This is a genomic window from Microlunatus panaciterrae, from assembly GCF_016907535.1.
In the GTDB taxonomy this organism is placed as follows: Bacteria; Actinomycetota; Actinomycetes; order Propionibacteriales; family Propionibacteriaceae; genus Microlunatus; species Microlunatus panaciterrae.
This window is the reverse complement of the sequence record NZ_JAFBCF010000001.1, coordinates 2459204-2913399: the sequence shown is the minus strand read 5'-3', so window position 1 is coordinate 2913399 and position 454196 is coordinate 2459204. Positions and strand designations below refer to the sequence as shown.

428 protein-coding genes, 8 tRNA genes, 3 pseudogenes and 1 riboswitch (2 of these 440 running past the window's edge) are annotated in these 454196 nt (G+C 68.4%); of the genes and pseudogenes, 171 read left to right on the top strand and 268 right to left on the bottom strand.

Annotated features, from left to right (window positions below; translation table 11 throughout):
* Positions 1 to 596, bottom strand: partial view of an Nramp family divalent metal transporter gene (locus JOE57_RS13330; RefSeq protein ID WP_204920444.1) — the beginning only. Its footprint begins 634 nt before the window's first position; the window shows 596 of its 1230 coding nt (coding positions 1-596); it begins with the start codon at positions 594 to 596; its stop codon lies beyond the left edge, outside the window.
* 120 nt (positions 597 to 716) lie between these two features.
* Here JOE57_RS13330 and JOE57_RS13325 point away from each other — a divergent pair, with 120 nt between their 5' ends.
* The 4 genes from JOE57_RS13325 to JOE57_RS13310 are packed head-to-tail and all read left to right on the top strand — an operon-like array spanning position 717 to position 5418.
* Positions 717 to 1634 (top strand): decaprenyl-phosphate phosphoribosyltransferase, encoded by a 918-nt coding sequence (locus tag JOE57_RS13325; protein WP_204918682.1) that lies wholly within the window; start codon positions 717 to 719, stop codon positions 1632 to 1634.
* On the top strand, positions 1631 to 3085 hold the full coding sequence (locus JOE57_RS13320) for a decaprenylphosphoryl-beta-D-ribose oxidase (RefSeq protein ID WP_204918681.1): 1455 nt from the start codon (positions 1631 to 1633) through the stop codon (positions 3083 to 3085). Before JOE57_RS13325 ends, JOE57_RS13320 begins: the two co-directional genes overlap by 4 nt.
* 36 nt (positions 3086 to 3121) lie before the next feature.
* A complete protein-coding gene (locus JOE57_RS13315; RefSeq protein ID WP_204918679.1) occupies positions 3122 to 3877 on the top strand; it encodes a decaprenylphospho-beta-D-erythro-pentofuranosid-2-ulose 2-reductase in 756 nt (251 codons plus the stop codon).
* Between the two features lie 23 nt (positions 3878 to 3900).
* Positions 3901 to 5418: an SDR family NAD(P)-dependent oxidoreductase gene (locus JOE57_RS13310; protein WP_338041305.1), complete on the top strand. Its 1518-nt coding sequence runs from the start codon at positions 3901 to 3903 to the stop codon at positions 5416 to 5418.
* Between the two features lie 116 nt (positions 5419 to 5534).
* Here JOE57_RS13310 and JOE57_RS13305 read toward each other — a convergent pair whose 3' ends face one another.
* Positions 5535 to 5954 (bottom strand): NUDIX domain-containing protein, encoded by a 420-nt coding sequence (locus tag JOE57_RS13305; protein ID WP_204918677.1) that lies wholly within the window; start codon positions 5952 to 5954, stop codon positions 5535 to 5537.
* Positions 5955 to 6022: 68 nt separating this feature from the next.
* On the opposite strand from JOE57_RS13305, the gene JOE57_RS13300 reads away from it, so the two are divergent.
* On the top strand, positions 6023 to 6307 hold the full coding sequence (locus JOE57_RS13300; protein ID WP_204918675.1) for an antibiotic biosynthesis monooxygenase family protein: 285 nt from the start codon (positions 6023 to 6025) through the stop codon (positions 6305 to 6307).
* Between the two features lie 148 nt (positions 6308 to 6455).
* Here JOE57_RS13300 and JOE57_RS13295 read toward each other — a convergent pair whose 3' ends face one another.
* A complete protein-coding gene (locus JOE57_RS13295) occupies positions 6456 to 7997 on the bottom strand; it encodes an acyl-CoA carboxylase subunit beta (protein ID WP_204918673.1) in 1542 nt (513 codons plus the stop codon).
* Positions 7998 to 8076: 79 nt separating this feature from the next.
* Positions 8077 to 9255 (bottom strand): acyl-CoA dehydrogenase family protein, encoded by a 1179-nt coding sequence (locus tag JOE57_RS13290; protein ID WP_204918671.1) that lies wholly within the window; start codon positions 9253 to 9255, stop codon positions 8077 to 8079.
* Between the two features lie 115 nt (positions 9256 to 9370).
* Between JOE57_RS13290 and JOE57_RS13285 the strand changes: the two genes are divergently transcribed.
* Complete coding sequence (locus JOE57_RS13285) at positions 9371 to 9775, top strand: MerR family transcriptional regulator (RefSeq protein ID WP_204918669.1); 405 nt, start codon at positions 9371 to 9373, stop codon at positions 9773 to 9775.
* Positions 9776 to 9818: 43 nt separating this feature from the next.
* Here the strand turns inward: JOE57_RS13285 and JOE57_RS13280 are convergent, their stop codons facing one another.
* Complete coding sequence (locus tag JOE57_RS13280) at positions 9819 to 10397, bottom strand: DinB family protein (RefSeq protein WP_204918668.1); 579 nt, start codon at positions 10395 to 10397, stop codon at positions 9819 to 9821.
* A 469-nt stretch (positions 10398 to 10866) separates the two neighbouring features.
* Between JOE57_RS13280 and JOE57_RS13275 the strand changes: the two genes are divergently transcribed.
* From JOE57_RS13275 to JOE57_RS13255, 5 genes are all read left to right on the top strand, one after another.
* Positions 10867 to 11598 (top strand): LamB/YcsF family protein, encoded by a 732-nt coding sequence (locus JOE57_RS13275; RefSeq protein ID WP_420827677.1) that lies wholly within the window; start codon positions 10867 to 10869, stop codon positions 11596 to 11598.
* A 3-nt stretch (positions 11599 to 11601) separates the two neighbouring features.
* On the top strand, positions 11602 to 12249 hold the full coding sequence (locus JOE57_RS13270) for a 5-oxoprolinase subunit B family protein (RefSeq protein ID WP_204918666.1): 648 nt from the start codon (positions 11602 to 11604) through the stop codon (positions 12247 to 12249).
* The gene (locus tag JOE57_RS13265) at positions 12246 to 13175 is read left to right on the top strand and encodes a 5-oxoprolinase subunit C family protein (protein ID WP_204918664.1); all 930 of its coding nucleotides are present in this window, start codon (positions 12246 to 12248) and stop codon (positions 13173 to 13175) included. Before JOE57_RS13270 ends, JOE57_RS13265 begins: the two co-directional genes overlap by 4 nt.
* Positions 13176 to 13188: 13 nt before the next feature.
* Positions 13189 to 14949: an acetyl/propionyl/methylcrotonyl-CoA carboxylase subunit alpha gene (locus JOE57_RS13260; RefSeq protein WP_338041304.1), complete on the top strand. Its 1761-nt coding sequence runs from the start codon at positions 13189 to 13191 to the stop codon at positions 14947 to 14949.
* Positions 14950 to 15028: 79 nt separating this feature from the next.
* The gene (locus JOE57_RS13255) at positions 15029 to 15823 is read left to right on the top strand and encodes a hypothetical protein (protein WP_204918663.1); all 795 of its coding nucleotides are present in this window, start codon (positions 15029 to 15031) and stop codon (positions 15821 to 15823) included.
* Between the two features lie 46 nt (positions 15824 to 15869).
* On the opposite strand, the gene JOE57_RS13250 is transcribed toward JOE57_RS13255, so the two are convergent.
* Genes JOE57_RS13250 through JOE57_RS13240 form a run of 3 tightly spaced genes read right to left on the bottom strand, consistent with a single transcriptional unit; the run spans position 15870 to position 19383 of the window.
* A complete protein-coding gene (locus JOE57_RS13250; RefSeq protein WP_338041303.1) occupies positions 15870 to 17111 on the bottom strand; it encodes a multidrug effflux MFS transporter in 1242 nt (413 codons plus the stop codon).
* Between the two features lie 2 nt (positions 17112 to 17113).
* The gene (locus JOE57_RS13245; protein WP_204918661.1) at positions 17114 to 17971 is read right to left on the bottom strand and encodes an NAD-dependent protein deacetylase; all 858 of its coding nucleotides are present in this window, start codon (positions 17969 to 17971) and stop codon (positions 17114 to 17116) included.
* Entirely contained in the window at positions 17968 to 19383 is a 1416-nt protein-coding gene (locus JOE57_RS13240; protein ID WP_204918659.1) for an NAD(P)H-quinone dehydrogenase, read from the bottom strand. Before JOE57_RS13240 ends, JOE57_RS13245 begins: the two co-directional genes overlap by 4 nt.
* 43 nt (positions 19384 to 19426) lie before the next feature.
* On the opposite strand from JOE57_RS13240, the gene JOE57_RS13235 reads away from it, so the two are divergent.
* The 8 genes from JOE57_RS13235 (at position 19427) to JOE57_RS13200 (ending at position 28621) form a co-directional block, all read left to right on the top strand.
* The gene (locus tag JOE57_RS13235; protein WP_204918657.1) at positions 19427 to 19867 is read left to right on the top strand and encodes a gamma-glutamylcyclotransferase; all 441 of its coding nucleotides are present in this window, start codon (positions 19427 to 19429) and stop codon (positions 19865 to 19867) included.
* Positions 19868 to 19989: 122 nt separating this feature from the next.
* Positions 19990 to 20919 carry a family 2A encapsulin nanocompartment shell protein gene (locus tag JOE57_RS13230; protein WP_204918655.1) on the top strand — a complete coding sequence of 310 codons (930 nt, stop codon included), beginning with the start codon at positions 19990 to 19992 and terminating at the stop codon, positions 20917 to 20919.
* Positions 20894 to 22570 (top strand): family 2A encapsulin nanocompartment cargo protein cysteine desulfurase, encoded by a 1677-nt coding sequence (locus JOE57_RS13225; protein ID WP_204918653.1) that lies wholly within the window; start codon positions 20894 to 20896, stop codon positions 22568 to 22570. Before JOE57_RS13230 ends, JOE57_RS13225 begins: the two co-directional genes overlap by 26 nt.
* 59 nt (positions 22571 to 22629) lie before the next feature.
* Positions 22630 to 23454: a purine-nucleoside phosphorylase gene (locus JOE57_RS13220; RefSeq protein WP_338041302.1), complete on the top strand. Its 825-nt coding sequence runs from the start codon at positions 22630 to 22632 to the stop codon at positions 23452 to 23454.
* Positions 23451 to 25133, top strand: a complete 1683-nt coding sequence (locus JOE57_RS13215; protein ID WP_420827701.1) for a phospho-sugar mutase — start codon at positions 23451 to 23453, stop codon at positions 25131 to 25133. Before JOE57_RS13220 ends, JOE57_RS13215 begins: the two co-directional genes overlap by 4 nt.
* A gap of 88 nt (positions 25134 to 25221) precedes the next feature.
* Positions 25222 to 26220 (top strand): deoxyribose-phosphate aldolase, encoded by a 999-nt coding sequence (deoC, locus tag JOE57_RS13210; protein ID WP_204918648.1) that lies wholly within the window; start codon positions 25222 to 25224, stop codon positions 26218 to 26220.
* A gap of 20 nt (positions 26221 to 26240) precedes the next feature.
* Positions 26241 to 27734: an aldehyde dehydrogenase family protein gene (locus JOE57_RS13205; protein WP_239578941.1), complete on the top strand. Its 1494-nt coding sequence runs from the start codon at positions 26241 to 26243 to the stop codon at positions 27732 to 27734.
* The gene (locus tag JOE57_RS13200; RefSeq protein WP_204918646.1) at positions 27734 to 28621 is read left to right on the top strand and encodes an aldehyde dehydrogenase family protein; all 888 of its coding nucleotides are present in this window, start codon (positions 27734 to 27736) and stop codon (positions 28619 to 28621) included. Before JOE57_RS13205 ends, JOE57_RS13200 begins: the two co-directional genes overlap by 1 nt.
* A 311-nt stretch (positions 28622 to 28932) precedes the next feature.
* Here the strand turns inward: JOE57_RS13200 and JOE57_RS13195 are convergent, their stop codons facing one another.
* A complete protein-coding gene (locus tag JOE57_RS13195) occupies positions 28933 to 29961 on the bottom strand; it encodes a hypothetical protein (protein ID WP_204918645.1) in 1029 nt (342 codons plus the stop codon).
* A 90-nt stretch (positions 29962 to 30051) separates the two neighbouring features.
* Between JOE57_RS13195 and JOE57_RS19210 the strand changes: the two genes are divergently transcribed.
* A complete protein-coding gene (locus JOE57_RS19210) occupies positions 30052 to 30666 on the top strand; it encodes a TetR family transcriptional regulator (RefSeq protein ID WP_204918643.1) in 615 nt (204 codons plus the stop codon).
* Between the two features lie 12 nt (positions 30667 to 30678).
* On the opposite strand, the gene JOE57_RS13185 is transcribed toward JOE57_RS19210, so the two are convergent.
* From JOE57_RS13185 to metG, 3 genes are all read right to left on the bottom strand, one after another.
* Positions 30679 to 31950 (bottom strand): MFS transporter, encoded by a 1272-nt coding sequence (locus JOE57_RS13185; RefSeq protein ID WP_338041301.1) that lies wholly within the window; start codon positions 31948 to 31950, stop codon positions 30679 to 30681.
* Positions 31947 to 32420 carry a MarR family transcriptional regulator gene (locus JOE57_RS13180; protein WP_204918641.1) on the bottom strand — a complete coding sequence of 158 codons (474 nt, stop codon included), beginning with the start codon at positions 32418 to 32420 and terminating at the stop codon, positions 31947 to 31949. Before JOE57_RS13180 ends, JOE57_RS13185 begins: the two co-directional genes overlap by 4 nt.
* A 161-nt stretch (positions 32421 to 32581) precedes the next feature.
* Positions 32582 to 34369, bottom strand: a complete 1788-nt coding sequence (metG, locus tag JOE57_RS13175; RefSeq protein ID WP_204918639.1) for a methionine--tRNA ligase — start codon at positions 34367 to 34369, stop codon at positions 32582 to 32584.
* 36 nt (positions 34370 to 34405) lie between these two features.
* Between metG and JOE57_RS13170 the strand changes: the two genes are divergently transcribed.
* Complete coding sequence (locus tag JOE57_RS13170; protein ID WP_338041300.1) at positions 34406 to 35668, top strand: ArgE/DapE family deacylase; 1263 nt, start codon at positions 34406 to 34408, stop codon at positions 35666 to 35668.
* Positions 35669 to 35686: 18 nt separating this feature from the next.
* On the opposite strand, the gene JOE57_RS13165 is transcribed toward JOE57_RS13170, so the two are convergent.
* The 10 genes from JOE57_RS13165 to JOE57_RS13120 form a co-directional block, all read right to left on the bottom strand.
* Positions 35687 to 36817: a glycoside hydrolase family 99-like domain-containing protein gene (locus JOE57_RS13165; protein WP_204918636.1), complete on the bottom strand. Its 1131-nt coding sequence runs from the start codon at positions 36815 to 36817 to the stop codon at positions 35687 to 35689.
* A 108-nt stretch (positions 36818 to 36925) separates the two neighbouring features.
* Entirely contained in the window at positions 36926 to 38485 is a 1560-nt protein-coding gene (locus tag JOE57_RS13160) for a glycosyltransferase 87 family protein (protein WP_204918634.1), read from the bottom strand.
* 90 nt (positions 38486 to 38575) lie between these two features.
* Positions 38576 to 39655 (bottom strand): adenosine deaminase, encoded by a 1080-nt coding sequence (locus tag JOE57_RS13155; protein WP_204918632.1) that lies wholly within the window; start codon positions 39653 to 39655, stop codon positions 38576 to 38578.
* Entirely contained in the window at positions 39652 to 40113 is a 462-nt protein-coding gene (locus JOE57_RS13150) for a cytidine deaminase (RefSeq protein WP_239578940.1), read from the bottom strand. The genes JOE57_RS13155 and JOE57_RS13150 overlap by 4 nt, the downstream gene beginning before the upstream one ends.
* Before the next feature lie 2 nt (positions 40114 to 40115).
* Positions 40116 to 41438 carry an ABC transporter permease subunit gene (locus tag JOE57_RS13145; RefSeq protein ID WP_204918630.1) on the bottom strand — a complete coding sequence of 441 codons (1323 nt, stop codon included), beginning with the start codon at positions 41436 to 41438 and terminating at the stop codon, positions 40116 to 40118.
* Positions 41435 to 42655, bottom strand: coding sequence for an ABC transporter permease (locus JOE57_RS13140; RefSeq protein WP_204918628.1), 1221 nt, complete (start codon positions 42653 to 42655; stop codon positions 41435 to 41437). Before JOE57_RS13140 ends, JOE57_RS13145 begins: the two co-directional genes overlap by 4 nt.
* Positions 42652 to 44286, bottom strand: coding sequence for an ABC transporter ATP-binding protein (locus JOE57_RS13135; protein ID WP_338041299.1), 1635 nt, complete (start codon positions 44284 to 44286; stop codon positions 42652 to 42654). The genes JOE57_RS13140 and JOE57_RS13135 overlap by 4 nt, the downstream gene beginning before the upstream one ends.
* 85 nt (positions 44287 to 44371) lie before the next feature.
* The gene (locus tag JOE57_RS13130; RefSeq protein WP_204918624.1) at positions 44372 to 45499 is read right to left on the bottom strand and encodes a BMP family ABC transporter substrate-binding protein; all 1128 of its coding nucleotides are present in this window, start codon (positions 45497 to 45499) and stop codon (positions 44372 to 44374) included.
* 313 nt (positions 45500 to 45812) lie between these two features.
* Positions 45813 to 47060 carry an amidohydrolase gene (locus JOE57_RS13125; RefSeq protein ID WP_204918622.1) on the bottom strand — a complete coding sequence of 416 codons (1248 nt, stop codon included), beginning with the start codon at positions 47058 to 47060 and terminating at the stop codon, positions 45813 to 45815.
* Positions 47061 to 47137: 77 nt separating this feature from the next.
* On the bottom strand, positions 47138 to 48718 hold the full coding sequence (locus tag JOE57_RS13120; RefSeq protein ID WP_204918620.1) for an acyl-CoA mutase large subunit family protein: 1581 nt from the start codon (positions 48716 to 48718) through the stop codon (positions 47138 to 47140).
* 272 nt (positions 48719 to 48990) lie between these two features.
* Between JOE57_RS13120 and JOE57_RS13115 the strand changes: the two genes are divergently transcribed.
* From JOE57_RS13115 to JOE57_RS13090, 6 genes are read left to right on the top strand one after another with little or no spacing between them, the layout of a single operon-like run.
* Entirely contained in the window at positions 48991 to 50076 is a 1086-nt protein-coding gene (locus tag JOE57_RS13115) for an ABC transporter permease (protein WP_204918619.1), read from the top strand.
* Position 50077: 1 nt separating this feature from the next.
* Complete coding sequence (locus JOE57_RS13110; RefSeq protein ID WP_204918617.1) at positions 50078 to 50965, top strand: ABC transporter permease subunit; 888 nt, start codon at positions 50078 to 50080, stop codon at positions 50963 to 50965.
* A gap of 23 nt (positions 50966 to 50988) precedes the next feature.
* Positions 50989 to 52053 (top strand): ABC transporter ATP-binding protein, encoded by a 1065-nt coding sequence (locus tag JOE57_RS13105; protein WP_204918615.1) that lies wholly within the window; start codon positions 50989 to 50991, stop codon positions 52051 to 52053.
* On the top strand, positions 52046 to 53083 hold the full coding sequence (locus tag JOE57_RS13100; protein ID WP_204918613.1) for an oligopeptide/dipeptide ABC transporter ATP-binding protein: 1038 nt from the start codon (positions 52046 to 52048) through the stop codon (positions 53081 to 53083). The genes JOE57_RS13105 and JOE57_RS13100 overlap by 8 nt, the downstream gene beginning before the upstream one ends.
* Positions 53080 to 53301, top strand: a complete 222-nt coding sequence (locus JOE57_RS13095; RefSeq protein ID WP_204918611.1) for a hypothetical protein — start codon at positions 53080 to 53082, stop codon at positions 53299 to 53301. The genes JOE57_RS13100 and JOE57_RS13095 overlap by 4 nt, the downstream gene beginning before the upstream one ends.
* A gap of 10 nt (positions 53302 to 53311) precedes the next feature.
* A complete protein-coding gene (locus JOE57_RS13090) occupies positions 53312 to 55135 on the top strand; it encodes an ABC transporter substrate-binding protein (protein WP_204918609.1) in 1824 nt (607 codons plus the stop codon).
* A 229-nt stretch (positions 55136 to 55364) separates the two neighbouring features.
* On the opposite strand, the gene JOE57_RS13085 is transcribed toward JOE57_RS13090, so the two are convergent.
* Positions 55365 to 55568, bottom strand: coding sequence for a cold-shock protein (locus JOE57_RS13085; RefSeq protein ID WP_204918607.1), 204 nt, complete (start codon positions 55566 to 55568; stop codon positions 55365 to 55367).
* Positions 55569 to 55716: 148 nt separating this feature from the next.
* On the bottom strand, positions 55717 to 57015 hold the full coding sequence (locus tag JOE57_RS13080) for an aminoglycoside phosphotransferase family protein (RefSeq protein WP_204918605.1): 1299 nt from the start codon (positions 57013 to 57015) through the stop codon (positions 55717 to 55719).
* A 97-nt stretch (positions 57016 to 57112) separates the two neighbouring features.
* Between JOE57_RS13080 and JOE57_RS13075 the strand changes: the two genes are divergently transcribed.
* The 5 genes from JOE57_RS13075 (at position 57113) to JOE57_RS13055 (ending at position 64628) form a co-directional block, all read left to right on the top strand.
* On the top strand, positions 57113 to 58984 hold the full coding sequence (locus JOE57_RS13075; protein ID WP_338041298.1) for a Na+/H+ antiporter: 1872 nt from the start codon (positions 57113 to 57115) through the stop codon (positions 58982 to 58984).
* A 296-nt stretch (positions 58985 to 59280) separates the two neighbouring features.
* The gene (locus tag JOE57_RS13070) at positions 59281 to 60924 is read left to right on the top strand and encodes a S8/S53 family peptidase (RefSeq protein ID WP_204918603.1); all 1644 of its coding nucleotides are present in this window, start codon (positions 59281 to 59283) and stop codon (positions 60922 to 60924) included.
* Positions 60921 to 61529 carry an RNA polymerase sigma factor gene (locus JOE57_RS13065; protein WP_204918601.1) on the top strand — a complete coding sequence of 203 codons (609 nt, stop codon included), beginning with the start codon at positions 60921 to 60923 and terminating at the stop codon, positions 61527 to 61529. Before JOE57_RS13070 ends, JOE57_RS13065 begins: the two co-directional genes overlap by 4 nt.
* Positions 61526 to 62035 (top strand): hypothetical protein, encoded by a 510-nt coding sequence (locus tag JOE57_RS13060; RefSeq protein WP_204918599.1) that lies wholly within the window; start codon positions 61526 to 61528, stop codon positions 62033 to 62035. Before JOE57_RS13065 ends, JOE57_RS13060 begins: the two co-directional genes overlap by 4 nt.
* Positions 62036 to 62042: 7 nt before the next feature.
* On the top strand, positions 62043 to 64628 hold the full coding sequence (locus JOE57_RS13055; RefSeq protein WP_204918598.1) for a CHAT domain-containing protein: 2586 nt from the start codon (positions 62043 to 62045) through the stop codon (positions 64626 to 64628).
* Positions 64629 to 64645: 17 nt separating this feature from the next.
* Here JOE57_RS13055 and trpS read toward each other — a convergent pair whose 3' ends face one another.
* The gene (trpS, locus tag JOE57_RS13050) at positions 64646 to 65653 is read right to left on the bottom strand and encodes a tryptophan--tRNA ligase (RefSeq protein WP_204918596.1); all 1008 of its coding nucleotides are present in this window, start codon (positions 65651 to 65653) and stop codon (positions 64646 to 64648) included.
* A 41-nt stretch (positions 65654 to 65694) separates the two neighbouring features.
* The gene (locus JOE57_RS13045) at positions 65695 to 67053 is read right to left on the bottom strand and encodes a hemolysin family protein (RefSeq protein WP_204918594.1); all 1359 of its coding nucleotides are present in this window, start codon (positions 67051 to 67053) and stop codon (positions 65695 to 65697) included.
* A gap of 279 nt (positions 67054 to 67332) precedes the next feature.
* Here JOE57_RS13045 and JOE57_RS13040 point away from each other — a divergent pair, with 279 nt between their 5' ends.
* Positions 67333 to 68481, top strand: coding sequence for a GNAT family N-acetyltransferase (locus JOE57_RS13040; protein ID WP_204918593.1), 1149 nt, complete (start codon positions 67333 to 67335; stop codon positions 68479 to 68481).
* A 147-nt stretch (positions 68482 to 68628) separates the two neighbouring features.
* Here JOE57_RS13040 and JOE57_RS13035 read toward each other — a convergent pair whose 3' ends face one another.
* Together JOE57_RS13035 and JOE57_RS13030 are read right to left on the bottom strand one after the other, a co-directional pair.
* Positions 68629 to 69846: an NADP-dependent isocitrate dehydrogenase gene (locus JOE57_RS13035; protein WP_204918591.1), complete on the bottom strand. Its 1218-nt coding sequence runs from the start codon at positions 69844 to 69846 to the stop codon at positions 68629 to 68631.
* 88 nt (positions 69847 to 69934) lie between these two features.
* Entirely contained in the window at positions 69935 to 70504 is a 570-nt protein-coding gene (locus tag JOE57_RS13030; protein WP_204918589.1) for a uridine kinase family protein, read from the bottom strand.
* A 166-nt stretch (positions 70505 to 70670) separates the two neighbouring features.
* Here JOE57_RS13030 and JOE57_RS13025 point away from each other — a divergent pair, with 166 nt between their 5' ends.
* The 6 genes from JOE57_RS13025 to JOE57_RS13000 all read left to right on the top strand — a co-directional run bounded on the left by JOE57_RS13025 (position 70671) and on the right by JOE57_RS13000 (position 76293).
* Entirely contained in the window at positions 70671 to 71663 is a 993-nt protein-coding gene (locus JOE57_RS13025; RefSeq protein WP_204918587.1) for a malate dehydrogenase, read from the top strand.
* 157 nt (positions 71664 to 71820) lie between these two features.
* Positions 71821 to 72735 (top strand): DUF4190 domain-containing protein, encoded by a 915-nt coding sequence (locus JOE57_RS18980; RefSeq protein ID WP_204918585.1) that lies wholly within the window; start codon positions 71821 to 71823, stop codon positions 72733 to 72735.
* Between the two features lie 72 nt (positions 72736 to 72807).
* Complete coding sequence (locus JOE57_RS13015; RefSeq protein ID WP_204918583.1) at positions 72808 to 74256, top strand: S10 family peptidase; 1449 nt, start codon at positions 72808 to 72810, stop codon at positions 74254 to 74256.
* Between the two features lie 86 nt (positions 74257 to 74342).
* Positions 74343 to 74651 carry a DUF4190 domain-containing protein gene (locus tag JOE57_RS13010; protein ID WP_204918581.1) on the top strand — a complete coding sequence of 103 codons (309 nt, stop codon included), beginning with the start codon at positions 74343 to 74345 and terminating at the stop codon, positions 74649 to 74651.
* An 81-nt stretch (positions 74652 to 74732) separates the two neighbouring features.
* Positions 74733 to 75080 carry a hypothetical protein gene (locus JOE57_RS13005; protein ID WP_204918579.1) on the top strand — a complete coding sequence of 116 codons (348 nt, stop codon included), beginning with the start codon at positions 74733 to 74735 and terminating at the stop codon, positions 75078 to 75080.
* A 7-nt stretch (positions 75081 to 75087) separates the two neighbouring features.
* Positions 75088 to 76293: a M20 metallopeptidase family protein gene (locus JOE57_RS13000; protein ID WP_204918577.1), complete on the top strand. Its 1206-nt coding sequence runs from the start codon at positions 75088 to 75090 to the stop codon at positions 76291 to 76293.
* 72 nt (positions 76294 to 76365) lie between these two features.
* On the opposite strand, the gene JOE57_RS12995 is transcribed toward JOE57_RS13000, so the two are convergent.
* The 5 genes from JOE57_RS12995 to JOE57_RS12975 form a co-directional block, all read right to left on the bottom strand.
* Entirely contained in the window at positions 76366 to 76674 is a 309-nt protein-coding gene (locus tag JOE57_RS12995; RefSeq protein WP_204918575.1) for a DUF3017 domain-containing protein, read from the bottom strand.
* A gap of 2 nt (positions 76675 to 76676) precedes the next feature.
* A complete protein-coding gene (locus JOE57_RS12990; RefSeq protein WP_204918573.1) occupies positions 76677 to 77534 on the bottom strand; it encodes a bifunctional methylenetetrahydrofolate dehydrogenase/methenyltetrahydrofolate cyclohydrolase in 858 nt (285 codons plus the stop codon).
* Positions 77535 to 77563: 29 nt separating this feature from the next.
* On the bottom strand, positions 77564 to 79177 hold the full coding sequence (gene purH, locus JOE57_RS12985) for a bifunctional phosphoribosylaminoimidazolecarboxamide formyltransferase/IMP cyclohydrolase (protein WP_204918571.1): 1614 nt from the start codon (positions 79175 to 79177) through the stop codon (positions 77564 to 77566).
* 51 nt (positions 79178 to 79228) lie between these two features.
* A complete protein-coding gene (gene purN / locus JOE57_RS12980) occupies positions 79229 to 79819 on the bottom strand; it encodes a phosphoribosylglycinamide formyltransferase (RefSeq protein WP_204918570.1) in 591 nt (196 codons plus the stop codon).
* Positions 79820 to 79882: 63 nt separating this feature from the next.
* Positions 79883 to 81121: a cell division protein PerM gene (locus tag JOE57_RS12975; protein WP_204918568.1), complete on the bottom strand. Its 1239-nt coding sequence runs from the start codon at positions 81119 to 81121 to the stop codon at positions 79883 to 79885.
* Positions 81122 to 81248: 127 nt separating this feature from the next.
* Here JOE57_RS12975 and JOE57_RS12970 point away from each other — a divergent pair, with 127 nt between their 5' ends.
* Positions 81249 to 82880, top strand: a complete 1632-nt coding sequence (locus tag JOE57_RS12970) for a hypothetical protein (RefSeq protein ID WP_204918566.1) — start codon at positions 81249 to 81251, stop codon at positions 82878 to 82880.
* A gap of 109 nt (positions 82881 to 82989) precedes the next feature.
* On the opposite strand, the gene sucD is transcribed toward JOE57_RS12970, so the two are convergent.
* From sucD to JOE57_RS12955, 3 genes are all read right to left on the bottom strand, one after another.
* Complete coding sequence (sucD, locus tag JOE57_RS12965) at positions 82990 to 83877, bottom strand: succinate--CoA ligase subunit alpha (protein WP_204918564.1); 888 nt, start codon at positions 83875 to 83877, stop codon at positions 82990 to 82992.
* 13 nt (positions 83878 to 83890) lie between these two features.
* The gene (gene sucC / locus JOE57_RS12960; RefSeq protein WP_204918562.1) at positions 83891 to 85093 is read right to left on the bottom strand and encodes an ADP-forming succinate--CoA ligase subunit beta; all 1203 of its coding nucleotides are present in this window, start codon (positions 85091 to 85093) and stop codon (positions 83891 to 83893) included.
* A gap of 186 nt (positions 85094 to 85279) precedes the next feature.
* The gene (locus tag JOE57_RS12955; RefSeq protein WP_204918560.1) at positions 85280 to 85696 is read right to left on the bottom strand and encodes a coenzyme B12-dependent isobutyryl CoA mutase small subunit; all 417 of its coding nucleotides are present in this window, start codon (positions 85694 to 85696) and stop codon (positions 85280 to 85282) included.
* Positions 85697 to 85729: 33 nt separating this feature from the next.
* Between JOE57_RS12955 and JOE57_RS12950 the strand changes: the two genes are divergently transcribed.
* From JOE57_RS12950 to JOE57_RS12940, 3 genes are all read left to right on the top strand, one after another.
* Positions 85730 to 86599, top strand: a complete 870-nt coding sequence (locus JOE57_RS12950) for an esterase/lipase family protein (RefSeq protein WP_338041297.1) — start codon at positions 85730 to 85732, stop codon at positions 86597 to 86599.
* A gap of 202 nt (positions 86600 to 86801) precedes the next feature.
* Positions 86802 to 87941, top strand: coding sequence for a peptidoglycan DD-metalloendopeptidase family protein (locus JOE57_RS12945; protein WP_204918558.1), 1140 nt, complete (start codon positions 86802 to 86804; stop codon positions 87939 to 87941).
* 243 nt (positions 87942 to 88184) lie between these two features.
* Entirely contained in the window at positions 88185 to 89147 is a 963-nt protein-coding gene (locus JOE57_RS12940; protein WP_204918556.1) for a M23 family metallopeptidase, read from the top strand.
* Positions 89148 to 89169: 22 nt separating this feature from the next.
* On the opposite strand, the gene JOE57_RS19380 is transcribed toward JOE57_RS12940, so the two are convergent.
* Entirely contained in the window at positions 89170 to 89979 is an 810-nt protein-coding gene (locus JOE57_RS19380) for a 3'-5' exonuclease (protein WP_476703441.1), read from the bottom strand.
* Positions 89980 to 89982: 3 nt separating this feature from the next.
* A pseudogene (locus JOE57_RS12935) lies at positions 89983 to 91716 on the bottom strand (UvrD-helicase domain-containing protein); the annotation flags it as partial.
* A 68-nt stretch (positions 91717 to 91784) separates the two neighbouring features.
* Here JOE57_RS12935 and JOE57_RS12930 point away from each other — a divergent pair.
* Complete coding sequence (locus JOE57_RS12930) at positions 91785 to 93017, top strand: phospholipase D-like domain-containing protein (RefSeq protein ID WP_204918553.1); 1233 nt, start codon at positions 91785 to 91787, stop codon at positions 93015 to 93017.
* Between the two features lie 92 nt (positions 93018 to 93109).
* On the opposite strand, the gene JOE57_RS12925 is transcribed toward JOE57_RS12930, so the two are convergent.
* The 6 genes from JOE57_RS12925 to JOE57_RS12900 all read right to left on the bottom strand — a co-directional run bounded on the left by JOE57_RS12925 (position 93110) and on the right by JOE57_RS12900 (position 97411).
* A complete protein-coding gene (locus tag JOE57_RS12925; protein ID WP_204918551.1) occupies positions 93110 to 94003 on the bottom strand; it encodes a sulfite exporter TauE/SafE family protein in 894 nt (297 codons plus the stop codon).
* Positions 94004 to 94133: 130 nt separating this feature from the next.
* A complete protein-coding gene (locus tag JOE57_RS12920) occupies positions 94134 to 94580 on the bottom strand; it encodes an RrF2 family transcriptional regulator (protein ID WP_204918549.1) in 447 nt (148 codons plus the stop codon).
* 10 nt (positions 94581 to 94590) lie between these two features.
* Positions 94591 to 94935, bottom strand: a complete 345-nt coding sequence (locus JOE57_RS12915; protein WP_204918547.1) for a hypothetical protein — start codon at positions 94933 to 94935, stop codon at positions 94591 to 94593.
* Between the two features lie 81 nt (positions 94936 to 95016).
* Positions 95017 to 95280: a GlsB/YeaQ/YmgE family stress response membrane protein gene (locus JOE57_RS12910; protein WP_204918545.1), complete on the bottom strand. Its 264-nt coding sequence runs from the start codon at positions 95278 to 95280 to the stop codon at positions 95017 to 95019.
* Between the two features lie 32 nt (positions 95281 to 95312).
* Positions 95313 to 95999 carry a response regulator gene (locus JOE57_RS12905; protein WP_204918543.1) on the bottom strand — a complete coding sequence of 229 codons (687 nt, stop codon included), beginning with the start codon at positions 95997 to 95999 and terminating at the stop codon, positions 95313 to 95315.
* The gene (locus JOE57_RS12900; protein ID WP_204918541.1) at positions 95996 to 97411 is read right to left on the bottom strand and encodes an ATP-binding protein; all 1416 of its coding nucleotides are present in this window, start codon (positions 97409 to 97411) and stop codon (positions 95996 to 95998) included. The genes JOE57_RS12905 and JOE57_RS12900 overlap by 4 nt, the downstream gene beginning before the upstream one ends.
* A 219-nt stretch (positions 97412 to 97630) precedes the next feature.
* Here JOE57_RS12900 and JOE57_RS12895 point away from each other — a divergent pair, with 219 nt between their 5' ends.
* From JOE57_RS12895 to JOE57_RS12885, 3 genes are all read left to right on the top strand, one after another.
* Positions 97631 to 99037 (top strand): PspC domain-containing protein, encoded by a 1407-nt coding sequence (locus JOE57_RS12895; RefSeq protein WP_204918540.1) that lies wholly within the window; start codon positions 97631 to 97633, stop codon positions 99035 to 99037.
* Complete coding sequence (locus JOE57_RS12890; RefSeq protein WP_204918539.1) at positions 99034 to 99216, top strand: hypothetical protein; 183 nt, start codon at positions 99034 to 99036, stop codon at positions 99214 to 99216. Before JOE57_RS12895 ends, JOE57_RS12890 begins: the two co-directional genes overlap by 4 nt.
* A 64-nt stretch (positions 99217 to 99280) precedes the next feature.
* Positions 99281 to 99949 (top strand): PspC domain-containing protein, encoded by a 669-nt coding sequence (locus JOE57_RS12885; protein WP_204918537.1) that lies wholly within the window; start codon positions 99281 to 99283, stop codon positions 99947 to 99949.
* A 68-nt stretch (positions 99950 to 100017) separates the two neighbouring features.
* Here the strand turns inward: JOE57_RS12885 and guaA are convergent, their stop codons facing one another.
* Positions 100018 to 101586, bottom strand: coding sequence for a glutamine-hydrolyzing GMP synthase (guaA, locus tag JOE57_RS12880; RefSeq protein ID WP_204918536.1), 1569 nt, complete (start codon positions 101584 to 101586; stop codon positions 100018 to 100020).
* A gap of 521 nt (positions 101587 to 102107) precedes the next feature.
* On the opposite strand from guaA, the gene JOE57_RS12875 reads away from it, so the two are divergent.
* Complete coding sequence (locus JOE57_RS12875) at positions 102108 to 102629, top strand: MarR family transcriptional regulator (protein WP_204918534.1); 522 nt, start codon at positions 102108 to 102110, stop codon at positions 102627 to 102629.
* A gap of 37 nt (positions 102630 to 102666) precedes the next feature.
* Here the strand turns inward: JOE57_RS12875 and JOE57_RS12870 are convergent, their stop codons facing one another.
* Positions 102667 to 104235, bottom strand: a complete 1569-nt coding sequence (locus tag JOE57_RS12870; RefSeq protein ID WP_204918532.1) for a succinic semialdehyde dehydrogenase — start codon at positions 104233 to 104235, stop codon at positions 102667 to 102669.
* 73 nt (positions 104236 to 104308) lie between these two features.
* Here JOE57_RS12870 and JOE57_RS12865 point away from each other — a divergent pair, with 73 nt between their 5' ends.
* Positions 104309 to 105967, top strand: a complete 1659-nt coding sequence (locus JOE57_RS12865; protein WP_204918530.1) for an FAD-binding dehydrogenase — start codon at positions 104309 to 104311, stop codon at positions 105965 to 105967.
* A gap of 9 nt (positions 105968 to 105976) precedes the next feature.
* Here JOE57_RS12865 and JOE57_RS12860 read toward each other — a convergent pair whose 3' ends face one another.
* The 9 genes from JOE57_RS12860 to groES form a co-directional block, all read right to left on the bottom strand.
* Complete coding sequence (locus tag JOE57_RS12860) at positions 105977 to 106270, bottom strand: chorismate mutase (protein WP_420827676.1); 294 nt, start codon at positions 106268 to 106270, stop codon at positions 105977 to 105979.
* Positions 106271 to 106402: 132 nt separating this feature from the next.
* The gene (locus tag JOE57_RS12855) at positions 106403 to 108760 is read right to left on the bottom strand and encodes a M6 family metallopeptidase (protein ID WP_204918528.1); all 2358 of its coding nucleotides are present in this window, start codon (positions 108758 to 108760) and stop codon (positions 106403 to 106405) included.
* A gap of 129 nt (positions 108761 to 108889) precedes the next feature.
* A complete protein-coding gene (locus JOE57_RS12850) occupies positions 108890 to 109993 on the bottom strand; it encodes a GuaB3 family IMP dehydrogenase-related protein (protein ID WP_204918526.1) in 1104 nt (367 codons plus the stop codon).
* 11 nt (positions 109994 to 110004) lie between these two features.
* On the bottom strand, positions 110005 to 111564 hold the full coding sequence (gene guaB / locus JOE57_RS12845; RefSeq protein WP_204918524.1) for an IMP dehydrogenase: 1560 nt from the start codon (positions 111562 to 111564) through the stop codon (positions 110005 to 110007).
* 57 nt (positions 111565 to 111621) lie between these two features.
* Positions 111622 to 112242, bottom strand: a complete 621-nt coding sequence (locus JOE57_RS12840) for a sigma-70 family RNA polymerase sigma factor (RefSeq protein WP_204918522.1) — start codon at positions 112240 to 112242, stop codon at positions 111622 to 111624.
* 126 nt (positions 112243 to 112368) lie between these two features.
* On the bottom strand, positions 112369 to 114435 hold the full coding sequence (locus tag JOE57_RS12835; RefSeq protein WP_204918520.1) for a M3 family metallopeptidase: 2067 nt from the start codon (positions 114433 to 114435) through the stop codon (positions 112369 to 112371).
* A gap of 45 nt (positions 114436 to 114480) precedes the next feature.
* Positions 114481 to 114849: a hypothetical protein gene (locus JOE57_RS12830; RefSeq protein WP_204918518.1), complete on the bottom strand. Its 369-nt coding sequence runs from the start codon at positions 114847 to 114849 to the stop codon at positions 114481 to 114483.
* Between the two features lie 165 nt (positions 114850 to 115014).
* A complete protein-coding gene (gene groL, locus JOE57_RS12825) occupies positions 115015 to 116625 on the bottom strand; it encodes a chaperonin GroEL (protein WP_204918515.1) in 1611 nt (536 codons plus the stop codon).
* Positions 116626 to 116636: 11 nt separating this feature from the next.
* Positions 116637 to 116933: a co-chaperone GroES gene (groES, locus tag JOE57_RS12820; protein ID WP_204918513.1), complete on the bottom strand. Its 297-nt coding sequence runs from the start codon at positions 116931 to 116933 to the stop codon at positions 116637 to 116639.
* 140 nt (positions 116934 to 117073) lie between these two features.
* Between groES and JOE57_RS12815 the strand changes: the two genes are divergently transcribed.
* Positions 117074 to 117583 carry a PPOX class F420-dependent oxidoreductase gene (locus JOE57_RS12815; RefSeq protein WP_338041296.1) on the top strand — a complete coding sequence of 170 codons (510 nt, stop codon included), beginning with the start codon at positions 117074 to 117076 and terminating at the stop codon, positions 117581 to 117583.
* A gap of 41 nt (positions 117584 to 117624) precedes the next feature.
* Here JOE57_RS12815 and JOE57_RS19205 read toward each other — a convergent pair whose 3' ends face one another.
* From JOE57_RS19205 to glmS, 12 genes are all read right to left on the bottom strand, one after another.
* Positions 117625 to 118803, bottom strand: a complete 1179-nt coding sequence (locus tag JOE57_RS19205) for a THUMP-like domain-containing protein (RefSeq protein WP_204918511.1) — start codon at positions 118801 to 118803, stop codon at positions 117625 to 117627.
* Positions 118804 to 119007: 204 nt separating this feature from the next.
* Positions 119008 to 119601: a hypothetical protein gene (locus tag JOE57_RS12805; protein ID WP_204918509.1), complete on the bottom strand. Its 594-nt coding sequence runs from the start codon at positions 119599 to 119601 to the stop codon at positions 119008 to 119010.
* Between the two features lie 141 nt (positions 119602 to 119742).
* Positions 119743 to 120795, bottom strand: a complete 1053-nt coding sequence (tsaD, locus tag JOE57_RS12800; protein ID WP_204918507.1) for a tRNA (adenosine(37)-N6)-threonylcarbamoyltransferase complex transferase subunit TsaD — start codon at positions 120793 to 120795, stop codon at positions 119743 to 119745.
* Complete coding sequence (locus tag JOE57_RS12795) at positions 120788 to 121258, bottom strand: GNAT family N-acetyltransferase (protein WP_239579687.1); 471 nt, start codon at positions 121256 to 121258, stop codon at positions 120788 to 120790. Before JOE57_RS12795 ends, tsaD begins: the two co-directional genes overlap by 8 nt.
* Before the next feature lie 2 nt (positions 121259 to 121260).
* Positions 121261 to 122010, bottom strand: a complete 750-nt coding sequence (gene tsaB / locus JOE57_RS12790; RefSeq protein ID WP_204918504.1) for a tRNA (adenosine(37)-N6)-threonylcarbamoyltransferase complex dimerization subunit type 1 TsaB — start codon at positions 122008 to 122010, stop codon at positions 121261 to 121263.
* Positions 121991 to 122980, bottom strand: coding sequence for a tRNA (adenosine(37)-N6)-threonylcarbamoyltransferase complex ATPase subunit type 1 TsaE (gene tsaE / locus JOE57_RS12785; RefSeq protein WP_239578937.1), 990 nt, complete (start codon positions 122978 to 122980; stop codon positions 121991 to 121993). Before tsaE ends, tsaB begins: the two co-directional genes overlap by 20 nt.
* Before the next feature lie 16 nt (positions 122981 to 122996).
* On the bottom strand, positions 122997 to 125183 hold the full coding sequence (locus tag JOE57_RS18700; RefSeq protein ID WP_239578936.1) for a DEAD/DEAH box helicase: 2187 nt from the start codon (positions 125181 to 125183) through the stop codon (positions 122997 to 122999).
* A 220-nt stretch (positions 125184 to 125403) separates the two neighbouring features.
* The gene (locus JOE57_RS12775) at positions 125404 to 126501 is read right to left on the bottom strand and encodes an alpha/beta fold hydrolase (protein ID WP_204918502.1); all 1098 of its coding nucleotides are present in this window, start codon (positions 126499 to 126501) and stop codon (positions 125404 to 125406) included.
* Positions 126501 to 127655 carry an alanine racemase gene (gene alr / locus JOE57_RS12770; protein WP_204918500.1) on the bottom strand — a complete coding sequence of 385 codons (1155 nt, stop codon included), beginning with the start codon at positions 127653 to 127655 and terminating at the stop codon, positions 126501 to 126503. Before alr ends, JOE57_RS12775 begins: the two co-directional genes overlap by 1 nt.
* The gene (locus JOE57_RS12765; protein ID WP_239578935.1) at positions 127643 to 129112 is read right to left on the bottom strand and encodes an NAD(P)H-hydrate epimerase; all 1470 of its coding nucleotides are present in this window, start codon (positions 129110 to 129112) and stop codon (positions 127643 to 127645) included. The genes alr and JOE57_RS12765 overlap by 13 nt, the downstream gene beginning before the upstream one ends.
* 2 nt (positions 129113 to 129114) lie before the next feature.
* Positions 129115 to 129465, bottom strand: coding sequence for a holo-ACP synthase (locus JOE57_RS12760; RefSeq protein ID WP_204918498.1), 351 nt, complete (start codon positions 129463 to 129465; stop codon positions 129115 to 129117).
* Positions 129466 to 129514: 49 nt separating this feature from the next.
* Positions 129515 to 131359, bottom strand: coding sequence for a glutamine--fructose-6-phosphate transaminase (isomerizing) (gene glmS / locus JOE57_RS12755; RefSeq protein ID WP_204918496.1), 1845 nt, complete (start codon positions 131357 to 131359; stop codon positions 129515 to 129517).
* Between the two features lie 75 nt (positions 131360 to 131434).
* On the opposite strand from glmS, the gene coaA reads away from it, so the two are divergent.
* Entirely contained in the window at positions 131435 to 132385 is a 951-nt protein-coding gene (gene coaA / locus JOE57_RS12750) for a type I pantothenate kinase (protein WP_204918494.1), read from the top strand.
* 11 nt (positions 132386 to 132396) lie between these two features.
* On the opposite strand, the gene JOE57_RS19200 is transcribed toward coaA, so the two are convergent.
* On the bottom strand, positions 132397 to 133497 hold the full coding sequence (locus JOE57_RS19200) for an App1 family protein (protein ID WP_338041295.1): 1101 nt from the start codon (positions 133495 to 133497) through the stop codon (positions 132397 to 132399).
* A 92-nt stretch (positions 133498 to 133589) separates the two neighbouring features.
* Between JOE57_RS19200 and JOE57_RS12740 the strand changes: the two genes are divergently transcribed.
* On the top strand, positions 133590 to 134768 hold the full coding sequence (locus JOE57_RS12740; RefSeq protein ID WP_204918493.1) for a hypothetical protein: 1179 nt from the start codon (positions 133590 to 133592) through the stop codon (positions 134766 to 134768).
* 256 nt (positions 134769 to 135024) lie between these two features.
* A complete protein-coding gene (locus JOE57_RS12735) occupies positions 135025 to 135207 on the top strand; it encodes a hypothetical protein (protein WP_204918491.1) in 183 nt (60 codons plus the stop codon).
* A 169-nt stretch (positions 135208 to 135376) separates the two neighbouring features.
* Here the strand turns inward: JOE57_RS12735 and glmM are convergent, their stop codons facing one another.
* The 3 genes from glmM to rplM are packed head-to-tail and all read right to left on the bottom strand — an operon-like array spanning position 135377 to position 137769.
* Positions 135377 to 136729, bottom strand: coding sequence for a phosphoglucosamine mutase (glmM, locus tag JOE57_RS12730; RefSeq protein ID WP_204918489.1), 1353 nt, complete (start codon positions 136727 to 136729; stop codon positions 135377 to 135379).
* A gap of 20 nt (positions 136730 to 136749) precedes the next feature.
* Positions 136750 to 137271: a 30S ribosomal protein S9 gene (gene rpsI, locus JOE57_RS12725; protein ID WP_204918487.1), complete on the bottom strand. Its 522-nt coding sequence runs from the start codon at positions 137269 to 137271 to the stop codon at positions 136750 to 136752.
* A gap of 54 nt (positions 137272 to 137325) precedes the next feature.
* Complete coding sequence (rplM, locus tag JOE57_RS12720; protein ID WP_204918485.1) at positions 137326 to 137769, bottom strand: 50S ribosomal protein L13; 444 nt, start codon at positions 137767 to 137769, stop codon at positions 137326 to 137328.
* A 214-nt stretch (positions 137770 to 137983) separates the two neighbouring features.
* Between rplM and JOE57_RS12715 the strand changes: the two genes are divergently transcribed.
* On the top strand, positions 137984 to 139255 hold the full coding sequence (locus tag JOE57_RS12715) for a citrate synthase (protein WP_204918483.1): 1272 nt from the start codon (positions 137984 to 137986) through the stop codon (positions 139253 to 139255).
* A 250-nt stretch (positions 139256 to 139505) separates the two neighbouring features.
* Here the strand turns inward: JOE57_RS12715 and JOE57_RS12710 are convergent, their stop codons facing one another.
* The 3 genes from JOE57_RS12710 to JOE57_RS12700 form a co-directional block, all read right to left on the bottom strand.
* Entirely contained in the window at positions 139506 to 140414 is a 909-nt protein-coding gene (locus JOE57_RS12710; RefSeq protein WP_204918481.1) for a cation diffusion facilitator family transporter, read from the bottom strand.
* 141 nt (positions 140415 to 140555) lie between these two features.
* Complete coding sequence (locus JOE57_RS12705; RefSeq protein ID WP_204918479.1) at positions 140556 to 140867, bottom strand: hypothetical protein; 312 nt, start codon at positions 140865 to 140867, stop codon at positions 140556 to 140558.
* Between the two features lie 13 nt (positions 140868 to 140880).
* Complete coding sequence (locus tag JOE57_RS12700) at positions 140881 to 141735, bottom strand: phytanoyl-CoA dioxygenase family protein (RefSeq protein ID WP_204918477.1); 855 nt, start codon at positions 141733 to 141735, stop codon at positions 140881 to 140883.
* A gap of 139 nt (positions 141736 to 141874) precedes the next feature.
* On the opposite strand from JOE57_RS12700, the gene JOE57_RS12695 reads away from it, so the two are divergent.
* The gene (locus JOE57_RS12695) at positions 141875 to 142657 is read left to right on the top strand and encodes a helix-turn-helix domain-containing protein (protein ID WP_204918475.1); all 783 of its coding nucleotides are present in this window, start codon (positions 141875 to 141877) and stop codon (positions 142655 to 142657) included.
* Between the two features lie 51 nt (positions 142658 to 142708).
* Here the strand turns inward: JOE57_RS12695 and JOE57_RS12690 are convergent, their stop codons facing one another.
* On the bottom strand, positions 142709 to 144394 hold the full coding sequence (locus JOE57_RS12690) for an ABC-F family ATP-binding cassette domain-containing protein (RefSeq protein ID WP_204918473.1): 1686 nt from the start codon (positions 144392 to 144394) through the stop codon (positions 142709 to 142711).
* A gap of 94 nt (positions 144395 to 144488) precedes the next feature.
* On the opposite strand from JOE57_RS12690, the gene JOE57_RS12685 reads away from it, so the two are divergent.
* Genes JOE57_RS12685 through JOE57_RS12670 form a run of 4 tightly spaced genes read left to right on the top strand, consistent with a single transcriptional unit; the run spans position 144489 to position 146876 of the window.
* Positions 144489 to 144686 (top strand): hypothetical protein, encoded by a 198-nt coding sequence (locus JOE57_RS12685; RefSeq protein WP_204918471.1) that lies wholly within the window; start codon positions 144489 to 144491, stop codon positions 144684 to 144686.
* Positions 144683 to 145414 carry a tRNA (guanosine(46)-N7)-methyltransferase TrmB gene (gene trmB / locus JOE57_RS12680; RefSeq protein WP_204918469.1) on the top strand — a complete coding sequence of 244 codons (732 nt, stop codon included), beginning with the start codon at positions 144683 to 144685 and terminating at the stop codon, positions 145412 to 145414. Before JOE57_RS12685 ends, trmB begins: the two co-directional genes overlap by 4 nt.
* Positions 145415 to 145434: 20 nt before the next feature.
* Complete coding sequence (gene truA / locus JOE57_RS12675; RefSeq protein ID WP_204920428.1) at positions 145435 to 146262, top strand: tRNA pseudouridine(38-40) synthase TruA; 828 nt, start codon at positions 145435 to 145437, stop codon at positions 146260 to 146262.
* Positions 146259 to 146876 carry a class I SAM-dependent methyltransferase gene (locus JOE57_RS12670; protein WP_204918467.1) on the top strand — a complete coding sequence of 206 codons (618 nt, stop codon included), beginning with the start codon at positions 146259 to 146261 and terminating at the stop codon, positions 146874 to 146876. The genes truA and JOE57_RS12670 overlap by 4 nt, the downstream gene beginning before the upstream one ends.
* On the opposite strand, the gene JOE57_RS12665 is transcribed toward JOE57_RS12670, so the two are convergent.
* The gene (locus JOE57_RS12665) at positions 146860 to 148446 is read right to left on the bottom strand and encodes a hypothetical protein (RefSeq protein WP_204918465.1); all 1587 of its coding nucleotides are present in this window, start codon (positions 148444 to 148446) and stop codon (positions 146860 to 146862) included. The two genes, JOE57_RS12670 and JOE57_RS12665, sit on opposite strands and share 17 nt — an antisense overlap.
* Complete coding sequence (locus tag JOE57_RS12660) at positions 148416 to 149186, bottom strand: ABC transporter ATP-binding protein (RefSeq protein ID WP_204918463.1); 771 nt, start codon at positions 149184 to 149186, stop codon at positions 148416 to 148418. Before JOE57_RS12660 ends, JOE57_RS12665 begins: the two co-directional genes overlap by 31 nt.
* 234 nt (positions 149187 to 149420) lie before the next feature.
* Here JOE57_RS12660 and JOE57_RS12655 point away from each other — a divergent pair, with 234 nt between their 5' ends.
* Positions 149421 to 150044: a superoxide dismutase gene (locus JOE57_RS12655; RefSeq protein ID WP_204918461.1), complete on the top strand. Its 624-nt coding sequence runs from the start codon at positions 149421 to 149423 to the stop codon at positions 150042 to 150044.
* Positions 150045 to 150313: 269 nt separating this feature from the next.
* Here JOE57_RS12655 and JOE57_RS12650 read toward each other — a convergent pair whose 3' ends face one another.
* The gene (locus JOE57_RS12650; protein WP_204918459.1) at positions 150314 to 151843 is read right to left on the bottom strand and encodes an ATP-dependent DNA ligase; all 1530 of its coding nucleotides are present in this window, start codon (positions 151841 to 151843) and stop codon (positions 150314 to 150316) included.
* A gap of 749 nt (positions 151844 to 152592) precedes the next feature.
* Between JOE57_RS12650 and JOE57_RS12645 the strand changes: the two genes are divergently transcribed.
* From JOE57_RS12645 to JOE57_RS12625, 5 genes are all read left to right on the top strand, one after another.
* The gene (locus JOE57_RS12645) at positions 152593 to 154431 is read left to right on the top strand and encodes an ABC transporter substrate-binding protein (RefSeq protein ID WP_204918457.1); all 1839 of its coding nucleotides are present in this window, start codon (positions 152593 to 152595) and stop codon (positions 154429 to 154431) included.
* 159 nt (positions 154432 to 154590) lie between these two features.
* Complete coding sequence (locus tag JOE57_RS12640; protein WP_204918456.1) at positions 154591 to 155601, top strand: ABC transporter permease; 1011 nt, start codon at positions 154591 to 154593, stop codon at positions 155599 to 155601.
* The gene (locus tag JOE57_RS12635) at positions 155601 to 156581 is read left to right on the top strand and encodes an ABC transporter permease (RefSeq protein WP_204918454.1); all 981 of its coding nucleotides are present in this window, start codon (positions 155601 to 155603) and stop codon (positions 156579 to 156581) included. The genes JOE57_RS12640 and JOE57_RS12635 overlap by 1 nt, the downstream gene beginning before the upstream one ends.
* Positions 156578 to 157693, top strand: coding sequence for an ABC transporter ATP-binding protein (locus JOE57_RS12630; RefSeq protein ID WP_204918452.1), 1116 nt, complete (start codon positions 156578 to 156580; stop codon positions 157691 to 157693). Before JOE57_RS12635 ends, JOE57_RS12630 begins: the two co-directional genes overlap by 4 nt.
* Positions 157690 to 158463, top strand: coding sequence for an ABC transporter ATP-binding protein (locus JOE57_RS12625; protein ID WP_204918451.1), 774 nt, complete (start codon positions 157690 to 157692; stop codon positions 158461 to 158463). The genes JOE57_RS12630 and JOE57_RS12625 overlap by 4 nt, the downstream gene beginning before the upstream one ends.
* Positions 158464 to 158470: 7 nt before the next feature.
* Here JOE57_RS12625 and JOE57_RS12620 read toward each other — a convergent pair whose 3' ends face one another.
* Both JOE57_RS12620 and JOE57_RS12615 read right to left on the bottom strand, forming a co-directional pair.
* Positions 158471 to 159133, bottom strand: a complete 663-nt coding sequence (locus tag JOE57_RS12620; RefSeq protein WP_204918449.1) for a YveK family protein — start codon at positions 159131 to 159133, stop codon at positions 158471 to 158473.
* Positions 159130 to 161304, bottom strand: coding sequence for an SGNH hydrolase domain-containing protein (locus JOE57_RS12615; protein ID WP_204918447.1), 2175 nt, complete (start codon positions 161302 to 161304; stop codon positions 159130 to 159132). The genes JOE57_RS12620 and JOE57_RS12615 overlap by 4 nt, the downstream gene beginning before the upstream one ends.
* Before the next feature lie 228 nt (positions 161305 to 161532).
* Here JOE57_RS12615 and JOE57_RS12610 point away from each other — a divergent pair, with 228 nt between their 5' ends.
* Positions 161533 to 162483, top strand: a complete 951-nt coding sequence (locus tag JOE57_RS12610; protein ID WP_204918445.1) for an SMP-30/gluconolactonase/LRE family protein — start codon at positions 161533 to 161535, stop codon at positions 162481 to 162483.
* A 14-nt stretch (positions 162484 to 162497) separates the two neighbouring features.
* Here JOE57_RS12610 and JOE57_RS12605 read toward each other — a convergent pair whose 3' ends face one another.
* On the bottom strand, positions 162498 to 163406 hold the full coding sequence (locus JOE57_RS12605) for a helix-turn-helix domain-containing protein (protein WP_204918443.1): 909 nt from the start codon (positions 163404 to 163406) through the stop codon (positions 162498 to 162500).
* 128 nt (positions 163407 to 163534) lie between these two features.
* Here JOE57_RS12605 and JOE57_RS12600 point away from each other — a divergent pair, with 128 nt between their 5' ends.
* Both JOE57_RS12600 and JOE57_RS12595 read left to right on the top strand, forming a co-directional pair.
* Positions 163535 to 164434, top strand: coding sequence for a phytanoyl-CoA dioxygenase family protein (locus JOE57_RS12600; RefSeq protein ID WP_338041294.1), 900 nt, complete (start codon positions 163535 to 163537; stop codon positions 164432 to 164434).
* Positions 164431 to 166230, top strand: coding sequence for an ABC transporter substrate-binding protein (locus JOE57_RS12595; RefSeq protein WP_204918440.1), 1800 nt, complete (start codon positions 164431 to 164433; stop codon positions 166228 to 166230). The genes JOE57_RS12600 and JOE57_RS12595 overlap by 4 nt, the downstream gene beginning before the upstream one ends.
* Here the strand turns inward: JOE57_RS12595 and JOE57_RS12590 are convergent.
* The 12 genes from JOE57_RS12590 to JOE57_RS18975 all read right to left on the bottom strand — a co-directional run bounded on the left by JOE57_RS12590 (position 166227) and on the right by JOE57_RS18975 (position 174242).
* The gene (locus tag JOE57_RS12590) at positions 166227 to 166949 is read right to left on the bottom strand and encodes a 2-keto-4-pentenoate hydratase (RefSeq protein WP_204918438.1); all 723 of its coding nucleotides are present in this window, start codon (positions 166947 to 166949) and stop codon (positions 166227 to 166229) included. The genes JOE57_RS12595 and JOE57_RS12590 overlap by 4 nt on opposite strands.
* Before the next feature lie 216 nt (positions 166950 to 167165).
* Positions 167166 to 167852, bottom strand: coding sequence for a 50S ribosomal protein L17, sunset domain variant (gene rplQ / locus JOE57_RS12585; RefSeq protein WP_204918437.1), 687 nt, complete (start codon positions 167850 to 167852; stop codon positions 167166 to 167168).
* Between the two features lie 29 nt (positions 167853 to 167881).
* A complete protein-coding gene (locus tag JOE57_RS12580) occupies positions 167882 to 168907 on the bottom strand; it encodes a DNA-directed RNA polymerase subunit alpha (protein WP_204918435.1) in 1026 nt (341 codons plus the stop codon).
* A 238-nt stretch (positions 168908 to 169145) separates the two neighbouring features.
* The gene (gene rpsD, locus JOE57_RS12575; RefSeq protein WP_204918433.1) at positions 169146 to 169751 is read right to left on the bottom strand and encodes a 30S ribosomal protein S4; all 606 of its coding nucleotides are present in this window, start codon (positions 169749 to 169751) and stop codon (positions 169146 to 169148) included.
* Positions 169752 to 169792: 41 nt separating this feature from the next.
* Positions 169793 to 170197: a 30S ribosomal protein S11 gene (rpsK, locus tag JOE57_RS12570; protein ID WP_204918432.1), complete on the bottom strand. Its 405-nt coding sequence runs from the start codon at positions 170195 to 170197 to the stop codon at positions 169793 to 169795.
* Positions 170198 to 170268: 71 nt separating this feature from the next.
* Positions 170269 to 170643, bottom strand: a complete 375-nt coding sequence (gene rpsM, locus JOE57_RS12565; RefSeq protein WP_204918430.1) for a 30S ribosomal protein S13 — start codon at positions 170641 to 170643, stop codon at positions 170269 to 170271.
* A 221-nt stretch (positions 170644 to 170864) separates the two neighbouring features.
* Positions 170865 to 170978 carry a 50S ribosomal protein L36 gene (rpmJ, locus tag JOE57_RS12560; RefSeq protein ID WP_002514836.1) on the bottom strand — a complete coding sequence of 38 codons (114 nt, stop codon included), beginning with the start codon at positions 170976 to 170978 and terminating at the stop codon, positions 170865 to 170867.
* A gap of 102 nt (positions 170979 to 171080) precedes the next feature.
* Positions 171081 to 171302 (bottom strand): translation initiation factor IF-1, encoded by a 222-nt coding sequence (gene infA, locus JOE57_RS12555; protein ID WP_091075514.1) that lies wholly within the window; start codon positions 171300 to 171302, stop codon positions 171081 to 171083.
* 133 nt (positions 171303 to 171435) lie between these two features.
* Positions 171436 to 171642: an RNA-binding S4 domain-containing protein gene (locus JOE57_RS12550; RefSeq protein ID WP_204918428.1), complete on the bottom strand. Its 207-nt coding sequence runs from the start codon at positions 171640 to 171642 to the stop codon at positions 171436 to 171438.
* Between the two features lie 3 nt (positions 171643 to 171645).
* Entirely contained in the window at positions 171646 to 172518 is an 873-nt protein-coding gene (locus JOE57_RS12545; RefSeq protein ID WP_204918426.1) for a GTP-binding protein LepA, read from the bottom strand.
* Positions 172519 to 172627: 109 nt separating this feature from the next.
* On the bottom strand, positions 172628 to 173785 hold the full coding sequence (locus tag JOE57_RS12540) for a neutral zinc metallopeptidase (RefSeq protein WP_204918425.1): 1158 nt from the start codon (positions 173783 to 173785) through the stop codon (positions 172628 to 172630).
* Positions 173786 to 173876: 91 nt separating this feature from the next.
* Complete coding sequence (locus tag JOE57_RS18975) at positions 173877 to 174242, bottom strand: DUF1707 domain-containing protein (RefSeq protein WP_204918423.1); 366 nt, start codon at positions 174240 to 174242, stop codon at positions 173877 to 173879.
* 428 nt (positions 174243 to 174670) lie between these two features.
* Between JOE57_RS18975 and JOE57_RS12530 the strand changes: the two genes are divergently transcribed.
* Both JOE57_RS12530 and JOE57_RS12525 read left to right on the top strand, forming a co-directional pair.
* Positions 174671 to 175192, top strand: a complete 522-nt coding sequence (locus JOE57_RS12530) for an NUDIX domain-containing protein (RefSeq protein WP_204918421.1) — start codon at positions 174671 to 174673, stop codon at positions 175190 to 175192.
* Positions 175193 to 175268: 76 nt separating this feature from the next.
* The gene (locus JOE57_RS12525; RefSeq protein WP_204918419.1) at positions 175269 to 175880 is read left to right on the top strand and encodes a dihydrofolate reductase family protein; all 612 of its coding nucleotides are present in this window, start codon (positions 175269 to 175271) and stop codon (positions 175878 to 175880) included.
* Positions 175881 to 175913: 33 nt separating this feature from the next.
* On the opposite strand, the gene JOE57_RS12520 is transcribed toward JOE57_RS12525, so the two are convergent.
* The 32 genes from JOE57_RS12520 to JOE57_RS12365 form a co-directional block, all read right to left on the bottom strand.
* The gene (locus JOE57_RS12520; protein ID WP_204918417.1) at positions 175914 to 176615 is read right to left on the bottom strand and encodes a GNAT family N-acetyltransferase; all 702 of its coding nucleotides are present in this window, start codon (positions 176613 to 176615) and stop codon (positions 175914 to 175916) included.
* On the bottom strand, positions 176616 to 178721 hold the full coding sequence (locus JOE57_RS12515; protein WP_204918415.1) for a prolyl oligopeptidase family serine peptidase: 2106 nt from the start codon (positions 178719 to 178721) through the stop codon (positions 176616 to 176618).
* Positions 178722 to 178821: 100 nt separating this feature from the next.
* Positions 178822 to 179649, bottom strand: a complete 828-nt coding sequence (gene map, locus JOE57_RS12510; RefSeq protein ID WP_204920427.1) for a type I methionyl aminopeptidase — start codon at positions 179647 to 179649, stop codon at positions 178822 to 178824.
* 7 nt (positions 179650 to 179656) lie between these two features.
* Positions 179657 to 180223 carry an adenylate kinase gene (locus tag JOE57_RS12505; RefSeq protein WP_204918413.1) on the bottom strand — a complete coding sequence of 189 codons (567 nt, stop codon included), beginning with the start codon at positions 180221 to 180223 and terminating at the stop codon, positions 179657 to 179659.
* Positions 180223 to 181530 carry a preprotein translocase subunit SecY gene (gene secY, locus JOE57_RS12500; RefSeq protein ID WP_204918411.1) on the bottom strand — a complete coding sequence of 436 codons (1308 nt, stop codon included), beginning with the start codon at positions 181528 to 181530 and terminating at the stop codon, positions 180223 to 180225. The genes JOE57_RS12505 and secY overlap by 1 nt, the downstream gene beginning before the upstream one ends.
* A gap of 220 nt (positions 181531 to 181750) precedes the next feature.
* Complete coding sequence (gene rplO, locus JOE57_RS12495) at positions 181751 to 182218, bottom strand: 50S ribosomal protein L15 (protein ID WP_204918409.1); 468 nt, start codon at positions 182216 to 182218, stop codon at positions 181751 to 181753.
* A 1-nt stretch (position 182219) separates the two neighbouring features.
* Complete coding sequence (gene rpmD / locus JOE57_RS12490; RefSeq protein WP_204918408.1) at positions 182220 to 182402, bottom strand: 50S ribosomal protein L30; 183 nt, start codon at positions 182400 to 182402, stop codon at positions 182220 to 182222.
* The gene (rpsE, locus tag JOE57_RS12485; RefSeq protein WP_204918405.1) at positions 182402 to 182998 is read right to left on the bottom strand and encodes a 30S ribosomal protein S5; all 597 of its coding nucleotides are present in this window, start codon (positions 182996 to 182998) and stop codon (positions 182402 to 182404) included. Before rpsE ends, rpmD begins: the two co-directional genes overlap by 1 nt.
* A gap of 24 nt (positions 182999 to 183022) precedes the next feature.
* A complete protein-coding gene (rplR, locus tag JOE57_RS12480; protein ID WP_204918403.1) occupies positions 183023 to 183406 on the bottom strand; it encodes a 50S ribosomal protein L18 in 384 nt (127 codons plus the stop codon).
* A gap of 2 nt (positions 183407 to 183408) precedes the next feature.
* Positions 183409 to 183951 carry a 50S ribosomal protein L6 gene (rplF, locus tag JOE57_RS12475; RefSeq protein ID WP_204918402.1) on the bottom strand — a complete coding sequence of 181 codons (543 nt, stop codon included), beginning with the start codon at positions 183949 to 183951 and terminating at the stop codon, positions 183409 to 183411.
* A 27-nt stretch (positions 183952 to 183978) separates the two neighbouring features.
* Positions 183979 to 184386: a 30S ribosomal protein S8 gene (gene rpsH, locus JOE57_RS12470; RefSeq protein ID WP_204918400.1), complete on the bottom strand. Its 408-nt coding sequence runs from the start codon at positions 184384 to 184386 to the stop codon at positions 183979 to 183981.
* A 78-nt stretch (positions 184387 to 184464) separates the two neighbouring features.
* On the bottom strand, positions 184465 to 184650 hold the full coding sequence (locus JOE57_RS12465) for a type Z 30S ribosomal protein S14 (protein ID WP_204918398.1): 186 nt from the start codon (positions 184648 to 184650) through the stop codon (positions 184465 to 184467).
* A gap of 1 nt (position 184651) precedes the next feature.
* A complete protein-coding gene (rplE, locus tag JOE57_RS12460) occupies positions 184652 to 185221 on the bottom strand; it encodes a 50S ribosomal protein L5 (protein WP_204918396.1) in 570 nt (189 codons plus the stop codon).
* Positions 185221 to 185622 carry a 50S ribosomal protein L24 gene (rplX, locus tag JOE57_RS12455; protein ID WP_239578932.1) on the bottom strand — a complete coding sequence of 134 codons (402 nt, stop codon included), beginning with the start codon at positions 185620 to 185622 and terminating at the stop codon, positions 185221 to 185223. The genes rplE and rplX overlap by 1 nt, the downstream gene beginning before the upstream one ends.
* On the bottom strand, positions 185623 to 185991 hold the full coding sequence (rplN, locus tag JOE57_RS12450; RefSeq protein ID WP_204918394.1) for a 50S ribosomal protein L14: 369 nt from the start codon (positions 185989 to 185991) through the stop codon (positions 185623 to 185625).
* Between the two features lie 74 nt (positions 185992 to 186065).
* Positions 186066 to 186377 (bottom strand): 30S ribosomal protein S17, encoded by a 312-nt coding sequence (rpsQ, locus tag JOE57_RS12445; protein ID WP_204920425.1) that lies wholly within the window; start codon positions 186375 to 186377, stop codon positions 186066 to 186068.
* A gap of 8 nt (positions 186378 to 186385) precedes the next feature.
* Entirely contained in the window at positions 186386 to 186625 is a 240-nt protein-coding gene (rpmC, locus tag JOE57_RS12440; RefSeq protein WP_204918392.1) for a 50S ribosomal protein L29, read from the bottom strand.
* A complete protein-coding gene (gene rplP, locus JOE57_RS12435; RefSeq protein WP_204918390.1) occupies positions 186625 to 187044 on the bottom strand; it encodes a 50S ribosomal protein L16 in 420 nt (139 codons plus the stop codon). Before rplP ends, rpmC begins: the two co-directional genes overlap by 1 nt.
* 1 nt (position 187045) lies before the next feature.
* Positions 187046 to 187894, bottom strand: coding sequence for a 30S ribosomal protein S3 (gene rpsC, locus JOE57_RS12430; RefSeq protein WP_204918388.1), 849 nt, complete (start codon positions 187892 to 187894; stop codon positions 187046 to 187048).
* Positions 187895 to 187896: 2 nt separating this feature from the next.
* Positions 187897 to 188331 carry a 50S ribosomal protein L22 gene (gene rplV, locus JOE57_RS12425; RefSeq protein WP_204918386.1) on the bottom strand — a complete coding sequence of 145 codons (435 nt, stop codon included), beginning with the start codon at positions 188329 to 188331 and terminating at the stop codon, positions 187897 to 187899.
* Between the two features lie 35 nt (positions 188332 to 188366).
* On the bottom strand, positions 188367 to 188648 hold the full coding sequence (rpsS, locus tag JOE57_RS12420; protein WP_204918384.1) for a 30S ribosomal protein S19: 282 nt from the start codon (positions 188646 to 188648) through the stop codon (positions 188367 to 188369).
* A gap of 17 nt (positions 188649 to 188665) precedes the next feature.
* A complete protein-coding gene (gene rplB / locus JOE57_RS12415) occupies positions 188666 to 189502 on the bottom strand; it encodes a 50S ribosomal protein L2 (RefSeq protein WP_204918383.1) in 837 nt (278 codons plus the stop codon).
* A 42-nt stretch (positions 189503 to 189544) separates the two neighbouring features.
* Entirely contained in the window at positions 189545 to 189856 is a 312-nt protein-coding gene (gene rplW / locus JOE57_RS12410) for a 50S ribosomal protein L23 (RefSeq protein WP_204918381.1), read from the bottom strand.
* Positions 189853 to 190578, bottom strand: coding sequence for a 50S ribosomal protein L4 (gene rplD / locus JOE57_RS12405; RefSeq protein ID WP_204918379.1), 726 nt, complete (start codon positions 190576 to 190578; stop codon positions 189853 to 189855). The genes rplW and rplD overlap by 4 nt, the downstream gene beginning before the upstream one ends.
* A complete protein-coding gene (gene rplC / locus JOE57_RS12400; RefSeq protein WP_239578930.1) occupies positions 190575 to 191231 on the bottom strand; it encodes a 50S ribosomal protein L3 in 657 nt (218 codons plus the stop codon). The genes rplD and rplC overlap by 4 nt, the downstream gene beginning before the upstream one ends.
* Positions 191232 to 191245: 14 nt before the next feature.
* Positions 191246 to 191554 carry a 30S ribosomal protein S10 gene (gene rpsJ / locus JOE57_RS12395; protein ID WP_012923688.1) on the bottom strand — a complete coding sequence of 103 codons (309 nt, stop codon included), beginning with the start codon at positions 191552 to 191554 and terminating at the stop codon, positions 191246 to 191248.
* Positions 191555 to 191928: 374 nt separating this feature from the next.
* Complete coding sequence (locus tag JOE57_RS12390) at positions 191929 to 192273, bottom strand: cupin domain-containing protein (RefSeq protein ID WP_204918377.1); 345 nt, start codon at positions 192271 to 192273, stop codon at positions 191929 to 191931.
* Positions 192270 to 192986 carry a respiratory nitrate reductase subunit gamma gene (gene narI / locus JOE57_RS12385; RefSeq protein ID WP_204918376.1) on the bottom strand — a complete coding sequence of 239 codons (717 nt, stop codon included), beginning with the start codon at positions 192984 to 192986 and terminating at the stop codon, positions 192270 to 192272. Before narI ends, JOE57_RS12390 begins: the two co-directional genes overlap by 4 nt.
* Complete coding sequence (gene narJ, locus JOE57_RS12380; RefSeq protein WP_204918374.1) at positions 192983 to 193660, bottom strand: nitrate reductase molybdenum cofactor assembly chaperone; 678 nt, start codon at positions 193658 to 193660, stop codon at positions 192983 to 192985. The genes narI and narJ overlap by 4 nt, the downstream gene beginning before the upstream one ends.
* A complete protein-coding gene (gene narH / locus JOE57_RS12375; RefSeq protein WP_204918372.1) occupies positions 193657 to 195342 on the bottom strand; it encodes a nitrate reductase subunit beta in 1686 nt (561 codons plus the stop codon). Before narH ends, narJ begins: the two co-directional genes overlap by 4 nt.
* A gap of 30 nt (positions 195343 to 195372) precedes the next feature.
* A complete protein-coding gene (locus JOE57_RS12370) occupies positions 195373 to 199107 on the bottom strand; it encodes a nitrate reductase subunit alpha (protein ID WP_204918370.1) in 3735 nt (1244 codons plus the stop codon).
* Positions 199104 to 200294 (bottom strand): MFS transporter, encoded by a 1191-nt coding sequence (locus tag JOE57_RS12365; RefSeq protein WP_204918369.1) that lies wholly within the window; start codon positions 200292 to 200294, stop codon positions 199104 to 199106. The genes JOE57_RS12370 and JOE57_RS12365 overlap by 4 nt, the downstream gene beginning before the upstream one ends.
* Before the next feature lie 447 nt (positions 200295 to 200741).
* Here JOE57_RS12365 and JOE57_RS12360 point away from each other — a divergent pair, with 447 nt between their 5' ends.
* The 6 genes from JOE57_RS12360 to JOE57_RS12335 all read left to right on the top strand — a co-directional run bounded on the left by JOE57_RS12360 (position 200742) and on the right by JOE57_RS12335 (position 209092).
* Positions 200742 to 202136 (top strand): gamma-glutamyltransferase, encoded by a 1395-nt coding sequence (locus JOE57_RS12360; protein ID WP_204918368.1) that lies wholly within the window; start codon positions 200742 to 200744, stop codon positions 202134 to 202136.
* Positions 202109 to 202329, top strand: a riboswitch (cobalamin riboswitch). (Overlaps the previous gene by 28 nt.)
* A gap of 155 nt (positions 202330 to 202484) precedes the next feature.
* The gene (locus JOE57_RS12355) at positions 202485 to 203717 is read left to right on the top strand and encodes an ABC transporter substrate-binding protein (protein WP_204918366.1); all 1233 of its coding nucleotides are present in this window, start codon (positions 202485 to 202487) and stop codon (positions 203715 to 203717) included.
* Between the two features lie 142 nt (positions 203718 to 203859).
* Positions 203860 to 204891 carry a FecCD family ABC transporter permease gene (locus JOE57_RS12350; RefSeq protein WP_204918364.1) on the top strand — a complete coding sequence of 344 codons (1032 nt, stop codon included), beginning with the start codon at positions 203860 to 203862 and terminating at the stop codon, positions 204889 to 204891.
* On the top strand, positions 204891 to 205697 hold the full coding sequence (locus JOE57_RS12345) for an ABC transporter ATP-binding protein (RefSeq protein WP_204918362.1): 807 nt from the start codon (positions 204891 to 204893) through the stop codon (positions 205695 to 205697). Before JOE57_RS12350 ends, JOE57_RS12345 begins: the two co-directional genes overlap by 1 nt.
* Before the next feature lie 220 nt (positions 205698 to 205917).
* Positions 205918 to 208236, top strand: coding sequence for a malto-oligosyltrehalose synthase (gene treY, locus JOE57_RS12340; RefSeq protein WP_204918361.1), 2319 nt, complete (start codon positions 205918 to 205920; stop codon positions 208234 to 208236).
* Positions 208237 to 208351: 115 nt separating this feature from the next.
* Positions 208352 to 209092 carry an SDR family oxidoreductase gene (locus JOE57_RS12335; RefSeq protein ID WP_204918359.1) on the top strand — a complete coding sequence of 247 codons (741 nt, stop codon included), beginning with the start codon at positions 208352 to 208354 and terminating at the stop codon, positions 209090 to 209092.
* 101 nt (positions 209093 to 209193) lie between these two features.
* Here JOE57_RS12335 and tuf read toward each other — a convergent pair whose 3' ends face one another.
* From tuf to JOE57_RS12310, 5 genes are all read right to left on the bottom strand, one after another.
* Positions 209194 to 210387 (bottom strand): elongation factor Tu, encoded by a 1194-nt coding sequence (gene tuf, locus JOE57_RS12330; protein WP_204918357.1) that lies wholly within the window; start codon positions 210385 to 210387, stop codon positions 209194 to 209196.
* 172 nt (positions 210388 to 210559) lie between these two features.
* The gene (gene fusA, locus JOE57_RS12325) at positions 210560 to 212656 is read right to left on the bottom strand and encodes an elongation factor G (RefSeq protein WP_204920422.1); all 2097 of its coding nucleotides are present in this window, start codon (positions 212654 to 212656) and stop codon (positions 210560 to 210562) included.
* A gap of 102 nt (positions 212657 to 212758) precedes the next feature.
* On the bottom strand, positions 212759 to 213229 hold the full coding sequence (gene rpsG, locus JOE57_RS12320; RefSeq protein ID WP_204918355.1) for a 30S ribosomal protein S7: 471 nt from the start codon (positions 213227 to 213229) through the stop codon (positions 212759 to 212761).
* Complete coding sequence (gene rpsL / locus JOE57_RS12315; protein ID WP_204918353.1) at positions 213229 to 213600, bottom strand: 30S ribosomal protein S12; 372 nt, start codon at positions 213598 to 213600, stop codon at positions 213229 to 213231. The genes rpsG and rpsL overlap by 1 nt, the downstream gene beginning before the upstream one ends.
* A gap of 228 nt (positions 213601 to 213828) precedes the next feature.
* Positions 213829 to 214497 (bottom strand): MOSC domain-containing protein, encoded by a 669-nt coding sequence (locus JOE57_RS12310; protein ID WP_204918351.1) that lies wholly within the window; start codon positions 214495 to 214497, stop codon positions 213829 to 213831.
* A gap of 806 nt (positions 214498 to 215303) precedes the next feature.
* Here JOE57_RS12310 and JOE57_RS12305 point away from each other — a divergent pair.
* Positions 215304 to 215666 (top strand): hypothetical protein, encoded by a 363-nt coding sequence (locus JOE57_RS12305; RefSeq protein WP_204918349.1) that lies wholly within the window; start codon positions 215304 to 215306, stop codon positions 215664 to 215666.
* Here JOE57_RS12305 and JOE57_RS12300 read toward each other — a convergent pair.
* Genes JOE57_RS12300 through JOE57_RS12285 form a run of 4 tightly spaced genes read right to left on the bottom strand, consistent with a single transcriptional unit; the run spans position 215645 to position 218682 of the window.
* The gene (locus JOE57_RS12300) at positions 215645 to 216721 is read right to left on the bottom strand and encodes an ATP-binding cassette domain-containing protein (protein ID WP_204918347.1); all 1077 of its coding nucleotides are present in this window, start codon (positions 216719 to 216721) and stop codon (positions 215645 to 215647) included. The two genes, JOE57_RS12305 and JOE57_RS12300, sit on opposite strands and share 22 nt — an antisense overlap.
* Positions 216718 to 217533 (bottom strand): ABC transporter permease, encoded by an 816-nt coding sequence (locus tag JOE57_RS12295; RefSeq protein WP_204918345.1) that lies wholly within the window; start codon positions 217531 to 217533, stop codon positions 216718 to 216720. Before JOE57_RS12295 ends, JOE57_RS12300 begins: the two co-directional genes overlap by 4 nt.
* The gene (gene modA / locus JOE57_RS12290; RefSeq protein ID WP_204918343.1) at positions 217502 to 218284 is read right to left on the bottom strand and encodes a molybdate ABC transporter substrate-binding protein; all 783 of its coding nucleotides are present in this window, start codon (positions 218282 to 218284) and stop codon (positions 217502 to 217504) included. Before modA ends, JOE57_RS12295 begins: the two co-directional genes overlap by 32 nt.
* Positions 218281 to 218682, bottom strand: a complete 402-nt coding sequence (locus JOE57_RS12285; protein ID WP_204918341.1) for a TOBE domain-containing protein — start codon at positions 218680 to 218682, stop codon at positions 218281 to 218283. The genes modA and JOE57_RS12285 overlap by 4 nt, the downstream gene beginning before the upstream one ends.
* Before the next feature lie 103 nt (positions 218683 to 218785).
* Here JOE57_RS12285 and JOE57_RS12280 point away from each other — a divergent pair, with 103 nt between their 5' ends.
* Positions 218786 to 219322 (top strand): AAA family ATPase, encoded by a 537-nt coding sequence (locus tag JOE57_RS12280; protein ID WP_338041292.1) that lies wholly within the window; start codon positions 218786 to 218788, stop codon positions 219320 to 219322.
* A 19-nt stretch (positions 219323 to 219341) separates the two neighbouring features.
* Here JOE57_RS12280 and JOE57_RS12275 read toward each other — a convergent pair whose 3' ends face one another.
* Entirely contained in the window at positions 219342 to 220112 is a 771-nt protein-coding gene (locus JOE57_RS12275; protein ID WP_204918340.1) for a sugar phosphate isomerase/epimerase family protein, read from the bottom strand.
* Between the two features lie 234 nt (positions 220113 to 220346).
* Between JOE57_RS12275 and JOE57_RS18970 the strand changes: the two genes are divergently transcribed.
* Positions 220347 to 223301 carry a helix-turn-helix transcriptional regulator gene (locus tag JOE57_RS18970; RefSeq protein WP_275588485.1) on the top strand — a complete coding sequence of 985 codons (2955 nt, stop codon included), beginning with the start codon at positions 220347 to 220349 and terminating at the stop codon, positions 223299 to 223301.
* Position 223302: 1 nt separating this feature from the next.
* Here JOE57_RS18970 and JOE57_RS12265 read toward each other — a convergent pair whose 3' ends face one another.
* The 5 genes from JOE57_RS12265 to rplJ all read right to left on the bottom strand — a co-directional run bounded on the left by JOE57_RS12265 (position 223303) and on the right by rplJ (position 233206).
* Complete coding sequence (locus JOE57_RS12265) at positions 223303 to 224163, bottom strand: TIM barrel protein (RefSeq protein ID WP_204918336.1); 861 nt, start codon at positions 224161 to 224163, stop codon at positions 223303 to 223305.
* A gap of 201 nt (positions 224164 to 224364) precedes the next feature.
* Entirely contained in the window at positions 224365 to 228219 is a 3855-nt protein-coding gene (locus tag JOE57_RS12260; RefSeq protein WP_204918334.1) for a DNA-directed RNA polymerase subunit beta', read from the bottom strand.
* Between the two features lie 57 nt (positions 228220 to 228276).
* Positions 228277 to 231762, bottom strand: coding sequence for a DNA-directed RNA polymerase subunit beta (gene rpoB, locus JOE57_RS12255; protein ID WP_204918332.1), 3486 nt, complete (start codon positions 231760 to 231762; stop codon positions 228277 to 228279).
* Between the two features lie 395 nt (positions 231763 to 232157).
* On the bottom strand, positions 232158 to 232550 hold the full coding sequence (gene rplL / locus JOE57_RS12250) for a 50S ribosomal protein L7/L12 (protein WP_204918330.1): 393 nt from the start codon (positions 232548 to 232550) through the stop codon (positions 232158 to 232160).
* A gap of 14 nt (positions 232551 to 232564) precedes the next feature.
* Entirely contained in the window at positions 232565 to 233206 is a 642-nt protein-coding gene (rplJ, locus tag JOE57_RS12245; protein ID WP_204918328.1) for a 50S ribosomal protein L10, read from the bottom strand.
* Positions 233207 to 233665: 459 nt separating this feature from the next.
* Here rplJ and JOE57_RS12240 point away from each other — a divergent pair, with 459 nt between their 5' ends.
* Both JOE57_RS12240 and JOE57_RS19195 read left to right on the top strand, forming a co-directional pair.
* Complete coding sequence (locus tag JOE57_RS12240; RefSeq protein ID WP_204918326.1) at positions 233666 to 234628, top strand: C40 family peptidase; 963 nt, start codon at positions 233666 to 233668, stop codon at positions 234626 to 234628.
* Between the two features lie 74 nt (positions 234629 to 234702).
* Positions 234703 to 235401: a GNAT family N-acetyltransferase gene (locus tag JOE57_RS19195; protein ID WP_338041291.1), complete on the top strand. Its 699-nt coding sequence runs from the start codon at positions 234703 to 234705 to the stop codon at positions 235399 to 235401.
* Between the two features lie 693 nt (positions 235402 to 236094).
* On the opposite strand, the gene rplA is transcribed toward JOE57_RS19195, so the two are convergent.
* The 6 genes from rplA to JOE57_RS12205 all read right to left on the bottom strand — a co-directional run bounded on the left by rplA (position 236095) and on the right by JOE57_RS12205 (position 240525).
* Entirely contained in the window at positions 236095 to 236796 is a 702-nt protein-coding gene (rplA, locus tag JOE57_RS12230) for a 50S ribosomal protein L1 (protein WP_204918324.1), read from the bottom strand.
* Between the two features lie 114 nt (positions 236797 to 236910).
* Positions 236911 to 237339, bottom strand: coding sequence for a 50S ribosomal protein L11 (gene rplK / locus JOE57_RS12225; protein WP_204918322.1), 429 nt, complete (start codon positions 237337 to 237339; stop codon positions 236911 to 236913).
* Between the two features lie 84 nt (positions 237340 to 237423).
* A complete protein-coding gene (nusG, locus tag JOE57_RS12220; RefSeq protein WP_204918320.1) occupies positions 237424 to 238338 on the bottom strand; it encodes a transcription termination/antitermination protein NusG in 915 nt (304 codons plus the stop codon).
* Positions 238339 to 238455: 117 nt separating this feature from the next.
* Entirely contained in the window at positions 238456 to 238953 is a 498-nt protein-coding gene (gene secE / locus JOE57_RS12215; RefSeq protein WP_338041290.1) for a preprotein translocase subunit SecE, read from the bottom strand.
* A 108-nt stretch (positions 238954 to 239061) separates the two neighbouring features.
* Positions 239062 to 239134, bottom strand: a tRNA-Trp gene (locus JOE57_RS12210).
* Positions 239135 to 239250: 116 nt separating this feature from the next.
* Positions 239251 to 240525, bottom strand: coding sequence for an aspartate aminotransferase type Ic (locus JOE57_RS12205; protein ID WP_204918318.1), 1275 nt, complete (start codon positions 240523 to 240525; stop codon positions 239251 to 239253).
* A gap of 148 nt (positions 240526 to 240673) precedes the next feature.
* Here JOE57_RS12205 and JOE57_RS12200 point away from each other — a divergent pair, with 148 nt between their 5' ends.
* Positions 240674 to 242164 (top strand): long-chain-fatty-acid--CoA ligase, encoded by a 1491-nt coding sequence (locus JOE57_RS12200; protein WP_204918316.1) that lies wholly within the window; start codon positions 240674 to 240676, stop codon positions 242162 to 242164.
* A 15-nt stretch (positions 242165 to 242179) separates the two neighbouring features.
* Here JOE57_RS12200 and treZ read toward each other — a convergent pair whose 3' ends face one another.
* Genes treZ through JOE57_RS12175 form a run of 5 tightly spaced genes read right to left on the bottom strand, consistent with a single transcriptional unit; the run spans position 242180 to position 246635 of the window.
* Entirely contained in the window at positions 242180 to 243964 is a 1785-nt protein-coding gene (treZ, locus tag JOE57_RS12195) for a malto-oligosyltrehalose trehalohydrolase (protein WP_338041289.1), read from the bottom strand.
* Positions 243952 to 245016 carry a UDP-N-acetylmuramate dehydrogenase gene (locus JOE57_RS12190; RefSeq protein WP_239578926.1) on the bottom strand — a complete coding sequence of 355 codons (1065 nt, stop codon included), beginning with the start codon at positions 245014 to 245016 and terminating at the stop codon, positions 243952 to 243954. Before JOE57_RS12190 ends, treZ begins: the two co-directional genes overlap by 13 nt.
* The gene (locus tag JOE57_RS12185) at positions 245016 to 245471 is read right to left on the bottom strand and encodes a MaoC family dehydratase (RefSeq protein WP_204918314.1); all 456 of its coding nucleotides are present in this window, start codon (positions 245469 to 245471) and stop codon (positions 245016 to 245018) included. The genes JOE57_RS12190 and JOE57_RS12185 overlap by 1 nt, the downstream gene beginning before the upstream one ends.
* Positions 245464 to 245895 carry an FAS1-like dehydratase domain-containing protein gene (locus JOE57_RS12180; protein ID WP_204918312.1) on the bottom strand — a complete coding sequence of 144 codons (432 nt, stop codon included), beginning with the start codon at positions 245893 to 245895 and terminating at the stop codon, positions 245464 to 245466. The genes JOE57_RS12185 and JOE57_RS12180 overlap by 8 nt, the downstream gene beginning before the upstream one ends.
* Positions 245896 to 245951: 56 nt before the next feature.
* A complete protein-coding gene (locus JOE57_RS12175) occupies positions 245952 to 246635 on the bottom strand; it encodes a peptidoglycan-binding domain-containing protein (RefSeq protein ID WP_204918310.1) in 684 nt (227 codons plus the stop codon).
* 131 nt (positions 246636 to 246766) lie between these two features.
* Here JOE57_RS12175 and JOE57_RS12170 point away from each other — a divergent pair, with 131 nt between their 5' ends.
* Positions 246767 to 247522, top strand: a complete 756-nt coding sequence (locus JOE57_RS12170) for a FadR/GntR family transcriptional regulator (RefSeq protein WP_204918309.1) — start codon at positions 246767 to 246769, stop codon at positions 247520 to 247522.
* Positions 247523 to 247531: 9 nt separating this feature from the next.
* Here the strand turns inward: JOE57_RS12170 and JOE57_RS12165 are convergent, their stop codons facing one another.
* The 5 genes from JOE57_RS12165 to JOE57_RS12145 all read right to left on the bottom strand — a co-directional run bounded on the left by JOE57_RS12165 (position 247532) and on the right by JOE57_RS12145 (position 248957).
* Positions 247532 to 248251 (bottom strand): sirohydrochlorin chelatase, encoded by a 720-nt coding sequence (locus JOE57_RS12165; protein WP_204918307.1) that lies wholly within the window; start codon positions 248249 to 248251, stop codon positions 247532 to 247534.
* Between the two features lie 32 nt (positions 248252 to 248283).
* Positions 248284 to 248451 (bottom strand): 50S ribosomal protein L33, encoded by a 168-nt coding sequence (rpmG, locus tag JOE57_RS12160; protein ID WP_204918305.1) that lies wholly within the window; start codon positions 248449 to 248451, stop codon positions 248284 to 248286.
* Positions 248452 to 248520: 69 nt separating this feature from the next.
* Positions 248521 to 248596, bottom strand: a tRNA-Met gene (locus JOE57_RS12155).
* Positions 248597 to 248661: 65 nt separating this feature from the next.
* Positions 248662 to 248734: transfer RNA gene (locus JOE57_RS12150), tRNA-Thr, on the bottom strand.
* Between the two features lie 138 nt (positions 248735 to 248872).
* A tRNA-Tyr gene (locus tag JOE57_RS12145) sits at positions 248873 to 248957 on the bottom strand.
* A gap of 158 nt (positions 248958 to 249115) precedes the next feature.
* Between JOE57_RS12145 and JOE57_RS12140 the strand changes: the two genes are divergently transcribed.
* Both JOE57_RS12140 and JOE57_RS12135 read left to right on the top strand, forming a co-directional pair.
* Positions 249116 to 249607: a YajQ family cyclic di-GMP-binding protein gene (locus tag JOE57_RS12140; protein WP_204918303.1), complete on the top strand. Its 492-nt coding sequence runs from the start codon at positions 249116 to 249118 to the stop codon at positions 249605 to 249607.
* A gap of 98 nt (positions 249608 to 249705) precedes the next feature.
* Positions 249706 to 250053, top strand: a complete 348-nt coding sequence (locus JOE57_RS12135; RefSeq protein ID WP_204918301.1) for a YtxH domain-containing protein — start codon at positions 249706 to 249708, stop codon at positions 250051 to 250053.
* 80 nt (positions 250054 to 250133) lie between these two features.
* Here the strand turns inward: JOE57_RS12135 and JOE57_RS12130 are convergent, their stop codons facing one another.
* A complete protein-coding gene (locus JOE57_RS12130; protein WP_204918299.1) occupies positions 250134 to 251033 on the bottom strand; it encodes a DUF559 domain-containing protein in 900 nt (299 codons plus the stop codon).
* A 221-nt stretch (positions 251034 to 251254) separates the two neighbouring features.
* Here JOE57_RS12130 and JOE57_RS12125 point away from each other — a divergent pair, with 221 nt between their 5' ends.
* The gene (locus JOE57_RS12125; protein ID WP_204918297.1) at positions 251255 to 252832 is read left to right on the top strand and encodes a beta-N-acetylhexosaminidase; all 1578 of its coding nucleotides are present in this window, start codon (positions 251255 to 251257) and stop codon (positions 252830 to 252832) included.
* Here JOE57_RS12125 and JOE57_RS12120 read toward each other — a convergent pair.
* The 3 genes from JOE57_RS12120 to JOE57_RS12110 are packed head-to-tail and all read right to left on the bottom strand — an operon-like array spanning position 252829 to position 254146.
* Entirely contained in the window at positions 252829 to 253155 is a 327-nt protein-coding gene (locus tag JOE57_RS12120; RefSeq protein WP_420827675.1) for a 4Fe-4S binding protein, read from the bottom strand. The two genes, JOE57_RS12125 and JOE57_RS12120, sit on opposite strands and share 4 nt — an antisense overlap.
* On the bottom strand, positions 253152 to 253718 hold the full coding sequence (locus tag JOE57_RS12115; protein ID WP_204918295.1) for an NADH-quinone oxidoreductase subunit C: 567 nt from the start codon (positions 253716 to 253718) through the stop codon (positions 253152 to 253154). The genes JOE57_RS12120 and JOE57_RS12115 overlap by 4 nt, the downstream gene beginning before the upstream one ends.
* On the bottom strand, positions 253715 to 254146 hold the full coding sequence (locus JOE57_RS12110) for an NADH-quinone oxidoreductase subunit B family protein (protein ID WP_338041287.1): 432 nt from the start codon (positions 254144 to 254146) through the stop codon (positions 253715 to 253717). Before JOE57_RS12110 ends, JOE57_RS12115 begins: the two co-directional genes overlap by 4 nt.
* A 108-nt stretch (positions 254147 to 254254) precedes the next feature.
* Between JOE57_RS12110 and JOE57_RS12105 the strand changes: the two genes are divergently transcribed.
* The 4 genes from JOE57_RS12105 (at position 254255) to JOE57_RS12090 (ending at position 258839) form a co-directional block, all read left to right on the top strand.
* Positions 254255 to 256204 (top strand): 2-oxoacid:acceptor oxidoreductase subunit alpha, encoded by a 1950-nt coding sequence (locus JOE57_RS12105; RefSeq protein WP_204918293.1) that lies wholly within the window; start codon positions 254255 to 254257, stop codon positions 256202 to 256204.
* Complete coding sequence (locus JOE57_RS12100; RefSeq protein WP_420827674.1) at positions 256201 to 257289, top strand: 2-oxoacid:ferredoxin oxidoreductase subunit beta; 1089 nt, start codon at positions 256201 to 256203, stop codon at positions 257287 to 257289. Before JOE57_RS12105 ends, JOE57_RS12100 begins: the two co-directional genes overlap by 4 nt.
* Positions 257290 to 257323: 34 nt before the next feature.
* The gene (rarD, locus tag JOE57_RS12095) at positions 257324 to 258250 is read left to right on the top strand and encodes an EamA family transporter RarD (protein ID WP_204918291.1); all 927 of its coding nucleotides are present in this window, start codon (positions 257324 to 257326) and stop codon (positions 258248 to 258250) included.
* 121 nt (positions 258251 to 258371) lie between these two features.
* Positions 258372 to 258839 carry a DUF2127 domain-containing protein gene (locus tag JOE57_RS12090; protein WP_204918289.1) on the top strand — a complete coding sequence of 156 codons (468 nt, stop codon included), beginning with the start codon at positions 258372 to 258374 and terminating at the stop codon, positions 258837 to 258839.
* Here the strand turns inward: JOE57_RS12090 and JOE57_RS12085 are convergent, their stop codons facing one another.
* From JOE57_RS12085 to rfbB, 5 genes are all read right to left on the bottom strand, one after another.
* The gene (locus JOE57_RS12085) at positions 258840 to 259856 is read right to left on the bottom strand and encodes an L-idonate 5-dehydrogenase (RefSeq protein WP_204918287.1); all 1017 of its coding nucleotides are present in this window, start codon (positions 259854 to 259856) and stop codon (positions 258840 to 258842) included. It lies immediately after the preceding gene.
* A 539-nt stretch (positions 259857 to 260395) separates the two neighbouring features.
* A complete protein-coding gene (locus JOE57_RS12080) occupies positions 260396 to 262003 on the bottom strand; it encodes an ABC transporter permease (protein ID WP_204918285.1) in 1608 nt (535 codons plus the stop codon).
* Entirely contained in the window at positions 262000 to 262941 is a 942-nt protein-coding gene (locus tag JOE57_RS12075) for an ATP-binding cassette domain-containing protein (RefSeq protein WP_204918283.1), read from the bottom strand. Before JOE57_RS12075 ends, JOE57_RS12080 begins: the two co-directional genes overlap by 4 nt.
* 35 nt (positions 262942 to 262976) lie before the next feature.
* Positions 262977 to 264401 carry a sugar nucleotide-binding protein gene (locus JOE57_RS12070; protein WP_204918281.1) on the bottom strand — a complete coding sequence of 475 codons (1425 nt, stop codon included), beginning with the start codon at positions 264399 to 264401 and terminating at the stop codon, positions 262977 to 262979.
* Between the two features lie 4 nt (positions 264402 to 264405).
* Complete coding sequence (rfbB, locus tag JOE57_RS12065) at positions 264406 to 265404, bottom strand: dTDP-glucose 4,6-dehydratase (RefSeq protein WP_204918279.1); 999 nt, start codon at positions 265402 to 265404, stop codon at positions 264406 to 264408.
* A 100-nt stretch (positions 265405 to 265504) separates the two neighbouring features.
* Between rfbB and rfbA the strand changes: the two genes are divergently transcribed.
* From rfbA to JOE57_RS12045, 4 genes are all read left to right on the top strand, one after another.
* Positions 265505 to 266386, top strand: a complete 882-nt coding sequence (rfbA, locus tag JOE57_RS12060; RefSeq protein WP_204918278.1) for a glucose-1-phosphate thymidylyltransferase RfbA — start codon at positions 265505 to 265507, stop codon at positions 266384 to 266386.
* Between the two features lie 113 nt (positions 266387 to 266499).
* The gene (locus JOE57_RS12055; RefSeq protein WP_204918276.1) at positions 266500 to 267831 is read left to right on the top strand and encodes a DUF4878 domain-containing protein; all 1332 of its coding nucleotides are present in this window, start codon (positions 266500 to 266502) and stop codon (positions 267829 to 267831) included.
* A 99-nt stretch (positions 267832 to 267930) separates the two neighbouring features.
* A complete protein-coding gene (locus JOE57_RS12050) occupies positions 267931 to 269898 on the top strand; it encodes a M13-type metalloendopeptidase (RefSeq protein WP_204918274.1) in 1968 nt (655 codons plus the stop codon).
* A 43-nt stretch (positions 269899 to 269941) separates the two neighbouring features.
* Positions 269942 to 270763: a response regulator transcription factor gene (locus JOE57_RS12045; RefSeq protein ID WP_204918272.1), complete on the top strand. Its 822-nt coding sequence runs from the start codon at positions 269942 to 269944 to the stop codon at positions 270761 to 270763.
* A gap of 20 nt (positions 270764 to 270783) precedes the next feature.
* Here JOE57_RS12045 and JOE57_RS12040 read toward each other — a convergent pair whose 3' ends face one another.
* Positions 270784 to 271146: a hypothetical protein gene (locus JOE57_RS12040; protein WP_204918270.1), complete on the bottom strand. Its 363-nt coding sequence runs from the start codon at positions 271144 to 271146 to the stop codon at positions 270784 to 270786.
* A 363-nt stretch (positions 271147 to 271509) separates the two neighbouring features.
* On the opposite strand from JOE57_RS12040, the gene JOE57_RS12035 reads away from it, so the two are divergent.
* Positions 271510 to 272493 (top strand): alpha/beta fold hydrolase, encoded by a 984-nt coding sequence (locus JOE57_RS12035; RefSeq protein ID WP_204918268.1) that lies wholly within the window; start codon positions 271510 to 271512, stop codon positions 272491 to 272493.
* A gap of 378 nt (positions 272494 to 272871) precedes the next feature.
* On the opposite strand, the gene JOE57_RS12030 is transcribed toward JOE57_RS12035, so the two are convergent.
* Positions 272872 to 273921 (bottom strand): substrate-binding domain-containing protein, encoded by a 1050-nt coding sequence (locus JOE57_RS12030; protein ID WP_204918265.1) that lies wholly within the window; start codon positions 273919 to 273921, stop codon positions 272872 to 272874.
* 129 nt (positions 273922 to 274050) lie between these two features.
* Between JOE57_RS12030 and larE the strand changes: the two genes are divergently transcribed.
* From larE to larC, 3 genes are read left to right on the top strand one after another with little or no spacing between them, the layout of a single operon-like run.
* Positions 274051 to 274935 (top strand): ATP-dependent sacrificial sulfur transferase LarE, encoded by an 885-nt coding sequence (gene larE, locus JOE57_RS12025; protein WP_338041285.1) that lies wholly within the window; start codon positions 274051 to 274053, stop codon positions 274933 to 274935.
* Positions 274928 to 275656: a nickel pincer cofactor biosynthesis protein LarB gene (larB, locus tag JOE57_RS12020; protein ID WP_338041284.1), complete on the top strand. Its 729-nt coding sequence runs from the start codon at positions 274928 to 274930 to the stop codon at positions 275654 to 275656. The genes larE and larB overlap by 8 nt, the downstream gene beginning before the upstream one ends.
* Positions 275653 to 277038: a nickel pincer cofactor biosynthesis protein LarC gene (gene larC / locus JOE57_RS12015; protein ID WP_338041283.1), complete on the top strand. Its 1386-nt coding sequence runs from the start codon at positions 275653 to 275655 to the stop codon at positions 277036 to 277038. Before larB ends, larC begins: the two co-directional genes overlap by 4 nt.
* A gap of 61 nt (positions 277039 to 277099) precedes the next feature.
* Here the strand turns inward: larC and JOE57_RS12010 are convergent, their stop codons facing one another.
* From JOE57_RS12010 to JOE57_RS11970, 9 genes are all read right to left on the bottom strand, one after another.
* The gene (locus JOE57_RS12010; protein ID WP_204918263.1) at positions 277100 to 277996 is read right to left on the bottom strand and encodes a sugar phosphate isomerase/epimerase family protein; all 897 of its coding nucleotides are present in this window, start codon (positions 277994 to 277996) and stop codon (positions 277100 to 277102) included.
* A gap of 2 nt (positions 277997 to 277998) precedes the next feature.
* On the bottom strand, positions 277999 to 278763 hold the full coding sequence (locus JOE57_RS12005; RefSeq protein WP_204918261.1) for a sugar phosphate isomerase/epimerase family protein: 765 nt from the start codon (positions 278761 to 278763) through the stop codon (positions 277999 to 278001).
* Between the two features lie 47 nt (positions 278764 to 278810).
* Positions 278811 to 279587: an alpha/beta fold hydrolase gene (locus tag JOE57_RS12000; RefSeq protein ID WP_204918259.1), complete on the bottom strand. Its 777-nt coding sequence runs from the start codon at positions 279585 to 279587 to the stop codon at positions 278811 to 278813.
* Positions 279584 to 280288: a ThuA domain-containing protein gene (locus tag JOE57_RS11995; protein ID WP_204918257.1), complete on the bottom strand. Its 705-nt coding sequence runs from the start codon at positions 280286 to 280288 to the stop codon at positions 279584 to 279586. Before JOE57_RS11995 ends, JOE57_RS12000 begins: the two co-directional genes overlap by 4 nt.
* Positions 280285 to 281322 carry a zinc-dependent alcohol dehydrogenase gene (locus JOE57_RS11990; protein ID WP_204918255.1) on the bottom strand — a complete coding sequence of 346 codons (1038 nt, stop codon included), beginning with the start codon at positions 281320 to 281322 and terminating at the stop codon, positions 280285 to 280287. The genes JOE57_RS11995 and JOE57_RS11990 overlap by 4 nt, the downstream gene beginning before the upstream one ends.
* On the bottom strand, positions 281319 to 282275 hold the full coding sequence (locus tag JOE57_RS11985; protein WP_204918253.1) for a sugar phosphate isomerase/epimerase family protein: 957 nt from the start codon (positions 282273 to 282275) through the stop codon (positions 281319 to 281321). Before JOE57_RS11985 ends, JOE57_RS11990 begins: the two co-directional genes overlap by 4 nt.
* Before the next feature lie 36 nt (positions 282276 to 282311).
* Entirely contained in the window at positions 282312 to 283679 is a 1368-nt protein-coding gene (locus JOE57_RS11980; RefSeq protein WP_204918251.1) for an ABC transporter substrate-binding protein, read from the bottom strand.
* Positions 283680 to 283737: 58 nt separating this feature from the next.
* Positions 283738 to 284577, bottom strand: a complete 840-nt coding sequence (locus JOE57_RS11975) for a carbohydrate ABC transporter permease (RefSeq protein WP_204918250.1) — start codon at positions 284575 to 284577, stop codon at positions 283738 to 283740.
* 64 nt (positions 284578 to 284641) lie between these two features.
* Entirely contained in the window at positions 284642 to 285574 is a 933-nt protein-coding gene (locus JOE57_RS11970; RefSeq protein WP_204918248.1) for a carbohydrate ABC transporter permease, read from the bottom strand.
* Between the two features lie 269 nt (positions 285575 to 285843).
* On the opposite strand from JOE57_RS11970, the gene JOE57_RS11965 reads away from it, so the two are divergent.
* Positions 285844 to 286737, top strand: a complete 894-nt coding sequence (locus JOE57_RS11965) for an AraC family transcriptional regulator (RefSeq protein WP_204918246.1) — start codon at positions 285844 to 285846, stop codon at positions 286735 to 286737.
* Positions 286738 to 286758: 21 nt separating this feature from the next.
* On the opposite strand, the gene argG is transcribed toward JOE57_RS11965, so the two are convergent.
* From argG to JOE57_RS11885, 16 genes are all read right to left on the bottom strand, one after another.
* Entirely contained in the window at positions 286759 to 288180 is a 1422-nt protein-coding gene (gene argG, locus JOE57_RS11960) for an argininosuccinate synthase (RefSeq protein WP_204918244.1), read from the bottom strand.
* Between the two features lie 163 nt (positions 288181 to 288343).
* Positions 288344 to 289324 carry a polyprenyl synthetase family protein gene (locus tag JOE57_RS11955; RefSeq protein ID WP_338041282.1) on the bottom strand — a complete coding sequence of 327 codons (981 nt, stop codon included), beginning with the start codon at positions 289322 to 289324 and terminating at the stop codon, positions 288344 to 288346.
* 37 nt (positions 289325 to 289361) lie between these two features.
* A complete protein-coding gene (nuoN, locus tag JOE57_RS11950) occupies positions 289362 to 290960 on the bottom strand; it encodes an NADH-quinone oxidoreductase subunit NuoN (RefSeq protein WP_204918241.1) in 1599 nt (532 codons plus the stop codon).
* Positions 290960 to 292477 carry an NADH-quinone oxidoreductase subunit M gene (locus JOE57_RS11945; RefSeq protein WP_204918239.1) on the bottom strand — a complete coding sequence of 506 codons (1518 nt, stop codon included), beginning with the start codon at positions 292475 to 292477 and terminating at the stop codon, positions 290960 to 290962. Before JOE57_RS11945 ends, nuoN begins: the two co-directional genes overlap by 1 nt.
* Positions 292478 to 292496: 19 nt before the next feature.
* Positions 292497 to 294413, bottom strand: coding sequence for an NADH-quinone oxidoreductase subunit L (gene nuoL, locus JOE57_RS11940; RefSeq protein ID WP_204918236.1), 1917 nt, complete (start codon positions 294411 to 294413; stop codon positions 292497 to 292499).
* A gap of 10 nt (positions 294414 to 294423) precedes the next feature.
* Positions 294424 to 294723, bottom strand: a complete 300-nt coding sequence (nuoK, locus tag JOE57_RS11935) for an NADH-quinone oxidoreductase subunit NuoK (protein WP_204918234.1) — start codon at positions 294721 to 294723, stop codon at positions 294424 to 294426.
* Positions 294723 to 295526: an NADH-quinone oxidoreductase subunit J gene (locus JOE57_RS11930; RefSeq protein ID WP_204920408.1), complete on the bottom strand. Its 804-nt coding sequence runs from the start codon at positions 295524 to 295526 to the stop codon at positions 294723 to 294725. The genes nuoK and JOE57_RS11930 overlap by 1 nt, the downstream gene beginning before the upstream one ends.
* 14 nt (positions 295527 to 295540) lie before the next feature.
* Positions 295541 to 296170: an NADH-quinone oxidoreductase subunit NuoI gene (gene nuoI, locus JOE57_RS11925; RefSeq protein ID WP_204918232.1), complete on the bottom strand. Its 630-nt coding sequence runs from the start codon at positions 296168 to 296170 to the stop codon at positions 295541 to 295543.
* Entirely contained in the window at positions 296170 to 297549 is a 1380-nt protein-coding gene (nuoH, locus tag JOE57_RS11920) for an NADH-quinone oxidoreductase subunit NuoH (protein ID WP_204918229.1), read from the bottom strand. Before nuoH ends, nuoI begins: the two co-directional genes overlap by 1 nt.
* A complete protein-coding gene (locus JOE57_RS11915) occupies positions 297546 to 300005 on the bottom strand; it encodes an NADH-quinone oxidoreductase subunit G (protein ID WP_204918227.1) in 2460 nt (819 codons plus the stop codon). The genes nuoH and JOE57_RS11915 overlap by 4 nt, the downstream gene beginning before the upstream one ends.
* On the bottom strand, positions 300002 to 301327 hold the full coding sequence (gene nuoF, locus JOE57_RS11910; RefSeq protein WP_204918225.1) for an NADH-quinone oxidoreductase subunit NuoF: 1326 nt from the start codon (positions 301325 to 301327) through the stop codon (positions 300002 to 300004). Before nuoF ends, JOE57_RS11915 begins: the two co-directional genes overlap by 4 nt.
* Positions 301324 to 302073, bottom strand: coding sequence for an NADH-quinone oxidoreductase subunit NuoE (gene nuoE, locus JOE57_RS11905; protein WP_204918223.1), 750 nt, complete (start codon positions 302071 to 302073; stop codon positions 301324 to 301326). Before nuoE ends, nuoF begins: the two co-directional genes overlap by 4 nt.
* A complete protein-coding gene (locus JOE57_RS11900) occupies positions 302070 to 303425 on the bottom strand; it encodes an NADH-quinone oxidoreductase subunit D (RefSeq protein WP_204918221.1) in 1356 nt (451 codons plus the stop codon). The genes nuoE and JOE57_RS11900 overlap by 4 nt, the downstream gene beginning before the upstream one ends.
* Positions 303425 to 304240, bottom strand: coding sequence for an NADH-quinone oxidoreductase subunit C (locus tag JOE57_RS11895; RefSeq protein WP_338041281.1), 816 nt, complete (start codon positions 304238 to 304240; stop codon positions 303425 to 303427). Before JOE57_RS11895 ends, JOE57_RS11900 begins: the two co-directional genes overlap by 1 nt.
* A complete protein-coding gene (locus JOE57_RS11890) occupies positions 304237 to 304794 on the bottom strand; it encodes a NuoB/complex I 20 kDa subunit family protein (RefSeq protein ID WP_204918219.1) in 558 nt (185 codons plus the stop codon). The genes JOE57_RS11895 and JOE57_RS11890 overlap by 4 nt, the downstream gene beginning before the upstream one ends.
* A gap of 63 nt (positions 304795 to 304857) precedes the next feature.
* Positions 304858 to 305217 carry an NADH-quinone oxidoreductase subunit A gene (locus JOE57_RS11885; RefSeq protein ID WP_204918217.1) on the bottom strand — a complete coding sequence of 120 codons (360 nt, stop codon included), beginning with the start codon at positions 305215 to 305217 and terminating at the stop codon, positions 304858 to 304860.
* A gap of 545 nt (positions 305218 to 305762) precedes the next feature.
* Here JOE57_RS11885 and JOE57_RS11880 point away from each other — a divergent pair.
* Positions 305763 to 306794, top strand: coding sequence for a hypothetical protein (locus JOE57_RS11880; protein ID WP_204918215.1), 1032 nt, complete (start codon positions 305763 to 305765; stop codon positions 306792 to 306794).
* Between the two features lie 66 nt (positions 306795 to 306860).
* On the opposite strand, the gene JOE57_RS11875 is transcribed toward JOE57_RS11880, so the two are convergent.
* Positions 306861 to 308111, bottom strand: coding sequence for an isochorismate synthase (locus JOE57_RS11875; RefSeq protein ID WP_338041280.1), 1251 nt, complete (start codon positions 308109 to 308111; stop codon positions 306861 to 306863).
* A 69-nt stretch (positions 308112 to 308180) separates the two neighbouring features.
* Here JOE57_RS11875 and JOE57_RS19190 point away from each other — a divergent pair, with 69 nt between their 5' ends.
* From JOE57_RS19190 to JOE57_RS11855, 4 genes are read left to right on the top strand one after another with little or no spacing between them, the layout of a single operon-like run.
* Positions 308181 to 309752, top strand: coding sequence for a molybdopterin-dependent oxidoreductase (locus JOE57_RS19190; RefSeq protein WP_204918213.1), 1572 nt, complete (start codon positions 308181 to 308183; stop codon positions 309750 to 309752).
* Between the two features lie 55 nt (positions 309753 to 309807).
* Positions 309808 to 310758 (top strand): phosphotransferase family protein, encoded by a 951-nt coding sequence (locus JOE57_RS11865; RefSeq protein WP_204918211.1) that lies wholly within the window; start codon positions 309808 to 309810, stop codon positions 310756 to 310758.
* Positions 310759 to 310787: 29 nt separating this feature from the next.
* Positions 310788 to 311267 carry a ribonuclease HI gene (rnhA, locus tag JOE57_RS11860; RefSeq protein WP_204918209.1) on the top strand — a complete coding sequence of 160 codons (480 nt, stop codon included), beginning with the start codon at positions 310788 to 310790 and terminating at the stop codon, positions 311265 to 311267.
* A gap of 25 nt (positions 311268 to 311292) precedes the next feature.
* Positions 311293 to 312303: a YdcF family protein gene (locus JOE57_RS11855; RefSeq protein WP_204918207.1), complete on the top strand. Its 1011-nt coding sequence runs from the start codon at positions 311293 to 311295 to the stop codon at positions 312301 to 312303.
* Between the two features lie 23 nt (positions 312304 to 312326).
* Here the strand turns inward: JOE57_RS11855 and JOE57_RS11850 are convergent, their stop codons facing one another.
* Together JOE57_RS11850 and JOE57_RS11845 are read right to left on the bottom strand one after the other, a co-directional pair.
* Positions 312327 to 313961: a DUF6297 family protein gene (locus tag JOE57_RS11850; protein ID WP_204918205.1), complete on the bottom strand. Its 1635-nt coding sequence runs from the start codon at positions 313959 to 313961 to the stop codon at positions 312327 to 312329.
* The gene (locus tag JOE57_RS11845; protein ID WP_204918203.1) at positions 313958 to 314602 is read right to left on the bottom strand and encodes an ABC transporter ATP-binding protein; all 645 of its coding nucleotides are present in this window, start codon (positions 314600 to 314602) and stop codon (positions 313958 to 313960) included. The genes JOE57_RS11850 and JOE57_RS11845 overlap by 4 nt, the downstream gene beginning before the upstream one ends.
* Positions 314603 to 314708: 106 nt before the next feature.
* Between JOE57_RS11845 and JOE57_RS11840 the strand changes: the two genes are divergently transcribed.
* From JOE57_RS11840 to JOE57_RS11825, 4 genes are all read left to right on the top strand, one after another.
* Positions 314709 to 315377: a fasciclin domain-containing protein gene (locus JOE57_RS11840; RefSeq protein WP_338041279.1), complete on the top strand. Its 669-nt coding sequence runs from the start codon at positions 314709 to 314711 to the stop codon at positions 315375 to 315377.
* Between the two features lie 158 nt (positions 315378 to 315535).
* The gene (locus JOE57_RS11835) at positions 315536 to 316240 is read left to right on the top strand and encodes a demethylmenaquinone methyltransferase (RefSeq protein ID WP_338041278.1); all 705 of its coding nucleotides are present in this window, start codon (positions 315536 to 315538) and stop codon (positions 316238 to 316240) included.
* A 3-nt stretch (positions 316241 to 316243) separates the two neighbouring features.
* The gene (locus JOE57_RS11830) at positions 316244 to 317980 is read left to right on the top strand and encodes a TM0106 family RecB-like putative nuclease (RefSeq protein WP_204918199.1); all 1737 of its coding nucleotides are present in this window, start codon (positions 316244 to 316246) and stop codon (positions 317978 to 317980) included.
* A gap of 27 nt (positions 317981 to 318007) precedes the next feature.
* Positions 318008 to 318859: a phytanoyl-CoA dioxygenase family protein gene (locus JOE57_RS11825; RefSeq protein WP_338041277.1), complete on the top strand. Its 852-nt coding sequence runs from the start codon at positions 318008 to 318010 to the stop codon at positions 318857 to 318859.
* Positions 318860 to 318865: 6 nt separating this feature from the next.
* Here the strand turns inward: JOE57_RS11825 and menD are convergent, their stop codons facing one another.
* Complete coding sequence (menD, locus tag JOE57_RS11820) at positions 318866 to 320494, bottom strand: 2-succinyl-5-enolpyruvyl-6-hydroxy-3-cyclohexene-1-carboxylic-acid synthase (RefSeq protein WP_204918197.1); 1629 nt, start codon at positions 320492 to 320494, stop codon at positions 318866 to 318868.
* Positions 320491 to 321414, bottom strand: coding sequence for an o-succinylbenzoate synthase (locus tag JOE57_RS11815; protein ID WP_204920403.1), 924 nt, complete (start codon positions 321412 to 321414; stop codon positions 320491 to 320493). Before JOE57_RS11815 ends, menD begins: the two co-directional genes overlap by 4 nt.
* A 148-nt stretch (positions 321415 to 321562) precedes the next feature.
* Here JOE57_RS11815 and JOE57_RS11810 point away from each other — a divergent pair, with 148 nt between their 5' ends.
* Positions 321563 to 322807 (top strand): AMP-binding protein, encoded by a 1245-nt coding sequence (locus tag JOE57_RS11810; RefSeq protein WP_338041276.1) that lies wholly within the window; start codon positions 321563 to 321565, stop codon positions 322805 to 322807.
* Entirely contained in the window at positions 322804 to 323706 is a 903-nt protein-coding gene (locus tag JOE57_RS11805) for a 1,4-dihydroxy-2-naphthoate polyprenyltransferase (protein ID WP_204918195.1), read from the top strand. Before JOE57_RS11810 ends, JOE57_RS11805 begins: the two co-directional genes overlap by 4 nt.
* 41 nt (positions 323707 to 323747) lie before the next feature.
* Here JOE57_RS11805 and cds1 read toward each other — a convergent pair whose 3' ends face one another.
* The 5 genes from cds1 to JOE57_RS11780 are packed head-to-tail and all read right to left on the bottom strand — an operon-like array spanning position 323748 to position 328375.
* Positions 323748 to 324896 carry an L-cysteine desulfhydrase Cds1 gene (cds1, locus tag JOE57_RS11800; protein ID WP_204918193.1) on the bottom strand — a complete coding sequence of 383 codons (1149 nt, stop codon included), beginning with the start codon at positions 324894 to 324896 and terminating at the stop codon, positions 323748 to 323750.
* 9 nt (positions 324897 to 324905) lie between these two features.
* Positions 324906 to 326150: an MFS transporter gene (locus JOE57_RS11795; protein WP_204918191.1), complete on the bottom strand. Its 1245-nt coding sequence runs from the start codon at positions 326148 to 326150 to the stop codon at positions 324906 to 324908.
* A gap of 1 nt (position 326151) precedes the next feature.
* Positions 326152 to 326826, bottom strand: a complete 675-nt coding sequence (locus JOE57_RS11790; protein ID WP_204918189.1) for a TfuA-like protein — start codon at positions 326824 to 326826, stop codon at positions 326152 to 326154.
* On the bottom strand, positions 326823 to 328166 hold the full coding sequence (locus JOE57_RS11785; RefSeq protein ID WP_204918187.1) for a YcaO-like family protein: 1344 nt from the start codon (positions 328164 to 328166) through the stop codon (positions 326823 to 326825). The genes JOE57_RS11790 and JOE57_RS11785 overlap by 4 nt, the downstream gene beginning before the upstream one ends.
* Before the next feature lie 26 nt (positions 328167 to 328192).
* Positions 328193 to 328375, bottom strand: a complete 183-nt coding sequence (locus JOE57_RS11780) for a hypothetical protein (protein WP_204918185.1) — start codon at positions 328373 to 328375, stop codon at positions 328193 to 328195.
* 137 nt (positions 328376 to 328512) lie between these two features.
* Here JOE57_RS11780 and JOE57_RS11775 point away from each other — a divergent pair, with 137 nt between their 5' ends.
* On the top strand, positions 328513 to 329433 hold the full coding sequence (locus JOE57_RS11775; protein ID WP_204918183.1) for a glycosyltransferase family 2 protein: 921 nt from the start codon (positions 328513 to 328515) through the stop codon (positions 329431 to 329433).
* Positions 329434 to 329493: 60 nt separating this feature from the next.
* On the opposite strand, the gene JOE57_RS11770 is transcribed toward JOE57_RS11775, so the two are convergent.
* A complete protein-coding gene (locus JOE57_RS11770) occupies positions 329494 to 330414 on the bottom strand; it encodes a CDP-alcohol phosphatidyltransferase family protein (RefSeq protein WP_204918180.1) in 921 nt (306 codons plus the stop codon).
* Between the two features lie 76 nt (positions 330415 to 330490).
* Between JOE57_RS11770 and JOE57_RS11765 the strand changes: the two genes are divergently transcribed.
* Positions 330491 to 330748 (top strand): PLDc N-terminal domain-containing protein, encoded by a 258-nt coding sequence (locus JOE57_RS11765; RefSeq protein ID WP_204918178.1) that lies wholly within the window; start codon positions 330491 to 330493, stop codon positions 330746 to 330748.
* Positions 330717 to 331325 carry a molybdenum cofactor guanylyltransferase gene (gene mobA / locus JOE57_RS11760; RefSeq protein WP_204918176.1) on the top strand — a complete coding sequence of 203 codons (609 nt, stop codon included), beginning with the start codon at positions 330717 to 330719 and terminating at the stop codon, positions 331323 to 331325. The genes JOE57_RS11765 and mobA overlap by 32 nt, the downstream gene beginning before the upstream one ends.
* 33 nt (positions 331326 to 331358) lie before the next feature.
* Here mobA and JOE57_RS11755 read toward each other — a convergent pair whose 3' ends face one another.
* Positions 331359 to 331868 carry a gluconokinase gene (locus tag JOE57_RS11755; RefSeq protein ID WP_204918174.1) on the bottom strand — a complete coding sequence of 170 codons (510 nt, stop codon included), beginning with the start codon at positions 331866 to 331868 and terminating at the stop codon, positions 331359 to 331361.
* Positions 331865 to 333301, bottom strand: a complete 1437-nt coding sequence (gene gndA / locus JOE57_RS11750; RefSeq protein ID WP_204918173.1) for an NADP-dependent phosphogluconate dehydrogenase — start codon at positions 333299 to 333301, stop codon at positions 331865 to 331867. The genes JOE57_RS11755 and gndA overlap by 4 nt, the downstream gene beginning before the upstream one ends.
* A gap of 180 nt (positions 333302 to 333481) precedes the next feature.
* On the opposite strand from gndA, the gene JOE57_RS11745 reads away from it, so the two are divergent.
* Positions 333482 to 334453 (top strand): hypothetical protein, encoded by a 972-nt coding sequence (locus tag JOE57_RS11745; protein ID WP_204918171.1) that lies wholly within the window; start codon positions 333482 to 333484, stop codon positions 334451 to 334453.
* Here the strand turns inward: JOE57_RS11745 and JOE57_RS11740 are convergent.
* The 3 genes from JOE57_RS11740 to JOE57_RS11730 form a co-directional block, all read right to left on the bottom strand.
* Positions 334450 to 335733 (bottom strand): class I SAM-dependent methyltransferase, encoded by a 1284-nt coding sequence (locus tag JOE57_RS11740; RefSeq protein WP_204918168.1) that lies wholly within the window; start codon positions 335731 to 335733, stop codon positions 334450 to 334452. The two genes, JOE57_RS11745 and JOE57_RS11740, sit on opposite strands and share 4 nt — an antisense overlap.
* A 58-nt stretch (positions 335734 to 335791) precedes the next feature.
* Positions 335792 to 337660 (bottom strand): alpha/beta fold hydrolase, encoded by a 1869-nt coding sequence (locus tag JOE57_RS11735; RefSeq protein ID WP_204918166.1) that lies wholly within the window; start codon positions 337658 to 337660, stop codon positions 335792 to 335794.
* A gap of 406 nt (positions 337661 to 338066) precedes the next feature.
* Complete coding sequence (locus JOE57_RS11730) at positions 338067 to 338531, bottom strand: hypothetical protein (protein WP_204918164.1); 465 nt, start codon at positions 338529 to 338531, stop codon at positions 338067 to 338069.
* Positions 338532 to 338640: 109 nt separating this feature from the next.
* On the opposite strand from JOE57_RS11730, the gene JOE57_RS11725 reads away from it, so the two are divergent.
* Positions 338641 to 339993, top strand: a complete 1353-nt coding sequence (locus tag JOE57_RS11725) for a protealysin inhibitor emfourin (protein ID WP_204918162.1) — start codon at positions 338641 to 338643, stop codon at positions 339991 to 339993.
* 277 nt (positions 339994 to 340270) lie between these two features.
* On the opposite strand, the gene JOE57_RS11720 is transcribed toward JOE57_RS11725, so the two are convergent.
* On the bottom strand, positions 340271 to 341077 hold the full coding sequence (locus JOE57_RS11720; protein WP_204918160.1) for a TrmH family RNA methyltransferase: 807 nt from the start codon (positions 341075 to 341077) through the stop codon (positions 340271 to 340273).
* A gap of 48 nt (positions 341078 to 341125) precedes the next feature.
* Between JOE57_RS11720 and JOE57_RS11715 the strand changes: the two genes are divergently transcribed.
* Complete coding sequence (locus tag JOE57_RS11715) at positions 341126 to 341530, top strand: MmcQ/YjbR family DNA-binding protein (protein ID WP_204918158.1); 405 nt, start codon at positions 341126 to 341128, stop codon at positions 341528 to 341530.
* On the opposite strand, the gene JOE57_RS11710 is transcribed toward JOE57_RS11715, so the two are convergent.
* Positions 341512 to 342579 (bottom strand): hypothetical protein, encoded by a 1068-nt coding sequence (locus JOE57_RS11710; protein WP_204918156.1) that lies wholly within the window; start codon positions 342577 to 342579, stop codon positions 341512 to 341514. The genes JOE57_RS11715 and JOE57_RS11710 overlap by 19 nt on opposite strands.
* A gap of 78 nt (positions 342580 to 342657) precedes the next feature.
* Positions 342658 to 343677 carry a UDP-glucose 4-epimerase GalE gene (gene galE / locus JOE57_RS11705; protein WP_204918154.1) on the bottom strand — a complete coding sequence of 340 codons (1020 nt, stop codon included), beginning with the start codon at positions 343675 to 343677 and terminating at the stop codon, positions 342658 to 342660.
* A 93-nt stretch (positions 343678 to 343770) separates the two neighbouring features.
* On the opposite strand from galE, the gene JOE57_RS11700 reads away from it, so the two are divergent.
* Positions 343771 to 344619: a helix-turn-helix domain-containing protein gene (locus JOE57_RS11700; RefSeq protein ID WP_204918153.1), complete on the top strand. Its 849-nt coding sequence runs from the start codon at positions 343771 to 343773 to the stop codon at positions 344617 to 344619.
* A 34-nt stretch (positions 344620 to 344653) separates the two neighbouring features.
* Here the strand turns inward: JOE57_RS11700 and glgX are convergent, their stop codons facing one another.
* Positions 344654 to 346867: a glycogen debranching protein GlgX gene (gene glgX / locus JOE57_RS11695; protein ID WP_204918150.1), complete on the bottom strand. Its 2214-nt coding sequence runs from the start codon at positions 346865 to 346867 to the stop codon at positions 344654 to 344656.
* A 287-nt stretch (positions 346868 to 347154) separates the two neighbouring features.
* On the opposite strand from glgX, the gene JOE57_RS11690 reads away from it, so the two are divergent.
* From JOE57_RS11690 to JOE57_RS11680, 3 genes are all read left to right on the top strand, one after another.
* Positions 347155 to 348099 (top strand): sensor histidine kinase, encoded by a 945-nt coding sequence (locus tag JOE57_RS11690; protein WP_204918148.1) that lies wholly within the window; start codon positions 347155 to 347157, stop codon positions 348097 to 348099.
* Positions 348100 to 348198: 99 nt separating this feature from the next.
* Entirely contained in the window at positions 348199 to 348585 is a 387-nt protein-coding gene (locus tag JOE57_RS11685) for a hypothetical protein (RefSeq protein WP_204918146.1), read from the top strand.
* 10 nt (positions 348586 to 348595) lie between these two features.
* Complete coding sequence (locus tag JOE57_RS11680) at positions 348596 to 349384, top strand: hypothetical protein (RefSeq protein WP_204918144.1); 789 nt, start codon at positions 348596 to 348598, stop codon at positions 349382 to 349384.
* A gap of 13 nt (positions 349385 to 349397) precedes the next feature.
* On the opposite strand, the gene JOE57_RS11675 is transcribed toward JOE57_RS11680, so the two are convergent.
* On the bottom strand, positions 349398 to 349568 hold the full coding sequence (locus tag JOE57_RS11675) for a hypothetical protein (RefSeq protein ID WP_204918142.1): 171 nt from the start codon (positions 349566 to 349568) through the stop codon (positions 349398 to 349400).
* Positions 349569 to 349709: 141 nt separating this feature from the next.
* On the opposite strand from JOE57_RS11675, the gene JOE57_RS11670 reads away from it, so the two are divergent.
* Positions 349710 to 350333 carry a class I SAM-dependent methyltransferase gene (locus JOE57_RS11670; protein WP_204918140.1) on the top strand — a complete coding sequence of 208 codons (624 nt, stop codon included), beginning with the start codon at positions 349710 to 349712 and terminating at the stop codon, positions 350331 to 350333.
* Here the strand turns inward: JOE57_RS11670 and JOE57_RS11665 are convergent.
* Genes JOE57_RS11665 through JOE57_RS11655 form a run of 3 tightly spaced genes read right to left on the bottom strand, consistent with a single transcriptional unit; the run spans position 350303 to position 353374 of the window.
* Positions 350303 to 351448, bottom strand: a complete 1146-nt coding sequence (locus JOE57_RS11665) for a CapA family protein (protein ID WP_204918138.1) — start codon at positions 351446 to 351448, stop codon at positions 350303 to 350305. The genes JOE57_RS11670 and JOE57_RS11665 overlap by 31 nt on opposite strands.
* On the bottom strand, positions 351445 to 352176 hold the full coding sequence (locus tag JOE57_RS11660) for a DUF72 domain-containing protein (protein ID WP_204918136.1): 732 nt from the start codon (positions 352174 to 352176) through the stop codon (positions 351445 to 351447). The genes JOE57_RS11665 and JOE57_RS11660 overlap by 4 nt, the downstream gene beginning before the upstream one ends.
* A 22-nt stretch (positions 352177 to 352198) precedes the next feature.
* Complete coding sequence (locus tag JOE57_RS11655) at positions 352199 to 353374, bottom strand: acyltransferase family protein (protein ID WP_204918134.1); 1176 nt, start codon at positions 353372 to 353374, stop codon at positions 352199 to 352201.
* A gap of 173 nt (positions 353375 to 353547) precedes the next feature.
* On the opposite strand from JOE57_RS11655, the gene JOE57_RS11650 reads away from it, so the two are divergent.
* On the top strand, positions 353548 to 355281 hold the full coding sequence (locus JOE57_RS11650) for a C1 family peptidase (RefSeq protein ID WP_204918132.1): 1734 nt from the start codon (positions 353548 to 353550) through the stop codon (positions 355279 to 355281).
* Between the two features lie 17 nt (positions 355282 to 355298).
* Here JOE57_RS11650 and JOE57_RS11645 read toward each other — a convergent pair whose 3' ends face one another.
* Together JOE57_RS11645 and JOE57_RS11640 are read right to left on the bottom strand one after the other, a co-directional pair.
* On the bottom strand, positions 355299 to 355649 hold the full coding sequence (locus JOE57_RS11645; protein WP_204918131.1) for a protease inhibitor I42 family protein: 351 nt from the start codon (positions 355647 to 355649) through the stop codon (positions 355299 to 355301).
* A gap of 21 nt (positions 355650 to 355670) precedes the next feature.
* Positions 355671 to 356471 carry a sigma 54 modulation/S30EA ribosomal C-terminal domain-containing protein gene (locus tag JOE57_RS11640; protein ID WP_204918129.1) on the bottom strand — a complete coding sequence of 267 codons (801 nt, stop codon included), beginning with the start codon at positions 356469 to 356471 and terminating at the stop codon, positions 355671 to 355673.
* 327 nt (positions 356472 to 356798) lie between these two features.
* Between JOE57_RS11640 and JOE57_RS11635 the strand changes: the two genes are divergently transcribed.
* Positions 356799 to 357743: an LLM class flavin-dependent oxidoreductase gene (locus tag JOE57_RS11635; RefSeq protein WP_204918127.1), complete on the top strand. Its 945-nt coding sequence runs from the start codon at positions 356799 to 356801 to the stop codon at positions 357741 to 357743.
* Between the two features lie 22 nt (positions 357744 to 357765).
* Here JOE57_RS11635 and mgrA read toward each other — a convergent pair whose 3' ends face one another.
* From mgrA to JOE57_RS11620, 3 genes are all read right to left on the bottom strand, one after another.
* Positions 357766 to 358797 carry an L-glyceraldehyde 3-phosphate reductase gene (gene mgrA, locus JOE57_RS11630; RefSeq protein ID WP_204918125.1) on the bottom strand — a complete coding sequence of 344 codons (1032 nt, stop codon included), beginning with the start codon at positions 358795 to 358797 and terminating at the stop codon, positions 357766 to 357768.
* Between the two features lie 67 nt (positions 358798 to 358864).
* Complete coding sequence (locus JOE57_RS11625; protein WP_204918123.1) at positions 358865 to 359356, bottom strand: adenosine-specific kinase; 492 nt, start codon at positions 359354 to 359356, stop codon at positions 358865 to 358867.
* Positions 359357 to 359371: 15 nt separating this feature from the next.
* Positions 359372 to 360139: a GolD/DthD family dehydrogenase gene (locus JOE57_RS11620; protein WP_204918121.1), complete on the bottom strand. Its 768-nt coding sequence runs from the start codon at positions 360137 to 360139 to the stop codon at positions 359372 to 359374.
* Between the two features lie 211 nt (positions 360140 to 360350).
* Here JOE57_RS11620 and JOE57_RS11615 point away from each other — a divergent pair, with 211 nt between their 5' ends.
* The gene (locus tag JOE57_RS11615; RefSeq protein ID WP_204918119.1) at positions 360351 to 361241 is read left to right on the top strand and encodes a DMT family transporter; all 891 of its coding nucleotides are present in this window, start codon (positions 360351 to 360353) and stop codon (positions 361239 to 361241) included.
* 102 nt (positions 361242 to 361343) lie between these two features.
* Here JOE57_RS11615 and JOE57_RS11610 read toward each other — a convergent pair whose 3' ends face one another.
* Positions 361344 to 361868 carry a flavodoxin family protein gene (locus JOE57_RS11610; RefSeq protein ID WP_204918117.1) on the bottom strand — a complete coding sequence of 175 codons (525 nt, stop codon included), beginning with the start codon at positions 361866 to 361868 and terminating at the stop codon, positions 361344 to 361346.
* Between the two features lie 119 nt (positions 361869 to 361987).
* Here JOE57_RS11610 and JOE57_RS11605 point away from each other — a divergent pair, with 119 nt between their 5' ends.
* The 3 genes from JOE57_RS11605 to JOE57_RS11595 all read left to right on the top strand — a co-directional run bounded on the left by JOE57_RS11605 (position 361988) and on the right by JOE57_RS11595 (position 364919).
* Positions 361988 to 362980 carry an aldo/keto reductase gene (locus JOE57_RS11605; protein WP_204918114.1) on the top strand — a complete coding sequence of 331 codons (993 nt, stop codon included), beginning with the start codon at positions 361988 to 361990 and terminating at the stop codon, positions 362978 to 362980.
* A 405-nt stretch (positions 362981 to 363385) separates the two neighbouring features.
* Positions 363386 to 364165, top strand: a complete 780-nt coding sequence (locus JOE57_RS11600; protein ID WP_204918112.1) for a GAF and ANTAR domain-containing protein — start codon at positions 363386 to 363388, stop codon at positions 364163 to 364165.
* Positions 364166 to 364511: 346 nt separating this feature from the next.
* A complete protein-coding gene (locus JOE57_RS11595) occupies positions 364512 to 364919 on the top strand; it encodes an ANTAR domain-containing protein (protein ID WP_204918110.1) in 408 nt (135 codons plus the stop codon).
* Between the two features lie 30 nt (positions 364920 to 364949).
* On the opposite strand, the gene JOE57_RS18660 is transcribed toward JOE57_RS11595, so the two are convergent.
* The 3 genes from JOE57_RS18660 to JOE57_RS11580 form a co-directional block, all read right to left on the bottom strand.
* Complete coding sequence (locus JOE57_RS18660) at positions 364950 to 365438, bottom strand: TM2 domain-containing protein (RefSeq protein WP_239578923.1); 489 nt, start codon at positions 365436 to 365438, stop codon at positions 364950 to 364952.
* A 115-nt stretch (positions 365439 to 365553) separates the two neighbouring features.
* Positions 365554 to 366768, bottom strand: a complete 1215-nt coding sequence (locus JOE57_RS11585) for an ABC transporter permease (protein ID WP_204918108.1) — start codon at positions 366766 to 366768, stop codon at positions 365554 to 365556.
* Positions 366768 to 367706 carry an ATP-binding cassette domain-containing protein gene (locus tag JOE57_RS11580; RefSeq protein ID WP_204918106.1) on the bottom strand — a complete coding sequence of 313 codons (939 nt, stop codon included), beginning with the start codon at positions 367704 to 367706 and terminating at the stop codon, positions 366768 to 366770. Before JOE57_RS11580 ends, JOE57_RS11585 begins: the two co-directional genes overlap by 1 nt.
* A 134-nt stretch (positions 367707 to 367840) precedes the next feature.
* Between JOE57_RS11580 and JOE57_RS11575 the strand changes: the two genes are divergently transcribed.
* From JOE57_RS11575 to JOE57_RS11565, 3 genes are read left to right on the top strand one after another with little or no spacing between them, the layout of a single operon-like run.
* Positions 367841 to 368401: a hypothetical protein gene (locus JOE57_RS11575; RefSeq protein WP_204918104.1), complete on the top strand. Its 561-nt coding sequence runs from the start codon at positions 367841 to 367843 to the stop codon at positions 368399 to 368401.
* A complete protein-coding gene (locus JOE57_RS11570; RefSeq protein ID WP_204918103.1) occupies positions 368377 to 369384 on the top strand; it encodes an FAD-dependent oxidoreductase in 1008 nt (335 codons plus the stop codon). The genes JOE57_RS11575 and JOE57_RS11570 overlap by 25 nt, the downstream gene beginning before the upstream one ends.
* Positions 369332 to 369937 carry an FAD-dependent monooxygenase gene (locus JOE57_RS11565; RefSeq protein WP_204918101.1) on the top strand — a complete coding sequence of 202 codons (606 nt, stop codon included), beginning with the start codon at positions 369332 to 369334 and terminating at the stop codon, positions 369935 to 369937. Before JOE57_RS11570 ends, JOE57_RS11565 begins: the two co-directional genes overlap by 53 nt.
* Here JOE57_RS11565 and JOE57_RS11560 read toward each other — a convergent pair.
* Together JOE57_RS11560 and JOE57_RS11555 are read right to left on the bottom strand one after the other, a co-directional pair.
* A complete protein-coding gene (locus JOE57_RS11560; RefSeq protein ID WP_204918099.1) occupies positions 369934 to 370692 on the bottom strand; it encodes an ABC transporter permease in 759 nt (252 codons plus the stop codon). The genes JOE57_RS11565 and JOE57_RS11560 overlap by 4 nt on opposite strands.
* Before the next feature lie 11 nt (positions 370693 to 370703).
* Positions 370704 to 371456 carry an ATP-binding cassette domain-containing protein gene (locus tag JOE57_RS11555; protein WP_204918098.1) on the bottom strand — a complete coding sequence of 251 codons (753 nt, stop codon included), beginning with the start codon at positions 371454 to 371456 and terminating at the stop codon, positions 370704 to 370706.
* Positions 371457 to 371778: 322 nt separating this feature from the next.
* Here JOE57_RS11555 and JOE57_RS11550 point away from each other — a divergent pair, with 322 nt between their 5' ends.
* A complete protein-coding gene (locus JOE57_RS11550; RefSeq protein ID WP_204918096.1) occupies positions 371779 to 372927 on the top strand; it encodes an AAA family ATPase in 1149 nt (382 codons plus the stop codon).
* Between the two features lie 45 nt (positions 372928 to 372972).
* On the opposite strand, the gene JOE57_RS11545 is transcribed toward JOE57_RS11550, so the two are convergent.
* Positions 372973 to 373776, bottom strand: coding sequence for an SGNH/GDSL hydrolase family protein (locus JOE57_RS11545; RefSeq protein WP_338041400.1), 804 nt, complete (start codon positions 373774 to 373776; stop codon positions 372973 to 372975).
* Between the two features lie 113 nt (positions 373777 to 373889).
* On the opposite strand from JOE57_RS11545, the gene JOE57_RS11540 reads away from it, so the two are divergent.
* The 5 genes from JOE57_RS11540 to JOE57_RS11520 all read left to right on the top strand — a co-directional run bounded on the left by JOE57_RS11540 (position 373890) and on the right by JOE57_RS11520 (position 380259).
* The gene (locus tag JOE57_RS11540; protein ID WP_204918092.1) at positions 373890 to 374486 is read left to right on the top strand and encodes a hypothetical protein; all 597 of its coding nucleotides are present in this window, start codon (positions 373890 to 373892) and stop codon (positions 374484 to 374486) included.
* Positions 374405 to 375046: a hypothetical protein gene (locus JOE57_RS11535; RefSeq protein WP_204918091.1), complete on the top strand. Its 642-nt coding sequence runs from the start codon at positions 374405 to 374407 to the stop codon at positions 375044 to 375046. The genes JOE57_RS11540 and JOE57_RS11535 overlap by 82 nt, the downstream gene beginning before the upstream one ends.
* 5 nt (positions 375047 to 375051) lie before the next feature.
* Positions 375052 to 375492 carry a hypothetical protein gene (locus JOE57_RS11530; protein ID WP_204918089.1) on the top strand — a complete coding sequence of 147 codons (441 nt, stop codon included), beginning with the start codon at positions 375052 to 375054 and terminating at the stop codon, positions 375490 to 375492.
* A gap of 244 nt (positions 375493 to 375736) precedes the next feature.
* Positions 375737 to 377839 (top strand): HelD family protein, encoded by a 2103-nt coding sequence (locus tag JOE57_RS11525; RefSeq protein WP_204918087.1) that lies wholly within the window; start codon positions 375737 to 375739, stop codon positions 377837 to 377839.
* Between the two features lie 32 nt (positions 377840 to 377871).
* Positions 377872 to 380259 carry a molybdopterin-containing oxidoreductase family protein gene (locus JOE57_RS11520; protein ID WP_204918085.1) on the top strand — a complete coding sequence of 796 codons (2388 nt, stop codon included), beginning with the start codon at positions 377872 to 377874 and terminating at the stop codon, positions 380257 to 380259.
* Between the two features lie 20 nt (positions 380260 to 380279).
* On the opposite strand, the gene JOE57_RS11515 is transcribed toward JOE57_RS11520, so the two are convergent.
* The 3 genes from JOE57_RS11515 to JOE57_RS11505 form a co-directional block, all read right to left on the bottom strand.
* Complete coding sequence (locus tag JOE57_RS11515; protein ID WP_204920400.1) at positions 380280 to 381218, bottom strand: phosphotransferase enzyme family protein; 939 nt, start codon at positions 381216 to 381218, stop codon at positions 380280 to 380282.
* Between the two features lie 41 nt (positions 381219 to 381259).
* Entirely contained in the window at positions 381260 to 381616 is a 357-nt protein-coding gene (locus tag JOE57_RS11510) for a YciI family protein (protein WP_204918083.1), read from the bottom strand.
* A gap of 81 nt (positions 381617 to 381697) precedes the next feature.
* Complete coding sequence (locus JOE57_RS11505; RefSeq protein ID WP_204918081.1) at positions 381698 to 382135, bottom strand: VOC family protein; 438 nt, start codon at positions 382133 to 382135, stop codon at positions 381698 to 381700.
* A 78-nt stretch (positions 382136 to 382213) separates the two neighbouring features.
* Here JOE57_RS11505 and JOE57_RS11500 point away from each other — a divergent pair, with 78 nt between their 5' ends.
* Positions 382214 to 383197, top strand: a complete 984-nt coding sequence (locus tag JOE57_RS11500; RefSeq protein WP_204918080.1) for a hypothetical protein — start codon at positions 382214 to 382216, stop codon at positions 383195 to 383197.
* A gap of 41 nt (positions 383198 to 383238) precedes the next feature.
* On the opposite strand, the gene JOE57_RS11495 is transcribed toward JOE57_RS11500, so the two are convergent.
* Positions 383239 to 384165, bottom strand: coding sequence for a phosphotransferase family protein (locus tag JOE57_RS11495; protein ID WP_338041275.1), 927 nt, complete (start codon positions 384163 to 384165; stop codon positions 383239 to 383241).
* A 441-nt stretch (positions 384166 to 384606) separates the two neighbouring features.
* On the opposite strand from JOE57_RS11495, the gene JOE57_RS11490 reads away from it, so the two are divergent.
* The gene (locus JOE57_RS11490; RefSeq protein WP_204918078.1) at positions 384607 to 385236 is read left to right on the top strand and encodes a hypothetical protein; all 630 of its coding nucleotides are present in this window, start codon (positions 384607 to 384609) and stop codon (positions 385234 to 385236) included.
* A 340-nt stretch (positions 385237 to 385576) separates the two neighbouring features.
* On the opposite strand, the gene JOE57_RS11485 is transcribed toward JOE57_RS11490, so the two are convergent.
* From JOE57_RS11485 to JOE57_RS19315, 3 genes are all read right to left on the bottom strand, one after another.
* Positions 385577 to 386479, bottom strand: a complete 903-nt coding sequence (locus JOE57_RS11485; protein ID WP_204918076.1) for a PDDEXK family nuclease — start codon at positions 386477 to 386479, stop codon at positions 385577 to 385579.
* A 30-nt stretch (positions 386480 to 386509) separates the two neighbouring features.
* Entirely contained in the window at positions 386510 to 387139 is a 630-nt protein-coding gene (locus tag JOE57_RS11480; protein ID WP_204918074.1) for a hypothetical protein, read from the bottom strand.
* 205 nt (positions 387140 to 387344) lie between these two features.
* Positions 387345 to 387866 carry a flavoprotein gene (locus JOE57_RS19315; RefSeq protein ID WP_204918072.1) on the bottom strand — a complete coding sequence of 174 codons (522 nt, stop codon included), beginning with the start codon at positions 387864 to 387866 and terminating at the stop codon, positions 387345 to 387347.
* A gap of 469 nt (positions 387867 to 388335) precedes the next feature.
* On the opposite strand from JOE57_RS19315, the pseudogene JOE57_RS19310 reads away from it, so the two are divergent.
* Both JOE57_RS19310 and JOE57_RS11470 read left to right on the top strand, forming a co-directional pair.
* A pseudogene (locus JOE57_RS19310) lies at positions 388336 to 388503 on the top strand (replication initiator); the annotation flags it as partial.
* A 113-nt stretch (positions 388504 to 388616) separates the two neighbouring features.
* On the top strand, positions 388617 to 388937 hold the full coding sequence (locus JOE57_RS11470) for a hypothetical protein (RefSeq protein WP_420827673.1): 321 nt from the start codon (positions 388617 to 388619) through the stop codon (positions 388935 to 388937).
* Between the two features lie 480 nt (positions 388938 to 389417).
* On the opposite strand, the gene JOE57_RS11465 is transcribed toward JOE57_RS11470, so the two are convergent.
* Together JOE57_RS11465 and JOE57_RS11460 are read right to left on the bottom strand one after the other, a co-directional pair.
* On the bottom strand, positions 389418 to 390413 hold the full coding sequence (locus JOE57_RS11465) for an IS481 family transposase (protein ID WP_204918068.1): 996 nt from the start codon (positions 390411 to 390413) through the stop codon (positions 389418 to 389420).
* A gap of 66 nt (positions 390414 to 390479) precedes the next feature.
* Positions 390480 to 391691 (bottom strand): IS110 family RNA-guided transposase, encoded by a 1212-nt coding sequence (locus tag JOE57_RS11460; protein ID WP_204918067.1) that lies wholly within the window; start codon positions 391689 to 391691, stop codon positions 390480 to 390482.
* Positions 391692 to 392062: 371 nt separating this feature from the next.
* Between JOE57_RS11460 and JOE57_RS11455 the strand changes: the two genes are divergently transcribed.
* Positions 392063 to 392221, top strand: a complete 159-nt coding sequence (locus JOE57_RS11455) for a hypothetical protein (RefSeq protein WP_204918065.1) — start codon at positions 392063 to 392065, stop codon at positions 392219 to 392221.
* Between the two features lie 816 nt (positions 392222 to 393037).
* Positions 393038 to 393646, top strand: coding sequence for an NUDIX hydrolase (locus JOE57_RS11450; RefSeq protein WP_338041274.1), 609 nt, complete (start codon positions 393038 to 393040; stop codon positions 393644 to 393646).
* A 1105-nt stretch (positions 393647 to 394751) separates the two neighbouring features.
* Here the strand turns inward: JOE57_RS11450 and JOE57_RS11445 are convergent.
* Positions 394752 to 395369 (bottom strand): maleylpyruvate isomerase family mycothiol-dependent enzyme, encoded by a 618-nt coding sequence (locus JOE57_RS11445; RefSeq protein WP_204918063.1) that lies wholly within the window; start codon positions 395367 to 395369, stop codon positions 394752 to 394754.
* A gap of 471 nt (positions 395370 to 395840) precedes the next feature.
* Here JOE57_RS11445 and JOE57_RS19185 point away from each other — a divergent pair.
* The 3 genes and pseudogenes from JOE57_RS19185 to JOE57_RS11425 all read left to right on the top strand — a co-directional run bounded on the left by JOE57_RS19185 (position 395841) and on the right by JOE57_RS11425 (position 398717).
* Positions 395841 to 397333: pseudogene (locus tag JOE57_RS19185) on the top strand (replication initiator).
* 5 nt (positions 397334 to 397338) lie between these two features.
* Positions 397339 to 397539, top strand: a complete 201-nt coding sequence (locus JOE57_RS11430) for a helix-turn-helix transcriptional regulator (RefSeq protein WP_204918058.1) — start codon at positions 397339 to 397341, stop codon at positions 397537 to 397539.
* Entirely contained in the window at positions 397536 to 398717 is a 1182-nt protein-coding gene (locus tag JOE57_RS11425; protein WP_239578921.1) for a tyrosine-type recombinase/integrase, read from the top strand. The genes JOE57_RS11430 and JOE57_RS11425 overlap by 4 nt, the downstream gene beginning before the upstream one ends.
* 82 nt (positions 398718 to 398799) lie before the next feature.
* On the opposite strand, the gene JOE57_RS11420 is transcribed toward JOE57_RS11425, so the two are convergent.
* A tRNA-Lys gene (locus JOE57_RS11420) sits at positions 398800 to 398872 on the bottom strand.
* A gap of 105 nt (positions 398873 to 398977) precedes the next feature.
* On the opposite strand from JOE57_RS11420, the gene JOE57_RS11415 reads away from it, so the two are divergent.
* Entirely contained in the window at positions 398978 to 400315 is a 1338-nt protein-coding gene (locus JOE57_RS11415) for an MFS transporter (protein WP_204918056.1), read from the top strand.
* A gap of 3 nt (positions 400316 to 400318) precedes the next feature.
* On the opposite strand, the gene JOE57_RS19180 is transcribed toward JOE57_RS11415, so the two are convergent.
* From JOE57_RS19180 to JOE57_RS11400, 3 genes are all read right to left on the bottom strand, one after another.
* Positions 400319 to 401797, bottom strand: coding sequence for a CHAP domain-containing protein (locus JOE57_RS19180; RefSeq protein ID WP_204918054.1), 1479 nt, complete (start codon positions 401795 to 401797; stop codon positions 400319 to 400321).
* 108 nt (positions 401798 to 401905) lie between these two features.
* Positions 401906 to 402502 carry a PNPOx family protein gene (locus JOE57_RS11405; RefSeq protein WP_204918052.1) on the bottom strand — a complete coding sequence of 199 codons (597 nt, stop codon included), beginning with the start codon at positions 402500 to 402502 and terminating at the stop codon, positions 401906 to 401908.
* A 158-nt stretch (positions 402503 to 402660) separates the two neighbouring features.
* The gene (locus JOE57_RS11400) at positions 402661 to 404133 is read right to left on the bottom strand and encodes a polysaccharide deacetylase family protein (protein WP_204918050.1); all 1473 of its coding nucleotides are present in this window, start codon (positions 404131 to 404133) and stop codon (positions 402661 to 402663) included.
* 208 nt (positions 404134 to 404341) lie between these two features.
* On the opposite strand from JOE57_RS11400, the gene JOE57_RS11395 reads away from it, so the two are divergent.
* From JOE57_RS11395 to JOE57_RS11380, 4 genes are read left to right on the top strand one after another with little or no spacing between them, the layout of a single operon-like run.
* The gene (locus tag JOE57_RS11395) at positions 404342 to 405277 is read left to right on the top strand and encodes an ABC transporter permease (RefSeq protein WP_204918048.1); all 936 of its coding nucleotides are present in this window, start codon (positions 404342 to 404344) and stop codon (positions 405275 to 405277) included.
* Entirely contained in the window at positions 405277 to 406278 is a 1002-nt protein-coding gene (locus JOE57_RS11390) for an ABC transporter permease (RefSeq protein ID WP_204920397.1), read from the top strand. Before JOE57_RS11395 ends, JOE57_RS11390 begins: the two co-directional genes overlap by 1 nt.
* 35 nt (positions 406279 to 406313) lie before the next feature.
* Positions 406314 to 407990: an ABC transporter substrate-binding protein gene (locus JOE57_RS11385; RefSeq protein ID WP_204918046.1), complete on the top strand. Its 1677-nt coding sequence runs from the start codon at positions 406314 to 406316 to the stop codon at positions 407988 to 407990.
* Positions 407987 to 409699 carry an ABC transporter ATP-binding protein gene (locus JOE57_RS11380; protein ID WP_338041273.1) on the top strand — a complete coding sequence of 571 codons (1713 nt, stop codon included), beginning with the start codon at positions 407987 to 407989 and terminating at the stop codon, positions 409697 to 409699. The genes JOE57_RS11385 and JOE57_RS11380 overlap by 4 nt, the downstream gene beginning before the upstream one ends.
* Positions 409700 to 409717: 18 nt before the next feature.
* On the opposite strand, the gene JOE57_RS11375 is transcribed toward JOE57_RS11380, so the two are convergent.
* The gene (locus JOE57_RS11375) at positions 409718 to 410098 is read right to left on the bottom strand and encodes a DnaJ family domain-containing protein (RefSeq protein WP_204918044.1); all 381 of its coding nucleotides are present in this window, start codon (positions 410096 to 410098) and stop codon (positions 409718 to 409720) included.
* 76 nt (positions 410099 to 410174) lie between these two features.
* Between JOE57_RS11375 and JOE57_RS11370 the strand changes: the two genes are divergently transcribed.
* From JOE57_RS11370 to JOE57_RS11345, 6 genes are all read left to right on the top strand, one after another.
* Positions 410175 to 410903, top strand: coding sequence for a TCP-1/cpn60 chaperonin family protein (locus tag JOE57_RS11370; protein WP_204918042.1), 729 nt, complete (start codon positions 410175 to 410177; stop codon positions 410901 to 410903).
* Positions 410904 to 410931: 28 nt separating this feature from the next.
* Complete coding sequence (locus tag JOE57_RS11365; RefSeq protein WP_204918039.1) at positions 410932 to 411861, top strand: EamA family transporter; 930 nt, start codon at positions 410932 to 410934, stop codon at positions 411859 to 411861.
* A 70-nt stretch (positions 411862 to 411931) separates the two neighbouring features.
* Positions 411932 to 413608, top strand: coding sequence for a DUF222 domain-containing protein (locus JOE57_RS11360; RefSeq protein ID WP_204918037.1), 1677 nt, complete (start codon positions 411932 to 411934; stop codon positions 413606 to 413608).
* A 34-nt stretch (positions 413609 to 413642) separates the two neighbouring features.
* Positions 413643 to 414032 carry a YidH family protein gene (locus JOE57_RS11355; RefSeq protein WP_338041271.1) on the top strand — a complete coding sequence of 130 codons (390 nt, stop codon included), beginning with the start codon at positions 413643 to 413645 and terminating at the stop codon, positions 414030 to 414032.
* 5 nt (positions 414033 to 414037) lie between these two features.
* A complete protein-coding gene (locus tag JOE57_RS11350; RefSeq protein WP_204918033.1) occupies positions 414038 to 414358 on the top strand; it encodes a DUF202 domain-containing protein in 321 nt (106 codons plus the stop codon).
* A gap of 31 nt (positions 414359 to 414389) precedes the next feature.
* Positions 414390 to 415445 carry an NAD(P)-dependent alcohol dehydrogenase gene (locus JOE57_RS11345; protein ID WP_204918031.1) on the top strand — a complete coding sequence of 352 codons (1056 nt, stop codon included), beginning with the start codon at positions 414390 to 414392 and terminating at the stop codon, positions 415443 to 415445.
* A 101-nt stretch (positions 415446 to 415546) separates the two neighbouring features.
* Here JOE57_RS11345 and JOE57_RS11340 read toward each other — a convergent pair whose 3' ends face one another.
* Entirely contained in the window at positions 415547 to 415903 is a 357-nt protein-coding gene (locus JOE57_RS11340) for a metallopeptidase family protein (RefSeq protein WP_204918029.1), read from the bottom strand.
* A gap of 364 nt (positions 415904 to 416267) precedes the next feature.
* Here JOE57_RS11340 and JOE57_RS11335 point away from each other — a divergent pair, with 364 nt between their 5' ends.
* The 3 genes from JOE57_RS11335 (at position 416268) to JOE57_RS11325 (ending at position 418446) form a co-directional block, all read left to right on the top strand.
* On the top strand, positions 416268 to 417608 hold the full coding sequence (locus JOE57_RS11335) for an SH3 domain-containing protein (protein WP_338041270.1): 1341 nt from the start codon (positions 416268 to 416270) through the stop codon (positions 417606 to 417608).
* A 91-nt stretch (positions 417609 to 417699) separates the two neighbouring features.
* Positions 417700 to 417775, top strand: a tRNA-Glu gene (locus JOE57_RS11330).
* Positions 417776 to 417822: 47 nt separating this feature from the next.
* Positions 417823 to 418446 carry a GNAT family N-acetyltransferase gene (locus tag JOE57_RS11325; RefSeq protein ID WP_204918025.1) on the top strand — a complete coding sequence of 208 codons (624 nt, stop codon included), beginning with the start codon at positions 417823 to 417825 and terminating at the stop codon, positions 418444 to 418446.
* A 60-nt stretch (positions 418447 to 418506) separates the two neighbouring features.
* Here JOE57_RS11325 and JOE57_RS11320 read toward each other — a convergent pair whose 3' ends face one another.
* On the bottom strand, positions 418507 to 419061 hold the full coding sequence (locus JOE57_RS11320) for a TetR/AcrR family transcriptional regulator (protein ID WP_204918023.1): 555 nt from the start codon (positions 419059 to 419061) through the stop codon (positions 418507 to 418509).
* Positions 419062 to 419123: 62 nt separating this feature from the next.
* Here JOE57_RS11320 and JOE57_RS11315 point away from each other — a divergent pair, with 62 nt between their 5' ends.
* Positions 419124 to 420032 carry an alpha/beta fold hydrolase gene (locus tag JOE57_RS11315; RefSeq protein WP_204918021.1) on the top strand — a complete coding sequence of 303 codons (909 nt, stop codon included), beginning with the start codon at positions 419124 to 419126 and terminating at the stop codon, positions 420030 to 420032.
* 35 nt (positions 420033 to 420067) lie between these two features.
* Here the strand turns inward: JOE57_RS11315 and JOE57_RS11310 are convergent, their stop codons facing one another.
* Complete coding sequence (locus JOE57_RS11310) at positions 420068 to 420463, bottom strand: VOC family protein (protein ID WP_204918019.1); 396 nt, start codon at positions 420461 to 420463, stop codon at positions 420068 to 420070.
* Positions 420464 to 420517: 54 nt separating this feature from the next.
* Positions 420518 to 421036, bottom strand: coding sequence for a phosphatase PAP2 family protein (locus JOE57_RS11305; protein ID WP_204918017.1), 519 nt, complete (start codon positions 421034 to 421036; stop codon positions 420518 to 420520).
* 141 nt (positions 421037 to 421177) lie between these two features.
* Between JOE57_RS11305 and JOE57_RS11300 the strand changes: the two genes are divergently transcribed.
* Positions 421178 to 422104, top strand: a complete 927-nt coding sequence (locus JOE57_RS11300) for an alkaline phosphatase family protein (protein WP_204918015.1) — start codon at positions 421178 to 421180, stop codon at positions 422102 to 422104.
* Positions 422105 to 422139: 35 nt separating this feature from the next.
* Here the strand turns inward: JOE57_RS11300 and JOE57_RS11295 are convergent, their stop codons facing one another.
* The 4 genes from JOE57_RS11295 to JOE57_RS11280 are packed head-to-tail and all read right to left on the bottom strand — an operon-like array spanning position 422140 to position 427164.
* Complete coding sequence (locus JOE57_RS11295) at positions 422140 to 422601, bottom strand: hypothetical protein (protein WP_204918014.1); 462 nt, start codon at positions 422599 to 422601, stop codon at positions 422140 to 422142.
* Positions 422598 to 423419: an ABC transporter permease gene (locus JOE57_RS11290; RefSeq protein WP_204918012.1), complete on the bottom strand. Its 822-nt coding sequence runs from the start codon at positions 423417 to 423419 to the stop codon at positions 422598 to 422600. Before JOE57_RS11290 ends, JOE57_RS11295 begins: the two co-directional genes overlap by 4 nt.
* Entirely contained in the window at positions 423416 to 424378 is a 963-nt protein-coding gene (locus JOE57_RS11285) for an ABC transporter ATP-binding protein (protein WP_204918010.1), read from the bottom strand. The genes JOE57_RS11290 and JOE57_RS11285 overlap by 4 nt, the downstream gene beginning before the upstream one ends.
* On the bottom strand, positions 424375 to 427164 hold the full coding sequence (locus JOE57_RS11280) for a bifunctional YncE family protein/alkaline phosphatase family protein (RefSeq protein WP_204918008.1): 2790 nt from the start codon (positions 427162 to 427164) through the stop codon (positions 424375 to 424377). Before JOE57_RS11280 ends, JOE57_RS11285 begins: the two co-directional genes overlap by 4 nt.
* Before the next feature lie 276 nt (positions 427165 to 427440).
* On the opposite strand from JOE57_RS11280, the gene JOE57_RS11275 reads away from it, so the two are divergent.
* Both JOE57_RS11275 and JOE57_RS11270 read left to right on the top strand, forming a co-directional pair.
* Positions 427441 to 427514 (top strand) — tRNA-Asp (locus tag JOE57_RS11275).
* 79 nt (positions 427515 to 427593) lie between these two features.
* Positions 427594 to 427667, top strand: a tRNA-Phe gene (locus tag JOE57_RS11270).
* Positions 427668 to 427710: 43 nt separating this feature from the next.
* On the opposite strand, the gene JOE57_RS11265 is transcribed toward JOE57_RS11270, so the two are convergent.
* Positions 427711 to 428982: an NAD(P)/FAD-dependent oxidoreductase gene (locus tag JOE57_RS11265; RefSeq protein WP_204918006.1), complete on the bottom strand. Its 1272-nt coding sequence runs from the start codon at positions 428980 to 428982 to the stop codon at positions 427711 to 427713.
* Positions 428983 to 429034: 52 nt separating this feature from the next.
* Complete coding sequence (locus JOE57_RS11260; protein ID WP_204918004.1) at positions 429035 to 430003, bottom strand: alpha/beta fold hydrolase; 969 nt, start codon at positions 430001 to 430003, stop codon at positions 429035 to 429037.
* A 23-nt stretch (positions 430004 to 430026) separates the two neighbouring features.
* Here JOE57_RS11260 and JOE57_RS11255 point away from each other — a divergent pair, with 23 nt between their 5' ends.
* Positions 430027 to 431220, top strand: coding sequence for an aminotransferase class V-fold PLP-dependent enzyme (locus JOE57_RS11255; RefSeq protein WP_204918002.1), 1194 nt, complete (start codon positions 430027 to 430029; stop codon positions 431218 to 431220).
* Here JOE57_RS11255 and JOE57_RS11250 read toward each other — a convergent pair.
* The 5 genes from JOE57_RS11250 to JOE57_RS11230 form a co-directional block, all read right to left on the bottom strand.
* Positions 431198 to 431794: a DUF4870 domain-containing protein gene (locus tag JOE57_RS11250; RefSeq protein WP_204918000.1), complete on the bottom strand. Its 597-nt coding sequence runs from the start codon at positions 431792 to 431794 to the stop codon at positions 431198 to 431200. The genes JOE57_RS11255 and JOE57_RS11250 overlap by 23 nt on opposite strands.
* A gap of 88 nt (positions 431795 to 431882) precedes the next feature.
* Positions 431883 to 432107: a DUF3073 domain-containing protein gene (locus JOE57_RS11245; RefSeq protein ID WP_204917998.1), complete on the bottom strand. Its 225-nt coding sequence runs from the start codon at positions 432105 to 432107 to the stop codon at positions 431883 to 431885.
* 113 nt (positions 432108 to 432220) lie between these two features.
* The gene (gene purM, locus JOE57_RS11240) at positions 432221 to 433315 is read right to left on the bottom strand and encodes a phosphoribosylformylglycinamidine cyclo-ligase (protein ID WP_204917996.1); all 1095 of its coding nucleotides are present in this window, start codon (positions 433313 to 433315) and stop codon (positions 432221 to 432223) included.
* A 32-nt stretch (positions 433316 to 433347) separates the two neighbouring features.
* Positions 433348 to 434892, bottom strand: a complete 1545-nt coding sequence (gene purF, locus JOE57_RS11235) for an amidophosphoribosyltransferase (RefSeq protein ID WP_204917994.1) — start codon at positions 434890 to 434892, stop codon at positions 433348 to 433350.
* Positions 434893 to 435051: 159 nt separating this feature from the next.
* On the bottom strand, positions 435052 to 436425 hold the full coding sequence (locus JOE57_RS11230; RefSeq protein ID WP_204917992.1) for a dipeptidase: 1374 nt from the start codon (positions 436423 to 436425) through the stop codon (positions 435052 to 435054).
* Positions 436426 to 436555: 130 nt separating this feature from the next.
* Here JOE57_RS11230 and JOE57_RS11225 point away from each other — a divergent pair, with 130 nt between their 5' ends.
* A complete protein-coding gene (locus tag JOE57_RS11225) occupies positions 436556 to 437320 on the top strand; it encodes a sugar isomerase domain-containing protein (RefSeq protein ID WP_204917990.1) in 765 nt (254 codons plus the stop codon).
* Positions 437321 to 437473: 153 nt separating this feature from the next.
* Here JOE57_RS11225 and purL read toward each other — a convergent pair whose 3' ends face one another.
* The 5 genes from purL to JOE57_RS11200 all read right to left on the bottom strand — a co-directional run bounded on the left by purL (position 437474) and on the right by JOE57_RS11200 (position 443715).
* The gene (gene purL, locus JOE57_RS11220) at positions 437474 to 439762 is read right to left on the bottom strand and encodes a phosphoribosylformylglycinamidine synthase subunit PurL (RefSeq protein WP_204917988.1); all 2289 of its coding nucleotides are present in this window, start codon (positions 439760 to 439762) and stop codon (positions 437474 to 437476) included.
* 10 nt (positions 439763 to 439772) lie between these two features.
* Complete coding sequence (locus JOE57_RS11215; RefSeq protein WP_204917986.1) at positions 439773 to 441785, bottom strand: hypothetical protein; 2013 nt, start codon at positions 441783 to 441785, stop codon at positions 439773 to 439775.
* 13 nt (positions 441786 to 441798) lie between these two features.
* The gene (gene purQ, locus JOE57_RS11210) at positions 441799 to 442479 is read right to left on the bottom strand and encodes a phosphoribosylformylglycinamidine synthase subunit PurQ (RefSeq protein ID WP_204917985.1); all 681 of its coding nucleotides are present in this window, start codon (positions 442477 to 442479) and stop codon (positions 441799 to 441801) included.
* Positions 442479 to 442760 (bottom strand): phosphoribosylformylglycinamidine synthase subunit PurS, encoded by a 282-nt coding sequence (gene purS / locus JOE57_RS11205; protein ID WP_204917983.1) that lies wholly within the window; start codon positions 442758 to 442760, stop codon positions 442479 to 442481. The genes purQ and purS overlap by 1 nt, the downstream gene beginning before the upstream one ends.
* A 79-nt stretch (positions 442761 to 442839) precedes the next feature.
* The gene (locus tag JOE57_RS11200) at positions 442840 to 443715 is read right to left on the bottom strand and encodes a phosphoribosylaminoimidazolesuccinocarboxamide synthase (protein ID WP_204920395.1); all 876 of its coding nucleotides are present in this window, start codon (positions 443713 to 443715) and stop codon (positions 442840 to 442842) included.
* A 138-nt stretch (positions 443716 to 443853) separates the two neighbouring features.
* Here JOE57_RS11200 and JOE57_RS11195 point away from each other — a divergent pair, with 138 nt between their 5' ends.
* Entirely contained in the window at positions 443854 to 444036 is a 183-nt protein-coding gene (locus tag JOE57_RS11195; protein ID WP_204917981.1) for a PspC domain-containing protein, read from the top strand.
* Positions 444037 to 444043: 7 nt separating this feature from the next.
* Here JOE57_RS11195 and JOE57_RS11190 read toward each other — a convergent pair whose 3' ends face one another.
* The 5 genes from JOE57_RS11190 to purD form a co-directional block, all read right to left on the bottom strand.
* Positions 444044 to 445006, bottom strand: coding sequence for an ABC transporter ATP-binding protein (locus JOE57_RS11190; RefSeq protein WP_239578920.1), 963 nt, complete (start codon positions 445004 to 445006; stop codon positions 444044 to 444046).
* A gap of 2 nt (positions 445007 to 445008) precedes the next feature.
* Positions 445009 to 445830, bottom strand: a complete 822-nt coding sequence (locus JOE57_RS11185) for an ABC-2 family transporter protein (protein WP_204917977.1) — start codon at positions 445828 to 445830, stop codon at positions 445009 to 445011.
* Positions 445823 to 446617, bottom strand: coding sequence for an ABC-2 family transporter protein (locus tag JOE57_RS11180; protein WP_204917975.1), 795 nt, complete (start codon positions 446615 to 446617; stop codon positions 445823 to 445825). The genes JOE57_RS11185 and JOE57_RS11180 overlap by 8 nt, the downstream gene beginning before the upstream one ends.
* Positions 446618 to 446697: 80 nt before the next feature.
* On the bottom strand, positions 446698 to 448140 hold the full coding sequence (gene purB / locus JOE57_RS11175; RefSeq protein WP_204917973.1) for an adenylosuccinate lyase: 1443 nt from the start codon (positions 448138 to 448140) through the stop codon (positions 446698 to 446700).
* Between the two features lie 10 nt (positions 448141 to 448150).
* Positions 448151 to 449419 carry a phosphoribosylamine--glycine ligase gene (purD, locus tag JOE57_RS11170; RefSeq protein WP_204920394.1) on the bottom strand — a complete coding sequence of 423 codons (1269 nt, stop codon included), beginning with the start codon at positions 449417 to 449419 and terminating at the stop codon, positions 448151 to 448153.
* A 161-nt stretch (positions 449420 to 449580) separates the two neighbouring features.
* Here purD and JOE57_RS11165 point away from each other — a divergent pair, with 161 nt between their 5' ends.
* The 5 genes in view from JOE57_RS11165 to JOE57_RS11145 are tightly spaced (at most 31 nt apart) and all read left to right on the top strand, a layout consistent with a single transcriptional unit that may run on beyond the window.
* Positions 449581 to 450975 carry an ABC transporter substrate-binding protein gene (locus tag JOE57_RS11165; protein WP_204917971.1) on the top strand — a complete coding sequence of 465 codons (1395 nt, stop codon included), beginning with the start codon at positions 449581 to 449583 and terminating at the stop codon, positions 450973 to 450975.
* Positions 450972 to 451919, top strand: coding sequence for a carbohydrate ABC transporter permease (locus tag JOE57_RS11160; RefSeq protein ID WP_204917969.1), 948 nt, complete (start codon positions 450972 to 450974; stop codon positions 451917 to 451919). The genes JOE57_RS11165 and JOE57_RS11160 overlap by 4 nt, the downstream gene beginning before the upstream one ends.
* A 7-nt stretch (positions 451920 to 451926) precedes the next feature.
* A complete protein-coding gene (locus JOE57_RS11155) occupies positions 451927 to 452808 on the top strand; it encodes a carbohydrate ABC transporter permease (RefSeq protein WP_204917967.1) in 882 nt (293 codons plus the stop codon).
* Positions 452805 to 454055 carry a glycoside hydrolase family 32 protein gene (locus JOE57_RS11150; protein WP_204917965.1) on the top strand — a complete coding sequence of 417 codons (1251 nt, stop codon included), beginning with the start codon at positions 452805 to 452807 and terminating at the stop codon, positions 454053 to 454055. The genes JOE57_RS11155 and JOE57_RS11150 overlap by 4 nt, the downstream gene beginning before the upstream one ends.
* A gap of 31 nt (positions 454056 to 454086) precedes the next feature.
* Positions 454087 to 454196 carry the start of a hypothetical protein gene (locus JOE57_RS11145; protein ID WP_204917964.1) on the top strand. 286 nt of this gene lie beyond the right edge of the window, so the window shows 110 of its 396 coding nt (coding positions 1-110); the start codon lies at positions 454087 to 454089; its stop codon lies off the right edge, out of view.

Below are 454196 nucleotides of genomic sequence, written 5' to 3'. Positions count from 1 at the left end.
GCGCCGAGCATCCCCACCGCAAGCAACACGCTGTCCGCGCCCTGCAACCGGGGTAGCAGGCCTGACAGCACGCCGCCGACCCTGGGCGGGGCGATGACCAGCCCGGCGAGGAAACCGATCGTGATGACGGCCAGGAGACTGGCGATCACCCGTTCGAAGGTGCGTTGACCCCGGCGGTCCTGCACCAGGAGCATCGCCGTCGAGACGGTGGTCGTAATCAACGCGCCGACCACCAGGGGCAGGTCGAACAACAGCCGCAGAGCGATGGCACCACCGACGATCTCCGCCAGGTCGGTCGCGACGGCGACGAGCTCGGCCTGCAACCAGTAGGCCAGCCGGACGATGCGTCCGTGCCGGCCGGCCACCAGCGACGGGAGCGACTCACCGGTCAGCAGTCCGACCTTGGCCGACAGGTACTGCACCAGGCCGGCCATCAGCGTCGCCCCCACCAGCACCCACAGCAGCAGGTAGCCGTAGCGGGCACCGGCGGAGGTGTTGGTGGCCACGTTGCCCGGGTCGACGTAGGCGACCGCGGCGACGAAGGCCGGGCCGAGCAGCCGGTACCGACCCAGCAGGGCGCGGCTCCGCTGCAACATCACAGCCCCAGTCTGCCGTACCGGGCCATCATTCGAGTCGACCTCCGGCTCGAGCTGTCCCGCGAGCGACCGGCTCCGGTTTTCCGATCCGGTGCCCGAGCCCGATAACCTCGAGGCGACATGACTGCAGACCAGAACACCGATCAACGGCTGCCCGCGCCGGGACCCAGGTCCAAGGTGCCGGCTGCCGTCCGGGGTATGCGACCGAGACAGTGGGTCAAGAACGTGCTGGTGCTGGCGGCACCGGTGGCTGCGGGCAAGCTGTTCCACCCCGACGTGCTGTGGCATGCCGCGCTCGCCTTCGTCGCGTTCTGCCTGGTGAGCGCCACCGTCTACCTGGTCAACGACGTCCGCGACATCGAGGAGGACCGCCTGCACCCGCGGAAGCGGTTCCGACCGGTCCCCGCCGGCGAGCTGAGCCCGACCGCGGCGCTGGTGCTGGCGGCGATCACCGGCGTGCTCGGCTTCGGCATCGGTTTCCTCACCTCGGTCGAGCTCGGCGTGACGCTGGTGGTGTACCTGTCGCTGCAGCTGATCTACTCCCTCACCCTCAAGCATCTGCCCGTGATCGACCTGGCCATGGTGGCCAGCGGGTTCCTGCTGCGGGCGGTGGCCGGCGGCGTGGCGACCGGGATCCCGCTGAGCCAGTGGTTCCTGCTGGTCGCCTCGTTCGGCTCACTGTTCATGGTGTCGGGCAAGCGCTACTCCGAGCTCAAGGCGCTCGGGGCCGAGGCTGGCACCCGTCGCTCGTTGGAGCGTTACACCCAGTCCTACCTCCGGTTCGCCTGGATCCTGGCTGCCTCGACGGTGGTGATGGCCTACAGCCTGTGGGCCTTCGAGAACCGCGGCCACGGGCCATGGGGGGTGCCCTGGACAGCGATCTCCATCGCGCCGTTCACGCTCGGGTTGCTGCAGTACGCGTTGGAGGTGGATGCTGGTCAGGCCGGCGAGCCAGAGGACATCGTGCTGCACGACCGTGTCCTGCAGGCCTTCGGAGCAATCTGGTTGGTACTCATCTCAGTGGCGGTGTTCGCATGAGCGATGTCCAGGAGCCTGGTGCATTGATCCGTCCGTCACCGCTGGTCGAGGAGCAGGCGGCGGTGAGCGGCTCACCCTTCTCCAGTACGCCGATGACCGAGCTGCACGGCTGGGGCCGGGCCGCTGGCAGCCGTGCCCATCTGGCCTCCATCGACTCTGTCGCCGACGCCGTGTCGGCGCTCCGCTCCGCCGAGTCCCGCCATGACCGCGGCGTGGTCGTCCGCGGGCTCGGCCGGTCCTACGGCGACGCCGCGCAGAACGCCGGCGGGACCGCCCTCGACCTGACCCGGCTGAACCGCATCCTGGCCATCGACGCCGATGCCGAACCGCCGACCGCGCGGGTGCAGGCCGGAGTGAGCCTGGATGCGCTGATGCGGGTGCTGCTGCCGCTCCGGCTGTGGGTTCCGGTGCTGCCCGGAACGCGTCAGGTCACCATCGGGGGCGCCATCGCCGCCGACGTGCACGGCAAGAACCACCACACTCAGGGCAGCTTCGGCAACCACGTACGCTCCCTCGACCTGCTCACGGCTGACGGCGAGGTCCGCACCCTCTCCCCCGAGGGCGCCACCGCCGAGCAGTTCTGGGCCACCATCGGCGGGATGGGCCTGACCGGAGCGGTGCTCGGTGCGACCATCGCCCTGCAACGGACCGAGACCGCCTACTTCACCGTCGACACCGACCGCACCAGCAACCTCGACGAGCTGATGGAGCGGATGAGCGAGGGCGACCAGGGCTACACATACTCGGTGGCCTGGTTCGATGCCGTCACCAGGGGCGAGCACCTGGGCCGGGCGGTGCTGACCCGTGGCAACAAGGCGACCCTGGACGAGCTGCCGGCCAAGCTGCGCCGCGATCCGCTGAAGTTCGTCGCGCCGTCGTTCGGGACGATCCCGGAGGTCTTCCCCAACCGGATGGTCAACAGCCTCACCGCGCGGGCGTTCAGCGCCGCCTGGTACCACAAGGCGCCCAAACACCGCGTCGGCGAGATCCAGAACATCACCCAGTTCTTCCACCCGCTCGACATCGTCGCCGAGTGGAATCGGGTCTACGGGCCGAACGGCTTCCTGCAGTACCAGTTCGTGGTGCCGTTCGAGGCCGCCGACGTCTTCCGGCGCTGCTTCGAGCTGATCGTCCAGTCCGGGCACGTGTCCTGTCTGAACGTGCTCAAACGGTTCGGACCGGGCAACCCGGCGCCGTTGTCGTTCCCGACCCCGGGTTGGACACTGACCGTGGACCTGCCCATCGCTGCCGGGCTGGACCGGCTCTGCAACGCGCTGGACGAGCAGGTGGTCTCCGCCGGTGGCCGGGTGTACCTGGCCAAGGACTCCCGGCTCAGTGCGACGACCTTCCGGCAGATGTACCCACGGCTGGACGACTTCCTCGCCGTCCGGCGTGAGCTCGACCCGCACGGGCTGTTCACCTCCGACCTGGCGCGCCGCCTCGAGCTCTGACCCCGAACCACCGACTTCTCGACTAGGGAGAACCACATGATCGACGCCCTCGGCGCGCCGCAGGCGCTGCTGCTGCTCGGCGGCACCTCCGACATCGCCCTGGCGATCGCCCGCCGCTATGCCGCGGTGCGACCGGTCCGGGTCGTGCTGGCGGCCCGGCCGTCCGAGCGCCGGAGCGCCGCTGCGGCCGAGCTCACCGCTGCCGGCTGCACGGTGACCGAGATCGACTTCGAGGCCCGTGACACCGACAGCCACGCCGCCGCGATGGAGCAGGCGTTCGCCGGCGGTGACATCGACGTGGCAGTGGTGGCGTTCGGCCTGCTCGGTGACGCCGAGCAGGCGTGGACCGACCCGGCCGAGGCACTCCGGCTCGCCGAGGTCAACTACGTCGCCCCGGTGCACGTGGGGGTCCTGCTGGCCAACAAGTTGAAGCACCAGGGGCACGGCACCATCGTCGCCCTGTCCAGCGTGGCCGGTGAGCGGGTGCGGCGCTCCAACTTCGTCTACGGGTCCACCAAGGCGGGCCTGGACGGCTTCTACCTCGGGCTGGGCGAGGCACTGCGCGACAGCGGGGTGCGGGTGCTGGTGGTCCGACCCGGTTTCGTGAAGTCCAAGATGACCGAGGGCCTGGAGCCGGCTCCGATGGCGGTCACCCCTGAGGAGGTCGCCGAGGCGACGGTCGCCGCGGTCAAGGAGAAGCGCGAGCTGATCTGGGTCCCGGCACCGATGCGCGCCGTGATGTCGGGCCTGCGGCACGTCCCGCGGCCGCTGTTCCGCCGGCTCCCGATCTAGTGGCGTCCGTCGACGACCAGTCGGTGAACGAGCAGCAGCGCCGCGCCGCCCGAGCCGAGGCGCTACTGGCCGCCAGCCGGCCGGCCGAGCATCCGCCCGGGGTGGATGCCGAGGAGCTGGCCCGCGCCCTGCGGGTGCTTGAGCAGGTGGCCGGGCTCCCTCCCGAGCACCCGGACTCGGTCGCCGTCCGGCGAGCCACGGCAGGCATCTTCAAGGCCGTACGCAAGGAACGCCGGCGGGAGCGGCGCGAGGTGATCCAGGAGGCGGACAGGTCGGTGGAGGCCGCCACCGCCACCGGGTCGCCGCAGCGGATCGACGACGAGACGGCGGGCATCCAGCTGGTGTCCCAGGCCGCCGGCGCCGTCGCGGGTTCCTACATCAGGCCGCGGCCCTGCTACATCTGCAAGCAGCTGCACACCCAGGTGGACGCGTTCTACCACCAGCTGTGCCCGGACTGCGCCGCGGTCAACCACGCCCACCGCGACGCCCGGACCGACCTGACCGGTCGTCGGGCGCTGCTCACCGGCGGCCGGGCCAAGATCGGCATGTACATCGCGCTGCGGCTGCTGCGCGACGGTGCGCAGACGACGATCACCACCAGGTTCCCGGCCGACGCCGCCCGCCGGTTCAGCGGGTTGGCCGACAGCGGGGACTGGCTGCACCGGCTCACCATTGTCGGGATCGACCTGCGCGACCCGGCCCAGGTGGTCGCGCTGGCCGATCGGGTGGCGGCGGCCGGGCCGCTGGACATCTTGATCAATAACGCCGCCCAGACCGTACGACGCTCGACCGGCGCCTATGCCCCGCTGGTCGCCGCCGAGTCGGAGCCGCTGCCGGACGGCCCGCTGCCGGAGATGATCACCTTCGACCACGTCTCCGACGCCCACCCGGCGGCACTGGCCGGCTCACTCTCCAACCACCCGGTGGCGCACCTGCCGGAGAACGCCAGCGGCGAGGAGATCTCCCGGCTTGCGATGCTCGCCGGGTCGGCGTCACTGGACAAGATCAACGGCAACCTGGCCGCGATCGATGCCGGCGGCCTGGTGCCGGACCTGCACACCATCAACAGCTGGACCCAGCTGGTCGACCAGGTGGACCCGCTGGAGCTGCTGGAGGTCCAGCTGTGCAACATGACGGCACCGTTCCTGCTGATCAGCCGGCTGCGCTCGGCGCTGGCCGCCACCTCGGCACGACGCAGCTATGTGGTGAACGTGTCGGCGATGGAGGGGGTGTTCAGCCGCGGCTACAAGGGACCCGGGCATCCGCACACCAACATGGCCAAGGCCGCGCTGAACATGCTGACCCGGACGAGCGCAGCGGAGATGTTCACCGACGGAATACTGATGACCGCGGTCGACACCGGTTGGATCACCGACGAGCGGCCGCACTACACCAAGGTGCGGCTGGCCGAGGAGGGCTTCCATGCGCCGCTCGACCTGGTCGACGGGGCGGCCAGGGTGTACCACCCGATCGTCGCCGGCGAGGCGGGCACCGACCTGTACGGCTGCTTCCTGAAGGACTACCGCAAGTCGGACTGGTGACCCGCAGCGCGTACCTGCAAGGTTTCGACCACTCGTTGCACCGGCACAGCAGGAGCTGAGCGGCCGAGCCGGTCACCGCTGTCGATGACTGGTCGGTTCCTCCCGGCGGCAGGCCGTCAGCCGCCGCCGAGCACGCCCCAGCTCTCCAGCACCTCGACCAGACCCGGGGCGCACGCCAGCACCCGCATCTCCTGGGCGCCGAACCAGCCCACGTCGGCCGCGTCGTCGCCGGCCACGACGGCGGCCGGGTCGGTCCCGGCGGCGGGCAGGCAGCGGTAGTCCCGGATCCGGTAGACGGCCCCGCCGCCGGCGTCGCGCTCGACCGTACCGACCAGGTCGCCGACCACGACCCGCAGTCCGGTCTCCTCCAGCAGTTCACGGGCCGTCGCCTCCGCCTCGGTCTCCCCCGGCTCGCGGCGCCCACCCGGAATGGACCACAGACCGCGGGACGGCTGGTTGCCCCGTCTCACCAGCAGCAGACGGCCACGTTCGTCGAGGACGATCCCTCCGACACAGTCGATGATCAGGCGGCCCACGCAGCGAATCTACCGAATGCGGGGGGCGCGACGTCAGGACGTGACAGCGCATCGCTAGGCTGCCGGTCATGGTTCTCGAAGTCGCGCTGATCGATGTCACCGACCCGGACGGGTTCACCGAGGCCTATGTCGGTGTCCGCGAGGTGATCATCTCCACCCCCGGCTGCCGGTCGGTCCGGATGACCCACGGCATCGAGTCGCCGAACCGGTTCGTGTTGCTGGTGGAGTGGGACTCGGTCGAGATCCATGAGCAGAACTTCCGGGCCACCGACCGCTTCGTCACCTGGCGCGGCGCCATCGGCCCCTACTTCGCTCACCCGCCTCTGGTGGAGCACTTCGACAACGTCGGTTGAGCTCCACGGTCCGCGTACCGTGCCCTCCCACAGAGCCAGGAAAACTGTCACTCGGCTAGGCAGATTTCCCTGGCTCCGTAACAGTTTCCCAAGTCGACTTGGGAAACCGACACGCACCGGCCGACCGACGCGCCCCGCCGCAACGCCCCTAGACCGGGGGGACGCCGTGCCGGCGGGAGGAGAAGTGCCGGTCTTTGGTGGCGGTGGCGGCGAAGCGGGCTATCAGCTCGGCCCGCACCTCCCCGGGCTCGATGATCGCGTCGATGATCAGGTCGCTGGCCAGCCGCAGGATGTCGATGTCGGTCTCGTACTCGGCCCGCAGCTGGGCGACGAAGGCGTTGCGTTCATCCTCGTCGGCGATCTCGGCGATCTTGTTCGCATAGACCGCGTTGATCGCCGCCTCGGGGCCCATCACGGCGATTTTGGCTGTCGGCAGGGCCAGACAGGCGTCCGGGCCGAAACCGGGGCCAGCCATCGCATAGAGGCCGGCGCCGTAGGCCTTGCGGACGATCAGCGAGATGGTCGGCACGGTCGCCTCGGCCACGGCAGTGATCATCTTCGCTCCGTGCCGGATGATGCCCTGCCGCTCCACCTCGCTGCCGATCATGAACCCGGGTACGTCAGCAAGATAGAGCAGCGGCAGGTTGAAGGCGTCACAGAGCCAGATGAACCGGGCCGCCTTGTCTGCGGAGTCGACGAACAGAACGCCGCCCTTGACCGCCGGCTGGTTGGCCACGATCCCGATCGGCTGACCCTCGAGCAGGCCGAACCCGATCACCACCTCGGGGGCGAACAGCGGCTTGATCTCAAAGAACGAGTCCGCATCGACGATGGCGTTGATCACTGTGGTGATGTCATAGCCGAGTGACTCCGAGGACGGCACCAGCTCCGCATCGAACGGGCACTCCGGGTCGGAGCCGTCGTAGACCGGCGGCGGGACACGCCAGCTCCCCGGCAGATAGCTGAAGAACTGCTTGGCCTGCTCGATCGCGTCGGTGTCGTCGGTGGCGAGCTGGTCGCCACAGCCGGAGACCGTTGCGTGCATCCGGGCACCGCCCATCTCCTCCAGGCTCACCTTCTCCCCGATCACCATCTCCGCCATCCGCGGTGAGCCGAGGTACATCGAGGCATTGGCCTCGACCATGATCACGACGTCACAGAAGGCCGGGATGTAGGCGCCGCCGGCGGCACTGGGTCCGAACAGGCAGCAGATCTGCGGGACCTTGCCCGACAGCGCCACCTGGTTGTGGAAGATCCGCCCCGCACCGCGACGGCCGGGGAAGAGGTCCACCTGGTCGGTGATCCGGGCCCCCGCTGAGTCGATGAACCAGAAGATCGGCAGCTCGTCGCGCAGCGCAACCTCGGTAGTCCTGATGATCTTCTCGACCGTCCGTGCCCCCCACGAGCCGGCCTTCACGCCGGGGTCGTTGGCCACCACCAGAGCGGGGCGCCCGTCGACAAGCCCCCGTCCAGTGACGACCCCGTCGGCCGGCAGACCGGCGGCCTGGGCGTTGGCCAGCTGGCCGTCCTCGACGAAGCTGCCCGGGTCGAAGAGGAGGTCGATCCGGGCACGGACGTAGAGCTTGTGCTGTCCGGCCAGCTTGACCGCCGCCCGCCCGTCCGGCCGCAAGGTGGCCTGGCGGGCGGCGTGGATACTCGCGGCGCTGCTGACGCCGTCCGGCGCGGTCATGGTTCCCTCCTCGCCTCGCCTCGGTTCACCCTGCCCCCATCCTGCCCGATTGCTGCCGCCCCGGGCCGTGCGCCTGCGCTCACTCGACCGGCAGGCCGAGGCCCCGGGCGATCACCATCCGCTGCACCTCCGAGGTGCCCTCACCGATCTCCAGCACCTTGGCGTCGCGATAGAACCGCGCCACCGGGTACTCCTCCATGAACCCGTAGCCGCCGAAGACCTGGGTGGCGGTCCGGGTGGCCGTCACCGCAGCCTCGGTGCAGTACAGCTTGGCGATGGCCGCCGCCCGCCGGAACTCCGCCGGGCTCCCACCGCGGTCCCTGAGCGCGGCAGCGGAGTAGACCAGCAGGTCAGCGGTGTGCGCCATCACGTCCAGGTCGGCGATCTGGAACGCCACTCCCTGCTTCCGCCCGATCGGGACCCCGAAGGTCGTCCGCTCCAGCGCGTAGGCCGCAGCCAGATCCCGGCAGGCGCGGATGCAGCCCAGGGCCAGCGCGGCGATCGCCACCCGCCCGTCGTCGAGGATGGCCAGGAACTGCGCAAACCCCTTGCCCCGCTCACCCAGCAGGTTCGCCTCGGGCACCCGCACGTGGGTGAACGTCAGCGGATGGGTGTCCGACGCGTGCCAGCCCAGCTTGCGGTACGGCGGCTCGACAGTGAGTCCCTCGCTGTCGGTGGGCAGCAGCAGGGACGAGATCTCCGGCTTGCCGTCCTCGCGGACGCCGGTCCGGGCCGTCACTGTGACGACCGAGGTGATGTCGGTGCCCGAGTTGGTGATGAACTGCTTGGCGCCGTTGACCACCCACTCACCGTCGACCAGGTCGGCCCTGGTCCGGGTGGCACCGGCGTCGGAGCCGGCCTCCGGCTCGGTCAGCCCGAAGCCGGCCAGCGCCCTGCCGGCGATCAGGTTCGGCAGCCACTCCTCCTTCTGCGCCGGGGTCCCGAAGCTGGCGATCGGGTTGATGCCCAGTCCGACCCCGGCCTCAAGGGTGATCCCGAGGGACTGGTCCACCCGGCCGATCTCCTCGATCGCCACGCACAGGCTGGTGAAGTCGCCGGCGCCGCCGTACTCCTCAGGTGCGTGCAGGCCGAACAGACCGATCGCACCCATCTTCTTGACCGCGTCCAGCGGGAAGGTGTGCTCGCGGTCCCACTGCTCGGCGTACGGGGCGATCTCGGCGGCGGCGAAGTCGGCGACCATGGCCCGGAAGTCGTTGTGCTCGTCGGACAACGCGTAACCCGGTGCTGAGTCGGACATGGCCGCGCCCCCTGATCGCCCTGACGGGTACAACTGACGTTGACGTAAACGTAAGGTACGATCGCGTCGAACGCAATCCCGCAGACTGCCTCGGCGCCCCACCCGGACGGAGACCATGCAGCAGAGCACGCGCACCTGGTCGATCGGTGAGCTCGCTGCCGAGTTCGACACCACCCTGCGGACCATTCGCTTCTACGAGGACAAGGGGCTCATCAGCCCCGAACGGGTCGGTACGGCCAGGGTGTTCCATCCGCGTGACCGGGTCCGACTCCAGCTCATCCTGCGCGGCAAGCGGCTGGGCTTCAGCCTGGACGAGATCGCCACCATCGTGGACATGTACGACAGCTCGCCCGGGGAGCGCGGGCAGCTGGAGTTCCTGATCAGCGACATCCGTCAGCGCAAGGCGGCCCTGGAGCAGAAGCGCCAGGACCTCGAGGAGGCGCTGGCCGAGCTGGACGAGCTGGAGCTGCGCTGCCGGCAGGACCTGGAAAGCCTTCCCGACCCGAGACGTCAACGCTGAGCGGCCTCACCCGGTCGGGCGACCGGGGCGCCCGGACCACAGGTCAGGGCACAGAGAGGGCCTCAGCCTGCTGCCCGGTGACATCCCAAAGGTGGTGGAGGACATCGTGCAGCAGGTACTGGATGAAGGTGGTCACGGTGAACTCGGCGCCGTCGGAGCGTCGCCCCGGCCGGTCGAGCTGGGACGGCTCCAGAGCCCGGACCCGGGCGACGAAGCTGGCGGCAGCCGACGACAGCTCCTCGGCCACCTGGTCCGGGTCGGCCTCGGCGTAGCCCTCGGCGATGGCCGTCTCGTCCTGGTCCCAGTTGTCGAAGACCGGATCGTCCTCGACCAGCATCAGAGCCAGCCGGGCATCGAACAGCCGGAACGCGTCGCGTACGTGCGCCCCGTACTCCAGTGCCGACCAGACGATCGGGCTGGGACGGAACGTCACCGCCGGGCTCGAGGTCAGGATCTGCACCCACTCGACGGCGGCGGCCTCGGCCCGGTCGGCGAGCTCGTCCACCGGGACCTCGCCTGCGGACAGGCCGCACTCGGGACACCGCTCGCTCAGAGTCCAGGTCCAGTCCTTCCTGTCCGGAACCGGATGGTCGGGGACAGGGCTATCCGCTGTGGGTTGCACGTTCCCAGGCTAGTCAGCCTGGGGACACCGAGCCACCCTTGCAGAGGCTCCGCGGCATCGATCCGCTCCGAGCTGGCTTGTTCCTGCGTCCACAGGACGAGCGTCGTAACGGTGGAAAAGTGTGCCCGAACGGTGGGTGAACGAGACCCAGCTGTGGAGGAGGGTGTGGACGTCCAAGCTGGGCGGATCTTCTTTGCTGCAAGGCCTTGCGGCCTGGTCGTCACGGCGGTAGAACTGTCTCACGCCCCTCCGCAAGGAGAGGCGGGATCGGACGGAAATCAGGTTTCAGCCGGCGAGGAGACTCGCCGAGCCAGCCGGTGACGAGGCTGGTTGATCCTCTGGCCCGCCCGTGAGATCGGAGACGTCACGCCACTCCGATCGACCGCGGGGCCGCTGAGACTCATACTTTCAGCGGCCCCGCACCTTTTCCCCACCACCCGCGTCAAGGCTGACCAGCCGCGCCTAGGCTGTGGCCGTGGCCATCGACCTGAACGCCGACCTGGGCGAGTCGTTCGGCCGCTGGACGCTGGGCGACGACGAGGCGATGCTCGACCTGATCACCAGCGCCAACGTGGCCTGCGGCTTCCACGCCGGCGACCCGGCGACGATCCGGGTCACCTGCCGAGAGGCGGTCCGCCGGGGGGTGCGGATCGGCGCCCAGGTCGGCTACCACGACCTGGTCGGGTTCGGTCGTCGGTTCATCGACATCTCGCTCTCCGACCTCAGCGCCGACATCCTGTACCAGATCGGCGCGCTGGACGCGCTGGCCCGCAGCGTCGGCGGCCAGGTCAGCTATCTCAAGCCGCACGGCGCCCTCTACAACACCGTCGTCGACCATGAGGAGCAGGCGTACGCCGTGGTCACGGCCGTCGAGGCGTTCGGCCGTGACCTTCCCATAGTGGGACTGCCCGGGTCGGCTCTGCTGCGGATCGCCGAGGATCACCAGATCTCCACCATCACCGAGTACTTCGTCGACCGCAACTACACCGCGGACGGCCGGCTGGTAGACCGCCGGCAGCCGGACGCGCTGATCAGCGACCCGGACGAGGCGTCCCAGCGGGCCCTGCAGGCGGCCAAGGAGCAACGGGCGGACTCGTTCTGCATCCACGGCGACACCGTCGGGTCGGTGGCGATGGCTGCCGCCGTACGTGAGTGTCTGGTCGCGGCCGGGATCGAGATCCGACCGTTCACCTCGGACTGACCGATGGCACAACCTGATCGAGCACCGGGCCACCGGCGACGGCTCCTCCCCTACGGCGACAGCGCCGCCCTGGTGGAGTGCGCCGACCTGGCCGACGCCCTGGGTCTGCACGCCACCCTCCGCAGTCGGCGCTGCCCGGAGATCGTCGAGATCGTGCCGGGTGCCCGCTCGCTGCTGCTGCGGCTGAGCGGCCCGCTGACGCCGGCGTCGCAGTCGCTGCTGCTGGAGGCGCCGGCGGCGGCCCCGGCTGCGGACCCGACCGAGGTGGTGGTGATCGAGACCAGCTATGACGGGGAGGACCTGGCGGAGGTGGCTCGGCTGTCGAGGATGACGCCAGCGGCGGTGGTCGCTGCCCACACCGGCCAGCTCTGGACCGTCGCTTTCTGCGGGTTCGCGCCCGGTTTCGCCTATCTGGTCGGTGAGCACGACCGACTGCGGGTGCCTCGCCGAACCACCCCGCGCACCAGGGTGCCGCCCGGCGCCGTCGGGTTGGCCGACCACTGGTCCGGGGTCTACCCGCGGGAGGGGCCCGGCGGCTGGCAGCTGATCGGCCGGACCGATCTGGCGCTGTGGGATCTGGACCGGAGCCCGGCGGCGCTGCTGCAGCCGGGCACCCGGGTCCGGTTCAGCGACCGGGCAGGGGCACCATGATCGTCGTCGAGCGGGCCGGCCCACTCACCCTGGTCGAGGACCTCGGCAGACCGGGGCTGGCCCATCTGGGGGTGTCACCCTCCGGTGCGGCGGACCGGTTCGGCCTGCGGCTGGCCAACCGGCTGGTCGGCAACTCCGAGGACGCTGCCGTGCTGGAGACCACCCTGGGCGGCCTGACCATTCGTGCCACCGACCTGCACTGGGTCGCCGTGACGGGGGCCCGGACGGAGGTGGTGGTGAACGGCACCCCGACGTCATCGCACACCGGCATCCGGCTGGTCAGCGGCGACCGGTTGACCGTCAGCCCACCTGCGGTCGGGCTGCGCAACTACCTGGCCGTGCGGGGCGGCATCGAGGCGCCGACGACGCTCGGCAGCCGGAGCGCCGACGTGCTGTCCGGGCTGGGGCCACCGCCGATGGTCGACGGGCAGCAGCTACGGATCCTGGCTCCGACCGGCCAGCTACCGCCGACGGACTTCGCCCCGTCGAGGGCTGCGACCGATCGGCTGCACTGGACACCAGGGCCGCGGATGGACTGGTTCGAGCCGTCGTCGGTGGAGACCTGGAGTGCGGTGGCGTGGACGGTGACCGGCGACAGCAACCGGGTCGCGGTCCGGCTGCAGGGCCCACCACTGAAGCGGGTCAGGCGACAGGAGCTGCCGTCCGAGGGACTCCTCCGAGGTGCCGTCCAGGTGCCGCCGTCAGGTCAGCCACTCATCTTCATGGCCGACCACCCGGTCACCGGCGGCTACCCGGTGATCGCCGTTCTGGACGAGCGTTCCTGTGACCGGGCGGCTCAGCTCCGCCCGGGTGACACGGTTCGACTGCACCCGGGACGCGGCGCTCGTCCCTCCCCGGCCGGCCCGGGGTGGGCGCTGCCCAATCGGGGCCGGCTACCCCTAGACTCCGAGACGCACACACCCTGACCTAGGAGGACCGGTGGGAATCAGCAAGGTGCTTGTCGCCAACCGCGGCGAGATCGCGGTGCGGATCATCCGTGCGGCCGCCGACGCGGGGCTGGGCAGCGTGGCCGTCTACGCCGATCCGGATGCTGACTCCCTCTTCGCCCAGCTCGCTGACGAGGCGTACGCCCTCGGCGGCCAGACCCCAGCCGAGACCTACCTCGACGTGGCCAAGCTGCTGGAGATCGCCGCTCGCAGCGGCGCCGACGCGGTGCACCCCGGCTATGGCTTCCTGGCCGAGAACGCCGACTTCGCCCAGGCCGTGCTCGACGCCGGTCTGACCTGGATCGGTCCGCCGCCGTCGGCGATCCGTTCCCTCGGCGACAAGGTGCAGGCCCGGCACATCGCGCAGAAGGTGGGGGCGCCGCTGGTCCCCGGCACCGCTGACCCGGTCGCCGACGCTGACGAGGTGGTCGCCTTCGCCGAGCAGTACGGGCTGCCGATCGCCATCAAGGCGGCCTTCGGCGGCGGCGGACGCGGCCTCAAGGTCGCCCGCGAGCTGAGCGAGATCCCTGAGCTGTTCGAGTCCGCGACCCGTGAGGCCGTCACCGCCTTCGGCCGGGGCGAGTGCTTCGTCGAGCGCTACCTGGACAGGCCGCGGCATGTCGAGACCCAGTGCCTGGCCGACAGCCACGGCAGGGTCGTCGTGGTCTCCACTCGCGACTGCTCGCTGCAGCGCCGGCACCAGAAGCTGGTCGAGGAGGCGCCGGCCCCGTTCCTGTCCGCCGATCAGCAGCGGGCCCTGTACGACGCGTCCAAGGCGATCCTCGCCGAGGCCGGCTACGTCGGCGCCGGCACCTGCGAGTTCCTGGTCGGGCTGGACGGCACGATCTCCTTCCTGGAGGTGAACACCCGGCTCCAGGTCGAGCATCCGGTGTCGGAAGAGGTGACCAGGCTCGACCTGGTCCGCGAGATGTTCCGGATCGCCGACGGCGAGGCGCTCGGCTATGGCGACCCCGCCGTCACCGGTCACTCGATCGAGTTCCGGATCAACGCCGAGGACGCCGGCAGCGGCTTCATGCCCGCTCCGGGTACCCTGACCGCCTGGCGGCCGCCTTCGGGCCCCGGCGTCCGGGTCGACGAGGGCTACCTCACCGGGATGACGGTGCCCGGAAGCTTCGACTCACTGGTGGCCAAGGTGGTCATCACCGGCGCCGACCGGAACCAGGCCCTGGCCCGGGCCCGGCGCGCCCTGGCCGAGATGGTCGTGGAGGGCATGCCGACCGTGCTGCCGTTCCACCGCGCAGTCCTCGACGACCCCGCGTTCACCGCCCCCGACGGACACTTCGGCGTGCACACCCGCTGGATCGAGACCGAGTTCAGCACCGTGATCGCCCCGTACGACCAGCAGCCGGCGGCGGCGGCGGAGCCGGCCGAGCGGTCGCGGATGGTCGTCGAGGTCAACGGCAAGCGGCTGGAGGTCACCATGCCCGCCGAGCTTGCGGCCATCGGCGCCGGCGGTCCGGGGGCTCGCAAGCCGGCCCGCAAGACCTCCCGCGCCAGCGCCAAGCCCGCCTCGGGTGACGCCCTCACCTCACCCATGCAGGGCACCATCGTCAAGGTCGCGGTCGCCGACGGTGACGTGGTGTCAGCCGGCGATCTGATCGTGGTGCTGGAGGCGATGAAGATGGAGCAACCGCTGGCGGCGCACCGCCCCGGCACCGTCCGCGGGCTGATCGCCGAGGTCGGCGCCACTGTCACCAGCGGTTTCGTGCTCTGCGAGATCCTCGACGACTAGCACGAGCGGGCGCCCTAAAAAGGGTTAAGAACTCCGGCAGAGGTTCGATTCGCCGGCCCCGCCGAGGCAGACTGAAGCCATGGATCTGCTGGTTCTCCTCCTCGTTCTCGGTGTGCTCGGCGGCGGCGTGCTGCTCGTCAGCCGCCACACGGCCCGGCAACGGGCCCGCGCGGAACAGGCCGAGCTGGAGAATCAGCTGACGGTGTCGAAACGGGCCGCCGATGAGGACGTGACCAAGTTCGGTGAGGAGCTGCAGCGGCTGGACACCGATGTCGCCGGGCACAGGCTGAACGAGCCGATGCAGCAGGACTACCAGCGCGCGCTGGACGCCTATGACGACGCGAAGCTGTCGCTGGATGCGGTCCAACGGCCCGACGAGATCAAGCATGTCACCGAGATCCTTGAGGACGGCCGCTACGCCATCGCGTGTGTCAAGGCGCGGGTGGCCGGCGGCCCGCTGCCGGCGAAACGACCGCCGTGCTTCTTCAACCCGGCCCACGGGCCGTCGTCGCAGGACGTCGAGTGGGCGCCGGCCGGTGGCGTACCGCGCGGCGTCCCGGCCTGTCCGGCCGACGCCGAACGGGTGCTCGCCGGTGCCGATCCCTACATCCGTACGGTCCAGGTCGGCGCGCAGCGGGTGCCCTACTGGGAGGGCGGGCAGGCCTACGCCCCGTGGGCGCAGGGCTACTACAGCCACTGGCGCGGCAGTGACCTGCTCTCCGGCGTGCTGATCGGCAGCTTCCTGTTCGGCGGCATGGGCAACGTGTTCGGCGGCGTCGGCGAGGGCCTCGGGGACATCGGCAGCGGGATCGGCGACGGAATCGGCGACATCGGCAGCGGCTTCGGGGACATGCTCGGCGACGTGTTCGACTGACGCCGGTGCGCAGCGTCCAGGTCCGACGGTGCGGGTGCGCGGCCGATCAGCCGGTCCGGGCCCGCCGGCGGCTGCGGACGACCGGCAGCACCAGCGTCACGAACACCGCGCTCGCCGTCAGGCTGGCGGCCAGCGCGACCAGCCCCAGCGGTACGGCGGTCTGCTGACCGGCCACACCGACCAGCGGCGCTGCCAGCGCGCCCACCACGTACTGCCCCAGCCCGAGCAGCGACGACGCGCTACCGGCCGCCTGCGGGTAGTCGGACAGGGCCAGGGCGGTCGCCGTCGGGAAGATCAGCCCGACAGCGCTGACCATCACCAGCAGTGAACAGATCAGGAACGGCAGCGGCAGCCCGGTCAGCACGGTCACGGCCAGCGACAGCGCGCCGGCCAGGTTGGCGACCAGGCCGAGGGCCAGCACCGCGGCCGGAGACCGCCGGGCCGCCAGCCGGCCGCCGAGCTGGCTCATCGCCATGATGCCGATCGAGTTCATTCCGAAGACGAAGGAGAACTCCTGCGCCGACAAGCCGTAGATGCGTTGCAGCACGAACGTGGCCCCGGCGATGTAGGCAAACATCGAGGCGCTGGCGAAGCCCGACGACAGGGCCGCTCCGACGAAGAACCTGTCCCTGAGCATCGGCCGGAAGCCGCGCAGGGTGGCCGACAGCCCGGCTGCGGTGGTGCGCCGCTCCGGTGGCAGCGTCTCGGTCAGACCGAAGCTTCCGGCCAGCAGCAGCACCACCCCGAATCCGGCCAGCACCAGGAAGATGCCGCGCCAGTCCATGACGCGGGTGAGCTGACCGCCGAGGACCGGTGCCAGCACCGGCGCCAGGCCGGAGACCAGCATCAGCCGGGAGAAGAAGACCACCAGCTCGCTGCCCGAGTAGAGGTCGCGGGCGACGGCGCGGGAGATCACCAGGCCGGCGGCGCCGGAGAGTCCCTGCAGCAGCCGCAGGACCAGCAGTACGCCGATCGTCGGCGCGAAGGCGCAGGCGGCCGACGTGAGCAGGTAGAGCAGCAGCCCAACGATCAGCGGTCGGCGACGCCCGAGCCGGTCCGACAGCGGACCGGCCACCAGCTGGCCAGCAGCGAGCCCGAGCAGGCAGGCGGTGATCGAGAGCTGGCTGCTGGAGGCGCTCGCCTGCAGGTCGTCGGCGAGCTGCGGCAGGGCCGGCAGGTAGAGGTCGAGCGAGATCGGCCCGAAGGTCGAGAGCAGGCCGAGGACGATGATCCCCCGGGTCCGGGATCTCCGTGTTCCGGTGGGGCGGGCGGAGCGAGCGGACTGCACCCTCAGACTCTGGCAGAAGGGGCCAGCTGGTCGACCATCCGGGTCAGCGTCTCCGAGCAGCCTGCATCGATCTTCACCTCGACCAGCTCGTCGGCACGGGTCCGGCCGCGGTTGATGATCACCACCGGCTTGGCGTTCCGGGCCGAGTGGCGGACGAAGCGCAGCCCGGACATCACCGTCAGGGACGAACCGACCACCACCAGCACCTCGGCCGCGTCGACCAGCCGGTAGGCCCGGTCGACTCTGGGCCGGGGCACCGACTCGCCGAAGAAGACCACGTCCGGCTTGAGCCGACCGCCGCAGACGGTGCAGTCGACCAACACGAAGTCCTGCCAGTCGTCGACCACCGCATCCCCGTCGGGGCGTAGCTCGGCATGCCCGAGGTCGGCGGCCGGAGCGAGCCCCCGGTTCAGCTCGGCCAACCGGCGTTGCACCTCGCCGCGGTCGACCCGGGCACCACAGTCCAGACAGACCACCCAGGCGATCTGCCCGTGCAGATCGACGACGGTGCTGCTGCCGGCGGCAGTGTGCAGGTTGTCGACGTTCTGGGTGATGATCCCGATCAGCCCCGCCTGCTCCAGCGCCGCCAGGGCCCGGTGGCCGGCGTTCGGCTCGGCTCGGCCGATCCGCTGCCAGCCCAGGTAGGACCTGGCCCAGTACCGCTGCTGCGCCGCCCGGGACCCGACGAACTCGTCGTACAGCATCGGCGTCGCCTTCGGCGCGGTCGGACCGCGGTAGTCGGGGATGCCGGAGTCGGTGCTGACGCCGGCGCCGGTCAGCGCGACCCAGCGCCGGCCGCGCAGCAACCGGAGAGCCTGGTCCAGCCGGGGGTCGGGACCCTCAGCCCCGGAGCTGGTCACCCCTGGTTGAGCTTCTCGACGCTGTGGCCGTGCAGCCTGCGGGCGGCCTCGGCCAGCGATCCGGACAGCGACGGGTAGACGGTGAAGTCGTGGGCGAACTGGTCCACCGTGATCCGCTCGGTGACGGCCACCGACACCGGATGGATCAGCTCGCTGGCCTGCGGCGCCACCACCACCCCACCGACGATGATCCCCGTCGAGGGCAGACAGAACAGTTTCACGAACCCGTCGTGGATGCCCTGCATCTTGGCGCGTGCGTTCCCCTTCAGTGGCAGCGTCACCGCGATCGCGCGCACCTCGCCACTGTCGACCTGGGCCTGGCTCGAGCCGACCGTGGCGATCTCGGGCGCGGTGAACACATTGGAGGAGACCTCCCGCAGGTCCAGCGGGGAGACGGCGTCGCCGAGGGCATGCCACATCGCGATCCGGCCCTGCATGGCGGCAACGGACGCGAGCATCAGTACGCCGGTGCAGTCCCCGGCGGCGTAGACGCCGCGCGCTGTGGTGCGCGACACCTTGTCGACCTCGATGAAGCCGCCGGCGTCCAACCTCACCCCGGCCTCCGGCAGACCCAGCTCGGCCGTGTTCGGGATCGAGCCCACGGCCAACAGGCAGTGCGATCCGGTGACACTGCGGCCGTCGGTCAGGCTGACCGTGACCTGGTCAGCGTCGCGGGTCACCGCGGCCGCCCGCGACCTCGACATCACCGTCATGCCGCGCCGGGTGAAGACGTCCTCCAGCACCTGCGCCGCATCGGCGTCCTCCCCCGGCAGCACCCGGTCCCGGGACGACACCAGCACCACGTCGACACCGAGGGCGTCGTAGGCGCTGGCGAACTCGGCGCCGGTGACCCCGGAGCCGACGACGATCAGCCGCTCCGGCAGCTCCGTCAGCTGGTAGACCTGGGTCCAGGTCATGATCCGCTGGCCGTCCGGTACCGCGTCCGGCAGCACCCGCGGATGTGCGCCGGTGGCGACCAGCACCACGTCGGCGTCGAAGGTCAGCTCGCCGTCGGCCGTCCGGGCCACCACCCGCTCGGGACCGTCGAGTCGGCCCTGGCCGACGACGATCCGGACACCCTCGCGGGTCAACCGCTCGGTGATGTCGCGTGACTGGGCCATCGCCAGGTCGAGCACCCGGCGGTTCACGGCGGACAGGTCGACCTGAACGTTGGCCTCGACCGTCTCCTCGCCCGATCGGCCGAACCGCAGGCCCAGCTCCGGCGACTTCTTCACCTTGCTCATCGCCTCCGCCGTCGCGATCAGCGTCTTGGAGGGCACGCAGTCGGTGAGCACCGCCGAACCGCCCACCCCATCGGAGTCGACCAGGGTCACCTCGCCGCCGAGCTGGCTGCCGACCAGCGCCGCCTCGTATCCGCCTGGTCCGCCACCGACGATCACAACTCGGGTCACGCCTCGCATTGTTCCACGTCTGCCGGACGGTAGCCTCGCTGTCGTGTTGTATGCGGCGTACGGAAGCAACCTCGACCCCCGGCAGATGGGCGAACGGTGCCCGCACTCCCCGTTGCGGGGCACCGGCTGGCTGCCGGGATGGCGCATCACCTTCGGCGGCGACGGCTGGGACGGCGCGCTGCCGACCCTGGTCGAGGACGGCGGCTCGCAGGTGTTCGTCGCCCTCTACGACGTCACGGCCTCCGACGAGACCTCCCTCGATGAGTGGGAGAGCGCAGGCTCGGGGCTCTATCGCAAGGTGCGGTTGCGGATCGCCACCCTGGAGGGCGAGGAGTCAGCCTGGGTCTATGTCCTCAACGACTTCGAGGGCGGCCTGCCGAGCGCCCGTTGCATCGGTCTGCTGGCCGCTGCGGCGGAGGCCGCCGGCGCCCCCGACGACTACGTCGGCGACCTTCGCGCCCGGCCCTGCACCAGCGGCTGGTAGCCGAGGGCGGCAACCCTGGAGTGCCGCCAGGTGAGCGCGCAAATCCGGGCTCAGGGGCTGTGGTGCCTCGAGAACCTGGGTAGTCTGCGGACTATCCAATGGTGGATTGTCAGGAGTGAGCCATGGCACCAGATGCACCTCGCCCGCAGGCCCTGAGCGACGACGCCGCCCGGACACTGGCGAACGCGACCAAGTCCGCCCCCCAGATGTCCACCATCACCCCTCGATGGCTGGTCCACCTGCTCTCCTGGGTTCCGGTCGAGGCCGGCATCTACCGGGTCACCCGGGTGAACCATCCGGAGACGGTCGAGGTCGAGTGCGACAACTACGACGAGTCCCCGCTGCCGGTGACCTTCGTCGACTATGCCAGGGATCCCCGGGAATACCGGCTCAAGGCCGTCTCGACCATCCTGGACGTACACACCCGGGTCGCAGACCTGTACTCCAGTCCGCACAACCAGACCGCCCATCAGCTGCGGTTGACGATCGAGGCGATCAAGGAGCACCAGGAAGGTGAGCTGATCAACAGCCCCGACTACGGGCTGATCGCCAACACCGCCACCTCACAGCGGATCAAGACCCTCGCCGGGCCACCGACACCGGATGATCTTGACAACCTGATCGCCAAGGTCTGGAAGGAACCAGGCTTCTTCCTCACCCATCCGGAGGGGATCGCCGCCTTCGGTCGGGAATGCACCCGCCGCGGGGTCCCGCCGCCCACCGTCAGCCTGTTCGGCTCCCAGTTCCTCACCTGGCGGGGTCTTCCGATCATCCCGTCGGACAAGGTGCCGCTGGTCGGCGGCAGGACGAAGTTCCTGCTGATCCGCACCGGCGAGTCCCGACAGGGCGTGATCGGCCTGTTCCAACCGGGGCTGGCCGGTGAACAGGGACCCGGGCTGGCCGTCAAGTTCATGGGCATCGACCGCAGCGCGATCGCCTCCTACCTGATCTCGCTGTACTGCTCGCTGGTGATCCTGACCGAGGACGCGGTGGCGGTGCTCGACGACGCGGAGGTGGGCAGGATCCATGATTACGCACCCAACTACCAGTGAGCCGTCAGGTTCCGACCTGCCCGGCTGGCTGCCGGACGAGGCGACGCTGAGCCGGCTCGCCAACGCGCTGTTCGCCGCTCTGCCCGGGACGACCGTCGAGGACAACCCGGCAGGCTCTGCTGGACACCAGACCCCCGGTGGCACGCTGGACTCCGTCACCGTGCCCCAGTTCCTCGACCCGCTGCCACCGCTGATCGGCCCGCCCCCGACCGGCTCGCGCTCGGCGGGGCCGGTGCCGATCACCGAGCCGGCACGCCGGCCCGGCATCGGCTCGATCACCCCGCACTACTACTTCCTGGACCAGCCGAGTCCCGGTCACGGACCACGTGGCCTCGAGATCATCGAGCGGAATCCCGTCCCCGGCTGGGCCGGTGAGGGCCGGGTGCCGCAGCTGCCGGGCGACCCGCATCCGCCGTTCGACGTCCAGACGCTCCGCCGGGACTTCCCGATCCTGGCCGAACGGGTCAACGGCCGGCCGCTGATCTGGTTCGACAACGCCGCCACCACCCAGAAGCCGCTGGCCGTGATCGAACGGCTGGTCCACTTCTATGCGCACGAGAACTCCAACATCCACCGTGGAGCGCACACCCTGGCCGCGCGGGCCACCGATGCGTACGAAGGTGCCCGGGCAGGCGTCGCCCGGTTCCTCAACGCCGGCTCGGCCGAGGAGATCATCTTCGTTCGCGGCGCGACCGAGGCGATCAACCTGGTGGCCCAGACCTGGGGACGTAAGCACATCAAGAGCGGCGACGAGATCATCATCTCCCACCTCGAGCACCATGCGAACATCGTTCCCTGGCAGATGCTGGCGCTGGAGACCGGTGCGGTGATCAAGGTCATCGCCGTCAACGATGCCGGAGAGCTGCTGATGAACGACTATGCGCGGCTGCTGTCGGATCGGACCAGGCTCGTCGCGGTCACGCATGTGTCCAACGCACTGGGGACGATCACCCCGGCGGCAGACATTGTTGATCTTGCTCACCGGGCCGGCGCGCGGGTGCTGATCGACGGGGCGCAGTCGGTCCCCCATCTGCGGGTGGACGTGCAGCAACTGGGCGCGGACTTCTACGTCTTCTCCGGCCACAAGATCTTCGGGCCGACAGGGATCGGGGTGGTGCACGGCCGGCCGGAGGTGCTGGAGGATCTGCCGCCCTGGCAGGGCGGCGGAAACATGATCATCGATGTCACCCTGGAGCGATCGACGTACCAGCGGCCACCGCACCGGTTCGAGGCCGGCACCGGCAACATCGCCGACGCTGCCGGCCTGGCCACGGCGCTGGAGTATGTGGAGCGGATCGGCATTGAGGCCATCGCCGAGTACGAGCACTTCCTCGTGCGGTACGCCACCGCCCAGATGCGCGAGGTGCCGGGCCTGCGGTTGGTGGGAACCGCAGCAGAGAAGGCCAGCGTGCTCTCCTTCGTGCTGGACGGCTACACAGCGGAGCAGGTCGGGTCGGCGCTGAACCAGGAGGGCATCGCCGTGCGAGCCGGCCATCACTGCGCCCAGCCGATCCTGCGCCGGCTGGGACTGGAGGCGACCGTGCGCCCGTCGCTGGCCTTCTACAACACGTGTGCCGAGGTGGACACGATGGTGGCTGCGCTGCACCGACTGGCCACCGACGCCGGCGGCTACCTCCGGGGCGTTCGCTGACCGACACCGGTGCGTCCACCCTTCCGGTGTCCCGCCCGCCCAGTGTCTATAGTGCCCCTGTGACCGACAGCAGTCCGCTTCCCGCCGCCACCGATCCTTACCAGCTGGCGGCCGAGGCAGGCGCTGCGCTGCTGGCCCGCTTCGACCTCCCCGCGCTCGACCTCGCCCTGGTCCTGGGCTCCGGCTGGTCGTCCGCCGCCGACGCCCTGGGGGAGCCGATCGGCGACTGCGCCCTCGCCGAGCTGCCCGGATTCGCCCGGCCGGTGGTGGCCGGACAGGGTGGCTCGCTGCGGCTGGTCCGGACGCCGGCCGGCAAGGTGGCCGCGGTGTTCACCGGCCGCACCCATCTCTATGAGGGGCGCGGCGAGGCGCAGGTCGTCCACGGTGTCCGGACCGTGGCAGCGGCCGGGGCGCGCACCGTCGTGCTGACCAACGGCTGCGGCGGCCTCAACCCGGACTGGAGCCCCGGAACGCCGGTGCTGATCAGTGATCATCTCAACCTGACCGGCACCACTCCCCTGGTCGGCGCCCGCTTCGTGGACCTCACCGACCTCTACTCCCCGCAGCTGCGGGCCCTGGCCCGGACGGTCCGCCCCGAGCTGCCCGAGGGGGTCTATGTCCAGTTCCGCGGACCCCAGTACGAGACGCCGGCCGAGGTCAGGATGGCCGGGATCCTCGGCGGTGACCTGGTGGGGATGTCCACCGCGCTGGAGGCGATCGCCGCCCGGGAGGCCGGCCTTGATGTGCTCGCCATCTCGCTGGTGACCAACCCGGCGGCCGGGATCTCCGCAGTGCCCCTGGATCACGCCGAGGTGATCGAAGCCGGCCGCGCCGCAGCGCCGGTGCTGCGCGAGCTGCTGTCCGGACTGGCCGGTGCGCTCTGATGCCCGCGCAGGAGCCCCGGCTCGGAGCAGAGCTGCGAACCAGGATCGCCGCCTGGCGGGAGCAGGATCCGGACACCGCCACCGGTCTGGCGCTCGGTGACCTGCTGCTCAAGGCCGACGGTGGCGACGCAGCGGCGACCGCAGAGCTGGTCGATGCCTTCAGCGGCCCGCTGACGTTCGGCACGGCCGGGCTCCGGGCCCCGCTCGGGCCCGGGCCGGCCCGGATGAACCGGGTCGTCGTCAGCCAGGCTGCCGCCGGCCTGGCCGGCTATCTCCGCAGCCAGCAGCTGGCCGGCGGCAGGGTGCTGATCGGGTTCGACGCCCGATACAACTCCGACATCTTCGCCCGCGACACCGCCGAGATCATGGCCGGCAACGGCTTCGAGGCGATGGTGGTGGGCGAGCCGACTCCGACACCGGTGATCGCCTTCGGCATCCGGCACTACGGCTGTGTCGCCGCGGTCGTCGTGACCGCCTCGCACAACCCGCCTCAGGACAACGGGTACAAGGTCTACCTCGGCGACGGGTCGCAGATCATCCCCCCGGTCGACGGGTTGATCGCCGCCGAGATCGCCCGGGCGGCCGCCGGTGACCTGGCCGACATCGCCCGATCCGACCGCTACAGCGTGCTCGGTGACGAGCTGCTGGACGCCTACCTCGACCGGATCGCGAGTCTGGTGCCTGCCACCGCCCGGCACGACCTCAGCTGGGTCTACACGCCGCTGCACGGGGTCGGCGCCAAGGCGGTGGCAGCAGCGGTGCGGCGGACCGGCTTCGCCGACGCCAGCGTCGTCGCCGAGCAGGTCCAGCCGGACCCGGCGTTCCCGACGGTCGCCTTCCCCAACCCGGAGGAGCCTGGCGCGATCGATCTGGCGCTGGCCCAGGCGGAACGGATCGGCGCCGACCTGGTGGTGGCCAACGACCCGGACGCCGATCGGTGCGCGGTGGCGGTGCCGGTCGGACCCGACCGGGAATGGCGGATGCTCCGTGGCGACGAGCTCGGGGCGCTGCTCGGCGACGACGCTCTCCGCCGTGGCGTCACCGGCACGTTCGCCTGCTCGGTCGTGTCGAGCTCCCTGCTGGCGACGATGGCGGCGGCCTACGGCCAGCCGTTCGTCACGACGCTGACCGGGTTCAAGTGGATCGGTCGGGTCCCCGGCCTGGCGTTCGGCTACGAGGAGGCGCTCGGCTACTGCTGCGACCCGACGGCCGTGCCCGACAAGGACGGCATCTCGGCGGTGGTGCGGGTGCTGGCGTTGGCGGCTGAGCTGAAGGCGGCGGGCTGCACGCTGAGCGACCGGCTGGACGAGATCGCCCGAACCTATGGCGTCCACGCCACCGACCAGTTGGCCGTACGGGTGAGTGACCTGGCGCTGATCGACGCGGCGATGGCCCGGCTGCGGGCCAACCCGCCCACGGAACTGGGTGGTGAGGCCGTCCGGGTCCTCGACCTGAGCCTCGGCTCGGCGGACCTGCCGGCCACCGACGCGGTCCGGCTGTCCGGAGATCGGGTCACCGTAGTGGTCCGCCCATCGGGGACGGAGCCCAAGCTCAAGTGCTACCTGGAGGCCCGGATCCCCGCCGACCAGAGCCAGGACCTGGCCGTTGCCCGGGTCGAGGCCCGCGGGCGGCTCGAGCAGGTGCGCGAGGAGATGGCGCTGGCCCTCGGGCTGGGCTGACGCTGCCGGGTCGCCCGTGCTGAGCGAGCGCGCGGGCGGCCGCCGTCGCTGACGTGTCCAGCCGCCTCGGTGCCCATAGGATCGCCTCATGAGCACAGCCACAACCCGGGCGCGGGCAGAGTCGGCGGTGGTCGAGCCGTCCCCGGCGCTGCCTGCCCACCTCGCTGACGCGACCACCGACGAGTCCTCGCTGCGGCGGTTCCTGCTGGGGCTGCCGGGCGTCGACCCGGTGGGGATAGAGCAGCGTGCGGCCGGGCTGGCCACCCGTTCGATCAAGCGGGAGTCCAAGCTGGCCGCCATCGACCTGGCCATCTCGATGGTGGACCTGACCACGCTGGAGGGCGCCGACACCGTCGGCAAGGTCCGCAACCTGTCGCGGAAGGCGATGCTGCCCGACCCCGACCATCCGGACACCCCCCGGACGGCCGCCGTCTGCGTCTACCCGGACCTGGCGGCTGTCGCCGTCGACGAGCTGCGGGGGTCCGGGGTCAAGGTCGCGTCGGTGGCGACCATGTTCCCCTCGGGCCGCTCCAGCCTCGAGGTGAAGCTGGCCGACGCCCGGCTCGCTGTCGACGCCGGCGCCGACGAGGTCGACATGGTGATCGACCGCGGCGCCTTCCTCTCCGGCCGGTTCGGCCAGGTCTTCGAGCAGATCCGGGCGATCAAGGAGGTGTGCGGCCCGGCCCGGCTGAAGGTGATCCTGGAGACCGGCGAGCTGGCCACCTACGACAACGTGCGCCGCGCGTCCTGGCTCGCGCTGCTCGCTGGCGGCGACTTCATCAAGACCTCGACCGGCAAGGTCAGCCCGGCCGCCACCCTGCCGGTCACCCATGTGATGTTGCAGGCCGTGAAGGACTGGAAGGCCCAGACCGGGGAGCAGCGTGCGGTCAAACCCGCCGGCGGCATCCGTACCAGCAAGGACGCGATCCGCTATCTGGTGGCGGTCAAGGAGGTCGCGGGAGTGGAGTGGCTGGATCCGCACTACTTCCGGTTCGGCGCATCGTCGGTGCTGAATGATCTGATCATGCAGCGACGGACCCAGCTCGAGGGCCACTACTCGGGCCCCGACTACGTCACCGTCGACTGACCAGCGAGAGGTTTGTGATCATGGACTGGGACTACGCTCCGGCGCCGGAGTCGAGCGCGATCGCCGGCATCAGGGACCGCTATCTGCCGTTCGTCAACGGGGAGTTCGTCGAGGGCAACGGAGCCGACCTGGACACGATCAACCCTGGCCGGGCCGAGCGACTCGCCACCGTGTCGACCACGACCGCCGAGGATGTCGACCGGGCGGTCGCCGCGGCGCGGCGGGCCTACCAGCGCGTCTGGTCCCGGATGAGCGGGGCCGAGCGGGGCAAGTACCTGTTCCGGATCGCCCGGGGGATCGCCGAGCGGTCCCGTGAGCTGGCCGTGGTCGAGACGCTCGACAACGGCAAGCCGATCAAGGAGACCCGGGACTTCGACGTCCCGACCGCGGCCCAGCACTTCTTCTACCACGCCGGCTGGGCCGACAAGCTCCAGCACCTCGGCCTCGGTCCGGCGCCTGCCGCGCTCGGCGTGGCCGGACAGGTCATTCCCTGGAACTTCCCCCTGCTGATGGCGTCCTGGAAGATCGCCCCGGCCCTGGCGGCCGGCAACACCGTGGTGATCAAACCGGCCGAGACCACCCCGCTGTCGATCCTGGTGCTGGCCGAGATCATCGCTGATGCGGACCTTCCGCCCGGCGTGGTCAACATCGTCACCGGTGCCGGGGACGTGGGTGAGGCGCTGGTCACCCATCCGGGCATCGACAAGGTCGCCTTTACCGGTTCGACCGCCGTGGGTCGCAGGATCCAGCACCAGCTGGCCGGCACCGGCCGCAAGCTGACCCTGGAGCTCGGCGGCAAGGGCGCCAACATCGTCTTCGACGACGCCGCCCAGGACCAGGCCATCGAGGGCATCGTCAACGGCATCTTCTTCAACCAGGGGCAGGTTTGCTGCGCCGGATCCCGGCTGCTGGTCCAGGAGTCGATCGCGGAGGAGTTCACCGACCGGCTCAAGGACCGGGTGGAGACCCTGCGGGTCGGCGACCCTCTGGACAAGAACACCGACGTGGGAGCGATCAACTCGGCAGCCCAGCTCGGCCGGATCAAGGACCTGGTGGCGGCCGGCGCGGCCGAGGGAGCCGACCTCTGGTCGTCGTCGTGCCCGCTGCCGAGCAACGGTTACTACCTGTCGCCGACGATCTTCACCTCCGCAACACCGTCGATGCGGATCTCCCGCGAGGAGATCTTCGGCCCGGTGCTGACGACGCTGACCTTCCGTACGCCGGAGGAGGCGCTCAGCAAGGCCAACAACTCCGCCTACGGGTTGTCGGCCGGGGTCTGGACCGAGAAGGGCTCGCGGGCGATGGGGATGGCCGCCGGTCTGCGGGCCGGGGTGATTTGGGACAACACGTTCAACCGGTTCGACCCGGCGGCCAGCTTCGGCGGCTACAAGGAATCCGGATTCGGGCGGGAGGGCGGCCCGTCGGGGCTGGCCGCCTATCTGGAGACCGACGATGAGGCGGTGCTCGGCGGCAGCCGGTCCCGGACCGCCAAGGACGAGGGGGCGACACTCTGATGGCGCATCTGTCGGTCAGCAAGACCTACAAGCTCTACCTCGGCGGGGCCTTCCCCCGATCGGAGTCGGGTCGCACCTACCCGGTCCGCGACATCAAGGGGAACTTCATGGCAAACGCCGCACTGGGTTCGCGCAAGGACGGCCGGGACGCCGTCGCCGCCGCCCGAAAGGGTGTCGGAGCCTGGTCGAAGGCGACCCCCTACAACCGGGGCCAGGTGATCTACCGGATCGCAGAGATGCTGGAGGGTCGCCGGGCGCAGTTCGTCGAGCTGATCAGCACCAGCACCGGTGCCAGCGCCCGGGCCGCCGGCGCGGAGGTCGACGCGGCGGTGAACCGGCTGGTGCACTACGCCGGCTGGACCGACAAGCTCAGCGCCGTCTTCGGCGGTGCGAACCCGGTCTCGGGCCCGTACTTCTCCTACTCGGCGCCCGAGCCGACCGGGGTCGTCGCCGTTGTCGCCCCTGCCGGGTCGCCGCTGCTCGGGCTGGTGTCGGTGCTGGCTCCCGTCATCACGGGCGGGAACTCCGCTGTGGTGATCGCCGCCGAGGACGACCCCTGCGTGGCCATCACCCTCGCCGAGGTGCTGGCGACCTCCGACGTACCGGCGGGGGTGGTCAACATCCTCACCGGAAGAGCCGCCGAGATCGCTCCCCACCTGGCCGCGCACGGTGATGTCAACGGGCTCGACCTGACCGGCGCCGACGTCGAGCTCCGGTTGGCCCTGGAGCAGGCTGCGGCCGGCACCGTCAAGCGCGTCTATGTGCCCAAGGGCGTCCCGGACTTCACCGGACCCCCGGGGACGGCCCGGCTGCGCGCCTTCCTCGAGATCAAGACCGTCTGGCACCCGGTCGGTTCGGTCTCGCTCGCGGCCGGGAGCAGCTACTGATCCGGCTCTCCGCCACCTCCGCGCCGCGCCCTAAGCCTGTCGAAGGGCCGCAGTGGATGTCAGCCGTGCAAGAAATCGACCAGTCATCAGTGTCCGGTAAGGACGCTCAGCCTTGCAGCGCTGCAGCATCCACCACGAGTGGTCGATTCCTTGCAGGGTCCACTCGCCGCCCACCCCACCTCGGCCCTTCGACAGGCTCAGGGCACGGGCCCGGGCTCAGGGCACGGCACCGCCCAGGCTCAGGGCACGGCTCAGGCTCAGTGCACCGCCCAGGCTCTGGACACGGCTCAGGCTCAGGGCACGGCCCGGGCTCAGGCCGCCGGTCGGCGGGATCGCCGGAGGGCGCCGAGGACGAAGAGGAAGAGACCGGTGGCGAGCCAGACGGACAGCACCAGTGCCGGGCGGCCGGCCGCAGCCCAGTCGAAGAAGGCCTCGGAGCGGAGCAGCTGCCCGGTGGCCGCCAGCGGGAACGCCTGACCGACGGCGCTCCAGCCGACCGGCAGCAGCTCCGGTGCACTGCTCAGTCCCGAAAGGGGGTTGCCGACCAGCAGCAGTGACGCCAGGACCAGACCGGCACCCGCGTTGCCGGCGAGCGTTCCGGCGCCCAGGGTGGCGAAACTCACCGCGGCGAAGCCGAAGGTGATCACTGCGGCATCGGTCCAGAAGCTGGCACCCAGGGCATTCAGCCACAGGTTCAGGATCGTCGCCGAGGCCAGACCAGCGAGCAGGCTCAGCAGCAGCGCTGAACAGGCCAGTCGCCCCCTACCCCGCACAAGCCGGCGCAGGGCAACGCCGCTGAGCAGGCCGCCCAACACCAGGGGCAGGGCGAGCACCGCAACCCCGATCCCGTGCGGGTCACCGGCAGCGCCCGGCACCACGTCGGTGACGGTCGGACCCGCACTGGATTGGCCGGCTCCCGACTGCGCCGCCATCGCCCCGGCCACCTGGGTGAGCAGCTGCGCTACCGCTGGGCTGGCACCGGTGGCCACCAACAACGTGGGCGGTTGTTCGACCACGACGGCACCGTAGATCTCCCGGCTCTCGATGGCGGCTCGCGCCTCAGCGGCGCTGCCGTAGGGCTGGATGTGGAACGCACCCGGCTGCTTCGCCTGCAGCGCGCCCTGCACCTGCTGGACCGCGGCCGCAGGGCCCACCACCCCGATCGGCAGCTCGTGCGGGGCGGCCGTGACAGCCGGCCAGGCGAAGGCGGCGAGCAGCAACCCGACCAGCAGACTGAGAGCCACCGGCAGGCCAAGAACCCTGCCCCATCCGGACAGGACCGGAGGCTCGGATGGATCGTCGTGAGGCCTCGGCGGCGCCTCATACCGTGTTGCGACCATGATGACTCCTAAAGAGAACGTTTATTCTTTTTAGAATGCGACCGCTCTGAGACGTTTGTCAAGAACGTTCGTTCTCTTTAGGCTGGGAGGGTGCCCAAAGTCAGTGACGAGTACCGAGCCGAGCGTCGCGAGCAGATCATCCAGGCAGCGATGGTCTGCTTCGAGCGGGACGGTTTCCACGCCGCCTCGATGGACGACGTGATCGCCGAGGTGGGATTGTCGGCGGGCGCCGTCTACCGCTACTTCCCGGGCAAGGACGCCATCGTCTCCGGCGTCGTGCAGTATGCGCTCGGCGCGGTGGGCAGAGTGCTCAGCGAGGCCGCCGACACGGATCGGGCCGCGACCCCGTCGGGTGCGGTCGACGTCGCCCTGGAGAAGCTGGAGGAGCTCCGCTTCAGCCACACCGTCAAACCCGAGCGGATCGCTCTCTTCGCCTGGTCCGAGGCTCTACGCAACGAGGCCCTGCACCGCGAAGTCACCATCGGGCTCGGTCAGGTGCGTGCAGCCATCCAGTCGCTCGTGCTGCGCTGGCAGCAGTCCGGGTTGGTCCAGCCCGACGCCGACCCGCAGGAGATCGGGCTCGCCTTCCTCGCCTGGATCCCGGGCTTCTTCATCCAGCACCACGTGGCCGGCATCGTCCAGCGCGACCAGTTCGTCCGTGGCGTGGCCGGCCTGCTGAACCCGGTTCGAGACCCGATCGCCTGACAACCGGGACCGTCAGGCGTCCCCGACGGTGATCGCCTCGGCCTCCTCAAGGGGCGTCTCGGCCAGGTGCCGGTCGATGTGGGCCAGGTGGCGGCGCCCGGTGACCAGCACACCGATCGACAGCAACAGCCCTGCCACCGCCATCCAGTACGGGGCGCTGTCGCCCCACTGTGCGGCGATCACCCCGGCGAACGCCGGCGCCAGCGCGCCGCCGAGGAAGCGGATGCCGCTGTAGGTCGACGAGGCCACGCTCCGCGGCAGGTCGGTCGCCTCCATCACCGACTCGGTCAGCACCGTGTTCATCACGCCGAGGAAGAGCCCGCCGACGACGATGCCGGTCACCAGCACGGCGAGGCTGCCGACCTCGACCGCCATCAACGCCATGTCGAGGGCGAGCAGCGCCAGCATGGCGTACAGCACCCGGCGGCGACCGAACCGCGCGGTCAGCAGCGGGGCGACCAGGACGGACGTGATGGCCAATCCGAGTCCCCAGCCGCAGAAGATCAGACCGAGCTGGTGGGCGCCGAACTCCTCGATGCCCTGGGCGTGGGCCGCGGTCTCGAGCGGGAACGGGCTGTAGGCCAGCAGCACGAAGAAGCCGAAGTTGTAGAACAGCGCGCCCAGTCCCAACGTCAACAGCGCCCTGTTGCGCAGCGCCCTGAACGTGGCGCCGAACGGGACCGGGTCGGGCTTGGCGGCGGGCTTGGCCAACAGCACCACGATCGCCACCAGGCCGATCGCCATCAGCACCGCGGTACCGAAGAACGGACCCCTCCAGGAGATGCTGCCGAGCGCCCCGCCCAGCAGCGGCCCGGTGGCGATGCCCAGACCCAGCGCGGCCTCGTAGAGGATGATCGCGCTGTTCACGCCGCCGCTAGCCGCGCCAACGATGGTCGCCAGCGCCGTGGAGATGAAGAGGGCGTTGCCAAGCCCCCAGCCGGCGCGGTAGCCGATAATGGCCTGAACACTGTTGGAGGCTCCGGCCAGCGCCGCGAAGACCACGATGAGCGCCAGTCCGGTCAGCAGGGTGCCCTTTACCCCGATCCGGCTGGAGACCCAGCTGGTGAAGAACATCGCGAAGCCGGTGATCAGCAGATAGCTGGTGAACAGCAGCATCGCCTGCGCCGGCGTGGCGCCGAGCTCGTGGCTGATGGCCGGCAGGATGGGGTCAACCAGGCCGATGCCCATGAAGGCGATCACACAGGCGAAGGCGACCGCCCAGACCGCCTTCGGCTGACGCAGGAGGGAGGCGGATCCGGCGGAACCGGGATGGGTGAGCGTCACAGTGTGGCTTCTTCCTTGGTTGGCTGGGCCGCCAGCAGGCCCTGGATGGTCTCGATGGCACCGCGCAGCTCGGCCCGGCGATCGGTGGACAGCAGCTCCAGCCGGGGCCCGAGCGCGGCGGCCACCCCGGCCCGAAGCTCGGCCAGTCTGCTGCGGCCGGCCTCGGTCAGGCTGACGAGGGAGACGCGACCATCGAGGGGATCCGACACCCGCTGGACGGCGCCGGACCGCTCGAGCCGCTGCAGCATGGTGGTGGCGCTCGGCTGGGTGCAGCGGTCGGCGACGGCGAAGTCGCTCACTCGCATCGCCCCGTGCTCCTCCAGGATGGCCATCGCGCGCCACACCGCCGTCGGTTCGGTATCGGCGGCCATCCGGGCCGAGGAGCGGACGAAGCGGGCGCAGGTCACGACCAGGGCGACAGCCAGGTCGTCGATGGCGTCCCCGTCGTCGGTCAGTTCGGGAGAGTTCACCCGACCTACTTTACATAGCTATCTTATATAGATGCAAGTGGGACCGGCCCCCGCACGATGCGTACGGTCGAATGGCAGCCAGTGGCGCCGTAACGGACGCAAGGCGAGCCGCACGCTGCCACTCGCCGGTCGGTGGGCTCTCACCTACCCGAGAACACTGCTCAGGTGTCGATGCGGGCCCAGTCCGGCCCGGTCTCCCCCAGCTTCTCGTCCAGCTTCGTGAACAGCGGAGTCGGCTTGACCAGCGGCCGGCCGACCTGCACCGGAATGCTCTGCCAGACCGCCTGCTCGCTCGCGTACTCCCCCATCAGCACCGGGTAGTCCGGGCCAGCGTCCTCGCTGACCTGGCGGATCTCCGGCTGGGCAGCCCAGACGCCGCTACCACCCAGCGCCTCATGCACCTGTTGAGCCGCGTGCGGCAGGAACGGTGTCAGCAGCGTGTTCGCGTCGGAGACCACCTGCAGGGCGGTGTGCAGCACGCTGTCGCGTCGAGCCGGGTCGCTCTTGAGCTTCCACGGCTCGGTGTCCGACAGGTACTTGTTGGCGGCGCCCACCAGCCGCATCGCCTCGGCTGAGGCGTGCTTGAACCGGCTCTTGCCGAGCAGGTCCCCGACCGTGCCGAACGCCGCCCGCGAGGTGGCCAACAGCTCATGGTCCACGTCGCGCAGGTCGGTCGGGTTGGGGATGGCACCGACGTTCTTGTGCGCCATCGAGATCGAGCGGTTGACCAGGTTGCCCCACTCGTTGGCCAGCTCGAAGTTGGTCCGACGGACGAACTCGTCCCAGGTGAAGTCGGTGTCCTGGTTCTCCGGGCCCGCCACCGAGATGAAGTACCGCAGCGCGTCGGGGCCGAACTCCTGCAGGAAGTCGCCGACGTAGATCACCTTGCCCCGGCTGGTGGAGAACTTGGAACCGCTCATGGTCAGGTACTCGCTGGAGACCACCTCGCTGGGCAGGTTCAGCGTGCCCAGCGGGCCCACCTCGCCACCGTGGTCGCCGGCGCCGTTCTGGCCCAGCAACATGCCCGGCCAGATCACCGAGTGGAAGACGATGTTGTCCTTGCCCATGAAGTAGTAGCCGAGCGCCTCCGGGTCGGTCCACCACTTCTTCCAGGCGTCCGGGTCGCCGGTCCTCGCCGCCCACTCCACCGACGCGGACAGGTAGCCGATGACGGCGTCGAACCAGACGTAGAGCCGCTTCATCGGCTGGTCCCGCCAGCCGTCCAGCGGCACCGGGACGCCCCAGTCGAGGTCGCGGGTGATCGCCCGCGGTTTCAGGTCGCGGAGCAGGTTCTGGCTGAACTTGAGCACGTTCGGCCGCCAGTCGACCCGCTTGGCCAGCCAGTCGCCGAGCGAGTGCGCCAGCGACGGCAGGTCGAGGAAGAAGTGCTCGGTCTCGACGAACTTCGGCGTCTCGCCGTTGATCCGGGAGCGCGGGTTGATCAGGTCCACCGGGTCCAGCTGGTTGCCGCAGTTGTCGCACTGGTCGCCGCGGGCTCCGTCGTAACCGCAGATCGGGCAGGTCCCCTCGATGTAGCGGTCCGGCAGGGTGCGCCCGGTCGACGGGCTGATCGCCCCCATTGCGCTCTTCGGCACCACATAGCCGTTCTTGTACAGGCCGAGGAAGAGGTCCTGCACGACCCGGTAGTGGTTGAGGGTGGTGGTCCGGGTGAACAGGTCGTAGGACAGCCCGAGCCCCTGCAGGTCCTCGACGATGACCCGGTTGTACTTGTCGGCGAGCTGTCGCGTCGTCATCTGCTCCCGCTCCGCCTGGACGGAGATGGGCGTTCCGTGCTCGTCGGTGCCGGAGACCATCAGGATGTCGTGGCCACTCATCCGCATGTAGCGGGAGAAGACGTCCGAGGGTACGCCGAAACCGGACACATGACCGATGTGGCGTGGACCGTTGGCGTATGGCCAGGCCACGGCGGTCAACACACGAGAACTCATGCGGCCAACCCTAGTGCAGTGCCGTACGGTGATCGCGTGCTGACCCGTGACGAGGCACGCGCCCTGGCAGCCGTGGACGAACCGGCACTGGTGCGGCTGCTGATCGAGCTGCTGGCAGTGCCGAGCGTTGGAGGGACCGCGGCCGAGAGCGAGATTCAGCACCTGCTGGCCGAGCAGCTGGGGCGGCTCGAGCTGGACGTCGACCTCTGGCCGGTCGACCTGGTGACGCTGGCGGCGGATCCGGGATATCCCGGCGCCGAGGTGGTGCGGACCGAGGCGTGGGGGCTGGTGGCGACCAGCGACCCGACGGAGCAGCCGGCCCTGATCCTGCAAGGGCACGCCGATGTGGTGCCCGCCGGCAACCCGGACCTGTGGTGGGGTGACCCGTTCGCGCCGACACTGCGCGACGGCACGGTCGTGGCGCGCGGGGCCTGCGACATGAAGGCCGGGCTGGCGGCCAATATCGCCGCCGTGCAGGCGGTGCGTTCATCGGGCGTCCGACTGCGCTCGGGCCTGGCGCTGCACTCGGTGATCGGCGAGGAGGACGGTGGGCTGGGGGCGTTCGCCACCCTTGCCCGAGGTCACCGTGGCCGGGCCTGCGTCATCACCGAGCCGACCGGGCTGTCGCTGATCACCGCCACCGCGGGGGCGCTGACGTTCCGGATCGAGGTGAGCGGGCTCGCCACCCACGGCAGCACCCGCTACCGCGGACACAGCGCCATCGACTCCTACCTGACACTGCACGCCGCGCTGGCCGAGCTCGAGCAGGAACGCAACCGAGAGCCCGAGCAGCTGATGTCCGGCTACCCCATCGCCTACCCGCTGAGTGTCGGCCGGCTCAGCGCAGGCACCTGGTCCAGCAGCGTGCCGGACCACCTGGTGGCCGAGGGACGGCTCGGGCTGCGAATCGAGGAGGACCCCGGTGCGGCGCGGAAGGCGTTGGAGGCCCGGGTCGCCGAGGTCGCGGCGACCGACCCGTGGCTGCGCGACCACCCGGTGGGCGTCAGCTGGCCGGGTGGCCAGTTCAGCGGCGGCCGGCTACCGGCGGGCCATCCACTGGCTTCGCTGGTCGGCGGCGCCCACGCCGACAGCACCGGCACCGCTGCCCCGGCCGTGCTGGGTGCCCCGTACGGCAGCGACCTCCGGCTGTACGCCGCTGCCGGCATCCCCACCCTGCACTACGGGCCGGGTGCCATCGAGCTGGCTCACGGGCCGAACGAGTCGGTCCGCATTGACGAGGTGGTCACCGCGACCCGAACCCTGGTGGTCAGCATCCTGCGTGCCTGCGGCACCCGCTGACCCTGCTGGCGATGCGTCTCACGGCTGGTCGGACCGGCCCGGCAGGGCTGCGTGCAGCGCCTCCAGGTAACCCAGCCCGTAGCGCTCATCCGGTTCCAGGTAGCTGCCCTCGGTCCACTCGTTCCAGGCGTTGACCGTCAGCGCAGGGCAGTCCGGGCGGCTGTCGAGGAACGCCCTGAGGTCGGCTGCGGCCGCCCCGAACTCGGCCGGCGTGTTGCCGGTGACGACCGGCAGCATCGGCCAGCTGCTCGGGACGTTCTGATCGTCCTGGTCGACCCGGGTGGTCGAGTCCCATCCCATCGTCAGGTTCGGGATGTAGCTGAGGCCCAGGGCATCCGCGGCGTCCTGGTCGGCCCGCCACTGGGCGGCCGCGTCGGCGCGCCACCGGGCGTAGTCCACCTCGATGCCCTGGTCCCTGGGCATCAGGTCGGACCAGTTGTAGGGGCCGAAGCTGTCGAAGCCGAGCGCGGCCAGCACCTCGATGCCCTGCTGCTGCCAGCCGCCCATGGCGTTGAGATGCAGGGGCCCGACACCGGCCGCCTCGGCCGCCGCTCGGAACTCGGTCAGCGCCGCCGCGGCCGCCTCGACGCCGCCGAGCCCGTCCAGCAGCTCCTGGATGTGGAACACCGTGAACCAGGCGGCACCGTCGACGCGCCAGTAGTACGGGCTGGACAGGTAGCGCTCGACCACGACGGCCACCAGCCGCCGGAACTGGGCCAGGTCGACGGCCCCCGGAAACCACACCTCCGGCTCCTTCTTCGAGGTGAGCGGGAAGACGTCGATCCAGGTGTGGTTGGCCCACATCAGCGCGAACTTGACCTCCGGCTCGTCCAGAGCGAGGTAGGTCTCGTCCAGCGGGCGGTTGAGGAAGTCGTCGCCGTCGTAGAAGTACCAGTCCCACAGGAAGGCATCGATACCGTACCGACCGGCGACCTGCAGGCTGCGCCTCATGTTGGCCGGCTCGGTCTCGTCCAGGTAGCCCCACTGGGGCACGATCGGCTGGTAGTGGCCCGGGAAGCGTGGCCGACCGGCGCGGATCAGCTCCCACTCCGTCCAACCCGGACCCAGCTTCTCGTCCCGTCTGGGGTCGGCATGCCAGGAGGGGAAGTAGATGGCGGCAACGTCGGGGCGCCTTGCAGGGTCGGTCATGTCCGTTCCTCGTCGGTGAGGGGTCGTGTCGGCGCCAATATACGGGCAGCTGTCGCCACGGGAACGACCGGAAGGCCCAGCCCAGCCATCAGGGCACCGGACCGGGCGTCAGTGCTGGGGGGCCCGGAGCAGGACGTGGCGAGCACGCTCCAGCAGCCGCCAGCCGCCGACGATGGCTACCGTCCTTCTGCTCAGACTGTGCAGCCCGGCCCGGACCAGCAGCACCTCCGTTCCGGATCCGAGGTAGCGCAACGCGACCCGCTGCCAGGCCGGGTTGCTTCTTCGGGGCCGGTCGGCACCCGCGGTGGTCGGTTGGACGTCATAGTTGGCGCCACCGAGATCGACACTCAGCGGGCACCCGCGCCGCAGGTTGCGGCTCAGCACGTTCAGCTCGATCAGGCCGGTCACGTCGTCAGCGGTGATGCAGCCGGGGACGGCCGCGACGGACGCGGTGAGCGCCGAGGCGGGGAAGCCTCGGGCCCAGGACCGGTTCACGGTCGGCAGCGCGTAGAAGATCATCAGTGAGGCGAACAGCAGGACGGCGACCGCCGTTGTGCCCCGGCTCCGCTCCAGACTCCTCAGCAGCTCGCCGCCGGCCGCTCCGATCACCACCATCAGCGGGGCCGCCGTCAGCGCGGCATAGTGACCGAACCACGTCGGGGTCAGCAGCAGGAACCCGGACAAGCCGAGGCACAGCACGATCATCAACCGGGCGTGCTCGTTCCTCCAGGCCACTGCCGCGGCGGCGAGGCAGACGATGAGAGCGCCGGTCAGCAGCACGGAGGACGGGTGGCGGGCACCGAAGCGCCCCAGGCCCATCATCTGGATGGCCCGGCTCGCAAGCGACACGCTCCGGAAACGGGACCGGTGGAGCTGGTCCATGACGGTGTAGCGCCACATCGCACCCGGCGCCTGCGCGAAGAAGGGGAGGTAGACCGCAGCACCTGCGACAGCGGTGCCGAACGCCACCCAGCCGGCAGCCTTGAGCCGCCTGGTGGACAGCAGCCAGCCCAGGACGAGGAGAACGCCGACGACACCCCAGACCTTGAACCCCACAGTGAGGCCGAGCAGCAGCCCGGCCGCGATCAGCGGTCCGGCCTCGGCCGGTCGTCGCCGGCCTGCGGTGCCGTTCAGCAGCAGCACCGCGCCCAGCAGTGCCGTCGTGGCCGGGGCCTCCAGCAGCGTCGTGTGCTCGCCGTACACGGCGGGGGTGAACACCGCATAGCCGAACCCTCCGATCACAGCGCCCGCGATGGTGGCGGGACGCAGGATGCGGTAGACGAGCACCGCGTTCACCGCACCGAGCAGCATCCACGCCAGCCGGGCCAGGGCGAAGCCCCGCGCATCCCCCACCAGCTCGCCCAGGGCCGCGAACGGGGCCAGGGCCAGCACGATGCCGGGCGGGTGGAGCAGCAGGAAGTCGCGGTACGGCATTCTGCCGTTGACCAGCCCGACAGCAGCTCCGTAGTAGACACCGTCGTCGTAGTTGCCGAGGCCGAACAGGCCGTGGTTGCGGACCATCGTCGCCAACCGGATGCCGAACGCGGCAGCGGCGATGGCCAGCATCAGGGCCACGGACTCCCACGAGCCCCCGGCCAGCCGGCTCGGTGGAGCGAGCAGCCGTCGCGGCGCCGGCCGGGGAGTGTGCTCGTCGACGTACGTGGACATGGTTCCTCCGAGGTGGTGGCGCGTCGCCTGTAGCAACGGGCACGGAGGTCGCGCCGTTCCGGAATCGAGCCGCGATCTCCGCGGCCCCGGTCACGCGCCCAGCCGGGCGAACCCCGGCTTGATCACTTCCTCGATCAGCGCCAGCCTCAGGTCGAAGGAGTGGAAGGCGCTCTTGGCCGCGTTGATGGTGAACCAGCGCACGTCCTCGAGGTCGTAGTCGAAGGCCTCGCAGACCTTGGCGAACTCCCGGCTCAGGGTGGTGTCGCTCATCAGCTGGTTGTCGCAGTTCACCGTCACCCGGAAGCGCAGGTCCGTCAGCAGCCCGATCGGGTGCTCCGCGATCGAGCTCGCCGCGCCGGTCTGTACGTTCGACGACGGGCACAGCTCGAGCGGTATGCGCATATTGCGGACGTACGCCGCGAGGTCACCCAGCCGCGGCGGACCATAGTCGGGAACGGTGATGTCGTCGATGATCCGCACCCCGTGCCCCAACCGGTTGGCGCCGCACAGCTGCAGCGCCTCCCAGATCGATGGCAGCCCGAAGGCCTCGCCGGCGTGGACCGTGAAGTAGGCGTTGTTGCGCTTCAGGTAGTCGAAGGCGTCGAGATGCCGGGTGGGCGGGTGACCGGCCTCGGCACCGGCGATGTCGAAGCCGGCGACTCCGTCGTGGCGGTAGTCGACGGCCAGCTCGGCGATCTCCCGCGAGGCGCTGGCGTGCCGCATCCCGGTCAACAGCTGCCGGACGATGATCGTGCGACCCCGGTCCCGGCAGGCCTGCGCCCCGGCCTCCAGCCCGTCACGCACCGCCTCCACCGCCTGTCGCGGGGTCAGACCGGACAACAGATGCTGCTCGGGCGCCCACCGGGCCTCGGCATAGACGACACCGTCGGCGGCCAGGTCCTCGACGAACTCGCGCGCAACCCGGTGCAGGTGGACCTGCGTCTGCATGACCGCGAGGGTGTGCTTGAACGTCTCGAGGTAGCGCACCAGCGAGCCTGAGCTCGCGGACTCGACGAACCACCGGCGAAGCTCCCGGGCGTCAGTCGCCGGCAGCTCATGCCCCACCTCGGCCGCCAGCTCGATGATCGTCTCCGGCCGCAGCCCACCGTCCAAGTGGTCGTGCAACGACACTTTCGGCGCCGCCTGGAGCGCCTCGAGACCGACACTCACCGCGAGGGCTCCTCGGTCCGGTCGAGGGGACCCGATTCGGACCCCACGTCCACCCTGGCCAGCTGCTCGGCGCCGAACGCGTCCGGCAGCACCTCGGTCATCGGCTTGACGCCGCCTGGGGTGTCCACCAGCAGCTGCGGTCCGCCATTCTCCCAGAGCAGCTGCCGACAGCGCCCGCACGGCATCAGCACCTCGCCGCCCTTGTCGACACAGGCGAACGCCACCAACCGGCCACCGCCACTTGCGTGCAGTGCCGACACGAGCCCGCACTCGGCACACAGCCCCACACCGTAGGACGCATTCTCGACGTTGCAGCCGACGACGATCCGACCGTCGTCGACCAGCGCCGCGGCACCGACCTGGAAGTCGGAGTAGGGCGCGTACGCCCGTTGGCTGATCTCCCTGGCCCGGCTCCGCAGCAGCGACCAGTCGATACTCACGCTGACGGTCTCCGGCATGGTCAGGCCTTCTCGTACGGGATGCCGTCAGCGGCTGGCGCCCGTACCCGACCGACCAGCCCCGCTACCGCGATGATGGTCGCGACGTACGGCAACAGCAGCAGGAACTGGCTGGGCACCGGAGTGCTCAGCGTCTGCAGCTGCGAGGCCATCTGGGTGACGAAGCCGAAGAACAGTGCCATCATGGCGGCCCAGACCGGGTGCCAACGACCCATGATCAGCGCAGCCAGCGCGATGAACCCGTTGCCGACCGTGATCTCCTTCGAGAAGGCGCCGGTCGTGCCGAGGACGAAGAACGATCCCCCGACACCGGCGAACAGGCCGCCCACCAGCACCGCCGACCAGCGGATCCTGACCACGCTGATGCCGACCGTGTCGGCCGCCTCCGGGTGCTCACCGACGGCGCGGATCCGCAGCCCCCACGTGGTCTTGAACAGCAGCACCCAGACGATGACCACGGCGAGTCCGGCCAGATAGGCCAAGATCGTCTGCTCGAAGAAGACTGGCCCGAAGAACGGGATCTTGGCCAGGCCCGGGATGGCGATCGTCTCCAGCACCGGTGCCGAGTTGTAGGCGCTGCCGGCGGGCTGCACCAGCTGGTCGAAGAGGAAGCCGGTCAGCCCGGAGGCGAGCAGGTTGAGCACGACCCCCAGCACCACCTGGTTGACCAGGTATCTGATGGAGAACAGGGCCAGCAGCGCAGCCATCGCAACGCCGGCCGCCGCGGCCGCCACCAGGGCACCGATCACCGAGTGGGTGATGCTCCCTACGACAGCTGCAGCGAAGGCGGCGGTCAGGAACTGGCCCTCGATCGCCACATTCACCACCCCGGCGCGCTCGCCCAGCACCCCGCAGAGGGCACCGAAGACCAGTGGGGTGGCCAGAGCCAGTGTGCCGTTCAGCTGGTTGCTGACCGGAAACGGGAGCTCGCGACCTGCGGCAGCCCAGGCCAGGAAACCGACCACGAAGGCGATCCCGGCCACCGTTCCGGCGAGCGCAGGCCAGCGGTGGTGGAGGCGGCCGGAAAGGAAGCCGGCACCGGCCAACAGGCAGAGCACAGCGCAGATCGCGACGGCGGGCAGGCCCGGCACTGCCACCGTCGGCAGCTGAATCGTGTCGAACGCGTTGGACAACGCGAACTGGGCATTGCCGTGGGTGGCGAACAGCAGCCCGAGGAGCACCAGCCCGACAACGACGATCAGGGCGCCGGTGGAGAGCCGCTGGCGCCGCCTCTCCGCGGACTCGACGAACCGCGGCGGCGGGGCGTTGGTACCGGGCACCGGCGGGGTCGGCTGTGTCGTGACCTCGGTTCCGGGCCCGGTCATGTCAGAGCCCCAGTGGCCACGGGCCCGACCGGCTTGACCTTGCGCGCCTTGATGAACGGCACCACGGTGGCCACCAGCGCCGGGGCGGCGACGAACAGCACGATCAGGGCCTGGATGACCAGGGTCAGGGTCAGTGGTGTCTGAGCGACGCTCTGCATCGCCTGCCCGCCGGCGTGCAGGGCGCCGAACAGCAGCCCCGACAGCACGATCCCGAACGGCTTCGACCGGCCGAGCAGGGCAACGGTGATCGCGTCGAAACCGATCGAGCCGACCAGCCCGGCCGACAGCGGGACGGGAGTGCCGAGCACGCTGGGCGCGAGCGCCGCCTGGACACCGGCCAGACCGGCGAGCGCACCGGCGAAGGTCATGGTGATCACGGTGGTGCGCGCCACGCTCATGCCGGCGGTGGCGGCGGCGTGCGGGTTGGCCCCGACGGCCCGGATCGCGAACCCGACCGTCGACCGGTCCAGCAGCCACCAGACCGACGCCGCCGCCAGCAGCGCGATGACGAAGCCGAGGTGCAGTCGGCCACCCTCCAGCCTCGGCATGGTGGCGTTCCAGTCCACCACCGGCGAGATCGGGTCGGTCCGGCCGGGACGCCTGAAGACGCTGGTGGTCAGCAGGTAGGCCAGCATGCCCGCGGCGATGTAGTTCAGCATGATCGTCACGATCACCTCGTGCGCGCCGGTCCTGGCCTTCAGCCAACCGACGATGCCGCCCCAGACCGCGCCGCCGACCAGTCCGGCGATGATCGCCACCAGCAGGTGGATGACCGGCGGCAGGTGCCAGCTGAAACCGACGTAGGCGGCCAGGATCGAGCCCCAGATGGCCTGCCCCTGGGCACCGATGTTGAACAGTCCGGCCCGGAAGGCGAGCCCGACACCCAGCCCCGCACAGATCAGCGGAGCAGCCTGGGCGGTCGTCTCGGTGATCGGAATGTAGCCGCCCAGGGCGCCGGAGAACAAGGCCCCGTAGGCCGAGGCGACCTTGTCCCAGGACGCGTGCAGAGCGTCCGACGGCGCAGCGACGAAGTAGGCGAACTTGGACCGGACGTCGCTGTCAGAGAAGATCATCAACAGTGCGCCCACCAGGAAGGCCAGCACGAAGGCGGCCGCGGTGGTTGCGATATCGACCCACGGCACCGTGCGCGAACGGTGTCTCTGTGGCCGTACCGCCTCCGGCGGAGCCGCCGGGGCGTTGCCGGTCTGGTCCGTCATGACGGCGGCCTTCCCTCGGACGGTTGACCGTCGGTGGGCGTCCCGGTAGAGGTCGAGCCGGTAGCGGCCATCGCCTTCGCCTCCTCGGCCGGCACTCCGGCCATCATCAGTCCGAGCGCCTCCCGGGACGTCTCGGGCCCGACGATGCCGACGATCGCGCCCCGGTACATCACCGCGATCCGGTCGGCCAGTGCCGCCACCTCGTCGAGCTCGGTCGACACGATGACGACGGCGGTACCCCGGTCCCGCTCCTGCACCAGCCTGGTGTGCAGGAACTCGATGGCGCCGACGTCGACCCCGCGGGTCGGCTGGTTGGCGATCAGCAACGACAGCGGCCTGGACAGCTCTCTGGCCAGCACCACCTTCTGCTGGTTGCCGCCGGACAGCGACGAGACCGGCGTGTCGATGGACTGGGTCCGGATGTCGAACTCCCCCACCCGGTCCTCGGCGTTCTGCCGGATGGCGCCCAGGTTGAGCGCCATCCCCCGCGCAAAGGGCTTCTCGTCGAAATGGTTCAGCACCAGGTTCTCGGCGACGGTGAACGTCCCGACGAAGCCGTCGTGCTGGCGGTCCTCGGGGACGAACCCGATCCCGCTGTCGATGGTCTGCTTGGGGTTCAGCCCGGTGATGTCCCGCCCGTCCAGCAGCACCCGGCCCCTGCTCACCGGGGTGATGCCGAGTAGCGCTTCGGCCAGCTCGGTCTGGCCGTTGCCCTGGACACCGGCGATGCAGACGATCTCGCCTCCCGCCACCTCCAGGTCGAGGTCGTCGACGGCCAGGGCGCCGTTCGGGCTGGCGACGGACACACCCTCGATCACCAGCCGGACGTCGCCCTTCCTCGGCGGCTGCTTGTCGACGGTGAGGCTGACCGCGCGGCCCACCATCATCTCGGCCAGCTGGCTCTCGGAGTCGGTGGGCTGAGCATGGCCGACCACCCGGCCACGCCTCATCACGGTGATCCGGTCGGCGATCGCCCGCACCTCGCGCAGCTTGTGGGTGATGAAGACGATCGCCTTGCCCTCGTCGCGGAGCGAACGCATGACGGCCATCAGCTCGTCGATCTCCTGCGGCGTGAGCACAGCCGTGGGCTCGTCGAAGATCAGGTAGGTGGCGTCGTTGGCCAGCGCCTTCAGGATCTCCACCCGTTGCTGGACGCCCACCGGCAGCTGCTCGACCAGCGCATCGGGGTCGACCTGGAAGTTGTAGCGGTCGGACAGTACCTGCACGGTGCGCCGTGCCGACGCCATGTCGAGCAGCCCGGCCACGCCATGCTCCCGGCCCAGCACCAGGTTCTCGGCCACCGAGAACACCTCGACCAGCATGAAGTGCTGGTGCACCATGCCGATCCCGGCCGCCATCGCCTGCTTGGGGTTGCTGAAGTGCCGCGGCGCACCGTCGATCAGGATCTGACCGTCGTCCGGCTGCAGCAGGCCGTACAGCACGTTCATCAAGGTGGACTTGCCGGCGCCGTTCTCGCCCAGCAGGCAGTGGATCTCGCCGGGCCGGATGTCGAGGTCGACCGCGTCGGTGGCCGTCAACGAGCCGAACCGTTTGGTGATGCCGCGAAGCTGCAGTCCCCCGGATCCGGGGGGCCGGTCCTTTGTCTCGACAGGCTCGGTCTCGACAGGCACAACGGAATCCTTACACATCGGTCCGACACAGGCGGCGGAAACGCGAGAGGGAGACCGACCGGCCCCCCTCTCGTGTCCTCCTCGGTCAGCTCGTGGGCTGCGAGGCCGACTCGATCTTGATCGTGCCCGACACGATGTCGGCCTTGATCTTGTCCAGCTCGGACTTCAGCTCGGCCGGGACCTTGGAGTCGAAGTCGTGGAACGGGGTCAGCCCGGTGCCGCCATTCTCCAACGTGCCGACGTACGGGTCGGCCGAGAAGCTGCCGTCCTTCGACGCCTTGATCGCTGCCAGTACGGCCACATCCATGCCCTTGGCCACGCTCGAGATGATCTGCGGGCAGTAGTCCTTGGCGCTGACGCAGCCGTCGGTGTCCACCCAGATGGCGTTGACCTTGCCCTTACTCGCCTTCGCCGACTGCAGCGCACCCTTGCCGGAGGGTCCGGCGACCGGGAAGATGATGTCTGCGCCCTGGCTGATCAGGTTGTTGGCCGTCCGCTGGCCGCCGGGGACGTCCTCGAACGGGCTGTCACCCGGGACGAACTGCCCATCCTGCTTGGCCGCGTTCCAGCCGAGCACCTTGACCGAGCCGCTCTTCTGCTTGTTGTAGTAGTCGACGCCCTGGGCGTACCCGTCCATGAAGATGGTCACGGTGGGGATCTTGGCGCCGCCGAAGGTGCCGACCTTCTTGGTCTTGGTCATCCCCGCCGCCAGGTAGCCGGCCATGAAGCTCGACTGGGCGGTGTTGAAGACCAGCGGCTTGAGGTTGTCCAGCCCCTTGAACTTGTCGTCATTGGAGTCGACGATGGCGAAGTCGATGTCGGGGTTGGCCTTGGCGGCCGCCGCGGTGGCATCGGCCAGCAGGAACCCGACGGTCACGATCATGTTGCACTTCGCGTCGACCATCGACTGGATGTTCTTGGCGTAGTCGGCGGTGGCGTTGGACTCCACCTCACCGGTCTGGATGCCCAGCTGCTCCTTGGCGTCGGTCAGCCCCTTGTAGGAGGTCTGGTTGAAGGAGGCGTCGTCGAAGCCGCCCGAGTCGGAGACCATGCATGCCTTGAAGTCCCCGGCGCCGGCAGCGCTGGGCGTCGAGCTGGGGCTGCTGCTCGGAGCCGCGCTCGAGCCTCCGGTGCCGGGCGGTTGGGCGCATCCACCCAGGGTGAGGGCCAGGGCGCTGAGCACGGCGGGGGCGAGCAGAAGGGACTTCTTCACGTAATGCCTCCTAGGCATGTTTCCGACTGAATGCCCATCAGGTGAGGATGGCCCGCGGGACTTTGCGCGGAAACTGTAACTCGTACCGAACGATTCGTCGTGCCAAGAGGCGGATCTCGCCGATCGCGGTATGCGTTTGTGACCAAAGCCGCGGGGTGGATTCACGCGGTCACGGCCAAGAACTCGCGTCATGACGACTTCTGGACCCTGATCCGGGCTTGAGGAGGCACAGAAGTCGCGTTCTGACGACTTCTCGCAGGGGTGGGTGGCGGCTGCTGCGGCTCGGGGCGGTGGGGGAAGAGCGCTTACGCGGTCAGGGAGAAGGGGGCGGGGTGACGCCGGCGCGGGTCACCACTGCCAGCAGCAGCTTGGCGCCGACGGCGATACAGCGCTCGTCCACGGTGAAGGTGGGCTGATGGATGTCGGCGAACTCGACCGCGCCGGGGGTGCGGACGCCGAGCCGTGCCATCGCACCGGGCAGCTTCTGCAGCATCCAGGAGAAGTCCTCCCCACCGAGGGACTGCTCGGTCGGGACGACGCTGGTCGGACCCAGCACCGCCTCGGCAGCCTCGGTCAGCCGGAGTACGCCTTCGGCGTGGTTGACCGTCGGCGGAACGCCGGGAGTGACCAGTACGTCGATCGACACCCTGAACGGCGCGACCAGCTGGGTGGCGAGCTCGGGCAGCAGCTGCTCGGCTGCCCGCCAGCCGCTGACGTCCAGGGAACGGAGCGTGCCCTCGATCTCGCCGCGTTGCGGGATGGCGTTGGAGGCCGAGCCCGACCGGATCCGGCCCCAGATCAGCGAGGCGCCGCTGCGCGGGTCCACCCGGCGGGAGAGCAGCAGCGGCAGGGAGGTGGCCAGCACGCCGAGCGCACCGACCAGGTCCGCGGTCAGATGCGGACGCGAGGTGTGTCCGCCGGGCCCGCTCAGCCTGATCAGCACCCGGTCCGCGGCCGAGGTCACCGCTCCGACCTTCAAGCCGACGTGCCCGACATCGGTCCGCGGGTCGCAGTGCAGCGCGTACACCTCGCGGACCCCCTGCAGGGCGCCTCCGTCGATCGCCGACAGGGCTCCGCCCGGGGTGCTCTCCTCGGCCGGCTGGAAGATCAGCCGGACCCCATGGCGGAGCAGGCCCCGGTCCCGCAACCGCACCAGCGCCAGCCCGACCCCGAGCACGACCGTCGTATGCACGTCGTGACCGCAGGCGTGGCAGACACCGGGGTTTCGCGAGGCGTAGGCCACATCCTTGCCGTCGTCGATGGGGAGCGCGTCGATGTCGGCGCGCAGCCCGATCAGCCCCTTCGAGTCGGCGACCCCGGCCGGCAGCACGTCACAGTAGGCACCCGTGCCGACCGGAAGCACCACCGGATCGAGCCCCACCGCACGCAGCAGCTGGACGATCTTGGCGGTGGTGCGGTGCTCGGCGTAGCCGACCTCCGGGTGGGCGTGGAGGTCACGACGGATCGAGATCAGCTCGTCGGTCAGGGCGTCCACCTCTTCGGCCACTGCCGCCCGAAGCTCGCTCTGCGCCCTGCCCTGCTGGGTACTGACCATCCGCATCCGGTCAGTTTCTCACGTCAGCTCGCCGGGACCGTGCCGACCACGGGCCGGCGGCTGCCCCGTCCGCCGCTCGCCGTTCAGAAGGACTCGGTCGGCACGTAGCTGCCCCACTCGGCACGCAGGGCGTCACAGACCTCACCAACCGTGGCCCGCAGCGCCAGGGCCGCCTTCAGCGGAGGCAGCACGTTGTCGCTGCCCCGGGCGGCCACCCGGACCGCCGCCAGCGCCTGCTCGACGGCGGCGCCGTCCCGCTCGGACCGGAGCCGGGTCAACCGGTCGACTTGGGCCGTCTCCACCGCCGGATCCAGCCGGAGCGGCTCGTAGGGTTCCTCCTCATCCAGAGCAAACCGGTTGACCCCCACCACCACCCGCTCGCCGCTGTCGATCTGCTGGCTGATCTGGTACGCCGACCGCTCGATCTCGGACTTCTGGAAGCCCTGCTCGATGGCGGCCACTGCGCCGCCGCGGTCCTCCACCGCCGCCATCAGCTGCCGGGCCACCGCCTCCACGTCGTCGGTCAGCGACTCGACCGCGTAGGACCCGGCGAACGGGTCGACCGTCTTGGTGATGTCGGTCTCGTACGCGAGCACCTGCTGGGTCCGCAGCGCCAGCCGGGCCGCCTTCTGGGTCGGCAGCGCGATGGCCTCGTCGAAGGAGTTGGTGTGCAGCGACTGGGTCCCGCCCAGTACGGCCGCCAGCGCCTGCACCGCCACCCGCACCAGGTTCACCTCGGGCTGCTGCGCGGTCAGCTGCACACCGGCCGTCTGGGTATGGAAGCGCAGCATCATCGACTTCGGGTTCCGGGCGCCGAACCGGTCGCGCATCAGCTGGGCCCAGATCCGGCGGGCCGCTCGGAACTTCGCCACCTCCTCCAGCAGCGTCGTCCGGGAGACGAAGAAGAAGGACAGCCGGGGGGCGAAGTCGTCCACCGCCAGACCGGCGTCCAGCGCAGCCTGGACGTAGGCGATGGCGTTCGCGAGAGTGAAGGCGATCTCCTGCGCCGGGGTCGCCCCCGCCTCGGCCATGTGGTAGCCGGAGATCGAGATGGTGTTCCAGCGCGGCAGGTGCTCGGCGCAGTAGGCGAAGGTGTCGCTCACCAGCCGGAGCGACTGCTGCGGCGGGTAGATGTAGGTGCCGCGGGCGATGTACTCCTTGAGGACGTCGTTCTGCACGGTGCCGGTCAGCGCGACGGCCGGCACCCCCTGCTCCTCGGCCACCAGCTGGTAGAGCAGCAGCAGCACCGCGGCCGGGGCGTTGATCGTCATCGAGGTGGACACATCGGCGAGCGGGATCCGGTCGAACAGCATCCGCATGTCATCGACCGAGTCGATGGCCACCCCGACCTTGCCGACCTCGCCGGCGGCGAGTGGCGCGTCGGAGTCGTAACCCATCTGGGTGGGCAGGTCGAAGGCGACGGACAGGCCGGTGGTGCCGTGCCCGATCAGCTCGCGGTAGCGCGCGTTGGACTCGGCCGCGGTGCCGAAGCCGGCGTACTGCCGCATCGTCCACGGCCGCGCCGTGTACATCGAGGGATAGATGCCCCGCGTGTACGGGAACTCACCCGGGGTCCCGAGCGCCTGGGACGGGTCGAACCCGGCCAGCGCCTCATCGGTGTAGAGCGACTCGAAGGGGGTTCCCGACTCCGTGGTCCCGGCCATGCTGGCTCCCTCTCGGTCCGGGCCTCCCCCTGCGGGCGCCGGTCGGTGTTGACTCTGGCATGCTCGCACAGCCGGCGCTCGACGAGGTGAGGGCCGGTGACGGCAGCGGTGCCGAGGTCACAAGCATGTAAATTCGTGCGCGAATTGGGCAGTAAAACGTCAACAATGCTAGCCATCTCCGGGAAAGGCGGCTACGCTCATCTCGCGGCTCAGGGGAGTCGCTTGATCATGCCTTGGAACTGCAGGGCTCTTGCCACGGGTGGAGGAGATGCATGACGACTGCCAGCGTCACGGCGGAACGCCGAACCAGCGAGGCCAGTTTCGGGGTCGTGCTGCGTAAGGTTCGGAACAGCTATGTGCTCCGCCGCATCCTGCGGGCACTCTTCGTCATCTACCTGGTCGCCACCGGCGTCTTCTTCATGGTGCGGCTGCTGCCGGGCAACCCGGTGGACGTCTACATCAACAGCCAGATAGCCATGTACGGGAAGTCCTACGAGACGGCGGCGGCGGAGGCGGCGGCGCTGTTCAGCTTCGACCCGGGCACCCCGATGTGGCGGCAGTACGTGGACTACCTGGTCGGCATCGTCCGCGGCGACCTCGGCATGTCGATTCTCTCGCCCGGCACCTCGGTCGTGCAGAAGATCGCCCTGCATCTGCCCTGGACGCTGTTCAGCGTCGGTCTGGCGATGATCATCTCGGTGTCGATCGGCCTGCTGCTGGGGATGGTGATGGCCTACCGCCGCGGTGGCATCATCGACCACGGCGTCTCCACCCTCGGCAGCGTGCTGCACGCCATCCCCAACTACCTGTTCGCGATCATGGTCGTCGTGATCGGGGCGGTCCAGCTGCACCTGATCGACTTCACCAGGATGCGTGGCCACAGCACTCCGGGGGTGACCCCCGAGTTCTCCTTCCGCTACCTGTCGGATGCGCTCTACCACGCCACCCTGCCGATGGTCGTCTACATCTTCACCACGGTGGGCACCTGGGCACTGGTGATGAAGTCCTCCACTACCCAGATCCTCGGCGAGGACTACGTGACCGTCGCCCGCGCCCGCGGCCTCGGCGACGGCCGGATCCGCTCGATGTATGTCGGCCGCAACGCGGTGCTCCCGTTGGTGGCCCAGATCGCGACCCAGGCTGGCTTCGTCGTCGGCGGGGCCATCTTCGTCGAGCAGACCTTCTCCTACGACGGGATCGGGATCACCCTCTTCCAGTCGATCAACGCCCGCGACTACCCGGTCATCCAGGGGATCCTGCTGGTCATCACGATCACCGTCGTGCTGGCCAACCTGATAGCTGACCTTGTCTACAGCGTGCTGGATCCGCGGATCCGCACCGGGGAACGGGAGGACTGAGGTGACCCAGCCCACTGCCGCCATCGTCACGCCGCGCGCGAGCGCGGTGCAAGGATTCTTCCGCGAGCTCACCCGGAGCAAGAGCGGCTTCGTCGGACTGATCATCGTGCTGCTGATCGTCGGCATGTCAGCCATCGGGCCGCTGGTCGTCGACCCGTCCAACCCCACCGACGTGAACGCCATCTGGGGACGCCCCAGTGCAGCCCATTGGCTCGGCACCGACGGCGCCGGCAAGGACACCTTCAAGCAGATCGTCCTGGGCGGCCGCACGGTGGTCTTCGTCGGCTTCGCCGCCGCCGCCATTACGACAGTGATCGCCGTCGTGATCGGCTCCCTGGCCGCCTACTTCCGGGGCAGGTTCGATGCAGTCATGCTGCAGATCACCGATGTGGTGATGACCATCCCGCAGATCGTGCTGCTGGCCGTGATGGGCGCCTTCTTCCGGCTGGACTCCCCGCTCTGGTTGGCACTGCTGATCGGTGCGCTGTCCTGGCCGATCCTAATGCGCTCGATCCGGGCTCAGGTGCTGTCGCTGAAAGAGCGCGAGTTCGTCGAGGCGGCGCGGCTGCTCGACCTCGGCACCTTCCGGGTCGTGTTCGGCGAGATCGTGCCGAACATGGCCTCCTACATCCTGATCAACTTCATCATCGCTGTCACCAACGCGATCTACGCCCTGGTCGGCCTCTACCTGCTCGGTCTGGCGCCGCTGGCCGGCTCCAACTGGGGCATCATGATCAACGATGCCTGGATGAAGGGGGCCATGTTCCAGAACGACGCGCTGCCCTACATCCTCTCCCCGGTCGCGATGATCGTCCTGCTGCAGCTGGGCCTGATCATGCTGACCAGGACGCTCGAAGAGATCCTCAACCCGAGGCTGAGGGACAAGTGAGCCGGCAACTCGAGGAGGCACCCATGCGGCAGACGGCAGCGTCAGACGCCGAACCCATTCTGTCCGCCCGCGACCTGGTGGTGGCCTACCGCACCGGTGACGGCAAGAGCGTCGAGGCGGTCCGAGGCATCGACTTCGACCTCTACCCGAACCAGTCGCTGGCCCTGGTGGGTGAGTCCGGCTGCGGCAAGACCACCCTCGGGCTGGGGCTGCTGCGGCTGCTGCCCCGGCTGGGCAGCATCCCCCGGGGTGACGTCACCTACCGCTACCGCGACGGCAGGACCATCGACGTCACCGAGTTGGGCAAGAAGGACCTGCGGCGCTGGCGGTGGCGTGAGGCGGCCATGGTGTTCCAGGGTGCGATGAACGCCTTCAACCCGGTGCTGAAGATCATCGACCACATGTCCGAGACGCTGAAGGCGCATCCGGAGAAGAACTCGCCGAAGACCAGGACCCAGATCTACGACCGGAGTGCGGAGCTGCTGCGCTCGGTCCGGCTCGAGCCACGCCAGGTGCTGGACAGCTATCCGCACGAGCTGTCCGGGGGGATGCGCCAACGAGTTCTGATCGCCATGAGCCTGCTGCTGGAGCCGCAGCTGCTGATCCTCGACGAACCCACCACGGCCCTGGACATCCTGACCCAGCGAGCCATCGTCGACGTCCTGGCCGAGCTGCGCGACAAGTACAAGTTCGCGATGATCTTCATCTCTCACGACCTGGCGCTGGCCGCCGAGCTGGCCGACCGGGTCGCCACCATGTATGCGGGACGCATCATCGAGACCGGTAATGTGCGCGACATCTTCTACGGTCCGAGACATCCCTACACGTCGGGTCTGATCAACGCGGTCCCACCGGTGGTCGGTGACCTGCCGGAGCTGGCCTCCATCCCGGGCAACCCGCCCGGCCTGAACGCGCTGCCCCAGGGCTGCAGCTTCAACCCACGCTGCAGCTACGTCATCGACGAGTGCCACACGGTCGAACCCGAGCTGCTCACCATCACCGAGCGCCCCGCCGGCATGACCCACGCAGCCGCCTGCCTGCGCTGGCAGGACGTGCAGCACGAACGGAAGGTGATCGCCCGTGCCTGACCAGAACGACAGCACACAGCCGCTGATCAGGCTGACCGGAGTCTCGCAGACGTTCCGCAGCAAGAAGGGCGACATCCCGGCCGTCGACGATGTGAGCTTCTCCGTCGGACCGGGTGAGGTGCTCTGCCTGGTCGGTGAGTCCGGCTGCGGAAAGACCACCAGCGCCCGGGCTGCGGCCGGGTTGACCAAGCCGACCGGCGGCACGGTGGAGTTCGAGGGCAAGGACATCTGGTCGATGTCCAAGCAGGAGTTCACTAGCTTCCGCAAGTCGGTGCAGTACGTGCACCAGGACCCGTACGCCTCGCTGAATCCCATCCGCAATATCTTCAAGACGGTGTCGACACCGCTGCGCAAGCACGGCATCGCCAAGAACGGCCGGGACGCCTGGGAGCAGTCGGCCCGGCTGCTGGAGAAGGTCTCGCTGACCCCGGCCGAGAACTACCTGTCGAAGTTCCCGCATCAGCTCTCCGGCGGCCAACGGCAGCGGGTCGCCGTGGCCCGGGCGCTGTCGCTGAACCCCAGGCTGATCATCGCCGACGAGTCGACCTCGATGCTGGACGTCTCCATCCGGGTGGGCATGTTGAACATGCTCGGCAAGCTCCGAGATGAACTCGGCATCGGCTTCCTGTTCATCACCCACGACCTGGCCATCGCCAAGTACTTCGGCTGGCAGGGCAAGACGGCGGTGATGTACCTGGGTCGGGTGGTGGAGTTCGGGCCGACCCCGGACGTGATCAATCACCCCAAGCACCCCTACACCAGGGCGCTGCTGGATGCCGTGCCCGAACCGGACCCGGACCTGACCCAGACCAAGAAGCCTGGTGGAGGGCTGCGCTCGTCCGAGATCCCGAGTCTGCGGGACCTGCCGAGCGGCTGCACCTTCCATCCGCGCTGCCCACTGTTCGAGCCCGGACTCTGCGACGGCATCAGCCCGCAGCTGGCGGCCGTCTCAGCCACCCGCGAGGTGTCCTGCCACGTCGTCGCCCGGTCGGTCGCGGCCGAGTCGTCGAGCGCCGGAACCGCCACGTGAGCCGGCCGGGAACCGATCCCGGACCGCTGTCGCCGGTCGCCAGGGGCGTGATCAGCGTCGCCTCGTTCGTCGTGGCGGGCTCGCTCCTGATGCTCCTCTTCGTCCATCCCGGCACTGCCGAGTTCGTGATCACGGTGACCACGCTCTGCATCGGCCTGGGGATGGGACTCATCGCCGTACCCGTCATCCGCAGTCACCGACGTAACACCTTTCACTAGGAGGATCTTCATGACCACGCCCGAGCATCTCTTTCTGTCTCGGCGCTCGCTGCTGCAACTCGTCGGGCTGTCCGCAGCCGGCGTGGGCGGTTTCGGCGCTCTGACCTCCTGCGCCCCGGCGCAGCCTGACAGCCCACAGTCCGGTGGCGAGTTCCACGGCGCCTGGCCGTACAAGCAGCCGCCCGAGGGCAACTTCAACAACGCCGGCAACCCGTTCGGTGGTCTGCCCTACCGCATCCTGTCCGACGGCATCTACGGTGACCTGATCTGCCTGCCGTCCGCCTACTACTACTGGGCCGACAAGAAGTGGGAGATGATGCTGGCCGAGTCGTACAAGCTCGACGAGGCCGCCAAGACGTTCACCGTCAAGATCAAGTCCGGACTCAAGTGGAGCGACGGCAAGGACCTGACCTCCAAGGACTACCTGACGACGTTCTACTGCCAGTACATCCTGCGGACGTCGCTGTGGAGCTTCGTGGACAAGATCGAGGCACCCGACGACACCACCTTCGTGCTGACCATGAACTCGCCGTCGACGGTCGTCGAGCGCTACATCCTGCGCAGCAACATCATCTCCACCGCCGTCTTCGGTGAGATGGCCGACAAGGCGAAGGCACTGCACGAGTCCGGCAAGGACATGGACTCCCCCGACGGCCAGACGCTCAGCTCCGACTTCAACAAGCTGCTGCCGAAGGAGTACGTCGCGAACGGTCCGTACAACCTGGACTACAAGTCGATCTCCAACACCCAGGTCACCCTGGTCAAGAACAAGACCGGCTACGCGGCCGACAAGGTCAAGTTCGAGAAGATCGTGGTGTACAACGGCGAGACCCCAGAGGTGACGCCGCTTGTGCAGAGCAAGGACGTCGACTTCGCCACCCATGGCTTCCCGACCGCGTCGGAGAAGTCGTTCATGCAGGAGGGCTTCCGCATCCTGCGGGCTCCGGTCTACTCCGGCCCGGCGATCCTGTTCAACCTGGACAAGCTCGAGGAGTTCAAGGACCCGCGGGCCCGGCAGGCGATCGCGCATGCGCTGGACCGCAACACCAACGGCACGGTCGCGCTGGGTGACTCCGGCAAGGGAGTCCAGTACATGGCCGGGTTCTCCGACGCGCAGCTGGACGACTGGCTGTCGGCCGAGGACAAGGGCAAGCTCAACACCTACGACTTCGACAAGGACGCCGCGGCCAAGCTGCTGCAGCAGGCGGGCTGGAAGAAGAGCGGCAAGAGCTGGATGAAGCCGGACGGCAAGCCGGCCCAGTACGAGATCTCGTTCCCGCAGCCGTTCGCCGACTGGTCCGCAGCGGCGACGAACGCGGCCGAGCAGCTGAGCAACTTCGGCATCAAGGTCACCCCGCGCGGCGTCGACGACAAGCAGGCGCCGGTCGACATCGACAAGGGCAACTTCCAGCTGGCGATCCAGGGCTGGGGAGCGTCCAATCACCCGCACCCGTACTTCGCCTTCGTCCAGGACCTGTTCACCCACAACATCCCGATCGCCAAGAACCAGGGCGGCAAGGGGATGGCGTTCGAGCTCAAGACGACCACCAAGGCCTTCGGCAAGGTGGACCTGACCGAGATCGTCACGGCAGCGGGCCAGGGCCTCAACGAGGCCGAGCAGAAGGCCAACGTGACCAAGGCCGCGATCGCCTTCAACGAGTTGCTGCCGATGGTGCCGCTGTTCGAGCGCTACGGCAACAACCCGGCGCTCGAGGGCAAGCGGGTCAAGAAGTTCATGGCCGACGACGACCCGATCCTGAAGAACGCGCCGTACGCCGACAACTACGTGATCATCTGGCTGCTGCTGGGCAAGCTGGAGCCCGCGTCCGCCTGAGGCGTCGGCTCAGCCCTGACCGGCAGCTGACACGGAACGGCAACTGACCCTAAACGGCAACTGACACGGAACGGCAACGGCCGGGTCCAGGTTCATCCTGGGCCCGGCCGCTTGTCGTGCCGGCCCGGCACGGTCCAGGGACAGCAAAACGCAGCCGGCCCCAGCGTGAGCTGGGGCCGGCTGCGTTGCTACGTGGATCAGGCCGGCTCACCGAGGTGAGCCGAGATGATCACAGCGGGCGAATGTTCTCCGCCTGCGGACCCTTCGGGCCCTGGGCGATGTCGAACTCGACCTGCTGGTTCTCGTCCAGCGACCGGAAACCGGTGCTGGCGATCGCGGAGTAGTGGGCGAAGACATCAGCGCTGCCATCTTCGGGGGCGATGAATCCATAGCCCTTTTCAGCGTTGAACCACTTCACGGTACCTGTTGCCATTACGTTCAATCCTTTGATGCGTTAGTCCGACCCCGGCTCCCGGGATCGCGAGGCCGGTGCCTTACCAACGCTTCCGCGCAAAGGCAATCAACTTCAGGCTCAAGCCTAACCTAGTGCGCACAGATGCACCACTCGCGGTGCAGATGGCTCAGCCGGCGGAGCGGATCAACGCCTCTGCGGCCCCCACGATCATCGTCGTCTCCCGCTCCCAGTGCGGCTCCTGACCACGGTAGGGCCCGGTGGCCAGCGAGATCGCCACCGCCGCCGCGCGCAGTCGCAGCTCGACCGGGTCGACCCGTTCGTCGAACACCGGCACCCAGCTCTGTACCAGCCGGTGGACCCTGGCGGCCTGCTCGGCGTTCATCCGTTGCACGGTCGAGAGGTGCGCCACCAGACAGGCCAGGTCGTCCGCACGGCGTCCCGGACCGACGGTGTCGACGTCGAGGATTCCCGAGATCCGACCTGCCGCGTCGACGAACACCTGACCCTCGTGGAAGTCGCCGTGGGTGGGCTCGTCGCCGGGCGGTGTCCCCCGCAGCCCGGAGAGGATCTGCTCCACCATCGCTGTCAGCCTGGTCTCCAGGCTCGGCATCGCCGCAGACACCATGGCGGCGTACTGCTCCACCGCATCGGTCCACGGGTTGCGACGAGACAGCTGCGCCACGGCGGCCGGCATCGCGTCCAGAACGGCGATCAGGCTCTCGGCCGTGCAGGGTGGCTCCGGATCGAAGATCGCCTGTGCCAGCGGCCGGCCCGGCAGCTCCCGCAGCACCAGCAGGTGGTCCGGGGTGGCGGCGGCGATGGGCGGCGCCGGCACCCCCGCGGCGAGCAGCAGCTCGTGACGCCGCCGGACACCGTCGAACAGCTGCTGTCGCAGCGACTTGACGAAGAACACCCGCTGGCTGCCGTCGGGCATGATCACCCAGGCTCTCAGCACGGCTCGGCGGCGGGGCCGGTAGCCAATCATCTCCAGCCCGACGTTCGCCGCCGCCACCGGCATCCCGACGACGTCGTACTCGGTCAACAGGGCCGCCATGTCCTCGACGAACGCCGCCCGCAGCAGACCCGGCAGCTCGGGGTCCCTGGGGTACAGCCAGACAGCCACCTCCCGATCCCCGTCGGCGAAGATGACGGCCTGCTCGTCGGAGGTGGTGCGCTGGCCGGCCCGGGTGCTGGCCCCCAGCAGCTCGGTCCGGCGACCGAACGGCCAGTCGATCACCGCGCTGTAGGTGGCGGTCGTGCTGCGGTTCGGGTTCGCGTCGACGTGGTCCAGCTCCCAGGACACCAGGGAGCCGCCACCGTGGCTGACCGCCGCCTCGAGCAGCCCCGCCACCTCGGCGGAGGTCAGGAGTCTCGAGCCGTCCCGGTCATCGGCCGTGGTACCCAACGTCGCAGCTCCTCGCTCGCACCATGTCCTCACCCTGATCCTTCCCGCAGATCCTCGCATGTGCGCGGCGGCGACCGCGACCGGGCGAGGGCGCGGTCGCCCGAGGCGCCGGAGAACGTGGCATCGGACCGCTCGGAGGGTCTGGCACCATGGTCCGGTGGAGATCGCGCTCGGAATCGTGCTGCTGGCCGCCTGCGTGATCGCGGTCACCGCCGCCGCCGAACGGGTCGGGCTCTCCGCCCCGCTGCTGCTGATGGTGGTCGGCATCGGCCTCTCCTTCGTGCCCTTCATCCCCGACATCCACCTGAGTTCCGGGGTGGTGCTGTTCGGGATGCTGCCGCCGCTGCTGTATGCGGCGGCGATCCGGACCTCCGTGATCGACTTCAGGGCCAACCAGCGGGCGATCGGCTTCTTGTCGATCGCGCTGGTCGCGATCACCGCCCTGGGGGTCGGCCTGGTCGTCTGGCTGATCCTGCCGGTGCCGTTCGCGGTCGCCTTCGCCATCGGTGCCGTGGTGGCGCCGCCGGACGCCGTCGCCGCCACCTCGATCGCGCGCAGGGTCGGCCTGCCCCGCCGGCTGGTCACGATCCTGGAGGGCGAGTCGCTGGTCAACGACGCGACCGCGATCACCTGCCTGCGGGTGGCGATCCTCGCCATGGCGGGATCGGTCACCGTCGGCAACATCACGCTGGCCTTCGTGATCGCCGCCGGCGGCGGAGCGCTGGTCGGACTTGCGGTTGCCTGGATTGCCGGCATGGTGCGCAAGCGGATCACCGAGCCCTTGTTCGACAACGCCATCTCGCTGCTGCTGCCCTTCTGTGCCTACCTCCCTGCCGAGGCCATCAGGTTCGGGCACTTCCATCCGTCGGGGGTGATCGCCGTAGTGGTGACCGGGCTGCTGCTGGGGCACAAGGCGCCCATCATCCAGACCGCCCAGTCGCGGCTGAGCGAGCGGACGAACTGGGGCACCATCAAGTTCCTGCTGGAGAACTCGGTGTTCTTCCTGATCGGGCTGCAGGCACACTGGATCTTCGCCGGGGTGGCCCACTCACCGTTGCATGCCGGCGTCATCACCTGGTTGTGCGTCGCCGTACTGCTGGCGGTGATCCTGCTGCGACTGGTGTGGGTGGCGGCGGCGAGCCTGCTGCTGTTCCGCAATGGTCGGCGGTTGAGCCCCGACTGGCCGTCGGTGCTGATCATCGGCTGGGCGGGGATGCGCGGCGTGGTGACTCTTGCCGCGGCGTTCCTACTGCCGGAACAGACCCCGCACCGGGAGGTGCTGCTGCTGGTCGCCATGGTGGTCACTGCCGGAACGCTGCTGCTGCAGGGGCTGACGCTGCCGTGGCTGAGTCGCCGCTTCGGCCTGCGCGGGCCCGAGCCGCGCGAGGACGCCCTGCAGACAGCGGCGGTGCTGCAGGCCTCCACCCGGGCGGCGCTGCGGACACTCGACCGGATCAGGAAACCCACCGACTCCGAACAGACCCTGGAGCTGCTGCGCTCCCGGATGCGGGACCGCCCGAACGCCATCTGGGAGCGGTTGGGCAGCGCGAGCGACCTGGAGACGCCGGCCGAGGAGTACCGTCGGCTGCGGCTGGAGACCCTGGAGGCGGAGCGCGCCGAGGTGCTGCGGATCCGCTACCGCGGCAAGGTGGACCATGAGGTGATCGACCTGGTGCTGAGCCAGCTCGACATCGAGGAGTCGATGCTCGACGCGGTCGCCGACCGGGCCGAGCAGCTGCGCCAGGAGCCGCTGGTCTCCCCCATCGCCACCGACGAGTGCGAGCACCTGGCGGCGGCGCCGACCGTCATCCGGCCGATCGGCCCAGGGGTCTGCCTGGACTGCGAACGGGAGGGGACCCGGCCGGTGCACCTTCGGCTGTGCCTGACCTGCGGCAACATCGGCTGCTGCGACTCCTCGGTCGGCAACCATGCCACCAAGCACTTCGCCGCCACCGGTCACCCGGTGATGCGGAGCTTCGAGTCCGGCGAGCGTTGGCGCTGGTGCTACCTCCACGAGCAGCTCGGCTAGCTCGGCCCCACCAGCCGGCCGCCGATGCCCGATGCCCTGCTGGTCGCCACCCCCACCCGTACGGGGCCAGGGAAACTGTCACTCGGCCAGGCAAATTTGCCTGGCTGAGTGACAGTTTCCCAAGTCGGCATGGGATTCCGGCACCCCGGTCGACACCCCGCTCGGCACCCCCGCTCGGCCGGGCATCTTGCGGCGGGGTATCAAACCTCCCCAGGGCGACTCTTTTCCGATATGAATGGGCTTGGGAGGAGCGGTACTCGGTGGCGGGCCGGCGCCCGCAGAGGGGGGGTCTCCGGATGACACCGGAGCAGCGCAGGCAGACCAGGAAGACTGCCGCGCCCCGACCTCGCCAGGCGGCGACCCAGCCGCAACGGCTGCCCCCGAGAACGGAGCTGCTCGCCCGGCACAACGGTCGGGCCCTCGACCCGACTCAGGCGGTCAGACTCCGTGGTCAGCGCCTCGACCCGACCATCTACGCCGGTGACCGGCTGCTGATCCGCCCGACCAGCAACGAGCAGGAGGTCGTGGACAAGCTGCGCAGGGCCGCAGACGCGCACGACCTCGACATCACCATCGACCCGATCGACCGGCGGCTGCGCCGGATGGCACGCGATGCCGGCATCACCCCGGAGGAGGCGCAGCCGCTGCTCGCCCGGGTGCACCTGATGCCACGCTGGACCGGCGCCCCGCAGGCGCCGCCGGACGCCTGGCCGGTGCTGCAGACCTTCCGGGCGATGTTCGGCGCCCGCGACCGGACCAGGAACTCGGTCCAGCTCGACCACCTGATGACCTCGGCCGACGGACCCAACGTGACCGGCAACCCGTACTGGAAGATCCCCGGCACCGAGGCCAACCCGTACTGGAAGATCCCCGGCACCGGCAGCTACGGCGAGCCGGGCTGGGGAGCGCGCACGCCGGTGACCTGGATCGGGCCGGCGCCACTGCGCTGCCCGGACGCCTGGCTGGACGGCCGGCGGCGTCCGGTGGTTGCGATCCTGGACACCGGCGTGGGCGAACATGACTGGCTGCCGGACGGCATCGTCGACCGCAGGCCGACCTGCGGTGCGCTGCGGATCGGGCTCACCGACCCGGCCACCAACCCCGAGCTGACCGGCGTGGTCACCAACGAGCTCACCGGCAACCTGGACGCCGACGCCGGACACGGCACCTTCATCGCCGGGCTGGTCCGGCAGAAGTGCCCGGACGCCAACCTGCTCGCGATCCGGGTGATCCAGGGCGACGGCGTGGTCACCGAGGGTGACCTGCTGGAGGCGTTGAACATGCTCTGGCTGCGGCAGAAGCTGGCCATCATCCAGGGCGACCCGGCCAAGCTGATCGACGTCGTCTCACTGTCCCTCGGCTACTACCATGAGCAGCCGTCCGATGCTGCGTTCGACCCGTTGCTGTTGACCCCGTTGCGGGCACTCGGCGAGCTCGGTGTCGCGGTGGTCACCTCCGCCGGCAACGACGCGACCGTACGTCCGATGTTCCCCGCCGCCTTCGCCCCACATCCCAGCGGGCTGATCAAGCGGAACGAACGCAACGTGCTGCCGATCGTCAGTGTCGGCGCCCTCAACCCCGACGGCAGCATCGCCCTGTTCTCCAACGACGGCCCCTGGGTGCGGGTCTGGCGGCCCGGCGCCTCGCTGATCAGCACCCTGCCGACCACCTTCGACGCCGCCGGCCAACCCGTCTCCGAGACCGTCTACCGCGGCGAGGTGCGAGCCACCGTCGACCCGGACGACTTCTCCTCCGGCTTCGGTTCCTGGAGCGGTACGTCGTTCGCCGCACCGATCCTGGCCGGCGACATCGCCGAATGGCTCAACACCTCGCACCAACTGCGTGAGTCGATCGCCCCCGCCACCGCCGCCGACCAGGCCCTGGACGCCGGATGGCAGGCCCTCACCGCGCTCGTTCCCCGGCTCAGGAGGCCGTCATGACTGGTGGGATCATCGAAGAGAGCAGGGCCGGCGAGGACAGTCTCGCCGGTCGGGCCGGCCGGGCGTTCGCGGCCTATCGCGACGGCGACGAGACCCGGATGGCCGAGCTGGTGAGGATGCTGACGCCGATCCTGTGGCACACCGCCCGGTCGATGCGGCTCGACAGCCAGACCGCCGAGGATGTGGTGCAGAGCGTCTGGCTGGTGCTGGTCCGCAAGGCGGACTCGATCACCGAGCCGCTGGCGTTGCTGCAGTGGATGTTGGTGACGACGAAGAGGGAGGCGTGGCGAGTGTCGCGGATCCAGGCCCGGACCCGACCGGAGGACTTCGACGGACCGGGTGCGCCCGACTCGGACAGTGGCGAAGCGGTCGAGGACGAGGTGCTGCGTGGTGACACCGACGCCAAGCTGTGGCGACATATCGAGGCGCTGCCGGAACGCTGCCGAGCGCTGCTGCGGGTGATCGCGTTCGCCGACCGGCCCGACTATGCGGAGCTGGCCAAGGCGCTCGGGATGCCGCAGGGCAGCATCGGGCCGACTCGGGGACGGTGCCTGGCGAAGCTCCGCCTGGCCCTCAGCAACGACCCTGCATGGGAGGCACGATGAACGCATCACAAGAGGATCGGGAGATCGAGCTCTCGCTCCAGCCGCTGGACGCCGACGACCAGGCCGTGCTGAACGCCCTTCGCGCGTTCTATGACGAGACCGACCCGGTGCCCGAGTCCCTGGTGGAGAAGATCCAGTTCGAGCTGACCCTGGATGCGCTGCACACCGAGGTGGCCAACCTGATCCAGATGGAGTCGGTCGGTACGGCCGTCCGCGGCTCGGCCACCGAGGCGGTACGCACCGTGACGTTCACCAGCGAGAGCCTCACCACCATGGTGACCATCACCCCGCAGCCGGACGGGACCGTCCGGGTGGACGGCTGGGCCTCGCCGGGGGCCGGGCTGACCGTCCAGGTGCTGCTCGCGCACGACACGGTGGAGACGGTGGCCGACGAGGACGGTCGGTTCGCGCTCGAGGGACTGCCCGCCGGGCTGGCCAAGTTCGCCCTGAGGGTGCCGAAGGGCGAGGAAAGCTCAATGGTGATCAGTCCGACGATCGAGCTCTAAGGACACTATGGGGGAACCGGTCACCGAATCCAGCGCGTTGCACCGGCTGGCCATGGTGCATTTCGACCGTGGTCGGTTGGACCTGGCACGCCGCAAGCTGTTGGCCGCGCTGGAGAGGTTGGACCGACCCGAGCTCGGCGTCAATGCCGAGGCTCTCGCAGTCAGGGTTCGGGTGCTGATCACCCTCTACAACGTGGAGGCGGAGCTCAGCGGCCGGCCCTACCGGCGCGAGCTGCTGGACCAGGCCGACCAGATCGTGTCCGGGATCGGGGCCGAGGCGCTGGCGTTCGCGATCGACAACGCCCGCGGCCTACGGGCGATGCGCGACGGTGACGAGGACGAGGCGCTGCGGCATTTCGCCAGCGCCGAGGAGCATCTGGCCGAGGCGCCGGTCGAGGATGCCTGCATCCTGCTGCTCAACCGTGGCACGCTGCGGCTGCAGCAGCTCGATCTGGCCGAGGCTCGGGCCGACTTCGAACGATGCATCGCCCTGGTAAGCGCTCAGCAGTCCGACGACAGCCTGCTGAACCTGGCCTTCATGGCGCGCCACAACCTCGGCTACCTGGAGTACCTGGCGGGCAACATCCCGGCTGCCCTGCAGACCATGGACCAGGCCGCCGGGATGCCGATCGACGGCTCGCGGGGCATCTCCTACCTGGACAAGGCCCGGGTGCTCATCGCCGCCGGACTGATCGACGCGGCCGACCGCACCCTGCTGCTGGCGGAGGACGAGTTCCGCCGCGGCCGGCTGCACCAGGAGCTGGCCGAGACCGAGCTGGCCCGGGCCGAGTGCGCGATGCTGGCCCGCGATCTCGCCTCGGCCCGCAAGCTCGCCGGGTCGGCCCGGACGCGCTTCAAACGCCGGGGCAACGACCGCTGGCGCCGGATCGCCGAGCTGACCCTGCTGCAGGCCGACCTGGCGGCCGGCCGGCCGGCGTCCCTGCTGGTCGCGCCGGCCCTGCGGCTGGAGCGCGAGTTCACCGACCACGGGCTGGAGCTGCAGGCGCGGACGGCCGGGCTGATCGCCTGTGCGGCACTGGCGGCCGCGGACCGGCTGCCGGAGGCCAGGGAGCGCTTCGCCCGGGTGCACAAGATCGAGCCGACCGATCCGATCACCATCAAGCTGCAGCAGCGGGCGGTCGGCGCCGAGCTCGCCCTGGCCTCCGCCGACCGCGGCTCGGCCCGAGCCGAGATCCGCCAGGGTCTGCGCGAGCTCACCCGACACCAGGCGCAGTTCGGGAGCATCGACCTGCAGACCTCCAGTGCCATCCACGGCCGGCGGCTGGTCGAGCTCGACCTGGACACGGCGTTCAGCAGCCACCGGCCGGATGCCCTGTTCAGTGCGGTCGAACGGGGCCGTGCCATCTCGCGCCGGCTGACCGCCGTCACCCCACCGGTCGGCGAGTCCGCCGAGCTGCTGGCCGAACTGCGGCACCTGACCGAGATCATCCGCAGCATCAGCGACGATCCGACGGCGATCGAGGTGGTGGGCCAGATGCGCCAGCGCACCTCGGCGCTGTACACCGAGCTGAGCTCCATCTCCTGGCGGGCGCTCGGCGCCGGCCGGCCGACACCGCCGGCAACGATGGCTGACGTCCGGACCGAGATCGAGCGCCGGAACCAGGTGCTGGTCACCTTCTGCGTGTTCCGCAACACCTGGTCGGCGATCGTGCTCGGCGACGGCCCGCCGCGGCTGGTCGAGCTGCCCCGGGCCGACCAGACGCCCGAACTGGTCCGACGGGCCCAGGCAGACCTGAATGTGCTGGCCTACAGCTCGTTGCCCACGGAGATGCGCAATACGGTGACCGGTTCCCTGCAGCACACGATGCAGCGGTTGGACGACACGTTGATCGCCCCGCTCAGCCTCGGCGACCGACCAGTGGTGCTGGTCCCGACCGGCGCCCTGGCCGCCTTCAGCTGGAACTGCCTGCCGTCGCTGCGCGGGCGGTCGATCGTCGTCTCGCCGACCGCCACCCGGTGGCTGGCGAACGCGCTGTCGCTGACCCACCCGGTGGCGTCGGTGACGGTGGACGTGCTCGCCGGCCCCGGGCTCGGCACCGCCCAGGGCGAGGCGACGGCGGTGGCCGCGGCCTGGCGCACGCTGCGGCCCGACACTCGGGCCACCGCCTATGTGGGTGCCGAGGCCACCCGCGACCAGCTCAGCAGCGCGCTCGCGTCAGCGACCGTGGTGCACGTCGCCGCGCACGGCTCACACCAACGCCAGAACCCGCTGTTCTCGTCGCTGCAGCTGGCCGACGGCCCGTTGTTCGCCTACGAGATCGAGCAGGACCCGATCGCTGCGCACGTCATCCTGTCCGCCTGTGAGCTCGGACAGAACACGCTGCGGCCCGGTGACGAGACGTTGGGACTGACCAGCGTGCTGCTGCAGCGCGGTGCGCGCTGCGTGGTGGCCGGGGTGGCCCAGGTGGGTGACGAGATCGCCGGTCAGGTGATGGCGTCCTACCACCGCCGGCTCGCCGCCGGCTCCGATGCCGCCTCGGCGCTGGCTGCCGCTGTGGTCGAGGTTGACCAGCCGTTCGTACCCTTCGTCTGCTTCGGGGCGTCCTGGCGGCTGGGAACCGGCCAGGCTTGAGGACACCCGCGTTCTGGTCAGCGCGGCGGCAGCAGCCCCACCTTGGCATAGACCTCGGTGACCGACTTGCTGGCCACCTCCCGGGCCCTGGCCGCGCCGCGGGCCAGGATCGCCTGCAGCTCGGTCCGTTCCCCCATCAGCTCCAGCGTGCGCTCCCGGAACGGGGTGGCGAACCCGGCCACCGCGTCGGCAACGGCCCCCTTCAGGTCGCCGTAGCCCTTGCCGGCGAACTGGTCCACCAGGTCGGGGATGGCGGTGCCGGAGAAGGCCGACAGGATGGTCAGCAGGTTGGAGACGCCCGGCTTGGCCTGCTCGTCGAAGATGATCTCCCGGCCGGAGTCGGTCACCGCCGACTTCAACTTCTTGACCAGCTTCTTCTCGTCCTCGAGCAGCTCGACCAGACCGTTGGGCGAGGAACCGGTCTTGCTCATCTTCATGGTGGGGTCCTGCAGGTCCTGGATCTTGCCGACCGACTTGAGGATGTACGGCTCCGGCACGACGAACGTCTCGCCGTAGCGGGCGTTGAACCGCTGGGCCAGGTCACGGGTCAGCTCGAGATGCTGTCGCTGGTCCTCCCCCACCGGCACCTGGTCGGCCTGGTGGACGAGGATGTCGGCCGCCATCAGCACCGGGTAGGTGAACAGGCCGACGTTGGCGCTTTCCGTGCCGGCCTTGCCGACCTTGTCCTTGAACTGGGTCATCCGGCTGGCCTGTCCGAAGCCGGTCAGGCAGCCCAGCACCCAGCTCAGCTGGGTGTGCTCGGGCACGTGCGACTGGATGAAGAGGGTGGAGCGCTCGGGGTCCACGCCGGCCGCGATCAGCTGCGCCGCACCCCGGAGGGTGTTGTCATGCAGCTCCTGCGGGTCCATCTCGACGGTGAGGGCGTGCAGGTCCGCGATGCCGTAGAAGGCGTCGTGGTCGTCCTGCAGCGGCACCCACTGGCGCAGCGCACCCAGGTAGTTGCCCAGGTGGAAGGACTGTGCGGTCGGCTGGATGAGCGAGAGCACCCGTGGCAGAGACGACATGGCCACATTGTTTCACGCCCTTCCGACCGGTTCGACCGGGTTCAGCCGACGGTGGCGCTGCCGTCCGCCGGCTCGGGCGCGGGCACCGGCGCACCCTCCACCCGCTGGGCGAGGAACCGGGCCGCGCGGCGACCATCCAGCTCGATCAGGGCCAGCCGGATCGTGGCCACCACCTCGTCGTCCGCGGCCGACGGCACCTCGATCTCGAGCACGTCGTCGCTGGCCGGGATCCGCCCCAACTGAGCCATGAAGTAGCCGGCGACGGTGTCGTAGGGACCCTCGGGCAGGACGTAGCCCGTCTTCTCCGCGAACTCATCCAGGGTCGACAGGCCGTCGATCTCCACCTCGCCGCTGAGGTGTTCGCGCTCCTCCGTCACCACGTCGTACTCGTCGGTGATGTCACCGACCAGCTCCTCGACCAGATCCTCCATGGTCACGATGCCGGCCGTACCGCCGTACTCGTCCAGCACGATGGCCAGGTGGGCGGCGGAGCGTCGCATGTCGGTCAGGGCGCGCAGCACCCGCACCGTGTCCGGCAGGGACATCACCGGACGGGCCAGTTCGGAGACCGGCGTCGAGCGGGAGCTGACCTCGGGGTCCAGCAGGTCCCGGACGTGCACGAAGCCGATCACATCGTCGGCGGAGTCACCCATCACCGGATAGCGGGAATGCGGCGACTGGCTGATCTCGCGGACCGCCTTGTGGGCCGGCATGTCCCCGGGCAGGAAGTCGACCTCGGTGCGGGGCAGCATCACCTCCCGCAGTCCCCGCTCGCCGGCGGCGAACACGTCGTCGACGATCTGACGCTCCTCGTCGCCGAGCGTCTGCGAGCCGCTGACCAGCGCGCGGATCTCCTCGTCGGAAACCTCCTCCCGGGAGGCCTGCGGGTCGCCGCCGAGCAGCCGGACAGCGACGTCGGTCGAGACACCGAGCAGCCAGATCACCGGCCGGGCCAGCTTGGCGATGAAGTCCACCAGCGGCGACAGGGCCAGCGCGAAAGTCTCCGCCCGCTGCAGAGCGAGACGTTTGGCGGCCAGTTCCCCGAGCACGATCGAGACGTAGGAGATGACGACGGTGATCAGCACCAGGGCGACAGCGTCGGCAAGCCCATGACCGAGACCCAGCCGCTGAAGCACCGGGGAGAGATCTCCGGCGAGGGTCGCGCCACCGAACGCAGCGGACAGGAATCCCGACAGGGTGACCCCCACCTGCACTGCGGACAGGAACCGGTTGGGATCCGAGGTCAGCCGGGCAAGGGTCTGGCCGCGCTTGCCCCGATGGCTCAGCTGTTTGACCTGGCTGTCGCGGAGCGAGACCAGAGCCATCTCGGCTGCGGCGAACACCCCGCCGACGGCGATGAAGAGGAAAATCAGCACGATATTCAGCACGGTGTCGTTCATCGGGCGCTCTCCGCTGTGCGCTCCCGCAGACGACGGTGGGCCGCTGCAGCCCACCCAGGTTGACGGGCCCCGGTGGGGGCCCAGGGTCTATGGCTGTCGCCGTCGTCCGAGCCCGGGTCGACGTCCCCGGGCTCGGGGGTCTGCTGACCCGTCTGCTGCGTATTCATCCGTCCAGATTAGTGATGGGTCGCCCCGGGTGCGAACTCGTGCGGCCGGACAGGGAGCGGGCCGCGTCAAAACTGCTTGCCTGCTGCCGCCCGCACGGGCTTGGATGGGGCGATGATCTCGGCCCCGCCTGCCACGTCGTTCCCGGGCTGCGTCCCGTCCCTGGTGGACCCTGCCACCGGCGTGGTGCTGCGGGCGCACACCGAGCAGGACCTGTCGGCCATCGTCGAGCAGTGCAACGACCCGCAGGTCCGGCGCTGGACCACCGTACCGCTTCCGGCGGGGGGCTACCGGCTCGACGATGCCCGCGACTTCGCGCAGTCGGTGGTGCCGCAGGGCTGGGAAGAGCACACCTGCTCGACCTGGGTCGTCGACGCGGAGCGGCCCGGCCCGGACGGCAGTCCGCTGCGGCAGTACTGCGGGGCCGTCGATCTGCGCTTCAAGGGCGACGGCAGCGCAGAGGTGGGCTTCGCCCTGCACCCGGGCGCCCGCGGCCGCGGTGTGATGAGCAGTGCGGTGCGGCTGGTCGTCGACTACGGCCTCACGGTCGAGCGGCTGACCGCGATCCGTTGGCTGGCCGAGCGCGGCAACTGGCCGTCACGTCGGGTGGCCGCCGCGGTGGGCTTCAGCTTCGACGGCTCGGTCCGCCGACTGCTGCCCCATCGGGGCGAGCTGAAGGATGCGTGGGTGGCCACCATCGTCGCCGGCGACCCGCGCCGGCCGGACCGGCGCTGGCTGCAGGCGCCGACCCTGTCCGGTCACCAGGTTCGGCTCCGCGATTGGCGGCACGGTGATGCTGCCCGGGTCGCCGAGGCCTGCGCCGACCATCGCACCCGGCACTGGCTGGTGTCGCTGCCCCAGCCGTACTCCGAGAGCGATGCGCACGACTGGATCGAGCTGACCCGGGAGGCGGCAGCCGCCGGGCACGCCTTCAACTGGTGCATAGCCGACCCGGCGGACGACCGGTGCCTCGGCTCGGTGAGCCTGGAGGGTTTCGGCGGCTATGCGCGCCGCGCGGAGATCGGCTACTGGGCGCATCCCGGGGCGCGGGGTCGCGGTGTGGTGACCGAGGCGGTCCGGCTGGTCACCGAGTTCGCCGAGGAGAGCGTGGCCGACTCGATCGTGATCCGGGTCGCCGACGGCAACACGGCCTCGCGACATGTGGCCGAGGCCGCCGGCTATCACTACATCGGCGCCCTGCCCGCCTCCGAGCCGCTCGGTGACGGCACTCTGGCGGACCTGCTCAGCTTCTCCCGACCCTGAGCCTCACCGCGCCGTGAGCCTCAACGACTGCGGCCGATGCGCCACCAACGCCAGCTCGCACCCAGGCTGCCCGACCACACCCTGACCGGGGCGGACCCGGGTGGGGCCCGGACCGAAGGTGGTCCGGGCCCCGTCAGGTAGCCGAGCTCAGCCGAGCTTGGCCGAGAGGTTCTCGTCCAGAGCGGCCAGGAAGTCCTCGGTGGTCAGGAACGCCCGGTCCGGACCGACCAGCATCGCCAGGTCCTTCGTCATCTTGCCGCTCTCGACCGTCTCGATGCAGACCTTCTCCAACGTCTCGGCGAAGGCGGTCACCTCAGGGGTGTTGTCGAGCTTGCCGCGGTGCTTGAGGCCACCGGTCCAGGCGAAGATCGACGCGATCGGGTTGGTCGAGGTCGGCTTGCCCTGCTGGTGCTGGCGGTAGTGCCGGGTGACCGTGCCGTGGGCGGCCTCGGCCTCGACGGTCTTGCCGTCCGGGGTCATCAGTACCGACGTCATCAGGCCGAGCGAACCGAATCCCTGGGCCACCGTGTCGGACTGCACGTCACCGTCGTAGTTCTTGCACGCCCAGACATAGCCGCCCTCCCACTTCATCGCCGCCGCGACCATGTCGTCGATCAGCCGATGCTCGTAGGTCAGGCCGGCCTTGTCGAAGTCGGCCTTGAACTCCCGCTCGAAGATCTCGGCGAAGATGTCCTTGAACGCGCCGTCGTAGGCCTTGAGGATGGTGTTCTTGGTGGACATGTACACCGGGTAGTTGCGCTGCAGGCCGTAGGCGAACGAGGCCCGGGCGAAGTCCTCGATCGACTTGTTGAAGTTGTACATCCCCATCGCGACGCCGCCGTCGGGGCCGTAGTTCGCCACCACATGGTGGATCGGCTCGGAGCCGTCGGCCGGGGTGAAGGTGATGGTCAGCTCGCCGGCACCGGGGACCTTGAAGTTCGTCGCCTTGTACTGGTCACCATGGGCGTGACGACCGATGATGATCGGCTTGGTCCAGCCCGGCACCAGCCGCGGGATGTTGGAGATGATGATCGGCTCGCGGAACACCACGCCGCCCAGGATGTTGCGGATGGTGCCGTTCGGCGACACCCACATCTTCTTCAGCCCGAACTCCTCCACCCTCGCCTCGTCTGGGGTGATGGTGGCGCACTTGACGCCGACACCGTGCTTCTTGATCGCGTTGGCCGAGTCGATGGTGACCTGGTCGTCGGTCGCGTCACGACTCTCGATGCCGAGGTCGTAGTACTCGAGGTTGATGTCGAGGTACGGGTGGATCAGCCGATCCTTGATGAACTGCCAGATGATGCGGGTCATCTCGTCGCCGTCGAGTTCGACGACCGTTCCTACGACCTTGATCTTCGCCATCGCGCAAGCCTTCCAGGTGGAGTGCGATTCTGCCTTTTATGTTGACATCAAGATATCTGACTCGATCGGAATCGGCCACCTCGGCCCCTCACCGGCAGCTGCCGCCGTCGACGACCAGGTCGACCCTGTCCTGCGGGCGCTGCGCCGCCTCGTAGGCGTCCTCGCTAGGCATCCAGTCGGTCAACCATCGGTGCATCATCTCCTCACCGTCGCGTTCGCGTGCCCGGTGCAACCTCAGCTCCGCGGGCGCCTCCACCCAGACCGTGCACGCCCACGGCACTCCCAGCCGTACGTCGGTGGCCGACACTCCCTCGACGATGATCGGTTCACCGAGCGGAACGTCGGACCAGCCGATGCAGCGGTCTGTGCGGTAGTCCCAGCGCTGGTAGCGCCCCGGCCGGCCGGATCGGATCGGCGTCAGCACCTGCTCGACGAACCGGTCGCGCTCCCACCCGGACAGCTCCGGGCGGGCGAAGTCGTCGATATGGATGACCGCGGCAGTCGGCAGTCGCTCGGCCAGCCGGGTCGCAAACGAGGTCTTGCCGGAGGCCCCTTTGCCGTCGATGCCGACCCAGAGCGTGCCGGAGAGCCCGCCGATCCGTTGCAGCACCGCGGTGACGGCGACGACCGGCGGAAGCGGGGTCAGCTGGAGGCTCACGCTCGACAACGCTACCCGTGGCTGACCCGGTGCCCCGACGCTGCTGGGCCACCCCATAACCCTGACAACGGCCAACCTTGCTAGCGTCGGTGCCAGGAGTGGCAGCACTCCACGAGAGCCGATGCGCGCCTCATCGCTGGGGCCGTGAGATCTGAGGGAGATCGCCGTGAGCAATGCACCAGTCAAGGTCGCCGTCACCGGCGCCGCCGGACAAATCTGTTACAACCTCCTCTTCCGCATCGCCAGCGGCGCCCTGCTCGGACCGGACCAGCCGGTCGAGCTGCGCCTGCTGGAGATCACTCCCGCGCTGAAGGCTCTCGAAGGCGTGGTGATGGAGCTCGACGACAGCGCCTTCCCGCTGCTGTCAGGGGTCCAGATCGGCGACGACGCCAACACCGTGTTCGACGGCGTCAACCTGGCGCTGCTGATCGGCGCCCGGCCGCGCTCGAAGGGGATGGAGCGGGCCGATCTGTTGGAGGCCAACGGCGCCATCTTCACCACGCAGGGCCGCGCGCTCAACGACCACGCGGCTGCGGACATCAAGGTGCTGGTCACCGGCAACCCGGCCAACACGAACGCGCTGATCGCCATGAGCAACGCACCCGACATCCCAAGGCAGCGGTTCAACGCGTTGACCCGGCTGGACCACAACCGGGCGAAGGCCCAGCTCGCGGCCAAGGTCGGAGCAACGGTGAGCGACATCACCCACATGACGATCTGGGGCAACCACTCGGCGACCCAGTACCCCGACCTGTTCCACGCGCTGGTCAGGGGCCAGAACGCGGCTGACCTGGTGAACGACCAGGAATGGCTGGAGTCGACCTTCCTGCCGACCGTTCAGCAGCGCGGCGCGGCGATCATCGAGGCGCGTGGCGCGAGCTCAGCGGCCAGTGCGGCGAACGCCACGATCGACCACATGCACGACTGGGTGCTCGGCACCCCTGAGAACGACTGGGTCTCGATGTCGGTACCCTCCGACGGCTCCTACGGGGTGCCCGAGGGCCTGATCAGCTCGTTCCCCTGCACGGTGTCCGGCGGTGAGTACAGCATCGTCCAGGGCCTGGAGATCAACGACTTCTCCCGGGCCAAGATCGACGCCTCGACCGCCGAGCTGGCCGAGGAGCGCGAGGCGGTCCGCAGCCTCGGTCTGATCAGCTGAGTCGACGCGCGGCGACACCAGCGGAGGCCAAGCGCTCCGTTCCCGACCCGGGCGCGGCGGAACCGCCGGGGCCTGGGTCGCGTCCCTGTCCAGGTCATCGGGAAGTCAACCTGACGCCGGTTCCCGAGAAACACCGCCGATGGGAGACAATGGGATCATGAGCGAGCACGACCGCACCGGTCCGGGCCAGAACGATCAGGGCCAGAACCAGCCAGGCCAGAACCAGCCAGGCCAGTGGCAACCCAGTGAGTGGGAGTCACAGTGGCAGTCCAGCCTGAGCAACAGCAGCCTGGACGACAACAACGCCTCAGGGCAGCCGGAGTCCCCGAACCCGTTCAGTCGGGAGGCTTCCCGCCCCGACGACGCGCTCGGCGCCAGCGGTCCTGGCTCGTCCGCCTCTCCGGCCAACCCGGCTCCGGGCTCGCCCTATCCCGGCTACCCGTCCTCGGCCGGGTCCGCCTCCCAGCCCGGCTACCCGTCCTCGGCTGGCTCCGCGTCCCAGCCGGAGCCGTCGACCGGACAGAGCTGGCCCGGCTATCCGCCGGCGACGCCCCCCGCGGATCCGTACGCCCCGGGTGGATCGGGGCAGTCCTTCGGCGGCAGCGGAGCCTATGGCAGCACCAGCGGGGACTACGGCCAACAGCAGACCCCGCCCTACGCCGCCCCTGGCGGCTCCGGCTATGGCTCACCGACGCCCGACTACGGATCGACGCCCCAGTACGGCGGCAGCGTCCCCCAGTACGGGGCCAACCCGTACGACGCCAACCCCTACCAGGCGGGCTATGGGGGCTACAGCCCCTACGGCGTCGCCCCGGTCCAGCACCCGCAGGCCACCACGGCACTGATCCTCGGCATCATCGGGCTGGTGCTCTGCCCGTTCGTCGGCATCGGCGGTCTGGTGCTGGGCAACAAGGCCCGTAAGCAGATCGACGCCAACCCACAGCAGTACACCGGCCGCGGTCTGGCCACCGCAGGCTTCGTGCTGGGCATCCTCTCGGTCATCTACAGCGTCATCGTCGTGATCTACTTCGTGGCGGTCATCGTGATCGGCGCCTCCGGCGGCTTCAACTGAGCACCGTCGTCCACCTGAGCACCGTCGCGGGGTGAGGACAGCCGCCGAAGGGTGGCTCCCTAGAGTGGCGGCATGGAAGAAGTCCAGGAGCCGGCCGCCGAGAAGCCCGTCACCGATGATCTTGTCGTCACCCAGCACCAGCTCGGCTCGGGCAAGGACCGGCTGAAGTACACCGCCACAACCGGCCGGGTCGTGCTCAGGGAAGAGATCATCGACGACGGCAAGTTCGGCGGACACCAGCCGAGGGCGCAGATCTTCCACACCTCCTACGTGCTGGACGAGGTGGAGTCCTCCACCAGGCCGGTCACCTTCGCCTTCAACGGCGGTCCCGGATCGTCCTCGGTCTGGTTGCACCTGGGCCTGTTCGGGCCACGGCGGGTGGTGATGGGTGATGCCGGCGCGTTGGCGGCCCCGCCGTACGGCCTCGAAGACAACCTGGAGACGCTGCTGAAGGTCTCCGACCTGGTCTTCATCGACCCGGTCACGACCGGTTTCTCCCGCACCAGCGAGGGTCACGACGCCGGCGACTTCCACGGCTTCACGCGTGACGTGGAGTCGGTCGGCGAGTTCATCCGACTCTGGGCCTCGCGAAACGGGCGCTGGCTGTCGCCGAAGTTCCTGGCAGGCGAGTCCTACGGCACCACCCGGGCGGCCGCGCTGGCCGCCCACCTGGCCGACGGCTGCGGGATGTACGTCAACGGCCTGATGTTGATCTCTTCGGTGCTGGACCTGGGATCGGTGGACTTCAGCGAGGGGAACGATCTTCCCTATGCGCTCTATCTGCCGACCTATGCCGCGGCGGCGCACTATCACGGCGTCATCACAGGCGAGCTGAGGACCGTGATCGAAGCGGCCGAGGACTTCGCCTCCCGAGACCTGCCGTGGGCGCTCGCGCGTGGCAACCGGCTGGCCGCGGACGAACGGTCGGAGGTCATCAGCCGCTACTGCGAGCTGACCGGTCTGAGCCCGGACTACGTCGACCGGGCCGACCTGCGGGTCAGCCTGCCCGCCTTCGCTGCCGAGCTGCTGCGCAGCAGGGGGAGGCTGATCGGTCGCCTCGACATGCGCTTCGACGGCTGGCCGGGCGACACCAATGCCGACAAGATGGACTACGACCCATCCCACGCAGCCATCACCGGGCCCTACGCAGCCGCCCTGAACGCCTATGTGCGGACCGAGCTGGGCTACGAGACCGACCTGTCCTACAACATCTTGACCCCGAAGGTGCAGCCCTGGTCCTACAAGGAGTTCGAGGGGACATCGGTCGAGGTGGCCAGCGCGCTCAGCCGAGCGATGCGGGCCAACCCGCACCTTCAGGTGCACATCGCATGCGGCTACTACGACGGAGCCACCCCGCACTACGCCGCCGAGCACGTCTTCGCCCATCTGCGGATCCCGGCTGAGGCCAGGGGCCGGATCGAGTGGGCCTTCTACGATGCCGGGCACATGATGTACGTCCATGAACCCAGCCGATTGAGGCAGTCGGCGGACTTGATCAACTTCGTCCAGCGGTCCAGTTGAGTGGGTGATCACGGGCCGGCAACTTTCGCCGCCAAATGGCCGCGGTTGTTTGTCGAGCGACCCTTTGATACGTCACACTTATCGCCATGAGCAACCCTTACGACCAGAATCCCTATGCGGGCGGCCCTGGTGGCGTTCCCCAGCCGCACCCCAAGGGCACCCAAGTCCTCGTCCTCGGTATCGTCAGCCTTTTCGTCTGCGGTATCATCCTCGGCCCCATCGCGCTGATCCAGGGCAACAACGCCCTGAAGGAGATCGACGCGAACCCGGGCGCCTACACCAACCGCCAGAACGTGGTGATCGGCCGGATCCTCGGCATCGTCGCCATCGTGCTGTGGGCCATCGGCATCGTGATCAACATCATCACCTTCGTCGTCGCCGGCTCGCAACAGTAACGTCACCTCATTCGACCAGGGCAAGCCGGAGCCTCCCGCTCCGGCTTGCTGTCGTCTCACCCAGCAGCAAAGGAAACGACCATGTCAGACCCGTATTCCCAGCAGCCGGCCGGCCAGCAGCAGCCGCCCTACGGCCAGCCCTACGGCGCTGCCACCCAGGAGCACCCGCAGGGAACCATGATCCTGGTGCTGGGCATCGTCGGCTTCTTCGTCGGCATCTGTGGACCCATCGCCTGGTACATGGGCCGCAAGGTGCAGAAGGAGATCGCCGCCACCGGGGTGCACTACTCCAATGAGCAGAACATCAACATCGGCAAGATCCTCGGCATGATCGTGACCATCCTTGCGATCATCGGCCTGGTCTTCGGCATCATCTTCGCCGTCATCGCGATCATCGCTGCGTCCAGCGCCTCGACGTACGGCGGCTGACCGACGGATGGCCGACCTTCGACAGTTGGCCGCCGAGCTCGGACCCGAGCTGAGCGCGCTGCGTCGTCAGCTGCACCGAGTCCCGGAGATCGGACTTGAGCTGCCGCAGACCCAGCAGTGCGTGCTGTCGGCCCTCCGGCCCCTGGACCTGGAGATCATCACCGGCACCGGAGCCAGTTCGGTGACGGCAGTGCTCCGGGGCGGTGCTCCCGGAGCCCCCACCGGGCCAGTGGTGCTGCTCCGCGGTGATATGGATGCGCTGCCGCTCGCCGAGCGCTCGGGCGAGGAGTTCGCCGCCACCGGTGGCGCCATGCACGCCTGCGGACATGATCTGCACACGGCCGGTCTCATCGGCGCCGCCAGGTTGCTGAGCGGCATCCGTGATCAGCTGCGCGGCGACGTGGTGTTCATGTTCCAACCGGGCGAGGAAGGCCATGACGGCGCAGCTGTCATGATCGACGAGGGTGTCCTGGAGGCTGCCGGCCGGCGGGCGGATGTCGCCTACGGGCTGCACGTCAGCGCCAACATGGTTCCCCGCGGAACGTTCACCACCCGCCCCGGTCCGATGATGGCGGCCTCCTCCAGCCTCTTCGTCACCGTCAACGGGGTCGGGGGTCATGCGTCCCGGCCGAAGGATGCAGCCGACCCGATCGTGGTCGCCGCGGAGATGATCATCGCTCTGCAGACCGTCATCACCCGCCAGTTCGATGTCTTCGACCCAGTGGTGCTCACCGTCGGCACGTTCCATGCCGGCACCCGGCGCAACATCATCCCGGACGACGCCACCTTCGAGGCCACCGTCCGTACCTTCACTCCCGAGTCGCTGGAACGGATCCGCACCGTCACCGTGCGGTTGTGCGAGCAGATCGCCGCGGCGCACCAGATGACCGCAGACGCCACCTTCGTGGCGGAGTATCCCGTCACCACCAACCATGCCGAGCAGGCGGCGTTCGCGTTGGACACCGTCACCGACCTGTTCGGATCGGACCGGGCGTTAGCCATGCCCAACCCGATCATGGGTTCGGAGGACTTCTCCCGGGTGCTGGAGCAGATACCGGGCGCCTTCGTCTTTCTTGGCGCCTGTCCCGACGACGACTGGACGGCGGCGCCGGCCAACCACTCGGCCGAGGTCCGCTTCGACGACGCGGTGCTGCCGGATGCGTCGTTGCTGCTGGCGGAGCTGGCGGTGCGGGAGATCGACCGGCTCAGCTGAGTCCTTAGCGCTGTCGCGAGTGAGTCCGGATCGCTGTCGCGAGTGAATCCGGCTCGCTGTCGCGGGCGGCGGTCAGCGACCGGTGCCGCCCTCGGGCACCAGAATGGTCAGCGCGATGATGCCTGCCCCCATCGCGATCATGACCAGGATGTCGAAGGGCCGGCTGCGCACCTGCAACAGCCCCGCCTCCTTGTTCGACAGGGCGATCCGCTCGACGGCACCGACACCGAGCGAACTGCCGATCACCAGGCAGCCGAACCGCCACTGGCCGAGGAAGATCACCACCAGGCCGATCACGATTCCGCCGACGACGATCATCAACGGCCACTGCTTGAGCGACCGGGCAGCGGCACGGGAGGAGGCGGAGTCGTCTCTGACCATGATCAGCTTTGGGCTGCGAGCCTCTCGGCCCGCTCGACCACATTGCTGAGCAGCATCGCCCTGGTCATCGGACCCACCCCGCCGGGAACCGGCGCCACCCAGCTGGCCACCTCGAGCACGCTGGGATCGAGATCACCCTTCAGCCCGGCCTCGGTCCGGGTGATGCCCACATCCACCGCGACCGCTCCGGGCTTGATCATGTCGCCCTTCACCAGGCCCGGAACACCCGCGGCCGCGATCACGATATCGGCCCGACGCAGATGATCAGCCAGGTTACGGGTGCCGGTGTGGCAGAGGGTCACGGTCGAGTTCTCGCTCCGTCTGGTAAGTAGCAGCCCGAGCGGCCGACCGACCGTTGTCCCCCGGCCCACCACGCACACCTCCGCACCGTTGAGGTCGATGCCGTTACGTCGGATCAGGTCGACGATGCCGCGCGGGGTGCAGGGCAGCGGACCCGGCTCCATCAGCACCAGCCGGCCGAGGTTCATCGGATGCAGGCCGTCAGCATCCTTGGCCGGGTCGACCAGCTCCAGCGCCCAGTTGTCGTCCAGCCCCTTCGGCAGCGGAAGCTGAACGATGTAGCCGGTGCAGGCGGGGTCGGCGTTGAGCTCGGCCAGCCGCTTCTCGAGCTCGGCCGGGGAGGTGTCGGCCGGCAGCTCGACCTGGATGGACGAGATGCCGACCTGGGCGCAGTCCCGGTGCTTTCCGGCGACGTAGGCGTGGCTGCCGGGGTCGTCGCCGACCAGGACCGTGCCCAGCCCGGGGACGATCCCCCGTTCGGCCAACACCGCGACCCTGGTCCGCAGGTCGTCCTTGATGGCCGCGGCGGCGGCCTTTCCGTCGAGGATCTGTGCCGTCATCTCGTCCGTCCTTCGTCTGGGTGAGGTCGTCAGTGGAAGAAGTGCCGGGCGCCGGTGAAGTACATCGTGACCCCGGCGGCCTTCGCCGCTTCGATGACCTCGTTGTCACGGACCGACCCGCCGGGCTGCACCACGGCCCGGACACCTGCGTCCAGCAGGATCTGCAGCCCGTCGGCGAACGGGAAGAACGCGTCGGAGGCCGCCACCGAACCGGCCACCCGATCGCCCGCCCGTTCCACCGCCAGCCGAGCCGAGTCGACCCGGTTGACCTGGCCCATCCCGACCCCGACCGAGGCTCCGTCGGCAGCCAGCAGGATCGCGTTCGACTTCACGGCCCGACAGGCCTTCCAGGCGAACTCGAGGTCGACCAAGAGGTCCTCGCCGACCGGATCTCCCGTCACCAGCTGCCAGTTGGGGGCCCGGTCGTGGTCGGCGTCCACCGAGTCGACGGACTGCATCAGCAGGCCGCCGTCGATCCGCCGCGACTCGACACCGCCGCGCCGGTACGACTCCACCACGAGCAGCCGGATGTTCTTCTTGGCCGCCAGCACCTCCACGGCGCCGTCGGCGTAGCCGGGCGCGAGCACCACCTCGGTGAAGACGTCGGCGATCTGGCGGGCCATCTCGACGCTGACCTCTCGGTTGGCTGCGATCACCCCGCCGAAGGCCGAGACCGGGTCGCAGGCATGGGCCTTGCGGTGCGCCTCGGCGATGTCGGACCCGATCGCGATGCCACAGGGGTTGGCGTGCTTGATGATGGCGACAGCCGGCTGGTCGAAGTCCCCGGCTGCCCGGCGGGCCGCGTCGGCGTCCACGTAGTTGTTGTAGGACATCTCCTTGCCGTGCAGCTGCTCGGCCGCGGCCAGACCAGCCGTCCGGTCGCCGTCACGGTACAACGCCGCCCGCTGATGCGGGTTCTCCCCGTAGCGCAGTACGGCTGCCCGGTTCCAGGTGGCGCCCACCCAGGCCGGGAAGCCGGTGCCGTCACCGGTGTCGGTCACCACCGAACCCATCCAGCTGGCGACGGCCACGTCGTAGGTCGCGGTGTGCACATAGGCCGCAGCAGCCAGCGCCTGCCGTTCGGCGAGCGTGAAACCGCCGGCCGCCAACGCCTGCAGCAGCTGCGGGTACTGCGCCGGCGAGGTGATCACAGCCACCGAGGCATGGTTCTTCGCGGCACCCCGGACCATGGATGGTCCGCCGATGTCGATCTGCTCGATGCACTCGTCGGCGGTGGCGCCCGAAGAGACCGTCTCGGTGAACGGGTACAGGTTCGAGATGAGCAGGTCGAACGGCTTGATCTCGAGCTCCTCCAGCTGGGACCGGTGGCTCTCCAGCCGCTGGTCGGCGAGCAGCCCCGCGTGCACCGCAGGATGCAGCGTCTTCACCCGGCCGTCCAGACACTCGGGAAAGCCGGTGACCTGCTCCACCTCGGTCACGCTCAGCCCCGCCTCGGCGATCCTGGCGGCGGTGGAGCCGGTGGAGACCAGCTCCACGCCGGCCTCCGCCAGGGCCCGGGCGACCTCCACCAGCCCGGTCTTGTCGTAGGCGGACACCAGGGCGCGCCGGATCGGGCGGCGATCCCCGCCCGCCGAGCCGGTGCTCGCCTGTGTCGTGTCGCGGTGTGCGGTCGTCTCGGTCATCAGTCCCAGCGAACCTCTCTTGTCGGCGACGTCGGTCGAGACGTCGGTGAATCAGTGTCTGGTCAGTCCGGCGCGGACCGTCTCCCAGTCCCGAACGGTCTGCAGCAGCAGTCGTCGTTCCGCCACCTTGATCCGCTCGTGCAGCGAGTCGACCGTGTCGTCGGCCCGCACCTCGACGGCCGCCTGGGCAAGGATGGTCCCGCTGTCGACCCCCTCGTCGACCAGGAACACGGTGGCGCCGGTGACCTTCACACCGTACGCGAGCGCGTCCCTCGGTCCGTGCATGCCGGGAAACGACGGCAGCAGGGCCGGGTGGGTGTTGATCATGCGGCCGCCGAAGCGGGCCAGGAAGTCGGTCCCCACCAGCTTCATGAATCCCGCACTGACCACCAGGTCCGGGTTATACCTGTCCACCAGGGCGGTGAGCTCACGGTCCCACGCGATCCGGTCCGCACCCTTGGCCAGCGGATGGACGAAGGTCGGGATCGAGGCCCGCTCGGCCCGCTCCAGCGCGGGGATGTCCGGCCGGTCCGACCCGACAGCGACGACCTCGGCCCCGAACTCCGCGTCGGCGCAGGCGTCGATCAGGGTCTGGAGCAGGGTGCCCGTGCCGGACACCAGGACCACCAGACGTGAAGCCACGGGAGGCAGCCTATCGACCCCGGTGGCTCGCGCCGCCAGTCGGGCCCACCCGGGCCGGTCCGGCTACCGAGGGGAGCGTCGCCGCCGGACCAACCCCAGTAGCAGGCCGGCGACCATCCCCGACAGGCCCATCAGGGTGACGGCCATCACCAGCAGCGGCCCCAGCCTCGGGCCGAGGTCGGACAGTCGACCGCTGCCCAGATCCCCACCGGCCGCCCAGGCCAGCGCTACGAACGCCAGCCCGGAGAGCGCTCCGGCCAGCCCACCGACCAGGCTCGTCTCATCGAACCGCGCCGACGGCCGTCCCCGCATCACCAGCAGGGCCGCCACCGCTCCGGCGAGTACGCCGGCGGCGAGCCACCAGAAGTACCGGTCGTCGCCCGGGCCCTCGGCCGGCAGCGCCCCCAGGATCGGCAGCCCCGGCAGTACCCCGAGGTCGGTGCTGGTCGGGCTGACCAGCGACCCGTCGCCGACGGAGAAACCGGCACCCAGGGCATAGCTGGCCGCCCACAGCACCGCATTCGGCGCGAACGCGAGCTGGAGGGCGAGCAGGGCGATGCCGCCGGCGACACCGGTCTGCAGGACGGTGCCGAGCTGCTCGACCCGGCTGAAGTTCGCCACCAGGGCGGCCACCAGGGCTGCACTGCCGGCGAGCACCATCGTCAGCATGGCGCCGGCGACAGCCACCGGCACCGAGCGGCCCCAGGCCGGAAGCAGCTCGGCGGGTCGGAGCTCCAGGGCGCGGTGGCTGCCCCAGGCGGAGGCGATGGCGGAGATCAGCAGAGCACCGACAGCCGCCCGGCCGGCCTGCCCGGGCCCCCCGGCGAGCAGTGCGACGACTCCAACCGCGACGGTGTAGACCGACGTCATGATGGCCACGATCCGCGACCAGGCGCGGATCGGACGGACCTGGTCGCCGGACGCCTGCCGCCCTGCGACAGCAGCGAAGCGGCTGAGCATGACGGCGAAGACCGCTGTGACTCCCAACGGCACCAGCGTCGGCCGGAGGCCGCCGAGGTGTGCACCGCCTCCGTTGGCGAGCAGCCAGAGCTGGGTGCCGACCGCCAGCGCCGACGGCAACGAACCTGTGTCGGCTGCCAGCCAACCGACCACAGCGAGGCCGGCGACCAGCACCCAGCCGAAGGCGGCAGCCGACAGTCCCCCGACCACGCTCACCAGCGCCCAGCCGAACGGCGGCTCGACCGGCTCCTCGGGTCGCGGCTGGAGCACCTCCTGCAGCGGGACGGTGGCAGTGAGGTGGATGTCGGAGCTGCCCCGACGGGGGGACAAGAGGGAAGCCATATTCCTCTCATGCTCTCCGACGCCACTGCTCAAATCGCCTAGACACGCCCGCAGCAGGTAAAGTTTGATGGTCCGTGCCCGGGCGACCGAGCCGTCCGCGGGCCAAGATCGTTGAGGAGATTGCTGCATGGTGGGCCAGGAGCCTGAGGAATACCGCCCTCGTCGCGCCTGGGTGGAGACCCCCGACGACCCCGCCACCGTCGAGCCGACCACCGAGGACGCGGGCGACCACGACTCCGAGAGCGCCGCCGCTGACCAGCCCCGGCCGGGGGGCGCCAGCGCCTCCGAGGTGGAGACCACCGTGCTTCCTCGGACCATCCGCTCCCGGGTGGCCGAGCGCTCCGACAGCAGAGGGTCCCGGGCACGTTCGACCAGCGACGCGGAGACGCTGGACGACTCCGATGCGACCGACGAGACAGCTGGAATCGGCTCGCGGTTCACTCAGCGCTCCCGGCTCGCACTGCTGGTGGGAGCGGTAGCCGCTGTCGTCGTGCTCGGTCTGGCCGTCGGCTACGCGGTCATCTCACTCGGCGACGACGCTCAGGCCGGCCCCGGTCGCACCAGATCGACGACCGGTTCCGGCGGCGAGCAGAGCAGCGCTGCACCGGCCGATGCCGGCGTCCTGCTCAGTGATACGTCGATGCTCACGGCGAAGGATGCCAAGCGGATCGACGGCAAGCGGGCCTGGAAGGTCGCGCTGACCCAGAAGGGCCGCGGCGACAACGCCCCGCAGGCGGCCTGTACCCCGGCCCAACCGGCGGAGGGCACCCCGCAGCCGCAGCAGACCATTCTGCGGACCCTGGCCTCTGACGGCAAGGACGCCCCGGCGGTGCTGCACCAGGCGGACGCCTACGCCAGCGCCGACGAGGCGACCCAGGCGTACACGGCGATGTCGCAGGCCCTGGGTGGCTGTCCGATGGACTTCGCCCATATCGAGTCCGGCGCCGTCGTGTCCAACCTCGGCAACCAGGCTGTCGGGGTCGTCGTCGCGATCTCCGACGGCAAGACCCAGTTCCGCACCCTGGTGCTGAACCGCACCGGACGGGTCGTCAACATCGTCGACGTGGCCCGGGACGGCTCCGCGGTGGCACCGAAAGCCGTTGCCGACGCGCTGGGGCAGGTCACCAACGACCAGTGCACGGCCGCAGTGGGACTGTGTGCCACCAATGTGACCGTCAGCGCCGGCCCTCCGCCGCTGGGCGGCGACCAGCCCGGTTTCCTGGCAACGGCCGACATCCCGCCGGTGAAGGGCCAGGAAGGCGTCTGGTCGGGAGACATCCCGGGCGGCGTCAAGGATCTGTTCAGCGGCTGCGAGGGCCTCGCCTTCAGCACGGTTAAGGGTCCGACGGACCGCAGGGCGCGGGCATACCTGCTGGCCGAGAACGCCGACGTACCGGAGTCCTTCGGCCTGGATGAGGTGCTGCTGACGATGCCGGACGCCAAGCAGGCCGACAGCCTGGTCACCAAGGTCCGCGACAACCTGAACAAATGCGGCAAACGGTCGCTGACCGCCTCGGTCAGCGGCGAGAAGAAGTTCTCCGGCATAGGCGCCCAGCGCACGCCGGTGGCCGGCTGGGTGATGACCGTCCGGCAGAAGGTCGACGCCAAGACCACAGCGACTTACCGGGTCGGCATCGGCTCGGCCGGCACCAAGGTCGTCTATACCTTCCTGCCGACCGGCAAGGGGTTCGACTTCACCGACGGGCAGTGGCAGAGCCTGAATGTCCGTGCCGGGCAGCGTGCCAGCCAGGTGAAGTAAGCCTTCGCGCTACCGCGCAGCAACGACACAGGGTCTCGAACCTCCCGGTTCGAGACCCTGTCCTCATGTGCGGACCGCCGATGGGCATCGACGGCCACGGATCGCGGTGTCAGCCGCCGAGCCCCCGCATGATCTCGCGCATCAGGTCGGCGGTCTCGCTGGGCGTCTTGCCGACCCGGACCCCGGCCGCCTCGAGAGCCTCCTTCTTCGCTGCCGCCGTGCCGCTCGAGCCGGAGACGATGGCGCCGGCGTGGCCCATCGTCTTGCCCTCGGGCGCGGTGAAGCCGGCGACGTAACCCACGACCGGCTTGGTCACGTTCGCCTGGATGAACTCAGCCGCCCGCTCCTCGGCGTCCCCGCCGATCTCACCGATCATGACGATCGCGTCGGTCTCCGGGTCCTCCTGGAACGCGCGCAGGGCGTCGATGTGGGTGGTCCCGATGATCGGGTCGCCACCGATACCGACCGCCGAGGAGAAGCCGAAGTCACGCAGCTCGTACATCATCTGATAGGTCAGCGTCCCCGACTTGGACACGAGCCCGACTCTTCCCGCCTTGGTGATGTCGGCAGGGATGATGCCCGCATTGGACTGTCCGGGCGAGATCAGCCCTGGGCAGTTCGGCCCGATCAGGCGGGTTCCGGATGCCTGCGAGAGAGTGAAGAACTCCGCGGTGTCCTTGACCGGGACACCCTCGGTGATCACCACCGCCAGCGGGATCTCCGCCTCGATCGCCTCCACCACGGCGGACTTGGTGAACTTGGCCGGGACGAAGATGACGGTGACGTCGGCTCCGGTCGCCTCGACCGCCTCCCCCACCGAGTTGAAGACCGGGACAGTGGCGCCTTCGAACTCGACCGACTGACCACCCTTCCCGGGCGTGACGCCGCCGACGATGGCGGTGCCGGAGTTGAGCATCCGCTGGGTGTGTTTGCGTCCCTCCGACCCCGTCATGCCCTGGACGATGACCTTGGACTCTGCATTCAGGAAGATTGCCATGTTCTGCTCCGTCTCAGTTCGCGGCGGCGGCGAGCTCGGCGGCCCGGCGGGCCGCGCCGTCCATCGTGTCCACCTGCTCCAGGCGTTCCAGCTGGGCGTCGGCGAGGATCCGCCGCCCCTCGTCGGCGTTGTTGCCGTCCAGCCGGACCACGAGTGGCTTCGTCACGTGCTCATTCCGCGACGCGAGCAGCTCGTAGGCCTGAACGATGCCGTTCGCCACCGCGTCGCAGGCGGTGATGCCGCCGAAGACGTTGACGAAGACGCTCTTGACCTGCGCGTCACCGAGGATGATCTCGAGGCCGTTCGCCATCACCTCGGCGCTCGCACCGCCGCCGATGTCCAGGAAGTTGGCGGGTCTGGGCTGGCCGGCGAACTCCTCACCGGCGTAGGCGACGACGTCCAGGGTGCTCATCACCAGGCCCGCGCCGTTGCCGATGATGCCGACGGAGCCGTCCAGCTTGACGTAGTTGAGACCCTTCTCCTTGGCCGCCTGCTCCAGCGGGTCCGTCGCGGAGTTGTCCACCAGTGCGGCGAACTCGGGGTGCCGGAAGTCGGCGTTCTCGTCCAGTGTCACCTTGCCGTCGAGGGCGATGATCGCGCCGTCGCCCGTCTTCACCAGCGGGTTGACCTCGACCAGGGTGGCATCGGACTCCAGGTAGACCTTGCCCAGCAGCTGCAGCACCCGGGCAATCTCGGCCCGGGTGGCAGCGTCGAAGCCGGCACCCTCGTCGAAGCCGGCAGCGGCGACGATCTCGTCCGCCTTGGCCTGGTCGATGCCGACTGTGGGGTCGACCGGAACCTTGGCCAACGCCTCCGGCCGCTCGACGGCGAGTTGCTCGATGTCCATGCCGCCCTCTTTGCTGCACATCGCCAGATAGGTGCGGTTGGCCCGGTCCAGCAGCAGCGAGAAGTAGTACTCCTCGGCGATGTCGGCGCCCTCGGCCACCATGACGGTCTTGACTGGGTGGCCCTTGATGTCGAGGCCAAGGATCTCCGCTGCCCGGGCGGCAGCCTCGTCCGGGCCTTTGGCGACCTTGACACCGCCGGCCTTGCCGCGGCCTCCGGTCTTCACCTGGGCCTTGACCACCACGACGGGGGTGCCGAGCTGCTCCGCTGCGGCCTTGGCTTCCTCCGGTGTGGTGGCGGTGATGCTCCTCAGCACCGGCACTCCGTGCGCCTCAAACAGGTCGCGCGCCTGGTATTCGTAAAGATCCACGACGGCTTCATCCTCGCTCTCTGACAACTCCCGGCTACTTGATGGCCCACGGCGCAGACCGTCAGTCGGTAGGTATGGCCCGATCGGGTCGGACGATGTGAGCCTAATGGGCGCGACCGGGGTCCGGCCTCCCAGGTGCCGATCTTGGCCAGCATTCGGCCCATCCCGCGGATGCCGCGGCAGCCGTCACAGGTCGTCGGCGCGCCGGACGTTGGCCTCGACCCACCGGACGATCTCGGCCATGGTGGCGCCCGGAGTGAAGACCTGCCTGACCCCCAGCTCGGCGAGCGCGGCCCGGTCGGCCTCCGGGATGATGCCGCCGCCGAAGACCACGATGTCGCCCGCGCCAGCCTGCTCGAGCAGCTTGGTGACCCTGGCGAACAGGGTCATGTGGGCGCCGGACAGCACGCTCAGACCGATCGCGTCGGCGTCCTCAGCGATGGCGGTGTTGACGATCTGCTCCGGCGTCTGGTGCAGGCCGGTGTAGATGACCTCCATACCCGCATCCCGCAGGGCCCGCGCCACCACCTTGGCACCCCGGTCATGACCGTCCAGCCCCGGCTTGGCCACCACCACGCGCAGCGGTGATCCCGTCGTCTCCACGTCGGCCACATTACCCGGAGGTAGGCTTTCGCCGTGCCCGCAGCGTCGATCGAGGAGTTCTCTCGCGCCCTGACCCAGGACCTCGCCCGATTCGCCTCCGGCATCGCGGTCGAGGCGGGGTGGACCGCGGCCCATCTGATGATGTACCCGGTCGGCCTGCTGTCGGAGCCGTCGTCGTCCTCGGGCCGGGCGCACGCCCGACACGACCTTCAGGGGCTGTCCCCGCAGCAGCGCGGGCTGGTGCACCACGACGTCGACGCCGCGGCGACCCCGATCCTGCTGGTGCACGGCATCATCGACAACCATTCGATCTTCGCGGTGCTCGAGCGTGCCCTTCAGCGACGGGGGTTCACCAACATCTCCTCGTTCGACTACGGCCTGCTGACCCGGGACGTTCCCAGGACCGCGGTCAAGCTGGCCGAGGCGATCGATCGGCTGTCCGAGGAGAGCGGGTATGAGCGGATCCACGTCATCGGACACAGCCTGGGTGGGCTGATCGCCCGCTACTACGTCCAGCGGATGGGCGGTGATGCCCGGGTCCATACGCTGGTGACCCTCGGCACCCCTCACCAGGGCACGAACCTCGCCCTGGCCGGCCAGCTGCTGCCGCTCATCCGCCAGCTCAAGCCATCCTCGGACCTGATTGCCGAGCTGGCCGAGCCGGCGCCCGACTGCTCGACCCGTTTCGTGGCCTTCTACAGCAACCTCGACCAGCTGATCCACCCGAGCGCGAACGCCCGGATCGTGCACCCGGACCTGAACGTACGCAACATCCCCGTGCGCGGTGTCGGTCACCTGTCGCTGACCAGCAACCGGCGGATCGCGTTCGACATCGCCACCACCTTGTGCCAGCTGCATCACGACGGCACCGCCGACGAACAGGGCTCGATGACATCCACATAGTGAGGCATAGGGTTGGCATTTGGTTACCGGTCCGTTATCTTGAACTGATTCGTCTACCTCTCCCGGGGTAGGCGTGGTGCATGTACGTCGTCTGGGTGCTCTCTTCCCCTCTCCCTGGATGGACATGGCCATGTGGGACGACCTTGGGGAAGGCCGTTCCGGGTGCCGGGCCAGTGAAGTCGTTGACCGAGGAGATCCGTACGTGTCGCAGCGCACGCCGAAGCGTGAAGCGCCTTCGACAGGCTCAGGCCATGAGGTGCTCTATGGCCGCAAGCGTGAGGCGCTGGAGTCGGACGACCGCCGCGGCTGGCTGTCGCACGGTCTCGCTGCACTCGCCATCTCCGCCCTCGGCCTCGCTGTCGCCGGTTCGGTAGCTCTCACCACCAGTGCTCAGAGCGCGGGGCCGGTGTCGCCGGACGCTCGGACGTCGATGGTCCGGCAGTCGGACTCGACCCTCGCGGTCCCCGCCCAGCAGGAGTGGGCCGGGCCGCAGACCGGCGGACGCACCGTCGGGTCAACGGCAGACGCCGAGAGTGGAACGCTCGTCTTCACCCGCAGCGGCGACGCCGACCCGTCGCGCGCCCGGATCCGGACCGCGCGGGTAGCCGAGCAGGCGGCTCAGCGCCAGGCCACCCTGGTCCGTGCCCAGCAGAGTGTCGCTCTGCGTGCCGCCCAGGCGAGCGACCAGGCCCGCCGCACGCAGCTCGCCGAGACCGAGAAGCAGACCCAGGCCAACGAGCTCCGCCTAATTGAAGAGAAGCGGCGCCAGGCCGAGGAGGCCCGTAAGGCCGCCGAGGCCGCTGCCCAGCAGGCCAGCGAGCCGAATGGCAACGGCGGCGCCACCGGGACCGCGGCGTCGGACCAGCAGAACCAGCAGCCGACCCCCACCTCCCCGCAGATCGACGCTGGCGCCATCTCCACCGGTCGCGGAGTGTCCCCCGTGGCGGGCGCCGTGGTCGGAGCCCAGTTCGGGCAGTGGGGTTCCTGGTCGAGGTGGCATACCGGGCTCGACTTCCGGGCCAGCTACGGCACCCCGATCCGCGCCGTCCAGAACGGCATCGTCGTCTTCGCCGGCAACAGCGGCGACTGGGCCGGCAACCATGTCGCCATCCGGCACGCGGGCGGTGTGACGTCCATGTCGTCGCACATGTCGAGGATGGCGGTCAGCAGCGGCCAGTCGGTCCAGGCCGGCCAGATCATCGGCTACGTCGGCGAGACGGGCCGCGCCTTCGGCGCCCACCTGCACTTCGAGCTGTACCCGGCCGGCGTCCGGTACGGCGACGTGTACCGGGCCATCAACCCGCTGCCCTGGCTCGCCTCCAACGGAGTCCAGACCCGCTGACCCCACCCCGAGTGCACGGTCGTCAAACGTGACCTTGCTCTCACTCCCCCGCTCAGCAGGGGGTGCACTCAATACCACTGAGCCAACTGGTTGCACCAGAGCTTTTTGCTTCTCGTTACTCATCCGTTATGGTTCTGGAAGTTCACCGTCCATTGTCTCCAACAGGGCGGGCTTCACTGGCCGAGTAACCATGAGTCGTTCAGCGAAGCGGAAGCATCCATCGCTGAACGAAGGGCTCACACGTTGTTACGCAGCTTCTCCGGCCGGAGCCAACCCCGGCGAGCGCTGATCGAGGACGTCGCTCCCAGCACCAGGGCCTGGGACAGGAAGGGCTGGCTGCAGCACGGCATCGCTGCCCTGGCGGTCTCCGCCCTCGGCCTCGGCGTCGCAGGCTCCCTCGTACTGACCGGAAATGCCCAGCACACGGCGGAGGCCGTTGCGGTGCAGAAGACGGTCGCCCCCGGGGTCGCGCAGCCGTCGGCCTTTGAGCGGCGCGACACGGGCGCCGACACCAGCCGCGGCGTTGACCGCCCGGCGCTGGACTCGGCCACCGTCGCGGAACAGGCGCAGAAGCGCGCCATCGAGCTCAACAAGGCGACCGCCAAGACCAGCAAGGCAGCCCAGCAGAGGGCCCTGGCCGCCCGGGCCAAGGAGCTCAGGTCTGAGCAGGCTGCGGCAAAGAAGAACGCCGCCAAGCTCGCCCAGCGGGCACCCAGCACATCGCGGTCGAGGGCTGGCCAGAACGGAACAGCCGCCGCAACCCGACCCGCGAACGCCACCGGCGGCGCCTCGCTGCCGATCACCAGCGGCTACAGCGTTGCCGCGCGGTTCGGTCAGGTCGGGGCCTGGGCGAGATATCACACCGGCTTCGACTTCGCTACCCCCGTCGGTACGCCGGTGCATGCGCCGGCCTCGGGCGTGGTCACCAACGCCGGGCCCGGGTCCGCCTCGGGCTGGGCCGGCACCTACATCACCATCCGGCACAGCGACGGCACCAGCACGCTGTATGCCCACCTCTCCTCGGTCTCGGTCAGCGTCGGCCAGTCGGTGTCCGGTGGCCAGCTGATCGGGCATGTCGGGATGACCGGGCGGACCTTCGGCCCGCACCTGCACTTCGAGGTGTACCCGGCGGGCGTCACCCCCGGCGACGTCTACCGGGCCATCAATCCCGAGCCCTGGCTGCGTTCCCGCGGGCTCAACCCCTGAGCTAGCGGGCCCTAAAGAACTCTCAGAGCTTCTCCAGCGGCGCGTGCCGCAGCGACAACCGCTTGATCCCGGCGGAGCCGAAGTCGACATCGGCCTTCGCGCTATCGCCGGCCCCTGAGGTCGCCACCACCGAGCCGAGGCCGAAGGTGCTGTGCAGCACCCGGTCGCCGGCCGTGAGGTTGGGGATCTCCCTGATCTTCGGCTTGGAGCTGAACGCCGCGCCGCCGCGCCCCGCCGACCACGAACCCTGTCCCATCCGGCTGGTGGCCGAGGTCGAGCGCCAGCTGGTCTGGGCGCTCTCGGTCCGCCGCCAGTCGAGCAGCGAGGAGGGGATCTCGTCCAGGAACCGACTCGGCGGGTTGTGCTGGGGTGCACCCCAGGCGGCGCGCACCACAGCCCTGGACAGATACAGCCGTTGGCGGGCGCGGGTGATGCCGACATAGGCCAGACGGCGCTCCTCCTCAAGCTCGGCCTTGTCCCCGAGCGCCCGCTGATGCGGGAACACTCCGTCCTCGAAACCGGTCAGGAAGACGGTGTCGAACTCGAGCCCTTTGGCGGTGTGCAACGTCATCAGGGTGACCGCCCCGGCGTCGTCCGGGTCGGCGCTGGGGATCTGGTCGGAGTCGGCGACCAGGGACACCCGTTCCAGGAACGCCCCCAGCGAGCTGTCCGGCTCAGGCGCTCCGGCCGCCAGGTCGAACTCGGGGTCCTCGTCGAGATGCAGCTCCGGAGCCGCCGGAAGCCGTTGGGGGCTCGCCGCCGCAGCGGGCCCGGTGGAGAACAAGTCCGTCCCGATCAGACCCGCTCCGAACAGGTCGGTCGGCGCCGACACCCCGGTGTCGCCCTCGGCGCCGACCGGACCGGCCGCTGCCGCCGCCCCGGCGACGAACTCCCGCGCCACGGCCACCAGCTCGACCAGGTTCTCCAGCCGGGTCTCGTCCTGCGGGTCGCTGGAGTCCTGCAGCTCGGCCAGGTAGCCGGACTCGGTCAGCACGCTGGTCAGGATCTGGTCGGCCGGAACTCCTTCGCCGACCATGGCCTCGTGTGCTTCCAGGAAGTCCACGAAGCCGGCGATCTGCTTGGCCGACCTGGTCGCCAGACCGGGGGCCTCGTCGGCTCGGCGGAGCGCCTCGGCGAAGCTGATCCGCTCGCGGCTGGCCAGCGCCTCGATGGCCGTTTCGGCGCGGTCGCCGATCCCCCGCTTGGGCACGTTCAGGATCCGCCGGAGGGAGACGTCGTCGGAGCGGTTGGCGATCGCCCGCAGGTAGGCGATCGCGTCGCGGATCTCCCGCCGCTCATAGAACCGGACCCCGCCGACCACCTTGTACGGCAGCCCGACCCGGATGAAGACCTCCTCGAACGCACGGGACTGGGCATTGGTGCGGTAGAACACCGCGACGTCGCCGTACCGACCGTTCCCGGCGTCGTGCAGCCGGTCGATCTCCTCGGCGACGAAGGTGGCCTCGTCGTGCTCGGAGTCGGCGACATAGCCGACGATCCGTTCGCCGTCGCCCGAGTCGGACCAGAGGCGCTTTGGGGCCCGGCCCTGGTTCTGCACGATGACACCGTTGGCGGCGTTGAGGATGGTCTGGGTCGAGCGGTAGTTCTGCTCCAGCAGGATCGTGGTCGCACCGGGGAAGTCGGACTCGAAGTCGTTGATGTTGCGGATGGTCGCCCCGCGGAAGGCGTAGATCGACTGGTCGGAGTCGCCGACGACCATCAGCTCCGCCGGCGCCGCGACCGGTCCGTCGGCGCCGTCCCCCTCCTCGCCGCAGAGCTCGCGGATCAGCGCGTACTGGGCGTGATTGGTGTCCTGGTACTCGTCCACCAGGACATGCCGGAACCGGCGTCGGTACTGCTCGCGTACGTCCGGGAACGCCTGCAGGAGGTGCACGGTCGTCATGATGAGGTCGTCGAAGTCCAGCGCGTTGGCCTGGGTCAGGCGCTGCTGGTAGGCCTTGTAAGCCTCGAGGTAGCTCTCCTCGTTGGTGGAGCTGACATGCTGGGAGGCGGACTCGTGGTCAACCAGTTCGTTCTTCAGGTTGGACACCCAGTTCATCACCTGCCGGACCGGGAACCGCTTGGGATCAAGATCCAGGTCCTTGCAGACCAGCTGCATCAGCCGCTTGGAGTCGGTGTCGTCATAGATCGAGAACGTGCGGGTCAGCCCGAACCGGCCGATCTCGGCCCGCAGGATGCGGACGCAGGCCGAGTGGAAGGTGGACACCCACATCAGCTTCGCCCGGTTGCCGACCAGGTCGATCACCCGGTGGCGCATCTCGGCGGCCGCCTTGTTGGTGAAGGTGATCGCCAGGATGGAGCCGGGGTGCACCTTGCGCTCGCGCACCAGGTAGGCGATCCGCCTGGTCAGCACCCTGGTCTTGCCCGAGCCGGCCCCGGCGACGACCAGCACCGGCCCGCCCTGGTGCACCACGGCCTGCCGCTGAGGCCCGTTCAGGCCGTCCAGCAGGTCGGCGGTGCCGCGCGCCGACCGGCCCTCGGCACGGCTGGGGCGGGGACGGTCTGACGGTGGCGGGAACAACGGTTCGGCGTCGGAAAGGCTAGTCATGACTGGGTCAACCTTAGACGCCTCGACCGACAGGCCGGGCCTGGCCCGAAGCGGGTAGATTTGATCGCATGTGGTTGAGCCGGATTCCGGTGAGGAAGATCATCAAGCGCACCGCGCTGGCGGTGGCTGCGGTGCAGGCTGCGACCATCGGGACCCTGCTGGTGGTCGACCATCGCCGGAAGCGGAACCGTGCTCCGGCCGTCTTCCCACGGGTCCCGGCTCGGTCGGTGACGGCCGGCACTTCCGAGGTCACCGTCTACACCTACGGCGAGGACCTGTTCTACGACATGCTCGGCGCGATCCGGCAGGCCAAGCACCGGATCTTCTTCGAGACCTACATCTGGAAGGGCGACGCCGTCGGCCAGTCGTTCAAGCAGGCGCTGATCGACGCCGCCGACCGCGGCGTCGACGTCTATGTCGCCTTCGACGAGTTCGCGAACCTGGTGGTGCCGCGCTCGTTCTTCCACTTCCCGGACAACGTCAAGGTGCAACGCCACCCGCTGGTCGGTGGCGGCTACCGCTTCCTGCACCCCCGCTACAGCGGTCGGGACCACCGCAAGCTGCTGGTGGTGGACGATGACGCCGCCTTCCTGGGCGGTTACAACATCGGTTCGCTGTACGCCACCGACTGGCGCGACACCCATGCCCGGCTCACCGGCGACATCGTCTGGGACGTGCAGAACGCCTTCATCGACTACTGGAACCTGTCGGCGAACAAGCACCGCATCCCCGACCGGGGCAGCCTGCACTGGCAGCCGACGATCCGGTTGCACCGCAACATCCCCCGGCACTTCGTCTACCCGATCCGCGGGATGTACCTGGAGGCGATTGACCGCGCCGCCCACCACGTCTATCTGACGCACGCATACCTGATCCCGGACGAGGACATGCTCCGGGCCCTGATCCAGGCGGCCCGCCGCGGGGTCGACGTCCGGATCATCGTGCCGGCCGAGTCCAACCACATCGTCGCCGACTGGCTCTCCCGCGGCTACTACAGCCAGCTGCTGCGGGGTGGGATCCGGCTGTTCCTCTACCAGGGGGCGATGGTGCACGCGAAGACCGCGACCATCGACGGACAGTGGTCCACCATCGGCACCGCCAACATCGACCGGCTGAGCCTGACCGGCAACTACGAGATCAATATGGAGGTGTTCGACCGCGACGTGGCCCGGCAGATGGAGCACATCTTCGAGGTCGACCTGTCCAACACCATCGAGCTGACGTTGGAGAAGTGGCATGCGCGGCACGCGATGGTGAAGTTCTCCGAGACGGTCCTGACACCGCTGCGGCCGCTGTTGTAGCCCTGCCGCTCGTCCGTGCAGGCCGTGGTCACTGTGGGCAGACCTCCGGACGTCTGCACGGTGCGGCGAGGACCTGCCCAGTCTCCAAGGGGTCAGGCGGAGACCAGCTCGGCCGGCGACTCCGCCTGCTGGGCGGCCTGTCGACGGGTCCGGGCGACTCCCAGCGAGAGGGCGACCACGGTGAGCGCGAGGATCAGACCGTACGCCAGCAGCCGTACCGGCGTCGCCGTGTCGAAGGTCTTCAGCAGCACCCGGGTGTTGGTGGCCAGGATCATCCCACCGACCACGATGCCCAGTACGTGGGCGGGTGCGACCCGGACGAGGTAGGCCGCCAGTGGCGCAGCGACCAGGCCGCCGGCCAGCAGCGCGAGTGCGAAGCTCCAGCTGATTCCCCCGGCGCCGAGGCCGATCAGGAAGCCGAGGCTGGCGGCGGCGCTGACCGCGAACTCGCTGGTGTCGACCGAGCCGATCACCTTGCGCGGCTCCAGCCGCCCGTCGGCGAGCAGGGCGGGGGTGGCCACAGGTCCCCAACCGCCGCCGCCGGTGGCGTCGACGAAGCCGGCGACCAGACCGAGTGGGGCGAGGAAGCGGGCGGTCAGCTGCCGGCGGAAACCGGGTCGGCGGCCGAGGACGAAGCGCACCAGGACGTAGAGCCCGAGGACGGCCAGCAGGGTCGACATCAGCGGGGCCGCGGCATCGGTGGACAGGGATGACAGCAGCGTCGCGCCGAGGAAGCTGCCGACGGCGCCGGGCCCGGCGATCCGGGCGACCACCCGCCAGTCGACGTTACGGAGCCGCCAGTGGGCGACGCCGGAGGCGATGTTGGTGCCGAGCTCGGAGAAGTGGACGGAAGCCGAGGCCGCGGCCGGGGTCAGGCCCGCGACGACCAGCAGCGTGGTGGAGGTGACCCCGTACCCCATCCCGAGGCTGCCGTCGACGAGCTGAGCCACCAGGCCGACGAGGGCCAGCACGATCAGTTTGCGCATCCCGGGTTCTCCATTGCTCCGATGAATCCTAGTGACTCACTAGGGAAGATGGAGAAACCTTAACGGGGGCTGAGCCCGCTGTCACGGGGGGTCTCAGTATTCGGTTGGACGGGTTGCCGCGACGGCGGGCTCAGGCCCAGGCGGAGGGGTCGGCCACCAGGTTGGCGACCGCCTTCGGCAGGGTGCCGCTGGCGACATGGGCGAGGGTGACGCCCTCCAGGATCGCCCGTTCGGAGGCGCGCAGGGCGATCCAGACCTCCTGCAGGGGCGCTGCCGCACCGACGTACTCCAGGTTCTCGGGCCGACTACCCCGGATGTTGGCCAGTTCCCCGTCCAAGGCGCGGATCACGTCCGCGATGCTGATCTGGTCGGCCGGTCTGCCCAGCCGGTAGCCGCCGTCGGGGCCCCGCTGGCTGCGGAGCAGGCCGCCGCGACGCAGCTCACCGAGAATGCTCTCCAGATACTTGCCGGGGATGTTCTGGGCGGCCGCCAGCTGGTCGACGGTGCGCGGGGCATCCGCTGCGGCGAGCTCGGACACGGCTCGGAGTGCGTAGTCGACGCGGGCGGACAGTCTCATCGGGGGGGCGCTATTTCCACAGCACCGCAAGCGCGGCGTTCAGCAGCGTCAGCGCACCCAACAGCGCCCACAGCCCTCGGGGGATGGACTCGAACTTGCGGTTCTTCACCACCAGTACGGTGATCGCCAGCGTGACCAACAGCTTGATCCCGATCTTGACGTGGTTGACCGGTTCGTCGCCGACCTCCAGCAGCACGACCAGCACCAGCCCGCTGGCCAACTGGGTCAGGGCGCCGTGCAGCATGGCCGGGTTCACCTCCGGATGCGCGGTCCGCATCTGCACCAGGAACCCGCCGAACAGCGACGCGAACCCGACCAGGTGCACGAGCACGAGGATCTGCTGGACGATCTCCATGGAGCGAAACCTAGCAGTCAGGCCAATCCTGAACCGACGAGGGAGCAGCCGCCTCGGCGTCCGGCAGCGCCGCAGCCGCGGTCAGACCTGCTTCTGCTTGGTGAGGGCCGTGTAGGCGAAGCTCAGGATCGCCGCTGCGATGATGCTGATGATCCAGCGGACCACGTCGATGCCGGAGGTGTTGCCGTTGCCGATCAGACCCCATACCCAGTAACCGATCAACGCCCCGAGAATCCCCAGCAGCACGGTGACCACCCAGCCGTACGCCTGCCTGCCGGGCAGCACCAGGCGGGCGATGACGCCGATGACCGCTCCGAAGATGATGGTGCCGACGACCTGCGCCATGATCTCTCCCCCTCGCCGGGTGTCCTGCTCGTTCAGACCAGCCTACGGTCGGTGGCCCAGCGGGTGAGCTGATGCCGGTTGGACAGCTGCAGCTTGCGCAGCACGCTGCTGACATGGGTCTCCACCGTCTTGATCGAGATGAAGAGCTCCTTGGCGACCTCTTTGTAGGCGTACCCGCGGGCGATCAGCCGGAGCACCTCGCGCTCACGCTGCGACAGCCGATCGAGGTCCTCGTCGACCGCCGCGATGTCGATCGCGCCGGAGAACGCGTCCAACACGAACCCGGCCAGCCGCGGCGAGAACACCGCGTCACCCTCGGCCACTCGGCGGATGGCGTCGACGAGCTCGTCCCCACTGATCGACTTGGTGACATAACCCCGGGCACCAGCCCGGATCACCCCGATCACGTCCTCCGCCGCATCGGAGACCGAGAGCGCCAGGAATCTCTGGTCCGGGTTCTTCTCGTGCACCCGGCGCAGCACCTCGACGCCGCCACCGCCGGGCAGATGGACGTCCAGCAGCACCACGTCGGGGCTGGTCTGCAGAATGGCCGCCACCGCGGAGTCCACATCGGCGCCCTCACCGACGACGTCGACGGCGGTCCCGATCTCTGCCTTGACCCCGGTACGGAACATCGCGTGGTCGTCGACCACAACGACCCGCGAGCGGCCGGGGACCGACCCGTTCTGGTCGCCGGTGGTGGGGGTGGTATCGCTCATCTGCGTATCTCCAGTCGTACCTCGGTGCCGTCTTCGGCCGTTGATCTGATCCGTGCTGTCCCGCCGTGCCGCTTCATCCGGTTCATGATGCTGCCTCGGACGCCCATCCGGTCCTCGGCCACCTCGTCCAGTCTGAAGCCCCTGCCCCGGTCCCGGACGAACACCTCCACCCGGTCGTCGTCGACCTCGGCAAAGACGTCGATCTTCGTCGCACCCGAGTGCTTGGCCGCATTGACCATCGCCTCACGGGCTGCCTGCACCAGGGCGCTGACGGACTCGGTGGTGTCGCAGTCGCCGACCACCACCAGCTCGACCGGTACCGCCCGCTCATCCTCCACCTCGGAGGCGGCAAGGGTCAGGGCTGCCTTGAGCGTTGTCCTGGCCAGCTCGTCCCCGTACAGCCAGTTCCGCAGCTCACGCTCCTGCCGCCGGGCGATGGCCTGCACCGCCTTGGGATCGTTTGCCTGTCGCTGGATCAGCGCCAGGGTCTGCAGCACCGAGTCGTGCAGGTGGGCGGCCATGTCAGCGCGGGCGTCGGCCCGCACCTTCTCCGCGCGCGCCTGGTTCAGCGCCGATCGCGAGCGGTGCAGCCAGGGCGCCAGTACGACCGCCAGGCCGGTCAGCGCCAGTACGGTCATCGCCATCACCTGCGGCAGCTGGGCCAGGTTGCCCTGTTGGGCGATCACCAGGCCGAAGGCGCCGCCGACCAGGCCGAGCCCGACCACTACGCGCAACAGGGCCGGCCAGCCGCCGCGGGCCACGAACGGCGCCAGCCAGACCCGGCCGCCCGTCTCGGCCATCCACTGCTGCTGTCGTGCCGTGTCGGCCTGGCGCCACACCAGTGCGGCCCCCGCGCAGGCGAAGGCGACCGGCCAGAACAGCTGCTGGCTGATCCCGAGCCCGCTGATCTGGACGATCCACAGCAGCCCGACGGCCAGGGCGATCAGGGCGACGACGACACCAACATCCGCCCGGCGGGCCGACTGTGCCCGTTGGTCGCGCATCCCCCGACGGCTGGCCGCGTCCAGGCCGGGGGCCTTCGTCTCCGACTCCGGGGGCATCAACAGCCACAGCGCGCCGTAGACGATCACACCGATGAACTGCATCAGCAGCAGCGCGACGAAGCCGACCCGGATCACCATCACCGGCCAGCCGAGATGCCGGGCCAGGCCGGTGCAGACACCGCCGAGCAGGGCTCCCTCGGCCACCCGGGTTGCCCGCGGTCGCTGCTCGGCCCGCTCAGCGGCCGCCACGGCAGCAGGCAGCGCAGCAGGCGACGACGCTCCAGCAGGCTGGTCGGTGCCGTCCGGTGGGGGCGCCGTCTGGTCGGGAACGCCCGACGGCGTCGCCGTCGGCGGGCGGTCGGCGGCCGACGTCACCGCCTCGGCTTCGCTCGACTCAGTGGTGGACATGGTGCTTCAAGCCTCACACGCGCGCCGGTCGTACGCCAGCGGGGTCGTCACCCAGTTAACCCCGATTCGGCAACCGGCGCTGCCGGGGGCTCCCCCGGCAGCCTCGCCCCGGTCGTCGCAGCCCTCAGCAGGAGTCGGTTTGGCACCTGACCCGGCGAGGGGGCCAATTGGGGGTGGTCCCTGATGGTCCGCACCGGCCGGAGTCGGCAGGATGGGTGCATGAGCTCGATCTGGACGATGCGCCGCAGCGCGACCGACGCCAAGGTGGCCGGTCTGTGCGCCGGCGTGGCCCGACACTGGGGCGTCGATCCGGTGCTGGTCCGGGTCGGCTGGGCGATGCTGGCCCTGAGCGGCGGCATCGGCCTGGTGCTGTACGCGGCCGGCTGGCTGCTCATCCCGGTCGAGGGCAAGGACCGGGCGCCCATCGAGGATGTGCTCGGCCCACAGGCGCGGCGCTGGCCGCGCGAGGTGTGGATCGTCATCGTCGCCGTCGCCGCCGTCGTCACCATGGCCACCCTGGGATCGATCATCCCGTTCGGGTTCGGGCCTGCGGTGATCCTGGCAGCGATCTGGTATTTCGGCTACTACCGCCACCGCCCGATACGCGAGGACACCACTGCCCCCAGCCAACACCAACCGGGCGAATCGTCCGCCGCCACACCGGGCGCACTCGGCGCACCGAGCCCGCCATCCGCCCAGCAGTTCGCTCGCTACCCCGGAGCGCCCACCCCCTTCACCCAGGCGGCCGAGGCCTGGCAGCGGCGGATCCTGGAGGCCCAGCAGCTGGCGCGCCAGCAGCAGACGCCGCCATCAACGCCCATGGGTGTCAGCGGGCAGGTGGACGTCCGCGGGTCGTCCGGGCCGACGGTCGCGCCACCGCAGTCTGATCCAGTCCCGCTCGAGCCCCCGGCCGGCCCGTGGAGCGAGCCGGACGCCTTCTTCGCCACCGCGGACCCGGTCGGCCTGTACACGGAGCAGCAGCCGGTGACGGTTGCTGCAGCACCGGTCGTGAAGCGGGCCGACACCCGCTCTGCCAGGCGGTTGCGGCTGGTCTCCCTGGTGGTCCTCGGCCTCACGCTGTCCAGTCTCGGCCTCGCCGAGAGTCTGGGTGCCGTCATCCCCCTCACGGTCTATCTTGCCAGCGCCCTGCTGGTGGTCGGTCTGACGCTGGTGGCAGCTGCCTGGTTCGGCCGGGCCCGCGGTCTGCTCCTCGCCGGCTTCGCCCTGCTGCTCGCGGTGGTGACGACCACAGTCAGCGGCCCGCTGGCGGCGCAGCAGGGCTGGGAGACGGCGGCGCCGCGCAGCTACACCGCAGCCACCCTGCCGGCCAGCCCCGACTACCTGCGTGCTGGTCAGCTCAAGGTCGACCTCCGTCAGCTCGACCTCACCAAGGACACGACCTATTCGGCGCACGTCGACTACGGCAGCCTCGAGGTCACCGTCCCGCCCGACACGGACGTACGGATCCAGTACCAGGTCGGCACCGGGGCATACCTCCGAGACGGCGTCGAGGCGGAGTTCGGCGGCAACCTGCACGGGACGTCGAGCATCCGGTCCGCAGCGGACGGGCCCACGCTGACCCTGATGCTGTCGGTCGACCGCGGAAAGCTGGAGGTGCACCGATGAGGCGGCGGATCGACGTACTGGCCCTGATCGTCGGGCTGCTGATGACCGGGGTAGCCGCCGGTTCCCTGTGGCTCACCGTCGTCGGGACGATCAACTGGCAGCTGCTCAAGGTGGCCGCCCCGCTGAGCCTCGTGATCGTCGGCCTCTTGGGGTTGACACTGTCCCGGAACAGAGAATGATCTTGAGTCCCGGATACGACCGCTGCTGCATGACCACACCCACCATGACCAAGGAAGGCATGACATGACCAATCCGTATCCACCGCCGCCTTACCAGGCTCCCAAGAGGCTCGAACGCAGCAAGACGAACAAGGTGCTCGGCGGCGTCTGCGGCGGCGTCGCCAAGTATCTGAACATGGACCCGACGCTGGTGCGGGTGCTGACGGTGGTCCTCTCGCTGTTCACCGGCGTGCCGATCATCGCCTATATCGTGGCGCTGTTCGTCATCCCCGAGGAGGGATCGGCTCCGCCGCCGCACTACCCCCCGGTGAACCCGCCGCAGCAGGGCTTCCAGCCGTACCAACCGCAGGGCTACCAGCCCGCGGGGCAGGGATACGGCGATCAGGCCAGCCCCGCTCAGGCGTCCACACCCGGTGAGTACGGCAGCCAGCCGCAGCCGAGCAGCGACGAGGCGGTCTGGGGCGCCGAGGGGGCACCCTGGGAGCAGCGCAGTGGAGAGCCGGCGGCCCAGCCCCCCACTCATTCGGGCCCGGACGCGACCGCCCAGTGGGGTCAGCAGTCCGCCGCCAGCCAAGGCCCCTCAACCGAACCGGTCGCGCCGGAGCAGGAGTCGGCCACGGCCTCGCCCGCTGCGCCGGCGGAGGAAGGTGCCACCCCCGGCGACTCCTCGTCGAGCACCGGTGAGGGGACTGCGGAGGACGTCCGAGGCGACGGTCAGCCGCCGCGGGTCTGACCCTCAACGAGAGAGAGCCGAGACCTGCCCGGTCTCGGCTCTGCGTCACTACACCAGTCGTCCCACACTCATTCCCATTCAATGGTGCCGGGAGGCTTGCTGGTGATGTCGACCACCACCCGGTTCACCTCCCTGACCTCATTGGTGATCCGGGTGCTGATCTTCTCCAGCACGTCGTACGGCAGCCGGCCCCAGTCGGCGGTCATGGCGTCCTCGCTCGTGACCGGGCGCAGCACGATGGGGTGCCCGTAGGTGCGGCCGTCACCCTGCACCCCCACGGAGCGGACGTCGGCGAGCAGCACCACCGGGAACTGCCAGATCTCGCGGTCCAGGCCGGCCGCGCTGAGCTCGGCCCGGGCGATCGCGTCTGCCTCCTGGAGAATGGCCAGCCGGTCCCGGGTCACCTCGCCGATGATCCGGATGCCGAGCCCTGGTCCCGGGAACGGCTGCCGCCAGACGATCTCGGCCGGCAGTCCGAGCTGCTCGCCGACGGCTCGGACCTCGTCCTTGAACAGCGTCCGCAGCGGTTCGACCAGCTTGAACTGCAGGTCCTCGGGCAGCCCGCCGACGTTGTGGTGGCTCTTGATGTTGGCGGCGCCCTCACCTCCACCCGACTCCACCACGTCCGGGTAGAGGGTGCCCTGGACGAGGAACTCGACCTCGCCGTCGTGGCTGTGCTCGCCGACGACCTGCCGGGCCGCCGCCTCGAAGGTGCGGATGAACTCGCGCCCGATGATCTTGCGCTTCTGCTCAGGGTCGATGACCCCGGCCAACGCGTCGAGGAACTGGTCGGCCGCCTCCACCACCTTGAGGTCGACACCGGTGGCCGCGACATAGTCCCGCTCCACCTGCTCGGCCTCGCCCTTGCGCAGCAGTCCATGGTCGACGAAGACACAGGTGAGCTGGTCACCGACCGCCTTCTGCACCAGCGCCGCGGCCACCGCCGAGTCGACGCCACCGGAGAGACCGCAGATCACGTGCTTGTCGCCGATCTGCTCCCTGATCGACGCCACGGAGTCCTCGACGATGTTCTTCGCGGTCCAGTCGGGCGTACAGCCCGCGATCTCGTACAGGAAGCGTTCCAGCACCCGCTGCCCCGCCTGGCTGTGCTGCACCTCGGGATGCCATTGCACGCCGGCCAGCGACCGCTCGACGTTCTCGAAGGCCGCGATCGGAGCACCCGATGACCGAGCCAGCTCAGCGAAACCGGCCGGCGCCGCCGCCACCGAGTCACCGTGGCTCATCCACACGCTGAGCTCGGCCGGCAGCCCTGCGAGCAGCACGCCCGCGTTGTCGACGACGGTGGGGGTCCGGCCGAACTCGCTCAATCCGGTGCGGGCCACGTCGCCACCCAGCGCCCGGGCCATCGCCTGGAAGCCGTAGCAGATGCCGAAGACCGGGATCTGCTGTTCGAAGAGCCGCGGGTCGACCTGCGGAGCCCCCTCGGCGTACACCGACTGTGGGCCGCCGGAAAGGATGATGGCCTTCGGCCGGCGGGCGACGATCTGCTCCACCGTCGACGTGTGCGGCATGATCTCGGAGTAGACCTTCGCCTCGCGCACCCTGCGGGCGATCAGCTGCGCGTACTGCGCACCGAAGTCGATGACGACAACCAGGTCATGGTCCAGCTCAGTCATGGGTGCGGTCGGGCCTCTCGCCAGCTGCCGGTGTCGGAGATTGGAGTCTAGAGCCTCCGTGGCGCGCGGCGGTCGGCGGTCCGAGCCCCAAGATCGGGCGCAGGCAGATCGGTGGCGGCAGGCAGGGCGGCCGACCGGCAGAACTGAAGCTGCCCCCGGAGGACCGGGGGAAGTCCAGCCAGGGGCAGCCGCAGAGCCACTGCGTGGATGAGATCCAGCTGCCCCCCGCAGCAGCGATCAGGAGAAACACTCACCGGCTAGGCCTGCTGGGGTGAACCACCGTCATCCCGCCGCGCCGGGCCCCGCCCAGGTCCTGCCCGCATCGCCTCGATGCCCCCGACGAACTTCCCCCGAGATTCGTGCCATCGAGCTCGATGCGAGTCACCTGGTGGGCCGGCCGGTAGTGCTGGTGACACCCTGAGTGCTACATCGCTGTTCAGTCTATGCTCTGGTAATACTAGTGTCTAGTTGTTCGACAGTCGGACAACCTCGGGGGACCAGCAGGCCCGGAGGGCCCCACCGTGCGCGCGCACCGTTCAGACAGCCATCAGGTCGCGGCGATCACGGGCCCGCCGGCGCTCCGGGAGGCAACCGCCGCCCTTCGTGAGTTCACGCTGGCGGGTGAGGCCTACCGACAGGCCGTAGCCGCTCACTTCGGCGTCGGGGTCACCGAGACCATGGCGATCAGCTATCTGTGTACGCGTGGAGAGCTGGGCCAGACCGAGCTCGCCAACCTCCTGGGCCGCACCACCAGCTCTGTCACCAGCCTGATCGACCGGCTCGAGGCGGTGGGTTTCGTCGAGCGCGCCTCCCATCCCGAGGACCGCCGCCGAGCCATCGTCCGCCTGACCGGGCGCGGTCACGAGGTACTGGCGATCAGCCAGCACTGGTTCGAAGCCGCCTTCCACCAGATCCCCGCGGCACAGCTGCCGACGGCGGTCACCCTGCTGGAGACGCTCACCGCCGGTCTGCGGGACAGCACCGCGACGATCCCGGCAGACATCGCCACGGCCGGGGCCGACAGCGTGTCGGCCGAGGCATGACCCCGGAGCCCGGTCGGGGTCGTCGGCGAGCCGCCTGTCAGGGCCGGCCGATCCTCCGCAGCACCCGCAGCACCCCGGTCATCACGGCGGTGAACGTGCCCGCGTCCATCCCGTGGCTCGGTGCGATGGGCACCCCCGACTGGGTGGCCACCGACTGCACCTCGACGAAGCGACGGATCCCCTCGATCCCCTGCCGGCGGCCCAGCCCGGACCCCTTCATCCCGCCCATCGGCGCATCGATACTGCCGAAGGTCGCGGCGAACCCCTCGTTGACGTTCACCGAACCGCAGCGGATCCGGGCGGCCACCCGGCGTCCGCGTTCCGGGTCGGACGTCCAGACACTTGCGTTGAGGCCGTAGGCCGAGTCGTTGGCCCGCGCCACCGCCTCCTCGTCATCGGCCACCGGGTAGATGCTCACCACCGGGCCGAACGTCTCGTCCGCATAGCAGTCCATCTCGGGAGTGACGCCGGTCAGGACGGTGGGCTCGAAGAACAGCTCGCCCAGGTCGGGGCGCCGCTGCCCTCCGGTCAGCACGGTCGCACCCTTGCGACGCGCGTCGTCGACGTGCCGCTCGACGCGCTGAAGGTGGGCGGCATCGATCAGGCACCCCATCTCGGAGTCGAAGCCCATCGAGCGACCCAGCTTCAGAGCCCGGGTCCTGGCCACGAACGCGGCACAGAATTCGGCCATCAGCGGTTCGCTGACATAGATCCGTTCGGCTGACACGCACAGCTGGCCGGCGTTGGAGAAGCAGCTCCGGACGGCGCCCTCGGCGGCCTTGTCGACGTCGGCGTCGGCCAGCACAAGCAGCGGGTTCTTGCCGCCGAGCTCGAGTGAGCAGCCGATCAGCCGCTGTGCGCACTGTTCAGCGATCTTCGTCCCGGTCGCGGTCGAGCCGGTGAAACAGACATAGTCGACCTGGTCGATCAGTGCCGGGCCGATCTGGCCGCCGTCGCCGTTGACCACCTGCCACAGGCCGCTCGGCAACCCGCACTCCTCGAGCAGCTCCACCGCAGCAAGCGACACCAACGGCGTCTGCGCGTCCGGTTTCGCCAGGATCGCGTTACCGGCGACCACCGCCGCCAGGGCGTCGGACACCATCATCGTGAACGGGTAGTTCCAGGGCCCGATGACGCCGACCAGGCCTTTCGGCAGGTAGTTCCGGTCGAGCCTGGTCAGCACCGGGAACAGCCCCAGGCCGCGTTCGCTGCGCAGATGACGCTGGGCGGTCCGGCCGTAGTAGCGGGCGGTCACGGCGACGTGCAGCACCTCCTCGACGGCGGCCAGCCGCGACTTGCCTGACTCGCGCTGCACCAGGTCGACGAAATGGTCGCGGCGGTCCATCAGCCGGTCGTGGAAGTCGAGCAGCACCCTGGCCCGCTGCTCGACCGGCCGGCCGGCCCAGCCAGGCTGCACCTGCCGCGCCGCTGCGGCTGCGGTGCGGACGTCCTCCCGGGTGGAGGTGCGGATCGTGGCCAGCACCTCGTGGTCGTACGGCGAGCAGAGCTCGACCCGGGGTCCGGAGGCTGCGACCCGGTCGGCCAGCTGGGTCAGGTCGGCGGGCCCAGCAGGTGGCAACGCCATCGACACGCGACTGTGCGTCATGCCTGACAGCCTATTCCGCCAGCTGCTGCCGAAACGCCTTACGACGGCCGTCGCGGTCTGAGACCATGCCGGTATGGACGCTGATGTGATCGTGGTCGGCGCGGGCCTGTCCGGACTGGTCGCGACGGCCACTGCGGCAGCGGCCGGCCGGTCGGTGCTGCTGGTCGACGGCGAGGCGTTGCAGTCGCTGGGCGGCCAGGCGCACTGGTCCCTGGGCGGGCTCTTCCTGGTCGACACCCCGGAGCAACGCCGGCTGCGGGTTCACGACTCAGAGGAGATCGCCCTGGCCGACTGGCTGGGTTCGGCGGCCTTCGACCGAGGTGAGGACTACTGGCCACGCAGGTGGGCCGAGGCGTATGTGCATTTCGCCGCAGGAGAGCTGCGGAGCTGGCTGCACCGGCTCGGGGTCCGCTGGTTCCCGCTGGTGCAGTGGGCCGAACGTGGCGGATACCCCGCGCCCGGCCACGGCAACACGGTCCCCCGCTTCCACGTCACCTGGGGCACCGGCCCGGGACTGGTGGCACCGTTCGCGGCCCAGGTGCTGCAGTCGCAGACCGTGCGGATCCGCAGTCGGCATCGGGTCGATCACCTGCAGGTCGACGAGTCCGAGGTGCGCATCGGCGGACGGGTGCTGGAGCCCACCACCGCAGCCCGCGGGGTTCCGACCAGCCGGACCGCGGTGGGCGACTTCTCCTTCAGCGCGGGGGCGGTGATCATCGCCAGCGGCGGGATCGGCGCCAACGTCGACCTGGTGCGCCGGTACTGGCCCACCCAGTGGGGACAGCCGCCGCAGCAGCTGATCTCCGGGGTGCCGGACTATGTCGACGGTTCCATGATCGAGGTCGCCCAGACGGCCGGCGGCCGGGTGATCAACTCCGACCGGATGTGGCACTACCCGGAGGGGATCATCAACCATTCGCCGATCTGGACGTCTCACGGCATCCGGATCCTGCCCGGCCCGTCGTCGCTGTGGCTCGATGCGCACGGGCAGCGGCTGCCGGCGCCGCTGTTCCCCGGCTTTGACGCGCTCGGTGCCCTGCGCCACATCACCCGAACCGGCTACGACTACTCCTGGTTCGTGCTGGACCTGACCACCATCGCCGCCGAGTTCGCCCTGTCGGGCTCGGAGCAGAACGCCGACCTGACCGGCAAGGACGTCAGAGGCCTGACCTCCCGAGTCCGCGGCGGTCCGACGCCTGAGGTCCAGGCCTTCCTTGACCGGGGCGTCGACTTCGTCTCCGCCGCCACGGTGACCGAGCTGGCTGGAAAGATGAACGCGCTGGCCGGCGAGCGGCTGGTCAACGCCGACGCGCTCGGCCAGATCATCGAGGCCCGTGATCTGCAGGTACGCAGCGGTCTGGGCAAGGATCCGCAGGTGGTCGCCAGCCGGGCAGCCCGCAGCTTCCTTGGCGATCGGCTCATCCGGGTCGCACCGCCTCACGAGCTGTTGGACCGGCGGCGCCCGGGCACCGCGTCGGCCGAGCACGGGCCGCTGATCGCCGTCCGACTGCACATCCTGACGCGCAAGACCCTCGGTGGGCTGGAGACCGACCTGTCGGGTCGCGTACTCCGCCCCGACGGCAGCCTGCTGCCCGGGGTCTACGCCGTCGGTGAGGCGGCCGGCTTCGGGGGTGGCGGAATGCACGGCTACCGGGCCCTGGAGGGAACCTTCCTGGGCGGCTGCCTGTTCTCTGGCAAGGTGGCCGGGGCTGCGGTCGCCGACGGGGGCTGACCGGTCTGGTCAGGCCCGTTCGGCGATGGACTGATGGTGCCGGACGACCTCGGCCACCACGAAGTTGAGGAACTTCTCGGCAAACTCCGGATCCAGCTTGGCCTCCAGCGCCAGAGCACGGAGCCGAGCAATCTGCCGCGCCTCACGGGCAGGATCGGCCGGCGGGAGGCCGTGCTCCGCTTTCAGCACCCCCACCTGCTGGGTGATCTTGAACCGCTCGGCCAGCAGGTGCACCAGAGCAGCGTCCATGTTGTCGATGCTGTCTCTGAGGCGGTTCAACTCGCCGGTCACGTCATCGCTCACGGCCACCAGCGTAGGAGGCGCCCGGCCGGGTCACCCACCACATCCCACCCAGCGGTCGGCCCCTCCGACCTCCGGCCGCTACAGGCTCTGAGCGTGTCGAAGAGCCGCCCTTCGACAGGCTCAGGGCCTGGATCAGCTGGTGCGGACCGGCAGCTGCCGGGAGAGGGGCAGCTGGCCGGGTGAGACGCCGGTGTTGCCCGAGCCACCCGGCTGCAGCGTCCCGTTGACCCGGAGCCGGTAGCTGGCGTTCTTGGTCGCCACCTCCTTCGGGTCGTCCACGGTGACGATGAAGCCGATCCGGTCTACCTTGCTGAACCGCTTCCTCAGCGCCTTGCGGTCGAGCGTCGCGGCGTTGTGCCTGTTCAGCTTGACCTCCAGGTAGCGGACCTTCGTACCGCTCAGCGTCCAGCCGACGGCCTGCAGCTTCCAGCCGGCCACCGGGATCGGCGACACCTCGGTCGCCGACCGGGCACCGTCGGTGGTCGCGCCGGTGGTGACCTGGGTGTCACCCACCTTGACGTCCTTCACCCACCAGCCCGTCGGGCCGGTCCCACCGTTGCCGTTGGCGGCCGCATCGGTGAGGTAGCGGAACGACAGCAGCACACTCTTGCCGGCGTAGGCGCTCAGGTCGAACGTCTCGTTCCGCCAGCCACCGCTCAGCCCGGTGAGCCCGGGCAGCTGGGACACGATCTTGCCGTCAGCGCCGTCGGCGTGCGTGCTGGTCGTGTCGGCGTTGGCCAGGGTGGTGTAGGACTTGCCGCCGTCGGTCGAGACCTGCACGACGCCGAAGTCCCAGCCCTGCTCGATGTCGTACCGGGTGGTGAAGGTCAGGTTGCCGCCCGCCGGGACGTCGACGGAGTAGACGGCGGCACGGTCGAGCTCGTTGCCCTCGCCGGCATACAGCGCCCCGTCCGCGATGGTCCACTCGAGCGGGTCCGGCGCATAGCTGGGTGCGCCTCGGAACTGGACCTTGCCGAGGGTGTTGCCGTTCACCGGCCGGCCGTCCATCCCCAGCACGTAGTCCGAACCGTTGGCCGGAGCCCCTGGCGAGTCATAGGAGCCGCTCCAGGCCCAGTCGATCGCCGAGTGCAGCTGCTTGGAGCTGAACCGCGACCGCTGGTCCCGGTTGAGCCCCGTCGCCTTGCCGTCCAGCCAGCCGTCGACCGCCATCGCCGTGGCCCAGTCGTGGACCACGTCGGTGGACCTCAGACCGGGCGCGTGGTCGTCCAGGTAACTCTGCAGCGAGGCGAGCCCGTTGGCGCCGTCGCGGTGCAGGAAGGTGACCGCCTGCTCACCGAAGGTGTCCGCGACATAGGTGACGAAGGAGTACGCCGCGCCGTAGTCGGACAGGATGGAGGGTGACCCCTGGTCGGCCCAACGGGTGAGCGAGTTCTCCGCCCCGCAGTAGGGGAAGGTGTCACTGCCCAGGAAGCCCTGGAAGCAGCTGATGTGCGAGTCCGCCCCCTTCTGCCCGTACGGGATCGTGGTGTCGACGTAGCCGACCAGCGTCTGGGCATAGTCGGACAGACCCTCGTTCAGCCAGGTGTTCTCCCCCGGGTCGGTGTAGTACTGCAGCAGGTGCTGGTACTCATGGGCGAAGGTGCCCTCGTACGCGTGCGGACGCGCCGCCTGCTTGGCGCTGCACAACCCGCCCGGGGTCTCGTCCGGCGGGTTGGCGCCGGTGCGGTGCAGCCAGTCGTAGGAGTCGATCGTCATCACGTTGCGGTCGAACGCCTCGTTGTAGAGCGGGGAGAAGAAGCCGGCGATGTAGGTCTGGCCGTCCGGGGTGGTCGGGGCGTAGTAGTTGGCGTCCCGCACATTGCTGATCAGCGCCACCGTCTTCTTGCCGTCACCCTTGTAGTAGTCGGGGTTCCCGCCGCCGAGGATCTGCCACAGCGGTGCGCCGAAACCGACGTCGACGGACTGGGTGCCGTCCCGCTCGGGAGCCACCGAGAAGGCCTCCGACTCCTTGGGCAGGATGTTGCTGTCGAACTCGGTGATCAGCGACTGGACCTGCTGGTCGGTGACCACGTTGCGGACGCCGTCATTGCGACAGTCGCCGGCCGGGAAGTCGATGTTCTTCTGCACCCAGACCTCGATGTCCTGCCCGACGCCGCGCAGTACGTAGGACGCCGCGTTGTAGCTGCCGGTGTAGTCGTTCAGCACCAGCCAGGACTTCTCACCGCCGATCGGGGTGCCGGTCGCCTCATCCGCGGCCGCCTGGGAGCGCAGTTGCGTCCGTGACTGGGCTGCCGGGGCATCGTCGGCGAACTCGGCCCGCTCCGACTTGGACAGGTGGACCTTCTGCTGCTTGCGGACGTTCTCGCCCACGTCGCGCGTGTCGGAGGCGACGCGGGTCCTCGACGATGCGGGCGGATCGGCTGCTGCGGTCGTGCTGCCGACACCCACCAGGCCGGCGATCGCCAGCCCTGCGGCGAGGGTGGCCGCGGTCAGTCGGCGCAGCCCTCCCCGACTCGTGACTCGAGACATTGTGAGGCTCCCTTGGCTTCGTAGGGCGCGTCAATCGCGTTGACGTCGAGAGGATGCACCACGGGCAGCCTCCAGCCCGCGGTCAGGATTTGTCAAGGTTGCCGATGCATTCCCTCCGCGAGGCCGCCGTTAGCCGACGACGACCTCGACCCGCTGGAACTCCTTCACCTCGGTGTATCCGGTGGTGCCCATCGCCTTGCGGAGGGCACCGACCAGGTTCATGGTGCCGTCTGGGACCGACGACGGGCCGAGCAGGATCTGCTCGAGGCTGCCGACGGGGTTGAACTTCACCCGCTCACCGCGCGGCAGGCTGTCGTGCCAGGCCTCCGCGCCCCAGTGGTAGCCGCGGCCGGGCGCCTCGTCGGCCCGGGCCAGTGGCGAGCCGACCATCACCGCGTCGGCTCCGCAGGCGATCGCCTTGGCGATGTCACCGGACCGGCCGATCGACCCGTCCGCGATGACATGGACATAGCGGCCACCGGACTCGTCCAGATAGTCGCGCCGAGCGGCCGCGACATCGGACACGGCTGAGGCCATCGGCACGGCGACGCCCAGTACGGACCGGGTGGTGTGCGCTGCCCCGCCGCCGAAGCCGACCAGAACACCGGCGGCGCCGGCCCGCATCAGGTGCAACGCCGCCTGGTGGGTGGCGCAACCGCCGACGATCACCGGTACGTCGAGGTCGTAGATGAACTGCTTCAGGTTCAGCGGCTCGTGCTCCTTCGACACGTGCTCGGCCGACACAGTGGTGCCGCGGATGACGAAGAAGTCCACGCCGGAGTCGACGACGGCCTGAGCGTAGGCCTGGGTGTTCTGCGGCGACAGCGATCCCGCTGCCGGCACCCCGGCCTCGCGGATCTCCGACATCCGCAACCTGATCAGCTCGGGCTTGATCGGCTCGGCATAGATCTGCTGCATCCGTCGGGTCGCGGCCAGCGGGTCCTCGATGCCGGCCAGCTCGTCGAGCAGCGGCTGCGGCTCGGCATAACGGGTCCACAGACCCTCCAGGTTGAGGACACCCAGGCCGCCGAGGCGGCCGACCGTGATCGCTGTCTGCGGCGACATCACCGAGTCCATCGGTGCGGCGATCAGCGGAAAGGCGAACGTCTGGGCGTCGATCCGCCAGGACAACGACACCTCGTCGTCGCCACGGGTGCGGCGCGACGGGACGATGGCGATGTCGTCGAACGCGAAGGCTTGCTCAGCCCGTTTGCTGCGACCGATCTCGTACATTGCGTGACCCCTTACTGACCCGAGTAGTTCGGGGCTTCAACCGTCATCTGGATGTCGTGCGGGTGCGACTCGCGGAGCCCGGCCGAGGTGATCCGGACGAACGAGCCGCGTTCCTGGAGCTCGGTGATGGTGCCGGCGCCGGTGTAGAACATCGACTGCCGCAGCCCACCGACCAGCTGGTAGGCCACCGCCTCGACCGGCCCCCGATAGGGCACCTGACCCTCGATCCCTTCGGCGATCAGCTTGTCGTCGGTACCGACGTCGCTCTGGAAGTACCGGTCCTTGGAGTAGGACGGCTTCCGGCCGCGGGCGGCCATCGCCCCGAGCGACCCCATCCCGCGGTAGGTCTTGAACTGCTTGCCGTTGATGAAGACGAGGTCGCCGGGGCTCTCGTCGCAGCCGGCCAGCAGCGAACCCAGCATCACCGTGTCCGCACCGGCCACCAGCGCCTTGGCGATGTCGCCGGAGTACTGCAGACCGCCGTCGCCGATCACCGGTACACCGGCTGGCCGGCAGGCCCGGGAGGCGTTGTGGATGGCTGTCACCTGCGGTACGCCGACGCCCGCGACCACCCGGGTGGTGCAGATCGAGCCCGGACCGACGCCGACCTTGACGCCGTCGACGCCGGCCTCGACCAGTGCCTTGGCCCCGGCGAAGGTGGCGACGTTGCCGCCGATGATGTCGACCTCGGAGGCGGCCCGCTCGGACTTCAACCGGCGGATCATGTCCAGCACGCCCTGGGTGTGGCCGTGGGCGGTGTCGACGATGAGCAGGTCGACGCCCTCGTCGATCAGCGCCATCGCCCGCTCCCATGCATCGCCGAAGAAGCCGACGGCCGCGCCGACCCGCAGCCGACCCTGCGGGTCCTTCGAGGCGTTCGGGTATTTGTCGGACTTGACGAAGTCCTTCAAGGTGATCAGGCCCTTGAGCCGACCCTGCGGGTCGACCAGTGGCAGTTTCTCGATCTTGTTCTGTGCCAGCAGCCGCATCGCGTCGTCGCCGGCGATGCCGACCGGGCCGGTGACCAACGGCATCTTGGTCATCACCTCGCCGACCAGCCGGGTCGGGTCGTGCTCGAAGCGCATGTCCCGGTTGGTGACGATCCCGAGCAGCCGCATCTCGGCGTCGACGACCGGCACCCCGGAGATCCGGTACAGACCGCAGAGCTCGTCGGCCTCCCCGATCGTGGCGTCCGGCGAGATGGTGATCGGCTCGTCCACCATGCCGGCCTCGGAGCGCTTCACGACGTCGACCTGATGGGCCTGGTCCTCGATCGAGAGGTTGCGGTGCAGCACGCCGAGTCCGCCCTGACGGGCGATGGCGACGGCCATCCGGGACTCCGTCACGGTGTCCATCGGCGACGACACCAGCGGGATGCGGATGGAGATCCGCTTGGAGATGTGGGTAGTGGTATCGACCTCGGAGGGGATGATCTCGCTCTGGGCCGGCTGCAACAGCACATCGTCGAAGGTCAGGCCAAGAGTTTCGAACGGTTGAGGTACACCAGAGGCGGTGAGATCACCAGCGGACTGCGACACAAGTTGCCTTTCGCGCAAACGGGGAACCCTCATGCTAACGACGTTCCCGACCGGACACCCAGCCGCGTCCGCCTGGCGACCGCAACCGCGTCAGCTGGCGGTCTCGAGCAGGTCGCTGCCATCCACCGACGGGTCCGGCACCGCGCCGGCCTGATGCGCCAGCGCCCGCAACTTGGTCAGCGCGCGGTGGTGGGTCACCCGTACCGCTCCGGCACTCATGCCGAGCATCACTGCGGTCTCCTCGGCCGTTGCCCCGCCGGTGCGCAGCATCACGACGTTGCGCATCTTCTCCGGCAGCTGGTCCACCAGGTCGAGGACGATGCCGGCGTTGGCGGCTGCGATCAGCCGCTCCTCCGGTGTCGGTGAGGGCTCGGCCACCTCCGGGAGCTCATCGAGGAGGGTCGGCGACCGGAGGTAGGACCGCTGCGCATCGGCCACCTTGTGGGAGGCGATGGCATACAGCCAGGAGGCGAACGGCACTCCCCTGTCCTCGTACCATGGCAGTACCCGGTAGACAGCCATGCAGGTCTCCTGCGCGACGTCGTCGGCGATGTCCAGGCCACCGGCATAGCTGGCCAGCCGAGACCGGCAGTAACGGTAGATCAGCGGGCGGACCAACCCGATCAGGAGGTCGATCGCGGTGCGGTCACCGGCCTTCGCCTCGGCGACGAGCTCGCCGCTCGGCACCACCGACAGACCGTCCTGCGTCATCCCCGTGCCCCCTCACCATGCCGCCCCTGTTATCGACTGGTCTCACTCTCTCAGGCCGACGATCCATAGCCAAGCATTATGCTGGCGGATCTTCAGACGCGGACGCGACGTCGCCCGGACAGCAGCCTAGGGCGAACTCGGGGCGCTGGCCAGACCGCGACGCTCCAGCAGCGGAGTGATCGAGGCGGGCCGCCCCCGGAAGGACTCGAAGAAGGACATCTCGGGGCCGCTGGCCCCGCGGGCGAGCAGGGCGTCGCGGAAGAGGTCGCCGTTGCGGCGCTGCAGGCCGCCAGACTCCTTGAACCACTCCACCGTGTCGGCGTCCAGCACCTCGCTCCAGATGTAGGAGTAATAGCCGGACGCGTAGCCGCTGGCGAAGATGTGGTTGAAGTAGGCACTGCGATAGCGAGGCGGAACGGTCTCGAGCGCCAGCCCGACCTGCTCGAGGGCCCGGCGCTCGAAGTCCTCGATCGAGCCCTCCAACGCCCGAGCCTCAGCTGCGCCGAGTCGGTGCCAGCACAGGTCCAGCCAGGTCGCGGCCAGGTACGACACGGTCTCGAAGCCCTGGTTGAACGCCGACGACTCCTCGATCCTGGTGATCACGTCCGCCGGCAGCGGCTCCGCCGACTCGTGATGCCTGGTGTAGTTGGCGATCACCTCGGGCCAGCTCAGCCACATCTCGTTGACCTGCGAGGGGTACTCGACGAAGTCGCGGGCCACCGCCGTACCGGCCACCCGTGGGTAGGTGACCGAGGAGAAGAGTCCGTGCAACGCATGACCGAACTCGTGGAACATGGTCCGGACCTCGTCCAGGCTCATTAGCGCCGGCTGGCCCGGAGGCGGCTTCGGGATGTTCATGTTGTTCAGCACGACCGGTTTCTGGTCGAGCAGTCTCGACTGGGTCACCAGCGAGTTCATCCAGGCGCCGCCGCGCTTCGAGTCGCGGGTGAAGTAGTCGGCGATGAAGAGCCCGAGCTCGGAGCCGTCGGCGTTGCGTACCTCGAACACCCGCGCCTCGGGATGATAGGCCTGCAGATCGTCGCGAGCGGTGAAGGTGATGCCGTAGAGGCTGGTGGCGGCGAAGAAGACCCCGTCCACCAGGGTGCGGTCCACCTCGAAGTAGGGCCGCAGGGCGTTGGTGTCCAGCTCGTACCGCTCCCGCCTCACCGCCTCCGCATAGAAGGCCCAGTCCCAGGCGGCGAACTCGTCCTCGACACCGTCGGCCGCCATGGCCGCCGCCAGGTCGGCCTGCTCCGCGTGCGCGTTGGCCACCGCCGGGGCGATCAGCTGGTCGAGCATCGCGTCCAGCTGCTCGTTCGACCCGGCCGTCCGGTCGGCAAGCACATAGTCGCTGTGGCTGCGATAGCCGAGCAGCTCGGCCCGCTCGGCCCGCAGCACCACCAGCTGCCGGGCGATGTCGGTGTTGTCGTGGGCGTTGCCTCGGCTACCGCGAGCAACCGAGGCTTCGTACAGCCGACGCCGAACCTGTCGGTTGGTGAGCGACTCCAGCGCGGGTTGGTGCGTCGGCAGCACCAGCGTGATCAGGTAACCGTCCAGGCCGCGGGACTGCGCGGCCGCCGCCGCTGCCGCGATGGCATCCTCGGAGAGCCCGTCCAGGTCCGCTCGGGAGCTCAGCTGCAGCGCCGACGCGTTGGTGTCGGCCAGCAGGTTGCTGCCGAACAGGGTGGACAACGATGCCAGCTGGGTGTTGATCTCCCGCAGCCGTTGCCGCTGCTCAGGGGCCAGCGCCGCCCCGGCGCGGACGAAGTCCAGGTGGTAGCGCCGCAGGACGTGGCGTGCCTCGGCGGTCAGGTCCAGCTCGTCCCGCCTGGCGTACAGCGCGTCGATCCTGGCGAACAGCCGCTCGTTCAGCAGGATCGCGTCGTCGTGGGCGGCGAAGCGGGGAGCGAAGTCCGCCTCGATCTGCTGCAGCTCCTCGTTGGTGTCGGCCGAGGTCTGGTTGTCGAACACCCGCATCACCCGGGTGAGGATGCGACCTGAGCGCTCCAGGGCGTCGATCGTGTTGGCCATCGTCGGCTCCTCGGCCGACAGTGCGATCGCCTCGACCTCGGCCAGCTGCTCTGCCATCCCCCGCTCCAGCGCCTCCCGGAAGTGCGACACCTCGATCCGGGCAAACGGCGGCAGTTCGTACGGCAGCTCGCTGGGAGCGAAGAAGGGGTTCGCAGCAGTCACGTCAGCCGAGCCTAGCCAGGGTCGGGTCGATGCCCCGCACCGGTCCTAGGCGGCCAGGCCCTCGACCGGCCGGCCCACCCGGGACAGGGCCTCCTGGGCGACCCAGTGCCGGCTGCCGCCCGGAGCGGTGATCTGGCAGATGATCTCACCGTCGGCGACCGAGACGGCGCGGACCACCGAGACGTGCGACGGCGGGATCCGGCGTCCGTCGTCGAGCCTGATGACCGCGGCCGGGCGGACCGGCTGGCCGACCGCAAGTGGCCGCGGCTTCAGTACCAGCATCACCAGCAGCAGGATGGGGCCCAGTGCGACCCCGAGCAGCAGGAAGAGCAGGTCGTGGTAGCCCTTGCGGCGTGCCTCCCAGGCGGCGGCGACGCCGGTGGAGACGTAGAGCAGCACCAGCAGTGTGCTCATCGTGCCCTCCCTCTGAAAATCTGGATCCAGACGGCCCGCGGCCGTCAGGCTGAGCGCGGTGGACGGGTCCAGGCTGTCACGAGATCCACATTCTCAGGGTCGGCGCCCGCCGACGCGAACAGGGCCCCTCCCCCAGAGGGGAGGGGCCCTGTCAACGGTCGCAGGTCAGTGGCTGTGGCCGTGACCGGCTGCCTCAGGCTCGTCCTCCGGCTTCTCCACCACCAGGGTTTCGGTGGTGAGCAGCAGGGCGGCGATCGAGGCGGCGTTCGCCAGCGCCGACCGGGTGACCTTGACCGGGTCGAGGACACCGGCGGCCAGCAGGTCGACATACTCACCGGTGGCGGCGTTGTAGCCGCTGCCCGGCTTCATCTCGGCGACCTTCGCCGTCACCACATAACCAGGCTCGCCACCGTTCTCGGCGATCCAGCGCAGCGGCTCCACGATGGCCTTCTTCACGATGGCGACGCCGACCCGCTCGTCACCCTTCAGGCCGAGACCGTCGACCAGCGCGGCGGCGGCGTGCACCAGGGCGGAACCACCACCGGCGACGATGCCCTCTTCGATGGCCGCCCGAGTAGCAGAGACGGCATCTTCGATGCGGTGCTTCTTCTCCTTGAGCTCCACCTCGGTGGCAGCGCCGACCCTGATCACGCAGACGCCGCCGGCCAGCTTGGCCACCCGCTCCTGCAGCTTCTCGCGGTCCCAGTCCGAGTCGGTGCGCTCGATCTCGGCACGCAGCTGGGCGACCCGACCGGCGACATCCTCGGAGCTACCAGCACCGTCGACGATGGTGGTGTTGTCCTTGGTGACGACGATCCGACGGGCCCGACCGAGCACGTCGAGACCGACCTGGTCCAGCTTCAGACCGACCTCGGGTGCGACGACCTGGCCACCGGTCAGGATGGCGATGTCCTCGAGCATGGCCTTGCGGCGGTCACCGAAGGCCGGCGCCTTGACGGCGACCGAGGTGAAGGTGCCGCGGATCTTGTTCACGACCAGGGTGGAGAGGGCTTCGCCATCCACGTCCTCGGCCACGATGAACAGCGTGCCGGAGGCTCCGATGACCTTCTCCAACAACGGCAGCAGGTCGCTCATCGAGCTGATCTTGCCGGAGTGGATCAGGATGTACGGGTCATCCAGGATCGCTTCCATCCGCTCCGCGTCGGTGACGAAGTACGGCGACAGGTAGCCCTTGTCGAACTGCATGCCCTCGGTGAACTCGAGCTCGGTGCCGAAGGTCTGCGACTCGTCGACGGTGATCACGCCGTCCTTGCCGACCTTGTCGAACGCGTCGGCGATCAGGGTGCCGATCTGCTCGTCCCGGGCGGAGATGGTGGCCACGTGAGCCATGTCCTGCGTGGTCTGCACCTCGCGGGAGTCCTCCTTCAGGCGCGCGACGACGGCCTCGACCGCTGCGTCGATACCGCGCTTGAGCTCGATCGGGTTGGAACCGGACGCGACGGCCCGCAGGCCCTCGTGCACCAGCGCCTGGGCGAGCACGGTCGCGGTGGTCGTACCGTCACCGGCGACGTCGTTGGTCTTGGTGGCGACCTCCTTGGCGAGCTGGGCGCCGAGGTTCTCGTACGGGTCGTCCAGCTCCACCTCGCGGGCCACGGTCACACCATCGTTGGTGATGGTGGGCGCGCCCCACTTCTTGTCCAGCACCACGTAACGGCCCTTCGGGCCGAGCGTGACCTTCACGGTGTTGGCGAGGGTGTCGACGCCACGCTCGAGCGAGCGGCGCGCCTCCTCATCAAACTGAAGGATCTTTGGCATCGGGTAACCCCTTACTTCGTGACGACGGCGAGGATGTCGCGTGCGTTCAGGAGCAGCAACTCCTTGCCGTCGTACTTGACTTCGGTGCCGCCGTACTTGCTGAAGATGACGACGTCACCCTCGGCCACGTCGAGCGGGACACGGTTGCCGTTGTCGTCGATGCGGCCGGGGCCGGTCGCGAGGACCTTGCCCTCCTGCGGCTTCTCCTTGGCCGTATCGGGAATGACCAGGCCGGAGGCCGTGGTCTGCTCAGCTTCGAGCGGCTGAACGAGGATGCGATCCTCGAGCGGCTTGATCGTGCTTGCCACGTCAAACCCCTTTCACAGGTGTCAGGTTTGCAGATGAATGATGGCCGGGCCGTCGTCGCGGTGCCGTCCCGTCCGTTGGCACACTCATGGTGAGAGTGCTAATCAGAATGTATGCGCCTGTTAGCACTCGGTCAAGCCGAGTGCCAGAGTCGTGGCCGGGAATTTCCGCCGGCGCCGCCGCCGGCGACGCCTACCCATGGCAGAGTGGCGCCGACATCAGTCACGGCTTCCCGGAGGTAACGATGCCCAGAGCTCCCCTACCCGCCCATGTCGCAGAGCTGCTCGCCCGGCCCAACCCGGCGGTGATCACCGCAGTGCGACCCGACGGCCAGCCGGTCTCGGTGGCGACCTGGTATCTGCTCGACGGTGGCCGGATCCTGGTCAACATGGACGCCGCCCGCAAGCGGCTGGACTACCTGCGGGCGGACCCCAGGGTCTCACTGACCGCACTCGCCGACGGTGACTGGTCGACCCACGTCAGCGTCCAGGGTCGGGTGGTCGAGCTCATCGAGGACGCGGAGCTCGCCGACATCGACCGACTGTCGAGACACTACGGTGGCGGCGCCTATCCCAACCGGGAGCGCCGGCGGATCAGTGCCTGGATCGAGATCGACCGCTGGCACGGCTGGGGGGCCGTCGGCCAGGACTGAGGTCGCCGGTGTGGGACCGTTCCGACCCGCTGAAAGGTTCCTCAGGCCGAGGCGACCCGCTCGACCACCAGCACCCGGGCGCCCTGCGGTGAGCGGGACAGCACCAGGGTGGCCCGGTTGGCACCGTTGGGCCGGAGCCGCTTGCGCAGCTCGGCGGGGTCCACGTCGATGCCGCGTTTCTTGATCTCGAGCTCACCGATGCCGCGGTCGCGGACCCACGCCCGCAGCGCCTTCTCCTGGTACGGCAGCGCCTCCCGTACCGCGAACGCGGTGGCGAACGGGGTGTGCGTCAGACGATCGGAGGTCAGGTAGGCGATCTGGGGGTCGAGCAGGGTGGCGTCCAGGGCGGCTCCCACCAGGGTGACCGCGCCGGCCCGGATCACGGCGCCGTTCGGCTCGTAGAGGTAGGCCTTCGGCTCGCTGACGCCGATCTCCGGCGCTGCGTCGGTGCGCACGATCCGCTCCCCTGCCGGAAGGAGGGTGGCGACGCGGGCCCCCGGCCGGCTGTCGGCATGGGCCCAGAGCGCGACCTCGACCACGTCGCCGTGCACGCTGATCCACTCCGCCTCCAACTCGCGCGGCAGCATCGAGTGTGGCAGCCCGGGCCCCAGCTTCACGCAGGCCGGTCGGCCCGACTCGAGCAGCCCGAGCACGAAGGACCAGTCGGGGCTGAACTGCTCCAGTTGCCACAACCGTCCTTTGGCATCTCGGCGGGCGGGGTCGCAGAAGACCGCCGTGCCCGGATCGGCCACCAGGTCGGGCGCGACCTCCTCGGCATCGCCGCAGTAGACGATCCCCTTGGTTCCCAGGTTCGCCTGGGCCACCAGTGCCGTCGCCGGGTCGCGTTCCACCGCACTCACCCGCAGGCCGGCCGCGGCGAAGGCCACCGCGTCGGAGCCGATGCCGCAGCCCAGGTCGACCACCCGCCGGACGCCGGCCGCCACCAGCCGCTGGGCCCGATAGCTCGAGACCTCGGGCCTCGACGCCTGTTCAAGCCCGTCGGGGGTGAACAGCATCGAGTTGGCGGCCGCACCGAACTTCGGCACGGCTCTGCGTCGGAGATGCTCCTGGGACAGCGCGGCTGACGACAGTCCGGCACTGAACCGCGCACGCAGAGCCGATGCGGCAGCCAGGCTGCTCGGATCCGACTGCTCGGCTGCCGCGGCCAGAGCCGCCTTGCCTTGAGCCGTTGTCAGCGCCGCGACCAGGTCCGCGTCCACGATCACCCTCCCGGACCGCGGGTCACAGACGATCCGGGTGCACCCTAGCAAAACCCATCCGAGGGCCGGGACGCACAAGCGGCCGGCAGACCTCGCGCTTCACGGCTCAACGGCGACCGTTCAGCCGCGTCCGTGCAGACCGTCGCCGCTCCGTGCAGGCTTCCGGGGGCCTGCAGACAGGGACGACGGTCTGCACAGTCCTCGTCAGCTGCGGCTGGTGAAGAACGGGTGGTGCAGGTCCAGGTAGCTGACGTCATGCATGGACGACTCCATCCGTTGCCGCACGTCGGCGGGCATCTCGACCTGCTCACCGCGTCGCGCCGACTCCTCGTCGGAGAAGAAGACCGTCTCGGTGAAGGTGCCGTCGTCCTCGATCGCCAGCGACCCACCGAGGATGTCCGGCCGGGCCTCGTGCAGCATGGCCGTGTCGCTCATCATCGACCGCAGCTCGTCCGGGTTGTCGGCCTTGCCGCGGATGATCTGGACGAAACCGGCCTGGTCGGAGCCGCCGTCCATCATCAACGTCACGTCGCTGCAGTTGTGGAACTCCACCGGGCCGTCGAAGAGCCGCTCGGTCTCGGCCCACCATTCACTCTGCTCGCGACTGTCCGAGTTGGCCATCGCCGACTCCTTGGAGTCGAACCGGACGACGCCCACGAACATGTCGTCGTCGGTGAAGCCGTAGGTGCCGCCGAGCCAACCCTCCACCTGGTCGCCTCGTTCGGCGCGCCACCGCTCCATCATGGCCCGCATCTCGTCGTGGCGGGTGCACTTGCCTTGAATGATCTGGATGAACACAGCGAGCCTCCGATCTCTGAAGGCCACCTCGACGTTGACGTGGCCAAGTGTCCAACTGTCAACGGTACGCCGTCGGCGTCAGAGCGTCCAGACCTCCCGTCGGGGTCCGCAGCCCTTGCCCGGAAGGGTTTCGACCCGCCCTCAGAGCAGCACTGTGGACACCGGCAGAGACGAGTGCGCGCCGATGTCGAGGCTGGACGGCCGGCCGCCCCGGGAGACGATTTCCGATCCGAGGGCGGCGATCATCGCACCGTTGTCGGTGCAGAGGATCGGTCGCGGCGTACGCAGCCGGATACCCAGCGCTGCCGCCCGCTCGGCCAGCAGCGCCCGGAGCCGACTGTTCGCAGCGACCCCGCCACCGATCAGCAGATCCTGAGATCCGTAGGCCTGGCAGGCGTCCATCGCCTTCGCGCTGAGCACGTCGCAGACAGCCTCCTGGAAGCTGGCAGCGACGTCGGCGACAGGCACCGGCTCGCCGTCCCGCTCGCGAGCCTCCACCCAGCGGGCCACCGCGGTCTTGAGTCCGGAGAAGGAGAAGTCGAAGCGGTGCCGGACCAGGTCCTTGGGCGCAGTCAACCCCCGCGGGAACCTGATGAAACGCCGGTCCCCAGTGGCCGCCCGGTCGATGTGCGGCCCGCCCGGGTAGGGCAGCCCCAGCACCCTGGCCACTTTGTCGTACGCCTCGCCGGCAGCGTCATCGATGGTCGACCCGATCTCGGTGATCTTGGTGGCGACGTCCTCCACCAGCAGCAACGAGGTGTGACCGCCGGAGACCAGCAGTGCGACGCACGGGTCCGGCAGCGAACCATGATCAAGAAGATCGACCGCCACATGTCCGGCCAAGTGGTTGACGCCGTACAGCGGCTTGTCCAGGGCGTACGCCAGCGCCTTCGCTCCGGCCAGTCCGACGACCAGCGCTCCCATCAGGCCGGGCCCTGCGGTGACGGCGATGCCGTCCAGCTCAGCGAGATCAATGTCGGCGCCGGCGCAGGCCCGCTCCAGGGTCGGCACCAGCGCCTCCAGGTGGGCACGGCTGGCCACCTCGGGCACCACGCCGCCGAAGCGAATATGCTCCTCAACGCTGGAGGCGACCTCGTTGGCCAACAGAGTATGGCCACGGACGATACCGATCCCGGTCTCGTCACAGGAGGACTCGATGCCCAGGATCAACGGCCCCGAACCTGCCTCAGTCATCCGCCACCACTGTCATCTCCCGCTCCATGCTGTCGGCGTACAGTTTCAAGATCAACGCGTGCCGACCGCTGCCGTAGTAGTTCTCCCGTACCCCGAGCTGCTCGAAGCCCAGCCGCTGGTAGAGCGCAATCGCCGGTTCGTTGTCGTAGCAGACCTCCAGGATCACACTCCGCACCCCGGACCGCCGGACGGCCTCGAGGCCGGCGTGCACCAGCCGGTTGGCCACGCCGCTGCGCCGGACCGAGGGGTCCACGACGATGCGTTGCAGGTCGGCCGACTCCCCGACGGCGTTGAGAGCGATCGCCCCGACCACCCGCTCGTCGCACGCCAGCAACACCGTACGTCCCGGCGCGCTCAGCTCGTCGCGCCAGCTGGTCTCACTCCACTGCTCGGCTGCCTCGAAACCTGCTGACTCCAGCGACATGATGGCATCAAGATCATCCACGGTGGCCGGCACGACCATGATCACGAAGCCCCTCCCAGGCGGTGAGCGGCCCATGGCCGATGCACCAGTACCGACTTGCGCCGGCCGGGCTCGGCAGCGTCGGGACGCCGCAGGTAGAGCGGCTCGACGCCGGCATCGACAAGATCAGCCGCAACCACAGCGAGCACACCCGGGTCGAAGGAGCGCGGGCCCTCGGAAGCCCGCACCCTGTCGGAGTACAGGTCGGCGGCGGGACCCACCAACGGCAGGTCAGGGAGGGTCTCCGGAACGCCGACCTTCGGGCCTTCGAGACGGCTACCGGACGCGTCGTAGCGAGCCCAGTAGACCTCCTTACGTCGCGCATCGGTCCCCACCAGGAACTCCGCCGGCACCTCTGCCCCGGCCCGGACCCACTGCTGGGCCAGCACGTCGAGACTGCACACACCGTGCAACGGCAGCCGCCGCACCGAGGCCAGCATCCGCGCTGTGGCGACCCCGACCCGCAGCCCGGTGAACGGACCCGGGCCCAGGCCGACGACGACCTGCTCGACCTCGTCCAGGGTGAGACCGGCGTCGCCGAGGGCACCACGCACCAGCGGGGTCAGTTGCTCGACGTGCTGCATCCGATCGGCGACGATGGCTGTCGCCAGCACCACCCCTGCTCGGGCGATGCCCACACAGACCTCGGTCGAGGTGTCGATGCCGAGCACGGTCTGCCCGGTGCCGGCGATCTGCCGAGCACTGGGAGCCTCTGCAGTGCTCAGGTTCTGTTCAGTGTCGGCTGCGGTCATGGCCATCCAGCTCCTTCAGATCTAGGTGGCGGAGCGGCTCAAGATCAACATCGTGCCAGCGGTCGCCAATCGGACGGAGGAAGAGGGTGCGGCACTCGTCGTCCTCGTGCTGCGACCTGCGGATGTCGATCTCCAGCCGGCTGTCGGACAGCGCTTCGGCCATACCCTCGCCCCATTCGACGACGGTGACGGAATCGGCGAGTGAAGCATCCAGGTCCAGGTCCTCGAGCTCGTCCGGGCCACCGAGTCGATAGGCGTCGACGTGCACCAGCGCCGGCCGTCCGGCCTCTGAGCGATGCACCCTCGAGATCACGAAGGTGGGCGAGATGATCGGCCCGTCGCTGCCGAGACCGCGGCCGATCCCTTGCGTCAAGGTCGTCTTGCCGGCGCCGAGGTCACCACTGGCGATGATCAGGTCGCCGGGCCGCAGCAGGCCGGCCAGCCGCTCACCGAAGGCCTGCATGGCCTCGCTGTCGGGGATGGCGACGCACAACGGCAGATCCTTGGCCAGGATCACGCCGTGCTCGACGGCCCGGTCGATGGTGAAGCCGCGGTGCTGCCAGAAGGCGATCAGCTCGGCGAACTCGCTCCGGGCGAAGAGCTCCAGCCGGGAGTAGCCGAGCTCTGCCGCGTACTCCTCGACGCCATGCACCATGGTCGAGGCGACGCCGTGCCGCTGGAACTCCGGGTGCACCGAGACACGCTGCAGGCTGGCGGTACGACCACGAGCCCCCTCGGGCCCCGGCAACACCAGGATCACCCCGGCCGGACGGCCGTCGACGGTGGCGAAGACGCCACCGCCATGCGACAGTGCAGTCCGGATGCTCGCCGGCGTCTCCGCTATCGCGGTCGACGGCGGGTCGAGCGGCGGCCGAGCCCCGAAGGCGGCATGGATGACCTCAACCATGCCGGTCGCATCCGCAGGGGACGCGACCGACAGCACCAGGTCGATGACGGAGACGTTCACCATCAGAATGCTAGGTGCACTATCCTCGCGACCGCCCACCGGTTCCACGGCGGTTGCCGCCACGGTAACCGCCGGCGTCACGACGGCCGAAGTCCTTGCGGTTCTTCGGCCGGCCACCGCCGCGTGCCGGTGGAGCGATCAGCTTCTCGAAGTCCGCCTGGCTGACGGCGGCGCCACTCGGCTGGCGGGAGCCGGTCGCGCGGGCCAGCGCCTCGTCACCCGGGCGCGCCTCGAGCGGCGCCGAGGCGACACCGGCCTGGGAGGTCAACCGCTGCAGCTCCTTGCGCTGGTGCGGCAGAGCCAGGGTGACCACGACACCGGTGCCGCCGGCCCGAGCCGTCCGGCCGGCGCGGTGGAGATACTCCTTCGGGCCCGCCGGCGGATCGACCTGGAGGACCAGGCCCACGTCGTCGACATGGATACCGCGGGCCGCGACATCGGTGGCCACCAGTACCGGCACGGTGCCGTCCTTGAACGCCGCCAGGATGCGGGTCCGGGCTCCCTGGGTCAGACCCCCGTGCAGCGCCCCGGCTGTCACGCCTGCCGCCCGCAACTGCTCGGCCACCCGGTCGGCGCCGCGCTGGGTGCGGACGAAGATGACGGTCCGGCCTGGTCGACCGGCGATCTCCGCCGTCAGGGCGTTCTTGTCGTGCGGCAGGATGTGGACGACATGGTGCACCATCGTCGACACCGTCGCCTGGCCCGAGTCGACCTCGTGGGTCACCGGGTTGTCGAGGTACTTCTTGACCAGCCGGTCGACGGCCCGGTCGAGGGTCGCGGAGAACAGCAGTCGCTGACCACCGGCCGGCATCTGGTCCATGATCGTGGTGACCGCAGGCATGAAGCCCAGATCGGCCATATGGTCGGCCTCGTCCAGCACCGCAACCTCCACCCGGGACAGGTCGAGCGCACCCTGCTCCATCAGGTCGATCAGCCGCCCAGGAGTGGCCACGACGACGTCGACGCCACGCTCGAAGGCGCGGATCTGCGGTCCGTAGGCCATCCCGCCGGCGATCAGCGTGACGGACATGTCCATCGTCTTGGCCAGCGGCGCGATCACGTCGGCCACCTGCATTGCAAGCTCGCGGGTCGGCACCAGGACCAGGCCGCGCGGAGCACGGTTGCCCTTGGCCGGGCCGCCAAGGGTGGTCAGCATCGGCAGCGCGAAGCCGAGCGTCTTGCCGGATCCGGTCTGACCGCGGCCCAGCACGTCACGGCCGGCCAAGGCGTCGGGGATGGTGGCAGCCTGGATGGGGAACGGGTCGGTGATCCCTTCCGAGATGAGGGCAGCCACCAACGGCTTGGGCAGGCCCAGCCGGGCGAAGCCGTGCTCGGCGGTCACGGCGCCGGTGTCGACCGGAGCCAGTTCGCGTGCGGTCCAGCTCATCGTGTCGGCATTGGACTCACCGGAGTCGGACCTGGCGGGCCGATCGGTTCCCCGGCTGAAACCGGCGGACCTGTTGTCCCGGGAACCGCGGTCGTCGCGCCAGCCGCCGGAGCGGTTGTCAGCCGGGCGGTTGTCACCGGTACGGCTGTCCCGGGTGCTCCGCCAGCGGTCGGACCCGGCCTCATGGCGCGGTCGCTCGCTACGGGTCTGGCGGGACAGTTCGGGCTTGGTGCGGTCATAGCGAGGGCGGTCGTCACCGCTGCGCTCGAACCGGGGACGCTCGTCGGTGTTGCGGTCGAACCGCGGACGCTCGTCAGTTTTGCGGTCGAACCGCGGACGCTCGTCAGTTTTGCGGTCGAACCGGGGACGCTCGTCAGTGTTCCGATCGAAGCGCGGACGCTCGTCAGTGTTCCGATCGAAGCGCGGACGCTCGTCGGTGTTCCGATCGAACCGCGGGCGCTCGTCGGTTTTGCGGTCGAAGCGGGGACGCTCGTCGGATCGCGAACGGTTGTCGCCGCGCGGGGTCTTGTCCCGGGCGGGCCGGTCGTCACTCTCTCGGTCGAAGCGGGGACGCTCGGCACCGGCGGAGGTCACCGGGGCGCCGAACTGCTCACGACGCCGCTGCGCCCGGTTGGGCTGACCGCCGCTCTTGCGAGGGCCGAGGCCACGATCGGCCCGCTCGGCAGACGACCACCGCTTCTTAGGCGTACCGTCGACCTTGAAGCTCTTGGGGACCTTGCGAGCCTTCTTCGGGGCTCCCGGCCCGCTCTTCTTGGACTTGCTCGAGGCGCGCGCAGGCGCACCGGAGTTGGTTGGCATGTGAACTCACTTCTCCGCCCGAGGTCTCGGGTCAGGTTGGTAGGCACGTCAACGGCCCACGCACTCCTGGCCACCCTTGGGCAGGAGATGAAGCAAGTGGAGGGAGACGAACCAGAGCGCGTTCTGATGGTTGGCGCTGCACGGCCCAAGCTGCACGTCGCAACCGGGAGTAGGTCAAGATTACCAGCAGCAGTCGGTTAAGCCGAATCCCGGCGACGGCTCAGCCGGCGTTGCGGCGCAGATGGGTGCGGGCCCGCGCGATCAGCGCGGCCAGCACCTCGTTGAACTGCCGGTGGTGCTCGATCATGCCCATATGGCCGCAGTTGGGCACCTTCACCGACTCGGCGCCCGGCAGCAGCTCGATGATCCGGTCGGTGTGACCGATCGGGGTGATCACGTCGTCCTCACCGCCGATCACCGCACATTCCACCCGTGCCAGCACCGGGAAGGCCTCCTGCTCATCCAGTTCGGCGAAGGCCGGGTAGTAGTCCGCGACCACCTCCAGCGGGGTGCTGCCGAGCATCTCGCTCATGAACTCGACATAGGACGCAGGAACATCCGAACCGAAGGACATCCTGCGTGTCACCACAAAGCTGAGGTCTGAGCCGGCCTTACGGCTGCGTTCCACCAGCTCCGGCAACCGGTTGAGGGTGGCCATCAGCGGTTCGGCGATCCGGGCGAAGGTCCGGCCGGGCAGTCCTCTGATCGGCGAGTAGTCCGCCATGTCGCCGCCGGAGGTGGAGATGAGTCCGACACCGACCACCCGGGTGTCGAACCACTCCGGATGCTTCCTGGCCAGCCGCATGATCGTCATGCCACCCATCGAATGGCCGATCAGGACGCAGGGGCCGTCGCCGACCACCTCGTCGACGACCTGGGCCAGGTCGTCAGCGAGCTGACCGATCCGGCAGTTCTCCGGCGCCGACCGTCCCGACCGGCCGTGCGAGCGCTGGTCGTACAGCACGACCCGCACCCGACCGCGCAGGTACTGCCGCTGGAAGTGCCAGCAGTCGAGGCTCAGTGCGTACCCGTGCACCAGCACCACGGTGAGGTTGTCGTGGTCGCTGACGCCGTCGGGCAGCTCGTCGACCTCGGTATGCAGAACCACACCGTCAGGGGTGGTGACCTTCGGACCGGAGGACCGCAGCGAGAAGAAGTCCTCGTTGTCGTCCTCGTCTCGCAGCCGCAGACGCCGCGAGACGATCCGCCGCTCAAGCTCCAGCCCGGCCGCCACGCTGCCGCCGGCCAACGCGACCAGCCCGGCCACCAACCCGATGCCCTGGGCGATCCGGCCGGGGTTGGCCCGAGGCCGAGCCATCAGCCGACGCCTTCAACATCAACCCGGGCGACATAGACCCGAGGCACCCGGGCACCGATCCGCGTGACGATCTCGTAGCCGATGGTGTCGCAGACCGCGGCCCAGTCCTGCGCTGTCGGTTCGCCGCCGCTGCCGGACCCGAACAGCACCACCTCGTCCCCCACCTTCGCTGTCGACTCCGGGCCCAGCTCGACAACGAACTGGTCCATGCAGATCCGTCCCCGGACCGGGACGCGACGGCCGTCGAGACCGACGCTGGCCAGGTCGCTCGCGTGCCGGGGCACCCCGTCCGCGTAGCCCAACGGGACCAGGCCGACGGTGGTGGCCCGGTCGGCGACCCAGGTGTGGCCGTACGAAACCCCGGTGCCGGCCGCGATCTGCTTGACGTTCGCCAACTGAGCACGCAGCCGCATCACCGGCTGCAGCTGAATCCCGGCGAGCGTAGCCAGCCCGGGAGCGGGCTCCACCCCGTAGGCGGCGATCCCGACCCGCACGAGGTCGAAGTGCGCCTCTGGGAGCAGCAGAGCCGCCGCAGAGTTGGCGAGATGTCTCACCCTCGGGCGGACCCCGATCTCCTCGGCCACCTCGCAAGCGGCCCGGAACACCTGCAGCTGGGCCGCGACGGAGGGATGCCCAGGCTCGTCCGACGCGGCGAAATGGGACCAGACGCCGACCACCTCGACGGCGCCGGTCTCCTCCGCCTCGACCGCGGCGGCGCAGACCCGGGGCCAGTCGTCAACCGTGGCGCCGTTGCGGGACAGTCCGGTGTCGACCTTGAGGTGGACCCGGGCGACGCGCTCCACGGTGCCGGCTGCCGCCACCAGCCGTGCGATCTGCTCCTCCGACTGCGCCGAGACGTCGATGTCGGCCGCCACCAGCGGCGTGAGATCGGTATCCGGACCGTACAACCAGGTGAGCACCCGGCCGGTGTCGCCGCCCTCCCGCAGCGCCAGCGCCTCGGCGGGGGTGGCGGCCCCCAGCCACTCGATGCCTCGCTCCCGGGCGGCGGCGGCGATCGGCAGCAGGCCGTGCCCGTACCCCTCGGCCTTGACCACGATCATCATCGCTGCCGGGTGGACATGGGCACGCAGGGTGTCGACATTGGCGGCGAAGGCATCAAGGTCGATCTCGGCGCTCGCGGTCAGTGGGTCCACAGGTCCTTTCTACCGCAGCGATCCGGTGCCCGGCTCTCGAGTGCGCCGAGCACTCGGGCGAAGTGGCGGGCCAGCTCGTGCGGCGGCAACGGACCGGGCACCGACGCGGCCGTGACCGCCTGCAGCGAGGCACCCAGCACGGCAGCAGCGTCGGCCCGCTTCCCGGCCGCGAGCAGCGTGGCGCACACTCCGGCGAGGACGTCGCCGGAACCGGCCTGACCGGTCCAGGCCGGGCCGGGGATGGCAACCTGCACCTCACTGGTACCGGGCCGGGCCACCAGTTGGGTGGCGCCCTTGAGCAGTACGGTCGCCCCGGTCAGGTCGGCTCCGGCTCGGACCGCTCCAATCGGATCGGCCTCGACCTCCGCCCGGTCCCCGTCCAGCAGCCGGGCCAGCTCGCCGGCGTGCGGAGTCAGCAGCCAGCTGGGCGGCAGCCGTGGCGGCAGATACCTCAGCCCGTCGGCGTCGACCACGGACGGCAGCTCGGACTCCAACGCCTCGGCGATCACCCGGGCACCGTCGGGCCGCTCGCCCCAGCCTGAGCCGAACAGCCGGGCCTGCACCCGGCCGGGGGCGAAGACCACATTGGGCAGCTCGGCTCGGATGACCTGCGCCGCCGCCGCCGGACCGAGGAAGCGGACCATACCGGCGCCGGCGTAGACGGCGCCGTGGGTCGACAGGATGCCCGCTCCGGGGTAGGCATCGGAGCCGGTGTCGATCCCGACCACGCCGCGGGTGTACTTGTTGCTGCGCTCGTCAGGGAAGGGCCAGCTGCTGGCCAGCATGCTCTCCTCGGCAGCCGTCAGGGTCGGCTGACCGCCGGACAGGTCCAGCCCGATGTCGACCAGGTCAAGCTCACCGCACCGGCTGCGTGCAGGCTCGACCAGATGGCAGATCTTCATCGCGCCGAAGGTGACCGTCCGGACCGCGTGGAACGACGCCGCCGGCACCGCCCCGGTATCACACTCCACCCCGGACGGCAGGTCCACCGCCACCACCGGGACGCCCGAGGCCTGCAGCGAGACTGCCAGCTCCGCCACCGGATCCGGCAGGCCCGGGCGTCCGCCGATCCCGAAGATGCCGTCGACGGCCAGGTCGACCGTCCACGAGGTCGATGCCGGACGACCAGGATCAGCGAGCTCCGTCACCACGCCTCCGGCGGCCTGCAGAGCGGCCAGGCCGGCGGCGTGGGGCGTGCCGACACAGCGCAGTGCGGTGACCGAGGCGCCCCGGCGGGCCAGCCGGGCTCCCGCATACAACGCATCCCCGCCGTTGTTCCCCGGCCCGACCATGATCAACACGCGGGCGCCGTAGACGCCGCCCCGGCGGCGGACCAACTCGGCGGCCAGGATGGCCGTCAGTCCGGCAGCTGCGCGCTGCATCAGCACTCCGTCCGGCAGAGCCGACATGGCCCGCTGCTCGAGGGTGCGGACCTGCTCAACGGAGTAGCCGTTCATGATCAGCTCTCGCAGACGACGACGGCCGAGGCGATCCCGGCGTCGTGGGAGAGGGAGACGTGGATCACCTGCACCCCGAGGGCCGCGGCCCGCTCGGCCACGGTCCCGATCAGCTTGAACGACGGCCTGCCGTCGGCGTCGGTCAGCACCTCCGCATGGACCCAGGACATTCCCGACGGCGCCCCGAGCGCCTTCGCCAAGGCTTCCTTGGCGGCGAACCTGGCGGCCTGCGAGGCGATCGGCTTCGCCGCCTCGGCCTCCGTGAACAGCCGCCGCACCAGGCCCGGGCGGCGTCGGATGGTCTCGGCGAAGCGGTCCACGTCACAGACGTCGATGCCGACTCCGACGATCATGCGGCGCGATCCGGTCGACCGGCGCTGACCGGGCCCATGATCAACAAGCTCATTCCACCGTGACGGACTTCGCCAGGTTCCGCGGCTGGTCGACATCGTGGCCCTTCCGGGTGGCCAGCTCGCAGGCGAACACCTGCAGTGGAACCGTTGCCACCAAGGGCTGCAGCAGGGTGGACACCCTAGGCAACCTGATCAGGACGTCGGCGTACGGAGTCACCTCCTCATCACCCTCCTCCACCAGGATCACCGTCTTGGCGCCGCGGGCGCGGACCTCCTGGATGTTGGAGATCACCTTGTCGTGCAGCATGTCCCTGCCCTGCGGCGGTACGACGACGAACACCGGCAGCTGGTGGTCGATGAGGGCGATCGGGCCGTGCTTCAACTCGCCGGCGGCGAACCCCTCGGCATGGATGTAGGCGAGCTCCTTGAGCTTGAGGGCACCCTCCAGCGCGACCGGGTAGCCGACGTGGCGGCCGAGGAAGAGCACCGACGGCTCGTCGGCGAACTCCGAGGCCAGGTCGAGCACCGGCTGGATCCCGTCCAGCACCTGCTGGATCAGGGCCGGCATCTGCTCGAGCTCGTGCATGATGGTGGCGATCTCGTCGCCGTACTTGGTGCCACGCACCTGGGCCAGATACAGGCCGAGCAGGTAGCAGGCGACCAGCTGGGTGAGGAAGCCCTTGGTGGAGGCGACCCCGACCTCGGGTCCGGCATGGGTGTAGATCACCGCATCGGACTCGCGCGGGATCGTCGAACCGTTGGTGTTGCAGATGGCCAGCACCCGGGCCTTCTGCTCGCGGGCATGCCGGATCGCCATCAGGGTGTCGGCCGTCTCGCCGGACTGGCTGATGGTGACCACCAGGGTGGTCGGCCCGACGATCGGGTCGCGGTAGCGGAACTCGCTGGCCAGCTCCACCTCGCAGGGGATCCGGGTCCAGTGCTCGATGGCGTACTTCGCCACCAGGCCGGCGTAGAAGGAGGTGCCGCAGGCGATCACCACGATCTTGTCGATCTGGCGCAGCTCGGCCTCGCTGATCCTGATCTCGTCCAGGGTGAGGGCGCCGTCGCTGTCGTAGCGACCCAGCAGGGTGTCGGCGACGGCCCGCGGCTGCTCGTAGATCTCTTTGCGCATGAACCAGTCGAAGCCACCCTTCTCGGCCGCCGACAGGTCCCAGTCGACGTGGTAGGGCCGGACCTCGGCCTCGTTCCCGTCGAAGGTGACGACGCTGACCCCGTCCGGGCGGATCTCGACGACCTGGTCCTGGCCCAGCTCGACCGCCTGCCGGGTGTGCTCGATGAAGGCGGCCACGTCAGAGGCGACGAAGTTCTCTCCCTCACCGATCCCCACCACCAGCGGTGAGTTCCGCCGGGCGGCGGCCACGATGTCGGGGGTGGCGCTGTCGACGGCGACCAGGGTGAAGGCTCCTTCCAGCCGGTTGCAGACGGCCCGCAGCGCCTCGGTCAGCCCCAGGCCCTTTTCGACCTGCTGGCCGACCAGATGGGCGACCACCTCCGTGTCGGTCTCCGAGGTCATCGCGATGCCGGCCGCCTCCAGCTCTGTCCGCAGCGCCACATAGTTCTCGATGATCCCGTTGTGCACCAGCGCCACCCGGCCGTTCGCGGACCGGTGCGGGTGCGCGTTGGCGTCGTTCGGTGCGCCATGGGTGGCCCAGCGGGTGTGGCCGATGCCGGTACCCGTTCTCGGCATCGGGTCGGCGGAGAGCAGCTTGTCCAGGTTGGCGATCTTGCCGGCCTTCTTGGCGACCTGCACGCCACCGTCGGCGACGATCGCGACCCCGGCCGAGTCGTAGCCGCGGTACTCCAGCCGTCGCAGCCCCTCGACGACGACGTCAAGGGCGGCCTGACCGCCGACGTAACCCACGATTCCACACATGCGCCCTAGGGTACCGCCGGACGGCCTGCGTCGAGTCACGGACACAACCGGCCCGCGCCACGGCAGAATGCACCCATGCCGCATGAAGCGAACAGCCTCGGGCCCTACGTCGAGCGGAGCCGGGCCGACTGGGCCGCCCTGGCCGCCTCGACGCCGATGACGCTGGACGCGGCGACCCTGGACCGGCTGCGGGGGCTCAGCGATCCGATCAACCTGTCCGAGGTGCGGGAGGTCTACCTGCCGCTGACTCGACTGCTGAGCCAGTACGTGCTGCACACCGGTGAGCTGCACAAGTCCACCAATGACTTCCTTGGCCTGTCTGTCGGCCGGACACCGTTCGTGATCGGGGTGGCAGGCTCGGTCGCCGTCGGCAAGTCCACCACCGCCCGGCTGCTGCGCGAGCTGCTCTCGGGCTGGCCGGAGCATCCCCGGGTGGAGCTGATCACCACCGACGGCTTCCTGCTGCCGAACGCCGAGCTGGAACGGCGCGGAATCCTGCACCGCAAGGGATTCCCCGAGTCTTACGACCGGCGGGCCCTGCTCCGGTTCGTGATGGACGTGAAGTCGGGCAAGGACGAGGTCGTCGCGCCGGTGTACAGCCACCTGGTCTACGACATCCTCAAGGGTGAACAGATCGTCGTCCACCGACCCGACATCTTGATCGTCGAGGGCTTGAACGTGCTCCAGCCGGCCAGGATCCGCCCGGACGGCACCACCGGGCTGGCGGTCAGCGACTTCTTTGACTTCTCTGTGTTCGTCGACGCCGCAACCGAGGACATCCGCAACTGGTACGTCACCCGGTTCCTGTCGCTGCGCGACACCGCCTTCCGCGACCCGCGTTCCTACTTCACCCGTTACGCCCAGCTCACCGAGGAGCAGGCCATCCGACAGGCCAGACATCTGTGGGACAGCATCAACGGACCCAACCTGGCGCTCAACATCAAGACGACCCGTGGCCGGGCCACCGCGATCCTGCGCAAGGCCAGCGACCACCGGGTCAAGTGGGTGCGGATCCGCAAGCTCTGACGTCAGACGGCTCAGATCTCGGGCTGCCGCGACTCGGCCGGCATCAGGTCCGCCGCGACCAGCTGCTCAGCAAGCCCGGCACCGTCGGAGGCATAGAACCACCGGACCCCCGGCGTCTGGTCGGGGCCGTGCGCTCGGCCGGTGCTGCCGGCCAGCACAGCCTCCCCGGGCGAGAGCTGGCGGATGCAGACGGCGGCCACGTTGTCGGGATGGTGGCGGGCGAAGTCGGCGTAGATCGCCTCGTCGTGCTGGCCGTCGTCCCCGATGAGCAGCCAGCGAATCTGAGGGAACTCCTCGGCCAGACGTTCGAGGTTGGCCCGCTTGTGCTCGGGCCCGCTGCGGAAGAGCCGGTTCCGGGTCGGTCCCCAGTCGGTGAGCAGCAGCGCACCGGCCGGGTAGAGGTTCCGGGACAGGAACCGGGTAAGAGTGGGCGCGACGTTCCAGGCGCCCGTCGACAGGTATATCACCGGTGACCGGGGGTTGGCGGCGCTGATCCGCTCGTACAGCACGGCAATGCCCGGCGTCGGGGTCCGGGCGTGCTCGTTCAGCACGAACGTGTTCCAGGCCGCCAGCAGCGGCCGGGGTAACGCCGTCACCATCACGGTGTCGTCGATGTCGGAGACGACACCGAACCTGACCTCGGGGTCGACGATGAAGACCCAGGCGCGTACCGTGTCGGAATCCTCGGTGCGCAGGCCGACGGTGTGCCAGCCGGGCGAGAGCCGGACGTCCACCTTGGCGTCGATGACACCGCCGCGGTCGGCCACCACCTCGGTGGTCCGGCCGGCGATCTCGACCGTGACCCGCGCAGACTCCACCGGCACACTGGTGAAGCTGCGCCAACCGCGGATTCGCTGATAGTCGTCACGGTCCTCGGTGATCTTGATCAGCTTGGACTCTGACGCGATCAGCACCCGGCCCAGGACCCGGACCCACGAGGTCGAGCCGTAGCCCACATAGCCGATCACGGTGGGGCGACGGCCGCGGCGGCGGGCCCGCCGTTCACGGAAGTTGTTGATCGCATCGTCGATCCGGGAGGCACGCGAGGCCGCCTCCTCATCCGGAAGGTCGCCGCGCTGAAGGTTCTCCGGGATCACGGGTGGCTCGGACACGGCGCCAGTCTGCCACGGCTGCGACCTCGACAGCCCACCCCGGCCGTAGGTCACACAGCGCCCGGGCGGACCGGCGGGGATAGGGTCGCGCCATGGCGAGTCGGCGTCGGGCCCGGTCACGCTGGGTGGCTGCAACGTCGCTGCTGTCCGCACTGATGATCATCGCCGGCCAGGCGTGCAGCCGCTCGGAGCCGGGACCGGGTCCCGTCCCGGCGCCGCACTGGTCCCGGGTCGCGCTTCCCGACGGGCTCGATCCGACCGTGCTGGCCTTGTTGCCGGGGTCGGGCGGTGCGGCGGCCGAGACGCTGGTCGGCGCTCAGCTGACCACCAACCCACCAGCACCACGGCTGCTCCGGGTGACCGCCGGTGAGACGGTGTCTCCGATCCCGCTGGAGCCGGTGAGCCCGTACGCGAGGGTGGCGCAGTTCAGAGCCCTGGATTCCGACGGCAGCCGGGTCGTGGCCCTCGGCGGCCGTTCCGGGGGTGCCCACGGCAATGTCCGGTGGACCGTCTGGACTGGCACCCGCGCCGCGGTTCGGGAGCACCCGCAGACGTTCGAGACGTTCGGCGGGCAGCAGGCCGGTGCCCTGGTCGACATCGTGCTGACCGATCGGGGCCCGGTCGTGGTCGGCAGCTGGACCGGGACCGCCGGTGGCCTCGACGCGGCCGTCTGGCTGCCGCGAGGTGACACCTGGCTGCGCCGGGACTCCACCGGCACCCCGCTGGCCAGCAGCAAGACGCGGCTGGTGCTGGCCCGGGCGGCGGTCGCCGACGGCGCTGCCGTGGTCATCGCCGGTTCCACGATCCGGCTGGCGGACGGGGTCAGACAGGGCGCCGCCGTGTGGCGGGCGGACAGTCCCGATGGCGACTGGCGGCGCACCGACCTGCCGGATCCGGGAGGTCGGAGCGAGGCCCAGTCCGTCGCCTGCTCCGGCGATGCCTGCTGGGTGGCGGGCCAGGTCGACGGACGGCTGGCCCTGTGGTCACTGATGGCGTCGAGCGCCGCTCGGACCACCCTGCCGGACACCGCTGTCGACCCCAGCGGACCGGCAGCACGGGTGGTGTCCGGTCCGGCACGGACCGTAGTGGCCTACAGCCAGGACGGGCACAGCCGAGTGCTGCTGGGGCCGAGCGGGGGCGCCGGGGGGTGGAGCCGGAGGACGGGGCCCGATGGTGACCTGGTCGACGCCGTCCTGCAGCAGTCGCGGCTCTATCTCTTGACCCGGCGCGGCACCGGACCGGCGGAGCTCTGGCTTGCGGAACTGGGGTGAGCTGGCCCGGAAACCAAGTCCGGACGTGAGTCAAGGGCCGCGCGCCGAAAGATCCTGCAGCCGGAACTCCCCCCGGTTCCCGGCAGACCGGGCCGGCGCGCGACCCACACCCTTAGGCTGTCATCCGCCACAACCTCCAGATAGGGACCAAGGTCCCAAACTGGCCGGTTGGATATCATCGCGGTGGGTGTGACGCACCTGCGACCCGCGGCGCTTGGCGCGGCTCGGGCAGCTGCCGGTCCCCTACGCTGCTGGTATGAGCACTTCGACTCCCAACCTTCCGGTGCCGGTGCGGATCAGCGCGGGCACCGCGATCAAGATCGGTTTCTTCGGCGCGTTCGGTGCGCTGCTGTTCTCCTTGATCCTCTCGATCATCCTCGGGCTCATCGCCCTGGTGCTGGCTGCGGCCGGGATCTCGATCTTCCAGCAGCTGAGGTAGCCCCGCGGCCCTGCCGTGACGCCATTGAAGTCCCGCGGTGACGCGGCTGCGACCCGGCGGCCGCGAAAACTCGACACCTGCGGAGTTCTGCTGCCAAAATGGCCGATTTCAGCGATATTCCTCGCGTTCTGTCGAGTTTTCGCACCAAGGCGACCGAGCGTACGGAAGGTCAGAGTGCCAGCGAGGACTTGACCACGCCGGCCAGCCGCTCGGCCACCGTCTGCGCCTGGGCCGCGGACTCGGCCTCGACCATCACCCGCACCAGCGACTCGGTGCCGGACGGCCGGAGCAGTACCCGACCGCCGTTGCCGAGCTCACGGGCCGCATCCGCGACGGCACCGCTGAGGGTGGGGTCGCTGGCCGCCCGGGTCTTGTCCACGCCCGGGACGTTGATCAGCACCTGGGGCAGCCGGACCATCACGGCGGCGAGCTCGGCCAGGCTCTGGCCGGTGGCCGCCATCCGGTTCATCAGGTGCAACGCCGTCAGCACCCCGTCGCCGGTGGTCGCGAACTCCGACATCACCACGTGACCGCTCTGTTCGCCGCCGAGGGTGTAGCCGTGGGCCTTCATCTCCTCCAGCACGTAGCGGTCGCCGACCTTCGTCTGCGCCACCCGGATGCCGTGTTCGCCCATCGCCTTGAAGAAGCCGAGATTGCTCATCACGGTCGCGACCACGGTGTCCCCGTGCAGCTGAGCGGACTCCTTCAGCGACAGGGCGAGGATGGCCAGGATCTGGTCGCCGTCGACGACATCGCCGTTCGCGTCGACCGCCAGGCAGCGGTCGGCGTCCCCATCCAGTGCGATCCCGAGATCGGCGCCGTGCTCGACCACCGCAGCCTTGAGGTCGCCCAGATGGGTCGAGCCGCAGTTGTCGTTGATGTTGATGCCGTCGGGGTCGGAGTGGATGGTGACCACCTCGGCACCCTGGCCGCCGAAGGCGCCGGGACCGGTCAGGTGCGCTGCGCCGTTGGCACAGTCGACCACCACCTTGATGCCCTCCAGGCTGGTCGGCTGGGCCAGGCTGGAGACCAGGTGGGCGAGGTAGGACTCGACCAGTGCCGGGTCATCACAGACGCGGCCGACGGCGGCACCCGTGGGTCGCTCCCAGGAGGCTCCCAACCGCTGCTCGATCGCGTCTTCCAGCGCGTCGTCGAGCTTCTCGCCGCCCCGGGCGAAGAACTTGATCCCGTTGTCGGGCATCGGGTTGTGGCTGGCGGACAGCATCACGCCGAAGTCGGCCCCGGTCGCGCCCGTCAGAAAGGCCACACCGGGGGTGGGTACCACGCCCAGCCTGACCACATCGACGCCGGAGCTCGCGAGCCCGGCCACCACCGCAGCCTCCAGGAACTCACCCGAGGCCCGCGGGTCGCGGCCGACGACGGCCACCGGTCGGCGGCCGCCGGACGCGACCGGGTCGCCCAGCACATGGGCTGCTGCAACAGACAGGTCCAGGGCGAGCTCCGCTGTGAGTAACGCGTTCGCTCGGCCCCGGACCCCGTCCGTACCGAAAAGTCGTGCCATCCGAGATGCCGAACGGACGATCAGCGCTTGCTGTACTGGGGCGCCTTCCGGGCCTTCTTCAGACCCGCCTTCTTGCGCTCCTTGATCCGGGCGTCGCGGGTCAGCATGCCGGCCTTCTTCAGGGCCGGGCGGCTGGCCTCAGCGTCCACCGCGTTCAGGGCGCGCGCCACGCCGAGCCGCAGCGCACCGGCCTGGCCGGTGACACCGCCGCCGTGGATGCGGGCGATCACGTCGTAGGAACCGTCGACAGCGGCCGTCAGGAACGGCTCGGAGACGATCTGCTGGTGCACCTTGTTGGGGAAGTAGTCATCCAGCGGACGACCGTTGATCGTCCAGCTACCACTGCCCGGGACGATCCGCACCCGAGCGACCGCTTCCTTGCGCCGACCGGTGGCACCGGCAGCGGCGACCACAGCCGGACGACCCGACGGGTTGTGCTGGGCGGATCCGCTCGCCTCCGAGCGGTAGGCGATCTCCTTGTCGTCCTCGGTGAAGGGGGCGACGTCGTCTGCTTCGATGGTCTCTACGGCGTTCTCAGACACGTGGTTCAATCCTTGCTTCTGCTCGCGAGCAAATGAGGTGACTGGTCAGGACAGTCATTGGGCAATCTGGGTGATCTCGTACTGCTGCGGCTTCTGAGCAGTGTGGGGATGCTCCGGGCCGGAGTAGACCTTGAGCTTCTTGATGAGCTTGCGGCTCAGCCGGTTCTTCGGCAGCATGCCCCAGACCGCGAGCTCCACCGCCTTGCGCGGGTCCGAGTCCAGCAGCTCACCGTACGGGACCGCCTTGAGACCGCCGGGGCGACCGGAGTGACGGTAGGCCATCTTGGCGTCACGCTTGTTGCCGGACAGGGCGATCTTGGAGGCATTGACGATCACGACGAAGTCGCCACCATCGACGTGCGGCGCGTACGTGGGCTTGTGCTTGCCGCGCAGCAGGGTGGCAGCAGAGACAGCGAGCCGTCCCAAGACGACGTCCTCGGCATCAATCACGTGCCATTCCCTGGTGATCTCGCCAGGCTTGGGGCTGTACGTAGACACGGTCGTTGACCATCTTCCATGAGTTACTGACAGAGTTTCGCGTCACGACCCACGCCAGACGGGCGCGGCAGGACGCAACAGCGGCCCAGATTACCTGTCGGCCAGCACCCCGGTCAAAACGACCGGACGGGCGCCCCCCGCTCGGGCGCACCGGTGGCGCGAATCATAGGGCCCCCACTGGCCGTGGATACGGATCGGCGCGTACTTTGTGCCCATGACCGATTCGCTCAGCATTCGCGATAACCGTACCGGCCGCGACTACGAGATCGCCATTACCGACGGCACTATCCGGGCAGCCGACCTCAAGCAGATTGCCCTCGACGGCGAGCCCGGACTCGCCACCTACGACCCCGGGTTCGTCAACACCGCGTCATGCCGGAGCGCAATCACCTACATCGACGGCGACGCGGGCGTGCTGGAATACCGCGGCTACCCGATCGAGCAGCTGGCCGAGTCGTCGTCCTACCTCGAGGTCGCCTACCTGCTGCTGAACGGTGAGCTGCCCACCAGTGACGAGCTGGCCGGCTGGACCCACGAGGTGACCCACCACACCTTCCTGCACGAGAACCTCAAGCAGTTCATCCAGGGTTTCCGCTATGACGCGCACCCGATGGGGATGCTGATGGCCTCGGTCAGCGCCCTGTCCACCTACTATCCCGACGCCCGTGAGATCGCCGATCCGGAGAACCGTCGCCTGCAGATCACCCGGCTGGTGGCCAAGATGCCCACCCTGGGGGCGTTCGCCTACCGGCACGGGCAGGGCAAGCCGTACGTCTACCCCGACAACGACCTGTCCTACACGGCCAACTTCCTCGCCATGCTGTTCAAGATGAGCGAGCAGAAGTACAACGCCGACGAGCGGCTGATCAAGGCGCTGGAGGTGCTGTTCATCCTGCACGCCGACCACGAGCAGAACTGCTCCACCAACGCGGTCCGCTCTGTGGGCTCGTCCCAGGTCGACCCCTACTCCGCGGTCGCTGCCGGCATCGGCGCCCTCTACGGCCCGCTGCACGGTGGCGCCAACGAGGCCGTACTGAAGATGCTGCGCCGGATCGGCACTGTCGGCGAGTTCATCGAGGGCGTCAAGGCGGGCAAGGAGAAGCTGATGGGCTTCGGGCACCGCGTCTACAAGAACTACGACCCGCGCGCCACCATCATCAAGAAGGCCTGCGACGACGTGTTCGCTGTCACCGGCGTCAACCCGCTGCTGAAGATCGCCATGGAGCTGGAGAAGATCGCCCTGGAGGACGAATACTTCATCTCCCGCAAGCTGTACCCCAACGTCGACTTCTACTCGGGTCTGATCTACGAGGCGCTGCAGTTCCCGCCGGAGATGTTCACGGTGCTGTTCGCCATCCCCCGCACCTCCGGCTGGCTGGCCCAGTGGCAGGAGCTGCTGATGGACAAGGACCAGAAGATCGCCCGCCCGAAGCAGATCTACACCGGCGCCCGGACCCGCGACTTCATCCCGATCGAGAAGCGCTGACCTCTTTCTCCGGGGCCGCTCTGTCAGTTTCCCAAGTCGACTTGGGAAACTGTCACTCGGCTCGGCAAATTTGCCGAGCCGAGTGACAGTTTCCCGTGCTTTGTACGCGCACGGCGGCCGAACCCTGGTGGAGGCACGCCCGGTGCACCCCTCTGGACCCGCTGGATCCCCCACGCGCCGCTGGATCCCTGAATCCCCGACGCGCTGCTGAGCCGCCACCCCTCCCATCCCGGGGCCGCGATACGTCGACTCAGCCTCGTCGGGGCTGGAGGTGGGCCTGGACGTCGGAGCCGGGCAACGCCGCCCTGATGGCGCTGGCGACCCGTTCGGTCAGGGTATGGGCGCGCTCGACGGTCCAGTCGCCGGGCACGAGCACCGTCAGGGTGATGAAGCGGTGCTGCCCGGATGCGCGGGTGCGCAACTCGGCGAAGTCGACCTCGGTTGTCCGCATCCGGTCCAGCACGGTGCTGATGCGGTCCAGTTCCTCTGCCGGCAGGGCCGCGTCCAGCAGCGACTGCATCGACGCTGACACCAGCCGGAAGCCGGTCCACAGGATGTTCACCCCCACCACCGCAGCGACGATCGGGTCCAGCGGTTGCCAGCCGGTGAGCGCGACCAACAGCACGCCGACGATGACGCCCGCCGACGTCCAGACGTCGGTCAGCAGGTGCTTGCCGTCGGCAGTGAGGGTCACCGAACGATGAGCCGTGCCCTTCCGCAGCAGCAGCACGCCCACTGCGCCGTTCACCACCGACGCGACGGCGGAGATGGCCAGGCCCAGCCCCAGGCTCTCCAGCACCACCGGGTGCAGGAGACGCTGCACGGCGCTGAACAGGATGAACCCGGCCGCGACGAAGATCATCAAGCCCTCGATGCCGGCCGAGAGGTACTCCGCCTTGCCGTGCCCGAAGTGGTGACCTGCGTCGGCCGGCTTCGCGGCGACGTGCAACGCCACCAGGGCCACGACAGCGGCGACCAGGTTGACCAGCGACTCGGCGGCGTCCGACAGCAGTCCGACCGAGCCCGTCAGCAGGTAGGCACCCGTCTTGAGGCCGATGGTGACCACGGCCGCCGCGATCGACAGCCAGGCGTACCTGGTCAGTGAAGACGCGGTGCCCTGAGGTTCGTCACCGACCCGTGGAAAGGCGAGCCTCCTCATAGGGTCAGCCTCGCATGTCGAACCGGCTTCGGCGGCTGGCTTCGGTGACGGCGGTCCATCAGTGCAGAGTCGGCGACCAGCCTCACAGAACGCAGAACGCCACCCGCGGCATGGCGGGTGGCGCTCTTGGCGGTACGTGGGTCAGCCGGCGATGTCGACCAGCTTCTCGAAGAAGAACTCGTGCTTGAGGAACGACATGTCGTACTCATGGCCCGGGTAGGGCGGGATCAGCTGGGAGGCCTGGATCAGCCGCCAGCCGTCCTGCAGCGCCTCCACCCCGGACTCGTACGGCGGCTCGTCGCTGTCACCGGTGGTCGGGCTGCTTGCACCGGTGCCGTCGTAACGGGACCAGCCGACCACCCTGGCGTCGAGTGCCGAGGTGGCCAGGTAGAGCACCAGCACCTGCTGCCGGAGCGTGCTGCCCTGAACGGTCTGGGTCTGTGTCGCGGTCATTGCGCTACCCCTCCTAGTTGCTCTGGTCCGCGGCCGGGCGATTGCGCACCCGGGTGACCCAGAAGTCGATGTCGTAGTCGTCCTTGCCGCTCAGCTCACGCCACAGCAGGACCCGGTTGTAGACCTCCAGCCGCGCCGTGGCCACCTCGGTCCACGGGTTGCGCAGGCTGAGCTCCTGGTCGATGGCCGGGTCGTCCAGGTCGGAGGTGTCCCACCACAGCCGCTGCTTCACGCTGGGGTTGAACCTGATCTTGTACATGTAGCGCGCGGTGTCCGAGTCGTTGCGGCGACCGCCGTGCCAGATGCCGTGGTGCAGCAGCACGATGGTGCCGGCCGGGCAGACCAGTCGGGTCTGGCCGCGCAGGTTCTGGTAGCGACCGGTGTCGGACTCGTTGGTGCGGCGCAGGTGGCTACCGGGCACGCTCAGCGTGCCGCCCATCTCGAGGGTCACCTCGCGCGGGTAGTACATCATCTGGACGTCGAACGCGTCCGGGCGCACGTCGATGATCGCGTCACCGTGCAGTGGCTGCGCCTCACCCTCGTGCGGCTTGCGCACGTGGACGGCGTGATGGTCGATGGTGGGGTTCGGCCCGAGCAGGCTGTGCAGCGCACCAGCCACCTCGGGCAGGTCGAGCAGGTCGCGGGCCAGCGTTCCGGGACCGAAGGCCTCATCCACGGTCATGCCGTAGTCCACCTCGCCGGGGCCTGCGGCCAGCCGCTCGACGGCGGGGCCATTGATCTCGTCGGGCACGATGCCGTCGAAGCGCAGGAAGCCCTGCGCGACGAAGCGGGCGACCTCGACAGAGGTCAGGAGCTTGGCGCCTTCCGGCGCGGCGGCCGGGGCAACTTCTCGGGTCTGCACAGCCATGCTGTCGGTTTCCCTCTTTCGGGTTGGATCGGGAGGACACTCTCACCAGTGCCAGGCACTGGTTCGAATACGTCAACCCTAAACCGAGCTGCGCTTCAGGCGCGTGGTTCTGCTTCACCATTACTGGTAGATTCTCACTGTGACACCGACCGCCCTCGCACCGGTCACCGAGTCGGTCCACCTGGACCAGCCGCCGACCGTTGTGGGTGCCGGCATCGGCGTGCACGGCCTGAACAGCAACCGAGACCACTACCAGCTGCCGCACCACTGGTCGTTGCACCTCTACCGCTACCACGCCACCATCACCCTCGACGGCGTGCCGCACACCATCCGACCGGGCAGTGTCAGCCTGGTCGCCCCCGGCGTGGACATCGAGTACGCCTACCGCGGCGTCTCCGAGCATCTCTACGCGCACCTGGCCCTGCAGCACTCAGGCTCACCGCGTCCGGTGCTGGCGGTGCAGGATGCCGGCAGCGCCACCAGCGGCATCGCCGACCTGATGATGCACATCGTGGGCAACCTGCGTTCGTCCCCCGCCCAGGCGTCGGCCGAGGCGTGGACGGCGCTGCACCGGGTTGTCGCCCTGTCCGAGCCGCAGACCAGCGCACCGCACCCGGCTGTCACCCAGGCGATCTCCTACATCGAGGCCAACCTGGCCTACCCGCTGGAGGTGGCGCGGATCGCCGAGCTCTGCGGGCTCTCCCACAACCATCTGACCCGCGTCTTCCGGCAGGCGACCGCCCAGACGGTGGTGGGCTACATCAGGCACCGCCGACTGCAGCAGGCGCGGCACCTGCTGCAGAACTCGACCCTGCCGATCGCGGCGGTGGCCAGGTCGGTCGGCTACACCGACCTGCAGGCGTTCAACAAGGCGTGCCACCACGAGTTCGGGGCCGCTCCCCGGACCCTCCGCGCGGTCTGAGCCACTGATCCCGCCGCGCAGCAGGCGGCACCGACCGAGGCCGAGCCAGGCTCAGGACCGGAGCCGCTGGACCCGCTTCTCGTCCCAGACCGGCTCGTCGGACTCGTACACGCTGCCGTCGGCGCCGAAGACCAGGAACCGGTCGAAGCGACGCGCGAACCAGCGGTCGTGCGTGACCGAGACGACGGTGCCCTCGAACGAGTCGAGCCCCTGCTCCAGCGCCTCGGCGGACTCGATGTCCAGGTTGTCGGTCGGTTCGTCCAGCAACAGCAGCGTCGCCCCGGAGAGCTCGAGCAGCAGGATCTGGAACCGCGCCTGCTGCCCGCCGGACAGCGACTCGAACCGCTGCTCGGCGGCGTGGGCCAGCTCGTAGCGGTCCAGCTTGCGCGACGCCAGCTCGCGGCCCATCCCGTCCCGGTGCTCATCACCGCGGTGCAGGATCTCGAGCAGGGTCTTGCCGACCAGCTCCGGGTGGTGGTGGGTCTGGGCGAACCAGCCCGGCCTGACCCGGGCTCCCAGCTTGGCCTTGCCGGTGTGCGCGACGGCGGCGATGTCCAGGCTGCCCACCGGCCGGTGTTCGATGTCGGGGTCGGAGCCGCCGCGCGCCAGCAACCTCAGGAAGTGCGACTTGCCGGAGCCGTTGGAGCCGAGCACCGCGACCCGGTCTCCGAACCAGATCTCGACGTCGAAGGGCTTCATCAGCCCGGTGAGCTCGAGCCGCTCGACCACCACCGCACGCTTGCCGGTCCGGCCACCCTGCAGCCGCATCGAGACCTGCTGCTCGAGCGGGATGGCCTGCGGCGGACCGGCCTCCTCGAACTTCGCCAGCCTGGTCTTGGCCGACTGGTAGCGGCTGGCCATGTCGGAGTTGTACGCCGCCTTGTTCTTGTACATCAGCACCAGGGCCCGGAGCTTGGCATGTTCCTCGTCCCAGCGACGCCGCAGCTCCTCGAACCGCAGGAACCGCTCCTTACGCGCCTCGGCAAAGGTGGCGAAGCCACCGCCATGCGTCCAGACCGTGTTGCCGGCGGCGCCAAGCTCAACGGCCGCGATCGAGGTGGCCGCCTCGGCCAGCAGCTCGCGGTCGTGGCTCACCAGCAGGACCGTCTTCTGGGTCGACGACAGTTGATCCTCCAGCCACCGCTTGCCCGGCACATCGAGGTAGTTGTCCGGCTCGTCGAGCAGCAGCACCTGCTCCGGGCCACGCAGCAGCACCTCGAGCGCCAGCCGCTTCTGCTCACCGCCGGACAGCGTGTTGACCTCGCGCCACTTAACCTGCTCGTACGCCATCCCGAGGGCCGCCGTGCAGCACGCGTCGAAGACCACCTCCGCCTCATAGCCACCGGCGTCGGCATACTCGCCCAGTGCTGCGGCATAGGACATCTGGGTGCCCTCGCTGTCGTCCTCCATCAGGGCGAGCTCCAGCCGGTCGACCGCTGCAACGGCATGCTGGAGCCGCTCCGGCGCCAGCGAGAACACCAGGTCGCGGACCGTCGAGCGGTCTCTGATGCTGCCGATGAACTGGCGCATCACCCCCAACCCCCCGCTGCGTGACACGGATCCGGCGGTCGGCGCGAGGTCACCCGCGACGATACGCATCAGGGTCGTCTTGCCGGATCCGTTGGCCCCCACCAGGGCGACGACGGCCCCATCGGCGACCCGGAAGGAGACGTCGTCCAGCAGCACCCGACCATCCGGAAGCTGGTAGGAGACACCCGACAGTTCGACGTGACCCATGGCGGGAATCCTAGGTGCTGCGACCGGCCCGACCAATCGAATAAGCCCAGCCGCCGAATAGGTGCGCCGCGACCTGACCGGTAAATTGCCGCCCATGGTCCAACAACCAGACGCCGGCCGGCAGGTGGCGAAGGAGGCCAGGCTCTGGGTGCTCGCCCTGGTCTGCGCGACCGGCGGCGCGACCGCCGTCGCCCTCAGCGACTCGCTGGCGATCGGGGTCGCGGTCTTCCTCGGCCTGCTCGGTGTGCTGGGCCCGATTCTGTACGCGTACGAGAAGAAGCAGCGCCGGTGACCCCCATCTCGCAGGCCAATGGCACCCGGGTGCAACGCGACGTCGTCTCCTTCGTCCGCCGCAGCACCCGGATGACCCCGAAGCAGCGCCGCTCCTGGGAGGCCCATCACGACGACTTCGTGCTCAACCTCCCGCAGGGAGCGACCGACACCTCCATCGCGCCCGACGCCCAGGTCAACCTCGCCGCAGCATTCGGGCGCGAGGCCCCGCTGATCGTCGAGATCGGGCCCGGCATGGGCGAGTCCCTGGTCCCGATGGCCCAGGCTCGGCCGAACCACAACGTGCTGGCCTTCGAGGTTTACCAGCCGGCTGTCGCCCGCATCATGGCCAAGCTCGCCGAGCAGCAGGTCGGCAACGTCCGCATCATCCGGGCGAACGCCGTCGAGGGCCTGGAGCGGCTGTTGCAGCCTGGACAGCTCGACGAGCTGTGGACCTTCTTCCCCGATCCGTGGCCGAAGTCCCGACATCACAAGCGCCGGCTGGTGACCACCCCGTTCGCCGACCTGGTGGCGTCCCGGCTGCGACCGGGTGGCCAGTGGCGGCTGGCCACCGACTGGCAGGACTATGCCCTGCAGATGCGGGCCGTGCTGGACAGCCATCCCGCGTTCGACAACGACTGCGCCGCCGGCTGGGCGCCACGCTGGCCGCAGCGCCCGATGACGAAGTTCGAACAGCGCGGCATCGACGCCGGCCGGCACATCTACGACCTCGCCTACCGTCGCCGATGAGCGCTGACGCGCTGGCCGGGCTGCGCCGCTGGCGACTCGACGTCGCCTATGACGGCTCCGGCTTCTCGGGCTGGGCGAGCCAGCGGGAGCTGCGGACGGTTCAGGGCACGTTGGAGCACTGGATCGGCAGGGTGCTGCGGCTGAGCGCTGCCCCGACGGTGGTCTGCGCCGGGCGCACCGATGCCGGTGTCCATGCCCGCGGACAGGTGGCACACGTCGACCTGCCCGCTGACCTCGTCGACGATGCCGGCGTGGTCCTGTTTCGGCGACTGGCCCGCGTCCTGCCCGACGATGTCGTGGTGCGTGCGGTCAACCCCGCTGCGGCGAACTTCGATGCCAGGTTCGCCGCGATCTGGCGCCGCTATGTCTACCGGCTGAGCGACGGCGAAGCAGGGCCCGACCCTCTCTATCGCCACCAGATCGCGCAGGTCCGGCATCGGCTTGACGTGGCGGCCATGAACGAGGCCGCCGTTCACTTGCTGGGACTACGGGACTTCGCCGCCTTCTGCCGCCGACGCCCGGGCGCGACCACCATCCGTACCCTGCTCGAGCTCGCCGGGACCAGGCTGGACGCCGGGCCGATGGCCGGGGTGATCGAGCTGACGGTCAAGGCGGACGCGTTCTGCCACTCGATGGTCCGCTCACTGGTCGGCGCGCTGGACGCCGTCGGTACCGGTCGACGCGATGCCGACTGGCTGCAGCGGGTGGCGTCCGGGGCGGTGCGCGACAGCGGTGTCCCGGTGATGCCGGCACATGGTCTCACCCTGGAGGAGGTGGGCTATCCTGCCGATGACCGACTCGCCTCCCGGGTGCGCCAGGCCCGTTCCGTACGAGAGCTTCCGCGATGATCGACCACTACTTCCAGACCCCCGACGACGTCGAGCGCCGTCGGGCGGTCACCGCGCGGATCTGGGGCACCGAGTACGAGTTGACCACCGCCAACGCGGTCTTCTCCTTCGAAGGGCTGGACCTGGGCACGGCTGTGCTGATGCGCGAGTCCCCCATTCCCGAGAACGCCAGGCGCCTGCTCGACCTGGGCTGCGGCTACGGACCGATCGCGCTGGCACTGGCCGACCACTGTCCGAGCGCCGTCGTCGACGCCGTCGACGTCAATGACCGGGCGCTGGCGCTCTGCCGGGACAACGCGGCAGCGCTGCGGCTGTCCGAGCGGGTGCGGGTGCTGCGGCCCGAACAGGTGCCGCCGGACGCCAGCTATGACGAGATCTGGTCCAACCCGCCGATCAGGATCGGCAAGCAGGCCCTGCACGAGCTGCTGCTGACCTGGCTGCCCAGGCTGGCACCCGAGGGTGTGGCCAGGCTGGTCGTCGGCCGCAACCTCGGGGCCGACTCGCTGCAGCGCTGGTTGGGCGAGCAGGGCTGGTCCTGCGAACGGGTGGCGAGCGCCAAGGGGTTCCGGGTGTTCGAGGTTCGTCGGGCCGACAACGTCAACGGTTCTCACTGACGGCGAACATCACCTCGGGCCAACGCCGGTCCAGCAGCTTGCCGCCCTGGGCGATTCCGACCTTGAGCACCAGTACGCCGCTGAGCACGCCCACCACAGCAGCGAGGTAGCCCAGCCAGTGGACCCAGATCGAACCGATCACCAGAGCCAGGGTCGGCAGCACCAGCAGCAGCGTGACCAGCGTCGAGACACTGAACGACAGCAGCGCGGGTAGGCTCCCGGCGCTGCCCTTCTGGAACGGGTTCGCCCCCGGCGGCGGCGCCGGGTACTGCCACAGCGCACCGACCCAGCAGCCCACCCCGAGACCGATCAGGGTCAGGCCGAGGGTGAGACCCAGCACCGGCACCACCAACTGCCACTGGCGGCCGAGGAACGTGGTGACGATGATCGTCACCACCAGCACCGGGCCAAGCACGGTGACGGTGGACATTACTCTGCCGGCCCGGTCGTCGGCGCCGCGGATCCCGGTGGAGATGTGCAGCCAGATCGCCGTTCCGTCGTAGGAGAGGTCCTGCGCAATGGTCATCCCCATCAGCAGACCCAGCAGCACCGGGGTGAAGGCGACCAGCTCGGGGGACCCCTTCGGGCTGGCCAGCTGGCTGACGATGATCGACACCGGAGCGATCAGGAACCCGGCGACGCCGGCCAGGTAGCGCGGGTCCCGCCGCCAGTACCGCAGCGTCCGGCCGGCGACCCCGCCGGCCGGGGTCGCCGGGTACAGCTTGTCGACCAGGGAGCCGGACCGGACCTTCTGCTGCCCGCCGCCACTGTCGAGCGGTTCGGTCAGCCGCAGCGCCAGGAAATGGGCCCAGCCGAACCAGAGCCCGAACATCAGGGCGACGGCGAGCAGCAGCCGCACGAGTGCCGGACCCCAGGCTCCCCGCGCGACGTCGGCGGGAACGGCCCAGGCCCAGCCGAACGGTGTCCACGCCATCGCTCGGGCCGCCTCGGCCAGCAGGAAGCGCATCTGCGGCGTCCCCTCGGCGTACAGGTTGCCGAACAGGTTGCCACCGATCCCCAGCACCAGCCCGAACAGCACCAACACCAACGCTGCCAGATCGCGGAAGCGACGCGAACCCAAGAACCTGGCCGCAGCCGAGGTGGCGAACCGGGACAACAGGAAGCAGGTGGCCACCCCGATCGGTACAGCGACCACCGCGGCGACCAGACTGGCCGCACCGCCCGACCAGGCGACCAGGAGGGCCAGCGAGACGACGACGGTGGCGATGCCCGGACTGCCGATCAGACCGGCGACCAGCAGGCCCGGCAGCAGCTCACGGGCCCGCACCGGCAGCAGCGCGAACCGGGCAGGGTCGACTGTCTCGTCCACCCCGAACACCAGCAGGGACATCACCAGCCAGCCCGCTGTCAGGAGTCCGAACGCCAGAACCGTGACGTCGGCGATCAGGTTCACCGAGGTGTAACGCAGCGCCACCAGGCCGGCCACCGCCAGGACCACCAGGCCCAGGGCATAGACCATCCCGAGGACCAGGCCGACCGTCCGCCACAGGCTGCGTCGGAGGTTGTTCCGCAGCAGGGTCAGCTTGAGCCGGACGAGGAGCGCAACCACGCCAACGCCTCCTGTCCGGACGCATGGAACCCCACCAGTTCGAGGAAGCGGCTCTGCAGCGAGGAGCCGGCCCGGACCTCGTCGAGCGTGCCGGTGGCCAGCACCCGTCCCTGGGCCACCACGGCGAGATCGTCGCAGAGGCTCTCCACCAGCTCCATCACATGGCTGGACATGACGACGGTCCCACCGCTGTCGGCATACCCCCGCAGGATCGACCGGATAGCCTCCCCGGAGACCGGGTCGACCGCCTCGAACGGCTCGTCGAGGACCAGCAGCCGGGGTGCGTGGATCAGCGCACAGGCCAGCCCGATCTTCTTGGTCATGCCCGCCGAGTACTCCACCACCAGGGTGTCGGCGTCCTCGGCCAGGCCGAGCGCCTCCAGCAGCTCGGCTGACCGCGAGGCGATGTCGGCCGGCGGCACCCGCCGCAGCAGACCGACATAGTGCAGCAGCTCGCCGCCACTGAGCCGGTCGAACAGGCGCAGTCCGTCGGGCAGTACGCCCATCAACGCCTTAGCCCTGGCCGGGTCGCTCCAGACGTCGTGCCCCAGCACGATCGCCGTGCCGGCGTCGGGACGCAGCAGCCCGGTGGCCATCGACAGGGTCGTCGTCTTGCCGGCCCCGTTCGGACCGACCAGCCCGAACAGACAGCCCGCGCGGACCTCCAGGTTGAGGTCGTCGACGGCCCGTTTCGACCCGAAGGTCTTGCGCAGACCGATCAGAGACAACGCGGAGGGCATGCAACCAGTCAACACCACGACCGGTCCGCGAATCGGCTCCGGCTGTCCCGCCGGTGGCGGGTGAACGGCGACGTTTCGCCCGGCGTCGGATGGGTAAGCAGTCGACGAGGACCTGTCCATCGGCGCCTCCAGGGGCGGTCCGAGGCCTGTTCCCCGGTCCAACAGGGCAGGTTTAGGATGAAAACCGCGTCCGCGTTCGGCGGATGCTGTCTAGAGACCTCGAAAAGGACACTCATGGCGACTTACGAACTTCCCGATCTCCCCTACGACTACGGTGCACTCGAGCCCCACATCTCGGGCCAGATCATGGAGCTGCATCACGACAAGCACCACGCCACCTATGTCAAGGGCGCCAACACCGCGCTGGAGCAGATGGCCGAGGCGCGCGACGGCAACTCCTTCGGCAGCATCGGCGGCCTGGAGAAGAACCTCGCCTTCAACCTGGGTGGTCACATCAACCACTCGGTGTTCTGGCCCAACCTCTCCCCCGACGGCGGCGACAAGCCGGACGGCGAGCTCGGCGCAGCCATCGACGAGTACTTCGGCAGCTTCGACAAGTTCCGCGCTCAGTTCGAGGCGAACGCGGCAGCCATCCAGGGCTCCGGCTGGTCAATGCTGGTCTGGGACTGCCTGGGTCAGCGGCTCAACATCATGCAGCTGTTCGACCAGCAGGGGAACCTGCCGGCTGCACAGATTCCGATCGTGCTGCTGGACATGTGGGAGCACGCGTTCTATCTGCAGTACAAGAACGTCAAGGCCGACTACGTGACCGCGTGGTGGAACGTCGTCAACTGGGCCGACGCCGCTCAGCGTTTCGCCGCAGCCAAGCAGAACTCCGCCGGTCTGATCACGCTGTAGCTGCCCCGGAGCGGTGATCGACTTCGCTGTGGGTTGCCACCCGCTACGTGCTCTGAGCCTGCTACGTGCTCTGAGCCTGTCGAAGAGCACCACGCGCTCTGAGTTGAACTACGCGCTCTGAGTTGAACTACGCGCTCTGAGCTTGTCGAAGAGCTATGAAGCCCTTCGACAAGCTCGGGGCGCGTTCGTGGTTTCGCCCTTCGACAAGCTCAGGGCGCGTTCGACAAGCTCAGGGCGCGTTCGACAGGCTCAGGGCGCGTTCGACAGGCTCAGGGGGTGTTCGCCAGCAGGCGCACCTGGTCGATGGTGTCGGCCTCGGACGGCGACTTGTCGTCGCGGTAGCGGAGGACCCGAGCGAACCGGAGTGCGATCCCACCTGGATAGCGGCTCGACCGCTGGATGCCGTCGCAGGCGATCTCCACCACCAGCTGCGGCCGAACATGCACCGTACCTGCGGTACGCCGTGTCTCCAGCTCAAGGAACCGGTCGGTCTGCCAGCGCAGCAGCTCGTCGGTCAACCCCTTGAAAGTCTTGCCCAGCATGATCAACTCCCCGGTGCCGGGGTCCCGGGCGGCCAGGTGCAGGTTCGACAACAGACCGGTCCGGCGACCATGTCCCCACTCGGCCGCGGTCACCACCAGGTCGAAGGTGTGGCGTGGCTTGATCTTGACCCAGCCGGCGTCCCGCCGCCCGGCGGCATAGCCTGCGGTGACGTTCTTGATCACGACCCCTTCATAGCCTCGAGAGACGGCGTCGGCGAACACCGACCCGACCGTCGCCTCATCCTCGGCGAGGACCCGCGGAACGATCATGCTCGGCGGCAGCACCTCCGCCATCACCTCGATCCGCTGCGCCAACGGAGCATCCAGCAGGTCGCGGTCGCCGGCTCGGAGCAGGTCGAAGAAGAAGACCGACAGCGGAGTCCGTGCGGCCTGCGCGGCGACGTCGACCTGGCTCGCGGTCCGCGAGGCGATCACCTGGAACGCCTCCGGCCGTCCGTCGACGCGGAAGGCGAGCACCTCACCGTCCAGCACGAGTTGCGGCTCGGCGAGACTGCGGACGGCGCTGACCACCTCGGGCAGCCGGTCGGTGATCTCCTCCAGGCTGCGGGTGTAGATCGACACCACGTCTCCATCGCGGTGCACCTGCACCCGGATCCCGTCCAGCTTGAAGTCGACCGCGACCGGAAGACCACTCTTGTCGACGGCGGCTCCGGTGTCGGGCGCGCTGGCGGCCAGCATCGGCAGCACCGGCACTCCCAGGGTCAGCCCTACCGCGGTCAGGGCGTCGACTCCCCCGCGTCGTAGCACCACACCGGCGGCGGCGGTCGAGCCCAGCAGCATCGCGGCCCTGCGCACTGCGGCGACCGGCACGTCGGTAGCCAGCGCCAGCCCCTCCTGGACCAGCGAGTCCAGGGCCCCCTGACGCAGCTCCTCGAAGACCAACCCCCGCAGCAGCATCTGCTCGCTGTCGGTGGCACGACCGAACAGCTCCACCACCGCCGAGACCCGGGCTCGGGTCGAGCCGGCCCCGGACAGGTCGGCGATGAGCTCAAAGGCCCGGTCCGCCTCGGCCACCGTGAGCGTGGCCTCTGCGGCTGCGACCGGCAGGTCCAGCAGGGAACGCCAGCCAACCCCGGTCCGGCGCTGGCGCAGTCGACCGGAGAGATAGCTGATCACGATCTCGATGTCCTCGGCGGTCGCCTCGGACAGGACGCCGGCGATCAGGTCCCGCTTGACGTTGCGCGACGGGGTGGCGGCCAGCGCGGCAGAGGTCTCGGCGATACGAACCAGCAGCATGTCTTCATTGTGCTGGACCACACCGACAGCCGCGCCGCGGTTCTGGCGCACTCATGTATCACCAGCGGCGAGGTCCGCTCCTTGCTGACATCACGACCCGCAGGGGTGTAAACGGTGACCTGGTCACCTCCTTACACCGACATCCTGGTGCCAGAGGCTTTGTCGGGGGACGCTCTGAGCCAGTACGACGTCGGCGTCCCTGCGGGTCGTTTGTCATCTCGGGAGCGTGCCGCAGTAGGGCGTCGGGGGCCACAGCCAGGTCGGAGGGAGCCCTCTGCCTGTCGTTAGCGCTCACGGCGTGGTCGCGCTCTCACGAATTGGTGACAATCGTCTCTCAATAGACTCGCAAGCATTGACACCGAACCGGTTCAGTGATGGGTTGACTACAACCAATCACCGAGAGCGGGGTCGATGCAGTGAAGCAGGATCGGGCGAAAGGGTGGCTCACCGAGCCGATTTCCTGTCGTCTGTGCGCTTCCCGTCCGCGGCCTGCTGCCTCGTCCCGCAACGGTGTGGCCGATGACATGTTTCCTGGCGAACCTCCTGGTTGACCACTACATGTCTGCTCACGTGACACAGTCCAGCGGCTCGTGCAACCGGCATCCGCGGCTTCCCAGCAGCAGTTGGACTGTCCCAACATCCGGGGGATCTCACCAACCTGACACCGCTTCACTGTGCAGGAAGTGCCCCGCGCCGCCTCGGCGGCCGGGCCACGCATCGCAAGGCATCAACCGTTCAAGGAGGAACAGATGAATGACATGTCGGACCACGATCTCGCTTCACCCGAAGACTCAGCGGCACGTACCTGGGGCAGCAGCTGGGAAACCAGCCGTCGGAGGTTTCTGAGCATCAGCGGCCTCGCGCTCGGTGGCGCGGCGATCGGCCTCGGCGCGGCCGGCTGCGGCACCGCCAAGACCGGCAACGACAACAAGGGCGGACAGGCCCAGGGACGAGCCGGTGCTGCCGGGGAGACGCTGTTCGTCGCCGGGTTCCAGTGGGGCCCGCCGACCAACTTCAACCCGGTCGGCCCCTCACCGGCCTGGCCCGCCGGCGGAGGCCAGAGCCAGCTGATCTATGAGACGCTGGTCCGCTTCAACATGGTCGACGGCTCACTCCAGCCCGGCCTCGGCACGGAGCTGAAGGAGAACGACGGCGGCAAGTCCTTCACCGTCGCCCTCCAAGAAGGCACCAAATGGTCCGACGGCAAGGACCTCACCGCCGACGACGTCGTCTTCACCTTCGAGATCGCCAAGGACGCCTCCCTGTCCTACTCCAACGTGTGGGAATACCTGGAGACGGTCAGCGCCACCGACCCCCGCACCGTCGAGTTCAAGGTCAAGACCAAACCGTTCAACCCGCTCCCGGTCAAGAACGCCATCGCCGGCACCTACATCATCCCCAAACACATCTGGGAAGAGTTCGCCACCGCCAAGACCCTCGCCAAGCAGGCCAACACCAAACCCGTCGGCTCCGGACCGTTCCTGCTCGACAAGTACGACCAGACCCAGGTGGTGCTCAAGCGCGACGACAACTACTGGGGCAAGAGTGTGTTCGGCACTCCCGCCATGAAGTCGGTCGTCCACCCCATCTTCAAGAGCAACAGCGACGGCGACCTCAAGCTGGAGAGCGGCGAGATCGACGCAAGCCAGCAGTTCACCGCTCAGATCTGGAAGATGTGGGAGGACAAGAAGAAGCCGGTTGGCACCTGGCTGAAGGAGAAGCCCTACTACCTGCCGGGCAACATCCCACTGCTGCAGATCAACCAGACCGTCAAGGGCCTCGACAACCCCAAGGTCCGCCAGGCCATCGCCTACGCCATCGACACCCCCAACATCGCCAGCACCGCCATGTCGGACTACTCCGAACCGGCCAACGCCAGCCTCATCCTGCCCACCGGGTACGAGTCCAAGTTCTATGACGAGGCCGGCGTGAAGGACAAGGGCTGGACGTTCGACAAGAACAAGGCCGTCGAGATCCTGGAGAAGGAGCTCAAGGCCAAGAAGGGCTCCGACGGCATCTACAAACTCCCCGACGGCACCCGACTCGGCCCCTGGACCCTGATCACCCCCACCGGCTGGACCGACTGGAACACCGCCTGCGAAATCGTCGCCAAGTCCTGCCAAGCCGTCGGCATCGACGTCAAAACCGAGTTCCCCCAAGCACCCAACGTCACCTCCAAAATGCAGAACGGCGACTTCCAACTCGCCTGCTGGAGCGCCTCCGGCGTCAGCCCCGCCAGCCCCTGGAGCCGCTTCCGCGACCTCCTCGACGACCGCGGCGCCGCCCCCGTCGGCAAAACCACCTTCTACAACTTCACCCGCTTCAAGCACCCCGACGTCCCCAAGCTCCTCGACGACGCCGGCGCAGCCACCACCGACGACGAACGCAAAACCATCTACCAAAAGCTCGACGCCATCTACCGCCAAACCATCCCCGTCGTCCCCCTCATGTACCGCCCACTCGAGTTCTACGAGTTCAACGAATCCAACTGGACCGGCTTCCCCACCGAAGCCAACCCCTACGCCCCACCCATGTGGCAAGGAGCCGGCATCACCTGGCTCTTCAAGATCAAGAAGGTCGGCACCTAAGACCGAGGTTCGCCGATGGTCCTGTTGACGGCGACTAGGGAGCGACAAGCCATCGCGGCTTGTCGCTCCCCGGCCGTCGCAAGCGGATCGTCACGTTCTGCAAGACAACCCGATCACGACCTGATACACCTTGACTAACGACACGGACTGGGGTCTGCAATGAACTTCACGCGGTATCTGGGACGGAAGGCGCTGTGGTACATCGGTGCCCTGTTTGTCGCCCTGATGCTCAACTTCTTCCTGCCGAGACTCATCCCCGGCAACCCGGTGGACAGCCTGGTCAGCCAGCTCTCCCGCGGCGGCGGCAGCAGCGGTGAGCAGATGAAGGCGATCTACGAGAACTACATGCGCGAGTTCGGCCTTGACAAGCCGCTGTGGCAGCAGTTCTTCATCTACATGGGCCAGCTCTTCCAGGGCAACCTGGGCACCTCGTTCGGTCAGTATCCGGCCTCGGTGAACGGACTGGTGGCCAACGCACTGCCCTGGAGCATCGCGATCCAGCTGCCCGCCATCCTGATCGGCTGGGTGGTCGGCAACACGATCGGCGCCATCGCCGCCTTCAAGGGTGGCTGGTTCGACCGCGGCGCCTTCGTGAGCAGCCTGTTCCTCTCCTCGATGCCCTACTACTGCCTGGCCATCCTGCTGCTGTTCGGGTTCGGGGTCATCCTCGGTGTGCTGCCCGTCGGCGGCGCCTACTCCTTCGGGCTCAGTCCGGAGCTCTCGATGGCCTTCTTCGGCGATGCGATCTCCTACTTCTGGCTACCGTTCTGGTCCCTGGTGCTGATCTTCATCGGCGGTCAGGCCGTCGGCATGCGCTCGATGGCCATCTACGAGCTGGGTTCGGACTACGTGAACTACGGCCGCGGGCTCGGTCTGAGCGACAACCGGATCGTCCGCTACATCTTCCGCAACGCCATGCTTCCCCAGATCACCGGGCTGGCGCTGTCCATCGGTGGCCTCGTCGGCGGCGCACTGATCACCGAGCTGGTCTTCTCCTACCCCGGTATCGGCACGCTGCTCTTCAACGCCATCAGCCAGAACGACTACCCGGTCATCCAGGCAGTCACCTTGATCATCACCCTGGCCGTTCTCGCCGCGAACTTCGCCGTCGAGATCGCCTACGGCCTGATCGACCCACGCATCCGCGCCGCAAGCATCGGAGACCGCTGATGAAAGCCGTCAATTTCACCCCCCGCTTCTGGGTAGCGCTGGGGCTCGTCCTGTTCACCCTGCTGCTGGGCCTGGTCGGCCCGCTGGTGGTGCACACCGACCCCAACGCCGTCGTCGGTGGTCTCTATGACGCGCCGAGTGCTCAGCAATGGCTGGGCACCGACAACGAGGGCCAGAGCGTGCTGGCCAACCTGGTGTACGGCACCCGGACCTCCCTCATCGTGGGTCTGCTGGCCGGCACCATCGCCACCACGATCGGCCTGGTCATTGGCCTGGTGGCTGGCTTCCAGGGCGGCTGGCTCGACGACGCCCTGATGGGTATGACCAACGTCGCGCTGGCGATCCCGTCGATCGTGGTGGTCATCCTGCTCTCGATCGCGCTCCCCAGCCGCGGGTCGTTCACCCTGGCGCTGGTGATCGGCGTCACCGGCTGGCCCTGGACTGCGCGCGCGGTGCGTGCCCAGGCCACCAGCGTCCGAACGCGCGAGCACATCGATGTGGCCAGGTTGTCCGGCGCCCGTTGGGGCAGCATCCTCGCCTGGGACGTGCTGCCCTACCTGCTCAGCTATGTGGTGATGGCCTTCGTCCTCCAGGTGGCCGGCGCCATCTTGACCGAGGCCGCCCTGAGCATGCTGGGCCTGGGCCCGTCCGGTTCGGTGTCCCTCGGCGTGATGCTCTACTGGGCCCTTGCCTGGGGTTCCATCCGCACCGGGGCCTGGTGGGCCTTCATGCCACCGACCCTGATGCTCACCCTGATCGCGTTCTCGCTGCTGCTGCTGCAGTCGAGCCTGGACGAGGTCTTCAACCCGCGGCTGCGCCGTGGTCGGGCGGCCCGGCGCAAGAAGGTGGTCGGGGTCACCGAACCGGCCGTCGGAGCGCCGGTCCCCATCCCGATCGAGAGTGGCGAGGACAGTGACGTCGAAGTGGGCCGGGGAGTCGAGACCTCCTCAGGCACCCACACCCGAGGAGGCAACGGATGACCAGACTGCTGAACGCGGAGAACCTGCGCGCGTCGTACCGCACCCCGGACGGTCGCGAGGTGACCGCCGTTGACGACGTGTCGGTCTACATCGACGAGGGCGAGGTGCTCGGCATCGCCGGAGAGTCCGGCTGCGGCAAGTCCACCCTCGGAGCCATCCTGTCGCTCACCGCCCGCCCCCCGCTGTTCGTGGAGGGCGGCACCCTGGAGATCGAGGGCAAGGCCCAGGAGCTCGGCGGCAAGAACAAGATTCCCCGCACCTGGCGTGGCGCGGTCGTCTCAATGCTGCCCCAGGGTGCGATGAACTCGATCAGCCCGACGATGCGGGTCCGCGACCTGGTCTTCGATGTCATGCGGGCCCACGACCGCGGCATCAAGCGGTCCGAGGCGATGGACCGGGCCCGGGACCGGATCGCCAGCCTCGACCTCCCGGTCCGGGTGCTGGATGCCTATCCGCACCAACTGTCCGGAGGCATGAAGCAGCGGGTGGTGACGGTCATCTCCACGCTGTTGAACCCGCGACTGCTGATCGCGGACGAGCCTACGTCGGCGCTGGACGTCTCGTCGCAGAAGGCGCTGATCGACATGCTGCTGCAGATGCTGGACCAGAAGATCATGGCCGGGGTCGTCTTCGTCACCCACGACCTACCGGTGCTGCGTACGATCTCCAACCGGATCGCGGTGATGTATGCCGGCAAGATCGTCGAGGTCGGTGATGCGGAGGAGCTCACCGAGGCGCCCAAGCACCCGTACTCGGCTGCGCTGCTCAACTCCGTGCTGTCGCCCGAACCGGGCTTCCGCAACCGCCGGGTGCAGGGCATCAAGGGCCATCCGCCGAACCTGGAGCACCCGCCTGCAGGTTGCCGTTTCCATCCGAGGTGCGGTCTGGCGATGGATGAGTGCTTCACCCAGGAGCCGCCGCATGTCGGTGACGACCTGCGCTTCTCGTCCTGCTTCTGGACAGCCAAGCACCCGGGAGAGTCGGTGCCGTTGACGGCGGTCACTACCGCCGATCTGGCCGCCTCCGACCCACTGCTGGTGGTGACCCAGCAGGGCGAGCTGGTCGACCCCGACGTCGATGAACCCACCCGAGACGAAGAGGTGTCTGCATGACCGAGATCCTGAAGGCCGAACACCTCACCAAGACCTTCGGCCACGGCAAGAATGTGGTTGAGGCGGTCAAGGACGTCTCCTTCTCCCTGGAGGAGCGGGAGTTGGTCACGGTCGTCGGTGAGAGCGGGTCGGGCAAGTCGACGCTGGCTCGGATGGTGCTGCGGCTGCTGCCGATCACGTCCGGAAAGCTCACCTTCCAGGGGGAGGACGTCACCCATGCGCGGGGCCGCCAGACGGCGCAATACTGGCAGGACGTGCAGGCGGTCTTTCAGGACCCGTTCAGCGCCTTCAACCAGTTCTTCACCGTACGCCGTCTGCTTTACCGCTCGCTGCGGCTGCTCGGCACCGGGGAGAAGGGCAAGGAGCGGCTGGAGGAGGCACTGGGCCACGTCGGGCTCACCGGCAAGGACGTCCTCGACCGGTTCCCGCACCAGCTCTCCGGCGGGCAGCGGCAACGGATCATGATCGCCCGAGCGTTGATGATGCAGCCCAAGCTGCTGGTCGCCGACGAGGCGACGTCGATGCTGGACGCCTCGCTGCGGGTGAACGTGCTGAACGTGCTGAAGGACCTGCGCGACGAGCTCGGCATGACCGTGCTCTTCATCACCCACGACATCGGCCAGGCGAACTACGTCGCCGACCGGGTGCTCGTGATGGAGAACGGCTTGATGGTCGAGCAGGGCAGCACCGAGGACGTCATCTACAACCCGCAGCACGAGTACACGCAGAAGCTGTTGGCCGACGTGCCGAAGCTGCACCAGACGGGCTGACTCACCCTCACCGCTCGGCCGAGGTCACCGTTCCACCTCGGCTGGGTCGTCCGGCGCGGAACCTGCGCTGCAGGAGCAGCGAACCCGCCCCGATGACGAGACCACCGAGTGTCCCGAGAGCCATATTCAGGCCGACTCTCGGGGTGGTCGGTGTCATCGGCACCAGGGCGGGCGTCAGCACTGTCGTCTCGATCCGGCGCGACCGACTCCCTCGCGTTGACGTCTGCCTCACCAGCTGCTCACCGACCGCGTTGGCGATGTCGGCGGCCCTGAAGGGGTTCACGTCGGTGACGGTGATCTCCAGCACGCCGGAGCCGGGTCGCTGCCGGACCTGGATCAGGTCGACCAGGGCCTGCGACGACAGTTCCAGCTCGAGCGCCTGCCGGACGCCCTCGAGCACGTCGGACGAGGTGGCGGCCTCGGCCTCGGCGGCAAGCCGCTGCCGGCTGACGCTGGAACCGACCGGGCCCCCGGCGGTGTCGGCGACCGACAGCCGGGTCCTGGAGGTGTAGTGCGGGGTCGTCGTCACCGTCACCGCCAGCACCAGCACCAACGTCGCCAGGACGATGATGGCCATGGTCAGCCACTCGGTACGCAGCGCCCGCACCGCCGGCTGAAGCCGCTGCCACCGACCGCTCCTCCGCCGCCGCTCAACCTGATCTGGACTCATCTCAGCCCCAACCCGGGGATCCGCTCCAGGTCACTGACCAGAAAGCCGGACAACGTGCGGGCATAGGTCGCGGTCAGATGGTGGGCGTCCCGGTACACCAGCACTCTGCCGATGATCGGTGCGCAGCGCGGGGCCGGGCAGATCTGCGGGGTGAGGTCCACCATCCAGACCCGGCTCAGACCTGCCACGGCCGATCCGGAGGTCCCGTTCTTCCGCAGCGCGACCGCGCGGTCGACGGCGCACCGGGTGAGCTCGCCCCGGTGCCTGGCCACGCACTCGGGAATGTCCAGCCCCACATGCGGTGTGTCACGGATGACGACGACCGGGATGCCGGCTCTGGCGATCCCCCGGTAGGCCGCCCGCTGCGCCTTGGCGTAGCGCTCAGCCGCATTGGCGCTCGTCCCCCGCCCCGATCCGGCAGCCGCCATCGAGTAGCCGAAGCTGCTGACCAGGAGGAGGTCGGGTTTCCGCTCCGCGAGCGCTTGCCTGAGATTGCGGTTCCACCGCGTGCACGAGGCATACGGCCTCCCCTGCTGATCCAGGACGTCACCGTTGACCACCGGACAGGACGACTTCGTGTAGGAGTCCAGGATCCAGCCCCGGTCCCGGGCGGCCAGCCTGAGGGCGGGGACCCACTGCGCCGCATGCGAGTCACCGGCGATGGCGACCCGCAACGACCCTCGACCGTAGCGGTACTCGCAGAGCTTCGCCTCATCCTTGAACTTGTCCAGGTGGCAGCCCTGGGCGTAGACGGAGGGGTTGTCCTGGTAGGCCGACTGGACGCTGGGGGTGAAGAAAGTGACATCGTCGGTCGGGTCACCGGCGCCTGGGTCGACCGCCAGCACCTCGGCGCCCCACAGCTCGCGCGTCGGTCCGCCGGCGGCAGTCTGACCGGGGCGGACCAATGCCGGCGAGTACGGCGGTGGGGGCACCTCCGGAAAGAGCGACACATGCAGCAGCAGTCCGGCCAACAGGGCGACCAGCGTCACCAGAATGCCGACCTTGAAGGTGCGCACCTTGCTGTTCGCCAGACTGCGGCTCACCTGGGCGGGGCGCTCGACGTACCTCCAGCTCAGCCAGGCCGGCGCGACGGCAAGCATCACCACAGCCAGCCCGACGGCCGGACTCAGGCCCTCGAACAGGGCCGTCGCCACCACCAGCAGCGGCCAGTGCCACAGATACAACGAGTAGGACAGGTCGCCCGCCCAGGTCAGCGGCCGGAGACTGAGCAGGGCGGCGGGGCCGGCCGGGCCGGCCGTCGACCCTGCCAGGATCATGGCGGCGGCGCCCAGTGTCGGGACCAGCGCCAGCATCCCGGGATAGGCCAGGGAGCTCGAGTAGGCCAGTACGGCGAAGACCACCGCGGCGAGACCCACCCAGCCGACCAGCACCGCGGCCGGCCGCGGCAGTCGTCGGGCCCGGGCCGGCAGCAGGGCAAGAGTCGCACCGACCGCCACCTCCCAGACCCGGGTGGTGGTCAGGAAGTAGGCCGCCCCGGGGGTCGCCGCCGTCGTGTGGACAGACCAGGCCAGCGAGAGCAGCAGAACGCCGAGCGCGGCCGCCAGCGGCGCCAGTTGGACAGCAGCCAGCCGACGTCGGGGATGGAGCGGGGCCGACCTGGCAGCGATCCGGACCGCCCAGGTCACGGCCAGCAGCAGCGCGGGCCAGAGCAGGTAGTACTGCTCCTCGATCGCCAGCGACCAGTAGTGCTGCAGCGGACTGGCCGCCGCATCCTGAGCCAGGTAGTCCACCGACCGGTCCGCCAGCGACCAGTTGACCCAGTAGAGCGAGCTGGCGACCGCATCGCTGGCCGCGTCAGACCAGCGCGAGACGGGTAGCAGAAGGGCCGTCAGGACGACGGTGGCGACGATGACCGTGGCGGCCGCCGGCAGGATGCGCCTGATCCTGCGGGCATAGAAGCTGCTCAGCCTGATGGTGCCGGTCGATCGCAGCTCACGCAGCAGGATGCCGCTGATCAGGTAGCCGGAGATCACGAAGAAGACGTCGACGCCGACGAAGCCGCCGGAGAACCCGGGGATCTTGGCGTGGAAGAGCAGCACAGCGATCACCGCGACGCCCCGCAGTCCCTGGATGTCGAGACGGCGGCCCGGCTCGGACTCGCCCGGCGAGACGACGGCCAGCTCGCGTCGGCGCGTCTGCACGACAGACACACGTCCTCCTAGCCTCGACGAACGGACCGGCACACCGAACCTCAGCAGTGCCCCCAGGTCGGCTGGCGTACGGAGAACCCCACCTCGCGCGGAGGTAGCCTACCAATCCCGCCCGGCGAACGAACAATTGTTCCGTGTCCCGCAGGGGTATCGGACGCGTGACGCCCGGTCGTAGTCTGAGGCTCTGGCGCCAGTCCCGGGCGCGCCTGTACGGGCAGGAGTTGGACAATGACAGCACGCTCGACCCTCCGCCTGCTGTGGACAGCAGTGCTGGCCGCCCTGCTGAGCCTCGCGCTTGCGGGTACGGCTGTGGCCCATCCCGGCAGCCCGCATCGGACGGTGTTTCCCACCCGGATCGCGCTGCCGGACGGATTCCAGCCGGAAGGCATCACCGTCGGGAAGGGCGCGGTGGCCTACCTTGGGTCGCTGGTCGACGGCGACATCTACGCGGCCAACCTGCGCACCGGCGCAGGCAAGGTGATCAGCCAGGGGCCGGGTACGCCGGCCGTCGGTCTTAAGGCCGACCGACGGGGCCGGCTGTTCGTGGCCGGCGGACCGGCCGGTAACGGCCGTGTGGTCGACATCCGCACCGGCCGGACGCTGCGGACCTACTCGTTCACCACCGGCGCCAGCTTCGTCAACGACGTCGTGATCGCCGGTCGCACCGTCTGGTTCACCGACTCACAGCAGGCTCAGCTCTACGGGCTTCCTCTCGGTCGCCACGGTCGGCTACCCGCCTCCTCGAAGGTGATCCGGCTGACGCTGACCGGCGACTGGGTGCAGCAGGCGGGCTTCAACGCCAACGGGATCGTCACCACCCCCGACCGACGAGGATTGCTGGTGGTGCAGTCGACCACCGGCTACCTGTTCCGCGTGAACCAGCGCACCGGCGTCGCGACCAGGGTCGACCTCGGCGGGACCCTGCTGCAGAACGGCGATGGGCTTCTCCGCCAGGGCCGCCGGCTCTATGTGGTGCAGAACCAGCTGAACTCGGTGGCCGTGCTCACCCTCAACCACTCCGGCACCCGAGCCAGGTTGGTCGACCGGCTGACCAGCCCGGACTTTGACATCCCCACCACTGTCGCCTCGTTCGGCCGGAGTCTCTATCTCCCCAATGCCCGGTTCAACACTCCCCCGACCCCGCAGACGCACTACTGGGTGAGCAGGCTCACCCGCTGACCAGCTGGCGCGAGTCAACCGGCCACAGCGGTGTTCAGCAACAGATGCGCCATCGGAAGCAGCCGCGACTCCTTGAGCGGCGCCAGCGGATCCGCTCCGGATGAGCCCTTCCGGAAGGCGCCGGGAGGCGTGGCATAGACCTGGGCGAACCGCCGCGAGAAGTGGTACGGGTTGCTGTAGCCACTGCGCTCGGCGATCTCGGCGATGGTGGCATTGCTGCGCTGCAGCGAGACGGCGGCCCGCGCCAGCCGGACCAGTTCCAGCGCCCGCACCGGACCGCAGCCATAGCTGTCCCGGAACAGCCGGAACAGGTGCCCGACCGAGACGTTCGCCGCCTCGGCGATCTCGTCGGCCGTCACGATCCGCATCCCACTGGTGCTCCACACCCGGCGCACGTACTCGACCACCTCCGCGACATGACCCGGCAACTGGGGGAAACCCGGTCCGAGCGGGCCGGTGACGAAGATGTCCAGCAGCAGCTGCACCATCTCGTCGCTGCGCCGCCGAGCCGCCTCGGACTCCGAGCCGGCCAACTCCAGCAGATAGCTGCTGAGACCCTGCAGGATGGGGATGCCCGACAGCTGACGGACCGTCGGCCAGTCGGCTGCCGGTGGCAGGGCGCCCAGCTCGAGCACCTGGAAGTGAACATAAGCATGCCGAGAGCTCCGGTCCCGATCCCACTGGTAGGAGTCCCGGGTGCCGGCCCGGGCCAGTGCGATCATGCCGGGGCGCAGCAACTGGCTGTCCTCGGCCAGCACGGCCCCGGCGGCATCGAGCTGCTGCGATCGCCACACCGCGCTGCCCTCCAACAGCCAGACCAGCTCGAAGTCCGTCAACAGCCGCGGTCCATAGCTCGAACCGGGGCGGTAGTCGGCAACCAGAACCCGGCTCCGGGTCACCACCTGAAGGGTCGGCAATGTCACTATCAGATAGTAATGCGCGTGGTAGTGGCATTGGATCCGCCACCGGAATCTGCGAGTTTGAGTACACCGCGCGGCACGCTACGGCTGTGGCCCGCGGTCTTCTGTGCCAAGACGAGAAAGGAACTCCGGTGACCACCGCGACCGAACAGCAGCAACGCCCCCTCACCATCTTCGACCAGGCGGGCCCCGACCTGGTGGACTACTACCACGAGAACGGCTTCGCGCTGTTGGGCAACGCCCTCAGCCCGGCCGAGGTCGCCGAGATCAACGCCGAGGCGGAGCGGCTCTGCCGCGGCGACCTCGGCGAGATCGACGCCCAGCGTCCGGTCAGCGGGACCGAGTCCAGCGAGGACCTGCTGCGGCGTTTCCTCTGCATCCACTACCCGCACAAGGTGTCGGAGGTGGCACTGCGGGCGTTGAAGAACCCGCGGATCGCGGCAGCGCTGACCGGTGTGATCGGGCCCAACGTCAAGGCCATGCAGTCGATGTTGTTCATCAAGTCGGAGGGCAAGCCCGGCCAGGCCTGGCATCAGGACGAGTTCTTCATCCCGACCCGCGATCGGTCGCTGACCGCTGTCTGGATCGCCCTGGACGACGCCACCATCGAGAACGGCTGCCTCTGGGTGCTGCCCGGATCGCATCGCCGCGGCGTGATCTACCCGGCCCGTGAGCAGGACGACCCGCGATTCGACTGCACCACCGAGGCGTACGACTTCCCCTACAGCGACGCCGACTCGGTGCCGGTCGAGATCCCCGCCGGGACCGCCGTCATCTTCAACGGCTACCTGCTGCACCGCTCGCTGCAGAACTCCGGCAAGCACGGTTACCGCCGGGCGCTCGCCAACCACTACATGAGCGCAGAGTCGCTGCTGCCCTGGCGGCAGCCGCAGCAGGGAGAACACATGGCGATCACCGACTACCGCGACATCGTGATGATCGCGGGCGAGGATCCGTACGCCTACAAGGGTCTGGCCGACATCAGCCGGCCCTACTCCCGCCCGGACAAGGACGGAGGCTGCGACCGATGACGGCCACCGAACTCGGTACCCGCACCGGCTGGGAGACCAGCCGTCGGAGGTTTCTGAGCATCAGCGGCCTCGCGCTCGGTGGCGCGGCGGTCGGCCTCGGCGCGGCCGGCTGCGGCACCGCCAAGACCGGCAACGACGTGAACGGTGCTGCCAAGGGCCGACCCGGTGCTGCCGGGGAGACGCTGTTCGTCTCCGGGTTCCAGTGGGGCCCGCCGACCAACTTCAACCCGGTCGGCCCCTCACCAGCCTGGCCGACGGGTGGCGGAAGCATCCAGCTGATCTATGAGACGCTGGTCCGCTTCAACATGGTCGACGGCTCACTCCAGCCCGGCCTCGGCACCGAGCTGAAGGAGAACGACGGCGGCAAGTCCTTCACCGTCGCCCTCCAAGAAGGCACCAAATGGTCCGACGGCAAGGACCTCACCGCCGACGACGTCGTCTTCACCTTCGAGATCGCCAAGGACGCGTCTCTGTCCTACTCCAACGTGTGGGAATACCTGGAATCGGTCAGCGCCACCGACCCCCGCACCGTCGAGTTCAAGGTCAAGGCCAAACCGTTCAACCCGCTCCCGGTCAAGAACGCCATCGCCGGCACCTACATCATCCCCAAACACATCTGGGAAGAGTTCGCCACCGCCAAGACCCTCGCCAAGCAGGCCAACACCAAACCCGTCGGCTCCGGACCGTTCCTGCTCGACAAGTACGACCAGACCCAGATCACGCTGAAGCGGCGTGACGACTACTGGGGCAAGGCCATCTTCGGGACACCGGCGATGACTGCCGTGGTGCATCCGGTCTTCAAGACGGGCAATGACGGGGACATCAAGCTGCAGAGCGGTGATATCGACGCGAGCCAGCAGTTCACGCCGCAGATCTGGAAGATGTGGGAGGACAAGAAGAAGCCGATCCACACCTGGCTGAAGGAGAAGCCCTACTACCTGCCGGGCAACATCCCGCTGCTGCAGATCAACCAGACCGTCAAGGGCCTCGACAACCCCAAGGTCCGCCAGGCCATCGCCTACGCCATCGACACCCCCAACATCGCCAGCACCGCCATGTCGGACTACTCCGAACCGGCCAACGCCAGCCTCATCCTGCCCACCGGCTTCGAGGAGGCGTTCTACGACAAGGATGCCGTGGCCAAGGACGGCTGGACGTTCGACAAGAACAAGGCCGTTGAGATCCTGGAGAAGGAGCTCAAGGCCAAGAAGGGCTCCGACGGCATCTACAAACTCCCCGACGGCACCCGACTCGGCCCCTGGACCCTGATCACCCCCACCGGCTGGACCGACTGGAACACCGCCTGCGAAATCGTCGCCAAGTCCTGCCAAGCCGTCGGCATCGACGTCAAAACCGAGTTCCCCCAAGCACCCAACGTCACCTCCAAAATGCAGAACGGCGACTTCCAACTCGCCTGCTGGAGCGCCTCCGGCGTCAGCCCCGCCAGCCCCTGGAGCCGCTTCCGCGACCTCCTCGACGACCGCGGCGCCGCCCCCGTCGGCAAAACCACCTTCTACAACTTCACCCGCTTCAAGCACCCCGACGTCCCCAAGCTCCTCGACGACGCCGGCGCAGCCACCACCGACGACGAACGCAAAACCATCTACCAAAAGCTCGACGCCATCTACCGCCAAACCATCCCCGTCGTCCCCCTCATGTACCGCCCACTCGAGTTCTACGAGTTCAACGAATCCAACTGGACCGGCTTCCCCACCGAAGCCAACCCCTACGCCCCACCCATGTGGCAAGGAGCCGGCATCACCTGGCTCTTCAAGATCAAGAAGGTCGGCACCTAAGACCGAGGTGCAGCCTGGACCGCCTGTCCGGTGAGCGCGCCCCACCCGGGCGCGCTCACTCGGCAGACGGATCCGGGTTGCACCGGGTGGATTCCGGTGATGTTGCCGGTGGCCACCAGCTGGCCAGCCAGCAGCGGCCGGCCCCTACGGGCCAGCGTGCTCAGCGCGAACGCGAAGGCCTGACCGAGCCCGCCGGGGATCTGCGCCGCAGTGGCCCGGCCGACGACAGACCCGTCGATCTCCGTCTCCGCCACCAACTCGATCTCATCGAGTTCGGTCCAGTTCGCGATCTCCGGTCCGAGCAGCAGGCCGTTGTTGTTGCCGAAGTCCGCGGTGATGACCAGCGGGCCAAGGTCATTGATGTCGGGCAGCGGGCTGCTCGCCACCTCCATCCCCAGCAGCAGAGTGGCCGGATGGGCTCTCGCCTGCTCAGCCGTCCAGTCCACCCGATCGGTCGGCTGATCGGCCTCCATCCGGAGCACGAACTCGGCCTCAACTGCGGCGAAGCCTTGGCCGAAGACCTCGAAGGGCGCCGGCTCGCTGCCCTGCTGGGCGGCGGTCTGACCTGCCCAGATGGGCCCGAGCAGCCGGTCCGCGCCGGAGCGTTCGCGCTTCTCGACCGGGATGTAGCCCACCTTCCAGCCCACCAGCCGGTCGGCCCACAGGTCGATCCCCCGGTCCTGGATGGCGTAGGCCCCGGCGAGATCGTCCGGCAGCACGCCCGGGAAGCCGGCCAGGGACGCTCCCGCCTTCCGGGCACCGGTGAGGATGGCTGCGGTCTCTTCGTACGTGCTGATGATCCCTGTCCTTCGCTGTTGTCCTGCTGCCCTACGGATTGCTGTGAGCGCCGTCTCGGCTCGACCCTAGCGCCCTGGAACGCCGAAACGGCGCCCGCCCCGGTGGGGTGGGCGCCGTGTCGGCGTTGCGATCGGTGGTCAGCCGGCCTTGCTGAAACCGGCGGCCTCGGCCGCCTCCTCAGACTGGAACCAGACCTCCGCGATCGTCTGGTCGTACCACTGCGACTCGGTGGTGTGGTACTTCATCGAGTCCTCGTTGCCCTTGATCTCGAAGCCGGCCGGCGGCTCGGCGCCGCGGAAGGACCCCTCGCCGTAGTCCTTGGCGTCGGTCGACGTCGCCTCGGTCTCCTCGGCCGTGACGGCTTCGGTCGGCTGCTCCACCCGCTCGGCCGGGGCGGCCGGGGTGGCCGAAGCGGCCTTCTTGGCCGCGACGGTGGGCCGGGAGTTCGCCTTCCGGCTGTCCTCCACGGACTCCGTGACCAGCTCGATCACGGCCATCGGCGCGTTGTCGCCCTTGCGCGGGCCAACCTTGGTGATGCGGGTGTAGCCGCCGTCACGTCCCTCGAAGGTCGGGGCGATCTCGGTGAACAGCACGTGCACGACGGACTTGTCCCGGATGGTGCTCATCACCTGACGGCGGGCGTGCAGATCGCCACGCTTGGCCTTGGTGATCAGCTTCTCCGCGAGCGGACGCAACCGCCGGGCCTTCGCCTCGGTGGTCACGATCCGGGAGTGCTCGAACAGCTGGCTGGCCAGGTTGGCCAGGATGATCCGCTCGTGGGACGGGCTTCCGCCCAGTCGAGCGCCCTTGGTGGGTGTAGGCATGTCTTATCTCTCCAGTAGGTTCAGCCAGCTCAGTACTGCTCGGTCTCGGTGAAGTCGCCTTCTTCTTCCTCATCGAGATCGTCGTACCGACCGATGGCGGTCAGCGGGTCAAAGCCAGGTGCGCTGTCCTTGAGCGACAGGCCCATTTCGTGCAGCTTCAGCTTGACCTCGTCGATCGACTTGGAGCCGAAGTTGCGGATGTCGAGCAGATCCTGCTCGCTGCGCGAGACGAGCTCGCTGACAGTGTGGATGCCCTCACGCTTGAGGCAGTTGTAGGAGCGCACGGTCAGGTTCAGATCCTCGACCGGCAGCGCCAGATCGGCGGCCAGCTGCTCGTCGATCGGCGAAGGGCCGATCTCGATGCCCTCGGCCTCGACGTTCAGCTCACGGGCCAGGCCGAAGAGCTCGACCAGCGTCCGACCAGCGGACGCGACCGCGTCGCGCGGGCGGATGGCCGACTTGGTCTCGACGTCGATGATCAGCCGATCGAAGTCGGTCCGCTGCTCGACCCGGGTGGCCTCCACCTTGTACGTCACCTTCAGCACCGGCGAGTAGATGGAGTCGACCGGGATCCGGCCGATCTCCGCGTCAGCCATCTTGTTCTGCACGGCAGAGACGTAGCCGCGGCCGCGCTCGACCACCAGCTCCATCTCGAGCTTGCCGGTGTCATTCAGGGTGGCGATGTGAAGCTCGGGGTTGTGCACCTCGACACCGGCAGGCGGTGCGATGTCGGCTGCGGTGACCGCGCCGGCGCCGGCCTTGCGCAGGTACATCGTGACCGGCTCGTCCTCTTCGGAGGAGACGACCAGTCCCTTGAGGTTGAGGATCATCTCGGTGACATCCTCGACGACGCCCTCCAAGGTGGAGAACTCGTGCAGGTTGCCGTCGATCTTGATGCTGGTCACGGCCGCGCCGGGGATCGACGACAGCAGCGTGCGACGCAGCGAGTTGCCGAGCGTGTAGCCGAAGCCCGGCTCCAGCGGCTCGATGGAGAACCGGGACCGGTTGTCGGAGACAACCTCCTCGGTCAAGGTGGGGCGTTGTGCGATAAGCATCTCTTCTTCTTCCTTCCCCGTGACGACCACTATTTGACGACACGGAAACCATCGACGTATCCGACGCCGACGGTCCGCCCTTCGACGAGCTCAGGGCGCGTTCTGCTTTCGCCCTTCGACAAGCTCAGGGCGCGTTCTGCTTTCGCCCTTCGACAAGCTCAGGGCGCGTTCTGCTTCCGCCCTTCGACGAGCTCAGGGCGCGGAACGCGCTCTGAGCCTGTCGAAGAGCGGTGTGCTGCTACTTGGAGTAGAGCTCGACGATCAGCTGTTCCTGAACGTCGATGACGATCTGCTGCCGGATCGGCAGCTGGTGGATCAGGATTCGCATGCGGTTGGGCAGGGCATCCATCCAGGCCGGCACGTCCCGCTCGGAGTGGGTCTCGCGAGCCACCACCAGTGGGTGCAGGTTCAGCGACTTCTCCTTGACGTCGATGACGTCGTGGGCGCTGACCCGGTAGGACGGGATGTTGACCTTCTCGCCGTTGACCAGGAAGTGGCCGTGCACAACGAGCTGGCGGGCCTGGCGACGGGTGTTGGCGAAGCCTGCGCGGTAGACCACGTTGTCGAGGCGGGACTCCAGGATCTGGAGCAGCCGGTCACCGGTCCTGCCGGAGTGCCGGTTGGCCTCTTCGTAGTAGCGACGGAACTGCTTCTCCAGGACGCCGTAGGCGAACCGCGCCTTCTGCTTCTCGCGCAGCTGGAGCGAATACTCCGAGTCCTTCGTGCGGCCGCGGCCGTGCACGCCGGGCGGGTAGGGACGGCGCTCGAACGCCTTGTCGCCACCGACCAGGTCAACACCCAGCCGACGCGACTTCTTGGTCATGGGACCGGTATAGCGGGCCATAGTTCGTTAAGTCCTTTTGGTATTCAGAGATCGAGTCGGGATTAGACGCGGCGGCGCTTGGGTTGGCGGCAGCCGTTGTGTGGCACGGGGGTGACGTCCGAGATCGCGCCGACCTCCAGGCCGATCGCACCGAGCGAACGGATGGCGGTCTCGCGGCCGGAGCCGGGTCCCTTGACGAACACGTCGACTCTCTTCATGCCGTGCTCCATCGCGCGACGTCCGGCAGCCTCGGCTGCCATCTGGGCGGCGAACGGAGTGGACTTACGCGAGCCCTTGAAGCCGACAGTGCCGGCTGAGGCCCAGGCGATCACGGCACCGGTGGGATCGGTGATCGAGATCACGGTGTTGTTGAACGTGCTCTTGATGTGAGCGTGGCCGGCGACCACGTTCTTCTTCTCTTTGCGGCGCACCTTCTTGGCGCCGGCGTTGCGGCCTGCTGTAGCCATAAGTCTTGGTTTCTCCTGGAGATTCAGTCTGGAGGTGGGTGCTCAGTGTCGAGACGGGTAGTCCGGAGGGACTACCGCGCCTTCTTCTTGCCGGCGACCGGACGCTTCGGTCCCTTGCGTCCACGGGCGTTGGTGCGAGTGCGCTGGCCACGGACGGGCAGCCCACTGCGGTGACGACGGCCCTGGTAGGAGCCGATCTCGACCTTGCGCCGGATATCGGAAGCCACCTCGCGGCGGAGGTCACCCTCGACCTGGTAGTGGGCTTCGATGTGGTCACGCAGAGCTACGAGATGCTCGTCGGTGAGTTGGTGGACACGGAGGTCGCCACTGATCTGAGTGGCCTCCAGGGTCTCCAGTGCGCGGGTACGACCCACGCCGAAGATATAGGTGAGTGCGACCTCGAGACGCTTGTCGCGTGGGAGGTCGACACCAATGAGGCGTGCCATCAGGCGGTTCTACCTTTCATCTGACGAAGGTGTCTGGCGTGACGCGTCCCTGCCGCCTAGACGGACCATGGGGTTCGCCAACAGGGCCTCGGCCTTCGCTCCGAGGGTGGGACCGGATTGCTCCGGCCTTGCGGTCACGCTTTTTCAGTTGGTCCCAGTCGCGTACGGCTCGCGTACGTCACGGGTGGTGCTACGGCCCGACGGCAGACAGACTCAGGAAGTCAGCCCTGACGCTGCTTGTGGCGCGGGTTGTCGCAGATCACCATCACGCGACCGTGCCGGCGGATCACCTTGCACTTGTCGCAGATCTTCTTGACGCTCGGCTGAACCTTCATCGAGCTTCTTTCTGGAATCGGCGCCGGGCCTGTCCCGCACTCGTGCAGGACACACTCGACGTGTGGTGGATTGATGCAGCCGTCCGGTGGTGCAGACGGTGGTCACTTGTGCCGGTAGACGATCCGTCCGCGGGTCAGATCGTAGGCCGAGAGCTCGACGACAACACGGTCCGCGGGAAGAATGCGGATGTAGTGCTGACGCATCTTGCCACTGATCGTGGCCAGCACCTTGTGACCGTTGGCCAGCTCCACGCGAAACATCGCGTTCGGAAGTGCCTCAACGACGGTGCCCTCCAGCTCTAGAGCGCCCTCTTTCTTCGCCATAAACTCTCAATCTGTTGTTGCTCAGACAGTGACTCACCCGGCATAGGTGACCGACAGGACACTTTACGCCAGAATCCCGTGCGGCCCAAATTGTCCCCAGCGACCTGGGCCGGGCCGCACGCGCGAGCACGCCTCAGCTGACCCGGACCTCGGCAGCCCCGAGCCTGATCCGGTCACCGCGAACAAGCTGACGCCCCCGCCGGGTCTCCACGACGCCGTTGACCTGCACCGCTCCCCTGGCCAGCAGAGCCTTGGCGTCGGCGCCCTGGTCGACCAGGTTCGCCAGCTTGAGCAGCTGACCGAGCCTGATGCTGTCACCCTCGATCGTCACGTCCACCATCGATCACGCCGTCTGCAGCTGGCGCTGGTAGAACTTCTCGACGCTCTCCCGCAGCGCCTTGAGAATGTACGGCGGGAACTGGAGGCCCTGCTGGTGTGCCCACAGCAGCCGCGACTCCACCCGACCGACCTCGCGGGCGTAGCCCTCCAGGTCGTTGTCGAGCCCGAGGTCGACGACGACCCCTCCCATGTCCGCCTTGTACTTGTCCATGGCGTTCGTCCCAACCAGCCCGTAGGACCTCTCCCGGAGCAGCCGCGCCAGGAAGATCTGCCAGGGTCGGAGGACGTTGTTCTGGATCATCGAGGTGGCCGACATCTGGTAGAAGGCAAAGTGCCCCGGCTCCTGCTGCTTGATCGGAGTGATGATCGTCTCCGAGATGGCCGTCTCACCCATCTCCCGCAGGCCCCTGTTGATCTGGTTGTAGGCGAGCACGGCCTGCCGTTCCGTACTGGCGCCGGTGAGGTAGTAGAGCAGCCGGGCAACGTCTTGGATCGGCTTCAGGTGAGCCAGCGCACCGAGCACCTTGATCTTCGCCGACACGTCGAGGTGCGGCTCGGCCGGTGCCCGGCCGAGGTCCTGCTGCAGCTGGTCGAGCACGACTCCGTGCTGGAGCTCCTGTGGCTGCCAGACGTCGGCGAAGAAGGTGCGGTTGGTGTCGTCGACATCGGGCAGCAGCACCAGCAGCTCGAGCACGTTCCGGTCGACCTCAAGCTCGACCCGAGCCAGGTAGTCGATGACGTGGCCGAACCGTCGCTTCACCAGCTCAGGACGCCGAATGGTCCGGTCGACCGTACTGGGGTCGATCGGGGGGTAGAGCTCACCCAGCCGCTGAACATGATCAGCGATCTTGCGCGGGGTGATCACTTGCCTGGGCATGCGCAGATTCTAGCGATCGGTTGAACCGGCAACCAACCTCGTTGGCCACCTCTTACGACACATTCAGGTTACGCCTGTGCGTCGCCGAGGCCGGCCGCCCCCGAGGCGTTCAACGCACTCGTTTGGTGCTCGCCAGCCAGGTGCTGCAGCGGCCGAAGTCCGTTGTCTTCAGTCCCCTGTCGATCCAGAACAGCTGCGACTTGGACGTCCCGTGGATGTCGTCGGGCACGGCGTTGCGCCAGACCACCATCTCCCGCTGGTCGGTGCCGTTGTAGCCGACCGACCCGACCGACCTCAGCGTCATGCCCATCAGGCACTCCGCCTGCAGCTCCGTGCGGCGGCTGACGACGAGGGAGTCCTCCTCGCGCAGGTACGAGGCGTTCAGGATCCCGGTCCGCTCCTGGACATGGTGCGCGTACTCGTGGAACAGGACGTAGAAGAGACCCAACCGCATCGTCGTATAGCTGTCGAGCGCGTCCTTGGTGGCATAGATGGTCTCGTTCGCCCCGCAGTAGAACACCGCGTAGCCGGGCGGACTCTGACCGCACGGGGTCTCCACCGAGGACGTGTAGATCATCAACGGCGGCTTGTCCAGCTTGTAGCCGGCCCGGCTGAGCGGTCCGGCGTACGCGGCCTGCAGGCAGGTGAGTACCTGGTCGATGTACTTCCGGTAGGCCTTCGTCGTGGTCGGAACGGGGCCCGGTTGCCGGCTGCAGGCCGAGGCCTTGAGCTGCTGCCGGTAGAGCTTGTTGTTGATCAGCGTCGGCTCGTCGCCGCCCTTGGGAAGCTTGGCAGGCTTCTTGCTGGGCTGCGCCGTGGGCTGCTTGGTCGTGGGTGGCTTCGCCGGGCCGGCCGTGGTGGCGGGCTTGCTGGGCTTGGTGGGTTTGTTGGGCTTGGCGGTGGGCGGCCTGGTGGTGGTGGCAGGTTTCGTCGACTTCGCGGCGGTCGGCGCCGCGCTCGTCGCACTGCTGGTCGGCGGCTGGCTGGGGGTCGGTCTCGACGTGGGCGGGGGCGGCGCCAGGGTGGGCACCCGCGGCTCATCGGTCGGTCCGGCGGGACTGCTCGAGGGCGGCAACGGGGGGCTCGTCACCTGAGGCTGGCCGAGCTGGGTGCTGTTGTACTGCTGGAAGATCAGCACTGCGCCGAAGGAGAGGACGAAAACGACGGCCGCCCACAGTGCGATCAGAACGGCTGGCAGGACCCGGCGTCGGCGCCGACTCTGCTCCGGCCACTGGGGCCGGGCCCACTGCGGGTGCTGCTGCGACATCAGTCAGCGACCTGACGTCCGACGGCTGGCTGTGGCACGCGATGAGTGTAGCGACGGTGACGTTGACGCACGCTGGGCTTGTCGAAGATCGTCAGAGCAGGATGAGCAGCAGGATGGCGATCAGCAGGACGACGCCCGCGATCACCCCGACCGCCACCAAGGTCAGACCGTGGCCGCTGCGGGCTTCGGTCAGCTCCCCGGGCTGGCCACCATTCGACGCGACGATCGCCGGGTCGGTGTACGTCTGCAGCGGCGGCAGCCCCTCCACCACCGGGACCAGCTCACCCAGCGTCCTGGCCGCGTACAGGATGTCGAGGCGCGACTTGTAGTCGTCGGCCTCCAGCTTGCCGTCGGTGAACGCCGTGTTCAGCCGTGAGCCCAACTGGTTGCGCTCCGCGTCGCTCACCGGCGCACTTGGCGTACTCCGGTACGGCGAGGAGATGGGTAGGTTGCTCACCTCCCCAGCGTACCTGTCGAAGGGTTGCCCTGAGGCTGTGCTGAGCTCGTCGAAGGGCGCTCCCTGACCCTGTCCGAGCGGGTCGAAGGAGCCTGAGGCGTCTGTTGGCGGTAAACGCCAGTGGTCTCGGGAGGTTGGCACAGAACCGGGTGCATCGCCGACGACGTACGTCAAGAAGTCGCGTTCTGTCGAGTTCTGCCGGAGATCCGCCACTTTTCAGGCTGCAGAAGTCGCGTTCTGTCGAGTTTTCCACCCAAATCGGCGCCTTCGGACCTGCAGAAGTCGCGTTCTGTCGAGTTTTCCACCCAAATCGGCGCCTTCGGACCTGCAGAAGTCGCGTTCTGTCGAGGTTTCGATGGATCGGCGGCCTGACGCGTCCTGAGCCTGTCGAGGAAGCCGGTCGAAGGAGCGACGAGTAACCTCGAGCCATGCCGTTGTCGCCCTACATCGCCGACGTCCGGGCCAAGCTCGGCCACGATCTGCTGCTGCTGCCGTCCGTCTCGGCGGCCATCGTCAACGAGCGTGGGGATCTGCTGCTGGCCAAGCACGACGATCTCTGGTCCACCATCGGTGGACTCATCGAACCCGACGAGTCTCCGCAACAGGCTGTGGTCCGCGAGATCAAGGAGGAGACCAACCTGGACGCCGAGCTGCTCGGCATCGTCGGCGTCTACGGTGGCCAGGACTGCCGGGTCACCTACTCCAACGGGGACCAGGTCGCCTTCGTCAGCACCATGTTCGGGCTCAGCCTCGCCCATGATCGACTCGACGACCATGACGTCGTCCTCGAGACGGGCGAGGGCATTCTCGATCTCGGCTGGTTCGCCCCCGAGCAGCTCGACGGCCTTCCGCTGCAGCCATGGATCCACCGTGCCCTCGCCGACGCGTACGCCTGGGCGCGCACCCGGCGCAGTGAGTGGGAGCCGACCGGCTTGTCCGCGGGCCGATGAGTTCTGCCCGGCCCGGCGGTCTGATGGTGCGGCGGGCCCAGTGCAGGCCTCGGATCCGATCGAAAGGACAGGAACAATGAGAAAACTGGTCGTCAGCACCTTCCTCACCCTCGACGGGGTCATGCAGGCCCCCGGAGGGCCGGGAGAGGACGACGACGCCGGCTTCGCCTACGGCGGGTGGTCGGTGAACTACTGGGACGAGCTGATGGGTGAGGTGATGGGCAGGGCGATGAGCACGCCGTTCTCCCTGGTGCTCGGTCGCCGGACCTACGACATCTTCGCCGCCCACTGGCCGCGGGCCACCGAGGAAGAGGGCGCGAAGCCCTTGAACGACGCCATCAAGTACGTCGCGTCCCGGAGTCGTCCCACCCTGGAGTGGAGCAACTCGGTGCTGATCGAGGGAGATGCGGCGGAGGGCATCGCCAAGCTCAAGCAGGAGGACGGACCGGAGCTGCAGGTGCACGGCAGCGGCCACCTGATCCAGACCCTGCTGCGTCACCACCTGGTCGACCAGTATCGGCTGTGGGTCTTCCCGGTCGTCATCGGGTCGGGCAAGCGCCTGTTCTCCGACGGCACCATCCCCGCCGCACTGAAGCTCGTCGACAGCGTGGTCTCCACCACCGGAGTGATGATCGGGACCTATCAGCCGGCCGGCGAGATCGTCACCGGGTCATTCGCCCTGGACTGACCGACGGCACCCGCCGAGCGCACGGAGAGGTCGTCAACCACTGGGCAGCAGCACGCCGGCCCAGCGGCCGAACGGGCGGAAGCCCAGCCTGTGACCGATCGCGGCGGCCGCCGCGTGACCCTCCTGGAGGCTCCACTGCGGGACCAGCCCCTCGTCCAGGGCGGCATTGGTGGCCAGCGCCGCGATCCGCAGCCCGTGCCCGGACCGCCTCGATCGCAGTGCCGTCAGCACGCCGAGCTCGGCGAGGATCCCACCGCCGATGTCGAACCCCGCCCCGGCGACGGGACTGTCGTCGACGTCGATCAGCACGAACCGGGCGGCCAGGCGCGTCAGCCCGACCGCGGTGACGTCATCGGGCGGGCAGGACCGTTCGAGGTCGAGTACGGCCTGCGGGTCGTCGGTGACCACCGCGGCGTCGAGATCGGAGAGCTGGACGTAGTCGTCGGTGTAGGCCAGCACCACCTCGGCCAACGCCCGGGCGCCATGGTCTGCGGTGAGCCGCAGCAGCGTACTGGTGCGGCACAGGTCCCGATCGTCGACCCGGGCGGCGGCCTCGACGGCCCAGTGCGGACCCACGACGACGGTCTGTTCGCCCAGTCGAAGCACCGAGAGCGCCTCGGCGCCGGCTTGGACCAGGTGGACCCGCGATGCCCCGCTCGGCGCCAGCGTGTCAGGGTCCAGGCCGAGCCGGTGGGCCCAGGCGAGCCGGACGATGGCCTCGGTGTGGGTGTCCACTCAGCCGGCCGGCCGCAGCCCGGTGTGGTGGGCGGCGAAGGCGAGCAGGTCGGCCCACTCGGCCGCGACCATCTGGGTGGGCTTGCCCATCCCGTGCCCGGTCGCCACCTCGACCCGGGTCAGCACCGGGGCCTGGCCCGAGTGTGCGTGCTGCAGAGCCGCAGTGAACTTGTGGCTGTGCAGTGGCACCACCCGGTCGTCGTGGTCTCCGGTGAGGACCAGTGTCGCCGGATAGCTGGTGCCCGGCCGGACGTTGTGCAGTGGGGAGTAGGCCAGCGCGGTCTGGAACTGGTCCGGGTCATCCGGGTTGCCGTAGTCGGAGATCCAGGCTGCGCCGATGGTGAACTTGTGGAAGCGCAGCAGGTCCAGCACGCCGACGCCGGGCAGCGCGACCGCCGCCAGGTCGGGACGCTGGGTCATCACCGCTCCGACGAGCAGGCCGCCGTTGCTGCGGCCATGCAGCGCCAGCTGTCCGGTGGTGGTGACGCCGGTCTGCTTCAGGTGCTCTCCGACGGCGATGAAGTCGTCGAAGACGTTCTGCTTGTTGGCGAGCCTGCCCTGGTCGTACCAGTCGCTGCCGAACTCGCCACCGCCCCGCAGGTTGGCGATGGCCAGCACCCCGCCGGCAGCCAACCAGGCCGACCAGCCCGGCCGGTAGTCGGCCAGTACCGGGATCTTGAAGCCGCCGTAGCCGTACAGCAGAGTGGGCCGCGGCCGGGACAGGTCCGTGCCGGCCGGTGCGATCAGGAAGTACGGCACAGCGGTGCCGTCCGCGCTCGTCGCCGACCGGCGTTGCACCGTCACCTCGGGCGGGCTGAACGTCGACTCGCCGGCCGGCACCAGCCCGTCCAGGCCGCGTACGGTGCCGGTAGCAGGGTCCAGCAGGAAGGCCCGGGTCGGCGAGGTGACCGAGGACATCCCGATGAACGCCTCGCTGTCACCTGCCTCGCTCTCGACGGCCACCACGGAACCCCCGGGCACCTCGACCGGGCCGAGGTGCCGGCCGTCCAGCGCGTACCGGTCGATCTTCGGGGTGGCGTCCTGCAGGGCGAAGGTGACCAGCACATCACCGGCCGCGGTCGCCGCCTGCAGTGTCGCCCCTCCCTCGGCCAGCAGGGGCTCGAGCTCGAGCCTGCCCGAGGCTTCGAACGCGTCCAGGTCGCAGCGGACGATCCGGCCGCGGGGGGCATCCAGATCGGTGCTCAGGTAGAGCACCGACCCGTCGACCCGGACCAGTGAGAACTCAGCCACCGGCTCGTCGATGAGCTTGACCGGCCCGGACAGCCGGCTGAGGCCGTCGACGTCCTCGACGCGGTAGACCCACAGTCGGTTGCGGTTCTCGGTGCCCTCCACCACGGTCACCACCACGAGCTTGTGGTCGTGGGACAGCTCCGGCCAGAACATCAGCTGGTCGTTCTCCGGGAACTCCAGGATCAGCTCGTCGCGGTCCTGTTGCTGTCCCAGCCGGTGCAGGCGCAACTTGGCTCCGCCCAGTGCCGCGGTCTGGGTGCCGGCAGCATGGCCAGCATGGGAGAAGTCGGTGTACAGGTAGGAGGTGCTGTCCGGCAGCCACGTCGGCGAGGAGAACTTGGTCTGGATGGCGACGTCGTCCACCGGCTGACCGGTGGCCACCTCGAGCAGCCTGAACGTCTGCCAGTCGCTGCCGCCCTCACTCACCGTGTAGGCGAGGTAGCACCCGTCGGCGCTCACCGTGAACGAGCTGACGGAGTCGGTGCCCTGGTCGGACAGCGTGTTGGGGTCGATGATCACCCGACCGCCGGCCAGCAGCTCGTCCAGGGTCGCGGCCACGTACCAGACGTCCTGCGCCTGCAAGCCGTCGTTGCGCGACACGAAGTACCAGCCGCCCTTCTTCTGCGGCACTCCGGCCCGCGGTCGGTGGACGATCGCACCCATCGTGCGGCGGAACCAGTCGCGGTCCTGCAGCTCGGCCAGGTGGGCATCGGTGACCGCGTTCTGTCTCCGCACCCAGTCGGCGGTCTCAGGGGCGTCGGGGTCCTCGAGCCAGCGGTACGGGTCGGCGATCCGAAGACCGTGCAGGTCCTCGACGACATCGGCGCGGCGGGACTCGGGATAGCTCGGCGGCATCGTGATCCTCAGAAGAAGGGGGTGGGGCGGAGGGACTGTCCCCCACTCTAGGTCGCGGCTGTCGGCGTCTCCCCCGGCCCCCGTCTCATCCTCGGGCGGCTCAGTCAGCGAGCGGACCGAACGCGACGCCGAGCTGGGACAGCAGCTCCTCGCCTCCGTCCTCGGCCGTCAGCACCCAGATGCCGTTCCTGGTGACGGTCATGGTGTGCTCCCAGTGGCAGGCCAGCGAACCGTCTGCGGTGACGACCGTCCAGTCGTCGGCCAGCACCCGGTTGTCCGGTTCGCCGAGGGTGAGCATCGGCTCCACCGCCAGGGCCAGCCCTTCCACGATCCTCGGACCGCGCCCCGCCCGGCCGAAGTTCGGTACGTCGGGCGGCTGGTGCATGGCCGAGCCGATGCCGTGTCCGACGTACTCCTCGACGATGCCGTACCGGTTGTCGAGGGAGCGAACGTAGTCCTCCACCGCAGCGGAGATGTCGGTGACGTGCCCACCGAGCGCGGCAGCCGCCATCCCCTGCCACAACGCCATCCGGGTGGCCTCGCTCAAAGCCTGAGCCTCCGGCGAGGCCTCGCCCACGAAGACGGTGCGGGCGGAGTCACCGTGCCAGCCGTCGACGATGGCGCCGCAGTCGATCGAAACCAGGTCACCTTCGACGAGCACCCGCTCACCCGGGATGCCGTGCACGACCTCCTCGTTGACCGAGATGCAGGTGACGCCGGGAAAGCCGTGGTAGCCGAGGAACGACGGCGTGGCCCCGGCAGCGGCGATCACGTCAGCTGCCACCGCATCGAGTTCGGCGGTGCTCACCCCCGGTCGGGCCGCCGCGGTGGTCGCCTCGAGTGCCCTGGCGACGACCAGGCCCGCCTTGCGCATCTGCTGCAGCTGGTGCGGCTTCTTCAGCTCCACGCCCCGCGGGGTCCAGAACATCGCGTCGTCAGCCGGCATCCAGCGCGGCGAAGATCCGCTCGGACACCTCGTCCATCGACCCGAGCCCGTCCACCTCGACCAACAGACCACGCTCGGAGAACACCGCCAGCAGGGGGGCCGTCTCCTTGGCGTAGACCTCCTGCCGGACCCGGATCGCCTCCTCGGTGTCGTCCTCGCGGCCCTCCAGCTCGGCGCGCTTCTTCAGCCGCTCGACGATCGCGTCGACGTCGGCCTGCAGGGAGATCACGTGGTCGAGGCGGTGGCCGCGGGCACCCAGCATCGCGTCCAGCGCGTGCACCTGGGGCAGCGTCCGCGGGTAGCCGTCGAGCAGGAAGCCGTGCTCGGCGTCATCCTCGTCCAACCGGTTGGCGACGATGCCGTTGGTGATCTCGTCGCTGACATAGCCGCCCTCGGCCATGATCCGCTTCGCCTCGAGGCCGAGCGGAGTGCCGGCGGCGACGTTGGCGCGGAAGATGTCACCGGTGGAGACGGCCGGGATGCCGTAGTGCTCGGCGATCTTCTTGGCCTGGGTGCCCTTGCCCGCACCCGGCGGGCCCATAATCAACAGTCGCATCAGCGGAGGAATCCTTCGTAGTTTCTTTGCTGGAGCTGGCTCTCGATCTGCTTCACCGTGTCCAGGCCGACGCCGACGATGATGAGGATCGAGGTGCCGCCGAAGGGAAAGTTCTGGTTCGCATTCAGCAGGATGAAGGCGACGGACGGCAGCAGGGAGATCAGGCCGAGGTAGAGCGAGCCGGGGAAGGTCAGCCGGGACAGCACATAGCTCAGGTAGTCCTCGGTCGGCTTGCCGGCCCGGATGCCGGGGATGAACCCACCGTACTTCTTCATGTTGTCGGCGACCTCGTTCGGGTTGAACGTGATGGCCACGTAGAAGTACGTGAAGAACACGATGAGCAGGAAGTAGGCGATCATGTAGATCGGGTGGTCGCCGCGGACGAAGTGCTGCTGGATCCAGGTCGAGACCGGCGAGTTCGGTCGGAACTGCGAGTACAGCACCGGAAGGTAGATCAGCGACGAGGCGAAGATGACCGGGATGACGCCGGCCTGGTTGACCTTGATCGGGATGTAGGTGGTCGAGCCGCCGAGCATCCTGCTGCCGACCATCTTCTTGGCGTACTGCACCGGGATCCGCCGCTGCGACTGCTCGATGAAGATGACGCCCGCCATCACAATCAGGCCGAGCACGAGCACGAGCAGGAAGACGATCCAGCCCTGGGCTCCCGGCCGGGCCGTCTTGAGACCCCACAACGCGGTCGGGAACGTGGCGGCGATCTGGGTGAAGATCATCACCGACATGCCGTTGCCGACACCGCGCTCGGTGATCAGCTCACCCAGCCACATGATGATGCTGGCCCCGGCGACCATGGTGAGGATCATCGTCACCACCGGGAAGATGCCCTTGTCGTAGACCACCCCCGGACAGTTGGTGAAGACCTGGTCGTTGACGGCCAGGGTGACGAACGCGGTCGCGTTCAGCAGCGCCAACACCAGGGTCAGATAGCGGGTGTACTGGGTGATCTTGGTCTGACCCGCCTGGCCCTCCTTCTTCAGCGCCTCCAGCCGTGGGATCACGACAGTGAGCAGCTGCAGGATGATGCTGGCGGTGATGTACGGCATGATGCCGAGCGCGAACACGGCCAGGTGCAGCAAGGCACCGCCGGAGAACAGGTTGATCAGCGAGTACAGCCCCCGGTTCTCACCGGACTGGGCCGCGGTCAGGCAGACGTTGACCTGCTTGACGTTGACATTGGGTACGGGGATGACCGAACCCAGCCGGAAGATCGCAAGGATCGCCAGCGTGAACAGGATCTTCTTACGCAGGTCCGGAGTCCTGAACGCATTTCCGAAGGCGGCGAGCACCCCAAACCCTCTCTCCCTGTCGAGGCCCATGGTGGGCTTCGGCCCCCGGTCGGGAACCGCTCGACTTTATCAAGTTTCCCCGGCTCCGTTCCCGGGCCGAGGTGACGTCAGCTCACGAGGCCGGTGATGGCACCGCCGTAGCCGTGCCGGGCCTGCACTGAGACGACGCAGGGGCGGCTCGACCAACCCGAGCTCGCCCCTGCGCCATGTCGTGGTCCAGCTAGTCGGTCGCCCCGTTGCCGGAGGGAACAAGCTCGGTGGCCTGTCCGCCGGCGGCGGCGATCTTCTCCTTGGCGCTGCCGGAGAACGCGTGGGCGCTCACCTGCAGGGCCACCGAGACCTCGCCGGTGCCCAGCACCTTGACCAGGTTCCCGTCACGGACCGCACCCTTGGTCACCAGGTCGGCGACCGTCACCTCGCCACCCTCTGGGTAGAGAGCGCTCAGCTTGTCCAGGTTGACGACCTGGTACTCGGTGCGGAACGGGTTCTTGAAGCCGCGCAGCTTCGGGACCCGCATATGGAACGGCATCTGGCCACCCTCGAAGTTCTGCGGCATGGTGTTGCGTGCCTTGGAACCCTTGGTACCGCGACCAGCGGTCTTGCCCTTCGAGCCCTCACCGCGTCCGACGCGGGTCTTCGGCGTCTTCGCACCCGGTGCGGGGCGAAGGTGATGAACCTTCAGTGCCATGTCAGTCGACCTCCTCGACGGTGATGAGATGCGTCACCGTTGCGATCATCCCTCGGATTTCGGGACGGTCCTCTTTCACAGCCACGTCGCCGATGCGCTTCAGGCCGAGAGAGCGGAGGGTGTCCCGCTGGTTCTGCTTGCAGCCGGTCGTCGAACGGACCTGGCTGACCTTCAGGCGCGGCATCAGGAGGTCACCTCCGCGCGAGCCCGCAGGATGGCGGCCGGCGTGACGTGCTCCACCGACATGCCGCGGCGCTTGGCCACCTGCTCCGGCTCCTCAAGGCTCTGCAGTGCCTCAACCGTCGCATGCACGACGTTGATGGCGTTGGCCGAGCCGAGGGACTTGGCGAGCACATCGTGCACACCGGCGCACTCCAGTACGGCGCGCGCCGAACCACCGGCGATGACGCCGGTACCGGGCGACGCCGGACGCAGCATCACGACACCCGCAGCCTTCTCGCCCTGGACCGGGTGCGGGATGGTGCCCTGGATCCGCGGAACCCGGAAGAAGTGCTTCTTGGCCTCCTCGACACCCTTGGCAATAGCCGCCGGTACCTCCTTGGCCTTTCCGTAGCCCACACCAACGGTGCCATCACCATCGCCCACCACGACCAGCGCGGTGAAACTGAACCGACGACCACCCTTGACCACCTTGGCTACGCGGTTGATCGCCACCACGCGCTCGATGTAGTTGCTCTTTTCCTGCGCCTGGCCACGACGGTCGTCACGGCCGCGACGCTCACCACCTGCGCCGCCACCGCGGCGCTGTGATCCACTCATCGCTTTCCTCTTTCCGTCGTTGTCTTAGAAGCCCAGTCCGCCTTCGCGGGCGCCGTCTGCCAGCGCTGCGATGCGTCCGTGGTACTTGTGTCCGGCGCGGTCGAAGACCACGTTCTCGATGCCGGCAGCCTTGGCGCGCTCGGCGATCTTCTCGCCGACCTGCTTGGCCTTGGCCGTCTTGTCACCGGTCAGGCCCCGAAGCTCGGCCTCCATCGACGACGCCGACGCCAGCGTGCGGCCCTGGGTGTCGTCGATTACCTGCACGAAGATGTGCTTGGCTGAACGGGACACCACCAGGCGAGGCCGATCCGGTGCGCCGAAGATCTTCTTGCGCACCCTGATCTGCCGCCGCAGCCGCGAGGCGGTCTTGGCTGATGTGCCCTTGCGGGCGGACAGTGAAACAGCCATCGTTACTTACCAGCCTTTCCGACCTTGCGGCGGACCTGCTCGCCCGCGTACCTGACACCCTTGCCCTTGTAGGGCTCGGGCTTGCGCAGCTTACGAATGTTCGCAGCCACCTCGCCCACCTGCTGCTTGTCGATCCCCTGGACCGACAGCCGGGTCGGGGCCTCCACAGTGAAGGTGATGCCCTCAGGCGCCTTCACCGTGACCGGGTGGCTGTAACCGAGCGCAAACTCCAGCTCCGTCGGCCCCTTGGACACGACGCGGTAACCCACGCCGACGATCTCGAGCTTCTTCTCGTAGCCCTCGGTCACACCGGTCACCATGTTCGCGACCAGGGTACGGGTCAGCCCGTGCAGCGACCGGCTGAGCCGCTCGTCGTCGGGCCGGGCGATCTGGATCTCGCCGCTCTCGGCGCGGCTGACCGACAGGGGCTCAGCAACCTGATGCTGCAGCGTGCCCTTCGGACCCTTCACCGAGACCTGACGGCCATCGAGGGTGACCTCCACACCGGACGGGACCGGGATCGGAAGTCTGCCAATGCGTGACATCTCTTCGTTCCTTTCTGTCTCGTCCGCTTACCAGACGTAGGCGAGGACTTCCCCGCCAACGCTGTTGGAATGTGCCTGCCGGTCGGTCAGCAGGCCCTGGGAGGTGGAGATGATCGCGATGCCGAGCCCACCCAGAACCTTGGGCAGGCCGGTCGACTTCGCGTACACCCGCAGGCCGGGCTTGGAGATGCGGCGCACACCGGCGATCGAACGCTCTCGGTTCTGGCCGTACTTCAAGGTGATGGACAAGGTCTTGCCGACCTCGCCCTCCTTGGGCTCGTTGACCTCGTAGCCGGCGATGTAGCCCTCGGCTGCGAGGATGTCCGCGATGCCGACCTTGATCTTGCTGTGCGGCATCGTGGCGACATCGTGGTACGCCTGGTTGGCGTTGCGCAGACGGGTCAGCATGTCTGCAATGGGATCGGTCATGGTCATGGCCGGTTTAGCCTCTTTCTCACCGTGGTTTCCAGGCGGTGCCTGGACCTGCAGCGTGTATTAAGTGATGGGTCCTGGTTACCAGGAGGACTTGGTGACGCCGGGGAGCTCGCCCTTGTGAGCCATGTCGCGCAGGCAGATCCGGCACAGGCCGAACTTGCGGAACACGGCCTTGGGGCGGCCACACTTCTGGCACCGGCTGTAACCCCGGACACCGAACTTCGGCTTGCGAGCCTGCTTGACCTTCAGCGCTGTCTTCGCCATATCAGTTCTCCTTGAACGGGAAGCCGAGGTGCTTCAGCAGCGCCCGCCCCTCGTCGTCGTTCGTCGCGGACGTCACGAACGTGATGTCCATGCCGCGGACGCGGTCGATCCTGTCCTGGTCGATCTCGTGGAACATGACCTGCTCGTTGAGACCGAACGTGTAGTTGCCACGACCGTCGAACTGCTTCGACGACAGGCCACGGAAGTCACGGATACGCGGCAGGGCCAAGGTGAGCAGCCGGTCGGCGAACTCCCACATCCGGTCACCGCGCAGCGTGACATGGGCCCCGATCGGCATTCCCTCACGCAGCTTGAACTGGGCGATGGACTTGCGGGCCTTGGTGACCTGCGGCTTCTGGCCGGTGATGGTGGCCAGGTCCTTGACGGCACCGTCGATCAGCTTCGAGTCGCGGGCTGCCTCACCGACACCCATGTTGACCACGATCTTGACCAGGCCGGGCACCTGCATCACGTTGGCGTGCTTGAACTCGTCCCGCAGCGCGGCGACGATCTCGTCGCGGTAGCGCTGCTTGAGCCGCGGCAGAACCTTCTCTGCGGAAGCGGTGCTCATCAGATTTCCTCTCCGGTCTTGCGGGCGATCCGCACCGAGCGGAAGGCCTTGTACTCCGAGCCGTCGGGGCGCCGCTTGGTCACCTCGACCCGGTCGTAACCGACCCGGGTGGCCACCTCGTTGCCTTCGCCGTCCTTGACCACCAGCTGCACGTTCGAGACGTGGATCGGGGCCTCCGAGGAGACGATCCCACCCTTGGTGGTGGACCGGCCCTGGGGCTGCGCTGACGTGTCCCGCAGATGGCGCTTCACAATGTTGACGCCCTGCACGGTCACCTTGTGGCTCGCCGGGTGTACAGCGATGACCTCACCGACCAGGCCCTTGTCCTTGCCCGCGATGACCTTGACCTTGTCACCCTTGACGACGTGCAGCTTGACCTGTCCCCTGGTGGAGCCTGCCATTCAGATCACCTCCGGTGCCAGCGAAACGATGCGCATGAACTTCTTCTCGCGCAGCTCCCGGCCCACCGGGCCGAAGATGCGGGTCCCACGGGGCTCGCCGGCGTCTCGGAGGATGACGGCTGCGTTCTCGTCGAACTTGATGTACGAACCGTCAGCGCGACGGCGCTCCTTGACGGTGCGGACAATGACGGCCTTGACGACGTCGCCCTTCTTCACGTTGCCACCGGGGATTGCATCCTTCACGGTGGCGACGATGACGTCGCCGATGCCGGCGTAGCGGCGACCGGAGCCGCCGAGGACACGGATGCACAAGATCTCCTTGGCACCAGTGTTGTCGGCGACCTTGAGCCGCGACTCCTGCTGGATCATCTGTTATCTCCTGGTTGTCTCACTGGTTCTCGGACTCAACCGAACCCGAGCCTGGCGGAACTAATGGGTTTGTGTTACTTGGCCTTCTCGACGACCTGGACCAACCGCCAGCGCTTCGTCGCCGACAGCGGACGGGTCTCCATGATCACTACCCGGTCACCGATCCCGGCCGAGTTCTGCTCGTCGTGCGCCTTGAGCTTGGACGTGGTCCGCAGCACCTTGCCGTACAGCTTGTGCTTCACCCGGTCCTCGACCGCGACAACGATGGTCTTGTCCATCTTGTCGCTGACGACCAGGCCCTCACGCACCTTGCGGCGACCGCGGCTGGCATCGTGCTCGGTCGAGAGGACCGAGGTCGTGACTTCTTCGCTCATGTTCTCGCTCATCTCGGGTGTCATGCCTTGCTCTCGTCTGCGTCCGGATCCTCGACGATGCCGAGGTTGCGCTCCTGGAGCACGGTGTAGATCCGGGCGATGTCCTTGCGGACCTCGCGCAGCCGTCCGTGCGACTCCAGCTGACCGGTAGCGGCCTGGAACCGCAGCGTGAACAGCTCTTCCTTCAGCTCGGTCACCTTGGTGTTGAGCTCGACGCGGCTCAGGCCACGCAGCTCACCGGCGGTAGCGGTCTTCGCCATCAGATCTCACCTGCTTCGCGCCTGATGAAGCGGCACTTCATCGGCAACTTGTGGATGGCCAGGCGCATCGCCTCACGGGCCACGGACTCATCGACACCGGACACCTCGAACATCACCCGTCCCGGCTTGATGTTGGCGATCCACCACTCCGGGGAACCCTTGCCGGAACCCATCCGGGTCTCGGCAGGCTTCTTGGTCAGCGGGCGGTCGGGGTAGATGTTGATCCACACCTTGCCACCACGCTTCATGTGACGGGTCATCGCGATACGCGCCGACTCGATCTGGCGGTTGGTGACGTAGTGGGCCTCCAGCGCCTGGATGCCGAACTCGCCGAAGGCCAGCTTGGTGCCGCCCTTGGCGTTGCCCGTCCGCCGCGGGTGGTGCTGCTTGCGGAACTTGACCCTGCGGGGTACCAACATCTCAGGCCCCTCTCTCGGCTGCCGACGCGCTGGCGTCAGCCGCGGTGTTCTCGGTAGCGGGAGCCGCCGAAGCGGCAGGTGCCTCGGCGGCACCCTCGGCGCGACGGCGTCCACCGCGCTCCGGGCGATCGCCCGCGCGAGCGGGGCGACGGTCACCGCGACCGGGCCGGCGGCCACCACCGGCGGCGTTGCGGGCGGCCTTCTGTGCCGCACGCTCTGCCCTGGTGCCGGAGACGTCACCCTTGTAGATCCAGACCTTGACGCCGATCCGGCCGAAGTTCGTCCGGGCCTCGTAGAAGCCGTAGTCGATGTCGGCGCGCAGCGTGTGCAGCGGCACCTGACCCTCGCGGTAGAACTCCGAACGACTCATCTCGGCGCCGCCCAGACGACCCGAGCACTGGATCCGGATGCCCTTGGCACCGGAGCGCATCGCGGTCTGCTGCGCCTTGCGCATGGCACGGCGGAACGCGACTCGCGAGCCGAGCTGCTCGGCCACGCCCTGGGCCACCAGCTGGGCATCGATCTCGGGGTTCTTGACCTCGAGGATGTTCAGCTGGACCTGCTTGCCGGTCAGCTTCTCCAGGTCGCCACGCACCCGCTCCGCCTCGGCGCCGTTGCGGCCGATCACGATGCCCGGACGGGCGGTGTAGATGTCGACGCGTACCCGGTCACGGGTCCGCTCGATCTCCACCGAGGAGATCCCGGCCCGCTCCAGGCCCTTGGTCAGCAGGTTGCGGATCTTGACATCCTCACCTACGTAGGCCGAGTAGAGCTTGTCGGCGTACCAACGGCTCTTGTGGTCGGTGGTGATCCCGAGGCGGAAACCATTGGGGTTGATCTTCTGTCCCATGCTCAGGCTCCCTTCTCAGACGAGTTCTTTGAGTTGACCGACAGTGCCGGTCGCGGTTCGACGACGACCGTGATGTGGCTGGCACGCTTCAGGATGCGGCTGGCGCTTCCCTTCGCGCGGGCCCGGATCCGACGCATGGTCATCCCCTCGTCCACGAAAGCCTGCGAGACGAACAGGTCGTCCCTTTTCAGGCCGTCGGTGGTCTCGGCGTTGGCCACGGCGCTGGCGAGCACCTTGTAGACCGGCTCGCTCGCCGCCTGTGGTGCGAACTGAAGCGTGTTCAGGGCGTCGGCGACGTCCATCCCGCGCACCAGGTCGACCACGCGACGCACCTTGGTCGGTGACATCCGGACCTGACGCGCGATGGCGTACGAGCCGGGACGTTCCCCGAGCAGGGCAGCGCGGCGGCTGGGCCGTGTCTTGTCCTTTTCGCTCATGATGAAATCAGATTCCTCTTGTGTCTCGCGACGCCTCAGCGGCGGCGTGCCTTACGGTCGTCCTTCTCATGGCCACGGAAAGTCCGCGTCGGGGCGAACTCCCCCAGCTTGTGGCCAACCATGGAGTCGGTCACGAAGACCGGCACATGCTTGCGACCGTCGTGCACCGCGATGGTGTGACCGATCATGTCGGGCACGATCATCGAACGACGCGACCAGGTCTTGATCACATTCTTCGTTCCCTTTTCGTTCTGAACCTCCACCTTCTTGGCGAGGTGGTCATCAACGAAGGGACCCTTCTTCAGGCTGCGTGGCATAACTTCCTGGCTCCCAATCAGCGCTTCTTGCCGGTCTTGCGACGGCGGACAATCAGGCGAGTGCTCGCCTTGTTCTTGTTTCGAGTACGACCCTCAGCCTTGCCCCACGGAGAAACCGGGTGACGACCGCCGGAGGTCTTGCCCTCACCGCCACCATGGGGGTGGTCGATCGGGTTCATGGCCACACCGCGGACAGTCGGGCGCTTGCCCTTCCAGCGGTTGCGGCCGGCCTTGCCCCAGTTGATGTTGGACTGCTCGGCATTGCCGACCTCGCCCACCGTTGCGCGGCAACGGACATCAACAAGTCGCATCTCGCCGGACGGCATCCGCAGTGTCGCGGTCTTGCCCTCACGGGCGACCAGCTGCACCGACGCGCCGGCCGAACGGCCGATCTTCGCACCACCCCCGGGACGCAGCTCCACGGCGTGCACGACGGTGCCGACCGGGATGTTGCGCAGCGGGAGGTTGTTGCCCGGCTTGATGTCGGCGGCCTCGCCGGCCTCGACCACCGCGCCCTGGCCCATGCCATGCGGCGCGATGATATAGCGCTTCTCGCCATCGGCGAAGTGCAGCAGCGCGATCCGCGCGGTCCGGTTCGGGTCGTACTCGATGTGAGCGACCTTCGCCGGAACGCCGTCCTTGTCATACCGCTTGAAGTCGATCAACCGGTAGGACTGCTTGTGTCCACCGCCGATGTGCCGGGTCGTGATCCGTCCGGTGTTGTTACGACCACCCGTCTTCGGGCTGGGACGCAGCAACGACTTTTCCGGGGTCGACCGGGTCAGCTCCACGAAGTCGGCAACCGACGAGCCACGACGGCCCGCGCTTGTCGGCTTGTACTTACGGATACCCATGAGGTCTAGTCCTTATCGCTATCTGTGTTCTCGAAGACTCGGTCAGCCGACCGGGCCGGAGAAGATGTCAATGCGCTCGCCTTCGGCGACGCTCACGATGGCGCGCTTGGTATCGGGACGCTTGCCCATACCGCTGCGCGTGCGACGCTTCTTGCCAGTCCGGTTGATGGTGTTCACGCTCGTGACCTTGACCTTGAAGATCGTCTCCACGGCGATCTTGATCTCGGTCTTGTTGGCGCCGGGCGCCACCAGGAACGTGTACTTGTTCTCGTCCAGCAACCCGTAGCTCTTCTCGCTCACCACAGGGGCGAGCAGGACATCGCGGTGATCGCGGATCTTCAGGGTGTTGCTCACTTGTCCTCCTCCTCGGCGGCCGTGGCGATCTCGGCATTGGTCGGCTCGACCTCGCTCTCACGGGCGACGGCGGTGGCACTCTTGCCGCTCGCCGGACCGGCCAGGAAGGCCTCCAACGCGACCGAGGTGAAGACCACGTCGTCGGCGACGAGCACGTCGTAGGCGTTGATCTGGTCGACAGCCAGCGCGTGGATGTGAGCCGCGTTGCGCAGGCTCAGCCAGGCGAGGTCTTCGTCTCGACCCAGCACGACCAGCAGCTTGGCGGAGTCGGTCACCGCGGCCAGCGCGGCAAGAGCTGCCTTGGTCGACGGGTTGTCCCCCGACACCAGGTCGGAGATGACATGCACGCGGCCGTCACGGGCCCGGTCGGACAGGGCCCCGCGGAGCGCAGCGGCGATCATCTTCTTGGGCGTCCGCTGGGCGTAGCCGTGCGGGGTCGGGCCGTGCACAACGCCACCGCCGACCCACTGCGGAGCACGACGCGAACCCTGCCGGGCGCGGCCGGTGCCCTTCTGCCGGTAAGGCTTGGCGCCACCGCCACGCACCTCGGCGCGGGTCTTGGTGGAGTGCGTCCCCTGTCGGGCTGCGGCCAGCTGGGCCACCACAACCTGGTGGATCAGGGGGATGTTGGTCTGGACGTCGAAGATCTCCGCAGGCAGATCGGCGGTGCCGCTCTTCTTGCCCGTCGGGTCGAGCACGTCAACGGTGCGGTTCTCGCTCATGCCACCTCTCCTCTCTTGGCCGCGCTGCGCAGCACCACGAGGCCACCCTTGTTGCCAGGGATGGCGCCCTTGATCAGGATCAGCCCTCGCTCAGCGTCGACGGCGTGCACGGTCAGGTTCTGCACGGTGACCCGGTCGACACCCATCCGGCCGGCCATCTTCAGACCCTTGAAAACACGACCGGGGGTGGCGCAGCCGCCGATGGAACCGGGCGAGCGGTGCTTGCGGTGCACACCGTGGCTGGCGCGCAGACCGTGGAAGCCGTGCCGCTTCATGACGCCGGCGGTGCCCTTGCCCTTGCTGACCCCGGTGACGTCGATGACCTCGGCGGCGGCGAACACGTCAGCAGCCAGCTCCTGGCCGAGCGTGTACTCCGAGGCGTCAGAGGTGCGGATCTCGACCAGGTGCTTGCGTGGCGTGACCCCGGCAGCTTCGAAGTGGCCGGCAGCCGGCTTGGTGACCTTCTTCGCCTTGATCGCGCCGAAGCCGAGCTGGACCGCGTTGTAGCCCTCTCGGTCGGGGGTGCGGACCTGCGTCACGACGCACGGTCCGGCCTGGACGACGGTGACCGGCACGATGCGGTTGTTCTCGTCCCAGAGTTGGGTCATGCCGAGCTTGGTGCCCAGCAGCCCCTTCACTTTACGTTCGCTCATGATCTGTTCGTCCCTCAGAGCTTGATCTCGATGTCGACACCCGCGGGGAGGTCGAGCCGCATCAGCGAGTCGACGGTCTTCGGGGTGGGGTCGATGATGTCGATGAGCCGCTTGTGCGTACGCATCTCGAAGTGCTCGCGGCTGTCCTTGTACTTGTGCGGAGAACGGATCACGCAGAACACGTTCTTCTCGGTCGGCAGCGGCACCGGGCCGGCAACCTTCGCACCCGTACGAGTCACCGTGTCGACGATCTTGCGCGCCGACGAGTCGATGACCTCGTGGTCATAGGCCTTAAGCCTGATGCGGATCTTTTGTCCCGCCACAGTTAGTCCTTCTGCTCGTACTGCTACTACCGGCAAATTCCTGCTGTTCCCGGCCGGAGCCGAGTGTCTCTCCTGGTACGACCCCCGAGGTCGGGCGTGTCGTACTTGCTGGACACGCCAGAGCCCGCAGTTCCTGCGTGCTAGGGGTGGCGTCCGACCCTGAGGCCAGACTTTCTGGAAGTCTCGCGGTGCGGCGGCCTGGACCTTGACAGTCCCATGGCACACCCCGGCGACTCCGTCGGAGCAACCCGAAGATTCTGTCAGAGTTCGTGCGCCATGCCAAATCGAGCCGGATTCAGGCTCGAGACGCGCGATCTCTGTCCGTCGAACGTAACACGCGAGCGCCCACCGCCCTAATGGTCGTGGGTGACCGCTCAGTCGATGGCGACCGTGAGCAGCAGTACCGCATCGGTCTGCGCCTGCACGCTGTGCCGCTGGGGTGGAATCGCGATCAGCTCACCGGCCCGCAGCGGCCACACCCGATCCCCCGCCAGCAAGCTGGCCTCCCCGCGGAGCACCTGCAACGACGCCCCGGACGGCGAGGCATGCTCGGCGAGCTCGGCGCCGGCCAGCAACGCGATCATGGTGACCCGCTGCACGCTGCCGCTGATCAGCGTCCGGGCGGCCCGCTGGGCGGGCGAACCGCCGGCCTCGTCCAGCAGTTCGACAGCGTGGTCGCTGAGCGGAACGGCTGTGTGGTCTGCTGCGTGTTCCTTCATCGGGTTCGCTCCCATCCGCGCGGCGGCGTCCGGGCACCAAGGCGGTCGTCCCGGCTTCGATAGACGATGTAAGGCCTGGTGACATAGCCGAGCGGAGCGCTGAAGACATGCACCAACCGGGTGAACGGCCACAGCGCGAACAACAGCATGGCCACCATCGCGTGCACCTGGAATCCTAGCGGCGCGGCCGCCATCAGCTCGGGCTGCGGCTGGAACCAGAACAGCCCGCGGAACCAGATCGACACCCCTTCGCGGTAGTCGTAGTGACCGAACAGGTTGGCGATGGCGGTGTTGGCCAGACCCAGCAGGATCACCGTCGCCAGCACCAGGTACATCAGCTTGTCCATTCTGGTGGTGGCCGAGAACACCGGTCCGACGGTGCGCCGGCGGTAGATCAGGATGGCCATCCCTGCCACCGTGCAGATCCCGGCGACGCTGCCCATCCCGACGGCCATCGCGTGGTAGGCGCCCTCCGGCACCCCGGCGGCGTCGGTCCAGCTCTTCGGGACCACCAGGCCGGCGAAGTGGCCGACGGCCACGACCAGGATGCCGAAGTGGAACAGCGGGCTGCCGAGCCGGAGCAGCCGGTTCTCGTACAGCTGGGACGAGCGGGTGGTCCAGCCGAACTTGTCGTAGCGGTAGCGCCAGATGTGTCCGACCACGAAGATGGTCAGGCAGATGTAGGGAATCACCACCCAGAGCACGACGCTCATCGGTACCCTCCCCTGCCGTACTGGTCGCTGCCGACCGGCATGTACTCCGGCGGCGCGAAGGCCTCCAGCCCCACATCCTCCTCCGGTGGACCCTGCTCGGCCAGCTGGACCACCGCCTCCCAGTCGTCACCACGCAACGGCGGCAGGGTGGCGCGAAGCGCGTCGGCGACCAGCGCCCACGGCGAGGACGCCTCCGCCAGCGCCAGCCGCAGCAGCTCGAAGCCGGCTCGGTAGTCCAGCAGCAGCTTCCAGCCCAGCCGCTGGTCGGTGGTGGCCGCGTACTCCAGCACCACCGACAGATGATCGGGCAGCTCGTCGGGGCCGAGCACCAGACCGGAGCGCAGGTAGGTCTGCTTGAACCGGAGCAGGGCGATCCCCCGCTTGCGGGTGTCGCCGCTGGTGAAGTAGGTCAGGAACAGACAGCACTTCTTCTGGTGATCGAAGGTGCGGACGTACTCGGCCGCCAGTTCCTCCGGCGGACGGCTCTGTAGGTAGTCCAGGAACTCGCGCAGCGGCCGGCCGACCTCGTCGGGCAGCTCGGCGCTGGCGTTGCGGATCAGCGTCGTCTGCTCCAGCAGCCGTTGATCGGGATAGTCCAGCAGCAGCGACACGCTCTGCCAGGCGATGGTGAGCTGGTCGGGTCGCAGCCGGGGTTCGGGGTGTCGGCCGATCACGGGGCCTTCTCCCCGCTGGAGCCGTCCTCTGCTGACCCGCCCGGGGGGAACAGTCCCGCCGGCCGGCCCTTGCCGTCCCAGTTCAGCAGGTTGACCCGGCCCCGCTTGTCCCCCGGCTCGGTCAGTGAGCCGCTGGTCTGCCGGTCCCGCAGCATCTGGAAGTTCTCCACCGCGATCGGCACCGGAGCACCGGAGCCTTCCCCGAACGGCCCGGACCCGCCCATCCCGGGGCCGCCCTCGTAGTCCAGTGAGCACTCCGTGGCCAGCTCCTCCAGCGAGTGCGCCTGCTCGGCGTGTGCCGGCGGGATCACGTACCGCTCGTCGTACTTGGCGATCGCCAGCAGTCGGTACATGTCCTGCAGCGCAGACCCGGTCATCCCGACCGCAGCGGCGATCGACTCATCCGGCGCGTCCCCCATCGAGATGTCGCGCATATAGGAGCGCATCGCCGCCAGCTTGCGCAGCACTCCGGTGACCGGGGCGACGTCCCCGGCGGTGAACAGTTCGGCCAGATACTCCACCGGGATCCGCAGCGACTCGATGGCGGCGAACAGGTTGCCCTTGTCCTCGGCGTCATGGCCGGTGTCACGCACGATGTCGACGACCGGTGACAGCGGCGGGATGTACCAGACCATCGGCATCGTCCGGTACTCCGGATGCAGCGGCAGCGCCACCTCGTAGGTGTTGATCAGCGCCCAGACCGGGGAGCGCTGGGCCGCCTGGATCCAGTCCCTGGGGATCCCGGCCTGCTCGGCCGCCCGGACCACCGCCGGGTCGTTCGGGTCGAGGAAGACGTCGCGCTGGGAGCGGTACAGGTCGTGAGGCTCCGTCACCGAGGCGGCGTCGAGCACCCGGTCCGCGTCGTACAGCATCAGCCCGATGTAGCGGAGCCGCCCGACGCAGGTCTCCGAGCACACGGTGGGGATGCCGACCTCGACCCGGGGGAAACAGAAGGTGCACTTCTCCGCCTTGCCGGTGCGGTGGTTGAAGTAGATCTTCTTGTAGGGGCAGCCGGACACGCACATCCGCCACCCCCGGCACCGATCCTGGTCGACCAGCACGATGCCGTCCTCGGTGCGCTTGTAGATCGCACCGGAGGGACACGAGGCCGCGCACGACGGGTTCAGGCAGTGTTCGCAGATCCGTGGCAGGTAGAACATGAAGGTCTGCTCGAACTCGAACTTGACCTTGTCCCCGAGGTTCTTCAGCATCACATCGCGGTGCCCGTGGTCGGTCGAGCCACCAAGATCGTCATCCCAGTTGGCCGACCAGGAGACCTTCATGTTCTCGCCGGTCAGCAACGACTTGGGACGTGCGACCGGGGTGTGCTGCTGGGCCGGTGCATCGGTCAGGGTGGAGTAGTCGTAGGTCCACGGCTCGTAGTAGTCGTGGATCGACGGGAGCTTGGGGTTGGAGAAGATCGTCAGCAGCTTCTTGAACCGGCCGCCGGCCCGCAGGCTGAGCCGGCCGCGACGGTTCAGGGCCCAGCCGCCCTTCCAGGTCTCCTGGTCCTCGTAGCCACGCGGGTAGCCCTGCCCTGGCCGGGTTTCGACGTTGTTGAACCACACGTACTCGGTGCCGGACCGGTTGGTCCAGGCCTGTTTGCAGGTCACCGAGCAGGTGTGGCACCCGATGCACTTGTCCAGGTTCATCACCATCGCCATCTGCGCCATCACACGCATATCAGGCCTTCCTGGTCGTCGCTGCGGTCATCAGTACTCCACCTCCTGGGAACGGCGACGGATGACCGTCACCTCGTCCCGTTGGTTCCCGGTCGGCCCGAGGTAGTTGAACGCGAACGACAGCTGCGCATAGCCGCCGATCAGGTGGCTCGGCTTGATCAGCAACCGGGTCAGCGAGTTGTGGATCCCGCCGCGCCTGCCGGAGGTCTCGGCGATCGGGACGTCGATCAGCCGGTCCTGGGCGTGGTGCATGTACACAGTGCCTTCCGGCATCCGGTGCGACACGATCGCCCGCGCCACCACCACCCCGTTGCGGTTGACGGCCTCCACCCAGTCGTTGTCGTGGATGCCGACCTTGTCGGCGTCGGCATTGCTCATCCAGATGGTCTGCCCACCGCGGGACAGCGAGAGCATGAACAGGTTGTCCTGGTATTCGGAGTGGATCGACCACTTGTTGTGCGGCGTCAGGTAGCGCACCGTCACCCCGGCGACCCGCCCGGACGACCCGTCGGAGACGTCGCCGATCACGGGTTCGTCGAACAGCGCCGCCATGTTGAGCGGAGGTCGGTAGACCGGCAGTCCCTCACCCAGCTCGGTCATCCAGTCGTGATCGAGATAGAAGTGCATCCGGCCGGTCAGGGTGTGCCACGGCTTGAGTCGCTCGACGTTGATGGTGAACGGCGAGTAACGGCGGCCGCCGGACTCCGAACCGGACCACTCGGGCGAGGTGATCACCGGAACGGGGGCGTTCTGGGTGTCGGCGAAGGTGACCTGCTTGCCCTCGTGCTCCTCGGCCAGGTCCGCCAGCCGGGTGCCGGTGCGCTCCTCCAACGTCTTGAAACCCTGGGTGGCGAGCATCCCGTTGGTGGTCCCCGACAGCGCCAGGATGGCTTCGCAGACGTGCACGTCCCGTTGCAGTGAGGGGCGGCCGTCAGCGGGGCCGCCGCGGACCACGCCGTTCTTCTGGGCGAGGTAGCGCAGCGGCGTGGCGAGGTCGAACGTGATCCCCTTCGTGGTGGCGCCGAGACTGTCCAGCAGCGGCCCGACAGCGTTCATCTTGGCGCCGACCGCTCCATAGTCCCGCTCCACCTCGACCAGCTTCGGCATGGTGACGCCGGGGATGGGGTCGCACTCCCCCGCCTTCCAGTCCCGGACCACCCCGTGCGGGTTGGCCATCGCGTCGGGAGTGTCGTGGGTCAACGGCACCGCCACCACGTCACGGCGCACCCCCAGATGGGTGGCGGCCAGCTCCGAGAACTTCGCGGCGATCGTCTGCCAGGCGTCCCAGTCGGTCCGGGTCTGCCACGGGGGCGGGATCGCCGGGTTGAACGAGTGCACGAACGGGTGCATGTCGGTGGTGTTCAGGTCGTGCTTCTCGTACCAGGTCGCTGCCGGCAGCACGACATCGGAGAACAGGGTGGTGCTGGTCTGCCGGAAGTCGAGCGTGAGCAGCAGGTCCAGCTTGCCCTCCGGCGCCTGCTGGTGCCATTTCACGTCTCTGGGCCGCACTCCCTCGGCGGTCTCGGTGGCACGCAGGGACGAGTCGGCACCGAGCAGGTGCTTGAGGAAGTACTCGTTGCCCTTCGACGAGGAGCCGAGCAGGTTGGCGCGCCAGATGGACAGCACCCGGGGAAAGTTCTCCGGAGCGTCCGGGTCCTCCCCGGCGAAGCCGAGCTTGCCTGTGGTCAGCTGCTCGACGACGTAGTCGGCGACCGGCTGACCGGCGGCCGCAGCCTGGTCGGCCAGCTCGAGCGGGTTCCGGTTGAAGGTCGGGTAGGACGGCATCCAGCCCATCCGGGCGCTCTGGGCGATCACGTCGGCGGTGCTCTTGCCGGCCAGCTGGCCGAGCCCGGTAGTGGCCGACAGCGTGTCGGCGCCGAACTGGTCGTAGCGGAACTGGTCGGTGTGCAGGTACCAGTAGGCGGTCTGGATCATGTTCCGCGGCGGCCGGGTCCAGTCCAGCGCGTTGGCCATCTGGGTGTAACCGGTGATCGGTCGCACCTTCTCCTGCCCGACGTAGTGGGCCCAGCCACCACCGTTGACCCCCTGGCAACCGGTCAGGTTGATCAAGGTCAGGAAGGCCCGGTAGATCGTGTCGGAGTGGAACCAGTGGTTGGTGCCGGCCCCCATGATGATCATGGACCGGCCGTGCGACTGCTCGGCGTTCCGGGCGAACTCACGACCGATCCGGGCCGCGGCAGCGGCCGGCACGCCGGTGATCTGCTCCTGCCACGCGGGGGTGTAGGGCGCGGACGCGTCGTCATAGGAGGCGGTCCAGTCACCCGGCAGGCCGGCCCGGCCGACGCCGTACTGCGCCAGCAGCAGATCGAACACGGTGGTCACCAGCCGGTCCCCGATCCGCCGGGCAGGCACACCGCGGGCCAGAGTCTGGGCGGCGCCGTCGGGTGCGTCGAAGCGGGGCAGCGAGACCAGCACCGGCTCGTGGTCACCCTCCAGCATCGACAACCGGGGCTCGACCGGACCGAGCTCGAGGTTCCACTTCCCCACCCCGGCGTCGCCGTACCGGTGGCCGAGGGACCCGTTCGGCACGACCAGACCGTCGGTGAGCGCATCGACCAGGACCGTCTTGAACGCGGCGTTCTCCTCGTGCTGATGGTCCGGCAGGTCGGCGGCGGTGAGGAACTTGCCCGGCCGGAAGCCACCGTCGCCGTCATCGCTGAGGCAGACCAGGTGCGGCAGGTCGGTGTACTTGGTCACATAGTCGCTGAAGTAGGGCGTCGACCGGTCGACGAAGAACTCCTTGAGCACGACATGGCCCATCGCCATCGCCAGGGCCGCATCGGTGCCGGGCCTGGCCGGCAGCCACTCGTCGGCGAACTTGACGTTGTCGGCGTAGTCCGGCGAGACGACGACCACCTTCTGCCCGCGGTAACGGGCCTCCGTCATCCAATGCGCATCGGGGGTACGGGTGACCGGGACGTTGGAGCCCCACATGATCAGGTAGCCGGCGTTCCACCAGTCGCCGGACTCGGGTACGTCGGTCTGGTCACCGAACACCTGCGGCGAGGCCACCGGGAGGTCGGCGTACCAGTCGTAGAAGCTGAGCATCGACCCGCCGATGAGGTTGACGAAGCGGGCCCCGGAGGCGTGCGAGACCATCGACATGGCGGGGATCGGGGAGAAGCCGGCGACGCGGTCGGGGCCCCACTTCTGGATCGTGTGCACATGGGCGGCAGCGACCATCTCGGTGGCCTCGTCCCAGCTCGCCCGGACCAGACCACCCTTGCCGCGGGCCGCCTTGTAGCTGTGGGCCCGCACCGGGTCGTCGACGATGTCGGCCCAGGCGGCGACCGGGTCGCCCAGCCGGTTCTTCGCCTCGCGGTACATCTGCAGCAGCACGCCACGGACGTAGGGGTAGCGGATCCGGGTCGGAGAGTAGGTGTACCAGGAGAAGGCGGCGCCACGCGGACAGCCTCGCGGCTCATACTCCGGACTGTCGGGGCCGACCGACGGATAGTCGGTCTGCTGCGACTCCCAGGTGATGATGCCGTCCTTGACGTACACCTTCCAGGAGCAGGAGCCGGTGCAGTTGACGCCGTGCGTCGACCTGACCACCTTGTCGTGGCTCCACCGGTCGCGGTAGAAGTCGTCTGCCTGGCGGCCGCCGATCTTGTACATCGTCCGGGAGTCGTCCGAGATCTGAGCCCGGGTGAAGAATCGCCGGGTGCGAACCAACGCCTGGGTGAACGGACCGTCGAGCTGGGCGGGTGGTCGTTCCCGGCGCAGGTTGTCGTCGACGGTCATCGGCTCGGCTCCTCGACGGCGGTAGCGGCGGCGGCACGCCGGCGACTACCGGATCGGACCACGGTCAGGGTGAACAGCAGGGTCGCGGCGGAGACGATGGCCAGCAACGCCAGCCCGAGCCCGTAGCCGCCGGTCCAGGTGTAGACAGCGCCCATCACCAGTGGCGGCACGAAACCGCCCAGACCACCGGCGGCACCGACCACTCCCGTCACCGATCCGACCTTCGCCGGCGGCGTGACCTCGGCCACCAGGGCGAAGGTGGCTCCGCTGCCGGCGCCGAGCGCCGCCGCCATGGTCAGGAACGCGATGGTGCCGAGCACGAACAGTGCCGGGGTGAAGGACTGGACGAAGGCGAACACGGCGACCAGGGCGTACACCGCGGCCAGCACCCGGAGCGAACCGAGCCGGTCCGACAGCCAGCCGCCGACCGGGCGCATCAGCACTGCGACGAGCACGAAGCCGGCCATCCGGTTCGACGCGTCGGCCTGGGTCAGTCCGTAGGCGGTCTTGAGGTAGGCGGGCAGGTAGACCGAGAACGCGACGTAGCCGCCGAAGGCGACGGCGTAGAGGATGGCCGCCTGCCAGGTGATCGGCAGCCGGGTGGTGGTCACCAGCCGGCGGAGGAACAACTCGGTCGGTGCTCGCCGCCCCGGCGCATCCCGCAGCAGCAGCCAGGCCACCACGGCATAGACCGCCAGCGCCACGGCAGTGATCAGGAACGGCGTGGTCGGGCCCAGCCCGACGACCAGCTTGACCGTTGTCAGTGCGCTGATGGCGGTGCCGCCCATGCCGGCGCCGAAGACGCCGACGGCCAGGCCACGCCGTTCCGGCGGGAACCAGGCGTTGACAAAGGGGACACCGACGGCGAAGGCCGTACCGCCGATGCCGAGGAAGAAGCCGCCGATGATCAACAACGCCAGCGAGTCCTGTCCGAACAGCCCCAGAAACAGCACCGGGACGATGGTGGCGGCCGAGACCAGCGGGAACATCACCCGACCACCGAACCGGTCCGTCAGCGCTCCCACTGGGATGCGACCGAGCGAGCCGACGATCACCGGCACCGCGACCAGCAGCGCCTGTTCGGAGCTGGACAGCTGGAGAAGCTCCTTGAACCTGGGACCGAGCGGGCTGAGCAGCGCCCAGGCCCAGAAGTTGATGGCGAAGCCGAGGGTGGCCAGAACGAGCATCTGCCACGCCCTGGCAGGGATCGACCTGGCTGGGGTCGACGCGGTCCCTGCGCTCGGACCCCCACGGCCCGGACCACCTGACTGCCCGCTCATCCAACCTCCCACTGCTGTCTCGAGCTGTTCGGTTCCCGGCCACGGGCCCGGTGAGCAGCGTTCGGGGGCCGTGCGGACCAGGAAAGGACGAGGTGGTGATCATCTCCGGCAGCGGCCTTCTGCTGATCATCGGCGCGCGTGCTGCACCGACGGCAGCAGGACGATGTCGGTGTCCTCCCACGCCTCGTCGTCACCTCATCTTGCACGAACGGTCGCGGCAGGGCTAGGGCTTGGCCGGTAAACGGTTCACAGTCGGGACGAAAGTCCCGGCGCCCGCAGTGCAGATCAAGCGCCCGGAGGCCTGGGCTGCCGCGCTGCTGTTGCACGGAACGTGAACTGCATAGGGTTGGGCGCGTGAAGGTCGGACCTGGAGTGGCTGCAGCCCATCCCTCGACGGCCCAGGCCGGTGCGGACATCCTGTGGCGGGGTGGTTCCGCGGCCGACGCCGCGGTGGCGATGATGCTGGTCAGCTGCGCCGCCGAGACGATCTTCACCGGCCTCGGCGGCGGCGGTTTCGCCGTCTACTACGAGGCTGCCACCAGGCGGGTGCACTGCGTCGACTTCTTCGTCGCCGTACCGGGCCTGGACGGTCGGACCGCCGGGCCGGGCACGCCGATCGAGGTCTCGCTGGGCGGTCAGCCGATCCCCTACGACATCGGCGCCGCTACCGTCGCCGTCCCGGGCAACCCGGCCGGGGCCCATCACCTCTGGCGGCGCTGGGGCCGCCTCGACTGGGCCGACGTGGTCGAGCCGGGACACCAGGCGGCGCACGGCACGCCGCTGCCGTACGAGCATGCGGCGCTCCTGCCGCACATCACGTCGGCCATGCACGCCGGCGACGGCGCCCGGGTCTACCGGCGCCCGGACGGCACCAACCTGCAGGCCGGTGACCTGCTGCACCATCCGGACCATCCCGCGGCCTATGCGCTGCTGGCCGACGACCCTGCCGGGTTCTACACCGGAGCCTTCGCCGCGGCGGCGGTCGCTGCTGTCGCCGACGGCGGAGCGCTGTCGATGGCCGATCTGGCCGCCTACCGGGTGCGGGAGTCCGAGCCGGCCGGGGTGGACATCCGTGGCCGTACGGTGCTGGCGCGCGGCGACGACCTCGACGACGTCCTCGGCACCCTGGCCCGGGCGGCGGTCGGGGTCAGGGCCGACCCGCTGCACGATCCGGCGGCGGCGCTCGCCCTGGCTGCGGCGCTGCGCGGCCCGGCTCGGCGGGCGGAGACCACCAACCTGGTGGCCGTCGACAAGGACGGGAACGCCTGCGCCGTCACCACCAGCCTCGGCCTCGGCGCCGGCATCTGGGTCCCCGGCTTCGGCGTGCACCTGAACTCCATGCTGGGCGAGGGGGAGCTGATCCGGGAGGCGTTGCACCCGGGCAGCCGGATGGGTTCGATGATGTCGCCGCTGGTCGCCCTCGACGGTGACCGGAACCTGATCCTCGTGGCCGGAGCGGCCGGCGGGTCACGGATCCGGCCGGCGTTGGTGCAGTGCGTGCTGCGGGTGCTGGCCGGCGCGGCCCCGCAGCAGGCCATCAACGCGCCGCGGTTGAATGCGCTGCCGGCGGCCGTACGGCTCGAACCCGGCTTCTCCGACGCGGTCGTCGACGCACTGCGGCTGGCGGGTGACGAGGTGCTCGTGTCCGAACGGCTCGACCCCTACTTCGGCGGCGTCTCGGCCATCGGCGTCGAGGGCGGTGGGGCCGATCCGCGACGCAGTGGAGTGGTGATTCCTGCGATAGGCTGATCCGGCCAGCGGAAAGGGAAACCGGTGTGAATCCGGTGCTGCCCCGCAGCGGTGAGTGGGAACGACAGCTGTCATAGAGCACTGGGCGTCCTCGTGTCGACGACACGGGTGGGCCTGGGAAGCGACAGCCGGTAGGTCCGGCCGAAAGGCCCCGCCCACGAGTCCGAAGACCTGCCGTTGGCGCACGGGTCGCCGACCTGTGCGTCTGGGGTCGCGAGGGACGACCACCCGGTGCACTCTGCGAGGAGTGCTCGTGTGAGGCCCCAGGCAGCTGGAAGCAGGTGCCCTGACCGCGCGGTCGACGGACCAGGCGCCCCGACCAGGGCGCGCCCGCGCCCGGGAGCACACATGAACCACACCACCACCCACAGGTCACCCTCGTTGACCACGCTGATCGGCACGTTGGCCGCCTCGGCAGCGCTGCTGCTGGCCGGCTGCGGAACCGGCACCGGTACCGGACCGGCCGGTGGGCCGACTCCGGCCGCCGTCGGAGCCGACGGCTGCATCACCCACTTCGACGCCGAGACCGACTACTACCCCACCAAGCAGAGACTGCAGTACGCCCGGAACTTCACCCTGAGCTACCACCGCTCGTACCAGGTGCTGACCGTCAAGCAGCCGGTCGTCGGCGGCAAGCCGGAGAGCTACGTCCTGGTGCGGTGCGGGGCGAAGGCCCCGGCATTGACCGGGGAGCTCGCCAAGGCCACTGTCCTGACCACCCCGGTGAAGAGCCTGTTCTCGGCGTCCACCACGCACATCCCCTCACTGGAGGCGCTCGGCAAGCTCGGCGTCCTGACCGGGGTCTCGTCCAAGGCGTTCATCTCCTCCAAGGCCGCCCAGCAGCGGGTGGCGGAGGCAGGGGTCACCGAGTTCGCGCCGGCCGGCACGACCGACGCCGAGAAGATCGTGGCGGCCAAGCCCGACGTGCTGGTCACCGGCGGGGTCGAGGATCCGGCGTACGCGACGGTGCGGGACGCGAAGATCCCGGTCCTGGCCGATGCCGAGTTCCTCGAGAACGACCCGCTCGGTCGGGCCGAGTGGATCAAGTACTTCGCCGCCCTCACCGGTACCGAGGACAAGGCCACCGAGGTGTTCGGCAGGATCACTCACGACTACGACGCGGCTGTCGCGCTGGCCAAGGACGCGAAACCCACCGAGGCGGTGGTGAGCCAGCCCTACCAGGGCGTCTGGTCGGTACCCGCCGGCGGCAGCTTCATGGGGCGGATGCTGACCGACGCCAGGGGCAGCTGGCCCTATGCCGACGACACCTCGACCGGCAGCATCCAGACCGATCTGGAGACGGTCTTCGCCAAGTCCCGGACGGCCCCGGTCTGGCTCACCTCAAGCAACTGGACCACCAAGAAGGAGGCGCTGGCCGAGGAGCCGCGGTTCGCCGAGTTCGCCGCCTTCAAGTCCGGTCAGGTGTGGGCCCCCAGCCTGCAGGTGAACGCGTCCGGCGGCAACAACTTCTACGAGCTGGGCGTGCTGCGCCCGGACCTCACCATCACCGACCTGATCGCCATCCTGCATCCCGACCTGATGCCCGACCACACCTTCACCTTCTACCGGCAGCTGCGGTGACCGCGCTCCCCCGGGCCGGTGTCGGTGTCCGTGTCCGTTCCGGTGTCGGTGTCGGTTTCCCAAGTCGACTTGGGAAACTGTCACTGGACGCGGCAAATTTGCCGCGTCCAGTGACAGTTTCCCTGGCCCGGTGGGGCCGCCGATGAGGTCGACCGTGGTGCTGGTGGCGCTCGGCGCGCTGGCGGTCGTCGCCGTGGTGGTGGCGATCTCGACCGGATCGGTGACCATCCCGGTGCACGCACTGTGGTCCTACCTGAGCTCCGGGGATGCCGGCCAGCCCGGCTGGACCGTCCTGCTGGACCAGATCCGGCTGCCCCGGGTGGCGACGGCCGCACTCGCCGGGGCCGGCCTCGCCGTCGCCGGGCTGTTGATGCAGACGATGTTCGCCAACCCGCTGGCCGACCCGTACATCCTCGGGGTGTCCTCCGGCGCCAGCCTGGGCGTCGCTGTCGTCACCCTCGGCACCGGCACCGCGACCACCACCTTCGTCTCGGCTGTCGGCGCCGGACGGCTGAGTGTGGTCGCCGCTGCCGCGGTCGGATCGTTGGCGGTCCTGCTGCTGATCCTGCTGCTGGGTCGCTGGGTACGTTCGGTGGTCACCTTGTTGATCCTCGGCGTGATGCTGTCCTCGACCATCGGTGCGGTCGTGTCGCTGTTCCTGGCGTTCGCCGACCCGGCCCGGCTGCAGCGCTTCGTGCTCTGGGGCCTGGGGTCGTACGGCGGAGTCACCCGCACCGACCTGCTGGTGCTCAGCCCGGTTGTGGTGATCGGTGTCGTCACGGCCCTGCTGCTGAGCCGCTCACTGAACGCCCTGCTGCTGGGTGAGCGCTACGCCCAGACGATGGGAGTCAACGTGTCGCTGGTCCGGGTGGTGGCGGTCACGGCGACGGCGTTGATCGCCGGCAGCGTGACCGCCTACTGCGGCCCGATCGCTTTCCTCGGTATCGCCGTCCCGCACCTGGCCAGGCTGGGCATCGGCACCTCGGACCATCGGGTGCTGCTGCCGGCGACGGTGCTGATGGGGATCACCGTGTCGGTGCTGTGCTCGGTGGTCGCCCAGCTGCCCGGCACCGATGCGGTGCTTCCGCTGAACGTGGTCACCGCACTGCTCGGGGCGCCGGTCGTGATGGTGGTGCTGCTGCGGTCACGGCGGCTCGCGGCGGGGGCGGTCTGATGGGCACTCCCGACCCGGGGCTGCGACTCACCGATGTGGTGGTCGGCTACCGCTCGCCCCGCCGCTGGCCGCTGCGGGGAGTCGACACCGTTGTTGTGGCCGACATCAACGCCCGTGCCGAACCCGGAACGGTGACGGCGGTGCTGGGCCCGAACGGCGCCGGCAAGTCCACGCTGTTGCGATCCCTGATGGGGCTGCAGCCGCTGCTGGCCGGGTCCGTCACCCTCGCCGGTGATGAGCTGGACGGCCTGCCGGCCAGGGAGCGGGCCCGCCGCAGCGCCGTCGTCCTGACCGACCGGGTCGAGGTGGGTCTGCTCACCGGCCGCGAGGTGGCCGAACTGGGCCGGCATCCGCACCATGGCTTCTCCAGCCGGTTGAGCCCGGCGGAGCACCGGCTGGTCGACGACACCCTGCAGCGGCTGCACGCCGAGGCTCTGGCGGACCGGCGGTTCTCCGAGATGTCGGACGGGCAGCGCCAGCGCATCCTGCTGGCGCGCGCGCTGGTCCAGCAGCCGGAGCTGCTGTTGCTGGACGAACCGAGTGCCTTCCTCGACGTCGGGGCGCGCGTCGACCTGATGGCCCTGCTCCAGGCGATCGCGGCCGACCGCGGCATCACCGTCGTGCTGTCCACCCACGAGGTGGAGCTGGCGCTGCGGATGGGTGACGCGCTCTGGCTGATCGACGGTTCGAGGCTGTCCAGCGGTACCGCCGATGAGCTGATCGCCAATGGCGAGATCGGCCGGGTCTTCGAAACCGCCGTCACCCACTTCGACCCGGGCAGCCGTACGTTCCAGCTGAGACCCTGACCGGTCGCCTCGGCCCTTCGACAGGCTCAGGGCGCGAGAGAGGCTCAGGGCACGGGCAGGCTCAGGGCACGGGCAGGCTCAGGGCACGGGCAGGCTCAGGGCGCGAGACAGGCCCCGGGCGCGAGACGGGCTCAGAGTGCGGGCGGGCGCAGGGGCGAGCAGTCACAGGGGCGAGCGGCTGGGCTCAGGGTGCAGGTTCGGCAGGAGATAGGGTCACGGTGTGACTCGGCATCCCGCATCGACCTACCGCCTTCAGATCCGGCCCTCGTTCACGCTGCAGCAGGCCGCGGAGATCGTCGACTACCTGGCTGAGCTCGGTGTCGGGGCGGTCTACCTGTCGCCGTTGCTGACCTCGACGACCGGTTCGGACCATGGCTATGACACGGTCGACCCACTGACCATCGACCCTGCCAGGGGTGGCGAGGAAGGGTGGCGGTCGCTGCTCGCCGCCGCCCGCGCGGCAGGGCTCGACGTGGTCGTCGACATCGTCCCCAACCACCTCGGGGTGGCCGTCCCGGCCGAGAACCCGGCCTGGTGGGACGTGCTGAAGCACGGCCGGGACTCGGCGTACGCCGACTGGTTCGACATCGACTGGAGCCGACGCATCCTGCTGCCCGTACTGGGCGACGACGCCGCGCTGGAGCTGGTCGGAGACGAGCTGCGGTACTTCGAGCACCGCTTCCCCGTCGCCCCGGGCACCGTCGAGCCCGGCGACACCGCCGACGCGGTGCACGACCGCCAGCACTACCAGCTGGTGCACCATTCCCGCGGCGACAGCGAGCTCAGCTACCGCCGCTTCTTCACCGTCACCAGTCTGGCCGGCGTACGGATGGAGGACCCGGCTGTGTTCGAGGCGACCCACGTCCGGGTACGCGAGTGGGTCCAGCAGGGTGTCCTCGGGCTGCGGGTCGACCACCCCGACGGCCTGGTCGACCCGGCCGACTATCTGACCCGGCTCCGCGCGTTGGCGCCGCAGGCCTGGATCACCGTCGAGAAGATCCTGGAACCCGGCGAGAAGCTGCCCGACTGGCCGGTCCAGGGCAGCACCGGCTACGACGCGATGCGTGAGGTCAACGGGATCTTCATCGACCCCGCTGCCGAGGTCACCTTTACCGGGCTCTACCAGCGCCTGACCCGCGACCGGCGCAGCTTCGCTGACCATGCCGCGCTGGGCAAGCGGCTCGCCGCCAGCGAGCTGCTGGTGGCCGAGGGTCGACGGATGGCGGCGCTGGTGCCGGAGCTCGAACATGTCCAGGACGCCCTGGTCGAGATCGCCACCGCCTTCGAGGTCTACCGCTCCTATCTGCCGGAGGGCGTCGAGTACCTCGACCGCGCCGTCGCTACGGCCCGTCAGCGGGTCGTCGAGCGCGCCGAGCCGGAGGTGGCCGAGCGCATCGCCACCATCGACGCTCTGGGACCGCGGCTGCACGACCCTCAGGACGAGCTGGCTCGCCGGTTCCAGCAGTTCACCGGTGCGGTGACGGCCAAGGGGGTCGAGGACACCGCCTACTACCGCTACTCCCGGTTCCTGGCGCTGAACGAGGTGGGCGGCGACCCGGACCACTTCGGGCTGTCGTTGGCCGAGTTCCATGCCGCCCAGCAGGTGCGGCTGGCCGACCAGCCCGAGTCGATGACCTCGCTGTCGACGCACGACACCAAGCGTGGCGAGGATGTCCGGGCGCGGCTCGCGGTGTTGAGCGAGATCGGGCCTGAGTGGGCGGCGGTCGCGGCCCATCTCGGCTCGGGCGACGACTTCGCCCGGTTCACCGCCGAGCATCCGGCGTTCGCCGAGCTCAACCCGGCCTTCGAGTACCTGATCCGCCAGACGATCGTCGGCGCCGGGCTGGTCGACCGGGACCGGATCCATGCCTACGTCGAGAAGGCGATCCGCGAGGCCAAGGACGGCACCACCTGGACCAGCCCGAACGAACCGCTCGAGGGGGTCGCCCATGCTCTGGTCGACCGGCTGTACGACGACGAGCTGGTCCGCGACGAGCTGCAGCGGCTGCTCAGCCTGATCGAGCAGCCCGGCTGGGCCAACGCGCTCGGGCAGAAGCTGGTCCAGCTGACCATGCCGGGCGTGCCCGACGTCTACCAGGGCACCGAGCTGTGGGACGACTCGCTGGTCGACCCGGACAACCGCCGGCCGGTGGACTTCGCCGCACGCCGACGGCTGCTCGCCGGCCTGGGGCGGGATCAGGCGCCCTACGTCGACGGCTCCGGCGCAGCGAAGCTGTGGGTGACCCGGCAGGCGCTGCGGCTGCGTCGGGACCGGCCGGAGCTGTTCGGCAGCTACCGCCCGCTCTACGCGACCGGGCCCGCCGCCGACCACCTGTTGGCTTACGACCGCGGAGGTGCGGTCACGCTGGCCACCCGACTGCCGATCCGGCTGTCCGAGCAGGGCGGCTGGGATGGCACCACGCTCGATCTCGAGCAGGCGATGACCGATGTCTTGACCGCTCGGGCCTATCCGGCCGGGCAGGTGGCCGTGGCGGAGCTGTTGGACCACTACCCGGTGGCTCTGCTGGTCATCGGCTGACGCCCGGCACCCTGAAAACCTGGACGCCGTTGGCCGGGGCCCGCCGAGCCAGGCGGGGCCTCCGGCGGCGGGGTGCAACGCGCTCCAGATTCTCAGGGTGTGGAAGGCTGGCCCCATGGCACTCTCCAAGGTCGCCCTGATCACCGGCGGCAGCCGCGGCATCGGTGCCGCAACCGCTCGCGCGCTGGCAGCCGAGGGCTGGGACATCGCCATCAGCTATCGGGCCCGCCAGGATGCGGCCGAGCAGGTCGCCGAGGAGTGCCGCGCACTCGGCCGCCGCGCTCTGACCGTCCGAGCCGACGTGTCCGACCAGGACGACATCGCTGCCCTGTTCGCGGCGGCCGCCACCGGACTCGGCGAGATCGACGCCGTGGTCAACAATGCCGGGGTGGTCCCGCCGGCGTCGCGGGTCGAGCACTACGACGCGGATCGGGTCAACCAGCTGTTCGCCACCAACGTCACCGGCGCCTTCCTGGTCGCCGCCCACGCCGTCCGGCGGATGTCGAGCATGCACGGCGGCCGCGGCGGAGTGATCGTCAACGTCTCCTCCCGGGCGGCCGTGCTCGGTGGTGCCGGGGAGTATGTGGACTACGCCGCCAGCAAGGCCGCCATCGACGCGCTGACGATCGGTCTCGCCGCCGAGGTGGGCGCCGAAGGCATCCGGGTGGTGGGCGTTCGTCCCGGGTTGATCGACACCGAGATCCACGCGCCGGGACGACTGGAACGGCTCGGCAGCACCCCGCCGATGGGGCGTCCGGGCACCGCCGAGGAGGTCGCCGACACGATCGCGTTCCTGGCCTCCGACCGTGCCTCCTACCTGACCGGCACCACCGTGGACGTCAGCGGCGGGCGCTGAGCCTCCCAGCCAACCGGCAGCGCCCCGGGAACGGCAAAGGGCCCCGGCACCGCGATGCGGTACCAGGGCCCAGAGTCTGCAACCAGCTCAGTGTGAGGTGATCACTTGAGAATCTTCGTCACCCGACCGGCGCCGACGGTGCGGCCACCCTCACGGATAGCGAACTTCAGTTCCTCCTCCATGGCGATCGGCTGGATCAGCTGGACGGTCATGTCGGTGTTGTCACCGGGCATCACCATGTCCGTGCCCTCCGGCAGGTTCACCACACCGGTCACGTCAGTCGTACGGAAGTAGAACTGCGGACGGTAGTTGTTGAAGAACGGCGTGTGACGGCCGCCCTCCTCCTTGCTGAGGATGTAGACGCGTGCCTCGAAGTCGGTGTGCGGGGTGGTCGTACCCGGCTTGATCACGACCATGCCACGCTCGACGTCCTCACGCTTGGTGCCACGAAGCAGCAGACCCACGTTCTCACCGGCCTGGCCCTCATCGAGCAGCTTGCGGAACATCTCGACGCCGGTGACCGTGGTGGTCTGCTTGGTGTCGCGGATGCCGATGATGTCGACAGTCTCGTTGACCTTGACGACGCCCCGCTCGATCCGACCGGTGATGACGGTGCCACGACCGGTGATCGTGAAGACATCCTCGACCGGCATCAGGAACGGCTTGTCGGTCTCACGGACCGGCTGCGGGATGTACTCGTCGACAGCGTCCATCAGCTCGAGGATCGACTGCGACCACTTCTCGTCGCCGTTCAGCGCCGGGAAGGCGGCGACCCGGACGACGGGGACGTTGTCGCCGTCGAACTCCTGGTCGGAGAGCAGCTCGCGAACCTCGAGCTCGACGAGCTCCAGGATCTCCTCATCGTCGACCATGTCGCACTTGTTCAGCGCCACCACCATGGCCGGCACGCCGACCTGGCGGGCCAGCAGCACGTGCTCGCGGGTCTGCGGCATCGGGCCGTCGGTGGCGGCGACAACGAGAATCGCACCGTCCATCTGAGCAGCGCCGGTGATCATGTTCTTGACGTAGTCGGCGTGCCCGGGGCAGTCGACGTGCGCGTAGTGACGCTTCTCGGTCTGGTACTCGATGTGAGCGATCGAGATCGTGATACCGCGCTGACGCTCTTCCGGGGCCTTGTCGATCGAGTCGAACGGGGACGCCTGGTTGAGGGTGGGGTACTTGTCGTGGAGCACCTTCGAGATCGCCGCGGACAGCGTGGTCTTGCCGTGGTCGATGTGCCCGATGGTGCCGATGTTGACGTGCGGCTTTGTCCGCTCGAACTTGGCCTTTGCCACTTGGGCTCCTTCTAGGATTGTCGCCACGCTTTTCGCGGGGCGTACTTGGGTTTGGACTACTTCGGTCGTTCCGAGATTTGGTTCGGCCTAAGTTTTGTGTACGAATCCGTACGGGTCAAACTGGTTGCGGCCGAGCAGCCGGTGAGGCTGTTCCGCGCCGCAACCGTCGCGCTCACTCGCCGCGGGCCTTCTGGATGATCTCGTCCGCGACGTTCTTCGGGGTCTCTGCGTAGGAGTGGAACTCCATCGAGTACGACGCCTGGCCGGAGGTCTTGGACCTGAGGTCGCCGACGTAGCCGAACATCTCCGACAGCGGAACGAGCGCGTCCACGACCTTGTTGCCGTGCCGGTCGTTCATGGCCTGGATCTGGCCGCGGCGGGAGTTGAGGTCGCCGATCACGGTGCCCAGGTAGTCCTCGGGGGTGGTCACCTCGACGGCCATCATCGGCTCCAGCAGAGCCGGGTCGGCACGCCGGGCGGCCTCCTTGAAGACCATCGAGCCGGCGATCTTGAAGGCGAGCTCAGACGAGTCGACGTCGTGGTAGGCGCCGTCCTGCAGCGTCACCTTGATGTCCTCGACCGGGTAGCCGGCGAGCACACCGAACTGCATGGCCTCCTGGATGCCCTCATCCACTGCCGGGATGTACTCCCGCGGGATGCGGCCACCGGTGACGCCGTTGACGAACTCGTAACCCGAGCCCGGCTCCAGCGGCTCCATGTCGATGATCACCCGGGCGTACTGGCCCGAGCCACCCGACTGCTTCTTGTGGGTGTACTCGACCTTCTCCACCTTGCGGCGCAGGGTCTCGCGGTAGGCGACCTGCGGCTTGCCGATGTTGGCCTCGACCTTGAACTCACGCTTCATCCGGTCGATCAGCACCTCGAGGTGCAGCTCGCCCATCCCCGCGATGATGGTCTGACCGGTCTCGTCGTCGGTGTGGACGCGGAAGGTCGGATCCTCTTCGGCCAACCGCTGGATGGCTGTGCCCAGCTTCTCCTGGTCGCTCTTGGTCTTCGGCTCGATGGCCTGCTCGATCACCGGCGCCGGGAAGTCCATCGACTCCAGTACGACCGGGTTGGCCTGGTCGCAGAGGGTCTCGCCGGTGGTGGTGTCCTTCAGGCCCATCACAGCGACGATCTGACCGGCGCCGACGCGGGCGATCTCCTGACGCTTGTTGGCGTGCATCTGGTAGATCTTGCCGATCCGTTCCTTGCGCTGCTTGGTGCTGTTCAGAACGGTCGTGCCGGTCTCCAGGAAGCCCGAGTAGAGCCGGATGTAGGTCAGCTTGCCCAGGTGCGGGTCGGCGGCGATCTTGAACGCCAGCGCCGCGAACGGGTCGTCCTCGGTCGGGTGACGGTCGATCTCGACCGACTCGTCGCCGGGCTTGAAGCCCTTGATGGCGGGCACGTCGAGCGGCGACGGCAGGTAGTGGATGACCGCGTCGAGCAGGGGCTGGACGCCCTTGTTCTTGAACGCGGTGCCACACAGCACGGCGGTGATCGAGCTGGACAGCACCGCACGACGGATCGCGTGCTGGAGCTGCTCGACGGTCGGCTCCACGCCCTCGATGTAGAGCTCCATCAGCTCGTCATCGTGCTCGGCGACCGTCTCGATCAGGTCATGGTGCGCCTGCTCGGCCTTCGCCTTGAGGTCGGCCGGGATGTCCTCGATCGTGTAGTCCTCGCCGATCGCGGTCTCGCCGCGCCAGGTCAGTGCACGCATCCGGACCAGGTCGACGACGCCGATGAAGTCGGCCTCGGACCCGATCGGCAGCTGCAGCACGGCCGGGATGGCGTTCAGCCGGTTCTTGATGGTCTCGACGCAGAAGTCGAAGCTGGCGCCGGTACGGTCCAGCTTGTTGACGAAGCAGATCCGCGGCACCTCGTAGCGGTCGGCCTGACGCCAAACGGTCTGGCTCTGCGGCTCCACGCCGGCGACACCGTCGAACACGGCCACGGCACCGTCGAGGACGCGGAGCGAACGCTCCACCTCAACCGTGAAGTCCACGTGGCCAGGGGTGTCGATGATGTTGATGGTGTGGTCTTTCCAGTGGCAGGTCGTTGCCGCGGAGGTGATGGTGATCCCCCGCTCCTGCTCCTGCTCCATCCAGTCCATCGTCGCTGCGCCGTCGTGCACTTCACCGATCTTGTAGTTGATGCCGGTGTAGAACAGGATGCGTTCGGTCGTGGTGGTCTTGCCCGCGTCAATGTGGGCCATGATCCCGATATTGCGAACCTTGCCCAGGTCAGTCTTGATCTCGACAGCCACGGAAGCGTTCAACCTCTAATTCTTGTGCGTACTGGTGCTGCCAGGTCCGTCCGGACGATGACAGCGTCTTTGGGTGCTGGGGTTGCCAGCGGTGCTGATTGATTACCAGCGGTAATGGGCAAAGGCCTTGTTGGCTTCGGCCATCTTGTGGGTGTCCTCGCGACGCTTCACTGCGGCGCCCAGGCCGTTGGAGGCGTCCAGGATCTCGTTCATCAGACGCTCAGCCATGGTCTTCTCGCGGCGCTGCCGGGAGAAGCTGACCAGCCAGCGCATGGCCAGCGTGGTGGAACGGTTCGGCTTGACCTCGATCGGCACCTGGTAGGTGGCGCCACCGACGCGACGGCTCTTGACCTCGATCGCCGGCTTGACGTTGTCCAGTGCACGCTTCAGCGTCTGCACCGGGTCGACACCGGTCTTGGTGCGGGCGCCCTCAAGAGCGGTGTAGACGATGCCCTGGGCGATCGTCTTCTTGCCGTCGAGCAGCACCTTGCTCACCAACTGGCTGACCAGCGGGGAGCCGTAGACCGGGTCAACGAGGACCGGCCGCTTCGGAGCGGGACCCTTGCGAGGCATTACTTCTCCTTCTTCGCGCCGTAACGGCTGCGAGCCTGCTTGCGGTTCTTGACACCCTGGGTGTCGAGCGAGCCGCGGATGATCTTGTAGCGGACGCCGGGCAGGTCCTTCACACGACCGCCACGCACGAGCACCATCGAGTGCTCCTGCAGGTTGTGACCGACGCCGGGGATGTAGGCCGTGACCTCCATGCCGCTGGACAACCGAACGCGAGCAACCTTGCGCAGCGCTGAGTTCGGCTTCTTGGGCGTGGTGGTGTACACCCGCGTGCACACACCACGGCGCTGGGGCGAACCCTTGAGCGCCGGGGTCTTGTTCTTGCTCACCTTGTCTGAGCGGCCCTTCCGGACCAACTGCTGAATTGTGGGCACCGCGTCGTATCTCTTTCTGTCTTTGGATGGGTCGCGCTCGAGGCGATGAGAAGTCATCGGCTCAACCGCCGTGCGAACACCACCACATCTGGTATAGACAAAGGGGGCACGCACAAGGAGTCGGGCAAGCCCGAACACAAGGAGTAAGGCTATCTCGTCGTCCGCGTACGGTCAAAACGCGGACCTGCCGTTCAGCCCAGCCACCAGCGTACCGGGCGGCCCAAGAGGTCAACCGATCTGGAAGGTCTCCCGCCGCGCCACCATCGCCAGCAGCTCCTCGTCGAGGTACTCCTCGGCTGCGTGCAGCCGGGACAGCTCGTCGGGCGCGGTGGTGACGGCCCGGAAGCCCAGCGACACCGTCACGTCGTGGTCCGGGGTGAAGCTCACCTCGACGGGGTCGCCGGCGCGGATCAGGCCGGGCGTGACGACCCGGAGGTAGGTGCCGGGCCGGGCCTCCGCGGTGAACGTCTTCAGCCAGCCCCGCTCCCCCGTCCAGCCGCGGAAGGTGGAGCACGGGATGCGGCCGAACGTCACCTGCAGCTCGACCTGGTCCCCGATCCGCCAGCGCTCGCCGAGCAGGGCGCCGTTGACGTCCAGGCCGCGGGTGGTGAGGTTCTCACCGAAGAACCCGTTGGGCAGGTCGCGGCCCAGCCGCTGCTCCCAGTTGTCCAGGTCCTCCCGGGCGAAGGCGTAGACCGCCTGGTCGTCGCCGCCGTGGTGCTTGGTGTCACCGATGTGGTCGCCGATCAGCCCGCTACCCGCGCCGCTGGTCTTCGGCCCCGGTGCCCGCACCTCGACCGGTCCGGGCTGCGGCTGCTTGTTGATGCCGGTCGTCCGGGTCGTCTTGTACGGGTTGGCGACCGGTACGCCGATGTTGACGGAGTCGAGTTGTGCCACGACGGCAAGGGTACGGCCACTCGCGGCTGGCTGAGGTCTGGCGGGGTCGCGTCGCCGGCATCCAGTCCCCGTGCCCGCGGGGGGCTGAGGTGGTCCTGCCCCCGCCTGGCCTCGTCGGCTGCCGGGTCGCTGGAGGACTGGTGAGCAGACCTCGGTCGAGGAGTCGTCGGAGCGGAGTTCGGCCCCGGCCGGAGAAGGTCCGGCGATCCACCGACCCGCGGCGCCGACCGGCCGTACCGGGATCGGGTGACCGCGACCGTACGAAGCCAGGGAACCTGTCACTCAGCGCGGCAGATTTCCCTGGCTTCGTGACGGATTCCCAAGTCGACTTGGGAAACCGTCACGGCGCATCTCCAGCGGCCGTCACGGAGCATCTCCAGCGGGGGTGGGAGGAAACGACCAGTCGTCAGCCGGCGCTGCGTGGCGTCAGGCGCAGGGGCGGCAGCGCCCGGCCGATGAGTGGTCGATTCCTTGCAGCCGAACAGCTGGGGGCCGGATCTTCGCCTCCAGCTGCTCGATCGGGCGGGCAGACCCACCTCCCGCGGACCGATCTCGGCGACGAGACGGGCCGGTGGCCCAGCTCCGCGAGGCAGGGGCGCGCTGGACTCTTCGGGCATCGGCCCCGCCCACCCCAGCTCGGCCCGGCGGCCGTGACGGGCGCGCCGACGCTGGGCTGCCGCGGGCCGCCGCTGTGCCTCCGCTGTGAAGACGTATGCCGCGGATGTGAGTCCCCTCGATCGGGCCGGTCATCCCGGGTTGGCGCTCCCAGTGTTGTTCCCACATCCCCTGGAAACAAGGAAGATCAGGTGCAGCGCATGCGCATCAACCACCGCGAAGACGATCTTGAGAACCATGATCGCGGTCTGGACTACGACCTGCCGACTGATCCAGCGGCGCGGTGTACCCAGAACAAGATCGCCACCTCGCAGCTGGCGCTGCCGGAGTCCACCTGTCGTGAGGTCTACGCCACCTCGGGCTACGCCCACAGCCTCACCAACCTGGACCAGACCTCCTCGAGCGGGACATGGTGTTCAGCGACGGCTACGACCAGCAGATGCCCACCGTCGCCGGCGACCGTCCGGCGGATCCGAGCTGAGCTTCGCCTGTGCCGTCTGACCGGCCCCGGGCGGGGTCCGTCCTTGGCCGATCATCCGTGGGAGAGTGGGTAGCTCTCCACATCGGAGGCCTTGACCGATGCCCAGACCTCCTTGCCCGGCAGAAGATCGAGGTCGGCGACCGCGGCCTGGGTAACCTCGGCCAGCAGCGACGAGCCCGCGTCAGGGGTGCCGGTCAGCTCGACGCGGACCCCCTCGCCGTGTGGCTCCAGGCCGACGATCCGGCCCTGCCACAGGTTGCGGGGGCTTCCGTCGGGCCGGCTGGTGAAGAGCGACACAGCGGCCGGCCGGAAGGCGGTGAAGGCATCACCGTCGAGTGCTGTCGAGGTGGTGATGCTGCCGCCGTCGGGCAGGGTGACCCGATGGCCGGAGCTCTGCCCGAGCAGCAGGTTCAGACCGACCAGTCGGGCGACGTAGTCCGTTCTGGGTCGCCGGGCCACCTCGCTCGGCGTTCCCTGCTGGACCACGCGGCCGTCCTCGACCACCACCAGCCGGTCGGCAAGCACGGCGGCGTCGATCGGATCGTGGGTGACCAGTACGGCGGCGCCCTCGAAGGTGCTCAGATGCCGGCGCAGTTCACCGCGGATCCCCAGCCGGGTCCGGGCATCCAGTGCAGCCAGCGGTTCATCGAGCAGCAGCAGCTGCGGACGCGTCGCCAGTGCCCGGGCCAGTGCCACCCGCTGAGCCTGACCCCCGGAGATCTGCCGAGCCCTGGCCAGCGCGATGTCCGCCGCCCCGACCCGGCGCAGCCACTCCTGCGCCATCGCTCGGGCCGCGTCCTTCCGCATTCCCTGGGTCCGCGGTCCGAAGGCCACGTTGTCCACCACGCTGAGGTGCGGAAACAGCAGGTAGTCCTGGAACACCACGCCCACCGAGCGTCGGTGCGGTGGCAGCCGCCGTCCGGACGCGGTGTCCTCGACGGCCTGCCCGCCGATCGTCACCCGGCCCCGACTCACCGGCACCAGGCCCGCCAGTGCGCGCAGCGCCGTCGACTTCCCGGCACCGTTCGGCCCGAGCAGCGCCACCACTTCGCCGGGGCGAACGGCCAGCTCCAGCAGCAGGGAGAAGTCGCCGCGCCGGATGTCCAGCTCGGCCAACAGCCCGCTCACCAGCGGGTCACCCAGCGGTCGCGGAGCAGCACCAGCACCAGCAGGGACACCGCGAGCAGCAGTACGGAGAGCAGCAGCGCGGCACCAGGGTCGGTCTCCAGGGCCAGATAGACCTGGAGCGGCATCGTCCGGGTGGTGCCGGGGAAGTTGCCGGCGAAGGTGATCGTTGCGCCGAACTCCCCCAGGGCGCGAGCCCAGGCCAGCACGGCGCCGGCGACGATCCCGGGTCCGACCAGAGGCAGCGTGACCCGCCTGAACACGACCAGCGGCGGGGCACCGAGGGTTGCGGCCGCCTCCTCGAACCGTCGGTCCGAGGCACGCAGCGCCCCCTCCACCGACAGCACCAGATACGGCATGGCGACGAACACCTGCGCCAGCACCACGGCGTACGGGGTGAACGGGAAGGCGAAGCCGGTCAGCTGGTAGAGCGGTCGACCGACCAGTCCGGACCGGCCGAGCACCGTGAACAGCGCTACACCGCCAACGACGGGCGGCAGCACCAGCGGCACCGTGACCAGGGCCCGCAGCAGCGCGCTCCCTCGAGCGGCGGGCCGGGCCAACAGCCAGGCCAGCGGCACGCCCAGCACGACCGAGAGCGCAGTGGCCGTCGTCGCCGTGACCAGCGAGAGCCGCAGCGCCTGCAGCGTCTCGGGGCTGCGCAGCAGCGCTGGCGCCGACACCCACGGGGCCTTGATCAGCAGCCCCAGCAGCGGCACCACCAGGAAGGCGCAGCCGAGCACGGCCGGCAGCGCCAACAGCACCGGGACGGCGCCCTGGCGCTCAGCCGCCCGGGGGTGGGCCGAAACCGGCATCGTCCAGCACCTTCCTGCCCTCGGCTGAGAGGACGTAGTCGACGAACGCCGTTGCGGTCTTCGTCTGACTCGACGACGTCAGGATGCAGACGGGGTAGTCGTTGACGACCCGGTCGGCTTCGGGGACGTCGATCCCGTCCACCTTGCCGGCCGCCGCCACCACATCGGTGCGATAGACCAGGGCTGCGTCGACCTCGTTCAGCACCACCTTCTGCAGGGCCGCCTTGACATCCTGTTCCAGGGTGTCCGGCACGGCAGTGACCCCGGCCGCCCGGAACAGCTGTCGCGCTGCCGCCCCGCAGGGGACCTGCGGGGCGCAGATGGCGATCTTCCTGCCGCTGTCGGCGAAGTCGGCCAGACCGGTGATCCGGCCGGGGTTTCCCACCGGCACGGCGATCTGCAGCGTATTGGTGGCGAACGTGTGGCTCGGCCCGGCCAGCCCGGCGTCGGTGACCGACTGCATCGTCGACTGGTTGGCGGCTGCGAACACATCGGCCGGTGCGCCTTGGCGGATCTGGGTCGCCAGGGTGGCGCTCGATCCGAAGCTGAACCTCACGGCGACCCCGGGATGGGCGGTCTCGAAGCGGGTACCCAGGGTGCTGAACGCCTCCGTCAGCGACGCCGCGGCCAGTACGGTGACCGGCCCGGACAGGCCGGTGTCGCTCCTGGTCCCGGCCGGCTGAGCGCCGGTGGCGCAGCCCGCCAGCAGAGCCGAGGCCAGCAACGCGGCCAGCCGGCCGGGCAGCCTCATCCGATCCCTCCTGGGACCTCGACCACGACATGGGTCGACTTGACGGAGGCAACGGCCAGTACGCCTGGCTCCAAACCCAGCTCGGTCGCGGCCTCGGCCGACATCAGCGAGACGATCCGGAACGGACCGCACTGCAGGTCGACCTGAGCCATCACCGTGTCCTTGACCACCCTGGTCACCAGGCCGGTCATCCGGTTGCGGGCACTCTCGGCCACCGTGTCACCGAGGTCGGGGGCCACCGCGATCTGCTGCGCCAAGGCGGCCAGCTCGCTGCCGTCGACCAGGCTCGGACCACCCGAGCTGGTCGCCGCGAGCCGGCCGGAGTCGACCCAGCGGCGGACGGTGTCGTCGCTGACACCCAGCAGAGCAGCCGCCTGAGATATCCGATAATGCGGCATATTTCGACTCTATTTGCCGTACCTGCGGAATGCAAGAGTGAAATGGGCCTGGGCAGCCCGGGGCTGCCGACTGCACCGTGCGGCGACCGGCAACAATGGGCGGGTGACAGACCAGCGGGGCAGAGTCATCGTCATCACCGGGGCGATGGCCGCGGGCAAGTCCACCGTGGCCGAGCTGCTGGCGCATCGGCTGCCCAGGTCTGTGCACATCCGCGGCGACATGTTCCGCAAGATGGTGATCAACGGTCGGGCCGACATGACCCCGCAGCCGACGGCAGCCGCCCTGGCGCAGCTGCAGCTGCGGTACGACCTGGCCAGCCACGCCGCCGACGCCTACGCCGCTGTCGGGTTCGACGCCATCGTCCAGGACGTCATCATCGGCCGGGACCTGGCCAGCTTCATCGGGCGGATCCACACTCCCGACCGCTATCTGGTGGTGCTCTCCCCGAGCGTCACCGCACTGGAGTGGCGCGAGGAGCAGCGGGTGAAGGCGGGCTACGTGCACTTCTCCCCGGGCGCCCTTGACAACGTCCTGCGCAGCGAGACGGCCCGGATCGGCTACTGGCTGGACTCCAGCGCGCAGACACCGGAGGAGACGGTCGACGACATTCTGGCGAACCTGGAGCGTGCCCGGGTGTGAGCCGCCCTCACCAGCCCGCTCAGCCGTCGGTCGTCGTGGGGAGCAGGTCCTGGAGGCAACGCGTCTCATCGGCCAGGCCGGCCGGGCGGTCCCCGGGGATGAACTCCAGCAACAGGTCGACCGACAACCCGGCCTCGGCCAGCACCCTGGTCACCCGGCGCCAGAGCTCGTCGCGGCCCTGCAGCGGCAGCCGCTGGTTGCCGGGCCACCAGGAGAAGACGTGCACTGCGCGAAGCCACGGAAGTACCGCCGCCAGGGTGCCCAAGGCCCGGTCGTCGGGGTAGTCGACCGGCGGTTGCCAGTAGCTGCCGACGGCCGGATGGGCGATCCCCTGCAGCAGGTCCAGCGCGGACTCCTGGGTGTCGGTGAGGGTGTTGCCGTGGTATTCGAAGGCGATCTCGACGCCGGACTCCGCGGCGAGCTCGCCGATCCGTCGGCCGTCCGCAACGACCCTGGACCGGTGCGCCTGGTCGCTCTCAGCCGAGCCCCTGCTGCCGGCCCAGACCCGGATGCGTGGCGCACCCAGGGCCAGGGCTGTCTCCAGCACCCGGGCGAAGGCGCCGTCCTCGGCCTCGCCGACCCGGTAGTACGAGCCGAGCGCCGCTACCGTGAGCCCGGCCTGCTCCGTCAGTGACCGAACGGCCGCGGCCCGCTGCGGATCGGCGACGTGCACGTCGGCACCCCATTCGATCCTGCGCAGCCCCGCCTCGGCTGCGAGCCGCACCACCTCCTCGGCCGGAAGCTGGCGGAAGGTCACCGAACACAGGCCGATCTGGTCACGCAGGCTCATCAGTCCTCTTTCCCGCCTCAAGACGACCGGGGACCACAGGCCGTCCCGGGACCCTCGAGACTACTCAACGGGCCGGGACGACTCTTGGGCCCCGCCCCGGTCTGCGCGAGGATGGGGTCATGGCCGAGATCACGACCTCGCCGCTGACGCCGCAGCCATGGCGGGACGTCGTCACGCTGATGGCTGCGCGCCCGGCCGGCTGTCGGTGCCATCGGCGATGATGGAGTCGTGTCGATGCACGACGTGGCTGCTGTCCCGCTGATCGGACGTGCCGCGGAGCTCGACCAGCTGGCTCGGCTGGCGGGCGTCCGCCCCGGCCCGCGCCCGGGAGTCGTCCTGCTCTCCGGAGATGCCGGGATCGGGAAGACCCGGCTGTTGACCGCGCTGACCGGTATGGCCCGCGAACAGGGGTGGCTGGTCAGCGTGGGTCAGTGCCTCGACCTGGCCGGCAGTCCGCTGCCCTACCTGCCGGTGATCGAGGCGTTCGGCCGGCTGGCCGAACGCTTTCCCGAGGCCGCCGAGACCCTCGGGACGTCGTTCCCCACCCTGGGCCGGCTGTTGCCGAGCCAGCATCGTCTGGGCGATCCACTGGTAGCGACCAACTCCGCCGACCGGACCGAGCTCTTCGAGACGGTGCACGCTGCGCTGACTCGGCTGAGCGGCGACCGACCCGTGCTGATGGTTCTGGAGGATCTGCACTGGGCCGACCAGTCCAGCCGGGACCTGCTGAGCTTCCTCTTCCACCGCGGCTTCGCCGGGCCGGTGTCGCTGGTGGTGTCCTACCGCAGTGACGACCTGCATCGACGACACCCGCTGCGGGCCACCGCGGCTCAGTGGTCCCGGCTGCCGAACGTGGAACATCTCGACCTCCAGCCGCTGCGGGATCCCGACGTACGTGCGTTGGTCCGCGCGCTGCACCCGGCGCCGCTCAGGGCCGGCGACGTGCAGGCGGTGGTCGAGCGGGCCGAGGGCAACGCCTTCTTCGCCGAGGAGCTGGTGGCCGCGACCGCGCTCGGCTCCGGGCAGTTGCCGACCGACCTGGCCGGGCTGCTGCTGGTGCGGGTCGATCAGCTGGAGGAGGGCGCACGGCAGGTGGTCCGGGCCGCGTCCGCCTCCGGACGGCGGGTGGCGCACGACGTGCTGTCCGGGGTGGTCGGGCTGACTGCGACGGAGCTCGACTCGGCCCTGCGCACGGCGGTCGACTCGAACGTCCTGGTGCCGACCGGTGAGGACGGCTACGCCTTCCGGCACGCGTTGCTCGGGGAGGCGATCTACGCCGACCTGCTGCCCGGCGAACGGGTCCGCATCCACGCAGCCTATGTACGCAGCCTCCAGTCGCCGGGCATCGCGGCCACGGCGGCGGAGATCGCCCGGCACGCCCGTGCCGCGCATGACCGGCAAACGGCGCTGTCTGCCAGCATCTGCGCCGGTGATGACGCCGCTGCCATGGGCGGGCCGGACGAGGCGTTGCGTCACTACGAATGGGCTCTCGAGCTGCTGGCCGAGCCAGCCGGTTCGCCGATCCCGCAGGGCGGCGGCCCGGGCGACGACGGCGTGGACCAGGTCGGGCTCGTTGTCCGGGCGAGCGCCGCCGCCACCATGGCCGGGCTGCCACACACAGCGATCCGTCTGGTGCAGGACCGGCTGTCCCAACTGGCGCCGGATGCGCCTGCGAGCCAGCGCGCCCTGCTGCTCACCGCGCTGGCCACCGCCGCTCTGCTGAGCGACCTCAAGGTCGATGCGCTGGCCCTCACCACCGAGGCGCTGCGGCTGGTGCCGCCCGACCCTGAGACGGAGCTGCGCTGCCGCCTCGTGTGCGTGCACGCCCAGGCGTTGGCCGATCGGCATCGCGACGAGGAGGCGGTCCGGTGGGCCGACGAGGCCCGGGCGATGGCGGCCCGGCTCGGGCTGGCGGACGTCGGCGCCGAGGTCACGACCATGCTGGCCAGACTGCAGCAACGCACCGGTGACGCCGCCGCCTCCAAGCGGGCGCTAGCACAGATCATCGAGGAGTCGCACACCCGCAGTGACCCTGCCGAGCTCAGGGCGCTGCATCACCTGGGCGGTATCCATCTCGAGCTGGGCGAGCTGACCGAGGCACTCGCCGTCTACAGCCGAGGCGCTCGGCGGGCCATCGAGCTCGGCCGGCCGTATGCGCCGTACGGGTTCGACTCCCGGGTGCTTGCTGGCCTGGTCGCGTATCTGTGCGGCGACTGGGACGCGGTGCAGCAGCTGGTGGAGGTCACCGGCGGGTCTCCGCCGGTGCTGGTGGAGGCCAACCTGTCCGCGGTGGCGATGCTGGTGGCGGCCGGCCGGGGTGATCCCGCCGGGCTGGCGCTGCTGGCCGAGGTCCGGCCCTGGTGGACCAGCGACGGCATGATCGCCGTCTTCAGTGGCGGCGCCGCGATCGACCTCTACGGTGACACGGGCGACCTCGACGCCGCCTTGGCGGTCCATGACGACGTGGTCGCCAATGTCGAGACCATCTGGCAGCAGGGCGAGTTCCAGGCCAAGATCCGGCTGAGCGCGCTGATGATCGGACAGTTCGCGAACCACAGCGATCGGCAACCGGCGAGCCGGCGGGCCGACCTGGTGAGGCGTGCCGAGATCCTGCGGGCAGGTGCCCTCGAGGCTGCCGAACAGGGGGAACGGCGACGGCCGCGGGGACCGGAGAGTGCCGCCTGGTTGGCACGGTTGCAGGCCGAGATGCTGAGGTTGCGTTGGCTCACCGGCATCGGCCCATGGGATGAGGAGGACCTGGTGTCGGCATGGCGGCAGGCGGTGGCGGCCTTCACGACCTTCCCCCACGTCTTCGAACGGGCACGTTCGGAACTGCGGCTGGCCGCGGTCCTGCGCGCCACCGGGCAGTCGGAGCCGGCCAGGCAGGCGGTCGAGTCGGTGGCGACCGTCGCGGAGCGGCTGCGCGCCGCACCCCTGCTGGCCGAGCTCGACCGGCTCGGCGGGCGGCGACTGGAGCGTCGCCAGCCGGCCGTGGACCAGCTGACCGGCCGCGAGCGGGAGGTGCTCGCCCTGGTCGCCGAAGGGTGGAGCAACCGGCAGATCGGTGAGCGGCTCTTCATCAGCACGAAGACGGCCAGCGTGCATGTCTCCAACATCCTGGCCAAGCTGGCCGTCGGCAGCCGGACCGAGGCCGCCGCCGTCGCTCGCCGCCGGGGGCTGCTCGGATAGCTCAGAACAGGTCGCCGTAGCCCAGCTTGACCAGGTTCTGCTGCGAGGTGGCCAGGCAGTCAAGCGAGTCGCGGCCGTACTGGTCGTCCTGCTCGACCAGCAGATAGCTCACCCCGATGGCGAGGCTGGTGTCGATGATCGTGTTGAAGTCGAGGTTGCCCTCACCCACCTCGGCGAACTGGACGATGCCGGCGAACGCCTTGCTGAACGCGTCGAAGTCTCCTCTTGCCAGCGAATCGAAGGCCTCCGGCGGAAGCTGGCCGATCCGATAGTCCTTGAGATGCACCAGCCCGACTCGGCCGGCGTACTGCTGGAGCACCCGGACCGGGTCCAGGCCACCGCGATGGATCCAGTGCACGTCAAGCTCCAGACCCAGCCGCGGGGCCCGCTCGGCGATGATGTCCAGCAGGTAGCGGCCGTCGTACCTGGTGAACTCGATGTGGTGGTTGTGGTAGTACAGGCCGATCCCGTGCTCGGCCAGCCGCTCGGCGACCTCGTTGCTGCGGGCGCAGAAGTCGAGCACCTTGTCGAGCGAGGCCATCGCGTCGAAGGGCAGCATGCCCATCCGCACCATGGTCGAGTCCAGGGCCCGGCAGTCGTCGACGATCTTGTCGAAGCCGCTGGTCAACGACTCCCCGGGCCGTCCGGCCGGCACCTCGAGGGCGGCCGAGAGGGAGGCGATCTCCATCCCCAGCTCAGCCCGGGCTCGGCGCATCTCGGCCACATTCTCGGCCGTCATCGGGATCTGTGAGATCTCCACCGCGTGGTAACCGAGATCGCTCACCCGGCGCAGGGTCTCGAACGCACCCAGCTCCTCGAACTGCTTCTTGAGCATCATCGCCTGCACGCCGATCCTGGCCACCGACGGCCTCCCTTGCTGGTCTGTTGGACTTGGCGGTCCGGAGGGGCAGCCGTCCGGCGGCCCGCACCCGACGATAGGGAGCGCCGACCCGCGGCGGCCAGCAGTTGCCAACAGTTGCCCCGCCTGCCTCGAAACACCGAAGGGGCGGACCGATCGCTCGGCCCGCCCCTTCGATCGCCCCTGCGGGGCGTTACTGCTGACTCAGCGGAAGTCGCCGAGGTCGAACTCCTCCAGCGGCACAGCCTCGCCCGAACCCTGACCGAAGTCGTAGTCGAACGGGTCGTACCCGACCATCGAGTAGGCCTGGGCCTTCGCCTCGGCCGTCGGCTCCACCCGGATGTTGCGGTACCGCTCCAGGCCGGTGCCGGCCGGGATCAGCTTGCCCAGGATGACGTTCTCCTTCAGACCGACCAGGGAGTCGGACTTGCCGTGGATCGCCGCATCGGTCAGGACCTTGGTCGTCTCCTGGAAGGAGGCGGCCGACAGCCACGACTCGGTGGCCAGCGAGGCCTTGGTGATGCCCATCAGGACCGGACGACCGGAGGCGGGAGCGCCACCCTCGGCGACAACCTTGCGGTTCTGCGCCTCGTAGGTCAGACGATCCACCAGGTCACCCGCCAGCAGCGACGTCTCACCCGACTCGATCACCGTCACCCGGCGCAGCATCTGCCTGATGATGATCTCGATGTGCTTGTCGTGGATCGGCGCACCCTGCGTGCGGTACACCGACTGCACCTCGTCCACCAGGTGCTCCTGCACCTTGCGGACACCCAGCACCCGGAGCACGTCCTGCGGGTCAGGCGTACCGTGAGTGAGCTGCTGACCGACGTCGACGTGGTCGCCGTCCTCGACCAGCAGGCGGGCCCGCCGGCTGACGGTGAACTCGACCTCTTCGGAGCCGTCGTCCGGAGTGACGATGATCTTCTTCAACCGGTCGCTGTCCTCGATCTGCACCCGTCCGGCGCTCTCCGAGATCGGCGACTTGCCCTTGGGCTGCCGTGCCTCGAACAGCTCCACCACGCGCGGCAGACCCTGTGTGATGTCGTCACCGGCCACACCACCGGTGTGGAAGGTACGCATCGTGAGCTGGGTACCCGGCTCACCGATCGACTGCGCCGCGACGATACCGACCGCCTCACCGACGTCGACCAGCTTGCCGCTGGCCAGCGAGCGGCCGTAGCACATCGCACAGGTCCCGGTAACGGCCTCACAGGTCAAGACGCTGCGCACCTTGATCGTCGTGACGCCGGCGTTGACCAGCCGGGCGATGTTGACGTCGCCGAGGTCGGTACCGGCCGGAAGCAGCGTCTCGCCGTTCGCGTCCAGTACGTCGGTGGCCAGCGAACGGGCGTACACCGCCGTCTCGACATGCTCGTCGAGCACCAGCTTGCCGTTCTCCTGCAGCGCGATCGTCTTGGTCAGCCCACGCTCGGTACCGCAGTCCTCCTCGCGGATGATCACGTCCTGCGAGACGTCCACCAGACGACGCGTCAGGTAGCCGGAGTCGGCCGTTCGCAGCGCCGTGTCCGCCTGACCCTTACGGCCACCGTGGGTGGAGATGAAGTACTCACCCACCGACAGGCCTTCGCGGAAGTTGGACTTGATCGGCCGGGCGATGATCTCACCCTTCGGGTTCACCACGAGACCACGCATAGCGGCGATCTGGCGCATCTGCACCATGTTCCCGCGAGCACCCGAGTGCACCATCATGTAGATCGGGTTGGTCTTCTCGAAGTTGGCCTCCATCGCCGCACCCAGCCGCGACGTGGCGTCGGTCCAGATCTCGATGAGCTCCTGGCGACGCTCGTCCTCGGTGATCAGACCGCGCTCGTACTGCTTGTCGATCTTGCTTGCGCGCTCCTCATAGCCGGCCAGGATCTGCGGCTTGTCAGCCGGGGTGGTGACGTCGCCGATGGAGACGGTGACACCGGACCGGGTGGCCCAGTGGAAACCGAGATCCTTCAGCGCGTCCAGGCAGAAGGCCACCTCGACCTTCGGGTAACGCTCGGCGAGATCGTTGACGATCTGGCCCAGCTGCTTCTTGCCCACCTCGTAGTCGGCGTACGGGTAGTCCGCCGGCAGCGCCTCGTTGAACAGCGCCCGACCCAGGGTCGTCTCGAGCAGGATGGAGCCGTTGGGGGCGAGCTCCTTGCCCTTCGGCGGGGCGATCTCGGTCAGCCGCAGCTTGATCTTGGCCTGCACCGACAGCTCACCACGGTCGAACGCCATCAGTGCCTCGGACACGGTGCCGAAGGCACGGCCCTCGCCGATCGCACCGTCACGCTGCATGGTCAGGAAGTAGTGACCGATGATCATGTCCTGGGTGGGCATGGTCACCGGGCGACCGTCGGCCGGCTTCAGGATGTTGTTGGTCGACAACATCAGGATCCGGGCCTCCGCCTGGGCCTCCGCGCTAAGCGGCAGGTGCACCGCCATCTGGTCACCGTCGAAGTCGGCGTTGAACGCCGTGCAGACGAGCGGGTGGATCTGGATGGCCTTGCCCTCGATCAGCTGCGGCTCGAACGCCTGGATGCCCAGCCGGTGCAGCGTCGGCGCCCGGTTCAGCAGCACCGGGTGCTCGGTGATGACCTCCTCCAGCACGTCCCACACTACGGGACGCTGACGCTCCACCATCCGCTTGGCGGACTTGATGTTCTGAGCGTGGTTGAGGTCGTCCAGCCGCTTCATCACGAACGGCTTGAACAGCTCCAGCGCCATCGCCTTCGGCAGGCCACACTGGTGCAGCTTCAGCTGCGGGCCGACGACGATGACCGAACGGCCCGAGTAGTCGACGCGCTTGCCGAGCAGGTTCTGCCGGAACCGACCCTGCTTGCCCTTGAGCATGTCTGAGATCGACTTCAGCGGCCGGTTGCCCGGTCCGGTGACCGGACGGCCACGGCGTCCGTTGTCGAACAGCGAGTCCACAGCCTCCTGCAGCATCCGCTTCTCGTTGTTGACGATGATCTCCGGCGCACCCAGGTCGAGGAGTCGCTTGAGCCGGTTGTTGCGGTTGATCACGCGCCGGTACAGGTCGTTCAGGTCCGAGGTCGCGAATCGGCCACCGTCGAGCTGCACCATCGGGCGCAGGTCCGGCGGGATGACCGGCACGCAGTCCAGCACCATGCCCTCGGGCGAGTTCTTGGTGGTCAGGAACGCCGAGACCACCTTGAGCCGCTTCAGAGCGCGGGTCTTGCGCTGACCCTTGCCGGTCTGGATGGTCTCACGCAGCGACTCCGCCTCGGCCTGCAGGTCGAACGTCTGCAGCCGCTTCTGGATCGCGTCGGCGCCCATCGAGCCCTCGAAGTACTTGCCGAACCGGGTCTTCATCTCCCGGTAGAGGATCTCGTCGCCTTCGAGGTCCTGCACCTTGAGCGTCTTGAAGCGGTTCCACACGGCGTCCAGTCGGTCCAGCTCACGCTGGGCCCGGTCCCGCAGCTGCTTGACCTCGCGCTCGGCACCTTCGCGGACCTTGCGCTTGGCGTCGGCCTTGGCGCCCTCGGCCTCGAGGCCGGCCATGTCCTCTTCCAGCTTCTTCATCCGGGTCTCGATGTCGCTGTCGCGACGACCCTCCAGCTGCTTGCGCTCGACGTCGATCTTCGCCTCGAGCGAGGACAGGTCGCGGTGCCGCGCCTCGTCGTCGACGGCGGTGATCATGTAGGCCGCGAAGTAGATGACCTTCTCCAGGTCCTTCGGGGCGATGTCGAGCAGGTAGCCGAGTCGCGACGGGACACCCTTGAAATACCAGATGTGGGTGACCGGAGCGGCCAGCTCAATGTGGCCCATCCGCTCCCGGCGCACCTTGGAGCGGGTGACCTCGACGCCACAGCGCTCGCAGATGATGCCCTTGAAGCGCACCCGCTTGTACTTGCCGCAGTAGCACTCCCAGTCCCGGGTGGGACCGAAGATCTTCTCGCAGAACAGGCCGTCGCGCTCGGGCTTGAGCGTGCGGTAATTGATGGTCTCCGGCTTTTTCACTTCACCGTGGGACCAGTGACGGATCTCGTCTGCCGTTGCCAGGCCGATGCGGATCTCGTCGAAGAAGTTCACGTCGAGCACGTTGCTTCTCTTTCTCCTTGTATCAAAACTGAGTTGTTATGCCGACTGAGCGTGAACTCAGACCTCTTCGACGCCGCTGAGAGACTCGCCGGGGCGGCGAGACAGGTCGATCCCGAACTCGTCCGACGACCGGTAGTTGTCGTCGTCGGAGTCGCGCAGCTCGACCTCGGTGCCGTCGGACGACAGCACCTCCACGTTCAGGCACAGCGACTTCATTTCCTTCACCAGAACCTTGAAGGACTCAGGGATACCGGGCTCGGGGATGTTCTCCCCCTTGACGATCGCCTCGTACACCTTGACCCGACCGGGAACGTCGTCGGACTTGATGGTGAGCAGCTCCTGCAGTGCCCAGGCGGCACCGTAGGCCTCCAGCGCCCACACCTCCATCTCGCCGAACCGCTGGCCACCGAACTGGGCCTTACCGCCCAGCGGCTGCTGCGTGATCATCGAGTACGGACCCGTCGAGCGGGCGTGGATCTTGTCGTCGACCAGGTGGTGCAGCTTCAGCATGTAGATGTAGCCGACACCGACCGGCTCCGGGAACGGCTCTCCCGAGCGGCCGTCGAACAGCCAGGCCTTGCCGTCACTGTTCACCAGCCGCTCACCGTCACGGGTCGGCAGGGTGCTGCCCAGCAGCCCGGTGATCTCGGTCTCGGTCGCGCCGTCGAAGACGGGCGTGGCCAACCGGGAATCGCCGGACACCTTCTCCAGCCCGACGGAACGGAGCCGGTCGGCCCACGGTCCCTCGACACCCTCCAGGTCCCAGCCGGTCTTGGCGACCCACCCGAGGTGGGTCTCCAGCACCTGACCGATGTTCATCCGGCTCGGCACGCCGAGCGGGTTGAGCACGATGTCGACCGGGGTCCCGTCCTCCATGAACGGCATGTCCTCGATCGGCAGGATCTTGGAGATGACACCCTTGTTGCCGTGCCGTCCGGCGAGCTTGTCGCCGTCCTGGATCTTGCGCTTCTGCGCCACATAGACGCGAACCAGCTGGTTCACCCCAGGTGAGAGCTCGTCCTCGGAGTCCCGGTCGAAGACCCGGACCCCGATCACGGTGCCGGACTCGCCGTGCGGCACCTTCAGCGAGGTGTCGCGCACCTCGCGCGCCTTCTCACCGAAGATCGCCCGCAGCAGCCGCTCCTCCGGGGTCAGCTCGGTCTCACCCTTGGGGGTGACCTTGCCGACCAGGATGTCGCCGGTGCCGACCTCGGCACCGATCCGGATGATGCCGCGCTCGTCGAGATCAGCGAGCATCTCCTCGCTCACGTTCGGGATGTCCCGGGTGATCTCCTCGGCACCGAGCTTGGTGTCACGAGCGTCGACCTCGTGCTCCTCGATGTGGATCGAGGTGAGCACGTCGTCCTGGACGACCCGCTGCGAGAGGATGATCGCGTCCTCGTAGTTATGGCCCTCCCATGGCATGAACGCCACCAGCAGGTTGCGGCCCAGCGCCATCTCCGCACCATCGGTGCAGGGACCGTCGGCCAGCGGGGTGCCGACCTCGACGCGCTGACCCGACTCGACCAGGGGCCGCTGGTTGATGCAGGTGCCCTGGTTGGAGCGGCGGAACTTGCTCAGCCGGTAGGTCTTGTAGGTGCCGTCGTCGTTGGCGATCTCGATCAGGTCGGCACTCACCGACTGGACCACACCCGCCTGCTTGGCCACCGTCACGTCACCGGCGTCGACCGCCCCGCGGTACTCCATGCCGGTCCCGACGTACGGGGCGTCGCTGCGGATCAGCGGCACGGCCTGGCGTTGCATGTTCGAGCCCATCAACGCACGGGAGGCGTCGTCGTGCTCGAGGAACGGGATCATGGCCGTCGCAACCGACACCATCTGGCGCGGCGAGACGTCCATGTAGTCGACATCCTCGGCGGGAACCTCGTCCGCGTCACCATGACGCTTGCGGACCAGCACCCGCGCCTCGGTGAAGCGGCCGTCGTCGTCCATCTTGGCGTTGGCCTGGGCGATGACGTAGCGGTCCTCCTCATCGGCGGTCATGTAGACGATCTGGTCGGTGACCGAACCGTTGTTGACCTTGCGGTAGGGGGTCTCGACGAAGCCGAACGCGTTCACCCGGGCGAACGAGGCCAGCGAGCCGATCAGGCCGATGTTCGGCCCTTCCGGCGTCTCGATCGGACACATCCGGCCGTAGTGAGACGGGTGCACGTCACGGACCTCCATGCCGGCCCGGTCGCGGGACAGACCGCCGGGGCCGAGGGCCGACAGCCGCCGCTTGTGCGTCAGGCCGGCGACCGGGTTGGTCTGGTCCATGAACTGCGACAGCTGCGAGGTGCCGAAGAACTCCTTCAGCGCAGCGACCACCGGGCGGATGTTGATCAGGGTCTGGGGCGTGATCGCCTCGACGTCCTGGGTCGTCATCCGGTCCCGGACCACCCGCTCCATCCGGCCGAGACCGGTGCGAAGCTGGTTCTGGATCAGCTCGCCGACGGTGCGCAGCCGGCGGTTGCCGAAGTGGTCGATGTCATCCTCTTCGACGATGAGCTCACCGCGCGGAGCCTCCAGCGTCTCCTTGCCCTCGTGCAGCGCCACCACAAAGCGGATCGCGGCAACGATGTCCTCGATCGTCAGCACCTGCTTGTCGAAGGGCTGCTCGAGGCCGAGCTTCTTGTTGATCTTGTAGCGACCCACCTTGGCCAGGTCGTAGCGCTTCGCGTTGAAGTAGTAGTTGTCCAGCAGAGCCTGGGCGGCCTCGCGGGTCGGCGGCTCGCCCGGACGGAGCTTGCGGTAGATGTCGAGCAGCGCCTCGTCCTGGGTGGAGGTGTGGTCCTTCTCCAGGGTGAGCCGGATCGACTCGTACTCGCCGAACTCCTCGAGGATCTGCGCATCGGTCCAGCCGAGCGCCTTGAGCAGCACGGTGACGTTCTGCTTGCGCTTACGGTCCAGCCGCACACCGACCATGTCGCGCTTGTCGATCTCGAACTCGAGCCAGGCACCGCGGGACGGGATGATCTTGCAGGTGAAGATGTCCTTGTCCGAGGTCTTGTCGGTGGTCTGCTCGAAGTAGACGCCAGGCGAGCGGACCAGCTGCGACACGACGACGCGCTCGGTGCCGTTGATGACGAAGGTGCCCTTGTCGGTCATCAGCGGGAAGTCGCCCATGAAAACCGTCTGGCTCTTGATCTCGCCGGTCTCGTTGTTCATGAACTCGGCGGTGACGAAGAGCGGCGCCGCGTAGGTGACGTCGCGCTCCTTGCACTCGTCCACCGTGTTCTTCGGCGGCTCGAAGCGGTGGTCACGGAACGACAGCGACATCGTCCCGGAGAAGTCCTCGATCGGCGAGATCTCTTCGAAGATCTCCTCCAGACCTGACTTCGTGTTGATGTCCGTGCGTCCCTCGGCCAGGGCCTCGTCGACGCGGTGACGCCAGACGTCGTTGCCGATAAGCCAGTCGAAGGAGTCGAGCTGCAGATCAAGCAGATCGGGTACTTCCATAGGTTCGGCGATCTTGGCGAATGAGATGCGACCAGTGGTGGAGATGACGTTGTTCTTCTTTGAGGCGGTGCGCGAGGCGGCCAACAGTGGGTCCTTCCGAGGCTCGCGGGCGGTTCGGTGCGATTGCTTCTGTGCATGCTGAACGGCCCGTGTCAAGTGAAACGGGTCGTCAAGTTTGCGTGGGCAAACCCCCAATATAGTGCCACCCGGCCGGATTGTAAACCCAGCGCGCAGGACGAACTGAAACGACCCAGCCAAGGCCAGTCGCTTGGCGAAGAGCATACTCCCCCTCGGCCCGATCCGGGGCCCTGAAACCGCCCGAATCGCGGGAATTTCCGCCAATCTCGCCCGACCCGCGTGCCGGGCGCGGACCCGGAAAAGCACAGCGGCGAGTCTCGGTCAGAGACTCGCCGCTGTGCAGCATGCGTGTGGTACTCAAGGCTCGGCCCCAAGCACCTGCCCTCAGCCGAGGGCTGGTGTCACTTGACGGTGACCGAGGCGCCGGCGCCCTCGAGGGCCTCCTTGGCCTTGGCTGCCGCGTCCTTGGTGACCTTCTCCAGGACGGCCTTCGGCGCCGCCTCCACCAGCTCCTTGGCCTCCTTGAGGCCGAGGCTGGTGAGGGTACGCACCTCCTTGATGACCTGGATCTTCTTCTCGCCGGCCGACTCGAGGATGACGTCGACCTCGTCGCTGGCCTCTTCCTCTGCGGCCTCGCCACCGGCGCCACCGGCGGCCGGGGCGGCGGCCACGGCAACCGGAGCTGCCGCGGTGACGCCGAAGACGTCCTCGAACTGCTTCACGAACTCACTGAGCTCGATCAGGGTCATTTCCTTGAACGCGTCAAGGAGCTCGTCAGTGCTGAGCTTCGCCATGGGGCGGTCCTTCCTTACTTGTCTTCCGCAGCGTCAGCCGCGTCGCCTGGGTGTGTGTCCTCGGCAACGGGTGCTGCCTCGGGTGCTTCTTCGGTCTGCTCCTGGTGCTGCTCAACGCCGGCACCGGCGATGAGCGAAGGGTCTGCTGCGGCCGCGGTCTCCAGGGCGCCCATGACACGGGCAGCCTGCGAGAGCGGTGCGGCGAACAGCGAGACGGCGTTCTGCAGAGCGTTCTGCATGCCGCCGGCGAGCTTGGCGAGGAGCACCTCGCGCGACTCGAGATCGGCCAGTTTCCTGACCTCGTCCGAGCTCAGGAACTTTCCGTCCAGAACCCCGCCCTTGATGACCAGAAGCGGATTTGCCTTGGCGAAGTCACGCAGACCCTTCGCAACGGTGACCGGGTCACCGTCGATGAAGGCGATCGCCGTCGGACCGGACAGGAATTCGTCCAGGCCATCGATGCCCGCGTCGCGGGCGGCAATCTGGGTCAGAGTGTTCTTCGACACGGCGTAGGTGGCTTCGTCACCGAGTGAGCGACGCAGTTGCTTCAGCGCCGCCACGGTGAGTCCGCGGTACTCGGTCAGCACAGCACCCGCAGAGTTGGAGAACTTCTCCGTCAACTCGGCGACCGCAGCTGCCTTGTCCGGCCTCGCCATGGGTCTCCTTCCACTTCCTGATAGTTGACCACTGGGATCAGTGGCACCGCTCACGCCGGAAGGACCCGTACTCATGAAGAAAGCCCCGGCGCACAGGCGACACGGGGCGGCGGCGAACACGACGTTCGTCTCAACTCGATCTCCTGCGCGGGCCATCCTGACGGATACTTCGGACCAGGCGAACCTGGCCAACCAGCGGTCTTCGGCATAGCTGACTCTACCGGCAGCTTCCCCGGGCAGCCAAATCGTCACCCGCGGCGGGGTCGCCCGGAGGCCGGTTTTCAGGCCCCTCTCAGCCTGCATGCGCGGAACCTGTCAGATGTCAAGAGGCGCAGATCACATTTGCATGAACTTGGCGAACTTTATCTCGAAAAGGTAACGTCGCACGCGGCTGTGGGAAGCAGCCACTCACGGGCACTTCGTCGGGGCCCACCATCGTCTGCTTAGGGGAGACAGAACATGCGGAGAATTCTCAAGATGCTGGTGGGGACCGGGGCGAGTTTCGCCCTGGCAGCCACCGTGATGATCGGAGCGCCGCCTGCCGCCAGCGCCGCGCAGTGCACTGTGACATTCAACAGCTACCACACGGTCCGGCACGGGACCAAGGGCAGGCAGACCCGGGCCGTCGAGTGCCTGCTCAGGTCCGCCGGCTACCACCCCCGGATGAACAGCTACCTGTCCCGGGCCGACGTGTCGAAGGTGAAGAGCTTCCAGCGCCGGTCGCATCTCAGCGCGACCGGCTCGGTGGACAGCCACACCTGGGCGGCTCTGCTGTCCCGCGGTTCCCGGCCGACCCTGTCGGTGGGAAGCCGCGGTGCCTCGGTGCAACGGCTGCAGCGGGCGCTGACCGCATCCGGACTCCACGTCCCCGCCACGGGCTACTACGGCTCGATGACGCGCAACGCCGTCAGGTCCCTGCAGGGCGCACACCGCTGGCACCGCACGGGCAAGGCCACCGGCAGCGTGTGGCAGGTGCTGCAGCACGGCGGCTCGGTCAAGGCAGCAGCCAAGGCGAAGAAGGCCTCGCCCAAGAAGAGGACGACCGTCACGAAGAAGAAGAAGGTTGCCTCCAGCGCCAAGGGCAGGAAGGCGCTGGCCTTCGCCAAGAAGCAACTGGGTGACAGCTATCGCTACGGCGCCACCGGCCCGAACAGCTGGGACTGCTCGGGTCTGACCTCCGGTGCCTGGAAGGCCGCCGGCGTCAAGCTGCCCCGCACTTCGCAGGCCCAGTTCCGGGTCGGCAAGAGGGTCTCCAAGAGTCACCTGCGACCGGGTGACCTGGTGTTCTTCTACTCCGGGATCCGCCACGTGGCGATCTACGCCGGCAACGGCAAGGTCATCCACGCCTCCCGTCCGGGTACGCCGGTGCAGTACCTGAAGATGAAGTACATGCCGTACATGGGCGCTCGCCGTCCGGCCTGACCTCAGGCGCCACGACACTGCCCCCCGGCCCTCGGCCGGGGGGCAGTGTCGTCTCATCACCTATCGTGACCACCGTGACCGAGCCGGCCCTGCACCCCGCCGTCCGTACGCCCACCGAGGATGACCTGGGCACCATCCGGCAGCTGATCCTCGACCTGGCTGACTACGAGCGCTCCAGCAGCCAGGTGCGGGTGACGGAGGAGCAGCTGAGACAGGCGCTCTTCGGGCCGCAGCCGGCCGCCTACGCCCTGGTAGTCGAGGAGGCCGGCGGTGAGGTCGCCGGGTTCGCGCTGTACTTCCTCAACTTCTCCACCTGGGAGGGCGTGCACGGGATCTACCTCGAGGACCTCTACGTACGTCCGGAGTACCGCGGCACCGGGTTGGGCAAGGCACTGCTGCAGTCGCTGGCGCGGATCGCTGTCAGCCGCGGCTATGCCCGGTTCGAATGGTCGGTGCTGGACTGGAACGCACCGTCGATCGCGTTCTACCGCTCGCTGGGGGCGGAGCCGATGACCGACTGGACGGTGTTCCGGCTGACCGGCGACTCCCTGGCCAGGCTAGGCGGGCTCGGCGAACCGGGCCAACGCCAGCGTTCCGGCGACCGCCAGGGCGAACCCGGCGACAGCGACCACGACCAGCCCCTGGGCCACGCCGTCCCCGAACAGCACCACGCCCAGAATGGACGGAATCACCATCTCGACGACGAAGGTGATGGCGGTGACCGTCGTCACGGCTCCGCGCTGCAGCGCGAGGGCGAAGAAGACCATTCCTAGTGCGCCCTGGACCAGGATCGTCCAGAGCAACGGGTTGAGCAGCAGGTGCCAGGTCAGCGGCAGGCCGCTGATACCGCGGGAGGCGACGGCCACCCCGGTGAAGGCGAGCCCGGAGGACAACGCCAACAGGTCGGAGGAGGGCTTGCCGCGGAGCCGCACGCCGACCATCCCCAGGACCACCGGGATCAACAGGCTGGTGAAGATGAGCCACTGTGACAGCCCGGAGACCCGCAGGGCGCTCTCTGTGGACGCTGAGAGGCTCAGCAGCACCAGTCCCACCCCGAGCACTCCGAGGGAGGCCCAGTCCCGTCGGCTGAGCGCCTCGCCCCGGATCGCCGCGACGACGGCGGTGACCGCGACGCTGGCGGTCAGGACCGCCTGGACGAGAAACAGCGGCAGCCGCTGCAGGGCGACCACATTGGCCACGAACGCGAGGCCGTCGGCGGCCAGCCCGAGCAGGTACGGTCCCTGCAGCAGGATCAAGGCCACCCCGGTGACACCGGTGACGTGCGCCGCCCGACGGGCACCGACCGACTGCAGCACCGAGCCGACTCCGTACCCGAGGCAGGAGACGACGGCAGCGACCCAGCAGACGACCAGCACGGCGACAGTCTGTCATCTCCGCCAGATGACACGGACCGCGCACTCGGTGAGTGCGCGGTCCGCGTCGTTGCCTTCGAGCGAGAGCTCAGCTCACTCTGTGTCGGGCTTCACCCGGTGCGGGTCCACCTGCACGCCAGGCCCCATGGTGGTGGAGACGGTGATCTTGCGCAGGTAGCGGCCCTTCGAGCTGCTCGGCTTGAGCCGCAGGATCTCCTCCAGAGCGGAGAAGTAGTTCTCACTCAGCTGTTCGGTCGAGAACGACGCCTTGCCGACGATGAAATGCAGGTTGGCGTGCCGGTCGACCCGGAACTCGATCTTGCCGCCCTTGATGTCGGTAACCGCCTTCGCCACGTCGACGGTCACCGTGCCGGTCTTGGGGTTCGGCATCAGGCCACGCGGGCCGAGCACCCGGCCGAGTCGGCCGACCTTGCCCATCAGGTCGGGGGTGGCGACGACGGCGTCAAAGTCCAGGTAGCCGCCGCTGACCTTGTCGATCAGCTCGTCGGACCCGACCTCGTCGGCGCCGGCCGCCAGAGCGGCCTCTGCCTTCTCACCGGTGGCGAAGACGAGGACCCGTGCCGTCTTGCCGGTGCCGTTGGGAAGGTTGACCGTGCCACGGACCATCTGGTCCGCCTTGCGGGGGTCGACGCCCAGCCGCACGGACACGTCCACCGTCTCGTCGAACTTCGCCGAGGCGGAGGACTTGGCGAGGGTGAGCGCCTCGAGCGGGGCGTAGAGGTGGTCCGGATCCCGCTGCTCGGCGGCGGAGTTGTAAGCCTTGCTGCGCTTCATGACTGGTTCCTTCGTGTTCGTGTGAGCCGTTCGGCTCACGACCAGGTGTGGTCCGGGCCGCGCCGGCCCTGCCACGGGTTTCGTCTGCTCCGGCCTCCAGGGCCGTAGCTGGGGTTACTGGACGGTGACGCCCATCGAGCGGGCGGTGCCCTCGACGATCTTCATCGCGGCCTCGACGTCGTTGGCGTTCAGGTCTGGGAGCTTGGTGCTGGCGATCTCGCGGACCTGGTCCTTGGTGATCTTGCCGACCTTGTCCTTGTGCGGGGTGCCGGAACCCTTCTGCAGACCGGCTGCCTTCTTGATCAGCTCAGCCGCCGGCGGCGTCTTCGTGATGAAGGTGAAGGTGCGGTCCTCGTAGATGGTGATCTCGACGGGGATGACGTTGCCGCGCATGGGTTCGGTCGCGGCGTTGTACGCCTTGCAGAACTCCATGATGTTGACGCCGTGCGGACCGAGGGCGGTACCGACCGGCGGAGCGGGCGTTGCGGAGCCGGCGTTCAAGGCAACCTTGACGAGCGCCGCTACTTTCTTCTTGGGAGGCATAACTGTGGGTCCTTGCTGGGTGTTGGTCGCGCCCTCTGGCCCGACCGGGTGGATGGGTGGTGATGGCGTGAACGCCTGACGAGCCTAGACCTTCTGGATCTGGGGGAACGTCAGGTCGACCGGGGTCTCCCGACCCAGGATCTCCACCAGCGCCTTGAGCCGCTGGCTGTTCACGTTGATCTCGGTGATGGTCGCATGCACACCCGCGAACGGGCCATCGACCACCATGACGGAGTCGCCCACCGCGAAGTCGGCAACCTCGACCTTCTTCTTCCGACGCGGCGCACCCTCGGCGGTGGCGGCGGCTGCCGCGAGCACCGACGGGGCCAGCATCTTCTCGACCTCGTCGAGGCTGAGTGGCACCGGCTGGTTCGAGTGTCCGACGAAGCCGGTCACCGAGGGCGTGTGCCGCACCGTCGACCAGGACTCGTCGGTCAGGTCCATCCGAACCAGGACGTAGCCGGGAAGCACGGTCCGCTTGATCTGCTTGCGCTGACCGTTGCGGATCTCGGTCACCTCCTCGGTGGGAACGATCACCTCGTAGATGTAGTCCTCCATGTTCAGCGACGACACCCGGTTCTCGAGGTTCTGCAGCACCCGGTTCTCCATCCCGGAGTAGGTGTGCACGACGTACCAGTCGCCGACCTTGGATCGCAGCTCGGCCCGGAAAGCCTCGAGCACGTCATGCTCCGCGGCGGACTCGCCCTCGTCCTCTTCCTCCTCTTCGGGCTCCGCCAGGGTGCCGAAGTTGAGGTCGATGCCGTCCTCGTCCTCCTCCTCGCGGGTGGAGGGCCCGAAGTCGAGGTTGATGTCGACCTCGTCGGCCGGGGCCTCATAGGTGCCGAGGTCGACCTCGAAGTCCGCCTCCCCCGCACTGGCCGGAGACGCAGGGCTGACGGGTGACGCGGGGCTGACGGGCGAGGCGGGGCTGGCAGGCGAGGCGGGGCTGGAAGGCGAGTCAGGACTGTCCGCAGAACCCGCGCCGGAGGCCGGGCTCACCGGGGCGCTCTCCCCCAGCGGCTGCGTGCTTTCCAGCTGCTCTGGGTCGACCAGAGGATCGCGGGCTGAAAAGTTTTCTGACACGTGGTTATCTCCGTCACTCATGTTGTCGGTCACTTAGCTGAAAATCTTTAAGATCGCCCAGCCGAAGCCGAGGTCGAGGAGGCTCACGATCCCGATGATGAACAGCACGAAGACCAGCACCACGACGAAGTAGTTGAGCAGCTGCTGCCCGGTGGGGTAGACGACCTTGCGCAGCTCGCCGATCGCCTCGTTGACGAACTTGACCGGGCCGGTGCGCTGCGTCCTGGCGGCCTGCCGCTGCTTCGGGGTCGCCTTGTCCTTCTTGCCACGGCCCTTGGCTGCCGCGCTGCGCTCCTTGCCGGCCTCACGGTCCCGGGCGGCCCGGCGCTGGGCAGCCCCGACGCTGACCAGCTGGTCCTCGACAGCGCCTTGCTCGTCCATCGACGGCTGGGCCTCGGCGCCGCGCTCCCTGCCGTCGGAGGCGTCGGCGGCGGCTGCGTCCGCGTCAGGGCCATCGTCCGACCGGGGATCGGAGTCGGCCGCAGAGAGAGTCGGCTCGTCGAGCGACTCCTCTTCTCTCTCGTCAGCCACGCTCTGGTTCCTTCGATCGTCTGGTGTGGTCCGGCCGGCCCGGTTCACCGAGCCAGTCGTTGCTAACCGGATGGCCGCTGCCCGCGGTGGGGCGACCAAACAGCTTCGCAGGGCAAGAGGGACTTGAACCCCCAACCTTCGGTTTTGGAGACCGATGCTCTGCCAGTTGAGCTATTGCCCTTCGGTGATCCCGCCGCCCGCGATCCCTCGCGGGCACACGGAAACAATGGTGGTTCCACCAAGAGGAAGAGTGTACCCACCTATGCAGCACGAGTCGAACCGAGCCGACTCGACCGGTCAGCAAGCGAGCAGCTTCTCCGTTGCTGCCAGCAGCACACAGGTGGCCAGCCCGTCGATCGCGGCCGAGACCTCCGCCGGCGCCGGGAAGGTGGGGGCGATCCGGATGTTGCGGTCCTGCGGGTCCCGGCCGTACGGGAAGGCCGACCCAGCCCCGGTCATCACGATGCCCGCCTGCTTGGCCAGCTCGACCACCCGCGTCGCCGTGCCCTCCATCACGTCCAGGCTGATGAAGTAGCCCCCGTGCGGGTGGGTCCAGCTGGCCGCCTCGAGGTCACCCAGCCGCTCGGACAGGATCGACTCCACCAGCGCGAACTTCGGGGAGATGATCTCGCGGTGCTTGCGCATCAGCTCTCGGACACCATCGGGGCTCTTCAGATAGCGGGCGTGCCGCAGGTGGTTGACCTTGTCGGGGCCGATGGTGCGCTTGCTGAGATGCTTGAGGTACCAGTCGACATTGGCCCGGGAGCTGCCGAAGAACGACACCCCACTACCGGCGAAGGTGATCTTCGAGGTGGAGGCGAACACGAACACCCGATTCGGGTACCCCGCCTCGGCAGCGAGCGCGAGGACGTCGATGGCCGGCGTCTCCTCATCGGTCAGGTGGTGCACCGCGTAGGCGTTGTCCCAGAACATCCGGAAGTCCGGAGCCGCCGTCGGCATGGTGACCAGCGTCCGGGTGACCTCCTCGGAGTAGACGGCGCCGGTCGGATTCGCATACGTCGGCACGATCCAGATGCCCTTGATGTCGGCGTCGTCGGCCACCAGCCGGGTGACCGCCTCCAGGTCCGGGCCGTCCGGGCCCAGGTCGACCGGGATCATCTCGATACCGAACTGCTCGCACAGCGCGAAGTGTCGGTCATAGCCCGGGGTCGGGCAGAGGAACTTGACCGGGCCGCCCCCCCACGGCCGCTCCGAGTCGATGGTGCCCTTCAGCAGCGCATAGACGATGGTGTCGTGCATGATCGCCAGGCTGGCGTTGTCGCCGGCCACCAGCTGCTCGACCGGCACCTTGAGCAGCGGCGAGAAGATCTCCCTGATCTCCGGCAGTCCCTGGGTGCCGCCGTAGTTGCGGACATCGGTGCCGGCGGCATCAGTGGTGGTCTCCTCGCCCGGCAGCGCGAGCAGTGCGTTGGAGAGGTCCAGCTGTGCCGGCGACGGCTTGCCGCGGGTGAGATCCAGCTTGAGCCCCTTGCCGACCAGCTCGTCGTACGCGGCCCGCTGCTGGGACTGCAGGTCGGCGAGTTGTTCACGGCTCAGGTCGGACAGGCTCATCGCAGTGGCTTCCATCGGTTCGTCGGGGTACGGGCGTGGCCGAGTCTATCGGCAGCCGGCCGTGCGGTAGGAGCGAGTTCGGCCCCGAGACGACGCCAAAACCCAGCGATCGGCCCCACACGGCGGGGCGAGTAACTACAGTCCAGACATGGACGCCAACCCCAACATCGTCACGTTCCTGACCGAGCGGGCCGTCACCGAACCCGAACTGCCGGCGATCAAGCTGGGCGAGACCGTGCTGAGCTACCGTGCGCTGGACGACGTCTCGGCCCGGTTCGCCACCATCCTGACCGAGCACGGCGTCCGGCCCGGTGACCGGGTGGCGCTGATCATGCCGAACCTGCCCTACTTCCCGATCACCTACTACGCCATGCTGCGGCTCGGCGCGATCGTGGTCCCGATGAACCCGCTGCTGAAGGCGGGCGAGATCGCCTTCGCCTGGACGGACGCCGAGGTCCGGGTCGCTGTGGTCTTCACCCTGTTCGCCGACGAGGCGACCAAGGCGGCGACCAGCACCGGCACCGACGTCATCGTGGTGACCCCTGGCGAGCTGGATGCCCTGCTGGCCCGAACCCAGCCGAGCCCGGAGGTGGCGGTCCGCGACGCCGAGGACACAGCGGTGATCCTGTACACCTCCGGCACCACCGGACAGCCGAAAGGCGCCGAGCTCACCCACCACAACCTCGGCAGCAATGTCCGCACCACCCTGGAGACGTTGCTGCCGATGGCTCCCGGTGATGTGGTCTTCGGCGGGCTGCCGCTGTTCCACTCCTTCGGACAGACGGTCGGACTCAACAGCGCGATCGCCGGCGGCGCCTGCCTGACGCTGCTGCCTCGCTTCGACGGGGAGCAGGCGCTGCAGATCGTCCAGGATGACAAGGTGACGGTCTTCCTCGGCGTGCCCACGATGTACATGGGCCTGCTGGCGGTCAAGGACCCGGCGCGCTTCGACACCAGCACCCTGCGGATCGCCGCCTCCGGCGGTGCCTCGCTCCCGGTCGAGGTGCTGCGCGGAGTGGAGCAGACGTTCGGCTTCAAGCTGATCGAGGGCTACGGCCTGTCCGAGACCTCGCCGGTGGCCTCGTTCAACCATCCCGACCGCGACAGCAAGCCCGGATCCATCGGCACCCCCATCCGTGGCGTGGAGTTCGGGCTGCGGGACGAGAACGACCGCGAGGTCGGCGAGGGCGAGATCGGGGAGATCGTGATCCGCGGCGAGAACGTGATGAAGGGGTATTGGAACCGGCCCGACGCCACCGCCGAGGTGATGCGTGGCGGCTGGTTCCATACCGGGGATCTGGCCACCCGCGACGCCGACGGCTACTACTTCATCGTCGACCGGAAGAAGGACATGATCATCCGCAACGGGTTCAACGTCTACCCGCGCGAGGTCGAGGAGGTTCTGTACACCCATCCGGAGGTGGCCGAGGCGGCGGTCGTCGGCGTGCCCGACCCGCAGCACGGTGAGGAGATCGCCGCCCTTGTCACCCTCAGGGACGGCGCTACGGTCACCGAGGACGCGCTGCGGGACTGGGTGAAGGACAGGATCGCCGCCTACAAGTACCCGCGGATCGTCAAGTTCGGCGCCCTTCCCAAGGGTCCCACCGGCAAGATCCTGAAGCGCGAGATCAGGCTCTAGCCGCCGGCCGCCGACTCACCGCGCGGTGGCGTCGTCGCTCAGCAGCAGCACCAGCCCGCTGTGCGGCCCCAGCCGGACCCGCTCGGCTGTCACCTCGCCCGTGCCCACCGCCAGCAGGACCTCTCCCGGGACGGACAGGTCGAGCGCAGTCGCCCGGTCGCTGAAGTTGGCGGCCAGCGCGATCTGCCCGCGCTCCACCAGCAGCCAGCCCCGGTCGTCGTCGCTGCGCGCCACCGCCCGGTCGAACCGCGGGTCCACCACGTCCGGGTAGGTCCGTCGCAGCTCGATCAGCCGGGTGTAGAGGGCCAGCAGTTCGGCATGCGCCCCCTTCGACGGCTCGCTCCAGTTCAGCTTGGAGTTCATGAAGGTCTGTGGGTCCTGCGGGTCCGGCACGACCGACAGATCCCAGTCCATCTGCTCGAACTCCTCCAGCCGGCCCTTGCTGACCGCCTCGGCGAGCTCCGGTTCGGGGTGGGAGGTGAAGAACTGCCACGGCGTCGAGGCACCCCACTCCTCGCCCATGAAGATCATCGGCGTGAACGGGCTGAGCACCGTCAGCATCGCCGCCAGGCCCAGCTGCTGCCGGTCGAGCCGGCTGGCGAGCCGGTCCCCGGCCGCCCGGTTGCCGATCTGGTCATGGTTGTCCGAGCACACCACCAGCCGCCAGGTCGGCGTCCGCAGGGTGTCGATCCGGTCGCCGTGGGTGCGGCCGCGGAAGGAGGACCGGGTGCCGTCATGGAAGAAGCCGTTCTCGTACACCTTGCCGAGCGCGGCCAGCGAGTCGAAGTCGGCGTAATAGCCACTGGTGTCGCCGGTCAGGCTGACGTACAACGCATGGTGGAAGTCGTCGCTCCACTGGGCGGTCAGGCCGTAGCCACCGCCCTCCCTGGGCGTGATCAGCCGCGGGTTGTTCAGGTCGGACTCGGCGATCAGCGTCAGCGGCCGAGCGACGAATGCGCTCAGCGCCTCGACCTCGACCGCCAGCTCCTCGAGGATGTGGGTCGCCCGGTTGTCCTGCAGAGCATGCACCGCGTCCAGCCGCAGGCCGTCGACGTGAAAGTCCCGCAGCCACATCATGGCGTTCTCGATGATGTAGCGGCGTACCTCGTCGGAGTCCTCGCCGTCGAGGTTGACCGAGTCACCCCAGGTGTTCTGCTGCCCCTCAATGAGGTACGGGCCGAACCGGGGCAGGTAGTTGCCGCTCGGGCCGAGGTGGTTGTAGACGACGTCCTGGATCACCCCGAGACCGCGTTGATGGCATGCGTCGACGAACTGCTGATAGGCGAGCGGGCCGCCGTAGCCCTCGTGCACGGCATACCAGAGCACGCCGTCGTAGCCCCAGTTGTGGGTCCCGTTGAAGGCGTTCACCGGCATCAGCTCGACGAAGTCGATACCGACGGCAGCCAGATGGTCCAGCCGCTCGATGGCCGCGGTGAGGGTGCCCTCCGGGGTGAAGGTGCCGACATGCAGTTCGTAGATCACGCCGCCGGCCAGCTGCTTGCCGGTCCACAGTGTGTCGGACCAGGGGTAGCCGGTGAGGTCGAACGTCTGTGACAGCTCGTGCACGCCGTGAGGTTGACGACGTGACCTCGGGTCGGGCAGCGCCCGCTCGTCGTCGTCCAGGATGAACCCGTAGTCGATCGGGCCGGAAGCGAGCTCGGCCGGCAGCGGCGCCGCCGGAAACCACCAGCCGGCCTCGTCCCGCTGCATGGCCAACCGGTGCTCTCCCGCCTGCAGAGTGACCCGTTCCGCCCGCGGTGCCCAGACGGTCAGCTGCTCGGCGGGGATCACAGTCGGCACCCCACCAGCTGCGGCTCGGGCACAAGTCTGATGCCGAACCGGTCCTGGACCCCGGCCCGGATCTCGGCCGCCAGCGCCAGCAGCTCGGCCGCAGTGGCCTCCCCGCGGTTGGTCAGCGCCAGAGTGTGCTTGGTCGACAGCCGCGCCTGGCCGGAACCGTAGCCCTTGGCGAAACCGGCCTGCTCGATCAGCCAGGCGGCGCTCGTCTTCACGCTGCCATCCGGCTGAGGGAAGCGGGGCGCAGCCGCCGGCAGCAGCTCGGCCCGGGCCTCGTCGAGCACCGGGTTGGTGAAGAAGGAGCCTGCGCTCCAGGTGTCGCGGTCCGCGTCGTCGAGCACCATGCCCTTGGCTCGGCGCAGTGCCAGCACCGCCTCACGGACGGCGGTGGCCGGCACCCGGTCTCCCACCGCAACGTCGAGAGCGCGGGCCAGCTCGGGGTAGCGGATGGGAGCCGACAGATCACCGAGCGGCAGCTGGAAGGTCACCTGCAGGACGACGAAGCGGTCCGGCTCCTCCTTGAACCGTGAGCTGCGGTAGGAGAACCGGCAGTCGGCGGCGGCCAAGGTGGCGATCTGACCGGTACGGCGGTCCAGGGTGCGGACCGACGCGATGGTGTGGCTGACCTCACTGCCGTAGGCGCCGACGTTCTGGATCGGTGAGGCGCCCACCAGGCCCGGGATCCCCGACAGGGCCTCGACGCCGCGCCAGCCCTGGGCCACCGCGAAGGCCACGAAGTCGTCCCAGGGCTCCCCCGCCGCCAGGGTGACGGTCGCTCCCGAACAGTCGGACACGTCGACAGTCCGGCCGCGGGTGGCCACCACGACCACCGTGCCGTCGAAGCCTTCATCCCCCACCAGCAGGTTCGACCCGCCCCCCAGCACCAGCACCGGCTCGCGGGCCTCGTCGGCCGCCCGCACCACGCCGACCAGGTCGGACTCCGAGTCGGCGACGACGAACCTGCCGGCCGGTCCCCCGACCCGCAGTGTCGTGTAGTCGGCCAGCCGGACCTGCCGTTCGGCCGTCTGCCGGGTTTCCATCCCTGTTGCCACCATCAGCTGCTCGCTCCACCATCAAGATCGACTTCGCACCTGGCTGCGCCAAGCACCTTCTGTCCGTCGCAGATCGCCTCGATCGCGATCGTCGCCACCGACCCCTCAACCGCCGTGACGGTGGCCGAGAAGACCACTTCCGCACCACGGTCGTCGTCGGGTACCACCACAGGCTTGGTGAACCGGACGAAGTAGGACCGGACCCTGGACGGGTCACCGACCCAGTCGGTCACCACGCGCAGCGCGCAGGCCATCGTCAGCATGCCATGCGCCACCACCCCCGGCAGCCCGACCCTGGCCGCGAAGCGCTCCGAGTAGTGGATCGGGTTGAAGTCCGTCGACGCCCCGGCATAGCGGACCAGGTCGGCCCGGGTGAACCGCACAGTCAGCGGCGGCAGCCCGGTGCCGACCGAGACGCCGCCCTGGTGGATACCGTCCAGATCGCTGACCTCACTCATCGGCACTCTCCTGATGGCTGTGGAAGAAGGTCGCGGCGGCGGTGCAGACCAGCTCGCCCTCCACGGTCTCCACCCGCACCGAGGAGCCGATGATGTCGGCCGTGTCGCGCACCCGGACCTTGTCGATGGTGAGTGTCGCCGTCACCCGGTCACCGGCCCGCAACGGCCGTTCATAGCTGAACCGCTGGTCTCCGTGCACGATGCGGCGGAGCGCCAGACCCAACTCCTGGTCGTCGAACATCGCCTCCCAGGCAGCCGACGAGATCACCGCAACGAACGTCGGTGGCGCGATCGGCTGGTCGCCACGATAGGCCGGGTTGTCGTCGCCGATGGCCCGGGCGAACTCGGCGATCTTGGCAACCGACACGACATAGGGCGCCGTGGGCGGATAGCTGCGCCCGACGTGCTCTGCTGAGATGGCCATGGCCACAGGCTAGCGGGGCCGCACCGCAACCACCTACGCGTGAGACGCCGCAGGCGTCAGGCCCGCGGGCAGCGCTGCCAGCCGGACCAGCGGCCGGTGTAGTGCTGGCAGTACCAGCGCCCGTCGGTTCCCGTGGTGCGGACGCGGAAGTTGTCGGGACCACCGTTGGTGTAGAGGTACACGCCACCGCGGGCGACGCCACCGAGGCTCTGCCAGGTCGACAGGTAGCCGGTGGAGGGGTAGTACACGATGTTGTAGACCCGACCGTCGGCCCCGATCGCCATCACCCGGCGGGTGCCGCTGTGGGAGAAGGTGACATAGGCGACCGCGGTGCCGCACATGTTCCGCAGCGTCCGACCGCGGTAGCTGACAGAGCAGGAGGGCGCACCGCCCGAATCTGCGGTGACAGCGGAGCCCCGCAGCGCCCGCCACGTCAACGGACCGACAACCCCGTCCGGGCTGAGCCCGTGGGAACGCTGGAACGTCTTGACCCGGGCCAGGGTCTTGGGGCCGAAGGCGCCATCGGCTGCGAGGCCACCCAGCCGCTGCTGCAGCAGCCGCACACAGCTGCCGGAGTCGCCGTAGCGCACAGTGCGGGTGGAGCTGATGGTGCAGCTGACGGTGGCTGCCTGTGCCGACGGTGCCGTACCGACGCCGATGGCGCCGACCAGGGCGACGACGAGGGTGAGCAGGAGGGCTCGGAGGGCGAACAGGCGCGGCCGGGGCAGAGAGTGTGACATGTGGTTCCTTCGGGCGGAGGTGAGGGATGCGCCGAACGCCGACGGTCGCATCGCGATGCGGCTTCGACGGCGCCGCCGAGGCTCCCGGTTCCCGCATTCCCTTCCGATCCGCCAGCACGCATAATGATCAGATGAATGCAGGATCCGACACCGCCGTCACCGAGACGGCGCCAGTGGCCAACCGCGAGTCGCAGACCGACGTCGTCCTCAACGGGATCAAGGACATGATCGTCGCCGGCGAGCTGTCGGCCGGCTCGAGGCTTCCGATCGAGAAGGACCTTGCTGCCCGGCTCAAGGTGTCCCGGGGATCGCTCCGGGAGGGGGTCCGGGCGCTCTGCATCATGGGCGTTCTGGAGACCCGGCAGGGCGACGGGACCTACGTCACCTCACTCGACGCCGGGCTGCTGCTGGCGCCGATGGGCTTCATGGTGGAACTGCAGACGCCCGAGCACCGCTCCCACCTGCACGCCGTCCGCCGGGTCCTGGAGGCGGAGTCGGCGTCCCGCGCGGCGCTGCACATCAGCGACCAGGCCCTGGTCGAGGCGCAGGCGATCCTGGACAGCGTCGAGCCACTGCTGCGGGAGAGCCACCAGTCCGAGGACTTCGTCGAGGCGGACATCGCCTTCCACCGGGTGATCGCCAGGTCGTCGCGGAACGCGGCGCTGGCCGCCCTGATCGAGGCACTGGCCAGCCGGACGGCCCGGGCACGGGTCTGGATGGGGCTGCACAGCGAGGGCCAGGAGCGCCGGGCGCACGAGGAGCACACCGCGATCCTGGGGGCGCTGCGCAGTCACGACCCGGACCGGGCCCGACTGCTGATGGACTTCCATCTGCTGAAGGTCGAGGACTTCGTCCACGACGACCCGTCGGCGCCGCCCGCCGCCTGACGCCCACCGTCAACGGAGGCTCTCCAGATAGCGCTGGACCACCAGAGGGGCCAGCCGCGCCTCCAACGGTGGTGCGACCCGAATGTCTGGTCGATCGGTCTTCTGGATCAGCGCGTCCAGCAGCAGGCCGGGTGAGACGAACAGCGGCACCACCGTCACCGGACCGGCCAGCGACGCCAGCACGTCGCGACCTCGAGGCTCCCGGGTGCCGAAGGCGGGCACCACCGGGCTGCCACGCCGCTGCTGCCATCGGGCGGCGAGGTCCACCACGGCGTCGTTGGCCTCGTCATCGGAGGATCCGACCGAGAACAGCATGATGGTCTGCTCTGAGCCGATCCGGAGCTGCTCGGTGCCGGCCTGCAGCACCTGCAGCACCTCCTCCCCCGTGCCGAGCACGTTCGCGGTGACGATCCGCAGACCACTCACCTCGCTCGCCCGCCGGACCGACTCCGGTACGTCCACCCGGGAGTGGAACGCCTCGGTGAACAGCAGCGGGACCACCACCGCCCGGCCGTAGCCGGCCTCGGCCAGCGAGCAGGCCACGGTCGTCAGATCCGGCTCCGTGAGGTCAAGGAAGGCCGGTCGGGTCGGCGGCTGCGGTGGCAGTGCACCGGCGGCCGACATCAGGGTGGCCAGCGACTGGCGTACCCCGGGATGCCGGCTGCCGTGGGCCAGGCCGATCAGGGGCGGCAATGACAAATGAGCCGCCCGCTGCTGCGGACGGCTCATCGTCGGTGCTTCACCCGGTCGGGCGTGGTTGCTCAGCGCGTTTCGCGGTGCGCCGTGTGGCTGTGGCAGCGCGGGCAGAACTTCTTCAGCTCGAGACGATCCGGGTCGTTGCGCCGGTTCTTCTTGGTGATGTAGTTCCGGTCCTTGCACTCGGTGCAGGCGAGCGTGATCTTCGGCCGGACATCTGTGCTCTTGGCCATGGTCGGTTCCTAATCTCTGAGTGGTGCTGCCCTGTACTGCGTGGTCCTACCTGTACTGCTGGTCGTAGCTGGTAGCGGGAGCGGGACTCGAACCCGCGACACAGCGATTATGAGCCGCTTGCTCTACCGCCTGAGCTATCCCGCTTCGAGGTCCGGCGCCAGTCTACTGGCCTTTCACCGGCGCGCGGTTGCGCCGGGTCCGAACTTCAGAGCCCCCATGCGGAATCGAACCGCAGACCTTCTCCTTACCATGGAGACGCTCTACCTACTGAGCTATAGGGGCCTTACCCGCGCCCGGTAACCCGCGCGCCGACGCACAAAGATACACAACGAAGCCCGCCGAGCGCTAATCGGGAGATCCAGCCGACCACGATCGGGAAGCACCAGACTCCTCGGCTGCGTCGACGAGGACGGGCACCACTGGTGGCAGGTGCAGGATTCGAACCTGCGTAGGCATCGCCGACGGATTTACAGTCCGCTCCCATTGGCCGCTCGGGCAACCTGCCGCACCGCGGCATCCCGCGGCGAGGAGAAACAATAGCAACTCCTGCGCCGCGGCGCCCAATCGAGCCTCAGACTACGATCCGGGGGTTCCGCCGCCGGTCGGGGCGGAGTTGGGCACAATGGGCACACCAGTACCCAACCCGACCGAAGGAGATTCGCGATGGCATCGGAGAACTCGTTCGACATCGTCAGCAAGGTCGACCACCAGGAGGTCGACAATGCCCTGAACCAGGCGGTCAAAGAGGTGCGGCAGCGGTTCGACTTCAAGAACACCGATGCGGCGATCGCCTGGTCGGGTGACGTCATCGAGATGGAGGCCAACTCCGAGGAGCGGGTCAAGGCGGTCCTGGACGTGTTCCAGTCCAAGCTGGTCAAGCGCGGCATCAGCCTCAAGTCGCTCGATGCCGGCGAACCACGGTCCTCGGGCAAGCTCTACAAGATCACCGCGAGCATCGCCGAGGGCATCAGCCAGGACAACGCCAAGAAGGTGTCCAAGCTCATCCGGGACGAGGGCCCCAAGGGGGTCAAGGCTCAGATCCAGGGCGATGAGCTGCGGGTCAGCAGCAAGAAGCGTGACGACCTGCAGGAGGTCCAGGCACTGATCAAGGCCCAGGACTACGACTTCGACGTGCAGTTCACCAACTACCGCTGAGCGCCCAGGTCCGGGCCGGACGTCCACTCCGGTGGCCGTGCTCGGCCGGCTCCTAGGATGGACCCAATAGCAGGACCGGTGTGAGAAAGGATTCAGCTGTGGGTTTCCTCGACAATCTAAAGGACAAGGCCGAAGACCTCGGCGACAAGGCCAAGGAAGGCCTTGAGGCCGCCAAGGACAAGGCCGAAGACCTCGGCGAGAAGGCCAAGGAAGGCCTTGAGGCCGCCAAGGACAAGGCCGAAGACCTCGGCGACAAGGCCAAGGAAGGCCTTGAGGCCGCCAAGGACAAGGCGACTGAGGTGGCCGAGGACGTGAAGAGCCGGCTCCACGGCGACGCCGCCGAGCCGGCCGCCACCGGCGCCGAGACTCCGGCCGACTCGGTCGGCGACGTCTCGGAGACCGCGGCGGAGAAGGCCGAAGAGCACGACGCCGACGAGAACGCCTGACCGGAAGATCACCCTCGTCGGCTGACCAGGCTTGGCACGCCTCCGCGCCGGCGGCGGCGCCGTCGGACGAGGGTGATTTTTCAGACAGAATGCTCCAGGGCCTGCCGGACGAGTGCGACCACCTGGTCGGGATGCTGGTTGAGCATCGACCAGGTGATGCGGATCACCCGCCACCCGGCCAGCACCAGCCGGTTCTGCCGCCAACGGTCGTTCTCGAAGGTCTCCCTTGCGGCCGGGTGGTCCCCGTCGTGGAAGGCCCGCCCGTCGATCTCCAGCACCAGACGCTCGCGTTCGAAAACGATGTCTCCCCAGTAGGTGCGGTCGGCGGTGCGGATCGGCTGGTTGCTGCGCCAGCCGGTGATCCCGGCGGCGCGCAACAGCCGGTGCGCCAGCCTCTCCGCTTCCGACCACGGGGCATCCCGTGAGTCCAGCAACAACTCACGCCGATCGCCGTTCCCTCTCCGGTTCCTCGTCAGTTCCAAGGCACCGCGCATGGCTGCAAGGGTCGTCGCACGGCTCCGCAGGGCGACGTCGATGCCATTCCCGCCGAGGGGGGTGCAGCAGAGGTCGAGCGCAGTAAGCGCCGGGCTGGTGAACCGCAGCCCGCGACGTTCCACCACCAGCTCGGCCGGGATGAGTCGACGGCTGAGGTGGAAGCCCGTCGGTTGGATCCGTCGCTGCCTGGTGACGAGCTCGACGACGGCCACCGGCACGGTCGGCCAGAACGACACCCATGCTGCGGCTGCCCCGAAAAGCACCATGTCCGGGTCCCACCGGGCCGCGGCACGGATTCGGGTCAACACATCCTGCTCGAGTCCGGCTGCGACATAGACCCCCGGCAACAGCCGCACCAGGGCCCCGCGTGCCGCCAGCCGGCCGACCGACCTGGCCAGCCTCGGATGGTCGCGGACGGCGATCACACCCTGCGCCTGCCGCAGCAGCAGCGCGATCTCTCCTTGAACGTCAGTGAGGTCTCCCATGACCGGACATTGCGGCTGCCGCCTCCGATCGTGCACCGGAGTGGGCCGGCTGTGGATGGGCGCAGATGTCACCCTCGTCTGTGGATGGCGGCGACTGACGCGGCTGCGCCCCAGCGGCGGAGTCGGACGAAAGTGACCTCTGCGACAGCCCCCGCCGCCGCGCGGGTGGCCGTCGGTAGGGTGGGCCGAGTCAGCCCAATCCATCGCGGAAGGTCAGATCAATGCCTGCAGGCGCCCCACTGAATCTCGTCCCCCAGCCCAGCTCGGTCCAACTGCAGCAGGGCTCCTACGCGCTCCCGAAGGATCTCGGCATCGCCGCCACCCCCGAGTGGGCCGCCATCGCCCGTCGGCTGCTCGCTCCGGGCACCGGGCTGGAGCTGCCCCGCTCCGAGACCGGCGCCCTCGCGATCGTCGAGGATGACACCCTGCCCGCCGAGGGCTACCGCCTGACCGTGACGGCCGACGGTGTCGAGATCGCGGCAGCGGACGACCGCGGGGTCAACTGGGCTGTGCAGACCCTGCGGCAGCTGCTGGGGCCGAGCGTGTTCCGGTCCGCCCCCAGCGGCGGCGACCTGGAGCTGCCGGCAGTCGTGATCGAGGACCAGCCGCGGTTCGGCTGGCGCGGCGTGATGCTCGACACGGCCCGCCACTTCATGCCGCTGCAGGATCTCTACGCGTTCATCGACCAGCTCGCCGCCCACAAGTACAACGTCTTCCACCTGCACCTCACCGAGGATCAGGGCTGGCGGTTCGAGTCCAAGAAGTACCCGCGGCTGCAGGAGGTCGGCAGCCACCGCGCGGAGACGCGGAGGCCGAAGGACGACCGAGGCGACGGCACCCCGCACGGGGGCTTCTACACCCAGGACCAGCTCCGTTCGCTGGTCAGCTATGCCGACCAGCGCGGCATCACGATCGTCCCTGAGCTGGAGTTCCCCGGCCACGTGCTCGGGGTGCTGGCGGCCTACCCCGAGCTGAGCAACGACCCGTCGAAGACCTACGCGCCGGCAACCACCTTCGGGATCTTCGACGAGGTGCTCAACCTCTCCGACGACGCCGTCAGCTTCGTCTTCGACCTGTACGAGGAGCTGCTGGAGATCTTCCCCAGCCGTTACGTGCATGTCGGCGGTGACGAGTGCCCCCGCACCGAGTGGCTGGCCAGCCCGGCCGCCAAGGCGCTCGCCGAGCAGCGCGGGCTCGCGGGCCCCGACCATCTGCAGCAGTGGTTCACCGGACAGCTGCGGGACTGGCTGGCTGCGCGCGGGCGCCAGCTCGTCGGCTGGGACGAGATCAATGACGAGGGCCACCTCGAGGGCGCCGTCACGATGGCCTGGCGGAAGGCCCAGTACGGCGTCGATGCTGCCGCCGCCGGCGGTGAGGTCGTGATGTCGCCGTCGTCGCACACCTACTTCGACTACTACCCGAGCCCGGAGGCGACCGAGCCGTACAGCATCGGTGGTGGCATCACCACCGAGCAGGCCTACGCGCTGGACCCGCTGAACGAGATCCCGGCCGGGTCCCACCCGAAGATCCTCGGCACCCAGTGCCAGATCTGGACCGAGTACATGCCGAACATGCGGCGGGTGCAGTACATGCTGTTCCCCCGCGCCTGCGCCCACAGCGAGGTCGCCTGGTCGAAGCCGGACGGTCGTTCCTGGGCCGAGTTCTCCGGCCGGTTGGCGGGGCACCTGGAGCGACTGGATGCGGCCGGGGTGAACTACCGCCCGGAGTCCGGTCCGCACCCCTGGCAGCAGGGCGGCACCGGGGCACTGCAGCGACCGGAGGCGCACCTGCACGGTTAGGGCCGGCCGCTGCGCGGCGCCAGGTCCTCGATCTCGTGCACCAGCTCGTGCAGCGTGCCGCCGGGCAGTGCCAGCCGGTCGGACCAGTGCAGGGCGTCGAACGGGCACTCCTCGACGCAGATGCCGCAGTACATGCAGAGCGACCAGTCGATCGCGAACCGGTCGAGGACGTTGACGGTCCGATCACGCGCGCCCGGGGGTAGGTCGGCCACCGGTTCGGTGTGGGAGTCGATCGTGATGCACCAGCTCGGGCATTCGCGCGCGCAGATCATGCACGACGTGCAGTTGGACTCGACCAGGACGATCGAGCCGTGGCTGGTCACCGGGTCCTCCGCCGGACCCGGCCGCCGACGGCGGAGGCCGCCACCTCGGTCGGGTCGGCCGGTCCGCTCGCCGGGTCCCGGTCGCCCCACACGGCGGGGTCGGGCACCCCGGGCGGCACCATCCGGCGCCGGCTCGGCGCCGCCACCGACTCGCCCGGCTCCTTGGCGCCCGGCCAGCCGAGCGTGGAGCGGGCGGCCAGCACCTCGTCCTTGCGCAGCGGGGTGCCCTCGTACTCCGGGCTGAGCAGCAGCCGTCGTCGGTCACCACCGGCGAACTCGACCCCGAACAGCTCGGCCGCCTCCCGCTCGTGCCAGGTGGCGCCGGCGAAGACCGTACGCAGGCTCGCCAGCACCGGGGCCGAGCGAGGCACCCGGGTCGTGACCAGGACGGCCCCACCAGCGGTGAGGTTGAGCAGCCGCAGCACGATGGCGAGCTCATCGGCGCGGCCGATCTCGTCGACACAGCCGAGCCAGTCGAAGTAGTCGAATCCCGCATCCTTCAGCGCGGCCACGCTGCTGACCCAGTCGACGGCAGGGACCCGGCGCTCGCTCGTGGAGCTCATCGCGCCGACCCGGCGGTGCTCAGCCGGTCCAGGACGGCCTGCAGCGCCTCTGGCGGCGGCGGGCATCCCGGCAGGTAGAGGTCGACGTCGACCAGCTGGTCGATCCCCTTGGTCACTGCGTACGAGTCCCAGTAGGGGCCACCGCTGGAAGCGCAGGCGCCGAACGAGATGACGTACGGCCTGGTTCCCGTCAGGTCGCTGGCGGCATCGACGACGGCGGCGACGGCTGGGGCGAGCCGGTCGGTGACGGTGCCGGACACGACCACCACCACCTGGCTGTCCGCCGACAGCGCGGGCGGCTGGGCCGTCGTCGGGCGGCCGCGGGCGGCTGCCGCGGACTCGAACTCCAGTGTGCAGCAGGCCAGTCCGACGTCGACAACGATGACGCGACCGTCGCCGTACCAGTCAATCCACTGCAAACCAGCCACGCCGTCAGGCTAGTACGGCGCCGTCCGGCTGATGGATGGTGCCGGGCGGTTCCACCGGCCGACTTATCATGGACAGAGTTGTGACCGGGCAACCAGCCATCCCAGGGAATGTCACGACCGCACTCAGGAAGAAGGCAGACGCGGGTGAAACAGGTTCACACCCTCGACCGAGTAGTCATCCGTTTCGCAGGCGACTCCGGCGACGGCATGCAGTTGACCGGTGACCGGTTCACCGCCGACTCGGCCGTCTTCGGCAATGACATCTCGACCTTGCCCAACTTCCCGGCAGAGATCCGGGCACCGCAGGGGACGCTCCCCGGGGTGTCCAGCTTCCAGCTGCACTTCGCCAACTACGACATCATGACCCCCGGTGACCGGCCGGACGTCCTGGTGGCGATGAACCCTGCGGCGTTGAAGGCCAACATCGCCGACCTGCCGCGGGGTGGGGTGATCATCGCCGACACCGCCGACTTCACCAAGCGCAACCTGGCCAAGGTGGGCTATGACACCAACCCGCTCGAGGACGACTCCCTCGCGGACTATCAACTGCACGCCCTGGACCTGACCGGGATGACGGTAGCTGCGGTCAAGGACTTCCACCTCTCCCGCAAGGACGCGTCGCGGTCGAAGAACATGTTCGCGCTCGGGCTGCTGTCCTGGCTGTACCACCGCCCGGTCGAGGGCACCCTCAGCTTCCTGAGCAGCAAGTTCGCCAACAAGCCCGCCATCCGCGACGCCAACATCACCGCCTTCAAGACCGGGTACGCGTTCGGCGAGACGACCGAGGTGTTCGCCGTCACCTACGAGGTCGCGCCGGCACCGATGCCGCCGGGGCAGTACCGGCAGATCTCGGGCAACCTCGCGCTCGCGTACGGACTGGTCACGGCTTCCAAGAAGGCCGGGCTGCCGCTCTTCCTCGGCGCCTACCCGATCACGCCCGCCTCCGATGTGCTGCACGAGCTCTCGAAGCACAAGCGCTTCGGCGTCACCACCTTCCAGGCCGAGGACGAGATCGCCGGAGTCGGGGCCGCCCTCGGCGCCAGTTTCGCCGGCCACCTGGGGGTCACCACCACGTCCGGGCCCGGCATCGCGCTCAAGGCCGAGACCATCGGACTGGGAGTCATGACGGAGCTGCCGCTGGTGGTCTGCGACATCCAGCGCGCCGGGCCCAGCACCGGCATGCCCACCAAGACCGAGCAGGCCGACCTGCTGCAGGTGATGTTCGGGCGCAACGGGGAGGCCCCGGTGCCGGTGCTCGCCGCCCAGTCGCCGGCCGACTGCTTCGACACCGCGATCGAGGCGACCCGGATCGCGGTCAAGTACCGTACGCCGGTCATCGTGCTGTCCGACGGTTACATCGCCAACGGTGCTGAGCCGTGGCAGGTGCCGGACCTCTCGCTGATCCCGCCGATCGACCCCGGTTTCGCCACCGAGACGAACAGCACCGACGCGAAGGGCCAACCGACCTTCCTGCCGTATCTGCGCGACGCCGAGACGCTGGCCCGCCCGTGGGCGAAGCCGGGTACCCCCGGCCTGCAGCATCGGATCGGTGGCATCGAGAAGGCCAAGGACACCGGCGCCGTGTCGTACGACCCGGCCAACCATGACGAGATGGTGCGCACCCGGCAGGCGAAGGTGGACGGCATCGTGCGCGACATCCCCGACCTGGTCGTCGACGACCCGACCCCCGATGTCAACGGTGCGGCCGGCAGCGGTTCGGCCGGCCGGGGGGCGCGGGTGCTGGTGCTCGGCTGGGGATCGACCTACGGGCCGATCGTCGCCGCAGTCCGCCGGGTCCGCAAGACGGGCCGCAGGGTCGCCATGACCCATCTGCGGCATCTGAACCCGTTCCCGGCGAACCTGGGTGAGGTGCTGCGGTCCTACGACCGGGTGATCGTGCCCGAGATGAACCTCGGCCAGCTGGCGATGATGCTGCGGGCGAAGTACCTCGTGGACGTGCACAGCTATTCGCGGGTCCGCGGGCTGCCGATCTCCCTCAGCGAACTCGCACTCGATCTCGAACGGGAGATCGACGACCTTCAAGGAGCACCGCAGTGACCGCCCCCACCAAGCAGCCCGCACCGAACGGTGTGACCTACCCGGGTCTGGCCGGCGTGCCGCTGTCGCTCGAGCCGCTGAACCGCAAGGACTTCACCTCCGACCAGGAGGTGCGCTGGTGTCCCGGCTGCGGTGACTACGCGGTGCTGGCGGCGTTCCAGGGGTTCATGCCGGAGCTGGGGATCACCAAGGAGAACACGGTGATCGTGTCGGGCATCGGCTGCTCATCACGCTTCCCCTACTACGTCGACTCCTACGGCATGCACTCGATCCATGGTCGGGCGCCGGCGATCGCCACCGGTGTCGCCACCAGCCGTCCGGATGTGGGCGTCTGGGTGGTGACCGGCGACGGCGACGCGCTGTCGATCGGCGGCAACCACCTCATCCACGCGCTGCGCCGCAACGTGAATATGACGATCCTGCTGTTCAACAACCGCATCTACGGTCTGACGAAGGGCCAGTACTCCCCCACCTCCGAGCTGGGGAAGGTGACCAAGTCCACGCCGATGGGCTCGCTGGACAACCCGTTCAACCCGGTGTCGCTGGCGCTCGGCGCCGAGGGCACCTTCGTGGCCCGGACCATCGACTCCGACCGCAAGCACCTGACCGAGGTGCTCCGGGCGGCCGCGGCGCACCGCGGCACGTCGTTCGTGGAGATCTACCAGAACTGCCCGATCTTCAACGACGGCGCCTTTGACGCCCTCAAGGACAACGACACCTCGGCGGACGCGATCATCCCGCTCCGTCACGGCGAGCCGATCGTCTTCGGCAACGACGGCCGGCTGGGAGTGACCCGCGACCCGGTGTCGGGTGAGTTCCGCGTCGTCGAGGTCGCCGCTGTCGGCGTCGAGTCGCTGGTGGTGCACGATGCCCATCGCAGTGACCCGTCGTACGCGTTCGGGCTGTCCAGGCTGACCGACTCCGGTGTGCTGAACCGGACCCCGATCGGGATCTTCCGCAGCGTCGAGCTGCCCACCTACGACGACCTCGCTCGCGAACAGGTCGCGCTGGCGTCGGCCCAGGGCGGCGACGACGACGCCCTGCAGCGCATGGTGGCCGGCGGCGACACCTGGACTGTGCGCTGACCGCGGGGCCGGCGCGCCCGGAGGATCGTCGACCATGACCGGCCATGACCCCGACCCCCGGGTGCGCCGCGGCGTGCTCTACGGACTCGGCGCCTATGGGATCTGGGGGCTGGTGCCGCTGTTCTGGCCTCTGGTCAAGCGGGCCGGCGCGCTGGAGATCCTGGCGAACCGGATCGTCTGGTCCCTGCTGGTCGCGGTCATCCTGTCGTTCGTCTTCCTCCCGCGTGGCTGGTTCGGACGGCTCGCCAGCCGCCGCAGCCTGCTTCTGCTCGGCCTGGCTGCGGCCGCGATCTCGGTCAACTGGGGTGTCTACATCTGGGGCGTGAACAACGGACACGTCGTCGAGACCGCCCTCGGGTACTACATCAACCCGTTGCTGTCGATCCTGGTCGGCGTCATCTTCCTCGGTGAGCGGATGCCCGTGATGCAATGGGTCGCTGTCGGTATCGCCGCCGTGGCGGTGGTCGTGCTGACCATCGACTACGGTCACCCACCCTGGATCGCGCTGGCCCTGGCGGTCAGCTTCGCCAGCTACGGAGTACTGAAGAAGCAGATCAACGCCGGCGCGATCGAGACCTTGACGGTCGAGTCAGCCTTCCTGGTGCTGCCGGCGCTGGCTTACCTCATCCACCTGCAGCTGGTCGGCCGCCTCACGTTCGGCCATCTCGGTTGGGCCCACAGCCTGCTGCTGGTCTCCGGTGGGCTGGTGACGGTGGTGCCACTGCTGTTCTTCGCGGCAGCGGCGACCCGGGTGCCGCTGAGCACGATCGGTCTGCTGCAGTACATGACGCCGACCTTCCAGTTCCTGCTCGGTGTGCTGCTGTTCCACGAGTCGATGTCGACCGGACGGTGGGTCGGTTTCGGACTGGTGTGGGTCGCCCTGGCGGTGCTGACCGCCTCGGTGTTCGCCAGGGCGAACGCCAACCGCAAGGCCCGCGACGTCGTACCCGAACCGGTCTGAGCGGCATCTCCGCGGGCCCGGCGTAGGTTGGGCTCTGATCATTCCGACCGGCCGCTGCAACCACGAGAGATGGGGTGGCACCCTGTTCAAGCCACAGGACTCGCTGGACCGCCTGTTCGAGGTGGGCATCATCCTCAAGGGGCTGAACGGCCTGGCAGAGACGATCGGCGGCCTGCTGCTGCTGTTCGTGACCCCGGACCGGCTGCACCGGCTGGTGGTGCTGATGACCCAGGCCGAGCTCTCCGAGGACCCGCACGACTTCGTCGCCAGGCACATCCTGCAGACGGCCGACGGTATTACCGGCAATGGCCTCGTCTTCGGGTCGATCTATCTGCTGGCGCACGGCATCGTCAAGATCGTGCTGGTGGTCGCCCTGCTACAGAACCGGCTGTGGGCCTATCCCTGGATGATCGGCGTGCTGATCATCTTCATCGGCTACCAGGCCTACCGGATCGTCCTCGCCCCCGGGCCGGCGATGATCATCCTGACGGTCTTCGACCTGGCGATCGTCGCCCTCACCTGGCGCGAGTACCGCAAACAGCGTGAGCATCGCGCTGCCCGGACCTCGAGCGACCAGCACCGCGGTTGATCACCACCGCAGCAGCACCTTGCTGCTGCCGGTGCTGCGGTCGGCGGCGGTGCCGAACGCCCTAACGACGTCCGTCGCGTCGAAGGTGTGCGTGATCAGTGGGTCGACGTCGAGACCGGAGGCCAGCGCAGCGACGGCCTCGGTGATCTCGTCCACGAACCGGTAGGCGCCGCGGTAGTCGATCTCCCTGCTGACCAGAGCGCCGAGCGCCAGCTCCGCCGGGCCGGCGGGCAGGCTGCCGACCTGCACCAGGACACCGCCGCGCACCACAGCCGCGATCACGCCCCCGAGCGCACCGGGCGCACCCGAGGCCTCGAAGGCGACATCGACGTCGGCCGGCAACGGCTGGCCTGCCGCCACCTCGACCACGTCGTCGGCGCCGAGCTCGGTCCCGATCGCCAGGGACTGCGGCGACAGGTCCGCCACGACCACCCTCACCGCACCGGCGCGCCTGGCCGCCGTCACGACCAGGGCGCCGATCGGGCCGCAGCCGTTGACCAGCACCGTCCTTCCGGTCAGGTCGCCGGCTCGCCGTACCGCGTGCAGGGCGACACCCAAGGGCTCGGCGACCGCGCCGCGGCGGGTCCCGACACCCTCGGGCAGTGGTCGCAGCTGAGCGGCCGGGACGGCCTTGAGCACACAGAAGGCGCCGTCCCAGTGCGGGTCGAAGGCGGCTGAGCCGAGGTAGCGCACAGTCGGGCAGAGGTTGGAGCGGCCCTCTCGGCAGAGGGTGCATCGACCGCACACCGTAGCCGGGTGGATGGCGACCGGCTGGCCCTCGCTCACGTCGGACACTCCGTCACCGAGCGCGACCACCACCCCGGCGACCTCGTGGCCCAGCACCATCGGGTGCCTCAGAATCGCGGTCCCGGACTGCCCCTTGCGCCAATAGCCGAGGTCAGACCCGCAGATCCCGCCATACTCGATCCGGACCAGCGCCTCACCGTGGGCAGGCGACGGTTCGGGCAGGTCGTCGACCCGCAGGTCCATCGGCCCGTGTGCGACCACCGCTTTCATCCAGATCCTCCGACACTGTGTGGGGCTTCAGTTGCCCCCACAGCCTAGAGCGCCGCCGTGCCGGTCGAAGGACGTGCCCTGAGCCGGCGGTCCGCGTGCCCTGAGCCGGAATCCACGTGCCCTGAGCCGGCGGTCCACGTGCCCTGAGCCTGTCGAAGGGCCACACCAGAGCCCTTCGACAAGGTCAGGCCACGCCACCGCCATCAAGCAACGCCGCGCGTTGGGGGCTGGTGGGAGCGCCCTGCGACATCGCCCCCACCAGCCTCCAGCCCGGACCACCCTGTGGTGATCCGAGACCCGCGCGGCTGAGGTGGCCGGTCCTCCCCCTGTACTGAACCGATGACCTCAACCGCGCGGACCTCGTGCCTGCTCCGAACCCTGGTCCGAAGCGGCTGTGCGAACCCCCCGATCCGACAACACCAACAATGACCGGCCGACCTTTGCCCAACTCCAGCCGGCAGTGAGGGTCAGGTGAAGATCCGCTCAGTTTTCCCCGGAACTGTTTCTCGGTGTCGCCGACACCGGCTCGATGTCGCTCGTCAGGGGGTCTGCAGGTCCCTGCGGCGGAAGCCGACCAGACCCACACCGATCAGGGCTGCGGCGATCAAGGTCAGCCAGAGCAGTGGTGGCCACGCCATCTCGGCCGAGGGCAGCCCCGGAACATGGGCGAACGGGGAGAGGTCGATCAGCCACTGAGGCAGATCGAGAGCCGAGCCGAAGAACGTCAGCACCAGACAGGCGGCGAGCAGTCCCCAGACCGCGGGAGTCCCCGCCGGCCATAGGCCGACCAGCATCAGGGCGGCTCCGATCAGCACCCACACTGCAGGGGCGTACACCAGCATGGCGGCGATGACGACTCCGACCTGTCCCAGGTCGCCGCTGCGAATCCCGTGCACCAGCCCGAATCCGAAGCCGGCCGCGACGAGCATCACGATGGTGCCGACGACGGCGATGATCACATAGCTTCCCAGCCACCCGACCTTCGACACTGCCGCGCCGAGCAAGGGCTCGACCCGACCCGCACCCTCCTCGCCGTGGGCGCGCAGGCTCGTCTGCAAAGCGAAGCCGGATCCGATCAACGCCATGATCAACGCCGCGGCAGCGATGAACGCCTGCACCGGGTCGCCGCCGCCGGCGATCTCGAGATAGCGCCGCAGGGCGGGGTTCTCATCGAACAGGTCGGTCACGCTCTTCGCCACCGAGCCGTAGGTCACCCCGAGGACGAGCATCCCCACCAGCCAGCCGACGAAGGTGCCGCGCTGCAGCCGTACGGCCAGTGCGAACGAGGAGGACAGCGACGGCGCTGCCGAGAGCCTGCCCGCGCGTGGTTGGAGCGCGCCGGCGCCCAGGTCTCGACGGCCAGCCAGCAGATAGCCGAGCCAGACCATCGCCGCAGCAAAGGCCAACGAGACCAGCAACACCCACCATCGTTCGCCCGCGAACGGACGGACCGCCTTGAACCAGCCCAACGGTGAGAACCAGGAGAGGGCGGGCGCAGCCGAGTCGCCCACCCCGCGCACCAGGTAGGAGACACCGATCAGCGCGGCCGAGAGCCCGTAGGCTCCGCGCGCGAAGGCGTTCAGCTGTGCCGCGACCGAGGCGATCCCGGCGAACACCAGGCCGGCGACGGCGCTCGACACCCCGAGCGCGATCGAGCCGACGGTCGGCAGTCCGTTGGCGATCAGGACGGCGGGCACGACCAGCAGGACGACCAGGTCGGCGAGCAGGGCGACCCCCAGTGCCGCAGTCAGCGGTGCGTTGCGCCCGACCACCCCGGATCGCGTCAGCTCGGTGCGACCCGCCTCCTCGTCGGCACGGGTGTGCCGGTTGACCACGGTGATGTTCATGAAACACACCAGCACCGCCAGGAAGATGCCGACCCGGTAGGAGATGAACCCGCCCGGGGTGTTCACCTGCAGCGGCTGGCCCAGCATGACGGTGAAGGCGGCATTGCCCTGCGCGGTCGCGGCGAAGGCGTCATAGTCTGCCTGGGTCGGCAGCAGGGTCTGGGCGCTACGTGGACCGATGGCAGCGAGCGCGGCCGTGCTGGCCAGCCAGATCGGCAGCATCACCCGATCCCGGCGGAGGTTCAGCCGGACCAGTGCGGGGAGGCCGGACAGTGCACCCAGACCGGACGGGGCCATCATTCGACCCGGGCATGGCGTGGCCGGTAGTCGTCCTCGGACGGTTCCGGTGCGAGCAGCTGGTCGCCGTAATGGCGGAGGAACAGCTCCTCCAACGTCGGAGGCTGGCTCCGGAGGGTCCGGATGCCGAACGCGCCCAGTGCACGCAGGGCGGAGTCCAGCTTGTCGGTGTCCACCTCGAACCGCACCCGGTGGCCCTCCACCGACAGGTCGTAGACGCCGTCGAGGGACTCGAGGCCGGTTGCCGTCCTACCAGTCTCGGCCTCGATCGAGGTCCGGGTGAGGTGCCGAAGATCAGCGAGCGTGCCCGACTCGACGGTCCTGCCGGCCCGGATGATGCTCACCCGGTCGCAGAGCGCCTCCACCTCGGCCAGGATGTGGCTGGACAGCAGCACTGTGCGACCGTCGTCCTTGAGCTCATTGATGCACTCGGTGAACACCGCCTCCATCAGCGGGTCGAGCCCTGCCGTGGGCTCGTCCAGGACCAGCAGCTCCGCATCCGAGGCAAGGGCTGCAACCAGCGCCACCTTCTGCCGGTTGCCCTTCGAGTAGGTCCGCCCCTTCTTGGCCGGGTCAAGATCAAATCGCTGCAGCAGCTCGTCCCGGCGACCACGGTTGAGACCGCCGCGCAACCGGCCCATCAGATCGATCACCTCGCCGCCGGAGAGGTTCGGCCAGAGGTTAACCTCGCCCGGGACGTAAGCCAGCCGACGGTGCAGCTCGACCGCATCGACCCAGGGGTCCCCTCCCAGTACGGTGGCCGAACCGGAGTCGGCTCTGAGCAGTCCGAGCAGAATCCTGATCGTGGTGGACTTTCCCGAACCGTTGGGACCGAGGAAGCCGTGAACCTCACCGGTCTCGACCTGAAGATCGAGACCGTCGAGGGCGCGGATCCGGCCGAAGGTCTTGACCAGAGCGGAGACATCGATCGATGGGCTCACAGGCAGCACGCTACTCCGCTGACAGCCGCGCGAACCTAGTTCTTCGAGCCGTCCTTCGTCTCTGACGTCGTCGGCAACGAGTCCAGATAGGTCTGCAGCGCCGACTCGCCGTCGGCGGGTTTGAATCCGACTTCGATGATCTTGGCCAGGTCCAGCACGCTGTGCCGCGGCCGTGGCGCCAGCTGCCTGCCCTCGCCATAGGTCTCGGTCGACACGCGCTGCACGTCGGCTTCCGACCGCCCCCGATGCCGATAGACCAGCTCGGCGATGTCGGCCCAGGACATCGACCGGCCAGCCGAGGTGAGGTTGTAGGTCCCGGTCGCGGGACGGTTCCTCAACAGGTGCGCCACCCCGCGGGCGATGTCGTCGGCGAACGTCAGCCGGCCCAGCTGGTCGTCGATCACCGCAGGGCGCACGCCCCTGGCGGCCAGGTCGGCCATAGTGCGGACGAAGTTCCGGCCGTCCCCGACCACCCAGCTGGTGCGGAGGATGTAGTGCTGCGGCAGAGCCGCAACGAGCGCGTCGCCGGCTGCCTTGGTCTGTCCGTAGACCCCCAACGGGGAGGGTGCCTCGTCCTCGGTGTGCAGCTCCTGCTCACCGTCGAAGACGTAGTCGGACGAGAGGTGGACCAGCAGCAGTCTGTGCCGACGGGCGATCTCAGCCAGCCGGCCGACGGCGGTGACATTGACCGCCCAGGCGTCGCGGCGTCCCTGAGGTGTCTCTGCCACGTCGACCGCCGTGTAGGCGGCGGCGTTGACCACCGTGTCGTAGTCGGCCCAGTTGATCTTGTCCAGGGTCTCGAGCCGCGTCAGGTCCACCGCGCTGCGGTCGGCACTGTCGGCATCGGGGAGCAGCGCCCGCAAGGCGGTCCCCACCTGCCCGTTGGCGCCCAGGATCAGCGTCCGCCTGGCAGCCACCGGCCGCACCGCGGACAGCTGCGGATGGTTCTGGTCGGCCTCGGACAGCTCCGCCTGGTCCAGGGCGATCGGCCAGCTGATGCCGAGCTGCGGGTCGGCGAGATTGACGAAGGCATAGGAGCTCTTCGCTTCGGCGCTCCAGTGCTCGTTGACGAGATAGGAGTAGGCGGTGGCGTCGGTCAGCGTCTGGAACGCGTTGCCGACTCCGCGCGGGACGAAGACGGCCTTGTCGGGTCCCAGCTCGGTGCTGAACACCGCACCGAAGGTGGGGCCCTGCCGCAGGTCGACCCAGGCCCCGAAGACCCTCCCGGTGGCCACGGAGACGTACTTGTCCCACGGCTCGGCGTGGATGCCGCGGGTGGCGCCAGCCCGCTCGTTGAAAGACACGTTGTTCTGCACCGGTTGGAAGTCGGGCAGTCCGGACGCGACCATCTTGGCCCGCTGCCAGTTCTCCTTGAACCAGCCACGGTTGTCGCGGTGCACCGGAAGATCGACGACCAGCAGGCCGGGGATGGGCGTCCGGCTGACGACGGCCTCGGCCACGCTGCTACATCCCCTTCTGCTGGTACTTGGCCTCGGTGGCGGCCTTCTGGGGTCGCCACCATGCCTCGTTGTCGCGGTACCACTGGATGGTCTGCAGCAGTCCGGACTCGAAGTCGACATAGCGGGGCGTCCAGCCGAGCTCCCGTCGCAGCTTGCTCCAGTCGATCGCGTAGCGCAGGTCGTGGCCGGCCCGGTCGTTGACGTGCTCGTAGGCGTCGGACGGCTGGCCCATCAGCCGCAGGATGGTCTCGATCACCGATTTGTTGGTCTTCTCGCCATCGGCGCCGATCAGGTACGTCTCCCCGATGACGCCCTCCTCGACGATCCGCAGGACCGCAGAGCTGTGATCATCGGCGTGGATCCAGTCGCGCACATTCTGGCCGGCACCGTAGAGCTTCGGTGTGACCCCGTCGATCACATTGGTGATCTGTCTGGGGATGAACTTCTCGACGTGCTGGAACGGACCGTAGTTGTTGGAACAGTTGCTGATGGTCGCGCGGACGCCGAAGGATCGCACCCAGGCCCGCACCAACAGGTCCGATCCGGCCTTCGTCGACGAGTACGGGCTGGACGGGTTGTACGGCGTACGTTCGGTGAACCGCTGCGGGTCGTCGAGCTCGAGGTCCCCGTACACCTCGTCGGTCGAGATGTGGTGGTAGCGCACGTCGTGATGCCGGACGGCCTCGAGCAGCGTGTAGGTGCCGATCAGGTTGGTCTGCACGAACGGCGAGGGGTCACTGAGCGAGTTGTCATTGTGCGACTCGGCTGCGAAGTGCACCACCCGACCGTGATCGGCCACCAACTTGTCCACCAGCGCCGGTTCGCAGATGTCGCCCTCGACGAGGGTGACCCGATCGGCCGGCAGACCCGCCAGCGACTGGCGGTCACCGGCGTAGGTGAGCTTGTCCAGCACGGTGATCGTCGCATTGGTGTGGTCCAGCAGGTGCCGGACGAAGTTCGACCCAATGAAACCCGCCCCGCCGGTCACCAGATAATCAGACATAGGGCGCATCCTAATCGCAACGCGGCTGAGCCCGGTACCATCGCAGACAGCTCAGCCGGACGTCGTCCGGACCGGCCACAGCAAGCGAGGAGACGTGACGATGCGCGGGATCATCTTGGCCGGCGGGTCCGGGACCAGGCTTCACCCGGTCACCCTCGGGATCAGCAAGCAGCTGGTGCCGGTCTACGACAAACCGATGATCTACTACCCGTTGTCGACCCTGATCTTCGCCGGCATCCGGGACATCCTCGTGATCACCACGCCGCACGACGCCGAGGGTTTCCGGCGGCTGCTGGGTGACGGGTCGCAGTTCGGCATCGCCATCAGCTACGCCACCCAGGAGGTGCCCAACGGCCTCGCCCAGGCGTTCGTGATCGGTGCAGACTTCATCGGCGACGACAAGGTCGCGCTGGTGCTGGGCGACAACATCTTCTATGGGCCCGGCCTGGGTACCCAGTTGCGGCGCTTCCAGGACGTCGACGGCGGCGCGGTGTTCGCCTACTGGGTGGCGGACCCGCAGGCCTACGGCGTGGTCGAGTTCGACCGGGAGGGTCGGGCGATCTCGCTGGAGGAGAAGCCGGCGATCCCCAAGTCGAACTATGCGGTCCCGGGCCTCTACTTCTACGACAACGAGGTGATCAAGATCGCCCGCGAGCTCAAGCCCTCGGCGCGCGGGGAATACGAGATCACCGACGTCAACCGCGCCTACCTCGCCGCCGGCAGCCTGCAGGTCGGCGTGCTGCCTCGCGGTACCGCCTGGCTCGACACCGGGACCTTCGAGTCCCTCAACGATGCGAACAACTTCGTCCGAACCCTCGAGGCCAGGCAGGGCCTCAAGGTCGGCGCACCGGAGGAGGCCGCCTGGCGGCAGGGATTCCTCACCGATGACGAGTTGGAGCAGCGTGCGCTGGCGCTGGCCAAGTCCGGCTATGGCAGCTATCTCCTCGATATCTTGAACCGGCAACGCAACATGGTGCCGTGATCATGGTCGGCGTCGGCCGACCATGATCACTCGATCTGACGATGAACCCACTTCTCGCTATCCTGAGGCGCGGCATCATCCCCTCGATGACCCTTGATGCGACGGAGTGAGACATGAGCGGAAACTACCCACCTGGGCCACCGCAGGGCCCCCAGCCCGGCCCTTACGGCCAGGGGCAGCAGCCCCAGGGTCCAGGATTCGGCCAGCCCAGTGGCCCCGGCTACGGCGCAGGACCCGGTGGACCGCAGCCGCCGTACGGCGTCCCCGGCCAGGGTGTACCCGGCCAGGGTATGCCCCCGCAGGGTGGTCCGGGCTATGGCGGGCCCGGCAGCCCCGGAAGCGCGCCCGGCGTCTACGGTCCGGGTCAGCCTGGTGGTCCCCAGGGCCCTGGCCAGTTCGGCGGTCCGGGTGGGCCGGTCGGTCCCGGCGGCCCGAAGAAGAACAACAACAAGATCTTCCTCATCGTCGGAGCTGCCGTACTGGCGCTGATCGTGCTCGGCGTGGCCGGTGGGGCGATCCTGCTCAGCGGCGGTAACAAGACCGACACCGGCGGAACCGGTACGAGGACCTCCGCCCCGCCCGCCACCAAGGCCTCCGATGCGGTCAAGTCCTACCTCGAGGCACTCGCTGCGAGCAATGCGCAGGCTGCTCTCGACCTGAGCGAGGACCAGCCGGCCGACAAGACGTTCCTGACCAACGAGGTGCTGCAGGCCTCCAACGGCCGGGCTCCGATCACCGCGATCAACGTCCCCGAGGTCGCCGACGACAACGCCTACAGCGTCGACGCCACCTACAAGATGGGCGAGGAGTCGGTCACCGAGTCGTTCTACGTCGACAAGTTCGACGGCAAGTGGAAGGTCAAGGAGGCCTTCGCCGAACTCGACCTGAGCTACACCCGGGACAAGAGCCTGCCGATGATCATCAATGGCGTCGAGGTGAAGACCGACAAGGTGAAGCTGCTTCCCGGATCGTACGAGTTCACCACCGGATCGAAGTTCATCGACTACGGCAGCTCGAACGTCCTGCTGGTGACCAGCCCGTCGGACTACCCGAACACCTCCGACATCAAGGCGTCCATCACCGAGGCCGGTTTCAGCGCCTTCAAGAAGGCCGCCAAGGACTCGATGACGGCCTGCGTGAAGCAGAAGAAGCTCGCCCCCACCGGCTGCCCGTTCGCAGCCAAGCCGACCAGTCAGCAGAAGGTCGACACCAAGACGATCAAGTGGACGTTGGAGGACGACCCGTTCGGCTCGGACTTCAAGCCCAGGCTCGACTACGAGGCCAAGTCGACGGCGAAGGCGTCGGTCACGTTCAAGATGTCCTTCGATGCCAAGGGCACCAGCAACGGCAAGCCGATGACCTTCAGCCAGGACAGCCGGCTGCGCTTCGCGGATGTCTCCGCAGATCTGGCGTCCGAACCGCTCAAGGTCACCTGGACCCGCTGACATCCCGCCCATCCCACCGATGCTCCGGCCTGCAGGCCGGGGCATCGGTGCGTTCGGGCGGCTCTGACCGCTTTCCCCGACCTGGGTAGCATCGACACCGTGACCGAATCCCCAGCGCCCCAGCCAGCCTTCGACTTCGCCGCATTCGACCAGGGCGTCCGGGTGCAGGACGACCTGTTCCGGCACGTCAACGGCAGCTGGCTGAAGACCGCAGAGATCCCCGACGACAAGCCCCTGACCGGCGCTTTCATGGTCCTGCGCGACCAGGCCGAGGCTGCCGTCAGGGACATCATCACCGGCATGGATGCACCGGAGCCGGGGACCGACGACGCGAAGATCGCCGACCTCTACGCAAGCTTCATGGCTGCCGAGACGATCGAGGCGGCCGGGGCGAGTCCACTCGCGGGACCGCTGCGCCGGATCGATGGCGTCGAGACGCCGGAGGAGCTGATGCGGTTGATGGGGGCCTTCTCCCGCCGCGCGGTGCCGGGATTGTTCGACTTCGACGTCGAGACCGATCCGGGCGACCCGACGCGCTACCTGATGTTCGTCATGCAGTCCGGGCTCGGGCTGCCGGACGAGGAGTACTACCGGCTCGACAGCTATGCCGAGATCCGGACCCAGTATCAGGAGCACATCGCCAGGTCGCTCGAGCTGGCCGGAGTCGAGGACGCCGGGGGGTGGGCCGAGCGGGTCTTCGGCTTGGAGACGGCCATTGCCAAGACGCACTGGGACAAGGTCCGGACCCGGGACCTGCGGCAGATGTACAACCTGATGACTCTGGAGGAGTTCGAGCAGGCAGCGCCTGCTCTGCACTGGCGGGCCTTCCTCGAGGGGGCCGAGATCGGTGAGGACAAGGTGGCGGAGTGTGTCAACGGCCAGCCGTCCTTCTTCGCCCAGGTGGCCGAGTTGATCACTGCCGACCGGCTGCCCGACTGGAAGGCCTGGGCGAGCTGGCGGCTGATCTCGTCCATGTCGCCATACCTGTCCAGCGCCTTCGTCGCCGAGCGGTTCCACTTCTACGGCACCGTGCTGTCCGGTACGCCGGTGCTGAAGGAGCGGTGGAAGCGTGGCGTCGAGCTGGTCGAGGGTGCGCTCGGCGAGGCGGTCGGCCGGATCTACGTCGAACGTCACTTCTCCCCCGTCGCCAAGGAGCGGATGGACGAGCTGGTCGCCAACCTGATCGAGGCTTACCGACGCTCGATCAACGACCTGGACTGGATGACCGACGAGACCAAGACCAGAGCGCTCGACAAGCTGTCCAAGTTCATCCCGAAGATCGGCTTCCCGGTCAAGTGGCGTGACTACTCCGCGCTGGAGATCAAGGCCGACGACGTGATCGGCAACGTGATCAGGGCCCACGACTTCGAGTTCAACCGGTCACTGGCCAAGATCGGTGCGCCGGTGGACCGTGACGAGTGGCTGATGACGCCGCAGACGGTCAACGCCTACTACCACCCGCTGCGCAACGAGATCGTCTTCCCGGCGGCGATCCTGCAGCCGCCGTTCTTCAACGAGCACGCCGACGACGCGGTCAACTACGGCGGCATCGGCGCGGTGATCGGACACGAGATCGGCCACGGCTTCGACGACCAGGGCTCGACCTGCGACGGTGATGGACGACTGCTGGACTGGTGGACCGAGAAGGACCGCGAGGCGTTCGAGGAGCGGACCGGATCGCTGATCGCTCAGTACAGCGCGCTGGAGCCGGCCCAGACCCCGGGTCACAAGGTCAACGGTGAACTCACCATCGGCGAGAACATCGGTGACCTCGGCGGGATCTCCATCGCGTACAAGGCCTACCAGCTGTCGCTTGACGGTGCGACACCTGAGCCGATCGATGGCTACACCGATGTCCAGCGGCTGTTCCTCAGCTGGGGCGCGGTCTGGCAGCAGAAGGCCCGCGACGAGATGGTCAAGCAGCGGCTTGCCACCGATCCGCACTCGCCCAACGAGTTCCGCTGCAACCAGGTGGTCCGCAACGTGGCCGAGTTCTATGCAGCCTTCGACGTCACTCCCGACGACGGTCTCTGGCTCGACGAAGATCAACGGGTGAAGATCTGGTGACCTTCGGTCTGCGAACCGACGACGCGTCGGCTAACTTAGTCGCATGACAGACGGCACCGACCGAGTTGCGGTGGTCATCGAGGACGATGACGACATCCGCAACCTGCTGGAGGCCGTGCTGGAACAGGCGGGCTTCACGACCCACGCGTTCTCCGACGGGATGGAGGGCGTCGCCGCCATCCGCCAGCACTCGCCCATCCTGACCACTCTGGACATCAACCTGCCGAGCATCGACGGGTTCGAGGTGGCCCGACGGATCCGCCGGTTCAGTTCGACGTACATCATCATGCTCACCGCCCGGCTGGACGAGATCGACACCCTGATGGGTCTGGACGCCGGTGCTGACGACTACCTGACCAAGCCCTTCCGGCACCGTGAGCTGAGGGCCCGGATCGAGGCGATGCTGCGCCGGACCCGGCTGAACGAGGCCAGCAGCCCGGCTCCGGCAACCGGCAACGGTGACGCCGACCGGGTCGCGTCGCTGCCGGCCGCGTCGACCGTAGAACCGCCGGCCGAGCCGGCGGAGCCCGGCGAGTGGCTGATGCACAACGGATTGAGCATCAACCCGGAGATGCGGCTCTGCCAGCTCGACGGCACACCGGTGGAGCTGACCCGAAGCGAGTTCGACGTCCTGCGGGCCATCATGGAACGCCAGCGCCGGGTGATCGCCAAGGACGACCTGGTGCTGCTGGTGCGTGGTGACGAGGTGACCGGCGGCTACGTCGCCGACGCCGACCGGCGGGCACTCGAGGTGCACATCGCCAACCTGCGCCGCAAGCTCAACGACCGGGTCGCCGCGCCGCGGTTCATCGAGACCGTCCGCGGCGTCGGCTACCGGTTGGCCGAGCGCCGGGACCGGCGCTAGCCGATCCCGGACAGGCCGGGCTAGAGCTCCGACCGAGGGCCGAGCTGCCAGCTGCACCGCAGCTGTGCGTCGGCCTCACGAACCGCGTCGAGCAAGGCCGCGAGCAGTGCCTGCAGCTCCATCGCGTCGGTGTGCCCGATCGTCTCGCGCAGCCTGCGGGCCGCAGCGACCAGGTCGAAGGCGCCGACCATGTGGCTGGACGACTCCAGGCTGAGCAGCGCGATCAGCGCTTCCTTGTGGTCGCCGTTCTCGACATGACGCCGGATGCGCTCGAACCGTTCATCCAGCATGGCGAGATAGTCGACGACGAAGTGTTGGACGATCTCACCGTCATTGGCCAGGACATCGGTGGTCCAGCCCAGCGCGGGCGGGTCCGTGCCCACCTGTTGGATGGTCGGGCTCGGCGACTCCGCCACCGAGCCCGACGCTCCCCCCTTGCAGGATGCATCTCCAGAAAGAGATCCCCCCGTACCTTCGGATCCGTCCCCCGACATAGATCCCCCCTCACAGAACCGGTCGACCCGGCCCGATAGACATGGCTGCTTTTTGCACCTGCGGCCACGCCAGGCCTGGTCGATCATCGGCGTCCCCCTCAGCCTCGACCTGGATGTTGACTGCCGCCGATTCGTTCTGAGGACAACCCTGCCCCCCGTTCCTTTACCCGACGTCCTCGTTGGCCAAGGTGCGCCTCAGGATTTGCTCAAGAACCGCCAGCCGATGCAGCACCGAACTGCGATGATGTGGGCGTGAGCGATGCCGAGTCTGCTGTCCCGACGCCGGAGCAGTTCGTCGACGACGTGCTGGGCGACGACTGGGTGGCCCGCACGATCGAGCTGGCCCCGGACGATGAGGGCCAGCCGGTGGCGACTCTGGTGCACCGGCGCGAAGCGGGAAACGGTGAGCATCCCCGGGCCGTGCTGTATCTGCACGGCTTCGTCGACTACTTCTTCCAGGTCGAGCATGCCGCGCTCTGGCGCGATCACGGCTACGACTTCTACGCCCTCGACCTGCGCAAGTACGGCCGTTCGATGCGGCCAGGGCAGAGCCCCAACTGGGTGACCGACCTGCGCACGTACGACGAGGACATCGACGCCGCCCTCAAGATCATCCGCGAGGAGCACGGACACCAGAAGGTCGTGCTGCTCGGACACTCGACCGGAGGCCTGATCGCGCCGCTGTACGTCAGCGACCATCCCGGCGGTGTGATCGCCCTGGTGCTGAACAGTCCGTGGTTCGATCTCAACTCGAACTGGTTCAACCGGGTGATCGCGACCCGGGTCATCGACCTGGTCGGCGGGTTCGTGCCGCACGTGCGGGTCGGCCAGCTGGGCGACGCGTACGGGCGCTCGTTGCACACCTCCACCGGTGGTCAGTGGAACTACGACCTGGCCTGGAAGCCGCTGGCCGGCTTCCCTGTGCACGCCGGCTGGCTGCGCGCCATCCGACGCGGGCACGCGCGGGTGCGGCGCGGTCTGCACATCGGTGTGCCGGTGCTGGTCTGCACCTCCTCGCGATCCGGCCACCCCGTCCATCCCACCCCGAACGAGCTGATGAGCACTGACTGCGTGCTGAACGTGGAGCACATGACCTCGCTGGCCCCCCGGCTCGGCAACGACGTGACGGTTCGGCGGATCCCCGGCGGTCGCCACGACCTGGCCCTGTCCGACCAGCCGGCGCGGGCGGAGTATGAGCACGTGGTGTTCGACTGGCTCTCCCGCCGGCTGCCCTGACTCGTCCGCGGCGTTGTCGCGCTCTCTCGTGCGGGTCGGAGCGGCCTTCATCCCCTTCCCGGGCGAAACTCATCAGAACGCGACTTTTCTGCGGGGTTTGAGCGCTCCTCCCATACAGAAGTCATCAGAACGCGACATCTCCGGGACCTGAGCGCTCTTCCCGGTACAGAACTCATCAGAACGCGACTTTTGCGCTGGCGGGCCGACCACGACCCACGACGCAGCACGTGACGACTTTTTCGCTCTCTGTCCCGAGGGTACGAGCACAGACCGCAGCACGTGACGACTTTTCGACACGCGCCCGCGCCTCCGGCAGCCCCACCGAGTCCGGGCGAAAGAAAGTCAGCATGTGACGACTTTTCGGCCAAGGCCGACCGCTCAACGGCCACGGTAGGACGCGGTGGACTCACGCACGACCAGCCGGGCCGGCATCAGGATCGGCTGGTAGTTCTCCGGCTGGCCGTCGCGGGCGCGTGCCAGCAGGTGACTGACCGCCGCCTCCCCGAGCGAGACCAGCGGAGCGGCCAGGGTGGTGAGCCGGGGGGTGACCAGGGCCGAGTCCAGGATGTTGTCGAACCCGATCACCGATACGTCTGCGGGGATGCTGCAACCGGCCTCGGTCACCGCGCGCATGAACCCGATGGCGACCAGGTCGTTGTAGGCCAGCACGGCCGACGTCGGTCGTTCCAGCCACTGCTCGGCCAGTGCCCCACCACCGCGCAGGGTCGGCTGGCACGGGCCCAACCGGCGGACCTGGATCGACAGCTCCTCCCCCGCCTCGCGCAGCCCGCGCCACCGCATGCCATCGGCCCAGGACGCGTCCGGGCCGGCCAGATAGCAGATCGACCGGTGTCCCAGCTCGCCCAGGTGCTCGGCGGCGCGCTTCGCCGCCTTCACGTTGTCACTCATCACCGACGGCACCTGGCCGACGACCCGGTTCAGCACCACCAGCGGTCGTTGCTTCGCGGCACCCCGGATGGCCGAGTCCGGCATCCGGGAGCTGGTCAGCATCACCCCGTCGACGAACGGCAGCAGCCTGGTCAGCGTCTCGTGCTCGGCCTCCTCAGACTCCTGGGTCTCGACGACCAGCAGGGTGTAGCCGGCGCTCTTGGCGGTCCGCTCCGCGCCGCGGATCATGCCGAAAAAAGCCGGGTTGGTGATGTCGGCGACCACCATCGCCAGCATCCGGCTGCGGCCCGCGGGCACCGTACGCCGGATCGACCCCGCCCGGTAGCCGAGCTCCTCGGCTGCCTCGCGGATGCGCTCCGCGGTCTTGAAGCTGACCCGGCCCGGACGAGACAGCGCGCGGGAGACGGTCGAGGCGGCCACTCCGGCGGCCTTGGCGACGTCATAGATCGTCGCCGCGCCCGCGGGCGGCGGCGGATCGGCGGGCTCCTCACCCGGTGACGCCTCGTTGCGGCCCTCCACGGCGGCCACCTCCTTCGACCGCCACGCTAGGCGCTCGTGCCGCACCAGGCAAAGCGCCACCGGTACCGACGCGTTGCGCAACCCGGAGCGGTGGCGCGGGCGTTCGGGGTCAGCAGTAAGTTGTTGGCTGTGACTGAGACGATTCAGGCGATGAGCCGTTCGGACGATGACCACCTGCTGACGCCCGAGCTGCGCGAGTCGGTGCGACGGGTGGCTGCGACGATCGAGGACAGCGGACCGCTGGGCGTGGCCTACTCCGGTGGCGTCGACTCGGCCGTGCTGCTGGCGCTGGCGGTCCGTACGCTGGGTCCTGACCGGGTAGTGGCCATTCTCGGCGTCTCGCCCAGCCTCGCTGCGGACGAGCGTGCCGCCGCCCACGAGGTGGCCCGGTTCATCGGCGCCCGGGTGATCGAGGTGGAGACCTTCGAGGGCCAGAACGCGGCCTACCGCGCCAACGGCCCCGACCGCTGCTTCCACTGCAAGGACGAGCTGTTCAACCGGATCTCCGACGACGTCGTCGAGGCCCACCGGCTGACGGCGGTGGCTTACGGGGAGAACGCCGACGACGCCCGTCGACCCGATCGTCCGGGCGCCCAGGCGGCGACCAACCACCGGGTGCTGCGGCCGCTGGCCGAGGCGGGTCTGACCAAGAAGGCGGTACGTGAGATCGCGCGTGCCCTGGCTCTGCCGTGCGCCGACAAGCCGGCCGCGCCCTGCCTGGCGTCCAGGATCCCCCACCACCAGGAGGTCACCCCGGAGAAGCTGCGCCAGGTGGAGCAGGCCGAGTCGGGCCTGCGCTCACTGGGGTTCGCCGACTCGAGGGTCCGCCACCACGGTGAGATCGCCCGGCTCGAGCTGATGCCGGCCGACCTCGCCCGAGCCGTCGAGCCGCAGGTGCGCGACGCGATCCACGAGGTGGTCATCCGCGCCGGATTCCGGTTCGCTGCCCTCGACCTGGCCGGGATCCAGTCGGGCGCGTTCACCCTGGCCCTGCTGGAGGTGCAGCGTGGCTGAGCTGTCCGAGCAGAAGTGGCAGCCGCCGGTCGAGCTCGAGGCGCTGGCCCATCTCGATCATGACCGGGCGCTCCGACGGGGCTATCCGGAGGCCATCTACTGCGAATACAAGTCGATCGTGCAGATCCGGGCGATCGCCGCCGCCGTACGCGACCGGGCCCACGAGCAGAGTGGCGTGATCAGCCCGGTGCTGTTCACCCGGGCCTCAGCGGAGCAGGCGGAGGCTGTGCTGGCCGAGCTGCCCGATGCCGTACACCATGAGGACGCCAAGCTGGTGGTGTGGCCGACGACTCCGCCGGAGCCGACCGGCGGCCTGGTCGTCGTCGCCGCTGCCGGCACCTCCGACCTCGCCGTGGCCCGGGAGGCCGAGCTGACGGCACGCTACCTGGGTCGACGGACCGTGCTGGTGGTCGACGTAGGTGTGGCCGGGCTGCATCGCGTACTGGGCCGGCTCGACGTGCTCCGGGAGGCTGCTGTGGTGGTGGTGGTGGCCGGCATGGACGGTGCCCTGCCGTCCGTGGTCGCCGGCCTGGTCCGGACCCCGGTGGTGGCGGTGCCGACCTCGGTCGGCTACGGCGCCGCGTTCGAGGGGCTGGCCCCCCTGCTCAGCATGCTCAACTCCTGCTCCCCCGGGGTCGGTGTCGTCAACATCGACAACGGGTACGGAGGTGGCCACCTGGCGGCTCAGATCGCCGCCAACGGCAACCCGGACACAGCGTGAGCTCGCCCGCTCCTGCTCAGGCCGTACACGCCTGGCTGGATGTGACCGCCGGCGTCGCGGGTGACATGCTGCTCGGCGCCCTGGTGGACGCCGGCGCGGACCTGGACCGCGTCCAGGCGGCGGTGGACGCCGTCGTCCCACGCTCGGTCCGGCTGACCCGAACCGAGGTGAACCGTGGCGGCCAGCGGTCCGGCAAGGTCGAGGTGGACGTGCTTGTCGACGACCCGCCGCACCGCACCTGGGCGTCGATCCGTGCTCTGCTCGCCGACGCCGACCTGGCGCCCATCACCAGACAGCGGGCACTGGCCACCTTCTCCCTGCTGGCCGACGCCGAGGGCTTTGTGCACGGCATTCCGCCGGCGGACGTCCACTTCCATGAGGTGGGTGCGCTCGACTCCATCGCCGACGTGGTCGGCTGCTGTGAGGCACTCCGGTTGCTGGGGGTGGGCACGGTCACCGCCTCACCGCTGGCGGTGGGTGCCGGTCGGGTCCGGATCGCCCATGGTGACATCCCGGTCCCGGTGCCTGCCGTGGCCCAGCTGGCCCGGGACTGGCCGCTGGTGGCCAACCCGCGCCGCACCGGCGACGACCCGCGACCGGTGGGCGAGTTGGCCACCCCGACCGGTGTGGCGCTGGTTCGGGCTCTGGCCGAGCGCTGCGAGGACGGGCCGTCGTTCACGCTCCGTACGGTGGGGGTCGGGGCGGGCAACAAGGACTTCGATGGCTGGCCGAATGTGGTCCGGGTGCTGGTCGGCGCTCCCGCCGGAGCCCCGGCAGCCGCACAGAGGGGTTCGGCGCCCGCTCTGGCCTCAGCGGTGGACGGTGACCTGGAACAGGCCGTCCAGCTCGAGGCGAACGTGGATGATCTGGACCCGCGGCTGTGGCCCGGGGTGCTGGAGGCGCTGCTGTCGGCCGGTGCCATGGATGCCTGGCTGGTGCCGATCCTGATGAAGAAGGGCCGGCCGGCGCACACGCTGTGCGCATTGGCCGCTGCCGACCGGGCCGACCGGATCGCCGACGTGATCTTCGCCCAGACCAGCACCATCGGCATCCGCCAGCACGCGGTGGCCCGGCGGGTGCTGGCCCGTCGCAGTGCCCGGGTGCAGGTGGCGGGTCAGGACGTGACGGTGAAGATCTCGCACCGGAGCGGCCGGATCGTCCAGGCCACCCCCGAGTTCGACGAGGTGGCGGCGCTTGCATCCACGCAAGGGCTACCGGTGGCCGATCTGCATGCCGAGGCCAACGCGGCTGTTGTGCGGGCCCGGTTGACGGCGGGCGCTCCGCTGCCGACCCCCGAGGTCAGCGCCGGTCATGGCCACGATCACCCACATGATCATGGCCACGGGCACGGGCACTCGCACGACCACGGGCACGCGCACTGATTCACCCCGCCGGCTGAGCGAGACGACGGCGTACCCGCTGAGCCGGTTCACCCGTAGAGGCTCAAGTCCAACCCGCCCGCCAGGCGGTCAGATGCGTCAGAGCCCGTTGCGCCAACTCGTCCTGGGTAGGAGCAAAGGGGCGCCAGATCGAGGCAGCAGTGGCAATAGAGGCGTTGTCGGCCGTGAACGACTCGAACCCCAACATGCCGCGATACCCGATGCGTTGCAGGCAGCTCCTGATGTCCTCCCAATCCAGGTGATCCTCGCCGGGCGCGCCACGATCATTACCGCACACTTGTAGATGGAGTAGCCGGGCACCGACAACATCGAAGGCGTCGCGAAAGCTCTTCTCCTCGATGTTCATGTGATAGGTGTCGAGATTCACCCCGATGGTCTCAGCCGGTAATGGATCGATCAGCTCCATCACCTGCTCGGCGGTCGTGAGCAGGCTCGTCTCGTAGCGGTTCAGGGGTTCGACCGCGAGGCGGACTCCTCTGGCGCCGGCATAGTCACACAAGGGCGCCAGGGACTCGCGCAACTGCTCCAAGGCCGCCCGTCGTTCGTCCGCGCTCATCCGCCAGGTCCGGCCGACAGAGGTGTACATCGGACCGATCACCATCGGCGCACCTTGCCGTTCGGCGATGTCGATCACCGCACGTACGTAGTCTTGAGTCGCTTCGATGACCGACGCCTCCGCGCAGGCCAGTTCACGCCCCGGGCCGAACACGGCGCCCACAACCGAGCGCAAACCGAGTGACTGCAACAGTTCCCCAGCGCGGCCGGGGTCCCAGTCACCAACATCCTCACAGGCGATCTCGACCCCGTCGTAGCCCCAGCGCGAGAGTTTGTCGAGAGTCTCGGCGAGCAGCACGTCGTTGACCGGTGAGTGCCAGACAAACGTATTCACCGCAATCGGCAACCGATCCGCCAGAGATGTCGCTTCCGCCGCTGTGGTCATGATCAACTCCCGCCCTTCAGCGTTCGCACGTAGTCTCCGTTGTGCGCGGTTGCCTGATCCGGATCTGTCTCGGCCGCAGCCGACTCGTCTTCAAAGGTGACCCAGCCGGTGAAGTCAGTCGCCGCCAGATGCTCCAGGACGCCGCGGACGTCGACGACGCCTGCTCCGGTTTCCGCCCACGTCCCATCTTCCGCGACATCTTTGACATGTACATGGTCAATTCGATCCCGCCATTGCCGGATGACGGTCAGGGGATCCATCCCGCCTCGAGCGATGTGTCCGATATCGGGCGTGTAGCCAATGAGGTCGGGCAGCAGATCAGCCATCCGGCGATAGTCCTCGGCTGTCCGAAATACCGACCCTGTCGGCGAGTTGGGATGAAAGGTGCAGTGGACTCCCACATCGGCGGCGCGCTTGGCGACCGCCTCCATGCATGCCATGGCGTTGACCTGACGCTCCGCCAGGTCGGAGCGATCGGCACCGGGGAACGGGCAGAGGACGAGCTTTGCGCCCCCGGATGCTGCGACGGCCTTGATCACTGATTCGGCATCGGCCCGTTCGCTCTCTGTCTCGCAGGGACCACGCCACTCTTCGACCAAGACCATTGCAGCCAGCGAAAGTCCGTGCTGATCAAGGATGTGGCGCAGCCTGGAGACACTCCAGTCATCACCGAGCATCACCAACTCGGGTTCGAATCCGGTGAAGCCGGCCCGAGAGGCAACCGAAGCCATATGCTCCACCTGGCCACGGTAGCGATCGATGCTCATCTGCCAACTGTAGGTCTGGCATGCATAGCTCAAATCCGCCACTGATGTCACTTCAACCATTCCTCCACATAGTCATTGAACCGCTGCAGCTCTTCCCAGTGGTGTACGTGTCCGCTCTCGTCGAAGATCTCCAAGCGGGCACCCGGGATCTCCTCCGCCACTGTCCTGCTGAGTCGTATCGGGACAAAGCGGTCCAGCCGTCCCGCAGTGACCAACGTGGGAACGGCAATCCCGCCCAGCCGATCCAGGGTGTCATGCGTGAGGCATGCCTGCACCTGAGCGGCGAGTGCGTCCGGACCGACTGACGGGGGCACCTGCCTGGCCATCGTCAGATCGTGGTCATGGCTGCTGAACCAATCCGGCGTCCACACCAGCGTCTGCAGGAACATGTTGAACGTTGCCTCGTCGGCGCTACTGCGGACGAAGTCGATCAACGTCAAGATGTCGCGTGTGTAGGGGTCGGCTCCGGCCCAGGTGGCAACCAGCACCAAACGCTCGACGAGCTCAGGATGACGCAGTGCAAGCTCTTGCGCGATCGCGCCGCCCATCGAGATGCCGACCACCCGACAGACTCCAAGATCGAGCTTTCGGATCAGATTCGCGTAGTCGTCGGCCAACTCCGCGGTGGTGTAGGGGCCGAGAGGCGCCGGCGATTCGCCGGCCCCTCTGTTGTCGACAGCGAGACACCGGAAGGTCCGCGACCACTGATCGACGTGGGGGCGCCAGGCCGCGCCCGAGGCGTTCAAGCCCATGATGAGGATGACGGGATCGCCCTTGCCGGACTCTGTGTGGGCCAGCTCGACCGGGGCCGGCCCGCTGCTCAAGGTCGACCACCAAGTGTCCAGGCCACAGCATTGACCAGCAGCCTGCGGACTGCATCCTCGGCAAGGTCCTCGACATGGCCCAGGCTGGTGTAGAACGTACGGCGCCCCTGAGGGGTGCCGTACCAGGCCACCGGTCCCTGATCGGGCTGGGTCTCGGGATCGACCGGATTCCCGCTGAGGATCGGGTGCGCCCAACCCGCGAGCTCAGTGCGATAGAGCCAGGAGCGCACATGGAACTCTCGCGGCAACCCTTGCACCAGGTCAGCGGGAGCGTCGTCCAACACTGCGACATCGGTGCTCGAGCTGTGTCCGTGATGGCTGATCCAGGGCGAACCGAGGACGTCGCGGCCGAAGGAGTCATTCCAGGAGTACCACCTAGACCCCGGTTCAAACCGGAATGCGTGGGTGGATGTACGCAACCCGACCACTCCACCACCTCCCTGAAGATAGGAATCCAGTGCCACCATGTCCGCATCAATCAAGCGGCGGAACCTGGTGTAAATGATCAATAGATCCGCGTCCGACAGCGTCGACAGGTCACCGAAGCTGGATTCAGGAAAATCCGGCTCATCGGCAATGACCGATGGTTCCCTGTAGTCGATCGACACGTCCAGCGCCGAGGCCAGTAGGTCAGCTATCGGGCGCATCGAATCCTGTGCGCCATATTCAGGTTCGCCAGCCAAGACAACGATCTTCTTCATGCTGCATCAACCGCTTCCGAACCGAAGGGATAGAGGACGATCTTTCCACATTCTCCGCGATCCTGAAGATCCATTGCCCTGGCCACGTCGTCCAGCGACATTCGGTGTGTGATCATCAGGTCGATGGCCGGTCCTGACTTGCGGATCATGGTCCACATGTCCTGCAGGAAATGCTGGTGGTTCCAGTGCCAGCAACCGTGGACCTCTAGACCGGCTGGCACGATCGCTGGGAGGACGACTTCGGGTGTCCATGCGACGATCGCCATCCGCCCGCGAGTCCTGATGGCGTCGGCGAGCAACCGCGCGGCCGTAGGCGCGCCGCTCGTCTCGATTCCGACGGAGGCTCCGCGGCCCTGTGTCAGGCTGGCGATCTGTTCGGGGACGCCGCTCTCGCGCGGGTCAAAAACATGACTGGCGCCCAGCTTGGCGGCCAGTGCGGAGCGATAGGACTGCGTCTCAAGCGCGATCACCTCTGCCCCCCTGGTGACTCCCTGGATGACTGCGCCCAGACCCACGGGCCCACAACCTGAGACGGCAGCGCTGTCCAAGGCGGAAGTCCCGAGTCGTTGATGCGCGGTGAAAGTGGGCCCGAAACCGCAGCAAGCCATCGACGCGTGCTCAAGCGAAATGTCGTCGGGAACCTTGATCAGCAACCAGTCCGGCTTGATCACATACTGCGCGATCGTGCCCCTGCCGTGGCTCGACCCGGACTCTGCAAGGGGGTCGCGCTGATTGGGGCAGTGGATGTGTTCGCCACGCAGGCACAACCAGCAGCGTCCGCAGGCGAACTGTGGCATCACCACGACGCGATCGCCTTCGCTCACCAACTGTGAGGATGCAGCATCGACCACCACCCCAGCGGCCTCGTGGCCCAGTTCATCGGAGAGATGTCCCGCTCTCCTTGACTTGAACTCGGTACATAACGGTGAGACCAGTATCTTCACCACCACGAGGTCGCGTCCACCACGCGCCTGTGGTGCCTCCTGATCCCGGATGACAATGGTGCCAGGGCCGGTAATTGCTGCTGCTTTCATTGGGCGTCCACTTCCAGTGCTGTCATGCGGTAGAGAAGCTGATGAACATAGGGCACGGACAGTCGACCATCCTTTTCGGTTGTCGGGCAGAAGCAGAAATCGACCGTCCACCAGGGCAATGAGAGTGCTTCATCCCGGATGCCCCCGACGACATGGTCGAAGTCAATGTGGCCCTTTCCGAACGGAAGATGGGCACTGGTCTCGTCGTCGTGCAGGGACCCGTCGCTGTCAATCAGATGCAGATGCCCCAGTTGCCCCGAGAGCAGCTGGGCATACTCAGCTACCCCACCGGCCAGAAGTTCCGGCTCGGCACCCTGCCTTGCTCCCATCACCGCCCCCGTGTAGGCGTGCGAGGTGTCGAAGAGAACTTTGAAGTTGGGGTGATCCACCGCCTCGAGTAGGCGCAGCACTTCGCTCGGGCGATTGAGCCAGAACCCCGGCTCAAACTCCCACACCAGGAGCACACCCCGATCCTCCGCCCTAGCCGCGGCCGCTCGCCAGGCAGCCGCCAGCCGGGCCAATCGCCCAGCCTCGATTGGCCCCGGTGGAGAGATGGTGTCGGTTCGGAGAATGCTGATGTCCAGGCGGTTACAGAAGGCCAAGGTGCTGTCCACCCGCGCGAGGTAGTCCTTGATCGGCACGTCGGCGGGTGGCGTGCTGCGGAAGTCAGGAGCATAGGCAGAAATTCCGAGCCCGAGCTGCTGGAGCAGGTCGCGGACCGGTTCGCAGTCCACATCCGTTGCATGGTCCTCGTCATGCGGGTGGGGACGGAACCCGTTGATCTCGATCCCGTCAAAACCTGCCTCGGCCACATAGCGGCAGGTGCGTTCGAAACTCCAAGGGTCCGCCTCGAACGGCCCAAAGGCAAAGGCCCAGCTCCCGAACGCGATTCGCGGCAACGAGCTTCGCGTTTCGTCTCCTTGAGTCGCGGAGCCGCTGAGATCAGTAGACATCGACACCTCCTGAGGATGTAGCGGACGACGACTCATTCATGCCTGCAGCAGTGGTTGGGTCTCGGTCTGGATCTGACCGAGTACTTTGGCGACGTCAGACTCCTTGTTCGCCCACAGGTTGTCCATGTTCTTCGTGTAGACCGAACTGTCCCAGCGACCGTAGTTGGGGAAGTAGCGAGGATGCGTGCCCGCCGACTTCCCGAGGTCATAGAAGGTGTGCTTGTAGGCCGTTGGATCGAGCACGTCCTTGGAGGGCACACCGTCTTTCCAGTACTTGGTGTTGGAGACGAACATCGATCCCATTTTGGCCGTGACGGGGAGGGACTTGGGATCGCTCAGCGCATACTTTATGAACTCGTAGGTCACGTCAGGATGCCGCGATCCCTTGGGGATAGCGAATGCTGAGCCTCCGACTCCCTGGAATCGGCCGGCAGGTCCGGTCGGCATCGGTGCCACGGTCCAGCGGAACCTGCCCTTGATGAGGTCCTCCATAACGAAGGCGGCATCGTTGAGTGAGTGCAGCATCGCCACCTTGCCGCTGGAGAAGAAAGCGGAGGTGTCCCCGCTACCCCCGGTAGCAGCAGTGATCTGGCTGTTACTGGGCATGACCTTGTGGGTCCAGATCGCGTCGTAGAGATACTGATAGGCAGCGATCGTCCCGGGGTCCGTGTAGTGCATCTCCAGCGGATCCCCAGACACGAACTCGCCACCGAAGGCCTTGACTGTGGCATAGCTGAAGTAGCTGTCGGTGGGCAGAGACAGGCCCCATTGCTTGCCTGGTGTGCCTGCTTTGGCCGTCAGCTTCTTGGCCGCTTCGAGCAGGTCGTCATACGTCCAGCTCTCGTCTGGGACCTGGACGCCCGCCTTCTCCAGCCAATCGAGGTTGATGTACAGGCCCCCCGCTGCCCAGTCGTACGGGAAGGCATACTGCTTGTCCTGATAGCGGAAGGAGTCCACCTGAGACCGGTAGAACTCGTCCGGCCATCCTTCTGGCGTAGCCTTCGTAAGGTACTCGTCCAACGGCTGCAACAGCCCTTGGGAGGCGAAGAGCGAGAGTCGGGTGTCGTGCATCCAACACATGTCAGGGGCTGCATCAGCGGCGACCGAAGTCTGCAGTTTGGTCCAGTACTGTTCCCAGTCGATTCCGAAGTCGACAGACCACTTCATGTCCGGATACTTCTTGAAGAAGTTGCCGAGGTGAAGATTCCACTTCTTCATCTCGTCCTTCCCCTCCCACGTCATGGCCTTCCATTGCCCCGTGGTCGATGCAGCGACGTTCTTGGAGCTGTCCTTCGTGCAGCCGGTGAGCCATGGCAGGGCGAGTCCGCCCGCCGCTGCCGCGGTGCCAGTCAAGAGACGGCGTCTGCTGAGTTGTGGGCTTGAGAGCTTTCCGGGAATGGTCATGATGTCTCCTTTGACTTGAGGCTTGATGGGTAGAAGGCGTCGCCGCCGGTTGACAGAGCTAGCCCTTGATTCCAGTGGTGACGATGCCCTTGACGTAGTACTTCTGGCCCAGAATGAAGAGGACAAGGACCGGGATGATCGTGAACGTGGCACTGGCCATCACCTGGTTCCACGGGGTCCGCCCCGACAGCCGCGACTGGAACATGGTGAGCCCGAGCGGCAGAGTCTTCTGATCGATCGAGCTGATCGAGATGAGCGGCCAGAGGAACTCGTTCCAGGAACCCAGGAACGTGAAAATCGCCAGCGTCGCGATGACGGGTTTCATCAGCGGTAGCACGATCCGCCAGTAGATGCCGAAGAACCCGCAGCCGTCGACGCGTGCCGCCTCTTCGAGTTCCCGAGGCAGTGTGAGGATGAACTGGCGCATCAGGAAGGTGCCTGCTGGGGTGAACACCGCGGGGAGGATCAAGGACCACAGAGTGTCGACGAGCTGAAGATTCTTCATGATCACGAACAGCGGCACCATGAGCACCGGAAACGGGATCATCATTGTCGCGAGGTACGCCAGGAAGATCTTGTCGCGCCCGGGGTACCGGAGCCGCGCGAAGGAGTAGCCGGCCAGCGAGCAAGTGAGAATGACTCCGACCGTTGTTGCGACAGCCACGATCGCGCTGTTGAGGAAGAAGATGTCGAACGGGAGGGCGTTCCAGGCGTCAGCGTAGTTGGACCATTTGATCTGTTGAGGAATGAACTTGGGTGGAAAGTCATAGATCTCGGAGATGTCCTTGAACGAACTCGACACCATCCACGCGAACGGAGCGAAGAAGAGGATGCCGATCAAGGTCGAGGCGCCAGTTGCGAGCGCGTTGCCGATTCTGCGTCGTGTCTTCTTGCTCATTACGTGCTGATTGACTGTGGCGCTGGATGTGCGGTTCATGTCAGGCTCCTCCTCTGCTTGTGAATCAGTTCGCCGACAGGCTTGGGCCGCGGGAGTTGACGCGCCACATCAACGCGGTGATGAGCGAGATAACGAGGAAGAGGGCCACGGCCAGCGTGGCCGCATAGCCCATGTTGAACCACTGGAAACCCTGCTGGTAGATGTACATCACGATGGTGGTGGTTGCGTATGCAGGACCGCCCTTCGTCATGACGTAGAACTGGTCAAAGCCCTGCATCGCGCCTATGAACGAGATCACAATGATGTAGAAGGTCGCAGGCGCGATCGTCGGCACTGTGACGTGGGTAACTCGTTGAAGCCAGTTGGCTCCATCGATCTTCGCCGACTCGTAATACTCTTCCGGCACCCCTTGGAGGGCGGCAAGGAAGATCAGCATCGGGTAACCGATGCCCTTCCAGTCGCTCATGATGATGATCGCCGGCATCGCCCAGGTAGGGCTCTGCAGCCAATCTGGACCGTCGATGCCAAAGAGTCCGACGACATAGTTGATCAGGCCGAGGTCGGGGTTATAGATCCAAGACCAAACGATGGCTATCGCCACCGTCAAGGTCACATACGGCAGAAAGTAGATGGTGCGGAAGAACTTGACGCCGCGCATACCTCGGTTCAACAACAATGCCAACCAGAAGGCGATGAAGATGGCGATGGGCACAGCACCGATCGTGTAGTAAGCGGTGTTGCCCAACGTCTTCCAGAACAGCTGGTCGCTGACCATCTGCTGGTAGTTCTTCCCGCCAGTGAATGCCGGCGGGAGGATGAGATTCCATTTGGTGAACGTCAACGCCAGGCAGGCAGCGATGGGAACCAGGCTGAAGATGAGGAAGCCCAGGAGGTTCGGAAGCAGGAAGAGGTAGCCGGCCCGGGCCTCGACCCTGGCTTGGCGAGTCATCCGGAATTTGCGTGGCCGGTCGGCACCGCTGACGCGCTGCGCAGACATCGACACATCGCCTGCTCCCCGCCCGGGGCCGTCCCCACCAGCCAGCCTAGCCAACGTCATCGTTTCTCCAGCCCCTGCTTGCATCCGTCACCGAAAATGGCGTTCTGTGGAGTGTTCAAGTGGCCTCAGGCTATGACCGCCAGATCGGCAGGGCCTTGGAAACTTGTGCCTATGTCATGGAAATTCCTGCTCGATCCCGCTCTTCTTGCAGCAGCGGGCACATGGACGCGCGTGAGCATGGGCGGCTATTCTGCTTGCACACTCGACAAATGCTGCAGCTGCTTGGTCGTCAGAATCGACCATGGTGCATTGCCAGCCATGGAAAGAAGAGCACACCGTTGCCCACATCCAAACCGATTCAGCAGGTAGCCTTGTTATTCCGGGTAACCATGGATGCCATGAACGAGCTGGGCAACTTGTTCTTTGTGAAGGACGATCAGCGTCGCTTCGTGCTGTGCACGGACGCGCTCGTGCGCCATCTCGGTTATCGCCACGCCCGCCAGGTGATCGGGCTCAGGGACGAAGACATCTCACCGGCCCACCTGGTCGAGCACTACCGTCAATACGACGAGGACATTTTGCAGGCAGGAAGGCGGGTCGTCGACCTCGTCGAGCTCGTCCGCAACGTCGACGGCTCGTACGACTGGTTCACCACAACCAAGTGGCCGCTTCGAGACGAGAGGGAGGAGATCATCGGCCTGGCGGGGGTGACCAAGAGCCTGAAGCCCCGGCACAGCCTGAAGGATGAGCTTCTGCCCTTAACCGCTGCCATCGAGATGATCGCCGGGGAGTATCACCGCAAGATCACGGTTGAGGAGCTGGCCGACGCGGCAGCCATGTCGCCCAGCTACTTCACCCGACAGTTCAAACTTCATTTCGGCACGACTCCACACCGGTACCTGCGTTCGGTGCGTCTGATGGCCGTCTGTGAGCTTCTTTCCACGACTGATCTCTCCCTGACCACGGTTGCTCACCAGACCGGCTACTACGACCAGAGCCACATGTCGAACGAGTTCAGCCGGGAACGTGGCATGAGCCCAACCGCCTATCGCCAGTTGCACCGCCATCCTCACCCCTTCGCTCAGCGAGGATCCCTCGAGCGAAAGCCCCTTGCCATCCAGATCGATCTTTCGGTCGAGGGCGCTTCACGGCCCGGTCAGTGACTGGCGATCAGGGAGCTTGGCTCAGTCGGTGCCGGACTCCATCGCCGCACGGTCCAGCGCCTCCGACTCGGCGTCCTCCGGGCCGGTCCCGAGCGAGGCGATGGCCTCTGACCCGCCGACCTCGAGGGTGCCCACCAACGCGGTGTGGGCCTTGCCCACGAGCCCGAGGGCTGAGTACTGCTCCAGCTTGGCCCGCGAGTCCGCGATGTCCAGGTTGCGCATGGTGAGCTGGCCGATCCGGTCCGAGGGCCCGAAGGCCGAGTCTTCGGTCCGCTCCATCGACAGCTTGTCGGGGTGATAGCTGAAGTTGGGCCCCTGGGTATCCAGGATCGAGTAGTCCTCACCCCGCCGAAGCCGGAGCGTCACCTCACCGCTCACCGCCGAGCCCACCCAGCGCTGCAGCGACTCACGCAACATCAGCGACTGTGGGTCCAGCCAGCGTCCCTCGTACATCAGGCGGCCGAGCCGCCGGCCCTCGCTGTGATACGTGGCGATGGTGTCCTCGTTGTGGATGGCGTTGACCAACCGTTCGTACGCGATGAACAGCAGCGCCATCCCGGGCGCCTCGTAGATGCCGCGGCTCTTGGCCTCGATGATCCGGTTCTCGATCTGGTCGGTCATGCCGAGCCCGTGGCGACCGCCGATGGCATTGGCCTCGTCCACCAGGTCGACGGCGGAGCCGAACTCCTTGCCGTTGATCGCCACCGGGCGGCCCTGCTCGAACCGCAGCGTCACCTCCTCCGGGACGATCTCCACCGAGTCGTCCCAGAACCGCACGCCCATGATCGGGTCGACGATCTCGATCCCGGTGTCGAGGTGCTCGAGCCGTTTCGCCTCGTGGGTTGCTCCCCAGATGTTGGCGTCGGTCGAGTACGCCTTCTCCGTGCTGTCGCGGTACGGGAGGTCCCGCTCAACCAGCCACTCCGACATCTCCTTGCGGCCGCCGAGCTCGCTGACGAAGGCGGTGTCGAGCCAGGGCTTGTAGATCCGCAGATGTGGGTTGGCGAGCAGCCCGTAGCGGTAGAAGCGCTCGATGTCGTTGCCCTTGAAGGTCGACCCGTCGCCCCAGATCTGTACGTCGTCCGCCAGCATCGCCCGCACCAGCAGGGTGCCCGTGACGGCACGGCCGAGTGGCGTGGTGTTGAAGTAGATCCGGCCAGCGGACCGGATATGGAACGCGCCGCAGGTGAGTGCCGCCAGGCCCTCCTCCACCAGCGCGGCCCGGCAGTCCACCAGCCGGGAGATCTCGGCCCCGTAGGCCTCGGCGCGGTGCGGGACGGACTCGATGTCCGGCTCGTCGTACTGGCCGATGTCGGCGGTGTACGTACACGGGATGGCGCCCTTCTCACGCATCCAGGCGACCGCTACGGAGGTGTCGAGACCTCCAGAGAAGGCGATGCCCACGCGCTGACCCACCGGCAGACTCGTCAAGACCTTAGACATGACGTCAATGATATGCGATGGAGTGCATACTTATGTAATCAGGGGCTGGCCGTGCGGCTCTCCGCCCGTACGCAGCCAGGAAAACTGTCACGAAGCCAGGGAGATTCCCCTGGCTGCGTAACAGTTTCCCAAGTCGACTTGGGAAACCGACAAGGAGGCCCGGTCAGGAGGAGCGGGTGACGACTGAGTCGCAGAGGTCCTGGAGGGCGGACTTGGCCGGCCCGTCGGGCAGCGGCTCGAGCAGCGCACGGGCCTGCTCGGCCCGGCGACGGACCTCGGTTCGGGCCCGCTCCACCGCCGGGTGGCGACGGAGCAGTGCCAGCGCCTCGCTCAGCGTGTCGTCGTCGCTCAGGTCGGAGTCGAGCAGTTCGAGCAGCCGGGCGTCGCCGGCGTCCGCCGACTGCCGCACCAGCAGGATCGGCAGCGTGGGCACGCCCTCGCGCAGGTCGGTGCCGGGGGTCTTTCCCGTCTCGTCGCTGGTGATGTCGATGATGTCGTCGCTGAGCTGGAAGACCATGCCGATCTCCTCACCGAACGCGGCCAGGATGTCCTGCACCTCTCGGTCGGCGCCGGCGACCTTGGACCCGAACACGGCCGAGGTGGCGATCAGCGAACCCGTCTTGTCCGCCACCACCTGCAGGTAGTGCTGCAGCGGGTCCTCGCCGTCCTGCGGGCCGACCGACTCGGCGATCTGGCCCTGCACCAGCCGGGCGAACGTCCGCGCCTGCATCCGGACGAAGTCCGTGCCCAGCTCCGAGACGATGTCGGAGGCCCGGGCGAAGAGGAAGTCGCCGACCATGATGGCGACCGAGTTGCCCCACCGCACGTTGGCGCTGGGCGATCCTCTGCGCAGCCGGGCGTCGTCCATCACGTCGTCGTGGTACAGGCTCGCAACATGGGTCAACTCGACCACCAGAGCAGACCTGACCACATCGTCGCGGGCAGCCGACGGTCCGAACTGGGAGGCCAGGACGACCAGCAGCGGCCGGAACCTTTTGCCGCCGGCCGAGATGATGTGCCTGGCCGCCTCGGTCACCAGCGCGGTGTTGGCCTCGGCCGCGGCCAGCAGCTCGCCTTCGACGACGTCGAGCAGGTCGCGGACGGAGTCGGCGAACTCCTCGTTCCGCGTCTCTTCAGCTAGCACTGCACCTCTCCATCGCCAAGCCCCAGCAGCTCACCGCTCAGCGGAGGAACTCACCCGCGTGCTGAGCGAGATCCAGCAGCGGCCCTGGGAACACACCTAGGGCCACAGTAGCGACCGCTCCAACACCGATCGCCGTCAGCGTGGTCCAGCTGGGGCGTACCACCTCGGGGGCCTCGACTCCGGGGTCGGAGAAGAACATCAGCACAATGACGCGGATGTAGAAGAAGGCAGCCACCAGGCTCATCAGGACCGCCACGATGACCAGCCAGTACGCCCCGCCGGCCCAGGCGGCGACGAACACCGCCCACTTCCCGATGAAGCCGCTGGTCAGCGGGATCCCGGCGAAGCTCAGCAGGAAGAGCGCGAACACGCCCGCCACCATCGGCGACGTCTTGCCCAGCCCCGACCAGGAGGACAGCAGCGCCGCCTCGCCAGCCCGGCCGCGGACCATCGTCAGCAGGGCGAACGCCCCGATGGTGGAGACGCCGTAGGCGGCCAGGTAGAACATGATCGCGCCGACGCTGGAGATCGAGCCGGCAGGCTTGCCGGTGGCGAGCTGGGACGCGCCGACGAAGGCGGTCAGCAGGAACCCGGCGTGGGCGATCGAGGAGTAGGCCAGCATCCGCTTCACATCGGTCTGGGTGATCGCGAGCACCGAGCCGACCACCATCGTCGCCACCGCGATGATGCCCATCATCGGCTGCCAGTCCCAGCGGTCCGCGCCGAGGCCGACGTAGAACACCCGCAGCAGCGCCCCGACCGCTGCGATCTTGGTGCAGGCGGCCATGAAGCCGGTCACCGCTGTCGGCGCCCCGACGTAGACGTCGGGCGTCCAGGAGTGGAACGGGACCGCACCGACCTTGAACAGCAGCCCGACACCGAGCAGGCCGAGGCCGGCCAGCAGCAGGCCGTCGTTCTGGGTGCCGGTACGCAGTGCTGCGTCGATGTCGGCCAGCTTGAACGAGCCGGAGTAGCCGTACAGCAGGGTCACGCCGTAGAGGAAGAAGCCGGACGACAGCGCACCCAGCATGAAGTACTTCAGCGACGACTCCTGCGACAGCAGCCGGCGCCGCCTCGCCAGCCCGCACAGCAGGTAGAGCGGCAGCGACAGCACCTCGAGGGCGACGAACATCGTGATCAGGTCGTTCGAGGCCGGGAACAGCATCATGCCGGACAGCGCGAACAGCGCCAGCGGGAAGACCTCGGTGTGCTCGATCCTCGCCGCCACCGCCTCCTGTTCCATCGCGGTGCCGGGCACGGCCGCAGCCTGCGGCGCGAAGGCCGTCGCCCCGTTCTCCAGCCGGCGCTCGGCGAAGACCAGGAAGGCCAGCCCGCTGAGGATCAGCAGGGTCAGCCAGAGGAAGTAGGTCGGCCCGTCGACGGCCACCGAGCCGACGGCGGTGATGGCCTCGGTTCCGACGATCCAGTTCCGCAGCACCATGAAGATCGCGGCCAGGATGGAGATGAACGTCACCGCGAGCTGCACGTTGAAACGCAGCGCCCGCGGGAAGACCGCCTCCACCAGGACACCCAGGCAGGCGCCGGCGAAGATCAGGATGAACGGCATCAACAGGCCGTACTCGAGCTTGGGTGCGGTGATCTCCAGCACCGGCAGGAACAGAGCAGTCTCGGTCATTACTTGCCGCCCTCCGCGGTGATCTTGGGCGTCGGGTCGGACACGCCGACATGTTGGATGGTGGTCTGCATGGCGGGCTCGATCAGGTTGAGCATCGGCTTCGGGAAGATGCCGAGGAACAGGATGAGCAGCACCAGCGGGGCCAGCGCCCACCTCTCCCGCGCGGTGATGTCAGTCATCTTCGCCTCCACCATGGGTGTCACGGGCCCGGTCATCGTGCGCTGGTACATGATCAGGATGTAGAGCGCGGCCAGCACGGTCGCCAGCGTGGCCAGCACGCCGTAGACCGGGTAGCGGGAGAAGGTGCCGGCCAGCACCATGAACTCCGAGACGAAGCTGGACAGCCCCGGCAGCGCCAGTGACGACAGGCCGGAGAAGAGCAGCAGCCCGGCCAGCACCGGCGCCACCTTCTGCACGCCGCCGAAGTCGGCGATCGCCTGCGAGCCGCGCTGCCTGATCATGTAGCCGGCCAGCAGGAACAAGGCGCCGGTGGTGAAGCCGTGGTTGATCATGTAGAAGGTGGAGCCGGTCAGGCTCTGGCTGGTGAAGGCGAAGATGCCCAGCACCATGACGCCGAAGTGGCTGATCGAGGTGAAGGCGATCAGTCGCATCAGGTCCTTCTGGCCGATGGCCACGATGGCCCCGTAGAGGATCGAGATGACGGCCAGGATGACCACCACCGGGGTCGCCCAGGTGCTGGCCTCGGGGAACAGGCCGAGACAGAACCGGATCATGCCGAAGGTGCCGATCTTGTCCAGCACGCCGACCAGCAGCACCGACGCCCCCGCCGGCGACTGCTCCGCGGCATCCGGCAGCCAGGTGTGGAAAGGAACCATCGGCGCCTTGACCGCGAACGCGAACATGAAGCCGAGGAACAGCCAACGGCCGGTGTTGCCGGAGATGTTCAGGTTCATCAGGTCGGACAGCAGGTAGGTCGGCTGACCGGCCCGAGCCGACACCACATAGAGGCCGACCACCGCCGCCAGCATGATCAGGCCGCCGGCCAGCGAGAACAGCAGGAACTTGATCGCCGCGTACGAGCGTCGCGGACCACCGAAGCTGCCGATCAGGAAGTACATCGGGATCAGCGTCGCCTCGAAGAAGATGTAGAACAGCAGCACGTCGGTGGCCGTGAAGACGTAGAGCGAGAAGCTCTCCAGCACCAGCACCAGCGCGAAGAAGGCACGTGAGGTCCAGCGGCTGGCCTGGTCCGCGGAGTTCCAGCTGGCGACCAGCACCACCGGAACCAGCACCACGGTCAGCAGCACCAGAGTCAGTCCGAGCCCGTCGACGCCGAGTGCATAGTGGGCGCCGAACGCGCCGATCCACTTGTGCTGCTCGACGAACTGCATCCCACCGCCGTTGCTGTACTGCAGCGCCACCACCACGGCGATGACCAGGGTGAGGATCGAGAAGCCGAGACCGACCTGCTTGGCGGCCTTGCCCTTCACGAGGATCAGCGCCAGGGCGCCCACCAGCGGGACCAGGGCGAGAATCGTCAGCCAGGGAAGAGTCATAGTCATTGTCTGCTCTCTCTCAGCCCAGCCGGCCGAGGACGAGTACCGCTCCGACAACGGCGACGCCGACCACCATGGTCAGGGCGTACGACCGTACAAGACCGCTCTGCCAGCGACGCAGCCTGGTGGACAGGCCGGCGACCACGGCGCTACCACCGTTGACCGTACCGTCGATGCCCGACCGGTCCAGGGCGGTCAGCCCGGCGGTCAGACCCTGGCCGGGCCGCATGAACACCGCCTCGTTGAACGCGTCGCCGTAGATGTCGTTCCGACCAGCCAGCACCAGCGGGTTGCGGGTGTCGGGTGCCGTCTCGGGAACCGCCCGACGGCCGAACGCCAGCCAGCTCACCACGACGCCGAGGGCCACCACAACCAGGGTGACGACGCCGATCAGGCTGAAGTGCAGCAGTCCGGTCGCCTCGCCCTGATGGGCACCGCCGGTGGCCGGCTCGAGCCAGCCGCCGATCCAGTTGTTCAGCACCAGACCGCCGAAGATGGAGGCCACCCCGAGGATGATCAACGGGATGGTCATCACCAGCGGCGACTCATGCGGGTGCACGTCGTCCTTCCACCGCTTCCGGCCGAGGAACGTCATCAGCATCAGCCGGGTCATGTAGAACGCGGTGACTCCGGCGCCGACCAGGGCCAGTACCCCGACCAGGGTGTTGTGCTCGAAGGCAGCCTCGATGATGTGGTCCTTCGAGAAGTAGCCGGCGAAGAACGGGAAGCCGATGATGGCCAGGTAGCCGGTGGCGAAGGTGACGAAGGTGATCGGCATCACCCGGGCCAGCGCGCCGTAGCGCCGCATGTCCACATCGTCGTTCATGCCGTGCATCACTGAACCGGCCCCGAGGAACATGTTCGCCTTGAAGAACCCGTGGGTGAGCAGGTGGAAGATCGCGAACGCATAGCCCGCCGGGCCGATGCCGGCGGCGAGCATCATGTAGCCGATCTGCGACATGGTCGAGCCGGCCAGCACCTTCTTGATGTCGTCCTTGGCACAGCCGATCCAGGCGCCGAACAGCAGCGTCACCGTACCCACGATGACAACGACGGTGCTGGCCACCTCGGACTGGCCGAACACGGCGTGCGAGCGGGTCACCAGATAGACGCCAGCGGTCACCATGGTGGCGGCGTGAATGAGGGCCGACACCGGGGTGGGGCCCTCCATCGCATCCAGCAGCCAGGACTGCAGTGGCACCTGGGCCGACTTCCCGCAGGCGCCGAGCAGCAGCAGCAGGCCCATCACCGTGGCGAGGGTGCCGCCCATGCTCTCCGCACCCTTGTTGACGTCGATGAAGGCCGACGAGCCGAAGGTGGCCAGCATCAGCATGATCGAGATCGACAGACCCAGGTCGCCCACCCGGTTGACCACGAACGCCTTCTTGGCGGCGGTCGCGGCCGACGGCTTGTGCTGCCAGAAGCCGATCAGCAGGTAGGACGCCAGGCCGACGCCCTCCCAGCCGACGAACAGGATCAGATAGTTGTCGGCGAGCACCAGCAGCAGCATGGCCGCCACGAACAGGTTGAGGTAGCCGAAGAAACGACGGCGGCGCTCGTCGTGCGCCATGTAGCCGATCGAGTAGATGTGGATCAGGCTGCCGACGCCGGTGATCAGGAGGACGAAGACGATCGACAGCTGGTCGACCAGCAGTCCGACGCTGATGTTCCATCTACCGGTGGCGATCCACTCATACAGTGGCACCGACACGGCACGCGACTTCTCATCGGCGCCGAGCAGTTGGACGAACAGCAGCACGCCGATGAGGAACGAGGCGATCGGTGCCAGCGTGCCGAGCAGGTGGCCCCAGGAGTCGGCGAACCTCCCCGCCACCAGCAGCACAGCTGCGCTGAGGGCGGGGATGGCGACGAGCAGCCAGGCATAGGAGAAGATGCCCGATGCCGCGACCGGGGTGACGATTTCTAGCGGGTTCACCTTGGTCCTCTCAGAACTTCAACAGGTTCGCGTCGTCGACCGAGGCCGAACGTCTGGTCCGGAAGATCGCCACGATGATCGCCAGGCCGACGACCACCTCGGCAGCAGCCACCACCATCACGAAGAAGGCGGCGATCTGTCCGTCGAGCTGGCCGTGCATCCGGGAGAAGGTGACCAGGGCGAGGTTGGAGGCGTTCAGCATCAGCTCGACGCACATGAAGGCGACGATGGCGTTGCGCCGGATCGTGAAGCCGACAGCGCCGATCGTGAACAGCAGCGCCGACAGGACGATGTAGTTGTTCGGGTCCATCAGGCCCTGCCCTCCTCGTCCGCGCCGGAGCCGTCGGCGGCGATCGCCTTGACCGTCTTCTCCACCGGGGCCGACAGCTCATAGCTGTCCAGCACCACACCGCGCGCCTTGAGGGTCTCCGACACCGACAGCTCGGAGACCGAGCCGTCGGGCAGCAGGGCGGGGGTGTCGACGGCGTTGTGCCGGGCGAACACGCCGGGGGTGGGCAACGGTCCGGGATGCTGGCCGGTCTCGGCGTACTTGCGCATCCGCTCCTTCACCAGCTCGGGCTGCCGCTTCTTCTTGGTCAGCCGCTCCCGGTGAGCCAACACCATGGCCCCCAGCGCTGCGGTGATCAGGAGCGCCGAGGTCGCCTCGAAGGCGAACACGTAACGGGTGAACAGCAGCGCCGCGATGCCGGGGACGTTCCCGCCGTTGGCCTCGTTGGCCGCAGTCAGGCCGACCGGCTGGCCGACCAGCCCGTTGCCGACGGCGAACACCAGCAGCACCACGAAGGCCGCACCGGCAATGGCGGCCAGCGGACGCTGCCCCTTGATCGTCTCCACCAGCGAGTCGGCGGCGTCGACCCCCACCAGCATCAGGACGAAGAGGAACAGCATCAGGATCGCGCCGGTGTAGACGATGATCTGCACCGCGAACAGGAACGGCGCGTCCTGCGCCGCATACTGCACCGCCAGCGAGATCATCACCGTCGCCAGGCACATGGCCCCGTGGACCGGCTTCTTGGACAGCACCACACCGAGCGCGGCCAGCACCATGATCGGCGCGAGCAGCCAGAAGGCTACCGTCGGCCCGGTGACCATCGGTATCAGCAGGTTCACTTCCGGTTCCCCTTGCTCGTGTTGGTCTCGCTGGGCTTCTTGAAGCCCTTGTTCATCACCGGCGGTACGTAGGAGGAGATGTCACCGGCCCGGTCGTCCGGCCGGCCGGAGGCCGGCAGGCCGAGGAAGTAGGCCTGCTCGTCGTCACCGAGCTTGCGCTCATGCGGTGCCTCCTGCATTCCCGGCAGCAGCGGACCGAGCAGATCCTGCTTCTCGTAGATCAGCTTGGCGCGGCTGTCATCGGCGAGCTCGAACTCGTTCGTCATCGTGAGTGCCCGGGTCGGGCAGGCCTCAATGCACAGACCGCACAGGATGCAGCGCAGGTAGTTGATCTGGTAGACGCGGCCGTAGCGCTCACCCGGTGAATAGCGGCCACTCTGCTCGCCGTCGACGGCGTCGACGTTGTCGGCGCCCTCCACGTAGATCGCGTCCGCCGGGCAGGCCCAGGCGCACAGCTCGCAACCGACACACTTCTCCAGCCCGTCCGGCCAGCGGTTGAGCTGGTGCCGGCCATGGAACCGCGGTGCGGTCACCTTGGGCTTGAGCGGGTACTCCTGGGTGAAGGTCTTGCGGAACATCGTCTTGAACGTGACCCCGAACCCGGCAATCGGATCAAGCAGGCCCATCAGGAATCAGCTCCGTTCTCGGATCGGACGCTGTCGCGTCGCACAGTCGTGTCCTCAGGTTCGGCCTGCGCGCTCAGCACACCGGCCAGCTCGGGCAGTTCCTGGCCGGGCATCGGCGGCACCGGGTAGCCCCCGGCGAACGCGTCGAACTCGCCCTCGGGCTGCTGCTCCTCCTCCGGCTCCTCCTTGCCGCCCAGGAACGAGAAGGCGATCAGCCCGATGAAGATCACCGCGGCGACGATCCAGAAGCCCCTGGTCCGGAACCAGCCCTCCGCCGTTCCGACCCGGAACGCCGCCACGGCGACGATCCAGACCAGGGACAGGGGGATCAGCCAGCGCCAGCCGAAGCGCATGAACTGGTCGTACCGCAGCCGGGGCAGGGTGCCGCGGAGCCAGACGAACATGAAGAGGAAGACCAGCACCTTGAGCACGAACCACAGGACCCCCCAGTAGCCAGAGTCCAGGCCAGGGATCAGGTTGAACGGCAGCGGTGCGTGGAAGCCGCCGAGGAACAGCGTGGTGGCCAGCGCCGAGACGGTGATCATGTTCATGTACTCGGCCATGAAGAACATCGCGAACCGCATCGAGGAGTACTCGGTGTGGAAGCCACCCACGAGCTCACCCTCGGCCTCGGGCAGGTCGAACGGAGCCCGGTTGGTCTCGCCGATCATCGAGATGATGTAGATGGCGAAGGACGGGATCAGCACGATGGCGTACCAGCTGGGCAGCCCGATGTCGAAGCCGAACAGGTTCACCATCTGCGGGTGTGCCTGCGCGTCGACGATCTCGGAGGTGGACATCGAGCCGGCATAGAGGAAGACCGCCACCAGGCTGAGGCCCATCGCGACCTCGTACGAGATCACCTGGGCGCTGGAGCGCAGTCCGCCGAGCAGCGCGTAGGTGGAGCCGGACGACCAGCCGGCCAGCACGATGCCATACACACCGACGGAGGCGATCGCGACCACGAACAGCACCGAGACCGGCAGGTCGGACACCTGCAGCTGAGTGGTCCGGTCGCTGAAGGGCACCTTGACGGTGCCGGCGAACGGGATCACCGAGAACGCGGTGATGGCGGGGATGGAGCAGACGAACGGAGCCAGCATGAAGATGACCTTGTCGGCGGCCTTCGGCGTGAAGTCCTCCTTGAACATCAGCTTCATGCCGTCGGCGAGCGACTGCAGGCTGCCGAACGGGCCGTTCATGGTGGGGCCACGCCGGTGCTGCATCTTGCCGACGACCTTGCGCTCGAAGACGATGGTGAACAGCGTCAGCACCAGCAGCAGCACGAAGGCGAACAACGCCTTGATCAGCACCAGCCACCATGGGTCGTTGCCGAACAGGGTGAGATCCATCGGGGTGAGTCCTGCCCAGGTGGTCATACGACACTCCCCTCTCTCTGCTCAGCTGGGGCCACGTCGGCGGTCAGCGCGGCAGGGCCAATCCGTACCACATCACCGGCGGTGGTGGCCAAATGCTCGCCGACGCCCATTCCGGCTGAGCGGGTCGGGATCCAGACGACTCCGTTGACCATGTCGTCGACGATCTCCACCGGGAAGCTGACGGCACCGCGGTCGTTCGAGACGCTCACCCGGTCGGTGATGCCGGCTGCCGCGGCGGTGGCCGGGCTGAGCCGTGCCACCGGCCTGCGAACGGTGGCCGCGAGATGCGGCTCGCCGGCCATCGCCCGCGAGTCGTCCAGGCCGAGCCGCCAGGTGGCGAGAACGGCGGTGCTGTCCTCGGCAGCGCCGGGGCGACCGGCGCCGATCTGCGGTGCGGCGGCGCGGTCGCCGTCCCAGCGTCCGAGCTCGGCCAGCTCGGCCCGCGCCTGAGCTGCGGAGCGAACGCCGAGATCCTTGCCGAGCGCGTCGGCCAGCGCGGCCAGGACGCGCAGGTCGGTCATCGGGTTGGCCTGCTTGATCACCACCTCGAACGGACGCTCCCTGCCCTCCCAGTTGATGAAGGTGCCGGAGCGCTCCTCGATCAGGGCCACCGGGAACACGACGTTGGCGCGTTCGGTGACGGCAGAGGCCCGGGTCTCGATGCTGACCACGAAGTCGCTCTCCTCGAGACCGGCAAGGACCGACTGCGGGTCGATGAAGTCGACCGGGTCGACACCGGCGACCACCAGCGCCTTCAGCTCATGGTCGGCTGCGGCCAGCAGGATCTCGTCGCCGTCGCGGCCCTCCAGAGCCGGCAGCGAGCCAGCCCCCCAGGTGGTCTGGGTGTCGACGCGGGCGGCAGCGTCGGCCACCGGTCGACCACCGGGCAGCAGGTTCGGCAGGCAGCCCGCCTCCACCGCGCCGCGGTCGCCCGCCCGCCGTGGCACCCAGGCCAACCGGGCGCCGGTGCTCCGGCTGAGGTCCAACGCGGCGGTCAGTGCACCCGAGCTACCAGCAGCGCGCTCACCGACCAGGATGATCGACTCGGCGTCCAGCAGCACCTCCTCCGGCAGGGCGGCCAACGCCTCTGCCTCGGCACCGGGCACGGTCTTGATCACCGTTGCGCCCATCTTCCGGGCGCCGTTGCTGCGGAAGGGGGCGAGTGTCCACGACTTCAGCCCCCTCTTCCGGAACGCCTTGCGGAGCCGCAGGAAGATCATCCCGGCCTCCTCCTCGGGCTCCAGCGCCACCAGCAGCACCGACGAGGCCCGCTCGAGGTCGGCGAAGGTCACGCCGCGGCCGGTGCCGGCCACAGCGGCCGCCAGGAAGTCGGCCTCCTCGGCCGAGTGCGGCCGGGAGCGGAAGTCGATGTCATTGGTGCCGAGCACCATCCGGGTGAACTTCGAGTAGCCGTAGGCATCCTCGACCGTCAGCCGGCCACCGGTGAGCACCCCGACCGCGCCAGCCGCGCGTTGCAGACCGGCGACAACGACGTCGAGTGCCTCCTGCCAGGAGGCGGGCCGCAGCACCTCCCCGTCCCGGACCAGCGGTCGGGTGAGACGGTCGTCACCGCGGCCGTAGCGGAAGGCGAACCTGTCCTTGTCGGTGATCCACTCCTCGTTGACCTCGGGATCGTCACCGGCCAGCCGACGCATGACGGTGCCGCGCCGGTGGTCGACCCTGATGGCCGACCCGCAGGCGTCGTGCTCAGCGACCGACGGAGTGGAGACCAGGTCGAACGGCCGGGACCGGAACCGGTAGGCGGCACTGGTCAGGGCGCCGACCGGGCAGATCTGGATCGTGTTGCCCGACCAGTACGACTCGAACGGCTCCTTCTCGTAGATGCCGACCTGCTGCAGTGCACCGCGCTCCACCAGGGCGATGAACGGGTCGCCGGCGATCTGCTCGGAGAACCGGGTGCAGCGGGCACAGAGGATGCACCGCTCCCGGTCCAGCAGCACCTGGGCGGAGATGTTGATCGGCTTGGGGTAGGTCCGCTTGACACCCTCGAACCGGGTCTCGCCGCGGCCGTTCGACATCGCCTGGTTCTGCAGTGGGCACTCACCGCCCTTGTCGCAGATCGGGCAGTCCAACGGGTGGTTGATCAGCAGGAACTCCATCTGACCGTGCTGGGCCTTGTCGGCCACCGGCGAGGTCAGCTGGGTCCTGATCTGCATGCCGGGCGCCACCTCGAGGGTGCAGGAGGCCTGCGGCTTGGGCATCCCCCGGCCGTTACCGGCGTCGGGCACCTCGACCAGACACTGCCGGCAGGCGCCGACCGGGTCCAGCAGCGGGTGGTCGCAGAAGCGCGGGATCTCGATGCCGATCAGCTCGGCGGCCCGGATCGCCAGCGTCCCCTTGGGCACCGAGACCTCGACATCGTCGATGGTCAGGGTGATCAGGTCCTCACGCGGAGCGAGGTCGTCGGACTTCTTGGTGTCGGTGGTGACTGTCATACCGTCGCTCCAGATTCGGCGTCCGTCTTGGTGAACAGCGAGCTCTTCTCGTACGGGAACAGCTCCCAGGCCGGGGTGTGCATCGCGGCCTCGAACTCCTCTCGGAAGTACTGGATGGCCGAGGCGATCGGCGACACCGCGCCGTCGGCCAGCGCGCAGAACGACCGGCCGAGGATGTTGTCGCAGAGATCCAACAGCTTCTCGATGTCGCCCTCCTGACCCTGACCGGCCTCCATCCGGGTGAGGATCTGGACCAGCCACCAGGTGCCCTCCCGGCAGGGGGTGCACTTGCCGCACGACTCATGCTTGTAGAACTCGGTCCAGCGCTTGACGGCCCGGACCACCGAGGTGGTCTGGTCGAAGCACTGCAGCGCCTTGGTGCCGAGCATCGACTTGGCCGCGGCCACGCCCTCGTAGTCGAGCGGGATGTCGAGGTGCTCGTCGGTCAGGATCGGGGTGGACGAGCCGCCGGGGGTCCAGAACTTCAACTGGCCGCCGTTACGCATCCCACCGGCAAGGTCGAGCAGCTGACGCAGGGTGATCCCCATCGGTGCCTCGAACTGGCCCGGGTTGGCGACGTGCCCGGACAGCGAGTAGATCGTCATGCCCTTCGACTTCTCGGTACCCATCGAGCTGAACCAGGTGTCGCCGTTGGCCACGATGCAGGGCACCGAGGCGATCGACTCGACGTTGTTGATCACCGTCGGGCTGGCATAGAGACCGGCCACAGCCGGGAACGGCGGTCGTAGCCGGGGCTGCCCGCGCCGACCCTCCAGCGAGTCCAGCAGGGCCGTCTCCTCGCCGCAGATGTAGGCGCCCGCGCCGGCGTGCACCACGATCTCCAGGTCGACGCCGGTGCCGAGGATGTTCCGCCCGGCGTAACCGGCCGAGTACGCCTCACGGACCGCCTGCTGCACCCGGCGGATGACGTGCAGGACCTCACCACGGACGTAGATGAAGGCGTACTTAGCCTTGATCGCGTACGCGGAGATGATCACCCCTTCGACCAGCGTGTGCGGGCTGGCCATCATCAGCGGGATGTCCTTGCAGGTGCCCGGCTCGGACTCGTCGGCGTTCACCACCAGATAGGTGGGGTTCGGGTTGTTCTTGGGGATGAACGACCACTTCATCCCGGTCGGGAAGCCGGCGCCCCCTCGTCCGCGCAGGCCGGAGTCCTTGACCAGCGACACGACCTCATCGGGCTGCATGGCGAGGGCGGTCCGGAGGGCCTTGTAGCCGCCGGTGCGCTCGTAGTTGGAGAGCTTCCAGGCCCGGTCGTCGCCCCAGTTGGCGGTGAGGACCGGAGTCAGTGTGTCGGTCACTTGCCCTCCTCTGCGTGTTGCTGCCCCGCTGCCGGCACCTCAGGCGCCTGCCAGCCGTTGTCGCGTGCGATCTTGAGACCCAGCAGCGACTGCGCACCAGCGGTGGGGCCCTCGTCGGCCCGGCCGTCGGGGAAGCCGGCCAGCACCCGCTCGGCCTCGGTCCACTTGCAGACCCGGGCACCGCGGGTGGCGGATACCTCTTCGCCGTTGCGGAGCCGGTCGACGACCTCCCTGGCGGAGTCGGGGGTCATATTGTCGAAGAACTCCCAGTTGACCATCATCACCGGCGCGAAGTCGCAGGCGGCGTTGCACTCCAGGTGCTCGAGGGTGATCTTGCCATCCTCGGTGGTCTCGTCATTGCCCACACCCAGGTGGTCCTGCAGGCTGGCCAGCACCTCGTCGCCGCCCATGATCGCGCAGAGGGCCGTGGTGCAGACCCCGACGTGGTACTCACCCATCGGCTTGCGCTTGTACATGGTGTAGAAGGTGGCCACGCCGCTGACCTCCGCGGTCGAGATGCCCAGGATCTCCGCGCAGGCCTCGATCCCGGCCGGGGTGACCCGGTTCTCCACACTCTGCACCAGGTGCAGCATCGGCAGCAGCGCCGACCGCGGCTGCGGGTAGCGGGCCGCGATCTGGCGCATCTCCTCCAGCGTCTTCTCGGTGATCATGGTGGTCTGGTCACCGGAGAAGTCGACACCACCGGAGTCCTCGAAGTGGGTCTTCATGCCGTGCTCGCCGCTCATCGGTCGACGCCTCCCATCACAGGGTCGAGACTGGCGACGGCTACGACGACGTCGGAGACCATGGCCCCCTCGCAGAGGGCCGGCATCGCCTGCAGGTTGACAAAGCTGGCGTCCCGGAAGTGGGCCCGGAACGGGCGGGTGCCACCGTCGGAGACGACGTGGGCGCCCAGCTCACCGCGGGGACTCTCCACCGGGACGTAGGCCTGGCCGGGCGGCACCCGGAAGCCCTCGGTGACGAGCTTGAAGTGGTGGATCAGGGCCTCCATCGACTCGCCCATGATGTGCTTGATGTGCTCGTTGGAGTTGCCCATCCCGTCCGAGCCGATGGACAGCTGCGCCGGCCAGGCGATCTTGGCGTCGTCCACCATCACCGGCTGGCCCTTCATCTTGCCCAGCCGCTCGACACACTGCTCGATGATCCGCAGGCTCTGCCACATCTCGTCCAGCCGGATCCGGAACCGGCCGTAGGCGTCGGCGTCGGTCCTGGTGACGACGTCGAAGTCGTAGGTCTCGTAGCCGCAGTAGGGCTGCATCTTGCGCAGGTCCCACGCGTAGCCCGTCGAGCGCAGCGGCGGACCGCTGATGCCGAGCGCCATGCAGCCGGCCAGGTCGAGCTCGCCGACGCCGACCAGCCGCCCCTTGAAGATCGGATTCTCATTGCACAGGGCCGCATACTCCGGCAGGTGTTTCTTCATCCACGCCACCAGGTCCTTGACGTGGTCGATGGCGTTGTCGGGAATGTCCTGTGCCACCCCACCCGGCCGGATGTACGCATGGTTCATCCGCAGGCCGGTGATCAGCTCGAGCGCGTCCAGCACCTTCTCCCGCTCGCGGAAGCCGATGGTCATCACGGTCAGCGCGCCGATCTCCATGCCGCCGGTGGCGATGCAGACGAAGTGCGACGACAGCCGGTTGAGCTCCATCATCAGCACCCGGATGACGCTGGCCTTCTCCGGGATCCGGTCCTCGATGTCGAGCAGCCGTTCCACCCCGAGGCAGTAGGTGGCCTCCTGGTAGAGCGGGGACAGGTAGTCCATCCGGGTGCAGAAGGTCACGCCCTGGGTCCAGGTGCGGTACTCCATATTCTTCTCGATGCCGGTGTGCAGATAGCCGATGCCGCAGCGGGCCTCGGTGACCGTCTCACCGTCCATCTCCAAGATCAGCCGGAGCACACCGTGCGTCGACGGGTGCTGCGGACCCATGTTCACCACGATCCGCTCGTCGCCGCGCTCGGCCTGCTCGGAGACGATCGAGTCCCAGTCCTGCCCGGTCACCGTGTAGACATGGCCCTCGGCCGTGTCGTCAGCGTTGCCCGGCGCGTACGGGTCGGTGCCCGCGTGGGTGGTAGTCATCAGTTGTAGCTCCTCCGCTGATCAGGTGGCGGAATGGTGGCGCCCTTGTACTCCACCGGGATCCCGCCGAGCGGGTAGTCCTTGCGCTGCGGGTGGCCGGGCCAGTCGTCGGGCATCAGGATCCGGGTCAGCGCCGGGTGTCCGTCGAAGATGATGCCGAACATGTCGAACGTCTCCCGCTCGTGCCAGTCCGCAGTGGGATAGGTCGACACGACGGAGGGGATGTGCGGGTCCGAGTCGGGTGCGGACACCTCGAGCCGGAGCCTGCGGTTGTAGGTCATGGACTGCAGGTGGTAGACGGCGTGCAGCTCAGCGCCGGTGTCCGCCGGGTAGTTGACGCCGGAGACGCTGCTGCAGAACTCGAACCGCAGATGCGCGTCGTCACGCAGATGCCGCACCAGCACGGGCAGGTGCTCACGGGCCACGTGGAAGGTGATCTCACCGCGGTGGATGACGACCTTGGTGATCACCTCGCCGTAGTTGGGGACGAGCGCGCCGACCCGGTCGTAGACCTGGTCGTACCAGCCACCGAACGGCGGCTGCGAGCCGGCCGGGAACTCGACCACCCTGGTCAGGCCGCCATAGCCGGAGGTGTCGCCCGTGCCGCGGACGCCGAACATGCCCTTGCGGGTCGCCAGCACCTCGGTACGACCGGGTGCGACCTGCATCTTCTCGATCTCGGCGGTGGCCGCCTCGGAGTCCTCGGAGGAGATGTCGGGCGCCGGCGGGGTCACCGGGGCCGGGTTGCCGGTCACCGGAAGGGCCGGCTCGGGCTGCACCGGCGCGCCGGTCTCCGGAGTCTTGTCCTCAGTCACCGCAGCAGCCCCTTCATCTCGTGCGTGGCCGGCGCCTCCAGCGCGACCTGCTCGGCCTCGGTCTGGGCGTTCTCGGCGTTGATGCCGATCGGCGTGTGCGCCACCTTGTCCCGCAGCTTGAACATGGCGTCGATCAACATCTCCGGTCGCGGCGGGCAGCCAGGCAGGTAGATGTCCACCGGGACGACGTGGTCGACGCCCTGGACGATCGCGTAGTTGTTGAACATGCCGCCCGAGCTGGCGCAGACCCCCATCGCCAGCACCCACTTGGGGTTCGGCATCTGGTCGTAGATCTGGCGCAGTACCGGGGCCATCTTTTGGCTCACCCGGCCGGCGACGATCATCAGGTCGGCCTGGCGCGGTGAGGCCCGGAAGACCTCCTGGCCCCAGCGGCCGGAGTCGTAACGCGGAGCGCCGTACGTCATCATCTCGATCGCACAGCAGGCCAGGCCGAAGGTGGCCGGCCAGAACGACGCACTGCGCATGTAGCCGAACAGGCCCTCGAGAGTGGTCAGCAGGACGCCGCTCGGGAGCTTCTCTTCAACGCCACCCATATCAGTCCTCGCTTCTTGGTTGCGTGCCAGTGGTGCCCGGTGCCGGGGGCAGGGTGCCGGAGGTCAGTCCCATTCCAGGCCTCCCCGGCGCATCACGTAGAAGTAGGCGACGAAGACCGTCGCAATGAACAGCACCATCTCGACCAGCGCGAACACGCCCATGCTGTCGAAGGCCACCGCCCACGGGTAGAGGAAGACGATCTCGATGTCGAACACGATGAACAGCATCGCGGTGATGTAGTACTTCACCGGGAACCGGCCACCGCCCACCGGCTGCGGCGTGGGCTCGATCCCGCACTCGTACGAGTCGTACTTGGCCCGGTTGTAGCGGCCGGGCCCGACGAGCAGGCTGGTGATGATCGTCAGCGCAACGAAGCCCGCGGCGATCGCGAACAAGACGATGATCGGCACATAGGGGTTCACCGGCTAGCTACCCTTCGGTTTGGTGGGAGGGGTGACATCTGGCGCTGGGCGTGGCTCAACCTGTCCATCGCAGCGTCAAGTCGGCACGGCGTCAAGTCGCCGAGCCCGGAGGACGAGGAGACAACAGACCCAGGGCCTGTCGACGGGCCGTGGCGCAACCCGATCAAGGCTGCTGACATCGTCACTCCTGCTAGTTGTTTCGGAAAGGCGTCCGGGGACGTCCCGCGCTCGTGAATTCCTTCACTATCTCTGGGACAGTCTATGACCATCGGTACTCGCCCGTCATCCGGGTGGCCATCTGTCGGCTCGGCGATTCCCCTGTCCTGCAAGGGATATCTCCCAGATTTACGTGATCACATCCTTGCGTAAATCACCTGTCCCGTGGTTCCTTCCATGAACGGGCCACGCTCGAGCATCGGGTGGCAGCCAGTGGTCCTGATCGGGGCTCGAACCGAGCCACCCGCTGCCGTTCGACGCGCACCACGTTGTCCACAGCCTTGGCGCTCTCCTCTTTCCCCACCCACTCTGCGGCGCAGGCTGAGCAGATGAGGACATTGACCCGATTCGAGTCCGAGCTCCGGCAGGCCCATCGACCGAGGTCCGCCGCCGAGCTCAGGTCGGCCGGGGTGAGCCGTGGGTCGACCCGAGGTCGAGCGTGGCGGAGCACCAGCCGCGGCTACTTCGCGCCCGCCCTCGATCCGGTAGTCGGTCTGACCACGACACAGCGGATCCTGGACGCCTACCCGCTGGTAACCGAGCGGGGCGCGATCGGCGGCTGGGCCGCCGCCTTCATCCAGGGTGTCGACCTGCTCGACGGCCGCGACCCCTGGACCATGCGACCGGAACCGGTCCAGATCTGTCTCGGTGCCGATCTCGGCCGACAGTCAACCGACAAGATCAGGTACTCGCGGGACGAGCTTCCCGGCGACCAGGTGGTCGAGCGCTGCGGCATCCGGGTTACGCGTCCGTTCCGCACCGCCCTCGACGGCGCCAGGCTGGCCCGAGACTTGGTGGAGGCCGTCGTGTTCCTCGATGCGATGTCGAAGGCCGGCACCGTCGAGCTCAGCGACCTGGCGCGGTACATCGGCACCGCCGCCCGTCAGCGGTGGATCACCAGGGCGCGACGGGCGGTCGTCCTAGCCGATCCGAACACGCTGAGCACCTGGGAGTCACGGCTGCGGCTGTTCTATCTGCTGCAGGCCGGTCTGCCGAAGCCGCTGGTCAACCAGCCGCTGTTCGACCTCCGGGGCAATCTCGTCGGCGTTCCCGACCTGCTCGACCTCGAGGCCGGCCTGGTGACCGAGTTCGACGGGCAGGGCCATCGGCTCCGGGACCAGCACAACCGCGACAACGTACGCGAGGAGAAGTTCGAGGCGCTCGGCCTGGTGGTCACGCGAGCCGACAGCCTCGACCTGCGCCGACACCGGGCGGAGCTGCGGCAGCGGCTGCGAGCAGCCCATCGGCGCGGTCTCCAGCGTGACCGGAGTCGGGACCGGTGGACGATCCGGCCACCGGAGTGGTGGGACGATCCGTGGGACTCCCTGACCGCCGCGGACAAGACGGCGCTGCTCGGCTGAGCCGAGTGGCAGCCAGTGGTCGGATTGGGGGCGCAAACCGAGCCACCCGCTGCCGTTCGGCGGGGGCTACTCCCCCAGGGCGTCGCGCATCGGGACCAGCTTGGCGTTGGACTCGGCCAGCTCGGCCTCCGGGTCGGAGCCGGCGACGATGCCGCAGCCGGCGAACAGCCTGATCTGGTTGGGGTCGGTCGCCGACAGCTGGCCGCAGCGCAGCGCGATGGCCCACTCACCGTCGCCGTGGGCATCCACCCAGCCCACCGGACCGGCATACCGGCCCCGGTCCAGATGCTCCAGCTCGGCGATGGTCGCCCGGGCGACGTCGGTCGGCGTGCCGCAGACCGCAGCACTCGGATGCAGCGCCGCGGCCAGGACCAGCGAGTTGGCGACACGGTCGGCGACGGCGGTCACATCGGTCGCGAGATGGAGCACATTGGGCAGCGCCAGCACGTACGGCGCGTCGGGCACGTTCATCCCCGAGCAAAACGGGCTCAGCGCTCGGGCCACCGAGCTGACCGCGTACTCGTGCTCCTCCAGGTCCTTGCTCGACTGGGACAGGGCGGCGGCCAGGGCGAGGTCGCGGTTGTTGTCGCCGGAGCGGCGGATGGTGCCGGCCAGCACTCTCGAGGTGGCCAGGCCGGCTTCCCGACGCACCAGCATCTCGGGAGTCGCGCCGACCAGACCGTCGACGAGGTAGGTCCAGCAGCGGCTGTACTCCTCGGCCAGCCGCTGCACCAGCCAGCGCGGGTCGATCGGGCCGTCGGAGAAGGCGAGCAGGTCCCGCGCCAGTACCACCTTGTCGAACTCTCCGGCGTTGATCCGCGCCACCGCCTGGGCGACGGCGGCCTCCCACTCGGGCCCGGTCAGCGAGCCGTCGGCATAGCTCACATTCCGGGGCGGGCAGGGCGGGTCGGGCAGGGACATGCCGACGCCACCCGGCTCGACGCCGATCCGGGTCAGCCAGCTGCGCCCGTTGCGCCGGCCGATGATCGTCTCCGGCACGATCAGTGTGGACTGGTCCGCGGAGTTGTTCGGGTCGAAAACGAAGGTGCCGAAGGCGATCAGGCCGGATCCGGCCGGTGGATCGTCCAGCTCGGACTCGATGATCACGCTGCCGGCCAGGTCGGACCACCACTCCTCGGCCTCGGAGATGGTGAGCGCCTTGTGCCGGACAACCTCGCCGAAGCCCACCATGCCGTCGCCCTGTTTGATCCAGGCGTACGCGTCCTGGCGCGGCATCCACCTGGCGAGCGGGCCGGGGTCGGCGATCTCCACCGTATGGGCGCGAAGCGGCGGCGCTGAGTCTGGTGGCCACGTCACGTCGCCAGCGTAGTGCGCCCTCGAACCGCCGGACCAATCTGTCCGACCCCTCGGCGACGAACACCAGATGTGACTGACACCAGGGAACGGACGGACTCCCGGCCCGGCGCGGAGCCGCAGGACCAGCCCGCCGCCGGCTGGCGACTGGCGGCCGGTCTGGCCGCAGCGGCTGCGGCGATCGGAGCCGGCCACGGGGTCGCGGCCCTGGTGAACCCCAACGCCTCCCCCTTGATCGCCGTCGGATCCAGCCTCATCGACGTCGCCCCGACACCGGCCAAGGAGTTCGCCGTCCGGACCTTCGGCACCGCCGACAAGCCGGTGCTGGTGACTGGCATCGCCGTCGTGCTGCTGCTCATCGCTGCCCTGCTCGGCCTGCTGGCGTGGCGACGTCGGCCGGTGGCGCTGACCGGCATCGCCCTGCTCGGGGCGGTCGGGGTGCTGGCGGCGACACTGCGTCCGGGCGCGACGCCCTGGGATGCACTGCCGTCGGTGGCCGCGGGGCTGGCCGGCCTGGTGGCTCTCGACCGGGTCAGTCGGATCGGCGGTCGCAGCCGTACCGCCGGGTCGGCCCCGCACCCGTCCCGCCGCGCCCTGCTGGCCGGCATCGGGGCCACCGCACTGACTGCCGCCGTCCTCGGCGGAGGAGGGATCGTGGTCAGCCAGCTCCGGCTGGCCGGCGCCGAGGCCCGACGGAGGCTGGGGTTGCCCTCACCCGGATCGCGGTCGGCGCCGGTGCCGGCCGCAGCACAGGTCGAGGGGAACACCCCGTTCCTGACCTCGATCGACGACTTCTACCGCGTCGACATCGCCCTGGTGACCCCTCGGATCGACCCTGACCAGTGGAGCCTGACCATCGACGGCCTGGTCGACCGCCCGCTGACCCTCAGCTACCGACAGCTGCTCGAGCTGCCGATGATCGAGCGCAACATCACCATGACGTGTGTCTCCAACGAGGTGGGCGGGCCCTATGTCGGGACAGCAAGCTGGCTCGGCGTCCCCTTCACGGAGATCATCAAGCGGGTCGGCGTCCAGACGGGCGTCGACCAGGTGTTCAGCTACTCCAGCGACCAGGGCTACACCTGCAGCACGCCCTACCAGGCGGTCAGTGACGGCCGGGACGCGATGATCGTCGTCGGGATGAACGGCGAGGTGCTGCCGGACAAGAACGGGTTCCCCGCCAGGATGCTGGTCCCCGGGCTGTACGGCTTCGTCTCCGGTACCAAATGGCTGGAGCGGATCGAGTTCACCCGCTACGACCGGCGTACGGCGTACTGGACCAGCCGCGGGTGGGCCACCCAGGCGCCGATCCTGACCCAGAGCCGGATCGACGTGCCGAAGTCGCTGGGCATGCTCAGCAAGGACAAGCCGGTGCTGGCCGGCGTGGCCTGGGCCCAGCACCGCGGGATCGAACGGGTGGAGATCAGAATTGATGGCGGGCCCTGGCAGCAGGCCACCCTGGCTGACGAGGCCGGCGTCGATCTGTGGCGGCAGTGGTCCTTCGTCTACCGCGGCCCGGCGGGCCGGCACACCGCCGAGGTCCGGGCCACCGACAAGTCCGGCAAAACCCAGCCGGAGAGGCGCACCAAGGTGTTCCCCTCCGGCGCCCGAGGGTGGCACCAGATCCGCTTCACGGTCGAGTGACGGCCGGTCCGGAAACCCGTTTGCGGGGGGTAGCCCGGGTTGACAGCATGGGCCGATGCCGCAGCCACTCACCATCCCGGCCCGGGCCACTGCCCGTCGGCCGCACTGGCAGGACCTGCCCGCCGCGGTGCGTGGTCTCGTTCAGGATCAGCTGCGGGCTGGGGTGGCGCGCGCCATCTCGCAGGACAGCGGGTTCACCCCAGGGTTCGCGTCCCGGCTGCTGCTGACCGACGGCACCAGCGTCTTCGTCAAGGCCACCAACCCCGAGCAGGAATGGACCCGGCAGGCCTACCGGGCTGAGGCCGCCAAGCTCGCCCTGCTGCCGACCGCCGTACCGGTGCCGCGGCTGCGCTGGAGCTATGACGGCGACATCGACGGTGCCGCCTGGGTGATCCTGATCTTCGACGATGTCGGGGGCCGGCCCCCGCAACGACCCTGGAGTCGGACCGAGGCGCGGCTGGTGCTGGACACCGCAGGAGCCATGAGCCGTACCCTCACACCGGCGCCGGCCGGTGCCGACTGGATGACGCTGGCCGAGGAGTTCGCAGCCGAACGCGGCCGCTGGGACGAACTGCCTGCCGAGGGGATCTGGCTCACCCGTCGCGAGGAGGCTCGTGCCCTCGCCGACGAGGCTCTGCAGCTCTGCACCGGCGAGACCCTGGTGCACTGTGACCTGCGCGACGACAACGTGATCATCGGCCGGGACCGGGCGGTGTGGTTCTGCGACTGGAACTTCACCGTCGTCGGTCCGGCCTGGGCCGACTCGGTCTCACTGGCGGTCTCGATGCACGGCGACGGGCTGGACGCCGACGTGCTGCTCGCCGACAGCCAGCAGCTCAGCCGCGCCGACCACGAGGCGATCGACTGCTTCCTGGCGCTGCTGATCGGCTACTTCAGACATGCGGGGGCCCAGCCGGCACCGCCCACCTCTCCCTACCTTCGCGCCCACCAACGCTGGTATGCCGACGTCGCCACCGACTGGCTGGCTCAGCGTCGTTGCTGGTGACCGAGGAGTTCTCTGAAAAGATGGTCACCATGACGGCCACAGCGACCTCCCCGACCGACGACAGCACGTTGACCACGGTCGAGATGTGGACCGACGGGGCGTGCAAGGGCAACCCCGGCGTCGGCGGCTGGGGGGTGGTGATGCGCTCGGGTGGGCACGAGCGCGAGCTGTTCGGCGGCGAGGAGGTCACCACCAACAACCGGATGGAGCTGACGGCCGTGATCGAGGGGCTGCGCGCCCTGACCCGGCCCTGTCAGGTCACCCTGCACGTTGACTCGGTCTACGTGATGAAGGGGATGAGCGAGTGGCTGCCCGGCTGGAAGCGCAACGGTTGGCTGACCGGCGCCAAGAAGCCGGTCAAGAACGTCGATCTCTGGCAGGCTCTCGACGCCGAGGTCAACCGGCACCAGGTCAGCTGGAAATGGGTCCGGGGCCATTCCGGCGACCCGGGCAACGAACACGCCGATGCCCTCGCGAACCGGGGTGTGGAGCAGGTCCGAGCCGGTTGAGGCGAATCGCTCCCGTAGGTCCAGCATGGTGAACCTCGCCCTCGGCGGCATCTTCGCGGTGTTGTTCGTGTCCTGTCAGGCACGCGACAAGCGGCAGCTGCGGAACGGAGTGCTGCTGGTGCTGGCAGCCGGCTTCACCCTGAACGGGGTGGTGCAGCAGCTGTCGGTCTGGTTCCCGTGGGTGCGCTGGGTCTACCTGGCCCAGGTGCTGCTGGTGCCCTTCGGCGTCATGGTGCTGGCAGCGTTCCTGGTCGTCAACGGCGTCACCATGCTGCGCCGCGAGGGGTGGGGTTTGGGCAACCTGCTGGCACTGCTCGCCGGGCTGGTGCTGCTGTTGTTACCGGCGGCCGCCCTGCTCGGGGTGCGGAGCCGGCAGCCGTTGGCGCTGGGACTGTCGGCGCTGGCGTTCTTCCTCTGCTGCTACCTCGGCTGCGTCTTCGTCGTGTTCCTGGTCTACGCGGTGGTGTACGGGCGGATGAAGCACGACATCGAACCAACTGCAGTGGTCATCCTCGGCTCGCAGCTGGTCGACGGCGCGGTGCCACCGCTGCTGGCCGCCCGGTTGGACAAGGGCCTGGAGATCTATGCCCGTCAGCACCGGCTCGGAAGACGGGTGTGGCTCGTCCCGTGCGGCGGACAGGGTGTCGACGAGCCTCGAACGGAGGCGGCCGGGATGGCCGAGTACCTGGTTGAGCACGGCGCCGACCCGGCCGACGTGCTGCCGGAGAACCACTCCACCAATACCGAGGAGAACCTCCGCTTCGCCGGCCAGGCTTTGCGGGAGGCGGGGGTGGATCCGCCCTACCTGGTGGCGACGAACAACTATCACGTGCTCCGGGCGGCACTGCTGGCCCGGCGCCTCGGTGTCCCGGCCGAGGTGGTCGGTGCTCCGACAGCGGGCTACTACCTGCCCAACGCCTTCCTGCGGGAGTTCGCTGCGGTGCTGGTCGAGCACCGCCGGCTCAATGCCCTGCTGTGCCTGCCGATCCTGGCCTTCACCGTGCTGCTCGTACTGGCTGTCACCCCGGCAGGCTGAATCACCTCGCCAGCGGGGGCGACTCAGCGCTTGCGCTGCTGGGCGGCGGCCGATGCCTTGGCCGCCTTCGCCTTCTGCTCGGCCAGCTGACGCTGCTGCTCGGCCTGCTTGGCGCGCATCGCCTCCGCGTCGAAGGAGCCGAAGAGCAGCAGGGCGGCGATCCCGGCGATCACGAAGGACCAGATCGGCGAAAGGCCCAGCAGCATCGGTGCGGTGATCAACAGGCAGACGTCGAAGCCGCGGAACAGGTTCGTCATCAGTCCCGGCGGAAAGGCGCCCGCCTGGGTGGAGACCATCGGCGCCCCGAAGTCGACCCCCTTGGCCATCGTCCACCGGACCGCGCCCAGGAAGCCGGCCGAGGCCGTCGCCAGAGCCATCAGGAAGGCTGCCGGTACGGTGCGATCGACCGCGCCCTCCCCGAAGCCCACGAATGCGGCTGTCGTCGCCAGCGCCCAGATCGCGGCGATCCCGGCCGGCACGGCCACCGACGCCCGCTTGATCGCCCCCGGCGAGAACGGCAGGCAGCGGGCCAGCCCGCCGGTGCGGGTGAGCACCCGTAACCCGCCCAGCAGCGGGATCATGGCGCCGAACAGCGCCAGCCCGGCGAACACGGGCGTCAGGCTGCTCATCCCCAGCGCATCCGCCGCGTAGGGCACCACCAGCGTGGCCCCGACAGCGATCAGCGGCTGCGGGAAGCGCAGCAGCCGGTGCAGCTCACGCCAGACGATGGCCTGCAGGCCCAGACCACCACCCCGCTTGGGATGGACATGTCCCTTCTCCACCGCACGCCGCTCCACCACGATGTCGCGGGCGAGACCGATGTCCAGGGCGAAGAACGCCCCAGAGATCCCGCTGACCAGGGCGCCACCGCTGAGCAACCGGGTACGACGGATCCGGTTCAGCCTGAGCCCGGCCAGCACCGCACTGGCGGCCAGCACCAGAATGCCGAAGCCGGTCATCACCAGGCCGAGCTCGACGCCGAGGTCGGAGGAGAGGCCGAGGCTGAGCCAACCGGCGGCCACGCTGATCACCAGCAACAGGGCCGCCAGCCCGAGGGTGCCGAAGATGTAGGTGAAGGTCCGGGCCAGCCAGGTGCGCTCGATGCCCTGCTGGGCCGCAGCGAACGCCACCGCAGCAGCCGCGGCAGCACCGGTGGCGCCGGCCCAGACGCCCACGTTGGCCGCATGCGACCCCGTCAGGGCGGAGATCAACCCGCCGGCGGCCGCCCCGATCACAGCAGCACCGACGATGGCGCCGACCAGTCGGGCGGCCAACAGCTTCGACCGCTGGATGGGTGCGTCGAGGAGCCAGAAGCCCTCGGCCGCCGAGGCGAGCACCGGTCCGAACAGCCGGCTGACCGCGAGTGCGGCGGCCACCGCACCGGCGAACGCGGCCCAGGGCAGCACCGCCCGCGCCGACAGGCAGGAGACGCTGTCACACCTCGACACCACCGCCTGGGCCTGGATGATGACGTTGATGATCATCGCCCCGATCATCAACGCTGCGATCACCACGACGTAGGCGTCGTGGAAGGCCTCCATCAGGTTCTTGGTGGCCCGGCCGGTGCGCCAGTCCTTGATCAGCTGCTTCAGCTCGCGGGGGCTGGCGGGCTGGAGCGTCGGTGTGTCGTCGTCGAACGTGGTGTCGGGGCTGCTCATTCGCGTGACGCCCCCAGCTTGACCTCACGGGTGGCCACCGTCTGCACCAGGCTGGGCTCATGGCTGGCGAATACGATGGCCAGACCCTTCTCACGCTCGGACTTCAGCCGCTGGGCCAGCCAGTTGACCCCCTCGACGTCCAGGCGTTGCTCGGGCTCGTCCAGCACCAGCAGCCTGCGCGGACGGACGAACGCGGTGGCGAGCGCCAGCCGCCGGCGTTGTCCCGAGGACAGCGTTCCGGGCAGCTGCCCGGACTGCGGGATCAGCTGCACCTCCTCCAGCACCTCGTCGACGGCCTCGTCGGGTTCGGCGATGCCGTGCGCCCTGGCCAGCAGGTCGAGATGCTCGACCACACTGAGGTCGGGGAAGAAGTCCAGATCGTCGATCACGGTCGCCACATCGCGCCGGATCTGGGCGGACGTCTCCGACATCGGATTTCCGCAGACCTCGATGGTCCCCTCGTCCGGCCGGTCGGCTCCGATCAGGCACCGCAGCAGCGTCGACTTGCCGGCCCCGTTGCGCCCGGTCAGCGCGACCGCCTCACCGGCCCGCACCTCGAGACTGAACTTCTCGAAGATGGTGACGGGGCCGAAGGCTCGTTTGAGCCCGGACGCCTTGAGAACCACAGACCGCTTTGCCATGTGCTCGATTCTCCCCCTTGCACCAATCCGACTGGTGCCCGGTACCGAACTAGGGCCGAGAGACAAACGCTGGCTCTCCCCGAACTCGTCCTCCAGGAGGAACATCGTGTCCAAGACGTCTCGCATCACCAAGATCGCGGCCCTGACCGCAGCCATCGTCTTCCCGCTCGGCCTGGCCGCCTGCAGCGGCGGCGACAGTGCCAGCGCCGGCGGCGAACCCTCCGCCGCCGCGTCCAGCGCACCGGCCTCGAGCATGGCTCCGTCGCCCAGCATGAGCATGGAGTCGTCCGGCTCCGCCGACGCCCCGTTCGGTGCCGCCTGCTCGAAGGTGCCCACCAGCGGCAAGGGGTCCTTCGACGGCATGTCCAAGGATCCGGTCGCCACCGCGGCCAGCAACAACCCGCTGCTCACGACGCTGGTCGCCGCCGTCGGCAAGGCCGGCCTCGGCGACACGCTCAACACCACCGATGACATCACCGTCTTCGCGCCCACCGACGACGCGTTCGCCAAGCTCGACAAGAAGACCATGGACGCGGCCATGAAGGACCCCAAGGGTCTGCTGACCGACGTTCTGACCCTGCACGTGGTCCCGGGCCGGCTGGCGCCGAGCGAGCTTGCCGGTGAGCACAAGACCCTGAACGGCGCCACCATCAAGGTGGAGGGCTCCGGTGAGGATTTCACCGTCGACGGCAAGGCGATGGTGCTGTGCGGCAACGTGCAGACCGCCAACGCCACCGTCTACATCATCGACCAGGTGCTGTTGCCCAAGTCCTGACTCGGGCATCCTCACCGACCTCCCCGACCGACGACGACGTCGGCGCTCCCTCACGGTGCCCGGGCCCTGCCCGGGCACCGTGTCGCGTCCCGGCCGGGCTCCGCTCCGGCATCGCACCCGTCACCGCGGCTGTCAGACCCCCGTGGCAGGCTGACCGTGTGCCCGAACGCAAGGACTACCGAGCAACGCTGGCGAAACGCCGCACCGACGTGGCGTCGATGTTCGACGGCGTCGCCGCGCGCTACGACCTGGTGAACGACATCCTGTCCCTCGGCCAGGACCGGGCCTGGCGGACCCTGGTGCTCGAGGCCGTCGAGCCTCGGCCGGGAGACGCCGTGCTGGACCTGGCCGCCGGCACCGGCACCTCGAGCGAGCCGTTCGCCCGGGCCGGAGCGCACGTCTTCCCGACCGACCTCTCGCTGGGGATGCTCACGGTGGGCAAGCACCGCCAGCCCAACCTGAGCTTCGTCGCCGCGGACGCCCTCCAGCTGCCCTACGCCGACGACAGCTTCGATGCCGTCACCATCTCGTTCGGGCTGCGCAACGTCGAGCACACCGATGTGGCCCTGGCCGAGATGCGCCGGGTCACCCGCCCCGGCGGCAGGCTGGTCATCTGCGAGTTCTCCACCCCACTGTGGCGCCCGTTCCGGCTGGTCTACTCCAACTACCTCGTGGCCGCGATCCCGAAGATCGCCCGGCTGACCTCCTCCAACCCTTCGGCGTACGAGTACCTGGCCGAGTCGATCCTCAACTGGCCCGACCAGCAGAGGCTGGCAGAGCTGCTGGTCGACGCCGGTTGGTCCGAGGTCGAGTGGCGCAACCTCTCGGGTGGCGTGGTCGCGCTGCACCGCGCGAGGGCCTAGGCGATGACTGTTCTGCTCGGCGCCTACGCGGCCCGCAGCTGTGCGGTCAAGACGCACAACACCTTCGACAGGAGCATCCAGCCGGTCGCCGGCAGACCCGATGACGCGCTGGCCGAGCTCTTCGACGGCGGCGAGCAGTTCGAGCAGACCGTGCTGGCGGAGCTGCTGTCCACCTTCGGCGGCACGGTCGCCGACCTGCGTGGGCTGGACCAACAGCCCTGGCCGGCTCAGCAGGAGGCCTGCCTGCAGGCCCTGCGGGCCGGCACCGAGCTGGTCGTGGGCGGTGCCCTGCCGCCGGACCGGTCAGGTCACCGGGTCGGCCGGGTGGACCTGCTGATCCGCGGAGCCGACCAGCCCGATGGCACTCCCGGCTACCATCCGGCCGAGGTGAAGTTCCACCTGCTGCATGAGCGCCGACCGCAGACCACGACGCCGCGGCCCAACTCCACGATCAGCTACACCACCTTTCGCCGGCCGGCGCCGGCTGAGCGGCAGCAGCTGCCCGGGCTGGGCTTCCGGATCGGCAGCCGAGAGGCCGACCTGGTACAGCTGGCGCACTACCACCGGATGCTGCAGGCGGCGGGATTCGCGACGACCGAGGCGATAGCGGCCGTGATCGGCACCGATCTCACCCTCGGACAGCGGCTGATCACCTGGATGGACCTGGCAGAGCCTCTGGTCCGGACCTTCTCCCGGCGCAGCACCGACGGCTGGACCACCCGCAGCGTGCTGGAGCGCTACGACCACGAGCACGCCTTCCGGGTGAAGGTGGCCGAGGTGGCCCAGCTGCGCACCGGTAACGCCGACGACCCGGCGCCGCTGGTGCGACCGATCCGCACCAAGGAGTGTGACCGCTGCCTGTGGTGGGAGCACTGCCTGCCCCAGCTCGACCCGGCCGATGTGAGCCTCAACATCAACAAGAGCCCGCTGGACGTCCGCGAGATCAGCGCCCTGCGCAGTCGCGGCATAACGACGATCACCGATCTGGCCGACGCCGATCTCGGCAGCCTGCTGCCGGGCTACCTGCCGGAGGTGACCCATCGCAGCGGGGCGGAGGACCGGCTGCGCAAGGCTCACCGCCGGGCCCGGCTGCTGTCTGCCGGCACCGATCTGGTCAGGGAGACCTCCGGTCCGATCGAGTTGCCGGCGGCCGACCTGGAGATCGACTTCGACATCGAGACCTCGGCTGACCTGCGGGTCTACCTGTGGGGGTTCCTGGTCGACGACCGCCGCACGCCCGACCCGCCGACGTTCCATCATTTCAGCCGCTTCGCCGACCTGGACGCCCGAGCCGAGCTGGAGCTGGCTGTCGAGGCGCTGACCTGGCTGCGCTCCCTGGTCGAGGGCCCGGACACGGTCCGGGTGTTCCACTACAGCGCGTTCGAGGTGAACAAGATCCGCGAGCTCGCCCAGACGTCGATCGACCCGCTCCTCGACTGGGCCAGAGGGTACGCCGAGGCCGAGTTCGTCGACCTCTACGACGTGGTCCGGCAGCACTTCTTCGGGGTCAACGGGCTCGGGCTCAAGCAGGTCGCCAGCACGGGTGCCGGGTTCCGCTGGCGGGACGACGACCCCGGGGGGCTGAACTCGCAACGGTGGTTCCTCGATGCCGTGCACGGCGAGACCGAGGAGGTCCGGGCGCAGGCACGGCTGCGGGTGCTGGAGTACAACGAGGACGACGTCGAGGCGACGCTGGCGGTCCGCGGCTGGCTTCGGGCCCCCTCCGACGGCTGGACCTGACCGGTGCGTGTCTCACAGAATGATGGGGTGCTCACCTCCAACGGCTATCTGCTCAGTGACGCCCCCGACCGGCTGGGTGAGCTGCGCGCCGCTCCCGACTCGGAGCGCGGCGATCGCGACGCGCTGTGGGCCCGGCTGCGCCAGGACGGCTATCTCTACCTGACGGGCCATCTCGACCCGGCCGAGGTGATCGACTTCCGCCGCTACTACTTCTGCCAGCTGGCCGACACCGGCGTGCTGAGATCCGGCAGCGACCCGGTGGACGGAAAGGCCGCCGAGGGTCCGGTGGATGTCGCCCGGCTCAGACAGATCCTCTTCCAGCAGATCGTCCCCTCCGACGAGTACCAGCGACTCTGCAGCACCCCCGGGGTGGCGGGGTGGTTCCGCTGGCTCTTCGACGACGACGTACACCTGCACAAGCGCAAGATCATCCGGCACACCCGGCCCGGAGCCAACGGCGTCGGCACCGCCACCCAGGCGCACTACGACCTGGTCTATCTGCGTGAGGGGACCGATCGGGTGCTGTCGATCTGGATCCCGCTGGGCGACTGTCCACGGACGCTGGGCGGCCTGACGTATCTGGAGGGCAGCCATCACCGGGTGCTGGCCGAAGAGCGGGAGGGCCGACTGCGGCGTCCGGCAGCGTCGATCACCGCCGACCTGCCATCCCTGGCCGACGAGCACGACAGCCGCTGGCTCACCGCCGACTACCGGGCCGGCGACGTGGTCGTGCACTCCGCCTACCTGGTCCATGCGGCCCTGGACAACGTGGACCGCGACCAGACCATGCGGCTGTCCACCGACATCCGCTACCAGCGGGTGAGCGAGCCGATCGACTGGCGCTGGCAGCAGCACTGGGTGGACACCGACGCGCTCTGAGGGGCCTCAGAGGTCGGCGGCCAGCGCGTTGATGGCCAGGCTCAGGGCCCGCCGACCGCGCCGGTCGATCACCGCCTCGACCATCTCGATCCCGATCGGCGGGTCCGCCAGCGCCTCCTCCGCCTCGCTGGCAGAGCGCACGCGGGCGTGGCGGATCCCGAAGGATGCGGCCACCGCCGCCAGGTCGGCGCCGTGCGCGGTACCGAAGATCCGTTCGAAGGCCCTCATATGGGCCGGCAGCCCGTGCTCGAGGGTGGCGAAGATGCTCCCGCCGTCGTCGTTGGCGACCACAATCCGCAGATCCGGACGCGGCTCCTGCGGGCCGAGGATGAGCCCGTTGGAGTCGTGCAGGAAGGTCAGGTCCCCCAGCAGCGCATGGGTCGGCCGGCCGGTGGCCAGTGCGACGCCGATCGCCGTCGAGACCGTGCCGTCGATGCCGGCCAGCCCGCGGTTGGCGTAGACGTCCGGCACCGACTCATGCACCGGGGCGAGGTCGAGATCGCGGACCGGGTTCGAGGACCCGAGCACCAGCGCCTCACCGGCACTCATCTGCGCCCAGAGCACGGCCGCCAGCGCGGGTCCGGTGAACACCCCGCTCGCATCGATCAGCTGGTCGAGCTGCGGACGCAGCCGGCTGTCCGCCTGCCGCCACCGGTCCGACCAGTCGGGGTCGCCCGGCTCGAGATCGACAGCGTCCAGCACCCGGCCGACGTTCAGCCCCGGGTCGACCCAGTCGGCGTAGTCGGTGACCGTGACCAGGTCGACGTCGGACCGCTGCAGCAACCGTTGCACCGGACGGGACAGGGTCGGATGGCCGAAGACGATCACCCGCTCCACGTCCTCGGCCAGCGAGGACTGCAGCAGCAGCCGATAGCTGGCCAGTGCGGCGTCGCCCCGGCGGGCGTTGCTGGATGGTTCGGCCAGCAGCGGCACGTCGGCGGCCGCCGCCAGCCGGTAGGCGGTCCGGCCGGTCGTGGGCGGGGCATCGCCGGCCACGATCACCGTCTGCGGGGCGGGGTCGAGCCGGACCGGCCGCGGCTGCCGGTGGACCGGCTCGACGGTCAGGTCCTGCTGCCACGGCACCACCTCCGAGGTCGGTGTCAGCGGCTCGGCGAAGGCGACGTTGAGGTGCACAGGCCCCGGGTTGAGGGTGCGCGAGCCGGTGGCCGCCGCCAGCAGCCGGGCGAGCTGGAACCGCCACGACCCGATGCTGTCGGCACTCGAGTCGAGCTGAGCGTCGGCCCGCACCTGCCGACCGAACAGCTGGCGTTGGTCGGTGGTCTGGTTCGCACCGGTGTTGATCATGAATCCGGGGCGGTCGGCGGTGACCGCGACCAGCGGCAGGTGTGAGTGGTGGGCCTCCAGCATCGCCGGGTGCAGGTTGGCCGCAGCAGTGCCCGAGGTGGTGATCACCGCAACCGGGGACTCGCTCGCCTTGGCCAGTCCCAGCGCGAGGAACCCCGCACTGCGTTCGTCGATCCGCACATGCAGCCGCAGCAGGCCGATCTTGTCCGCCTCGAAGACCTCGTACGCCAATGGTGCGCTGCGGGATCCGGGGGACAGCACGACCTCGCGGACGCCGCGGGCCAACAGCTCCTCGATGATCACCCGGGCACAGAGCGTGGCGCTGGTCATCTGATCGCCTCGGTCGCCACCAGGCGAGCCTGCCAGAAGTCGGCGGTCCCGCTGTCGGCCCGGGCCGCTGTGAGACGGCCCGGATCCAGCCGGATCTCCCGCACCTCGATGGCGCCGGCCCGGGCGATCAGCGGGTCGCAGACCAGGTCGTCTGCCAGCAGAGGCACCGTGTTCAGCCCACACGCGTAGGGCAGCTCGGGCAGAGCGGCGGCCAGGGCCAGCCCCGCCCGGATGCCGACCGAGGTCTCCAGCGCACTCGACACCACCACCGGCAGCCCGATCCGCTCGGCGATCTCCAGGCAGGCGCGGACCCCGCCGAGAGGTTGCACCTTCAGTACGGCGATGTCGGCGCCGGCCAGCTCCGCGACACGGTAGGGGTCGGCCGCACGCCTGATGGACTCGTCGGCGGCGATCGGCACGTCCACTCCCCGCCGGGCCAGCCGCAGGCGCAGCTCAGCCAGCTCCTCGATGCTCGCGCACGGCTGCTCGGCGTACTCCAGGTCAAACCGGTCGAGCTGACGCAGCGCGGCTTCTGCGGTGTCGACGTCCCAGGCCCCGTTGGCATCCACCCGGATCCGGCCCTGCGGACCGAGCGCGGCCCGGACCGCCTCGACCCGGTCCAGGTCGTCGGCCAACCGCTGACCGGGCTCGGCGACCTTCACCTTCGCAGTCGCACAACCGGAACGTTCGGCGAGCAGGTGGGCCTGCGCCGGTCCGAGGGCCGGCACCGTGCAGTTGACCGGCACCCGGTCACGCACCGGGTCCGGCCAGCCGTCGTCGGCAGCCTCCAGCGCCGCCCGCAGCCAGGGCACCAGCTCAGCCCCCTGGTAGTCCAGGAACGGGCTCCACTCCCCCCAGCCGGCCGGACCGCTCAGCAGCATCCCCTGCCGGCGGCTGAGCCCACGGAACCGGGTCCGCATGCCGATGTCGTAGCTGAAGGTCTCGCGTCCCGGCACGGGGTCAGCCTAGTGCGGTCCGCCGGAGGCAGCCGGCCGGCGGGACGCGCAGCCGGAGCAGACCGAGGGCACCCGCGCAGGAGGACCGACCGACCTCCGCCAGACTTGTCCCGTGCCCGCATCCTCGCCATCCGCCCCCGGCGACCTCCGGCAGCTGCGGCCGGTACCGGCCGCGGAGCTGCCGGACCGGCTGGCGGCCGCCCTTGACGGTGGTGATCCCCTGCTGCCACTGCCCGGCTCGGGACTTGAGGCCGAGCAGGTGCTCGCGATGGCCCAGCCGGAGATCGGGGTGACGGAGCCGGATGCGGCCGTCGTGGTGGCGACCTCCGGCTCTACCGGCCGCCCGAAAGGGGTGGTGCTGTCCAGGTCGGCCATCGTCGCATCGGCGACCGCGACCCATGACCGGCTCGGGGGACCGGGAACCTGGCTGTGCGCGCTGCCGCAGCATTACGTGGCCGGGTTGATGGTGCTGGCCCGCTCGGTGGTCGCCGGGACCACACCGTGGCAGGTCGGTGCCGACCTGTCCGCCCTGGCCGACGCCCTCGGCCGGACCTCCGGGCGCCGCTATCTGTCGATCGTGCCGACCCAGCTGGTCCGCGCCCTGCAACACCCGGGCCTGTCCGCCGAGCTGGCCGAGGTCGATGCGGTGCTCGTCGGCGGCGCCGCGCTCGCCGACACCACCCTGGCCCGGGCCCGGGCGGCCGGAATCCGGGTGGTCACGACGTACGGGATGAGCGAGACGAGCGGTGGCTGTGTCTACGACGGGATCGCGCTGGCCGGTGTCGAGGTGTCGCTCAACCCCGACACCCAGCGGATCAGCATCGGCGGTCCGATGCTCTTCTCCGGCTACCGCCTCCGCCCGGACCTGACCGCAGCTGTGCTGCAGCAGGGCCGACTGGTCACCGCCGACCGGGGCCGCTGGCGGCCTGACCCGGGCGGCCCTGGGCGCCGGCTCGAGCTGATCGGTCGGGTGGACGACGTGGTCGTTTCCGGCGGCCTCAATGTCGACCTGGCCCAGGTTGAGTCAGCCGCCCGCAGCTGGCCCGCGCTGGGGGGCGCCGAACTGGCTGTCGTCGCCGTCCCGGACGAGCAGTGGGGCTCCCGGGTGGTGGCCGTCTGTGAGGCGGGCACCGCCGGTGCGGCGCTCCCACCGAGCGCACACCTGGAGGAGCTGCGGCGCTTCCTCTCCGGCGCCCTGCCGGCCTATGCCGCCCCGCGCCAGCTGGTGCGGCTGTGGCGGCTGCCGCGGACCAGTAGTGGAAAGATCGACCGGCAACGCCTAGTCGGTGAGCTGTCCGCATCCTGGCCGCGAGGGGCCGGTGCCGCCGCCGACGACGATGAGGGGGACCAGCAGTGAACGAGACCGTGCCGCCCGGAGCGACCGCGGCCCAGTGGCTGGCGGGCGCCCGGCCGCGGACCCTGCCCGCGGCCGTCAGCCCGGTGCTCGTGGGCTCCGCGGTCGCCTATTTCGCCGGCGGCTTCTCCTGGCCGAGGGCGCTGCTCGCACTGGTGGTGAGCCTGGCGCTCCAGGTCGGGGTGAACTATGCCAACGACTACTCCGACGGCATCCGCGGCACCGACGCCGACCGGGTGGGCCCGATGCGGCTGGTCGGCTCCGGGGTGGCCAGCCCGGGGACCGTCAAGGCGGCGGCGTTCGGCTGTTTCGGTGTCGCCGCCGTGGCCGGGCTGGTGCTGGTGGTGTGGTCGGGCCAGTGGTGGCTGCTGGCGGTCGGGGCCGCCTCCATCGTTGCCGCCTGGTTCTACACCGGCGGCCGCAGGCCGTACGGCTACCTCGGCCTGGGCGAGCTGTTCGTCTTCGTGTTCTTCGGGCTGGTCGCCGTCTGCGGGACCACCTTGGTGCAGCTCGGCCGGGTGACACTGCCCGCGCTGCTGGGCGCGATCGGCATCGGCACCATCACCTGCGCCGTGCTGGTGGCCAACAACCTTCGCGACATCGCCGGTGACACGGTGGCGGGCAAGCGGACGCTGGCGACCAGGATCGGCGCTGCCCGCACCCGATGGCTCTACGTCGCCCTGCTGCTGGTGAGCGTGCTGATGGTCATCGTGCTGGCGGCGACCAGCAGCCGGTGGGCACTGCTGGGCCTGCTCTTCGTCCCGGTGATCGCCCCGGCAGTGCGGGCCGTGCTGGGAAAGGCCGCCGGTGCCGACCTGATCGGCGTGCTGAAGGCAACCGGGGTGGCCGAGCTGGTGCTGGCTGCCGGGCTGGCGGTCGGCCTGGTGCTCGGCTCCGGCTAGCGCCGTCCCCGCTCAGTCCAGCCCGCTCAGTCCAGCCCCTTTCAGGCCAACTCCGCAGAGTCCACCTCCACGCCTGTCCACTCGCCGGTGGCCAGGAACCGGTCCAGCACCCGGGTGTATGGGGACAGGTCGAAGCGTTCGGCCACCCAGGTGTCGTTGTAGTACGTCCCGGCGTAGCGCGCGCCGGAGTCACAGAGCAGGGTGACCAGGCTGCCCTGCCGACCGGCGGCCTTCAGCTCGGCGACCAGCTGCAGCCCACCCCATAGGTTCGTCCCGGTGGACCCACCGACCGAGCGTCGGAGCAGCTCGGTGCACCATCGCATGGCCGCCACCGAGGCCGCGTCCGGCACGCTGATCATCCGGTCCACCAGTGCAGGCACGAAGCTCGGCTCCACCCGCGGCCTGCCGATGCCTTCGATCCGCGAGCTGGCGCCGGTAGCGGCTGGGTCGCCGCTCTGCCAGGATCGGTAGAAGGCCGAGTTCTCCGGGTCCACCACACACAGCCGGGTGGGGAACTTCCGCAGCCTCAGGTAGCGCCCGATGGTGGCGCTGGTGCCACCGGTCCCCGCTCCCACCACGACCCAGTCGGGCACCGGGTGCGGTTCCAGCTCCAGCTGGGCGAACATCGACTCGGCGATGTTGTTGTTGCCGCGCCAGTCGGTGGCCCGCTCGGCGTAGGTGAACTGGTCCAGGTAGTGGCCGCCACGGCAGTCGGCCAACTCGGCGGCGACGGCGTAGATGGTCGCCGGGTCCTCGACCAGATGGCAGACCCCGCCGTAATACTCGATCAGCTCGCACTTCTCCCGGGCGGTGCCGGCCGGCATCACGGCGATGAACGGCAGCCCCAGCAGCCGCGCGAAGTAGGCCTCACTGACCGCGGTCGAGCCGGACGAGGCCTCGACCAGGGTGGTGTCGGCGGTGATCCACCCGTTGCACAGGCCGTACAGCACCAGGGAGCGCGCCAACCGGTGCTTGAGGCTCCCGGTGGGGTGCACCGACTCGTCCTTGAGGTAGAGCTCGATCCCCCACTCGGGTGGCAGCGGGAACACGTGCAGGTGGGTGTCCGCACTCCGGTTGGCGTCCGCCTCGACCCGTGCAACGGCCCAGGCCGACCAGTCGCGGGACTGCAGCGGAGGCCGTGGGACAGGATCCCCGGGCTCCGGGTGACGCTGGGGCTGGTCCGCCTGCATCGCCTCACCCTAGCCGGTGTCGGCCGTGGCCAGCTCGAGACTGCGCAGCCGGTGCCGGGTCAGCCCGGCGATGCCCGCCAGCAGCACCACGCCGCCGCCGACGTAGAACGGCAGCTGCGGGCCGAACAGACCGGCGAGCAGACCGGTCACCGCAAAGCTGATCGGCGCCCCGCCATAGCTGGCCAGCGACAGCACCGACATCACCCGGCCGAGCTCCGCGGGAGGTGCGGTGATGATCAGCAGCGCGTTCATCAGGGTGCCGAAGACGCCGCTGCCGAAGCCGAGCAGCACCGCCGCAGCGATGGCCAGCCCGGCCGAGGGAGCCATCCCGACCAGGACGACGGCGACGCCCATCCAGGCCAGGCTGAGGTAGGAGACCAGCCCGGCCCGCGGGATCTGCCTGACCACTGCCAGGGTGAGCCCGGTCGCGGCCGCGCCGAGCCCGAAGCCACCCAGCACGTACCCGGCGCCGGCCGGTCCCCAGCCGTTGTGCTGAGCCAGGATCGGCAGTCCGGCGGTCAGCGGTCCGGAGAAGCCGAGGTCGGTCAGGGCCACCACGGCCAGCAGCGACGGCAGCACCGGATGGCTCCGGACCGAGCGCAGCCCGGCGGCGATGTCGGCCACCATGCTGGTCCGGCGGCCGGTCGCGCCCGGCTCGTCGGCTGCCTCGGCCGGGCCGGGGCGCAGCGACACCAACGCCAGGGCCAGCACGGAGACGGCGAACAGGGCTGCGCTGAGCCAGAAGGCGCTGGCCAGTCCCCGGTTGGCGACCAGCCAGCCGGCGATGGGCGCACCCACCAACACCACGAGCCGCTGGATGACGGTCCTGGCTGCCTGGATCCGGGCCATCAGGTGCACCGGCGCCAGCCGCGGCGGCAGTGCACCGACAGCGGGCAGGAAGAGCCCGTCCAGGATGCCGAACACGAGTGCCACCAAGCCCAGCGGCAACGGACCGAGCGAGCCGACGGTCAGCAGCGCCGCCAGGGCCAGCAGGGTCAGGGTGCGGCCGGTGTCGGAGAGGATGATCAGCCGCTTCGGGCTCATCCGGTCGGCCAGCGCGCCACCGACCAGCAGGAACACCAGTCTGGGCACCGAGCCGGCGGCGAGGATGAGTCCGACCGTGGCCGGGCCGGACACCTCGACCGCGGCCCAGGCCAGGGCCAGGAAGTAGACCTGGTCGCCCAGCAGGGAGGTGCCGAACCCGGTCAGCCACTTGCCCACCCGCGCACGCCAGCGTCCGTCCGGCCCGGCCACGCTACGACCCGTCGTCCTGCTCAGGCGGGTGGGAGTCGGCGACCATCCGCCGCATCATCTCCAGCGCATCCGTACGCTTCTGGTCGGGCAGGCACGCACCTGAGACGAAGGCGGCCAGCCGGCTGAGCTCGGCCGCAGCGACGACGTCCCGCAGCCGCCGGAGCAGCTGGGGATAGCTGCGGTCCGGGAAGTACAGCGCTGCCGCCACCGCCACGGCGGCCCGTGCGGTCGCCGCCTCGATGGCTCCGGACTCGGCGGCGATCGTCATCGCCACCCGGATGTTGACCATCGGCTCGGAGATGGCCGTCAGCGTCTCCGGGTCGAACGTCATCGCCACCTCGTCATCAGCGTCGATCTCCCCGCTCGCGTACAGGTCGTAGATGTGTCCGACACCGATCATGCCGTAGGGAGCACACTCCACCGCCCGGAGCGCGCCCATGCTGGCCGAACCGTAGAGGGTGACCCCAGCGTCTATCGCGCGCAGCATCTCCTTGGGGGTGGCGGCCAGCGACTGCAGGAACTCGCCGTCGACGATGCCCACCCGAGCCGGACGATCCGGCCGAGCCAGCAGCGCGTCCAGGTCACCGCGCCGGATCGGTGGATGGATCTCACCCTGGAAGTGCTGCCGGACCAGTCCGCGGGGCACGCTGGGGCCGACGAAGACGACCGTGCTCATCCCGCCGCCGCTCGCGGTTCGTCGCCGGTCAGACCGACGAGGGCCTCGTTCCACAGTGCTGTCACCCGTGGCCCGATCCGGCTCCGGTCGACACTCCACGACTCCGCCCCCGGCACCAGGACCCGGCAGACGGCGATCGGCAGGTCGGCCGGGGACAGATCCACCACGATCGCCCGGTCGAGTCCGCTGTCGCGCAACCGCTCGAGCAGCCGGTCGATGTCTAGCCGGACGTCGTCGGTGGCGAAAGCCGGCAGGTCGTCGAGACGGACCGGGTGCTCGTCCGCACCGGTGGCCCAGCTGCTGGTGTCGGCGGACCCGCTGCGCTGGGTGTGCAGCAGCCAGCGCTGAACCTTCTCCCCCGGCAGGGTCAGATCCTCGCGGATGGCAGCGATGTCGCCGGCCCGGCTCTGCGCCGCCTCGGTCAGGGCGCGGGTCAGCGCGACCTGCGGGTCGGGATGCGTGCCGATGCCGTGGTGGCTGCGCGACATCTGGTCGAGGTGCTCCTCGGTGGCGGTCGCCAGGACCGTAGGCACGCCGACCGGAGAGGTGATACTGCGGACCGTCAGCCGCACATCGTTCGAGAGGAAGGCGTCGGCAAGCTCTTGCGCGGCCTCGGGCAGGCTGTCGAGATCGACCAGCGGGTAGCGCGCAGACATCCGGTCGGCGATGTCACCGCCGGCGACACCCAGGGATCGCGGCAGCCGGTGTCCGAGGACGTCGGCGATGGTCCAGGCATCCCGCTCGACCACCTCGCAGAGGCCGTGCAGGACGGCCTCCTCGAGCGAGTTGCCCGATGCCAGACCGTTCGAGGTCGCGATCGGATTCGTCGGCAGACCGTCGTAGTGGAGGTAGTACCCCGCGAGGTACTGCGGCACCAGCACCGCGCGCTCGTTCAGCAGGTCGACCCCCCGGGTCCACGCGATCGGAGTATCGACCGTGAAGTCCGGGTGCAGTTCGATGGTGTGGTCGCGCGGGTCGAGCAGGTGGCGACCGTCAGCGAGAAGGTCCGCCAGGCTTGCCACCACGGCCGCGGGCGGCTGCGCCGCAGCGCAGAACCGCTCGGCCGCCTCCATCACCGCCGAGACGCAGGCGTCGACCACCGTCCGGCCCTTGCCCGCGTAGACCGAGATGGAGTCGGCCGAGCGCGGGCAGATGGCATGGTAGACCGGGATACCGAGCCGGTCGAGTCCGGTGACGTTCGCCAGTCGGGTGACCCCCAACCGGGCCAGATGTGGTCGCATCCGCTCCAGTGTGACTGTCGCCGGCACCTCCCGGGTACCGGCCCGGTGCAGCTTCGGCACCGAGGCACGCAGCGCGAAGGGCGCGCCGGCGACAGTCACGACGTGGGGCTACAGGCTGACGCGGCTCAACCGGCCGACACCGACTCGTGGACGCAGATCGAGTTGATCTGGCCGACGGCGCCGGGCTGGTCCTCGCGTTCGAGAATGGTCTGCAGGTCGGTGGCGGAGCCGACCATCAACATCGACGCCGTCGTGCCGGACTGCTCGACGCGGTGGACTTCTGGTCGCGATTCTCGCAGGTGTGCCATGGGGGGACCAGCTTTCAGGAGAGGCCCTTTACAGGGGGGGCGGGCCGGGATTCCGATGTCTATCAGCCGGTCTGGAAAGCGTCAACACACACAGGCTGCCGCGGCCGATCACGAATCGGGCCAACTAGGGTGTGGGCATGGACGTACCGGCAGCGCGACCCGAGCACCAGCAGTCCTCGGACCCTGGTCGGACCGTCACGCCGAAGGTGAACATCATCGTGATGAGCATGGGAGATCGGCCGACCGAGCTGGACCGCTGCCTGCGCAGCGCCCTCGCTCAGGACTACGCCAACCTCGAGGTGTTCCTGCTCGGCAACGGCTGGCCCGAACCGATCGCGCCGGATGGCGTCCGTACCCTCGGCCTGACCGAGAACCTGGGCATCTCGGGCGGACGGAACTTCGCCGTCAGCCAGACCGACGGCGACATCTTCATGTTCCTCGACGACGACGCCTGGATCCCGGACGCCACATCGCTGTCGCGGGCCGTCACGATCTTCGCCGACCGGCCACGGCTGGCACTGCTCGCCCCACGGATCACCGCCGAGGACGGCACCACGCTGCGGCGCTGGGTGCCGCGGGCCCACGTCGGCGACCCGGCCGTCTCGGGACCGGCGTTCACCTGCCCCGAGGGTGTGACCATCTTCCGCCGCACCGCCTGGGAGGCGGTCGGCGGCTTTCCCACCGACTTCTTCTACGGCCATGAGGGGATCGAGGTGGCCTGGCGGCTCCGCGACCTGGGTTGGGACGCCTGGTACCAGGCCGACCTGGTCGTGCACCATCCGGCACTGCCGCCCGCTCGGCACGAGTACTACCAGCGGATGAACGCCCGCAACCGAGTCTGGGTGGCGAGGCGCAACCTGCCCTGGCCGTTGGTCCCGGTGTACGTCGGAGTGTGGACCGTGATCTCGCTCGGCCGCAACGGCACCGACTGGGAGTCGACCAAGAGCTGGGTCGCCGGTTGGCGCGAGGGCTGGACGTCCTCCCCCGGCCAGCGGCACCCGATGGGGTGGAAGACGGTTCTCCGGCTGGCCCGGCTCGGCCAGCCGCCCGTCATCTAGCCCCGCCCGTCAGCTACCTCGAGTCGTCAACTACCTCGAGTCGTCAGCTACCTCGAGTCGTCAGGGCACCCGCAGCCTGCTGGAGGCGAGGATGGACAGCAGATAACCGGCGGCCGTGGCCAGCGACAGCGGGATGGACAGCAGCAGCCAGCCGCGTAGCAGCCCTTCGAAGACGAGTCCCTCCGGGCCGGTGAGCATCCCGGCGCCGGCGCCGGCGGCGGTCGCCTCTGCGCCGGCCAACCGCAGGATCAGGTCCGCGGTGGCGACGACCGCCACGATGAGGGTGAACTCGATCGCTCCGAAGGCGCGGAAGAACGGGAAGAACCGGAGGATCCCGCGAAGTGAGCGCAGCCCTCCCGACCTCGGTGCGGCCAGCTCGGCGTCCTCGCTGAGCTTCGGCCAGCCGGAGTAGGTGCGGGCCACATGCACCAGGTCTCCGAAGGACTTCTTCAAGATGACGACCACAGCGACCAGCGCCCCGAGAGTGGTCCAGCCCCCGATCTCCAGCAGTCCACCGTCGAGGTGAACCCCCAGCGCGATCGGCAGCATCGCTTCGACGATGTAGTGCCCGATCCGGTCGATGTAGACCCCGGTAGTGGACTGCTGGTCCCGCCAGCGTGCGATCTCACCGTCGGTGCAGTCGATCAGGATGTGCAGCTGGATCAGCACAGCAGCGCAGATCGCCGACCACCAGCCCGGCACCGTCAGCACCAGCGGTGCCGCTACCCCGACCATGATCATCAGCCAGGTGACGGCGTTGGCGGTGATTCCGGTGGGCAGCAGCAGCCGGGTCAGGTGGATGGATCCCTTGCGCAGGTAGACACCCGCCCAGTGCTCGGAGTTGCGCCGCCCGACGACCGTGTCCGGCTGGGCGACCGCCCGCAGCTCGGCCATGCTGGGATGGTCTCCGCGCTGGTGCCGACCCGCAGCCGGATGCGGCCGCGCATCATCCGCAGGGTGCAGGTCGTCGGGAGGGCACATGGGCCCCAGCATACGGCCGCGGCAGATCGGCTTCCGTGGTAGACGCACCGCCTTCCGGTGCGCATACTCTTGTTCCATGGGGCGCTATCTTCCGATCATCATCGTGGCCCTGCTCACGATCTACTGTGTGGTCGAGGTCGCACAGGCATCGCCCTATGCCGTCCGGCGGATGCCGCGCTGGCTGTGGGCCACGGTCATCATCTGCTTCCCGTTGATCGGCTCGGCCTTCTGGCTGCTGCTGGGGCGGCCGAACTCGGCCTCGCTGAGCGCCAGCGCCCGGAGCAGCCGGCCGACTGCTCCAGATGACGACCCGGACTTCCTCCGAGGGCTGTAGAGCGACACCGGTGCGAGCGATCGCCGTGGTGCTGGCCGGCGGCACCTCCAGAAGGTTCGGCACCGACAAGCTCGCGGCCAGGCTGGCGGGCGTGTCCCTGCTGGAGCGGGCCATCGCCGACATCCCTGAGGAGTGGCCTGTGGTCGTCGTCGGGCCGGAGCGTCCGTTGAGCCGACCGGCGGTGTTCACCCGGGAGATCCCCGCCGGCGCCGGACCCGCCGCCGCGCTGGTCGCCGGCGCCCGGGTCGCCGCGCTCCGCTGCACCGGATGCATGGTGTCCGTGCCCGGTGACGTACCGGCCGGTGGACAGGCGGCCCGTCAGCTCGTGTCCGCCCTGGCCGACAGCGACGTGGACGCCTGTGTCGGGGTCGACGAGCACGGCGTCGAGCAGCCACTCCAGCTCGCCGTCCGCGGTGCGGCGCTGACCCGGCTGGCAGAGACGGACCCGGCCTCGGTGGTCGGCGCCAGCGCCCGCAGCCTGTTGGTCGGGCTGGACGCCCTGCAGGTCCGGCTGCCACCCAGGTGGACCCTCGACATCGACACTCCGGACCAGATCGCACTCTGGTCCAAGCTGTGAGGCACCAGCGGCGGCCGCCTGCGAGGCAAACCGCTACCGGGTCAGCTGCAGCGCCGCCATGGCCCGATCGGCCACCCCGTGCGGGGTACCCGACACCCCGATCACCACACCGTCCTCGTCCGGCTGCAGCGGTTCCAGGGTGGACAGCTGGGAGTCGAGGAGCGCCGGCGGCATGAAGTGGTCGACGCGGGCTCTGATCCGCTCCCCGATCAGGTCCGCGGTGCCATCCAGGTGCAGGAACCGGACCCGCTTGTCCGCTGTGCGCAGCACGTCACGGTAGGACCGGCGGAGCGCCGAGCAGGTCACCAGCACGCTGGTGTCGGAAGCGGAGATCCAGTCCCGGATCGCGATCAGCCACGGCTGCCGGTCGGCATCGGTCAGCGGGACGCCCGAGGCCATCTTCGCCACGTTCTGCGATGAGTGGAAGTCGTCAGCCTCGGCCACCTGCCAGCCCAGCCGGGCCCCCAGCAGGGTCGCGACAGTGGTCTTGCCACTGCCGGCGACCCCCATCACCACGACGGCAGTACCGTCGACAGCTCTCATGCGTCACTCTCGGTGCGGTCCGCGCTCCACTCCGTGTGGAAGGTGCCTTCCTTGTCGACCCGCCGATAGGTGTGCGCGCCGAAGAAGTCCCGCTGCGCCTGGATCAGGGAGGCCGGCAGCCGCTCGGCACGGATGCCGTCGTAGTAGGCCAGCGACGACGAGAACGCCGGGGTCGGCACGCCGTTCTGAGCAGCACCCGCCACCACCCGCCGCCAGGCGGCCAGCGCATTGCCGACCACATCGGCGAAATAGGGGTCGGCCAGCAGCAGCGGCAGATCGGCGTCGCGCTCGTAGGCCTCCGTGATCCGGTTCAGGAACCGGGCCCTGATGATGCAGCCGCCGCGCCAGATCCGCGCCATCGCGCCTCGGTCGATGTTCCAGTCGTACTCGCTGCTGGCGGCGGCGATCTGGTCGAACCCCTGGGAGTACGCCACCACCTTGGAGGCGTAGAGCGCCTGCCGCACGTCGTCGATGAACGCCTCCCGATCCGCCACCTTCCACTCGGCCGTGTGCGCCTGCAGACCGGCCCGTGCGGCGGTCCGCTGGGGCACCGAACCGGACAGCGCGCGGGCGAACGTCGCCTCGGCGATCCCGGTGATAGGGACACCCAGGTCGAGGGCGTTCTGCACCGTCCAGCGGCCGGTGCCCTTCTGCTCGGCCTGGTCGAGCACGATGTCGACGAAGGGTTGGCCGGTCTCGGCATCCTTGTGGGCCAGCACGTCGGCCGTGATCTCGATCAGGAACGACTCCAGGTCACCGTCGTTCCAGGTCTTGAAGATCTCACCGATCTCTCCGGCCGAGGCTCCCAGGCCCTGCCGGAGCAGGTCATACGCCTCGGCGATCAGCTGCATGTCGGCGTACTCGATGCCGTTGTGCACCATCTTGACGAAGTGGCCGGCACCGTCCGGGCCGATGTAGGTGCAGCACGGCACGCCGTCGACCTTGGCCGAGATGTCCTCCAGGATCGGCCCGAGCGTGGTGTAGGACTCCGGCGAGCCGCCGGGCATGATGGACGGGCCGTTCAGTGCGCCCTCCTCGCCACCGGACACCCCGGAACCGACGAAGTGCAGGCCGTGCTCCTTCAGCTCGCGTTCCCGCCTGATGGTGTCCGGGAAATGCGCGTTGCCGGCATCGATGACGATGTCGCCCTCCTCCAGCAACCCGACCAGCTCGGCGATCACGGCATCGGTCGGGCCGCCCGCCTTGACCATGATCACGACCTTGCGGGGACGTTCGAGCGAGGCGACGAAGTCGGCCATCGACTCCGAGCCGATGAAGGTGCCGTCGGAGCCGTGGTCGGCCAGCAGCGACTCGGTCTTGGCATGGCTGCGGTTGTGGACGGCGACCCGGTAACCGTGTCGGGCGAAGTTGCGCGCCAGGTTGCGTCCCATCACCGCAAGTCCGGTGACACCAATCTGGGCCAGTTCTGTCATCGTCACTCCTCATCGCCGATCCGGTTCAGGTCAACCCGCAGCCTATCGAGTGCTCCCGTCAAGGCCGCCCTCCAGATGCGTTGATGGACTTCTCCCACCCGAGATCGAACTCTGACAGACTTATGCCCTGGCTTTCGATCACTTCAAGGTGCGGGAGGAACGATGCTGCAGCCGCTCGGCGTGAGCATGCACGCAGAAGCGCTGTATGTCGTGCTGGCGCCGATGGAGGCCTCCACCGTTCCGGACCTGGCTCAGCTCAGCGACCGCACCGTCGCCGAGGTGGAGCAGCAGCTGGCTGAGCTGCAGCGGCTCGGAATGGTGTACGAGATGGGTGGCGGTCAATGGCAGGCGGTGCCGGTGCTGGAGGCGGCCAAGGGGCTGCAGGCGCAGCGGATCGCCGAGCTGGACGCGGCCATGATGGCGGCCGATGCCCTGCAGTCCAAGCTGCTGGCCGCCTCCGAGAGCCGTTCCGACGCAGTCAGCACCGTGGTCGGCCGGGAGGCGATCATCTCGGTACGGCGGGAGATCTGTGGCGCCGCCAAGCGGGAGGTCTGCGGGTTCGACAAGCCGCCGTACACGGTGGCGCCGCGCTCCAACCAGCAGGAGCTCGACGAGGAGTCACCCGAGTGGCAGGCACTGGAACGCGGCGTGAGCGTGCGTTCGGTCTACCATCCCGGCTTCGACCCGGAGCGGCTCGGCCAGCTGACGATGTTCGCCGCCCACGGGGAACAGGCCCGGATGGGGATCGTGCCGATGAAGCTGCTGCTGATCGACTCGAGCATCGCGTTGATCCCGTCGATGAAGTCCTACACGCCGGGCCACGAGCTGCGTGCGTCGCTGATCCGCCACCCGATGGTGGTGGAGGCGCTGCAGTGGCTGTTCGAGGCGGTCTGGGACTCCTCGGTCTCGATCATCGCCTCGGCCGTCAACAGCAACGGCCAGGATCCGCGCCGTGAGCTGCTCATCTCACTGCTGATGACCGGATCGACCGACAGTGCCATCGCCAGCCAGCTCGGGGTCAACGAGCGCTCGGTCCGCCGCTGGGTGTCGGAGCTGATGGAGGAGTTCGGCGTCCGGACCCGGCTCCAGCTCGGAGCAGCCCTGGTCCGGTCGGAGACGTTGCGGCACGAGACCAGCCGGCTGGGCTCCTAACCGGACAGCCAGTTCTCCCGGACCGGGTCGATGCCGCTGCGGCCGTCGTCGTACGGCCGCACCGCCAGCGTCTGGTGGATCCGCAACAGACCGCTCTCGAACCCGAGCACGGACAGTGCCAGGTACAGGTGCCACACCCGGGCCCGGCCGATCGAGGTCAGTCGGACGCAGTCGTCCCAGCCGGCCTCCAGGTTGCCGACCCAGCTGCGCAACGTCCGGGTGTAGTGCTCGCGCAGGCCCTGCACGTCGCGTACCTCGAAGCCGGCCCGCTCGAGTGCGTCCACCACCGTTGCCAGCGGCAGCAGGTCGCCGTCGGGGAAGACGTAGGCATCGATGAACGTCCGCTCGGTGGGCGTCGGACCGGGACCCCGGGCGATCTGGTGGTTGAGCAGCCGGCCGCCGGGCCGGAGCTGTCGGTACAGCTGGGCGGCGTAGTCGGCGAAGACCTCCTGGCCGACGTGCTCAGCCATCCCGACGCTCGCTATCGCGTCAAAGGGCGCCTCGTCGACATCGCGCCAGTCCTGCAGCCGGACCTCCACCCGCCCCTGCAGGCCCGCCTCGGCCACCCGCCGTCGCGCCGTTTCGACCTGGGCGCCGGACAGGGTGATCATGACGACCCGGGCGTCGTAGGTCCGGGCTGCGTGCAGAGCCAGCGACCCCCAGCCACCGCCGACGTCGAGCAGCCGCATCCCTGGCCGCAGCCCCAGTTTGCGGCAGACCAGGTCGAGCTTGTCCCGCTGGGCGTCATCGAGGCCGTAGCCGGGGTCGTCCGGCCGCCTCCAGTAGGCGCAGGAGTAGACCAGCGTCGGTCCGAGCAGCAGCCGGTAGAACTCGTTGCCGACGTCGTAGTGATGGCTGATGGCCGCCCGGTCGCGTGCCGGTGAATGCTTCCGACCGGACAGCACGACCTCCTCGGCGGGGACCGGCGGCATCGGGCCGAGCGCCCCGAGGAGCAGCGCCTGCCGCAGCAGCGTCCACCGCCGACCGACGGTCAGCTGTGGCCGCCTGCCGATCCGGCGGCCGGCCTCAGCCAACCGCGTCAGTGTCTCGACCAGGTCCCCGCCAAGATCAAGATCGCCGGCGACGAAGGCGCGGGCGATCCCCAGCTCGCCCGGCCGCCGCACCAACCGACGGATGGCTCGGCGGTTGTTCATGATCAACAAAGGTGCCGACCGAGGTCCCGCCTGCGACCCGTCCCAGGCCCGCACCTGCACCGGGGACGGCGCACCGGCGACAGCCTCGAGCATCGCCACCACGCGGTCCGCTGCATGACCCGACATCTCATCTCCCCGGCCTCAGTCTGAGGGTAGTCCTCGGCCGGCTGACGGAGTACGGCTCTCAGCTGATCGGCAGCGCGGCAGCCATCACCTCGACGTCCCCGCTCGGAACGTCCGGGATGCCGGCCTGGCGCCGGAACTCGGCCACGATCCTGTTGGCCTGCCGGACGGACTTCGACTCCATCTTGAAGCCGCGAAGCTGCCCGTTCCGGTTCACCCTGCCACCGACCTCGTAGGTGACCTTCTCACCCGGCAGCGGCACCGCCCCGCAGGCGGTCCACTTGCTCGACGGCAGCTGGCCGTCCAGCAGCCAGCTGAGCGCAGTGGCGTCAACGCACCGGGTGCCGTACGGGAAGTTGCCGTGACTGCCCTCGTTGTTGATCAACACCGCCTTCGAGCTCTTGAACTTCCGGACCGAATGCGCCGCGCCCTCGTAGGCCGTGGCCGGGTCGAACTCGGACTGGATGAACAGCACCGCCGGCAGCCGGTTGTTACGCAGGTCGGGGAAGCCGTTCTCCTGGGCGGGCCAGAACGCACAGCTGGGGATGACATTGGCCATCCCGGTGAGCGGCGCGTGCGTGAAGCTGTAGGTCAGCTTCTCCTCCCAGACGGCGATGTCCGTAGTCCACTGGCCGTCCTGGCAACGGATCGCATCCATGGCGCCGCTCTTGGTGGCCCTCGACTGGGCCTGGTTGGCGGTCTGGTTGGCGACGGCCCGGTTCAGCGCGTACCGGTCGACACCTTCGTCGATCGAGTTGAGCACCCTGCTCCGGACCGCCTCGGACACGCCGACCTCGGCCACCGCGTGGCGCATCCGGTCGACCTTCGCTGGGAGTGCCCTGCGGGCCTGGTCGCTGTAGGGCTGCCGGAAATCCTGACGATCGTTGTCGCTGTACTGGCTCATGGCCGCCACCATGGCCGCGGCGTCGGGGTACAGGGTGGTGTCGTACAGGGCGCCGATCACCGTCTGGAAGCCGAACAGCAGGTTGATGTAGTTGTCGAAACCGCCGCTGGCCTCAAACTTGCGCCGGATCTCGATCGGGTCCGTACCGAGATGGTAGGTGGCATCGTTGCGGGCCATGTACGGAAGCAGCATGTCCTGGAACTGACGGTCCCGCGTCCCCGGCTGGAGATCCCAGGTGGACTCGAGCGTGCCGGTGCTCATGTCGGTCGAGGAGTCGAGCACGAACCGGTCCGTCCTTGACGGGAAGGTGGCCGCGTACCAGCTGCCGAGCCAGGTGCCGTAGGAGTAGCCGAGATAGCTGATCTTCGGCTCACCCAGCAGGAACCGGATGAAGTCCATGTCCATCGCCGTCTGTTTGGTGGTGATGTATCTGGTCAGCGGGTTCGCCAGGCAGCCGTCCGCGAAGTTCTCGGCCCGCTCCGCCTGGGTGTTGCCGGAGTTGTCGTACTCGCACTCGAGCGGCGTGCTCTGCCCGACCCCACGGGGGTCGAAGCCGATCGTGTCGTAGCCGGCGGCGATGTCTGGGGACCTGAGCTGGATCACCGGACCCCAGGCCAGACCGGAGGCGCCCGGGCCGCCGGGGTTGATCATCATCACACCGCGACGCTGGGCGGCGCTGCTGCTCTTCATCCGAGAGATCTCCACTGTGATCGTGTGTCCGTCACGGGCGTTGTCCCAGTCCCGCGGAACGGTGACGGTGGCACAGGCCAGCCCGGGCAGGCTGACCAGCTGAGCCTCCAGCTGGGGGTCGAGATCGGGGAAGGAGCAGGGGTGCCAGGACAGGACCTGGTCACGGATACCGGGTGCCACCAGCTGCTCCACCACGGGTTCGGCACTCTTCGGTCGGGCATCTCTCGGGTTCGCGTCTGCTGGCACCGCTACGAGCATCCCGGCACAGAGCGCGCCGACGACACCGATCGCCCCCAACAGCCTGCCGCCCCGACGCATCGACGATGCTTTCGGCATTGCTGTCCTCTCTCAGACAGCACCCGACAGCAACGGTCTCTCCGAAGCCATCCTGTACTGCAGACTGGTTCGGCAGAACCATAGTCCACGCGTGCAGTTCGTGGGTGCCGAGGACAACGTAGCGTCAATTGTCCTAATCAGGCTATGTCCTAATCAGGACACCGGTGCTATCGTGCTGTCATTGCCACGACCGGAGGATTGACGGCCGGGTGCAGCACCGCGGACGGTCGCCTGAACGAAGTTAGCGCCCACGGTTCTGGTGCAAGAACCGTGGACGCTGACTCGTCGATAACTCATTTGTCTGCTCGGGGGGAGCTCTTGAGTTGTCTTGAGCCTAATGGATGCCGAGAACCCGCACCAAGCAAATGACCTGTCCTGTTCCGGCGATGTCCGGAAGAGGACACGGCTAGTGGTCTACGGCAGCCTTCCGGGCAACCAGCTCAAGCAGCGCCGGCAGTACCCGACCCAGGATATCGGTCGGCTGCAGGCCGATGCCGCCGCTGATGTCGATCTTGACCAGATGGCTGGCCGCGATCACCAGACCCTGGTGCACGCCGGGCAGCAGGGTGGTGCTGACGAAGGCAGCCTCACCGATGGCCGGCACCCTTCGGGCACCGCCGGTCCTGGCGGCCAGGGCGTAGGCGCTCTGATAGGAACGGTGCAGGTCGCGGCTGACGGCGGTGAGATCCGAGACGAGCACGCCAGCCCGGGTGTCCCCACCGAAGGCGTACCAGCAGCTGTAGCCAAGCCTGCGGACGCCGGGCCGCGGCTCGTCGCCGGTGACCGCCCCGATCTCGGCGGCGGTGAGCACCCGACAGAAGTCGATCGTCGGTGCGGGCGGCACGGCGCCGGCCGGCGGCTGCGCGGACATGCAACGAGGATAGGTGACCGAAGCGCACCGGCTGGTTTGTCAGTGCCCGCGAGTACGCTGACGGATGCCGGACAGTGACCGGACAGGACCGGAAGATTGGATGGTTCCGATGGCGTGTCAGTTCATCCCGCCCTACCTGTTGAGCCGGATCGCGGCCGTCGCCGACGACGAGGACCTGTGCGCCTGCGGTCGCCGCACTCTGCTGGTCGACGATCGGCTCAGAGCCGGCAGGACCACGCCGCCCGCCACCCTGCGGCACCCCGCTGTGCGCACCGCGGCCGGCAACATCGCGAGTGCGACGCGGGTGGTGCATTCGGCCAACAACACCGAGCAGCTGCCCGGCGACCCGGTCCGCGGGGATGGTGACCCGCCCAGCGGCGACCCGGCGGTGGATGAGGCCTTCGACGCGGCCGGTCAGATCTGGGACCTGTTCGCCAACCAGTTCAAGCGCGTCTCCGTCGACGGCAAGGGCACTCCCCTCTCGATCACGGTGCATTACGGCGAGAACTACGACAACGCCTTCTGGGACGGTCACCAGCTCGTCTTCGGCGACGGTGACGGCAAGATCTTCGGCCGGTTCACCAGGCCGATGGATGTGATGGCGCACGAGTTCACGCACGGCGTCACCCAGTTCACTGCGGCCCTCACCTACCAGGGCCAGTCGGGGGCCCTGAACGAGAGCGTCTCCGACGCGTTCGCCGCCATGGCCGAGCAGCGCTCACTCGGCCAGTCGGCCGACCAGGCGGACTGGCTGATCGGCAAGGGGCTCTTCCTGCCCGGTGTGAAGGCGAAGGGGTTACGGTCGATGAAGGAGCCCGGCACCGCCTACGACGATCCTCGGCTGGGCAAGGACCCTCAGGTCGCCTCGATGGACGACTACATCGACACCGAGGACGACAACGGCGGTGTGCACCTCAACTCAGGCATTCCCAACCGCGCCTTCTACCTGGCCTGCACCGGACTCGGAGGCAACAGCTGGGAGCGACCGGGCCGGATCTGGTACGAGGCGCTGACCGCGGGTGACGTCGATGCGGGTACCGACTTCGCCGGCTTCGCCGAGGCGACCGTCGCCGCTGCCGGCCGGCTGTTCGCCGACGACCCGGACGCCGCGGCCCGGGTCCGTGCCGCCTGGGTCGAGGTGAAGGTGCTGGACCGGTCCGGCCCGTTGCCGGCGACTCCACCCACTGACGCCGCCGGGCCGGCCAAGGTCGCTGTCCGCCGCAGCGGGGGTTTCGCGGGCATGGTGCGCTCCGCCGAGGTGGACCTCACCAGCGACCCGGTCGGTCCCGAGCTGCAGAGCCTGCTCAGCCGGCTGGACCTGCCGTCGTTCACCGCAGGTCCGCCTGCTCCGGACCGCTTCGTGTACACGGTCGAGTACGGCGAGCAGCGCACCACGGTCGGCGAGGCGGATCTCACGCCTGAACTCAGCCAGGTGGTGCGGCTGGTGCTCGGAGACCTGTAGCCGACGGCTGCGGGCGATCCTGGCCAAGACGGGCAACCGGGGACCAACGCCGAAGCGTGGCCCCCGATCACACCGTGCACAGACTCGTTTGCTGGCTCCCCCGAACTGACAGACCCCGACTCTGGCGCGTCCTCCCCCCGAATACGCATCCACTGTCCCGCGCACGGACGGCTCTTGTCAGGCACTTTGCGCGGCAATGTCGGTGCCGCTCGGATTTCGTACCTTCTGACAAGTCTCCGGGGCAGAAAGGCCACCGGCTTTGGAGCATTGGGCGGGGTCAGCTGCCACCCATCCGGGCCCTGGCCTCGTACATGAAGATCGCCCCCGCGATCGAGACGTTCAGCGAGTCGGCCCGCCCGAGCATCGGCAGCGTGATGGGGCTGTAGGGGTAGTCCCGCCACTCCTTGCTGAATCCGTAGCGCTCGTTCCCGAGCACGATCGCAGTGCGCCGGCCGTAGGTCGCCGAACGATAGGACTGGTGGGTGTTGGCATCGGTCAGCAGAACGGTGAAGTCGTTGCGGCTCAGCCAACCGGCGACCTCGGCGACCGACTCGAACTCGATGGTCGGCACCGTCAGCACCATCCCGTGGCTGGCTCTGAACACCTTCGGGTGGGTCAGCCGGGTCCTCCGGTTGACCAGTACCAGAAGGTCCGCCGCGCAGCCGTCCATGGTGCGCACCAGGGTCCCGAGGTTGCCTGGGATCTCGATCCCGTCGGCCACCAGCACCAACGCGGACTCCGGCAGCTCGATGGTGTCCGGCGTCCAGCGCGGCAGCTGGGCCACCGACACCAGGCCGTCCGGCTTCTCCCGCTCGGCGATCCGGGCCAGCGTCTTCTCCGAGATGCGATAGGAGCGCTCGGCCCGCTCGACGATCTGTGCTGCTCGCACCTTGGCCTCGTTCGAGTACGACGCCTCCGGGCACCAGAAGAAGGCCTCGATCCGGGTGTCGGCCTCGAGCAGTGCGTTGTGCGCCCACAGCCCCTCGGCGACGAAGAGCTTCTCGGGGTTCGGCTTCGTGTTGCGCTGCAGATCGACGACGCGCTTGATCCGGGGGTGGCTGGCGCCGATCTGCTGTAGGTCCATGGCTCCAACCCTACGATGGCACCAGTAGGAGCAGGAGGTTGAGCACTGGTGGCTACCCAGGACGACGTACGCCGGATCGCGACGTCGCTGCCCGAGGTCCGCGAGGCGCAGGATCGCTTCGCGTTCTCGGTGCCCGACCGGGGCAGGGACAAGGGCTTCGCCTGGGTCTGGATGGAACGGACGGAGCCGAAGAAGGCCCGGGTGCCGCAGCCGGCAGTGCTCGCGGTGCGGGTCGCGGACCTGGCGGAGAAGGAGAGCCTGCTGGCCTCGGATGCGGAGAAGTTCTTCACCGAGGCGCACTACAACAGGTTCCCTGCGGTGCTGGTCCGGCTGGCCAGGATCGAGCCGGACGAGCTCGCCGAGCTGATCATCGACGCCTGGCGCTGCCAGGCGCCGCGGTCGCTGGTCAGGCAGTACGACGCCGGGCTCGCCGATCAGCCACCGGGTGGCTGAACCCGGGAGGCCGCCAGAGCGTTGTCCTGGGCGGCCTGGGTACGGACAGCGCCGGTGACGCAGACGTCGTCACCCACGAAGGCCTCCCGCCACACGAAGCCCTGGATGCAGGTGTGCACGCCGTAGGCACCGACCACCCAGCGGCCGGGTGCGGCTGCGTTGTCGGCCCAGGTCTGCGCGCGCGTCTCGGGAGTGACACACACGTGGTCCTCGGCCCTCGCCTGACGCCAGACGAATCCGGAGACGCACAGGTCGGTCGGCTGCGGCGGCGGGGTGACGGCAGCCGTCACCGGGCCCACCGGATCGGACGTCGCGGCGGTCTCGTCGCCGGCCGGGTTGCTCGCCGTCACCCGGACCTGCACCAGCTGACCGACGTCCGCGGCCACCGGCGTGTACGTCAGCCCGGTAGCAGCGGCCACGTCAGTGCACCGATGCGACGGGTCGCAGCGCTGCCACTGCATCGCGAGCCTGAGGTCGGTGCCCTCCCACAGGCCCTGGTCGGCGGTCAGCACCTGACCCTCCTGCGCGGTGCCGCTGATCGTCGGTGGCGAGCTGCTCACCGGGGCGGCCGGGCCACGGAGCAGGAGGAACCAGGCGGCGAAACCTGCCAGCAGCAACACGACCGCTGCGATGACGACCCACAGCAGCCATCGGGGTCTCCGCGCCGGCGCCGGCGCCGGACCGACCGTGAACGACACGGTCTGACCACTCACCGACTCGGTGTCATCCTCGGCGATCACCTCGAGCTGGAGGGTGTGCTGGCCGGCCGGCGCACTCGGCGGAACCGTGACCGTCACATTCGTGGTCAGCGTGCCGCCCAGGCTCATCGGCACCTCGGAAGCACCAGCGACGGCGAACCAGGAGTCATCCGCCCCGGCACCGCCGCGGGCCCGGAACCGGGCCGTGACCGGTCGCCCGGTCAGGTTCGTCACCGTGAAGGTGGTCGTGCCGGTCCGATCCGCGGCGAGCTCCAGCTGCGCTGGGGCTGTCACGGCGAAGGGCGTCGCTGATCCCGGGGCACCCGCAGCACTCGGTACCGGAGTCGTCATGCCTTGCAGGAGGCTCCGACGGCCGCCCAGATACACGCCGGCGAGCTGGTGGTGCTGGCTGGGCAGCCGGCCGACCGATCACGCGTCCGGGTAACCACCGGGGTTCTGCTGCTGCCACCGCCAGGTGTCGACGCACATGTCGTCGAGCGACCGGGTGGCCCGCCAACCGAGCTCCGCGTGGGCCCTGGACACGTCCGCGTACGAGGTGGCCACGTCACCTGGCCGGCGAGCCACCACCTCATACGGCAGCTCGTGACCGACGGCCCGCTCGAAGGCGTGCAGCAGCTCCAGCACGCTGGTGCCGTGCCCGGTGCCGAGGTTCCAGGTGCTCACCGGCGACTCCGTCTGGGACAGCCTGTCCAGTGCGGCGACATGGCCGGCTGCCAGGTCCTCGACATGGATGTAGTCGCGGACACCCGTCCCGTCCGGGGTGTCGTAGTCATCGCCGAACACCTTCAGCCGATCCAGCCGCCCCACCGCGACCTGGGCGATGAAGGGCATCAGGTTGTTCGGGATGTCGGTGGGGTCCTCGCCGATGGTGCCCGAGCTGTGCGCGCCTACCGGGTTGAAGTAGCGCAGCAGGGCGATCCTCCAGTCGGTCTCGGCAGCGGCGACGTCGCGCAGCACCTGCTCGATCATCACCTTGCTCCAGCCGTAGGGGTTGGTGGCCGAGGTCGGCAGGTCCTCCTTGAGTGGCGAGGTCGCATCAGGCCCGTAGACGGTCGCCGAGGAGGAGAACACCAGCTTGCGGACGTTGTGTCGCCGCATCGCCCGCACCAGGGAGAAGGTCGAGCCCAGGTTGTTCTCGTAGTACTCCAGCGGCTTCTGAACGCTCTCGCCGACGGCCTTGTAACCGGCGAAGTGCACCACGGCGTCGATCTGCTCGTGCGCGAACAGGTGCTCCGTCTTGTCGACGTCGCACAGGTCGAAGGCGTGCACCGGCAAGTGACGTCCGGTGATCGCCTCGAGCCGGTTGATCACGGCCGGCTTGGCGTTGGCGAAGTTGTCCACGATCAGGACGTCGTGCCCGGCCGCCAGCAGCTGGATGACCGTATGCGATCCGATGTAGCCGGCGCCGCCGGAGACGAGTACGTTCATGCCCGAACTCTAGACCGGCGGCCGGTGCCGTGGGGCCGGGCCTCACCCATCCAGGTGACGCCGGCACGGCAGCGGAGCTAGTTTGGGCGCACCATGAGCCTTCGTGATCCCGCTACGCCGCGGCCGGAGTCCTTCACCCCCACTGTCGCCAGGCTGCTGGTCGGAGAGCTCGACGAGGGGGCGGGCTACACCACCTACCGCAGCCGCGGCACCAGCGACTGGCTGCTGTTCCACACTCTCGAGGGCGAGGGACGGCTGGGCACCGCAACCACCGACGTTCGTGCACTGCCGGGCGAGACGACCCTGATCCGGCCGGGGACGCCACACGACTACGGCGTCGAGCCGCGACTGCGCCACTGGCACTTCCGCTACGCCCACTTCCATCCCCGACCGGAGTGGAGCGACCTGCTGTCCTGGCCCGAGGTCGCACCGGGCATTCTGCAGCTGCGGGCGGGCGTTCAGATCGGGCAGCGGATCGCAGCCAGCCTGGCCGACTCGGCACGACTGAGCACCGGCGTACTGGCCAACAGCGAGCTGCTCAGCCTCAACGCGTTCGAGGCGGCGCTGCTGTGGTGCGACAGTGTCAACCCGTCCCGCAACCAGATCGACGAGCGGTTGTTGCGGGCCATCGAGCTGGTGGACCGAGACCTCCGCGCCGACCTCGGTGTCAGCCGGCTGGCCAGGGCCAGCACGCTGTCGGTGTCCCGGTTCGCCCACCTCTTCCGCCGCCAGCTCGGTGTGAGCCCGCAGCGGTTCGTCGAACGCCGACGGCTGGACACCGCCGCCCGGCTGCTCGACATGACGTCGCGCCCGGTCTCGTCGGTGGCGGCCGAGGTCGGCTTCACCAACCCGCTGTACTTCTCCACCCGGTTCCGCCAGCAGACCGGGATGAGCCCCAGCGCGTACCGGGCCCGCCGGACCCCGTCCACCTCCCGCGCGTGAACGCGCCCTGAGCCTGTCGAAGGGCAGCGTGCGCCTACCTCTTCTTGCGACCAGCCTTCTGGGACGCCTTGGCGATCGTGTGCGAGGCAGCGTCCGCACGCGCTGACGAGGCGACCTTCTCCTCCTCGGGGACCTCGGAGGCGCGCAGCACCACCACGGAGTGACCTTCGACCGCATGCCGGGAGCACGCCAGCCAGAGATCCAGTGCGCTGCCGTCGGTCAGCCCGCTGCTGGTGTCCAGCTGCAGTGCCCAGCCGTCGCCATAGGTCCGTGGCGGCAGGGTGAAGTCGACGGGTTCGCTGTGCGCGTTGAACAGCAGCAGGAAGTGGTCGTCGTGGATCCGGCGGCCCATGCTGTCGGGCTCGGGGATCGCGTCGCCGTTGAGGAAGACCATCAGACTCCGGGCGAACCCGGTGCTCCAAGCCTCCTCATCCATCGGTGTCGCGTCCGGGCTGAACCACTCGATGTCACCGAGCTCGCTCTTGCCACCGTGGCTCGCGTCGCCGGCGAAGAAGCGCCGACGGCGGAACACCGCATGGTTCTTGCGGAGCTCGATCACTCGCGAGGCGAACTGCATCAGCGACTGCTGGTCCTCGTTGAGATCCCAGTTCACCCACGACAGCTCGTTGTCCTGGGCGTACACGTTGTTGTTGCCCTTCTGGGTTCGTCCCAGCTCGTCACCGTGCGCGACCATCGGTACGCCCTGGCTGACCATCAAGGTGGTCAGGAAGTTGCGCTGCTGACGGAGCCGGAGCGCGTTGATCGCCTCGTCGTCCGTCTCCCCCTCGACGCCACAGTTCCATGATCGGTTGTGGCTCTCGCCGTCGTTGCCGCCCTCACCGTTGGCCTCGTTGTGCTTCTCGTTATAGGAAACGAGATCGCGCAGGGTGAAGCCGTCGTGGGCGATCACGAAGTTGACCGACGCGGTCGGACGACGGTCGGAGTGGGCGTAGAGGTCACTCGAGCCGGTGAGCCGGGAAGCGAACTCTGCCAGAGATGCCGGCTCGCCCCGCCAGTAGTCACGCACGGTGTCGCGGTACTTGCCGTTCCACTCGGTCCACAGCGGTGGGAAGTTGCCCACCTGGTAGCCCCCGTCACCCAGGTCCCACGGCTCCGCGATCAGCTTCACCTGGGAGATCACCGGGTCCTGCTGGATGATGTCGAAGAAGGCCGACAGCTTGTCGACCTCGTGGAACTGGCGGGCCAGGGTGGCCGCAAGATCAAACCGGAACCCGTCGACGTGCATCTCCAACACCCAGTAGCGCAGCGAGTCCATGATCAGCTGCAGGACGTGCGGGCTGCGCATCAGCAGGCTGTTGCCGGTGCCCGTCGTGTCGTAGTAGTGCTGCTTGGCGTCGTCGACCAGGCGGTAGTAGGCGGCGTTGTCGATTCCGCGGAAGGCGATCGTGGGTCCGCGTTCGTTGCCTTCGGCCGTGTGGTTGTAGACCACATCGAGGATGACCTCGATCTGCGCCTCGTGCAGAGCCTTGACCATGGCCTTGAACTCGGTGGTCTGCTGCCCGCGGCTGCCGGACGAGGCGTAGGCGTTGTGCGGCGCCAGGAAGCCGATGGTGTTGTAGCCCCAGTAGTTCGACAGTCCCTGGTCCACCAGGTGAGAGTCGTTGACGAACTGGTGCACCGGCAGCAGCTCCACTGCCGTGACGCCGAGCTTGGTCAGGTGCTCGATGATGGCCGGATGCCCGAGCGCGGCGTACGTGCCCCGGATCTCCTCGGGCACGCCCGGGTGGGTCATCGTCAGACCCTTGACGTGCGTCTCGTAGATCACGCTGTCGTGGTACTGGTGCCGCGGCGGACGGTCGTGGCCCCAGTCGAAGAAGGGGTTGGTCACCACCGACAGCATCGTGTGGCCGAGAGAGTCGGCGTCGTTGAACTCGTCGGGCTTGCCGAAACGGTACGAGAACAGGGACTCGTCACCGTCGATCTGGCCATCGATCGCCTTGGCGTACGGGTCCAACAGCAGCTTCGCGGGGTTGCAGCGGTGGCCGTTGGCAGGATCGTAGGGGCCGTGCACGCGGTAGCCGTAGCGCTGGCCGGGCTGGATACCAGGCAGGTAGACGTGCCAGACGAAGCCGTCGACCTCCTCCACCGGGACCCGCGTCTCCTCCCCCTCGTCGCTGATCAGGCAGAGCTCGACCTTGTCGGCAATCTCGGAGAAAAGTGTGAAGTTGACCCCGGTTCCGTCGAAGGTTGCCCCCATCGGGTAGGGCCTGCCAGGCCACATATCCATCTGCTCATTCCCTTCTCCGGGCAAGCAACCTGCTCGCGCGGCCCGCACAAATCCAGGGTTAACCATAGAGCCTTGCCCGGAGTTCGCCGTAACCGCGCTTCGGCCGGTCAGGACCGAGCGTCCGCGCCAGCGTGCCTCTGGGTCCCGCACCAGAACCCGGCTTCGCCAACGACGCCGCCGCGCCTCCGGAGCGCGTATCCTCGTTAGCGCGGGAGGATCGCTGCTCGGTATCGACGCAGCGAGCAGCGGTCACGGCGCCTGATCTTCTTCGTTCGAAGGAGCACGACATGGCCATGACCTCGGCTGTCCGGCCACAGCACAGCTATCGGCACGAAGCGTTCCTGTGGCACACCCCGGAAGAGTTCCTCGCCGGCACGGTGCCGTTCATCCGCGACGGTCTGGCCTCCGGCGAGCCGGTGATGGTGGCTCTGATCAGCGTCCGTGCGGACCTGCTGCGCAACGCGCTGGGCGGTGACGCAGACCAGGTGCGGTTCGTCGACATGGCTGCCCTGGGTCGCAATCCGGCCCAGATCATCCCGGCCTGGATGCAGTTTCTGGAGGACGGCTCGGTGCGAGGCCGGCCCGCGCGAGGCATCGGCGAGCCGATCTGGGCCGGTCGCCGTCCCGAGGAGATCCTCGAGAGCCAGCTGCACGAGGCTCTGCTGAACGTCGCCGTCGACCCGGATACGCCGTTCTGGTTGCTCTGCCCCTATGACGCCGAGAACCTGCCGGCGGCGGTGATCGAGGAGGCGCATCGTAGCCACCCGGCCATCGTCGACTCCCACGGCTACCGCGGCAGCGTGCTGTACGCCGGCCGCGCGCACGTCGATGTCGTCTTCGGTTCGGAACTGCCCGGAATCAGCGGAGTGCCGGAGGAACGGCGCTTCGACTCGAAATCACTGCAGGAGGTCCTACCCTTCGTCGCCACCCGGGCTCACCGAGGCGGAGTACCTGCCCATCAGGCCGCCAGCCTCGCCGTCGCTGTGCGTGAGCTGGCAGCGAACAGCCTGCAGCGCGGCGGCGCCGAGGGAGTGGTCAGGTTCTGGCACGCCAACCACGCCGTGATCTTCGAGGTGCACGACGACGCCCGGGTCAGTGACCCGCTGGCGGGTCGGCGGTGGCCCTCGGCCGACCAGCGCAAGGGACTGTGGCTGGCCAACGAGACGTGTGACCTGGTCCAGCTCCGCTCGACGCCGACTGGGACCACCGTTCGGGTCCACCACTGGACCTGAGGCCGACGTCGGGTCGGTAGGCCCGCGGCTGCAGGACCTTGGGCTCTGGTGGCGCAACGGTGGGCGGCCGAGGCTGGGGGCATCAGAGAAGGGTGCCCCATGACTACACAGACAGGGCCGGTGAAGATCCCGGTGAAGGTCGGGCCATCTCGAGCTCGTCGAGACCTCATCATCGCCTGGGTTTCGGTGGCTCTCATTCCGGTCGCCTTCGCGGCAGCCATGCTCGTCGGCGACGGGCTGCTCACCCTGCAGGGCTACGAGTCCGGCAGCGAGCAGACGCCGCCGCTGCTGCCGGTGCTGTTGGCCGCGGTCCCCGCCATGCTGGTGCTGCTGACGCCGACAGTGACGGCAGTCTGGTTCGGCCTGCGCGCACGCCGCGAGGGTCGGCAGGTGGGCCTGGTGCCCGCCCTGATCGGAATGGTGGCCGGGGCGGGAGCGATCCTGTTGAACCTCGCGGCCTACCTCGTCGGCCGGTTCACCGAGTGAGGCTCGGAGGATGAGCGGCTGGAGCGCAGAGGGGCGGATCTCGGCGACCGGCTGGGAAACAGCCAGCTGGGCGTCTCCGGCGGAGGTCCTTCCCGGTGTGACCGCCTACCCGATCGACGATGTGTGGCTGCTGGAGTTCAACGCCGACCTGCCCCCGGATCCAGAACCGCTGATCCGCACAGCGGGCTGGGCGCTGGCGGAGAGCCCCCGCGGTGTCGCCTGCAGGCTGCCGGCCTCACTCGCAGAGATGGCCGACGACTCGGTCGAGGCGCTGGCCTCACTCGGTTGGCATGTCCGTGGATGGCCGGGCGCCTCGATCGCCATCAGCTGCCGGCAGGCGAACCTCCGCTCGCGCCTGCGCACTGCCCCTGGAGGGCACTCGCTGCTGTTCACCGGCTCGCTGCTGTCCGCCTGGGCGATGCTCGCCGCCTCACCAGTGCAGCAAACCAGCACTCGGGTGGCCCCGCACCCGGCTGCCCTGCATCAGGCGCGGCAGTTCCTCAGCCGCACCTGCCTGGACTGGCGCCTGCAGAAAGCGATCATCGCGGGCCAGCAGGTGTTGGACGAGCTGGTCCTCAGCGCGGTGTGCCAGACCCTCGATCCGTTGGTGGTCACCCTTTCCCGCGTCGACCAGGCGCTGCGGATCGCCGTGCGGGTGTGGACACCGCCGGACAACCTTCTCCTGCAGGCCGAGGGTGTCGCCTGGGACACGCCGCTGCTCGACGCGTTGGGCGACTCGTCCGGCATCCTGTCTGGGGCGGACGGCAGCAGCGTGCGCTGGGGTGTCGTCCAAGCCTGATTGTTCCGCAGGATCAGCGTCGGCCGAAGAGCCGACCCAGCACGCCGACCTTGGCGGCGGTCTCGTTCTCGTGTCCACGACACTGCTGCCCATTCGGCACGTTCTTCATCACCTGGTTCACGTGGTTGCCGCAGCCGGTCCAGGTAGTCTTCCCGCAGGTCCCACAGGTGACGGCTCTACACACGGCAATCTCCTCTACATCGATCAACTGACGGAAGCATACCCCCACGGGTATGGTCGACGCCAATCCCTACACGAAGTCCTGCCGCCAGCTGCCATCGTGAGCCGTCAGACAGTGCCTGCGATCGAAGGAGAAACCGACAGCATGGATGCCTCAAGCTGGGACGAACGCTATGCCGCAGCGGCCCAGAGCAACGCCAGAGTATGGTCCGACACCCCGAACCAGACGGTGGCGCGACTGCTCGGATCCACGTCGCCAGGGACCGGGATCGATCTCGGCGCCGGTGAGGGCCGCAACGCGTTGTGGCTGGCGAGCCGGGGCTGGCGGATGACCGCTGTGGACTTCTCCGCCCGAGGGTTGGAGACCGGCCGGCGCGCGGCCCAGCAACAGGGCCTGACCGTGCGCTGGGTCACCGCGGACGCGCGAAGCTGGCGGCCCGACGGCCCGGTCGACCTGGTCCTGGTCGCCTATCTACACCTGCCCAGAAGCGAGACGGGTCCGCTGCTCGGACGGCTGGCGTCGTGGCTGCTTCCGGGCGGGCGGCTGATCATTCTCGGTCACGACGCCGACAACCTGACGCGCGGCGTCGGCGGTCCCCAAGATCCCGATGTCCTCTACGACACCCGACTTCTCGCCGATGCCGCACACGGCCTGGTTATCGACCAGTGCACCCAGATCGAACGCCAGGTCACGGCCGACGGCGAGCCCCGGACCGCCGTCGACACGTTGCTGGTCGCTCACGCCCCTGGTTCTTCCTCGGTACCGTGACGGTGCCAGTGAAGCGTGAGACTGCCGTCGGCCAGCACCTCGATCTGTGACCCGAGGTCCCGGCTGACCCGGGTGAGCCTGTCACCCAACCAGCCCGCATCCTCCTCCGAGGCTCGGCAGAGCCGCATCTGGCGCGCCTGGAACGGCACCATCTGCAGCTCCACCAGCGCTCCGGTCGCCGCGTCCACCGACGCCAGATACAGCAGCCGCAGGTCGTCCCGATACGCCTCATGGCCTCGGATGCCTTCGTAGTCGTCGATGAAGTCGCCACAGCCGTACAGGATCAGCCTGTCCCGATAGACCTCCATCGGACGCGGGTGGTGCGATGAGTGCCCGTGGACGATGTCGACCCCGCCATCGATCAGCGCGTGCGCGAACGCCCGTTGGTCCGAGTCGACGGCGTAGCCCCAGTTGGATCCCCAGTGGACCGAGGCGACGGTGATGTCTCCTGGCCGCCTCAGCAGCCGCATCCGGGCCGCGACCTCGGCTGCCGCCCTGACCGACAACCGCGGCAGGAACGCCACCCCGGGACGATCCGGGCGGGCGGCCCAGGTCGGCGGGATGCCACTGGAGGAGGCCCCGGCCGAGGAGACAAGCACCCGTCCGTCGTGCTTGAGCTGCACGACGGCTGGTCGCCACGCCTCCACCGCCGACTCTCCGGCACCAGCCGTGGCCAGCCGCGCCGCAGCCAGTACGTCGAGCGTCTCGACCAGACCTCGCCGTCCGAAGTCCAGCACATGGTTGTTCGCCAGCACGCAGACATCGGGCCGGGCAACTGTCAGGCAGCCGACGTTTGCCGGGTTCATCCGGTAGTGCACGGCCTTGTACGGCTCGAAGTCATCGCTACGCGTCACGCTCGTCTCGAGATTGATCACCCGGACCTCCGGAGCGCGTTCGTCCAGCAGCTGGAGCGCGTCGCCCCAGGGCCACGCGGGGTCGACCGGGCGCCGGATCGGGCCGTTGACCGCCTCCGCCAGCTCCAGGTAGCCGCGGGCGTCCCGGACGTACTCCTCCCGCAGCTCCGGGTCGCCGGGCTCGGGCATCAGCTGGTCGACCCCGCGCCCGAGCATCACGTCACCGCAGAGGAACAGCGTCACCCGGCCGTCGGCGCTCACCCGCCGGCCAGCTCACGCAGCGTGAGGGCGTTTCGGACCGCGTGACCCTCGCCGTCGTTGTTGAAATAGGCGTACACGTCGCGGCCCGAGGAGCGCCACTCCGCGATGCGGTCGGACCACCAGTGCAGGTCGGGGGTCCCGTACGAACCGGCGTACAGATGATGCTGGTCCGGGCCGTGCAGGCGCAGGTAGACCCAGCCGGCGGTGGCACGCAGGACGCACGGGAGCTCCGCCCCACTCATCACGCAGTAGCCGGCGCCATGGTGGGCCAACAGGTCAAAGACCCGGTCGTCGACCCAGCTGGGATGGCGGAACTCCACCGCCACCTTGACCCAGGGCGGCAGCAGGCCGAGGAAGTAGCCGAGCCGGGCATCGTCCCGCGGCTGCTGGGGCGAGAGCTGCACCAGCAGCACTCCACGCCGATCGCCCAGCTCGTGCCAGCAGGCGACGATCCGCTGCACCCACGCCTCGGGTGCGTAGAGACGCTTGGCATGGGTCAGCCCCCGGGGAGCCTTGACGCTCAGCTGGAAACCTTCCGGCAGTCGGCGGCGCCATGAGGCGAAGGTCTTCAGCGCGGGCCAGCGGTAGAAGCTGGCGTTGAGCTCGACCGTGTCGAACTGCGCCGTATAGCGGGCCAGCCGGTCGCGCGCCGGCAGCCCGTGCGGATAGAGCACCCCGTGCCAGTGGTCGTAGGACCATCCGGAGGTGCCGATCCACAGCCTCGTCACCACGGCCTCCGCTGCGGCAGGGTCACAGGAGCCGGCCGAGTTTCGTCCGGCTGACGAGCAGCCAGCCGAACCAGAAGGACCCGGCGACAGCGAGCACGCCGACCGACAACGCCTTCACGATGGCCGGCAGCGGCAACGGCCGGGCGGCGATCTCGAGACTGAGCAGTACCGGAACCTGAAGCATGTAGGCCGCATAGGCCCCTCGTGCACAGGCCGCCGGGACTGGAGCCACCGACGTCAGCCGCTGTTGGACCAGCCCGACCAACCCGACCGACCCCGCCACCACGAAGCTCGCCTCGAACGCGTCCAGCGCCAGCGCCTGCCAGTGCCACCCGCCGAGAAAGGGCACGCTGTCCCGGCTGAGGTTCGTCACCCCGCCGACCAGCGCGACCAGCGGCATGACCACGATCGTGACGGCGACGGCGATGCCACAGTTCCGGGTGGTCTTCGCCGGGACCCTCGCCGCCCAGCCCTGCCCGCTCACCATCGCTCCCAGGCAGAACATGACGACGCACTGCGGCCACTGCCACAGGTGCAGGTCGAGGATCTGCTGGCTCCGCGCCGGAAACCACATCCTGACCACGAACGAGAGCATGGTCATCACAGCTGCCACGATGACCAGCTGGGCACCGCCGACGGACATGCCCCGAAACGAGCGGCCCCAGCCGAGCCGGGTCCACAGCGCATAGCCCAGCGACACGTACAACAGCACCTGCACAAACCACAGCGGACCCGCATCCAGGAACGGCTGCCGCTCCCGGAACGCATCCCACAGCGACAGCGAACGACCCGCCGCCAGATAGGCGAACCACATGAACAGCGGCCAGATCAGCAGCATGAACGACACCCACGGCAGGCCGAGGCGGACCAGTCGTCGTCGAGCGAATCCGCCGGGCCCATGACGCGACATCTCCATCGGAGCGAACAGGCCGGCCAGGAAGAAGAAGGCGCCGATGACGAACAGTGCCGTGGGACCGAGCAGCACAGAGAGGGAGAGCTCCACCTTCGGCGGAACGGTGACCTCCTGCACCTCGTCATAGGGCCAGCCGCCAATGAGCATGTACCCCAGCAGGGCGTGGCCGAAGATGATCCAGCCGACCAGCAGCGTCCTGAGGTTGTCGACCTCCACCAACCGGCCCGGGCGGTGCACCGCTCGGGCCACCCTGGCGCCATCGCCACGCCCGACCGCTGGGTTCATCCGCCTCGTCCGCCTCTCCCCCGCTGCATCAACCACACCTTATGCCTCGAGGGTCGGATGTGGGACGAAAATACGGGACGCCGCCTCTGGACGCACACCCGCGGCGGTGACGACAATGAGGCGGCGGGTCGCAACCGGGAACGAGGATCCGGCGCGGATACGGGGGACATCAGATGGCACTGGAACGCCGTGAGGCCAGGCAGCTGCAGAGTCAGATCGACAGCGTCGAGGCCGGGTGGCAGGCGGCGGACACGGTGCACTCCGCCCTGTCCGACCAGGAGAAGCGGCTCCGGCTCGGCTACGTGCCAGGGCCGGGCGAGCTCCCGCTGCGTGAGCGGGAGCAGTCCGTTCAGCTGCGGCGGCAGACGGCCCTGGCGGTCGAAGCCACCGCACGGCCGAGGGCCTGGGACCTCCGCGACATCGCCGGGCACAGCTTCATCACCTCGGTGAAGGATCAGGGCAGCTGTGGCGCCTGTGTGGCATTCGGCACCATTGCCGCGCTGGAGGGAACGCTGCGCCTTGCCCGCAAGAATCCCGAGCTGCCGGTCAACTACTCCGAAGCGCACCTGTTCTACTGTCATGGCAGAGCCGACGGTGCTCGCTGCGACACCGGCTGGGACGTTGACCGGGCCCTGGACGCCCTGCGCCACAAGGGAGTGGTCGACGACTCCTGTTACCGCTACCTGCCGAAGGACCAGGCCTGCGCCGGTCTCTGCAAGGACAGCCCGACCCGCAGAACCATGATCAGCTCCTGGCGTTCGCTCGGCTCGCCTGAGGCCATGAAGGCGTGGCTGTCGTCCAACAAGGGGCCGCTGATCGCCTGCTTCAACGTCTACGACGACTTCTTCTACTACGGCGGCGGCGTCTACCGCTATGTCCAGGGGGAGTTCGTCGGCGGCCACTGCGTCTGTGTCGTCGGCTACAACGACGCCGGCAGATACTGGATCTGCAAGAACAGCTGGGGCACCTCCTGGGGCGAGCAGGGCTTCGTCCGGTTCGGCTACGACGAGTGCGGCATCGACTTCGAGATGTGGACCGTCGAAGGCGTCAGGACGCCGTTCGAGCAGTGGACGAGAGGGCCGTTCTTCGGCAGCCATGGAACCTTCTTCGCCGATGTCACCGGTGACGGCCGGGCGGACGCCATCGCCGTCGGCAACCGCGTCACGGTCCGGCGGTCCACTGGCAGGTCCTTCAGCGCCAATGAGGCGTGGACCACAGGCCCGTTCTACGGTCGGCTGGGCACCTGTTTCGCTGATGTCACGGGCGACGGCAAGGCGGATGCGATAGCGGTGAACCGCGGCCGGATCACCGTACGACGATCGACCGGGAAGGCCTTCGGGCCCAACGAGGACTGGACCGGCGGATCGTTCTTCGGCACCAGGGGCACCTTCTTCGCTGATGTCACCGGAGATGGCAGGGCCGACGCCATTGCCGTCAACGACGACAAGATCCTTGTCCGCCGGTCGACCGGAAGCGCCTTCGGCCCGGTGGAGGATTGGACCAGCGGTCCGTTCTTCGGCAGCAAGTCCACGCACTTCGCTGACCTGACCGGCGACGGGAGGGCTGACGCGATCGCGGTCAACGGTGAAGCGGTCATCGTTCGCCGCTCGACCGGGAACGCTTTTCGCGGGAACGAGCAATGGACCACCGGACCCTTCTTCGGCAGCGTCGGCACCTACTTCGCCGACCTCAGCGGGGACGGCAAGGCTGACGCCATAGCCATCAATCCCGGCGGCCTCACTGTGCGCCGTTCGAACGGTCGCGGCTTCGAGCCGAGGTCCGTCACCTGGGCACAAGGACCGTTCATGGGGACCAGGGGCACCTTCTTCGCCGACACGACCAGGTCGGGTCACCAGGACGTGATCAGCGTCGGTGAGGACAAGGTGACGGTCTGGTTCTCCAGGTGAGCCCGGCGCCGCGACCGTCAGCGCTCGTCGACGGATGGATCGGCCGGGCTGATGTCCAGGGAGACGGAGAACCGCTCGATGGCCGCCGCCTCCCCCTCCCACGCACGGCCCAGTCGGGCATCGACAACGACCGGACCAGGGGTGATCGCGCGGAACCGCCAAGTCCGCACCCCACCACTCCCCACCCCGGGGTGCGGGCCGACGGTGAAGTGCGCACCCTCCGGCGCCAGCAGCTGCGAGGGCCGAGGCTCGAGCTGCCAACGGAACCCGGTGGTCGGGTTCTCCCGGAGCGTCAGGGTGATGGTGTCACCGACGACAACCTTGAAGATGCCCCCAGCGGAGTCCTGGTCAAGCGTCAGCTCGCCCATCCAGCCCACCCTCCGATCCGCCTACCCGGCCGGCGTGATCAGTCCGTAATCGCCGTCGTAGCGCATATAGAGCACGCAGCCGCGTCCGCTGGTCGAGTCGGCGAAGAACAGGAATGGCAGTCCGGTCAGCCCCAACCGCTCGATCGCCTCCGGCACGTCGAGCCTAGGGGCGTGCTGCCTGCTGACCGTCACCGGGACCTCGGTCACCGGTTGCCAGGAAGGGTCGGGTGCCAGCTGGGCCAGCCGGAGGCCGGCCGGGCCGGCACGATAGATGACGGTGTCGAGGCCGGTGGCGGAATCGGTGAAGAGGTGGAAGTCGTAGTCCAGCCGCTCGAGGTCGTCGGCAGCCTCGTCCACGGTCGCGCGGGCCAGCTCGAACGCCTTGTGTCGCACCACCTCGCGTTCCTCGGCCGGTCGCTGGAAGTACGACGGCCGGTGCGTGGGCTCGCTGCCGTGACGCCACTCATGCGGTCCCGACACTGGCTGGCCCCCGCGACGGGCCTCCCAGTCCCGCTCGAGATGCGCCCACCGGTGCCGCAGCTTCGCCTGCAGCAGGTCGACGGCCTCTTCGGCCGTCGTCCCCGCCACCTGCGCACGCACCAGCCGGCCGTTGACATCCAGGTTGGCCTGGGCCAGCACGGGACGGTCGACTGAAGGGTTGGCGGACCGGGTCAGCCGCACCCGCGCATGCAGGATCGGCTCGCCGATGTTCTCGGTCACCTCCCTGATCTTGCTGGCGGCCTCGGCACGGATGGTGTCCGGGATGTCGCCTCTGATAACGACCTCGACGTCGGCTGTACCGACTGTTCTCTCTGCATCCACGTCTTCAGAATGCTGCCGCTCCCGCGAGCGACCAAGGGGCGAAGGTCCCGCCGACCGACGGCCCAGGCACTTGCGGACGACCGAGAGGTCGAACGGCGATCCGGGTCCCACCAGGAAAGGACTTTCGGCCCTCACCCCGTCTGCACTGGTGGAGTGTGATGAGAATTGCCTACGAGACGAGCGAGAGAGCTCAACAGACAACTGTCGAGCTGAGAGACCCGGACAATGCTGGCGTAGGGAAATCGCCTCGTAGGTTTCCTGCTGTCCAGGCGAGATCGGGCGTGCTTTCGCCCCCGGGACCAGAGCATCTTCTGAGATGCTGAGCCGGTGACCACGATCAAGTTCGGTGTGCAGCTCTCCGCCCAGTGCGACAGCTGGTCGACGCTGCTCCGTGCCGCCCGGCTGGTCGACGAGCTCGGGTACGACTACCTCTTCCTCCCTGATCACCTCACCCCCCTGCACGGGCCGGAGGATGCCACGATGTTCGAAGGCATCGCTGGCACCGCCGCTCTGGCCGCGTCCACGCAGCAGGTGCGGATCGGGCTCCTGGTCGGCTCCAACACCTTCCGCAACCCCGCCATCCTGGCCAAGTCGATCACGACCATCGACCACGTCAGCAACGGCCGTGCCCTACTTGGTCTCGGCGGCGGATGGCACGCCCGTGAGCATGAGGCGTGGGGGGTCGAGTTCGGCCGGAGCCCGGGCCAACGGCTCGACTGGCTGGACGAGGCACTGTCGATCATCCGGCCCCTGCTGGCCGGGGAGACCGTGACCCATGCGGACGGGCGGTACCGCACCGACCGGTTGATCCTCAGCCCGCAGCCCGTGCAGCAACGGCTGCCGATCATGGTCGGAGGCGTCGGCGAACGCAAGACCCTACGCACCGTTGCGCGCTACGCCGATATCTGGAACGCGCAGGCGAGCCTGGACGAGGCACCGCACAAGCTGGAGGTGCTGCGCCGGCACTGCCTCGAGGCCGGCCGCGACCTCGCCGACATCGAGCTGTCGGTCGACTCGGGACCCATGATCCGCGACACTCTCGACGAGGCCCGGGCGGCGATGGCGTCGATCGCGAAGGCCAACGGCACCAGGCCGCCCGACCCGGACAGCAGCTTCCACTGGGTCGGCACTGTGGATCAGGTGGTGGAGCGGCTGTGCCGCTACGTCGACCTGGGCTTCACCACCGTCACCTGCTCATTGCAGCCGCCCTACGACGCCGAGACGCTCACCCGCCTCATTCACGAGGTGAGGCCCAGGGTGGAGGCGCGCTGACACGGCCGAGCGGACCTCACCATCAACCTGTAGCACCGCGCGCCGACGCCCACAGGTCAACGCCGGACTCGACGGCGTACCTGTCGATCTCGGCCAGCTCCTCCGCAGAGAAGTCCAGCCGCCGCACCGAAGCGACGTTGTCCTCAAGCTGCCGGACGCTACTGGCCCCGATCAGGGTGGAGGTGATCCGGGCGTCGCGCAGCACCCAGGCCAGTGCGAGCTGCGCCAGCGACTGCCCGCGACCCGAGGCGATCTCGTTCAGCGCCCGGACCCGCGCCAGGTTCTCCTCGCTGATCGAGTCCTGCGACAACGACTTGCCCTGCGCCGCTCGTGAGTCCTCCGGTACTCCCTTGAGGTAGCGGTCCGTCAGCAGGCCCTGGGCCAGAGCGGTGAAGGCGATGCAGCCGACCCCTTCACGCTCGAGGACGTCCAGCAGACCCTCCTCGATCCAGCGGTTGAACATCGAGTACGAGGGTTGGTGGATCACCATCGGCGTACCGAGGTCGCGCAGGATCGCCGCGGCCTTCGCGGTGTGCTCCGGGGAGTAGGAGGAGACCCCCACATAGAGTGCCTTGCCGGCGCGGACCGCAGCGTCAAGGGCCCCCATGGTCTCCTCCAGCGGCGTGTCCGGATCGGGCCGGTGGTGATAGAAGATGTCGACGTAGTCGAGGCCGAGCCGGCGCAACGACTGGTCGAGACTCGCGGTGAGGTACTTGCGCGAACCCAGATCACCGTAGGGTCCCGGCCACATGTCCCAGCCCGCCTTGGACGAGATGACCAGCTCGTCCCGGTGCGTCGCGAAGTCCTCTCCCAGGATGCGCCCGGCGTTGGTCTCCGCCGCACCGTACGGCGGCCCGTAGTTGTTGGCCAGGTCGAAGTGGGTCACACCGAGGTCGAAGGCGCGTCGCATCACCGCGCGCTGCGTCTCCAGTGGTTTGTCATCTCCGAAGTTATGCCAGAACCCGAGCGAGATGGCCGGGAGCTGCAACCCGCTGCGTCCGCAGCGGCGGTAGGGCTGGACGTCATAGCGTTGGACATCGGCGACATAGGACATGCCGCCCACGCTACCGACGGTCCGTGCGGTTGCGCGAGGGGCCGAGCCCCCGGAGCCGTAGCCGCCCTCAGAACTTGTAGCCAATGGTCCGGAGCAGCGCCCGCCTGTCCTGCTCGTCGTCGTCGGTCTCGACCCCCAGCGGCGAGCCGCCGTCGATCACCCCCAGCACGCCACGCCCCTGCTCGGTCTGGGCGACCAGGACCTGGACCGGGTTCGCCGTCGCGCAGTAGATGCGGCACACCTCCGGCACCGCCTTGACCTGGTTGAGGACGTTGACCGGAAAGCCGTCACGGAGGAATACGATGAACGAGTGGCCGGCCCCGATGCCCGCAGCGTGCCGGACCGCCAAGGCGACCAACTCCGGGTCGTTGCCGGCCCGTCGTACCAGTCGGAGCCCGGACGCCTCGCAGAAGGCCAGCCCGAACCGCAGATGCGGTGACGAGCCCACCAGGGCCTCGTACAGGTCCTCGACAGTCTTGATGAAGTGCGACTGACCGATGATGAGGTTGACACCCTCGGGCATCTCGACGCCGACGATGCTGATCTCAAGCTCACTCATTGTGGCCCTCCTGTCTTATCGGATGGTGTACCCGCCGTCGACGAGCAGGTCGGCGCCGTTGATCATGTCGGCGGCAGCGGAGGCCAGGAACAGTGCGGCTGCCGCGATCTCTTCGGGTTCGGCGAAGCGACCGGTGGGGATCCGGTCCTTCAGCACATCGCCCTTCTCCCCCTCCCAGGCCTTCCGGCCGAGGTCGGTCATCACCACGGTGGGTGAGAGCGAGTTCACCTGGATGCCGCGGCCCGCCCACTCGGAGGCCAGCACCTTCGTCAGACCGAGCACCCCGAACTTCGAGGCGCAGTAGGCGAGGTGATCGTCCAGCGCGACGTGGGCGGCCTGGGATGCCAGGTTGAGGATCTTGCCCGATCCCTGCCGGAGCATCTGCCTGCCCACCGCCTGGCTCATCAGGAACGTGCCCGTCAGGTTCACTGCGATCGTGGTGTCCCAGTCATGGAGCGTCAAATCCTCGGCGGGCGCCAGCAGGGCCAGCCCGGCACAGTTGACGAGGATGTCGATCCGGCCGAGCTGCTCGACGATTCGATCGACCGTCGCCGTCACCTCCGGCTGGCTCGTCACATCGCAGCGGAAGGCGCGGTGGTCCGCACCCAGCGCGGCGGCCCTTTCCCGAGCCTCCGGCTCGGCTCGGTCGACGATGGCGATCACTGCTCCCCTGCGGGCGAAGGCCTGGGAGATGGCCAGCCCGATCCCGGAAGCTCCGCCGGTGATCAGTGCCACCTTTCCTCGCAGCGAGAAGTCGAGCAGGGCATCGAGCGGGTCCGACATGGAGCCTCCCATGGTTCACGGTCTGGCACGTTCACGATCTGGCACGTTGACGATCCGAGGTGTGGCAACCGCACGTTCGGGTCCCTTTGTATGGTGGCAGATGATCTGCTCCCTCAGGTGGAGGGGCGGAGCCGCCGATGCTGGGCGGCGCCGCAAGGGGTCGAGACAGGGAGCGAAACATGGATAGGCATCATCGACAAGGCAGCCGACGGTGATCCCAGCCATACTGGCCGCGCTGGCCTCGGCTGCGGTTTTCGCCGGCAGTACCGCCCTGCAGCACCGCGCCGCGGCCCGCACTCCAGGAGACGACAGGTCCGGGCTGCGGATCTTCGGGCCGTTGGTTCGCAGGCCCAGCTGGCTGGTCGGGATCGCCATGAGCTTCCTCGCCTTCTGCCTGCACGCGCTGGCTCTCAAGCTGGGCCCGCTGGGCTTGGTACAGCCCATCATCGTGAGCTCGATTGTCTTCGCCGTCTTCATCCGGGCGGGCCTCGACCGGCGGCTGCCGCCCCGCAAGGTGTTGGTCTCGTCGGCGATCACCTGGGGTGGTCTGGCGCTGTTCATCGCCACCACCCACGCAAGCGCCCCGAAGCCGCCGCGAGACAGCGTCGCCGCCTGGTTCGTGGGTCTTGCGGTCGCCGTCGTCGCGGTGACGGTCGTATCGCTCGGCAAGGTGGCGACCCCCGAGCGTCGCGGCCTGCTGCTGGGTGCCTCTGCCGGCATCCTGTTCGGACTGGTCGCAGGCCTGATCAAGCTGGTGATCAGCCAGTTGCACAGCGGCGTGGGCGCGATGCTCACCCACTGGCCGGTGTGGGCGATGATCATCGTCGGCGTGGCGGCGTTCGTCTTGAACCAGCAGGCCTACCAGGCCACCCGGCTCTCGGTGTCCATGCCGGTGCTCAACATCTTCGATGTCATGGTGGCGATCGGTTTCGGGGTCGCCGTCTTCGGCGAACAGCCGTTCAGCTCCCCGGTGACGCTGGTCGCCGAGGTGGTGGGACTGGTGGCGATGGCCGTCGGCGTTCGTCAGCTGGCGCATCACGAGGAGTCGTCGAAACCCCAGGAGAAGGCTCGAACCGACGCGCCGGGAACAGCCCACGTCTGAGTCCGGCGTCAGCTTCCATGCTCCTGTGGCCGAGCGGCGCGCAGACGTTGCCGTCAAGGACGAGCCGGTACGTACGGCGGGCGACTCCCGCCTGGCGGGACGTCATCGACCCGCTGTCGATCCCCCCAGAGCGGCGCCCAGCTGCCGGCCCCAGGCCCTGGCGCGGTCGAGCTCCCCGTCGAGGAGCGGTCCGTCGACGTCGTGGACATAGAAGCTCTCGGCCGGTTCTGCGGACTCGTACCCATGTCGTCTCGCCTCCTTGGCCGCCCCTTTCGCCGCCGACCCCGGCAGGTGGCGCATGGTCTGGATCCGGGTATCGAAGGTGGCTACCTTCTCGGTGTGGTGGCCCGACGGCAACCCGTCCATCCACTCCCGTAGTCCGAAGTCCTGCTCGCCCTCCTGAGCGCCGCGGGTGATCGCGTCGGCCCTGGTACTGGCCCGGCTCATGGAGAACGCGTGGGTGGGTCCACCGGCGACGATGAGCCCGACGTCAGGTCCCGGCACCTTGGGCGCCTCGCTGACCTCCACCGACTCCGTCTCGACCGACTCCCGCAACCCATCGGCAATGGCTCGGGCCACCTGCTCGGTGTTGCCGAACATCGACTCGTAGACGACGAGAGCTTTCATGGTGCTACTCCTTGACTGGGTGGAGACTCCAGCCAACTCCGACAGCTGCCGTACCTCCAAGGGGCCAAAGTCCCGCAACCCCTTTCAGAGGCTGTCGGGGCACTCCCTAGAGTGTCGTCATGGAACATGTGCGTCTGGGACGGACCGGCCTGCAGGTCTCGAAGCTCTGCCTGGGGACGATGACCTTCGGTCTGCAGTGTGATGAAGTGGCCTCCTTCTCGATCTTGGACCGGGCAGCCGAGGGCGGGATCGACTTCCTCGACACCGCCGACGCCTATCCGCTGGGTGGAGACACCGGGACGGCAGGACGGACAGAGGAGATCATCGGCCGCTGGCTCAAAGGCAAGCGGGACCGGTTCATCGTGGCCACGAAGTGCTTCGGCCAGATGGGGCCGGCCCCCTTCGACGGAGGCAACTCGCGCAAGCACATCATGTCGGCTGTCGATGCGTCGCTACGTCGGCTGCAGACCGACTACATTGACCTCTACCAGTTGCACAGCTTCGACCCGCTGACGCCGATCGATGAGTCGCTGGGCGCCTTGGACGACCTCGTACGGATGGGGAAGGTCCGCTATATCGGGTGCTCCAACTTCCTCACCTACCGGCTGGTCCGCGCCATCGGCCGGAGCGAAACACTCGGCCTGGCGCGCTTCGACTCCGTTCAGCCCCGCTACAACCTGCTGTTCCGCCAGATCGAGCGCGAGATGCTGCCGTTCTGCGAGGAAGAGGGGGTCGGCGTCATCCCCTACAACCCGATCGCCGGCGGGCTGCTGTCCGGCAAGCACGTCCGCAACGCCGCACCGACCGAAGGCACCCGGTTCACCCTGGGCACCGCCTCGAAGAACTACCAGGACCGCTACTGGCACGATCGCGAGTTCGACACCGTCGAGAACCTGCAGAAGGTGGCCGACGACGCTGGGCTGCCGCTGGTGACGATGGCTGTGGCCTGGGTGCTCGCTCAGCAGGCGATCACCGCGCCGATCATCGGCGCCAGCAGGCCGGACCAGCTGGACGCGAGCCTGGCAGCAGCAGAGACCACGCTCGCCCCGGACGTCCTGCAGCGGCTGGATGAGCTGACGCACGACTACCGGATGGGCGACGCCGCCCGCTGAGGGAAGGCGTCGGCTGTATCGTCCTCGCGCAGGGGTGGTGATGCCGCGCTCGCGCGGGGGGAGGAGCGAGCGCGACACCACGTCCTCTCGCTGCGACGTGAGGACCTACAGGGAACGACTGGACACCCGGGTGGCGTCTGGGCGCCACCAGGCTCCGAGGTAGGGAGCAACGGGAAAAGTGGGCGGCAGCAATTGCGAGTGATCGCGGCACGTGGCGGCGATGCATCTTTCCCAACCGGCTGTGGAATCAGCATTCCCAGTTAAGCGCGGACGCAGCCCCGGGTCAAGAGATTGTGGAAGGCTGCAGGGATGCCGACTCGATGCCGGGATGGCCCTTGAGCAGCGGTTATTCTGGAGGCTACCCCGCCACAAGGGTGGGCGCGAGAACGAGACAAACGGAAACTGATGACGTCGGACGATGACGCGACTTTGGGGTCAGGCGCAGGCGAGCCCAAGTCGGACGGGGACGAGGATCTGCGGGATGCTCTGGTGGCGCTGGCCAACCTGTCCACCGGCCACCTGGGGCTGGAAGAACTGCTGACCAAGGTGGCCACCTACGCGGTCCGGGCCATCCCAGGCGCGGACGGTGCGGGCCTGACCCTGTTGGAGCATGGCCGCTCCGCGACGATCGTCTCCACCGCCCCCTTCGTGACGGAGATCGACGACATCCAGTACGGGCTCGGGCAGGGCCCCTGCATCAGTGCCGCCGCTGAGGGTCAGACCAAGCTGTCAGGATCACTGGGCGCCGACCAACGGTGGCCGCAATTCGGGTCCAAGGTGGCCAGGCTCGGGGTCCACAGCGTCGTGTCCCTGCCTCTGATCACCCCCGGCGCGGTAGTGGGAGCCATGAATGTCTATGCCCACGCCAAGCATGTGTTCGACAACCGAGCCGTCGAACTGGGCGAGCTGTTTGCAGCGCCTGCGGCGATTGCGGTCGAGAACGCTCAGGTCCTCGTCCAGGCCCAACGACTGGCGGCTCAGCTCCAAGCCGCACTCGGTACTCGGGGGGTTGTGGATCGAGCCATCGGCATCATGATGAGTCGTACCGGAGCGACCCCGGACGAGGCTCTCAACAAGTTGCGCAGCCTGAGCCAGACCGAGCACGTGAAGTTGCCGGTGATGGCTCAGCGGATTGTGGACGCTGCGGTGCGCCGCGCCCGCGCCCTCCACAAAGAAGAGGAATAGGGCACAGGCGTACTGTGGGGACTGGCGTCCCTCGTCAATCTTCATCCGTACAAGAGGGGCCGCCTGGAGCAGCGATCGGTTGCTTCTACCCGGAAAAGGAAATCGGCGGCGGGATCCGCTCGTTCGGAGAGTGACTGTGGACATCTCCACAGCCCTTGCACGTCATATTCGGCACCTCACGACGAGCATCGATGAGGAGCCCTGGGTCATCGAAAATGCTCTGCATAGCCTGAGGCGTGATCTGAGACGGGCCGTGTGGTCCTATCTCGGTCTCGAGCTCACCTTGTTCACGGCCCAGTACCCGTTCAGCTTGTCCGCATTCGAAGATCACGCATCGCCGCCGCAGGTGGCCACTTCCCTCCGCCTCGACCTCCATGAGCTCACCGGCGCGGAACCGCCGAGCCGCATCTGCCTCTACGCGGCCGTCCCCGGCGCCTTCGTCGACCTTGCTGCCGACATAAGACACGCTCTCCGGTTGACCGATGGCTCTATCGGTCTGGACGAGACGAAGACCCCGACCTCGCTGACCTCGGGGCTGAATGGTCTCGCAGAGCTCTCGGCGATCAACCAGGCGATCGGCATCCTCATCGGCCGCGGCCACCCCCCTGGTCATGCCCACCGCGAGCTGTCCCGACAGGCCGACGGCGCCGGAGTCAGCCTGCACGTTCGGGCCAGGCAGCTGATCTATGAGACGAGCAGCATCCTCAGGAGCAGCGCCCTTCCTGATGATCCGCCTGACGGGCAGCGCAACTAGGGGCGCCTCCCCCGCCCACTCCCACCGGGGTCAATCCCGGAGCGGGATGCCCTTGGCGTCGGTGGCGAAGCTGGGTGACCTGGTCAGGATCAAGATGCCCTCGATGATCACCCAGACGGCTACCACCGGTGCGAGCAGGCCGAACGAGAGAACGCTCAGCAGCAGCTGCAGCACAGCGATGCCGACCCGGCCCAGATAGAAGTTATGGATGCCCAGGGTGCCGAGGAAGAACGCCAGCAGACCGGCCGCGAGCCTCGACTTCTGAGCTGCATACAGCCCATTCTGGTACTGCTGCTGCCGCGGGTCGCCCTGGTACGGCTGGCGGTGGTACGGGTCGCCCTGGTACGGACTGACTTGGTACGGACTGACTTGGTACGGACTGACTTGGTACGGGGGGTGAGGCAACGCGGCGGGGTGAGGCTGGGGCGAAGCCCGCAGTGGGTAGTGCGGGTAGTCGGAAGGCTGGGGCTGCCGGCCCTGCGGACCATAGACAACGGGCTCCGGTACGAACTCTCCCATGACTCTTCCTCCACCTGTGCGCTCACCGATGTCGGTCCGGGACATCGCTTAGGCATACTATGCTCTCGATCACCAGCTGGTGCCGGTCGTGATCCAACTGAGACCCACGCTCGTGTCAGCGACCGAAGGTGCCCCTGATCGAGAGCTTGCGTGAATACTCGATCGACCCATAGCGGAACAGGTGCACGGCCAGCCGGAGAGTGAGGAACCCGACGGCGAACAGCTCGACGATGACCGCCACCGACTCGACCGGGTTAAGGGTGCCGAAGCCGTTGCGCAGCAGTGCGGTCACCGGCGCGGAGAGCGGGAAGTAGGTGAAAACCTGCACGATGAGGGCGTGCGGGTCGGAGACGATGAGACTGACCGTGTACAAGGGTACGAAGATCAGCGCGATTATCGACCCGAATACGGCGCCGGCCTCCTTCGCGGTCGGCATCACCGCCCCGATGGCGACCAGGGTGCCGGTGAACACGGTGAAGCCTCCCACCAGAAGCAACGCGCCGGTGATCATCGGCCCCGGTTCGAAGGTCAGGTGTGCGAGGTCGAAGCTGGGCAGGGACAACTGCTCACGGAAGAACACGTAACCGATGCCGAACGGGGTCATGAAGACCAGGAGCTGCACCAAACCGACCATGAAGACGGCGATGACCTTCCCGATGATCAAGGTGGTGGGGTCGAGCGTGGTGAGGATCATCTCGGTGACCCGGTTCTCCTTCTCCTCCAGGGTGCTGTTCAGCATCTGGTTGGACAGCAGGATGATGCTCACGTAGAAGATCAGCAGAAACAACAGCGGCGGGACGACCGCGCCGACGCCGCCGGCGAGCTGCCCATCCTTGAACGTTGTGGTCTCGATCTTGACCGTGCCGCTGACGGCAGCGGTCAGCTGTGTCGAGCCGATCTTCTGCTCGGCTGCGGTGGTGAGCAAACGCCTGGCGACGGCGTCGTACTTGCCGTTCTCGAAGATGCCCTTGTCGGCGCCGTACACCTTGATCGGGTCTCGTGAAAGGTCTGCGGGGTAGGCGAAGTAGGCCTCCGAACGTCCTGAGCGCACGTCGTTGAGGGCGGTGCCAGGATCCGTCGCCAGCTGCCCACCGAACAATGCTGCCGTGCTGGCCGGGATCAGTCCGGAGGAATCGGTGTAGGTGAAGGTGATCTTCGCGTTCCGCTGGGCGCCCTCGTTGACGCTGGTTGTCGAGTTGGAGACGAAGATCAGCAGGAACACCACCGCGAGCACCGCCGGAATGGCCAGCGTGGTGGCCCAAAAACGCCGCTTCTTCACGGTGCGGGTGAACTCGAAGCCGATGACGACACCCAGGTTGTGTCGAGCCATCAGCGCAACCCTCCGACGTGGTTGTCCTGCTCACCGTAGATCTTGATGAAGATCTCGTCCATGGAGGTCCGAGCCGTGGTGAAGCTGCGCACCGCTACCCCTGCGTCGAGGAGCTCGCGAAGCACGGCCGTCTCCGCTGCGCCGGCGCGTGGCGTCAGCTCGGCGTGCCCCTCGCTGTTGAAGGTGGCCTCGTACAGCGAAGAGGCGGGCAGCGTTCCCGAGTAGGCCACCCGGTACACGGTTCCGCCAAACATTTCCTGCACCTCAGCGACGGTCCCGTAGGCGCGCGCGGTGCCATCCTTGAGCAGAATGACACGGTCACACAGCCTTTCTACCTCCTCCATCTGGTGCGTGACCATGATGACGGTCGCGCCGGAGCGCTTCTGATCCTCGATGATGTCCATCAGCAGCCGCCGGTTGACCGGGTCGAAGCCCTTCGTGGGCTCGTCAAGGATGAGCAGCGTCGGCTCATTCATGATCGTCACACCCAGCTGGACCTTCTGCTGCTCGCCGCTGGACAGCTTGTCGACCCGCGTCGTGGCCTTGCCGGCAAGGTCAACGCGCTCCAGATAGGCCCTGGACCAGGCACGAGCCCTGTTCCTGGTCAGGCCCTTGAGGCGTCCGAAGTAGACCATCACGTCCAGCACCGACTCCTTCTTGTACAGTCCACGTTCCTCGGGCAGGTACCCCAGCCGGGCGCCGTCTCGGGGCTCGAAGACCTTGCCATCGATGTGCAGGGTTCCCGCGGTGGGCTGGTAGATGCCCAGCAGTGCCCGCAGCGTGGTGGTCTTGCCGCATCCGTTGCTGCCCAGGAACCCGAAGGTCTCCCCCGCCGCTACGTCGAAGGACAAGTCCTTGATCACCGAGGTGTCCCCGAAGTCCATCCGGAAGTCCTGGATGTGCACCAGCGGCTCGGCCGCCGCAGCTCGGATGGTCACCTTGACAGGCTCCTGCGCCGCTCCAGCCCGGGGCAAGGGTCGTTGGTCCTGCCCGGACCCGCGGGACTTTCGCCACTGGGGTTGGAAAGGCCACCATCGGAAGATGAGTGAACGGCCCGACGGACGGAGGAGACATGAAGCAAGGCCCGCTGCCACGATCCACCGCTTGGCGCTCGGTGGCCGGGTGCATGGTCGCCAGCACCGTGATGCTGGGGCGGCGGGAGGTCCGATGGCCTCGCGACAATGTCGGTCGCCGGATCCGCTTCGCCGACGGAAGTGTCGCGCAGGTGTACCGGGAGACCGTCGTGGACCGCACGCCGATCGACCCTTGCTTCCTGATCGTGTCCTTCCGGCTGCGGAGGGTCCGGGGACGGGGACATCGCCTCTTCCGACTGGAGAGCATCCTCAACACCCCCTTGTTCGTCGGCTTTCCCGGGTTCGTCTCCAAGCTCTGGATGGCTCATGACGACCATGCGATCTACCGTGGTCTGTACGAGTGGGACGGCCCGCAGCTGGCCGAGCACTACGCCGGCTCGCTGTGGCGCGTGCTGTCTCTGGTCAGCGAGCACGACTCGATCGACTACAGGGTCTTTCCCGGGTTGCGACGCGACACGGTGCTGTCCGCCCCCGATGTCCTCGACCGGTACGGCCGCGGCGGGGAGGGGGCCTGGTGGCGGGTCGTGGCCGCGGCGTGAAGACGACCGTGGACGTGCTGGTCGTCGGAGCAGGTCCGACGGGTCTCACCACGGCCCTGCAGGCGCACGCCAACGGGGCCACCGTACGGGTGGTGGAGCGCCGGAGTGCGACGTTCCGACGCTCGAGGGCGATGATCATGCATCCGCGAACACTGGAGAGCCTGCGCCCGTTGGGCGTGACCGACTCTCTGCTCGACCGGGGTGACCGGTCTCCCCGGGCAGAGCTGCATCTGGGCCGGCGGCGGGTGCGCGTCGAGCTCGCTGACGTGGCGCTGCCGGACACCGCGTTTCCGCACCTGACCATGCTGCGCCAGATGGACGTGGAGGAGGTGCTCAGCCAGGCGCTCGAGCAGCGGGGCATCGACGTCGAGCGTGGTGTCGAGCTCGTCGACGCAGCGGTGCGTGACAGTGCCGGCCGGGCGGTGTTGAAGGGTGAGGGCCGCCTCGAGCGGATGAGCTGCCGGTTCATCGCCGGTTGTGACGGTCAGGACAGCACGGTGCGGTCGGTTGCGGGGATCGGTTGGCGGGGCGCTCCCTATCGCGAGGAGGTGGTGCTCGCCGATGTGGAGCTCGACGCGGGACTCACCCCGGATGTCCTGCACGTCGTTGCCGACCGTGCGGGGCTCGTCTTCCTGTTCGCGCTGGGTGAGGGTGCGACCTGGCGCCTGCTGGCCACCCGGCCGGCTCGGGGCGGCCACACGCCCTTCGGGCAGCCCGGACACCAGGTCCCGCAGGTCGAGGTGCAGGCAATCCTCGACGGTGCCGGTCTTGCGGCCACCGTGACAGATCTGCGGTGGTCCGCCCAGGTGCGCCTGCAGCATCGACTGGCCGAAGCCTTCAGCAGCGGACCGCTCTTCCTCGCCGGCGACGCCGCGCACACCCACTCGCCGGCCGCGGCCCAGTGGTATGAACACCGGGATTCTCGACGCGGTGAACCTCGGTTGGAAGCTCGCCTTCGCCCTGGACCAGGTGCAGGGTCATGACGCGCTGTTGGACTCCTACAGCCTGGAGCGCCGCCCGGTCGCGCGGCAGGTGCTGGCACTGACCCATCTGGTCTTCTTCGCGGAGTCGTCGACGAACCCGCTGCCTGCCTTCCTGCGCGGGACCCTGATGCCGGTCGCCGCCCCTGCCCTACCCCTGCTGCTCGGTCGGCCGCTGCTGATGGCGCAGGTCGTCCGCGTTCTCTCCCAGCGGTGGGTGCGGTATCGGCACAGTGCCCTGTCGGTCCAGGGCCAGCCCGGCGGTCCGGGCCCCCGTCCCGGCGACCGGCTGGCCGATGAGGAGGTCAACTGCGACGGCCGACGGCTCCGCCTGCATGACCTGACGGCCCGGCCGGGGCTCCACCTGTTGTTGCAGCGCGACACGGTGGTTCCCGATGCTCGTCCACTCGGAAACCACGTGAGCCTGCATCGCGTCGCCAGCTGGCCAGGTCACGGGCTGCTGGCCGTACGGCCCGATGGTCACGTCGGGTTTCGCACCGGCCAGTACGACGCCGGACAGCTCGGAGCCTGGCTGGACCTCGTTGGCGCACGCTAGACGACCTGCATCCGTCGCCACCACCAGGTCGTGACGGCGACCCCTGCCAGCCCTGTCACCGGTACGAGCGCGAGGTGACGGAGATGGATCTCGGCCGCTGCACCTTCACCGCCCATCCCGGCCCACAGACTCACCGCGGCATAGGGGAACCATCTGCCGACGCCGATCACCGTCACGATCTGGGTCAGCACGACGATGAGGATCAGGACCGCGATCGCAGGGAGATAGCCTCGGGCAACGGAGGCGACAAACGCCAGCGGAAGGGTCAACATGGCACTTCCCAGTGACACCAGCAGGACCTTGCCGGCCGCATCGAACATGAGCCGATCCGGCGTCCAGATGCCGGCAACGGGTCCAAGCAGGCATCCGACGACCACGCTGGCCACGCCCACTCCGCAGGCCCAGCCGGTCACCACGGCGCACTTCGCCACCGCAACCGTGGCCCGCGAGGTGGGCATGGCGAACAACGACGAGACGGTGCGGTCGATGAACTCCCGCCCGAAGCACCACGAGGTGACGATGCCGGCCCCGAGCGGCATGGCGACAGACATAATCTGGCCCAGCACGCCGAGGTAGGCCGCCCATCCCTCGCCTACCACCATCGTGCTGATTTTGAGCACCGTCGGCGAGCCAGGCGAGCCGAACCGGGCGGCTGAGAGGAACCCGGACGCCATGGCTGGGACGCCGACCACCAGCAGCGCCGCTGTCACCCACACCAGCCGACTCCGGCGCAACTTCAGCCACTCAACCAGCATCGCCGGCCACATCACGACTCCCGGTGCCCGTCACGGTCGTCGATCTGCAGGAGCAGATCGAAGAAGGCACGCTCCAGGTCCACCCCGCCCGGGGGCAGGTTGCCGACGATCCGACCTCGATGCATCACCGAGATGGTGTCGGCGACTCGGGAGATCTCATCGAGATGGTGACTCGAGACGAGCACGGCGGCGCCCCGCCCGGCAGCCTCGCGAAGCGCAGCCCGGACCAGGAGCACGCCGGCAGGATCCAAGGCGGCCGTCGGCTCGTCGAGCACCACCACCTCCGGCCTGTTGATCAAGGCACCGGCCAGACCCAGCCGTTGTCGGTTTCCGGAGGAAAGCGCCCCGGCACGGCGGTCAACCCATCGATCCAGACGTAGATCGGCAATGCTCCTCGCGATGGTCTGGGACGTCGTCGCCGGCTCCATTCGCTTGAGCAGTGCGGCACAACGCAGATTCTCGGCCACGGTGAGCTCCGGATAGCCGGACGTCGTGTCGATCATGTGACCAACCCGTCCCCAGACCGACCGACCGGTCCGCGCCACCGGCACGCCCAGGATCATGACGGAGCCGGCCTCCGGGACGAGCATGCCCAGCAGTAGGCGCATCAAGGTCGTCTTGCCAGCTCCGTTGAGACCCACCAGGGCGTGGATCTGGCCGTGCTCGACGACCAGGTCGACACGGTCCACTGCGCGGTCTCCGTCGAAGCTGCGGGACAGCCCCGTCGCCACGATGCCGCCGGCGATGCCGTCCACCTGGGCCACCGCACCATCCTGTCACCGCAGACGCCTCAGGTGATCCGCTGGAGCGGAGTCCGACCGGGCTCGCCGATGAGACCCGCCCAGGGACGCACAAACCGGCCCACCTTGTCCCCCGAAGAGGTGGGCCGGTTTCTGCTGGTCATGCGTTTCTGCTGGTCATGCGATGACGTTGCACTCTGCTGAACAACGCCCACTCATCATCGAGTGGTCCCAGACTGTCACCCGTCACGTCCCCGCCGGTAGGGACTTTAGGCCCTTTGACGCGCAGCGCTGTGGAGCGATGGCTGGTTGGCGTTCAGGTCGGCGCTGCGCCAGACTCGGCGTCGTGCAACCTCTCCGTGTGCTATGGCTCTGTGGCCCACCAGGAGCGGGCAAGTCGACGGTGGCCTGGAGACTGTTCACCGAGTCCGCTCAGCGGGGCCATCCGACGGGCTACCTGGACATCGATCAGCTCGGGATGAGGTTGCCCACCCCCGCCGACGATCCTGGCAACACGCTGATCAAGGCCGCCAACCTCGCGGTGGTACTGGCGAACTACCGCGCAGCCGGCGCCCAGCAGGTGCTGGTCTCCGGGGTGGCACTACCCGACGAGGTACCGGCGTTCGAGGCCGCGGGTGCGGACATCACCTGGGTTCGGCTTGAGGCCGACCGGGCTCAGCTCCACACGCGGTTCCTCGGCAGGGACGGTCAGAGCGAGTTGCTGCCCGATCTTGATCAGCACGCCGCAACCCTCGCTCAGAGCGACTTCGCCGAGGTGACGATCGACACGACGGGTCTGACTGTCGCTGCCGTAGTGAAGCGCGTCCAGGACTCGCTAGCCCACTGGTCTCAGGTCGCCGACCGTGACCGTCCCAAGATCATCGGGAAGCCGCCGGCGGTGAGTCGTCTCTCTGGTGCCGCGAACGCGCAGCCGCGCGTGCTGCTGCTCTGCGGACCCCGCGCAGTGGGCACCTCGACGGTGGGTTGGGAGACGTTCCAACACCTCTGGGGGCTGCGCACCTCCGCCTTCGTCGACCTGGCCCAAGTCGGCTTCGTCGGGGAGGCGTCGGTCGCCCCCCTCGGCCGACACCGCCTCCGAGCCCACAACCTGGCCGCGATGGCCCGCAACTTCCACCAGGGCGGCGCCACCGTCGTGATCGCGGTCGGCTCGATCCTGCACAGCGCCGACCTTCGCGCGTACAGCGAGGCGCTGGCCCCCGGCACCCTGACCGTGGGTCGGCTCCGGGCCACCAGCGACCATCTGAGACAACGCGTTGCCGCCCGTACGGCAGTGAGGGGCGGGCCTCACCTTGCCGGAGACTGCCTACGTGGCAGAGCCGTCGCGGAGCTCGGCCCCGTGATCGACCAGGCACTGGCCGAGTCCACGCTGTTGGACCGGAGCGGAATCGGCGACGTCGTCATCGACACATCGGGCCGGGCACCCACCGACTGCGCCGATGAGCTCCTCGATGCGGTGGGCCTGACCAGTCGATGAGCCCGCTCAGCACTGCCAGCCGGGTCGCGGGCAGCGTCAAGGGACTCAGGCCAGGCCGGGCAGTCCCTCCGACAAGAGGGTCCTGGCGATCAGCGCGTGTCCGGCGGCATTGGGATGATCGCCGTCCGGCGCCAGCAAGGTGGTGACGTCGCTGCTCGGGGTTTGTCTTGTGAAGGGGCCGGACAGGTCGACGTAGTCGATTCCGGCGGCACTCGCCGCAGACTGAATGGCCAGGTTGACCACTGCGGTGAGGTCCTTTGATGCCCTGAGCCCCGCCTTCGGGAAGGACGCTCGGGCCACATCGCCATCCTCGAACACGTTCCAGTACCCGGTGATCAAGATCGCGGTAGGCAGGCCCTGCCGGCGCTGCCGAATGGTGGCGATGATGTCGGCAACGTTGCTGCTGAGCTGACGCAGCTCGTCCTCGGTGCAGACCTTGACCCCGGCTCCGAGGCAGGCACCCTGAGTGATCGCCTCATGCTGGTCCGCGAAGTCGTTCGCCCCGATCGTGATGAGATCGATGTCGGCTGAGCTCACCAGCTGGCTCTCGGCAGACTCGGAGTCGGAGAGCCTGGACAGCAGCTGCCCGCTGGTGAGGCCACCCTGACCGAGGTTGTGCATGGTGATCGGAACGTCATACCGGGCGCTTGCGGCGTGAGCGTACTGGTCGGGAAACGCTGAGCAGCCACAGCCGTAGCCCGAAGTCACGGAGTCGCCCAGAGCAACCGCAGTCCACGCAATTGCCGGCCGCGAGAGGGTGGCCGAGGGTGAGTCTGACGGGGCGGGCGCGGACCGGCCTGCCGGGCCGTCACAACTGACTGAGGTGACCAGGACGGCAGCGAGGAGCACGATCAGCCCCGCTGCGAGGCGCCCCCATACGCGAAGCTGCACCGTCCCAAGTTACCGCCGAACCCCGATGGCGGCCCTGAGACCCCGCGACGGTCGCCGATAGGGTCGCCCCCATGGACCGATGGCACCACGCTGGGGGCCTTCCCTGGCTGTACCGACCCGCCCTCGGCGAGGGAACCGTCGCCGCCGTCGTACTGGGGCGTGGGTACGCGCACCAGCAGGTGGATCAACTGGGTTCGCTCGACGCTGCCGCGGAGGTCGTACGGCTCACGCTCAGCCGTCCGATGGAGCGGTCGGCCGGCGGCGTCCGGGAGGCTGCCGTCCGGGTCGATGTCGGTCTGTACGAGACCACCGTTCAGCTGCGCGGTGAGCCCGAGACCGTGCGCAGCGGTCTGCTCCGGCTGGATACGATGCTGCGCGACCCCGTTCTGCTGGGCCTGGAGCACGAACAGGCGTCGCGTCTCGACCACCCCTTCGCTGGCTGGGGCAGCGAGCTGGCCGTGTGGTTCGGTGCCGGGCCGGCAGCACTCTCGACCGAGTTCCGCCCGAGGCTGAGGCCATCGGAGGAGGTCGTCACCGAGGCGCTGCGCAGCCTGCACCCGACTCGGTCGCGCAGCAGGTGGAGCGGATGCGGTCACCGGAAGTCCTCGAGACCCTCAGCAGTCCACTCGCTCTCGCGCGGCAGGCGCTACACGGCGGCCAGGAGTTGACCGCAGCGCGGGTCGCTGCGGACGCCTCCGGGCTGACGGCGGCGAGGGTCCGCGCGGAGCTGACCAGGCTGCTGGACAACCTCCTGATCGGTGTCCCCTCCGGCGCCGAGACGCCGGCGGACTTCCCGCTGCGTCGACCGATGCCCATCGACACCACCGCCCTTGCGGCGACGAGCGGCCGCTCCGGGCGCCGCGCCCGCCACCGGTCCATAGTGCCCGTCCCGGTCGCCGGCGGCTGGTCGCACGTGCTGGTCTCCCGGGAGGGGGACGCCTTCAGCGTGAGCACCGTGCTGGGAGGGCGCAACTGGCAGCCGATCACGACCAGGACCGTCGACCTCTCCCGCCTGATCGCTCGCATCGACCTGGGCAAGAGCTCGTCGCTGCTGGTCGATGAGGAGGACCGTCGGGTTCAGGTCACTTGGCCGGCCATCGCCGGCGCTGGACGCTGGAGACGGTGGTGGACGCGGCGCTCCCCCGCGGCGGGCGGCTCAGGCTCCCTGATGACCTGGGCCTCGACCGGGCGGTCAGTCGTCAGCTGGGGCGGCGGCGCAAGGTGCTGACCGGGGTGACAGCCTTCCTGGCGCTGGTCGCAGCCGGCATTGTCGGGATCCAGGCATCGGGCAGTGACGACCAACCGCTGGTGTCCAGGCAGGTGGCCGTGGGGACCACGGTGGCGCCGGCCAACGGGTCGACCGTGACAGTCTCGAACGTAAGGCAGGGAAAGGTGCCGGGGGTGACCTCGCCCGTGCTGCTGGCCCGGGTCAAGTTCTGCGGTGGAGGACCAACGGTCGACGAGAGCACGTCCGCCGACGCTCGCAACTACATCGCCCCCGACAAGTTCTCCCTGGACGGCACCCCGAACAACCAGCTGAGGGTCACCCCGGCAGGAACGGCCTGGCTGCAACCCACCCAGCTCGCCCGGGGTGACTGCACCTCGGGCACCATCGGATTCGAGGTCCCTCCCGACGTCAAGGACGTTGGTCGCTCTGACGCCTTCGTTCCCTGAGGTCTGACAGACACGACGCTGACCAAGGATCGGGACGCGACCTGCTTCGCGACCACCCGACAACCGACCGGCTCGCCAATCGCGCCGTCGCAATTCTCGGTATTGCGCAGATCGCGAGCGAATTGATATTCTGTCGTATTTGTCTGGACACAACGGAAGCACCGAATTATCGGTGCCTCAATTTAAAAGTAACTCAGGCTGCGACGTTCGTCAAGTACCACCGTTCAGCAAGCAGGGAGAGCGCATGACCGAGAGCGTGCTGAGGCACGAGATCGCCCACGAACAAGGCTATGTCACGATGCTGTACGAGGTGTTGGAACGCGCTCGCGCCCGCGCCGCCGCCGAACTTCAACGGGTCTACGCAGGCGCAACGACGGGCACCGAGCAGGCGGCGACCGAGCGCGATTCATTCGCCAGGACCTACGCTGATCGCTCGAGTCAATTGATGACCGTCGAGCGCGGATTGTGCTTCGGTCGGATCGACACCATCGATAAGGCGCGTTTCTACATCGGTCGAATCGGGCTCTTTGACGATGATCACGATCCGCTGCTCATCGATTGGCGCGCGCCAGTGGCGCAACCCTTCTATCGGGCAACGGCGGCCGACCCGATCGGGGTCTTCCGACGGCGCCACATCCGTCTGAGCGGGCGGACCGTCGTCGCCGTCGACGACGACATCCTCGACCTGGCCGCGTGGGACGATCATGATCATGACAACCTGATCGGTGAAGCGGCTCTGTTTGCTTCGCTCTCGGCCGACCGCACCGGTCGGATGTCCGAGATCGTCGCCACGATCCAGGCGGAGCAGGACGCGATCATTCGGTCCGGCCTGCCCGGGGTGCTGGTGGTCCAGGGTGGCCCCGGCACCGGCAAGACCGTTGTCGCGTTGCACCGCGCCGCCTACCTGCTCTACACCTACCGTGACCAGCTCGCCCGGCGCGGGGTGCTGGTGGTCGGTCCGAATGCGACCTTCCTGCGCTACATCGAGCAGGTGTTGCCGTCGCTCGGCGAAACCGAGGTGGTGCTGTCCACCATCGGCGAGTTGCTGCCCGGTGTGGTGGGGACCGCGGCCGAATCCCCGGAGGCGAGCCGGGTCAAGGGCGAACTTCAGATGGTCGAGGTGATCGCCCGGGCCGTCCGGGCGGTGCGGAGCGGCCGGGCCGGCAGGGATGCCACGCCCGCGACGCTGCTCACCTCGCTCTGGTCGTCGCCGGAGCGCCTCGCCGACGTCGCGCCGGAACTCTCCGAGACCGACCGCGCGGCACTGCACCGCCCGCCGGGGACTCCGTGGACCCGGGCCGATGTGGCGCTGCTCGATGAGGCGGCCGACCTGCTCGGCGACACGGACGCGGTGGTGCAGCAGCGCCGCCGCGCCGACGCCGAGCGGGCCGCCAAGGATGCCGAGCATCTGGCGTATACCCGCGAGGTTGTGCACACCGGACTCGCCGCGGACGGGCTGACGCTCGAGCCGTGGGAGGTCGATCAGTTCATCACACTGATGGCGGAGCGGACTCGGCACCGCGACGCCCTGGGCACCATCGCTGAACGCGCCGCGGCCGATCGCACCTGGCAGTTCGGGCACGTGATCGTCGACGAGGCGCAGGAGCTGTCGCCGATGGAATGGCGGATGCTCATGCGCCGCTGCCGGCGGCGGTCGATGACGTTGGTGGGTGACCTTGCGCAGGCCGGGACCGATGCGGGAGTGCGGTCCTGGGCGGAGCTGCTCGATCAGCACGCACCCGGCCGCTGGCGGACCGCAGAGCTGACCGTGAACTATCGGACGCCGGCGGAGATCATGGCCGTTGCGGCCGACGTGCTGACGGCGATCGACCCGGTTGCCGCGCCCCCGGCCTCGGCACGGTCGACCGGGGCGGTCCCGTGGAGCCGGTGTGTGCCCGCCGGCCAGTTGGGCCGAACCCTGATCGAGTCCGTCGCAGCCGAGCAGGCCAGGATCGGCGACGGACGGTTGGCTGTGATCGTGCCCCGGTCCCGGTACGCGGAGCTCACCACCCTGGTGTCGGCCGCGCTCCCCGGAGTCGCTCATGGATCGGATCCGGGGCTGCTCGACGCCACCACTGCCATCCTCGAGGTGGGTCAGTCGAAGGGGCTCGAGTTCGATTCGGTCCTGATCGCCGACCCCGGCGCGATTCTGCGTGAGTCCCCCCGCGGCGGATCGGACCTCTATGTCGCGGTGACCCGGGCGACCAGGCGGCTCGGCGTGATCTCGGACGGCCCTCTTCCAGACGTCCTGCAGCGCACCGTCGGAGGCGTTGCCAGCGTCCCAGCAGGCCCGTTGCCCGATGCGTCACGAACACCACACTCTCGGGGGTCGAATCTCATATCCTGAGAGGGCAGGAGCAAGCTCTCGAGGGAGGTCCCATGGTGACCCGGACGGAACGAGTCCCGACCTTCTGCCCGCTCTGCGTGTCCCGCTGCGGCGCGATGGCGACTGTGGAGGACGGACGGTTCATCGAGCTCACGTCCGATCCCGCCCACCCGACCGGAGCGGCCGTGTGCGTCAAGGGCAAGTCCGCGCCGCGCATCGTCGACCACCCCGACCGGCTGTTGTACCCGGTGCGGCGTACCAACCCCAAGGGTGCCTCCGACCCGGGCTGGCAGCGCATCAGCTGGGACGAGGCCCTCGACACCGTCGCGACGCGACTGACGCAGATCGCCGGCGAGAGTGGCCCAGAGTCCGTCGTCTTCGCGTCGTCGTCGCCCTCGACGACCGCTGTCAGCGACTCCGTTGACTGGATCACGCGGCTGCGTCGCGGCTTCGGCAGCCCGAACTTCACCTGCGCGATGGAGCTCTGCGGCTGGGGACGCTACCTCGCCTCGACCTACACCTACGGTGCCCCCGTGCCCGGCGCCTTTATGCCGGACCTCGAGCGCGCCGGCTGCATCCTGTACTGGGGTTACAACCCCTCGGTATCCCGGCTCGTCCACGCGACGGCGACCGCGGAGGCACTCCGCCGGGGAGCCCAGCTGGTCGTCGTCGACCCGCGCCGCGCCGGCCTGGCCAGCAAGGCGAACCGCTGGCTGCGCGTCCGGCCGGGTACGGACGCCGCACTCGCGCTGGCCCTGATCGGCGTCATGCTGCGCCGCGGCTGGTATGACGAGGAGTTCGTTCGCCGCTGGACCAACGCGCCGCACCTGGTTCGGACGGACACTGGACGGCTGCTCCGCGCCGACGAGGTGTGGCCGGGTGCGGGCGCCGGCCTCGTCGCGTGGGACGAGACCGCCGCTGGTCCGGTCGGCTACCACCCGGCGCGTCGAAACTACGACGTCAACGTCGAACGCCTCGCGCTGAACGGCGAGGTGCGGATCGCCACCCGTGACGGGGAGGTCGCGTGCCGGCCGGTCCTGGAGATGCTGCTGCGCCACTGCACGGCGATGACCCTCGAGTCGGCCGCGGCCATCACCGGGGTCGACGCCGCGGACATCGAGCGCGCCGCCGAGACGCTGTGGACCTCGCGGCCGGTCGCGTTCTACACCTGGAGCGGCTTGGAGCAGCACAGCGACACCACGCAGATCATCCGCGCGGTCAATGTCCTCTATGCCCTTACCGGCAGCCTGGATGCACCCGGAGGCAACGTGCTCTTTTCGGCCGTGCCCACCAACCCGATCGATGGCGTCGAGCTATTGGCACCCTCGCAGCGCGCCAAGGCGATCGGTGTCCAGGACCGCCCGCTGGGACCCGCCCGCTTCGAGTTCGTCACCGGCGAGGACTTCTATACCGCGGCGCTCACCGGCTATCCCTATCGGGCCCGAGCCCTGGTCGACTTCGGCGGCAACCTGGTGATGGCGCACGGGGACAGCGCACGTGGCCGAGACTCGCTGCGCGCGCTCGATTTCTTTGTTCACGCCGACCTGTTCCTCAGCCCCACGTCGGAGTCCGCCGACATCGTGCTGCCGGTGGCGACACCCTTCGAGGCCGAGGCGCTGCGCGTCGGCTTCGAGGTGAGCCAGCCGGCGCAAGCGCACGTCCAACTCCGGCGGCCGGTGGCGCAGCGCCGTGGGGAGGCTCGATCCGACCTGGAGATCGTGTTCGCCCTCGCCACCCGGCTCGGCCTCGGGGAGCACTTCTGGGGCGGCAGCATCGAGGACGCCTTCCGCCACCAACTCGCGCCGAGCGGTGTGACTCTCGAACAACTGCGGGAGCAGCCGCGAGGGGTGCGTGTACCGCTGCAGACTCGACACCAGAAGCACGCCGAGCAGCACGACGGTGTGGCGCACGGATTCAGGACGCCATCCGGCCTGGTCGAGCTGCACTCCGAGACGCTGGCCACCCACGGATACCCGGCCCTGCCGACATTCGAAGAACCCCCGGTGAGCCCGCGCTCCCGTCCGGACCTCGCGGGTCGTTATCCCCTCGTCCTCACCTGCGCCAAGCCGCTCTGGTTCTGCGAGAGTCAACATCGCCAGATCCCCGAGCTCCGCCGCGCGCTTCCGGATCCCCAGGTCGAACTCAATCCGGAGACGGCGGCCGGGCGCGGCATCAGCGCTGGGGACTGGGTACGCATCGACACCCCGCACGGCAGCGTCCGGGCCCGAGCACGGTTAAACGCCAGCCTCGCGCCGGACGTCGTGTGCGGGCAGCACGGCTGGTGGCAGGGGTGCGCCGAGCTCGGCCTCCCCGACGAGGACCCTTTTGCTGACGATGGCGTCAACCTCAACCTCGTCCTGCGCCAGACACCCAGTGACGCGGTCAGCGGCAGCTCGCCGCTGCGCTCCTCGGTCTGCGACGTGTCGCCGGTGCGCGGATGACCGGCATGCTACTCCCCGGGTCACAACGCCTCGGCCCAGCCGGCCGGGTCAGACTCCTCAGGTATCGCCCGAATCGCATGCCACAACAGCAGGGCGTCGAACCATCGGTCCTCGGCGGGCTCAAGAGGTCGTACCGACTCGTAGCCGGCTCGAAGCTCCCTCCGCACGGAGTCCGGCGTCGGCCGCCAGTCCGTGAACCGCGTACTCAGGTAGACGCTGGCTCGGGCCAGGTCGTTGACTCGGTGGTCCAGCGCCATCTCGTCGAAATCCAGTACGCCGACGACTTTGGACTCCCTCGTCAGGATGTTGGCCGCTCGAAAGTCGTTGTGCACCAGCTGCATCCCATCGTCCAAAGGTGGGAGGTCGGTCACCAGACCCTTCAACCGCGCGGACGCCGACGGCGCCCACCTGCGATCGCCGGTCGCCAACCAGCGTTCGATCTGACCGTTCAACGCCTCGACCTCAGTCACGGACGGCAGCCCATCGTCCGCATAGCCGCGAAGTGCTCCGTGCAGCTCCGCCAAGGAGGCCCCGGCCGCCCGCACCGCCGCGTCATCCTCCACGTCGAGCCAGGCGCCCGCCACCTCCGGCAGCGCCGCGACCGACAACGTTCCGAGTGGGCTGTCCCGCACTACCCTGACTTGCCCGTCCTCCGCCGCTATCGGCGCGGCAACGGGCAGGCCCCGCCGGTCAAGGCGTCGCAACAACCGCGCTGAGGCCGCAAGGCTCGCGAAGCGATCCCAAGCGCTCGACCACTTCACCACAAGTGGTCCGTGACTGCTGTCGACCCAGACAATCGCGTTGTGGTCACTGATCACCAATCGACCGCAATCGACCACCTCGATTGCCCAGACGTCCTTCAAGGCCGACGAGATCCAGTGGACAGCGGACGCAAACCCGTCGAACCCGAACCGCGTCCGTAACGCGGCCTCTGGCTCGACGGCTTCCTCCCACAGCATGGACAGGCCCGGTGGCAACACGTCAGGACTCGACGTCAGGGTCATCCGGTCTGCGGCTGCGGCTTGAATCGGCGGACCTCCTGGGGCCAGCCGCAGGCCTCCGCGAGCTTGCCCGCCCACATCTTGGCGGCCTCGTCATCGGCCGCGTCCACCAGGGCGAACCCGCCCAGAAACTCCTTGGTCTCGACGTAGGGCCCGTCGGAGATCATCAGGGAGCCACTGGTGGCGTCGGCGCTGTAGACCGGGCCGTCCTCCTCCAGCCCCCCGGCGAAGACGTACACCCCGGCGGCCTTCATCTCGTTCACGACCGCCATGGCGAGTGGTCCGCGTCCGCGGAACCACTCCTCGGTGTGGTCGCCCACCCACTGTTGGTTGAAGTAGATGAGGTACTCGGTCACGACTGCTCCTTCTCCTCTGGCGGACCCGGTGGCCCACGTTCACCTACCCTACGAACGGCGACAGGCGAATCCGACACGAAGTCAGCTCTTCTTCAGCTCCTCCGCAAGCATCACGATGATGCCACTGGGGCCACGGACGTAGGTGAGCTTGTAGACGTCACCGTAGGTGGCCACGCCGCGTAGGGGATGGCAGCCATGCCCTGCGGCGATACGGAGGGCTTCGTCGAGGTCGTCGACTGAGAAGGCGACGCGGTGCATGCCAATCTCGTTGGGTCGGGTGGGAGTCGTCTCGATCGCATCGGGGTGGATGTACTCGAATAGCTCGATGCGTCCGTTGCCGTCTGGTGTCTGGAGCATGGCGATGTTGGCATGGTTGCCATCCAGTCCGACGGCTGTGTCGGTCCACTCCCCACTGACCGTGTCGCGGCCAAGAACGGTCAGACCGAGGTCGGTGAAGAAGGCGATGGCCTCTTCGAGATCGCGGACGGCGATGCCCACGTTTTCGAGTTTGATCAGCATGCGAAGACGTTACCGAGACGCGTTCAATTTGGGGCGTGCTGTCGGCAGGTCACATGCGCTGACCGCTACGATCGGCGCGTGACCGCCGCCCCACTCTCGCCACCGTCTGTTGCACCGATGTTCGGACCGTACGGCGTGCCCGCGTTGCGGCATGCCGACCGCTTCGTTGACCTCGGCGCCGACAGCGTCTGGTTCCATGGCTTCGACAGCGAGGCCTTCGAACTCTGCGCCCGCCACGAGATCCGGGCGTGCGTTGAGTTCCCGACGTTTCGGGCCGACCTGGACGCCCAGCCGGAGCTGACCCCCATCGGTGTGGACGGCCTGCCGATCCGTCACGGTGACCTGGTCCAGGGGGTATGTCTGTCCCGACGCGAGTTCCTGGCCGAGGTCGAAGATCGTTTGGTGGCCGGCCTGAGCAGGTACCAGCCGGCCGGGGTGTGGCTGGACTACCTGAGTGGAGCCGGTTGGTTCGAGACGCCCGAGCCGGACCTTCAGGAAAGCTGCTTCTGCGCAGACTGTCTGGCCGACTTCGGTGCGGCAACAGGCATCGACACGTCCCCTGCCCAGATCGTCGCCAGGCACGGTGAGGCCTGGACCGCGCACCAGTGCGACCGGGTCGCCCGATTCGGCGCCCACTACTCCGCTTTGATCCGCGACGCCCTACCCGGATGTGTCGTCGGCGCCTACATGTGCCCATGGACGCCGGACGAGTACGGGGGTGCACTGCGACGGGTGTTCGCACAAGACCACGCCCTGCTGGCCCCCAGCATCGACGTCTTCACCCCGCTGGTCTACGCCACCAAGAGCGGCCGGCCGGCATCGTGGGGGCGTGAGGTGCTGGAGGCCAGCGCCGACTTCGTACCAGCCGACCGGGTCGTGCAGCTGATCGGCGACGCGCTCGACGGTCCGGCTGCGCTGCGCGAGATGGCCGATGCGAGCCGGCCGTCATGGGGGTTGCAGGTCTTCAGCGGCTTCCAACTCTTCGAGGACGAGGAACTCGGCGACGCCTTCCGAGCCACTGCGACGCTCCTGCGCGAGCGGTTGGCAGCGGCCGGCGGCTGATGGGAGCGCACGTCACGCGCACCCACCCAGGGGTCAGGTCGCTAGCGCAGGAGCAGCTCCTGGAGTTCCGGAAGTCGGCCGAACAGGACAGGCAGGCCGCGCAGACCGTCGCGGACGGAATCGTGCGACAGCGCGAGGTCAGGGCCGGTGCTCACCTCGACACCGGCGAGGCAGCGGAGGATGTTCCACCTCGTGTGCCCCAGCCAGCCGCCGATCATGAACACAAACCAGCTTGGGCCCGACGGCGGCAGCGCTCCGCCCCCTGCCACGTAGCCGTCCAGGATCGAGCGGAAGATGCTGGGCTGAATGTCGTCGAAACCGGGTCCCTTCGCGAGGCTCAGCGCAGTCGAGCCGAGCTCACTGGACAGGTCGAGCATCCCCGAGAGCTCCCAGTCGAGCACCACCGGCCGACCCTCTCGAGCGAGCAAGTTCCACGGTTGGATGTCCTTGTGGGTCAGTACGACGGGGCCTGGTCGCTCGCAGCTGTCGACGAAATGGGCAATCGCGAGGAAGGTCTCGACCTGGGAGGCGAGTTCGTCGGCCCAAGGCTGTCCGGTCGTCGCCGCCCGCTCCGCGAGCTCGGGCCAGTCCCGTGACGCCCGTTCCTCGATCGACCCGTGGGCCCACGCGACGTCAAGCGCGTGAATGCGCGCGAGGATTTCACCGATCTCGAACCCGTACTCCGCCGACACCGGCGCTTCGGGCACCCTTTCTCCCTCGACCCATCGATGAACGAGCGTGTGGTCATCCGCCGAGATCGGCTCGGGCATCGGAATGCCAGCACCGAAGGCCGCCCGCTCGAACCTGAACACGTCCTCGACGTGGTAGGTCCAGCGGCGGTCGACGAGGCTCAACTCCTTCACCGCGAACGATCCCTGGTCGGTGTCGAGCCGGTACATCCGGTTGGCGAACCCGCCGTGGACGCGGACCATCGGCGCGACCGGCGTGCCGAGATCCGAAAGATTCACGCCTCGAATCTAGGGCTGGCGGCTCTTCGAGGCACCGATTCACTCGGATGCGTTTTGTGGGCCCCGTGGGACTCGAACCCACAACCGGCGGAGACCTGTCCAGGCCCGTTCAGTCACGACTCTTCTCTCCGCGCACGCGGTTGGGGTGCTCGAACCGGCCGGTTCCTCATGGCAGCACTGGCAAGCATTCGTCCCTGGACTCGTCCCTGCACCACGTTTCATGCTGGCCGCTTCCATGTCATCGGGATCGGGGGCGGTGTCTCCGGACCGGTCCACACCAAAGCGTGTCCGTGAGTATGCGTAGTGATCCGTCGGATGCTGGCGGTTGTGTCACCACGTTGTCACTCAAGGCACGAAGAAGCATGAGCACTCTCGAACCGAACAGCAGCAAGCATGCATGCCTGTGTCTGCACCGGGGACGGACTGTTCTACGGTGCTGCTGTGGACGACGAGGACGACTTCCTTTGGCCCGTGGCAGGACTTAACATCCTGGCCGGCGGCAATGAGCAGAGGTATTACGCCTTCCTGCAATGGCAACACTCGCCCGACATACGAGAGTATGGATACATCTCAGGATTCCGCCTCGCCGCGGAATTGATGTTCAAGCATATCAAGGAGACTGGGTCGGATTCGGATCAGCTGGTCTTTCCCTTCGGACTCTGCTGGCGACACCATATGGAGTTACAGCTCAAGAGTCTTCTGATGGAGTTGCAGCGATATCAACGCAACGCGATCAAAGCCCCGAATACACATGACCTCGCCAAATTGTGGCGAGAGGTACGACCCAGGCTGGAGGAGGCCCGGCCTGACGATATCGCTGACTTGGATCACGTCGAAGAAATGTTGATGCAGCTTCACAATGCTGACAAGTCGGCCCAGGAGTTTAGATATCCCACCAAAGACGATAAAACACCGAGTCTTGGTGAGATCCGATACATCGACCTCGCGGCCTTCCACGACTCCATGCTTCGGCTAACACACTTCTTCGAAGGTGCCGGCACGGCCGTATACGAGGACGCCAGAATGCGAGAAGAGTACGAGCGGTGGATGAGGGACGAGTACGAATATTGACCACTTCCGTGTCAGCGCAGGCGAACCGGGCTGGCTAGGTGTTTTTCGCCTGGATGTGCGTAGTCGTGGGTGAAGAGTCGGCTCGATCATTGCCCGGCTGGTTGGTAGTCTGGCTGTCGACGTCGCGTCGGGCGACTGCTTCGGTGTGAACCCTGGCTCTGCTGGGCCGGTAGGGTCTTTGCGCCTGGCGGGTATCCATCACGGTCCGGTCAAGACCGGTCATCGAGTGAGTCGGTGACTGTCAGTTGATCTGGCAGTTTCGGCGGCAACAGCCTGGACCCCAGCGTCTCACCCCAGCGTCTCTTTGAGCCCTCTGCGGTCAGCGACCATGGTGAAAGAATCACCAGTAGGACGGAAGTTGCTCGTAGTATTTTGGACTGTCGGCGTCATAGTTATCTGACTGTCGAAACACCCGACGGGCGTCCACAGTCACCCAATCCGTCTGGCCATCCTTAAATCGGACTTGACCATCGCCTAGATAATCTACCATTCTCTGAATCGCGTCCACGCTTGGAGCTTCATGCTGCCAGAGGTAATCCCAATGGCTTGTGAAACTGCCATTCTTATCATCATAAAAGACGCCTCGGAGCCTGAGCTGATGATCGTCGGGGAGCGTGCGAGCAAGTGCGAAATCAATGCGCTTCGCGACGCTAGTTAGGTGAAACTCCTTAACCGCCCCACCGTATCTTCCTGTGAGGCGAAACCACATACCTCTTGTCACCCCAACGTATCGGTTGGGGCTTTCGGTGGCAAAGACTCGCCAGCCCAGTGCATCTGCGGAGTTGGGCAAGAATCTTTGCAGGACCGCCCAACCCGCAGGCGTGTCGAGAAGGCGCTCAATAGCCACGCTGTCCCAAGTATGCAGCGGTATCCGACGAGTCGCGCGGATCGAATCAAAGCGACGAACAAGTGCTGATGAAGGATACGTTGTGCACGCAAGTAGAAAACCGTCTGCCGCATGATGATCAAGGGCGTCTCGTATCCCGCCGCTGTCGGCTACATCGGAACTACTGACAGCCCGTCCCTGCCCCGAATTGGCCGAGGAGTAGTCCTTCGCCGATACGAGCCAGCGGCGCGTTGTGGCGCCAAAGAGAACATCGCCACGTTCCTCGATTATCAAATCGTGTTCGTCATCTGGGCCAACACCGCTCCATGCGACATCTAGTCCTAGCGTCAAAGCTAGCTCACGAAGTAGCTGCTCGAACGCGCGTCCATTGGCACCGAGTTCCTTAAAATCGAGCATTCTAGGCTATTTCCTTTCTGTCTGCTTTTGTCATTCGCCGGCATCGCGTCGAGATGGACGACCGAGTTCCGAATCGCGAATTATCTGCACATTCTTAGCTATGCCGAGGACTGACGAGACAATCTGCGCACGCTGTCGGAATCGCCATCGCGGCAGCTCTACAAGTTCGGCGAGTTGGTCGAGAGAGGACCCAGCATCATCAAAAAGTTCCCAGGGATTTGTTAAGACTTGGTCAATTCCAATGCGTTGGATAGCAGGAGGCAATCCTTCCGCGAAGGCGCCGATCACCGGCAACGTGTCGTGCAGGAGGTCGTCGGTCTGCGAGTCGGCCGTACGAATGAGCGGGCGGATCTCGTCTATGAGCCTGACGGCCTCTTCTGAGAGGCGCCTAATGTGTTTCTCTGCAAGCTCGCTCTCGGTCGCATTCTTTGGCTTTGGGATGGATTCATCGAAAAACGCTGAGATTCGGCCGCAGCAGAACGCGAGCTCGCCAATCGAGCGAGATAAGGTGCGGCGCTCACGGTGTTCCGTAAGTATGCGTTCCTTGCGGGCCTCAAGATGTGGCTTGGCGGCGTATTCGACTACAAGCGTCGTGAGCACAGAGACGATAGCCGCAGCAATGAGTGTGGCCCAAAAGATGGAACCGAGCTCGAAAAGCAACTGCCCTGGCCCGGATATTGGAAGAAGCCGGCATCTGTGCTCATGACGGCTGAGTATATGCGCAAAGCGAGGACCGGCCCGCAGCGAGCGCCAGCGAGCGAGGACACGGACCGCAGCCGCGCCGAGCGCAGCGAGGCGCTTGACGGACTACAGAAACTACTCACGGCCCAGGATGGCGCCCCGGCCCGAGGGCCTGGCCGCGGCGTTAACCGCGGTCAGGATCGCAGGCCAGGGAAGATCGCGCGGCCCTGCAGCTCGCAGCTCGGCAAGGGGCCAGACGTCGTCGCCATAGATCAGTTCGAGCCGACAGATCGCAGCCGGCGATGTGGCTAGACCAGACAGCTGACGCGCGTGGCGCAGGGTTGATGCGTGGGAAGATGATCATCGGCGTCGTTCCGACGTTCTCACAAAGCGCGGCGAGTGCCTGGTTATCAGCTATGCCCAGCGCGAGTTTGGCGGTGGAGTTGGCTGTCATCGGTGCACCCACATAGACGTCGATCTTCGGGTGTGGGCTTGACTCTCCTGGCAGCCGTGGGTCGGATCGCACGGGAAGCCCGGTGATATCGGCCAGCCGCTGTCGCTCGCCAATGTGGTCGAGCCACATGGCGGTCGTCGGAGTCAAGATGATGGCGACCTGGTGGCCGTCGTCAAGGAGCGGTTGCACCAATCCCTCGCGCAACTTCTCTACGCCGCCCGCCGATGCTGCGACGACACCAACAGCGGTCATGCAATGGCTCTGACGCGCTCGGCGAGACCGAGTAGCGGGGTGCCGGTGCTGTGCGGCGGTGCATGGTCTTCACGGTGTCGTGCACCGACGCTGAGTGGCGCACGATCTGCGGTGCTCGGCGTCGAGCAGGAAGGTCAGAGCCTCATCGTCGCGAGCGACATAGGAGAACGCGCGAGGCACTCGACTCGGTGAGCAACCCACCGTTCCGGTGGAAGGTTGGACGGGTCGATTTCGGGACCGCGCTCGATTACCCAGGCAACGTCACCGAGGTCCAGGCTGGCCGCAATGCGGTGGAGCTGCACGTTGGGCGGTCCGAAGGCGGTCTGCCAGTAGTTCGCGTCACGGCCGAGCCGGCTGGCCGTGTGTTCGGCTTGGGCCAGGAGTGCAGTTGCTGTCGAGCGATCTTGATGCCGAACTGCCGCCAGGGCGGTACGTAGGTGCAGCATGCTCCCCGGTCGACCGGCACGACATGCCGCGGGTGCTGCGGTTCGGTCGCCAGGTCGACGCTCGGCCGATGCATGGTGACGCGGACCGGGAAGCCATCGGTCGCGCGGACCTGCATCCGGAGACGGTGGCGGCGTATGTGGCGAAGTACGCGACCAAAGCCGCCGCCGACCTGGCTGATGGGCACCACCGCAACCCGCACCTGGCCCGGCTCAAGGGCTGGTGTCGAAGACAGCGTTGCGGGCCGGGATCGCCGGGCTCACCGGGTCGGATGGTCCGTACAAGGGCTGGTCACGGTGGGCGGAAATGCTCGGCTTCCGTGGTCACTTCGCGTCGGAGTCGCGCCGGTACTCCACCACGCTCGGTCGGTTGCGGCAGCCCGCCGTCATCACGTCCGGGCCCGCCTCAACAAGCTGCACACCGGTGAGCCGGTCCGGGTCGGGGACGACGCAGACCTCGCCGAGCTGCACGCCGACTCGACGCTGGTGGTGGCGTCGTGGCGGTTTGCCGGGATCGGCTGGCTCACGGCCGGCGACGCCGCTCTCGCGGCCGCGTCCGCTGCCCGCGCCAGAGACGACTGACAGGCCGGGCGTGCGACCGCGACCTTTGCGCGCTGGCGGGCCATAGCTCGGCCTTCCCGATTTCCAGCCCACCCGGGTCGTAGGGGCGGTCGTCAAGGGTGAAGGGGGAGCGAATCCGCCGGCTTCAACACACTGGTGGCGATCGTGATCGTGGCCATCGGCATGGGCGCCATCGAGTGCGTCGCGTTGGGCCGCCGTGTGGTCGCCGCTCTGGTAATCGTCTGAGCCCGTGCCGGACCTACGAACGGACGACGGACCACGCAAGCTCTCCGGGCGGTCTGGCTAGACAACCACGACCGTATGAGTCAAGGGGGGATTCCTTCGGGTGTGATTGTGTGCCGGTGCTCGCTTCGGTCAAGCTTTCTGCGGGCATGGCGAGTTCGCGCCGGGTTGACCGCGGCTGCGTTCCGGCGGGATTGGCTGGGCAGGAGGAATCCCGCGGCTGCGAGGCTTCCTCGTCAGGCGGCGATGGCGTGTTCGGCGTCGGTGTGCCAGGCGTGGTGTTCGTCGTAGCAGGTGTGGCTGGCTAGGTGTGATGTCCAGCGAGGTTGGTCAGCCGGGTGACTGGCGGCTTGCCTCCGATGGCGGAGTGGGCTCGGTGATGATTGTAGAAGTGGAGCCAGCCGGGCAGGGCGGTGTTGCGTTGCTCGGTTGATTCATAGAACCGGGCGTAGGCCCACCCGTCGGCCAGTGTGCGGTGGAACCGCTCGATCTTTCCGTTGGTCTGCGGCCGGTAGGGACGTGTGCGCTTGTGGGTGATGCCAAGCTCGGCGCAGGCGTCGCGCCAGGCGTGGGACCTGTAGGCCGATCCGTTGTCGGACAGCACACGCTCGACGGTGACACCGTGGTCTGTGAACCATGCCGCGGCACGATGGAGAACCTCGATCGCCGTCGCTGCCTTCTCGTCGGCACAGATCTCGGCGTAGGCCATCCGGGAGTGGTCATCGATGACGGTATGCACGTATGCGGTGCCGATCAGCGGGCCACGCACTGGGCCTCTTCGCCGCTGGGTGTCGGTTGCAGCGCGGTTGCGATCTCCTTGCTGCTTGCCGAGGTAGCGCCATCCACCACCATCGGGAATGTTGCCGAACTTGGTGACGTCGACGTGGATCAGCGAGCCGGGGTGTGGGTGTTCGTATCGGCGCAGCGGCTCGCCTGTGACCCGGTCGATATGGCAGAGCCGGTTGATCCGACAACGCACCAGTACGGCGTGCACGGTGGAGGCCTGCATCCCAAGCCGGCCGGCGATCTGGACCGGGCCGAGCCGGTGCCGCCACCGAAGCCGCACGATCCGCCGGACCACGTCCGGCGTGGTCTTTGTCGGGCTCGAATGTGGCCGCGAGCTGCGGTCGACCATCCCGGCAGCACCTTCGCTCCGATAGCGGTCGGCCCACTTCTTCGCTGTGCGAGGCGCGACCATGAACATCTTCGCAGCGGCGGCGAAGGTCCAGCCGCGGTCGACGACGAGTTCGGCGAGCCGTAAACGGGCGCGGGGGGTGAGGGCAGCGTTAGCGTGGGACACGAGGGCCTCCGGTCAGCGAAGCGGTGAACTAGACAGCTCCACTTCACAACCGGAGGCCTTCGTCTGTCAGGCAGGCTCACCGATCCCCGGCGATACAACCTCCCTGGACATCACAGCTAGGCAGCCGTGGAGGATGCCGACGAGCCGGTTCGCCAGGGTCCGGAGAGCTTGGTAGTGGGTGGCGCCGCGGGCACGGTGCTGGTCGTAGTAGGCCCGGGCGCCGGGTGAGGATCGCAGGGCGCTGTAGGCCTGCCGGAACAGCGCGTCGCCGAGCCTGCGGTTCCGGGCGTACCGGGCCAGCACAACCCGTTTCGTGCCGGACGCTTTGGTGATCGGGGATATACCGGAGTAGTTCTTCCGGGCTTTCGCGTCGGCGTAGCGGGCGGGGTCGTCGCCGAACTCGGCCAGCACCCGGGCGCCGAGGATCGCACCGAGGCCGGGTTGGCTGCGGTAGATCTCAACGTCCGGGTGCTGGCCAAAACCCTGCTCCACCTGCCCGGCCAGCACCTCGGTCTGGGCGACCATCACACTCAGCACCGCCACCAGCGCCGACGCGGACGCCGCGTAGGCGCCGACCACACTGGGTCGGGCAGCCAGCTGCTCGCTGCCGAGCGCGGTCTTGATCTTCGTCGCAGTCCTGGCGATGTTGCGTTGCCGGCCCGCCTTGCGGAGCAGCGTCTCGATCCGGGCCTGGGACAGCCTTCGGCCCTGGTCGGGGCTGGGGGCGGCGGCTAGCACCGCCAGAGCGTCACGGTCTGCGAGGTCGGCGCCGAACGCGGCCAGCGCCGACGGGTAGTACTCCCGCAACAACGACCGCAGCGCATTCACCTGCCGGACCCGCGACCAGATCATCGTCTGATGCGCCCGCGCGGCGACCTTGACATGCTCGGCGAGCTCAGAATCCCCCGCGACCTCGCGATGATGGGCCCGGTCCAGCCGGACGATCTCGGCCAGCAGATGCGCATCCGCCGGATCGGACTTCGCCCCCGAGGTGGAGTGCCGCTCCCGATACCGGGCCACCTGCAGCGGGTTGATCGCATACACCCGGTAGCCCGCGGCGAGCAGTGCCTGCACCGACGGACCCCGCTCGGTCTCGATCCCCACCAGCACCTGGCCGGTCTCCCCGGTCGGGTCAAGATGCTCGCCGACCAGCTCGTGCAAGGTACTGATCCCGGTCAGCCCTTCCGGCAACCGCCGCCGCACCAGCAACCCCCCAGAGTCGTCCACGATCTCAATGTCGTGATGGGCCTCAGCCCAGTCGTCACCGATGAACAACATTCCCCGTCTCCCCTCTCTCGCCGTTCAGCTACGAGTCATGGAGAAGACCTGCTACGACCTAATGGATCAGTGCTCAACCGGCACGACATCCCACCAGCACTCCCGGTCTCCTCACCACCTGCCGGGGCACGATCTAGCCATAGACCTCAAAGGGCCTGGCGTTTGCAGTGCTCACCGACAGCCGGCTCGGACAACAGCATCATCCCGCGAAGGCAGACCCTGCTGCAGTCCCATTAGGCTCGAAAGGCCACGCCTTCCGTTCGAGTGGACGTATGTACCGTGGGCCATGACGCTGCTGATGACGCCCGGCCGGTGTCGGTCTGGTGGCCCCTGTGGGCGTGTCTTGAGCGCGCTTGGCATCGGCTGAGCCGATGCCGGATCTTCGTACCGATGATGGTCCGCGCAAGCTGCGGGCGGTGTGGTTGGGGCCGAAGGGTGCGACGTTGCCGTTTGAGTGGACGTATGTGCAGTGGGCGGTGACTTTGTTGATGATCCCGGTAGGAATCGGCGTGGTCGCCGTGCTCCTTTGAACCTGAACTTCACCCTGGCACCCAGCCGACGGCAACAATAAGCCGCTGACGACCGGGCCGGTTGTCGACGGCTTGACGCTGTCATGCAATGGGGCTTGCGTGATCAGCCAACATTGCCCCATACTGGAGGCACAACCGAAATACCAATGTCCTGGCAAGGGAAAATAGTTCCTTGCCTAGGCATGTTCTAACGCATGGAGCGAATCTGAAATCGCCTCCGTGCGTTTTTTTTTGGCTACAACTCAATAGTGAACGGTCTGCCGAGGCTCAGATGCCTCGGGGTCTGCGGGCTTACTTCATCACTCGGATGGAGTGGGGCCGCTAGTCCGAGGAGGTGAGAATGGCAGACCACGGAGGAGGAAAGATCCGGAGACTGTGCTCCTGTAAGCACTGTGGATGCACAGCCCCGACACTGCTGCGGTACGTGAGTACCACAGCGAGCGTCGGAAGCCTGATCCTGAATGCAGTGCGGATCCTCATGGGCACCTAGGCGGTTAACTAGGTGCTCACGGTGGGGCTCTGGTTGGCGCCAGGGCCTCACCACCACTATTCGAGTGTCCTTGACATTGGTGCCTTTAGGCAAACTTGTAGTCAGATCGCCTCCGCCAGCACATATCGAAGAACTCGCGCACCCTGGCTATGCTGTCCCCGGGACACCATGCAGGCCAGCGACTCGTGATGGGCTAGGTCAGAGTTGGGCCTTGGCCCCCGCGAGCCGAGGACGCGAGCGCAGCGAGCGCCCGCAGGCTCGCCTTGAACGAGTAAGGAAAGTACTCACGGCGGGCTTGGCCGGGGCGGCTGCTGTACCGTCGTGGTGTGGCAGATGAGGCACTGACGGATGAGACGCTAGAGAGCGCCCGCTGGAAGGTGTTCGGTGAGCGGACGCTGTACGACAACCCGTGGGTGCGGCTGGTCAAGGTCGATGTCGAGCCGCCGAACGGCAAGCGTTTCGAGCATCACGTGGTGCGATTGCAACGAGTCGCCATCGCGGCCGTGATGGACGACGCGGACCGGGTGCTGATGCTCTGGCGGCACCGGTTCGTCACGGACGAATGGGGCTGGGAGCTGCAGGGCGGGATCGTGGACCCCGGGGAGGAAGGCCCAGCCTCCGCGGCCCGTGAGGTCGAGGAAGAGACTGGCTGGCGGCCTGGACCGCTCACAGACCTGCTGACGTTTCAGCCGATGATCGGCATGGTCGACAGCCCGCACGAGCTCTACGTCGCCAACTCAGCCACACGCATCGGGGAGCCGCCCGACCCTGAGGAAGCGGGTCGTGTCGACTGGGTGCCCTTGGGATCAGTCATGGAGCTGATGGCCGAGGGGAGATTCTGGGCTCTGGGTCGCTCGTGGCTCTGCTGTACGTCTTGGCTAACGGGAAGCGGCAGGCTTAGGCGGCCAGGGTCGCTAGGCGTCGTCGCTGCCTGACTGATCCTGTTTTGGTCGGCGAGTTGGCTCGCGCAGCGCAAGTGGCTGCGCGCGTCATCTCTTGCGTCCGCGGCGACGAGCGCTTGAGCGAGGTCGATGTGCAGAGCGCCTTTGGCGCCCGTGTACTCCGGGTCCATGTCCGCAAGAGCAGCGCTCAGCTGGTTGACGGCCTCCTGGTCGCCGAGACGGGCTAACGCGCTCCCCCGCCAGCGGGTCAGGTGATGCTCGTCAAGGGAGAGGTACGGAAGCTCTGGGTCGATACCTGACCCCTGCGGCAGGCAGTCGGCTGCATGGATCAGCGCGCTACGGCACCCACGATCCTCATGGGCAGCGGCAGCGGTCTCTGCCTCGACTGCCCAAAGCCAGCTCCGCATGCGTCTGGCACTATTGTGGCCCGCCTCAGCAGGCGCCTCCCTCACTAGCGTGACAGCATCGTGACGGCGTCTGCGTCATCCGATCAACGGACTGTGATGAAGAAGCCCCCGACTAGGAGGCCAGGCATTTGAAGTGATCACCGGCGACCGGCTCGGACAACAGCATCCACCGAAACAGAAACCGCTACGAGTCCCATTAGGTCTTTTGTGGGCCCCGTGGGACTCGAACCCACAACCCGCGGAAACCTCTCTGGGCAGCACCGATCAGAACAACCTGCCTTCTCAGAGCCAACTTGTGCGCCTGTTGATCATGGCTGATTGCCGCGAAATTGGACCGCATCTGTCCCCTGATACGTCCCGCGGCCAGGAGCCGGCGGCGGCCCGATGACCAGCCCAATTTGCTCGGTGATGGTCGGGGTCAAGGGTGGCCGGAGGCCATCGCGCAGCGACGCGCAGCGCCCTTGACGCCGGGCAGCGCTGAGCCAACCCTCAACTTCGGGCCGCCGACTCCCTCCTACCGGCGATCCGCACGGTTTGGTCATGAAAACGGCTGCGGATCGCTCTTTGCGCCCCTTTGGTTTCTCTCCTCGTGCCGGCGGCGGAGCGGCCCGGAGCGCAGCGAGGACACGCGGAGCTGCCGGCGGCCGAGCGCAGCGAGGCCCTTGAGTCAGTATAGAAATTCGTAACCGTTGTCGCATACCGCTCCTTGCCTTCTGCTCGTTGCCCTTCGGTCAGCGGGTGAGCCTGCGGGCCAATAGGGGTTGGCCTGGACCAGATAGTTCCCCGATGGCATCGCGTCGCCCGGCGATCGCCATGAGCATGGCTTCCGCTGGTCCTGTGAGCTCGGGTCCCGAGCCGTGCCTCCAGTCGAGGTCAGTCGGCGTCAGGCGGAGTCCGCGAGAATGGCGCCATCCCGGTAGCTCGGGGCTTCGAACGCTGTCGGCCAATACCCGGCGCAGCCGTGTAGCTGGGATCTGGCGTGGCAGACCGAGCGGCCGCCGGATGTCTTGATGATGGATGGTGACGTCAAGCAGGGCGAGCCGGCCCCCGAACGTTGTTGCCAAACCCTGTGGCCGCAGATGAGTCCGCAGCTTGTCGAGGAGCTGGTCGATGCTCAGGGACGCAAGGTCGTCGACGGCCACCTGATTGATGTTCACGAGCCGACCGCGGATGGCACGGCGAAGCACGTCGAGCGGAGTGACGCCGTCGAAGCTCATCACATGAGCGACCACGTCCCTCACCCGCCAGTGCTCGCAGAGCGATTGCGCCTCCCACTGTTCAGGCGTCATAGTCGACAGGAATTCGGCGAGGTCCGTGCGCTCGGCGGTCGCCATCTCGAGTCCGTCCACGGCATTGCCTCCTGTACGCAAGTTGGGCGAATTCAGCGCATCGCCGTAACGATTTCATAACGCACCGTCCGTCGGCTAGATCAACGGATGAGAGCCATTGCGCATCAGTGAGCACCAGCGGACGTCGGTGGACAGTGGCGGTCAATTCGGCGCCTATTTCTGAGACCGGGTCGTCAGACCCATGTCATATGCTTTTGATCGACGGCAAACATACCAAACATTGAGGGCATAGCCCCGGAGGGTCGGCACCTCCACCCCGGCCCGAGTGGCCGATACACCAACTGAGCCGCACAAATCCTCACTCCAGAATCTGCGCCGTCGTCCCTGATATCTCAGCGTGCCTGGAGGCTCCCGGCGCTGAGCGGCCGCCACCCGTTCCACGGTGGCGGTGACCCCTGGACCGGGTGGGTCGCGCGGTGGGAGCCGCCCTAGTTGGATCGCGCGGCCCGCCCCTGGGGCGGTGGCGTGGACATGGCGGCGTCTGATCTCAACCTGGCGGCGATCGTCGCCGACCAGTTCGCCGGCTGGTCCCCGCAGATGCTCGACCAGCTGCAGCGCATGTGCGCCACCAACCAGTTCATGCCGTTCGTTGAGGCTTTGGCCCGGGTCGGCAACTGCGCCCACCCGATCCGGCTCCGCGGCTCCTCCATGCGCGTCGACGCCACGACGGGCGAGATTCTGTCCAGCTACGCCAGCAGCGACGCACCGCTCGGCGTCACCTACATCCGCTGCGGCAACCGGCGGGAATCGGTGTGCCCGGCCTGCTCACGCGTGTACGCCGCCGACATGTTCCACCTCATCCGGGCCGGCGTCATCGGTGGCAAGACCGTGCCCGAGTCGGTCGCGGAGAACCCGCTGGTGTTCGCCACCCTCACAGCCCCGTCGTTCGGACACGTCCATGGCACCCGGGCCTGCGGCCGGCCGCACCGCAACACCCGCCACTGCGAACACGGCCGCCCCCTGAGCTGCCCGGTCCGCCACGGCGACGACGACCCCGACCTGGGCCAGCCGCTCTGCCCGGACTGCTACGACTACCACTCCCAGGTCGTGTGGCAATGGTGGGTGCCCGAGCTCTGGCGCCGATTCACCATCACCCTGCGCCGGCTGATGGCCAAAACCATCGGCGTCCGCGGCGACCGTCTCTGCGATCTGGCCACCGTGCAATACGCCGAGGTCGCCGAATACCAACGCCGCGGCGTCGTCCACTTCCACGCCCTCATCCGCCTCGACGGGCCGAGCACCCCGGACGGGTTCGCCGCCGCCCCGGCCCGGCTCGACAGCCGACTCCTCGCCCGCATCGTCCAGGCCGCCGTGAGACCGTCCGACTGACCGTGCCCGGCGTCGACCAGGACGACCCCGCCCGCACCCTGGCGTTCGGGCAGCAGCTCGACGTCCGACCCGTGCGGATCGGCCGCCGCTCCGACGACCCCACTGCTCCGCTCGTCCCGGAGCAGGTCGCCGGATACCTCGCGAAGTACGCCACCAAATCCGTCGACGACACCGGACCGGGCGGCACCGCCCACGGACAACGGATCAGCGCCACCGTCCGCGACCTCGCCCAACGCGCGCGGTTCGCCGGCGTTCAGGGTCATGCCGGCGCCGACGATTACCTGTTGCTCGGCAAGTGGGTGGGCATGCTCGGCTTCCGGGGCCACTTCGCCTCCAAGTCGCATCGGTACGCGATCACTCTCGGCGCGCTCCGCCGAGCCCGACGCCGCGCCAGCGCGTTGATCGCCGAAACCCGCGAGGGTGGCCGCCCACTCGACCTGGCGGCGCTCGAGGCTGACCTGCTCGCCGACGCCGACGACGACACCACCCTGATCATCGGCCACTGGCAATACGCCGGCGCCGGCTGGGACAACGACGCCGAACAAGCCGTCGCCCTCTCCGCCGCCGCCCGAGCCCGCGAATACGCCCAGAAGGCAGCCGAACACAAGAACTCACATCAACCGGACGAGAGGTAGGAATCATGGCGGTATCGAAGGTCGACGACCGGCTCTGGTCAGTGCAGGACGTCTCGGAGTACCTCGGCATCCCCGTGCACACGTTGTATGCCTGGCGAAGCGCAATGACCGGGCCTCCCGGGCGTATCGTCGGGCGCCGGCTCCGCTACCGGCCTCAAGATGTGCGCGACTGGGTTGCCGCGCTCCCGACGGAGATCGCCGGATGAAGCCGCTCGGACTGGGCGAGCACGGAGGTCTCACCATCGTTCGTGAGGGTTCGTCGTACGTCGCCTACCTTCGCTATCGCGACTTCGCCGGCCGCGGTCGACGCATCAAGCGCAGCGGACGGTCGAGGGCAGAGGCCTCGCGTGAGGTGCTCAAGGCGGTCAAGGTAGCGCTCGGCACGTCGGGCGACGACGAGTACACGGCGAAGACCACCTTTGACGATGCCGCGAAGGGCTGGCTGGAGATGTTTGCGGCGCAGGTCGAGCGGGGAGCACGGTCGCCATCGACATACGACGAGTACCGCCACGTCGTCAAGCGGGTGATTGAGCCGGGCGTCGGGTCGTTGCGGCTTGGCGAGCTGACCACTCCACGTCTCGACCGCTTCGTCCAGGCCGTGCTCGTCGACCGTGGGTATGCGACGGCCAAGCTGACCAGGTCGGTGCTGTCCGGGATCTGTAGCTGGCTGGTCCGGCGCGGAGCCATCCCGAGCAACCCCGTACGCGATCTGACTCCGCTCGAACTCGACCGAGACCGCACCGCGCGAGCCCTCTCATTTGAAGAAGTACGGACTTGGCTGGCCATCCTCGACAGCAATGAGTTCGCGCAGCGTCACGACCTTCCCGAGCTCGCCCGGTTCATGCTCGCGACCGGTCTCCGGCTCGGCGAGGCCCTCGGCGTCACGTGGGCCGATCTCGATCTCGCCGCCGGCACCATCGCTGTCCGGCGCACGATCATCCGCGTGCAGGGCAAGGGACTGGTCGCCAACCGGGTGAAATCGCGCGCCTCGGAACGAGGGCTGATCTTGCCGGCGTGGTGTATCGAGTTGCTCAAGCAGCGACGTGTGCGGCTCGGAGGTTTCGATGGCCCCATCTTCCCCGATTCGCACGGTGGCTGGCGTGACCGAAGCAACGTCGGTAAGGCCTTCCGTCGCGTCCGGGAGGGGTCTGAGTTCGACTGGGTGAAGACCCACACCTATCGCAAGACGGTAGCGACTCTCCTCGATCGCAGCGGAGCCACTGCGCGCATGATCGCCGACCAGCTCGGTCACTCACGGGTCTCGATGACGCAGGACGTCTACCTCGGGCGGCGTGCGACGAACGCCACCAACGTCGTTGTGCTCGAGGCTTACAACCCGGACGGCGTCATCGTCGAGCCGCGAGCCGCAAACCCGGATCAGTAAGCCATTCGTCCCGCAGTTCGTCCCCAACGTGCGCGCGGTCGGAAGTCACATCGTTGCAGTAGGCCGTTCACTAGGTGTTTTGTGGGCCCCGTGGGACTCGAACCCACAACCCGCGGATTAAAAGTCCGCTGCTCTGCCAATTGAGCTAGAGGCCCAGGGGCGTGGGACCTGCAGGTCCGACGTCCGGGTGCTCATTCAACCGTAGGAGGTGGGGGCGTTCAAGGCCGGGGCGCCGGAGCCGTCTGTCAGAATGAGCCACCGTGACCACCGGCGACTCCCCACCAGCACGACAGGGTGGCTGGCGCAGACGCCTGCTCGGCGCCCGGATCGACATCACGCCGTTGCGGACGTCGCGGGACTTTCGGACGCTCTTCATCTCGGGAACGATCTTCTACCTCGGGGCGATGTTCGGCTACGTCGCGGTCCCCTACCAGCTCTACCAGCTGACCGGCTCCAACCTGGCCGTTGGCGCCATGGGGATTGTGCAGCTGGTTCCCTTGATCATCTTCGGGCTGTACGGCGGCGCGCTCGCCGATCATGTCGACCGTCGCAGGCTGCAGCTCGTCACCGGAGCCGCCCAGGCCGCACTCGTGGGTGTGCTGCTCGCCAATGCGCTCCTCGAAGACCCCCACACGTGGGTCCTCTATGTCGTCGGCGCTCTGATGTCGACCGCGTCGGCACTGCAACGGCCCAGTCGCGAGGCGCTCATCCCGCTGGTGGTCAAGCATGACGAGCTGCCGGCGGCGATCTCCGTCTCCGCTTTGGGATCCCAGCTGGGCATGCTGGTCGGCCCTGGCCTCGGCGGCCTGCTGATCGCTCGCTTCGACGTCGGGCTCGCCTACGCCGTCGAGGTGGTCGGCATGGCTGTGGCCACCCTGATGCTGATCCGGCTGCGCCCCTTTCCCCCTGCCCGGGAGAGCAAACCGCCGAGCCTGGCGACGATCACCGAGGGGATCCGCTACGCGGTCCGCCGCAAGGACCTGCTCGGCACCTATGTCGTCGACATGGTCGGCATGTTCATGGCGATGCCGATCGTGCTGTTCCCGGCCCTCGCCATCGAAGTCCTCAGGCAGCCCGAGGCTCTGGGCCTGCTCTACACCGCCGAGGCCATCGGCTCGATGATCGCCACCCTCACCAGCGGCTGGACGGCGCGGGTGCATCGCCACGGCCGTGCCGTCACCCTCGCGGCAATGGGCTGGGGCGCCGCCATCGGCCTGGCCGGGCTGGCTCCCAACCTCTGGCTGACCGTCGCCCTGCTCGCCGTGGCCGGCGGCTGCGACATGATCAGCGGCGTGTTCCGCGGGGTGATCTGGCACCAGACCATCCCCGACTCAATGCGTGGCCGGCTGGCTGGGATCGAGATGCTCTCCTACTCCATCGGTCCGCTCGGTGGCCAGCTGCGGTCCGGTGTGGTGGCCGATCTGACCACCGTACGCACCTCCATCATCAGTGGCGGCGTGCTCTGCGTGGCCGGAGTGGCGGTGACAGCCGCGGCCCTCCGTGACTTCTGGCACTACGACTCGCGCACCGACGAGCATGCGGTCCGGCAGCGCAACCTGCGCGCCGCGGCGGACACCGAGAACCCGGAGTTCGGCTAGCCGCTAGTTGCTCCCGCCGTCCTTGATGTGGATGAAGCGCGCACTGGTGAACGACGGGCTGTCCCGGCGGATGGTGCGCACCGCGCCATGACCGCTCCAGCTGTCCTCACTGATCACGATGGAGGTCCGGCTCACGCTCTCCACATACGCGACGTGACCGCTGGAACCGCCGCCGTAGGTGTAGCGGTTCCACTGGATGACCGCACCGACCGTCGGCACAGTGTCCACCTTGATCTTGGCCTTCTTGGCGTTCGCACGCCACTGCCAGGCCGACCCACCGGGGAGACCCCACGGCGACCTGGTCACCCCTTTGGTGATCATCCGGTAGGCGACGTAGTTGGTGCAGTTGTGCCCGGAGTACATCGCCCAATAGCTCGTGTACGGCCGATAGCTGCTGAAGCTGATGCAGTCGAAACTGACCGACCAGCACGCCGCGGGCTGCACCTTCGCCGCGGTCCCCTTCGTCGACGACCAGAGCGATGTGCCCTTGGAGAACACCACCAGGCTGCCGTCGTTCTGCATCACCAGGACGGCCGCGCCCCCCTTGGTGCCGGTGGACCACAACGACCGCCCGGACGAGCCGAGCGCGAGGTTGCCGTCGGTGCCCATGGTCAGTGCAGGGCTCCTGCCCGAGGTCCCGGACGCCCAGAGCGGAGCCCCGAGGCTGTCGGTGACCACCAGGTTGCCGTCGGTTCGGAGGGTGGCGCTGTAGACGCCGTTGGGCGACATCAGGACCTGCCGAGCCTTTAGGGTCGCTCCGGTGCCGAGCGTCGCTGTCACCGCCACGTAGACGTTCCGGGTCGCACTGAACGCGCGGGTGATCGACTTGCGCGATCCACTGCGCAGCCGCAGGATCTGCGTGGAGGCGTCGGCAATGCGGATCTTGGCCGAGTACGTGCCGGTGCTCGACACTTTGGTCTTCAGCAAGGTCGTCCAGGCGCCGTTCCGCCAGCGCTGCAGGCTCAGTGTCGTCGAGCGCAGTGCGGGGCTGACCGTTCCCTTCACGGTCAGGAACTGGCCTATCGCCGGCCGGCTCGGTGAGAGCGTCGTGACCATGATCGACTGAACTGCTGACGTGCGCACCACAACGCTCTTCACGCCAAGCGCTGTTGAGGAGCCGGCGAACTCCGCGCTGAACTCGGTGTTCAGCGACATCGCGATCTTGGTCGACCAGTTCCCTTTGCTCGAGGTCTTGACGTTGACTGCTCCCCTCCACTTCGAGGCGCCGACCGTGCGCCAGCGCACCACGATGGGGGCAGACGCGATCTTGGCGCCGGACACGGCTGAGAGGGTGCCACTGATCTTCGCCGACGTGCCGGCGGTGATCGACTGCGGAGCCTTGATCGTCAGCGTTGAGCCGGCGGATGGCGGATCGGCGGCGGCCAGTTCGGCACCGCTCAGCAACATCACCAGGGTGGCGGCGACGAGGGCAACCACGAGTCGGAATGAGCGGGTCTGGGCGCGCAAGGCGGAGTGTCCCACGGCGGGCTCCTGAGAAGCGAAGGGAAAGGGGGGCCAAGTGGTTGCCCCCCGGCGCGCCTCACTTGTGGGACACAGAGTGCATGGTAATGAGCGATTTGTCCAGCCGCGCTATGCACCGGGCTCAAAGGGCGAGACCTTCTGGCGTGGACTCAATCGGACGAACCGTTCGATCCCATAGCGCCGCCAGGCCCTTCGGTGCTCATCGTCGAGAAGGGGTAGCACGACACTGGCGTCAACCACCTCGGGCCAGACAAGCTCGTGGGTGACGCCCCGAGTCACCAAGGTCGCCCGACGCGCCGCGAGGACGTTCTTGAGCCAGTCGACATTCTCCCCGTACGGCAGCGGGATGACGAAACCGTCCTCCACGGGCACGGCGACAACGGGGGTCTGATACGGCCGCCCGGAGTGGCGCCCCGTGTGATGGACCACGGAGGCGTACCAGTGCCGTCGCCCTGCGACCGTCAGCATCGCCGGGTTGAGCACCCACTTGTTGATCACCTTGACGACGTCCCTCGTTCGCTCCCCGCCGAGCCGTAGCGCGATCGAGAAGGCCGCCAGCACGCCCAGGACGCCCCCGACCACCCCGAGCATCGTCCGCAGCGAATGCCCATCTCGAGCAGCATCGTGCCGCTGGAAGATCGGGTGGCTTGAGGTCGACCACGACTGGCGCCGAGGCCCCGGTCCACCGCGGCGAATGATGACCACAGTGACTCCTGAGGGGGAGCGCCTGCGCCGACCAGGTGGGCGATGTCTGATCATGATCGGACCTTCCGCGTGGGGATGATGTCTCCAGGTTCTCCTCGCGGGCACTGCCCGGGTAGGGGCAGAAGTCCCGCGGTCACCCGCCTGAGATGGCTGAGGTCTCAGCTGGGCTGGCGGAAGGTCACAGTGCAGTTCGCCTTGCCATCGCCATCAACCCCGGTGCTCACGGTGACCTTGGCCCGACCGGGCGCCGACGGAGGGTTCAGCGGGTTGCGCGCGTCATAGAAGGTGCCTCCGGTGTAGTTCACGGAGGCCGTCCGGGTCAACGTCTGCAGCAGGCGCCCGGAGCCGTCGTAGCTCTTGACGACCGAGTCGGTGGGGATGATGCCGGACCTGGTCGTCGTCCAGCCGGCGAAGTTTACCGACACCCGGGTGACACCGGAGGAGACGTACGTCGAACCCCACGTCACCTTCGACCGCCAGGCCACGCCACCGCCGTCCACACAGGACCCGAGCCGAGAGACACCAGCGACCGCAGGAGCCGGCCGGTAGGTGAACAGGTAGCGGAAGCCGGTCGTCTTCGCCTCCTGGTAGCCGCTCGTCGCCCGGAACAGCATCGTGTAGTCCGTCGGGCGCGCCGGCCGGTCGTTCGCGCGCGCCACGCCCTTGCTGTCGGTCAGCACGGTGCCGCGATAGGTCCAGGCCGTCGTGCCGTGGGTACGGGAATACCAGCGCACGCTCTTGGCCACCACCGGCCCGGAGACGCTTCTGACCGTGCCGGTCACTGCCAGCGTTGCCCGCCCTACCGGGACATTCACCCTGCCCGTGCTGACAGACAGGGTCGTGTATCTCGCCGGTAGACCGCTGGTGCCGTTCAGGTCGACGAAGCGGTAGCCGTGGTCGAGGTAACCCTGGATGACGACCGGCAGCGCGGCGACGGTGTTGCTCCGGTTGCTCGTCACCTCCGACTCCGGTTCGTGACTGGCCTTGGCGGTGTGCATCAGCACGATCGGATGCTGCTGGGCATAGCCGGCCCGAGCGTTCCGCTCGATCATCTCGATGGAGGCCGTCGTGGTCGTGGAGGCCTGCTTCCAGTCCTGAGTGTCGACGCTGAACATCACCGTGGACATCCCGTCGCGCGCTGCGGCCGCGACCACGCCGGAGGGCAGGAAGCCGCCCGGCGGACGGAAGAAGCAACTGGTCTTGCCGGTGAGCTTCCGCTGCTGCGCATTGGTCCGGGCGAACTGGTCATGGAGATAGGCAGCGCTCCAGCCGCCCGCAACCTCATAGGGGTACCGGTGGTCCCAGGTGTGGTCGGCCACCAGGTGGCCCTCACCGGAGATCGCCTTGGTGTCTGTCGGCCGCTGGGAGTCGTGCAGGCCGGTGTCGAAGAAGGTGGCGCGCACGTTGTACCTGCGCAGAATCTTCAGGATCTCAGGGGTGGCCCTTCCTGGACCGTCATCGAAGCTGAGCGCGACCGTCTTCCCGGACCCCGGCGCCGACCAGATGATGTTTCGCGCCGGTGTCGGGCACACTGTCGCGGCCGACGCGGTCGGGGTGAGCACCAGGGGGTTGATCGCCCCCACGGCCAGCGCGACCAGGCAGCCGAGGCTGCGGCGCAGGGTGCAGAACATGAGCGGTGTCCTTCGGACGTACTGCAAGAACCCTAGAGAGCGGTCGCGTCGCGATACAGAGGCGAAAGTCCCTCCCTGTAACGCACATCACAGACCACGGCGAAACAAAGTCCATATCCCACCTGTTGACCCCAGGCGGTGACCGGATTCCCTACTGTGGCAGCCTGGTTTGCCGACGCAACCCGGAGCGCGACAGGAGAGGAACTGCATGGCGACCCCAGCGGGTATCGAACCAGTCCTCGAGACGCCGCATAACGGACGCCAGGTCCAGCGCCGACTGCTCCATGACCCGGCCGCCGTCATCGGCGGTGCGCTGGTCATCCTCTTCATCCTGGTGGCCGCCCTCGCCCCGCTCATCACCAGGATCTCCGGTCACGGGCCGTACGAGTACGACCTGGGGGCACTGGACGAGACCACGGCACCTGCGGGTTTCGGTGGTGGCATCAGCGCCAGGCACTGGTTCGGAGTTGAGCCGCTGACCGGCCGCGACCTGTTCGCCGTGGTCGTCTACGGTGCCCGCACCTCGATCCTGGTCGGTGTCGCCGCCACCGTCGTCTCGGTCGCCCTGGGTGTGCTGATCGGCATCGTCGCTGGCTACTTCGGCGGTTGGACGGACCGGATCCTCAGCCGCACCATCGACGTCGTCTTCGGCTTTCCCGGCCTGATCTTCATGATCGCCCTCGGCGCCATCGCACCACCGAGATTTCCCAAGTCGCTGCTGATCATCCTGGTGATCGGCTTCTTCGGCTGGCCGGCGATCGCCCGCGTCGTCCGCGGTCAGACCCTGGCGCTCAAGGAGCGCAACTACGTCGTGGCCTCGCAGGCGGCCGGCGCCGGCGCGTTCCACATCCTCTTCAGCCAACTGCTGCCCAACCTGGCCGCCACCATCATCGTGTTCGCGACGATCTCCATCCCGGGCAAGATCGGCGCGGAGGCAGCCCTGTCCTTCCTCGGTGTCGGGGTCCCTCCGCCCACCCCCGCCTGGGGCCGTTCCATCGGCGAGGCGATCAGCTGGGTCCAGACGGATCCGATGTTCCTGGTGTTCCCGGGTGCTGCGCTGTTCCTCGCCACGCTGGGCTTCAACCTGTTCGGCGATGGCCTTCGCGATGCACTCGATCCGCGGTCGGAAAGCCTGGGCCGGTGATGCGTACGGCCAGGTTCATCGGAGGCCGACTGCTCGGGATGATCATCGTCCTGCTGGTCATCACCTTCATCAGCTATGCCATCTTCTACCTGCTGCCGGCCAACCCGGCACAGCTGTCCTGCGGCCGGCCCTGCACACCCGACCGGCTGGCGACGGCCGAGACCTTCATGGGTTATGACCAGCCGTGGTGGCAGCAGTTCCTCAACTTCGTCGGCGGCATCATCGGCGGCCGCACCTTCGGCTCCGGCCAGGCGGCGATCCACTGCTCGGCACCCTGCTTCGGCTACTCGTTCCGCTTGAACGCGCCAGTCACCGACCTGATCTGGGACCGGTTCCCGGTCACCCTCTCCATCACCATCGGTGCGGCGGTGCTCTGGCTGATCATCGGGGTCGGCACCGGTGTCGTCTCCGCGCTCCGTCGTGGCACGCTGCTGGACCGCTCGTTGATGACATTCTCCATCGCCGGCGTCTCCGCACCCTCCTACCTGGTCGGCCTGCTGGGCATCCTGCTGTTCGGCTTCACCCTGAACATGGTGCCGATCAGCGGCTATGTCCCCCTCACCGAGAGTCCGGTCGACTGGCTGTGGCACCTCATCCTGCCCTGGCTCGTGCTCGCCTTCATCAACGCGGCGATCTACACCCGGCTGACCCGCGGTCAGATGCTCGAGGTGATGGGCGAGGACTACATCCGCACCGCCCGCGCCAAGGGACTCAGTGAGGCGCGGACCATCGGCAGGCACGCCCTGCGCAACGTGCTGATCCCGGTGATCACCGTCTTCGGTCTGGATCTCGGTGGCCTGCTCGGCGGCGCCGTCATCACCGAGAAGGTGTTCTCGATGCAGGGACTGGGGGCACTGCTGTTGGACGCCGTCGGAAACCTCGACCTGCAGGTGCTGGTCGGCATCACCTTGTTCTCCGCCTTCCTGATCATCCTGGCCAACTTCGTCGTCGACATCACCTACGGCCTGTTGGACCCCCGCATCAAGGCCGGCTCCAGCTGACCTTCGACCGTCACCATGAGAGGAACGAACGCAATATGAGACGCCTAGCACGGATCGGGGCGGTGGCACTGTCCGCCGCCCTGCTCTTCAGCGGCTGCAACGCCAACCCGGAGCTCGGATCAAAGGGGGCAAGCCAGACGCCGCAGTCATCGCAGAAGGGCGGCACCCTGAACATCCTGACCGCCCAGACCGAGATCAGCTTCGACCCGGCCAAGAGCCAGAGCCTGGCCATCACCTCCCTCGGCCTGGTCAACCGTCGGCTGACCACCTGGGACATCTCCCCGGACCAGCCGGCCAAGGTGGTGCCAGACCTGGCCACCGACATCGGCAAGGCCACCGACGGCGGCAAGACCTGGACCTACACGCTGAAGGACGGCCTCAAGTACGACGATGGCAGCCCGATCACCTCAGCTGACATCAAGTACGGACTGGAGCGCTCGTTCGCCGCTGAGCTCTCGGGCGGCCTGGGCTATCACAAGGGCCTGTTGGTGGGTGGGGACAAATACAAGGGTCCCTACTCCGGCGGCGAGCTCTCCTCGATCGAGACGCCCGACGACAAGACGATCGTGTTCAAGCTGAACAGCCCCTACGGCGACTGGCCCTGGGTAGCCTCCACGCCGGCCTTCACGCCGGTTCCGAAGGCCAAGGACGACCCCAACACCTACGGCGAGAAGCCTGCCGCCTCAGGGCCCTACAAGGTCGAGTCCTACCAACAGGGCGTCGCCCTCAACCTGACCCGGAACGACAGCTGGGACCCCAAGACCGACGACGTACGGACCGCGGGACCGGACAAGATCATCTTCAAGCTGAGCCAGGACCCCACCGTTGCGGCCCAGGCGCTGATCTCCGACTCCGGTGACGCCAAGAACTCCTTCGGCGCCCAGTTCGTGCCGGCCGCCCAGCTGGCCCAGGCGCAGAAGGATCCCAACGTCAAAGGTCGGCTCGTCACCTCACAGCCAGGCGCCCTCTCCTACCTCGCCTTCAACACCACCCGTGGTGCGCTGAAGGACGTCAAGGTGCGACAGGCGCTGCAGTACGCGGCCGATCGGCAGGCGTACAAGATCGCTGCCGGTGGTTCGATCTCCGGTGAGAACGCCACGACGCTGATCACGCCAGGTATCCCCGGCCGTCAGGAGTACGACCTCTATCCGGCGCCCGACTCGGGTGACATGGCCAAGGCCAAAAAGTTGCTGGCCGCAACGGGACACGCCTCTGACCTGAAGCTGACTCTGGTCACCTCCAACGACCCGATCGCGCTCGCCCAGTCGCAGGCACTGCAGCAGGGCTTCGCCAAGGCCGGCGTGAAGATCACGCTTCAGCCGCTGGACTCGAACGCCCTCAGCGAGAAGGTCACCGGCAACAAGGGCGACTATGACCTCTACCTCGGGAGCTGGCAGCCCGACTTCCCCAGCCCGAACGGAAACATCCAGCCGCTGTTCGACTCGAGCCAGATCGGCAACGGCAACTACAACACCTCCCGCTACAGCAACCCGGAGGTGGACAAGATGATCAAGCAGGCGATCGGCGAGGTCGACCAGGACAAGGCCGGACAGCTGTGGGCCGAGGTCGATAAGAAGATCATGGAAGACGCCCCGATCATCCCGTTGACCTACACGAAGAACTCGTTCCTGCACGGCTCGAATGTGCAGAACTTCTTCATCGGCGCCTTCCCCGCCTATCCCAACTACCTCAAGGTGACGCTCAAGCAGTGAACACCAGGGTGACTACGCCGGTGCTGGCCGTGGACGGGGTCTCGATCTCGTTCACGGCCGCCGGCGTGCCCGGTAACGGTGGTTGGCGTAACGGTGGTTGGCGTGAGGTCGTCCACGGGGTCAGCTTCGACCTCCTACCCGGTCGGGTGCTCGCTCTGGTCGGCGAGTCCGGCTCCGGCAAGAGTGTGACCGCGATGTCCACCCTCGGTCTGCTGCCGGCCACTGCCCGCTTCTCCGGAAGCATCCGGCTGCAGGGGGAGGAGCTGGTCGGAGCATCGACCCGGAGGCTGCGCCAGGTCCGTGGTGGCCAGGTCGGCACGATTTTCCAGGAGCCGATGAACGCGCTCAACCCGGTGTTCACGATCGGCAACCAGATCGCCGAGGGTCTGCGTGAGCACCAGCCCGCCATGTCCAGGCAGCAGGCCAAACAGCGAGTGTTGGAGCTGCTCGACTCCGTGGAGGTGCGCGACCCGCGCCGGATCGCCAGAGCCTTCCCGCATGAGATGTCCGGTGGCCAGCTGCAGCGCGCCATGATCGCGATGGCGATCGGCAACAACCCGCTGGCACTGATCGCGGATGAGCCCACCACCGCTCTGGACGTCACCGTCCAGGCCGGCATCCTCGATCTGCTCCGCGACCTCAAGGACCGGCTGGGGATGGCGATGCTGCTGATCACCCATGACATGGGTGTCGTGGCCGACATCGCCGACGACGTGGCCGTGATGAAGGACGGCACGATCGTGGAGGCAGCGGCCGCCGGTGCGGTCTTCGCCCAACCGCAGAGCAGCTACACCCGGACGCTGCTCGACTCGGTACCCCGACTGGCCGCCCTCCGGCTGACCGAGCGGCCGGCCACCCCACCCGACAGCATCCCGGTGCCACCGGAACCGGCTCTGGCAGCCCAGCTGGTCGGGGCCAGCGTCGTCTACCACGGCCGGGACCTGGGCTCCGGGGTGCGGGCGGTCGACGACGTCACCCTGTCGATTCCGCGCGGGGAGTCCGTCGGGTTGGTCGGCGAGTCCGGATCAGGCAAGTCAACGGTGGGCCGGGCCCTCGCCGGACTCGTTCCAGTGGCGTCAGGGCACGCGCTCCTCGACGGCGTTGATCTGGCCCGGGCCTCCCGGAGTACCTTGCGGCGGGCCCGCACCCGGCTGGGCATCGTCTTCCAGGACCCAGCTTCCAGCCTGAATCCCCGTCACACGATCGGACGCAGTGTCGGTGAACCCCTCCGGCTGCAGGGGCGCCATGACTCGGCGCAGCTGCGATCACGGGTGCGCGAGCTGTTGGAGGCGGTGCAGCTGAGCGCCGCCCTGGCCGGACGCTATCCGCACGAGCTGTCCGGTGGGCAAAGGCAGCGGGTCGCCATCGCGCGGGCCATCTCGACCAACCCAGCGCTGCTGATCGCCGATGAGCCCACCAGCGCCCTCGACGTGTCCGTGCAGGCCAGAGTCCTCGACGTGCTGCGCGACCTGCAGGCCGGGCTGGGCTTTGCGTGTCTGTTCATCAGCCATGACCTGGCCGTCGTCGGTGAGGTGACCAACCAGATCGCGGTCATGCATCATGGCCGCATCGTCGAGCAGGGGCCCACCAACACAGTGCTGACCATGCCTCAGCAGCCGTACACGCAGCGGCTGCTCGCGGCGGCACCCGTACCCGATCCACGGGAACAGAGCGAGCGTCGACATGCCCGGCAGCTGCTCAGCCGGTAGCCCCGGCGGCCAGCGCCGCTAGCCGCGTCCCTCTCGCCAGGTCTGCACAGCCTGCTCCACATCGACGGTCTTGATGAAGATGTTCGGACCGTCGATGCCCCGGATCCGGGACTCTCGGATCCGGCTGTTCAGGTTCTCGATGATGGCGCGCACGGTGTCCTCCGATCGTTCCTCCGCCAAGGCTTCCTGAAGGTTGGCGACCTCCTTGCGTAGCAGGAGCGAGCCAGGCAGCGGTGCGGAGATCTTCTCCCGCTCCATCAGGCCCTTGACCCACCAGTTCTCGTCAGGACGGCCGTCGAGTCCCTTGATCGGCTTCCCGCTGCCGGGCAGGTTGTCGAACTCACCTCGCTCCTGGGCCTCGCGGATCTGTCGGTCTATCCAGGATTCGAAAGGGGGCATGGTCGCAACACCGCCTCGGAGTCGAGTGCGCCAACGGCCCGAACTCTACCCGACCACGCTGTGGCAGGCTGAGGTCATGGATCCGTGGATCGTCGGACTGATCGCCGTCATGGTGGTCGGCCTCGCCGTGATCGTCTTCGGAGCCTTGTCGGACCGGGGCAGGAACAGGCGCGCCGCGGCAGAGATGCTGGCTCCGCCCAAACGTGTCATTCCGCAGTTCCGCCCTGACGCGCCGGCGCCGCACTACCTGTCCGAGCTGCAGGCACGGCGACCACCCGCCGATGCCCCGCCCACCGCCCTGACACTGAGCCAGCGACAGAAGATCACGCAGCAGCTGGATGCGACCAGCACCACCAGGATCGGTGCTGGTTATGCGTCGCCGGCCTTCGTCACCGACTCCGCCGCCTCGTGGTCGGTGTTGGACCGGCCGCGGGTGCTGATCTGCTCCGACCGGGTCGACTCCATCCGCGAGCTGCTGCCCGTACTGGAGAAGTTGATCTTGAGCAGGACTCCGTTGGTGGTCTGCGCACCGTCGATGTCGGAGGAGGTGTTGAAGACTCTGGAGGTGAACGTGATCAGGAGGACGATGCCGCTGCTGGCCGTCGTCAGCGAGGACGCCGCTGTGCTGCGGCCTGTCGCTGGGGCTACTGGTGGCGTTCCGGTCAGCCACACCGACCTCCAGGCCAGTTTCGTGCCGCCTGACATGCTCGGCAGCTGCGAGCGGTGGGTCAGCTCCGCCTCGACCAGCTTCATCATCACTGCTCCCTCGGCTTCGGACACCGACGACATCAGCTCGGCGGAATAGTGGCTCCCACCGAACGGTTGGCACCAGGGTGAGCAGCACCAGACACGCCAACTGGGGATACCTCGGCGTCCTGACCCCGATCATCTTCGCCACCACGTACATCCTCACCACCAATTTCCTGCCGCCCGACCGGCCACTGTTGGTGGCCACGATGAGAGCGCTGCCGACTGGACTCGTGCTGGTGATCGGGACCAGGGTCCCGCCGCTGGGGTGGCGGCTGCGGTTCCTGCTGTTGTCGGTGCTCTACTGCTCGGCCTTCTTTCCGCTGCTCTTCGTGGCGGCTTACCGCCTCCCGGGTGGGGTGGCCTCGGTGATCAACTCGCTCAGCCCGATCCTCGTGGTGCTGCTGTCGGTCCCCTGGTTGGGCGCCCGGGTGCGTCCGGTCCAGATCGTCGCCGGTCTGGTGGGTGCGCTCGGTGTCGCCCTGCTCGTGCTGCGCTCGACGGCCCGACTCGACCTCTTCGGTGTGCTCGCCATGGTGGTCGGGGTCTCGATGATGGCCGTGGCCACGGTGCTGACGAAGCGCTGGGGTCAACCACCCGGCATGAACGCGATGGGCTTCACCGGGTGGACCTTCCTGCTCGGCGGTCTGACCCTGCTGCCCTTCACCCTGCTCTTCGAGGGCCTCCCGGACCGGCTCACGGGCCGCAACATCGGCGGTCTGGTCTATCTCGTGCTGTTCAGCGGGATCATCGCGTACGCGCTCTGGTTCTGGTCTCTGCAGCGGCTCCCGGCGAGCTCGGTCACTTTTCTTTCCCTGCTGAACCCCGTGGTGGCTGCGGTCATCGGCTGGATCGTGCTGGACCAGACCCTGAACGGTTGGCAGCTCTTCGGCGCGGTCCTGGTGCTGTCGGCGGTCGTGCTGGGGCAGCCACTCACACTGTGGCGGCGGCGCCCGGTGCCGCACGACCAGTCGCGCGAGCGGGTCGCATCCACCAGCAGCCCGTCTGCGGACTAGCACTGGCACCGAGGCCGGCCGGGAGCGGCACTCGGAACAGAGTGTCAGTGGGCCACTCTAATATGAACGTATGTTCGAAGCGGCGACAGCGGAACCGGCCAAAGGGTGGGACACCGCCACCCTGGCCACCAGGGTCGGGACCGCCTACCGGGCGCTGGTGGCCGCGGAGGCCGCCCAACTGGAGCTCGCCGCGGTCTGGGCCGACCTGCACGCCCAGCCCGATCCTCAGCAGGTCGCCACCGCGCTGCCAGGTCGCGAACATCCTCGCCCCTTCGGCGGGGAGAGCACGCCGGAGGTGCTTGAGTTCGCCGCGGCCGAGCTGGGCGCCCTGCAGGAGATGGGAGCCGTCTCCGCCGGCAAGTTGATCGCCGACGCCTTGGACCTTCGGCACCGGCTCCCCCGGCTCTGGCAGCGTCTGCAGGCCGGACAGGTCCGGGCCTACCAAGCCCGTTGGGTCGCGCAGCACACCCGACATCTCAGTCCCGCCGCCGCCGCATACGTCGACTCCCGGGTCGCCGGCCACGCCAACGCGTTGCCCTGGAGCCGGTTCCAGACCCTGGTCGAGGCGACCATCATCACCGCCGACCCCGACCAGGCAGAGGCACGCGCCCGCATGGAAGCCGCCGACCGGTTCGTCCGCGCAACACAGTCCAACGAGCACGGACTCAAGGTGCTCATCGCCAAGGCCAACGCCGGCGACGTCATCCTCTTTGTGGCCATGGCCGACCGGATCGCGCAGATCCTGCAGCTGCACGGTGACACCGACCCAGCCGACACCCGGCGCGCCAAGGCCATCGGCATCCTCGCCAACCCCGCCCAGGCCCTTGCCCTGCTGCTCGACTACACCGACCGCCACGAGCCACCTGCCGACCTCGAGGAACACCAGCCAGTCGCCCTGACGGCTGTCAGCGATGAGACTCCCGCGGCCAGCGAAGCCAGGGATGACCGACGTCACGTGTCCGAGTGGGATCTGCACCCCCGCGACAATGACGCGGAGGACCGTCCAGCTCAGGGACCGTCCTCGACCGACAACCTGCCGGCGCTGGTGAGAGCACTCCCCCAGGACCTGCTCCGGAGGCTGCGGAACGTCACCCTCTATGTCCACCTGCATCGCGACACTCTGCTCGCCGGAGGCGGAGTCGCACGACTCGAGGATGCCGGACCGATCACCCTCGGTCAGGTGCGCGAGCTCCTCGGCTCCGACTGCCAGATCACCCTGCAGCCCGTGATCGACCTGGCCGACGCCCCACCCGTCGACGGCTACGAGTTCCCGGCGCGTCTCCGTACCAACCTCTTCCTCCGCAACCCGGCCGACATCTTCCCGTTTAGCACGCACACCGGCCGTCGCAAACAGATCGACCACACCATTCCGTACCGGCCGAGGGACCGCGGCGGACCGCCCGGCCAGACCCGGATCGGCAACGCTGGCCTGACGACCACGCTCAGCCACCGCATCAAGACCCATGGCCGCTGGCAGCTGCAACAACCGCGCCCCGGCGCGTACCTTTGGCGATCGCCGACTGGTTGGATCTATCTGGTCGACCACACCGGAACGCACAACCTCGGCAACGACCACCTGGCCGAGTCGGTGTGGCATGCCGCCCGGAAGATCACCACAGCAGCGGAGACGCCCCCTCCCGCGCGGCAGGACGACCGCGGACGCGCGCGGGTCGTGTCGATACCGCGCTGCGACATCCACCATCCACGGGTACCCGTGCTCGTCGGCCACCATGGTCGGGCAACCTGACTGGACCGGCGCGCTGCCCGCTAGCATCAGCCGGGTGAGCCCTTCCAGCGAGACCGGCCAGACCGACAGGCGCTGGCCGCGGCACGTCTTCGGCGTCGGCGACGAGCCTGACCCGCGGTTTTCGTTCGCCAACGAACGCACCTTCCTCGCCTGGATCCGCACCGCACTGGCCCTGGTGGCCGCAGGGGTGGGGGTCGCCGCCATCTCCCAGCTCAACCACTCGTTGACTCTGGAGGTGCACGTCGCCTCGCTGGTTCTGGTGATCTGCGGGCTTGCGGCCGGGGTCGGCGCATTCACCCGCTGGGCTCGCCACGAGCGGGCCATCCGGCTCAACCAGGCCCTCCCCTCCTCGCCGTTGATGCCGTTCCTCACGGTCGGAGTGACCATCGTCGCCCTGATCGCGTTCGTCGTTCTGCTGTCCTGAACGCCATGGAGCGACCCTGGGATGCCGGCGTGCAGAACGAGCGCACTCGACTGGCCTGGCAACGCACCACGCTCTCGGTGCTGGGGTGCCTACTGCTGATCGCCCGCCTGGTCGCCGACGTGTCCACCACCCTGGCGCTGCTCATCGTGCTCGCCGGTGTGGTCACCACGGCCTCTCTGGGCCTGCTCTCGATCCGGCGCTATCGCCGCACCCACTCCTCGCTGCATGCCAACCGGCTCATCGGCGACGGCTGGCAGAACCTGCTGGTCACCGTGCTCGTCGTGCTCGCCGCGGCCGGCGGTCTCGCGTACGTAGTCGCCGGCTGAGGCACCCGCATCAGCCGCTAGATTGGCACGCATGACGACAACCGCAATCGCCTACGCAGCCCCCGCCGCCAAGGCCCCGTTGGAGAAGACCACCATCACCCGGCGCGAGCTGGGACCGCACGATGTCGCCATCGACATCGCCTATGCGGGTATCTGCCACTCCGACATCCACACCGTCCGTGATGAGTGGGGGCAGGCGCACTACCCGCTCACCCCCGGCCACGAGATCTCCGGTCACGTCACCGCTGTCGGCGCCGACGTCAGCCGGTACGCCGTCGGCGACCGCGTCGGTGTCGGGGTGATGGTCGACTCCTGCCGCGAATGCCCCGCCTGCCGGGACGGCGAGGAGAACTACTGCGAGGAGGGGATGGTCGGCACCTACGACGCCGAGCTGCCCAACGGAGAGATCACCCAGGGCGGCTACAGCACGGCGATCGTGGTGGATGAGAACTACGTGCTGCGGATCCCCGAGGGTCTCGACCTGGACGCGGCGGCACCGTTGCTGTGCGCCGGCATCACCGTGTACTCCCCGCTCCGGCACTGGAAGGCCGGACCGGGCACCAGGGTCGCCGTCATCGGACTGGGCGGCCTGGGTCACATGGCGGTCAAGTTCGCCGCAGCACTCGGTGCAGAGGTCACCGTGCTGAGCCAGAGCCTGTCCAAGGAGGCCGACGGTCGTCGGATGGGGGCCGCCCACTACTACGCGACCAATGATCCGGCCACCTTCGAGACCTGCAAGCGCTCCTTCGACCTGATCATCAACACGGTGTCGGCCAACCTCGACATCGACGACTACCTGGAGCTGCTCGACCGCAACGGCACTCTGGTCGAGGTCGGGCTGCCCGAGAACCCGATCCCGGTCAAGGCAGGCAGCCTGATCAACCCGCGGGTCAGCCTCTCCGGCTCCATGATCGGCGGCATCGCCGAGACGCAGGAGATGCTCGATTTCGCTGCCGCACATGGGCTGGCCAGCGAGATCGAGGTGATCAGTGGCGAGCAGATCAACGAGGCGTACGACCGAGTGGTCGCCAGCGATGTCCGGTTCCGGTTCGTGATCGACATCGACACCCTCCGCACCGCGCACTGACTGCCGCACCGCGCTCTGAGCTTGTCGAAGAGCTTCTCGCCCTTCGACAAGCTCAGGGCGCGTCGTTGTGGTAGCTCAGGGCGCGTCAGCGTCGTCGTGCTTCAGCCGTAGCCGAGCTCGTGAAGTCGGGCATCGCTGACGCCGAAGTGGTGGGCGATCTCGTGCACGACGGTGATGCGCACTTCCCGCGTCACCTGTTCGCGGCTGTCGCAGATGGCGAGCGTCGGGTGCCGGAAGATGTAGATGCGATCCGGCAGCACACCGCCATACCATCCACCCCGTTCGGTCAGCGGTATGCCGTCGTAGAACCCGAGCGTGTCGGGCGGCTGCTCCGGCGGCGGATAGTCCTCCACCAGGATCACGCAGTTGTCGACGAGTGTGGCCAGTTCGTCGGGGACCTGGTCCATCGCCTCCAGGACGAGCTGCTCGAACTCGTCGGCACCCAGCTCGATGGCCATCGGCTACGTGTCGCTGACGAAGCGGCCGCCGGGCAGGTCCCGGTCGCCGAGTACGGCGAGCGCACCCAGCCACCCGTACTGAACGGCCTCCATGGACCGAGCGTAATGGCTCGCCATCACCTCCGATGATGCGACAAGTGAGCAAATCACATCGGTGAAATTTCGCTGATGTGATCCGCGTGTCGACTTGCCAAACGTCCTAAACGCGTACTCAAGACTTGCCGTTACGCATGTGACGCGATTAAAGTCGTGCGGTGTTTGGGGTTGTTGTTACTTCTGCGGCGGTCGGGGCGTCATGATTCGTCGACTCTGAACTGCCCATTTATCCAGACGGTCCGGGAAGGCCGCCGAGGAGGAAACAGCAGTGAACATCGCCATACGCAGAGCCAGGGCCGTCATCGGCCTTGCCGCCTCTGCGGGCTTAATCGTTGGTCTTACGGGGACGCCGGCATCGGCTGAGTCCACTGTCACCGCCGTTGAGGGGGTGAACATTCGATCGGGGCCGGGCACGAACAAGCCCATCGTGGGAGGTCTGTATCGCGGCCAGTCCATCCCCGCGATCAGCACCACCAAGAGCGGCTGGACGAAGGTGCGCTTCAACGGCTCGACCGCCTATATCTCCAGCCGCTACCTGACCAGGAGCGGCAAGGGAGCACCGGTTGCTCCAGTCAAGATCAACACGGCCAGCACCAAGATCACCACGGCGCGGCTGAACGTCCGCACCGGCCCGAGCCTGCAGGGCAAGGTCGTCGGGGTCATCGGGACCGGCTCCATCGTCAAGCTGACCGGCAAGTACTCCCGTGGTTTCAGCGAGATCGTCTATGCCAACAGCCGGCGCTGGGTGACCACCCAGTACCTGGCCAGTTCGACCAGAGGCCTGCCCGAGATCACTGGCACCCGTACCGCCACAGCCGACCTGATGGTCCGCACCACCGCGGACGAGGACTTCAAGGTGGTCACCGAGATCAAGAAGGGCGGACAGGTCTCGATCACCGGGGCCACCCAGAACGGCAGGGCCCAGATCATCTACAACAACGCGGTCCGCTGGGTGACGGCCAAGTACCTGTCCACTGCGGGAGCGACCCGGCCCACAACACCGGCGCTGCCAAGGGTCACCGGCACGCGGTACGCCACAGCGCCGCTCGACATCCGCAGCGCTTCGGGGACCAATCACAAGGTTCTCGGCGAGGTGCCTCGGGGGACACGGCTGTCCATCACCGGGGTGACTCAGAACGGTCGGGCCCAGGTCATCTACAACAATGCCGTCCGCTGGGTGACAGCGCAGTACCTGTCGACCAGCAGACCGGCGGCCTCCCCGCCTGCGCCCTCGACCGGCAGTATCGGAGGCTCCGGGTTGGCGACCCTGCGACCCACGACCAAGAGGGTGCTGTTCGCAGCGCATGCGGCGTTCCCGCAGGTGACGACCTTCTATGGCGTGCGACCGGACGCGATCCCGGACCATCCGTCCGGCAAGGCGCTGGACATCATGCTCCCCAACTACCAGTCAGCGTCGGGGAAGGCGCTGGGTGGCAGGATCGCAGCCTGGGCGCAGGCCAACCAGAGCCAGCTCAACATCGAGTACGTGATCTGGAACCAGCACATCTGGAATGTGAAGCGTGCCGACGAGGGATGGCGGTTCATGGCCGACCGTGGTGGCGACTCGGCCAACCACAAGAACCACGTCCACATCACGGTTCTCAACTGAGCCGGCCGACCGACCGAACGACAAAGGCTGCGACCCCAGGTCCACCCGGTTTGGGCCTGGGGTCGTGGCCGCCATATAGTGCTTCGGTCCGGTCCCCATCGTCTAGCGGCCTAGGACACCGCCCTTTCAAGGCGGCAGCGCGGGTTCGAATCCCGTTGGGGATACCAGCTCAATCCGACGCTGACCCAAAAATCGGTCGGTATAGGGTGCCGCCATGCCGGATTTCACGATCAAGGCACTCACACCGAACACCTTCGACGACTTCGCCGCGCTCGTGGAGCGGAACAAGGGCATGTTCTCCGGCTGCTGGTGCACGAAATTCCATCCCGACTGCCCGGAGAAGGGCCAGAGTGCCGAAGGCAACCGGACACTCAAGCAACGACTGGTGGCCGAGGGGATCGCCCACGCGGCGCTCGTCTACGACGGCGACCTTGCCGTCGCCTGGGCCGAATACGGATCACCCGAGGAACTGCCCGACATCCATCACCGCAAGGAGTACCTCGCCACCGCCGAGCGACTACCCGACTACCGGATCACCTGCATCCTGGTCGAGCGCGGCCGTCGCGGACAGGGCCTGGCAGCGATCGCCCTGCGCGGGGCCGTCGACCTCATCGCCCAGGCCGGCGGCGGCCTGGTCGAGGGCTACCCCCACGACACCGCAGGGATCCGCAAGAAGAACTCGTCTTTCCTCTACAACGGCACCCGCGCCATGTACGAGCACGAAGGCTTCGCCTACGACCGCCCCAAGGGGCAAGGCAATTGCGTGATGGTGCGCCAGGTCGCCCCGAGCACGCCCACCCCCAACCGTTCCAGCCCTCCTGTAAGAGGCGACGGCTGACGGCCCTACGTCGTCTCCACAAGTCGCTCGGCTCGAGACGATGTCGCGCCGAGCGTGCATTCAAGACGCTGCCAGGGCGCGCACTGCGCGTTCGATGACGGGGCGCAGGTCAAGCTCGGGGTCGACGGTGAGCCGGTGCAGGAGCAGTCCGTCGGCGAGCGCCATGAGGGCCCGGGTCGCCGGCACGGGATCGGCGATGCCGACGGCCATCACCATCAGCCCGGTCCACCGCTCGAACTCGCGGCGCTGCCGGCGCAGTGGCTCGCCCAGCTCAGGATCGCTGGAGAGTTCGAGAAAGAGGGCATAGCGTGCGCGGGTGCGCGCGGCGAACCTTCCGGTCTGAAGTTCGGCCATGGCGCACAAGCCCTCGATCAGCCCGTCGAGTCCCATGATCGCCGGCATCGCGGCCGGGTCGAAATCGGCGCGCTCGCGCTCGGCGATCCAGTCGACCACGCCACCGAGCAGCGCTCGGCGGGTGCGGAACCAGTTCGAGGTCGACCCGGGCGGCAGGCCCGCTCTGTCATCGACTCGAGCATGGCTCAGCGCGCGGACTCCCGCGGTGCCGAGCAACTCCACGGCCGCCTCGAGTGCACGTTCCCGGGTGGCCGGCGGCATGGACGTCTCCCTCGACGAGGTTTACTATAAACACAGTAGTAGGACCGGAGGAGGCGGCAATCATGCCTACGCCCGAACCACGTATCACCCGCTCCGTAGACGCTTCGGCGTGGTCGCCGCCGCTTACCGAGGCATCCGGCTTCGACCATCTTGTCATCGAGACGCCCGGCCTGCGTACGCACGTCGCCGCCATCGGCGAGGGCGAACCGGTCGTGCTGTTGCACGGATTTCCTGAGCATTGGTGGCAGTGGCACGCGGTAGCTCCGGTCATCGCCGCACGCGGCTACCGCGTCATCTGTCCCGACCTGCGCGGGGCCGGCTGGACCGTGGCCGACGATCCGCGGGTCGAACGGGAGACTCGGCTTAGCGACCTGCTCGCCCTCTTCGACGTCCTCCGCATCGAGCGCGCCCACGTCGTGTCCCACGACATGGGCGTCATCACCGCGATGCAGCTGACCTACGATCACCCCGAGCGGGTTCGAACGGCAGTGCAACTCGCGGTGCCGCCGGCCTTCTTCAGGTTCAGCCCGAAGATCATCCCCGGGTTCCGGCACCTACCCCCCTTCATCTGGCACCGCCCTGGCGCCTCACTTCGCGGAGTCTTCTCCGAGGCGTACGTCGCGCGCCCGATGTCGGAGGCGACCATCGAAGCCCACCTCGCCCCGCTGCGCCGACCCGAGATCGACGGCGCGGTGCGTCCGCTCACCCGCGGCATGGTCCTGCCCGAAGCCATGCGCATGATGCGCGGCGTCTACCGACGCCGGCGGCTCACGGTGCCGACCCTCGTCGTATACGGCCGCCGTGACCACCCCTGGACCGAGCAGGTCCTGGGGCGCATCTGCCGCAACGCCGAGCGGTACGCCGATCGCGTCGAGTTCGCCTACGTCGACGACGCAGCGCACTTCATCACCGACGACGCACCCGCCGCAGTCGCCGACCTCGCGCTCGACTGGTTCGAACGCGCCGCATGACCCCGGCAGCGGGTTCGCATCCCGTTGGGGATGGGTCAACCTTCGTAGCCGATGAGCCAGCGGACACCGAATCGGTCTGTGACCTGTCCGTCGTGGGCGCCCCACGGCCTCAGCTGCAACGGGTCGATGTCTACCCCGCCGCTGCTCAGCGCGGCGAACCACGCTTCGAGCGTGCCGGGATCGGCAGTGCCCAGCAGCGAGAACAGCACTCCCTCGAGCCGTAGGCTGGGCTCGCCGTCGGCCGCGTCGGAGGCGAACAGCTCGACCGGCCCTTGCAGCATGCCGTGCGAGATGGCATCGGGCGGTCCGTCGTTACGTCCGAAGTCGGCCAGGGTGTTCAGCACCAGCTCGCCGCCGAACACCTCCCGGTAGAACGTGAGCGCTTGCCTGGCTGTGCCAGGGAACGAGAGGTAGGGCGTCAGTCCGGTCATGTTGAGCTTCCTGTCTTCGGCGCTGGAATGGGGAGCCGGTTCGCTACCCTAGCGTCAGTGCTCTTCCCCGCGCAGTCTCGCTCGGCTGAGGATGCTGGCCCTGCGGCGGGAGTCCATCCACACGACGGAACGCTTGGCCACCAGCACACCGCCCAGCGCACAGAGGATGCCGAGAACGAGACCGCCGATGATGTCGGGGACGTGGTGCACGTGCGCCGCCACCCGGGCCGCGCCAGCAGTCAACGCCACCAGCACCAGACTGGCGCCCAGCCTGCGGCGCCATCCGAACAGCGTCGCTCCGATAGCGACACCCAACGTCGTGTGATCGGAAGGGAACCCGTTGTCAGGTGCGTGGGCGAAAAGCGGTGGATGCCCGTCGACAGCGAAGGGCCGCGGGTCGAACCAGACGGCCGCGGACACGTTGATCGCGATCGCCGCCAGCGCCAGCGCCACCACTCCGGCGATGATCATGGCCGCCTTGGCCTGGCGGGAGGCCCGCCACCAGGCAAGAAGCGCTCCGAGCGGGATCAGGAACACCGCGTACTTCGCGACCAGGACAATGACAGTACTCACCCGCACAGGATCGGTGATCAATCTTCGAGGTTGCTTAGACCAGACGGCCTCCACCCGAGACGACGACCGGGTTGCCACCGTCGGTGGTCGTAGAGTGATCGGTAGCCATCAGGCGGCCCGTCAGGGAGATCAGGAGTCGATATGAGAGCTCTCGCCCGTGCCACCGCTCTGTGCTCGGCCGCTGTGCTGTGCCTGGCCGCCGCAGGCTGCAGTCCGCCGGTCCGCGTGTCGCCGGGCTCGATGGCGGCACCGCAGCAGGTGGCCGCGTCTCGACCCGCCCCTGTGCGCACCACCAAGATCCTGACCATCGTCATCGAGAACCACAGCCTGACGCAGATGCGTCAGGGCATGCCCTACCTCAACCGACTGGCGAGGCGCTACGGCTACGCCACCGACTACCGGGCCGTCACCCATCCCTCCCTGCCCAACTACCTCGCCATCGCGTTCGGCACCACCGCCGGTGTCACCGACGACGGGCCGCCACGCCAGCACCGGGTGAAGGGCGACAGCGTGATCTCCCTGGCCCGCCGCAACGGCACCGGCGCCCGGGTCTATGCCGAGTCGATGAGAGACCACTGTCAGCGCACCAACACCTACCCGTACGCCGTGAAGCACAATCCGTGGGCGTACGGCTCCGCCGGCTGCGCCTCCGGCGACGTTCCGGCGGGCACGCCGAAGGCCGGCCGGCTCCGCTCGGACGCGGCGTCCGGGAGGCTCCCCTGCGCCGGGATGCTGGTGCCGAACCTGATCCACGACGCGCACGATGCCTCGCTGGCCACCGCGGACAGATACCTGCAGAGCTGGCTGCCGACGCTGATGGCTGGACCGGACTTCAGAAGCGGCCGACTCGCCATCGTCATCACCGCCGACGAGGCCAACCGGTCCAGCACGACCAACCGGGTGCTGACCGTCGTGCTCAGCCGCTCCGTCTCCCACAAGGTCGTCAGGACCCGGCTGACCCACTACTCCCTCGCCAGGCTGTACGGCACCACCTGTCACGAGAGCAGACTGCTCGGCAAGGCATCCTCGGCCCGCTCGATGCGCGTGGCGTTCGGGCTGACCAACTGACGCTGCCCCCGATCTTGTCCACCCCACGATCGTGGTCAGTGCAACGGGAAGCAGCCGTCGAAGGCCCACAGCGGGTTGACCACCACCTCACCGTCAGCGGCCACCACGGTCGGCTCCCCGTTGAGATCGGCCGGTCCGTCGCCGTCGGCCGCGAAGCAGCCATCGGGTCTCACCGTCAGCGAGTAGGCAGCGGCGCCGGTGGTGGCCCGCGGCGTACGCCAGGTGACGTTGCAGACCCAGTCGTCGCCCGGCCCAGACGTGCTGCCCCGGCGGTTCTGCCGGGCACAGTCGGCGGTCGGATGCAGGTCGGCCGCCGCGAGCCGGGTGCCGCGCTGCCGCTGCTGCAGGACCAGCAGGTGCGAGAACGACTCGACCATCGCCTGCTCCACCCGGGCCTCGGTGATCGCGGAGCTGCAGCCGGGCAGCCACAGCGAGAGCAGGACCAGAGAACCCCCCAGCACCAGGCGGCCGAGTGATCGCCTCGGAGGACGGGTCATCGGACCGCCACATCCCTGCGTACGAAGACGGTGGCAGCGATGGCAAGGCAGGTCACCGCCGTGAGCAGACTCGCCGACACCCCCAGCCACAACGGCACGACATCGGGCCGGTCCAGCCACAGACCATGCCAGCAGGCGAACGCGCCGGCCGGTGACAGCATTCGCACGGTCGGCGGCAGATCCGTCAGCGCACCCAGCTGCGCCACCAGCGCGAACAGCACCGGTCCGCCCACCCCCACCAGGCTGTTGCGGGTCACAACGGACAGCAGCAGGGCGAACGAGGCCAGCGCCAGCACCGGGCACAGCTGGCTGAGGCCGGACCACGCGACGAGTTCCACCCCCTTGGCGACCTGCACCAGGGATCCCGACAGGTTGATGATGGGATCACTGCCGACCAGGAACACGCCGGCTCCGGTGCTGATGGCCGCCACCACCAGGGTCATGACGACCGGGAAACCCAGTCCGACCAGACATTTGCCGGCGAACACCTCGGCGCGGCTCCGCGACCTGCTCAGCACCAGCTTCCAGGTTGCATAGCGATCCTCCGCAGCGAAGACGTCGCCGGCGACCAGAGCCGCCAGCGCGGGAAACGCCCACTGTCCCCCGAAGCCGAGCACCAGCAGCGGGAGCGCGAGACCGGACACATGCACCCAGCGACCGAACAGGGTGTCCGAGGGGGTCGTGCTGGCCACCTTCAGCACCCCCACCAGCAGGATGGGCGCCAACACGCACACCCACCACACGACGATGATCCGCTTCTGGGCCAAGAGCTTCCGCAGCTCCAGCCGCAACACCTGCCCGACTCCGGCGGCCGTCACTTCGGCGCCCTGTCCAGGCGGTCGAACAGTGCGCGCAACGGGGTCTCCCGCGGCTCGAGTCTGCGGATCGCGATGCCGGCAGCAGCCAGCGACAGCACCAGCTCGTCCAGCGCAGCCTGTCCACCCCGCACCACCAGTCGATCCTCCTGCCAGCGCACCTCGACGCCAGCGAGCGAGACCGCCACCGCCAGGGCGGCGTCGTCATCGCTCGTCCGGAGCACCACCTCCGGCGGCGCCAGGCCGGCCAACGCCTGCGTCGGCGTCGACATCACCACCCTTCCGCGGACCAGGATCGTCACGTCGTCGCAGGCACCTGCCACCGCCTCGAGATCGTGGCTGCTCAACAACACCGACACGTCTCCGTCGGCGAGCTCGCGCAGCAGCGCCAGCAGATCCGCCGCGACGCCGGGGTCGAGGCCGCCGGTCGGCTCGTCCAGCACCAGGAGCGCCGGTGAGCGCATCAGGCAGGCCGCCACGCCGAGCCGGGCCCGCATCCCCATCGAGAAGGCCGCCACCTTGGTGCTCGCCCGGGACTGCAGACCGACGCGGCCGAGTGCGTCGGTCGGCGACATCCCTCCAGCGTCGTCGAGCCGCGCCAGCACCTCGAGATTGGCCTCGGCGTCCAGGTAGGGATAGAACCGGGCCTCCTCCACCGCACCGGCGATGCCGCCGGGCACTCGGCTCCGCAGCGCTCCCAGCGCCATACCGTCGAACTCCATCGAGCCGCTGTCCGGGTCGAGCAGACCGAGCAGAGCCGCCAGCAGGGTCGACTTGCCCGCACCGTTCGGCCCGACCAGACCATGCATCCGGCCAGGACGCACCTCGAGCTCCACGTCCTCGAGCGCGGCCACCCCCCGGTAGGCCTTGGTCAGACCGGTGACCCGCAACCCGGCATCCGCAACGGCGGAACGCCCACCCCCGAAAGGGTGGGCGTTCTGCCCGGTCGAACCGGCCGTCATCGGCTACCTGCGCTGTGCGGGCGCAGCGCCTTCGTCTCCGGCAGCTTGCCGTCCGGGTCATGGCTGACGGCGGCCTGCGGGAACTTCGCCAACACCTCCTGCGGCGTCATCACCTTCGCGTCGCCCGGGTACGGCTTGGTGAAGTGGTTCGAGGTATACCAGGTGAGCCGGTTGAAGGGCTCGAAGGCGAGCTGGTCAACCTTGGTGAAGTCCTGCTGCTCGGACCAGGCGATCCAGGTCTTCTGCATGGTGCTGTCCGCCTGTGCCAGCGTGGGGTTCATCGTGTCGAGTGGCACGGTGTTGTCCAGCTTGGTGTACGGCGTCAGGTTGCGCCTGGTGGTGAAGACGTCGTACATCGGCTGAGCGGCCAGGTCGACCTGGTTCATCGGCGGCAGGCCGAGGATCTGCTCGATGGTCCTGGTGACGTTGACCTGGGTATAGCTGGTGTGGACCACCGCGCCGCGCCTGGCATAGGGGCTGATCACCAGGGGCACGTTGCGATGTCCGTCGACGTGGTCGACACCGTTCTGGGAGTCGTCCTCGATCACGAAGATCGCACTGCTCTTCCAATACTTGGAGTGGGAGATCTTGTCCACGATCCGACCCACCGCAAGATCACTGTCGGCCTGCATCGCTGCCGGCGTCGGGTATCCCGGCGACGAGCCGTTGGTGTGGTTGCTGGACAGCCAGAGCATGTTCAGGTTGGGCAGCGAGTCCTTCTTCGTCATCTCGTCGAAGTCGTTCAGGAACAGGTCGGCCCGGTACTGGTCGGGGATCTTGGTGTTGAAGTTGGGGTAGTCCCGGTCGAGGATGCTGGCCAATGACGGCACGTCTGTCTTCGTGGTGAAGGTTCCCAGCGGCACATGCGGTTGACCCGTCCGCTTGCCCTCCAGGATCTGTGAGTCGCGGTACCAGTCGGACCAGCTCCCGGTCGCGGCTGAACCATCGGCTCCGGTGAACCACTCGGCGTACTCCCCCCACACTCTCGCCTTCAGTCGGTGCGCCAGGGCGTTGTCCCACAGGAAGCCTGACCTCGGGTAGACCATGGCGTCGGGCTGGCCGTAGTTGCGGACGTAGTTGGCGTAGGAGCGTTCCAGGTAGTCGTTGACGAACCCGGCATCGAGCCAGGTGTGCCCGGTCGCGGAGTTGGTGCCGTCGGAGTAGAGGTTGTCGATCAGCGGGAACTCCCCAGCCAGGGCATGGGTGTTCGGGGTGATCTTGCGGCCGAACTGGGTCAGAGTCGGATCCCCGTTGCCGCGAGGGTCGTCGCCGAGCACCTGGTCGTAGGTCCGGTTCTCCCGGACGATCAGGAACACGTGCTTGATCGGCGACGGGTCACCGATCCGCTCCGGCACCGGGACCGGCCTCGCCTTGGTCGTGCCCGCCTTCTCGTTGCGTGCCTCGAGATTGTGCCATTGGTTGTTGGAGAACACCTGGCTGGTGAGGCTGGCCATGTCCTCCGCCTTCGGCGGATCGAGCAGCTGGACGACACCCACATCGGAGTACACCTGCCTTCCGGTCGCCGGTTCGGTGCCGGGGCCTTCGGCGATGGTCCGCGGGTCACCGAGTGCGCCCACGCCCTTGAGGTTCCCGACGACGATCTTGCCGAGCTGCCGGTCCACGATGATCTTGCCGGGATACCACGCCGTCGGGACCAACCCGGCGAAAGCCGGGGTACTGCGGGTGCCAGCCAGCTCATAGATCGCCAGCGCGTTGTTGCGACCGAGACTGACCGCGAGGTGGTCGTCGTCGATCATCGCCAACGCGTTAGGCGAACTGCCGTACGGCTGACCCGGGATCGGGTTGACGTTGAAGGTGCGTGCGACCTCGCCGGTGGCGGTGTTCAGAACGGAGACGGTGTCGTCACTGGAGTTCGTGACCAGGACGTCGCTGCCGCGCACCATCAGGGCCGAGGGGTCGAGGCCGACGTCGTAGGTGCGAACGACGGCGTGTGAGCTGAGATCCAGCTCACTGACCGTACCCGAGTCGGCGCGGCCGTCTCGGCGGTCGGCGACCACCCGGGAGTTGTAGGAGTAGTTGGTGAAGTCGGACGACTTGGTTCGGCGGCCGCCCTCGTTGCTGACCAGGACGCGGTTGCCGACCACAACGACATCGCGCGGAGCGATACCGACTGCCGTCTGCCAGGAGGTCGCACCGCTCGTCGAGTCGATCCCGACCACGGTGTCGTAGCCCGACAGCGAGGCGATGATCGTCTTCTGGTCCGGGGCCCAGGCGAGTCCACTCGGCAGCGGCTGCGCCAGCGACCCGTCGGGGCCCTTGGGTACTCCCCCGGGCGCGCTGTCCGGGAGCTTGACGACGACGGGATTGCTCAGCGTCCCGTCAGCAGCGACGTCGAAACGCAGGAGGTTCTTCGCCTGGGCCGCCCACAGCTGAGTGCCGTCGGCGGAGTAGAGCAGGCCACCGACCGCGACATTGCCGCTGCCGGTGCCCTTCGGGGGCGTGTACTGCTGGAGCACCGTGTTGTTCACCAGGTCGACAACGGTGAACAGACCCTTGCCCGACTTGGTGAGGTCGACGGCCGTGCGGCCGTCGGGACGGATCGCGAGGTCCATCACCTGGCCGCTCTGTTCGATCGTCGTGCCGAGCGGCTTGACGTACTTCCCCTCCGGTACGAGCACCGAACCGTCGGCCTGCCGACCGACCAGGTTCGTCCCGAGGGGCGCGTTGCTGTCCGCGGTGGCCCCGACCACCATCGACAACGAGGCGGTCGCTGCGACCCCGATCGCCGTGACGGCCAGCAGGCTCCTGCTGAGCTTCTTCTTCATTCGACCTTCTTCTGGGGATGAGTGCACACTGGGTGGAGGCCTCCCCGAAGCGGCCAGCAACGAACCTTCCAGCCCCACGATTCGTGTGGCTAACTATCCAGTTGCCGGCAGGTGAACAACGGGCAAAAAGGCAGGTGGGAGCGGCAGTGACGCGGTCGCCAGCGGGTCGAAAGCGCGCCGCAGACGAATTTTAAGGTTGGCGGTAACTGCGCTATAGTTTCGCGGGCACGTTAAGTGCGAGCAGTAGGCAAGACCAGATGGTCCTAGCAGTCTTAGGGCCCCGTAGCGCAGTTGGTTAGCGCGCCGCCCTGTCACGGCGGAGGTCGCGGGTTCGAGTCCCGTCGGGGTCGCGAGAGCGGTGATGCAGCATCACGCCGGCATCGCCGTTTTTGTGTTCGGTGACCCAGTCGTAGATTGGGCTCAGGACACGGCCAGGTAGCTCAGTTGGTAGCAGCGTTCGCCTGAAAAGTGAAAGGTCGCCGGTTCGAGCCCGGCCCTGGCCACCGATCCACCTCTATCCTCCGCGCTCGGCGCGCCCACATCAGGTCAGTCGTTCTCGATCGCCTTCATGGCGGGGGTCTTGGCGATGTCCCCGACGATGGAGCCGACATCGCGCGGCCAGGACAGGTAGCGCCAGGCCAGGTTGATGAAGGTCTGCACCCGGTTCCGGCCGCCCAGCAAGGTGTAGATGTGCAGCACGATCCAGCCGATCCACGCCAGCGTTCCCTTCATCTTGACGCCGATGGGCAGCTGCAGCACCGCCGCCTGGTTGCCGATCGTCGCCATCGTTCCCTTGTCGTGGTAGTGGAAGGGCATGGTCGGCTCTCCGCGTTCCAGCCGGATGATCTGCGCCACCGCATGCTCGCCGCCCTGGATCGCGGGCTGCGCCAGCTGCGGCAGCGGGTCGTCGTTGCTCACCGCCGCGTCGCCGACCGCGAAGATCCGCTGCTGACCGACCACCCTGAGGTCGGTCCCGGTCTCGATCCGGCCACCGCGTCCGATCGGCAGGCCCCACTCCTTGATCTGCGTGTAGCCACCGATGCCGGCCGCCCAGATGACCAGGTCGGCGGGCAGCGTCTGCCCGTTCTTCAGGTCGACATGATCGGCATGCACCTCGGCTATGGCGGTGTTCAGCCGCACCTCGACGCCCTTGTTGATCAGTTCCTTGCGGGTGTAGTCACGCAGTTTGGCGTCGAAGGGTGCCAGCAGATGCGGCGCCATCTCCACCAGGATCACATGCACCTTGGCGCGGTCGATTTCCGGGAAGAGCTTGGGGATGGCCGACCGCATCTCGGCCAGGGACCCGGCCATCTCGACGCCGGTGGCTCCCCCGCCGACCACCAGCACGGTGAAGCCGCGCGACCCCGGGTCCCTCCGTGCGGCCAGCGCCTCCATCCCGCCGTAGATCGTGTCCCGGACCTTGATCGCCTCGGCCCGCGTGTACATCGACATCGTGTACTCGGCGGCTCCGGGAATGCCGAAATGGTTCGTGGTCACACCGGTACCGATGATCAGGTAGTCGAAGCTGACGTTGACGCCGTCGGCACAGATGACGGCCTGGTTCTCGTGGTCGATCCCGACGACGTCCGCGCGCCGGAACTTCACGCCCTTCTTCCGGGCAGCGAAGAACCTGAGCGAGTAGGTGACGTCTCCGGGGTTGAGGCCGCCGGTGGCCACCTGGTACAGCAACGGCTGGAACGTGTTGTACGGGTGCCGGTCGATGACCGTCACCCGGAAGCCCGCCTTGGCCAGCTTCCTGGTGGCGGCGATGCCGGCGAAACCGGCGCCGAGCACGACGACATGGGGCATATCGGTCATGTCCTCATCCTCCCAGGTGGGACGGGCCGACCCCAAGGTTCTGTGCTGTGTCTCACTCCGGGGCGTCGAGGTAGGCGCCCACCCAGCGGCGCATCTCGGCAAACACCTGCTCACGCACCTCCGGCGCCGACAGCACCAGGTCGTGCACTCCCCGGTCGATCCGCACGATCGTCACGTGGCGGCCCAGCAGGGCGGCCCGGGACGCGATCTGGTCCACGTCCAGGACGTTGTCGACGCTGCGGATATCTTCATGCCACCGGCGGCGGAAGTCCGTTTTGGTGGAGCACATGGCCAGCACCGGGATCTGCAGGTCGAGTCCGGCGGCCACCCGCTGGTGGCCCTGCAGGATCGCCCGCAGCCAGCCGGCCCGCAGCGGCGGTGACGGGGAGGTCTTGAGCTCGAGGTCGTAGTCCCACTCGCCGCCGTGTGACAGGTGCATGGCGCGTTTGTAGAGGCCCGCATCCGGCAGCTTCAGAAACGAGGTCGGCCGGCTGCTGCCCAGTGCCTGGATCACCGGCGTGCCCAGCGCGCGGACCACCGCCGATCCCTGCAGGTCCAGCCACGGTGAGTTGAGCACCAGCCCGACCAGCTGATCCTGATGCTGGGCCGCCCACAGGGTGGCCACCAGTCCACCGGTCGAGTGGCCCATCAGCAGCACCTGATCATGGTCGGCGGAGATCACCTCCAGCGCGGCGTCGAGCTCGGCTGCGTAGTCATCGAGGTTGGTGATGAACCCGTGCAGCTGTCCACTCCGCAGGCTCCGGCCATAGCGCCGAAGATCGATGGCGTAGAAGTCGAAGCCGATCCCGGCCCAGAAGTCCGCGTGGTGGGTCTGGAAGAAGTAGTCGTTCCAGCCGTGCACATAGAGAAGGGCCCGCCGACTCTGGTTGCCGGGGGTTCGACGGATCAGCGTCGCCACCATCTCCTGATCCGGCGGTTCACCGGCGGCCACTGCGACGGCAGGCAGCGGCAGGTCGAGTCTCTCGAACTCCTCGAGGATGTCGGGTTTCCAGGCGCTCACAGATCAAGGGTAGGTTGAGGGCCATGAACGCCGAGGTTCCCGCCAGCCAGGCAACGGACATCCCGCTCGACCCGACGGTCGTCGACTCCCTGTGGGCTCCTGATCACAAGGTGCTCCAGGTCAACCACGGCTCGTTCGGCCGGGTGCCGACCGAGACCTCCGCCTTCCTGCACGCGCTGATCGAGGTCGAGGACAGTAACCCGCAGGGCTGGTTCCGGACGGTCAGGGACGAGATTGCGGACGCCCGGGTGGCACTGGCAGAGTGGATCGGCGTCGACGAGCACAGGATGGGCCTGGTGCAGAACGCCAGTGCCGGCATGACGATCGCCCTGAACACTCTCGGCCCCGAGGCGCGCGGGCGGAAGATCATCTTCACCGACCACATCTACGGTGCGGTGCAGTACGCCATCGAGCGGACCGCAGCGCGAACCGGCGCGGTGCCGGTCAGGTTGTCAGTGCCGCTGGACGCCGACGACGACCAGGTGGTCGCCGCCATCGCGGCCGAGCTCGACGGCGCCGCGATGCTGGTGGTCGACCAGATCACCTCCGCGACTGCCAAGCTCCTCCCGGTCGGCCGGCTGGCCCGACTGAGCCGAGACGCCGGGGTGCCGATCGCCATCGACGGCGCCCACGCGCCGGGCCTGATCGAGGCACCGGTGGCAGGCATCGAGGAGGCCGACTTCTGGACCGGGAACTTCCACAAGTGGCCCTGCACCCCGCGTGGCACCGCCGCGCTGGTGGTCAGCGAGGACCGGCTGGACACGGTGCCGCTGGTTGCGTCCTGGTATGAGCACGAGCCCTTCGCCCGGCGCTTCGACCAGCAGGGCACCGCGAGCTGCGCCAACTGGGTGGCGGCACCCCATGCGGTGCATCTGATTGAGCAGCGACTGGGCTGGGCGGCGGTCCGCAGCCACATGTCCGCGTTGGCGGACGCGGCTCAGCAGCTCGTCTGCTCCGCGCTGGACGTGGCCGTCCCCGAGGTCGGACGGACCGCGCTGTCGATGCGGCTGGTCCCGTTGCCGGCCGGTGTGGCCACCGACCCGTTGGCCGCCGGCGTGCTCCGGGACCGGATCGCCGACGAGCACGGGATCGAGACCGCCGTCACCTGCTTCGCCGGACAGGGGTATGTCCGGCTCAGCGCCCACGCATACAACACGCTCGACGACTACCAGCGCCTCAGCGACGCGCTGGTGGCTATTTCACCAACCGCCAGTTGACCGGGTACTTGTAGAACTCGCCCTTGTTGGCGGCCATTGCGGCCAGGATGCACAGCACCAGACCGCCGATGGCAACCAGCGGCAACAGCACGACCCCGATCACCACCACGGTCAGGATCGACGAGACGATCATCGCGATGCTGTAGAGGATCGAGAAGTTGAGCGCCTCGACCGAGTTGTCCTTCAGCCACTGGCTGCGATCCTTGTAGATCAGGTAGACGACCAGTGGGCCGACGAACCCGACGAACGGGATCGAGATGTGCGCGAGGATCGACCAGAGCTTCTCGTCCGACGCCGACACGGGTGGCTGCCCGGCCACCGGCGGCTGGCCGCCGTAGTACTGCTGCGGCTGGGCGTACTGCTGCGGCTGGGCGTACGGCTGCGGCTGGGTGTACGGCTGCTGACCGTAGTCTCCCTGGGGAGGGTATCCACCCTGCGGCTGACCATAGGCGCCCTGGCCGTACTGTCCCTGGTCGTAGCCTGGCGCACCGTACGGCTGGCCTCCGCCGTCCTGTGATGGGGTGGCTGCCGGGTCTGGTTGTCCGCCTTGATATTCCGGACGATTCTCAGTCATGGGAGAAGGGTAGGGCTTCGCCGAGGGCAAGGAAAGAGATGCGCCCCTGATCATTCTTCGAAGAGATGATCAAAGGGCGCGGCATGGTTCAACCCGACTTGCGCAGGTGTCCGTACGCCTCGTCCGGCGGCGACGAGTACGGGTCTTCCTCATACTCCTCAGCCAGATCGGCATAGGCCTCAGGCACCACCGGGGTGTCCTCAGAGTCTCCCCGAAGTTCGCGTTCCAGCGACGTAAAGTCCGTCTCGAATGAGCGATACTTCAGTTCGCGAGCAACCTTCGTCTGCTTCGCCTTTGCACGGCCGCGCCCCATATCGGGTCGACCCCCTCGCATTTGTCCGCCAGCGGCCTAGCCGCGGCTCAGGTTGATTAATGTCGTGAGAGACAGGCTACCCAATGACTTCAAGGGTGCAAATCTCGGGACACTTATTGGGACGCGTGTTGCCCCACCAGCCGCACCGATCCCGGGGCTGACGGGACGTCCGCGGCCTCGACCTGGCCGCACACCCAGGCCTTCATCCCCCGCTCGGCGAGCAGGTCGATGGCGCCGTCCGCCGCATCGGCCGGCAGCAACGCGACCATCCCGACGCCCATGTTGAGGGTGGCCTCGAGATCGGGCTGGGACACCTGTCCGACGGACTGCACCAGGTCGAAGATCGGCGCCGGACGCCAGCTGGAGCGGTCCACGGTCACCTGGACTCCGGTCGGCAGTACCCGACTGAGGTTGTTGGCCAGGCCTCCGCCGGTGACGTGGCTCATCGCGTGCACCTCGACCGCGTCGATGAGCGTCAGGCAGTCCAGCGCGTACACCCTGGTCGGGGTCAGCAGCTCTGGGCCCAGCGCACCGCCCAGCTCGGGCACCTCCCGGTCCAGGGTCCACCCCGCCAGTTCCAGCAGGATGTGCCGGACCAGCGAGTAGCCGTTGGAGTGCAGCCCGGAGGAGGCCAGCGCCAGCGCAACGTCGCCGGTCACGACCCGGTCGGGACCGAGCAGCCGGTCAGCCTCCACCACACCGGTGGCGGCGCCGGCCACGTCATACTCGTCTGGCTGCAGCAGCCCGGGATGCTCTGCGGTCTCGCCACCGATCAGGGCGCAGCCGGCGGCGACGCACGCCTCGGCGATCCCCTTGACGACCGCAGCGATCCGGTCCGGGTCGACCCTGCCACAGGCGATGTAGTCGGTCATGAACAGTGGCTCCGCACCGCACACCACCAGGTCGTCCACCACCATCCCGACCAGGTCGAAGCCGATGGTGTCATGGACACCCATCGCCTGGGCGATCGCGACCTTGGTGCCGACTCCGTCGGTGGAGGTGGCCAGCAGCGGGTGACGATACCGGGCGAGGGCGCTGGCGTCGAAGAGTCCGGCGAAGCCGCCCAGCCCACCGCGCACCTCGGGCCGCCGGGTCTTGGCCACCCACTCCTTCATCAGGTCGACGGCGCGCTCCCCTGCCTCGATGTCGACGCCGGCGGCGGCGTACGCCGACCTGCCGGTCCCGTTGTCGGGTGTGGTCTCGCTCACAAGCGTCCCTTCGCAGTTCGGTGGCGGTGAGCCTATGGGCGGCTGAGCGCGTCGGAGGCGCCGACCCCGGCCGCCGCGGTGGCCAGGCCGTCCGCGTCGGTGCGCGTCTGCTCGTCCACAGCCGTCTTCCCCAGTCGTTCGCTGAGCGGCAGCTCGACCGGGTAGACGCCGTCGAAGCAGGCCCGGCACAGGTCGTCCTTGGCCAGCTCGGTGGCGGCGACCAGGCCGTCGAGAGTGACATAGCCGAGCGAGTCGGCACCGATGGAACGGCAGACCTCGTCAGTGTTCAGCCCGGTCGCGATCAGCTCGGCCCGGCTGGCGAAGTCGATGCCATAGAAGCACGGCCATTTCACCGGCGGCGAGGAGATCCGGACGTGCACCTCGGCGGCACCCGCCTCGCGCAGCATCCGCACCAGCGCCCGCTGGGTGTTGCCGCGCACGATCGAGTCGTCGACCACGACCAGCCGCTTGCCGGCGATCACATCCCGCAGCGGGTTGAGCTTGAGCCTGATGCCCAGCTGACGGATCGTCTGGCTCGGCTGGATGAAGGTGCGCCCGACGTAGGAGTTCTTCACCAGCCCGAGGCCGTAGGGGATGCCGGACGCCTCGGCGTACCCGATGGCGGCCGGCGTGCCCGACTCCGGCACCGGGATCACCAGATCGGCGTCGGCCGGGTACTCCCTGGCCAGCGTCCGGCCCACCTCGACCCGCACCGAGTGCACCCGTTTGCCCGAGATGGTGGTGTCGGGCCGGGCCAGGTAGACGAACTCGAAGATGCAGCCCTTCGGTGCCGGCGGCGCGAAATGACTGCTGCGCAGACCGGACGCGTCGACGGCGATCATCTCGCCCGGCTCGATCTCGCGGATGAACGAGGCGCCCACGATGTCCAGGGCGGCGGTCTCGCTGGCGACCACCCAGCCGCGCTCCAGCCGGCCGAGGACCAGCGGCCGAATGCCCTGCGGGTCACGGGCCGCATAGAGCGTCTCCTCGTCCATGAAGACCAGGCTGAACGCGCCCTTCAGATGCGGGAGCACCTCCTTGGCGGCCGCCTCGATGCTGAGCTCGGGGTAGGTGGTCATCAGCGCCGTGATCAGCGAGGTGTCGTTGGTGGCCTCATTGCCAAGCGCCCCGGGCACCAGCGTCTCACCGGGCTGGTCCCGCTCGCCGAGCCAGGACTCCAGTTCGACCGTGTTGGTGAGGTTGCCGTTATGACCGAGGGCGATGCCCCCCGATGCCGTCGGCCGGAAGGTCGGCTGGGCGTTCTTCCAGATGCTGGCACCGGTGGTCGAATAGCGCGCATGCCCGATCGCCAGATGCCCGCGCAGCGAGTTGAGGGTGGACTCGTCGAAGACCTGGGACACCAGGCCCATGTCCTTGAAGACCATGATCTGGGAACCGTTGCTGACGGCGATACCGGCCGACTCCTGGCCACGATGCTGCAGGGCGTAGAGCCCGAAGTAGGCCAGCTTGGCGACCTCCTCGCCCGGGGCCCACACGCCGAAGACTCCGCAGGCGTCCTGGGGGCCACGATCGTGGGGGTCAAGATCATGGGTCAACCGACCATCTGCACCTGGCACGCGGCCTAGCCTACCGCGCTGAGCGCTTCCGCCCTCCCGTCGCCCGCGGCGGCGGCTTGAGCGGGCTCGGTGTGGCCGTTTTCCCGCCGCGGTTTCCCAAGTCGACTTGGGAAACTGTCACGAAGCCAGGGAAATCTGCCCCGCTCTGTGACAGTTTCCCTAGCCGTGTACGGGGTCAGCTAGCCCGTGTACCGGGTCAGCGGCGGCGTGGTCGGCGATCCGCTGCAGGAGGAGGGCCTCGGCCAGGCAGGCGGCGGCGAAGTCGCCCAGATGCAGCGACTCGTTCGCCCCGTGCATCCGCGAGTCCGGATCGACCACAGCGGTCACCAGTACGGTGGCGTCGGCGAAGGCCTGCGCGAACTCGGCCACCATCGGGATGGAGCCGCCCTGCCCGACGAACACCGGTTCCCGGCCCCAGGCCTGCGTGAAGGCGGCCCGGGCCGCCTCGGCGTACGGCCCCTCGAAGCCGATCACCGAGGGTTCCCCGATCTCACCCGGCGTCACGGTCACCTTGGCCCCCCAGGGCGCGTGCTGCTCCAGATGCTCGGTCAGCCGCTGCAGGGCCCTGCCGGCGTCGTCGCCGGGCGCGACCCGCAGGCTGATCTTGGCCCGGGCGCTGGGCACCAGGGTGTTGGAGGCGTCGGCCACCGAGGTCGCATCGATCCCGATCACCGCTATCGCCGGCTGGTCCCACAGCCGCTCCACCAGGGTGCCCTGGCCGAGATAGGAGACGCCGTCGAGGATCCCGGACTCGGCCCGGAACCTGTCATCGGGATAGTGCAGATCCGGACCCGGGCCGGAGTGCAGACCTGCCACCGCCACCGTGCCGGCGTCGTCGTGCAAAGTCGCCAACAGCCGGCAGAGCACGGTCAGCGCATCCGGCACGACCCCGCCGTACATGCCCGAGTGCACCGCGTGGTCGAGGGTCCGTACCTCGACCACACACTCCGCCAGGCCGCGCAGGGTGGTGGTGAACGCGGGCTCCCCCACCGACCAGTTGCTCGAGTCGGCGATGACGAACACATCCGAGGCGAGCTGGGCGTGATGGGCGTCCAGCAGTCGCGTCAGGGACGGTGACCCGACCTCCTCCTCGCCCTCGACGAACAGGGTGACGCCCACCGGCGGCCGGCCACCGAAGGCCCGGAGTGCAGCCAGATGGACCGCAAGGCCGCCCTTGTCGTCGGCCGCGCCGCGCCCGAACAGCCGGTCGCCTCGTTCGGTCGCCACGAACGGCGAGGTGTCCCAGCTCGCCGGATCACCGGTCGGCTGTACGTCGTGGTGGGCGTAGAGGCAGACCGTGGGCATCCCCGGCGGGGCGGGGAACCGGGCGATCACCGCCGGCGCGCCGCCCTCGGCCACCACCCGTACGTCCGGACTGCCCAGAGCCGTCAGCAGCGCAGCCACCGTGTCGGCGCTGCGCTGCACCTCGGCGGCCCTGGCGGGGTCGGCGCTGACCGACTCGATCGCCACCAGGCGTCTCAGGTCCTCGAGGACTCCCGGAAGCTCACGTTCGACGGCGGCACGAAGATCCATGGCCCGAGCCTAGGCGAGCGTCGCGGCCCGGATCAGATGGGCTCGAATGAACGATTCGCCGGTCGGGGGCTTACTCTGGTCCGGGCCCGAATCCCAGACGTTGGGCCCACTGATCGACGAAAGAAGAACAATGAGCCACCCAAGAATCAACCAGAAGACCGCAGTTCAGCTCCTCCAGGACGCCTTCAACAAGGTGGTGGAGACCCAGCAGGACAACATCTCGGAGGCAGCCAAGCTGATCGTTCAGCAGCTCGGCAAGAACGGGATCATCCAGGTCTTCGGAACCGGCCACTCGCGCAGCTTCGCGATGGAGATCGCCGGCCGCGCCGGCGGCCTGGTGCCGGCCAGCAAGCTGTCCATCTCGGACCTGGTGTTCTTCGGCGACACCGAGCCGATGGACGTGCTTGACCCCATGCTGGAGCGGGACGACTCGCTGGCCGAACGGCTGCTGGCCGTGCACCACATCGACCCGGCCGACATCTTCATCATCTGCTCTAACTCGGGTGGCAACGGCTCCACCGTCGAGCTCGCCCGGCTGGTCAAGGAACGCGGTCACAAGCTGATCGCCGTGACCTCGATGGACCACACCACCAAGATCGACTCACGTCACCCGAGCGGCCAGAAGCTCTATCAGCTGGCCGATGTGGTGATCGACAACGGCGGCGTCTTCGGTGATGCGGCCCTGCAGCTCCCCACCGGCGGCAACACCACCGCCACCTCGTCACTGACCGGCACGCTCATCGCGCAGATGCTGGTGACCGAGATCTGCGGCCTGCTGCTCGAGGCCGAGCAGCCCGTACCGATCCTGATCTCGGCCAACATCCCGGGCGGGGACGCACACAACGACGCTCTCCGCGACCGCTACGGCGACCGGGTCAAGACCAGCGCTCCCTGACGTCGGGCCCGCTTCGCATCCGATATTTCGTACGTGATGGGTGTGTCGGTTTCCCTAGTCAACTAGGGAAACCGTCACAGGGCCAGGCAGATTTGCCCCGTCAAGTGACCGAATCCCTAGTTGACTTGGGAAACCGACGCCGCCCAGCCGCCCCTAGCGGAGCTGCAGGGCGGTGGGGATCGGGGCCTCCCAGGCCGTCCGGATGGTGGTCAGCGGCAGGCTGAACTGGCCGTCGACGGTGAGCTCGGCGTCGGCCGCTACCGGCTGCACCGTGCCGATCCGGGCATACTCGATCTGGTGGTCGGCGCAGAGCCCGGTGAACTCATGGACCTTGTCCGGGGCGACCGCGACCAGCACCCGGCCGGCACTCTCGGAGAACAGTGTGACGAACGGGTCGGCTTCCTCGGGCAGGTAGACCTTCGCACCGGCACCGTGCCGAAGGCAGGACTCGACCAGCCCTTGGGCCAGACCGCCGTCGGCAAGATCATGTGCTGCCGACAGCAGGCCAGCGCGGCTGGCGTTGATCATCAGCTCGGCCAGCCGTCTCTCGTGCTCGAAGTCCACCCGTGGTGGGGTCCCGCCAAGATGATCATGGACCACCTCTGCCCAGACCGAGCCGGCGAGCTCGTCCCTGGTCTCCCCCAGCAGAACGATCTCGTGTCCGGGGGCGCTGAACCCGATCGGCGTCCGCCGACGGACGTCGTCGATCACCCCGAGCACGCCGACCACCGGCGTCGGCAGGATCGCCGTCTCACCGGTCTGGTTGTAGAAGCTCACGTTGCCGCCCGTGACCGGCGTGCCGAGGGCGAGGCAGCCGTCGACGAGACCGCGGATCGCCTCGGTGAACTGCCACATCACCGACGGGTCCTCCGGCGATCCGAAGTTTAGGCAGTCGCTGATCGCCACCGGCTGAGCCCCCGCTACGGCCACGTTGCGGTAGGCCTCAACCAGCGCCAGCTGGGCACCGGCGTACGGGTCGAGGTAGGCAAACCGGCCGTTGCAGTCGGTGGCCAGGGCCACCCCCAGCTGGCTGTCCTCGTCGATTCGCAGCATGCCGGCATCCTCGGGCTGGGCCAGCACGGAGTTGCCGCGGACGTAGCGGTCGTACTGGTCGGTCACCCACGACTTGTCGCACAGGTTGGGTGAGCCCACCAGCCGGAGCAGTGTCTCGGCCAGCTCGTCACCGGTCCGCGGCCTGGCCAGCGCGTCCGGCACGTCGGCCTGAACCCGGTCCTGCCAGTCGGGCCGGTGGTACGGGCGGTCATAGACCGGACCCTCGTGGGCGACGGTCCGCGGCGGCACGTCGACCACGGTCTCGCCGTGCCAGTCGATCACCAGCCGGTCGCCCTCGGTCACCTCGCCGATCACGGTGGCCAGCACGTCCCACTTGCGGCAGATCTCCATGAACGCATCGACGTTGTGCGGCTCGACGACGGCCATCATCCGTTCCTGCGACTCGCTCATCAAGATCTCCTCCGGACTGAGCGTGGAGTCCCGCAACGGCACCAGGTCAAGATCAACGTGCATACCGCCGTCGCCGGCGCTGGCGAGCTCCGAGGTGGCGCAGGACAGCCCGGCACCGCCCAGGTCCTGGATGCCGCTGACCAGTCCTGCGGCGAAGATCTCCAACGTGCACTCGATCAGCAGCTTCTCCATGAACGGGTCGCCGACCTGGACGCTGGGGCGCTTGGCGGGCCCACTCCGAGTGCCGTCGTCGGCGACGTCGAAGGTCTCGCTGGCCAGCACCGAGACACCGCCGATCCCGTCGCCGCCGGTGGCGGCGCCGTAGAGGATCACCTTGTTGCCCCTGCCCGACGCGTACGCCAGGTGCAGGTCCTCATGTCGCAGTACGCCGACACAGAGGGCGTTGACCAACGGGTTGCCGGCGTAGGTCCGGTCGAAGACGACCTCCCCGCCGATGTTGGGCAGGCCCAGGCAGTTGCCGTAGCCGCCGACCCCGGCGACGACCCCCGGCAGGACCCGCAGGGTGTCCGGCGCGTCCAGCGGCCCGAACCGCAGCGGGTCCATCACGCCGATCGGCCGCGCCCCCATTGCCAGGATGTCCCGGACGATACCGCCGACACCGGTAGCCGCCCCCTGATAGGGCTCGACGTAGCTCGGGTGGTTGTGGGACTCGATCTTGAAGGTGACCGCGTAGCCCTGACCGACGTCGATCACGCCGGCGTTCTCGCCGATTCCGGCCAGCAGTTTGCCGATGGGCGTCTCTGCCGGCAGCTCGGAGAACTTGCGCAGATGGACCTTGGAGGACTTGTAGGAGCAGTGCTCCGACCACATCACCGAGTACATCGCCAGCTCGCAGGCGGTGGGACGCCGCTGCAGGATCTGCCGGATCCGGTCGTACTCGTCGGCCTTCAGCCCCAGCTCGGCCCAGGGCTGAGCGAGGTCGGCCGTGCTCTGTGCCTGTTCAACTGTGTCCGCCACGGGGCCAACGCTACCGTCTGGTGACGGTCGGCTCTGACGCCGATCGTCCCTCGGCCGCTCTCGGCAGGCGCACCGAACCGACCTCGGCGACCCGGTCCAGCCACAACGACAGGCAGGTCACGCTGAAGGCGGCGGTGAGGGTGAGCCAGACGCTGATCCCGCCGTCGTTGAGCAGGGTTCCGAGGATGGCGGTGCCCAGTGCGGCCACCGCCACCGGCCTGAGCCGGAGAACCTCGATCCGGGGCAGGGCATAGCGGAAGATGACCAGCCACAGCCCCACGCCGACGACGAGCGAACCGATGCCGAGCGGGCTGATGATGGTGTGCAGGGAGGCCACCGCCTTGCGGAACACCACGTCACCGGCGTCGCCGTCGATGATCCGCTGGACGAAGTCGCCCAGGTGACTGCGGGCGTCAGGCGGCCGATGCCAGTCCAGCAGCGAGATGACGCTGATGGCGACGACGGCGGCCAATCCGATGCCCAGCAGGCGCTGCCAGCCCGGATGCACCCCGGACACGACATAGGCCAGCCACAGCACGCCCGGCGTCAGAGCGATCACGCCACCGAAGTCGGTGCCCATGCCCGGCCAGCCCTCACAGATGATCACCACCAGGCCGACCAGCAGCACCGTCCCGCCGGCCAGCCGAGGCCGACCCGCCAGCCGCAGCCGGCTCGCCAGCGCGTACGCCAGGACCAGTCCGGCGGCCGCATACGCAGCGAACGTGACATTGCCGAAGCCATACCAGCGCAGCGCGAAGATGGGCCGGGAGTTGAGCATGCTGCCCGGTTGCATCACGGCTCCGAGGGCGGCGTCAGCGGTGAACGCAGCCATCGTCAGGGCGGCCGCGGCCACGGCCACCGGCACCCGCGCCAAGCGTGCGCCGAGCAGCGCGACGCTGGTCAGCATCAGCGCCAGCACGCCGATCAGCAGGCTCAGGAACAGCCCCGGCCTGGAGGCGTCCTGCCACGGTGCGGATCCGGTCAGCATCATCACCGCGGTTAGCACCGCCGCCAGCGCCCCGACCAGCCGGGCCGGCGCGTAACGACGCCGGATCAGGCAGATGATCATGGTGACGAAGAACAGCAGACCGCCGGCACCCAACGACAGATAGCCGATCGGCGCCTGGTCCGACAATGCCGCCAACGATCGCAGGTGTCGGTGCACCCGATCAGGTGACACGGTGCCCGACACCACGGCCAGAGGGGCCCCGTCGACCGCCTTCGCCGCCGCCCCGGGTGAGCCGCCGGTGCCGAAGTCGATCAACGTCCGGGTCAGGTCGTTGATCGTCACCACCCCTGGTCGCCGGGTGCTGGCCGAGGTCAACCAGCCGGGCAGGGTGGTGCCCACCCGATAGATCAGCTGCAGTCCCGGGTCGTTCGACCCGGTCGCTGGTCCGATGCCGGTCACGATCAGGGTGACCTCCGGGCGTCCGGCCAGCGCCCTGATCACCTCATCCGACGCCGGACCGGCGTCGACCAGGGTGATGGGGCAGCCGAGGGTGAACCCTCCGCCGGAGAAGGCCTCCACAGTGCGGTAGTCCGCGACAGTGCCCCCCGGCCGGGCCGCCGCCAGGGCCGCGCCGGGCCCGACTGCGGCGACGCAGCCACGCACCGACCGGGCCAGTGTGCCCAACCGGGCGTCACCGTTGCGGGCCCGGATGGCACCCTGTCGCATCGGCCAGTCCGTCACCAGGCCGCCGCTGACCTCCGGTTGGCACAGACCGCCGACGGCGGCCCGGCGGCCGGCTCCCAGGGTGGTCCAGCCCGCAGCCGCGCAGTCACCGACGTAGCGCGGCCGGACGGACACCGCACCGACCTGGACCCGATCCGCATGTGCCGCCAGGATCCGGGCGTCGGTCGGGTCGGGCTGGTAGCGCCCGGTGACGCCGACCACGACCACCCGATCGGTGTAGAGCTCCGACTCGGTCGCGTCGGGCAGCAGGCCGTGGATGCCCCGCAGCCCGGCGAACACGGTCAGCAGGCCGAGCAGGATCAGGGCCAGCCGGACTGGTCGCACCGCCATCGGTTCGGAGCGACTACGCCACTGCCGCGAGGAAGTCGAGCACGCTGGCGAAGAAGGGCAGGCCGTCCAGGCTGGGGCCGGTCAGCGGGTCCACGTTGTGCTCCGGATGCGGCATCAGCCCGACCACGTTGCCCCGTTCGTTGGTGACGCCGGCGATGTCGTTGAACGACCCGTTCGGGTTACCCTCCAGGTAGCGGAAGACCACCTGGCCCTCGCCCTCGAGCCGGTTCACCGTCTCCGCGTCGGCCACGAAACCGCCCTCGCCGTTCTTCAGCACGATGGTGATCTCCTGACCGAGCTCGAAGGCCGACGTCCAGGTGGTGTCCACCGACTCGACCCTGAGCCGCTGGTCCCTGCAGACGAACGTCCGGACGTCGTTGCGGATCAGGGCACCCGGAAGCAGCTTGGCCTCACAGAGGATCTGGAAGCCGTTGCAGATGCCCAGCACCGGCATCCCGGCCCCGGCGGCCCTGATCACCTCCGACATCACCGGGGCGAACCGGGAGATCGCCCCGCAGCGCAGGTAGTCACCGTAGGAGAAGCCGCCGGGCAGGATCACCGCTGCCACGTCATCCAGCGAGTCGCTGCCGTGCCAGAGCGGCACCGTCTCGGCGCCGCTCAGTCTGACCGCCCGCAGGGCGTCGTGGTCGTCGAGAGACCCGGGGAAGGTCACCACCCCGATCCGCGGACCCATCAGGCTCCCTGCTCCGCAGGAGGCGAAGCGCTCGCCGGCGCATCCTCCACCCGTACGGTGAAGTACTCGATCACCGTGTTGGCCAGCAGCATCTCGGCCGCCCGATGCACCTCGGCGAGCCGCGCATCGTCGAGCTCGCCGTCGATCTCCAGCTCGAACCGCTTCCCCTGCCGGACGGACATGCCGTCGAACCCCAACCGGCCCAGGGCGCCGGTCACGGCTTTGCCCTGCGGGTCCAGGATCTCGGGTTTGGGCATCACGTCGACGACTACACGGGCCATGCCCGAATGGTATCGGCCCGGGACCGCACCGCCTTTTCCGGACTCACCCCTTGAGCCGAGGTCCGCTCGCTGGGCAGGATCAGCCGGCGAAGGTCAGCCCGGTCAGCCGCTCGTAGGCCTCGACATACCTGGACCGGGTGGCGGAGACGATCTCGTCGGGGAGCGGTGGCGGCGGCTCACCGCTGGTCCGGTCCCAGCCGGACTCGCGCAGCAGCCAGTTGCGGACAAACTGCTTGTCGTAGGACTCGAGGGCGCCACCGGGCCGCCAGCTCGACGCCTCCCAGAACCGCGACGAGTCGGGGGTGAGCACCTCGTCGGCGACGATGATGTCGCCGTCGGGGCGGACGCCGAACTCGAACTTCGTGTCGGCCAGGATGATGCCGCGTTCTCGGGCGATCTGCTCGGCCGCGTTGTACATCGCCAGCGTGAGCTCCTGGATCCGGTCCGCCGTCGGCTCCCCCACCATCTCGGCTGCCCGCTGATAGCTGATGTTCTCGTCGTGATCGCCGAGCGCCGCCTTGGTGGCGGGGGTGAAGATCGGCTCCGGCAGCCGGGAACCGTCGACCAATCCCGCCGGCAGCGCGACCCCGCAGACGGTCCCACTCTGCTGGTACTCCAGCCAGCCGGAGCCGGTCAGGTAACCCCGGGCAACACACTCCACCGGGATCATCTGCAGCCGCTCGCAGACCACCGCGCGTCCGCTGACGGCGGCGGGCACCTCGGTGGAGAGGACATGGTTGTCCACCACATCGGCCAGCTGGTCGAACCACCACAGCGACATCTGGGTGAGGATCTTTCCCTTGTCCGGGATCGGTGTCGGCAGCACGTAGTCGAAGGCGGAGATGTTGTCGGTCGCCACCATCAGCAACCGGTCATCGCCCAGCGCGTACAGCTCGCGCACCTTACCTGTGTGCACCAGCGGCAGGTCGAGCTCGGTCGCGTACGTGGTCTTCAGCACATCCGCATTCTAGGGTCCGCCCCCGACACGTCCCTGAAGCCGCCCTGACCGACCCAGCAATCCTCTGTCGGACGGACTTCCGGTGCGTCACAGTGGAGGCACCACACCACACCAGTCCAGAAAGGACGCACAGAAATGGCCACACTGTCCCGCCCCAGGAACGACCGGATGATTGCGGGCGTCTGCTCCGGGATCGCTCGCCGTTTCGGCTTGAACCCCAACCTCGTCCGACTCGCCTTCGTGCTCAGCATGCTGCTGCCGGGCCCGCAGATCCTGCTCTACATCGCCGGCTGGCTGCTGATCCCTGAGGAGTCCTGACCGGGACTCACTGTCGGGAGTAGAGCGTCCTGACGATGTCCTCGATGGCCGGCTCCTCCAGTGTCAGGTCCCTGACCTCGACCTGGGAGGAGACGGCCGCCAACACCCGGGCGGCGGTGTTCTCCTCGGGTGAGAAGGACAGTCGCTGGCGCACCCCGTTCAGCTCGCTGCCGATGTGTTCGGCCCCCTCGATCTGGAGCGGCGGGTGCTCCGCGAGCAGGTCGACGACCAGCACCCGCTGCATCGCCACCCGCTGAGCCAGCCCCGGCAGGGTGCCGTCGTAGACCAGCCGGCCCTGGTCCACCACCAGCACCCGGTCGCACAACCGCTCGATGTCGCTCATGTCGTGCGTGGTCAGCAGCAGGGTGGTGCCCTCCGATCGGCGTTCGGCTACCAGGAACTGCCGCAGCCGCTCCTTGCTGATCATGTCCAGGCCGATGGTCGGCTCGTCCAGGACCAGCAGCTTCGGCCGGTGCACGAGCGCGGCCGCAACCTCACCGCGCATCCGCTCGCCCAGTGACAGCTGTCTGACCGGAGTGTCCAGGAACGGTGCCAGGTCCAGCCCTTCCACCAGCTGGTCGATCCGGGTGCCGGCGACGCCCGGCGGTATCCGGTGGATCGCAGCAAGGACGCGGAACGACTCCCCCAGTGGCAGGTCCCACCACAGCTGGCTGCGTTGGCCGAACACCACACCGATGTGCCTGGCCAGCGCGCGCCGCTCAGGAACAGGGTCGAAGCCGCAGGTGCGGACCGAGCCACCGCTCGGCACCAGGATCCCGGTCAGCATCTTGATCGTCGTCGACTTGCCGGCACCGTTGGCACCGATGTAGCCGCAGGCCTCCCCGGCAGCGACGGCGGCCGTGATCCCATCCACCGCGTGCACGACCCGCTTGGTCCGGCGGAGCCGGCCGGCCCTGGCCCGGACGACGAAGTTCCGCCGCACCTCGTTCAGCTCGATGATCGGCGCCATGGTCATCCTCCCGCTCCGGTGTACTTCCGAATCCCCAATCGCCAGGCCAGGCCGGCCAGCGTCCAGATCGACACCGCGAACACCGGTGCGAACCAGCCCAGCCAGGCCGGCAGCCAGGGCGGCCCCGGCAGTCCCATGATCAACAATGCTGGCACGTAACCGGTGATGGTGGCCGGCACGACGAAGGTGAACAGTACCCGGATGGGGAGCATCAGCACGCTGCCCGGCAGCTGACCGGCGTAGGCACCGCCATAGACGAAGGCGTTGGTGAACTCGGTGCCGTCGATGATCCAGAACTGGATACCGCCTGCGAGCACGAACAGTGCGCCGTAGATGGCCGCACCGACGACCGGTGTGGCGAGCAGCAGAGAGGTGGTGGCGGCTGTCAGGTCGAGGTCCATCCGCACCAGGACGATGATCAGCACCAGCAGAGCGAACACCGCGCGGCCGGCTCGGCGGAGCTGGAAGTCGGCCGTGATCATCTGGGCCAGCAGCGGCAGCGGGCGGACCAGGAAGGCCTCCAGCGTCCCTTCGCGCAGGTAGCGCGGGATGGAGTCCACCTGGCCGAAGACGAGGTCGGCCAGCGCGAAGCCCAGGTTGGCCAGCCCGAACACGAGCGCGGCCTGGAGGAAGGTCAGGCCGCCCAGGGTGGGCGCGTTGTGCAGCAGGATGTAGATCTCGGTGAACTCGAGCAGCCCGAGGAAGAAGGAGTTGACCAGGTTGACGAAGAAGCTGGACCGGTAGGTCAGCTGGCTGCGAATCCGGGAACCGATCAGGGTGAGATACGTCCGCCGACCCGAGAGCCGGGCGTACGGTTCAGCCACCTTGCACCACCAGGCGCTTGGCAGCCCGCCACAGCATCAGCCGGGTCAGGACGACCAGCAGCACGAGCCAGAGCAGCTGGACGCCGAGCACAGGGAACGCCTCGACGCCGGACGCCCGCCCGGAGAGGACATCGATCGGCGCCTGGAACATGGACGGGAAGGGCGAGGCGTAGGCCGCCTGCCGCAGCCAGTCCGGGAAGATGTGCACCGGGACGTAGAAGCCGCTGAGGAGCCCCAGCACCAGTACGTAGGCGTTCAGGTAGCCCTGAATGTCGAGGGTCCAGAAGGAGATCAGGTTCATCCCGTAGCGGCACAGGAAGCTGATCGAGATGCCGAGCACCAGGCTGACCAGGCCCAGTGGATAGGCGGTCCAGGACGGCGGCAGCGCGATCCCGATGATCAGCGCACCCAGCAGCAGTGGAGGAAGGCCGCGGGTGGGCAGGGCGAAGGCCGCGCGGCCAAGATCCCTGGCCCAGTAGGAGAGTTGGAGGTCGACCGGTCGCGCCAGGTCGATGGCGATCTGTCCGGTCCGAACCCGGTCCGACACCTCGGTCCAGCCGTACATGGCGACCGGCGCGAGCAGCGCCTGGCCCAACCAGACGTAGGTGGAGGCCTGCTGGGGGTCGTAGCCGTTGATCGAGCCACCGGCGGCGGCGATGGCCGCGAACAGCACCCCCGCCCGGATGAAGCCGAAGATGGTGTTGGTGAAGATGCCGGCGGCGATCGCCAGCCGATAGGTGCTGTGCCGCCTGAACTCGGCCCGGGCGAGTTCAAGGTAGCGATGCACAGTCGCAGAACTTAGGACCGCCCGGACCCGAGGTCAACGAGAGGGGCGAGTCGGCGGCCCGCCCGGGCGTGTCGCGCCCCTCAGAGCACCTGTCCCGGCTGGTAGGCCGCGGCCTCCGGATGCTGTTCGGCGATGGCAGCGACCTCGGCGGCGATGGTCGCGACCTGGCTGGTGGCGGTGCCGGCGAGCTCCAGCGGGGTCGTGACCAGGTCGGCGAGCTCCTGCCTGCTGAGCCCGAGCCGCTGGTCGGCGGCGAGCCGATCCATCAGGTCGTTGTCGCCGCGGCCGGTCTCGCGCATCTCCAGGGCGACCCTGACGGCGTGCTCCTTGATCGCCTCGTGGGCCTGTTCGCGCCCGACGCCCTTGCGCACGGCGGCCATCAGCACCTTCGTGGTGGTGAGGAACGGCAGGTAGCGCTGCAACTCGGCGTTGACCACCGCCGGAAAGGCGCCGAAGTCCTCCAGCACGGAGAGGAACGTCTCGAACAGCCCGTCGAGGGCGAAGAAGGCGTCGGGCAGCGCCACCCGGCGGACCACCGAGCAGGACACGTCACCCTCGTTCCACTGGTCACCGGCCAGCTCGCCCACCATCGAGACATAGCCACGGACCACCACGGCGAGGCCGTTGACCCGCTCGCAGGACCGCGTGTTCATCTTGTGCGGCATCGCACTCGAGCCGACCTGGCCCGGGCGGAAGCCCTCGGTGACCAGCTCGTGCCCGGCCATCAGCCTGATGCTGGTGGCGACGTTGGAGGGCGCTGCGGACACCTGGGCCAGCGCGGTCACCACGTCGTAGTCCAGCGACCGTGGGTAGACCTGTCCGGTGCTCGTGAACACCTGGGCGAAGCCGAGATGCTCGGCCACCCGCCGTTCGAGGTCGGCGAGCCGTTCCTGGTCGCCGCCGACCAGGTCGAGCATGTCCTGGCTGGTGCCGACCGGACCCTTGATGCCGCGCAGCGGATAGCGCTCGATCAGCTCCGACAGCCGCGCGTAGGAGACCAGCAGCTCGTCGGCGGCGGTCGCGAACCGCTTGCCCAGGGTGGTTATCTGGGCGGCGACGTTGTGTGACCGACCCGCCATCGCCAGCTCGGCGTGCTCGGTCGCCAGTCCGGCGAGCCGGACCAGGGCGCTGACCACCCGGTCGCGGATGATCTTGAGCGCGGACAGGATCTGCAGCTGCTCGACGTTCTCAGTCAGGTCCCGGCTGGTCATCCCCTTGTGCACGTGCTCATGTCCGGCCAGCGCGTTGAACTCCTCGATCCGGGCCTTCACGTCGTGCCGGGTGACCTTCTCGCGCTCGGCGATGCTGCCCAGGTCGACCTTGTCGATCACCGCCTGGTAGGACCTGATCACCGCATCGGGGTCGTCACCGCCGAAGTCCACGCCGAGGTCGCGTTGAGCTGCCAGCACCGCGATCCAGAGCTGTCGTTCGTTGATGATCTTGTTCTGCGGCGACCACAGCGTCCGCATCTGGGCCGAGGCGTAGCGGTTGGCGAGGACGTTGGGAACGGCAGCTGTGCTCATGTGATCGTCTCTATTCGGGTACGGACGCCGACGTCGCGGCGGCCTCGGCGATGTCACTGCGGTAGAAGGAGCCCGGCAACGAGATGCGGCTGATCCGGTCATAGGCCGCGCGCCGCGCGGAGTCGAGCGCGTCGCCGGCCCCGACCACTGCGAGCACCCGGCCGCCGGAGCTGATGAGGTGTCCCTCGTCGTCCACCGCGGTGCCCGCCTGGATGACCTGGGCGCCGTCGCTGAGCTGGCCGTCGGCGCCGGTGATCCTGCCACCGACGACCGGCTGCTGGGGGTAGCCTTCCGCGCCCAGGACTACGGCTACCGCTGCCCCCGGCCGCCAGCGCAGCGGCGGCTGGTCGGCCAAGGTCCCGGTCGCAGCCGCATACAGCACCTCGCCGAGCGGTGACTCCAGCACAGCCAGCAGGGCCTGTGTCTCCGGGTCGCCGAACCGGGCGTTGAACTCGATCACCCGGACACCCCGGGAGGTGAGCGCCAGGCCGGCGTACAGCAGCCCGACAAAGGGGGTGCCCCGCCGGGCCATCTCGTCAACGGTCGGCTGCAGCACGGTGGCGAGCACGTCCTCGACCAGGTCGCGCGGCGCCCACGGCAGCGGCGTGTAGGCGCCCATACCGCCCGTGTTCGGACCGGTGTCGCCGTCCCCGACCCGCTTGAAGTCCTGCGCCGGCTGCATCGGCAGCACGGTGCTGCCGTCGGTGATGGCGAACAGGCTCACCTCAGGTCCGTCCAGGTACTCCTCGACCACCACCTGCGGGCAGCCGGCCGCATGCCCGAGGGCGGCCTGCCGGTCCTCGGTCACCAACACACCCTTGCCGGCGGCCAGTCCGTCGTCCTTGACCACGTAGGGCGGACCGAACTCGTCCAGGGCAGCGGTGGTCTCGGCCACCGTGCGGCAGGTGCGTGACGCTCCGGTCGGCACCCCGGCGGCCGCCATCACCTCCTTGGCGAATGACTTGCTGCCCTCGATCCGGGCGGCCTCGGCAGTCGGGCCGAAACAGGCGATGCCCGCCTCCCGGACCGCGTCGGCGACCCCGGCCACCAGCGGCGCCTCCGGACCGATGACCACCAGGTCGGCGGCCAGGGAGGTCGCCAACCGCGCCACCTGGGGCCCGTCGAGCGGGTCGACCGGATGGTTGGTGGCGATCGAGGCGGTGCCGGGGTTGCCTGGTGCCACGTGCACCTCGGCCACGCCGGGGTCACGACTCAGCGCCAGCACCAGCGCGTGCTCCCGCCCGCCCGACCCGACTACCAGGACCCGCCTGCCCGCGATCTCTCTTCCCGCCACGCCCAGAGCCTAGCGAGAGCGGTACGCCGACTCTTTCCGGTTTCAGGGTTGACACGTGTGAGGCCGATGTTGCATGCTTCCTAACACGTGTTAGGCGATCTGACACTTCGCAGTACAGAGATTCGTACTCACAGAGGAGTAGCCGCATGGCAGACATCTCTCGCCGAGCCCTGTTGGGCCTGCTCGGTGCCGGCGCCCTCGGCGTCGCGGCGTCCGGAAAGAGGCTGACGGCACGCGACATCCCCGGCCGCAACACCGACGCGCTCAACATCGCCATCCTCGGCACCGCCCAGGACGCCGAGGCGCGGCAGAACCTGGTGCGGGCCTTCAACGCCAGGCACCCGGACATCCCGGTCCGGGTCCAGGCGATCCAGGGCGCCGATTGGAGCAACTTCTTCGCCAAGATCCTCACTCTGGTCGCGGCAGGCACACCCCCGGACGTCTGCGTCGTCGCGACCGAGGGAGCCCAGCTGTTCGCCGACCGGCTGGCCCATCCGCTCGACGAGTTCGTCCGACGGGACAAGGCGGAGATCCAGGACTACTTCGACGACGTGCACCCGTCGTTGCTCGAGGCGTTCATGTACCAGGGCAGCCTGTACCAGCTCCCGATGGACTTCAACGCCGCAAACGTCTACTACAACACGGCTGCGCTGAACCGCGCCGGGCTGGAGCGGCCGAAGACCGACTGGACGCAGCACGACTTCGTCGACTACGCCCGGGCGATGCGCAAGGGCGCCACGGGCGACTTCCGTTCGTTCTTCTGGACCAACCGGCTCTGGGGCGGCGTGGTGCCGTGGCTCTACATCAACGACACCAGTTTCCTGGCCGAGTCGAAGGCCACCGGCGGCGACTGGTTCTGGCAGACGTTCTATGCCAAGGATCCGAGCTCGGCCAGCCGCAGCGGCGGCTATCAGTGGCTGGAGCCCAACGCCGAGGATCCCAAGGTGGCCGAGACGTTCGAGTACCTGCGGGCGCTGGTCGCCGAGGGGCTCGCATCCAGCCCGGCGCAGGGTGGCGGCAACGAGCTGGTGGCGCGGTTCGCGCAGGGCAAGATCGGCATGACCCCGGCCGGCGGCTTCTGGGTGCAGGGGCTCAACGAGGGCGGGATGGCCGAGGACGACTTCGACGTCTCGTTCTTCCCGAGGTGGCGCAGCCAGCGACACCAGTTCGGCGCCGCCGGCTACACCATCATGCGCACGTCCGAGCGCAAGGACGAGGCCTGGGAGTGGATCAAGTTCTGCGCCTCCAAGGAGGCGATGGCGCTGGCCATGCCGGACCCGAACACCACCCCGACGCGCCGCTCGATGGTCAACGAGGCCTTCTACTCCGGCAAGGGGCCGAAGCACTGGCAGGTCTTCTACGACACGCTGGACCGCTTCCCCACCACCGGTCCCATCCCCGCGCCGCCGCAGCAGGCAGCTGTCGAGACGGCCCTGATCAAGAACGTGCTCGGTGCCATCACCGGGCCGGCAGCAGGGGTTCCGCGCGCACTCGGAACCATGCAGCGAGACCTCGACATCGCCCTGAGGAGGAAGTCATGACCGTCACCGCCCCCACCCGGCCACAGCTCGAGCCGACCGCGGCGCCGCACGCCGTCACCGGTCGACGCGCCACCAGGGCCAGGAAACTGATGGCCGGCGCCTTCCTGGCACCGACGGTGATCGGCATCACGTTGTTCACCCTGGTCCCGATCGTCGCCTCGATCCTGCTGGCGTTCTTCCGTTGGGACATCATCTCGTCACCGAAGTTCGTCGGCGTCGACAACTTCGTGGAGATGGGCACCGACCCGACGGTGCGGGTCGCCTTCCTCAACACCATCGGCTTCGTCATCGTCGCCGTCACCCTGCAGCTTGCCGTGGCGCTGGGACTGGCCGTCTTCGTCCAGTCGAAGATGCCCAGCTGGCTGCGCACCTTCTTCCGGTCCGCACTGTTCTTCCCCTTGATCCTCTCGGCAGCCTCGGTCTCGCTGGTGATGGCCTACCTGTTCAACCAGGACTTCGGTCTGGTGAACGCGGCGCTCGCCCTGATCGGGCTGCCCGCCGTGCCGTGGCTGACCTCTCCCGGCGGCGCCATGGTGGTGGTGATCCTGGTCTACGTCTGGCAGAACTTCGGCTTCTCCTTCCTGCTGTTCGTCGGTGGCCTCGCCTCGATCCCCAAGGACGTCTATGAGGCGTCCTCCATCGACGGCGTCACCGGCTGGCGGCAGTTCCGCAACATCACCCTGCCCCTGGTCAGCCCCACCCTGCTGGTCGCCTCGGTGATGGCGATCATCAGCGCGCTGCAGATCTTCGACCAGCCGTACGTGCTGACCCGTGGCGGCCCCGGCGACTCCACCCGGACCGCAGTCATGGTGATCTTCGAGTCAGCCTTCCAGCAGCTGCAGTTCGGTCGGGCCTCCGCCATCGGCATCGTGCTCACGCTGTTGATCATGGGCGTCACCGCGCTCCAGTTCCGCCTCAGCCGCCGCTTCGTCTTCTACCAGTGAGGGCATCATGAACACCACGACACTGCAGTCGCCCGCCACCACCACCCCGTCCAGCCGGCCACCCATCGGCAGCAGCCGACGACGCGGCGTCCCCAGCCCGTCGATCATCGGCAAGATCGTGGTGCTGGCCGTCGCCACCTTCCTCACCCTCGGCCCGGTGATCTGGACGCTCTGGACCTCGCTGACCCCGCAGGTGGCCGGCACGGATCGGACCGACTTCGGCCTGAGCGCCTACCTGGACGTCTTCAACCAGGTCGACATGGCTCTGCTGGTCTGGAACAGCGCCCTGGTCACCGGACTGTGCGCCTTCGGTCAGATGTTCACCGCGGCGCTGGCCGGCTACACCTTCGCCAAGATCGACTTCCGAGGCAGCCGGGCGCTGTTCGCCATCGTGCTGGCGACGATGATGGTGCCGATGCAGGTGACGATCGTTCCGGTCTTCATGCTGATCCGGGGGATGGGGCTCTCCGACACCCTGCTGGCCCTGATCCTGCCCGCCATCCCGACCGCGTTCGGCACCTTCCTGATGCGACAGTACTTCCTTGGCCTGCCGGCCGAGCTCGCCGAGGCCGCCGCCATCGATGGCGCCAGCCCGTTCCGCACCTTCGTGTCGGTGTACGCACCGCTGGCCATGCCCGGCCTGGCGATCGTCGGGATCCTCGCCTTCAACTACCACTGGAACGAGTTCTTCCGCCCGCTGATCATGACCATCAGCGAGCAGAACTTCACCCTTCCATTGGGGCTGGTATCGCTGCAGGGCAACCTCGGTACCGGTAGCGTCTCCACTGTGTTGGCCGGCGTCGTGCTGTCGATGATCCCGGCCCTGATCGTCTTCGTCTTCGGGCAGCGACCGCTGCGTGAGGGCCTCACCGCAGGAACGAGCAAATGACCCGAACCGATCCCTCCTTCCCCGCCCTGCACGGCCGTCCGGACCGCGGTTGGCTGAACGACCCGAACGGACTCGCCTACGTGGACGGGACGTACCACGTCTTCTTCCAGTACAACCCGGACTCCCCTACCCACGCCGCCATCAAGTGGGGCCACATCTCGTCGACGGACCTGACGCATTGGCGGCAGGAGCCGATCGCCCTGGTCGATCGACCGGGCGAGCTCGACCAGTACGGCTGCTGGACCGGTTGCGTCACCGACGACCGCGGTGTCCCCACCGCCGTCTACAGCGCGGTCGCCGATAGCAGCGGTCGGTCCGAGGTCCTGCTGGCGCGCAGTGACCGGACCCTGCAGCGCTGGCACCAGGGCACCGAGTCGGTGATGGGAATGCCGGAGGACAGCGCGGTCACCGACGTCCGAGACCCGTTCCTCTTCGAGTTCCAAGGTCACCGGTACGCGATCCAGGGCGCCGGGCACAAGGAGGGTCAACCGCAGATCCTGCTCTACCGCTGCGACGACCTGACCCGGTGGACCCCGCTCGGCGCGCTGCTGACCAGCGACGACCCGGTGGCGGCGAAGTTCGCACCGGCCAACATCTGGGAGTGCCCCAACCTGGTCCCCCTCGACGACCGCTGGGTGCTGGTCACCTCACTCTGGCTGTGGATCGACGGCCAGCACCGGCTCGACGGCGTCAGGTATCTGCTCGGCGACCTGGAGAGCCACGGTGACGGGCTGCGGTTCGTGCCCAGCACCGGAGGCGTGCTGGACGCCGGGCCGACCTTCTATGCCCCCCAGCTGCTGGTCCAGTCCGGGCGCACCCTGCTGTGGGGGTGGTCGTGGGAGGACGGACGCACTCCCGAGCAAGTGGCGGCGGCCGGCTGGGCCGGGGTCCTGACCTACCCGAGGGAGCTGTTCCTGGTCGATGACACGGTCGCCTCCCGGCCAGCACCCGAGCTCGAAGGGCTCCGTCGGGAGCAGCTGCCGGTAGATCAGAGCTTCGCGGAACGCTCCTTCGAGGTGGTGTCCTCCGGCCCCGCCTCGGTCGTGTTGCTGACTGCGGAGGGTGAGCAGCTGGTGGCCGCACTCCCCCGCGGCGGTCGGGTGTTCGTCGACGGCAGCCTGGTCGAGGCGTTCCCGACCGGCGGCCTGCCGGCGACCTCGCGTACCTATCCGGACACCACGTCCTTCTGGCAGGTGCGGGCCGATATCGGCGGCGACGTGACCGTGTGGCGGCTCGGCACGGACTGACCCCCGCGTCCTCGCTAGCATGGGACCCGACATGAAGAACTCGCTGCTGAGCCTGCTGCTGGCCGTTGGTGCGATCTCGTTGAGCCTGAGCGGCCTCCAGTCGCCGGCCCGCGAGGCGGCGCCGCAGAGCGTGGTGCTGGC

What these genes read in the sequence shown, in the direction of transcription:
- JOE57_RS13325 (WP_204918682.1), top strand. Translation starts at nt 717, where the DNA reads ATGACTGCAGACCAGAACACCGATCAACGGCTGCCCGCGCCGGGACCC.
- JOE57_RS13320 (WP_204918681.1), top strand. Translation starts at nt 1,631, where the DNA reads ATGAGCGATGTCCAGGAGCCTGGTGCATTGATCCGTCCGTCACCGCTG.
- JOE57_RS13315 (WP_204918679.1), top strand. Translation starts at nt 3,122, where the DNA reads ATGATCGACGCCCTCGGCGCGCCGCAGGCGCTGCTGCTGCTCGGCGGC.
- JOE57_RS13300 (WP_204918675.1), top strand. Translation starts at nt 6,023, where the DNA reads ATGGTTCTCGAAGTCGCGCTGATCGATGTCACCGACCCGGACGGGTTC.
- JOE57_RS13295 (WP_204918673.1), bottom strand. Translation starts at nt 7,997, where the DNA reads ATGACCGCGCCGGACGGCGTCAGCAGCGCCGCGAGTATCCACGCCGCC.
- JOE57_RS13290 (WP_204918671.1), bottom strand. Translation starts at nt 9,255, where the DNA reads ATGTCCGACTCAGCACCGGGTTACGCGTTGTCCGACGAGCACAACGAC.
- JOE57_RS13285 (WP_204918669.1), top strand. Translation starts at nt 9,371, where the DNA reads ATGCAGCAGAGCACGCGCACCTGGTCGATCGGTGAGCTCGCTGCCGAG.
- JOE57_RS13270 (WP_204918666.1), top strand. Translation starts at nt 11,602, where the DNA reads ATGGCACAACCTGATCGAGCACCGGGCCACCGGCGACGGCTCCTCCCC.
- JOE57_RS13265 (WP_204918664.1), top strand. Translation starts at nt 12,246, where the DNA reads ATGATCGTCGTCGAGCGGGCCGGCCCACTCACCCTGGTCGAGGACCTC.
- JOE57_RS13255 (WP_204918663.1), top strand. Translation starts at nt 15,029, where the DNA reads ATGGATCTGCTGGTTCTCCTCCTCGTTCTCGGTGTGCTCGGCGGCGGC.
- JOE57_RS13230 (WP_204918655.1), top strand. Translation starts at nt 19,990, where the DNA reads ATGGCACCAGATGCACCTCGCCCGCAGGCCCTGAGCGACGACGCCGCC.
- JOE57_RS13225 (WP_204918653.1), top strand. Translation starts at nt 20,894, where the DNA reads ATGATTACGCACCCAACTACCAGTGAGCCGTCAGGTTCCGACCTGCCC.
- deoC (WP_204918648.1), top strand. Translation starts at nt 25,222, where the DNA reads ATGAGCACAGCCACAACCCGGGCGCGGGCAGAGTCGGCGGTGGTCGAG.
- JOE57_RS13205 (WP_239578941.1), top strand. Translation starts at nt 26,241, where the DNA reads ATGGACTGGGACTACGCTCCGGCGCCGGAGTCGAGCGCGATCGCCGGC.
- JOE57_RS13200 (WP_204918646.1), top strand. Translation starts at nt 27,734, where the DNA reads ATGGCGCATCTGTCGGTCAGCAAGACCTACAAGCTCTACCTCGGCGGG.
- JOE57_RS13195 (WP_204918645.1), bottom strand. Translation starts at nt 29,961, where the DNA reads ATGGTCGCAACACGGTATGAGGCGCCGCCGAGGCCTCACGACGATCCA.
- metG (WP_204918639.1), bottom strand. Translation starts at nt 34,369, where the DNA reads ATGAGTTCTCGTGTGTTGACCGCCGTGGCCTGGCCATACGCCAACGGT.
- JOE57_RS13165 (WP_204918636.1), bottom strand. Translation starts at nt 36,817, where the DNA reads ATGACCGACCCTGCAAGGCGCCCCGACGTTGCCGCCATCTACTTCCCC.
- JOE57_RS13160 (WP_204918634.1), bottom strand. Translation starts at nt 38,485, where the DNA reads ATGTCCACGTACGTCGACGAGCACACTCCCCGGCCGGCGCCGCGACGG.
- JOE57_RS13150 (WP_239578940.1), bottom strand. Translation starts at nt 40,113, where the DNA reads ATGCCGGAGACCGTCAGCGTGAGTATCGACTGGTCGCTGCTGCGGAGC.
- JOE57_RS13145 (WP_204918630.1), bottom strand. Translation starts at nt 41,438, where the DNA reads ATGACCGGGCCCGGAACCGAGGTCACGACACAGCCGACCCCGCCGGTG.
- JOE57_RS13140 (WP_204918628.1), bottom strand. Translation starts at nt 42,655, where the DNA reads ATGACGGACCAGACCGGCAACGCCCCGGCGGCTCCGCCGGAGGCGGTA.
- JOE57_RS13125 (WP_204918622.1), bottom strand. Translation starts at nt 47,060, where the DNA reads ATGCGGATGGTCAGTACCCAGCAGGGCAGGGCGCAGAGCGAGCTTCGG.
- JOE57_RS13120 (WP_204918620.1), bottom strand. Translation starts at nt 48,718, where the DNA reads ATGGCCGGGACCACGGAGTCGGGAACCCCCTTCGAGTCGCTCTACACC.
- JOE57_RS13115 (WP_204918619.1), top strand. Translation starts at nt 48,991, where the DNA reads ATGACGACTGCCAGCGTCACGGCGGAACGCCGAACCAGCGAGGCCAGT.
- JOE57_RS13105 (WP_204918615.1), top strand. Translation starts at nt 50,989, where the DNA reads ATGCGGCAGACGGCAGCGTCAGACGCCGAACCCATTCTGTCCGCCCGC.
- JOE57_RS13090 (WP_204918609.1), top strand. Translation starts at nt 53,312, where the DNA reads ATGACCACGCCCGAGCATCTCTTTCTGTCTCGGCGCTCGCTGCTGCAA.
- JOE57_RS13085 (WP_204918607.1), bottom strand. Translation starts at nt 55,568, where the DNA reads ATGGCAACAGGTACCGTGAAGTGGTTCAACGCTGAAAAGGGCTATGGA.
- JOE57_RS13080 (WP_204918605.1), bottom strand. Translation starts at nt 57,015, where the DNA reads ATGCGAGGATCTGCGGGAAGGATCAGGGTGAGGACATGGTGCGAGCGA.
- JOE57_RS13070 (WP_204918603.1), top strand. Translation starts at nt 59,281, where the DNA reads ATGACACCGGAGCAGCGCAGGCAGACCAGGAAGACTGCCGCGCCCCGA.
- JOE57_RS13065 (WP_204918601.1), top strand. Translation starts at nt 60,921, where the DNA reads ATGACTGGTGGGATCATCGAAGAGAGCAGGGCCGGCGAGGACAGTCTC.
- JOE57_RS13060 (WP_204918599.1), top strand. Translation starts at nt 61,526, where the DNA reads ATGAACGCATCACAAGAGGATCGGGAGATCGAGCTCTCGCTCCAGCCG.
- JOE57_RS13055 (WP_204918598.1), top strand. Translation starts at nt 62,043, where the DNA reads ATGGGGGAACCGGTCACCGAATCCAGCGCGTTGCACCGGCTGGCCATG.
- trpS (WP_204918596.1), bottom strand. Translation starts at nt 65,653, where the DNA reads ATGTCGTCTCTGCCACGGGTGCTCTCGCTCATCCAGCCGACCGCACAG.
- JOE57_RS13045 (WP_204918594.1), bottom strand. Translation starts at nt 67,053, where the DNA reads ATGAACGACACCGTGCTGAATATCGTGCTGATTTTCCTCTTCATCGCC.
- JOE57_RS13040 (WP_204918593.1), top strand. Translation starts at nt 67,333, where the DNA reads ATGATCTCGGCCCCGCCTGCCACGTCGTTCCCGGGCTGCGTCCCGTCC.
- JOE57_RS13035 (WP_204918591.1), bottom strand. Translation starts at nt 69,846, where the DNA reads ATGGCGAAGATCAAGGTCGTAGGAACGGTCGTCGAACTCGACGGCGAC.
- JOE57_RS18980 (WP_204918585.1), top strand. Translation starts at nt 71,821, where the DNA reads ATGAGCGAGCACGACCGCACCGGTCCGGGCCAGAACGATCAGGGCCAG.
- JOE57_RS13015 (WP_204918583.1), top strand. Translation starts at nt 72,808, where the DNA reads ATGGAAGAAGTCCAGGAGCCGGCCGCCGAGAAGCCCGTCACCGATGAT.
- JOE57_RS13010 (WP_204918581.1), top strand. Translation starts at nt 74,343, where the DNA reads ATGAGCAACCCTTACGACCAGAATCCCTATGCGGGCGGCCCTGGTGGC.
- JOE57_RS13005 (WP_204918579.1), top strand. Translation starts at nt 74,733, where the DNA reads ATGTCAGACCCGTATTCCCAGCAGCCGGCCGGCCAGCAGCAGCCGCCC.
- JOE57_RS13000 (WP_204918577.1), top strand. Translation starts at nt 75,088, where the DNA reads ATGGCCGACCTTCGACAGTTGGCCGCCGAGCTCGGACCCGAGCTGAGC.
- JOE57_RS12995 (WP_204918575.1), bottom strand. Translation starts at nt 76,674, where the DNA reads ATGGTCAGAGACGACTCCGCCTCCTCCCGTGCCGCTGCCCGGTCGCTC.
- JOE57_RS12990 (WP_204918573.1), bottom strand. Translation starts at nt 77,534, where the DNA reads ATGACGGCACAGATCCTCGACGGAAAGGCCGCCGCCGCGGCCATCAAG.
- purH (WP_204918571.1), bottom strand. Translation starts at nt 79,177, where the DNA reads ATGACCGAGACGACCGCACACCGCGACACGACACAGGCGAGCACCGGC.
- JOE57_RS12975 (WP_204918568.1), bottom strand. Translation starts at nt 81,121, where the DNA reads ATGGCTTCCCTCTTGTCCCCCCGTCGGGGCAGCTCCGACATCCACCTC.
- JOE57_RS12970 (WP_204918566.1), top strand. Translation starts at nt 81,249, where the DNA reads ATGGTGGGCCAGGAGCCTGAGGAATACCGCCCTCGTCGCGCCTGGGTG.
- sucD (WP_204918564.1), bottom strand. Translation starts at nt 83,877, where the DNA reads ATGGCAATCTTCCTGAATGCAGAGTCCAAGGTCATCGTCCAGGGCATG.
- JOE57_RS12930 (WP_204918553.1), top strand. Translation starts at nt 91,785, where the DNA reads ATGTGGTTGAGCCGGATTCCGGTGAGGAAGATCATCAAGCGCACCGCG.
- JOE57_RS12925 (WP_204918551.1), bottom strand. Translation starts at nt 94,003, where the DNA reads ATGCGCAAACTGATCGTGCTGGCCCTCGTCGGCCTGGTGGCTCAGCTC.
- JOE57_RS12920 (WP_204918549.1), bottom strand. Translation starts at nt 94,580, where the DNA reads ATGAGACTGTCCGCCCGCGTCGACTACGCACTCCGAGCCGTGTCCGAG.
- JOE57_RS12915 (WP_204918547.1), bottom strand. Translation starts at nt 94,935, where the DNA reads ATGGAGATCGTCCAGCAGATCCTCGTGCTCGTGCACCTGGTCGGGTTC.
- JOE57_RS12910 (WP_204918545.1), bottom strand. Translation starts at nt 95,280, where the DNA reads ATGGCGCAGGTCGTCGGCACCATCATCTTCGGAGCGGTCATCGGCGTC.
- JOE57_RS12905 (WP_204918543.1), bottom strand. Translation starts at nt 95,999, where the DNA reads ATGAGCGATACCACCCCCACCACCGGCGACCAGAACGGGTCGGTCCCC.
- JOE57_RS12900 (WP_204918541.1), bottom strand. Translation starts at nt 97,411, where the DNA reads ATGTCCACCACTGAGTCGAGCGAAGCCGAGGCGGTGACGTCGGCCGCC.
- JOE57_RS12895 (WP_204918540.1), top strand. Translation starts at nt 97,631, where the DNA reads ATGAGCTCGATCTGGACGATGCGCCGCAGCGCGACCGACGCCAAGGTG.
- JOE57_RS12890 (WP_204918539.1), top strand. Translation starts at nt 99,034, where the DNA reads ATGAGGCGGCGGATCGACGTACTGGCCCTGATCGTCGGGCTGCTGATG.
- JOE57_RS12885 (WP_204918537.1), top strand. Translation starts at nt 99,281, where the DNA reads ATGACCAATCCGTATCCACCGCCGCCTTACCAGGCTCCCAAGAGGCTC.
- guaA (WP_204918536.1), bottom strand. Translation starts at nt 101,586, where the DNA reads ATGACTGAGCTGGACCATGACCTGGTTGTCGTCATCGACTTCGGTGCG.
- JOE57_RS12870 (WP_204918532.1), bottom strand. Translation starts at nt 104,235, where the DNA reads ATGACGCACAGTCGCGTGTCGATGGCGTTGCCACCTGCTGGGCCCGCC.
- JOE57_RS12865 (WP_204918530.1), top strand. Translation starts at nt 104,309, where the DNA reads ATGGACGCTGATGTGATCGTGGTCGGCGCGGGCCTGTCCGGACTGGTC.
- JOE57_RS12855 (WP_204918528.1), bottom strand. Translation starts at nt 108,760, where the DNA reads ATGTCTCGAGTCACGAGTCGGGGAGGGCTGCGCCGACTGACCGCGGCC.
- JOE57_RS12850 (WP_204918526.1), bottom strand. Translation starts at nt 109,993, where the DNA reads ATGTACGAGATCGGTCGCAGCAAACGGGCTGAGCAAGCCTTCGCGTTC.
- guaB (WP_204918524.1), bottom strand. Translation starts at nt 111,564, where the DNA reads ATGAGGGTTCCCCGTTTGCGCGAAAGGCAACTTGTGTCGCAGTCCGCT.
- JOE57_RS12840 (WP_204918522.1), bottom strand. Translation starts at nt 112,242, where the DNA reads ATGACGCAGGACGGTCTGTCGGTGGTGCCGAGCGGCGAGCTCGTCGCC.
- JOE57_RS12830 (WP_204918518.1), bottom strand. Translation starts at nt 114,849, where the DNA reads ATGAGCACACTGCTGGTGCTGCTCTACGTCTCCACCGGCGTCGCCGCC.
- groL (WP_204918515.1), bottom strand. Translation starts at nt 116,625, where the DNA reads ATGCCAAAGATCCTTCAGTTTGATGAGGAGGCGCGCCGCTCGCTCGAG.
- tsaD (WP_204918507.1), bottom strand. Translation starts at nt 120,795, where the DNA reads ATGACTGAGGCAGGTTCGGGGCCGTTGATCCTGGGCATCGAGTCCTCC.
- JOE57_RS12795 (WP_239579687.1), bottom strand. Translation starts at nt 121,258, where the DNA reads ATGGTCGTGCCGGCCACCGTGGATGATCTTGATGCCATCATGTCGCTG.
- tsaB (WP_204918504.1), bottom strand. Translation starts at nt 122,010, where the DNA reads ATGACCGCAGCCGACACTGAACAGAACCTGAGCACTGCAGAGGCTCCC.
- tsaE (WP_239578937.1), bottom strand. Translation starts at nt 122,980, where the DNA reads ATGGTGAACGTCTCCGTCATCGACCTGGTGCTGTCGGTCGCGTCCCCT.
- JOE57_RS18700 (WP_239578936.1), bottom strand. Translation starts at nt 125,183, where the DNA reads ATGCCAACCAACTCCGGTGCGCCTGCGCGCGCCTCGAGCAAGTCCAAG.
- JOE57_RS12775 (WP_204918502.1), bottom strand. Translation starts at nt 126,501, where the DNA reads ATGGCTCGGCCTCGGGCCAACCCCGGCCGGATCGCCCAGGGCATCGGG.
- JOE57_RS12765 (WP_239578935.1), bottom strand. Translation starts at nt 129,112, where the DNA reads ATGAACGGCTACTCCGTTGAGCAGGTCCGCACCCTCGAGCAGCGGGCC.
- JOE57_RS12760 (WP_204918498.1), bottom strand. Translation starts at nt 129,465, where the DNA reads ATGATCGTCGGAGTCGGCATCGACGTCTGTGACGTGGACCGCTTCGCC.
- glmS (WP_204918496.1), bottom strand. Translation starts at nt 131,359, where the DNA reads ATGTGTGGAATCGTGGGTTACGTCGGCGGTCAGGCCGCCCTTGACGTC.
- coaA (WP_204918494.1), top strand. Translation starts at nt 131,435, where the DNA reads ATGCCGCATGAAGCGAACAGCCTCGGGCCCTACGTCGAGCGGAGCCGG.
- JOE57_RS12740 (WP_204918493.1), top strand. Translation starts at nt 133,590, where the DNA reads ATGGCGAGTCGGCGTCGGGCCCGGTCACGCTGGGTGGCTGCAACGTCG.
- JOE57_RS12735 (WP_204918491.1), top strand. Translation starts at nt 135,025, where the DNA reads ATGAGCACTTCGACTCCCAACCTTCCGGTGCCGGTGCGGATCAGCGCG.
- glmM (WP_204918489.1), bottom strand. Translation starts at nt 136,729, where the DNA reads ATGGCACGACTTTTCGGTACGGACGGGGTCCGGGGCCGAGCGAACGCG.
- JOE57_RS12715 (WP_204918483.1), top strand. Translation starts at nt 137,984, where the DNA reads ATGACCGATTCGCTCAGCATTCGCGATAACCGTACCGGCCGCGACTAC.
- JOE57_RS12710 (WP_204918481.1), bottom strand. Translation starts at nt 140,414, where the DNA reads ATGAGGAGGCTCGCCTTTCCACGGGTCGGTGACGAACCTCAGGGCACC.
- JOE57_RS12705 (WP_204918479.1), bottom strand. Translation starts at nt 140,867, where the DNA reads ATGACCGCGACACAGACCCAGACCGTTCAGGGCAGCACGCTCCGGCAG.
- JOE57_RS12700 (WP_204918477.1), bottom strand. Translation starts at nt 141,735, where the DNA reads ATGGCTGTGCAGACCCGAGAAGTTGCCCCGGCCGCCGCGCCGGAAGGC.
- JOE57_RS12690 (WP_204918473.1), bottom strand. Translation starts at nt 144,394, where the DNA reads ATGGGTCACGTCGAACTGTCGGGTGTCTCCTACCAGCTTCCGGATGGT.
- JOE57_RS12685 (WP_204918471.1), top strand. Translation starts at nt 144,489, where the DNA reads ATGGTCCAACAACCAGACGCCGGCCGGCAGGTGGCGAAGGAGGCCAGG.
- JOE57_RS12670 (WP_204918467.1), top strand. Translation starts at nt 146,259, where the DNA reads ATGATCGACCACTACTTCCAGACCCCCGACGACGTCGAGCGCCGTCGG.
- JOE57_RS12660 (WP_204918463.1), bottom strand. Translation starts at nt 149,186, where the DNA reads ATGCCCTCCGCGTTGTCTCTGATCGGTCTGCGCAAGACCTTCGGGTCG.
- JOE57_RS12655 (WP_204918461.1), top strand. Translation starts at nt 149,421, where the DNA reads ATGGCGACTTACGAACTTCCCGATCTCCCCTACGACTACGGTGCACTC.
- JOE57_RS12650 (WP_204918459.1), bottom strand. Translation starts at nt 151,843, where the DNA reads ATGCTGCTGGTTCGTATCGCCGAGACCTCTGCCGCGCTGGCCGCCACC.
- JOE57_RS12645 (WP_204918457.1), top strand. Translation starts at nt 152,593, where the DNA reads ATGAATGACATGTCGGACCACGATCTCGCTTCACCCGAAGACTCAGCG.
- JOE57_RS12640 (WP_204918456.1), top strand. Translation starts at nt 154,591, where the DNA reads ATGAACTTCACGCGGTATCTGGGACGGAAGGCGCTGTGGTACATCGGT.
- JOE57_RS12635 (WP_204918454.1), top strand. Translation starts at nt 155,601, where the DNA reads ATGAAAGCCGTCAATTTCACCCCCCGCTTCTGGGTAGCGCTGGGGCTC.
- JOE57_RS12630 (WP_204918452.1), top strand. Translation starts at nt 156,578, where the DNA reads ATGACCAGACTGCTGAACGCGGAGAACCTGCGCGCGTCGTACCGCACC.
- JOE57_RS12625 (WP_204918451.1), top strand. Translation starts at nt 157,690, where the DNA reads ATGACCGAGATCCTGAAGGCCGAACACCTCACCAAGACCTTCGGCCAC.
- JOE57_RS12620 (WP_204918449.1), bottom strand. Translation starts at nt 159,133, where the DNA reads ATGAGTCCAGATCAGGTTGAGCGGCGGCGGAGGAGCGGTCGGTGGCAG.
- JOE57_RS12610 (WP_204918445.1), top strand. Translation starts at nt 161,533, where the DNA reads ATGACAGCACGCTCGACCCTCCGCCTGCTGTGGACAGCAGTGCTGGCC.
- JOE57_RS12595 (WP_204918440.1), top strand. Translation starts at nt 164,431, where the DNA reads ATGACGGCCACCGAACTCGGTACCCGCACCGGCTGGGAGACCAGCCGT.
- rplQ (WP_204918437.1), bottom strand. Translation starts at nt 167,852, where the DNA reads ATGCCTACACCCACCAAGGGCGCTCGACTGGGCGGAAGCCCGTCCCAC.
- JOE57_RS12580 (WP_204918435.1), bottom strand. Translation starts at nt 168,907, where the DNA reads ATGCTTATCGCACAACGCCCCACCTTGACCGAGGAGGTTGTCTCCGAC.
- rpsD (WP_204918433.1), bottom strand. Translation starts at nt 169,751, where the DNA reads ATGGCCCGCTATACCGGTCCCATGACCAAGAAGTCGCGTCGGCTGGGT.
- rpsK (WP_204918432.1), bottom strand. Translation starts at nt 170,197, where the DNA reads ATGGCTACAGCAGGCCGCAACGCCGGCGCCAAGAAGGTGCGCCGCAAA.
- rpsM (WP_204918430.1), bottom strand. Translation starts at nt 170,643, where the DNA reads ATGGCACGCCTCATTGGTGTCGACCTCCCACGCGACAAGCGTCTCGAG.
- rpmJ (WP_002514836.1), bottom strand. Translation starts at nt 170,978, where the DNA reads ATGAAGGTTCAGCCGAGCGTCAAGAAGATCTGCGACAAGTGCAAGGTG.
- infA (WP_091075514.1), bottom strand. Translation starts at nt 171,302, where the DNA reads ATGGCGAAGAAAGAGGGCGCTCTAGAGCTGGAGGGCACCGTCGTTGAG.
- JOE57_RS12550 (WP_204918428.1), bottom strand. Translation starts at nt 171,642, where the DNA reads ATGGTGGACGTGACGATCGAGGGTGACAGCATCAGGCTCGGTCAGCTG.
- JOE57_RS12545 (WP_204918426.1), bottom strand. Translation starts at nt 172,518, where the DNA reads ATGCCCAGGCAAGTGATCACCCCGCGCAAGATCGCTGATCATGTTCAG.
- JOE57_RS12540 (WP_204918425.1), bottom strand. Translation starts at nt 173,785, where the DNA reads ATGTCGCAGCAGCACCCGCAGTGGGCCCGGCCCCAGTGGCCGGAGCAG.
- JOE57_RS12530 (WP_204918421.1), top strand. Translation starts at nt 174,671, where the DNA reads ATGCCGTTGTCGCCCTACATCGCCGACGTCCGGGCCAAGCTCGGCCAC.
- JOE57_RS12525 (WP_204918419.1), top strand. Translation starts at nt 175,269, where the DNA reads ATGAGAAAACTGGTCGTCAGCACCTTCCTCACCCTCGACGGGGTCATG.
- JOE57_RS12515 (WP_204918415.1), bottom strand. Translation starts at nt 178,721, where the DNA reads ATGCCGCCGAGCTATCCCGAGTCCCGCCGCGCCGATGTCGTCGAGGAC.
- map (WP_204920427.1), bottom strand. Translation starts at nt 179,649, where the DNA reads ATGTTCTGGACCCCGCGGGGCGTGGAGCTGAAGAAGCCGCACCAGCTG.
- JOE57_RS12505 (WP_204918413.1), bottom strand. Translation starts at nt 180,223, where the DNA reads ATGCGACTGTTGATTATGGGCCCGCCGGGTGCGGGCAAGGGCACCCAG.
- rplO (WP_204918409.1), bottom strand. Translation starts at nt 182,218, where the DNA reads ATGGCACTGAAGGTTCATCACCTTCGCCCCGCACCGGGTGCGAAGACG.
- rpmD (WP_204918408.1), bottom strand. Translation starts at nt 182,402, where the DNA reads ATGCCGCGCCTGAAGGTCAGCCAGGTCCGTTCGACGACCGGCTGCAAG.
- rpsE (WP_204918405.1), bottom strand. Translation starts at nt 182,998, where the DNA reads ATGAGTGGATCACAGCGCCGCGGTGGCGGCGCAGGTGGTGAGCGTCGC.
- rplR (WP_204918403.1), bottom strand. Translation starts at nt 183,406, where the DNA reads ATGGCTGTTTCACTGTCCGCCCGCAAGGGCACATCAGCCAAGACCGCC.
- rplF (WP_204918402.1), bottom strand. Translation starts at nt 183,951, where the DNA reads ATGTCACGCATTGGCAGACTTCCGATCCCGGTCCCGTCCGGTGTGGAG.
- rpsH (WP_204918400.1), bottom strand. Translation starts at nt 184,386, where the DNA reads ATGACCATGACCGATCCCATTGCAGACATGCTGACCCGTCTGCGCAAC.
- JOE57_RS12465 (WP_204918398.1), bottom strand. Translation starts at nt 184,650, where the DNA reads ATGGCGAAGACAGCGCTGAAGGTCAAGCAGGCTCGCAAGCCGAAGTTC.
- rplE (WP_204918396.1), bottom strand. Translation starts at nt 185,221, where the DNA reads ATGAGCACCGCTTCCGCAGAGAAGGTTCTGCCGCGGCTCAAGCAGCGC.
- rplX (WP_239578932.1), bottom strand. Translation starts at nt 185,622, where the DNA reads ATGGCAGGCTCCACCAGGGGACAGGTCAAGCTGCACGTCGTCAAGGGT.
- rplN (WP_204918394.1), bottom strand. Translation starts at nt 185,991, where the DNA reads ATGATCCAGCAGGAGTCGCGGCTCAAGGTCGCCGACAACACTGGTGCC.
- rpsQ (WP_204920425.1), bottom strand. Translation starts at nt 186,377, where the DNA reads ATGAGCGAGAACATGAGCGAAGAAGTCACGACCTCGGTCCTCTCGACC.
- rpmC (WP_204918392.1), bottom strand. Translation starts at nt 186,625, where the DNA reads ATGGCGAAGACCGCTACCGCCGGTGAGCTGCGTGGCCTGAGCCGCGTC.
- rplP (WP_204918390.1), bottom strand. Translation starts at nt 187,044, where the DNA reads ATGTTGGTACCCCGCAGGGTCAAGTTCCGCAAGCAGCACCACCCGCGG.
- rpsC (WP_204918388.1), bottom strand. Translation starts at nt 187,894, where the DNA reads ATGGGACAGAAGATCAACCCCAATGGTTTCCGCCTCGGGATCACCACC.
- rplV (WP_204918386.1), bottom strand. Translation starts at nt 188,331, where the DNA reads ATGAGCGAAAAGGACAAGACACGGCCCAGCCGCCGCGCTGCCCTGCTC.
- rpsS (WP_204918384.1), bottom strand. Translation starts at nt 188,648, where the DNA reads ATGCCACGCAGCCTGAAGAAGGGTCCCTTCGTTGATGACCACCTCGCC.
- rplB (WP_204918383.1), bottom strand. Translation starts at nt 189,502, where the DNA reads ATGGGTATCCGTAAGTACAAGCCGACAAGCGCGGGCCGTCGTGGCTCG.
- rplD (WP_204918379.1), bottom strand. Translation starts at nt 190,578, where the DNA reads ATGAGCGAGAACCGCACCGTTGACGTGCTCGACCCGACGGGCAAGAAG.
- rplC (WP_239578930.1), bottom strand. Translation starts at nt 191,231, where the DNA reads ATGAGCGAACGTAAAGTGAAGGGGCTGCTGGGCACCAAGCTCGGCATG.
- JOE57_RS12390 (WP_204918377.1), bottom strand. Translation starts at nt 192,273, where the DNA reads ATGAAGGAACACGCAGCAGACCACACAGCCGTTCCGCTCAGCGACCAC.
- narI (WP_204918376.1), bottom strand. Translation starts at nt 192,986, where the DNA reads ATGAGCGTCGTGCTCTGGGTGGTGATTCCCTACATCTGCCTGACCATC.
- narH (WP_204918372.1), bottom strand. Translation starts at nt 195,342, where the DNA reads ATGCGTGTGATGGCGCAGATGGCGATGGTGATGAACCTGGACAAGTGC.
- JOE57_RS12370 (WP_204918370.1), bottom strand. Translation starts at nt 199,107, where the DNA reads ATGACCGTCGACGACAACCTGCGCCGGGAACGACCACCCGCCCAGCTC.
- JOE57_RS12365 (WP_204918369.1), bottom strand. Translation starts at nt 200,294, where the DNA reads ATGCTCGTTCTGGCCACCCTCGGCTTCGCCATCAACTTCTGGGCCTGG.
- JOE57_RS12355 (WP_204918366.1), top strand. Translation starts at nt 202,485, where the DNA reads ATGAACCACACCACCACCCACAGGTCACCCTCGTTGACCACGCTGATC.
- JOE57_RS12350 (WP_204918364.1), top strand. Translation starts at nt 203,860, where the DNA reads ATGAGGTCGACCGTGGTGCTGGTGGCGCTCGGCGCGCTGGCGGTCGTC.
- JOE57_RS12345 (WP_204918362.1), top strand. Translation starts at nt 204,891, where the DNA reads ATGGGCACTCCCGACCCGGGGCTGCGACTCACCGATGTGGTGGTCGGC.
- JOE57_RS12335 (WP_204918359.1), top strand. Translation starts at nt 208,352, where the DNA reads ATGGCACTCTCCAAGGTCGCCCTGATCACCGGCGGCAGCCGCGGCATC.
- rpsG (WP_204918355.1), bottom strand. Translation starts at nt 213,229, where the DNA reads ATGCCTCGCAAGGGTCCCGCTCCGAAGCGGCCGGTCCTCGTTGACCCG.
- JOE57_RS12295 (WP_204918345.1), bottom strand. Translation starts at nt 217,533, where the DNA reads ATGCCGGTTTCGGCCCACCCCCGGGCGGCTGAGCGCCAGGGCGCCGTC.
- modA (WP_204918343.1), bottom strand. Translation starts at nt 218,284, where the DNA reads ATGAGGCTGCCCGGCCGGCTGGCCGCGTTGCTGGCCTCGGCTCTGCTG.
- JOE57_RS12285 (WP_204918341.1), bottom strand. Translation starts at nt 218,682, where the DNA reads ATGCCGCATTATCGGATATCTCAGGCGGCTGCTCTGCTGGGTGTCAGC.
- JOE57_RS12275 (WP_204918340.1), bottom strand. Translation starts at nt 220,112, where the DNA reads ATGAGCCTGCGTGACCAGATCGGCCTGTGTTCGGTGACCTTCCGCCAG.
- JOE57_RS18970 (WP_275588485.1), top strand. Translation starts at nt 220,347, where the DNA reads ATGCACGACGTGGCTGCTGTCCCGCTGATCGGACGTGCCGCGGAGCTC.
- rplL (WP_204918330.1), bottom strand. Translation starts at nt 232,550, where the DNA reads ATGGCGAAGCTCAGCACTGACGAGCTCCTTGACGCGTTCAAGGAAATG.
- rplJ (WP_204918328.1), bottom strand. Translation starts at nt 233,206, where the DNA reads ATGGCGAGGCCGGACAAGGCAGCTGCGGTCGCCGAGTTGACGGAGAAG.
- JOE57_RS12240 (WP_204918326.1), top strand. Translation starts at nt 233,666, where the DNA reads ATGCGGAGAATTCTCAAGATGCTGGTGGGGACCGGGGCGAGTTTCGCC.
- rplA (WP_204918324.1), bottom strand. Translation starts at nt 236,796, where the DNA reads ATGAAGCGCAGCAAGGCTTACAACTCCGCCGCCGAGCAGCGGGATCCG.
- rplK (WP_204918322.1), bottom strand. Translation starts at nt 237,339, where the DNA reads ATGCCTCCCAAGAAGAAAGTAGCGGCGCTCGTCAAGGTTGCCTTGAAC.
- JOE57_RS12205 (WP_204918318.1), bottom strand. Translation starts at nt 240,525, where the DNA reads ATGAGCCTGTCCGACCTGAGCCGTGAACAACTCGCCGACCTGCAGTCC.
- JOE57_RS12200 (WP_204918316.1), top strand. Translation starts at nt 240,674, where the DNA reads ATGGACGCCAACCCCAACATCGTCACGTTCCTGACCGAGCGGGCCGTC.
- JOE57_RS12190 (WP_239578926.1), bottom strand. Translation starts at nt 245,016, where the DNA reads ATGGTGGCAACAGGGATGGAAACCCGGCAGACGGCCGAACGGCAGGTC.
- JOE57_RS12185 (WP_204918314.1), bottom strand. Translation starts at nt 245,471, where the DNA reads ATGAGTGAGGTCAGCGATCTGGACGGTATCCACCAGGGCGGCGTCTCG.
- JOE57_RS12180 (WP_204918312.1), bottom strand. Translation starts at nt 245,895, where the DNA reads ATGGCCATCTCAGCAGAGCACGTCGGGCGCAGCTATCCGCCCACGGCG.
- JOE57_RS12175 (WP_204918310.1), bottom strand. Translation starts at nt 246,635, where the DNA reads ATGTCACACTCTCTGCCCCGGCCGCGCCTGTTCGCCCTCCGAGCCCTC.
- JOE57_RS12170 (WP_204918309.1), top strand. Translation starts at nt 246,767, where the DNA reads ATGAATGCAGGATCCGACACCGCCGTCACCGAGACGGCGCCAGTGGCC.
- JOE57_RS12165 (WP_204918307.1), bottom strand. Translation starts at nt 248,251, where the DNA reads ATGAGCCGTCCGCAGCAGCGGGCGGCTCATTTGTCATTGCCGCCCCTG.
- rpmG (WP_204918305.1), bottom strand. Translation starts at nt 248,451, where the DNA reads ATGGCCAAGAGCACAGATGTCCGGCCGAAGATCACGCTCGCCTGCACC.
- JOE57_RS12140 (WP_204918303.1), top strand. Translation starts at nt 249,116, where the DNA reads ATGGCATCGGAGAACTCGTTCGACATCGTCAGCAAGGTCGACCACCAG.
- JOE57_RS12130 (WP_204918299.1), bottom strand. Translation starts at nt 251,033, where the DNA reads ATGGGAGACCTCACTGACGTTCAAGGAGAGATCGCGCTGCTGCTGCGG.
- JOE57_RS12125 (WP_204918297.1), top strand. Translation starts at nt 251,255, where the DNA reads ATGCCTGCAGGCGCCCCACTGAATCTCGTCCCCCAGCCCAGCTCGGTC.
- JOE57_RS12115 (WP_204918295.1), bottom strand. Translation starts at nt 253,718, where the DNA reads ATGAGCTCCACGAGCGAGCGCCGGGTCCCTGCCGTCGACTGGGTCAGC.
- JOE57_RS12105 (WP_204918293.1), top strand. Translation starts at nt 254,255, where the DNA reads ATGTCACGACCGCACTCAGGAAGAAGGCAGACGCGGGTGAAACAGGTT.
- rarD (WP_204918291.1), top strand. Translation starts at nt 257,324, where the DNA reads ATGACCGGCCATGACCCCGACCCCCGGGTGCGCCGCGGCGTGCTCTAC.
- JOE57_RS12085 (WP_204918287.1), bottom strand. Translation starts at nt 259,856, where the DNA reads ATGAAAGCGGTGGTCGCACACGGGCCGATGGACCTGCGGGTCGACGAC.
- JOE57_RS12080 (WP_204918285.1), bottom strand. Translation starts at nt 262,003, where the DNA reads ATGATGGCCCCGTCCGGTCTGGGTGCACTGTCCGGCCTCCCCGCACTG.
- rfbB (WP_204918279.1), bottom strand. Translation starts at nt 265,404, where the DNA reads ATGTCTGATTATCTGGTGACCGGCGGGGCGGGTTTCATTGGGTCGAAC.
- rfbA (WP_204918278.1), top strand. Translation starts at nt 265,505, where the DNA reads ATGCGCGGGATCATCTTGGCCGGCGGGTCCGGGACCAGGCTTCACCCG.
- JOE57_RS12055 (WP_204918276.1), top strand. Translation starts at nt 266,500, where the DNA reads ATGAGCGGAAACTACCCACCTGGGCCACCGCAGGGCCCCCAGCCCGGC.
- JOE57_RS12045 (WP_204918272.1), top strand. Translation starts at nt 269,942, where the DNA reads ATGACAGACGGCACCGACCGAGTTGCGGTGGTCATCGAGGACGATGAC.
- JOE57_RS12010 (WP_204918263.1), bottom strand. Translation starts at nt 277,996, where the DNA reads ATGACCACAGCGGCGGAAGCGACATCTCTGGCGGATCGGTTGCCGATT.
- JOE57_RS12005 (WP_204918261.1), bottom strand. Translation starts at nt 278,763, where the DNA reads ATGAGCATCGATCGCTACCGTGGCCAGGTGGAGCATATGGCTTCGGTT.
- JOE57_RS11995 (WP_204918257.1), bottom strand. Translation starts at nt 280,288, where the DNA reads ATGAAGAAGATCGTTGTCTTGGCTGGCGAACCTGAATATGGCGCACAG.
- JOE57_RS11990 (WP_204918255.1), bottom strand. Translation starts at nt 281,322, where the DNA reads ATGAAAGCAGCAGCAATTACCGGCCCTGGCACCATTGTCATCCGGGAT.
- JOE57_RS11985 (WP_204918253.1), bottom strand. Translation starts at nt 282,275, where the DNA reads ATGTCTACTGATCTCAGCGGCTCCGCGACTCAAGGAGACGAAACGCGA.
- JOE57_RS11980 (WP_204918251.1), bottom strand. Translation starts at nt 283,679, where the DNA reads ATGACCATTCCCGGAAAGCTCTCAAGCCCACAACTCAGCAGACGCCGT.
- JOE57_RS11975 (WP_204918250.1), bottom strand. Translation starts at nt 284,577, where the DNA reads ATGAGCAAGAAGACACGACGCAGAATCGGCAACGCGCTCGCAACTGGC.
- JOE57_RS11970 (WP_204918248.1), bottom strand. Translation starts at nt 285,574, where the DNA reads ATGTCTGCGCAGCGCGTCAGCGGTGCCGACCGGCCACGCAAATTCCGG.
- JOE57_RS11965 (WP_204918246.1), top strand. Translation starts at nt 285,844, where the DNA reads ATGCTGCAGCTGCTTGGTCGTCAGAATCGACCATGGTGCATTGCCAGC.
- argG (WP_204918244.1), bottom strand. Translation starts at nt 288,180, where the DNA reads ATGTCTAAGGTCTTGACGAGTCTGCCGGTGGGTCAGCGCGTGGGCATC.
- nuoN (WP_204918241.1), bottom strand. Translation starts at nt 290,960, where the DNA reads ATGACCGAGACTGCTCTGTTCCTGCCGGTGCTGGAGATCACCGCACCC.
- JOE57_RS11945 (WP_204918239.1), bottom strand. Translation starts at nt 292,477, where the DNA reads ATGACTCTTCCCTGGCTGACGATTCTCGCCCTGGTCCCGCTGGTGGGC.
- nuoK (WP_204918234.1), bottom strand. Translation starts at nt 294,723, where the DNA reads ATGGACCCGAACAACTACATCGTCCTGTCGGCGCTGCTGTTCACGATC.
- JOE57_RS11930 (WP_204920408.1), bottom strand. Translation starts at nt 295,526, where the DNA reads ATGGTCACCGGGCCGACGGTAGCCTTCTGGCTGCTCGCGCCGATCATG.
- nuoI (WP_204918232.1), bottom strand. Translation starts at nt 296,170, where the DNA reads ATGGGCCTGCTTGATCCGATTGCCGGGTTCGGGGTCACGTTCAAGACG.
- nuoH (WP_204918229.1), bottom strand. Translation starts at nt 297,549, where the DNA reads ATGACCACCTGGGCAGGACTCACCCCGATGGATCTCACCCTGTTCGGC.
- JOE57_RS11915 (WP_204918227.1), bottom strand. Translation starts at nt 300,005, where the DNA reads ATGACAGTCACCACCGACACCAAGAAGTCCGACGACCTCGCTCCGCGT.
- nuoE (WP_204918223.1), bottom strand. Translation starts at nt 302,073, where the DNA reads ATGAGCGGCGAGCACGGCATGAAGACCCACTTCGAGGACTCCGGTGGT.
- JOE57_RS11900 (WP_204918221.1), bottom strand. Translation starts at nt 303,425, where the DNA reads ATGACTACCACCCACGCGGGCACCGACCCGTACGCGCCGGGCAACGCT.
- JOE57_RS11890 (WP_204918219.1), bottom strand. Translation starts at nt 304,794, where the DNA reads ATGGGTGGCGTTGAAGAGAAGCTCCCGAGCGGCGTCCTGCTGACCACT.
- JOE57_RS11880 (WP_204918215.1), top strand. Translation starts at nt 305,763, where the DNA reads ATGAGGACATTGACCCGATTCGAGTCCGAGCTCCGGCAGGCCCATCGA.
- JOE57_RS11865 (WP_204918211.1), top strand. Translation starts at nt 309,808, where the DNA reads ATGCCGCAGCCACTCACCATCCCGGCCCGGGCCACTGCCCGTCGGCCG.
- rnhA (WP_204918209.1), top strand. Translation starts at nt 310,788, where the DNA reads ATGACGGCCACAGCGACCTCCCCGACCGACGACAGCACGTTGACCACG.
- JOE57_RS11855 (WP_204918207.1), top strand. Translation starts at nt 311,293, where the DNA reads ATGGTGAACCTCGCCCTCGGCGGCATCTTCGCGGTGTTGTTCGTGTCC.
- JOE57_RS11850 (WP_204918205.1), bottom strand. Translation starts at nt 313,961, where the DNA reads ATGAGCAGCCCCGACACCACGTTCGACGACGACACACCGACGCTCCAG.
- JOE57_RS11845 (WP_204918203.1), bottom strand. Translation starts at nt 314,602, where the DNA reads ATGGCAAAGCGGTCTGTGGTTCTCAAGGCGTCCGGGCTCAAACGAGCC.
- JOE57_RS11830 (WP_204918199.1), top strand. Translation starts at nt 316,244, where the DNA reads ATGACTGTTCTGCTCGGCGCCTACGCGGCCCGCAGCTGTGCGGTCAAG.
- menD (WP_204918197.1), bottom strand. Translation starts at nt 320,494, where the DNA reads ATGACCAGCGCCACGCTCTGTGCCCGGGTGATCATCGAGGAGCTGTTG.
- JOE57_RS11815 (WP_204920403.1), bottom strand. Translation starts at nt 321,414, where the DNA reads ATGCGGACCCGGTTCCGTGGGCTCAGCCGCCGGCAGGGGATGCTGCTG.
- cds1 (WP_204918193.1), bottom strand. Translation starts at nt 324,896, where the DNA reads ATGCAGGCGGACCAGCCCCAGCGTCACCCGGAGCCCGGGGATCCTGTC.
- JOE57_RS11790 (WP_204918189.1), bottom strand. Translation starts at nt 326,826, where the DNA reads ATGAGCACGGTCGTCTTCGTCGGCCCCAGCGTGCCCCGCGGACTGGTC.
- JOE57_RS11780 (WP_204918185.1), bottom strand. Translation starts at nt 328,375, where the DNA reads ATGGCACACCTGCGAGAATCGCGACCAGAAGTCCACCGCGTCGAGCAG.
- JOE57_RS11775 (WP_204918183.1), top strand. Translation starts at nt 328,513, where the DNA reads ATGGACGTACCGGCAGCGCGACCCGAGCACCAGCAGTCCTCGGACCCT.
- JOE57_RS11770 (WP_204918180.1), bottom strand. Translation starts at nt 330,414, where the DNA reads ATGTGCCCTCCCGACGACCTGCACCCTGCGGATGATGCGCGGCCGCAT.
- JOE57_RS11765 (WP_204918178.1), top strand. Translation starts at nt 330,491, where the DNA reads ATGGGGCGCTATCTTCCGATCATCATCGTGGCCCTGCTCACGATCTAC.
- mobA (WP_204918176.1), top strand. Translation starts at nt 330,717, where the DNA reads ATGACGACCCGGACTTCCTCCGAGGGCTGTAGAGCGACACCGGTGCGA.
- JOE57_RS11755 (WP_204918174.1), bottom strand. Translation starts at nt 331,868, where the DNA reads ATGAGAGCTGTCGACGGTACTGCCGTCGTGGTGATGGGGGTCGCCGGC.
- gndA (WP_204918173.1), bottom strand. Translation starts at nt 333,301, where the DNA reads ATGACAGAACTGGCCCAGATTGGTGTCACCGGACTTGCGGTGATGGGA.
- JOE57_RS11740 (WP_204918168.1), bottom strand. Translation starts at nt 335,733, where the DNA reads ATGTCGGGTCATGCAGCGGACCGCGTGGTGGCGATGCTCGAGGCTGTC.
- JOE57_RS11735 (WP_204918166.1), bottom strand. Translation starts at nt 337,660, where the DNA reads ATGCCGAAAGCATCGTCGATGCGTCGGGGCGGCAGGCTGTTGGGGGCG.
- JOE57_RS11730 (WP_204918164.1), bottom strand. Translation starts at nt 338,531, where the DNA reads ATGTCCGCGCAGCCGCCGGCCGGCGCCGTGCCGCCCGCACCGACGATC.
- JOE57_RS11725 (WP_204918162.1), top strand. Translation starts at nt 338,641, where the DNA reads ATGGCGTGTCAGTTCATCCCGCCCTACCTGTTGAGCCGGATCGCGGCC.
- JOE57_RS11720 (WP_204918160.1), bottom strand. Translation starts at nt 341,077, where the DNA reads ATGGACCTACAGCAGATCGGCGCCAGCCACCCCCGGATCAAGCGCGTC.
- JOE57_RS11710 (WP_204918156.1), bottom strand. Translation starts at nt 342,579, where the DNA reads ATGACGACTCCGGTACCGAGTGCTGCGGGTGCCCCGGGATCAGCGACG.
- galE (WP_204918154.1), bottom strand. Translation starts at nt 343,677, where the DNA reads ATGAACGTACTCGTCTCCGGCGGCGCCGGCTACATCGGATCGCATACG.
- JOE57_RS11700 (WP_204918153.1), top strand. Translation starts at nt 343,771, where the DNA reads ATGAGCCTTCGTGATCCCGCTACGCCGCGGCCGGAGTCCTTCACCCCC.
- glgX (WP_204918150.1), bottom strand. Translation starts at nt 346,867, where the DNA reads ATGGATATGTGGCCTGGCAGGCCCTACCCGATGGGGGCAACCTTCGAC.
- JOE57_RS11690 (WP_204918148.1), top strand. Translation starts at nt 347,155, where the DNA reads ATGGCCATGACCTCGGCTGTCCGGCCACAGCACAGCTATCGGCACGAA.
- JOE57_RS11685 (WP_204918146.1), top strand. Translation starts at nt 348,199, where the DNA reads ATGACTACACAGACAGGGCCGGTGAAGATCCCGGTGAAGGTCGGGCCA.
- JOE57_RS11680 (WP_204918144.1), top strand. Translation starts at nt 348,596, where the DNA reads ATGAGCGGCTGGAGCGCAGAGGGGCGGATCTCGGCGACCGGCTGGGAA.
- JOE57_RS11670 (WP_204918140.1), top strand. Translation starts at nt 349,710, where the DNA reads ATGGATGCCTCAAGCTGGGACGAACGCTATGCCGCAGCGGCCCAGAGC.
- JOE57_RS11655 (WP_204918134.1), bottom strand. Translation starts at nt 353,374, where the DNA reads ATGAACCCAGCGGTCGGGCGTGGCGATGGCGCCAGGGTGGCCCGAGCG.
- JOE57_RS11650 (WP_204918132.1), top strand. Translation starts at nt 353,548, where the DNA reads ATGGCACTGGAACGCCGTGAGGCCAGGCAGCTGCAGAGTCAGATCGAC.
- JOE57_RS11645 (WP_204918131.1), bottom strand. Translation starts at nt 355,649, where the DNA reads ATGGGCGAGCTGACGCTTGACCAGGACTCCGCTGGGGGCATCTTCAAG.
- mgrA (WP_204918125.1), bottom strand. Translation starts at nt 358,797, where the DNA reads ATGTCCTATGTCGCCGATGTCCAACGCTATGACGTCCAGCCCTACCGC.
- JOE57_RS11625 (WP_204918123.1), bottom strand. Translation starts at nt 359,356, where the DNA reads ATGAGTGAGCTTGAGATCAGCATCGTCGGCGTCGAGATGCCCGAGGGT.
- JOE57_RS11620 (WP_204918121.1), bottom strand. Translation starts at nt 360,139, where the DNA reads ATGTCGGACCCGCTCGATGCCCTGCTCGACTTCTCGCTGCGAGGAAAG.
- JOE57_RS11610 (WP_204918117.1), bottom strand. Translation starts at nt 361,868, where the DNA reads ATGAAAGCTCTCGTCGTCTACGAGTCGATGTTCGGCAACACCGAGCAG.
- JOE57_RS11605 (WP_204918114.1), top strand. Translation starts at nt 361,988, where the DNA reads ATGGAACATGTGCGTCTGGGACGGACCGGCCTGCAGGTCTCGAAGCTC.
- JOE57_RS11600 (WP_204918112.1), top strand. Translation starts at nt 363,386, where the DNA reads ATGACGTCGGACGATGACGCGACTTTGGGGTCAGGCGCAGGCGAGCCC.
- JOE57_RS18660 (WP_239578923.1), bottom strand. Translation starts at nt 365,438, where the DNA reads ATGGGAGAGTTCGTACCGGAGCCCGTTGTCTATGGTCCGCAGGGCCGG.
- JOE57_RS11585 (WP_204918108.1), bottom strand. Translation starts at nt 366,768, where the DNA reads ATGGCTCGACACAACCTGGGTGTCGTCATCGGCTTCGAGTTCACCCGC.
- JOE57_RS11575 (WP_204918104.1), top strand. Translation starts at nt 367,841, where the DNA reads ATGAAGCAAGGCCCGCTGCCACGATCCACCGCTTGGCGCTCGGTGGCC.
- JOE57_RS11560 (WP_204918099.1), bottom strand. Translation starts at nt 370,692, where the DNA reads ATGCTGGTTGAGTGGCTGAAGTTGCGCCGGAGTCGGCTGGTGTGGGTG.
- JOE57_RS11540 (WP_204918092.1), top strand. Translation starts at nt 373,890, where the DNA reads ATGGACCGATGGCACCACGCTGGGGGCCTTCCCTGGCTGTACCGACCC.
- JOE57_RS11535 (WP_204918091.1), top strand. Translation starts at nt 374,405, where the DNA reads ATGCGGTCACCGGAAGTCCTCGAGACCCTCAGCAGTCCACTCGCTCTC.
- JOE57_RS11525 (WP_204918087.1), top strand. Translation starts at nt 375,737, where the DNA reads ATGACCGAGAGCGTGCTGAGGCACGAGATCGCCCACGAACAAGGCTAT.
- JOE57_RS11520 (WP_204918085.1), top strand. Translation starts at nt 377,872, where the DNA reads ATGGTGACCCGGACGGAACGAGTCCCGACCTTCTGCCCGCTCTGCGTG.
- JOE57_RS11515 (WP_204920400.1), bottom strand. Translation starts at nt 381,218, where the DNA reads ATGCTGTGGGAGGAAGCCGTCGAGCCAGAGGCCGCGTTACGGACGCGG.
- JOE57_RS11505 (WP_204918081.1), bottom strand. Translation starts at nt 382,135, where the DNA reads ATGCTGATCAAACTCGAAAACGTGGGCATCGCCGTCCGCGATCTCGAA.
- JOE57_RS11485 (WP_204918076.1), bottom strand. Translation starts at nt 386,479, where the DNA reads ATGCTCGATTTTAAGGAACTCGGTGCCAATGGACGCGCGTTCGAGCAG.
- JOE57_RS19315 (WP_204918072.1), bottom strand. Translation starts at nt 387,866, where the DNA reads ATGACCGCTGTTGGTGTCGTCGCAGCATCGGCGGGCGGCGTAGAGAAG.
- JOE57_RS11470 (WP_420827673.1), top strand. Translation starts at nt 388,617, where the DNA reads ATGCTCGGCTTCCGTGGTCACTTCGCGTCGGAGTCGCGCCGGTACTCC.
- JOE57_RS11460 (WP_204918067.1), bottom strand. Translation starts at nt 391,691, where the DNA reads ATGTTGTTCATCGGTGACGACTGGGCTGAGGCCCATCACGACATTGAG.
- JOE57_RS11455 (WP_204918065.1), top strand. Translation starts at nt 392,063, where the DNA reads ATGCCGGATCTTCGTACCGATGATGGTCCGCGCAAGCTGCGGGCGGTG.
- JOE57_RS11430 (WP_204918058.1), top strand. Translation starts at nt 397,339, where the DNA reads ATGGCGGTATCGAAGGTCGACGACCGGCTCTGGTCAGTGCAGGACGTC.
- JOE57_RS11425 (WP_239578921.1), top strand. Translation starts at nt 397,536, where the DNA reads ATGAAGCCGCTCGGACTGGGCGAGCACGGAGGTCTCACCATCGTTCGT.
- JOE57_RS11400 (WP_204918050.1), bottom strand. Translation starts at nt 404,133, where the DNA reads ATGTTCTGCACCCTGCGCCGCAGCCTCGGCTGCCTGGTCGCGCTGGCC.
- JOE57_RS11395 (WP_204918048.1), top strand. Translation starts at nt 404,342, where the DNA reads ATGGCGACCCCAGCGGGTATCGAACCAGTCCTCGAGACGCCGCATAAC.
- JOE57_RS11390 (WP_204920397.1), top strand. Translation starts at nt 405,277, where the DNA reads ATGCGTACGGCCAGGTTCATCGGAGGCCGACTGCTCGGGATGATCATC.
- JOE57_RS11385 (WP_204918046.1), top strand. Translation starts at nt 406,314, where the DNA reads ATGAGACGCCTAGCACGGATCGGGGCGGTGGCACTGTCCGCCGCCCTG.
- JOE57_RS11375 (WP_204918044.1), bottom strand. Translation starts at nt 410,098, where the DNA reads ATGCCCCCTTTCGAATCCTGGATAGACCGACAGATCCGCGAGGCCCAG.
- JOE57_RS11370 (WP_204918042.1), top strand. Translation starts at nt 410,175, where the DNA reads ATGGATCCGTGGATCGTCGGACTGATCGCCGTCATGGTGGTCGGCCTC.
- JOE57_RS11360 (WP_204918037.1), top strand. Translation starts at nt 411,932, where the DNA reads ATGTTCGAAGCGGCGACAGCGGAACCGGCCAAAGGGTGGGACACCGCC.
- JOE57_RS11350 (WP_204918033.1), top strand. Translation starts at nt 414,038, where the DNA reads ATGGAGCGACCCTGGGATGCCGGCGTGCAGAACGAGCGCACTCGACTG.
- JOE57_RS11345 (WP_204918031.1), top strand. Translation starts at nt 414,390, where the DNA reads ATGACGACAACCGCAATCGCCTACGCAGCCCCCGCCGCCAAGGCCCCG.
- JOE57_RS11340 (WP_204918029.1), bottom strand. Translation starts at nt 415,903, where the DNA reads ATGGCCATCGAGCTGGGTGCCGACGAGTTCGAGCAGCTCGTCCTGGAG.
- JOE57_RS11325 (WP_204918025.1), top strand. Translation starts at nt 417,823, where the DNA reads ATGCCGGATTTCACGATCAAGGCACTCACACCGAACACCTTCGACGAC.
- JOE57_RS11320 (WP_204918023.1), bottom strand. Translation starts at nt 419,061, where the DNA reads ATGCCGCCGGCCACCCGGGAACGTGCACTCGAGGCGGCCGTGGAGTTG.
- JOE57_RS11315 (WP_204918021.1), top strand. Translation starts at nt 419,124, where the DNA reads ATGCCTACGCCCGAACCACGTATCACCCGCTCCGTAGACGCTTCGGCG.
- JOE57_RS11310 (WP_204918019.1), bottom strand. Translation starts at nt 420,463, where the DNA reads ATGACCGGACTGACGCCCTACCTCTCGTTCCCTGGCACAGCCAGGCAA.
- JOE57_RS11300 (WP_204918015.1), top strand. Translation starts at nt 421,178, where the DNA reads ATGAGAGCTCTCGCCCGTGCCACCGCTCTGTGCTCGGCCGCTGTGCTG.
- JOE57_RS11295 (WP_204918014.1), bottom strand. Translation starts at nt 422,601, where the DNA reads ATGACCCGTCCTCCGAGGCGATCACTCGGCCGCCTGGTGCTGGGGGGT.
- JOE57_RS11285 (WP_204918010.1), bottom strand. Translation starts at nt 424,378, where the DNA reads ATGACGGCCGGTTCGACCGGGCAGAACGCCCACCCTTTCGGGGGTGGG.
- JOE57_RS11280 (WP_204918008.1), bottom strand. Translation starts at nt 427,164, where the DNA reads ATGAAGAAGAAGCTCAGCAGGAGCCTGCTGGCCGTCACGGCGATCGGG.
- JOE57_RS11265 (WP_204918006.1), bottom strand. Translation starts at nt 428,982, where the DNA reads ATGACCGATATGCCCCATGTCGTCGTGCTCGGCGCCGGTTTCGCCGGC.
- JOE57_RS11255 (WP_204918002.1), top strand. Translation starts at nt 430,027, where the DNA reads ATGAACGCCGAGGTTCCCGCCAGCCAGGCAACGGACATCCCGCTCGAC.
- JOE57_RS11250 (WP_204918000.1), bottom strand. Translation starts at nt 431,794, where the DNA reads ATGACTGAGAATCGTCCGGAATATCAAGGCGGACAACCAGACCCGGCA.
- JOE57_RS11245 (WP_204917998.1), bottom strand. Translation starts at nt 432,107, where the DNA reads ATGGGGCGCGGCCGTGCAAAGGCGAAGCAGACGAAGGTTGCTCGCGAA.
- JOE57_RS11230 (WP_204917992.1), bottom strand. Translation starts at nt 436,425, where the DNA reads ATGGATCTTCGTGCCGCCGTCGAACGTGAGCTTCCGGGAGTCCTCGAG.
- JOE57_RS11225 (WP_204917990.1), top strand. Translation starts at nt 436,556, where the DNA reads ATGAGCCACCCAAGAATCAACCAGAAGACCGCAGTTCAGCTCCTCCAG.
- JOE57_RS11215 (WP_204917986.1), bottom strand. Translation starts at nt 441,785, where the DNA reads ATGGCGGTGCGACCAGTCCGGCTGGCCCTGATCCTGCTCGGCCTGCTG.
- purQ (WP_204917985.1), bottom strand. Translation starts at nt 442,479, where the DNA reads ATGGGTCCGCGGATCGGGGTGGTGACCTTCCCCGGGTCTCTCGACGAC.
- purS (WP_204917983.1), bottom strand. Translation starts at nt 442,760, where the DNA reads ATGGCCCGTGTAGTCGTCGACGTGATGCCCAAACCCGAGATCCTGGAC.
- JOE57_RS11195 (WP_204917981.1), top strand. Translation starts at nt 443,854, where the DNA reads ATGGCCACACTGTCCCGCCCCAGGAACGACCGGATGATTGCGGGCGTC.
- JOE57_RS11190 (WP_239578920.1), bottom strand. Translation starts at nt 445,006, where the DNA reads ATGGCGCCGATCATCGAGCTGAACGAGGTGCGGCGGAACTTCGTCGTC.
- purB (WP_204917973.1), bottom strand. Translation starts at nt 448,140, where the DNA reads ATGAGCACAGCTGCCGTTCCCAACGTCCTCGCCAACCGCTACGCCTCG.
- JOE57_RS11165 (WP_204917971.1), top strand. Translation starts at nt 449,581, where the DNA reads ATGGCAGACATCTCTCGCCGAGCCCTGTTGGGCCTGCTCGGTGCCGGC.
- JOE57_RS11160 (WP_204917969.1), top strand. Translation starts at nt 450,972, where the DNA reads ATGACCGTCACCGCCCCCACCCGGCCACAGCTCGAGCCGACCGCGGCG.
- JOE57_RS11155 (WP_204917967.1), top strand. Translation starts at nt 451,927, where the DNA reads ATGAACACCACGACACTGCAGTCGCCCGCCACCACCACCCCGTCCAGC.
- JOE57_RS11150 (WP_204917965.1), top strand. Translation starts at nt 452,805, where the DNA reads ATGACCCGAACCGATCCCTCCTTCCCCGCCCTGCACGGCCGTCCGGAC.